Here is a 366,873-nt window from a genome sequence, read left to right as displayed (position 1 = left end):
TGTGACACCGAGCCCCGAATCCGACCGATCACCCCGCAAATCCCCAGGTCGCGTTCGTCACAAAACCCCAGGTGAACGACCATGGACGAAACCGACTCATTCCTGAAACGAGCGGTCCCTACCAGGACAAATAAAAAAGCCCCTGACCATTTTTCCTGGTCAGAGGCTTTCGATGAGCCCCCTAACGGGATTGAACCGTTGACCGCTCGCTTACAAGGCGAGTGCTCTACCGCTGAGCTAAGGAGGCATCGTGCGGGGGCAAGCATATCCGTTCACCGGACCCACAGTCCAAACAGGTACCTTGTCGGAGGATCACCCCAGCTACGTAAAGACGGACATGACCTTCCTGCAAGACGTGACGGCCTCGCTGAGCCGTCTCACCGGCGAGCGTCGCGCCACCATCGATACACCCACGGCAGCGCCGTCGCCGCTGCAGCCGATCGACCTCACCGACGATGCTGTTGTCGCCGAGGTGCTGGATCTGGCGGTGCGCGTCGGGGAAGTTCTTCTCGCGTCGGGGACGTCGGCGATGGACACGACGACCCAGGTCCAGTTCATCGCCGCCACCTATGGTCTGGCTCGTTGCGATGTCGATGTCACGTACAACTCGATCACCATCAGCGCCCACCGCGGCCCGACGCGTCCGCCGTCGACGACGATGCGCATCGTTCATTACCGCTCGATGGATTTCACCCGTCTCGCGGCGGTGGATCGTCTGATCCGCGGTGTGCGCATGAAGATGATTCCGCCGCCGATCGCGCGGGAGACGTTGGACAGCATCACCACGGCGCCGCACCCGTACAACCGCTGGATCGCCACGTTCGCGTGGGCCGGTATGGCTGCGTCGATCGGCGTCCTGCTCGGCGGCGGTGTGTTGGTTGCTGTGGTGAGCTTCTTGACGACCATGGTCATCGACCGCATCGGCCGCGTGCTCAACCGCGTGGGTTTGCCGTTCTTCTTCCAGCAGGTCGTCGGCGGCTTCGTTGCGGCGACGCCTGCGATCACGCTGTACAACTTTCAGGACCAGTTGGGCATCGACATCTCCCCGTCGCAGGTCATCGCCGCCGGTGTGACGGTGTTGCTGTCGGGATTGTCGCTGGTCGGTTCGGTGCAGGACGCCATCACAGGGGCACCGATCACGGCGTCGGCCAGATTCTTCGAAGTGCTGATGATGACGGGCGGCATCATTGCCGGTGTCGCGACGTCACTGAAGTTGGCAGCGATCATCGGTAGCGATCTGCCGCTCATCAGCAACACACCCCCACCGGACATCACCCAGGTCCCCACGAAGGTCCTCGCCGGCGCCGCAGCATCGCTGTTCTATGCCCTGGCGTGTTACGCCGAGCGTCGTGCGCTGACCGCTGCGTTCCTGGGCGGTTTCGCCGGCGCACTCGTCTACCTGATGGTCCAGACGCTCGCCACCGGCCCGATCATCGCCTCGGCGTTCGCAGCCACGGTCGTCGGTTTCGCCGGTGGTCTGATGGCACGTCGCGCGCTGATTCCGCCGCTGATCGTGGCCGTCGCGGGGATCACTCCGCTGCTTCCCGGTCTGTCGCTGTACCGAGGTCTGTACGCGATGCTCAACGATCAGCTGCTGATCGGCTTCAGCTCGCTCCTGGCGGCCTTCGGCATCGGATGTGGTCTGGCGGCAGGCGTGACACTCGGCGAGTGGGGCGCTCGTACCCTGCGTCGTCCGCGCATCCTGGCGCGTACCGAAGAGCTACTGCGACCGACATTGCGCCGTAAAGAGGTGACGCAGCGACGCAGAGAAGAACCGCGCCGCCCGACGGTTCGTCGGCGACGCGGTCCTGTAGAAAAAGTTGCTCCGACGGAGCGCAGCACTTAAGCCTCGGGAGTTCCCTCTGCGGACTGACGTGCAGCTGCGTCGGCCTCCATTGCCTCACGGAGGCTGCGCGGACGCATGTCGGTCCAGTTCTTCTCTACGTATTCCAGGCATGCTGCGCGGCTGTCTTCGCCGAAGACGACTCGCCATCCCTGTGGAACGTCGGAGAACGTCGGCCACAGCGAGTGCTGGTCTTCGTCGTTGACCAGCACGAAGAAGCGTCCGTCTTCGTCATCGAATGGATTGGTGCTCATCTCGCCTCACTCGTCACAAACGTCTTGTTTATCGGCAGTCTTCATGTGAAGTGCCCCCCGACCCTAGCAACGCACAGTATCTCACCGGTGTGTCAGCTTCTGCGGTCAGCTTCGCAGAAACTCCAACACTGCGTCGTTGATCGCCTCGGGTCGCTCCAGATAACCGTAATGACCGACGTCGGGAATCTCCACGTACTGGGCGTCGGGTATGGCTTTGGCCAGCTCGGCGCTCAGGTACGCCGGGATCATTCGGTCGTGCGCAAAACCGACCGACAGGCACGGCACGGTGATCTTGCCGTATGCGGCGCCGCGGTCGAAACTCTCGTCCATGCCGAGCTGGGCACGCACGCCCGGCGTCGTCGCTGCGGTCGAGAATTCGAACAAGTCCAGCCAATCCCGCGCACCGCGCGAGTCCGCCAGCGTCGTCGGTGAGAGATTCATGACAGCGGTGATGGCAGCGGCATATTTCGGGGGCAGCACGGTCTTCGCGTCGGCCAGCGCCCGCTCACCCTCCCCCAAGGTCTTCTGGAACTCGTCGAGACGAGCGTGACCGGCCAGAAACACTGCCTTGCGCACCAGGTCAGGACGCTTCAGAGCAAGTTCTTGCGCGACGCGCGAGCCCATCGACGTACCGACGACATACGCCTTCTCCTGGCCAGTGCGCACCAATTCGATGAGCCCTGCGGTGTCGGCGACGAGGTCGTCGATGGTCATCCCGTCGGCGCTCTCGGACGACGGCGCGATGCCGCGATTGTCGAAGTGACAGACGCGATAGCCCGCCTGGACCAGCGCCGGAACCTGATGTAGCTCCCACACACGGCCGGGGCTACCAGTGCCCATGATGAGAACGACCAACTCACCAGTGCCCTTGACCTGGTAGTTCAGTGAAATCCCGTTCACGGTCGCGATCGGCATGAAACTCCTTTTTGTCGCAGTTGCTCGCGCCGAGTTTACGGCTGGTTTCCACGCTCGCCCATCGGGTAGTCCAGCGGGCGAGCACGTCCACGCCCGCCCACGAACACGCAAGGAGTAGCCCACATGAGTGACGACAGAGCATCCGAGCAGGCCCGCAAGAGTCTGTTCGACGCGGTCAAGGGCAAGGCGAAGGAGGTCGCGGGCGCGGTGACGGGGAACGACTCGCTCACCACCGAAGGGCAGTTGCAGAGCGCCCAGGCTCGCGAACGCAAGGAAGCGAAGGCGACCGAACTCGCAGCCGAGGCGCAGTCGCAGGACGCTGCCGAGGATCTCGCGTCGGTCAAGAACAGCGCCGAGACCCAACGTGAGTCCGCGAGCGAGAGCGCCGACGCAGCCGAGGAGAACGCCCGCCTCGTGCAGCAAGCCCAGCATGTTGCCGCCGAGCAGGAAAAGCGCCAGGCCGTCGCCGACGAGGTGACAGCGGCAGAGGTCGACGCCCGAGCCGAACAGATCGAAGCCGTAGCGGAAGGCCAGTCCGACGCAGCCGCGGCCACCGCGGACGAGATCGCCGCCATCCGTGAGCACACCGAAGAAATCTCCGACGCCGACGCGTTGCGAGCCGAAGCCGACCGCGCACGCCGCAACCCCTGACACCCCGCCTCGAACAGGAGTCCTTCGATGAACGCACTGGCCATCCCGCTGTCCATTCTCAGATTTCAATACCGAATCATTCGAATTCCGTTGCAGCTCTTCGAAACCAACGTCGTGCAGAGGCGAAGTGCCGAAGATCCGGCACGCTTGGCGTACGAGCACACCTTCGGCTCGCTCGACCGAGCGATCGGCGGGGTCCTCGGAGACCCCGAGGTGCGACAGCGCGGCGAAGCACTCGTCGACCGGACCGAGAACCTCGCTCGCGCCGGCAAGCTCGAAGCCGAAGCTGATGCAGTCGAGGCCGAGGCCGACCAGAAGCTCGACGCCTCACGCGACGCTGCGGAACAGGAACGTGCTGCAGCCGCAGATGCAGCCGACGACGCCGCTCGCGAGGCCCGCGAGCAGGCCGAGCAGCGCAAGCAACAGGCAGCGCGCGACGCCGAGCAGAAGGCGGCCGCCGAGAAGAAGAAGGCCGACCAGCTCGCCGCGACCCGCGCGGCCGAGGCGCGCAGCGCGGAGAAGAAGCAGCACGAGCAGATCGACAAGGTCGAGAAAGTCGCTGCAGCGCCCGCCGAATCCGAACTCGCCGACGCCGCCCAGCACCAGGAGGAGGCCGAGGACAAGAAAGCCGAAGCCGACCGAATCGAAAAGCTGTTCCTGGCCGAGAAGGACACCGACAGCTGATCCCGCGAACGGGACCACTGGGTCAGCCGACCACCCGGAAGGTCGAGCGATAGGCGCTCGGTGAGACCCCGATGTCGGCCATCAACTGTTGGCGCATCGACGTTGCGGTCCCGAAGCCGGCTTCCTCGGCGACGCGGTCGATGGTGTGGTCGGTGTTCTCGAGGAGTTCACGCGCACGGTGAAGCCGTTGCTGAACAATCCATTTTGCCGGTGACATCCCGACTTCCGCGGTGAAGCGCCGTGTGAAGGTACGCACGCTCATCGATTGCCGAGCGGCGAGCGCGTCGATGGACAGGGTCTCGCGGAGGTTGGCGATCGCCCATTCCTGGGCATGGGCGGTCGAGCTGGAGGTGGACCTGGGGACGGGCGTATCGATGTACTGCGCCTGCCCTCCGCTTCGATGAGGCGGTACGACGGTTCCGCGGGCGACCCGGTTGGCGACCATCGCGCCGAAGTCGCTGCGAATCATGTAGAGACACAAATCGATTCCCGACGCTTCGCCCGCGGCCGTCAGTATGTTCCCGTCGTGGGTGTAGAGGACGTTCGGTTCGAGATGAACAGCTGGATACAGCGCTCGGAACCGATCGGCGGACTTCCAATGCGTCGTGGCGCGGCGGCCGTCGAGGAGCCCGGCCGCGGCGAGGACGAACGACCCGGTACAGATCGAGGCGATGCGGGCGCCGGCGGGAAGCCGGTCGAATATCCCGGCATCGGGCAGTGAGCCGTCGTAATCGAGATCCGACGCAGGCACCACGACGGTGTCTGCATCGTCGAGGGTGTCGACCCCTCGTTCGACGTGGATGAACACATCCGAGTCCGTGCGGACCGGTCCAGGGGTTATCGTGCAGGTCACGACGTCGTACAGGGGTGTGCCGTCGTCCGCCCTTGCCTGCCCGAAGAGTCTGTGCACCGAGCCGAACTCCATCGCGAGCAACCCGTCACGAACGAAGACGACAACCTTGTGCATGGCCGAATTCTTTCACATGTCGACCGATCGGCCACTGTTTCCGACCGATACGTGGTGACAGGGTCGAGGTATGAACATCTTGTGGGTCTTCGCCCATCCCGACCACCGTTCACTCAACGGCTCCCTCCGCGACGCGGCAGTGAAATCCCTGGTCGACCGGGGCCACACCGTCGAGCAATCCGACCTCTACCGAATGAACTGGAATCCTGTCGTCTCCGCCGCCGACTACGGACACGACACCGCGGACCGTCTGCATGTGGCGACGGCGTCGAGCAACGCGCTTCGGGACGGAGCCCTCGCCGAGGACATCGCCGACGAACAGGCGAAACTCGACTGGGCGGACGCCGTCGTACTGCAGTTTCCGCTGTGGTGGTTCTCGATGCCTGCGATCCTCAAAGGGTGGGTGGACCGCGTCTTCATCGAGGGCTTCGGGTACGGCATCCGCAGAGATTCCGGTGGCACCCGGCGTTACGGCGACGGCCTGATGGCGGGCACACGCGCGATGATCGTCACCAGCATGGGCGGCAGTGAACACACCGTGGCACCGCGAGGAATCAACGGCTCGCTCGACGAGCTTCTGTTCCCGATTCAGCACGGATTCTTCTGGTACACAGGCATGTCCGTACTTCCACCGGTTCTGATCCCGAGCGCCGACCGGATGACCGACGGGACGTACGACGCGGCGGAACGCGAACTGACACAACGGCTGTCGACTCTGTTCACCGACGAGCCGATCCCCTATCACGCTCAGAACAGCGGCGCGTACGACGAGAAGTTCGTCCTGCGCCCCGAGCATTCCGAGGGAGATTCGGGCGTGCGGGTACATACCCGCGCGTGAGAAGTCACGTTCGGCAGTGACTCGCCGCACGGGTCACCGCAAGGACCACGCGGCCCAGAGTTCCGCGTAACGCCCACCGGCAGCGACCAATTCCTCGTGCGGCCCCTGTTCCAGGATGCGGCCGTGTTCGAGGACGACAACACGATCGGCGGCTGCAGCCTGGGTGAGCCGGTGCGCGACGACGAGGGTACTTCGCCCGCGGGTAGCGGCTTCGGCCGAGGCTTCGAGGTCGCGGGCGCCTGCGCTTCCGGCTTCGGCCGTGGCCTCGTCGAGCACGGCGACAGCGGGATCCGCGAGCACGAGCCTGGCCAGCGCCAACTGCTGGGACTGCGCGGACGTCAGTTCGTGCCCACCCTCGCCGACGACGGTGTCGAGGCCATCGGCCAGTGCGTCGACCCAGTCCTGCGCTCCGACGGTGGCCAGTGCGGCACGGACATCGTCGCGACCGGCCGTGGGCGCGGCGAGCAACAGGTCGTCGATCAACGGGCCCGCGAACACGTGCACCTCCTGGCTGACGATCGCGATGTGCCTGCGCAATCCGTCGGCGCCGAGATCGGCGAGTGTCGCACCACCGATCCGGACCGTTCCCGACGTCGAATCGATCGAGCCCGCCGCGATCGCCGCGATGGTCGATTTGCCCGCACCCGTCGATCCCACGAGTGCAACGGTCTCTCCCGCAGCCACTTTCAGGTCGATACCGTGCAGCACTTCGTGTCCGGTGTCGTACGAGTGCCGGAGCCCCCGAACCTCGAGCGAACCGTCGGTCGGGATGGCGCCGGTTCCGGGCGACCGCTCGTCGGGAATGTCGATGACGCCGACCAGACGCGCGAGGCTCGCACCGGCGGACTGCACGTCGTCGAACGAGAACATCAGCATGCCGATGGGATTGAACAGGCGATGGAACAGCAGTGCGGCAGCAGTGGTTTGACCGACGGTGATGTAGTCACCCTGTACCAGAAGAAAACCCGCGGCGAGGATCACCGACAGCCCGACGCATTCCGCGCGGTTGCTCCGGGATCCGAAGCGCGTGAACAGCCGGAACACGTCGATGCCGATGTCCCTGGCTTTGCCCGACGCGGCGTCGATCTCGGCCAGATGCGCTTGCTCGAGCCCGTAGGCGCGCACCGTCCGTGCGCCCTGCATGCTGCTGATCAACGCCTGCGAACGCTCGCCCATCGCAACTCGCTCGGCCGCGTACATCGGCGCGGATTTCGGCAGATACCAGCGCAATGCCATGGCATACATGGGAATTGCGACCATCCCCGCAAGCCCGAGCCGCCAGTCCAGACTCAGCATCGCCACGACGCTCAGCGTCACGAGCATCAGCGCGGAGACGATGTTGGGAATGACGTCGCCGACGGATTTGGCCATGACCGCGACGTCGTCGCCGACGCGGGAGAGCAGATCTCCCTTCCCGACGCGTTCGAGTGTGCTGACCGGTAGATGCAGTGCGCGCGAGAGCACCCGCTCACGCAGCGATGCGAGTACGGCCTCACCCAGCTTGCTGATCGTGTACGAGCTCAGTGCGGTGAACACCCCTCCTGCGATCGCAGCCACCGTGATGATCACCACGACCGAGACGATCGTCGACGTCGGAGCGCCGTCGGTGACTCGATCGACGAGGACACCGAACACGTAGATCGGAATCAGCGACATCGCCGCAGCGACAGCACTGATCGCTATGGTCAACGCCGAAATACCACGCCGAGAGCGCAGTTCGCCTGCCAGGAAGGCCCACGAGCGCTTGCCCGTCGCGACGGGAAGCAATTCCGGCGCCGTCATCGGTTTCGGTGTCATCGCAGGACCGTCTCCTTGTAGCGCTCGTCGTCGACGGCGAGATCGTGGTGGCTGCCCTCGGCGACGACGCGGCCGCCGTCGACGACGAGGACGCGATGGGTCACCGCCAGCAGCGCGGGACTCGTCGTGATGAGAACCGTCGTCTGCCCGTCTTCGACGCCGTGTCGCAGTTCTCGTATTCCGGCCGCGATGGCATGTTCGGTGACGGCGTCGACGGCGGTCGTCGGGTCGTGCAGCACCAGAACCGGTGCCGATACCGACAGTGCGCGGGCCAGCGCGACCCGTTGACGCTGCCCACCGGAGAGCGACGCGCCGCGGTCGGTGACGGCGTGGTCGAGGCCGTTCTCGTGCATTTCCACCACGTCGGTGGCGGCCGAGGCGGCGAGGATGCGATCGAAGTCCTCGCTTCCCCCTCGTGCCGCGATGTTGGTCCGGAGGGTGCCGGCGAACAGGTCGGTGTTGTGCGGCTCGACGAGTACCGTTCGGCGGACCTCCGCGAGGCCGAGTTCGTCGATCGCGACGCCGCCGATGGTGACCGACCCCAGGTAGTCGTCGGACCCGATCTGACCGGACAGCACCGCGGCGAGCGCCTCACCGTCCTGTGCACGCAACGACACCACGCCGAGGAGTTCGCCGGGTGCCGCGGTGAGGTCGAGGCCGTCGAGCGAGCGGTAGGTGATGCCTTTCACAGTGATGTCGGTCGCAGTGGGTACCTGCGAACCGCCCTCGGCCAGAACGTGATCGGCACCGAGCACGAGCGCCAACCGATCGGCCGAGCCGCGCACGACGGCAGCGACACCGGGCAGCCGCGACATGGTCGTCAGCGGTTCGATGATGAACTGCGACAGCCCGACGACGGTGATGAGCTCGCCCACCGAGATCCGCCCCTGCAGCGCGAACAGACCTGCCGCACCGGCGATGCCGACCGACAGCAGAGCACTGACCGTCGTCGAGAAGCCGAGGTAGACGCTGTTGGCCTTGGCCATCTTCATCGTCGCGGTCAGTGCGGTGCGACTGGAGGCGAAGAACCGTGCCGCCGCCGCATCCTCCGCACCGATGCCGCGCAGCGGCCGAACTCCGCTGACGAGGTCGGTCGCCATCCCGGAGACCCGTGCGACCGTGGACTGCTGCTCGGTGGCCGCGCGCGTCAGCAACGGCGCCGCCCGCTGCAGCAGATACATGATCACGGGTGTGCCGACGAGCACCGCCAACCCGAGAGGAATGTCGATGACCAGGAGGGCGACGGCGCACACCACGACTGCGGTCGTCGCGGCGACGGTACGGGCGACGACGTCGAGAATCCACGACGTCTTCTCCGCGTCGGATGTGGAGACCGACAGCAACTCGCCCGAGACGAGGTCGGTGCGCACCCCACGCGGATGCAGCACCCGGCCTGCGACCTCGACGCGCATCAGGTGCGCCTCACGCTCGATGGCGACGACGATGATGCGCGCGCCGAAGCGGTAGGCATACGACAACACCACGAACAGTGCGGCCAGCCCGACCAGCGACACGATCATCGCGGTGCCATCCCCGGTGTCGATCGCGCGGCCGACGATCAAGCCGATGGCCACCGGCACCATCGTTTCGCAGAACTGGTGCACGCAGAAGAACAGGGACGAAATGATCATCCGCGCCTTCTGCCGCTGGAGACTCCTTCGAAGAATCGAGCCCCCGGTCAACGGGCCTTCGGGCGACACCGACATCACGCGGCCTCGGGAGAAAAGTGCATCAGGTAACCCTAATCTATCCAGTCCTGCCATCGTTCCGACAGCGAAAGTGGCGAGAGTGCGCCGAATTCTCATAGAGTCGTGGCCGACGAGCCGAGCGCCGAACTCGTCGAAGGACCATCTGTAGCAGTACCAGCAACGAAGACGGAGATCATCATGGCCGCCAAGACGACCACCGACAACGACATCGCCGACGACGACATCGAGCCCTTGGCCGACGAGACGGCAAGCCAGGCACAGCGCGTCGTCGCCGCATATGCGACCGATGCCGACGAGTGCCGCATGCTTCTGGCGATGCTGGGTATACAGCCCACCGCCAAGGTCGACTGAACCCTCCCGGGATCTCCTTCGCGCCTGGACCGAACCGAACCGATAGGACAGTAGTGGCTGACGCCTCGCAAGGCTCGGATTTCGTCGTCGTAGCCAACCGGCTACCCGTGGACCTCGAGACGCTTCCCGACGGCAGCACCCGGTGGAAGCGCAGTCCGGGCGGGCTCGTCACGGCGCTCGAGCCCATCCTTCGGGCGAACAAGGGTGCGTGGGTCGGTTGGCCGGGCGTTCCCGACGCCCATGTCGAGCCGTTCTTCGAGGACGGCCTCGAGCTGTGCCCGGTGGCGCTCAGCGAGCAGGAGGTCGCCGACTACTACGAAGGATTCTCCAACGCGACGCTGTGGCCGCTGTATCACGACGTCATCGTCAAGCCGGTGTACGACCGCTCGTGGTGGAACGAATACGTCGAGGTCAACAGGCGATTCGCCGAGACCACCTCGGCGGCGGCGGCCGAAGGCGCGACGGTCTGGATTCAGGACTATCAACTTCAGCTCGTTCCGAAGATGCTCCGGATGCTGCGCCCCGATCTGACCATCGGATTCTTCCTGCACATCCCGTTCCCCCCGGTCGAGCTGTTCATGCAGATGCCGTGGCGAACCGAGATCGTCGAGGGACTGCTCGGTGCCGATCTCATCGGCTTTCACCTGCCGGGCGGCGCGCAGAATTTTCTCTACCTTGCCCGGCGGTTGGCGGGGCAGGTCACCTCGCGTGGATCTGTCGGGGTGCGATCGAAGCTCGGATCGGTGCAGGTCGGATTCCGCACGGTCCGCGTCGGTGCATTCCCGATCTCCATCGACTCGGGGGATCTCGACGAGAAGTCGCGCACCAAGACCGTCCGGGATCGTGCAAAACAGATCCGCAAGGAGCTGGGCAACCCCAAACGCATCATGCTCGGCGTCGACCGACTCGACTACACCAAGGGCATCGACGTACGGCTCAACGCGTTCCGCGAGCTACTGGAGGAAGATCGCGTCGATCCGGCCGAGAACATCATCGTTCAACTCGCCACCCCCAGCCGCGAACGGGTCGAGAGTTACAAGGCGATGCGCGGTGAGATCGAACAGCAGGTCGGCCGCATCAACGGCGAGTACGGCCAGGTCGGGCACCCTGTTGTGCACTACCTGCACCGCCCCATTCCCCGCGACGAGCTCATCGCGTTCTTCGTCGCAGCCGACGTCATGCTCGTCACCCCGCTGCGCGACGGCATGAACCTGGTGGCCAAGGAGTACGTGGCATGCCGCAGCGATCTCGGCGGCGCGCTCGTACTGAGCGAATTCACCGGAGCTGCAGCAGAATTGCGCCAGTCGTATCTCTGCAATCCACACGACCTCGACAGCGTCAAGGACGCCATCGTCGCCGCTCTCGAACAACAGCCCGAGGACGGACGCCGTCACATGCGAGCAATGCGCCGCCAGGTGCTTGCCCACGACGTCGACCGATGGGCACGCTCGTTCCTGAGCGCACTTGCCGATCCGCCGCAGGACATGCAGAGCAACGGCGCCCGCTAGATCGGCTCCAATGCGCTGGTCAGCCATCGTCCGTCGACCTTCTCCATGCTCATCCGTACCCGGCTGCCGCTGCTCGCGGCGTCGGGTGCGTCCGAGCTGGTGGTGATCTGATTCAGGAACAGCAGGACCGTCGCCGTGTCCGGTGCTGCATCGACGACGGCAGTGCCCTGGACCGTCACCTGCACGGTCAGCGACTTCTCCTTGGCTCCCGGCGCGATGACATCGGCGACGAGTGTGGAGTACTCGTCCTTGAAATCACCGGTCAAACCATCTGCAGCAGAAGCCAACTGCTGATCGACGCCGTTGTAGTCGTAGGCCAGCATCGCCGCCGCCTGCGCACTCGCCGCAGCCACCGCGTCGGTCCGCGCCTGCTCCGTCTGCTCGTCCTGCCGATACCGGTAGTGCAGGAACCCCACCCCGACCGCGAGGGCGACCAGCACTGCAATCGCCGATACGCGCAACAGAATTCGCGATCTACTCATGGCACGAACTCCACTCTCGACGCGGTCATGACGCCATCGGAGTCGACGACGGTGACACGCAACCTGAAGTCCCTCGGCTCCGCCTGCGCGGCATCGGAGTTCTGCACCATCGCCCGCGCCGCGACCAGCACATCCGCGGATCGATCACCGCTGCTTTCGATTCCGGCCTCGATGATCTCTCCGTTCGAATCGACCTGCGCCTGCTTCACCACATCGACGAACGGGCCCTCGCGACCTTCGAATTCCGCCTTGAAGTCACCGCTCGCTCCGGCGAGCAGACGGTCGACGTCCTCCTGCGCCGAATCCGGATGAATGGTCGTCAGATTCAGCACCGTCTGACGTGCCGTCTGCACGTATCGCTGATTCTGCGCATCCTCGGCACTCGTCGCTCGGAGACCGACGATCAGATAGGTGCCCGCGGCCACCAGCGCCAGCAGAACGATCAGAAACAACGCAGGCAGCACGATCCGACGTCGGCGCCGAGGCTCGGCGGTGGGTTCTGACGCGGTGGGTTCTGACGCGGTGGGTTCTGACGCGGTGGGTTCTTCGGCGACCGGCGCTTTCTCGACAACCGGTGCTTTCTCGACAACCGGCGGAGTCGCATCCGACACCGGACCTGCCGGGCGGACTGCTCGGCGGCGTGGACGCCGCTTTGCCGTGCCCTCGTCGGTTTCCATGACGCCCTTCCTCGAGATCCCCCACCTAGGAGCCATGCTAACTAGAACCCGTTTTCCGGGTGGGCCAATCACGATAGTGCATGCCACACGGTCACGATTCTGCCGGAACTGGAACTCGTTCTGGAGCCTGATAGCCTCGGTCTTTCCGGTAGGGCTGCTTCCCGGTTGGGCTGCGAGAGGATCTCGAAAAAGATGGCGCACACGCTCACGTGGCACGACGATGTCAGTCACCAAGCTCGAATCCTGTCCTACGCGGCACGGTTGACACTCAAACCGGCGTTCGCGATGTGGCCTCTGACCGACGGCGGCATCAGAGCCATCGGCCGGCTGGACCGCGCCGTCGACCGACTTCCGAGGCCGCGGCGCGTCACCATCGAACACGTGCCCCTCGGCGGCGTGCCGTGCGAGAAGACGACGCATCCGCGCACCGCCACCGGATCGTTGGCGGGCGCCACCGTGCTGTATTTCCACGGCGGCGGATTCGTGTTCTGCGGCTTGGCAACTCACCGCAGCGCATGCGCCACCATGGCGGCGCGCGCCGGAATCCCGGTCTACTCGGTCGAGTACCGCCAGATCCCGATCGGCGGCATCGGAACCTCCATCGCCGACGCCATGAACTCCTACCGCGCATTGCTCGATACCGCGGCAGACCCGTCGAAGATCATCGTCGCGGGCGACTCTGCCGGCGGCTACCTTGCGATGAAGGTCGCCGAGCTCGCGGTCCTGGAGGGCCTCACGCCTCCTGCCGCCGTCCTCGGGTTCTCCCCGTTGCTCAATCTCGATTTGAAGAGTCACCCGAAGAAGTTCATGAAGAAGGATGCGTATCTGCCGATGAAGCAGGTACTGGCCCTCGAGGAAAGGTGGATGAACGGTCCCGACGCCATCCCTGGTGCGTCGTCGCCCATCGACGTCGACCCGTCGGTGTTTCCGCCGATCTTTCTCTCCACCGCCGAGTACGAGCTCATGCGCCCCGACGTCGAAGCCATGACCAGGAAGCTCGCCGTGGCGGGTAGAACCGTCGAGACGCACGTGTGGCGCGGGCAGGTCCATGCGTTCCCGGTCATGGCCGGTGCGCTGCCGGAGGGCCGCACGGTACTGGATCTGGCCGTCGCCTTCGCGGCCCGCAACATCTGACACTCAGCCGACTCCCTGCTGAGCCGTCATGAGGCCCTGCAGATCTGCGACGCCTCCGAGTGTGGGTTGCGTGTAGGCGGTGCCGTCGGGTGCGACGTACATGCCGGTCTGCGGGTCGTACGGTCTCGCCGCGGAGGCAGGAGTGGAGCCTGCGGAATGACCAGAGGAAGCAGGAGTGGAGCCTGCGGAATGACCAGAGGAAGCAGGAGTGAGACTGCTCTGGCCGCTGGGGATTTCGGTGTACGACGGCTGGTCCTGCTCGATCGGGCCCCAGGGCGGGTTGTTGCCCAGTGGCACGTAACCTTCGTCGCTGCGGCAGATTTCGGGTGTCGGGGCGCGTCGACCCGACACTTCCATGCACGGCAGATTGCGTGAGCCGCGCACTGCGGTGCTGTCGTTCTGGGCGACCTTGCAGAAGAGGTCGGGCGGAGTGTCGGGGGTGGACACCTCATTGGGGTCGCGGCGCTGGTCGGGCGGCAGGAATCCGGTTGTGCAGGCGGGTGGATCGTTGACTTCGAGCTGAAAGTCGACGATCGCGCCTTCGTCGGGTGGTCCGCTGCCTGCCGCGGTCATCAGTGCGGCCGTGATCGGCGGATAGAGGACGAGAATCTGTTCGATGCCCGCGTGATAGATGACCCCGACCTGGCCGACGCTGACGAGGTTCGCCACCAGAATGGGCAGTGTCGGTTCGAGGTTCTGAAACAGCGTGTTCGCTTCCTGCGCCGCCGACGGCCCCTTCTCGATCACTGCCCGCAGGTTGGGGTCGCTGGCCCGGAGCTGATCGGTGAACGTCGCGAGATCGCGTGTCCACGAGCGTATCGCGTCACTGCTGGCGACTTGGCCGTCGAGCAATGGGCCTGCTTGATCGAGCAGAATCTTGGTCTGCTCGGAGTTGGCGTTGGCTTCCTGGACGAACAATCGGGTCGAATCGATGAACTTCTGCAGATCGGGGCCGGTTCCGTTGAACGCCTTGAACGACTCGTCGACCACGGTCTGCAGCCGCGTGTCCGAGATGCTTTTCAGCAGCACGTCTGCCTGGTCGAGCATCGGGCCGACGTCCTGCGGTACCGACGTGTGGTCCACGGGTATGACGTCACCGTCTTCGAGGTCCAGGCCGTCTGCACTGCGAGGGATGAGATCGACATACTGCTCCCCGACGGCCGAAACGCTCTTGACCTGCGCGTCCACATCTTCCGGGATCGAATATCCGCTCTCGATGGACAAATTCGCGTCGACGCCGTCCGGGGTCAATGCAACCGTCGTCACCTCGCCGACCGTCGTACCTCGGTAGGTCACGTTCGCGTGCGGGTACAGGCCTCCCGTCGTCGGCAATTGCACTGTGACGCCGTATCGCCCGATCCCGACGAGCGCAGGAAGCCCCACGTATCGAGTGGCCATGACGACGAGACCGATGACGGTGAGAATCGAGAAGATGATCAGCTGGATCCGGACGAACCTGGAGAGCATCACGGGGCAGGCACCCCCACTCCGGGGATGGTCGGCACCGGTATCGGCGGCAGGCCAGGGATCTGAATGCTGGGCGGTGCGAGCGGACCTCGCAACGGATCTCCAGCGGCAGCGGCCGTCGGCGCGGCCTGTGTGCCGAGTGCGCCCTCGAGTCCACCGAGTCTGCCTGCCAGCGGAGTTCCGGTGAGGAAGTTGGCGTCCAGACGCGGCAGTGACAGGTCGATGGTCATGGCGAGGTTGGCGTAGTCGCCTCGAATCGCGTTGTCGATGCCTTCCTGTGGGAACGGGTATGTCAGCAGGACGGACAGAACGTCGGTGAGCGCGCTCCCCGAATCCGCCAGCGCCGCAAGCACCGGCGTCAGGCTCGCGATGTTGGTGTGCAGATCTGCCCCCGACGTCTCGATCAACCTGGACACGACGTCGCTGAGCTGCCCGAGCGAGGTGAACGCGGCAGTGATGTCGGGGCGCTGCGCGGTGAGCACGTCGAGTGCAGGGGGGATCTCGGTCAACGCCTCGGTCAGCGTGGCGTTCTGGTTCTGCACGTTCACCGACAACCGATCGATTCCTTCCATCGCCGCGATGATGTCGCCGCGCTGGTTGTCGAGACTGGTCACCAACTCGTCGAGCCGGGGCAGCAGGTCACGGACCGAATCCTCACGACCACCGATGGCATTGTTCAGTTCCGTCGTGATGTCCTGGATCTGGGCGAGGCCACCACCGTTGAGCACGACCGACAGCGAGGACAGGGTCTGTTCCGTCGTCGGGTACGCACCGGCGCGATCGAGCGGAACGACGTCACCCTGCTCGAGCCGCCCCTCCGGATCCACCGGCGGTACCAGGGCAAGATGCTGCGACCCGAGGAGCGAGGTCTGGCCGATCTTCGCCGTCACGTTCTCCGGCAGTTCGACGCCGTCGTTCAGCGAGACCGTGACGAGTGCGTGCCAGTTCTGCACCTCGATGGTGTCCACACTGCCGACCGTCACGTCGTCCACCATGACCGGCGAATTCTGGCTCAGCGTGGTGACATTGGGCATCTGGATCTGCACCTGGTACGAGTTCTCGCCTCGCCCCTGCGTTCCCGGCAGCGGAAGCGAGTTCAGCCCGTCCCACTGACATCCGGTCAAGCAGGCGACCAGTGCGACGAGCACCACCACCACCCGCGCAAACGCACGCGCGTTTGCGGGTCGGCCAGGAGAACGCCCCACCACCCGCGCATACGCACGTGCGTTTGCGCGGCACGGGGGGCGGGGGGTGCTGCGCGACGTTCGGCTGCTCATCGCCCACCTCCCAACAGGTCGCCGAGGCTCGGCACCTGGACGGTCGGCATCTGTGACACCGGGGCGGGTGCTGGGGCTGGTTCGAGCCCTGGCTCGGTGTAGATGATCTGATCCGGGAACGCATCGACGCCCATGATCGGATTTGCCAGCAGCGCTGGATAATTGAAGACGAGTGTGCTGAGCACGGGCCCGAGATACTGCTTGCACAGATCGGCGCTGCGCTCGGACGTCGCATTCTCGATGCCTGCGACGGCGCCGCAGATGAAGTTGATCGGGTTGCCGAAGTTGTTGGCCGCGATGGCGCCGGTCAGCGTGCCCTGCGCCGGCTGATAGATGTTGTTGAAGTTGGCGAGCGCGGTGGGTCCGGTGTGCAGGATCCGCTCGATCTCCGGACGTTTGGTGGTGAGCACTTGGGTCGCGTCGGCGAGACGTGCGACGCCTTCGACGAGCCCGGCCTGATTGTCGGTGACGAAGCGCTGCACTTCTCCGACTGCGACGTCGAGATCGGCCATGGCCGTGGAGAATTCGTCGGAACTCTGAGCCAGCATCTGCGATACGGATGCGAGCCGGCCGCCGAACTGAACGATCTGCTCGTTACTGTTCGACAGAGCACTGACGAAGGTCTGCAGGTTCCTGATGGTCGAGAACAGATCGGTCCGCCCGTCGGAGAGCACCCGCATGGTGTCGGACAGTTCGGTCAGGGCCGCTTTGAGCGACTCCCCGTTTCCGTCGAGATTGTCTGCAGCCGTGTCGATGAATCGCCCGGCAGGCCCTTGCTCGTCGACGCCCTGCGGTCCGAGTGCGGTGGAAAGCTTGGTCAGCTCGGTCTTGATCTCGTCCCATTCCACCGGTACCGCGGTGCGTTCCATCGGAATGGTTGCGCCGTCGTCCATGACCGGCCCGTCCGAGTAGACCGGTGTCAATTGAACGAAACGTGCCGATACGAGGCTCTGCGCGATGATGACCGCCTGTGCGTCGGCGGGGATCTCGACGTTCGACTCGACTTTCATCGTCACCGTCGCGTGCTCGCCCTCCGGATCGATCGACGCGACCTTGCCGACGTTCACTCCCAGTACCCGGACGTCGTCTCCCGCATACAACCCGGTCGTCGAAGAGAAGTGCGCGACAACGGTATTCCTCGTGAGATCCTGATAGACGAAGTAACCGGCCGCGACGAGTGCGAGCACCACGACGACGGCACCGGCATACAGAACTGGTCTCCTCATGTCACGCCCTGGTCTCCTCATGTCACTGCCCCGGTGGCTTCAGTATGGGAGGTGCGTTCTTGGGCAGGAGATCCTGCAGTGTCTGCGGCAGCTGATCGGGCGCGACGACGCTGTCCACGACGGTCTTCCACCATGAACTGGGCAGGATGTTCTGGATGTAGGCGTTGAAGAACGGGCCGCTGGCCACGGACTCTCCGAGTGCGCTGATGTAGGGGCCGAGGCCGTCGAGGGCCGCGGCGATGTTGTCGTTGTTCTTCTGCAGCACAGCCACGACCGAGTTGAGTTTCTCCAGCGTCGGACCGAGCTGAGCATCGTTCTCCTGCACGAACGCGCTGAGCTGCCTGGACACCGCGGAGATGTTGGTGATGAGTTGGCTGATCGCGGTGCGCCTGCGGTCGAGCTCGCCGAACAGCTCGTTGCCGTCGAGCACCAGTTGGTTGATCTGTCCGCTGCGGTCGGCGAGGATGCCGGTAACACTGGTGGCGCGTTCGAGAAGCTGCTGAAGGGTCTCGTCTCGGGAGTTGATGCTCTCGGACAATCGTGTGATGCCGGCCAGAGCCGTCGCCAGTTCCGGTGGAGTGTCGGCGAACGTATCGGACACGACGTTCATCGCATCGCCCAGTTGGGCGGTGTCCAGGTCCGAGACGGTGGTACTGAGGTCTCCGAGTGCGTCGGTGAGCGAGTACGGGGAGTTGGTGCGACTCGACGGAACGGTGTCGTGTACGTCGATGGCTCCGGAACCATCGGGCATGACCTTCAACGACTTTCGCCCGAGGATCGTATTGGTCTTGATGTCGACCCCGGTTGCGTCGCCGAGCACGATGTTCTCCGCCACCGTGAATTCGACGCGTACCTCCTGGTCGGCGAGCGCGATATCCTCGACTTTCCCGACGGTCACGCCCGATACCGTCACGTCGTCGCCGACCATCAGCCCGCCCGCATCCAGGAAGAACGCCGAGTAGTTGGTTCCGCCGGACAGAAACGGAAGGCGGTCGTACTGCAGTGTCGCGAGTACGACGCACACGGCGAGCACGATGCCGATGATGCCGACGTGAACCAGGTTTCTACTTCGATCCCCTGTTGCGGATGTCATCGTATGCTCGCACACCTTCCCGTGTCCTGCTTCGCGGTCGGGACGAGCAGGGTGCGCCCGTCGGGTCCGCTGAGCTTGAAGGTGTTCGAACAGAGGTAGAACTGGAAGAAGCTGCCGTAGGAACCGACTCGGATGAGTTTCTTGTAATCGCTCGGCAACCTGGTGAGGACCGCGTCGATGTTGTCCTTGCCCAGATCGAGTTGCGTCGCAGTGCGATCGGCCTGCGCGATCATCGCCTGAATATCCGGCCGTGTCGCCTGCAGCAATGCAGCCAGATCCCCGGTAGCCCCATCGATCCGGGGGATGGCGTCGCCGATCGGGTTTCTGTCCTGCGCCAGCCCACTGATCAGCTGCTGCAGCGAGTCGATCGTCGTCTCGAACTGCTGACCCTGTCGATCGATGGTGCCGAGGGTGGTGTTGAGGTTGGTGATGACGTCCCCGATGAGCTGGTCACGATCGGCGAGGGTGTTGGTGAACGAGCTCGTGCTACCGAGCAGTGACACCAACGTTCCCCCTTGCCCTTGGAGTACGTGGAGCAGAGCTGCGGACAAGTCGTTGATCTGTTGCGGATCGAGGCCACGCAGAAGCGGTTTGAAGCCGCCGAGCAGGAGGTCCAGGTCCAATGCAGGCGAGGTCTGTTCGACGCCGATGGTGCCGCCTCCCGCAAGTTCCTCGGTACCGCCCGCCCCTTCGAGCAGCTCCAGATAGCGATCCCCGACCAGGTTTTCGTACCGCACCGTCGCGGTGGTGCTCGTGAGCAGCCGATACTTCGAATCGACGTCGAAGTCGATCTCGGCGAGATTGCCGTCACCGACGGCAACCCCGTGCACCGACCCGACGGGGACGCCCGCAATGCGCACCTTGTCTCCCGACTTCAACCCGGACGCATCGCTGAACACCGCATGATAGGTCTCGGCGCTGCCGAATCTGTACTGGCTGAACACGAGCGCCAGCGCCGCGAATATCAACGCCATGACGAGCGCGAAGATCGAGAGCTTGACCGTATTGCCTCTCATGGCCACGCACCTGCGAAAAGGAACTGGAAGATGGTGGGAACATTGACCGCTGGTTGCGTCGCCGGTACGTAGGGCCGATCTCCGGTGTCCGCGACGACGAACGGCGCAGGACCCTGCTTCGGATCGAAATCGGGTAGCCCGTAGCAGTTCGGGCCGCCGGTCGCCGCGACCTTGGGCAGATCCTTCTCGACGGTGTAGGCCGGGTCACCGAGCAGGAAGCTCGAACTCAGCGAGATGGCGGCCTTGTCCCCGGCACCTGCCAGCGGCCCGAATGCCAAGCGTCCCTTGTTCAGACCGACGAGGAAACACGCAAGTTCGGGTGAATACTCGTCGAGCAGAGTCGTGGTGTCGGTCAACGTGCTCAGCGCCGTCTCGACCGGCTTCTCGTTCTGGGTGAGAACCCGGTTCGCGGTGTCGGCGAGGCCGGTGACGTTCATGAGCAACAGGTCGAGGTTGGCCTGCTCCGCGACGATGGTCTGGCTCGTCGCCGTCGCGTTGTCCAGCACGCGCATGAGGTCGGGGGTCGCATCCGCGTAGACGTTGGTGACCACCGCGGCGGCGGACAGATCACGTTGCAGCGCGGGGAGGCTGGGATTCATGGTCGTCAGGTAGGCATCGGTGTCGGCGAGCAGTTCGCCGAGTTCGTTGCCGCGCCCACGCAACGCCGAGGACACCGCTCCGAGCGTCGCGTTGAGTTTCTCGGGCTCGAGCTTCTGCAACACCTCCGACAGATGTTGGAACAACGTGTTGAACTCGACGGTGACACTGTCGGCGGACAGCACCGCGCCCGGCTGAAGGCTCTCGCTGGAAGGCTGTGGTGGGACAACGAAATTGACGTACTTCGAGCCGAACACCGTCGTCGACTTGATCTCGACGGCAGCGTTGGCCGGAATCATCGACAGAGCGGACGGATTCATGTCGAGCGCCAGATGAGCCATGCCGTCCTGCTGCGATATCGACGCCACCCGGCCCACCTCGACCCCGCGGAGCTTGACCTTCGCCTGCGGGTCCATCACCAGCCCCGCACGCTCGGAGACCACGGTGACCGGAACCGTCGGGGTGAAACGGCCCGCGAACGTCATCAACGCGAATGCAACGATGGCGACGAGGCCGAGTACGAGGCCCGCGGCGGCAAGTTTTTTCATCGCGGCTATCCCGACAGGTTGAAGTTGCCGGAGCTGCCGTAGATGGCAAGCGAGATCAACAGGGTGACAGTGACCACGGCGATCAACGACGCACGGACTGCGTTGCCCACGGCGACACCGACTCCGACCGGTCCCCCACTGGCGTTGTACCCGTAGTAGGTGTGAATGAGCATGACCGCCAGCGCCATCACGATCGCCTGCGCGAACGACCACAGAATATCGGTCGGTATCAGAAACGTGTCGAAGTAGTGGTCGTACACACCGGGCGACTGACCGTAGATCACCACTGTCGCAAAGCGACTCGCGATGAACGATGCAATCACCGCCAGCGAGTACAGCGGAACGATGGCCACCATACCCGCCAACACTCGGGTACTGACCAGATACGGAATCGACGGTATCGCCATGGATTCGAGCGCGTCGATCTCCTCGGAGACGCGCATCGCACCCAGCTGTGCGGTGGAACCTGCGCCGATGGTTGCCGCGAGACCGATTCCCGCGATGACGGGCGCCGCGATACGCACGTTGATGAACGCCGCGAAGAAACCCGTCAGCGCCTCGACTCCGATATTCCCCAGAGACGAAAATCCCTGGACTGCAATGGTTCCACCTGCGAACAGCGTCAGAAATCCGACGATGACGACTGTTCCGCCTATCACGGCGAGCGCGCCGGATCCCATGCTGATCTCGGCGACCAGGCGGAGGGTTTCCTTCTTGTAGTGCACCGCTGCACGCGGCACCGAGGCGAGTGCCCGCAGGTAGAAGATCGCCTGCTCCCCCAACCGGTCGACCGAGCGCGACGCGCCTGCGATGCGCCTGCGCGTGAGCGGGAATCGACCTGTTGCGGCGAGGGCCATTCAGCGCCTCCTCATCCGGCCGTCAGCTTGATGCCGACCGCCGTGACGACGACGTTGACCACGAACAGTGCCATGAACGCAAACACCACCGTCTGATTCACGGCGTCACCGACACTCTTGGCACCACCTTTGACGTTCAGTCCGAGGAAGCACGCGACGAGTCCGGCGATCATGCCGAACAGACCCGCCTTCACCTGGGAGACGATGAGCTCGCCGAACCCGGTCAGCAGGGTGATTCCACTGACGAACGATCCGGGGTTCACTCCCTGCAGGTACACCGAGAACACGAATCCACCGAGGATGCCGATGGTGCACACCAGTCCGTTGAGCAGCAGAGCAATGACTGTCGACGCCAGTACTCGCGGCACGACGAGACGGTGGATCGGGTTGATGCCGAGTACTCGCATCGCATCGATTTCCTCGCGGATGGTGCGGGCGGCGAGGTCGGCACAAATGGCGGTGGCACCTGCGCCCGCGACGATGAGAACGGTGACGATCGGCCCGACCTGAGTGACGGCTCCGAGCGCCGCGCCCGCGCCGCTGAGATCCGCCGCTCCGATCTCGCGCAGGAGAATGTTGATCGTGAAACTGACCAGCACGGTGAACGGGACCGCCACGAGGACGGTCGGCACCATGGACACCCGTGCGATGAACCACGCTTGATCGACGAACTCCCGGCGTTGGAACGGCCGCGAGAACACTGCCCGCAACGTGTACCAGGACATGTCGAAGAACGCACCGACCGCGCGAAGCGGTACTACGAGAAGGTCGTTCATCAACCCTCCCTCGGGATGCGACATCGTGTGATCCAGATCATATTAACTAGAACACGTTCACTAGTCAAAAACGGTGCCATATCTCGGCTCCAGTCTGAGTGTCGACACTTAAATAGTTGACACACAATGTATTACACGCTCGGTAGCAATGCGCACGATCCAGTTCTGTCGACATAAACTGAAACACGTATCTGTTGACTTGACTCCGCACAGCAACACCCCGGCCACCTTCATCTTCGTACGTCCCGCGCGACGACGGGCCGGAATGGTCAAAGCGGAGAACGTACCGTGACCTGCGGGGCATCGAGTTCGAGAGCATCGAGTTTCAGGGCTTCGGTCGCGGAAAAAGTACGGGACGGATCACGGACCGAGAAGTAGTTGCCGAGTTCCTCACCGAGCGCTTCCGGCGTCCAGGCGCAGCCCGATGCGTCGAACCGCCGTTCGACGACGGGCGCGGACATGAGTGCCACCATCGCGCCGTACACGATGAACACCTGTCCGTTCACCTCGTGCGACGCGGGAGAAGCCAGGAAACGGACGAGAGTTGCGACGTGCTCCGGCGAGAGCGGATCGATCCCGTCGGGCGGCGCGTCACCGAAGACACTGTCGGTCATCGCGGTCCGCGCTCGCGGGCAGATTGCGTTGGCGCGCACACCGTATCGGGACAGTACGCGGGACGCGGACAGTGTCAACGCGGTGATTCCCGCCTTCGCCGCACCGTAGTTCGCCTGCCCTTCCGGGCCGAGCAGTCCGGCCTCGGAGGAGGTGTTGACGATCCGCCCGTACACCGGCGCGCCGATCTTCTTCGACTCCGCCCGCCAATATGCCCCGGCGTTGCGGGTCAGCAGGAAGTGGCCGCGAAGATGTACCCGGATGACGGCATCCCAGTCCTCGTCGGACATGTTGAACAGCATGCGATCTCGGACGATTCCGGCATTGTTGACGACGATGTCGACGCGGCCGAACTTTCTCTCGGCGGCGGCGAATATCGCATCCGCCGTCGACCGGTCTCCCACATCACCGGGAACGAACACGGCATCGACGCCCGTCTGCTTGACGAGATCGAGGGTGTCGTCGGCCGAGGACAGGTCACCCAGGACGAGGTTCGCCCCTGACTGCGCGAGCCCGATGGCTTCTGCCCGACCGAGCCCCGATGCAGCGCCGGTGACGAGTGCTACTCGTCCGTCCAGTCCTACTTGCTCTTCGCTCACGCCGTAAATCTAGAACGTGTTCCTATTCTAGGCAAGCACGCTACTGCCGCCAGTGCAGCGCTGCCCTGGGGCAGCCTGCGATCGCCTCCTCGATTGCATCCTTGTTCTCGGGTAGTTCCGCGGCCGTCGAGATCGACAGTTCGTCGTTGTCGTCGAGGTCGAAGACGTCAGGCGCAAGCCCGACACACACGCCGTTTGCTTCACACAGATCGAAATCCACCTCGACCATCGCTGATTCCCCGCTTCCTGTGAATGGAGCCCGCTCACGGGTGGCCATGTCGCAACACTAGAACCTGTTACACCACGTGTGCAATGATTCGAATGACCTGAAACGTGTTGCAGAAATGAGGCGCGCACAGTGCGAATCACCTACACCGAGGACCAAGCCGCGCTCCGCGCCGAACTGCGCGCATACTTCGCGGGCCTGATCACCCCCGAACGCCGCGAAGCCCTCGCCTCGACCTCGGGCGAATACGGCGAAGGCACCGTGTACCGCGATGTCGTGGAGCAGATGGGAGCGGACGGGTGGCTCGCGCTCGGGTGGCCCGAGGAGTTCGGCGGGCAGGCCCGTTCGGCGATGGAGCAGCTCATCTTCACCGACGAGGCCGCGATCGCAGGCGCACCGGTGCCGTTCCTGACCATCAACAGCGTCGCCCCCACGATCATGGCCTTCGGCACGGACGAGCAGAAGTCGTACTTCCTCCCACGCATCGCCGCAGGCAAACTGCACTTCTCGATCGGCTACTCCGAACCCGGCGCAGGCACCGACCTCGCATCTCTTCGCACGACGGCGGTGCACGACGGCGACGAGTTCGTCATCAACGGCCAGAAGATGTGGACCTCGCTGATCCAGTACGCCGATTACGTCTGGCTCGCGTGCAGAACGTCGACGGCGGCCCCGAAGCACCGCGGAATCAGCATGCTCATCGTGCCGACCGACGCCGACGGCTTCTCCTGGACACCCGTACACACGATGGCAGGGCCCGACACGAGCGCCACCTACTACCAGGACGTGCGTGTGCCCGCGAGCGCACTCGTCGGCGAGGAGAATCGGGGCTGGTCGCTCATCACCAACCAGCTGAACCACGAACGCGTCGCACTCACTTCTGCGGGCCCGCTCGTCAAATCGCTGCGCGACACACGCGAGTGGGCGCAGAACACAAAAGGTCCAGTCGGCGCGCGCGTCATCGATCAGGAATGGGTGCAGATGGCCCTGGCACGGGTACATGCCAAGGTCTCCTACCTCGAACTACTCAATTGGGAGATCGCCTCGGCCGAGGATCACACCCCGGGACCTGCGGACGCGTCGGCCAACAAGGTCTACGGCACCGAACTGGCGACCGAGGCCTACCGCACACTGATGGAGATCCTCGGACCGTCGGCGACGCTCCGGCAGGGCTCGCCCGGTGCGCAGCTGCACGGCCGCCTCGAACGCCTGCATCGGTCCTCCCTGATCCTCACGTTCGGCGGCGGCACCAACGAAGTACAGCGCGACATCATCGCCATGACGGCCCTCGGCCTGCCCGCGTCGGCCCGCTGAGACGGAGGAACAGATGGATTTCACGACGACCGAAGCGCAGCGCGACCTCGCCGGTCTCACCCGAGACCTCGTCGCCCGGTACAGCACCGACGATGTTCAGAAGACTCTGGACTCGCATCCGGGAGAGATCGACCGAACCCTGTGGAACGCACTGGAAGCCGCCGGCATTCCTGCCGCCGTCACCGCTGAATCCATGGGCGGCGACGGTTACGGCATCGCCGAAGCGTGCTCGATCGCCATCGAATTGGGGCGCGGTCTCGCCGCGGTTCCGTTCGTGGTCACCACGACGGCCGCTGCTGCCGTCGCCGAGTTCGGATCCGGCAAACTGCAGCAACAGTGGGCCGGAATCACCACGCTCGCAGTGGAAGAGGAACACGGGGAGAATCCGTGTGATCCGCTGACGCGAGCGGATCGCACGGACACCGGGTGGGCGCTGACGGGCGTCAAGACAGCCGTCGACAGCGCGCCCGTCGCCGACGCGTTCCTCGTCTGCACCACCGACGGCGTGTTCTGGGTCGGTGCCGCCGATCCCGGCGTGACGGTGCTGGCCCAGCACGGTGTCGACAATCGCAGTCTCGGACTGGTGGAATTCGACTCTGCCGCAGTCCATGTGAGCCGCAGGCTCGCTGACCCCGATGCGACGCGATGGCTACTGGCCCGCGCCACCGTACTGACGTGCGCGTACCAGGTCGGTGTCCTGGAGGAATCGCTACGGCTCACCGCGGACTACGCCCGCGAACGCGTTCAGTTCGGCAAACCCATCGGCAGCTTTCAAGCCGTCGCCCAACGCCTCGCCGACGCCTACATCGACGTCAAAGGTGCACGGCTGACGCTGTGGAAGGCCGCATGGGCGCTGTCGGCGGGGCTCGACGCGGACGAGGACGTGGCCGTCGCGAAGTTCTGGACAGCGGATGCAGGCCATCGCGTCGCGCACACGCTGGTTCATGTCCACGGCGGTGTCGGATTGGACCGAGACCATCGCGTGCACCGGTACTTCCTGGCCGCCAAGCGTGCGGAGTTCGCGTACGGCAGTGCGACACAACAACTCCGGCGCCTGGGCGCCTCGTTGGCCGACACCCCTGCCTGATGCCGACCGTCGCCGAACTACTGCTCGCCCGGCGGGGCGATACCGAGACCGCACTGCTGTTCGAGGATGTCCGCATCTCATGGGCTGAGCACGTGCAGACGTCGGCGAAGTGGGCAGCACACCTCGAAAGCATGCTCGACGACGGCATCCCGCCGCATGTCGGTGTGCTCCTCGACAACGTTCCCGAGTTCTCGTACGTGCTCGGTGCGGCGGCGCTCGGCGGTCTGGTCGCGGTCGGTCTCAACTCGACGCGCCCCGGACCTGCCATCGTCGACGACGCCCGCCGAACGGACTGCCGCATCGTGCTGACCGATTCCGCGCATCGCCATCTCGTGGACGGCGCTGTCGGTATCGAGGTCGTCGACGTCGAGTCCGCGCAGTGGCGCGATCGCGTGGCGGAGGCTGCGCCGGACCTTCCCCACGTGCTGCCCGACGCGTCCGAGCTGCTGATGCTGGTCTTCACCTCCGGCACCGGCGGTGAACCGAAGGCCGTACGCTGCACACAGAGCAAGGTTGCGGTCCCCGGTGCAATGTTGGCGGACCGGTTTCGACTCGGCCGCACCGACACGGTGTACGTCTCGATGCCGTTGTTCCACTCCAACGCGATCATGGCGGGGTGGGCTGTGGCCGTTGCGGCCGGGTCGAATCTCACACTGCGACGTACCTTCTCGGCTTCGGGGTTTCTCGGCGACATTCGAAAGTTCGGCGCGACGTACGCGAACTACGTCGGCACTCCGTTGACCTACGTCCTCGCCACCCCGCAACGCCCGGACGACGCCGACAACCCACTGCGTATCGCCTACGGCAACGAGGCAACCCCCGGTGCCGCAGAACAGTTCTCGGCGCGATTCGGCGTGCACGTCGTCGACGGTTTCGGGTCCTCCGAGGGCGGCATCTCGATCGCACGTACACCCGATACCCCCGCCGCGGCACTCGGACCGCTACCGTCGGGTGTGCGGATTCTCGACGATCGAGGAACCGTATGCCCCGCAGCAGTGTTCGACTCCAGCGGTGTCGTACTGAACGCGAAGGACGCCGTCGGAGAACTGGTCAGCGTCGACGGGCCTGGCATGTTCTGCGGCTACTACCGCAATGCCGAGGCCGACGCGGACCGCATGCGGGAGGGCATGTACTTCAGCGGCGACCTCGCGTACGCCGACGCGGACGGTTACGCGTACTTCGCCGGCCGTTCCTCGGGATGGATGCGCATCGCAGGCGAGAACCTGGGAACCGCACCGATCGATCGGATCCTCATGCGTCATAAGGATATTCGTTCGGCGTGCGTGTTCGGAGTTCCGTGCGACGGCCCGGGAGAGCAGATCATGGCGGCGATCGTCGCGCCGGAGTCGGTCATGAACGAGTTCGACGAGTTCCTCGACGCTCAGGTCGATCTCGGTGTGCGCGCGTACCCCACGCTGGTCCGTGTGTGCACCGAACTGCCGCACACCGCCACCCACAAGATCCTCGCCCGTGAGCTGCAACGTCAGCGATGGAACACCTCCGATCCGGTGTGGTGGTCACCGTCGCCGGGGGCGCCGTTCTGCAGGCTCCGCGAACGCGACCGGCAGCAGCTCGAAGATTCGGTCGGCGCGGAGCACGTGCGTCGATAGCTACCCCGCCGGAACTTCTGTTCGTCAGTCGAACAACGTCGGCGACTCGTGTTCGTCGGCCACGTGCTCGGAGCCCTCGGTCAGCGAGGCCTTGCGCACGACGGACAGCGTCGTCGTACGAACCGACAACCGATGCCCGTCGTGATGCTCGAGCAGGGCGCGTCCCTGACGGATCTCGAGCACCTTCCACGGGCCTGCATGTCCGCCTGCCTGCACCAGGTCGCCTACTGCGATCTCGGAAGCCACTGCTCGTCTCCATTCGGGTTGTCACGTCTCGTCGTGGTCAACCCTAGTCGGGCGTATCCACGGCGGCGGGAGCAACCGGACCATCACCTGATCTCGTCGAGCCTGTCGACGGCGGCGTCGAATCCGCCGACCAGTTCCGCGATCACCTCGGCCACCGGCGTGATCGCGTTCATCCGCCCGACGATCTGTCCCACCGGCATGGCCACCACCTCGGGATCCCCTGCAGTGTTGATCCGTTGGTGCGCCTCGCTGACCAGGATGTTCTGCAGCGGCATCGGAAGCGGGTCGGGCGCGTCGGGCTTGTTCCACGCATCGGTCCACTTGGTCTTGAGCAGCCGAGCAGGCTTGCCCGAGTAGATCCGAGTGCGCACGGTGTCGCTCGAGGTGGCAGCCAACAACGCTTCCTGCATCGCCGACGGTTTGCCCTCCTCCCGAGCGCCCAGGCGATATTCGGCCGTCGTCAGCCACGTCGACCCCATCCACACCCCCTGCGCACCGAGAGCGAGCGCGGCGGCGACCTGACGCCCGCTGCCGATACCGCCTGCCGCCAACACCGCTGCGGAGCCGTCCACTGCGTCGACGATCTCGGGCAGCAGCACCATCGACGCGATCTCACCGGTATGACCCCCAGCTTCATACCCCTGAGCGATGACGATGTCGACGCCGTTCTCGACGTGCCTGCGCGCGTGTTCCGCTTTTCCCGCCAGCGCTGCGACCGGAACCCCGTGCTCGTGTGCCTGCGCGATGACGTCGTTCGGCGGCGAGCCGAGCGCATTGGCGATCAGCTTGATCGGGTGACGCAACGCGACGTCGACGTGCGACCTCGCCACCGAATGCAACCATCCCAGCACACCTTCGTTGCGGGCCGAATCCTCCGCGAGCGGCGGCACTCCGAGCTGATCGAGTGTGCGATCGATGAACGCCCGATGCTCGGCCGGAATCAACTCGTTCAAGTCGGTGGATGCACCCTCGGTGGGAATCTTCGCCGGCATCACGATATCCACGCCGTACGGCTTGCCGTCGGTGTTGGCGTCCATCCAGTCCAGGACGGCGTCGAGTTCGTCCGGATCATTGAAGCGGACACACCCCAGCACCCCGAGTCCGCCCGCCCTGCTGATCGCGGCGGCGACGTGCTCGGACGGTGTGAACCCGAATATCGGGTGGTCGATTCCGAACTTCTCGCAGAGATCGGTCCGCATCAGCGAACCTTGTCCGACAGGTGCGCGGCGTTGACTTCGTCGGCAGGTCTCGACTCGGTCTGGCGCACAGCCCATCGGTAGTCGGGTTTGCCTGCAGGCGACCTCTTGATCTCGTCGACGAACCAGACTGCGCGCGGAACCTTGTATCCCGCAATCTCTCTGCGGGCGCATGCGTCCAGATCGGCGAGCGCCGGGCGATCCGCGCTTCGCGCCTGCACGACGGCAGCCACGGTGTGACCCAGCCGCTCGTCGGGAACCCCGACGACGATGGCGTCGAACACCTGCGGGTGCGATTTGAGCGCCCCCTCGACTTCCTCCGGGAACACCTTCTCACCGCCGGTGTTGATCGAGACCGAGCCGCGGCCGAGCATCGTCACCGTGCCGTCGGCCTCGACCTGTGCGTAGTCACCGGGGATCGAGTACCGGACGCCGTGAATTTCCTTGAACGTCTGCGCGGTCTTGGCTTCGTCCTTGTAGTAGCCGAGCGGTATGTGCCCGCGGCGAGCAAGCAAACCCGTTCTGCCCGAACCCGGTTCGACGGGATAGCCGTCCGCACCGAGAACCGAGGTGGACGCATCGATCTTCACGCGCGGGCCGCCGGTGTGCTCGGTCCCCTTCGTCACGACGCTGAGACCGCCGAAGCCGGTTTCCGAGGAACCGATCGAATCGGTCAACATCCGGTTGGGCAACAGTTCCAGAAACTTCTCCTTGATGCTCGGGGAGAACAGAGCAGCGCTACTGGCCATGAGGAAGAGCGTCGAGAGGTCGTACGGTGTGCCGTCCGGCCTGCCTTCGATGAGTGCGTCGAGCATCGGCCGCGCCATCGCGTCGCCGGTGATGAAGATCAGATTCACGCCGTGCTCGTCGATGAGCCGCCAGATCGCATGACCGTCGAAATCCGGGTGCAGCACCGTCTTTCCGCCACCGAACAGGCTCTGGAAAGTGGCCCACTGCGCGCCGCCGTGGATCATCGGGGGGATCGGCATGCGCGTCATGACGGGATTCTCGGCTCCCATCTTGGCGAGATCCCACTCGCCGTCGAGATACTCGCCCGTCATGAAGTTGATGCCGCCGCCGAGCACCCGCCAGACGTCCTCCTGACGCCACATCACGCCCTTGGGGCTGCCGGTAGTGCCGCCGGTGTAGAGCATGTAGATGTCGTCGGGACTGCGTTCGCCGAAGTCTCGCTCCGGGGAGGATCGGCCCAGTGCGTCGCGGTACGAGACCCCCTCGCCCTCGCCGTCACCGTCGATGACGACGGTGGTGGTCAGCAGCGGGCAGGTGGGCAGGACCGCTGCCACCTTGTCGCTGTAGCGGGCCTCGTGAATCAGCGCCACCATGTCCGAATTCTGGAAGATGTACTGTAACTCGTTCTCGATGTATCGATAGTTGACGTTGACCACGACGGCGCGGATCTTGAACACCGCGATCATCGACTCGATCGTCTCGATGCCGTTTCGGCTGTAGACCCCCACCTTGTCGCCCGGCTTCACACCTTGTTTCTGCAGGTAATGAGCGAGTCTGTTGGTTCGGTCCTCCATCTGCGCGTAGGTGATCTCACGATCTCCACACACCAGCGCGACCCGGTCGGGTACCAGGTCGATTGCATGCTCCACGAGGTCTGCGATATTTAGGGCCACGGGTCAAAAGTAGAACGTGTTATCGTTTCTTGCAATAGGCAATCGAGACCCAGATCACATGAAGTGGAGATCAACAGTGTCGTCCAGCGCGCCGGAGATCGGATCGGAATCAGCACACGCACTCGTCGAGAAGAAGGGCCATGTCCTCGTCGTGACGATGAATCGGCCCGAGGCACGCAACGCGCTGTCCGGCGAGATGATGGCGATCATGCGCGACGCATGGGACCGCGTCGATTCCGATCCCGACATCCGCGTCGCGATCCTCACCGGTGCGGGCGGCGCGTTCTGCGCGGGAGCCGACCTCAAGGCAATGACGTCCAGGCACCCCGGGGACGATTTCAGCGGTGGCGGCTGGGATCTGTCGAAGATCGAGGCACTGCTCAAGGGCCGCAGGTTGACCAAGCCGTTGATCGCCGCCGTCGAAGGCCCCGCCATCGCGGGCGGCACCGAAATCCTCCAGGGCACCGATATTCGAGTTGCCGGCGAGAGCGCGAAATTCGGTGTCTCCGAGGCAAAATGGGGACTCTATCCACTGGGCGGCTCGGCGGTGCGTCTCGTTCGACAGATCCCGTACACCGTCGCTGCCGACATTCTGTTGACGGGCAGGCACATTCGCGCACGTGAGGCGCTGCAGATCGGATTGATCGGCCACGTCGTGCCCGACGGCCAGGCGTTGACCACGGCGCTGGAGCTCGCCGAACTCATCGCCGCCAACGGCCCCCTTGCGGTGCAGGCCATTCTGCGCACCATCCGAGACACCGAAGGCCTGCACGAGGAAGAGGCGTTCAAAATCGACGCCGAACTGGGCGTCGCCGTCTTCGGGAGCCAGGACGCCAAGGAAGGTCCGCGGGCCTTCAGCGAGAAACGAAGCCCGCTGTTCGAGGGGCGGTGACAGCCGGAATACCTCAGCGCAGAATTGCCTCGGACGGTGTCCCGTTGGCGAGGAGTGCTGCAACCGTCGCCGCTTCCATGCCGGGAGATCCGCACACGAGTACCTGCTTGTCGACGAACGGCTCCTGCACGCTCACGACGTCGGCAAGACTTCCCTCCCAGCAATGCTCGGCCTCGAACATCGGTGCAGAGCCGGCTATTTCGGCCCGGATGCCGTCGTTGTATCGGTCCGGCGCCCACGGATCCTTCAGCTGATCGACAACGGGCACGACCGTCAACCACGGCAGCTGGGACACCAGTATCCACAGCAGATCCGACGCGTAGAGATCACGCGGCGAGCGGCCACCGACGTAGAGCGTCACCTGCGGAGGAGACTCGCGGCGAGCGAGGTCCAGAATGATCGATCGCATCGGCGCCAGCCCCGTACCCCCGGCGATCATGACCACGTCCCGTCCTGAATCATCAACCCGCAGAACACCTCCGGGATTTCCGATACGCCAGACGTCACCCGGCCTGGTTTCGTTGACGATCGACCCACTGACCCATCCAGCGGGCACCGCGCGCACATGGAATTCGAGTTTGCCGTCCAGCGAGGGCGGCAACGCAGGCGAGTACCGACGCGTCAGACGCGGATTCTGCGGAACGACGACGTCGACGGACTGCCCGGCTTCGAACGGAACGGCATCTCCGACGAGTCGAACCACGGCCAGGTCGTTGCGAAGTCGGTGGTACTGGACCACCTCGGCATTCCACGTCTGCATGGACCAAGCCTAAGCCGTGAGCGTTACGACGGGACGGGCGGCGGAGCCGATTTCACCACGGATCGTGGTGAACGAACGACAGATCCACCCCTGCCGCCTGCAGGCGAAACTTGGTGGTGTTGATCATCGACGGCGAACCGACGATCTGAATGTCGCGACCCGACCATGTTCCGAACTCGGCGACGACTTTTCCGATCTGCCCGACGATCGGCGCCGGCCCAGCCAGCGGCCCGTGGTCCTGATACCACCACGGATCCTCTTCGTCCTCGACGACACCGACGACGCTCAACCAGGGATTGGTGGACGCGATGAGCTGCAGAGTGGGCAGATCGTAGAGGTCGCACGGATACTTTCCGCCGACGAAGAGATGAACCCGGGCATTGACCGAGCGTGACGCCATTTCCATCAACTGCGCACGAAGAGGCGCAACCCCCGTGCCCGACGCGATCAGCAGTCGGTCACGGTCCTCGGCGGTGTGCCGCGTCATGCTGCCCAGCGGCGAACCCATGGTCCACCGGTCACCGACCACGGTGTTGGAAACGACGGCCGGGCTCACCCAACCACCGGATACGCGTCGTACATGGAATTCGATCTGGCCTTCGGCATTGGCCGGAATGGCAGGCGACAGGTAGCGCCACATCCTCGGCCTACTCGGAATGGAGACACTGACGTACTGTCCGGCACTGTAATCCATGGGCTGGTCCAGCTGCAGCCGGACGATGGACACGTCCTCGAGCGCACGAATGTGGTCGACGACGGTGCCCTGCCACACCGGCGGGCCGTCGTCGGCGTTCGCGGCGTCCATCATGGCCCCGGCGATGACGGCGATCGCGTCACGCCATGCAGCGTCGACCTCCTCGGTCCACAGCTCGGCTCCGGCGAACTGCTCGAGCGCCGTGATGAGTGCGTCGCCGACGGCGGCGTAGTGCGCATCGACCACGCCGTACTTACGATGGTCACGCCCCAGCTGGGCAAGAAACGTCAGCACTCGATCGAGATCTTCGAGCTGGTCGACGATGTGAGCGATAGCGGCGACCAATTTGTCGCGCTGCACATCCATCGCGGCCGGGAAGAAATCACGAACCTGTGGGTTGCGGGCAAACAGAATCGCGTAGAACGAACTGGTCAGTTTCTCGGGCCCGCCTTCGACGGCAGCGACCGCTTTGAACGTGGTTCTGACAAGCGAGATCGCTCGAGCATCCATCTCTCGAAGCCCCCATTCCGCGCCCGGGCGCGGGCAGGTCGCAAGTGGATCACCGTCGCGTATGCAGTGACCGACGTCGATTTTCCCGAGAGTCTAGCTCAGGGAACCGATTCGCACGTATCGGAGAGATTCCTTCGACCCGTTAAGAAGTTTCTTTCCGATCGTTCACCCCGAAATGCCCGCCACAACCGACCGGACGACCGAATTACGTTGCGCCTCATTATTTTCGAGGCCTTTGCACGATTCGGTCGAGGCCCTAGGATTCGCCAAGTCGATCAAGATCGAACTGTTCTTACCGAGCACACGGGGGGTTGGCGCATCGTGACTGTCGCTGTCGGGTCGGACGTGAAAGTACCGTTACGAGATCGGAACGACCGGAGGACGCGGCACGACGACCCGGACCTCGCGCGCCGGCTACGCGAATGCGGCGAATTCTTCGACTCCGCGGAACTGACGCACCTGCCGCCCGAACGCAAGAGTGAAGCGCTCGCCGAGATGGCCGAGACCGGCACCTACGTGCACACAGCGGAGGAGATCCTCGTCGGCGCCAAACTCGCCTGGCGAAACCACGCACGATGCGTCGGACGCAAACACTGGCGGACTCTCAAACTGATCGACGCCCGCAGCGCGACCACCGCCCAGGAGATCGCGGACGCCTGCTTCGAACATCTGCGCGTCGCGACCAACGGAGGCGCACTGCAGTCCATCGTCACCGTCGGCCCGACGCCATTGCCGGACGGGCGTGAGTACCGGATCGTCAGTCCTCAACTCATCCGGTACGCCGGATATCGCGGCGACGACGGAAAGGTCGTCGGCGATCCGTCTCATGTGGAGCTCACCGAGCTGGCCACCAAACTCGGGTGGAAGGGCGAAGGAACCGCCTTCGACGTACTTCCGTTGATGATTTCCACACCGGAAGAACCGCTCCGGTGGTTCGACGTGCCGCGCGATGTGATCCTCGAAGTGCCCTTCGAACATCCGAACTACCGGTGGTTCGCCGGGCTCGGCCTGAAGTGGCATGCCGTGCCCGCCGTGTCCAACATGGACCTCGAGATCGGCGGAGTCCGGTACCCCTGCGCGCCGTTCAACGGGTGGTACGTCAACACCGAGGTCGGCGCGCGCAACTTCAGCGACACCGACCGCTACGACATGCTCCCGACCATCGCGAAGAAACTGAGGCTCGATACGAGCTCGGATCGGACGCTGTGGAAGGATCGCGCACTCGTCGAGCTGAACCGAGCGGTCATCCACAGTTTCCGCGAGTCGGGTGCATACATGGTCGATCATCACACCGTCGCGAAGCAGTTCGTCGACCATGTGGACCGGGAAGCGAAAGCGGGAAGATCGTGCCCGACGGACTGGACGTGGATCAATCCGCCGATGTCCTCCGGGATCACTCCGACGTTCCATCGCCTCTACGACCCACCGGACATGGACATCCGCCCGAACTTCGTCTCCCGCGGTGCGGCGGGCTGCCCGTTCTCCTGAGCTGCCCCGAACCCCGCAAACGCACGTGCGTTTGCGTGCGGCCGGGGGTGATCGCCTCCAAATCCCGCAAATGCATATGCATTTGCGTGGGACCAGGGGCGACACAGCACGAACCCCGCAAATGCATATGCATTTGCGGGGTGTGGGTGGGGTGTGGTGGGTGGGGTGCGGGCGAGCTCAGCGCTGGTTGCGGGGCTTCCAGACGACGAGGGCGTTGCGCTGGACCGGCACGAGGTCGCGCCGATAACCGGCGTGGACGTTGGCCAGCTCCTGAGCGAGTTCGGACACCCTGGCCTGCAGGGCTTCGACCTGATTGGTCAGTTCGATGATCCGCTTGATGCCTGCAAGGTTGACGCCCTCGTCCTGTGACAGACGCTGCACCTCGCGGAGCAGTGCCACGTCACGCGGCGAGTAGCGCCGTCCGCCGCCGGTGGTGCGGTGCGGCGTGACCAGGCCCAGCCGGTCGTACGTGCGCAATGTCTGCGCATGCATACCTGCCAGCTGCGCCGCGACGGAGATGACGAACACCTGAGCGTCGGGGTCTGCGTGGGCGGCACCCGGACCGATGGGTACCTCCATCACGCGCCGGCCCACCCGGCCCGCGGATCGAATCCGCTTGCCTTCTCCGCTTCGAGATACGTCTGCAACGCCTCGGTGGCAGGGTCGTCGAGCTTCTGCGGGACCGCGACCTTGACGGTGACCATCAGATCTCCCGCCGTGCCTGTCTTCTTCGGCACTCCGCGGCCACGGACTCGTAGCACTCGTCCGTCCACTGTTCCGGGCGGAACCTTGACGCCGACCCGACCGTCGAGTGTTGGAACGGACAGCGTCGTACCCAGTACCAGTTCGCCGTAGCTGACCGGGATGGTGACAGTGAGGTCGTCGCCGGTGCGTCCGAAGACCTTGTCGGGGCGGACTCGCACCGTGACGTACAGATCTCCCGACGGCGCGCCGCGCAGTCCTGCTTCGCCCTGGCCCGCGAGTCGAATCTTCTGGCCGTCGGACACCCCTGACGGGACCCGCACGGTGATGGTGCGTGTGCGGTTCTGCACGCCGGTTCCGCGGCAGTCCTGGCATGGATCGTCGATGATCGATCCGGTTCCGCGGCAGTCGTCGCACGGCTCGCTGAAGCCGAATGCGCCCTGGTTTCGGTTCACGACGCCTGCGCCGTTGCACCTGGGGCAGACGCGCGGACTGGTTCCCGGCTTCGCGCCACTGCCATGACACGTCGTACACGACGACGGGCTGGTCAGGCGAAGGGGAACCGTGACCCCCTGCGTGGCCTCGCGGAAACCGAGGGTCGTCTCGGTTTCGACATCGCTGCCGCGCCTGGGCCGATTGGTCGTCGTACGCTGCTGTGTTCCGCCGCGGTTGAACAGGCCACCGAACAGGTCGCCTATACCGCCGTCGCCACCGCCGCCGCCTTGTCCGAAGATGTCGCCGACGTCGAACGTCTGGCCGCCGCCGCCGAAACCGCCTGCGTTGGGGTTGAACCCACCGCCGCCGCGACCGAAGCCGCCGGAGGCGAACAGTTGCCGCGCCTCGTCGTATTCCTTGCGCTTGGCCGGGTCGGTGAGCACCGATTTGGCTTCGCTGATGGCCTTGAACCGCTGCTCGGCTTCGGCGTTACCGGGATTGGCGTCGGGGTGGTTGTCCCTCGCCAACTTGCGGTAGGCCTTGGTTATCTCTTCATTGGTGGCGCTGGAGGAAACGCCCAGCTCCTTGTAGAAGTCCTTCTCGATCCACTCCCGCTGGCTCACCGGGCGTTTCCTCCTTCCACTGTTCTCTTCTTATTGCTCGTCGGGCGCTGGAGCGTCCGATTCTTCTACAGCATCCACGACACCGACCATTGCGGTACGCAGGACACGATCACCGAGCTTGTAGCCCGGTCGCATCAGAGTCCCGACGACGGAATTGCTTCCGTCGCCTTCGTGCGAGACCGCCTCGTGGATCGAGGGATCGAACGCGTCGCCGGTGGCTCCGAAGGTGGACAGACCGATGGTGGTGAACACCCCGGCCAGCTTGTCCGCCACCGAGCGCAAGGGACCGGTTTCGAGGTCGCCGTGCTGACGAGCACGCTCCAGATCGTCGAGAACAGGCAGCAGCTGGGACACGACGGACGCTTTCGCGTTGTCGATGACCGACTGCTTGTCACGATCGGTCCGGCGTCGATAGTTGGCGTACTCGGCCTGCAGACGCTGCAGGTCGGCGGTCAACTCCGCGACCTCGTCCTTCTCGGGCTCGATTACTTCCGCGACATCGTCTTCCACCGAGTCGGGCTGGGGCGCAGCCCCGGTGCCCGCGAGGGGCTCCGGAACTGCGTCACCTTCCCGTACTTCACCGGTCGTCGGGTCGATCTTTCGCTTGTCCACGAAAGTGACCGGCTCTTGCTCGGTGTTACCTGATGTCACTTCTTGTCCGTGTCGACGGGCTCGTCCACGACCTCGGCGTCGACGACGCCGTCATCCTCGGCCTGAGCCTGTCCGTCCGCGCCGCCTTCCTTGGCCTGAGCCTCGTAGATGGCGGTTCCGAGTGCCTGCGACTCGGTCGAGAGCTTCTCCACGGCGGTCTTCACTGCCGAGATGTCGCTGCCCTGCAGAGCCGTCTTGGCCTCTTCGATGGCCGTCTCGACGCGTCCCTTGAGCTCGGCGTCGACCTTGTCCTCGTTGTCCTTGACGAATTTCTCCGTCTGGTGGACGAGCGACTCGGCCTGGTTGCGGACCTCGGCCTCTTCGCGACGAGCCTTGTCCTCGTCGGCGTGAGCTTCCGCGTCGGCGACCATGCGGTCGATCTCTTCCTTGGACAAGCCGGAGCCGTCCTGGATCTTGATCGTGTTTTCCTTGCCGGTGCCCTTGTCCTTGGCCGTGACGTGCACGATGCCGTTGGCGTCGATGTCGAAGGTGACCTCGATCTGCGGGACGCCGCGAGGGGCAGGCGGCAGCTCGGTCAGCTCGAAGGAGCCGAGGAGCTTGTTGTGCGAGGCGATCTCACGCTCACCCTGGAAGACCTGGATCTGCACCGAAGGCTGATTGTCGTCAGCGGTGGTGAAGGTCTCGGACCTCTTGGTCGGGATGGTGGTGTTGCGCTCGATGAGCTTGGTCATCACGCCACCCTTGGTCTCGATGCCGAGGGACAGCGGCGTGACGTCGAGGAGCAGAACGTCCTTGACCTCGCCCTTGAGCACGCCTGCCTGCAGTGCAGCGCCGACGGCCACGACCTCGTCCGGGTTGACGCCCTTGTTGGGCTCACGTCCACCGGAGAGTTCCTTGACCAGCTCGGAGACCGCAGGCATACGCGTCGAACCACCGACGAGCACGACGTGGTCGATGTCCTTGACGGCGATGCCGGAGTCCTTGACCACTGCCTGGAACGGCGCACGAGTGCGGTCGAGCAGGTCGGAGGTGATCTTCTGGAACTCGGAGCGGCTGAGCTGCTCGTCGAGAAACAGCGGGTTCTTGTCCGCGTCGACCGTGATGTACGGAAGGTTGATCGAGGTGCTCTGCCCGGAGGAGAGTTCGATCTTGGCCTTCTCGGCAGCCTCACGCAGGCGCTGCAGAGCCATCTTGTCCTTGGTCAGATCGATACCGTTCTGAGCCTTGAACTTGTCGACGAGCCAGGTCACGATGCGCTCGTCCCAGTCGTCGCCACCGAGGTGGTTGTCGCCGGACGTGGCACGGACCTCGACGACGCCGTCGCCGATTTCCAGCAGGGAGACGTCGAACGTGCCGCCGCCGAGGTCGAAGACCAGAATGGTCTGCTCGCTGTCGCCCTTGTCCAGGCCGTATGCGAGAGCAGCCGCGGTGGGCTCGTTGACGATGCGCAGGACGTTGAGGCCGGCGATCTGGCCGGCTTCCTTCGTCGCCTGACGCTGTGCGTCCTCGAAGTAGGCAGGCACGGTGATGACCGCGTCGGTGATTTCCTCACCCAGGTATGCCTCGGCGTCGCGCTTCAGCTTCTGCAGCGTGCGCGCGCTGATCTCCTGCGAGGTGTATTTCTTGTCGTCGATCGACGTCGTCCAGTCCGTGCCGATGTGGCGCTTGACCGAACGAATCGTGCGGTCGACGTTGGTGACCGCCTGGTTCTTCGCGGGCTGGCCGACCAGCACTTCGCCGTTCTTGGCGAAAGCGACGACCGACGGAGTGGTGCGTGATCCCTCGGAGTTGGCGACCACAACCGGCTCGCCGCCCTCGAGGACGGACACGACCGAGTTGGTGGTCCCGAGGTCGATACCGACCGCACGAGCCATAGTAATTCCTCCTGTTTGTTGCTGTGTTGGTTCACAAGCTTGGGTGATGTCCTAGCTGAGCGAACTGCGCTCAAGTCTGCTCGACAATTTCGCTATCTGTCAACTCGGACTTGAGCCTCATCCACTCAAGGCTGTCGAAGGGCTCAACGGAAGGCTTTCCAGATTTGTTCCCAGCCACCTGAAACACACAGCCACCTGGACACAGCACTGCGCCGCGACGGCAGATGCTCGTCGCGGCGCAGTGGACGGAAAGGAACGTCGGGAGTTATTCGCCCTCGGGCACGTCGATGGGCGAGCAGTCCACGCTCAGAAGGCCGAAGGCGATGTTGTCGGGGTAGTTGCCGTCGAGCTGCGGCGAGAACACCGCAGCGCCGCCCGGACGCGACTGCCACACCTCGTCTGCGCTGGGAATCGTGTACTCGACGCCTTCGCCTGCCTTGATGAGCTTTTCGCCGAAGACGCCGGGCGCCTCGGGAAGCACAGCGAAGTTGGTGGTCACATCTCGTGCGTCGCCGGACCCCGTGTTCTCGATGTTGATTCGCAGCGCGGCAACATCGCCGCCGAGGTCTCCGTCACGCGGATCGCACACAGCGGCGATCTCCACGACGAGATCGGGCGAGGTCGGCTGCGAGGAGCCGAAGGGCGCAGGCGCGGGTGCGGTATCCGGTTCGGCAGATGCGAGGGGCGCGAAGGCGACCGCACCGACGGTGGCTGCGATCGCGGCCGTCGAGGCCAAGACGGTGGTGCGGGCGAAGCGACGCATATGTGACTCCTGTGACTGAAGGGGTTGGTGTTGCGTTCAACTATGTCCTACGTGAACCGGACATTCCATACCAGCCAGTCTCGATCCGGATACATTCCGGCCAGTTTCGGTCACGGCTTACACCGGTGTGATTCAGCGAGGCGGCGGCCGACCCGGCGCAGGTTTCGACGCTCGGCCCTCCGGGGATACGGAACACTGCGGCGCGGCCGTTCCGTACGTAGGGTTTGTAAAAAAAGTGAGGCTACGGAGGCACATGGATCCCGAAGTGCAGCACGAACCGAGCGAGATCACCTACGACGAAAAGTTCTACCCGGCCAGACCACGCCCCTTGCGTCCCTCGGTTCGCCGTGCCGACCGCAACGGCTCGGCCGCGCAGGACGGCAACCCGTCCGCCGACAATGCCGAGTACGTCGAGTGGCTCACCGAACAATCGATGTTGCGAGATGCCAAGCTGATCGCCGAACAGCTCTCCGGCAAGGGCAGTATGTGGCAGAACCCGTATGCCGACCCGAATCCGCGAGGAGCCGTCGAACGCGCTCCCGTGTGGTTCACGGCCTATCCGATCTCGGTGATCAACGCGCCGCGGACCAGTTTCCTGAGCACACTCGGCGACGAGAACCTGTGGCAAGCGTTCTCCGAAATCGGTATCACCGCAGTACATACCGGGCCGGTCAAGGTTGCAGGCGGCATACACGGCTGGCGCCCGACGCCGTCCGTCGACGGCCACTTCGACCGGATCGGAATGCAGATCGATCCTGCCTTCGGTTCGGAAGAGGAGTTCCGACGGCTGTGTGTGGTGGCATCGGCGTACGAGGGCATCGTCATCGACGACATCGTCCCCGGCCACACCGGTAAGGGCGCAGATTTCCGACTCGCCGAAATGGCCGTCGCCGATTATCCCGGCATCTACCACATGGTCGAGATCGAGCCCGAGGACTGGCATCTGCTCCCCCGAGTACGCGCGGGAGCGGATTCGCAGAACATCGACGCCGAAGCCGAAGCCAATCTCGCGCGCGCCGGTTACATCATCGGCCAGCTGCAACGTGTGATCTTCTACGAACTCGGCGTCAAGGAAACCAATTGGAGCGCAACGGCTCCCGTCGTCGGGATCGACGGTGTCGAACGCCGCTGGGTGTATCTGCACTACTTCAAGGCGGGTCAACCGTCGATCAACTGGCTCGACCCCTCTTTCGCGGGAATGCGATTGGTGATCGGGGATGCCTGTCACTCCATCGCCGATCTCGGCGCCGGCGCACTTCGCCTCGACGCCAACGGATTTCTCGGCGTCGAACGCCGGGCCGAGGGTCCGGGCTGGTCCGAGGGTCATCCCCTGTCGGAGGCCGCGAATCACCTGATCGCCAGTGTGGTTCGAAAGATGGGCGGCTTCACCTTCCAGGAACTCAACCTCACGATCGACGACATCAAGGCGATGGGCACCAACGGGGCCGACCTGTCGTACGACTTCATCAATCGACCTGCCTATCAGCACGCACTCGTCATGGGCAACACCGAGTTCCTTCGCCTGACGATGTCGCTGTCGCGGGATCACGGCGTCGACCCCGCGTCACTGGTACATGCCCTGCAGAATCACGACGAGCTGACCTTCGAGCTCATCCATTTCGCGACGTTGCACGCGGAGGACGAGTTCAACTACTGCGGCGAGGTCGTCAAGGGTTCCGATCTCGGCGACCAGATCCGTTCCGAGTTGACCGACCGACTCACCGGCCGATGGGCGCCGTACAACAGGACCTTCACGACCAACGGAATCGCCTGCACCACAGCAAGTGTCATCACGGCGTCGTTGGGAATCAGAGATCTCGATCGCATGGACGAGACCGACATCGAAACCGTCAGGACAGCGCACCTGATGCTCGCGATGTTCAACGCACTGCAACCGGGTGTCTTCGCGCTGTCGGGCTGGGATCTACTCGGAATTCTCCCGATCGATGCCGAGGACGTCGCGGATCTGATCCGCGAGGGTGACACTCGATGGATCAACCGCGGTGCACACGACCTGATGGACAGCTTCCCGGACGCAGTGCGGTCCGAGTCCGGAATTCCGCGTGGCCGAAGCCTGTACGGTTCGCTACCCGAACAGCTGAAGGATCCGAATTCGTTCGCACGTCGACTCGCTCGAATCATCGAACTCCGCAACAGGTTCGGGATTGCGACCGCGCAGCAACTCGATGTGCCCACCGTCTCGCACAAGGGACTGCTTGTACTGGTCCACGAACTCGGCCAGGGCACGATTCAAGCCACCGTCATCAACTTCTCCTCCGACGAGGTCACCGCGACGATCCAGTCCAAACACCTCACGGCAGGCGCCGCCGTCTTCGACATGTTCGACGATTCCGAGGTGGGTACCGTGGACGAGTTGAACAGCTTCCCGATGACATTGGGTCCCTACCAGGGTGTCCCGGTGATCCTGAGATAGCCCGATAGAGTCCTACCCCGTGAACGAATCCGGAAGCCATCGCCGACCCGAGCAGGAACTGCGCCAGCAGCCGGCCCGGCCCGAGATCGTCGTCGCACCGCTGCGACCGAGGCAGGAGCCGACGGGTCCGAGTGTCGCATCTCGGATCGCGACGTGGGCATGGGCAGGCGTTGCCGTGGTGATCGTCGGTCTTGCGGTCGTCGTCGCGCTGGAGTACTCGCAGGTTCGAACGACGCTGGAGGCCTCGGTCGCCACAAACAGTTCGGGCGCGACGTCGTCGGAGATCGCCGAGACGGTCACCGTCACACTCCTCGCCAGCGGTGCCGTCGCAGTGCTGCTTCTCGTTCTCGCGGGCCTGGGCCTGTCGCTGGCCCGCACGCGCCGGGTTGCTTCCGGGACCCTGCTGCTCGTCGCCGGAGTGGCGACGATCGGTGCGTCGATCCTGTTCTTCTCGTTCATGTCCGACGCGAGTGAGGTCGCCGGCGGCGTGCTGCACTGGGGTCCGCTGGCCGGTGCCGGTGTCGCTGCGGTTGCAACGATCGCCGCGGCGATCGGCCTGTCGCGGCGGTGATTTTCGCCGCAGAATGCACGCGAAGTACATTAGGGTTGCTTTACTTGAGCCATGAACTTTGCTCTACCGAGACGGACACTGGCGCTGACCAGCGGCATCGCCATCTCCTTACTTGTCATTTCATGTAGTTCCACCGAGGCGCCCCAGGACTCGGGCTCAGACTCGGGCTCGGATACCCACCAGGTGACCACCTCGCTCGGAACCATCGACGTACCGGACTCCGTCGAGTCGGTTGTCATCATCGACGGCAGGCGGGACCTCGACATCGCCGTCGCATTCGGTCTGCCGATCGTCGGGATGCCCGTGGAGGTCGAGGCACCGCCGGAGATACCAGGACCACTCACCGATGCCACGAGCACACTTCTCGCCGACGGTGTCCCTGAGCTATTTCCGCGGAATACCGTCGATGTGGAGTCCATCGCCCGGGTCGCCCCGGACCTCATCATCGGCCGCGACGAAGTCGTCGAAGACATCTACGACCAGCTCAGCGCGATCGCGCCGGTCCTTCCCGTCGGATCGACCGGATCCGGTGTGGCCTGGCAGGACGACGTCGAGGCCGTCGGCGCGGCGTTGAACCTGCAGGACAAGGCCGACGAGATCATCGCCGAGTACGACACACGCGTGGCAGAAGTCAAGAGAGACAACGCCGATGCGATCGCCGGGACCGTTGTCCTCCCGATCAGCACCTCCGACGAGGGCGGTATCTCGGTCGGCCGCGATCGATCCCCGTCCATCGCATTGATCGATATCGGCGCACGATTCGGCAGCGCTTGGGAGGCCGCAACTCCCGAGGTCGAATATGGGCCCGAGACGATCACAGCAGCCGCCGACGCAGCAGCGATCATCGCCGCGATCACGTCCGAGGAGGATCTGCGCACCATGAATGCCAATGCGCTGTGGACTTCACTACCCGCCGTGGCGAACAACCGCATCGTCCGCACGGACAAGTTCACCAACGACGGTGGCCCGCTGACTGCACTGTGGTCGCTCGACCTGGTCGAGCAGCTGTACGCCTAGAGCACTCGGATTACGCACGCACGGGTGGGGCCGCGGCGATCCCTTCCGCGCTGCGCGCCGCCACGGCGCACGCCCGCGAGGTGAACTGATCGAGCAGCGGATGCTCGGACAGCCTGCGCCACTTCTGCACCGACACCAGTGCCGATTCCCGACGCTCCGCGGGCCCGGCGTCCGGCTGGAGCCCAAGCCGGGCCGCCGCATCGATGCCGTACCCGCCGATCAATCGCTGCAGCTCCGCCAGGTCACCCTCGGGTAGTTTCGGCGCCGTGGATCGCAGCCTGCCCAGCAGCCGCAATTCCTGAAAGCCGTGTACATCGGCCAACATTCGACCGGCCTGGGCACGAAACGCCGCCGACTGCCCGATGGGGCGCGCCTCGAGAATGCGCTGCAGCGCGACGAGGGCGGAGTGCAGTTTGAGTTGATCGGCGCGTTGCCCGAACTGAACGTCGATCACCGACCGCAGCTCGTTCAGTCCGCTCCGCTCGACCAATTCCGCTGCGAGAGTCGGTGAATCACGAACACCGAGCTTGACGAGTGTGACCGCCATTCGAATACCGAACAGTCCGAAGCGATCGACGATCGACGCGCGCAGCGCCGGGTCGACCGGCAGCAGACCTGGCCGGGAGAACCGATCCGCCGACAGCATGGCGAGCTGCAAGTCCTGATCGGGAACCTGGGCGAGCGTGGAGAACGCATCGAACTCGTTCTGCCGCAGCGTCTCCGCCGCCAGCGCAAGCAGCCCTGCCACGGGTACGACGGCCTGGCACAGACCGGTGGCCTCCAGCTCCGACGCGAACCGAGCAGCGACGTCCTTCGCCGACATCATCGCATCCATCCGGCCCGCGCCCACCTCGTCGGCGCGCGATACGACCCCCACGACGCCGAGCGGTCCGGATTCGCCGCCGACATGTGCACCGATCTGACCGAGAAACGACACGTCGGTCGCGTTGAGTGTTCTGAGCAGGTAAACGACCGCGTCGGCACCCGAGGACGAATTCTCCGGAGTCAACATCGACGGCGTCCGCGCCGACACATCACGCGACAACGACGACGTCCCGGGGGTATCGATGATGGTCGTGTGCGTCAGAGTCCGTGCAGGCCACTCCACTTCGAGTCGATCCACCTGCGACGCCGTCAGATCACCGAGATCGAACGTCAACCGGCCGTCGCGACGTTGGACCGGCACGTGCGCCGCGCGGTCGCCGTCGTACCACGCGGTCACACTGGGGGTGGCTCCGCTTCGGTACCACGTGACGACCTTGGTGCACTCCGTCGCATCGGTCGGCGCGATGTCCTGTCCCACCAGCGAATTGAGCAGCGTCGATTTACCTGCCTTCAACGAGCCGGCGAGCGCGACGCGGAGAGGCTGGTCCAGACGGTCCAGTACCTCGGTCAACGACGCGGCCGCGTAGGTGTCAATGGAATACGCGCTACGCGCCGTCGTGATCAAGGCACGCGCTTCGGCAAGGGCGGTCACTGGGGAACATCGCCTGCGGGAACGAGTGCGACTGCACGTTCGTTGAGCTCGGCGACAACCTTCATGTCCCGATCCAGCTGCGCAGTGCGGGTCGATCTTTCGGCGGTCTCCACGTTCGCGGCCTCCTGCGCTGCACGCAGCGAGTCGTTGAGTGAGCGAAGCGTCTGCTCGGCAATCGAGGTGAAATGGTCCCGAAGCACACGCTGGATCTGGCGGAGCCGGTCCTTCGACTCCTTACCGACCTGGAAGCTGACGTCGTCGGTGAAGCGGCGGATGGCCATCTTCGCCTCGGCGCGCTTGGTCTTGATGCGATTTTCCTTGTCTTCCTTGTATGCCTTGGTGCCCAACAACACTCCTGCGCCGATGGAGATCGGGTTGAGCAGACTGAGGCCGACGAATGTGGTGATCAGACCGAACATCAGTACACCACCGTAGGATCCACGCATACCGACGAGCACTTTCTGCGTGATCCCGACCTTGCCGGACTCGAGGTCCGCGAGGGACGCGACCGGGTCGAGTACGTTCTCGAGATCACCGATGTCCAGATCGGGGAGAGCGACCGCGCCTGCAGCGGCGAAATGTTCGGCGACGAGTTCGGACAGCCACAACGCCCGCTCGTGCGCCCACACGAAGTTGTCGCCGACCGACGCCGCGATCTGCTCCTCCAGCCAGTCCCCCAGCTCGGACCAGTCGGAACTCGGATCCCCCTCGTCGACGGTTTCCTCGGCCTCGCGCGTCACCCGGCGCAGGCGGTCACGGAGATCGTGATCGATATCGGACGCGAGGTCGGCGATGCCGTCGCCCAATGTCTGCTGCCACTGCGAGGTCTTCTTGTGGAGCTCCTCGGCGGCGGCTTTCGCGCGCTGCAGCCCCGCGACCGCCGCTGCGGCACGCTCCGGATCACGCAGTGCCGCAAGCTCACTGCCCATCGCGAGCGTGAGATGTTCGGTGACGGATCTGATGTCGAGCGAGACGGCGGCCCGGGTGGTGGCGTCGGCCTTCGACACGACGTTGTCACGGAGAAATGCGTAGAGCTCCGGGAAGCCGGATTCGACGTTCAGTTCCTCGTCGTTCAGTCGCAGTGCGTGCGAACGCAGCAACGACGACAACGCGATCATCGGGACGTCGAGGTTCTCCCGCTGCAGATGCCCCTTGTTCGCTTCGACGATCTGTCGCCAGTGCGGGTACAGGTCCGTCTTGGTGACGAGCACGGCGACGGACGGGCACAACCCGAGCACTTGACGCAGAAACGAGATCTCGGGCTCGGTGAACTCGCGGCTCGCATCGGAGACCACGAGCACCGCGTCGGCGGATGGTATCAGACCGAGAGTGCTTGCGGCATGGGGATTTCCGTGTCCACCGACTCCCGGGGTGTCGACGAGGACGAGACCGTCGGCCAGCAGCGGGCTCGGGACGTTGACCTCGAGTCGCAGCACTTCGCGCCCCTGTGCGCGTGGGCTGTCCGGTGCGATCGTCTGCAACTCGTCGAGCGGAACATCGACGCGGATCGGATCGTTGCCAGGGTCGGCGAGTACGAGTTCGGCGTAGGACCGCTCGGAGTTCTGCACGATCGTCGCAATAGCGGTCGTCTCGTCGTCGCCCACCGAGCAGACATCGAGATTCAACAGCGAGTTCACGAACTGGCTTTTTCCCTGTTTCAGGGGGCCTACCACGACTATTCGCCGTCTCGGGTCGAGCACTCGATCCTGTGCAAGCTCGACTCGTGACACCAGATCGGACCGACCCACCGACCGCGCCACTGCCGCGGTTCGATCGAGCAGATCGGCCAGCTGTTTCGCTTGCCCGTCCATAGCCTTCTTTCGGATACACGTTCGAGGGACGACAACCGTTATGAACTCTAACGACGAAGAGGCCCTGCGCGCATCGAACCCGCGCAGAGCCTCTTCGTCTTCGTCACTCGAAGATCACGGGTTCAGCAGGTCGGTGTGGTGATCGACCGTCGTGATGTCCGCGATCGAATGCGCCGTGCTGTCGACGTCGCCGTGCAGGCTGCTCTCGGACTCGAGCGCGGAATCGGCATGTGCACTGCCGAAGACGTCCGAGTCCACCGAAGACCATGCGCTGCTCGACGCGGATCCGTCGAACGATCCTGCGAGCGAGCCGGATGCGTTGCCTGCCGCGTCGGCGAATCCGCCGAGTCCGCTCGTGATGCCGCCGACAGCATCTGCGCCACCGGCCAAGCCACCGGCAACCTGACCCGCGACGTCGGCACCGGCCGAGGCACCCGCATCAAGGCCAGCGTCGAGGCCACCGGCAACCTGACCCGCGACGTCGGCACCAGCCGAGGCACCTGCGTCGATACCCGAGTCGAGTCCTGCTCCGAGCCCTGCGCCGAGGCCGGCTCCCAGACCGGCACCGAGATCAGCCGCACCCTGAACCGAACCGGCAAGGTCCGCGCCGGCGGAGGCCGCCGCGTCGACCCCTGCGCCGACAGCTCCGGCCACAGTTCCGTCGACCGCTCCGTCGACCGCTCCGTCGACCGCTCCGGCCAGCCCGCCGCCGATCCCTGCGACGCCGCCGAGTCCTGCTGTGAGACCGCCGCCCAGGCCACCGACTGCGCCGAGGCCGAGGTCACCGGCACCGACGAGGTCACCGGCACCTGCGACGCCACCGGCAGCGCCTGCTGCCGCATCGAGTGCGCCGGTGAGTGCGCCGCCCAGTTCGGCGCCGCCGCCGAGGGCCGCGCCGAGGTCGAGGGCACCGCTGGTGTCGAGGACGGTGTCGAGTGCTGCGCCGAGGCCCGCGCCTGCTTCGCCACCGACACCGAATGCCGCGCCGAGTACACCTTCGAGATTGGTCGCGGCCGAGATGTCGACGCCGACCGAGGCGTCGATTGCGGTGCCGAGAGCCGCGGTGAGGCTGCCGACGGCGCTGGTGTCGAGGTCGAGTGCGGTGCCGAGGGCGCCGGAGACGATCCCACCGAGATCCACACCGGTCACTCCGGTGAGGTCGAGATCGGTGAGTGCGCCTGCGTCGAGTACTGCACCGAGCGAGGATCCGATGGTCGACGCGAGGCCACCTTCGGCTGCGAACACGCCTTCCAGAGCGCCGCCGAGGCCCGACGCGATGTCGAGGTCGACGCCGCCTGCCAGGTCACCTGCTGCGCCGAGGGCAGCGTCGAGTGCGCCGGTCAGTGCACCGCCGAGTGCGGCGCCTCCACCGAGAGCTGCGCCGAGATCGAGGGCGCCGGTGGTGTCGATGACGGTGTCGAGGACAGCCCCGAGTCCGGCTCCGGCTGCTCCGCCGACACCGAATGCTCCGCCGAGTAGTCCTTCGAGGTTGGCAGTGGCGCCGAGTCCACCGGCGAGCGCACCGTCGATGGCGGTTCCGAGGGATCCGGTCAGGTCGGCGATGACGCCGCCGTCGAGATCGAGTGCCGTTCCGAGGGTTCCGCCGATGATCGCACCGAGGTCGGCGCCGACGAGTCCGCCGAGATCCAGGTCGGCGAGTGCACCGGCGTCGAGAACTGCTCCGAGCGAGGATCCGAGTGCTGCCGACAGACCGGTCTGCAGTGCGAAGACGCTCTCCAGTCCGCCGCCCAGTCCGCCTGCAAGTCCGCCGCCCGCACCGATCGCAGCGGTCAGGGCCGCGCCGAGATCGCCGGTCAAGTCGATTCCACCTGCGCCGATCACCGCGTCGAACACGTTTCCGAGAGCTGCACCGAGGTCAGCGCCGATCGTTCCGCCGACACCGAATGCTGCACCGAGGGCGCCGCTGAGCGCTCCGTCGACACCGGCAAGGGCGCCGAGGTCGATTCCGCCGACTGCCCCGAGTGCCGCGTCGAGCGCGCCGGTCAGTCCTGCCGTGACGTCGCCGCCGAGGTCGAGCCCACCGCCGATGAGACCGGTGAGTGCTCCGCCGAGATCTGCCGCGCCGCCGAGGTCGATGGATCCACCGGCGCCGATGACAGCGTCGAGTGCAGCACCGAATGCGGCTCCGAGTTCCACGCCGATCTGTCCACCCGCGGCGAGGGCCGCGCTCAGGGCTGCGCCGATCGAGACTGCGATGTCGCTTGCCAGGTCGAGGTCACCGCCGAATCCGCCGCCGATGCCGCCACCGATGATTCCGCCGCCTGCAAGCCCGCCTCCGACGACCGCGCCTGCCGTCAGCCCGAGTCCGGTCGACAGTCCGCCACCGATTCCCGCGCCCCCGGCAAGCCCGCCTTCGATGCTGCCCGCGGCACCGGCTCCTGCACCGAGGATCGCGGAGAGCTGTGATCCGGCGCCGGCGAACAATCCGGACTCGGACACGAGCGGGGCAACCGCGACGATGTCTGCGTGGCACACGTCGCCGAGCCCGGCGGCGGCCAGTGCGGCTTCGGGGTTGGCGCAGTACGCGGCTGCTGCTTCGTCGTTGCGAAGAAGACTGAGGATGAAGTCGAGAACTGCGTTGGTGGCCATGGCGTGGCTCCTTCGGTAGTCAGTAGTTCGTGGTTGATCACAAAGCTATGGGTCGATTCCTGTCTGCCCAACGGGTTCCATCCCCCTATTCGATTCGGGTATCCCAGGGGTGAGGCACTAGGGGATATAAGGGCGATAGGGGATTTGCCCGCGAACCTTCTGCGACCTGCTGTGAGACGTAACGAAAACTGCCATGCTTCCGACATCAACCACAGCGTCGTCAGGCGCTGGCACCACTACGAAGTCGGAGATGACGATGAGCGCAGGGCTCGGCATTCGGATCGGCACGGTCGCTTCGGTGGCGGCCCTCGATACTTCGCACGATCCTTACGCCCCCCGCGACTACTCGACCGACGAGGCGATGCGCACCGTCACCAAGAGGTCGGCCCTCGATCTGCGACCCGGTGCCGCGCCGAGCCTGGCTGATCTGTGGGACCGCGCCGGACGTCACCTACTGAGCGGCTTCGCCGATCGCGTCGGCGACCCGGTCCCGCTGATCGACGAGGAGGGCCGTTCCCATCAGGCCGAGGATCTCTTCGCGACCGCGACCCGCGCACTGGTCGCCGAGGTGTGCGCAGGCGAGGACTGCGACCCGGCCGTGGTCATCACTCATCCCGATCGCTGGTCCTCGTACACGACGGACGTACTGCGCGACGCGTTGGAGCGGGCAGGCGTTCCCGATGTGACGCTCGTGCCGGACTCGGCAGCCTCCATGCGGTGGCTCGAAGCGTCGCGGGGTGCGTCGAGCGACGGACTGACCGTGATCTACGACCTCGGTGCTACATCGCTGGACATCACGCTGATGCGAACCGGCCGGCAACAAGCATCCATCGGTCCGGGAGTCCACTCGGAGGATCTGGGCGGCGCCCAGTTCGATCATCTGATCACCCAGCACGTTCTCGAGACGGTATCGAGCAGTCAGTCGTTCGAGTTCGATCCGTTCGACCCCGACACCGTCGGGGCACTCGTCGAACTGCGCGCCCGATGCGGTGAGGCCAAGGAGAAGCTCTCCTACGAGACCGCGACGACGCTCAGCATCGAGCTACCCGGAATGCGTTCGGAGACAAGGCTGGTTCGCGACGAGGTCGAGGACCTCCTGCGGCAACCGATACTCGGTTCCATCGAGCTCGTACGCGAAACGCTGCACACGGCAGGCCTCGACGTCTCCGACGTGACCCAGGTTCTACTCATCGGCGGAAGTGCAGGCATCCCTCTCGTCGCCGAATTGGTGTCCTCGGAGCTGCGGGTACCGGTGATCACCGGTCCTCATCCCGATCGCATTCCCGCTGTCGGCGCGGCGCTGCTCGGAAACGAGATCGCCGCCACGACGGTTGCCGATGTTCCCGTCGCGGCGGCTGTTGCGGTCACTCGTCCCGCGCCCCGTCCCGCGCCGGTCTCGTCCGCCGCGGAGCCCACCACGATGTCCGGACGCAAACGCGCCGGGATCGTCGTCGCTTCCGTTGCGGCACTTGCCATCATCGCCGGCGGCGGATTGTCCGTCGGCACGGCCCTGACCTCGAAGGACGAGCCGACCCCCGCGGTATCCGAGAACACCGCAGGCACTACCGCGTCGGCGACGCCGGGTCCGACCGCGGAAACCGTCGCCGACGCCGACTCCACGGCCACCACCTCGAACGGTCTTCCCGCTCCGACCGTGGCGGCCGACGGCACCCTTGTCCCTGCGGCAGGCACCGTCATCGCCTCCGACGGAACGATCGTCGCGGATCCGGCAGTTCCCGCCCCTGGAGTCCCTGCCGCAGGTGCGCCCGCAGCCGCAGCACCGGTCGTCGTCGCACCGGCCCCGAATGCCCCCGCGCCGAGCGCTCCCACCTATACCCCACCGACCTACACCCCGCCGGCGTACAACGGTCCGACTCTCGGCGATGTCGGTACCGGCGTCGGCGGCGCGGTCGACGATCTGGGAACGGGTGTCGGCGGCGTCGCAGGCGGTGTGGTCGGGGGCCTGGGCAACGTGGTCGGTGGCATCACCGGGCCACTCCTCGGAAACTGACACGTGGTTTCCGCGCTGACGAAGGCAGACATCGCAGGTGTTGCCGTCGACCGTGGCCGCCCGATCTCCGTAGCTCTCGCCGGGACGATCGCTACGCTTACCGGTGGTTGTAGCTGCACGGTCGAGCTTGCCATCGACGCTGCGCGACGGGCTGATTCGGACGAGTCCGTCACGCGGATCGTCACCGACGCGGTCCGGACGCATCAGACTGCCCGGCTCCGCTCGATGAGTTCGGCGGAACAGGACGTCCTGGCGCTCGCACATTTCGGTGTCGGACGCGACATCGAGGTTCTGAACGATCTCACCGATGCATCCGACTCGGCCGCCGCCATCGATGCGGGGTTGGAATCCGGCCTGCTCTCCGCTGCACCGCTCCCCGGATTCGAACTCGCGCTGCGAGAAGCGCTCGGATCGAGACGGTTAGGGACGATCCTGACCCGATTGCTCGAGTTCCGCCTCGGAACCGACACTCTCGATACGGCGACCGCAACGGCGTTGGCACGCAACGGCGTTACGAATCCACAGCTCGCGGATTTCCTGACGGCTGCCGGTGACGCCGCCGATCCCGATACCGCCGCCTCGCTGTACTCGCTCGCCGTCGACGCCGGGGGTGACGCGTTGCATGTGGCTGCGCGCCGGGCCGAGGCGTCGGTCACCCGCGGCGATCTCGATGTCGCAGAACAATTCTGCGACACCGTACTGGAACAGTCGGATCGAGTCGATCTCGGCGAACTACGCAGAGCAGTAAGGGTATCCGCGGCCATCGCGGCCGAACGCGGAATGAGCAGCCGCGGACACCAACTCTACGAATGGCTGGGCCGCGACCGAGCCGGAGCCGATGCCGACCTCGCTCGAACAGTGTCGATCGTCGCCGGTGTGGCTCCCATCGAGGCGCCCACGGCGTCGTCTGCGGCGCCGCCCACGTCCGCCAGCGCAGCAGCGGCGTTGATGGCGACGGGACTGAGCCAGTCGATCTCGCCGGATCCAGCGGCAGCGACCAATTCGCTCATGCGTTCGGTTGTACTGTCCGGCAACACCATCGGACGGGTGTCTCCGGAAGACCCTGCCGCTGTCGCCATGCTCTTCGCACTGCACAACGGCGACCTGGCCAGAGCCGAATCGATCGCGGCGCAGGCATCGGCGGCGCTCCCACCTCGACACCCGGCCTCCATCCGCATCGCACTACTGCAGGTCTGGACAACGATGCTCGCCGGCGATGTCGCCGCCGCGACCTCGGCGCTCGAATCCATTCGTGTTCCGGCGTCGCACATTCGAAATCAGCTGTTCCTGCACGCTCTCCGAGTCGGACTTGCACGCCGCACCGGCGACGCCGGATCGTTGCTCAAAGCATGGGACGACGCCCACTACGTCATCGACACGTATTCGGTCGACCTCCTGTCGTTCCTGCCGGTGGGTGAGCTGTGGCTGGCCGCAGTCCGTGTCGGTGCACCCGAGCGGATGTCACACCTGCTGGCACAGGCGAACTCGGTCGTCGACGCGCTGAACGAACCGCACGCCTGGGCGTCCGCGCTGCACTGGTACGGCGTACAGGCCGCAATTCTGGCCGAGCGGCCACCCGATCTGGTACCCCACGCCCGAGCGCTCGCCGTCGCCGCCGAGACCAACCGCTACAGCGCAGCACTCGCCGGAGCAGGCCGCGCATGGCTTGCTGTCCTGCAGGGCAACCCTGACGTCGCCGATGTCGAGTCGGCCGCCCGGTCGCTGGCGCGTTTCGGCCTTTCGTGGGACGGAGCCCGCCTCGCCAGCGAAGCCGCCCTCCGCGTCGCCGACACCAAGGCCGCCACCGCATTGCTGCAGATCGCACGCTCGCTGCGGGGGCCGGTCCCGGTTCCGTCCACCGCGACCGAGGACGTCAAGGGTTCACTGAGTGCGCGTGAGTCCGAGGTCGCAGAACTGCTCGTACTCGGCGTCACCTACCGCGAGGCAGGCGCCAGGCTGTACATCTCCGCGAAAACCGTCGAGCATCACGTTGCTCGTATACGACGCCGCATCGGTGCGGGCTCGCGTTCGGAACTGCTGTCGATGCTTCGGGCGATGGGATACGGAGCAACCTCGGCCGAGGTGTAACTTCCGCCCCGTCTCGGGCGACATCACAGGCAGTGAGGTGCGCCGTCCGGTTCGCCCGGGTCAGATCACGAGGAAAGCAACACATGTTCAACCGGTACGCCCAGCCCGAGCGGACCTCTGCCGCGGATAGCGCTCTCCCCGACGTAGGACTGTACGTCGACGACGATCGATCCATCGCGGCCGTGTCACACCCACTGCGCTCGAACCCGTCGCTGCACGTCGCGTCGCTGCATGCCACCGTTCTGTTCGTTCATGCCGACGGATCTGCATCTCTCGGGGGCACCGACGACCGGAACGCGGCCGAGTTCACCGACTTCCTCGGCGACGTCGGCAACGAGCCCGATGTCGGGTACAGCGCCGCCGATCTGACCGCGATGACGTTGCTGTGTCTGCTGAGCGAGGTCGCCACCTCCACCGGGAACAGCTACGACGCGTTGGCCGCTGCCGCCACCTACCCGTCGCGATGGACAGCGGAGCAAGTCGCGGCTGTCCGTGAATCGATGAACCATCACGGCCTCGGTCATGTCGCGTTGGTCGCGGAAGCCGAAGCGCTGCAGGTGTGGTCCGAGACCACACTCGCAACCTGGGCGGGCGCCGATTCGGGAATTGCCGCCGCCCGCGGAGCCGCCGCGATGGCGGGCCACTACCCCGTCGACGCGGTGACCGAGGTGATTCCGCTGGCGTCGACGCCGCGCTCGTCGTCGCGGACACCGATACTCGTCGCCGCCGGATTCGCCGCTCTGCTCACGCTCGGCGCCGGGGTGACGGCGTTGATGTTGCGGAGCACCGACACGACCACGATCCCCACCATCGACAGTGTCGACCTGGCCGCCCCGACCACGACGCCATCGACACCGAGCGTGCAGATCCCGTTCCCGACGGTGGTGCCGATCGCCGAGCCGCAGCAATCCGTCGTCGTCGCTACACCGATGGAGTCCCCCTCCGCGACGAGCGAGGCACCACCGACAACGAGAACCGGCGAGACGGACACCACCGACGAGCTACCCGCGACGAGACCGGCCGGGGACCTGTCGGAGCCCGATACCAGCACCCCCGACCCGACGGACAGCTCACCGCAGGTACCCGGCCCCTCCCCGAAACCACCAGGGGACGACGACGGCACAGGCGGCGGCGACGACGGCAGCAGTGACGACGCCGGCAGCGACGACGGCAGCGGCGACGGCAGCGACGACGGCAGCGGCGGCACCTCCGAGTCTGTGACCGTAACTCCGTAGTTCCCCCTTTCTTCACAGTCACCCTTTCTTCACAGTCACCTCTCGACGCGACCGGTACGCCGGGACGAGCGATGACCTGCATGTCTGTCGATAGCCCGTGCGCATGCCCTAAGGTGGGGCGCTGACACCGACGGACCCGATGAAGGGATTTCATGCGTAACACGGGGGCACTGCGTGCCGCAGTGATCGGATCTACGGCGTTGTTGCTCTTCGCTACCTTCTCTACCCAAGCTTCAGCGGCCCCCGATGTTGTCGTCGCACAGGGTTCGGTCGACCAGCTTCCGCACGAACTGGCCGAAGCGGTGATTCGCGATCTGAAGATCTCACCGCAGGAATATCTCGATCGGGCAGCACGTGCGCAGGAACTGTCGACGTACGCGTCCGACTTCCGCGCCTCGCGCCCAGGAGACTTCGCAGGTGCCTGGATCGGTGACGACGGCAAAGCCGTCGTAGCGGTCACGTCACAGGATGCGGCTCGCGCTGTCGCCAAGGACGGTTTCGACACTGCGCAGCGTCCGGTGTCCGCCGACGGGCTGGAGAAGTCCCTCGGTGATCTGAACAAGTGGATCTCGACGCTGCCGCGCGAGGTGGCGAGCCAGGTCAACGGAACGTCCATCGACATTCTGGACAACCGAATCATCCTCGACGTCGCCAACAGCCCGGTGGGACGCGCACTCAACCTGCCGACCCTGCTGGCGAATCTGAAGGTCATCCTGTCCCCCGGTGCGCAGCAGCCGGTCGACCCGTCCCCGATGGGCGGCGACACGTACATCACCACGCGCGGGCCTATCGCCGACGCACCTACGACGGACATCAGCATCTGCTCGTTCGGCTTCAACGCCGTCGACGGCGCGGGCAACCCGATCAATCTCAGTGCAGGGCACTGTAATCCGAACGCAGAGACCGGCGGCGGTGGCGCTCCGGTGTACCTGCCCAACCCGGCCGACGTGCACAGCAGTACACAGATCGGAACGTTCCAGGGGTCGAGCCTCGGAGCCGAGAAAGCACTCGACTGGTCGGTCATCTCGTTGAACGACAAGGCAATCGCGTCGGGCCTCGATCGCCCCACTGTTCGCGGCGCCAACGGCAGCACCGTCACCATCACCGGAACCGCCGATCCCGTCGTCGGGGCCCCGGTGTGCAAGTCGGGTCAGTCGTCCTCGTTCACGTGCGGAGTCGTTGCAGCCGATCGAGTCGAGACCCAACTGTTCATGGACGACGGCACCAGCCGGACCGTCCGCGGATTCGCCAGCACCGCATGCACTCTCGCCGGTGACAGCGGAGGCGCAATCGTGACCGGAACTCTCGCCCTCGGCATCACCAGCGGATCCAACAGCGGCGGCGCACCCGACTGCACCGAAGCGAACCTTGCGCTCGCCCACTTCGGCGGCACCGCAAGCCTCGGAATCCCCATCGACCAAATCGCCGCGGAAACCGGTACGACCGTGCGGACGGCACCGGTCGACTGACACGTCGAACCCTCGAATCAGGGGCCGCTGCAACCGATGTTGCGCGGCCCCTTTTTCATGCGCACAGGCTCTCGGTTCAGCGGTGGACACCGAACGACGCGCTTGTTCGCCAATCGCACCAGAGCGTCGGAATCACCGAATGTGTTTCGCAGCCGTATAATTCGTTTCGATCACTACAAGTTAGTTCTCCCCCTTGATCCCTGCGACTCCTCGTCGCCGACAGATACGGACTGAACATGCTGGGATTGCTCTCCGTCGGACTCGACCTGATCGGCTACGTCGTCGTGATCGTGGTCGAAGGAATCAACCTGACTTCTCCGGGAATCTTCAACTAGCCCGACGCACGAACAAAAGTAGGCCCGCACCTCGAGAGGTGCGGGCCTACTTGCGTCGTACTGCAAACCGTTACTTTGCGTAGACGGTGCTTCCGGGAACTGCGGTCAGGGTGTTGATCAGGTCGATTCCAGCGATCAGGAGAGTCGGCCCACCAACGACGATCGTGCCGATGACTCCGCCGATTCCTGCACCGATCGGTACCGTCGCGACTACTCCGGCGATTGTCGGCGCACCGATGATTGCGCCTGCGATGGCTCCGATGATCGTGCCGGTCAAGCCACCCACTGCGGTAGCGATTCCGAGCTGCGACGCGAAGTTCTGCTGCGCCTTCAGGTTCTCGTCCGGAGACGCGACCTGGGTGACTCCGAGGCTGCTCGACTTGGCGGACGCCTTGGTAAGGTCCAGCTGCGGGACGAGACGGAGGGTCTTGCCGTCGTTGTCGACGTTCTGCTCGTACGGGAAGTTGAGTCCGCCGAGGTTGAAGGTCAGGGGCAGAGTCACGACGACCTTGTCGGCCTGGTCGAGGATGTCGACCGTCTTGCCGTCGTCGGCGACCTTGAAGACACCGGCATCGATCGTCGTGACGATCGTGCGGTCTTCCTGGTTCACCGAGTAGTTGATGTCTTCCGACGCCGCGGGCGCGTCCGAGGCCGGGTCTGCATAGGCAGTGCCGCTGGCGAGACCCATCGCGGTGGCCACGAAGGCCGCCGTAACGACCAGTTTGCTGAGTTTCATGTGGAGATTGTTCCGTTTCTATGCAATCGAGCCCGGCAATACCGAACAGGGGTAGCCCGTCAGACGCAGAAACACCCAGACCGTATCCGCGAGATTGTCGGTGCTGCAGCAGCATAACGTACAAGTCGGACCATGCGTTATTGTCCCGACACCAAAATGTTCTCCGATATCGAAGCAACGTTTCAGTCGGGTAAAAGTGCCAGCGTACGAGGGTTTGCTCGAAGTCTCCCACCAGCACCGGCGGCAAGATCCTTGCCGCCTCGTGAACTCAATGAACGCAACTTAGGTCTGCCTTCCGTCAGGGACTGTCGGGCCGTACGCATAACGTGACGTTCAGGACGCAACCTACCGACCGGTTCAGCCCACCGCGACGCAGGCCGATCCGATGACCCACCAGCACCGACCAACACGGACGGTGCTAAGTTACTCACCAGTACGCAATACTTGTTACTGGCGGGTAACTTGAATAGGCTTAGGCTGATCGGGCTGACCCGAGGTAGCTCCCCCTGCTGCCGATGAACGAAAGGCCGCTTACATGAACGCCCTGACGATTACGTTGGGCACGGTCGGGTTCCTCCTTAGCCTCGTGTGCTGGGGTTACTTCTTCCGTGGCATCTACAAGATGGTCGCGGCCATCGCCCAAGGTCAGCCGGACAAGACGCGCCTTCGCCCGTTCATCCCGCGCTTCAAGCAGATGATGATCGAGTTCATCGCCCACACCCGCATGACCAAGTTCAGAACGGTCGGCTGGGCGCACTGGCTGGTGATGGTCGGGTTCCTTGGCGGCTTCCTGCTGTGGTTCGAGGCCTACGGACAGACGTTCGACCCCGAGTTCCACTGGCCTATATTCGGCAATACCTTCGCGTGGCACCTGTGGGACGAGCTGCTGGGCATCGGAACGGTCGTCGGCATCACCACCCTGATCGTGATTCGCCAGCTCAACCACCCACGCAAGCCCGAACGCCTCTCGCGCTTCAGCGGTTCTCGCATGAAGGTCGCCTACGTCATCGAGGGCATCGTGCTCCTCGAGGGCCTCGGCATGATCCTCGTCAAGGCCGGCAAGATCGCCACCTACGGTCACGCGAACGTCTACTCGGACTTCTTCACCATGCAGGTCGCCAAGCTTCTGCCTGCCAGCCCCGAGTTGGTCTCGGTCTTCGCGTTCGTCAAGCTGATGACGGGCATGATCTGGCTGCTCATCGTCGGACGCAACATCAACTGGGGCGTCGCCTGGCACCGCTTCACTGCCTTCCCGAACATCTACTTCAAGCGTGAGGCCGACGGCGGCGTCGCCCTCGGTGCAGCGAAGCCGATGATGTCCGGCGGCAAGGTCCTCGTCATGGAGGACGCCGACCCCGACGTCGACGCGTTCGGCGCAGGCAAGATCGAGGACTTCAGCTGGAAAGGCTGGCTCGATTTCACCACCTGCACCGAATGTGGACGCTGTCAGTCGCAGTGCCCGGCGTGGAACACGGGTAAGCCGCTGTCCCCAAAGCTGCTGATCATGTCGCTACGTGACCACGGCAACCAGAAGGCGCCGTACCTGCTCGCAGGCGGTAAAAAGGACATGGCAGGCGACGAGGTCGGACTCGTCGATGCCGACGGCAAGCCGGACCAGGCCAAACTCGACAAGATCCCGCAGGCTGCCCGAGACGAGGCCGATCGCAAGCTCGTCGCCGACGCCATCGAGGGCGGCATCATCGACCCCGAGGTCCTGTGGAGCTGCACCACCTGCGGCGCGTGCGTCGAACAGTGCCCCGTGGACATCGAGCACGTCGACCACATCATCGACATGCGTCGCTACCAGGTACTGATCGAGTCCGAGTTCCCGTCCGAGCTCGCCGGCCTGTTCAAGAACCTCGAGAACAAGGGCAACCCCTGGGGCCAGAACTCGAAGGATCGCCTCAACTGGATCAACGAGATGGACTTCGACATCCCCGTCTTCGGACAGGACGCCGATTCCTTCCAGGACTACGAGTACCTGTTCTGGGTCGGTTGCGCCGGTGCATACGAGGATCGCGCGAAGAAGACGACCAAGGCCGTCGCGGAACTGCTCGCCACTGCAGGCGTCAAGTTCATGGTCCTCGGCGCCGACGAGACCTGCACCGGAGACTCCGCTCGCCGCGCAGGCAACGAATTCCTGTTCCAGCAGCTCGCCCTGCAGAACATCGAGACGCTCAACAGCGTGTTCGACGGCATCGAGCAGAAGAAGCGCAAGATCGTCGTCACGTGTGCGCACTGCTTCAACGCACTCGGCAACGAGTACCCCCAGGTCGGCGGCGAGTACGAGGTCGTGCACCACACTCAGCTGCTCAACCGGCTGGTGCGCCAGAAGAAGCTGATCCCGGTGGCCTCGGTCAGCCAGGACATCACTTACCACGACCCCTGCTACCTGGGCCGTCACAACAAGGTCTACGACGCTCCCCGCGAGCTGATGGCTGCGTCGGGCTCCAACCTCAAGGAGATGCCTCGTCACGGTGAGCGGTCCATGTGCTGCGGTGCCGGTGGCGCTCGCATGTGGATGGAAGAGAACATCGGCAAGCGCATCAACATCGACCGGGTCGACGAAGCGCTGTCGACCAACCCCAAGAAGATTGCGACGGGTTGCCCGTTCTGCCGGGTCATGCTGACCGATGGCGTCACCGCACGTCAGGAAGGCGGCGCACACGAAGGCGTCGAGGTCGTCGATGTCGCGCAGCTGATGCTCGACTCGATCACTCGTGTCGAGTCGTCGGTGCTCGCCGAGAACATCAAGGTCATCCCTCGCCAGCCGACCCCCGAAGAGGAGCTTGCTACCGAGGACGCTGCGGAGGTCGAAGAAGCCGAGCGCATCGAGCCCGTCGAAGAGCCCGCGGAGTCGAAGGCTGCACCTGCAGCGCCGGCGCCCAAGGCAGGCGGACTCAAGATGAAGGGCCTCGCGAAGGCACCGGGAGCAAAAGCACCGGGTGGTGCGAAGCCTGCTGAAGCGTCGGCATCCGAAGAGGCGTCGGCAGCCAAGCCCAAGGGTCTCGGATTGGCCGGTGGCGCAAAAGCACCGGGCAAGGGTCTTCAGGTGAAGGGCAGGGCCCCTGGCGCCAAGCCTGCAGCCGACAAACCCGCCGACGACAAGCCCGTAGCCGAAGAGCCCGCCGCAGAGGCGACGTCGGAAGCAACGGAAACCAAGCCCACCGTCAAGCCCAAGGGGCTGGCTGTGAAGTCCGGTTTCAAGAAGCCGGGCGCCAAGGCACCGGGCAAGCCGGCTGAACCAGCTGCGGAGGCGTCAGCCGAAGCCGCGGCGGAGACGACTGCGACGTCCGAGGCTGCAACCGAATCGAAGCCGACGGTCAAGCCGAAGGGCCTGGCCATGAAGTCCGGCTTCAAGAAGCCAGGCGCCAAGGCGCCGGGCAAGGCGGCAGAACCAGTTCCAGCCGAGTCCGAGGCACCCGCTGAAGAGGCACCTCAGGCAGCGCCTGCACCTCAGACAGCGACACCTCAGACAGCGACCGCGACGCAGGAATCGAAGCCGACCGTCAAGGCAAAGGGTCTGGCCGTCAAGTCCGGATACAAGAAGCCAGGCGCCAAGGCACCGGGCAAGCCGGCTGCGGCACCGACTGACGAACCGGTCGAGGCCGAGGCCCCCGCAGTAGAAGCGCCGGCTGAAGAGGCGACTGCGGAGGCAACGCCTGCACCTCAGGCAGCGACACCTCAGACCGCGACCGCTGCGCAGGAGTCCAAGCCGACCGTCAAGGCAAAGGGTCTGGCCGTCAAGTCCGGATACAAGAAGCCAGGCGCCAAGGCACCGGGCAAGCCGGCAGAACCAGCTGCTGTCGAGCCAGAGCCTGAAGTCGCTGCACCTGAGGCCGCTGCACCCGAAGTCGCTGCGTCGTCGAACGGCGACACCCCGGCGCCGCCTGCTGCGAAGGCGGGTGGACTCGGATTCCGTGCGGGCGCGAAGGCTCCCGGCCGAAAGAAGTAACCGGCGCCGTTTTCACCGAGAACGCACCCTTGCTCTCCACTGAGCAGGGGTGCGTTCGTCGATCTGCCCCCATTCCGTGAGAAGCGTCCCCGCGGGGACGTTTTCGGCGCCGAGGATCTGAATCTTGTCGGTGGCTGCGGCTAGGTTGCATCGCACGGATGTTCGACCGGAAGGGGGCTGGTGATGCTGGTTGCGGTAGGCGGGGATACGGGTGAGCTCTGCGAGGAGAAGCCGGAGCGCCCGATCGAGGAGGTGGAGACCGAGATCTGCGCGCTCTCAGGACAAATCGCAGCTGCGACGGCGAGATATCTGATGCTGGTCGCCGACTTCGATGCCCGTCGCGGATGGGCAAGCTGGCAACTGCGCTCCTGCTCGCATTGGTTGTCGTGGAAGGCCGGGGTGAGTCTGCATACCGCGCGTGAGCATGTTCGAGTTGCGCGCGCCTTGGTGGACTTGCCGCTGATCGCCGAAGCGTTTGCGAAAGGCACAGTGTCGTATTCCAAGGTCCGCGCAATCACGAGGGTCGCCGACGACAAGAACGAGTCGACGATGCTGCGGTTGGCCCTCGAGGCTCCGGCGGCGCACATCGACAGGCTGTGCCGTGGGTTGACGAAGGCGATGCGGCCCACGAAGAAGAACGGGCTCGACGAGCACAGCTACCGGGGACGGTGGTTCTGGGACGAGGACGACGGGTCGTTGGTGATCAACGCTCGCCTACGCCCCGAGGACGGCGCTCGGCTGCTGGCAGCGCTGACGCGGTCGGAGTACGAGCGAACGCGCGTCGACCCCGAGCTCGATGCGGACAAGGCCGCTCCGGCTCCGCGCAATATCGTGCCTGCGTTGACGGCGATGGCAGAGATGGTCTGCGCAGGGCTCGACTCTCCGGTGTCCTCGCCGTCCGCGGAGGTGATCGTCCATGTCGAGGCCGCCGGCGAAGACGGCTGCGCGCACGCTCATCTCGACGACGGCCCAGGATTGGAAGCGGAATCGTTGGCGCAGGTGATGTGCGAAGCGACAATGCGCACGGTCCGTCACGGGTCGATGGGCACGACCATCAGCTGGAGCACGACCGCGCGCACGCCTTCCCGTCTGCAAGTGCGAGCGCTGTTGATGCGGGATCGGTGCTGCGCTGTTCCAGGCTGCGGGCGAGTGAGATTCCTGAACGCGCACCACGTGCAGTACTACTCCCGACAAGGCCCGACGACACTCGAGAACATGGTGATGCTGTGCAGCGAACATCACCGGGCGTTGCACGACGGCTATTTCTCCATCACCTCCAGCGGGGACGAACACTTCACCTTCCGACACGCCGACGGCCGAGAGGTGCTGTACGCCCCTGCGATGCAGGGGGATTCAGCACAATTCGGGGAACAGTACAGTTCGATAGCCAGCGATGCGATCATCCCTGACTGGCAGGGCGAAAGCCTCGACCTCAGCTTCGCGACGGATGTGCTCATCCGAAACTGGGAACGGGCCGCATGAGGTGGGGACCCGTGGGTTCAGGGCCTCCAGAGTTCCAGCTTCGGGATCCCGGGCGGCGTGAACCCGAGAACCTGCCCGTAGAACGACAGCTCGGATTCACGGGCATTCACCTGGGTCTCGAGCTTGCGAAATCCGTGGGACTCACCCTCGTACGCAAGGTAAGCATGTGGAATTCCCTTTCTCACCATGGCATCACGGAAGCGCTCCGCTTGCGACGGCGGCACGATCGGATCGGAAAGGCCCTGCAGAAGCAGCACCGGGCAGGACAACCCGTCGACGTTGTTGACCGGCGCCCTGGTGCGATACAGGTCGAGCGCTTCCGGAAGAGGCCCGATCAGCCCGTCGATGTATCGCGATTCGAAGTCATGTGTCTCGGCGACGAACAGCTCGAGCTCGGCGACACCGTAATACGAAGCGCCACAAGCAAACACATCCGAGGAGGTCAATGCCGCCAACACCGTCCAACCGCCGGCGGAGCCGCCCTCGATCGCCAGACGCGCGGGGTCGGCGAGACCGGCATCGGCAAGCCCCGTCACGGCGGCAACGGTGTCTTCGACGTCGACCACTCCCCACTGCCCCCGCAGCCGGTTTCGGTACTCACGGCCGTACCCGCTCGAACCGCCGTAGTTGACATCGATCACTCCGATTCCACGGCTGGTGAAATAGGCGAAGGCAAGGTTCAACGCGGGCGCAACGTGTGCAGTGGGCCCGCCGTGTACGAAGGCGACATACGGCGGCAATTCTCCGTCGAGACCGTCGAACTCGGGATTCCGCGGCGCATAGGCGATGGCATGCACCTCACGGTCGGCGCCCTGGAACGTCCTGAGTTCGCCGTGCGGGAGGTAACCCGCGTCCGGGACGGTCTCGAGTCCGGACCGGATGTCGACCAGTTCACCGGTGCCCAGGTCGAGGCGGCGCAGGCCACTGGGACTGTGCGCGCCACCGGCTTTGAGCAGTACTGTCGAGCCGCTCCGACCACCGAGCGAGACCGAGGTGAGAGCTCCGAGATCGATATCGGCGATCGAACCCGTACTCGGATCGAGGACGCCGAGCGTGTCGGTGCCGAATGTTCGTACGGTGAGCAGCTTTCCGTCGTCGAGCACCGAGTACCACCGTGCACCCAACTGCCACAGCGGCGCACCGAAGTCCGCTTCGGCGGCGTGGACCGGTTCGACGAATCCGTCGACCGACGTGCGGTAGATGTTCCACCAGCCGGTGCGGTCACTGATGACGTACAGCGAGTCGTCGTCGATCCACTCGGGCTGCAGCACCGATTCCTCGGTCGATCCGAGTACTGTCTTCCACTGTCCGGTCTCCAGATCCGCAACGCGCAGTTCTGTTCCGTTCCATGGCATCTGTGGGTGATTCCAGGCGATCCAGGCGAGCTTGGATGCGTCGGGCGACAGCCGCGGATAGGCCAGGAACTGAGAACCGGATACCAGCGAACGCACCCCTGTGCCGTCGAGCCCGATCGCGCAGATGTCGCGCGTGATCTCCCCGCCCTCGTGTGTCTCACGGACGGCGAGTACCTCGTCGCCGAAAATCGAGAGTTCGGCGTAGCGAACGGACGCCGCGATCTCGGGTTTGTCGGTCAAGGGCACAGGCGTCTCACCGGGCCGGGTGACATACACCCGCTGGTCCGAGAACTCGGCGAACACGATTCGCCCGTCAGCGGTGGCCGTCCATGCGCCGCCGCCGTATTCGTGGACACGGGTGCGCGCGTTGTACGGCTCCGACAGCAGGGACTGCACCTCACCGTCGACGGTGCGACAGACCGTGGTGCGCCCGCCCTCGGTGGGCCTCATCTCCGACCACCAGATCTCCTCACCCACGAACCGGCCGCCCTCCACCGGGTGTCCGCTCGCGGACAGATCCGCGGCGGAGATCGGAGACGGCCAGGATCCGAAGGGCAGCTTGGTTCGAGTCACGACGACCAGAGTAGGTGAGGCACCGTCGTAACGCGGCGTTCATCGTCGGGACAAATCCGTAGTCGATCATGGAAGGCGGACAGAACGAAACACAAGGGGAAGCCATGCGAGAAACCGCTCCACACAGCCTCGACGCGGCGATACTGACGTTCGCGCGGTCCTGGTACGGCTACGGAGGTGGCAGCGCCGAGGACATCTACGTCGAGTTCGGGCTCCCCGCACGTACGTACTTCGAGCGCCTGCGACAGATCCTCGACTCACCTACCGCCGCGAACGTGGACGAGGAGACCCGCGACGCCATGCGGTCGGTATGCGTTCGCAGGCTGCACTGACCCTGCACAGTCACTAGCGCTGCACGTCACTGACCCACCGGCGTCAGCAACTCCGGACCGTTGTTCCTGACGCTGTTGACGGCGGTGCTCACCTCGTACGGAATGAGGTGCGGCTCCGGAATCGCAGCGAGCATCTCCTGAACCGAGTCGATGCTCGTCACCGTCGGGTCCAACCAATCGGACCGGAGATGGTCCGGCACGATCACCGGGGAGCGGTCGTGGATGTGCCCGAGAGCATCGGCGGCCGGCGACGTCAGCACTGTCACCGACCACACCCACCGGTCCTCGTCGTCCTCGGACTTGGTGGGGTCTCGCCACAGCTCGTACAGACCCGCCATCGCCAGAATCGGCTCGTCCGAGTGCAGGAAATACGGGACCTTCGCCCCGTCGCGCTTCTCCCACTCGAAATAACCGTCGGCCGGAACGATGCAGCGTCGACGCGCGGCGGCCTTCTTGAACGACGGCTTCTCGGTGATGGTCTCCGACCTGGCATTGATCATGCGACTGCCGATCTTGGCGTCCTTGGCCCACGACGGGATCAGGCCCCATCGCACCGACCGGAGCTGACGGACGGCGTCGGCCTCGGGTTGGTCCTTCGGTGCTCGCTCGAGAATTGTCCGCACCGTCTGCGTGGGCGCGACGTTGTACGTGGGTGGGATCTCGTCGCCGACCGTCTCGGCGATGTCGAACACGGCCCGAAGATCGCTGTCTGTCTGGGTACTGGCATACCGTCCGCACATGCCTCGATTGTTGCACCGAGGACCGACAGAGGCCGGACGACCGAATATGCCTGGCCCCGCCGACAGCGCACCTGGCACGATAGGGGCGTGAGCCATCCGCAGACGATCCACCAGAGCCGTCAACACCGCCCGCTGCAGCAGTCGACCAAACTGCAGAACGTGCTCTACGAGATCCGCGGACCGGTACACGCGCATGCGGCGCGGCTGGAGGCCGAAGGCCATCGCATTCTCAAGCTCAACATCGGCAATCCCGCGCCGTTCGGTTTCGAGGCACCGGACGTCATCGTGCGGGACATGATCGCCGCACTCCCCTACGCGCAGGGGTACTCGGAGTCGAAGGGCATCCTGTCGGCCAGGCGTGCCATCGTCACCCGCTACGAACTCGAGCCCGGCTTCCCCGAACTCGACGTCGACGACGTCTATCTCGGCAACGGTGTCTCCGAGCTCATCACCATGACGATGCAAGCTCTGCTCGACGACGGTGACGAGGTGCTGATTCCCGCGCCCGACTATCCGCTGTGGACGGCGATGACGACGCTGTCCGGCGGCAAGGCCGTGCACTACCTGTGCGACGAGGAGAACGAGTGGAATCCTGATCTCGCCGACATCGAATCGAAGATCACCCCGCGCACCAAGGCGTTGCTCGTGATCAACCCGAACAACCCGACCGGTGCGGTCTACTCGACCGAGGTGCTGCAGGGCATCGTCGATCTTGCTCGCAAGCACCAACTGCTGCTTCTCGCCGACGAGATCTACGACCGCATCCTGTACGACGACGCCAAGCACACCTCTGTTGCCAGCCTGGCCCCCGATCTGTTGTGCCTGACGTACAACGGGTTGTCCAAGGCCTACCGCGTGGCCGGCTATCGGTCGGGGTGGCTCGCGATCACCGGACCGAAGGACCATGCAGCCGGATTCATCGAGGGCATCGATCTTCTCGCGTCGACGCGCTTGTGCCCCAATGTCCCTGCACAGCACGCCATCCAGGTTGCGCTCGGTGGCCATCAGAGCATCGAGGATCTGATCCTCCCCGGTGGCCGCCTGCGTGAGCAACGGGACGTCGCATGGGAGAAGCTCAACGAGATTCCGGGCGTTTCCTGCGTCAAGCCGAAAGGTGCGCTGTATGCGTTCCCTCGGCTGGATCCGGAGGTGCACGAGATCTACGACGACGAACGCCTCGTCCAGGATCTGTTGCTGCAGGAGAAGATTCTCGTCGTGCAGGGCACCGGGTTCAACTGGCCCGGCCACGACCATCTACGCATCGTCACTCTTCCCTGGGCGCGTGATCTGTCGGTGGCGATAGAACGCTTCGGCAATTTCCTGGCGTCGTACACGCAGTAGCGTTCCGGCGGCTGTAACCGACCGGAAAGTAAGGAAAGTAATTGAAAGTGACGCAAAAAACATACTTTTATTGTTACGAAAACGGCGAGAAGTCTGTAGATTAGCCTTCGGCACCTTGTTGTGCCCGAGCACTGGTCGTATCCCATCCCCCCGGGACGATCAGGAAGGTGGCGGGGGACGCCCCCCCTGCTCCCCGCCACCGAGCTCCTCCCAAGACCACCTACCCTTGCACGGTGGAGTCACACGGTCATGGTCACGGACACAGCACTACGCCGGCCCCGCTCAGCCCCCTTGCCGCCCGAATAGTCGTAGGACTTCTCGTCGCGATCGGAATCGCGGTGATCGGAGGCGCGATCGCGCTGTGGCCGAGTCAGCAGCATGCCGAGATCCCGCTTCCGTTTCAGACGTCCGGCGGAGGTGCGGTTCAGTCCGAAGCAGGAACGGTGATCTCGCAGGACATCGGCGCGTGCGGCAGTGCGTCGGCCGGACGGGTCTTCACCGGTAACCCGACGCCACCGGTCTCGGCCGGGTACGAATGCCAGCGCAGCATCGTCACCATCGATTCCGGCCCGAATGCAGGCACCAAGACCCTCATCGAAATCGTCCCTGGCCCAGGGCAGCCCGATTTACGTACCGGCGAGAGTGTCCGGCTGGTCCGCCAGACCGATCCCACCGGGACGACGCAGTACTCGTTCAACGACTATTCGCGCGGACTGCCGCTCGCCGTCATCGTGGGAGTGTTCGCGGTGGTGATCTGCATAGTCGCGCGGTGGCGAGGCTTCCGCGCGCTCATCGGCCTGGTCGTCGCGTTCGCGGTGCTCGTCGGGTTCATGCTGCCTGCACTACTCGACGGCGCACCCGCCATTCCCGTCGCACTCGTCGCCGGTTCGATCATCCTCTACACCGTGCTCTATCTGGCACACGGCGTGAACCTGCGGACCAGTTCGGCACTACTCGGAACGCTCACCTCGATGCTGCTCGCGGCGGTGCTGTCCTACATCGCAATTCGAATGACGCACTTGACGGGTCTGTCGGAGGAGCAGAACACCGACGTCCAGGCCTACATCCAGCATGTCAGCATCACCGGTCTACTGCTGGCCGGATTCATCATCGGATCGCTCGGTGTGCTGAACGACGTCACGATCACGCAGGCGTCGGCGGCGTTCGAGATCGCGTCGGCCGATACACACACCACGCGCCGCCAGATCTTCTCGTCGGCGATGAGGGTCGGCCGCGATCACATTGCGAGCACGGTCTACACACTCGTGCTCGCCTACGCGGGCGGTGCCCTCCCGCTGCTGCTGCTGTTCAGCGTTGCGGGCCGCTCGATTCAGGACGTGCTGACCGGCGACGCCGTCGCCATCGAGATCGTCAGGTCCTCGGTGGGCGGTATCGCGTTGGCACTGGCGGTGCCGTTGACCACCGCGATCGCGGCGATGCTGGCGCGGCCCGGTGGAAGAGAACCGGCTACCGCGACAGCCCCGCCGTCGCCCAGGAAATCCGGAAGGCACTCGCGGTAGCACCCTGACTACGCGCGCACGGCCAGACCGTCATGGACGCTCAGGCCGTTCCGCAGACCTGCATCGGCCGCGACCGCAGCCTCCCAACCCTTGTCCGCGAGCGCGAGCACGTACGGCAGCGTCGCGTTGGTCAGCCCGTAGGTGGAGGTGCGCGGAACCGCGCCCGGCATGTTCGCCACGCAGTAGAACACCGACTCGTGGACGCGGAAGGTCGGGTCGGCATGAGTGGTGGGGTGCGAATCCTCGAAGCAACCGCCCTGATCGATGGCGATGTCGACGAGCACCGAGCCGGGCTTCATACGCTGAACGAGACTGTTGGACACCAACTTCGGAGCCTTCGCGCCCGGAACGAGGACTGCGCCGATCACCATGTCCGCAGCGAGGACAGCTTGCTCGAGCTCGAATGCGTTCGAGACGACGGTCTTGACCGAACCCTGGTAGAGGTCGTCGATCGCGCGCAGAGCCCTGACGTCGAGATCGAGGACCGTGACGTCGGCGCGCATTCCGCGGGCGATGGCGACGGCGTTCCTGCCGGACACCCCCGCACCGATCACGACGACGTTCGCCGGGCGAACCCCGGGAGCTCCGCCCATCAACACGCCGCGTCCGCCGCCGCTCGCCATCATGTGATAGGCGCCCACCTGCGGTGCGAGCCGACCTGCGACCTCACTCATCGGCGCCAGGAGGGGCAACGATCCGTCGGGTGCGGTGACGGTCTCGTACGCGATCGCGGTGGTACCGGACGCCAGCAGCGCGTCGGTGCATTCCTTCGATGCCGCGAGGTGCAGGTAGGTGAACAGCACCTGGCCCTTGCGCAGTCGCGAGTACTCCGCGGCGATCGGCTCCTTGACCTTGAGAAGAAGGTCGGCCGCTGCCCAGACAGCGTTCGCATCGGTGAGAATCTGTGCGCCAGCGGCCTTGAAATCGGCATCGGAGAACGAGGAGCCCACGCCCGCCTCGGTTTCGATGATCACTTCGTGTCCACGCGAGACCAGTTCGTGCACGCCTGCCGGAGTGATCGCCACCCGGTACTCGTGGTTCTTGATCTCGCGTGGAATTCCGATTTTCATTGTTTCCTCCTGAGCTGGGGTTCGACGGATTGTCCCAACTATGAATTATCGGAAGAAATATCAGCAACAGATGTGAACAAGATTCTGTAGATTACAAATATGAGCACAGAAAATTCATTTACGGGTGCGCGAGGCCCCCGGACATCGAATGATGTTCGACGCCCGATGCTCGACGAAATCGACCACATTCTGATCGACGAGCTCCGCCGCGACGCCCGTACGCCCAACAACGCGCTCGCCGCCGCGGCCGGTATCGCGCCGTCCACTGCTCTCGGACGAGTGCGTTCGCTCGTCGAGCGAGGAGTGATTCTCGGATTCCACGCCGAAATCGATCCCGAAGCGCTCGGCCAGGGCATCCAGGCGATGATCTCGGTGCGCCTTCAAGCCGATGCCCGACGCCGGATCAGCGATTTCGGCGAGCAGATCGCCGCGTTGAAGGAGACGTCGAACATCTACTTCATCGCTGGCGCCGACGACTTCCTGATCCACGTCTCGACGGTGGATACGGCGGCGTTGCGTGATTTCGTCGTCGACAACCTCAGCGCGCATCCCGCTGTCGCTGCCACCGAGACGATCCTGATCTTCGAACATGTGCGGCCGCGGAGCAGCGCAGCACGGCCCTGATCGGAGTCAGGGCGCAGGCGGGAACAGCGGTGGCAACGTCGGCAGCGTGAAGTCCGGCAAACCGGGGATCAACGGTGCAGGAGCGGGAGGCGGCGGAGGAGCCGGCGCCGGGGCCGGCGGCTGAACCACGGGCGCCTGCTGCGTCGGCACTTCCTGAGTCTCGGGTTCCGGCTGCGGCACGACGACCTCGGGCACGGGAGCAGGCGCCTCGGTGGTGGTGACGACGGCAGGCGGCGGTACGACGGGCACAACGGGTGCGGCCGGTGCGGCAGGAGGCGGCGTCGTCGCTGCAGCAACACTGGGAGTGGTCGCGGGCGCCTGAGTCTGGGTCTGTGTCTCGGTCACCGATGCCGGTGCGACGTCGGAGCCGCCCTGAGTGAACAAGAAGCCGGCAGCCGCGACGACGGCAGCTGCGGCAACGCCGACCACCGACCAGGTACGAACGAGCCGGCGCTTGCGCTCGTCGTCGTTTTCGCCGTCTTCGTCCTCGTAGTCGGCGTCGAGCCAGTAGACGTTGGACAACGCGAAGTGCGTCGGCGACTCATCGGTCTTCGGCTCGGGCTCTGGCGGCGGCTGGACTGCCGGCGGCGGCGAAGCACGCGGCAGATCCTCCCGCGCGATCGAGATGGTCGGCGTTGCATCCGTCGGCCTCGGCGGCGCTTGCTTCACAGCAGGAGCCTGAGTCACAGGAGCTTGGGCCGACAGTGCGCTCGCGAAGGCGGGCACGGGGTAGCGGTCCACTACCCGCGCCGACAGCGCCGCTCCGCGCGCCGCGACCGACTCCGGCTCATTGGGCGTCAACGCAGGCAGGTCGAGCGAATTTCCGACACGCGAGCGGACGAGTGGAATGCGCGAACCACCGCCGATGAGCACAACCGCGTCGATCGGCACATGGGCGCCGATGAGAACGTTGCGCGCGAACTCGATCGACCCGTCGACCGCATCGGTGATGAGAGATTCGAAACTGTCCCTCGACAGCAGGATCATCCCGCTCGCGTCGGGAAGGCAGACCGCGTCGTTGGTCGAGAGCCGCTCCTTCGCGACGCGGCAGCGACGCTCGAACAGCTCGATGTCCGAGTCGTCCGCGGGCTTGCCGAGACGGGCGAGCTGATTGTCGCGCAGGACGTCGTCGAACAAGTCGCCGCTGAACTCGGTGCTCCGGCTCGATGTGATGACCCGACGCGCTTCGAGATCGACGACACTGACGTTCAGACCGGAGCTGCCGAGGTCGTAGAGCGCAACCGTGGAGTGCCCGGCGGCCTCACCACTGGCGATCAGATATTCGATGACGGCTTCGACCTCGTGGACGAGGTGGTAGTTCTGCAGATGCTGGTGGTCCAACGCCCGTTGCAGGGTGTCGGCCTGGCGTGCGTCCCGGTAGGCGACACCGGTTGCCATCGACGGCTCCGACTCGGCGGCGACTGCGCTGATCGATTCGGCGGCCAGGTACTCGACCTCGTCGTCGACGGTATCGATGACCTGATTCTTGAAGAACAGCGGCTGCGGGGGATCCGAAGGTACGACGCGTGCGAAGGGCGCACCGTTGCGCGGCAGAGCCATACGCACGGCGTGGGCGCCCATGGACACCCCCAGCAAGACAGTCATCGACAGACCTTCGGGTTCGAGTGCGGCGGAGCCAGTAGCGATGCTCCGATTGCGCTCACGCTACCCGGACACGCCTTCGGTTGCGCGTCTCACCTACCGAACTCGGCGCTCAATATGCTCCCTCGCTGGTCGTCACCGCACGGATGGTTCGCGCGATGATCAACAGATCCTGACTCATCGACCAATTCTCGACGTAGGACAGATCCAACCGGACCGATTCTTCCCACGACAGATCCGACCGGCCGCTGACCTGCCACAATCCGGTGATGCCCGGCTTCACGAGCAGCCGTCGGCGCACGTCGGTGTCGTAGGTGTCGACCTCGCGCCGAAGCGGAGGGCGTGGGCCGACGACACTCATCTGCCGCTTGAGAACGTTCAGGAACTGAGGCAGCTCGTCGAGGCTCAGCCGCCTGATGATCTTGCCGACCGTCGTCACGCGGGGATCGTCGCGCATCTTGAACAACACGCCACCGTCGGAGTCGTTCTGGCTGAGCAATGCTTCGAGGTGAACCTCGGCGTCGACGACCATGCTGCGGAACTTGATCATCTCGAACGGCACGCCGTCGAGACCGACGCGTTCGGAGCGGTGAAACACCGGCCCCTTGCTGGTGCACTTCACCGCAACTGCGATGACAGCGATCACCGGCGCCATCAGCAGCAGGGCGCCGAGGGCGAAGACGACGTCGAAGGCGGACTTGGCGAATTTGGACGCGCCGTCGTATTGCGGCTTCTCGACCGTGATGAGGGGAAGATCGGCGGCGGGACGCAGCACGAGGCGCGATGCGGCGGTGTCGACGACGCCAGGTGCAACGACGAGATCCACATCGTGCGGTTCGAGCGCCCACAGCAGTTTCCGAAGTCCGACCGGACCCAGATGCTCGGTTGCGGTGACGGCGACGGTGTCCGCTCCGGAGATGTGGACGGCGTCGAGCACCGAGTTCTCGTCACCGAGTATCGGCACTGATCGCCCGCTCACCGTCACGAAATCGTCTGTGCCGGAAGCATCGTGGGTACAAATTCCGACGACGTGGTAGCCGGCACGCCGGTCGCGCTCGAGCGATCCGATCAAGCCGACGGCGGCATCGGTCGATCCGACGACCAGTACCGACGTGACGGACCGACCTCGGCGACGCTCGCGCACCAGGTGTTTACGCCATGCTCGCCGGGTCACGAGCAGCCCGATGGTGCCCAGCGGGAACGCGATTGCGAGATACCCGCGCGCAACCGGCATTTGAAGCAGCAGACTCCCGAATGCGAGCAATCCGAACAACCGGAACGACGCCGAGAGCACCAGGCGATACTCCTCGGGTCCTGCCCCGACGACACGAGGCGAACGACTACGGAAGACGACGAGCGCGCCGAGCCATCCGAGAACGAGCGCTGCGGTGACCGGCAGATACCCGGTGTCGGCGGTGGCACCGAAACGGATGAAGTGAGCTGCGAGCAGAGACGCCGTCACCACGAGTGTGTCGCTGACGGCAAGACGACGGGAATAGTGGTTCTGCCACGCCGTCCGGGAGCGTCCACGGAGACTTCCGGGAACCGACGGGGCTCTGAGCTCCCTGTCGATGCTGGTCAAGGGCTTGGCCTTCCATCGAGAGCGACTGAGACAAGCGAGGACCGCCGTGTGCCCGGGGCCCCGCCGACCGCCCCCGACGCGGCCGCTGCAGCGCTTGCGGCGTTGCACAGCGACAATAGCAGAAAATACATACTTGTAGATTGTTTAGAGTAACTGTCTCGAGTTCTGCGTCGGTTTCAAGTACTCTGGCGTCCGTTCGACGGACCGGATATCCCCGATTTCGCACAAAACAGACCACTCGACTATATTGATGGTCGGTAGCAGGCAATGGTACGACAGTCCGGGGCTGTCCTCTGTACACGGTCGCTCACACGGTTCGGCGCAATCGACTCGGCACACATCGAGTCCACGTGAAGGAAGCACTGCATGGATCTGACACACCCGGAAACCGCCTCGGTCGTGGGCGAGAACAGCACCACGCTCTGCCGACTGTGCGGCAACACCGAACTACTGAGCGTTCTCGATCTCGGTGCAACCCCTCCGTGCGAGAAGTTCCTCTCGGCCACCGAACTCGACGACGCCGAACAGACCTACCCTCTGCACCTGCGGCTGTGCGAGAACTGCCTCCTTCTCCAGATTCCAGGGCTGATCACTCCCGAGGAGACATTCGTCGAGTACGCCTACTTCTCGTCGTACTCGACCAGCTGGGTCGAGCACGCACGACGCTTCGTCGACGAGACCTCGGACCGGCTGTCGCTCGATTCGTCGTCGTTCGTCGTCGAAGTCGCAAGCAACGACGGGTACCTGCTCCAACACGCCGTTGCGCGGGGAATCCCATGCCTGGGCATCGAGCCGTCGGTCAACGTCGGCCGTGCAGCCGTCGAACGTGGCGTGCCCACCTTGACTGCGTTTCTCACGGAGTCCTCGGCACGCGAAGTCCGTGCCGAGCACGGACCGGCAGATCTGGTCGTCGCGAACAACGTGTACGCCCATATCCCCGATCTGCTCGGATTCACCAGGGCACTGCGAGTTCTCCTGAGTGATCACGGCACGCTGAGCATCGAGGTCCATCACGCGATGGAACTGGTCACGCACGCTCAGTTCGACACCATCTACCACGAGCACTTCCAGTACTACACCGTTCTCGCCGCACGAAATGCGTTGGCCACTGCAGGTTTACAGCTGACCGATGTCGAACTTCTCGGAACTCACGGCGGTTCGATCCGATTGTGGGCACGTCCGATCGAGGCAGGCGCGACACCCACTGCCGCCGTCGAGGAGATCATCGCGGCCGAACGTGCTGCGGGACTGCACGAGCCGGCCGGCTACCTCGATCTGCAGTCTCGCTCGGAGACCGTACGTCAGAATCTGCTGTCGTTCCTGCTGGACTGCAAGAAGGACGGGAAGACCGTCGTCGGCTACGGCGCGCCGGGCAAGGGCAACACACTGCTGAACTTCTGCGGAATTCGACCCGATCTTCTCGCGTACACGGTCGACCGCAATCCGTACAAGCACGGAAAGTTCACTCCAGGAACGCGAATCCCCATTCATCACCCGGACAGGATCGCCGCGGATCGTCCCGACGTGATCCTGGTTCTGCCGTGGAACCTCGAAACCGAGATCACCGCTCAATTGGATTACGTCCACGAATGGGGCGGCCAGATCGTCTATCCCCTTCCCACCCTGCACACGTCGACACCGACCCAGGAGCACTGACATGAAGGTTGTACTTTTCTGCGGCGGATACGGGATGCGTATGCGCAACGACGGCGGGGACACTCTGCCCAAACCGATGCAGCTGGTCGGCCCACGGCCGCTGCTCTGGCACGTCATGCGCTACTACGCGCACTACGGGCACAAGGAGTTCATCCTGTGCCTCGGCTACGGCGGCGAGCAGATCAAGCAGTACTTCCTCGATTACAAGGAAACCGAGTCCAACGACTTCGTGTTGCGCGGTGATTCGGTCGAGCTTCTCGACTCCGACATCGCGGACTGGACCATCACCTTCGTCGACACCGGGCTCGAGTCGCCGATCGGCGAGCGCCTGCGTCGTGTCCGCAAGTACCTCGGCGGCGACAAGTACTTCCTCGCCAACTACGCCGACACACTCACCGACGCGCCGATCGACGACATGATCGCTCGCACGATCGATTCCGGTTCTGCTGCTTCACTTCTGGCGGTTCCGCCGCAGTCGTCCTTCCACTGCATCGACGTCGCGGCCAACGGCGAGGTCAAGCAGATCACGCCGGTCAGCGAGTTCCCCATCTGGGAGAACGGCGGATACTTCACACTCTCGCAGGAAGTCTTCGACCTCATCCCGCCGAACGGCGATCTCGTCGAGGATGCCTGCGGCACACTTGCAGGCCAGGGTCGCCTCCTCGGATACCAGCACGAGGGATTCTGGAAGCCCGCCGACACGTTCAAGGAACGCGCCGAGCTCGATGCCAACTATTACAAGGGCATCCGCCCATGGATGGTGTGGGACAAGCACCCCGAGTCCGAGTCCGAGCCGTCCGGCCTGGTTCCGGTTCCGTGAAGCCACTCGGTCCAGGCCGCGTCGAGCAGATCGCCCTTCTGGCAGCGCACTGCGACGACATCGCCATCGGGGCAGGCGGCACACTGCTGACCCTCGCCAGGGCGAACCCCGGACTGACGGTGCACGCGCTCGTTCTCACCGGAAGCGGAAGTGAACGTGAAGTCGAGGAGAAGGCCGCACTGGCGGCGTTCCTGCCCGGCGCCGACGTGCACCTGACCGTCACCGACATCCCCGACGGCCGCTCGCCCGGGTACTGGGCCGAAGCCAAGGACACGTTGGCCGCGTTCCGTCGAACGTGTGAACCCGACATCGTCTTCGCGCCCCAACGACACGACGCTCACCAGGACCACCGCCAACTGGCGAGCCTGGCTCCGTCCGAGTTCAGAGATCACTCGATACTCGGATACGAGATCCTCAAGTGGGAGTCCGATCTGCCGACACCCACTTTCTACCACCCACTCTCGGCAACGGTGGCACAGGAGAAGGTCGACTTGCTGCACGCGTCGTACCCGTCTCAGGTCGACAAGGATTGGTTCGACGCCGACGCATTTCTCGGCCTCAGCCGCGTCCGCGGAGTCCAATGCAAGTCGCGGTATGCCGAGGCATTCGTCGTCGAGAAAACCGTCATCGATTTCGTAGGAGTTTGACTGATGCGAGTACTGGTCACCGGACATCAAGGCTACCTGGGCACCGTGATGGTCCCCGCCCTCGTCCAAGCAGGTCATTCCGTCGCAGGTCTGGATTCGGGCCTGTTCGCGGACTGCGTTCTCGGACAACCTGTCCACGACCCCGAAACACTGGCGGTCGATCTTCGCGACGTCACCGTCGAGCACTTGACCGGCTTCGACGCCGTCGTACATCTCGCGGCCCTGTCCAACGATCCTCTCGGCGCTCTGGCTCCTGAGATCACCTACGACATCAATCATTTCGCCTCGGTTCGGCTGGCACGCCTGGCGAAGGAGGCAGGCGTCGCCCGCTTCCTCTACGCGTCGACGTGCTCGGTGTACGGTTCGGCAGGCGAGGACCTCGTCACCGAGGACGCACCGCTGCGTCCCCTGACGCCGTACGCCGAGAGCAAGGTCCGTGTCGAGGACGACGTCGCCGCGATGGCCGACGACCATTTCAGCCCCGTATTCCTGCGCAACGCAACAGCGTTCGGATTCTCCCCTCGCCTGCGCGCCGACATCGTGCTGAACAACCTCGTAGGGCACGCGGTTCTGTCGGGTGAGGTCCTCGTGCTCTCCGACGGCACGCCGTGGCGTCCGCTCGTGCATGCGCAGGACATCGCGTCGGCGTTCGTCGAATCGCTTGCCGCGCCGGTCGAGCGCATCCACACCCGCGCATTCAACGTCGGAATCGAGTCCAACAACGTCACCGTCGCCGAGGTCGCCGACGCCGTGGTGCAGACCGTTCCCGACTCGACGCTGCGCATCACCGGTGAGCACGGCGCGGACCCTCGCTCGTACCGCGTCGACTTCTCGGCGATACGCGCAGCGCTACCGGGTTTCGAGGCACGCTGGAGCATTCTCGACGGTGCCCGCGAGTTGTATCGCGAGTACACCGCCGCCGGACTGACGCGTGACGCTTTCACCGGGCAGTTCACGCGCCTGAACAAGTTGAAGGAACTGCAGGAGTCGGGTCGCATCGACGCCGCGATGCGGTTCGTCGACGCGAAGGTCTGATCACCGATGTTCGGCGTGTCAGAACCGCTGCACGGCGTCCTTCCACGTCCCGGCGTTGCGATCACGCGAACTCACGGCCGTCGGCTCGAGCGGCCACTCGATCGCGAGCGTCGGGTCGTCGTATGCGACACCGATGTCCTCGGTCGGATCGTGCGGTCGGTCGATTCGATAGCACACGTCGGCGGTGTCGGTCAGAGCCTGGAAGCCGTGCAGAAGCCCCGGCGGGATGAACAGATGCGTGAATGCGGTGTCGTCCAGCGTGAACGTACGCACCTCGCCGAACGTCGGCGACGTGGGTCGCGTATCCACGACGACGTCGAGTACCGCGCCGTGCGCACACCGGACGAGTTTCGCTTCGCCGCGGCCGAGTCGGCCGTGCATTCCGCGAATCGTTCCGCGAATCGAGCGCGACTGCGAATCCTGGGTGAAGCTCGAGGACGACACGTCGGATCCCTGCACCGCGCGATCGAAGATCTCGGTGTCGAACGTTCTGGTGAAAAAGCCACGTTCGTCTCGGAACGGTTCGGGTACGAAGAGCAGAACGCCCTCGATGTCACTGGTGTCGACTCGCATTCCTCGATCATGTCCGATTTCTCGGTCCGCGTCACGTCGTCCGTGAGATCGTCGTGACCGCGGGCCGGTGCCGCGGCTGCGGGGCGAGCGCACTCGTGACCGTGTTGGATCTGGGATCGGTCCCAGCGGCAGATCACTTTCCGATCCACGACCCAACGAACACGGACCCCGACGCGCGTCATCGCCTCGCGATGTCGCTGTGCACCGAATGCGCGCTGGCGCAACTGTCGGACGACGACACCGTCGCCGACGAGCCGCGCGGAATCGAACCGAAAGCGTTGACCGATCAGGCCGCGGATGCCGTCGACACCGTCGCGCGTGCCGGATGGTTGCGCGGGCGTACCGTCCGTGAGTTCGGCAGCCCCCACGGCGGTACATGGGTTCCGCTCCTGTCCGATCGAGGCTTCCGTGAACTCGACAGCGAGCCTGCCGATGTGGTGCTCGACTGTTTCGGCATCATGCACGACCCTGATCAGAAGGCAGCGTTCGCCGCCCGCGCCGCCGCGTTGACTGCCGACGGTGTGCTGCTGATCCAGTTCCACTCGTTGACCGCCATCGTGGGTGAAGGTCAGTGGAACGCGCTGCGCCACGGACACTTTGCCTACTATTCCCTGACGTCGCTGACGGCGTTGTTGCGCGGCGCCGGGCTGGTGCCGCGGTCGGCATGGACCTTCGAGCTCTACGGCGGAACGATTCTGGTGGCCGCCACACGATCCGGCTCGCCGGACTCCTCGGTCACGACCATCCTCGACCACGAGCGCTCACTCGGCATCGACGACGCGGCGGCGGTGGGCACGTTGCACTCCGCAGCGGACGACGACAGGACGATGCTGCGTGGTTCCCTTGCCGACCTCCGGGACGCGGGAAAGACGGTGTACGCCTATGGCGCTGCGTCGCGGGCGGTGGCACTGCTCGCATTGGCAGGGATCACGCGGTCGCTGCTCGGCGGTGTTGCCGACGCATCCCCGTCCAAACAAGGCAGACGAATGCCGGGCACCGACATTCCGATCATCTCCCCCGCCGCACTGACCGCGGCGAACCCAGACGTCGTACTCCTGACGCTCCCTGATCTGCTGGACGAACTCGACAGGTCGATGCCCGAGCTACACGGCCGATGGTGGCTGCACGGCACGGACATTCGGGAAGGAACTCGATGAGGGGCACCCAGGCACCTTCCCTCGACGGCCATCGCGGATTCGCGAAGTCCATCGAAGCGCAAGCACGGCTCCACGACGTCATCCCCGGCGGCGCCCACACCTATGCCCGCGGCTCGGACCAGTACCCGGACGGCATGGCACCGGTACTCGACGCAGGCGAGGCAGCCCACGTGTGGGATGTCGACGGCAACTGTTACGTCGAGTACGGGATGGGTCTACGTTCGGTGACATTGGGCCACGCGTTCGCCCCCGTCGTCGACGCCGTCGCCGACGCGGCCCGGCGCGGCCACAACTTCAGCAGGCCGACGTTGCTCGAAGCAGAGGTCGCCGAGTCCTTTCTCGACCTCGTCCCGACCGCAGAGATGGTCAAGTTCGGCAAGAACGGCTCGGACGCGACGTCGGCTGCGGTGAAACTCGCCCGAGCGGTGACCGGCAGAGATCTCGTCGCGGTGTGCAGGCAGCCGTTCTTCTCCACCGACGACTGGTTCATCGGCACCACCGAGATGAACGCGGGCATTCCCGCGGCGTATCGCGATCTGACAGTGTCCTTCTCGTACAACGATCTGGATTCGCTGCGCGCTGTTTTCGAGTCGAATCACGGCCGGATCGCGTGTGTGGTGATGGAAGCGGCGACCGGAACCGCGGAGCCGGAACCGGGATTCCTCGAAGGCGTACGTGCCCTGTGCGACAGCGCCGGAACTCTGCTCGTCTTCGACGAGATCATCACCGGATTCCGCTGGGCCGCCGGGGGCGCGCAATCGGTGTACGGGGTCACCCCCGACCTGTCGTCGTGGGGGAAGGCAATGGGCAACGGATTCGCGGTGTCCGCGTTGGCCGGCCGTCGGGAATACATGGAACGCGGCGGTCTACGCACCGATCTCCCGCGCACGTTCCTGATGTCGACGACGTACGGCCCCGAGACCACCTCCCTTGCCGCGATGAAAGCAGTCTTCGCCACCTACCGTACGCAGGATCCTGTCGCCGTCATGGAATCGCGAGGGCAAGCGCTCGCCGACGGCGTGAACGACGCTTCCCGACGCGCAGGCCTGTCCGACTTCGTGACGGTGGTGGGCAGGCCGTCGTGCGAGGTGTTCGTCACTCGCGACGCCGACGGCGTTCCGTCGCAGGCATTTCGGACGCTGTTCCTGCAGGAATTGCTGACGCGTGGTGTCCTCGGACAGTCCTTCGTGATCTCGGCGGCACATACCGAAGCGGACGTGGAGCACACCATCGCTGCGTGCGAGGCGGCGATGATCGTCTACCGCAAAGCGATCGAGGCGGGCACCACCGACGGTCTGCTCAGAGGACGCCCTGTGGCTCCCGCACTGCGGTCGACTGCTCATCCTCGTCGCGAACCGTGATGGACTGCGAGACAGCATCCTCGCGGTCCTCGGACCGGACGATGTAGAACGCCGAGCCCGCGAGCGCGACGAGAATCCACATCAGCAACCAGATCTGCGCAAAGCCGGACACGTCGAGAATCAACGCGATCACGGCTGTGGCGGCAAGAGCACCCGCGATACCTCGTGTCAGCTCGAACATGCCGATGTCACTGCGGCTGTCGGATGCGCGGCGCGCGCGTTCGGAGAATCGCCGCGACGCCACGACTGCGAATCCCAGCGCGGTCGCCAGAAGCAATACGAAGGTCAGCAGGCCGAACACACCCGTCTCCATCAGCCGGCCCAGATACTGATTGTCCAACACCGGATTTCCGCGAGCCGAATACGTCGCGGTGCCCTCGCCGAACCACAGGTGATCGGCGAAGTGTTCCACCACGTAGTCGCGACCGTTGTCGCGAGACTGCAGCGACGAGTCGGTACCGCTCGTGGCGAACACCTGAATGAAGGCGTTGAGCAGCTTCGAGTCGGTGACGTAGGCAACGATCAACGGCACGGCGACGACGGCAACGAGCGTCAGCACCCGGCGCACCGGCCACTTCCACGCCATGAACAACACTGCGACACCGAGTCCCACGACTGCCGAGCGCGACAGGGTCAACGCCGCACCACCGACGAGAATCACCGCGACGAGTGTCCAGTGCCACGACCGACGCCCACGCGCCCGAGCGGAGTACACGACCCCGAGCGCAACGGGGACCAGAACTGTCAGCACGGCGCTCAGCTCGAGTGGATGGCCCGCACTCCCCTGCGGACGCGCGAATCCTTCACGCATGAGGGCTTCGCTCAGCACCGATCCGTGATCCTTGAGCAGGGGCGGCTTGAGCATCGCGGCGACGTCGATACCGGTGCCGTACTGAACGATGGCGAACATCGCACTGATGGCGCCGCCGATGATCAGGGCCTTGGCGACCCATTCGAGGGCCGTGCGCGTTCGAACGACGGTGACGACGAAGAAGAAGGCGGCGACCAACGCGAACTCGGTGATCAGGTTGGTCTGCGAACTCGCCACGATCGCGGAGTCGGTGGGCCGCGACGACAACGAACCGAACGACACCAGACTGGCGGTGGCGTAGAGAACCACTGCGGCCGACAGCAATCCGAGATCGGCGCGAGATCGCTGACCGACGATTCGGGTGAGCACCCACAAAAGGCCGCATCCGAAGAGGATCAACGACGCCGGGCTCAACCCGAGCGCCCCTGGAACGGTGAACGATTGACGCATACCGAGCAGAAGGACAACCGCGACGAGAAGAACCACCGTCCCGAAGGAGACGGCGCGCGGATCGAGATCGAAACGCCGTCCCAGGAACACCACGGTCACCTGCGTGGTCCTCCACCGGTGACAGCCGACCGAGGATAATCGTGATGCTGGGGGCGCATGGGCACATGTACCCGCTCTTCGACGCCGTAGTAGTCGTCGATATCCTGCTCGATCTCGCGCGCAGGCGCGGTGCCGTGCGCACTGCGCGGTGCATGCTCCACCGGGCGGGGGTCCTTCGGCGGTGCCACGTTGAACGGATCGAAACTCTCGCGCTTCGACGAATCCGGCGGCTTCGGCGCGCTGGCCGAATGAATCCGCTCCGGCGGCCGGACCAGCACGCGATCACGCTGCGTCGTAGCCTCCTTCGCCTCAGGCTCTTCAGGCGCAAGCTCTTCAGGCTCAGGCTCTTCAGGGGCAGGCTCTTCAGGGGCAGGGAAGTCTGCGAACTCCGGAATGGTCCAGTGGGTCTGCTCAGCAGCTTCGGGTTCTGCAGTGTCGGGCTCTGCTGTTTCGGGCTCTTTGTGCTCGATCACAGACGGTCGAGCGGCAGACTCAGTCGGTTCGACGCTCTCCACAGGTGTCTCGGCGGGCGTCTGCGCCTTCTGCTCGGCATCGGGAGCCACCGACGTACGCTCACGCCGCCTGTCGAGAAGTGTTCCGAAGATCACGATCCCGAGCAGCCCGACCACCAGCACGGCGAGGCCGTAGGAACCGGCTGCTCGCAGCGGGCTGGTGGGCACGAGGCTGCCCGGTCCGGGCATCACCGCGGCAGTGATGGATGCTTCGGTGTTGGGTCGCACACCCGTCTGAACCTGAAGCTCGGCGAGCGCGACGGACGAGTAGTCGAGCAAGGCCTGTGCCCCCGCCTGCGCGGCCTCGGGAGTGGGCCCGTTGGTGGTGATCAGCAGCTGCGGCGACAGCCGAAGAGCGGACGCCGTATCGCCGAGCGTCGAGGTCACGGTGTACTCGGGCGACGCTCCTGCTTCCTCCACAAGCGCTGCAGCAGCGGATGATTGGAGCATCGTCGCAGTCACGGCAGCGAGCTGGCTCATGTTGTCGTTCAAGTTGACGAACGGGTTGAGCTTGGCGTCGATGTCGCCTGCGCCCGGCGGATAGACCACTGCGACGGCCGAGGACTCGTACGACTCCGTCGACGACATGGCTCCGTACGCGCCTGCGGCCAGAGCACACAGCACTACGACGAGGCATGCCACCCTTCGCCGCAGTGTTGCTTTCACCAATTCGTCGACGTTCACATTTCTGCTTTCGGATCGAGATTGTGGAATGTTACATACTCATTGATACCAGTCCGTGACTGTATTTGCCCCACGATCGGGATACGCAGTAGGCCACTGTGGCTGTATTCTGTCGTCATGACCGTTAACCACGTCCAAAACAAACCTTTGGTCGGGATTAGACAGTCGGGGATCCACGAACACATCGCAGAAGCAGAGGCCTTCCATCCAGATTTCACTACCCGCACCTTCGGTACCAGCAGATTCACCATCCGCGTCCCCCGTTTCGGAGACTTCGAACAGTGGCGCGCAACGCGCCTTCTGCACGGCAGTTTTCTTGCACCTGCCTTCGGTGAAGCGGCTCGGACGTGGCACGAGCTCAACACTCCGTCTGCGTGGATCGAGAAGTATCTGAACGACCGACGCCTGTCCAAGCGCGGTCTTTCCTACCCCCATCTGCTGTTCGAAGCGTCACACTCCGGCACCACGGTTGCCGGCGAGGTGAACATTTCGCGCGTCGACGGGTTGTCCAACGCCGGCGAACTGAGCATCTGGTGCACGCCGAGCATTCACCGATCCGAGGTGACCGGCTGGGCCGGTCATGTCGTCGCACTCAGAGCCTTCACCCGGACCGTCCCACTGCGGTGGGTCATCGCTCCGGTGTCCGTCGACAACCCTCGCCCCGCCAAGGGGCTCGCACTCGCCGGATTCGAACGAACCGCCACTCTCCGCCGCCAGCGGGATTACGCAGGGCAGCCCACCGACCACCACCTGTGGGTCTGCGAGAACACCCATCGCAACCGCATCCGCCTCCAAGAACTGATTGGGACCCCATGAGCATCGACCGCCACAACGACCGTGAACCGCTCACGGCCACGCGCATGGTCACCAACGGCACCCCCGTGGAGCTGTGCACTTTCGAGGACGTGTTGGACGCGGTGTTGCGCCGGCTGTCCGAGCCCGGCCATGCACCTCTCGCATTGGGCTCGGTCAACCTCGATCACATCCACCACTTCCGCGGCGGTGTCGACGCGAAGAACCACATCGACACCGACCGTGTCGATCTGCACTGGGCCTTCCTCGCCGACGGTGCTCCGATCGTCAACCAGGCGGAGAAGCTGACGGGCCGATCGTGGGAACGCGTGACCGGGTCCGATCTGCTGCCGAGCATCATCGACGTGGCAGCGGCCAACGGCCACACCGTCGGCTTCCTCGGCGGAACTTCGCGCATGCACGAGCGTCTGCGGTTCGTGTTGCGGCGCAGCCACCCGGATCTCGAGGTGGCGGGCTTCTGGTCACCCGACGCCGCCGAGCTCGCCGATCCCGTGCAGTCCTCGTGGATCGCTGCTCAGATTTCCGCCTCGTCGGTCGACGTGTTGGTGGTCGGTCTCGGCAAGCCGCGGCAGGAGCTGTGGATCGAGAACTACGGGGCCGCGACCGGAGCCCGTGTGCTGCTCGCATTCGGCGCCGCAGCGGACTTCCTCGCAGGCGAATCGCAACGCGCGCCTGACTTCTTCCAGCAGAACGGGCTGGAATGGTTCTACCGGTTGCTCACCGAGCCGAGACGTTTGTCACGTCGGTACCTTCTCGAAGGCCCCCGTGCTTTGATGCAGCTTCAGAAAGCTCACATCGAACCATCCGTGAATTCGCCCCTGCTCGGCCGGCCCGAGATCGCTACACCGACCGAACAATCTGCGCTAGGTGGCTTGCCATGACGCTCGACGTGAACTGCGATCGCACCCGCGCCGCCGCGGCATGACCCATCGCCGCGGCTCGTTCCGGATCGGTGAGCAGGGCTGCGATGGCATCTGCCAGCGCGTCTGCGTCACCGCCGGGCACGAGAACGCCGGTCACTCCGTCCTCGACGTAGTCGGCCATGCCGGGGTTGTCGGTCACCACGACCGGTCTTCCGCTCGCCATGGCCTCGAGAACGACAGTGAGACCCGAGCCGGAGATCGTCGGCCGAAGCGCGAGAGCGACGACACTCGCGCGCTGATAGAGACATCGCATTCGCCCGTCGAGACGCTCGGTGTGTACCGTGCCGAGATCGGCCGGGACGTCGACGGGAAGCCCCGTCGCGAGTTCGAGGTGCGCCTCGGGTACGGAACGCCGAACTGCGGCGACGGCGTCGACGAGGAGATCGTGGTCGCGGAAGCGATCCTCGCCCGCACTCATGATGCGGCCGGGGACAGGCGCCTCGGTCTGCAGAGTGTAGAAGTCCGTGTCGATCCCGAGAGGAACGAAGTGGAGTCTGGAACGCTCGATTCCCCACTCGCGGTGAAGCGTGTCCAGGACCGGGCGACACTGCGACCAGAGCGCAGGAGTCTTCGACAGAGCATGCGCGAACAGCCGGTCCCATTTCGGGTAGGGGGCGGATCTGTGTGTGATCCAACCGATACCGGATACGACGGGTGCGTAGCTGCGCGACGTTTCGGCGAGCAACGCGGCGGGAATGCCGGTGCGTTCGTCGTAACAGAGCACGGCGTCGGTGTTCGCCGTCGTGAACGCCTTACGTTCCCCCAGCGCCTCCACGAGTTCGAGACCGTCCACCCGATACCGGACGGACGCGCCGATTCTGGACTGAACCCGTCCGAGATCGGCTGTACCGAACGTGGTCTCGACACCGCTCTCGGCGAGTTTGTGCAACCCGTACGGCGTCGCGTCAGGAACTTCTCCAGCGTCGTACCGTCGTCGCCACTGCGTCGCCGACAGCATCCCCGCCAGCGGAACATGAGCCCGCATGCTCGAAACGTCCTCTCCCCGATATCGGACTCGATCGAACACCGCAACGCCGGAAGCCTACCTTCCGCTGCGGGGCGATCGACTCTGGAACGGGTGGCGACATGAAGCTCGCCTACCACCTGCCGGAAGCCACGGTACGTCGTGACCCCACGGCGCGTGCGCAGGAAATGGCCGCACGAGAGGCATTCTGGCAGTTCCCGGAACAATCCACCATACGATTCGATCGAATAGTCGACAGACCTCTCGTCGACCGAACACCGCCGCCTCACCCCGACAACACCACCGCCGACACCACCGACAACAGCAGCGACAACGGCAGCGGCAGCGGTGACAGTGACGAGGTTTCCACCGGCAGAATCGTCAAGGCGTTCAGCACACAGCTGATCTTCCGTGTACTCGGAATGTTGGCCTCGGTCTTCACCGTCGCCATCACCACGCGTCACCTGGGCCCTACGTCGTACGGGCACTTGACCACTGCGATCGTGTTCGTCGGTCTGTGGACGAGCTTCACCGAGCTCGGCATCGGTTCGGTCATCGTCCGACGCGTCACGTCGGGCACCGCCGATCTCGAACGTCTCATCCGGGTCAACACCGGATTGTCGCTGGTCTACTGTGTACCACTGTCTTTGATCACCATGGCCTCGGGACTCCTGATCTATCAGGGAGAACCGGAGGTCAAATCGATGCTCATCATCCTGTCGACGTCACTGACGGTCTCGACGGTATTGACCTGCGTACAACCGATCTTCGTCACCAAGGTCGACTTCACGGCAGTGGCGGTCTCCGATCTCGTCGGTAGGATGGCGTCGCTCGGCGCCACATTGGTGATGATCCAGATCGACGCACCCCTGGTCTGGTTCGCCATCGCACAGGTCGTTCCACTCGTGGTGCAACTGCTGGTGCAGTTCTGGGCGGCAGGCCGGATGATTCCGTTCTGGCCCATCTTCTCGTGGCGCGAGAGCCTGAGCCTTGTCGTGGAAAGCCTTCCACAAACCGGTGTTCTGATAATCGGCGTTCTGTACTGGCGCGCCGACGCGGTGCTGCTCAGCTTGTTGAGCTCACCGGAGCAAGTCGGTGTGTACGGCCTCGCCTACACCGTTGCCTTCACGACGTCGGTGATCTCGCAGTTCTTCCTGTCCTCGACACTGTCGTCGATGACGCGTCGATTTGCCGTCGACAAGAAGGGTTTTGCCGAATTCGTCGAGAAGAGCGTCGAAACACTCTCGCTCGTCGCACTTCCGATCGGTCTCGTCGGCGTCATGCTCGCCGGTCCGATCGTCGCAACGATGGGCTCCGACGAGTTCGTCTCGGACGGAAAGCCCGCCCTGGCTCTGCTGTTCGTCGCAGTGACGGTCACATTCATGAACGGTGTGCTCAGTCAGGCCCTGTTCGCCGCACACGACCAGGTGTTCCTGCTGCGACTCAACGTCGTCAATCTGGCGGTGAACATCGCACTGAACATCGTGCTGATTCCGAGCTTCGGCGCGGTCGGAGCAAGCGCCGCACTGCTGTTCGCCGAATTCAGCGGGCTTGTCGTCGTCACGTGGCGACTGCATCGTAAGAGCCCGTACAGAACGCCGTATCGCTACATGGTCAAGGCACTCGTCCCCCTCACCGCCACCGGGGTTGCCGTCTACTTCGCGCACGACCTGCCGCTGGTGATCTCCGGAGTGATCGCAGTCGTCGTGTACGCGGTGGCCAATCTCGTCTTCGGCCCGGCGAAGATCTCGACGCTCAAGACGATGTTGGACTCGGGCGACGAGCCGGAAGAGCCGGACGAACCGGCAGAACCATTGCCTCAGGCGACCGACCATGGAAGGACCACGCAGTGACCCGGCCGAATTCCGAGACGACTACGACCCAGCCCCGATCGGTGAGTGTGCTGATCGTCGCCTACCGAAGCCCGGAACAGCTCGCCACGTGTCTCGACTCGGTCGAGAAGATCCTGTCCGACATGCAGGTTCTGGTCTGGGACAACTCAGGACCCGACTACCCCGGTATGGACGAGGTGCGCCGAGCTCACCCCGAAACCCGGTGGTTCGGAGACGGTTCCAACAAGGGGTTCGCAGCGGCGGTCAATGCGCTGGCCTCCGAAGCGCCGGAGGATCACCTGTTGTTGCTCAACCCCGATGCGGAACTGTTCGCTCCGCTGGACCGCACACTCGCCCTGTTGAGCGAAGACGGTGTGGCTGCCGCAGCGCCGATGGTCGTCCCCAACGGTGACAGGTTTCACTCCGAGCGCACCGGTCGTCACCGCACCTGGGATGTGGCACATCGTAGTTCCGGTGTCGTGCGGTCGTTGGTGTCCAAGGCCGGTTATTCCGAGGCGCTGCGCGGGACACCGCTGTCCGATCTGTACGCATCCGCACCGGACGAGGTGGACGGTTATCTGACCGGGGCGTGCCTGGCGATCCACCGGGACGCCTGGAACTCGGTCGGTCCGTTCGACGAGGAGTTCTTCCTGTACGGCGAGGAATTCGACTGGCAGCAGCGCGCGCGGTCGGCCGGTTGGACCGTGCGCCTCGCCGACGAGACGAGCATCGCGCATTCGGGAGCGGGCACCGTCGCGGGCGACGATTCCGGCACCTCACGGTCGGCAGAGTTGTTGCGAGCCAACGTCGCTCTGGGGCTCGAGCACCGACGCACCGTGCACAGCGCCGACCTGTACCTGGCGGGCACGTCGATCCTCGATCGGGTGCAACGCTCGCGGCGGGCAGCTCGGCGACGCACCAGGAGCTCGACGAAACCCTCGATAGTCTTCACCATCAATCGTCTGGTCTACGGCGGAGCCGAACGACATCACGTACTGCTCGCAACCGAACTGCAGAGACGCGGGTACGACGTGACGATCGCCGCGATGCAACGCTTCGGCCCGCTGGTGGCCGAGATACCTCATTCCGTTCGCGTGGTGCGCCAGCCGTGGTGGGCACCGATGATCGACACCGCCCACGAGAACGCGATCGTCGTCAGCGGTGACACCAACACCGAAGTCGGCTTCTCGACGCTGTGGCGTGCGGCAGGATCGCACCGAAAGTGGTTGGTGGCAGCGCATATTCCGCCGGAGCCCGCGGCTGCCACGTACTCACGCCCGCTGGCCCGAGCCATGACGCGAGCCGACGGCTTCATCGCCCTCTCCCCCAGCCACTGGGCCGAAGCGACGGCACATCAGCACCTCGGCGACACGATGTTCGTCGCCCCCAACGGTGTCGTGTCGGGACGCACGCTCCCCGACGCGCAACCCCGGCGCCCGATATCGGACGTACCGCATCTGGTCATGCTCTCGCGCATTCTCGAGCACAAGAATCCACACCTGCTCGTCGAGGCTCTCGACGGCCTACGCCATCTTCCGTGGGAGTTGTCGATCTACGGCGACGGACCGGACCGTGCGCGCCTGGAAGCACTCACCCCGAGCGATCTCGCAGGCCGAATCAAATGGCGCGGTTGGTCTCCCGGCCCCGATCAGGCATTGGCGGACTGCGATCTGCTGTGCGTCCCCAGCCGTTCGGAGGCCTTCCCCATGGTCATCCTCGAGGCGATGGCGCGGCGTATTCCGGTCGTCGCCTCGGCAGTGTGCGCGGTGCCCGACATGCTCGATCACGGCAATTCGGGACGGCTCGTCGAACCGATCACCGTGGACGCGTGGCGCAACACACTGGCCGAACTCCTCGGCGACCCCTCGACGTGGCCGAATCTCGGTCTCGCGGGTTACGACCGTATGCGCACCGAGTACACCATCGAATCCATGGCCGATGCGTACGAGCACTCGTTCGATTCGGTGATGCCCCAGGGCACGCGATGAAGGTGCTCTGGCTGTCGCCGTGGATGCGCCCACTCGCCCGTATCCACGTCGAGGCTCTGCGCGCGCAGGGTGACGATGTCATGTTGGTGACAACGGACCAACACCCGGAGTCCGACGCGCCGCGCGACTACGAAGTCGTCCTCGATGCTCGATTCAAGCAGGCGCGCAGCTGGATTCCGTTCGTGAAGGCGCTGCGCGCGGCACGGGAGTTCGCCCCCGACGTCGTCGTCGGTGAACTCGTGCGCGATCCGAGATGGTTGGCGTTCGGCGCTCTCGCGCCGCGTGTGCATCTGGTTCACGACGACCGTCCGCACGACGCATCCGAGAATCGGCCGGCCTGGGAGCGTGCCATATTCGACCGATGGGGACGATCAGCGGATGCGACGGTGACGTTCAGCGAGTACGTCGCCGATGCGGTGCGACGCGGCACGGTTCCCGGCGCGCGCACACCGGTGTATTCGATTCCCTTGACCAGTGACGTCGACGACGAGCGAATATCAGCTGTGGTTCCCGCGAGCGCACGTCGCGACCTGGTGTTGGTGGGCCGCATCAACTCGTACAAGAACCTCGATGTCGTACTGAGCGCGTGGCGTCGACATGTGGACGGATCCGGTTGGCGCGGAGATGATCTGGTCATCATCGGCAAGGGATCGATCGAGGGCCCGCTGCCACCGCACACCGTCCACCGCAACTCCCCGTTTCGTTACGACGACGAACTCGGCGTCATGGCACGGGCGAAAGCGTCGCTCGTGCATTACCGTCGGGCGTCGCAGAGCGGGGTTCAGGTGCTGTCGATGCAACTGGGAGTGGCGGCGATCGTCAGCGACCGCGGTGCGCTCCCCGAATTTCGAACGCCAGGTGACCCTGCGATCGGCGTCGACGACGTGGATTCGTTGGTCGCGGAACTCGATCGACTGGCCGACCCGGACACCGCATTTCGACGCGGGCTTGCCGCACGGACTCATTACGCCGACACGTTCGCTGCCGATGTCGTCGGCACGCGGCTGCATTCGCTACTCGCGGCGGTTGCCGGCCTCGCGCCAGATTCCGTCCAGTCGCGAATACCACGCGTCGATGTCGAACTCCGCGGCCTTGACGCGGGCGGCAGCCGAGATCCGGCGTCGTGAATCACCGTCCTCGACTAGATTTCGAAGGGCCTCGGTGAGTGCTGGCACATCACCGGGCCGGACCAGCACACCGTCGACGCCGTCCGTGATGGCCTCACCGATACTGCCGACCGGGGTGCACACCGGCGCAAGGCCGTGCGACATGGCCTCCAGCAGTGCCATCGGTAGGCCCTCACTGTAGCTCGGCAATGCGAATATCTGTGCACGAGAAAGAATGTCGGCGCACTCCTGCGGTGACGTCCATCCCGCGACCGTGATCACCTTCTCCAGACCCTCGGACCGCACGGCCGCCCGGGCTTCGTCGACATCTCCGTCTCCGCACATGGTCACCGTCACCCGATCTCGCACGCCTTCCGGCAGTGCCGCGACGGCCCGAATGAGGTCGAAGGACCCTTTCCTCTGCCCGAGGCGCCCGAGCGTGACGATGCGAACGGTACCGTTGTCTTGTTGGGGTGCAGCGACTTCGGGAAGGCGGACCGGGTTGTACAGCACGGTCACATCTCGTCGATCGAGCCCGAGCCGATCTGCGTATTCCGCGGCAAGTCCGGTACCGAGCACGAGCCAATGATCCGCCGCGAGAGCATGACGAACGAATCCTCGCGCAGGCCGCGGTAACCGGCCGTACCACCCTGCGAAATCGTAGCTGTGCGCATGGACGACGACGGGTATTCCCATGCGCCTCGCCACCGCCATGGGTACCGCTTTTCGAACTACGCTGCCGCCGTGCGCAAGATGGACGTGCAGTACGTCGACGCGGCGCCGCCCGATCAACCACGACGCGTGCAGCATTCCCGTCACGCCGACCCACAGCTTGCGGATCCGAGTGGAATCGACATACGTGGCAACGTTATCCGTCCGAACGTCAGCGGACGGATTGGCCAGCATCAGCGACACCACCGTCGCCATCCCTCCGCGGCTGTCGGCGGCGGATGCCGCGGGACCGACTACGAGAACGCGAAGCGGTTTGTGCACTGTTATAGTCTAGCTGGTTTGCTTTCCCCCTTTTCCGCCCAGCTCGAGAGTCGGTTCATGCCTGCATCTGCACGAGGATCACTCGAGCTCGGTTTCGGGATGATCCAGGTGGGTGTGCGACTCGCCAAGGCGCAACTGCGCCGGATCCGCCGTCCCACCGTCCAGTTCGGATCGGTGGAGGCAACCGCAATCACCACCGACGGTGTGATCGAACTGATCAGGGTTGCGCCCGAGCGTCACAACTCGGGCCGCGGTCACGTGGGGCCGCAGTATCGATTCGCCGTCGAAGTCGAACACGAGCGCGCGGGATTCGTCACCGCACTGCTCGATCACGGCACCGCGTCGGCTGTCGTCCTTCTTGCCGTCGACGGCGTCGATTCCGATGTCGTGCGGTCGGAGGCCGTGAGCGCAGCGTTGAACTCGCTGGAGAAGAGCAATCCGTGGCTGCGTCGCGCGTCGATTGCGCTGCACCCCGAGGACACCGTTCTCTCTCGCTCACTTCGCTTGCGTGGGTTCGATTGCGAGGGTGAGGTACCCGGTTATCTCGAGGACGAGCCGGGGACCCGGCGGCAGCTATGGACCATCATGCTCGGGTGAGTGAGCCGTCACGGAATCTCGACAGTCGTCAGCGCGTAACTGCCGTCCAGTCCTCGCCCGTTCTGCGCGAGGCTCATCGGCTCGTAGTTCACGGTCGTCGTTGCGCCCGCCTTGTGCTCGTTCCAGACCACGGCTGCAGAGACCGTGTAGTAACCGGACGACAGACCGGCGCGGTCGAATTCGACGGTTTCCTGGGCCGTCGCGGGCACCGGAACCGTGCCGTTGTCGAGGTACGACTGTTCCGAGCTCATCGACCGTAGATCTATCACCGAGGGTGCGGTCTGCACGACGGTGCCGCTCGAATCGACGAGGCGATATTCCACCTGCCAGTCCTCGTGCGTCGGAGCCACCCCCTTGTTCGTCCATCGCACGGCTGCGGACACCGTGTCGCCGGAGCTCGACGCGTCGGCCGTGGCGTCGCCCACGTAGCGGTAGCCTGCGACCACGTTCGCGCGAGACCACAGCGAATACGCCGTCGGGTCCATCGTCTCGCCGTTGAACTGGTCGGGGAAGCCGCTGCTCGCCGTCATCGACACGTGGTGGTCCACGACGTCGGCAAGGCCACGTTCGTAGTATTCGGCCGATGTGACGTCGTCCGGTTTCTGACACCACTCGGTCAGCACCGGCGCAGTCGAATAACGCGCGAGGAGAACGTCGATGATCGGGTCGTCTCGTTCCACGTACTTCGAATACTTGTTGTCGGCCCAGGTGGGGACCGGGGAGAACGTACCGAGGCAATCTGCGCGCAGCCCGACGGGCTTGGTGGTGGCCGTCAGCTCGCCGCTGTCGCGGAGGAGCTGTTTGACGATTTCCGTATTGCCGGTGGCAGTGACGAGCTGAGTGTTCGGGAACGCCCGGAGGTTCGCATCGACCAATCTGACGACGTTGTCCTTGGTGATGTATTGATCCTCGTACTGGCTGTAGTAGCCGAGTTCCGCTTCGCTCGCCTGCTCGTCCGGACCCGGCGTGCCGAGCTGGTCGCGCATGAACGCGACATGGTTCTCGCTGAAGTCGCCGTACCCCGACATCTCGAAGATCGACAGCCGCTCGTCGCGGTCGTATCGGCGCCCCAGTGCGGCGAGCAGTGCCTCGAAGTTGCCGACGTAGCTGTTGTCGTTCCAATTGGGAATCACCTGCGCGATTCCGTCGTAGTCGACGCTGGTCGTCGCTCCGGGTACGGTCGTCAGCCAGTCGGGGACGCCGATGTTGACGTTGCCCGCGGGAGCGGTCTCGCAGCAGGAGTCGTAGGAGGACACCCGCAGTCCGACGCGTATCCCCCTGGCTCCGTACGACTCCAGTGCCTCGTCGATCGCCGAGAAGTCGTACTTCTGGGTTTCCGGGGCGTCGGGCGGCAACGTACGCGGATCGACCGGCTGCAGCGAGCGCCAGTTCACTCTGATGGCAGCGTCCTTGGTGCCCGGCCAATCCGGGTAATGCTGTTGACCGATGTTCGACTGCGGGAACAGGCCGGTGTCGATGTTGTCGAACTGGCCGCGCATCGGATTGACGACGTCGGGTCCGTCCAGCTCACGAAACACGGGATGATCGGTGACGGGCTCGTGCGCCACGGTGCCGATCAATGCGGTGGCCACTGCCAGTATCGGCGCGAGTATCAGCCAACGAAGCGCCATTCTGCGGTCAGACAACGGTGAGTGAAGGGGTGTCGTGGGCACACGAACCTGCGAGAAGGCTCGCTGGACACACTCCGTGCTCGATATGCGCGTCGCCGCTCATGAAACCCTTCTACCTGGCAGAAAACCGTACTTGCCGATTGTAACGACGCATTCCGAAGACCAATAGTACAAGAATCATCGGTAAATTAGGCTGTGTGATCGAATTCGTTGCTGCCGCCCGATGCTGACCCCACCGCGAACAGCTGCCCGGGTGACCCTGTTTTCGCTGGTCGCCGCCGTCGTCGTTGCTATCATCGCGGCCCTGGGCCATCCCGTCTACGTGGATCCCGTCGTCGATCAGCCGAAGCACGCCGACGCGATAGTGGTTCTCGGCGGTTCGGCGGACGACCGGAACAGCCTGGGGTTGGAACTGGCGGAGGAGGGCTACGCGTCCACCTTGGTGTACTCCGACCCGTACGGATCGGCCAGCACTCTCACCGACATCTGTACGCACGGGTCACCGGACTTCACCGTCGAATGCTTCGATCCCGACCCGGGAACGACGCGCGGCGAAGGACGCGAGATCCGTGACCTCGCTCGCCGCGAAGGGTGGTCGTCGATCATCGTCGTCACCTCGACCCCGCACATCTCTCGGGCCAGATACATCATCGACAAGTGCTGGAGCGGAGACATGGCGTTCGTTGCCAGCACGACCGATCGGAACGTCTTCGAGTGGGCGTGGGAGTACGTCTATCAATCCGCAGGCTATGCGCGCGCGGTGTTCGAGGACTGCTGAGCGAGCGACGACGCCTCGCCGGGGTTCAGCAACCTCTCGATGCTCGCGAGGTAGTCGGTGCGGGTGTTCGACCTCGCGATGGCCCGCACCCGCGCCCTCTCCCGCTCGCGACTGTCGGGATCGTTCAGCAGGCGCTCGACGGCAGATCGGAGTTGCTCGACGTCACCGGCAGGCACGACCTCGGCCGCGAGATGCTTGTAACCGTCCAGACCGCGGACGTCGGTGACCACCACCGGTGTCTCGAATGTGGCAGCGCCCATGATGCGAACGTGGCCTGCACTGACCGGACGGTCCTCGAGCGTGATCACGTAGACGCGCGCTGCAGCGAGCAGGTCCGCGTGCTCGTCCTCGGAGATCTCGGTTCTGATGACGATGTCGGTTCCCGCGGCGGATTTCACGACGTCGTCGTGGTCCTCGGCGGAGCAGACGATGGTCAGATTCCAGGACCTGCCGCGCGCTGCAGCGATCAGCAGATCCCAGTCGCAGGAACTGCGCCCGCTGGCGAACACGCCCGTGCGCGCCGAATCGGGTGTGAGCTGCCGGTGCGACGAGTCGTCGTAGAAGTAGAAGGGCACGTGAGTGACGGATGCGGGGTCGAGGTCGTATTCCTCGATGTAGAGCGCACGCTCCCACGACGTCATCACCTGAATGGACAGGCATGCGCGGCGAAGCAGCCGCCGATAGAAGAACCTGACCGCGCTGCCCGCACGTCCGGTCTTGAGTCCTGGCAGGAACTCCAGAATGACGAGGCCTCGGCGTCGTCGAACCGCGTAGGCGAGTGCGAGGGCGATGATGCCGATCGGCCGGGCCGCACCCTCGGACGTCACCACGACGCCGTTCCTGCCGGCGGCCGACAGCAGCCGGACGGCGGATACGACGGCACTGACGTAGCCGCCCGACGGTCGATCGAACAGTTCTGCCCCGAGGGGCTCCCCGTACCAGACATTGCTGACTACCCGCCGGTCGGGCGCACTGCGCAACTCCACGTCTTTCGTCCTTCGATTCAGGCGTGCAGCACGGCAATGAACACTGCATACGCTTCCATCAGCGAGTATGACCGATGTACAGCATGAACAGAGTTCTGCTGTGACGCAGACGACGTGTCCCGCCCGTCGAATTGGAGACGCGAAACTAGAACCTGGGCAGCTCGAACACCGGCGGCGGAGGCAGTTGGATCTGCGGCAACTGGATCTGCGGCAGACCAGGAATGAGCGGAGGAGGCGCTGGCGCCGGAGCCGGTGCAGGCGCCGGTTCTTCGTATCGCGGAGCCTCGTAGGTCTCGACGGGCGCCGCCGGGGCAGGCGCTTCGGTCGTTGCCGGTGGCGCAGGTGCAACCGTGGTGGTCGGTGCAGGTCGTGTCGTCGTCGGCACGGTAGCCGTCGAGGTCGATACCGTGTCGGCCGGCGCGCTGGCAGGTTCCTCGGATCCGCCGTACCCGAGCGTCAATCCGAGCGCGGCGATTGCGCCGAGCCCCACTGCCACCAACGCGGCACCTCGGATCTTGCGCTTGGACGTGCCGGGGCGGTCGACGGGCTCGGGGCTGAGCCAGTCCGGGGCCCCACTCAGTGGCATCGCAGGCAGTGGCGTCGCAGGAGGCGGAGGAAGGGCAGGAGTCTCGACGGGGGTCGCGAGCAGAGCCGCACCCTTCGCGGCCACGGCCTCGGGATCGCGCGGGGTGACGACGTGCAATCCGGTCCACGAGCGCAGGATCGCTTCGACCAGCGGGATTCGCGCGCCTCCGCCGACGAGGAATACCGCGTCGACGTACTGCGGCGATCGAGCGACGATGTCTCGAACCAGCCGGGCCGAGTATTCGATCGGCACGGTCACGAGCGCTTCGAAGGATTCCCGCGAGATCAGGATGACGCCGCTGTCACCGGGAAGGCAGACGGCACCACTGGTCGAGAGTTGTTCCTTGGCGATGCGGCACCGGCTGGTGAATTCTTGTACTCCGAGTGTGTTCTGGAGTTCCATCCCCTGCTTGGCCAGCTGATTGTCACAGATCAGACGATCGAAATCGTCGCCGCTGATGTCCGTGGTGCGCTCGGCGAGCAACACCTCACCCGTCCGGCGATCGAGGACACTGATCGTCAAGCCGGAGCTACCGAGGTCGTACAGGCAGATGGTCCCGAAGTCGCCGATCTCGCCGGACGCCTCCAGGTAGGCCAGCGTGGCCCGCGCCTCGGGCACCAGACGGTAGTTGTACAACCGCTGCCTGGCCATCGCCTGCTGGATCTCACCGAACTGTTGTTGGTCTCGGTACGCCACACCGGTCGCTTCGACCTGGTTTCCACCGTTCTGCGCCAGCACGACGCCGATCGATTCCGCAGCCAACTCCTCGGCGCGATCCCAGTACGCGTCGACGGTGTCGCTGCGGAAGTCCAGTTCTTGCTCGCCGGAGGTGTGCAGGCGAAGGTCGGGGCGCGCCATCCGGACGGCGCTCGACCCCACCGATACACCGAGAACCTCAGTCATGACCTGCCTCACTCGAGAACGCGTGGGTGGACTCGCCGACAGGATATGTAACGATCCAATCTCGAAGCCCCCCGTTCGGGCCTCACTGTAGCGTGACCCCGGTCCGAATGCGATTGCCGAATGTTCCAGCCGAGCACGACGCATTAACCTTGCCCGGTGCACGCTCTCTTCGTCTGTACCGGAAACATCTGCAGATCTCCGACCGCCGAACGACTCGCGCTCGCCTACGCCGCCGAGTCGGGGGTGGACTTGACCGCCTCCAGCGCAGGTACCCATGGCCTGACGGGACATCCCATGGATGCCACCGCGGCCGTCGTGCTCACACAGTTGGGTGGGAAGCCCGACGGCTTCTCGGCACGTCGCATCTCCCCGCGCATCGCGGAGGAGGCCGATCTGATTCTGACGATGACGAGCCGTCACCGCGACGACGTCCTCACGATCGCACCCAGGAAACTCCGCCGCACCTTCACTCTCCTCGAAGCGTCGGCACTCGTCGCGATGTCCGGTGCCGGCACTCTCGACGAACTCGCCGACGCACGGGCCCGTCACACCGTCGAGACGGTCGACATCGCGGATCCGTACACGAAAGCCCACGAGGTGTACGAGAGCGTGGGTCAGCAGATAGCCGATGCTCTACCCGCAATCGTGCGTCTCTTCTGACGGAAAGTCCGTTTGTAGATCGATCGAATGACAGCTCAACGTGTACGGAGCGGGTTACAAGCCCGACGCCGGTCCGCATTTTTCCAAGCCGCGAATTTCACGCGTCGATGATGCATGATGTGCCTCATGCCGATGTATCAGCTTCGAATCGACGACGTGGTGCTTGCCGAGGCCGAACTGCCGTCCGACGGCAAAGCAATGACCTGGGCGGTGCGGACGACGACCGAACTTCGCAAAATTCTGCGCGGACGTCGATGGCAGGGACACCGGTTGGTCGGCGATGTCTGGGAGCATCGCTTCGGCGGTGGGCGCGGAATCGCGAGCACCGACGAGGCCGTCGCCAGCTGAGCGCACCGCAGCCCACTGAGGTAACGTTCCGGTATCAGTGCCGTAGGCAAGTACTCGGCAACCGGCGTTAGGGTTCAGTGACGATGCGTGACAAGGCCATCGCAGTGTCGGCGGTCGCGATCGCCGGAACCGCCGTAGTCGTGGGATTGGGAATCGGTGCTGTGGGCGGCGCTTTCGACGACGACACACAACGCGTCCAACCGCCTGCGTTGCGCTCGGACCTGAGTACCGCGGTGAGCGCGGTGAACTCGTCCGCCATCACCGTTCCACCCTCACCGACATGGCAGGTGGCAGTTCCGACGTTGCCTCGCACGACGACGCCCGAGGTCACGGCGACGACCACACCCGAGGTTCCCGAGACCACCACCCGTGCCCCGCGGAACCGAAGCACCACCACCGACAAGCCCGACGAAGAGTCGAACTCGGAGACGACGACTACTCGGTAACCGGCACACACCGATCACTCGGCTGCAGCGGTGGCACCGACCTCGCTCACGGTCGATTGAAATCCACTGTCGGTCGCGGCGAGCTCGGCGATCCAGACCAGAATCGATCGCACGCCGGACTCACTGTCCACCGGTATGTGCGTCGTACCGGGCTGGAGAGTTGCGCTGCCGAGCAGCCGGGTCGAGTCGAGTTCTCGATCCTCGCCGGGCGGTGTTCGAATCTCGACGGCGGTTCCGGAATCCGAGGATGCGATCCACACGTCGTCGATGTCGACCGCACGGCCGAAGTCGACGATCAACCCGATCCCGTCCGCCGACGAGCCGAAGGCGCTCCGGTACGAATCGGTCGACCACCGCGTCGCCGGGTTCGCGTCGATCGCGCGTTGAGCATCGTCGGCGTTGTCGGGATAGCGCACAGCCGACCACACCTCGGCGTCCGATGGCGCGAGAGTCTTCGGTTTCGGTGTCTCGGTCTCCTGCCGCGACGACAGCGACGGGACCGAGACGTTCTGGACGCCACCGCCGAACATCGTCGTCGAGATCACCCATCCTGCCGAGCCGAAGAACGCGAGCGCGACCACTGCGGCGAGCACCCAGAGAGACCGTGCCGTGCCGCTCATACCGTCGCCGTCGAGTTCACCCGAACGCGGCACGATCGGAGCGACGCCGGTGCGCGTCGGTCGGGCCAGGAGAAGCACCCGCGGGGGATCCATGATCACTCGTGGCCGTGCACCGGAGGCCGAGGCGAATCGTTCGGTTGCATCGGTCCGCGGATCTTTCGACCGAAGCTCCTCGACGCCCACGACCGCGAGCCCGATCTCGCGACCCGTCGTGAGATCTCGCGCGAGCCACGACGTGGAGACATGCTCGGCCGGCCGTGGCTCGAGCAGTCGATACCGATCGGCCAGCACACTGCCCGGCATGAACGCGTCAGCCATCGCGCCTCCCCACCCCTCGGCGACGCGCCCGACGCGCCGCCGTCACGGGCCATGTCGTACTGACCCAGTGGGGAGATTGTGCTACTTCACAAGAGCGGCTGTCCGAGGATTGAGATAACTACCTAGACCGGTTCGCGCGCATCCCAGACCAGTCGAACGACCGTTCCGTCGTGATCGGAGGTCACCGCCGTCGAATCGGCGAGTGCATGCATCAGCGGAACACCGCGACCGCGTGTGGAATCCGGGGCGTGCACGTACCACTCACCGCGATCGCACACGGTGACCTCGACCCAGCCGGTATCCGGACTGCACTGCGCATGCAGGTCGAGGGTCCCTGGCTTGTCCCGGGCGTATGCGTGCTCGACCGCGTTGGCCAGCGCCTCGTAGGTTGCCAGCACCACGTCGTACACACGCTCGGGAGCGATGCGAAGACCCGTCAGCCACTCGCTCAACGCGATCCGGAGTGCGGACGCTCGATCGGCTACGGCAGCTTCGCCGTCGAAGTCCAGGTGCATGATGTCCTCGAGACGTGGGCGGACTATTGGGCCGGTCGCAGCAACAACCGGCGCTTCGTCTCCACCGAAGGCTATGACCATCATGAGTTCCTCATACCCGAAAGTTCAGGACTTACCCGTCTCCACTGCGGCAAGGGCTTCGTCGACGGATCCGAAGATGCCGAACAACTGATCGAGGCCGACGAGCGCCAGCGGACGTCCGGTGGACGGACCGTCGGCGACAACCGCGAAAACTGCACCCTCGCCGAGCTGCTGATGGGTCGAGGCCAGCAGCGACATGCCTGCCGACGCGAGAAATCCGACACTGGACAGATCGATCACGACGCCGGTGGGGCCCTTCTCCAGAACGAGACCCAACGACTCGGACAGCTGGGGAGCCGTCGCCAGATCGAGTTCACCGGATACCGACACGACAACGGTGCTGCCACGCCAATCCACGGCTACATCGAAATGCTGGGGCCCTGAGCCCGACTCTTCCACGGTCACAATTGCCCAACATACCGGAGTGGAGGGCAATGTCCCCCACGTGTGATTCCTGTCCACCCGTCCGTCCGTCCCCGCCGAATCGCACTAGGCTCGCACGAGTGAGAACCGATCGTCTGCCGGACACAGCGGCGGTGGCATTCGGTGGCGCCCTCGGTGCGGTCGTTCGATTCGGGATCTGGCACTTTCGGGACACTCAACGATGGCTGATGCTGAGCACGTTCACTATCAACGTGGCCGGGTGCCTGCTCCTCGGCGCAGCCCTCGGATACCTGTCGGGTCGACGCTCGCCGGTACTGCGGTCGGGTGTCCTCGGGCTGGCCTGCGGCTTCACCACGTTCGGGTTCTACGCACTCCAGGGCGTCACGTACGACGCCGCGTGGCGCTCCGTTCTCTACATCGTGGGCACGCCCCTCGCCTCGGTCGTCGCCCTCGCGATAGGCGCGTTGATCACCCGCCCTGCAGTGGGTGTCCGATGATTCTGGTTCTGTTGGTCGCGGTCGGCGGCGCCGCGGCAGCGCTTCTGCATGTCCGGCTCACCGCGGCAGTCACCGATCGCCGACGCGTTCTGCTTCTCACGGTCAGCACGTGCGGCGTACTCGGATTCGTCGTCGCCGCAGCGCCACCGCAGTGGTTCGTCGCGCTCGCGTGCTTCGGGTTCCTCGGAGTGCTCGCGCCGATGTCGTCGGTGGCGCTGATGACGGTCACACAGATCAGGGAAGGCAGATACCGCGACGGCCTGGCGTTCCTCGCCGCCAACGTGATCGGCGGGGTCGCGTGTGCCATGTTCGGGATCCTGTTGCTGAAATCCGGTGTGACGCTGTATCACAAGTTCTGACAGTCGCCCTGTATGCCGGCCTTGGCGAAGCCCGCGATCTGGTACAGGTAGGTGTACTCCCAGAACACGAGCGAGAAGTTGTACTTACGAGGTACGGCCACCATGCTGACGTCGCCGTCGAAGCACTGGCCGAAGATGTACCGTGCACGCGGCAAGTGGTATCGCCAACTCACGACTACTACGTGCTTCCAACCATGCTCCCGCGCAAGCTCTTCGGTGAAGATCGCTTCGCCGCGCGTCGTACTCGGTTCGGGCCGGACACACAGCACCGAATACGTGTCGGTATCGGCTCCGCAGTACTTCTTCATCACCCGATCGGACTTACCGTACGGGTCGGACAACACAACCGTGTCCGCGACCCCTTGTTCGGCCAGGGAAATCCCGTACGCCTCACGCCCGTCGTGTTCGCCGCCGAGAACGATGATGGCGTCGGCGTGCGAGACCGGATCGATGTGCGCCTTGGTGAAGGTCACGTAGCCGCCGAATCCGATCAGCGATACCAGAATCACCGGGAGCGCGATGGCCGCCACGACCAACCGGTTTCCGCGCATCACCCGTCCAGAGTATGCAGAGCCCGGTGGTCGTGTCGCGACCAGCGATGAAACTCACGTCGCCGAGACGGGCTCGACTACTCGCTCGGCTGCGGCAGGTTGCAGTCGGTGACCTTCGGGTTAACACCCGCGTAGTTCAGCGGGCCCGCGACGACGGTGAGGGCGATGGTCCCGACCCCGGCGCAGTTCTCGGGTGCGCTCGAGACATAACCGCGTTGAAACACGGCGATGGCTCCGATGACGAGCCAGACGATGACGATCAGAGTGACGAACCGCATTTCCATCCCCTCCCGTAGCCGAGTGTCGGCTACCGCGAAACGGGCGAATACCCCGTTCGCGTCGGCCGAAACGTCTACGACTTCCGTCATCGAACACAGACGCCGACGACCCGGTCATTCAACCGAATGACCGGGATCGACGGCCACTCGATCTGGTGGCGCGCTGCCGATTCGGCATTTGTAGTGTTACCTCCGAAGAAGGGAACAACACTCTCGATGAGCACCAGACGATCTCTCGATTCCTACGACGCATACGGCGGATGGACCGACGATTCGCGTCGCCGAAATCGGAGCAGACGACGACGCCACGCCGAGGCTCGTCGCAAGCGTCACCGAACGCGTTCGGGCGTACTCCTCGGGGTCGGATTCGTCGCTGTCGCACTGGTGGCGCTGCTCGGCTGGTTCGGTTACACGGCGAAGTCCGCGTACTCCGATCTGAACGCAGCCAAGAGCCATGCGAGCGCAGCCAAGGCCGCACTGCTCGCAGGAAACATCGACCGCGCACGGGAACAGTCGGCTGCGGCCGTCACCGCCTCGCACGATGCCGCGAGCGCGACGGCCTCGCCGATCTGGAAAATGGCGTCGGCGATCCCGTACGTGGGAAGCCCGATGAATGTCGTGACCGAGATCGCCGGTGCGGTGGACGATCTCGCCTCCGAGGTACTCGTGCCCACTGTCGATGTCGGATCCACGCTCGACCCGGCGCACCTGCGCTCGCCCGACGGCCGGATCGACATCACCACTCTCCGTGACGCGGCGCCGATCCTGGCCCGCACCGCACTTGCCGCGTCCGAGCTCGATGTACGCACCGCGGCGATAGCGGCTCCGTCGTTTCTGCACCAGGTCGACGACGCGCGGGTGCAACTGCAGGACCAGGTCCACGAGTTGTCGACGCTGCTGACCAATACCAGTATTGCCGCCGAGGTGCTCCCGCCGATGATCGGCGGTGACGGTCCGCGCAACTATTTCATGGCGTTCCAGACCAATGCCGAGTCGCGGGGCACGGGCGGGCTCATCGGCGGTTTCGGAATCGTGTCGGCGGTGGACGGGCGCGTACATGTGGACGATCTCGCGAGCAACTACGAGTTGAGTCGGCAGTACGACCCGATCGACCTCGGGCCCGAGTTCGACGCTGCGTACGAGCAGAAGTTCCAGTCCACGCAGAATTGGCAGAACAGCAATGCGAGTCCACATTTTCCGTACGCCGGGCAGATCTGGCGTTCGATGTGGCAGCAGGAGACCGGGCAGGTCGTCGATGGGGCGCTCGCGACGGATCCGGTGGCACTGAGCTACGTTCTCGACGCGATCGGACCTGTCACGATGCCGGACGGTGAGGTGATCGATGCCGACAACGTCGTACGAATCACCCAGTCGGACGCATACTTTCGATTCCAGGACGATCAGCGAGCGAGGAAGAACTATCTGCAGGACATCGCATCTCGTGTGGTGACCGAGATGCAGGGCGACATCGGGTCGCCGACAGCACTGCTGGGCGCTCTCGGTCGCGCGGCGAGCGAAGGCCACATCTCGGTGTGGAGTGCCGATCCTGCGGTGCAGAGCATTCTCGGGCCGACGAAGATCGGACACGAGGTGCCCGACACGACGGCGCCGTACGCAGCGTTGGTGGCCGCCAACGGTGCGGGAGGAAAGCTCGACTACTACCTCGCGCGCAACCTCACCTACACGGGCGGTTCGTGCGATGGCCCGACCCGACAGACCACGGTGGTTGCCGAGATCACGAACAACGCTCCCGCGCAGAATTATCCGGTGTACATCGCCGGGCGGCAGAACGAATCCACGCGTTACGACGGCCCGCCCGGCACCAACAGGACCATCGTCTCGCTCTACGCCACCAAAGGTGCGACGCTGAAGAACGTCACCGTGAACGGCTCGCCGGTGTTCGCCCTCACCGGGGCCGATCGTGGGCATCCGGTCTTCTACATGCCGATCGTGACCGAGCCGGGCCGAACGAACGTCATCGAGTACGACCTCGTCGAGCCCACTGCGCCCGGTGTACCGCAGGCGCCCGTTCAGCCACAGGTTCAACCTGCGTCGTCGACGGTGGATCTACCAACCTGCAGCTGAAGTCAACGCAGGGGTTTGAGGACCCTGCTCGGCACCCAGTGCGTCACCGTCTCACTGCGATCCTTGGACATCAGCTCGTAGGTGACCCGTCCGATCCAGTCACCGTCGACGGTCATGGACCATTCGGTCAGGTCACCTGGAACGACCTTGCGCACGTCGAACCCCTCCGCCGTGTACTTCCCGGCGTGGTGGGGCGGCTGCGGATAGAGAACGGCGAGATCCACCAACACCTTGACCGACGGCGTGAGGACCTTGAACGGCCGTCGGCGAGGATCGCCTCCACTACTCGATCCACGGACATTCACTGTTCGATCATATGTTCGATTCCCGAACAATTCAAATGCCGATGCCGCGGCGGTATCCGTTCAGCCGCTGGTCGACAGCCCGAACGCCACCGTCGACGCACTCGAGCGATGGTGAAAGATCCTGATAGTTTCCAGTGAAATCTTCCAAGATCGGGGACCCGGCTCGACATCGGGTCACCCGAACTGTGAGTGTTGAGGCGAATCGTCGCCGAAAAGTTTGGAGTAGTACCCGTATGAAATTCACGTCCCGCCCGGTCCTGTGTATCGCTGCAGCGTTGACTGTGGGGTTGGTCGGCTGCGGGTCCGACGATGCGTCCGACGCGTCCGCCGACGACAGTGCCGCAGCGAGCAGTGCCGACGCAGGGGCCACAGGAGAGGGCACCACCGAGGTGTGTGCTGGACTTCAGGACATCTCGGACTTCGAGATGTCCTCGATGAACACTCTCGCCAGCGCTGACCCCGCCGATTGGCCTGCACTGCAGGCTGCGCTGGTCGGGTATTCCACCGGCCTGGCCGAGCACTACGACCCCGCGATCGCATCCGCCGACGAGGAGATCTCCTCGGACCTGACCAAGCTCAGGGACGCGAGCTCCGCAGCGACCAGCAGTGCCGCGGATGCGCCGTCGTACGAGGCGTTCAACGAGCAGTCGACCACCTCGATCGACGCCGATACCGCGCAGGCTGCGATCGATGCCAGTACACGCGTCGATCAGTACGCCCAGAACACGTGCGGATTCTCGATCAATCAGCAGCAGGACGCGCCGCAGCAGGCGCCTGCGCCCGCACCCGCCGGCTGATCGGTAGCTGCACTCAGGGAACGAACGGCGGCGCGTCGCGCCTGAATCCCCAGCGCCACACTTGGCCGAGACGTGCCAAGCGGGCACGTCGGGGAGCCGGCGCGGCGCCTGCGAACACTCCGAGGAACGTCACGGCGGCGAGTTCGATTCGCTGGGCATAGCTGGTCGATCTGCTGCAGTGGTACGACGTCAGACGGATGGCGGCGTCGGCGCGTGCGCGCTCCAGCTCCCGCCCGTGATCACGCTGCGCGCAGACGTGTTCGATTTCCGCTCGTCGTGCCACGAGCAGAACCACACCCTTGGCGGCCGCTCGACGAGACAGGTCCGCGTCCTCGTCGTGACGGAACCTGAGGTCGAACGGGCCGAGCTCACCGAGCAGCTTACGGTCTGCGAACAGCGCACTACCACACACCTTTTCGACGACGACGACATCTTCGTCGACCTCGGCGAGCGAGCGTGCGAACCGAGCACGCCGCCGCGAGCGGGACATCGAGAAATCCCACTGCATGTACGCGTCGGACTGCACGTCGCCGTCTCGCTGCAGCCATCCGCCGATCAACGAGTTGCGGTGGTGGTCCGCCGCATCCAGAAACCGAGCGAGCCCGTCGGGCGCGAGCGTCGCGCCCGGATCGAGTACCAGGATCGAGTCCGACGTCGACTCGGCGACCGCAAGGTTGACGGCGGATCCGAATCCGACAACGGAATCCGTCCGCAGCACCAGCACGCCCGACGCATCGGTCGCGTCCACGGTGACCCCGGAACCGACGTTGTCCACCAGGACGATCGAACCCTCGACGTCGGACGCGGCGTAGGACGCACGCACCGAGTCGATGCACTGTCGGAGGAGACTCGGATCGGCGTCCGAACACACGACGACCACATCCACGCTCACGTCGTGTGTCATTGTCTCTCGCTCGAATCTTGCTGTATCACTGCAACACTCCCCGACGAAGTTTGCCGATTCCGACCGCGGGACTTGCATGCCGCCTTCGCGTGAGCCGAACAGGCTCCGATGCTCGGCGGCCGTACGTCCCGACCCTTTTCTATTCACAGGAATGACACACCGGAAACAGATCGTTGTCAAACCGAGATAAACAATTCAACGACCCGGCATTCGAATTACTTCACGTGAGAACTACAAATACGAGTAATACCCACGTTTTCGAACGCTCGACGAACCGAAAACAATTCGATCACCCGAAATGCCGGTGGTAATTCGGCGTCACCGGCCCCTGGATGATGCGAAATCAGTGCGCGCCCATGCTTTCTGCGTAGTAGCCGCGGATGTGCGCGGCGATACGCTCCTGCGCGAGAGCGGGCTCTCCCGATTCAATGGCGTCGACGATGCCCCGATGTTCATGCCGTAATCGACTGCATGTCGAGTCCCAGGTGTGAATCGGCGCGCCTGCGAGAACATAACTTTCGATCGACTCACGCAGTCCGGTCATCATCGCGGCAATGACGTTGTTGCCTGCCGCGTCGGCGAGCGCCACGTGGAATTGCGCGTCCAGAACCAGAAATTCGGGAGCATCGAGACTCGGTGCGTCCATGGCGTCGAGAAGCTCTTCCGCGTCCGACAGATCCGGTGTCGGTGTTCGTGTCGCGAGCGCCTCCATGACCTGGCTTTCGAGCAGCAACCGGGTCTGCACGATGTCGGAGACGGGAAAGTTCTTGGCCGCGACCTGCAGTCGCATCAGCATCGACATGCCGCCGGTCGGGCGGGAGACGATCATGGCTCCCGACGTCGGACCCGATCCTGTTTTCGAGGACAGCAGCCCGAGGGCTTCGAGCACGCGGAGGGCTTCGCGCACCGATGACCGCCCGACGTTCAGCTCGGCAGCAAGGGCACGTTCGCCGGGTAGCCGCTGGCCGGGAGCCACTTCTCCCGATACGAGCAGCTTCTCCAAATGCCCGAGAACGATTTCCCAGGCGCGGGGCTCGGCAGTCGGTGGCATGCCATGAGCCTATGCAACCGGTGCGCGTGACCGGTCTTGCGGGAGACTCACACCACAGGTTAGTGTGGTCAGACCACAGAGGCCGGGTGTCCACGGAGCCCGTTCGGAATCCACCACGAGGACGTTCTTTCGATGACGAAACGCCAGATCCCCAAGGTCCGCGACCTCGCGCCCCTCATGCAGTTCAAGAAGCCGAGCCTGGACTTCAAGAAGAACCGCCTCGCGAAGGCGCAGACGGTCTACGACCTGCGCCGCATCGCGCAACGGCGCACCCCGAAGGCCCCCTTCGACTACACCGAAGGCGCCGCGGAAGCCGAGATCTCCCTCGGCCGCGCACGTCAGGCATTCGAGGACATCGAGTTCTCGCCGTCGATCCTGCGTGACGTGTCGAAGGTGTCGACCGGATGGGACGTCCTCGGCGCACCCGTCGCGCAGCCGTTCGGAATCGCCCCGACCGGCTTCACCCGCATGATGCACACCGAGGGCGAGATCGCAGGCGCACACGCTGCAGCCAGGCACGGCATTCCGTTCTCGCTGTCGACGATGGGCACGACGTCCATCGAGGACGTCAAGGCCGCGAACCCGTTGGGCCGTAACTGGTTCCAGCTGTACATGTGGAAGGATCGCGATCGTTCGATGGCGCTGGTCGAGCGGGCGGCCGCGGCCGGGTTCGACACACTGCTCGTCACGGTCGACGTTCCGGTCGCCGGAGCGCGCTTGCGCGACAAGCGAAACGGCTTCTCCATTCCCCCGCAGCTGACCCTGAGCACCATCGCCAACGCGCTGCCACGGCCGTGGTGGTGGTACGACTTCCTGACCACGGAGCCGCTGTCGTTCGCGTCGCTCGACCGATGGTCCGGGACCGTCGGTGAGTTGCTCGATTCGATGTTCGACCCGACCGTCGACTTCGCCGACCTTCGTTGGATCCGCGACCAGTGGCCCGGCAAGGTGGTCGTCAAGGGCATCCAGAGCGTCGACGACGCCAAGAAGGTGGCCGAGATAGGCGTCGACGGCATCGTCTTGTCGAATCATGGTGGTAGGCAGCTCGATCGAGCGCCCATTCCATTCCACCTGCTGCCAGAGGTCGTCCGCGAGGTCGGCAGCGAGTACGAGATCCACCTCGACACCGGCATCATGTCGGGCGCCGACGTCGTCGCCGCGGTAGCGTTGGGAGCGCGGTTCACGTTGCTCGGACGCGCGTACCTCTACGGCCTGATGGCGGGCGGCGAGGACGGCGTCGATCGGATGATCGAGATCGTCAGCGGGCAGGTCGCGCGCACCATGCGTCTGCTCGGTGTCAATTCCCTCGAAGAGCTGGAGCCTCGACACGTCACGCAGTTGACGCGGTTGGCTCCTCGCTGAGTGCGGTTACGCCGCCGCTCGCTGGTACGCCGACCCGAGTGCGGCGAGCACCAGGGCCAACACGGCACAGGGAGGGTTTCCCAGTAGCGACAGAAGTGTCGGCGACGACGACGTGAACGCAGTCCACAGACTCACCACCGACGAGGCGAACATCAGTCCCGCGACCGACCACGCAACCACAGGTACAGGACGCGCGGCGGGAAGCAGACACAACACCACCGGCACAGCGAGTACCACCATCGCCGCACTGCCGAAATGCTCACCTATCGGCTTGGAGCACTCGGACACCGGTAGCGACAGGCCGAGTTCGCAATCGGTGATCTGGTAGAGCGGCCAGGCTGCGACGAAAGAACCGAGGACACCGGTTGCCAGTGCCAGCACCAGCCATGCCACTCGAATCACCGTCATCGCCTGATCTTGCCACGAACAACACCTGTAACAAGACGGACCAACCAGACAAAGGGTGCACAGACCGCCGATGGGTCCACCGCGTCGGCACCGGGGGGGTGGCCACGCGAGAAATGCTGGGTCCTAGCGGGAGCTGGGATTTCGGTAGGGCATGTTCCACAACTCCACGGTCTGCACCACCCAGAACAACGCGAACTCGATCAGCAGTGCGAATTCGGCGACCAGCACGTACAACGTCCATCGGACCGTCACGGACAGAACGAACACTGCGATCAACGTGACCAGCATGGCGACGCCGACTGCTCGGTATGCCGCCACGTACCGGCTCGACGTCCCTGGATCGACCTTCGCATGAAATGCGTTGACCCACACCGCGAGAATGATGTATCCGAACATCGCTGCCGCAGCCCAATCGTGGCCGTGACGTTCGAACCATGAGGACGCGAACACGAACTGCGCGGCAAGCGCCACGGTGAACACGCCTCCGACGACGCGCGCGATGGTGCCGAGAAACGTCCATGTGCTCCCATATCTCCCTGGAGCGAGCAGCACCGACATCAAGAGCACGAGCAGCACTCCGACGAAGACGACCGACACGTTGTTGCCTATCGCCTGGCCCGCGTTGTAGACCAAGGGCAGACCCGGACCACCGCAGACGCCTCTGGCCCGCTGCACTCCGTCGGGTTCGAGGTTGGTGGGCCAGCCGGTGGGAACCATTGCTACGACGAATGCCCAGATTCCCGCGAAGTCGTACAGCACGTTCTCGGTGTCGGTACTTCCCTTGTAGACGATGAGGAGGGCGCCCGCTGCGCACAGAACCGCGATGAACACCGCGTGCACATCCGTGAAGTAGTAGGCGCTGATCGACGACTGCAAGCACCACCCGGATGATCCGGCCTGGATGAATATCGACACGAACAGCATCAGAACCAGGATCACCATGCCGATTCGGAGACTGCGATACGTGCTGAGGACGTTGGAATCTCCGAATGCACCGGCGGGCGGCGGCCCGCCACCGTCCTCGCCCACCTCCGGTCCGTTCATGCAGGTCCCCCATCCCGCCGGCTTCTGAGACGACTGATGATTGAACTCCACGCCTGCACCGGATGGGTGCGATTGGAAAAATTCAGTGCGTAAAAGTTCGGATCGGTAATGAACTAGTGTCACGAACAGATAACTCAGCAGACACACGACAACCACGCACACCACAACGGGTGTCACGGAGGGCCCATGCCGCAACGTTCGGATCGTTCCATCACGCGCCTGCCGCGTCGGTGGCGTCGGGCTGCCGCTGTGCTGCTGGTCGCGGGATCCGTGCTGATAGTGCTCGTCGGCTGCTCCGCGAGCGCCGAGGACATCTCGGTACCGACCTCTGCGGCACAGGAATCCACGGCACAGGAATCCACGGCACAGGATTCGACGACGCCCGGCAGCACGACGACGCCTCCGTCCGGCACATCGACGATGCCGCCGTCACCTGCGTTGGTGCCACCGAGTGTCATTGCCTCCGTTGAATCGACGACACTCCCTGCCGAGAACCTCTCGGCCGCACCACTCCCGGCGCCGGAAATCGACGCGCCGGGAACATGCGTCGAGTGCGGCGCACCGATCGTGCCGGCCGATCCGGTCCTTCCGCCCCCGAGTCCCATCGATTCGCGCGGTTTTCCGCTGGGGACCAATTGTGGAACGGTGTCCTGCACCTCGCCCGACGGCTTGATCTTCGTCAATCCCGACGCTGTTCCCAACCTCAGGGCGCAGCCGTTCGATCTACTGTGCGGGCAGATCTCGTGTGCTCCACCGGGACTTCAACTCAGCCCCGAGGTACTCCCGTCGACCGGAAGCGCGGGCTGAGGAACCCCAAGGCCAACCGGTAGTAGGGTTTTCATTCGATATCGACCGAATAACTTGTTTCCGTTCCGCTTGCCAACCCTATGGCCGATACCGCACCATGAACCAGTGAAAATACGGGATCGTTCTCCTCGCCCGCCCGGCGCTGCGGGCCCACTACAGCTGACAGCCGTTATCGGACTGCTGGTACTCGTTGCCGCTGCGATCGCCCTGGCAGGGGCTACCGGACGGTTGTGACCGGTGCGACAATCGAGCCCGTGAACACTTTCCAGCAGCTTGCAGGCGTGGCGAATGTCGTCATGCGCCCGCTGATCAGCGCACCCGTCGTCGGCCGATTGCTGTCCAAGGCCATTACGGACATCACGTACGTGGGAAGGAAATCGGGTCGCACGTTCAGCATTCCCGTCGGATACAAGCGACGAGGCGACCAGGTGACCATCGGTGTCGCCGTACCCGATCGGAAGGGTTGGTGGCGTAATTTCTACCCCGACGGCGGTCCGATCTCGATTCGCCTCGACGGCGTCGATCGCCCCGGGCACGCGGTCGCGCACCGGAAGGGCGGCAGCGTCCACGTCAGCGTGCAGCTCGATCCCGCCGGCTGACACTTACCCGCGAATTGTGCTCAGCCGAACGTCGCCGTCAGGGCAGCATCGAGGTCGGCAACCAGATCGTCCGGGTCCTCGAGGCCGATGGAGAATCGCAGGTGTCCCCACCGCCGGAACTCCTCGGGGTACTGGCGAACCCGCGGCCCGTCGGTCCCGACGTGGACTATCAGCGATTCGTCGTGCCCCAGCGACACCGCGGAGGTGATGACTCGCAGGTTCGAGACGAATCGATTGTGTGTGTCGGAGTCGCCGTCGACGCCGAACGCCATCATCGCCCCGAAGCCCCGGCCCTCGAACTGCCTCGTCGCCAACGCATGCTGTGGATGCGACGGCAATCCCGGATAGGCCACGTAGGTCACTCTCGGGTGACCGTCGAGGAATTCGGCGACGCGCTGCGCGGTGTCGAGATGCCGTGCGAGCCGCAGCGGCAGCGTGATCGAGCCTCGGGTGATGAGCCAGGCGTTGAACGGCGAGATGATTCCGCCGACGTCGACCATGGCGTCGGACTTGATGCGGGCTATCAGCTCGCGTGAACCGACAACAGCTCCGCCCATCGCATCCCCGTGCCCGTTGATGTACTTGGTGAGCGAATGGATCACCAGATCGGCGCCATGGTCCAACGGCCGAAACAGTGGCGGCGGGGTGAATGTGGAGTCGACGGTGACCAGCGCCCCCGCCTCGTGCGCGACGTCGGCCACGGCGCGAATATCGGTGACCTTCGTGGTGGGGTTCGCCACGACCTCCACGTGCACCAGCTTCGTGTCGGGACGTAGTGCAGCACGGATGTTCTCCGGGTCGGAGGCGTCGACGAACGTGGCCTCGATGCCGTACTTCGACGGCAGCAGTTCGGTGAACAGACGCCACGTCGCCTCGTACGTGACGTCCGCAACGACGACATGGTCGCCGGAGTTCAGGAAGGTGAAGAACACCGAGTGAAGCGCAGCCACGCCGGAAGCCAACACGACAGCGTCCTCGCCGTGCTCGAGCACCGCCAGCTTCTGCTGCAATGCAAGCTGATTCGCTCCCGAGTTTCGCGTGTACAGCGGGACCTCGGTGCCCGACCAGTCGAGCCCGGACGGATCCTCCGGCAACGCGTAGGAGTTGGCCAGAACCAACGGGGTTCTGATCGCACCGGATCCGGGATCGATGCTGTTGCCCGCGTGCACCGCCTGAGTGAGGAAAGACAGTGTGCTGGGGTCGTGCTTGTCGGGTCGGGTCGTCACCTCGTCAAGGGTAGAAGACGCACGCCGGGAACACCTGCGCGACGCTCGATCAGTTCACCAAACCCTCGCTCTGGAGCCACTGGTAAGCGACGTCGGAGGGGTCCTCGCCGTCGATGTCGACCCGACCGTTGAGTTCCTGCATGAGGTCGTCGGTGAGGCGCTCGGAGATGACGGCCATCAGGTCGGCGATCTCCGGGTGCTGTTCGAGGACCGCGCCGCGGACCACGGCGGTGCCGCTGTAGGGCAGGAAGAACTTCCGGTCGTCGTCGAGCACGGTGAGATTCAGGTTCTTGACTCGACCGTCGGTGGTGTAGACCATGCCGAAGTTGCACGGCGCGCTCTGCGCGGTGGAGGTGTAGACGACACCGGCGTCCATGCGTGTGACGTTGCCCGACGGTACGCCGTCCGCCCCGTTGAGCGGGATGCCGTACGTCTCGAGCATCGGCACGAATCCATCTGCACGGCTGAAGAATTCATCGTCCACGCAGAAGGTTCGGTCGGCGACGGGGAGTTTCGCGACGTCGGACAGCGTTGTCACGCCCAGCTTCTCGGCCGTTCCGGCGGATGCCGCGAACGCGTAGGTGTCGTTGAAGTTGGCCGGCGGCAGCCATTCGAGATCGTAATCCTGCTTCTCGACGTCGTGGACACGTTGCCAGAGCTCACCGGGATCGGCGATCGTCTCGGTCTCGTTGTGATAGTTGACCCAGCCGGTGCCGGTGTATTCCCACAGTATGTCGGCGTCGCCGTTGAGTTGCGCTTGACGTGACGACGCCGACCCGGGTGCACCTGTCAGATCGGTGACGTTCGCGCCTGCGGCGGCGAGATACGTTGCGGTGATCTTGCCGAGGAGGACACCTTCGGTGAAACTCTTCGACGTCACCACCAGCGATGATCCGTCGAGCGGAGTGGCGCCGTCCGTGAGCGTCGTGTTCTCGAAAGTGCCTGCCGAGCTGACCAATCCGCAACCTGTCAGCGCAGTGGCGAGCAGGGCCACTCCGGCAAGTCCGAGACGCCGAATCATGCCACTCCTCGCGGGGTTGCGACGAGCTCGACGAGTCGTCCGAGCCAATCGATGATCAGTGCCAACAACCCGACGAGGATGGCACCGGAGATGAGTAGTTTCGGCAGGAACAGCGTCACGCCCGTGGTGATGAGTGTGCCGAGACTCGTTGCGCCGATGAAGGTACTGAGCGTCGCGGTGCCGACCAGGATCACCAGCGCCGTGCGTACACCGTTGAGAATGACCGGCACGGCGAGGGGCAACTCGACCTGCGCGAGCGTCCGCAGTCCGGAGAATCCGATACCGCGTGCTGCTTCGATGGTGCGTTTGTCGACCTGGTCGATACCGATGATGGTGTTCTGCAGGATCGGCAGGATCGCGTAGACGACGAGTCCGACCACGGCAGTGCGGAATCCGGTGCCCAGCCACATGGTCAGCAGCACGATGAGACCGACGGCAGGGGCGGCCTGACCGACGTTGGCGAAGTTGATCACGAACGGCTTGTACGGCCTGGCCTTGTCCCGGGTGAGCAGGATGCCGAGCGGAATGGCGATGACGACCACGATGACGGTCGCGGTCAAGGTCAGTTTGATGTGATCGAGGATGGTGACCTGCAGGTTCGCCCAGCCGAGTGACGCCTCCTCCGTCGGAGTGAGCGTCGTCGACTGGTACCACAGGATGTAGCCGACGCCGAGGATCACGATCAGCAGCGGCTCGAACCATACGTCGATCGGTGTTCGCCGTAGTCGATTCATGCTTGTCGATCCTCGGTGTGCGCGGAGTAGGAGACGTGCCCGTCGCCTGCACGCGCGTCGGACAACTGACTGCGAATGACCGCCATGACAGTGGCGATGGTGAGCGACCCGGTGACCGCGCCGCGGCCGTCGGTGACGAGGACACCGCCCTGGCTCGCGGCGAGCATGCTGTCGAGAGCGTCGTTGAGTGTCGACGACGGTGCGACGGTGGGCAGTCGCGTGTCCACGTACCCGGAAACTCGGTCCTTGGTGGCCACCTCGTCGAGGGACGGCCACGACTGTGGGCGTCCGTCGTCGTCGACGACGACGATCCAGGTGACCCCGGCAGCAGAGGCCCGCCCGATCACTTCCTGGGAGGATTCGCCGACGCGTGCGGTGACGACCGAATCGTGTTCTACGTCTTTGACTCTCGACAGCGTCAGATGCGCGAGCGTGGCGCCGGAGCCGATGAACTCCTCCACGAACGGGGTCGCGGGCCTGGCCAGAATCTCCTCGGGCGTCGCGTACTGTTCGATCTTGCCGCCCTCGGACAGGATCAACACCTTGTCGCCGAGTTTGGTCGCTTCCTCGAAGTCGTGGGTGACGATCACGATGGTCTTCGCGACCTCGTGCTGGATCGCGATCAGACTGTCCTGCAAGCGGACTCGGGTGATCGGATCGACGGCACTGAACGGCTCGTCCATCAGGAGCACCGGCGGATCCGCGGCCAGTGCACGGGCGACGCCCACGCGCTGCTGCTGTCCACCGGACATGTCCTTGGGGAGCCGATCACGGAAGGTGTTCGCGTCGAGTCCGACGAGGTCGAGCAGATATTCGGTGCGCTCGGCGATCCGCTTGGAGTCCCAGCCGAGAACGCGCGGGATGGCGCCGATGTTCTTCGACACCGACCAGTGCGGGAACAGTCCGCCTGCCTGGATCACGTATCCGATGGACTGCCGGAGCTTGTCCGGGTCCTCACCGGTGACGTCGCGGTCACCGATGAACAGACGGCCCTCGGTCGGTTCGATGAGCCGGTTGATCATCTTCAGCGTCGTCGTCTTACCGCACCCGGACGGCCCGACGAAGGCGACGATGTGCCCGGCTTCGATCTCGAGGTCGATCTTCCGTACGGCGGGCTCGGTCTGCCCGCGGTACTGCTTGACGACGCCGTCGAGCCGAATCGATGCACCGGTGACGGTGCGTTCGGTGTCGGTCATGACAATCCCTTCGAGATGGTGAGGCGCCCGAGTAGGACGAGCAGAGCGTCGAACACCAGCGCGATGACGACGATGAGAATTGTTCCGGTGAAGGCCATTTCGACGGAATTGGTGCCGCCGAGGCGGGACAGTCCGTTGAAGATCAGCGAGCCGAGTCCGGGGCCGAGCACGTAGGCGACGATGGCGGCGACTCCGACGACCATCTGCGTCGACACCCGAATTCCGGTGAGGATCACCGGCCAGGCCATCGGTAGCGATACGGAGAACAGGATGCGGGTGCGCGAGAGCCCGATTCCTTTCGCCGACTCGATCACCGTGTCCGGCACACCGCGGAGGCCGACGATGGCATTGCCGATCACCGGCATCGCCGCGAAGAACGCGAGCATGATGAACGACGGCACCACGCCGAGTCCGAACGGGACGATGAGCAACGCCAGCAGCGCAAGTGACGGGATGGTCAGTGCGACTCGGCTGGTCGTCAACGTCAGGGCCGAGAACAGCGGAAGGCGATGCACCGCGATGGCAATGGCTACGGCGACGAGAGATCCCACGAGGACCGTCTGAAATGCAAGGGATGCATGCTGATAGGTCAGAAACGAGAGAAACTCACCTCGCCCCTGAAGGTAATTCCAGAGATTCACGAAACTCCTTCTTGCGGCATGCTTTAGAAGACACAACGGTTCCCGGTGACACCCCCGTGTGTCAGGTGGCGACGATACCGGCACAGCGGCAATTACGCCGGATTTCAGGGAAATGCCCGAGCGTGCGCACACGGACCGAATTCGCGGCCCGGGCCGTCTACCAGCACCTACTTGAAATTCGCAGGATGTCCGACGTCGCTTGTCAAGAATTCAAATCAGCTCGAGTAAATAGATTGTGGTGCCAGTTCCCCGTCCGGAACTCGGGTGTTACTGCGCTGCGCGTTCGACTCACGCTGATCTCATCCATTCCTCCGCTGAAGTCGATGCGCGAAAATTCTTCGAAGCCCAACGAGGACAGGACACGACACCATGACGACGGCCATCGAGCGCATCGCCCCACCGGCTCTCGACTCGGAAGAACTCCAGTCGATCATCGACGACATAGCTGCGGACGCCAAGCGGCGCCGCGAGGGTGAGGACGCGCCGCCGCTCGCGGCGATAGAGCTCATCCGCACACATCGCCTCGGCGCAGTGCGGCTGCCGGTCGACGAAGGGGGCGCCGGGTATTCGCTGCACGAGCTCTTCACCCTGCTGATCCGGCTCGCCGAAGCAGATCCGGATGTCCCCCACATCATCCGCATTCATCTGGGCTTCGTCGAGGAACGTCGGCGGACCCCCGATCGAGAATCGGGTCGATTCTGGCTCGACAAGGTACGGGAAGGACTGCTCATCGGGGGTGCGAGCAGCGAGCTGACCTCACGCGCTGTCGGTGTCTACACCTACGATTCGACATTGCTTCCCGACGGCGACGGTTTCCGTCTGAACGGCACCAAGTTCTACAGCACCGGCAGTTTGTTCTCCGACTACATCCGAGTCTCCGCGAACGACGCCGACGGCAAGCAGATCTCGGCAGTGGTACCGGCCCACCGGGAAGGCGTCGTACACGTCGACGATTGGGACGGCATCGGCCAGCGGCACACCGGAAGTGGGACGACGCGTTTCGACAACGTCCGGGTGGAGAAGTCCGAGCTCCTGCCGTTCCAGTGGTCCGAGCACACCGTCCGCCCCCGTCAGGCGTTCCCGCAGCTTCTGCTGCATGCAGTCGCGGCAGGAATCCTTCGCTCGATCGTGACGGACGCGTCGGACCTGGTTCGAGGCAGGGCGAGGTCGTACACCTTCGCGAGTGCCGAGGAACCGCGGCACGATCCTCAGTTGCTCCAGATCATCGGGGCGCTGTCGGCGGCGGCGTACGCCGTGGAGGCCGTCGTTCTCACCGCCGCGCAGGCGCAGGACCTCGCCACCGACGCAGCGCTGTCGTCGGGGCAGCCCGATGAGAAGCTCGAGCACGACGCTGCCCTCGCAGCCGCCAAGGCGAAGATCTCGGTGGAGGGTTTGGCGCTGAACTCGGCAACCGATCTGTTCGCCGTCGGTGGTGCTTCGGCGACTCGGCAGAGCGCACACCTCGACCGGCATTGGCGGAACCTTCGGACCTTGTTCTCCCACAACCCGACCGTCTACAAGGCCCGTGCCGTGGGGGACTTCGTCGTCAACGACACCGCGTTGCCGTCGGTGGGCTTCTTCTGATGCGACTGCGCCGCAGGACAGAACTCCGATGCTGAACTTTCGGCGGTTGATGTTGCTGCGCGATCTGGCCGAGCTCGGCACGGTCACCGCCGTCGCCGAGCGACGCAACATCACCAGTTCTGCGGTGTCCTCTCAACTTCGAGTGTTGGAGGACGAGGTGTCCGCGGTGCTGTTCCGGCGCGACGGCCGTAATCTACGCCTCACCGAGAGCGGCGAGACCCTCGTCTCGCACGCGCGCGAGATTCTCCGTGTCGTCGACGAGGCGACGAGCGCGGTCGCCAGGACACGGGATCGCAACGGCGGGCGCATCGCGCTCTCCGGATTCGAGACGTCCATACCCGGTCTCGCCGCTCCGCTGTTGCATCGACTCCGACGAGACAAACCCGAGCTGACCGTCCGTGTCGTTCAGGCGCCGACGCCGGTCTCGCTTCGGTCGCTTCGGCACGGTGACACCGATGTCGCGCTCACCTCTCGACTCGACTTCCGCGCCGCCGATCCGTTGAGCGGCCTGCACAGCCACGCGCTGCTGCGTGACCCCCTCGTGCTGCTGGCACCGGCTGCTGTCGCACTTCGTGTTCGGACGGTAGGCCTTCGGTCGTTGGCCGACGAGGCGTGGATCACCGGGCCACAGGACACCGGGCTCGCCGAGGCACTCACGCTGCTCGGCGAGCGGCACGGGTTCACGCCCAAGATCGAACATCGGGTGGTCGGGGCGCCGAACATGTGCCAGCTCGCCGCTATCGGAGGTGCGGTGGCACTCGTGCCTCGAATGTCGGTGCCGCCGACCCTCGAATCGATGATCGTCGACGGCTTCGATGTCGGCAGCCGCACCATCGACGTGGTGCATCGCGAGGGTGCGCTCGAGAATCCCGCAGTGTCCGTCGTCGTGCAGACACTGCGGGACATCGCGCATCAGCGCGTGGCCGCGGCCACCACCGCATCCTGATCCGATACCTCCGCCAGACCGGGCGCCTCCCCCACCGACGGCACGTTGACGGGCTCGGTCCCGTTGAGTACGAAGTCCCCGATGGCCCTCTCTCGGTAGATGACGGGGTTGTGCGAGGACAGGGTCCGCACGTTTCGCCAGTGCCGATCCAGGTGCAGGCTCTCGTCGAGTGCCGACGCTCCACCGACCTCGAAGATCTCCGCCGTCGCTCGCAGCGCGAGGTCGATGACCGATGACTGCGCACGGTAGGAGCCCAGCTCGGCCGTCAGCTCCGCCTCACGCACCGCCGCCTCGGCGTCCTCGGTGCGTGCGGCAGGTTCGGCGACACGCAGCGCGTAGCGCGCGTCGACAGCGGAGTCCAGTTCGTCCGCAGCACCGAGCACGATCTGCTTCAACGCGTGCGCGACGGCGTCGACCCGCCCGATGACCTGCTGTACCTGCGGATCCTCACGGGGCAGGTCGGCGCTGGCCTGACTGTAGGAGCGGCGCCGACGCCGGACGAAGCCCGCCGTCTCGTCGACCGCGGCCCGTACGATGCCTGCGATGGTCGCCAGATGCGTCAGCTGCAGCCCCGCCAGCTGCCCTGCGAGTACCTGTTCCTGCCTGATGATGTCCTCGGGCGATACGACGACATCGGTGAGGACCGTCGTGCCGCTGCCGCTGGTCCGCTGCCCGAATCCGGTGTAGTCGTCGAGCAATTGGACGCCGGGCGCGTCGCTGCGGACGACGGCGGTGACGCGCTCGCCCTCGTCGGTGACCACGGCGACGGAGACGTAGTCGGCATACAGTCCACCGGTGCTGTAGTACTTGGTTCCGTTGAGCAGGAACGTATCCCCGTCGGCGCGCAGCGTCGTGTTGGTGCGCCCGCGGATGTTGCCTTCGCGCTCACTGCTCGCGTTGCCGACGATGGCGCCCTCGGCGATTCGCTGCAGCCACAGCTGTCCGCGTTCGGTGTCCCGCTCGCGCAATCGGTCCTCGGTGAACCGGAAATGGACTCGAAGTGCCTGCACGAGATTCGATTCAGCCGCCCCCAGTTCGACGAACAAGCCGAAGAGCTGCCGCAACGACACCCCGAAGCCACCGAGCTCACGGGGTACGCGCAGCGCACCGAAACCGAGTTCACCGAGCCATCGCGCCTCCTCGATCGGAACACGGCGTACGGTCTCGCGGTCGAGCGCGCCCTCGGCGATACGGTCGAATGTCGACCGAAAGCGTTCCAGCAACTGAGCATCGGTCAATGCCGTCTCGATGTGTAGAGCTGTCGATGTGGTCATGAGTAGTCCTTACCGGTAGAAGTGGTCACGCTGGGACGGTGTCGCGTGCGCCGGACTCGGCCCACCCGGGTACCGATTCGATCAGGTCACGCGTGTAATCCTGGGTCGGTGCGGCGAACACATCTCGCGCCGAACCGGATTCGACGACGATGCCGTGACGCAGCACCGTGATGTCGTCGGCGATCTGCCGCACGACGCCGAGATCGTGCGAGATGAGCAGATAGGTCGACCCGAGCTCGTGTTGCAGGGCCACGAGCAGCTCGAGAATCTGCGCCTGGACCGTGACATCCAGCGCGCTGGTGGGTTCGTCGAGCACAAGGACCTCGGGTTCGAGTGCGAGCGCCCGAGCGATCGCGACGCGCTGGCGCTGTCCGCCGCTGAGTCGTTTGGGTAGAGAATCGTGCGCGGCTGCCGGAAGCCCGACGAGTGTGAGCAGTTCCCTGGCCTTCGCAGCGCGCGAGGCCCTGGTGCCTATTCGGTACCGCAGCAGCGGCTCGGCCACCGACTGCGCCGCGGTGTACGTGGGATCGAGTGAGACGAAGGGATTCTGATAGACCAGCTGCAGCCGTCGTCGCGCATCATGTAGGGACTCCGGCTTCGAATGATCGAGCTGCGCTCCGTCGATGAACACCTCACCCGATGTCGGATGATCGAGCCCGAGGATCAAGCGCGCGAGCGTCGTTTTACCGGAACCGGATTCGCCGACGATCGCGTGGGTCGTTCCGCGGCCGACGTTCAGATTCACACCGTCGAGCGCCAGTACACCCCCGCGCGCGAACCTCTTGCTCACATCGACGATGCGAACCGCACTGCCGGATTGCTGCACCGGAGCTGCGGTCAGTTTGCCGAACTTGTCCGCGTTGAGAGCAGGTACATCGGCCAGCAGGCTGCGCGTGTAGTCGCTCGTCGGATTCTCGAACACCACTGCGGCACTGCCGGTCTCCTGAACTCTGCCCGCCTCGAGGACCACCAGATCATCGCAGCGCTCCTTGGCGAGCGCGAGGTCGTGAGTGATCAACAACAACGAGGAGCCGAGCTCGCCGCGCAGATGATCGAGCAGGTCGAGTACACGGCGCTGCACGGTGACATCGAGCGCGGACGTCGGCTCGTCGGCGATCAGCAGCGTCGGCCGCGCTGCGATGGCCGATGCGATGAGAACACGCTGCAACATACCGCCCGAGAGTTGGTGCGGGTACCTCGTCGCGACCTCGGCGGGACGCGGAATCCCCACCTCGGTCAGCAGTTCGACGACGGTCGCACTGCCGTCATGCGCGGATCCGGTCACCGCGAGCGTTTCGAGCAACTGGCTCTCGATCGTACGCACCGGGTTGAGCGAGTTCGCCGGATCCTGCGGGACATAGGCGATGTCGTTTCCGCGCAACGCCCGCAGCCGTGCAGTGGACGCCGTCGACAGCGACTCACCGTTGTAGGTCACCTCACCCGCCTCGATGACGGCATTCGGCGCAGCGAGCCGCAGCACCACATTGGCCAGTGTCGACTTCCCCGAGCCCGATTCACCGACGAGCGCCACCGCGCCGCCCTTCGGCACGGCGAACGACACCTCGTGTACCGTGCGATGGACCTTCCCGCGGGTCCGGTATCCCACCGTCAGTCCGTCCACATCCAGCACGATCTCACTCATCGTTGGTCAACTCCTTCACGACGACGGAAAGACGATTGAAGGCAAGTACCGTCAGGACGATCGCGATCGACGGAACTGCGACCATCCACGGGGCGGAGAACACGTAGTTCTTTCCCTCGGCCACCTGCACTCCCCATTCGGGCGAGGGCGGTGAATCACCGTAGCCGAGGAATGCCAGTGACGCGATCGCCAGAATGGCCGCACCGAACTGCAGCACCGACAGCGCGAGCACACTGGAGCGAGCGTTGGGCAGCACGTGGGACAGAATCGACGCACGCCCTCGTGCGCCGACCAGTTCGGCGGCTTCGAGATACGGGAGTGATCGGATACGAAGGACTTCCGATCGCATCAGTCGAGCGAACGTCGCCACCGACGAGACACCCACTGCGATAGCGGCATTGATCGTCGAGAACCCCAGTGCTACGACGATGGCCATCGACAACAGCAGCGCCGGGATCGCGATGAGGGTGTCCACCAACCTCATCAACACACTCTCCACGGGGCCGCCTGCGTAGTAACCGGCGATCAGACCGATCGCCGAACCCACCACGAGACCGATCACGACGGCCAGCAGTGCACTGACCACCGACATTCCCGTGCCTTCGATGAGCCGCGAGTAGATGTCGCGTCCGAGGTAGTCGGTACCGAGGAAGTACGTACCCGACGGCGCGAGCAGCACCTCGTTCGAGTGTTCCTGGAACGGATCGTGCGTGCGGAGCAGTCCCGGGACGATCGCGGCGATCAGGATGATCGCGACGACGATCGAGGACAGGATCGTCAACGGGGACAGATGTCTTCGCAGTCCCGACCAATCCCTCGACCGGCGAGGCGGGGTGACCGCCGCGTCCGGCTTCTCGGCAGTGAGTGTCATCGAAGTGCCTCCACACTGGTCGGGGTGACGGTCGCCGCGGCTTCGGTCGGTGCACCCTTGAGTCGCGGGTCGAGCAGTGGATAGAGCAGGTCGACGCCGAGGTTGACCACGACGACCACTCCGGCGGCGAGGAGAATGACGCCCAGTAGCACCGGTGAATCCTGGCTCGACACTGCGGATTCGATGACCGAACCGATTCCGTGCCTGTTGAAGATCGCCTCGACGATGACCGAGCCCGTGATCAGTTCGGCTGCGGCGAGACCGAGCATGGTGACTCCCGGCAGTGACGACGGACGCGCGATGTGCGCGAACAGCAGTCGCGGCGTACTCATACCCTTGGATTTGGCGAACGTGACGAACGGTTCGGTCTGCACTTCACGCGCATTCTCGATCAGTACCCTCGCGAACGGCGCCGAAATGGGGAGCGCCAGTACCGCTGCGGCGGGAAGTGCGCCGACCCATCCGTCGGTCTTCAGGGTGCTGAACAGACCGAGATTGTAGGAGAACACCTGGAGCACCAGCAGACCGAACACGAACGTCGGCACCGACAGCAGACCCGCGGGAACCGACGCCGCGAACCGGCGTACCGGCAACGCCGGTGCGACCGTGGCGATCACGGTCAGCACCAACGCGATGAGCACCGAGAACACGAGCGTGATCACCGACAGCTGAATCGTCGACGGCAATGCCTGCAGTATCCTCTCACCGACCGGCTCCACCGTGGTCAACGAGTATCCGAGATCGCCCTGGAACAGCCGAGACACGGCCCGCCACAACTGCACCGTCAGGGGCTGATCCATCCCGTAGTAGGCGAGCAACTGATCGATCTGCTCGGGCGAATAGCTCGAATCGGGGTCGTTGAGCCTGGCGCTGATCGGATCACCCGGCAGCACGAAGAGGAGCAGGAACACCGTCAGATAGGACAGGGCAAGCACGATCAGCCCGTGCCCGACCCGCACCAGCGAGTACTTTCGGTAGGAATCGATCGGTGCAGCCATGTCAGTCGTCCAACCAGGCGTCGTAGAGGTAGGAGCGGCCGAGCGTCTCCGCTTTGAAGCCGTACAGGTTCGGTGCCGTCGCGAAGGACTGCTGGGTCTCCTCCAGCGGAATCACAATGGCGTCGTCGAGCAACTTCCGCTGCGCCTTGTCGACGGCCTCGGTCCGCTCGTCACCGACGGGAATGGTGGCGATGGCACCGACGAGTGAATCGAATTCGGCGTTGTCGTACCCGCCTGCACCGCCGTCGCGGTACCTGGTCCACAGCTGGCTGACGTCGGCGCCTGTCTGGTGATTCCAGTAGAAGACGTTGTCCGGCGCCGTGGTCACGGTCGTGTACGTCGTGCGATCGACCTTGCTGACGTCGATCTTGATCCCGATGCGTTCGAGCTGGATGGCGATGAGCTCGGCGTCCTGCACTGCGGCGACCCAGTTGAGCTCGGGGTAGAGCGTGAACTCCAACCGCTGTCCGTCCTTGGTCCTGATGTTGTCGCTGTCGCGGGTGGTCCAGCCTGCTTCGTCGAGCAACGCCTCGGCCCCAGCAGCGTCGTACGGGTAATCGCTGACCGCCTCGCTGTAACCGGGTGTGGTGGCCTGAATCAGGCCGGTGGCCTTGATCCAGTTGTCGTTGTAGATCGCACCGAGAATTTCGTCGACGTCGATCCCCTTCTGAATGGCGCGTCGAACACGGACGTCGGCCACGGCCGCGTTGGCGGACGGGTTGATCGACAGTTCCCGCACGGCACCGAACGGCCGCGAGGCGATGTAGTGGAAGCCTTTGCCCTGCAGCTGCTTTTCGTCGGTGATGAGAATGTCCCGTGCGATCTGCGCCTGGTTCGACAGCAGCAGTCCTGTCCTCGACGAACCTTCGCTCGAGACGATGTACGTCACCGAATCGAGGTACGCCTCACCGGTGTGGTCGGCCGATCCCGGGCCCCAGTCGTATCCGTCACGCTTGACGATCTTGATCTCGGTGCTGCCTTCGACCGAGTCGACGACGAACGGCCCGCTGCCGACGGCCTGGCTCACGTCGGCGACTTCCTCGTACGGGAGGTCGAGTGCGGCCTGACCGAAGATCGAATGCCGAAGATCGCTCAGACCGTTGAGGAATCCGGTGTCGGTCTTCTTCAGAAAGATCCTGACCTGGTTCTCGCTTGCCTTCTCGGCGTGGTCGTAGTTGTTGAACTGCGGTTTCGACGGCGAGTAGCCCCGCGCGGTGTCGCCGTACCCGAACCGATCGAGATTGGCGACGACGACCTCGGGGGTCAGCGGGCTGCCGTCGCTGAAGGTGACGCCGTCGCGCAGGGTCAGCAGGAACTCGGTGTAGTCGTCGTTGATCTCCCACGACGCCGCGAGCCACGGTTCGAGTGTCCCGGTCTCCGGATCGAGGTAGACCAGCTGATCGAACAGATTCACCGAGACCGACGAGTTCTGCCACAGGCGCAGGTCCTGCTGCGCGAAACTCGTGAACTCGCCGCTCTCGAGGAAGATGACGTCGCCGCCCTGCTGTGGTTCACCGCCACCGCTGCTGTCGGGGCTTGCACCCGCCCCACCGCAGGCAGCAACGAGCACTGCCACGACGGAGACTGCGAGACCGGCGGCCGATCGCCGGAATCGGATGGATGTGGTCATGATCGTGTGTTCTCCAGATGTTCTCGGGGTGTGGGCGGATCAGTCGTCGAGCCAGGCGTCGTAGAAGTACGACCGTCCCAGCGTTTCGGGTTCGAATCCGTTGAGTTGAGGTGCCGTGACGAAGGATTGCTGCGTCTCCTGCAGCGGCACGATGATGGCGTTGTCGAGCAGGTACTTCTGCACCTGGGCGACGGCTTCGGTGCGTGCCTCGCCGATCGGGGTGGTCTTGATGACGTCGAGCAACGCGTCGAACGCGGGATCGTTCAGACCACCGACGCCGCCCGAGCGATACCGGTTCCACAGCTGGTTGACGTCGGTTGCAGTGGCGTGGCCCCACGAGAACGGATTGTCCGGCTTGGCGACCTGTGCGTTGTAGGTGGATCGGTCGACCTTGACGATCTCGAATTCTATTCCGACACGTGCCAATTGAATTGCGATGAGCTCGGCGTCGGGGATCGGGACGACCCACTGCGACTCCGGGTAGATCGTGAACGTCAGACGCTGGCCGTCCTTCGTCCGAATGCCGTCTGCGCCCTTCACGGTCCACCCGGCCTGATCGAGCAGCTCGTTGGCCTGTTCGGCGTCGAAGCCGTACTCGTCGCCGATGTCGACGTATCCGGGGGTGTTGGACTGCACCAAACCTGTTGCCGTGGTCCAGTTGTCGTTGTACACGGTGTCGATCAACTCGTCACGGTCGATCGCGTGCAGGATTGCCTTGCGCACGTTCGGATCCGCGATGATCGGGTTCGCGGACGGGTTGATCTCGAGGTCCCGCACGCCACCGAACGGCCTGGCGCCGTAGTAGTGGAATCCCTGGTCCTGCAACTGCTTCTCGTCGGTGATGAGGACGTCACGTGCCGCCTGAGCTTGTCCCGACAACAACAGTCCTGTGCGTGATGCACCTTCGCTGGAGATGATGTAGGTGATCGAGTCCAGGTACGCCTCACCGGTGTGCGCTGCGGAGGCAGGCGGCCAGTCGTACCCGTCGCGCTTCACGATCTTGATCTCACTGCCCGGCTTCTGTGAGTCGAACACGAACGAGCCGGTGCCGATGGCGTTCTCGAGCTTCGACGCGTCCTCGTAGCCCAGGTCCAGGGTCGACTGCGCGACGATGGAGTGCCGCAGGTCGGCCAGATTGTTGAGGAAGCCGGTATCCGGCTGCGACAGGGTGATGACGACCTTGTCGTTGCCCACCGCCGTCGAGCTCGCGTATCGCGCGAACTGAGGACGCGACGGGGTGATGCCGTTGTCGGGGTCGCCCGTGCCGAATCGGTCGAGGTTCGCGACGATCACCTCGGGGGTGAGCGGGGTGCCGTCGCTGAAGGTGACGTCGGTGCGCAGGGTCAGTTCGATCTCGGTGGCATCGGCATCGACGGTCCAGGACGTGGCCAGCCACGGCTCCAGTTCACCGGTCTTCGGGTCGAGGTAGACGAGCCGGTCGAACAGATTGACCGCGACGGAGGACGTCTGCCACGTCCGCAGGTCCTGCTGCGCGAAGCCGGTGAACTCACCGTTCTCGAGGAAGATGATGTCGCCGCCCTGTTGTGGCTCGCCGCCTGCGGAGGCTCCGGGTGTTCCGCCACCCGAGCAGGCCACGAGCGCGGCGGCCAGCACGGCAGCGGCGAACACGGTCGAAAGCTTCTTCATCTGATTCCGTCGATTCTGCGTGCGGTGTGAATGGGTTCGCGCCAGCCGGCGGCCTCGCGTGGGTGATGCCCCAGATCGATCAGTTCGTCTCGGTGGACGGTCACACGATCGAGCCGTACCGACCACGCACCACCCTGTGGTTCCCACTCGACGCGGTCCCGGTGAGTGGGAAGCGCAACGAGCGTTCCGTCGACCGAGACCAGGATGTAGTCGTACAAACCGGGGTATTCGTCGACCGACACCTCACCGTCGACAGCTGCGATCGGATTCGCCTCGCCCGGTGCCCGGCCCTCGCGCCACTGCCACCGTCGTACATCGGTCGCGAGGGTGAGTACGTCACCGCGGGCGATGTCACCCAACACCGCGTTTCGGGCCCTCGACGGTCCATGCGCTTCGAGAACGGCGATGAGTGCCACGTGCCAGCGCAGGACATCCGCCAGCTCGGGATCGATGGCAGCGAGGTCACGCAGGAACGCGTCGGTCTCGTCCTCGGTTCGCCCGCGCACATCGGACGTGCGCACCGACGTGAGGTGGTCGACTGCCTCACGGAGCGCGGCGCCCCTCGCGCCGCCGGGGCCCGCGGCGGCGGTGCCGACGGGAAGGGCGGGCTCGGCGAGGATCTCGCTCAGCACGAGTGCCGAGTCGGGGTCGAGAATCTTCGATGACATGGCTGTTCAGTTTCTCCAGTACGGGTAGGCGCGCTGTGCGCGCTGCGGAATGCCGAACGTCGCGCGGTGGGTGACGTCGAAGAACGCGTTGATGCCGTTGCGGCGGCGAGCACCGACGCTGCGGTGATAGTCGGTTCCGTCGGCTGCGTTCATGATCGCGCGAGTGTTGTTGAAATCGCGGAGCTCTCGCTGCAGTGAGACGAAGTGTGTGCCGGGCTTGCCGCCCTCGATCGTCGCGAAATCCCTGCGGTTGATGATGGGTACGTTGTTCACTCGCGCCCGCGCCGCTGCCTGCGCGTGGCCGACGATGCCGTGCTCTTTCACGGTGCTCTCGTACGCGTGGTAGTCGCTCGGCGCGTCGTCGACGAACGCCTCGGCCTCCTTGGCGGTGACGGTCGGCGCATACAACAGTGCCGCCTGCTGATCGCGGTCGCGGGCGTGCCAGCGCTCGACGTCGAGCTCGATACGAGATACGTGCGCGGTGGTTCCACCCTGCAACGGACCGTCGGCGATCGTGATGGACTCCTCGGTCGCTTGATTGCCGCGGTGAATCGAATGAAACCCGAACAGCAACGGCGAATTCTCGGGTATACCGAGCTCGGGAAGCGCGTTCGTCGGCAGTCCGGCACCGACGAATCCGCGTCGAACTTCCTGCACTCGAAGGTATTCCCCCTGAGCACCCTCGCCGATTCCGAACAGTTCGTCGAACGCAGCCTCGAGAATGTCCTCGTGGTCGCTCGCCAGATGAAACAGTGCGTGCGGAGTGTCGATCACCGGATCCTCCCACCGCGACATGCGCGCGGGGACGTTGACCAACCCTCGGTGCTCGGTGTGGCCGTCGAACCACGACGGCCCCCACCCGACAGTGGACAGGATGCCGTCGGGGCCGTGGACGAATCGGTTCTCGATCGCGCCGAGCGTCGACTCGAGATGTGCCACTGCGGCATCCGACTTCGGCGTCACCACATCGACGAGCGTCAGCAGCTGGTATTTCGGTGGGGTCGGCCGCCCGAGGTGATCGTGGCCGAACGTCGACTCCCATTCGTGCTGCCCGCGAGGCCGACTCATCGCTGCCCCACCAGTGCTTCGACATCGCGATCGAGGTTTTCGAACTGCGCCACCAGGGCTGTGCGCGGCACGTCGGGGATGGCCAGGTTGTACACCGCGGCGGTACGCCCTGCCGCAGCGTGCGGGTTCTCGATGGCGGTCAACACTGCATCGGCGACGCTCTCGGCACTGACCAGCCCGTCGGCGTTGCGGTCGCCGGTCAGTCGCGTCTGGTAGGCGGGGTCGTGAATGGTGGAGAACCACGTCGGCCGCAGGATGGTCCACGGATTGTCGCCGCCGCGCAGATGCGCCTCCAACGCGCGAAGCCCCCATGTGCTCGGCTTCGAGTTCTTGTGCGTTGCACCGTGTCCGACGAGGAAATGCGAGACGAGCACGATGTGCAGGTCGGGGCGCTGCGAGCTGAGAACGTCGAGCAGCCGGTGCCCGATCAGGCGGCCCGCTTCCTCCCCGTCGGTCGGCTGCCACATCCCGGTCGGCGCGGCGACGGTCGGGGCGAGCACGAGAGCATCTGCAGTGGAGAGCAATTCGGTCGCCGCCGCCTGCGATACTCCGCCCTGCTCCGGGCTGCTGTAGGTGTGCCCACGCTCGGCCGCCTGCCGTTCGGCGTGCTCGCGTGCGTTCCAGATTCCCTGCACGTGATGGAACGAGCTGTTGGTGGCCTCGGCGAACACCGGGCTGAATTCGACGATTCGTGTCATGATCTTTCCTCGCTGTCTTGGGGTGTTTTCACCAGGTCGGGATCGGCAGGCCCATGTGCTCGCGCAACGTTCGGCCTCGGTACTGCTTTCGGAACAATCCGCGCTCCTGCAGAATGGGAACAACTTCGTCGACGAACGGATCGAACGTCTCGTCGATCACATCGAACATGAGGTTGAAGCCGTCCACCGTGCCCGTCGAGAACCATTCCTCGATCAGGTCGGCGACCTTCTTCGGCCCACCGATGACCGACAGATGCCCGACGCCTCTGCGGATGACGTCCCTGGCCGTCGCGCCCTCGTCTGCCTGAGACTTGAGTGACCGCAGGAAACCCTCGGACGTCTCACCACGCTGTCCCTCGAAAATACTGTCGTTCAACACTATCGGTGCGTCCAGGTCGATCTCGGCGGCGGGAACACCGAGGCGCTGCGAGAGCATCTGCAACGCTTCGTCGTCGGCTCCGGCGTCGGACAGCTCGTCGCGGCGACGTTCGGCTTCCTCGTCGGTCGATCCGAGCGTGACCGTAAGGCCGGGCAGGGCAAGCACACCCGGCCTACCGGGCGTCCGATGAGCCGCCGACGCACGGTCGAGAGACTGCCGGTACTCCCGTGCGACGTCGAGCGACACCGCGGACACGAACGTCGCATCGGCGTGCGTCGCCGCAAGCTCCAGCCCGCCGGCCGAGGCCCCGGCCTGGAAGATCACCGGAAGTCCCTGCTCGGACGGCGGAATCAATCCGCCGCCGTGCACCGAGTAGAACTCACCGTCGTGATCGATCGGTCGCACCCTGTCCGCGGTGGCGTACAGACCGGATTGCTTGTTCGCCACGATCGCATCGGGCGCCCACGTCCTCCACAACCCGTCGACGACCTCGAGGAACTCGCTCGCCCGCGCATACCGCTGCTCCTTCGGCGGGAGACCGTCGAGGCCGTAAGTCGGTGCGACCAGCGGGTTGTAGCTCGTCACGACGTTCCACCCTGCCCGGCCGTGCGAGATACGATCCAGAGTCGAGATCGATCTCGCCAAGTTGAACGGGTGATTGACCGTCGACGACGCCGTCACCACCAAACCCACGAACTCGGTCTCGCGTGCCGCGATCGAGAGGGCGAGAAAAGGATCGAGAGTCATCCGCTGCGGTTGGTGCTCCCACGTCGGCGTCAACGCCGGAACATCCGCGGTGAAGACGGCGTCGAACAAGCCCCGCTCGGCTGTCCGCGCAATCCGAACGTAGAAATCCGGGTCGGCGGTACCGAGTGGATCGATGCCAGGTCGTCGCCACGCATGTCGATACGAACCGTGCCCTGGGCAATTGATACCCAGATGCAAACCGGGCCCGCTCTCAGTGGTCATCTTCTCGCCCCTCTCGGCGGAGATCAGGCGCCGGCGAGAACTGCGGTCGGGCGGTAGGGGCGCACCCGTCGTCGACCTTCCTTGTCGCTGGTCAGCCACGTCGGGATCCACCCCTCGTCGGCCCGGTTGATCGTGATGCCGGGGGGCACGACCTCGTCGATAGCGTCGAGGACCGACTCGTCGAGCACGATCTCCGGGACCGACAGCAGGCTGTCGAGGTGTTCACGCGTGCGAGGTCCGACCAGAACGCTCGATACGGCCGGGTGGTTGAGCACGAATGCCACCGCGAGCTCGGGAAGCGTCAACCCTGCATCGCGTGCGATGTCGCCGAGCCGGATGGCCAGTTCACGCTTGGTCCGGTTGATCGGCAACTCGGGATCGTGGCGCGCCGGGATGCGCGCGGCCCGTGCCGACGGCGGCGCTTCGCTGCCTTCGACGTGCCTGCCGGAGAGCCATCCGCCTGCCAGCGGGCTCCAGGTGAGAATACCGAGGTCGAACTTCTGCGCGACAGGGAACACTGCACGCTCGGCGCCGCGCGCCAGAATCGAGTACGGAGCCTGCTCGGTCGCGGGCTTGCTCCGACCGTCGCGGGACGCCGCCCACTGCGCCTCGACCAGCAGATGAGCCTCGTTGGTGGTGGTGCCGTAGTACCGAATCTTGCCCTGACGCACCAGATCGTCCAGCGCGCCGACGGTTTCACTGATATCGACCTCGGGGTCCGGCTTGTGCTGCTGGTACAGATCGATGTAGTCGGTACCCAGTCGGCGGAGCGAGTTCTCGACCTCCTGGAAGATCCACCGGCGTGAACTGCCGCGGGTGTTGACGCCGTCGCTCCACTGACTGTGGAACTTGGTCGCGACGATGATGTCGTCGCGACGTCCTTTGATCGCCTTTCCGACGATTTCCTCGCTCTCGCCCTGCGAGTACGAGTCTGCGGTGTCGACGATGTTGATTCCGGAATCGAACGCGTGATGAATGATCGAGACGGCCTCGTCGTGATCACTCAGCGCGCCCGAGCGGGATCCGAAATTCATTGCGCCCAATGTCAATTGACTGACCTTGACACCGGTCTTGCCCAGGGTGCGATAACTCATGCTTGTTGTCCAATCCATCCGACACTACTGGCATTCGAACACATTTCGTGTGTGATACCAGTCTGGCGCAACAGGATTGAATGAACAAGCAAGTTCCACTACGTCAATCGGCAATAGAATCAGGATGATTCGATCTCCGAGCGCAGCGTCGATGTGAGTCCCAGATTCCCCCGGTACGTCGTCGACGGATACTCCGCATGGAACAGACCACGCGCAACAAGAAGCGGAACAACATGTTTCGCGAAGAGCTCGTAGTCGGTGTGCACATCGGCCGGCATGACGGTGAATCCGTCGGCCGCACCTGCTGCGAACCATTCCTCGATCGTGTCCGCGATCTGCTCCGGACTTCCGACGGCGAGCCGATGCCCAGCGCCGGAGGCGCTTCGGTCTATCAACTGGCGGGCCGTCACCTGCTCCTGCGCGACCAGCGAGCGAATGCTGGACAGGAACCCTGCCGGACCACCGGCATCACTGGTCGACGGATCCGCGATCCGGCCCAGTTCGACGACACGATCGAGTTCCAGCGATCCGGGCTCGGCACCCAGTTTGGCTTCCAGTCCTCGCAGCGCCGAGGCGTAGTCGATGGTGTCACGAAGCTGCAGCTCTCGCTGCAGTGCATGCGATTCCGTTTCCCCGACGATGACGACGAGTCCCTGCGAGATCTTGACGTCGTCCGGACTGCGGCCGAATCCTTCTGCGCGCGCACGAATATCGTCGCGGAAGGCAACGGCGTGCCCGATGGTCTGAGCCGCGGCGAACACGACGTCGGCGTACTTCGATCCGAGCGCCTTCCCGCCCTCGGACGCGCCTGCCTGGACGATGACGGGCCGTCCCTGCGGCGAACGGGGAAGAGGAAGAGCACCTTTCACGGCGAAATGCGCGCCGCGATGATCGACGTCGTGGATCCGTGAACGGTCCGCGAACTGCCCGCTCTCCGCGTCACCGACGATCGCGTCGGATTCCCAACTGTCCCACAGCCGCACCACGAGTCCGACGAACTCGTCGGCGCGTGCATAGCGCGCCGCCTTGGCCAACGGCTCCAGACCGAAGTTTCCGGCAGCGTCGGCACTGTAGGACGTGACGGCGTTGAAGGCCGAGCGCCCGCCCGTCAGGTGATCCATCGTCAGATAGCGTCGCGCAAGTTCGTACGGATTGCTGTATGTCGTCGTCGATGTCGCCAGCAGACCGATGTGCGTGCTCGACGCCGCGGCGTGCGTCATCATCAGCAGTGGGTCCAGAGCATTTCCCGGCGCGGACGCGATATCGCCTGGCAATGCCGGTGAGTCGCCGATGAACACCGCATCGATCTTGGCGTCCTCGGCGATCTTCACCAGGCGCGTGAAATGCAGCGGGTCGACGAACGCACGCGGATCGATACCCGGTTGCCTCCAGGCGGATCGGAGGTGCCCCGGCGTGGACAACGCGATGTTCAAGTGGAGAGTGCTCACGCGGGACAATCTTTCTCTACAGAGTTGATAGAGAAAATGGATTGCCTCACGCTGATTTTATGCGCTCCACCGGGTAGCCGAACCCGAACTTGTCGCGCAGTGTGCCAGGGACGTATCCCGGCCTGCGGACTCCTGCGCGCACCAGCAACGGGATCACCTCGTCGACGAACAGCTGCAGGTCGTCGGGCAGAACGGGGAACTGCAGAGTGAACCCGTCGACGGTCCCCGATTTCCACCACTCGGTGATGTCGGCGGCAATGTCCTCCGGTGTGCCCACCACCAGCCGATGTCCGCCTTCGGCTGTGCGGGCCAGTTCACGCAGCGTCGTCGGCGCGGCCGCAGCGACGTCGCGGAAGGACCGCGCGAATCCGATCGGACCTCGTTGTCCTGGAACGGGATCGAGCCGCTCGGGCGGCACGATGTCATGTGCGGACAGCCCGTCGAGGGCAGGGGCGAGACGTTTCACCACCGCCGCCACGAGGGATGCCTCACCGTCGTGCCCGTTGAGGCGTTCGTGCTTGCGGCGTGCCTCCGCACGGGTGGCGGCGATGATCGGGACGAGCCCTGGAACGAACTTCACCTCGCCTGCGCTCCGACCGTGCGCGAGCGCCTGTGCCCGCACCTCCGCCGTGAAGGTCCGAGCCGCAGGAATGGACAGCAGCGGGGCGTAGACGAGATCGGCATGGCGGCCCGCGAGGTCGATTCCCTGAACCGAACCTCCTGCCTGCGCGACGAGCGGGTAGCCCTGAGGCCCGATAGGAACGTTGAGTGGGCCCTGCACCGAGAAGAACTCACCGCGGTGATCGATGCGACGTGCCGTGGTGTCGTCCCACAGCGTCCCGGCGTCCGGGAATCCTTCTGCGTCCGCATCCCAACTGCGCCACAGCTTCTTGACGACGTCGATGAACTCCGTCCCGCGTCGGTAGCGTTCCTCACGCTCGGGGAGCGGATCGGATCCGAAGTTGCTGGCGACGTCGGGGTTGAAACTCGTCACCGCATTCCAGACGACGCGGCCGCCGCTGATGTGGTCGAGGCTCGCGAGCCGACGGGCAAGGTTGTACGGAGAGTTGTACGACGTGGACGCGGTGAGGAAGAAGCCGATGTCCGGAACGGCGGCAGCCAGCGACGCGAACAGCACGATCGGGTCGAACGTGTGAATTGGTCTGGAGGTGTTGTCACGCTGCAATGCAGGATGGTCCGAGAGGAAGAGCGCGTCGAGTCCGCCGTCGTGTGCGATCTCCGCGGCGTTCCGGTAATGCGAATAGTCGAGAAAACGGTTCCACGACCGCCCGGGCGAGTTCCACGATCCTGCGCTGTAGCCCGTACTGTTGATACCCGCGCTCAGTATCAACGGTGGTAGGTCCGGTATCGATGATGTCAACGCTGCCTCGTCGTCTCGGATTCACTGATCTTCAGGATTCACTGATGGTGGGGATGAGTGCCCCGGCTCAGTATCGATCGGGCGAGACGGATCCGACACGGTTGGAATCAGGCGGATTTCTTTCGTCTCAAGCGAAGGTAGTGAGTCCCGAAGTTCCGAACATTCTGCAAAATCCGCGCCGATCGGTTTTAATCTTTGTTATGAGTACCGGTGCGCGAACGCACGGACGGGTCGTCCGATGAACCCCCTGCACGACCCAGCGACGTTACCTGCCATCGACACGGCGCACTCCGTCGCGGCGGTGCTGCTGTCCGCGTTCGGTGAGACCGACGGTTGGGAGACCGAGGTGTTCGAGGCTTTGTGCCGAACGCCGTCGCAGACGCACCTGCATTTCGTGCTGCCGCCGGCGACCGACCTGCTCGTCCAACTGTGCACGTCGCTGTCCGGGGCCTTCGGCCCGATCGTGGGTGACGTTCCCAAATACTCGACCAAGGAGCGCGTGGTGCAGAGCCTGGCGGACCAGCTCGCCGACAGCAGGCGCAGCTGGTCGTGGTCGGAGAGCCCGTCCGTTCTCACCAGATCTCGCGCGGTGAAGAGCAAGCGTCGTTACCTCGTCGGAGCGTCGCGGCGGCCTCTGTATGCCGCCACTCTTCGAGCCCACGGGTACGTCTCCGCCTGATCCGATCAGACGCGCGCACCGTGCTGCGCGGTGATCCGTGACGCCACGACCTCTGCTTGCGTGCGAATCTCGGTGATGTTGAAACTCTCCCAGTTCGAACCACGCCGAACCGATCCGATCGCCCACAGCCGATCGACGAGCGGACCGAGTACACGGCCCTCCAGGTCGGTGCCGAGGCCGATGTTCGTCCGTCCAGGACTGGCGTAGCCGCGATCGAGCAGGTGGTCGACGAGCGGTTCGCCCATCTTCCGGGCGAATCGGGACGGGCCGGTGCAGCAGATCACGAGATCTGCCCGCACTGCCCACTCGTTCTCGAATCGCCGCACCAGCACCGAACCGTCGCGGTAGCCGTGGACCCGGCCGGACACCAGGGTCAGGGAACCGTCGTCGATCAGGCGCGTCAGAACGTCCGCCGTCTCGGGCGGCATGCGATTGCGGTGCTGCTCCCAGATCAGCAGAACGCGTCGGAACAATTTCTCGCGCTCGGCGTCCGATACCTGAGGCCACACATCGGGGATGACGTGCCGTAGCCCGTCGACCACCCGGCGCCAGTCGAGATCCCGGTGTCGGCGGAACAGCAGCCGCGCGGCGTGGATGATCTCCGCGGCCGTCGTGGCACCGATGAGGTGCTCGACCTGCTCGTACAGCAACGGAGGTTCGGGCTGCGCCAACTGCGCCTCGGGGAATCGCCCGCGCTGCGAGATGGCGGTGATGTCGCGGCATCCGTACGTGTCGAGTTCTGCGACGACGTCGGCGGCGCTCAGCCCGGTTCCGACGACCACGATCGGCCTGCCGTATGCGTCGTGTTCGGCGACCACCGCGCGCAGATCCGCCGTCCATGGATGCGTGACGACGCCAGGACCTGCGGGAACCGGAACCGAGAACGAGCCGTGCCCGACGGCCAGGATCACGTGGTCGGCGACGATGGATGCCCCTGAACCGAGTCGCACGTCCAGTGCACCATCTTGTGCACCGACTTGGGCACCATCCACCGATATCACTGCGTCGTGCCACTGCACGAAGTCGGCTGCGGACCCGGCGACGGCGACGGCGAGCGAGTGCCGAAGGTACTGCCCGTACACCTGCCTCGGTGCGTAGGTGAACGTCGAGCCGAGGCCTTCCGATTCGAGGTACCGAACGAAGTGGTCGGGAAAGTCGGGGCGCGCGCTCATTCGGTTCGCAGGCACGTTCACCCGATGTACCGGGACGGTGGTCGAGTAGGCGACGCCTTCGCCGATGCTCTCCGATCGCTCGATCAGATGTATGCGATCTCCGGTGCGCGCGCGGTGCAGCAGAGTCAGCGCCGCGATCACTCCGCCGGCGCCACCTCCGACGATGACGGTATCCACGCGGCTCACCTTAGGTGGATACGCCGCCGTAGTGGCTCTGGACGCAATTGGATTCACGGTGATTATTAATGTAGCCACGTGTATCCACAGTTCGTAATGTACTGACAATGTATTTCTCCACCGACGAATCCGTTGCCTTGCTGTCGAGGTTGATCACCAACGGTTGCGTCAACGACGGCACACCCGACTCGGGGCAGGAAGTCCGCAACGCCGACACCATCGAGGAGTTTCTCGACGGGACCGGGGCGGCGGTCACCCGCGTCGAGCCGCATCCAGGACGCGTCAGCGCGATCTTCACGGTCAAGGGTCACGACGCCGATGCACCGCCGCTCACGCTTCTCGGTCACACCGACGTCGTACCGGCAGACCCGACTCGGTGGTCACGCGATCCGTTCTCCGGCGAGGTCGCGGACGGCGTCGTGTGGGGCCGCGGTGCCATCGACATGCTCAATCTGACGTCGGCGATGGCCGTGGTGACCAAACGCATCGCGCAGCTACCGCGCCCGCTCGCAGGCGACCTCGTGTTCGCGGCGGTCGCCGACGAGGAAGCAGGCAGCCGGTTCGGCGCCGGATGGATCTCGCAGCACCGTCCCGAACTGCTTCCCTGGGAGAACGCTCTGACCGAGAGCGGGGGCGCCCACATCCCGCACGGCCGGCTGCCGTCGGACGGTCCCGTGGTGACCGTCACGGTCGGCGAGAAGGGCGGAGCGCCGCACCGCATCGTGGCGCGCACCTCCAGCGGACACGCCTCGATGCCCTACGGGGTCGACAATGCCGCGGTCCTGATCGCCGCGGCCGTCGTCCGCATCGCACGTCACCGCACCCCGACCCAACTCGACGACAGTTGGCGCACGTTCGTTCGCGCACACGGGTTCGACGCCGACATCGAGCAGGCTCTGCTCGACGCCCGCACCATCGACGATCACCTGCACGTCTTCGGCACCGCCACGCGTTTCGCGCACGCGGTGTCGCACCTGACGATCACTCCGACCATCCTGCGATCCGGATCGAAGTCGAACGTCATCCCCGGTGAGGGCCGACTCGATCTCGACATCCGAATTCTGGCCGGGCAGACCGCCGACGACGTCGCGGACGAGCTGCGTCATGCACTCGGCGACATCGCCGACCAGTTCGAGATCGTGCACCTCGGTACCGGGAACCCCTCTCGCTCGTCCACCGACACCCGGCTCTATCGCACGCTGCAGAGCGCAGTGACCACCGAATTTCCCGGTGCGACGACGGTTCCGGTCCTCACCGGTGGCGGCACCGACGCACGTTGGGTTCGTGGCCGCGGCGGCAATGCGTACGGGTTCGCGCTGTTCGAACCCGACTGGGACATCGGCCGCTACCGAACGTTGTTCCACGGCGAGGACGAGCACATCGACATCGCGAGTCTGATGCGAACCACACGCGCACTCGGACACGTCGTCGACGAGTTCCTCGCACCCCACTCCGCTTACCCACACCCACTGGAACGGACTTCCGCATGAGCGCACCTACAGACGAACAACCCTGGCAGTGGCCGGAATCGACGTGGCGTCCCATCGTGGAGCACGTGCGCGCCGGCCGGAGCCTGACGCCGCAGGCATGGCCGGACGACGCCTCGGTCGCGGTGGCCATCTCGTTCGACTCCGATCACGAGACGCCTGCGCTCCGCGACTCCGCGGTGACCCCTGGCGTGTTGTCCGGCGGACAGTACGGCGCCCGGGTCGCTCTGCCTCGCATCAGGAAACTGCTTGCACGTCAGCGTGTTCCGGCATCGTTCTTCGTCCCCGCCGTCTCGGCGCTGCTGTACCCCGAACAGATCGATGCCGCCGTGGAGGACGGTCATGAAATCGGCGTGCACGGGTGGATCCACGAGCGGAACACATTGCTCGAGCGTGCCGACGAACGCGATCTCACACTCCGCAGTCTCGATACGCTCGAGAAGCTGTCCGGCAGGCGACCGGTCGGAATTCGCACTCCCTCCTGGGATTTCTCCCCCAACACGCTCGACATCATCCGCGAGCTCGGCTTCCTGTACGACTCGTCGCTGATGGCCGACGACGACCCGTACGAACTGGTCGCCGCGGGAGAGCCCACCGGAATCGTCGAGCTTCCGGTGGAGTGGATTCGCGACGATGCACCGTACTTCGGGATGGCCCGATTCGCCGGTATACGCCCCTACACCGCACCGTCGGCCGTGCTCGAGATCTGGAAGCGTGAATTCGACGGCGCACGAGCCGACCGTGGCGTCTTCCAGTTGACGATGCATCCCTCGATCATCGGCCACCGGTCTCGTCTGTGGATTCTCGACGAACTACTGACCTACATTCGCGAATCGGGTGACGTGTGGTTCGCGACGCACGAACAGCTCGCAACATACGTTGCAGGAAAGGACAATTCATGACTCGACATGCCGTCGTCACAGGTGCTGCATCCGGCATCGGGCTGGCCATCGCCGCACGGCTCGCCGCGGACGGGTGGGCACTGACCCTCGTCGACGTGCGCGAGTCCACGCTGCTGGGTGCAGCGCAGCAGCTCGCACAGACCTCGGCCGAGCGGGTCGACACCATCGTCGGCGACCTCGGCGACGCCGTCTTCGCGACCGAATTCATAGGCAGAGCATGGGATCTCGCACCGATCGACGGGCTCGTCAACGCCGCGGGCATCTATCCCGCGATCCCGTTTCTCGACGTCGACGCGGCGGCATGGAATCGCGTCCAAGCCGTCAACGTCGTCGCACCCCTGCTCGCCACGCAGGAACTCGCGCGCCGCGCCATCGCCGCGTCGAGAACGCCGTCGGTGGTCAACATCGCCTCCGGTGCCGCCACCCGCGCACGGCCGGGCACCGCGCACTATTCGACGTCGAAGGCCGCGCTCGTCATGCTCACCAAGGCATCGGCTATCGAACTGGGGCAGCACGGCATTCGTGTCAACGCGGTCTCACCTGGATTCTTCGCGGTCGACAGCGACGTCAATCCCGTCACCGACGAATACGCGGAACTGCTGTCCACGACAGTGCTTCCCGGACCGGCCAGAACCGAGTACGTCGCCGACGCAGTGCAGTTCCTGCTGACCGACGACGCTCGGTGGATCTCCGGCGCGAACGTACCCGTCGACGGCGGCAGCTCGGCCGGTACCCGCTCACTGCCGCAGCACTGGGCCGACAGCACCGAATGGCAAACCCCCACGAACACCGCAGGAGTCGGCGCATGACCTCACCACTACGTTCCTACACATTCGTCGGCGCGGGCGCGATCGGCGGCACCGTCGCGCACGCGCTGGCCGCAGCAGGTCACGAGATCACCCTCGTCGACACCGACGAGCAGCACATCGACGCCATCCGAGCGGACGGACTTCGGATCCGCGGAGTCGACGGCACCGACGACGTCGTTCGCGTCGCGCATGCCTACACACCGGCGAACTATCCGGCCGATGCGCCGAAGATCGAGCGCGTCGTGATCTCCACCAAGTCCCAGCACACCCGTGACGCGGCGCAGTGGGCCGCGCCCCGGCTCGCCGAGTTCGGTTACGTCGTGTCGCTGCAGAACGGCCACAACGAGCCGGTCATCGCCGCCGAGGTGGGGGCAGACCGGGTCATCGGCGCTTTCGTCAACATCTTCACCGACTACCTCGAGCCCGGCGTCGTATCCTTCGGCGGTGCAGGCGCTCTCGCGGTCGGGCTGCCCGACGGCGGTGCACCCGACTCGCGGGCGCTCGAAGTTGCCGCCGACTTCCGCCGCTACGGACCGGTCGAATCCACCGCTAACGTTGCCGGCTACCGTTTCGCCAAGCGCGGCTTCGGCGGGATCCTCGGCCTCACCACGCTCGTCGACGCACCGATGGCCGAGATCGTCGACGCCAATCGCGATCTCGCGGCTGCAGTGGCCGTCGAGAGCACCGAGGTGGCGATCCGCTCCGGACTCGTACTGGAGAGCTTCGACGGATACGAGCCGTACGCCTTCCGCGCCGACGCACCGGCCGATGTCCGTGACGCAGCCCTCGACCGTATCGTGGCCTTCCTCGCCGGCCAGCCCAAGGATCGAAGCGGGGTCTTCCGCGACATCGCCGTCCGCAAGCGTCCGACCGAACGCGGACTGCTCGACGACGGGTATGCCGCGCTCGCCGAAAAGCACGGTGTCGACACCTCGTTCACCACTGCGGTCCTGGCCATCCTTCGGGACATCTCGGCGGGCGAGGCGGACTTCTCGCCAACCCATCTGGACACACTCCGTACCCTTCTGAACACGAAATGAGAAAGTCGATGAGTACATCTCCCCAGCGATCGGGCCGCCGCGGCGCCCGGATCGCCGCGGTTTCCTTTGCAGCGTCGTCGGCACTGTTGCTGGCGGCATGCTCGGGCGGATCGAGCAGCGACGCGTCATCACAGTCCGGAACTGCCCGTGAGGGCGGCGACCTGAAGATCGCGATCGACTCCGATCCCATCTGCATCGACCCGAGCCAGACCAACTTGATCGCCAGTGCGGTGATCGGGCGTCAGGTCGTCGATTCACTGGTGGAGCAGAACTCCGAAACCGGTGAATTCGAGCCGTGGCTCGCCACCGAGTGGTCGGCGAATGCCGATGGAACGAGCTACGACTTCACACTGAAGGACGGAGTGAGCTTCTCGGACGGCACGCCGCTCGACAGCACTGCCGTCAAGAACTTCTTCGATCAGCTTGTTGCGAGCCCGGGCAAGACTGCCACCGCCGCAGGCTATCTCGCGGGATACACCGGCACGACCGTCGTCGATCCGACGCATTTCACCGTGGCATTCTCGGCACCCAACGCGCCGTTCCTGATGGGTGCATCCAGTGCCTCACTCGGAATCCTGGGCGAGACGACGCTGAAGACGTCCTTCGAGGATCGTTGCCGCGGAATCGGAATCGTCGGTTCCGGCCCCTTCGTGCTCGACGACTACACCGCCGGTGAAAGCGCCAAGATCACCGCACGCGAGGGCTACGACTGGGCACCGGCAGGCGCGGCCCACACCGGGCGCGCTCACCTCGATTCGGTGACGTACCTCGTCAGCACCGAGCCGAGCGTCCGCAGCGGCGGGCTGAAGTCCGGTCAAGTCGATGTCGCCACCACCATTCAGTCGCAGGACGAGCAGGCGTTGACCGGCGGCGGGTTCTCGATTCTCTCGCGAACCAATCCGGGAGTTCTCATCGGTGCGGCCCCCGACCTCTCGCATTCGGTGATCCTGCAGGACCCTCAGGTCCGCAAGGCTCTGCAACTCGCGATCGACCAGCAGGACATCGCCGACACCGTCCTGACACCCACCTACGGCACCGCACGCAGCGTTCTCGGTGACACCACACCGGGATTCGCCGACGAGTCCGCCGAGCTGACTCCGAACAAGGAGGAGGCGGGCACGCTCCTCGACGACGCCGGGTGGAAGCTCGGCTCCGACGGAATCCGCGAGAAGGACGGCAAGAAGCTCTCGCTGAGCATCCTGTACTTCTACCAGGTCAACGTCTACGAATACCTGCAGCAGCAGCTGCGCGCGGTCGGTATCGACCTGCAGCTCAACCAGGTGACCTCCAGTGAGTTCACCCCTGCGTTCAACACCCATGAGTACGACCTTCGCTCCTTCTCGTTCTCGCGTCCCGATCCGGACATCCTGCGTACCGTGTTCGGCCAGGCCAATTTGAACTCCGCCGGTCTCGATCCCGCCGATCCGGCCACGGTCGAATTCGAGGGCCTGCTGGCCGCGCAGCGCGAGACGACCGACCAGTCGCAGCGGAACGAGGTCGCCTCCGATATCCAGAGCACACTGTTGGAGAACAACTGGGCGTACCCACTGAGCCAGCTCGTCCAGGTGATCGGTGTGTCCGACAACGTGACCGGCCTGCGGTTCGACTCGTTCTCCCGCTTCCTGGTCTACGACGCAGGATTCAGCGAGTAAAGCCATGTCACGATACATCTTTCGCCGTACGCGGCATGCAATCCTGGTGCTGTGGGCAGCCTTCACGGTGGCATTCGCCGTGCTGTTCGTCGTCCCGGGTGATCCGGTGACCATGGGACTGGGCACCGAGCAGTTGCAATCGCTGACGCCCGAGCAGGTCGACGAGCTCCGAGCCCAGGCCGGTACCGATCGTCCGTTCGTGGTCCAGTACTTCAGTCAGTTGTGGAATGCACTCCACGGCGATCTGGGCCACTCGTATCGCAACGGTGTATCCGTGACGCAAACACTCGCGGACGCGGCGCCGTCCACACTCCAACTCGCCGCGTCCGCACTGATTCTCGGTATCGTCCTCGGTATCGCGTTGGCCGTCTTCGCAACACTCACCCGCTCGGATTGGCTGCGCGAGATCCTCGTGGCGCTGCCGCCGCTCGGTGTGTCGGTGCCGTCGTTCTGGATCGGACTCGTGCTGCTGCAGGTGTTCTCGTTCCAGCTCGGGTGGTTCCCGGCATTCGGCGAGCGCGGCCTGTCCGGACTGGTGTTGCCTGCCGTCACCCTGTCGATCCCGGTGGCGGCCATCACCTCCCAGGTGCTGATCAAGAGCCTGAGAACCACGATCGCCGAGCCGTACGCCGATGTGTTGCGCGCCAAGGGCGTCGGACGCTTCCGGCTGTTCTTTCGACATGCTCTGCGTAACGCGTCACTGCCTGCGTTGACGACCGTCGGCGTCACGGTTGCCACGTTGCTCGGTGGTTCGGTGCTGACCGAGACGGTGTTCTCTCGCAACGGCCTCGGTCAGATCGCCGCGACTGCTGTCGGGCAGAAGGACATTCCCGTCGTGATGGGTGTCGTCCTGATCTCCGCCGTCGTGTTCGTCGTCGTCAGCCTGATCATCGACCTGCTGTATTCGGTGCTCGATCCACGGGTTCGAATCGAAGGAGCCACAGCATGAGCACCGCACTCGAGACAGTCGTCGGGCAGTCCGTGTCCGGCTCCGCGCCGCCGCGGCGGCGCACCGGCAAGGCCGGCCGGATCTTCAGTCGTACGGTACTGGTCGTCTCGGCGGCCGTACTGGTACTCGTCGTACTGTGGGCTCTGTTCCCGTCGGTGTTCACCGATCAGGATCCGCTCCTCGGCGTCGGCGCCGACAAGCTTCAGCCTCCGAGCGGCGCCCACTGGTTCGGCACCGACCAGGTCGGCCGAGATCTGTTCAGCCGCATCGTGCACGGGGCGTCACTGTCGCTGACCGGCGCGGTGATCGCGGTCGCGCTCGCGGTGGTGCTCGGCTCACTGCTGGGACTGCTCGCCGGCTTCGTCGGCGGCCGCGTCGACGACATCATCATGCGCGGAGCCGATGTCATGCTGTCGATTCCCAGCATCCTGCTCTCGATGGCCATCATCACCGTCCTGGGGCGAGGTGTCGTGGTCGTCGCAGTGTCGGTCGGTATCGCAAGCATCGCCAGCGTGGCTCGCACGATGCGAAGCGAGGTACTGAAGGTACGTATCGCGGACTACACCGACGCTGCACGGGCCGCCGGTGTCCGGTGGTGGACCATCATGTTCACCCACGTCCTGCCCAATGCGCGCGGACCCGTCGTCGTGCTGGCCACCATCGAGTTCGGCACCGCACTGCTCGCGATCGCGGGCCTGAGCTTCCTCGGATACGGCGAGCCTGCGCCTGCCCCCGAGTGGGGCGCGTTGATCTCGACCGGACGCGACTACATGGCCACCTCGTGGTGGCTCATCACGATTCCCGGTCTGGTCATCGTCGCAGTCGTGTTGTCGCTCAATCGCGTCTCGCACGCGTTGTCCGATCGTAAGGATTTCACGTGGCGCGGAAGGAAGAGGAAATGACACAGACGCCTCTGCTGTCGGTCAGTGGACTGTCGGTCCGATACGGCTCGAACGCCCGAGCACTCGACGATGTCACCTTCGACGTCGAACGCGGTTCGATGGTTGCCGTCGTCGGCGAATCGGGGTCGGGTAAGAGCACAACGGCACTGTCGATCATCGGGCTGCTCGGACGTTCCGCACACGTGGAGTCGGGCAGTATTCGCTACGACGGCACCGAACTCACCAGCCTCGACGATCGAGCGCTTCGCAGATTACGCGGCAACGCAATCGGATTCGTGCCACAGGACCCGACGGTCTCGCTCGATCCGACGCAGCGGATCGGCGCTCAGATCGCGGAGGTTCTCGAAATTCACGGGCGTGCGCGACGCACCGAGGCGGCTGCGCGTGCCGTGGAGATCCTCCGAGCTGTCGGGCTGACCGAACCCGAACGACGTGCCCGCCAGTACCCACATGAGCTGTCCGGGGGAATGCGTCAACGTGTCCTCATCGGAATGGCCTGGGCATGCGAGCCCCAGTTGATCATCGCCGACGAGCCGACGAGTGCTCTCGACGTCACCGTGCAACGCCAGGTACTCGACCGACTCGATACGCTTCGACTCGATCGGGGCACGGCAATTCTGCTCGTCACCCACGATCTCGCCGTCGCCGCCGACCGCGCGGATCACCTCGTGGTCATGTCCGAGGGTCGCGTCGTCGAACAGGGCCCGACCGATGCGGTACTCGGCGATCCGCAACACGAGTACACGAAGAAGCTGCTGTCGACGGTCCCCAGCGAGAAGGCCGCGTTCGCACTCGGATCCGCTCGGAGCGCAACCAACGCCGACCCCATCGTCGTGGCCGAGAGCCTCGTCAAGAAGTTCGACGCGGTCGACCCCGCGGGCGGGCGAACCCGTGTCACCGCGGTGGACGACGTCAGTTTCTCCATCGGCCGCGGTCGAACCTTCGCGCTCGTCGGCGAATCCGGCTCGGGCAAGTCGACGACGGCTCGGTTGATCACGAATCTGGACTCCCCGACTTCGGGCACCGTCACGTTCGACGGCACCGACACCGGCGCGTTGGGAGCAGGTGAACTCCGGTTGCTGCGCAGACGGTTCCAGTTGATCCAGCAGAATCCCTACAGCTCGCTGAGCCCACGCTGGTCGTTGGCCAAGATCATCGAGGAGCCACTACGCGCGTTCGGGGTCGGCTCGCGCACCGAACGCGCAGCGCGGTCACGCGAACTACTCGACCAGGTGGGGCTGCCGTCGTCGTTCGCCTCGCGCCGCGCGGGCGAGCTGTCCGGTGGCCAGCGCCAACGCGTGGCCATCGCGAGGGCGCTGGCGCTTCGCCCCGATCTCATCGTGTGCGACGAGCCCATTTCCGCGCTCGACGTGTCGGTGCAGGCGCAGATTCTGGACCTGCTCGCCGAACTGCAACGCGAACTGGAGGTGAGCTACCTGTTCATCTCGCACGATCTGTCGGTGGTGCGGTTGATCGCCGACGACGTCGCCGTCATGCAGGCAGGCCGGATCGTCGAGCACGGTCCCGTCGCGGACGTTTTCGACTCCCCCGCACACGAGTACACCGCCGCACTGATCGACGCCATCCCTGGCAGACGTACGTCTACGGGAACCGTCCATGGGTCAACGTTCCGTGGGTAAATATGATGTGCCAATGCCATCCACCCGCCCGGGCCCGAGCAGTGCGTCCGAACCGGAGCGCCCTGCCGCGACCGACTCCGCATCGTTGCAGTACGCGCGACTGCGGGCCGAGCTCGTCGACCACGTCTTCCCTCCCGGCACCGTGCTTCTCGAGACGATGCTCAGCGCGCGCTACGGAGTATCGCGGACGCCGATCAGGGATGCACTCACCCGTCTCGAACACGACGGACTGCTCGAACGCGTCGTGCGTGGCTACCGCATTCGGGTGGCCACCGCCGAGGACATCATGGAGTTGTACGAGGCCCGCATCGCGTTGGAGTCGGCAGCGGCCGCCGCGGCTGCGCTACGGCGAACCGAGCTGGATCTCGCCCGCCTCCAACATCTTGCCGAGCTGCTGGGCGAGGCCACCGAGATCGAGGAGATCACCTCGGTCAACGCCGATTGGCATCGGGCGCTCTGGACCGCGGCCCACAACAGCGTCCTCACCGGACTGTTGGACCGTGTCATCACCCAGATGAGGCTGTTCGACGACTCACCGGTGGGCGCTCCGCCGAGTCTGGAGAAGACCGTCGCCGAACACGATGCAATTCTGCTGGCGCTCAGGGCGAACGACGCCGAAACAGCACGTACCGAGGTGATCGCGCACCTCAGCCGTACCCGCGACATCCGCCTCGCGGCGTTGGCGCAGGTACGGCCGTAAGCGTTCGGTCAGAGAGGAATTCCGCCCGGAACGACGGGGAGCGAGAACTCGCCGTCGTCCAAGGACCGTCCGTCGGCCACTCTGCTCAGTCCGCGTCGCAGGAACTCCCCGGTTGCCTTGTCCACCTTGGCACTCTGTCGGACCACCGCCCGGTGCGTCGCCACCCGCGCCGCGTCGGTCAATCGGCCCGACGCGAGTGTGTGCAGCACGGCGCGCGCGACCGTGAACCGAGCCGGACGCGAATCCGCCTCCCGCAGCAGCGTTCCGACGACCGACCCGATCGACGGCACCGCCGAGTCGGCCGCGTGTTGATCCTCGATCCTGTTGAGCCGCTCCGCGGACAACACTTCGGTCGCGACGAGGGACGCGGCGGCCTCGATGTAGGCGGCCGGATCGAACGGTGCGCCCGCACGGCTGCCGAGCTGGGCTGCTGATCGTTCGTACCCGATCGACGGCGGTGTCACCCTGTCCGTCAACGCCTGATCGAACCCGATGACATCCTTCGACAACAATGCCGACACCTGACGCAGCGCGCGACGTTGCAGCTCGGACGGTGCAGCACTCACCCTGTCCGCCCCGCCCCTGCCCTGGCCGTACGAATAGTCGACGCCGCCGAGATACCGAACGACGGCCTGCACCTGGAAACGGTGCAGGAAGTACACCGAACCCAACCTCGCCTCCACCTCCCCCAGCGGCGAATCCAGCGGCGCCGCGCCCACCCCGAAGTCCGCCAACGCGTGTCTGCGCACCCTGAGGATGTGCTCGAGCGCGTCGAATGCATCGGTGACACCCGCCGAATGACGTACCGTCCACGGCACCGCACGCCAACTGCTGGCACGAGGTGAATGTCCGTCGGGATCATTGAGATACGGCAGATGCGCCGTCGATGCGCGCAGCTCCTCGAGGTCCGCGTCCCCATAAGCATGTGCGACGAGGAAATGATCCCACGGGCCCAGTTCGTTCGGATAGGCGTTGCTCAGCGAGAGTGCGCCGTCCGGTGTGATGTCGATGGTTGCGTGCGGGTAGTCCATCACCGACGGAATCGGGTGCCCGTTCGACGCGAAGTTGTGCTGGAATCCCAGCGCGTGACCGACCTCGTGCGCGGCGAGCTGCCGGATCCGAGCAACGATCGCCTGCTCGATGTCCGCCAAGCGCGCAGCCTCGTCGTCCCGGCCGTACGGGCTCAACAGCGCCTCGAACAGAATGCGCAACTGCGTCACCCGCTGCGACCCGAGGCGGACGCTACCGCGAAGAATCTCGCCGGTGAACGGATCTGCGACCGAATGGCCGATGGACCAGCCGCGGCCGGACCGGTGCACCCACCAGATCGGATTGGTGCCGATCTCCCACGGATCACGCTCGGCGGGAAGCAGTTCCACGGAATAGGCGTCGGGCTTGCCGATCGCGGCGAATGCCTGCTGCCACCAGGAGGCGCCGTCGAGTACCGCGGTGCGATACGGATCCGGGATGCCCGGGTCGACGGAGAACACGATCGGGCCGTCGGCGATACGGAAGCGAGGCTGGAAGGAGACGTCGATGCTCGGCGCGCCGACCAGTGCCGGATCCTCGTAGCGATTGCGCCACCCGCCGGAGCCCGGGTGGTACCTGCGCGGGGAGAATCCGCTGGGCAGTGGGACGAGCGAGAGCCGCTGGGTGAATGTAAGAAACCGGGGATCGGGAACCACGCGGGCCAGAGCTGCGGGAGGGGTGTCCGTCGCCTCGAACGTCACCGCGCCGATCAGTTCGGTGTTGCCCGAGAACGATCGGGCACGGTCGGTGAGCGCGAACGACCTGTCGGGGAGCGGGCGGTACCGCACCGAACCTTCCGGTGCGCCCACGGGAAACACACCCGGGTAGATCGCGGCCGCGAAGTTGTGGATGTCCGAGGTCAGGAAGTCGGTGATGTCGACGTACGCCTGCGCGTGCGGGAGGTCACCCTCGATCGAACTCGACAGTGTGTCGAGGTCGACCGCGGGCCCGGAGAACACGATCGACCGGGCGAAGGAATCGTCGACGGGCCGCTGTGTCGCGTCCGCACTGGGCCGACCGCCTGCGAACGAAGCCGTGAGGTACTCCAGCACGACCGAGGGCCCGAGCGCGACGAATCTCGCGAGCCGCACCGGACCGGGAAAGCCGCGGTCGAGGGGAATCTCGCTTGCGCCCACCCCCGTCTCCAGTCCCCCGGACAGCAGGAAGGCGGTGTCGAAGTTGCGGATTCCCAGATAGACCCGACCTGCGCCGTGATCGGCGACGACCGGAAACAAGCCTTCGAAAACACTCGGTGATGCGACAGTCATGGGTACGACGCTATTGCCCCGACATGGGCATGTCGAGGTTTTGCATCACTGTGGATTTTAATGTGCGCACGCGGATACACGGCACGATCCGGACAAAATACTACAAGGCGTCGTAGAAGAAGGACGCCACCTTCGGACCGTGACTCCCATCGAAGCGGACGGTTACCTTCCATTCGCCGGGGGCCGGAACGATGAGCGCTTCACTGCGCCACACCACCGACCCGTTCTCTCGGGCCGGCTCGGACAACTCCACCGGCAATCGGGCGACATTCGCGGCCGCCGAGGACAGATCGACACTGACCGAGGCGGAGCCTTCGGAGGGATATTCGATGCTCAGCTGCTGCGGTCCGCGGCGGATCGAATCGATGCCGATGTTCACCACTTCCGAGGAGCCGAAATCCAGAGTGGTCGCAATGTCGGTGGTGTACACGTCCTTCGCCGGAGCCAGCGTCGACAACACCGACGTCGCCGCCAGTACCACCGCCGCTACCGCCGACTCGAGCGCGAGCGTTCCACGGCCGACGCGTCGGTAGGTCAGATATCCCAGACCCACGACGACCGCAACGCCGAACACCTTGGCCAACAGAACGAGTCCGTACGAGGTGTCCGCGAGAGCTGCGATCGGACGTACCTGCAGCACGGACAGCACCACACCGGCGAACACGACCAAACCGACGTGGGCCGCCGCCACGACATGCCAGCGCTGCACGTCGAATGTTCCACGGAGAACCAGGAGGATCACCGCGAGTCCGCCCAGCCACACCGTGATTCCGTAGACGTGCAGCACGGTGGCGAAGAAAGCCAGCGGCCACCCTTGCGCCGAGCCTCCGTGACCTCCCAGCGTCACGGCCGCGATCGCGGCTGCGGCCTGCACGAGACCGACCACGATCGAGCCTGCCGCTCGACCAGGCGGAACCACTACGGTGATCAGCGACAGGACAACCGCAGCAACGATCGCGCCACCGTACGGCGTCGTCAGTACCGTGCGGGCGCCCGCCGACGAGATCTCACCCACCCCGCCGGATTGTTGCGCGATGAGAACCAGCAGACGCCCGAGCAATCCGGCCACGAGAAGACCCGCACCGATCCGGTACACCGGCCGGAACCGCGTGGTGGTCGTCGCCGATCGCATGGCCCACATCGAGGCGAGCAGCAGTCCGGCAGACAGGACAAGACCGAGATACGTCGCGGTCTTGCTCGGGTAATTCAAATACTGTTCGATGCCGTGGCCTGCGTCGCTGGCGAATTCGCCTTGCGCGGTGACCGATCCGACGGTGAACTGAATGGACAGCGACACCACGTGCGTGTCCGCGGACACCACCCGTGCGGTGGCCAGGTAGGCACCGTCCGGTACCGCATCGGCGGGAACGAGCACGATCCGCCGCGCCCCGTCGTCCAATCGCACGTCCGAGAATTCGAATCGTGTTCCGTCACCGTCGATCAGCTGTGCGGAGCCGTCGATCAAGGTCACCGGTTCGTTCAGTTGCAGAACCAACTCGCTCGGTGCCTCGTCGACGTGTGATCCGTTGGCCGGCGCTGTGGAGATCAGGCTCGCATGCGCCGACGCCACCCCGGCACCGGCGAACAGTCCAGTGACAACGATCAAGAGCAGCAAGCAGAGTTTACGAGCCTGCGCCACGACCCCGCCGCAACACCACTCCGACTCCGGCCACGGCCGCGACTGCGAGCACCAGGCTCACCACGGATACCGTCGGCCATACCCAGCTCGAATCGGAGGTGTCCACATCCTCGTGATGGTCGTCTGCGTGTGCGGCGGACTCCGCTGCGTCCGTTCCGTGTCCGTCACCGTGGCCGTGCGCCTCTGCGGCAGCGAGTACCACTTCGGGTGCCGGGTGTTCGGGTTCACTTGCGTCGTCGACCGCTACCTCGTTCCACGCCACGACCGAACCATCCGAGTACTGCTGATCCGACGCCAACGCGACGGATTCGACATCCTCGGGCCACGGTCCTGCAGAGAATGCGAACTCGCGGTATTCCGCGACACCGTATCCGGCTGCCGGATCGGTTGCCTTCCATACGATCTTCGCCACGCGTTCGGCGCCGGCGGATTGCTCTCGCTCGACGGTTGCCGTCCATCCCGGTATCGGCAGCGTTCGCGCGGAGGTGAGGTCGACGCCGTCGGGCAGGGTGACCGTCAGACCGACGGTCGAGACGCCCTCCACTTCACCCGGCACGATCAATCGCACGATCCCGTATCCGCCTTGCGGAACGGGGTTTCCATCGGTTCGGACGTGCGCGGACGCCGGGGCGGCGAACGCGAGGACTGCCACCGTCGCCGCCACGACGACGGAGCAGCTCCGCCGCATCGAGAGTTTCATGATTGTCTTTCTTCTCGGATCGAGTGCTGGTCAGTTTGTTGCGGTGGCAGTCACTGGGATGTTCGCGCCGTGATACTTCGTCTTCAGATACTCCGCTGCCTCCGGGCTTTCGAGGGCGTGAGTCAGTTCGAGTACTCGCTCGTCACCTGCCAGTCGCGACGGTGCGACGAGTACGTGAGCGTACGGGTTCTCCGGGCCGGGTTCGAGTGCGAGCGCGTCCTTTTCCGGGTCGAGGCCGATGGATTCGGCTTGTGTCGGGTTGAGCACCACGGCGTCGTAGTTGGCGTACAGCCCGTCGATGAACTCGCCGTATTCGAGCGGCAGCAACGACAGGTGCCGCAGCGAGTCGACGACGTTCGCTTCGGTGATCGTCAGATCCTGCACCGTTGTGCCGCCGAACGGCCGGTCGAGCTGGGTCAGCCCTGCGCTCTGCAAAAGGTAGAGTCCGCGTGCGAATCCGGTCGGTGTGTTCGGCAGAACTACTTTCGAGCCGTGCGGCAGGCTGCTTCCGGTCACCTGATCCTCGATGAGGTCCACGTTCAACCAGTCCGCGGTGTCGGCCAGGTCCTTCCACTTCGACGAATACAGGCCGTAGGGAACGACGTTGACCTTCGAGACGATACTCAGAGTGTCCAATCCGTTCTGTTCCTTGTCCGCCTCGAATGCCGGAATATGTTGGTAGTAGGACAGATCGCCGTCCCCTGCCGCGATCTTCGCATTGGAATCGGAGTCTGCATCTATCAATTCGACCGTGGTCGTCTCGGGCAGAAGAGTGTCGACGGCGTACTGCAGTATGTCCCGATCCTCACCGGCACCGACGTACACCTTCAGAACGTCGGTGCCGGAGGACTCGTCGCCGGCCCGCACCTCCGATCCGCACGCAACCAGCGCGGGAATCAGAAGTGCGGCGACGACAAGGGTGGCGAATCTCATTTGCTCGTCAGCCCTCGCTGCCATCCGGTGACGCGCCACTCCACCGCAGTCATGACACCGTTGACGAGAATGCCGATCAAACCGAGCGTCAGGATGCCCGCATACATCTGCGGAGTCTGGTACCGAAGCGCGGCGTTGTTGATGTAGATGCCGATACCTTGTGCACCACCGACGAGTTCGGCCGCGACGAGCGCGGTGAACGCGTTGGCCGCTGCCAGCCGGATGCCGGGGAAGATCCCGGGTATCGCGGCAGGCAGCACGACGCGGGTGAAGATGTACACCCGGCCCGCCCCCAACGTGCGGGCAGCGTTCAGCAGAATGCGTTCGACGTTCGACACCGCTCCCACTGCGGTGACGAAGATCGGCCAGAAGCACGCCCAGAAGACGATCGCGATCTTCGACTCCTCGCCGATACCGAGGAACACCACGAACACCGGCAGCAGAGCCAGCAACGAGAGGTTGCGGAAGAAGAGCAACACCGGTTCGGTCAACTTCTGGAAGATGCGGACCGAGCCGACCAGGATCCCGAGAGCGATACCCGCCACCAACGCCGACGCGAAACCGACCAACGCGCGCTGCACGCTCGGCCAGATCTCCGATGTCAATGTGCCGTCGGCGATTCCATCGATGAAGGCGTTGAGTACGTCGAGCGGCTTCGACAGGTACAGGTCGCTCACGTACCCGAATTGGACGACCGCCCACCACACGGCGATGAATCCGGCGAGTCCGATCAACCCGTAGAGGTAGCGGTCGTATTTGGCGAGCCACGGGTTGGGGGCTTTGGGAGGGGTGATGACCTCCGTTGCCTCATCGAGCGTCGCTACCATAGTTCACCTCCTCCTCGAGCACACGTGCCACGCGTGAACGAACGTGGACGAAGTCCTCGGAGCTGCGTAGCTCGTTGGTTCGATGACGGGGCAGATCGACGTCGATCAACGCCTTCACCGAACCGGGAGACCGCGTCATGACTGCGATACGGTCGGACAGGAAGACTGCCTCGTCGATCGAGTGGGTGACGAACAGTACCGTCTTCTTGTTCTCCCCGGACTCCCAGATGCGGAGAAGCTCGCCTTGGAGAAATTCACGCGTCTGCGCATCCAACGCGGCGAACGGCTCGTCGAAGACCAGGATCTCGGGCTCGTACGCGAGAACACGTGCGATGGCGACACGCTGACGCATGCCACCGGACAGCTGATGTGGCAGCCTGTCCGCTGCTGCCGTCAACCCGACGGTCTCGAGCACCTCGGCAGCCCTGGCGCGGCGATCCGCTCGGGGAACTCCGCGAATCTTGAGGCCCACCTCGACGTTCTTCTGCGCGGTGAGCCACGGGAACAGCGCGTACCCCTGGAACACCACACCGACGTTCTTGTCGACGCCGTCGACCCGCTTGCCGTCGATGAGGACGGTGCCGCCGTTGTAGGTCTCCAGGCCGGCGAGAATGTTCAGGAACGTCGACTTGCCGCATCCACTGGGGCCGAGGAGCGACAGGAACTCCCCGCTCTCGATGCGCAGGTCGAAACCGTCGAGGACAGCGGTCGTCTCACGTTTGGAACCGGGCTTCGGATACAGCTTCGCGACTCGCTTGGCCTCGATCTTCGCGTGCGACCGAGGGCCGTCCGGCGCCGAGCCGCCGGTGACGGACTCCTCCAGGAGCTGTTGACTCATGTCCATTCCCTCTCTGCGAGTGCGGATATCACTTCTCTAGCCCTTCGATGTCGACGAGATGGGTCTTGAATATCCCGTCGTTCTGTTCCTCGGTGACGATCGTCGTATTGAAGTCCTGGGACTCGATGAGGTCCGCGGATGTCGCGTACGGGTTGAAGGCGTTGGTCGCGATGTCCTCGGGCTTGAGGTTCTCCGAACCGGGGAGCGGATTGCCCACTTCTTCCACCAGGTCCCACCACAGCTGAAGGGACGCCTTGTCCAGCAGCGCGTTGGGGGCGTAGTGCCAGTTGGTCGTCTGCTCGACGGGGTATCCGGTTGTCTTGCCTGCGATCTCGGCGGACTCCTTCGGGTGGGCGTTGGCCCAGTTGGCCGTTCGGGCGATGACGCCGACGAACTCGCGGGCTTCCTTCGGATGCGCCTGCAGCCACGCGTTGCTCGCGACGTACGGCGCCTGCCCACCGAGGGGACCCCAGTCCTCGTACGAGGTGAATGCCTGGGTGAACTTGTCCGGCTGGCTGAGCAGCACACCGATCAGCGGCGGGTGGAACACGCCGAGATCGACTTCGCCTCGCTCGATGGCGGGCGCGACGAGCTCGTTCTTCAGCTCGAGGAACTTGACCTTGTCCAGGTCGACGCCGTTGTTCTGCAGGTAGCGCTTGAGCACGAGGTCGGTGCAGCTGTTGAAGCCCGACAGTCCGACGGTCTTGCCTTCGATGGCCTTCAGGTTGTCCTTGGTGATGTCCGATCCTGCACGGGTGAAGTAGGACATGTGCGGTTCTTCCGGCAGATCCAACATGCTCGACGCGATCGCGGTGAACTTGAATCCCTTGACCTTGCCGTCGATGTCGTTGTTGAACATGCCGGTGGCGATGTCGACGGCACCTTGGTCGAGCAGCTGGACTGCGGGTACGGCAGTCGCGGGTCCTACGTATTCGGGCTTGACGCCCGCGTCGTCCCAGTAGCCGAGCTCGTCGGCGATACGCACCAGCGACAGGGCCGTCGGCGAGTTCGCGAAGCGGAAGGTGACTGCGCCGTCGTCATCGGAACTACTGCATCCGGCCAGTACGAGTGGTGCTGCCACGAGTGCCGCCGCGGCGATGGTCAGCTTCTTGGTCAGGCGCCTGTTGATGAAGATGCTCATGCGTGCGCCCGCCGATGTGTTGTAGTGCCGCTCACGGCAATTCCTCTCTGGCTTAGGGTTCGACAAGATTCAGCTTTCTCGATGGCCGCACAGTTGCCGCCCGGAGAGCATTCCAAGAACGATAAACGTGCCCACGATGGTTCTCCATAAATAGATTCATCGTGATCCAAGCTCGAAACCATGATGAATTCCGTTGCCGAAGCGAAAGGTCAGGCGCTACTTCACCGTGTCGACAGCTCTTCTACACCGAACCGTTCGAACCTTCGGAGTTGAAGTAAATCTTGAGGTCGAAATGAAATCTCTGCGATATTAATTGTCAATTCTCGTTCGCCCCGGCAATAGATTCGATGCACACACGAATTCACCCGTCAGGAGCCAAGGAGATTTCATGACGAGCACTGCACCTGCTGTCGCGGCGGTCACGTCGTCGGACCCTCGGTCGCATCCCGCGTACGTCGAGTTCGCCCGCCTCGTCGAGGAGGTGATCGCACCCCGCGCGGTGGAGGTCGACCGCACCGAGGTGCCGCGCTCGCACATCGAGGCACTACGTGACGTCGGGTACTACCGCTGGTCCGTCCCGGAGGAGTTCGGGGGCCTCGACATTCCGCCGGCCGTACGTAATGCCGCCGACGATCTCCTCTTCGGGGCCGACCCGTCGACAGCAACGGTCGTCACCCAGCACGGCGCTCCCGTCGTACCTGCGATCAAGGCGGGTACCCCCGGAACATTGGCGTTGCTACCGAAATTGGCCTCCGGAGAACTGATCGGCGGCGCAGGAATGGGACACGTTCGGTCCTGGCCGCAGAAACGCGGAACCGTCGCCCGACGCGTACCGGGCGGCTATCGGATCGACGGCGTCATCGGTTGGCACTCCGGCTGGGGTCTGACCGACGTCATCTGGCTGGGCGCCGTCGACGAGGAACGCGAGGACTACGTGTTCGGCATCGCGAGCCTGCACCAGCCGGGCATCACCGGTGAGGTGCTCAGGCTGACCGCCGTGTTCGGCTCCCGCACGGCCACCGTCACCTTGAACGATGTCTTCCTACCCGACGAGTACGTCACCGAGGTCGTTCCCGTCGCCGAGTGGAAAGCACGGGACGGTTTTCTGCGTCCGGAACTGCGGTGGGCTCTGCAACTCGACCCCGACGTCGATCCCGACGACGTTCCCCATCTTCCTCCGGTCGGCCCGTACGGTCTGGCACGCGCAGCACTGAACGACGCACTCGTCCTGCACCCGGACGAGCCGTCGTTGCTGGCGATCGCCGACGAGCTGGAAGCGGCGGTGTCGACGCCGTTGCCCGATCCGCTGTGGCGCGTCACTCTCGACGAGATCGCGGTCCGCGCGACCACTGCTGGTGTCGTCGCGCGCGGTGGCGTCGGCCTGCTCGACGACGAGATCACCTCCGTGCGAGCCAGGGCCGCGACGTTCCTCCAGGTGCGCGGACTCGCCCCGGTCGTGCGGACAGCGCATTTCGAGCGTTACGTGCGCTGACGTACTCCACGTGTATTGCTACAGCACAACAGAACTGAGGATGTATCACTGTGGGATTTTCGATGAACAGGCGTGACTTCTTGTTGTTCGGCTCGGGCGCCGTGAGCGTCGCCCTCCTGGCTGCCTGCGGCGGACGAAGTTCGTCGGGCACTGCCGGGGCGGTGTCGGCACCATCCGGTGATCCGGTGCGCGGTGGGACGCTGATCTTCTCCGACACCGAATCCGTTCCGTCGTGGCAGAACCAGCGGCTCGGTACCTACAGCGCGGGCAATCTCTCGTTCAGCGTCCTTGCCTATCTGCTGTATTTCGATCCGCTCTCGCGCACACTCGTACCGTGGATCGCCTCGGAGTTCTCCCACAACACCGAGAACACCGAGTTCACGTTCAAGATCAGACCGGGCGTCACCTTCAGCGACGGCACCCCCCTCGATGCCGAGATCGTCCGCCGCAACCTCGACCGCTTCGGCCTCGGCGACGCCGCGAAGAACATCAACCCGAATCCGTATCTGCGGCCGGGATACGACCACGCGGAGCTGGTGTCCGAGGACACCGTGAAAGTGATTCTGAACAGCCCCAATCAGGACTTCCTCCTCCGCACCACGCAGAACCAGAACGGCCTGGTGGCCGCGTCCACCCTCGAGCTCGACGGCACCGAAGCAGGAAAGCCCGAGAACGTCGTCTCCGCAGGCCCGTTCGTCTTCGAATCGCAGATTCCGGAACAGGAGGTAGTTCTGGTGCGCCGCGAGGACTACCAGTGGGCACCCGAGTCCTCGTCGAATCAAGGCCCTGCCTACCTCGACAAGATCGTGTGGCGAGTGCTACCCGAGATCGGTCTGCGTACCGGAGCACTGCAATCCGGCCAGGTCGACGTCGCCCGCGGTATCCAACCGTTGGACGAGGCCGTGATCACCGCCGCGGGCTTTCAGGTACTGGCAACGAGACCCGTTCTGGGAACTTCGAACTGGGCCTCGTTCCGTATCGACAACCCGCTCGTGTCCGACGAGCGAGTTCGACGGGCGCTGCTGATCGGCATCGACCGCGACGAGATGGTCGCGACCACCCTGTCACCGAGCTTCCCACCGGCCAAATCCATCCTCAACGTCGAGCATCCTGCCTTCGTAGATCTGTCCAGTGAGTTCGCGTTCGATCCCGACCGTGCTCGTGCACTGTTGGAGGAGGCCGGCTGGGTTGCCGGTTCCGACGGCGTTCGAACCAAGGACGGCACGCGACTGGAGCTCGAGATCCCCCAGTCCGCACAGCAAGCGGCACTCGGTGGTGCCTGGGAGTACATAGCCCAGCAATGGCGTCAGGAGTTGGGCGTCGTGCTCAACGTGCGCAACGACGCCTCCTTCGCCGCGGCGGCTGCCACCGACTCGAACGTTCCGCTCAATCTGAGCCGAATCTCCATCGTCTCTCTCGCTCAGCAGTTCGGTGCCAAGGGAAACACGGCCCTCGTCGCGGAGGAGCCGACGCTCGTCGAGTTTCGCAAGCGCGAACTCGCCGCCGCCGACAACGCCGCCTTGGCCGACATCCAGCGCGAAGAGCAGCGCTACCTCATCGAGAAGGCCTACGTCATACCGACGTTCGAGGAGGCTCAGGTGTTCGGCGCATCCCCCCAGGTGAATCTCGAGTTCAACGCCACCACCTATCCGCTGTTCCATACCGCATGGAAAGCCGGCTGAGTCCGCGATGCTGTCCTATGTCGGTAGGCGACTGGTCCACGCCCTCGTGGTGCTCTGGTTGGCCTACACGTTCATTTTCGTCGGTGTGAGTCTGTTGCCGTCCGATCCGGTGACGATGTTGGTGAACCAGATCAGCGACGGCGCAGGCATCGACGATTCGGTCGTGGACTCGATGAAGACCTACTACGGCTACGATTCGTCGTTCGTCGGTAGGTATTTCGGCCAGCTGTTCGAGTTGCTCACCGGCAACTTCGGCTACTCGATCGCCACCGGCCAGACCGTGCTGCACCGCATCGGTTCGGTCCTGCCGTCGACCCTGGTGCTGGCGGGGCTCGCATTCGTCGCGGCAGGCGTCATCACCGCGCTGGTGGTGGCGTCGGTGTACTTGTTCTTTCCTGGCCGTATCGGTTCGATCGCGCGGGCCGTGCCGCCACTGTTCTCCGCGGCGCCTCCGTTCTGGATCGGAATCATCGCCCTGCAGGTTCTCTCGTTCCAATTGGGTTGGCTTTCGGTCTTTCCCGACGGTTCCCTGCTGTCCGACGTCGTGCCCGCCGTCGTCCTCGGCTTGCCGCTGTCGGCGGCCCTCTCGCAGGTTCTACTCAAGAGCATCGACACGACGCTGGAGCAGGACTTCATCGAGGTCGCCCGAGCCAAGGGCGCCGGCGAGCACTGGATCTTCTTCAGGCACGTGCTCAAGAATGCGGGCGGTCCCACGATCACCGTGGCCGCCAACACACTCGGGGTTCTCGTCGGCGGCGCCGTCGTGACCGAGACCGTGTTCTCCAGGGCAGGCGTCGGATCGGTACTGGAAGAAGCTGTCTCGTCCCAGGACCTTGCACTCGTCCAGGGTTTCGTTCTGCTCATCGCCGCGGTGTTCGTCGTGGTCAACCTCGCCGTCGATCTGGTCTATCCACTTCTGGACCCTCGAATCGTCGGCAACTCCACGGCAGGAGCACAGCGATGACGCAGCAACTCGATTCACCCGTCCGCGAGCCGTTCGGTCGACGATTCTTCGGCTCTCCCCACGTGGACGCGACGCTGATCGCGGCGCTCGTCGTGATTGCAGTCGTCGCCCTGTGGATCGCCGTGCCAGGACTGTTCAGCTCGTACGATCCGCTGGTCGGAATACCCGGTGACGCCTTCGTTCCCCCCGGCGCCGAGCATTGGTTCGGCACCGATCGGATCGGCCGAGACCTCTACTCTCGCGTCGTGCACGGCACACGATTGACCATCTACGGCGCATTCGTCGCAGTCGTGATCGGTCTCATCGTCGGGTCGATTCTGGGTCTGATCGCAGCGCTGGCGAGAGGCGCGATCGAGTCCGCGATCATGCGGGTCGTCGACGTACTGCTGGCCGTTCCCGGTTTCCTGCTCGCGCTGATCGTGGTGACGGCACTCGGACCCGGCACCGTGCAGATCGCGTTCGGCGTCGGTATCGCGGCCATCGCACCGTTCGCTCGGTTGATCCGGTCCGAGGCATTGCGAGTGACAGAACTGCAGTACGTCCACGCCGCACGCATCTCGGGGACTCGCGCGCCCGCAGTGTTGTTCCGCCATGTCCTCCCCAACTCCATCGGCCCGGTGCTCGCGCTGGTGGCGGTCGAGCTCGGGTCGACCGTATTGTCCATCGCTGCACTCGGTTTCCTCGGTTACGGAGCACCTCCCCCGACGCCGGAATGGGGGACGCTGATTGCCGAAGGACGAAGCTTTCTGGCCAACGCGTGGTGGTTGACCACCCTTCCCGGTGTGGTGGTCGTCGTGGCGGTTCTGGCCTTCGCGCGCATCAGCCACTGGATCCAAGCCCTCTACCGAATCTGAGGTCACGATGTCGACAATCAACGCCCCACACACCCCGTACACAGTTCCGTCGCCCGTCGTCGAGATCGAGGATCTGTCCGTCGAGTACCGCTCCTCCAGACACTCGGCGACCCCGACCCTGCACGGTGTGAGCCTGCACATCGACCCCGGTGAGATCGTCGCCGTGGTCGGTGAATCCGGCTCCGGGAAAACAACTCTCAGCCGAGCCGTCATCGGACTCCTACCCAAGACGGGCAGGGTGACCGGTGGCAGCATTCGGCTCGCCGGACGCGAACTGACCACCTTGTCGAAGAGAGAGCTCGCCGACGTCCTTGGCCGCGAGATCGCACTGGTCCCGCAAGACCCCGCCACCGCACTCAATCCCGTCCTGACCATCGGAAAGCAAGTATCGGAGGTCTTTCGGCTGCACCGCCGCGCACTCGGTATCGATGCCGCCGAGATCCGTAGGCGGTCGCTCGACTTGCTCGAACTCGTCGGCATCGACCGACCGTCGGTCAGATTCGACCAGTACCCGCACGAGCTGTCCGGTGGTATGCGCCAGCGCGTGTTGATCGCGATCGCATTCGGTCTCCGCCCGTCGCTACTGATCGCAGACGAGCCAACGTCCGCATTGGACGTCACCGTGCAACGGCAGGTCCTCGACGTTCTCGACGACCTCGCCCGCGAGTTCTCGGTGGCCGTGCTGTTCGTGACGCACAACCTGGCCGTCGCCACCGACCGCGCGAGCAGAGTCGTCGTCATGCGAGGCGGCCACATCGTGGAACAGGGCGATGTAGCCGACATCGCGCGCGCACCACAGGACCCGTACACCGCTGAGCTGCTTCGAGAAGCTTTCGCATTCAGCGTTCTCGGCGGCGGACGGTCACGCTCGGAGCAGCGAGCCGGTTCCTCGGCGACGCCCGCCATCACCGTCCGCGGTGTACGAAAGACGTTCCAGACGCCCACCGGAAAGGGCAAGGCGATCCTCGCGGTCGACGACGTGTCGTTCACCGTCGCGGCCGGGTCGACGTTTGCGCTCGTCGGCGAGTCAGGTTCGGGGAAGTCCACCACGGCAGGTCTGATCATGGGCTTGCAGTCCGCGAACGACGGAAGCATCTCGGTGCTCGGCCACGAGGTGGTCGGCGCCACGTCACGGCGGCGGCGAGAGCTCTGGCGGAATATCCAACTCGTGTACCAGAACCCGCGCGCAGCCCTCGATCCGCGGTGGTCGATTCGCGAGATCGTCGGCGAGCCGTTGCGCTCCTACGGGATCGCTGATCGTGCTCGTCGGCCGGCGCGAATCGCCGACGTCCTCGATCGGGTCGGACTGCCCACCTCGGTGCTGACCAGGCGGCCAGGCGAGTTGTCGGGTGGGCAACAGCAGCGTGTGGCGATCGCGCGGGCACTGGTCGTCGACCCCGAGATCATCGTGCTCGACGAGGCGCTCTCCGCTCTCGACGTGGTGACTCAGGCGCAGGTCCTCGCCCTCCTCGAACGGTTGCAGCACGAGCAGGGACTCACCTACCTGTTCATCTCCCACGATCTCGCTGTGGTGCGCGCGATCTCCGACTCCGTTGCCGTCATGCGAGCGGGAAAGATAGTCGAGCAGGGCACGGTCGAGGATGTCTTCGACGACCCCCAGCACTCCTATACCCAGAATCTGATCGAGTCGGTACCGGGGAATCGGTTCGCCCAGCTCCCCGTGACGGTCAGGAATTGGTGAGCAACGATTCCTCGAATCGACGCCCGGGGATGGCGTCGATCAGAGTGCGGGTGTACTCGGATGCCGGATCGGCGAATACCGATCCGGTGTCACCTACCTCGACGAGCCGACCAGCGCGAAGGACGGCCACCCGATGCGAGATCTGCCGCACCACAGCCAGGTCGTGGGAGATGAAGAGGTAGGTCAGACCCCGCTCGGCCTGTAGATCGACCAGCAGCGAGATCACCTGCTCCTGAGTGATGACGTCGAGCGCTGACAACGGTTCGTCGAGAAGTACGACCTCGGGTCGCACGATGAGTGCTCGGGCGATCGCCACGCGCTGCCGCTGCCCGCCGGAGAGTTCGGCCGCGTACTTGTCGAGTGCCGTGCGAGGCAGGTTGACGTCGTCGAGCACGTCGTCGATGAGCTTCGGGCGCTCGCTCTTGGCACCGATGTCGAACGCGCTCAACGGTTCTTCGAGGATATCGCGGACGCTCCACCGGGGATCGAGTGCCGAGTCCGGATTCTGATAGACGAACTGGATGTTCTTCCAGTGCTGACGGCGGTCTCGGTGCTTCACATGCGCGATGTCCGACCCCAGCACCTCGACCGCGCCTCCGCTGGGCTTCGTCAGCCCGATGATGGTCTTCGCGATCGTCGACTTACCCGAACCTGATTCGCCGACGAGCGCAAGTGTCTCCCCTCGTCGCACGGTGAACCCGACGCCGTCGACAGCGCGGTGCTTTCGACGTCCGTCGATCCGGTACTCCTTCACCAGGTCGGTGACTCGAACGACCACCTCGAGATCGGCGTCGATCACCGCACCCGGCGGCCGTCGGCCCGAGGGCGCACCGTCGCGCAACCGTCCGAGGAGCGTCTTCGTGTACTCCGACTGCGGATGTCGAACGATCGATTCCACATCGTTCTCCTCCACGATACGTCCGTGACGCATGACGACGATTCGCGACGCGTGATCGGTGGCGACGCCGATGTCATGGGTCACGAACAGCACGGTGGTTCCGTGCTCGGCGACCAGTCGATCGAGCACACCCAACACCTGTGCCTGCACTGTCACATCCAGTGCCGATGTCGGTTCGTCGGCCACCAGCAGCGTCGGATCGAGGCCGAATGCGATCGCGATGAGCACCCGCTGGCGCATTCCGCCGGACAGCTCGAACGGATACTGCTTCAACCGCCGTGCGGGATCGTCGATCTCGACTTGCTCGAGCAACTCGATGCACCGGCGTCGAATTTCTCTGCGCCCCAGCTTCGATCCCTTCAGTTCGAAGACCTCGGCGAGCTGCGAGCCGATGGTACGGACCGGATTGAGCGAGGCTCCCGGGTCCTGTGGAACGAGTCCGACGGCCCTGCCTCGAACGCCGCTCCACTGTTTCTCGCTCAGCCCGCGGAGGTCCTGACCTCCGAGTGTGAGCGCACCGGCCTGCACGTGGGCCGATTCCGGGAGCAACCCCACCACGGCATTGGCCAAAGTGGTTTTCCCTGAGCCGGATTCGCCGACGACGGCGACGAACTCACCCACCGACAGTGCAAGCCCGACGCCTGCCAGCGCGGTGTGCGATGTGTCGCCGGATCCGTAGGTGACGACGAGATCATCGATTTCGAGAAGTATTTCGGACACGTTGCGCTCTTTCGTCAGATGCGGTTGGAGGCCAGCACACGTCGACTGACGACGCCCAGAGCGATGATCACCAGCAGAATCACGACCCCGGGAAGTGTGGTGAGCCACCAGGCGGTGGCAATGTAGTTACGTCCGTCCGCAACGAGGAGTCCCCATTCCGGGGTGGGCGGCGGTGCGCTGTACCCGAGGTAACCCAGTGCCGCGATCGCGAGAATCGCAGCACTGAGATCGATCACTGCCAACGCGATCACGGCTCCGACCGCATTCGGCAGGATGTGTCCCCGGATGACCGACCATCTGCTTGCACCGGACAGGAACGACGCCTCGACGTAGTCGAGCGAACGTACGCGCAGAACCTCGGATCGAAATACGCGGGCGAAGATCGCAATCGAGCCGATACCGACGCCGATTCCGACGGACAGTCGTCCCGAGCCGTATGCGGTGACGATCCAGATCGACACCAGAAAGCTCGGAAGCGCAAGCAACACATCGCTGGCCCGCATACCGACCGCGTCGACCACGGGCCCCGAGACACCGGCCAGCACACCGATGATGCTCCCGACGACCAGACCCACGGCGACCGCGAGACCGGCCGTCAGGACCGTCTGCGAGGTTCCGTGAATGACTCGGGCGAGTACATCTCGGCCGAGATGGTCGGTGCCGAACCAGTGGGTCAGGTTCGGCGGAAGGAACTTCTCCCAGTGATCACCGGACAGTGGGTCGTAGCCGGTGAAGACGCTCGGAAACAACGTCCAGAGCACGGTCACGATCAGAAGCGCACCCGACAGCAGCACCGAGACCGGAGTGCCGCGCAGCCGCGACACCACGGCACCGAGGCGGTTCTTGCGCGTCCCGGCCTCGACCGTCGTTGTGTTCTCACTCAATTGAACCTACCTAGGCGGGTGTTGAATCCTTTGATCTGAGTTCTCGTCACTCGCGGATCGAGTATCGGATACACGAGGTCGACGGCGAGGTTCACCGCAACGATGACGACGGTCGTCAACAGGACCAGACCCTGGATGAGTGAAATATCCTGGTTGGCAACGCCGTCCATGAGGACCGAGCCGAGTCCTGATCTCGAGAACACCGTCTCGGTGATGACCGAGCCGCCGAGCAGAGCGCCGACAGTAGTGGCGGTCACGGTGAGCGCCGGTCCTGCCGCATTCTTCAGTACGTGCTTGCGAAACACCCATCCCGGCGTGCCACCTTTCGCTCGCGCGGTGTTCACGTGCGGCAGCCCGAGAGTGCTTTCCGCGTTCTTCAGCAACACTTGCGCAATGGGCGCCGAGATCGGAACCGCAAGGACGAGAGCAGGTATGACGAACGACAGGACGGAACCGTCGGGGAACAACGAGAACAAACCGAGTTGCACCGAGAATATCTGCAGGATGACCAGACCGAGCCAGAACGTCGGCACGGCACTGAACAGCGGTGGGATGTTTCGAACCGCATTCCTCAACCTGACGGACTTGCCCGCCGTCGCCACCACCACGATCGCGACGGAGAAGATCAGCGCGAAAACAGTGGCCGCCGAGGCGAGTTTCAACGTCTCCCCCACCACGTCGCCGATTCGTTCGATCACGGTCTGCCCACTCGACAGCGAGAATCCGAAGTTGCCGGTCACGAGCTGTCCCAACTGGCCGAAATATTGCACGAGCACGGGCTTGTCGTATCCGTAGAACTGCTTGACCTGCTCGACGACCTCGGGGTTGTAGTACGCCTCACCCTTGGAGACGAAGATCTCGGCCGGATCGGACGGGAGCAATGTGACACCCCAGAATACGACCGTGTATGCCAGAAGCAGCACAAGGAGCGACTGTCCTATACGAGTCACCGTGTAGCGCAACACTATCGACCCCTCCCGTTCATCGTCCGCCTGCGCCCTACGAGGTCTTCCATGCGCTCTGGAAGAGCGGCTCTGTCAGTGTGTCGAACTCGACGTGCACCTCGGGTGTGGCCGAATGGACCTGAACCTCGTCCCACAGAACCAACGCCAGATGCTTGTCGATGACCTGCTTCTGGATCTCGCCGAGAACCTGTGCCTGGTCGGCTTCGTCCGTTGCGCTGAGTTCTTGCTTGGACAACTCCTGCAGCTCGGGATCCGCCGCGAACGTCAGTGTGTTCTTGTCCCGGCCGAACAGCAAAGCAAGACCGACGTTGTACCCGGTCCGTGTGCCGATGAGCGGTTTGGTGGGGTCGGAGACAGCGATGTTGTACGCCGTGGTGTCGCCTGCGTTGTTGACGAGGCCGACGCCGAGATCACGCCACTGCGACTCGATGAACTCGAACGCCGGTCTGATCACGACGCTCTGCACGGACGCAGAGATGCTCAGTTCCAGCTTCTTGCCGTCCTTCTCGCGCACGCCGTCGGCGCCCTCGACCCAACCGGCTTCGTCGAGAAGCGCGGCTGCTTCCTCGGGGTCGTACCCGATTTCACCACTGAGATCGGTGAAGGCCGGATCGTCGTGGTTGAGCACGGACTCCGCCGGCCGATAGCTGTCCGACAACACCGTCTCGACGAGAGCCTGGCGATCGATACCGAGCTGGAGTGCTCGGCGCACCCGCACGTCCGACAACTCCTCGTTGCCGATGCGGACCGCCGCGATGTTGGTGGTCAGTAGTGGCGCGGGGACGGAGATGACCTGGTTGCCCGACGCGGCAAGAGATGCTTCGTCCGTCGGCTGGATCCCGCGTGCCACGTCGACTTGACCCGATTGCACCGCTCCGGCTCGAAGACCTGGTTCGCCGATGGCGCGCAGCTCCAGCTTGTCCAGGTATGCCGGTCCCTGATTCGGGGACACCGCGGGCGGCCACGCATAGTCGTCCCGACGCGTCAGCTCGACCTTCTGATCCGGCACGTGCGATGCGTAGACGAATGCGCCCGAGCCGATGACGTTCTCGATCTTGGACTGCCCTTCGTAGTCGCGAGCCAGTGTGGCCTCACCGCGAATACCGGACCTGTGACCCGCGAGAACGCGGTACAGGTTGGCGTTGGGCTGATTCAGGAACACCGTTACCGTGTTACCCGATACCTCGGATCTGTCGTACCCGACGAACTCGCTGAAGACCGGGATCTTCTTGTCGGGATCGCCCTTCGCGATCTGTTCGAGGTTCGCCTTGACGACATCCGCGGTGAGCGCCGACCCATCGCTGAAGGTGACGCCGTCGCGAATGGTGAAGGTGTACTGCGTTGCGTCGTCGTTGCGCGAGAAGGCCTCTGCCAGCCAAGGGGTCACTTCTCCGTTCGAGGGGTCGATGTAGACCAGCCGGTCGACCAGCTGCAGCGACAGGTTGCCCGTCGAGTAGAACCCACTCAACGCGTCGGTGACATACATGACGTCGGAGTAGACGACCGTTCCGCCTTTCTGGGGCTCTCCCGATGGCCCGGTGGCGTCGGATGCGGACTGGCTTGCGCCCTGCGAACAACCGGCGAGCAGACCCACCGCGAGAAACACGGCGGACAGCTTTCGTATCTTCTTCATGAGTTCCTCACTCTGTCAGTGACATTCGAGAGACTTCTGTCGACGTCCTCGTACGACTCGCGGTAGATTCCTCTGTCCTGCAGAATCGGTACGACGTGATCGACGAAGTCGGTCAATCCGGTCGGTGTTATTGCGGGGTTGATGTTGAATCCGTCGGCGGCCCCGCTGACGAACCATTCCTCGATCCGATCGGCGACATGCTCGGCAGTTCCGACCACCCGCAGGTGGCTGTTACCGGAGTCGGTGATGCGCAGCACCTGGCGCAGTGTGACGCCCCGGTGTGTGACATCCGGCCCCGATACGAACCGCCGGATCGCTTCGTGGGAGCTGATGCTCCCCTCCACCTCGGACAGTGCAGGAAGGCGCTCGATCGGAAAGGGGTCGTCCAATGCTGCGCCGCGCAGATCCACCGAAAGCCGTTGTTCCAACGAGGCGATTCCGCGCTCGGGAGGGTTGAGCGCACTGATTTCCTCGTGTAGATCCTCGGCCTCGCGTTGGGTGCGACCGATGATCGGGATCAGCCCTGGAAGCACTTTCACCGGCGGCCTCGGCGTCCCGAATCGTGCCTGCAACTCGTGCAGGGACCGTCTGAACTCCCGAGACTGGTCGATCTCCTGCTGGACGGTGTAGACAGCGTCGGCGTATTTGGCTGCGAGTCTCCTACCCGCATCGGACGATCCGGACTGGTACAGCAGCGGCCGGTCCTGCGGTGAGCGCGGCGTGTCGAGCGGTCCTCTGACCGAGAAGTGTCGCCCACGGTGATCGATGGCCGAGACGGCGTTCGGTCGTACCTGCACGCCTGCGATCTTGTCGAGCACGATGGCGTCGGGCGCCCAACTGTCCCACAGCTTCAGGAGAACTTCGATGTACTCGTCGGCGCGCTCGTACCGGTCGGCGTGCGGCGGCAACTCGTCGAACCCGAAGTTCTGCCCGGCAGATTCGGATCCGGTGGTCACGATGTTGACGCCTGCTCTGCCGCTGCTCAAATGGTCGACCGTCGCGATCTGCCGAGCGATGTTGTACGGGTGCGTGAACGAAGACGACACGGTTGCAATGAGTTTGATGTGTGTGGTCAAGGGCGCCAGTGCGGACAGTAGAGCGACCGGCTCCAGAGGCGAGAACAGGTACGACCACTCGTTGTCGTGGAGAGCCGGCGTGTTGGCGATGAACAGCCCGTCGAACAGCCCCCGCTCCGAGATCTCGGCGTAGCTGCGGTAGAAGTCGAGATCGAGGGCTCCGTCGGCACGCGACGACGAATGTCTCCATGCCCCTTGGGTGAACCCGATTGCGCGGATCACGGAGTTCAGCACCAACGTCGACATTTGCGAACGCACTACTTTCGTTCAGGACGGAAGAAAGCAGGACCGACCGGCCCGTGGAAGGCCACACTAGGTTGTCCCGAGCCTTCGGCGAAGGGTTGCGATCACGGTGACGCGAACGGTGTCGACAACGCGAGCAAGTGAGCACGCCGAACCTTCAAGAAAAACTTACGCGTGAGTTCAGAAATTCAGTCTGATCGCAATCATTGTCAATACCGATGCACAAGAACATAGTTCATCGATACCCACTCGGAAAGGCCATCCATGACTCTCGATCTTGCCGGCAAGCGTGCACTCGTGACCGGCGGAGGAACAGGTATCGGATACGCGATCGCACTCGAGCTCGCCCGCAACGGGGTGTCGGTGGCGATCACCTCGCGCCGCACCGAGGTGATCGAGTCCGCGGCCGAGCGGATCACCGCCGAGACCGGTACCAAGACACTCGCAGTCACCGCCGATACCGGTGACGATGCGTCGGTGCAGAAGCTCGTCGAGACGGTGGTGAATTCGCTCGGTGGAATCGACATTCTTGTCAACAACGCCGCGGAACAGCCCGCTCAGCACGGCTCCAGTTACATCGACGCAGACGACGAGTGGTTCCAGCGCCAGATCAACGTCAAGGTCATCGGTTATCTGCGTACCATTCGCGCGGTCGCGCCGCATCTGATCGAGAACAAGTGGGGCCGCATCATCAATATCAGCGGAACCGGTGCGCGCCAAACCGTCTCCGTCATCGGATCGGTACGCAATGCGTCGGTCACCGCACTCACCAAGAACATCGCCGACGAACTGGGTCCGCACGGAATCAACGTCACGGTCGTGCACCCCGGTCCCACACGAACCGAACGCTATCTGTCGCTCAGACAGGACCACGCAGACAACGACCAGGACATCCCGGTCGACAACGTCATCGGCCGCATCGTCGAACCCGAAGAAGTCGCGTGGGTCGTCGCATTCCTCGCATCTCCGCGCAGCGTGGCCATCACCGGAGACGGCATCCTCGCCGGCGGCGGAGTGCCGGGCTTCATCTACTACTGACCACTTTTCGACCGAAGTACTCCAGGAGGAAACCCATGACCAGCACCCTTAGCTCAACCATCGACGCAGCCGCCCTCCACACACTCCTGACGAGCGCCGAGGAGTACGCGCTGATCGACGTCCGAGAACCCCGCATCACCGCTGAGCACGGATCCATCCTGCTCGGCGTCTCGCTGCCCGCCAGCGCGCTGGAACTGCGGGTCGATGCCCTCATTCCTCGGCGATCCACCGCGGTGGTCGTCTACGACGGAGGTGACGACGAACTGGCGGACCGCAGCGCTCGTCGTCTTCGCGAACTGGGGTACACCAACGTACGGGTTCTGACAGGTGGACTGCGCGCATGGTCCGAGGCGGGCTTCAAAGTCCAAACAGGCGGTGAACATGTGATCGGGCAGGCGTTCGGTGAGTGGATCGAGGAGATCTACCAGACCCCGCACATCAGCGTTCCCGAGTTCTTGAAGAAGGTCGACGCGGGCGAGGACGTGGTCCTTCTCGACAGCCGCCCCATCGGTGAGTTCGAGAATCACAGCCTTCCAGGCGGCACGTCCATCCCCGGTGCCGAGTTGGTCTATCGCGCAGGCGAAGTGGTCACGTCGCCGGACACCTTGGTCGTCGTCAACTGCGCGGGGAGAACTCGAAGCATTCTCGGTGCGCAGGTCTTGATCAACGCCGGGCTGCAGAACCGCGTCGTCTCTCTCGAAGGCGGCACGCAGTCCTGGGTTCTCGAGGGCCATCAGCTCGTGCACGATACGAGCTCGGCTGCGCCGCTTCCCACGGGCTCGTCGCTCGAATCGGCCAAGGCGGCTGCCGCGCGCATCGCGGAACGTTTCGGTGTGCGCACGATTGACAGCGCCACCCTTCGATCGTTCGAGGAGAACCGCGACGAGCGGTCCCTCTACCTGCTCGACGTGCGCACGCCCGAGGAGTTCGAGTCAGGTCACCTTCCCGGCTCGCTCTCGGCCCCCAGCTGGGATGTTGCACCATGGGTGTTCCGTTACATCGCGGTTCACAATTCACGCATCGTGCTCATCGACAACGACCTGGTACGCGCAACCGTCGCCGCCTCGTGGATCGTGCAGTTCGGATGGGGTGAAGTCTTCGTGCTCGAGGACGCCCTGTCCGATGCCGACTTGAACACAGGTCCGGTGGCGCGCACGGTGCTCGGCGTCGTCGACGACGGCTACTCGTCGATCGACCCGACGGCGCTGAACACCGAGCTGGGCACAGCCGAGGTGACCGTCATCGACCTACAGCCGAGCCCGAGTTACGTGGCCGGTCACATACCGGGGTCGGTCTTTGCCATCCGCTCTCGCCTCGCACAGTCGGTGAGCGAGATTTCCGGTGCCGGTGCGATCACCTTGACCAGCACCGACGGTGTGCTCGCACGCTTGGCTGCCACCGAGCTGTCCGCGGTCACCTCCAGGCCGATTCGCGTGCTCGACGGCGGCACCGATGCATGGACGAAGGCCGGGTTCGCTCTCGACACCGAGAACGCGTCGTGGCTCCATGCCGGCGACGACGTCGTCAGGTCCGGTTGGCGCGAGACCGATCCGGAAGAGCGCAAGGCAGGCTTCCGGCGCTACCTGTCCTGGGAGCTGGGCCTCGTCGCCGAGCTGAGCGAGGACGACACCGTTCCGTTCAAGTCCTTCAACTGATGTCGGAGATTCGCCGGAACTGGACGGGAGCCAGCGCATGACGGCTACACCCACCGATGTACGCCCCACGACCGAGACGACCATCGAACGAGGCGCCGCAACCTCGACGCCGCTCGTGGACCTGAGTCCGAAGTCCGGTCGGCACGTCTCGCGCGGAGTGTTCCGTACGTGGCGAGGCCGAGCACTCCGGGTTCTCGTACCGCTCGCGCTCGTCGCACTCTGGCAGCTGTCGTCGGCCCTGGGATGGACGACGGAGTTCACGCTTCCGCCCCCGAGCGCGATTCTCGAGGCCTACAGAGAACTCTGGTCTGCGGGTGACCTGAATGCAGCGCTGCCGATCTCCTTGCAGCGGGCGGGAATTGGACTGCTCGCCGGGGTGAGCATCGGACTGGTACTCGGCCTCACTGCCGGGCTGTGGAAGATCGGTGAAGAGATCTTCGATGCACCGCTGCAGATGCTGAGAACCATCCCGTTCATCGCGGTCCTTCCACTGTTCATCACCTGGTTCGGTATCGGCGAACAACCGAAGCTGATATTGATCGCTGCCGCAACCGTGTTCCCGGTGTATCTGAACACCTATCACGGTGTGCGTGGCGTCGACAAGAAACTGGTGGAGGCCGGGCAGACTTTCGGCCTGTCGGGGTGGCGGCTGGCCACGAGAGTTATTCTGCCCACTGCTCTTCCCTCCGCGCTGACCGGAATCCGATACGCATCCGGCGTCGCACTGCTCGCCTTGGTACTCGCCGAGCAGATCAACGCCCGTGAGGGCATCGGTTATCTGTTGAACAACGCGAACCAGAATCAGCGCCCCGACATCGTGATCGCCGGAATTCTCGTCTACGCAATCCTGGGAATCCTCGTCGACGTCGTCATGCGCTTGATCGAACGATACGCACTCCCGTGGAGGCCACATGTCACCATCGGCTGACATCCCTGATGCCGTCGTCGACATCAGGAATGTACGACGAGCATTCGGTGATCGCCCGGTTCTCGATGGAATCGATCTGCAGTTGAGGTCCGGTGAATTCGTTGCGCTGCTCGGACCGTCGGGAACCGGCAAGACAACCCTCCTTCGAATACTGGCCGGCCTCGACTCCGCGGACAGCGGTCGAGTGGTCGTACCGCGAGCACGCTCTGTCGTGTTCCAGGAGCCACGGTTGGTCCCATCCCGTCGAGTGTGGCGCAACGTGGTTCTCGGTGGACACAGCCCTCGAAAATTGCGGTCACGAGCGGATGCCGCGCTGAGCGAAGTCGGTCTGTCGAACCACGGGAGTGCGTGGCCGGTCACATTATCGGGTGGTGAGGCTCAGCGTGTCGCGTTGGCGCGCGCACTGGTCACCGAGCCTGGTCTACTCCTTCTCGACGAGCCGTTCGCAGCGCTCGACGCGCTGACCCGGATCAAGATGCAGGATCTCGTCGCCGAGCTCGTGGAACTGCACCGTCCAGCCGTGGTTCTCGTCACGCACGATGTCGACGAAGCCATTCTTCTTGCAGATCGAATCCTGGTGTTGAACAACGGCTCTGTCGAGCTCGATGTACCGGTGGACATCGACAAGCCACGTCCGCGCACCGACCCCCGATTTCTCGAACTCCGCGCACTGTTGCTCGACCAACTCGGAGTGGTCGACTCGGTGACGAACCCTCACTGAAAACCGATTCGTCCGGAATCACTCGTCGAAAATTAGGAGCGCTGCCATCGTGTCCCGGTTCGCACAACCGAGGCCGGCCAAGTCACGCCGGTCTCTTGCCGTCATCGCATTGGTCCTCGCAGGCGGGCTCGTCGCCGCATGCGCCGGTTCGAACGCGAGCAGCGAGGAAAATTCTTCTTCGTTCGGTACCGCATCCGCAGATACTCCGACGCTGACCTTCGGTGTCCAGACCGCCGACTACCCAGCACTGTTCGAGAAGTCCGGGCTGTTCGAGGATCTGCCCTACAAGCTCGACGTGCCCGTCATCAGCGGGCCCGCAGCGCAGATTTCGGCGCTGCACTCCAAGGCCATCGACGTCGGGCTGACCGGTGCGGGCACCGCCGCAGTCGAGGCGGCCAACCAGAAGGACGACCCCAACGTGACCGGGCAGGCTGCGATCGAGGCCATCGCCATCTACAACCAGATCGATTCGCCGTACCCATCGCCGTCATTGTTCGTGCAGAAGTCCGCCGGGATCGATACTCTTGCCGATCTGCGGGGCAAGAAGATCGCCTACAACGTCGGTGGCAACATCTACGCCGCCTACGTGATCGCATTGTTCCAAGCCGGATTGACACCGGCGGACGTTCAGCCGGTCGCTCTTGCGGACAATCAAGCCGCGGCCGCCGCGTTCGTCGCAGGCGAAGTCGACGCGGTACTGACAACGTACGGTTCCGTGCAGCGTCTCCTGTCGACCGGAGACGCTGTTGCACTCCCGACGAATCCGGAGCTGTACACCATCGTCGGTGGTGGAAGCCACATCACCCGCCCTGATGTCCTCGACGATCCCGCCAAAGTCGACGCCCTTCGAGACTTCTTCGGCAGGTACGACACTTTCTGGACCGAGTGGTATCCGGCGCACAAGGACGAGGTCATCGAGGTCTACAGGAACGAATTGAAGCAGACCGAGGAGATCGCGAACATCAACTTCGATGCGTCGGCAACGACCAGATTGCTGAAGCTGGGTGATCCCGAACTGATCGCCAAGCAGCAACTCACGGTCGATCAGGCCTTCAAGGCCGGTGGTGTGAAGAACCAGCGGGACATCGCGATCGCCTACAACCCGATCTTCGATCCACAGTTCACCCAGTGACCGTCTCGAGGCACCACACGCGCACACTGCACCTCAACGTCAATGTCACCGGCAGCGGCCGACATCCAGGGGCGTGGCAGCTGCAGGACGATCCGAATCTGTTCGTGGACGTCGACTTCTACACGAACATCGCACGGATCGCGGAGCGAGGAACTTTCGACGCAGTGTTCCTCGCCGACCTCTCCGCGGTCCCCGCGGAACCGCCGGTCGACACTTACCAAGCACTCGACAACAGCGTGCTGCTCGGAGCTCTTGCAGTGGCAACCGAGCGCATCGGTCTGGTCGGTACCGCCTCGACCACGTTCAACGATCCGTTCGGCCTCGCCAGGCGTTACGCCACTCTCGACCACGTCAGTCGGGGCCGAGCTGCAGTCAATCTGGTCACCACCTATTCGCCGACCGCCGCGCTGAACTTCGGCCTGTCCGCGCTACCCGATCACCGGATGCGCTATCGACGGGCGGAGGAGTTCGTCGATGTACTCGGCAAGCTATGGGACAGTTGGGAAGACGGCGCCATTGTCGGCGACCGACTGTCGAAGGTGTTCGCGGACGGCTCCAAAATTCACACCATCGACCATGTGGGCGAGTTCTTTTCGGTACGAGGTCCTGCTGTCTCGCCTCGATCACCGCAGGGCCGCCCGTTGATCGTGCAGGCAGGCTCGTCGGAACCGGGCCGAGCATTCGGTGCCAGGGCCGCCGATGCCATCTTCACCACGCAGACCACGCTGCACGGCGCTCAGGAGTTCTACCGAGACATCAAATCTCGTGCATCCGCACACGGACGTGACCCCGAGCAATTGTTCGTGCTTCCTGGATTCTTCCCGGTGGTCGGGTCCACGGAGGCAGAGGCAACGGCGCGAAAGGCCCGGCTGAACGAACTGTTCGACTTCGACCGCGAGATTCCACGACTGGCAGCGACATTGGGTCTTGACCCTGCAGAGCTGAAGCTCGATCGCGAGATTCCGTACGAGAAGGTTTCGTCGACGGAGAACTTCGCCGGGTCACACGGCATGCTGGCGGCCACCGCAGACCTGGCGTTCTCGGAGCGATTCACCGTCCGGCAGTTGATCCAACACAGCGCCGGATTCCATCGCCAGGTAGTGGGCACACCGGAGCAGGTCGCCGATCACATGGAAGAGTGGTTCCTGACGCGCGGCGCAGATGGATTCAACCTCAATTTCGACGTCTTTCCGGCGAGCTTGGAGATTTTCGTCGATCATGTCGTCCCGGAGCTACGCAGGCGCGGGCTGTTCAGGTCCGAGTATTCCGGCACGACCCTGCGAGAGCACTTCGGCATTCCGGTCCCACCGAGCCGCTACGCACTCACCGTGGTCCCGACATGAGCCCCGAGCGTGACGCTGTCGTCGCCGACATCCGTTACGCCACCTGACCGACCTACACGCCTCGCCGGACCTCACGGAAAGCCACCATGACCGAACGTAAACTTCACCTCAATGTCAACGTGACGAGTAGCGGCAGACACGCGGCCTCGTGGCGCGTGCAGGAGGATCCACTCGGATTTCTCGATCTTGATTACTTCGAGAAGATCGGCCGAACAGCCGAGCGCGGACTGCTCGATGCCGTGTTCTTCTCAGACGGTTACGACTATGCAGGCGCCGTACGTCCGTGGCAGTCGTTGGACCCCATCATTCCGCTCACCGCCATCGCGCGGGTGACCGAGCATGTGGGATTGGTAGCGACGGTGTCGTCGAGTTTCGATCATCCGTACAACATCGCTCGCAAGATCGCCTCGCTCGACTATGCGTCCGGTGGCAGGGTCGCCTGGAACGTCGTCGGCACTCGATCCGACTCCGCGGCTCAGTTGTTCGGCCAGGACGGCGTCGCATCTCACGACGAACGCTACGGCCGCGCGGAGGAGTCGGTTCGCGTCGTCAAGGCACTGTGGAATTCCTGGGAGCGCGGAGCACTCGTAGCCGATCAGGCGTCGGGCAAGTTCGCCGATCTCTCCCGAATTCACCCGATAGATTTCGAGGGGAAGTACTTTCGAGTGCGCGGTGCACTCAACGTTCCTCGCTCACCGCAGGGCAATCCGGTACTGCTGCAGGCCGGCGGTTCCCCACAGGGCATCGACCTGGCCGCACGACATGCGGACGCCGTGTTCACCGTGAACCACACATTGCCCGCGGCGCAGGAGTTCTATCGAACGATCAAATCGCGCGCATCCACCTACGGCCGTGAACCGGAATCGATACTCGTGCTGCCCGGCTTGCTTCCGATCATCGGGAGCACCGAGAACGAGGCGAAGAGACGCAAGGATTGGCTCGACGAGGTGGCAGGCTTCGATACCGAGATCGAATCTCTGTCCCGCACTCTCGGTCTGGATCCGGGACACCTCGAACTCGACCGACGCCTGCCGTGGGACCGAATCGACGCCGCGGCTGCTCGCTCGACGTCCAGCCAGGGCTTCACCTCCGCGATCCTCACCCTCGCGCGCGAGGAGGACCTGACGGTCAGGGAGCTGCTGCGCCGGAACCCCAACGGCCACCGAGTCGTCGTCGGAACACCGGAGCAGATCGCGGACACGATCGAGGAGTGGTTTCGCGCCGGTGCGGCAGACGGATTCAACCTCAATGCCGACTTCTTCAATTCGGGACTCGAACTGACGGTGGATCACCTGATCCCCGAACTACAACGGCGCGGCCTGTTCCGGAGGGACTACGAATCGACCACGCTGCGCGGGAACTTGGGCCTCCGTTCGCCGTTCTGACCCGCGAAAGATTTATGGTGCACCGACAATCACAATGCCCCGGCTCTGGCACGGCCGGGGCATTGTTTCGTGATTCGCCTTGCTGGTCGGTCTACTGGTTACCGGCTTCGATCTGCGCGGAGTAACGATCGTCGACGAGAGATCGCACGTCGACTACTCTCGGCAGGAAGCCCGACTTGACGAGAAGATCGGTCAGATCGACCTCCACCTTGGTGCCCGGGTCATCCTGCCCGACAGGAAGCACGGTCGATGCGGTGGTCTTCGCCGCAAGCAATGCTTGCTCGTCGGTCAGCTGCTGGGCCTTGACGAACGCGTCGGCCACGTCGTCGGGATTGGCTGCCGACCACTTGTGGAACTTGGTGGCGCGCCCGACGAAGTCACCGATCGCCGCGTCGATCTTCGCGTCCGCGAGCGCGCCGGAACGCGCCACGATGGATACGTATCCGGGGAACCCCACCTCAGCGGCGGTCGCCACTCGCTCGACGGCACCGGCATCCAGCGCAGCGGCAAGGGCACTGGTCGAGCTCGATCCCGCCTGCACGGCTCCGGTGGTGATAGCCGAGGCTATGGAATCGCTCTGCAAGAGTTGGACATTGACGTCATCGCGTGTCAGACCTGCCTTGTACAGGGCCAACACCGCTGCTGCGTGCGCATTTCCACCTTCGTTGAAGGTGTAGGACTTTCCGCGAAGATCTTCGAGAGAAGAGATTCCCGCGTCCTTGTTCGCAGCGATGATTCCCGACGGATAGTTCTCCGGATCGAACGGCTTCAGCAAGGCCACGATCTTCAGCCGCGCGTTTTCTGCCGTCCAGTCTTCTTTGGCCTCTGCCGCCGCTTTCGGAACGGCGGTGTCACTGAGCCCCCAACTGATATCGATTGCGTCACCGCCCAGCGCCTGCACCGTGGGACCCGCTCCATTGAGTCGCACCCATTCGATGTTGTACGGAGTATCGTCGAAGAACTCCGTGTTCTCGGTTTGGACACGTGTGACATCTTGAAAAATGCCGACACGCAACGTCGTACCTGAGACATCGACGCCGTTCACGATCGACGAAACCGACGAGCTCACAGAGTCCGACTCTGTTGATTCGCTACCACTGCAGCCACTGACGACCATGGCCAATCCGAGTGCCAGTGCACCGACTGCGCTCATGTGACGAGGTATACGCATTGTGTTGATACTCCTGAGTTTTCGATTGCCGTGTCTTGGGGCGGTTCGAGCGCGTGTACTAGATCTGGACTGCGATCTCGGTCTCGACTCCCAACTCCCGAAAGAGCCTGATTCTGATTGCTGCCAGCTCGGCCGTGTCGGGTGCAGCGTCTCCGGGAATTTCGACGTCGAGGGACAACTGCGCGTCCTTCAATACGAGCACGCGGTCGGCGAGTCGGATTGCCTCGTCCACGTCGTGGGTGACCAACAGCACGCCGGGTTCGTGCTTGCGGCACAACCGGCGCACGAGGTCCTGCATCCTCAGCCGTGTCAAGGCATCGAGTGCGGCGAACGGTTCGTCGAGCAGCAACAGACGAGGTTCCCTGATCAATGCCCTCGCCAGGGCGACCCTCTGCGCCTCACCGCCGGAAAGCGTTGCAGGCCAGACGTCGACGTGTCGGTCGAGACTGACCTCGCCCAATGCCTCGACGGCTCGCTCCTTGCTCCGATCCGCACGTGCGACCCCGAGGTTGACGTTGCGCCATACCTTCTGCGAGGGGACGAGCCTCGGCTCCTGGAACACCACCGAACGTGGCACCGACACCGATCCGTCGCCGCTGTCGATCTTTTCCAAACCGAGCAGGACCCGAAGCAGCGTCGTCTTCCCCGATCCCGATGCACCCAGCAAGGCCACGAACTCACCTTTACGAATGCTCAGGTCGATTCCGTCGAAGATCTTGCGCGTCCCATACGATTTGGTGATGTTCTTCAGGACGACCGAGTACCCGTCGGTGGTCATTGCCCGCCTGCTTTCTGAACGAGAGTGCGATGCCACGGCAAGGCCAGCCGCGTGATGACACGCACCAGCAGATCGACGCCGAGGCCCAATACCGCGTACACGACGACGATGGCCAGCACGATGTCGGTTCGCAGAGCCGCTCGTGGAGAGAGCGCAAGGTAGCCGATGCCCGAATTCGCGTTGACCTGCTCGGCCGCAACGAGAGCGAGAAGCGCAACACCCATGGCGTAGCGAATTCCGACGAGGATCGTCGGCAGCGCCAGCGGGAGAACGATGCGAGTGGCTACCGCGAACCTGGACAGTCCGAACACTGTGGCTGCTTCGACGACCTTCGGATCGACGTTGCGTACTCCGGCGAAGGTGTTGAGGTAGATCGGGAAGATGCACGCAACTGCAATGAGGGTGATCTTGGGTTGCTCGCCGACCCCGAACCAAATGACGAAGAGCGGAATCAGTGCAAGGAAGGGCACTGTGCGCAGCATCTGCAACAGGGCGTCGAACGCTCGTTCACCGAATTCCGACAGACCTGCCACGACACCCAACACCAATGCGACGACGGCGCCGAATGCAAAGCCGAGTCCAGCGCGGTGCAGAGACACCGCGAGGCTTTCCTGAAGGGTGCCCGATTCGATCAGATCTGCCAAGGCCGAAGCGATGGTGGTCGGCGAATCGAGTTTGGTCGGCGGCACGACGCCGCCGCGGCACAGTAACTCCCACACGACCACGAGTGCGATCGGCAACGCGATGCGCGCGAGGGTCTTTCCACCCCTGGGGAGTGAAAAACGGCGCGGCGCGCCCGAAGCCTCCAGTGTCACTATGTGCTTGTCTAGCTGTTCAGCAGGGCGAGAAGGTGCCTCCACCGGCCCGCGATTCGGCGCCGTCGCCGGCCCTGAAGCCGTGGTCGAGTCACTGTCGATGGTCATACCGGCGCTCCCTCTCCGGCGTCGACGTTCGGCAACCCGAGGTTGTCGCGCAGCGTGGATTCGGTGTACTCGTGCCGGAAGATGCCTCGCCGACGGAGTTCTGGAACAACGTGGTCCGCGAACCGTTGTAGACCATCGGGATACACGTCGAAGTTGAGGTTGAATCCATCTGCGGCACGGCTGCGAAACCACAGCTCGATGTCGTCGGCGATCTGTTCCGGGGTGCCGACGCCCATGCGGTGGGCTCCGCCGTTGCGATCGATCGATTCGCGCACGGTGATTCCAGTTTCCACCGCATAACGAACTGTGGTCCGAGCAAATCCGTGCGTGGTAACGATGTTCCACGCCGCCCGACCGCCACTGAGAATGTCGAGTGTCGCGAACTTTCGGGCGACGTCGTAGGGCTGTCCGAACGAGGTCGATACCGTCCCGATCAGACCGACGTGCTCCGTTGCGGATGCGACAGCGGTGCGTACCAAAGCCGGATCGAGGGCTTGCCAAGGTTTCGACGGCGGTTTCTCCGCCAGCGCAGGCCAATCGGAGAGAAAGACCGCATCGAATGTCGCACCCTCGGCGATTCGACCGATATCCATGAAGTATCCGATGTCGAGGAACGACAGCGGATCCTGTTGCTTTCTCCATGCCGCAGCATGTTTGCCCGCTTCGGTGATGTTGGCATTGAGGTGAAGTTGCCTGCCGTCGCGGACATCCGCGGCGGTCGATGTGAGAACGATGAGTGCTCCTGTGGTTTCGACTTCGCCGACAGAACGGCCCGAAGCGCTGGAAGTGAAGCTGAGGCCGAAAATCGACTGGACTCTTCTGTACCTACATACTGTGCGAATCGACGAGCGCGCGGCATAGTTTTGCGCACCATGACGTAAAGCATTGCCCCGAGTCATATTCGAGACATACGTTCGAAAGACGCAGGCGAACGCGTACGGGCGCAGAATCTTCCGCTTCGGTGTCGGCGCCGATTCGATCGTCAGGCATTGCCACATCGATCCTCGACCAGAAAGCTCACATTCCTATGGCTGATGCATTCGTTCACACCCAGACTCGGCTCGGCCGCCTGTACGAAGGCGATCCACTTCCCGTCGTCGAGGAGGCCACTACCTACTATCCAGCCGGAACGGTCACCTTCGGTGTCGAGGGACGGGCGTTGTTCGAGGGTGGGTCCGATACGCCGTGGGCGGGAGGGCCGACTCTGCACGTCTTCGAGACCGCCACCGGCCTCGAGCACCTACGCTTCGACGCCTTTCCCGGCGAGGAGCATTATCACTATCTGACTCCGGGAGTTCGGAACCACTGGATCGGATTCGATACGACCGCGGACGGGGAATTCCTCGACTGGATCGTCGATCGTGTTCGACATCGTCTGGGCGCGTTGCTGGTCGAGGCCGGCGCGGCCGACCTGGCCGCACAGTTGGACAACGGGACAATCGAAACGGTACTCGTCGAGGTCGAGCGGCACCTCCGGGATCGAGATCTGCTGCTGTCAGGAACTACGTCGGCGGCGGCTCGATGAGCACGTTGGCGTCGACCGATGTCGACCTCGGTGCGTTGTTCGACGAACTTGCGCTCGGCGCCGCAGAGCGCGACGCGAGCGTCGGTCTACCGCACGATCAGGTGGCCGACCTGAAGCGGGCTCGAATCGGTGCGCTTCGACTCCCCAGATCTTCAGGTGGACAAGAAATCTCGTTGGTCGAACTGTTCGACGTCGTGCGCCGACTCGGCGAGGCAGACCCCAGTGTTGCGCACGCACTTCGCAACCACTTCGGATTCGTCGAACAGACACTGAGAACTCCGCCGAACAGCCACCGGCGACGCTGGCTGCAGAACGTCGCCGACGGCGAACTGATCGGTGGATCGTTCAGTGAGGCACAGACACCGAAGGCCGGTACCACCGACTTCACGACGATCCTCACTCGGCAAGATGGCGAGTACAGGTTGTCCGGAGTCAAGATCTACAGCACCGGCAACATCTACGTCGACCACCTGTTCGTGAAAGCCGTCGACGCCGACGGTTCACCGGTGACGGTGGCGATTCCGTCGTCCAGAGCCGGCGTCGATCTCACCGATGACTGGGATGGCATCGGACAGCGCCTGACCGGTAGCGGGACCACCCGCTACAACGACGTCGTCGTTCACGACAGCGAGCTGATTCCACCGAGCGACTTCGAGCACGAATCCGACTCGTACTCGGCAACTTTCCCTCAGCTGTATCTCACCACCGTGATCGCGGGCATCGTGTCGAACGTTCTGTCCGACGCACAGGCATTGGTCCGTGGCCGGGCCCGCAACTACTACCACGGCACAGCGGAGGAACCACGACACGAGGAGGCCGTCCAGGGCACCGTCGGTCGAATTTCGACCAACAGCTTTGCCATAACCTCGGCAGTTCGATCAGCGGCAGCATCGCTGGAGGCCGCATGGGCGCAACCTCCCGGTCAAGGTCGCGAGGAAGCCCTCCTCGCGGCGTCGCTCGATTCGGCACGCGCAAAGGTGTTCGTCGACGAACTCGCCGCACAGACAGCGTGGCTGATTTTCGAACTGGGTGGTGGCTCGACGCCGAGTCGGAGCAAGAACCTCGACCGACATTGGCGCAATATCCGCACGCTGTCCTCGCACAACCCGGGGTCGTACAAGCTACGGATTCTCGGTGATTACGAACTCAACGGAACGACGCCCCCGAAAAGCAGCTTTTTCTGAAGTCGCTACGCCTACCGCGCGCAGTGACGTCCACTCTCACTGCGCCCGGTTGGCGCGTCAGCGCAGCAACGGCAGGAGCTGATCCCCGATGCGCACGATCTCACGCGCGTACGGGGTATCCGAGAGCACGAAGTGGCTGACGCCGAGTTCCGCGTATCGCTCGAGAGATGCGGCGACCTCTGCCGCCGTGCCGACCAGCCAGGTGGTCCCGGCTCCTCCGCCGCCGTGACGGCCCGGTGCGGTGTAGAGGTTGGTGTCGAGAACATCGCCGCGGTCGGCCAGGTCCAGTAACCGCTGCTGACCGGTGGCGGCACGAGGATTTGCCGGCCGCAGCGGGTCTACCTGCGAGGCCATCTGCGCGACCTTCGCTTCCGCGTCCCGCCATGCTTCCTCGGCCGTGTCGCGGATCAACGTGGTGACACGCAAGCCGAACTCTAGTGGCGCGTGCTCGCGACCGACTTTGTCGCTCAGCACTTTCAACCGATCGACCCGTTCTGCTATCCCCTCGAGTGGCTCGCCCCAGAACAGCTGGACGTCCGCTTCTGCGGCGGCGACCTCCTCGGCGGCCGCGGAGGCACCTCCGAAGTACAGTCGCGGCCTTCCGCCGTCGGGGAGCCGGGGTACGACGGTCGAATTCTCGACCTTCCAGAACTCGCCCTCGATGCTGACGTTCTCTTCTGCCCAGAGCTTGCGAACGATCCGAAGGAACTCACGCGTACGGTCGTAGCGGCGTGATTTGTCGAATTCTCCGTCACCGTATGCATCCAGATTGTCGGTGCCGCTGACGATATTGACGAACACCCGCCCACGAGAGAGCTGATACAGCGTCGCTGCCGCGCTCGCGAAGTGTGCGGGCTGCCAGTAGCCGGGCCGTATTGCGATCAGCGGGGTGAAGGTCTCGGTGCGGGCAGCGAGTGCCGTGGCGACGGTGAAGGTATCGGGCCTGCCCCATCCGGTGCCGATCAGCGCCCCGCCCCAACCGTGCTTCTCGGCCAGCACGGCTTGTTCGACGGAGAAGTCCAGCGTGCCCCAGCCCTCGACGGTGTCGTCACCGCGGTGGCCGGGCTCGACCGAATTGGGTATGTACCAGAGGAATTCGCGGCTCATGCTGTGCTCCGTTCGTGTTCGGTCATACAGCCACGTCGAGTGGCTCGTGCATACTGTCCGCGACGATGGCGTGCATCTCGCGGAGGACGAGTGTGATGTTGGGATCCCGCTGACGCCCCTCCCGAACCACCGCCGAAATGGCACGTGCACCGACGTCGAGTCCGTCGACGACGAAGTGCTCGAGATGCTGTGGCACAGCCATTTTCGGAACAACTGCAGCCGCAGCTTCGGTGGCGGCGAGCATGCAGATGTTCTGTGCCCCGATCACACGGTGCTTGATCTTGGGAGTGAAGGCGTCGGAATCGGCACGGTGCTGCAGCACGGAACTCAACCCGGTGCCTGCCAATCCCGTCACCCAGGGGAGGTCGGCGAGTGTCGCCGAACCGTGCGCGCGGACCCCCGCGTGCCTGTTCGGCGGCGCCAGCAGAACCAGGGGCTCGTCCATCAGCGCGATCTCGCTCAGTGCCGACGACGAGGACTGCGACTCGAACTCGTACCTGCACGTGATCGCGATATCGAGTTCGCCTCGTCGAAGCATCCGAAGCGCGCTCTCGGCACTGCCCTGCTGTATTTCGATGTGCAGATCCGGTACCCGAGTGGCCAAACGCGACACCACGGGCGCCGCCAGCATCGAGATCCCCATGTTGAACGACGCAATCGTCACCTGCCCTGCAGTCCCTGCGCGGGTGGCCGCGACGGCACTGGCAGCTTCGTCGACGGCAGCAATGATGACACGCACATGCTCGACGAGGACCTCACCGGCCCGCGTCAGGCCGAGCGTCCTGCCGTCCCGATGGAAGAGCGTTGCGTCGGCCTCGTGTTCCAGCACGCGGAGTTGTTGCGACACAGCTGAACTACTGATGTCGCGGCGCTTGGCGACCGCGGATACCGACCCGAGATCGGCCAGATCGCACAGCAGCATCATGCGTCGGATATCGAGCATCAGAGTGCACCTGCGAGCGGCAACCGTTCGACAAGCGGCGAATCCTGGAAGTACGGCGAATCCTGCACCAACATTGGGATCTCATTCACGAAGAAGCGCCGCACTTCCGATTCGAAGCAGAAGTGCCGGCGGCGGGTGGGCGACGACGAAAGGCCGACTCGGACGAATGCAGAAGTCAGCTACGACACGCAGCGCACGTGGCACGCATGAGGTCCACGTGGCGCCGAGCCACGAGTTCGAATGATGCCACCCACCGAAACTACCGCCGGTTCCCTCTATTTCCTATCTACTTGTAGGTGATCTGGCTCACTTGGCCGATTCCGGCGCCTCCGTGCCGAGGTTCTGCGGCTGAACGGACCGGTGGCCGGCCACCTGGTCGGCCAGCTTGCCCAGTCGATCTGCCTGGTCGGAGGACAGCTCGACCGTCAGTGCGCCTGCGTTCTCACGTACGTACTCGGCATGCCGAGTACCGGGGATCGGTACGACGTCGTCGCCACGTCCCAGCACCCAGGCAAGCGCCACCTGCGAGGGTCGCACCTCCAGTTCCGCTGCCACGGCCACGACCTCGTCGGCCAGGGCTCGGTTGGTCTCGAAGTTCTCCTCCGCGAAACGCGGATGTTGCGCGAGCTGCTTCTTGATGTCCGAGCGCGTCCGTACCGCTCCGGTCAGCCATGCCCGGCCGAGCGGCGAATACGGAACGATCGCGATGCCCAGCTCACGGGTGACCGGAACCGTCGAGAGTTCGATGTCGCGGCTGAACAGCGACCATTCGCTCTGCACAGCTGCGATCGGATGCACGGCGTGTGCCCTGCGGATCGTCTTCGGGCCCGCCTCGGACAACCCGATGTGGCGCACTTTCCCTGCCTCGACGAGCTCCTTCAGGGCTCCGACGGTGTCCTCGATCGGGACCGTGGGGTCCACGCGGTGCAGGTAGTACAGGTCGACATGGTCCACATCGAGCCGACGCAGCGATGCATCGATAGCCGCCCTGACGTACTCGGGACTACCGTTGATCCGGGCGTTCGGGTTGGTGCCGCGGTCCAGAGCGTTACCGAACTTCGTGGCGATGGTGGCCTCGTCGCGACGCCCCTTCAGTGCACGGCCGAGGAGGATCTCGCTGTGCTCGGGTCCGTAGACGTCTGCGGTGTCGAAGAACGAGATTCCAGACCCGAGGGCTGCGTCGACGACGTCGCGCGCGGCCTTCTCGTCGTCGGGACCTGCCCCGGTCCGAAAGCTCATGAATCCGACGCCGATCGGCGATACCGACGGCCCTGTGCTGCCGAGCTTTCGCTTCGATGTATCAGTCACTGTTCTCCTTCGTGTAAGAGCTGCTCAGCCTTGATGCTGAGCAAAGTTGTCACGCAACGTCGTTCCGGTGTACTCACGCCGATGTACGCCACGTTCCCACAGAATCGGCACGATGTGCTCGGCGAACTGCGGCAGCGACTCGACGAACACCGTGAAGCCGTCGGCCGCACCGCGATCGACCCAGCCGATCAGTTCGTCGGCGATGGACTGCGGCGTCCCGAATATCCGCCGGTGTCCGCCGCCGCCGAGCACGATGAACCTGCGCAACGTGAGATCGGCGTTCCTGCGGGCCAGTTCGACGCCGCCTTGCGCGAATCCGATCGACCGACTGCTGTCGGTGACCGCGACCTCCGCGGGCACGGGCCCGTCCAGATCGAGCGTGTCCGGATCGAGGTCGAACCTGGAGGCGAAGCGGTGCAGCACCGCGGTGCCGTCGATGGCCTGCTCCGCCTCGTGCAGCAGCCGCGCCACCTCGTCGGTCGTACTACCGACGGTCAGGAAGATCCCCGGCAGAACCAGCGCGCTCGCCGACTCTCCGCGACGATTGCGCACCTCCTTGTTCAGCCGCTCCCGGTAGTCACGCGAGGTCTCCTCTTCCAGGCCGACCGAGAAGACGGCGTCGGCGAAACGCGCAGCGGTGTCGATTCCCTGATCCGACCCGCCCGCCTGGAAGACAACGGGTCTTCCCTGGCGCGACCGCGGTAGCTGCAGAGGACCTGCGACAGAGAAGAATTCACCGCGATGATCGATAGCAGCGCGGTTCAACGCATCGAGATCCCACGTCTGGTCGACGTCGTCCTGCCACGACTGCCACAGCTTGTCGACGACTTCGGCGAACTCGCCTGCCCGGCGGTACCTGTCCTCCCGAGACGGCGGGGAGCTCAGCCCGAAGTTCCGCGCGACCGACGGTTCCATCGTGGTGATGATGTTCCATCCCGCGCGTCCGTGCGAGATGTGGTCGAGCGACAGAATCGACCGAGCCAACGCGTACGGCGTTCCGTAGGTCGTCGACGCCGTGGCCACGAGGCCCACGTGTTCGGTTTCCCGTGCCAGAGCAGGTAACACCACCAACGGATCGAGATAGGAGAACCCGCGCCCGTCCGGCGGGATCCCCTGCGAATCCGCGAAGAACACCGCGTCGAGCCTCGCCCGCTCGGCGAGCTGCGCCGAGCGGACGAAGTCCTCGATGTCGATGAACGGGTGTGAACCGTCTTCCCGCTGCAGAGCACCGGGAATCAGATTCACCGTGAAGCGAAGGTACTTGCTCATGCGCCGTAGAAGGGCTCACCGGAAACCGACTCGGACTCACGGCCGTCGACGCCCTTCGGCACATCACCCTCGAGTGTGACGCGGTAGAGCACACGATCGTGGTCGAGGTGGCCTGCGTCGGCGATCGCGAGGTGCGCGGTGGCACGGTTGTCCCAGAACGCGACGCTGCCCGGCTTCCACTGGAATCGGACCGTGTATTCGGTCTTCGTCGCCTCGGACCACAGCAACTTCAGCAGCGCCTCACTCTGATCCGGGCTGAAGCCGCGGATCTCACGCGCACCGCGGGTGAAACCGGGGCTGACGAACAACGCGCGCTCGCCGGTGAGCGGGTGTACCCGCACCGCGGGGTGGTACGAAACGAGGTTGGCTTCCTTGACCTTTCGGTCACGCTGGCTGCCTTCGGCCGCACGAGTCTGGAACTGGTGCTTGATGTAGAGCGTGTCGACGAAGTCACGCAGTTCCTTGGGCAGGTTCTGGTACGCGACAACCAGATTGGTCCATGCGGTGTCCCCGCCGTACGGCGGGAGAATGTCCGATCGCAGGATCGACGCCGCAGGCGGATTGATCAACGCGGTGACGTCGGTGTGCCAGCTGTGATCGTAGGATGTGCGCTTGCGGCCGAGATTCTTGTCGTACCGACGGCTGTCGATCGGCAGGATCTCGGGGAAACCTTCCGGCGGGTTCTCCTCGTGCGGGTGCGCGGGCGTCACCTTGCCGAAGCGCCGCGCGAAGGCCACCTGCTCGGCGTGGCCGATCTCCTGGTCGCGGAAGAACACCACCTTGTACTCGTTCAACGCCCTCTGGATCTCGGCGACGGTGGCGTCGTCCAGGTTCTCCCGGAGGTCGACGCCGGTGATCTGGGCACCGATGTACCCCGCGACGGGAACAACATCCACACCTACTGCTGTGTCGGGTGAAGCGGTCATGAGATGACTTCCTTTCGGCTGTTGCTTCGAACGTGGCCGGACGGTCCACGCGTTGATCCGGTGGAGGCTTTCGGAATGGATTCGACGAGTCTTCGGGTGTACTCGCTCGTCGGATTCGAGAAGACGTCCTCGGTGGCGCCCTGCTCCTGCACCTCACCCCGCCGCAGGACGGTGACGGTGTCGGCCAGTTGCCGGACGACGCTGAGGTCGTGCGAGATGAACAGGTAGCTGACACCCAACTTCACCTGCAGGTCGACCAGCACCTGCAGGATCTGCGCCTGGACGGTGACGTCGAGCGCCGACGTCGGTTCGTCGAGCACCAAGACCTGGGGACTCAGGCTCAGTGCCCGAGCAATCGCCACTCGTTGGCGTTGCCCACCGGACAGCTGACGGATACCGCGAGCGAGAAATGTCTCGTCGAGGCCGACCAGGTCGAGGACTTCGATGGCTCGGGTGCGGCGTTCGGCTCGCGATCCCAGTTTGTATCGAACCAACGGCTCTGCCACGAGCTGTTCGACGGAGAACGTCGGGTCCAGCGAGTGGAAGGGGTTCTGGTACACCAACTGCAGGTGCCGCCGCGCGTCACGCAGCTCACGCTTTCGCAGGTGCGCGATGTCCTGCCCGGCGACGAGCACACGGCCGTCGTCGGGTTCTTCGAGCCGCAACACGATGCGCGCGAGAGTCGACTTGCCGGAACCGGATTCGCCCACCAGCGCATGGGTTCGGCCGGACGGAATGGCAAAGGACACACCGCCTAGTGCGGTGGTTCGGTGCTTGCCGACCTCGAAGACCTTGTGGACGTCCTCCACGGCCAGTGCCGGCTCGTTGTCCGGTTGGGCTCGCTCGGCCCTCGATGCCGCGAAGCGATCGGGGTCGATGCTGGGTATGTCGGAAATCAGCGCCTTCGCATACGCCGATTGCGGGCGGCGAAGCACGTCGGCAGAGGTACCGGACTCCTCCACCCGACCGGAATTGAGCACGACGACGGTGTCGGCCCGCTCGGCCGCCAGTGACAGATCATGGGTGATCAGCAGCACCGCGAGACCACGGTCGGCCTTCAACCGGTCGATGAGATCCAGAATGGTCTTCTGGATCGTCACATCGAGCGCCGATGTCGGCTCGTCGGCGACGATCAGCGCGGGCCGCTGCGATATCGCGATGCCGATGAGTACGCGCTGCAACTGGCCGCCGGACAGCTGATGTGGATACGACTGCAGTGCACGTTCGGGCGCGGCGATGCCGACGGAGTCGAGTAGTTCGATCGCCTGCTCGTGGAACCGTTTCGGCTTCGCGTACTCCGGCAGACCCGACGAGGTGAATGCTTCGAATATCTGGCGGTCGATGCGTCGAACCGGGTTGAGCGACGCCGTCGGATCCTGTGGAACGAATCCGATGTGCCGCCCTCTGATTCGCCTGAAGTCGCGCTCACGCAGACCGAGTACGTCGCGCTCACGGAACTTCGCGGTCCCACCGACCGCGACGCGATCTCCGAGCAGGCGGAGCACAGCGTTCACCACGGTCGATTTACCCGACCCCGATTCGCCGACTATCGCCACCGTCGTACCGGCATGCACGTCGAACGAAACATCGGCGACCGTCGGTTCTTTCAGGTTTCCGCTGTAGGACACTGCGAGATCGCGGACGGAGAGCAGCGCCGGCGCGCTCGTGCTCTCGTCGATGTCGACCTGCAGATCGGAGAGTGCTGTCATGCTCGGTTCCTGCCGATCGATTTGCTCAGCTGGTTCAGTGCCAGCACCGAGAGCACCATGACGATGCCCGGTGCGTAGACGAACCACGGATAGCGATAGAAGAAGTCCTTGCCCTCGGCGACGAGAAGCCCCCAATCCGGGCTCGGCGGCGGGTTTCCGTAGCCGAGGAACGCCAACGCCGAGACGTTGATGATGGCGAGCCCGAACTGCAGGACCGCAAGCGCCAGAACCGATCTGTAGACGTTCGGCAGGACGTGCCGGAACAGCACCACCACCTTGCCACCCCCGATCAGCTGCGAGGACTCGATGAAGGCCCGATTCTTCACGCGTAGCGTCTCCGAGCGAATCAGTCTGGCGAACACCGCGATCGACGAAATTCCCACCGCGATGGCCGCATTGACGCTTGCGAAACCGAGGGACACCACGACGATGACGGCCAGGAGAAAACCCGGTATGGCGAGCAGAGTGTCGATGACGCGTCCGAGAACCGCGTCGACGCCCTTGCCGAAGAATCCGGCCACGAGCCCGACGACACTGCCTGCCAGCAACCCGATCGCAACGGCCAACAACGCGGTCAGTACCGCCGACCTGGTGCCGTGGATGACCCGCGTCAAGATGTCCCGGCCCAGTTGATCGGTCCCGAACAGATGCTGCCACGACGGCGATTGAAAGTTGTTCGCGGTGATTCCCACGAACGGGTCCTGGCTGGTGAACACGCCAGGGGCGAGTGCCCACGCCGCGATGACGGCGACGAACAACGCCGCCAGCACCGTGTAGAGATTGCGGAACTCGCCGGTCAGCGGCCGCAGCCGCGCGAACGGTGGCGCGTAGGCCGCTACCATGCTCTTCTCCCATCGGTGTAGTTCATGCCGCCGCCGTCCGTCGCAGACGGGGATCGAGCACCGGATAGACCAGATCCACCACGAGATTGATGACGAGGAACAGCGCTGCGGCGAGTACCACGGCGGCCTGCAACACCGGCACGTCCTGTTCGCTGACCGCCTTCTGCACCACCGATCCCACGCCCGTCCTGCCGAAGATGGCCTCGGTGATGATCGATCCGCCGAGCAGGTCACCGACGATGATCGCGGTGATGGTGAGAGTCGGCAGAGCCGCGTTGGGCAGCAGATGCTTTCGCAGCAGATCGAACCGACCGATGCCCTTGGAGATCGCCACCGTCGCGTACTGCTCGGCACGCGCACTGTCGAGCGCACTGATGAACACCTGCGCTATGGGGGCCGACGCCGGAATCGCGAGTGTGACAGCCGGATAGATCAAGGAATCGGCACTCCTGAAGTCGCTCAACACGAACAGACCCAGCTGGAAGGAGAACACGTTGATGATGACGAGCCCGATCAGGAAGTTCGGCAGCGACAGAAACAACGACGGAAATGCTCGCAGTATCCCGCCGCCGTACCTGGAAGGCAGGAAGAACGCTCCGACCGCGATCGCGACAGCGAGGACCACCGCGAAGACGAAGGCCGTTCCTGCGAGCTGCAGGGTAGACGGAATCCCCGACCACAGTAGCGTCGAGACCGGGATGTTGGAGGCATAGGACAGGCCGAGGTCGCCGTGCGCGAGCCGTTCCAGCGCGATCCACAGTTGTTGCCACGCAGGCTGGTCGAGCTTGAAGTAGACGAGCATCTCGCTGATCTCGTCCGGGGTGTACCCGTACTCCGGGTTGCTGAGACGGCCCGAGACCGGGTCGCCCGGCAGGAGTGTGACGATGACGAACACGACGATGTAGACGAGCACGATGGTCACGATCGCCTGACCGATCCGCGAGATCACGTTTCTTGCTGTATGTGACACTTCGATTCCCCTACTGCTTCGTTTCGGCATCGTCGAGCCACGCGTCGTAGAAGCTGATCAGACCGAGACCGTCGACGCCGAGTCCGCGTAGACGGTCCGCCGCACCCCACGTTTGACGGAACTCGTGCACCGGGATGTAGTACGCGTTGTCGATGACGTATTCCTGGACATCCTTCGATGCCGCAATGCGTTCGGCGTCGGACTTGCCCTGCGCCAGCGTGTCCAACAGCGCGTCGAGTTCCGCGCCCGGTTCCTTGAACTGGTTGGCCTGCGTGCTGTGCCACCAACGCCACATCTCGGTCTGACTGCCTGCGAGCCAATGGTTCTCGTACAGTGGAACGCTCTTCTGCGCGGTCACGGTGTTGTAGTTGGAGAAGTCGGTTCCCTTGATCTCGAGGCGGACACCGATCCGACGCCACTGCTGGGCGATCAACTGCAGATCGGCCTCGGAGGTGGTGATGTACACCGAGGGATAGACCAGGAAGCTGAGCTGTTCGCCGTCCTTCACTCGGTAGCCGTCGTCGTCGCGCTCGGTGTACCCCGCGTCGTCGAGCAGGCTGTTCGCGAGATCCCGGTCGTAGGCGAATCTCTCGCGCAGATCGAGCGTGCCGGGCACGATGGCGTTGAGGGTCGATTTCGCTTCCGTCCACGCGCCGCTCGGGTAGTTGGTTTCGATGATGTCGGCTCGGTCGATACCGTGAGTGAGGGCTTTGCGGACTCGGACGTCGTCCAGATGGGCTGCGGTCAAACGCAGTTGCAGCCCCCAGACGCTGCCGAAGAACGTCGGCGCGATCAACGAGAAGCCGTCGGAGAGGAACGGCTCTTCCGCCGGCTGCACGTAGTGGATGATGTCGACCTGCCCGGATCGCAACGACCCGGCGCGCAGCGACGGCTCGATGACCTGTTGCACGGTCACGCGCTCGAGGTACGCCGGGCCCGTGTGCGCGGTGTCCGCGCGCGGCCACGCGTAGTCCTCACGGCGCCGGAGCACCACTTCTTTGCTGGGCAGCCAGGATTCGACCACGAACGGCCCTGTTCCATGGATCTTGCTCAGATCCGACTGATCGGTCAGACCCGCCTCGATCGTTGCCGGTGCCAGGATCCCCACGGTCGTCCATGCGCCCAGTTTCTGGATGAAGTCTCCGAACGGCTCCTTCAACCGGACGGCCACGTCGTAGTCCCCCACCGCGACGGCCTCGTCGTAACTCGTCGGGAAGTAGGCCGAGCGAGGAACGCCGCGCTCCTTGTCACCTCTGCCGAGCAGATTCAGATTCGCAGCCACCGCACTGGCGTCGAGCCGTTCTCCGTTGGAGAACGTCACACCCGGCCGGATGGCCAGGGTGAACTCGGTGCGATCGTCGTTCTGGGTGAATCCGGTTGCCAAGTGCGGGACGAACTTTCCGTCGGCGTCGTAGTAGAAGAGCCTCTCGACGACCTGATTCCACACCTGCGCCACGTGCCAGGAGCCGGTGCTCTGCTGCTGGTAACCGTCGATCAGCTTCTCGTTGAGGTAGGTGATCTCACCGCCGACGACCGGTGACGAGCCGGCGCGAGACGACGCCACCGTCGTCGTCCCGTCGCCGCAGGCGGCCAGGAATCCGGCGCCTACGAATGCGGCGCTCAGGCCTAGAAAGCGTCGCCGCGCGAGTTCGTGTGTCATACGATCCGGTCCAGGGCCTTTCAGGAAGATTCGGGTACCACGCAGCACGGACGCGCCCGTGAGGCAGGCATTCGGGGCGGCGTACGGCCGAAAAGGGAAGGTGACGGAATTCGGTTGCAGCAGAGCCGAACAGCAGGCACCACCGGCAGGTCCGTGTCCGAGACGGGCTAGGTCAGAGACAACAAGGACAGCATCGGTGCGTGGGCACGGTTCCGGTCACGAAGAACAGTCTGGCCGCTCGGCGCGCGCGAACCAACGCAGTTTTGCTACCGAATAGGTCAACGAGAACTTGGGTGTGGCCGGAGCCTCTCACTACCCACGCGTTGACCAGTGGTGGAACGTCCCCGGCCGACTCCGCAATGGATGCAATCATGGCGATCGTTACATCGGCGCCACGGATCCGCCGGCCGAAAGGCTTTCCGGCGGTGCATACTACGCAGACGCTACGGCGCTGTCACCGGTTGTGCTCTCGATGATCGAAACCCATGTTCGGCGCGTCGGCAGAGGTCGGAGACCATTTTTGGACCAAATCCAGAAAAGGCTCGCGTAATCGCCCGATCCCACCTAATGTGGTCGCCATGACCTCCGGACCAGGCAACGCCGAGCGGCTGCGCGCCGTCGGCCTTCGCGTGACACAGCCACGCGTCGCCGTCATGGACGCCGTCCGGGCCAACCCCCATGCGGACACCGAGACCATCGCGGGCGCGGTTCGCGCCGGGCTCCCCACCGTCTCGCGGCAGACCATCTACGACGTGCTCGACGCATTGTCGCGGGTGGGCCTGCTGCGTCGCATCCAGCCTGCGGGCCACCTCGTCCGGTACGAGTCGCGTACCGGAGACAATCACCATCACATCATCTGCCGCACATGCGGTCTCATCGCCGACGCCGATTGCGCGGTCGGCGAGGCACCGTGTCTGACTGCGTCGCATGATCATGGTTTCGAGCTCGACGAAGCCGAGGTCATCTTCTGGGGCACCTGCCCGGAGTGCGCCGCGTCCACCAAGACTCGATCACCGTTGTGATCGTCGATGTTCGACCAGCCCACCGTCGAAAGGAATGCAGTGACCTCCGATAGCCGTCCGCCGAATCCAGACTCCGGCACACACAGCAACAGCGAAAGCGAAAACCCGGTCATCGAATCGCCGAAGCCCAAGGGCAACGCGCCGCTGACCAACAAGGACTGGTGGCCGGAGCAGATCGACCTGTCGATCCTGCATGCACATACCGCCAAGTCCACTCCGCTCGGCGAATCCTTCGACTACAAGGCAGAATTCGCCAAGCTCGATGTGAACGAGCTCAAGGCCGACGTCACCGCCGTCCTCACCGATTCCAAGGATTGGTGGCCTGCGGACTACGGCAACTACGGCGGCCTGTTCATCCGTCTGAGCTGGCACGCTGCCGGCACCTACCGCGTGTACGACGGTCGCGGCGGCGGCGGTCAGGGCGCGCAGCGCTTCGCACCGCTCAACAGCTGGCCCGACAACGCCAACCTGGACAAGGCTCGTCGCCTGCTGTGGCCGGTCAAGCAGAAGCACGGCAGCAAGATCTCCTGGGCCGACCTGCTGGTCTTCGCCGGTAACGTCGCGCTGGATTCCATGGGATTCCAGACGTTCGGTTTCGCGTTCGGACGCGAGGACATCTGGGAGCCCGAGGAAGTGTTCTTCGGCCCCGAGGACACCTGGCTCGGCACCGACAAGCGGTACACGGGTGAGCGCGAGCTGGCCAAGCCGCTCGGCGCAACCACCATGGGTCTGATCTACGTCAATCCCGAAGGGCCCGAAGGCAAGCCGGACCCGATCGCCGCCGCACACGACATCCGCGAGACGTTCGCCCGGATGGCGATGAACGACGAGGAGACCGCCGCACTCATCATCGGTGGCCACAGCTTCGGCAAGACCCACGGTGCGCGGCCAGCGGACAAGGTCGGACCCGAGCCGGAAGGCGCGCCGGTCGAGCAGCAGGGCCTCGGATGGAAGAGCGGCTACGGCACCGGCAAGGGCGAGGACCAGGTCACCAGTGGTCTCGAGGTCGTCTGGACCAAGACACCGACGCAGTGGGGTAACGGGTTCCTCGAGAACCTCTACGGCTACGAGTGGGAGCTCGTCAAGAGCCCGGCAGGCGCATGGCAGTTCACCGCCAAGGACGGCGCAGGCGCGGGCACCATCCCGGATCCGTTCGGCGGCCCCGGACGCGCACCGACGATGCTCGTCACCGACGTCTCGCTTCGCGAGGATCCGATCTACGCGAAGATCACCCGCCGGTGGCTCGATCACCCGGAGGAGCTCGCCGACGCGTTCGCCAAGGCCTGGTACAAGCTGCTTCACCGTGACCTCGGCCCTGTCTCGCGTTACCTCGGACCGTGGGTTCCCGAAGCGCAGCTGTGGCAGGACCCGGTTCCGGCTGCCCCGTCGGAGCTGATCGACGATGCAGACATCGCATCGCTGAAGTCCAAGATTCTCGATTCGGGCCTGTCGGTGCAGCAGCTCGTCGGTACCGCGTGGGGATCGGCAAGCAGCTACCGCAAGACGGACTTCCGCGGCGGCGCCAACGGTGCGCGCATCCGTCTCGAGCCGCAGAAGGGCTGGGACGCCAACGAGCCTGCCGTTCTCGCCGAGGTACTGGGCGTGCTCGAGCAGATTCAGAAGAATTTCAACGGCAGCGGCGGCAAGCAGGTCTCGCTTGCCGACATCATCGTCCTCGCCGGTGCCGCAGCCGTCGAGAAGGCCGCGAAGGACGCGGGCCACGACGTGACGGTGCCGTTCACACCGGGCCGCACGGATGCCTCGCAGGAAGACACCGACGTCGAGTCCTTCGAGGTACTCGAACCCCGCGCCGACGGTTTCCGCAACTTCGTCAAGGCAGGCGAGGAGACGCCGTCACAGGTGCTGTTCCTCGATCGTGCATACCTGCTGGACCTGACCGCGCCTCAGGCTGCGGTTCTGGTCGGTGGCCTGCGCGCGCTGGGCGCAAACCACGGCGACACCAAGCACGGCGTCTTCACCGACCGCCCCGGCACGTTGACCAACGACTTCTTCGTCAACCTGCTGGACTCGGACACCGAGTGGACCAAGTCCGGCGACGACGAGTACGTCGGCAAGACGCGGGCAACGGGCGAGCAGCGTTGGACTGCAACGGGACTCGACCTCACCTTCGGTTCGCACTCGCAGTTGCGTGCCATCTCCGAGGTGTACGCCCAGGCGGACAACGAGCGCAAGTTCGTCGACGATTTCGTCTCCGCGTGGGTCAAGGTCGCGAACAACGATCGCTTCGACCTGAGCTGATCGGGGCCTGATCCGGTCTGATCTGATCCGATCTGACACACAACGCTGCACCCCACGTCGTCAGGCGTGGGGTGCAGCGTCGTTTCGGGCCTCGACCCCACCTGCGCCGGTGAAGAATTCGACAAGTGCGTACGGTGCGCGATCACCCAGGATCAGGTCTTGAATCTCCTTGGAGTCGACGGCGGCCGATTCGCTTCGCAGAAACATGGGCTCCTCGTACGTGCGCAGTGCCGCCTCGACGCTGTTGGGGTTCGCGGCGATGGCCTTACCGAGTTCGGCGCCGTCGAACATCGCCAGGTTCGCGCCGTCGCCGGCAGGCGGCATCAGGTGCGCGGCGTCACCGATGAGAGTGACCCCCGGCACGCGGTCCCAGCGGAACCCCTCCGGGAGGGTGTGGATCGGCCGTTTCACCGGTGCGGATTCACCGTCGGTGATCAGCGCCGTGAGCTCGGGCGCCCACCCGGCGAACTCCTCCGCGATACGGGCTGCGGCGGCAGGAGCGTCGGTGAAGTCGATCGCGTCGAACCACTCCTCGGGCCTATGCAGGGCGACATAGGTGTGCAGCACAGCACCCGCTTCGCGGTGCGCCTGGATCGCTTTGCCCGGTGCGGCCGCATACATCGCGCCCTCGCCCACCACCTGCGCCGTTGCGGAGTGCCGCTCGTCGGCGTCGTACAGGTAAGTCTCGACCAGGGTCGTGCCCGCGTACCTCGGGGTCGCGCTCGACAGCAACGGGCGCACCCTCGACCATGCGCCATCGGCTCCGACGAGGAGGCTCGTGCGCACGGCCGAGCCGTCGTCGAATATCACCTCGTGCGCCCCGCCCCCGAGGGAGACGACGCCGGTGACCTTCTTGCCCCACTGGATCGTGCCGTCGGGCAGGGAGTCGAGCAGCATTCGGCGCAGGTCGCCGCGGAGCACCTCCGGGCGACGCCCCGAACCTTCGTCGGGCTCGTCGAGCAGGACAGTGCCGTGTAGATCGAGGATGCGTGCGGCCTCGCCGCCTGGACGAATGATCGCGTGAAACTCCGGTGTGAGCCCGGCTGCGTCGAGTGCGGCTTGGCCGTCGTGTTCGTGGATGTCGAGTTGTCCGCCCTGCGTTCGCGCGTCGGCAGACGGCTCTGCCTCGTAGATCGTGGATGCGATGCCGTGGACGTGGAGAACGCGAGCGAGCGTCAGCCCGCCGAGTCCTGCGCCGATGATCGTGATCGGTGTGGTCATGACGATGTCCTTTCGGAAACGGGCATTGGAACGTCGTTCCATAACTCCCATATTGGAACAACGTTCCAACTCTGTCAAGATGGATGTCATGGCGACCGAGTCACAGCGAACGGAACGACGCACCGATGCCCTGTCGAAGGCTCGGATCGTCGAGGCAGCGATCGAGATCCTCGACGCCGAGGGTGAGAGCGCGCTGACCTTCCGTGCCCTGTCGGCGCGCCTGTCCACCGGCGCAGGCGCCATCTACTGGCACGTCGCCAACAAGAACGAGCTTCTGACGACGGCAACCGAGGGCGTCATCGCCGTCGTCATGGCCGGTATCGCCGACGACGAAGATCCGCGAGAGTCGATCAGAACGATCGCGCTCGGGGTGTTCGACGCGATCGACGCGCATCCGTGGGTCGGCACGCAGCTCACCGCCGAGCCGTGGCAGTCAGCGGTTCTGCACATCTTCGAAGCGTTCGGCAGCCGGATCGGGGCACTCTCGGTTCCCGAGCGAGCGCAGTTCGACTCGACCTCCGCGCTGGTCAGCTACGTGCTGGGGTTGGCGGCGCAATACGCTGCGGGCGCGCGAGCGATCTCGCGGCAGACCGATCGAACGGACTTCCTCACCGCCGTCGCGGCGCAGTGGACGCAGCAGGATCCCGCGAAGTTTCCGTTCGTACACCAGGTTGCCGCACAGCTTCCCGATCACGACGATCGCGAGCAATTCATGGCAGGCATCGACCTGTTTCTCGCCGGGATCGCGTCGATCGAGTAGCCGATGAGTTTCGGTCGTCGGAGAAGTCGAAACGAGCGAGTATCGACAACAGACACATGGAGGCTCTCATGACTACTCGACTCAATCCGTACCTCAGCTTTCGCGGCGAAGCGCGCGAAGCATTGGAGTTCTACCACGGTGTGTTCGGCGGTGAACTCACCCTCGGCACGTTCGCCGAGTTCGGCTCGACCGACAACCCGGCCGAGCAGGATCAGATCATGCACGGCCAACTCGAATCACCGAGCGGCCTGACGTTGATGGCCGCGGACACACCCTCCAGCATGAATCTGACTGTGGGCGACAATATTTCGGTCTCGCTCAGCGGCGAGGACGACGCCGAGCTCAGAGGCTACTGGGACAAACTCGCCGTCGACGCGAAGGACACGATGGGCTTGAACAAAGCGCCGTGGGGCGACACGTTCGGCATGCTCACCGACAAGTTCGGGATCAACTGGTTGGTGAACATTTCCGGTTAGTGCGCCGCCCCTGTAGTTCGCCGCCCCTGTAGTTCGCCGCTCTTGGCACATTGCGTCGTATCCGTGGTTCCATGGATGGCATGAAGTTCGGAATCTCGACATTCGTGACCGATGAAGGAATCCGGCCCGACGTTCTCGGGCGTGCACTCGAGGAGCGTGGGTTCGACTCGCTGTTTCTCGCCGAGCACTCTCATATCCCGGTGTCCAGGACGTCGCCGTATCCGGGCGGTGGCGATCTGCCGCACATCTACTACCGAACCCTCGATCCGTTTCTCGCGCTCACGGCAGCCGCCTCGGCCACCGAGAACTTGATACTCGGAACGGGTATCGCGCTCCTTCCGCAACGCGATCTGATCCACACGGCAAAGGAAGTCGCGACACTGGACTACCTTTCGGGAGGTCGGGTCGCGTTCGGTGTCGGCGTCGGATGGAATCGGGAAGAGATGGCCAATCACGGCACCGACCCAACGAAGCGCGGCGCACAGATCAACGAACAACTTGCTGCGCTGAAAGAGATCTGGACACACGACGAGGCCGAGTTCCACGGGCAGCACGTCGACTTCGATCCCATCTACTCGTGGCCCAAACCGGTGCAGAAGCCGCATCCGCCGATCTACATCGGCGGGGAGAGCCCCGCAGCTCTCGACCGGCTGGTCGAGTTCGGCGACGCGTGGCTTCCGCGCGCTCACACGTCGGCCGCCGAACTCGGCCGCGTGCGTGGGGTTCTCGCCGACCGCGGACGCCCGGACATCACCTTCACCGTCTTCGGTGCGGGCCGCGGCGCCGAGGAACTCGACGGTTATGTCGAAGCAGGTGTCGAACGCGCCGCGATCATTCTCTCCACGCTCGACGAGTCCGCGACCTTCGCCAAGCTCGACCAGATCGCCGCTGCCATCGAGCGTTACCGCTGAATCCCCCCTTCGCCCCTACGGGGTGACGATCGGGAAGATCGGATCAGGGGCGTCGAGGAATCCGAGGAGCCGGGTGAGTACCCCGACGTCACCGGTGCTGTCGAGGCCGTCGAATCCGCCGCCTGCCAGCAGCCCGAGCAGATCGGCCTTGGTGAGTGTCACGGTGAGGTCGACTTTCGGTTGTGTGCGCGGGTCGACGGTGCGGATGAGTGCGCCGTTGGACAGGCTCAGCCGGACGGTCTGCCCCGAGTCGGTGAACTTCCAGTCGATACGGAACTTCTCGTGTGCTGCGCGTGGGCCGTCGACGCGTATGGCGACGGTGTCGAACAGCTGCTCGACGGACAGCGCCGCGGCCATCCCGGCTCCCGTGCTGATCGGGGCCGGGTCGATGCCGTGTCGCAGCTCGTGCGCCCCGGTGAGGTAGAAGCCGCGCCACGTGGCGTTTTCGGCGCCGTAACCCAGCCTGGTGTACACCTCGGCGAGGGCGTTCCTGGCGTCGATGTTGTCCGGGTCGGCGAACACTGCTTGTCCCAGCAGTTCGGCCGCAAAGCGCAGATCGCCCTTGTCGGCGTACTCGGAGCCCTTGGCGATCACCACATCCACACCGCCGAACGCCTCGACGTATCGCGTGGCCTGGGCCTGCGGCGGATGTTGCCACAGCGAGGAGGGCCTGCCGTCGAACCAGCCGAGGTAACGCTGGTAGATCGCCTTGACGTTGTGGCTGACCGAACCGTAGTACCCGCGCGCGGACCAGGCGTCGTTCAGGCCCGGCGACAGCTCGATCTCCTCGGCGATCTCGGTCCCGGTCAGACCCTGATTGAGTAGGCGAAGAGTCTGATCGTGCAGGTATTGATAGAGGTCACGCTGGACGGTCAGGAAGTCGAGAATGTTCTCCCTGCCCCAGGTCGGCCAGTGGTGCGAGGCGAAGGCGACGTCGGCGTCGTCGAGAAACAACTCGATGGCCTCATCGATGTAGTGCGACCAGGCTCGTGCGTCGCGGATCTGCGCGCCGCGGAGCGTAAGCAGATTGTGCTGGTTGTGCGTGGCGTTCTCGGCGAGGCACAGCACTCGATGACGAGGGAAGTGGAAGTTCATCTCGGCAGGCGCCTCGGTTCCCGGCGTCACCTGGAACACGATGGGCACCCCGTCGAGCGTTTCCTGCTGGCCGGTGTGGGTGATGTCGACCGTCGGCGGGATCAGGCTGATCGTGCCCGACGACCCGCGTATGCCGAGCCCCGTGCTCACCTGGCCCTCCGCCGAGATCGGTAGCCCGTAGCCGTACATGTAGGTCGCCCGCCTGTTCATCGCGGTACCGGCGTACACGTTCTCCGAGACAGCCTCGGCCATGAACCCCTCGGGTGCCAGGATCGGCACGTCGCCGGGGCCGTCGGGCAACACACCGGCAGCACCGCCGAAGTGATCCGCGTGCGAGTGGGTGTAGATCAGCGCGGTGACCGGGCGCTGTCCGCGGTGCTCCCGGTACAGCGCCAGCCCGGCCGCCGCGCACTCGGCGGAGATGAGCGGATCGATGACGATGACTCCGGTGTCGCCCTCGACCAACGTCATGTTGGACAGGTCGAAGCCGCGGATCTGATAGATGCCCTCGGCGACCTCGTAGAGACCGTTCTTGACCACGAGCTGAGCCTGACGGAACAGACTGGGGTCGACGGTGTCCGGGCATGGTTCGGCGAGGTAGCCGTAGCCGCTCAGATCGAACACCGGCTCGCCCTCGGCGTTGCGGATCACCATCGGGTCGATCGTTGCGATGAACCCACGGTCGGCGTTGTCGAAGTCGGTGCGGTCGTCGAAGTTCAGCGGCATCGGTGGTCAGCTCCTCGGTAGGGACGCATCCGGCCCTTCCGATCCTTGGCTCCCCTGCGCCGACCCGCTTCACCCGGACCGGATGAACGACGCCGTACTCACCCCAAGGCGAAGGCGACGAGGAACCCGGCTGCCGTCGCCATCCCGACCCACCATCCGCCGTCGCGGTAGGCCTCGGGCATCAACGAATCGGCCAGAACAGCCAGCGTCGCTCCGCCGGCGAATGCCTGCACGGTCGAGATCCCGGTGTCGGGGATGGCGTCGGACAGTAGATATCCGACGACGGTGACCACGACGAGCACAACTGCGGTGGCCGTCCACAATCCCAGTGCCCGGCGGCGGTCGAAGTTGTGTTGGTCACGCATCAACGCGGCCCCGCCCACTGCTTCCGGCACGTTGCCGACCGCGACGGCGACCAGGAGCACCAGTCCGCCGCCACTGGTCAACGAGACCCCGAGCGCGGTGTTCTCCGGGATTCCGTCGAGGATGGTCCCGAGCATCAGGGCCCACCCGATCGCGGCAGGGCCCAGCTTGTTCTCGATCAGATGATTCGCGACGACGTACACCCCGGCACCGGCGAACAAGGCAACCCCGGCGATCACGATCCCCGCTTGCGCGAATGCCGGTGCGAACAGTTCCGAGGACACCGCCGCGATCATGGTGCCTGCACCGAAGGCCATCATCGCCGCCAGCACGGGCTTGGGTAGCCGCCACCGCAATCCGATCGCGGCGCCGACGACGAGGGGCACGGCTGTGCCCAGGCCGTAGAGCGCCGCGCCGAACGCGGTCATGTCGGGGCACCGTCGCGACGCAGGCCTGCACCGGCAGACACAGGTTCGGCAAGCTCTGAATCGGCAAGCATGGGGTCGGCGGGCACGGACTGTGAATGGCCGAGGGCCGAGGTGCTCAAACCACTCGCATCACACTGCCGCAGCAGCTTTCGGCCGACGCTCTCGGTGGGCGCTTCGCAGTGCGTTCACCACAGGTGGGCCGACAGCCCACGCACCGCGAAGTTGGTGTATAAAATCTCTTGCTGGTTCGGCCGCTGTCGCCGACCACCGCGTCCAGCAGCGGCGCACCTTCGTGGTTCCATCGCGGAAAGGATAGGTCTGCATGTCGTACGCACCGGAAGAAGACGAAGTTCGGGCGACGGACGTGCCCGCACTGCTCGCCGATTTTGCACGTTCACTGCGCGATGCGCGGCACTCGGCGTCGCGGACTCTGGACGAGATTCTGCGCACCGCAATCGAGCTGATCGAGGGCGCTGTCAGCGGCTGCATCACGACGCTGACGAACGGCGAGCGGACGGTGGTCGCATCCACCGACGAGTTGGCCGAGACGCTCTGCCGCCGCCAGTACGAGTTGGGCGAGGGTCCCATCCCGACAGAAGTGCGTCACTTCGACGTGGTGGTCGCGGAGGACCTCGGTGTGGAAAAGCGCTGGCCTCAATTTGCATCCAAGGCAGTGGACCAGGGATTTCGGTCTCTCGCCGCCTTCAAACTGTTCACCAACGGCGACGACGTCGGTGCATTGGTGCTCTACAGCAGCAACGCGGGAGCGTTCGACGTCGAGGCCTTGGCGACCGGTGAAGCCTTGGCCGCGCATGCGGCGGTCGCGCTTCTCGGACTGCGCGACGGCAACCAGTTCCGTGCCGGGTTGGCAAGTCGAGACATCATCGGCCAGGCCAAAGGCATGATCATGGAACGATACAAGATCGATTCGGCGCAAGCATTCGACTTGCTGACCAAGTTGTCGCAGGAACAGAATCTGCCTCTGCGCCGAATCGCACAGGACTTGGTCGAAGCGAGCCACCCGGCCGGCTAGAGGCGCCTCATATAGCGGTCGCGGTGGACCTGAGCCATCCCACCTGCGGCCGGTGTGTTTTTCACACAGCCACAGCCGGTCCCGGCGAGGCATCAGGTTTCGCGAGCTTCCGCCGGTGGAATGCATGCTCGTGAACTCATCGGGTTGTGGCATGTCGTGCTGAGCATTCTTGGCCTCGTCCTGGCCGGTACGGCTCTGATAGTGGCAGCTCAGGTGGTCTCCGCCAAGACCGCGATACCCGCTGCGGTGTTGCTGACGCTGGCGGGGCTTGCCGTATCCGCGTCCTCGCTGCCCGACATCGTGCTCGACCCGGACGCGGTACTGACGCTCGTCATTCCGCCGCTGCTCTACAGCGCCGCGTTGAAGTCCTCGCTCCTCGCGATCCGCAAGAACGTGTGGACGATCCTCAGTCTGTCGGTTGCGTTGGTGGGCGCGACGGCTACCGTCGTCGGGGTCGGGATGGCGCTGTGGGTTCCCGGAGTCACGTTGGCGGCAGGCTTGGCTCTCGGTGCGGCGGTCGCGCCGCCGGATCCTGTCGCGGCGCTGGCCGTCGGGCGCACTGCAGGCATCCCACCGAAGTTGGTCACCTTGATCGAGGGTGAGGGTCTGCTCAACGACGCGACAGCCCTGACGATGCTGACGGTCGCGACCACCGCCATTGCCGCGGAGGACATGACGTTTCCACATGCGGGTGGACTGTTCGTCCTCGCCGCAGTGGGCGGGACCGTCGTCGGGTTGGTCGTTGCCCTGCTCATTCGGGTGGCGCAGAAGTTCGTACACGACGCGCTTCTGCTGAACGTGATTTCGCTCGCCACACCGTTCGTCGCCTACGTCGCCGCCGAGGAGGTACACGCATCGGGCGTGCTGGCCGTGGTGGTCGCTGCCCTCGTCATCGGTCACGACACTCGCCACACCGTCTCCGGCGCCAGCAGGTTGCAGACCAGCGCGGTGTGGCGGTTGATCGATCTGCTTCTCGAAGGGTTCGTGTTTCTCCTCATCGGGGAGCAGCTACCGACGGTCGTGCAGGGCCTGTCGGCCTACTCGGTGTCCACGGTGGCGACGGCCCTCGTCGTCACTCTGGCCGGTGTGCTGCTGCTCAGGCCGCTGTGGCTCGTTCTCACCGAGTCGATCCCGCGCAGATTCGGACCGTCCCGAACTGGCTCGACTCCGTTGAACGGCAGGGAGATCCTTGTGATGAGCTGGGCAGGGACGCGCGGTGTCATCACCGTCGCCGCCGTGTTCTCGCTCCCGCTCACCATCGACTCGGGGGCGGAGTTCGAGGCTCGGAATCTGTTGCTGTTCTGCGCTTTCGTCGTTGTTCTCGTCACCGTGATCGGCCAGGGCACGACGTTCGCGCCTCTCGTCCGAGCGCTGAAGGTACATGCCGATCCCGCGGCGGAAGCTCGGACGTGGAACGAGGCGAGGAAGGGTTCCGCCGAAGCTGCTCTGCAGCAGCTGGATCGGATCGCCGACGAGGAGAACATGGACGACGAGGCCAGGGATGTCATGCGTGCCGAGTTCGAGCGCCGCATCGACCGTTACGATCGCCGACTCGACCACCTCGCCGAGTCCGGCGACGGGACATCCGTCGTCTCACCCGAGCAGGAGGCCGCGACGAGTGTTCGACGGCGTCTGCTCGGCGCGCAACGCGACGAATTGCTGCGGTGGCGCGATGCGGGCCGGCTGGCGGACGCGGGCATGCGGGCTCTAGAGCACGAACTCGATCACGAAGAGCATTCGTTCCATCCACACCAGGAGGGGGACGATCAGCCCTCGGCTTCGTCTTGATTGCTGCGACGCCTACGCGACATCAGCCGCAGATACTTGATCAGCAACGCCGCCAACACGATCAGCCAGCCGACCGCGGCAACACTGACACCCCATATCGCGGCGCGCGCAAGATTCTTGTCGGAGTAGACGTACCCCACAAGCCCCCACAACGCCCCGATGACAACGAACATCCCCATGACCGCCGACGCCGACCGCGTCGTTTTGTTCACCACCGGAGTTCTTTACCCAGCGCGGCGCCTGCTTATGCGTGATCAGCCGATCGGTTTCAGCTCCGGCAACTGCCAGGTGCCGTCGATGGCCTCGCGGTGCGGCCGGTACAGCCGAACCAGAAAGTTCCAACCGTGTGGAACCGGGATCGTGTTGGGCTGATCGACCGACCCGTCGGTGACGAAGCGGACGGTGATCGAGCCGTCCGAATCCGCGACGCCGGTCACGCTGTTGACGGTGTACCGGTCATGTTCGTTCGGCTCGAAGAACCCACGCGCGTTGTAGACCGACACCGACCAGAAGGCGTCGACCGGGACGTCGCGCATGGTCAGCGTTTGCACCGGATCGGTCGTCGACGGATTGACCCCGATGTACGACGCCTCGGCGGTGGGCAGGCCGCCCCACCCGGCTGCGGTTCCGATCAGGTGGCGGACGGGATCGATCTGGCTGCGGGCGCCGAAGGTGTGGTCGAAGTCGTGAATGCCCTTGGCCAGTGACAGCAGGGCGTTGCGGGTGGCGTCCATGCCTGCCCCGTCGTACTCCGGGTAGACGAAGGTGTTGCTCGATGCCGCGTCGACGGCGAGGGCGTCCTGGAGCCGGGCGACTTCGGCGATGTCGGCGGGATCGGTGGGGTCGACGAGGATGCGCACGCCGACCAGTACGTAGGGAGTCGCGAACCGGTCCGGGGTGAGTCGGTACGAGCCGACGTCGTGGAAGATCTCGTCGATCAGGTGATCCTGGTCGACGACCATCGCGGACAGGTATCGATCACCGGAGTCCGGGAGTTGCAGCGTCGCGCCCTCGGTGATGTCGACGATCGCGAAGCTGTAGAGGGTGTCGCGGTTCATCCGGATGACGGTCTGCTGATCGACCGGCGCGGGTTCGCGGTTGTGGCGGAAGGTGTTGATGCCCCCGGCTGCACGCTGAATGTCCGCGAACATTCGGTCGGTCTCTGCACGAACGAAATTGTCGACGTTCACCTGCATCGTCCGAGTATCCCTCGATCGGCCGCGGCCCGGACCGAAACCGGGTGAGTCGTTCGACTGATGCCCGTGACTCTCGGAGCAGCCGACACTGGCTCGGTACCGGCTACCCGGTACCTGGCAACACCTGCCAGCAGCGGCGACATCATCCGAGGTGTGGACGACAGTGGATGATGCACCACTTCCGAGCTACTGCTCCCTCACCCCTATGGAGTCCGCCATGACCACCATCGTTCTCATCCACGGTGCCTTCGCCGACGCGGCCAGCTGGGCGCCGGTCACACGGAGACTGCTCGACAAGGGCCACACCGTGCTGGTGCCATCGGTACCCAACCGCAGTCTCGTCGGCGATTCCGCCTACATCCGATCCTTCGTCGAGAAGATCGAGGGCCCGGTTCTGCTGGCCGGACACTCCTACGGCGGCGCGGTCATCACCGTCGCCGGTGTGGCCGAGAACGTCGTCGGGCTGGTCTACGTCTCCGGTTACGCACTGGAAGAGGGCGAGAGCCTGGGCGAGCTGCAGGGCCGGTTCCCCGACTCCGAGCTGGCCGCCAACCTCGTCTACACACCGTTCCCGATCGAGGGCGCCGAGGACGGCACCGACGTCTCGGTCGACATCGACGCGTTCCCGGCAGTGTTCGCAGGCGGAATCGACGTTGCGGAAGCAGAGGTCCTCGCGGTCTCCCAGCGCCCGCTGACCGGTCTCGCGTTCGGTGAGGCCGCTCCCGTCGCAGCGTGGAAGACCAAGCCCGGTTGGGGAATCGTCAGCAGCGCCGATCACACCATCAACCCGGACGTGGAGCGATTCGGCTACGAGCGGGCCGGACTGCGCAAGGTCGTCGAACTCGATGCCCCGCACCTGGTGATGCTGGCCAAGCCCGACGAGGTCGTCGCCGTCATCGAAGAAGCACTCGACGCCACCCGCTGATCACCGGCTCGGAAGGAGGCGCGCATGACCACGCCGCAGATCTCTGCCTGGGCACCGCTGCGTGGGCGCGTCTATCGCACCCTGTTCGTTGCGCAGTTGGTATCGAACATCGGTCTGTGGATGCAGACCGTGGGTTCCCAGTGGTTTCTCGTGGAACACGACAGCAGCGCCACGATCGTCGCACTGGTGCAGACCGCGAGCCTCCTTCCGACGCTGTTCCTCGCACTGCCCGCAGGCGGCCTCGCCGACCTTCTCGACCGCAGGAAGTTGTTGATCGTCGTAGGTGTCTACACGGCCGTCGTGGCGGCGCTGACCACGTTTCTCGCGTGGACGGATGCACTGACCCCGGTCATGTTGCTGGCGATGACGTTCCTGCTCGGGTGCGGTTCGGCGTTGTCGGCACCGGCGTGGCAGGCGATTCAACCGGAATTGGTTCCACCGGACCAGATTCCGGCTGCCTCCGCGCTGGGCGGGGTGACGGTCAACGGCGCTCGGGCGATCGGACCCGCCATCGGCGGTGTGATCGTCGCCGCGGCAGGCCCCGCCGCCGTCTTCGCCATCAACGCGCTGACCTTCGTCGTCATCGTGGTCGCTCTGATCTGGTGGCGACGACCGCAGAACGATCGGGGTATCGAACGCGAGCGGCTCGGCCGCTCGATGGTGGCCGGCGTGCACTACATGCGGTCGGCGCCCATCGTGCGGCGAATCCTGCTGCGTTCGGCGCTGTTCGCGTTCCCTGCCTCTGCGTTGTGGGCTCTGCTGCCGATCGCGTCCTCGGACCATCTGCACTTCGGTGCGTCGGGGTACGGACTCGTTCTCGGGATACTCGGCGTGGGCGCCGTCGCCGGTGTCGCCCTGTATCCGCGGCTACGAAAGAACATGCCGCCCAACAGGTTGCTGGCAGCGTCCGCGTTCTCGTACGCACTCGGTGTCGTTGCCGTCGCATACTTGCCGCTGTGGGCAGTGCTCCCGCTGCTGATGGTCTCGGGTGCGGCGTGGATCGCGACACTCACCACACTGAACGCCGCGGTTCAGCTGTCGCTGGCGCACTGGGTGCGCGCCCGCGGCATGTCGATCTACCTGTTGGTGTTCATGGGCTCCCAGGCCCTCGGATCCTTCCTGTGGGGGCTGGTCGCGTCGCACATGGGTTTTGCTGCTGCGCTGTCGATCTCGGCCGTTCTACTGGTGGCGACAGGCCTGAGCGTCGCCGTGGTGCCGCTACATCCGGACACCGGAACCCTGCCACGCGGCGTGTCGACGGCCTGGCCGACGCCGACCGTGGTCTTCGGACCCGAACCCGACGACGGTCCCGTCGTCATCACCGTCACCTACCGTGTGCTGCCCGGTGAGTTGGACGCTTTCGACCGGGCGATGATGGCCGTCGGCACGGCTCGTCGTCGAACCGGGGGTTACTCGTGGGGCCTGTACCGCGACAGTATGGACACCGACCTTCGCATCGAGCAGTTCACGGCCCCGTCATGGGGAGATTTCCAGCGTCAACGACGGGACAGGTGGACCGACTCCGATCACCGGTTGATCACCGAAGCCCTCGAGCACACGGCAACCCACGCGACCGGGCACGAGCAACACATCTTCGCCGTCGGCAGGCCTGCCGCAGTCCGTTGACGCAGTTCAGCGCGCATCCGATCGCCGTTATGATCTTGTGATTATTCGGTGACTTCTCCGTGACCGTTCGGGTTCCAGTGCGGTGATCTTGTCCTGACACAGTTGTGCCAGAACCGCAGATCGGCACTCGATGCGAAGGATGGAAGCGATGACACCGACCGATATTTCCCGTCTCATGCTCGAGGATCCCACGCTCGACGCGTCGGAAGACGCTCCGCGCTACGCATTCGAGGTGGAGTCGTACTCGCCCACCTACGCCGTTCTGCGGGCGTCGGGAGACCTCGACATGACCTCGCGCACCGAGCTGATCCACATGCTCGACCAACTCACCGCCGCAGGCTCTCACGTCACGGTGGACCTCTCTGCGGTGTCGTTCATGTACTCGGGTGCGGCGAGCGCCCTCATCGACGCGGCATCGATGGCGGACGGCCGTATCCGACTGTTCGGGCCGACTCGTCCGGTGCGGATGATCGTCGAAGCACTCGGCGGCACCGACCTGCTCGACACTCGGCTGTCGTTCGGAGTCACTCACTGAGGGAGGGAAGTTCGATGACACACCCAGAACACGACGACGCCGACGCTGGCTCGGACGCCCCCGAGTCCCGTCCGGCCAGCTTCCTTCAGATGTTCATCGAATCCGGTCAGCGAGACGACCCCGACCACCGGAACGTCTGACTGCGCCGAGGGCTGCGTCGATCAGCAGGAATGCAAGCAGGCTGATACCGAGTAGCGGTACGAACCACCCGACGACGAGTACCACTGCGGCGAGCCCCGCGGCCGCGATCGGCGAGATCGTACGCACGCCCCCTCGCAGCGGTGGTCGCCCGGCGGCGAATCCTGTTGCTGTGGTGGGGCGTCGCTTCCACCACATCATGTACCCGCGGACCACGACGGACGCCAAGGCAACAGCAAGGGCAAGCAGTGCCAGCTGGTTGACGACGCCGAACAGCGTGCCCATGTGGAGTTGAATTCCCCACGCGGACAGCTTGGCTGCCAGTGGCCAGTCGGAGAACCAGAGGATGTCGACCACATCGCCGGTCGCGCCGTCGACCGAGATGGAATTGCTGGACATCACCCACGGCTGACGCGTCTGCGCGACGACGAAGGCGGTGTCCGATGCCGCTGGGATCGACACTTCGACCTTGCCGGTGATTCCGTTGTCGCGGGCGGTGGCGAGTACCGAATCGATCTGTCCGACAGTATGATCCGCCACACCGTCGTCGGTGACGGCATGTCCGCCGTGGCCTGCGTGATCGCTCGGGGTCGCGGCGCCTGCGGACCCGATGGTCTTCGTGATCGCCGGAGTCGTCCAACTCAGCGAGGACCGCAGGGCGCTGACGTTCTCTCCCGCGTACGTGGACCACGTCAGGCCGGTGGCCGAGAGAAAGATCAGACCGACCGCTATCCAGATCCCCGCCACTCCATGCCAGTTCAGCGCTCTCGTGCGGCCTTTCGCGCTGCGGTCGAAGGTCAGCAGTCTCGTCTTGCCGGGACCGCGGCGGTAGCGTTCGATCCACAGGTACAGCCCGCCGAGCGCGATGACCCACAGCCAGGATGCGGCCAGTTCACTGTAGAGACGGCCGGGTTCGCCGAGGTGGAGGTGGCGATGCAGGCCACTGATCCAGGTTCGCATCGGAAGTGCACTCGACGACCCGTAGACCACGCTCTCGCCGACCGATGTTGCCGTGACCGGATCGATGAAGACCGCGAGCCGTTCGGATTCACCGAGGCCGGGGTCGGTGAAGATGACCCGCGTCGTCTCCCCCTGGTCGAGGGCAGGGCGCACCGCGGCGACGGTGAGGTCGGGTCGTTCCGCCTGGGCGGCTCGAATCTGTTGTGACACTTCCACCGCTGGGCCGGTGCTGTCGACGTGCAGGTAGTCGCGGTAGACGAGTTGTTCGATGGAGGGTGCGACCGCGTAGAGACCACCACTGATGGTGGCCACGAGGATGAACGGCGCGATCAGAATGCCCGCATAGAAGTGCAGTCGCAGAATCAGCGGCCGCCAACTGCGTGGCGATATCTGCGGAGACGGCTCGACGGGGGCAGCGTCGAGTTCCTTTTCGGGTGTGGACATGCGGACTCGTTTCATGAAGGCAGGAGGTGTGGGCGCAGGCGATCGCCGCACCGGACGGGCGCGGTCGGCTGCGAACAGAGTGGGGCACAACGGAGTTACCGAGAGGCCTGCGGCGAGGTACGCCCGGCAGATGCCAGTCGGGATGAGGTGAGATCAGGCGAGAATCGCCGGCGGACCGCGGTTTCCGGCGCCGGACAGATCCAGAATCCGCGAAGGTCCCGGCACCCGATACACGGGAAGCGGTGGAGCTATGCGCCATTCGTGGACCACGAGCGATGCCAACATCGGCAGAATCCTGCGAACGGACGACACGGCGCGACGAATTCCACGTTCGGCGCCGTAGATCGCTACCGCGCCTGCCACGACGGCGGCAGCGTGAGCCACGAGCATCTGATTGCTCAGTACCGGCCCGTGGTGGTGACCGTCGACGACCGTCAGCACTACGTGCCCGGCGAACTGGGCCACCGCGAGAGTGAGCATCAACTGGATACGCGCCAGCGCGAACACCGGCAGCACACTGGCCGCGCACCCGATTCCCGCGCACACCACGCACAGCAGAACCATCGCCGCTTCGGACGGGAACATCCCGCCGCCGAAGGTATGCGCAGCCGCTGTGACCAGCGCAGACAATGCGCCCACGGATGCTCCGCGCACGGGCGCAGTCACATCGGTGGTCGCTGACATGGAGGCAGCATACTAGCTGCGGCGAAAAGTGGGTGTCGAGCACACACTCCTACACGTGAGACCCACTCGCGCGGACGAGCTGGACGTTCGGTCGACAGAATCCGAGTGGGAGCGCCACCCCACCACGTCCTGGTCGGTGTACTTATCGGCTCAACAGCCAGTCAACGGATGTGAAAGGTGACGGACTCTGACGGACCTCACTATTGAGACGTTCACGGTTCGACGATGCTGAAGCGAGCAGAGTTTCGCACCCCCAAGCGAGCAACGACCCGACTACCGATTCGGTGATCGAGTAGCCTTTCGCTCAGTGCGAGGCGCTGTGCGGGCCGGCCTCGGTAGTGAAAGTACACACCGATGCGGCCGGCGGTCGCCGGAATCTCGACGTCGTTGTCTCCCCAGTGCAACTCATGGCCGCGCCCGTCGACTTCGAGGCCCGGCTTGGTGAACAGCACATGGAACCAGGAGTTCACCCATGCCGGCTTCACCGAGACTGTTGCAGTGATTGTGTCTTCGGGAGAAGTCATGTGAGTCGGTCACCTTCCGGTATGAATTCGATGTCCTGCAAGGTTTGCATATGTTCGCCGAGGTCGGTGGCCCCGTATCCAGGTACGCGAATACTCTGCCGCGCGGCCCTTCTCGACCTTCACGTACACGGTTGACTACCATCACCGCGCAACCTCCGGCCCTGACATACTCTCCACATGATCGTCGAACACGCCCTCCTGCACGTGACACCCGCTCGCGCGGACGAATTCGAGTCCGCGTTCGCACGCGCGAGGACGATCATCGCGTCGATGCCGGGGTTTCTGAGCGTCACACTCTCCCGCGGTATCGAACGACCGAGCGTCTACCTACTCCTCGTCGAATGGGAGTCGCTCGAGGATCACACTGAGGGCTTCCGCCGATCGGAGGAGTACCAGGAGTGGAAGCAGCTACTGCATCACTTCTACGATCCGTTTCCGGTCGTCGAGCACTACGCCCCGGTTGGCTCACTCCCCCTCCAGCCGACCGAGTAGGTCCACCGCCGCTCGCGCGTATTCGCCGATCCACCGGTCCGAGATTCGCTTGATCGGCAGGGGTGCGAGGGCGAGGTGCCGTTCGCGTCCGACCTTGCGACCGGTCACCAGTTCGGCGGCTTCCAGCACACGCAGGTGCTGCAGCGCGGTGGTGCGATCCACTTCGGGGAGCAGGGAGCACAGCTCGCCCGTGGTGCGGGGCGCCTCCTTGAGGATGTCGAGCATACGACGACGGATCGGCGCGGCGAGGGCTTTGAACACCCGATCGTCGTCCTCGGTCTTGTGCTCGGCGTCTGTCATGTTGTAAAAATACAACATGACAGAGAATCTGAAGGAACTCTCGTTCACCGTGTCGGGGCGGATCTCACGCCCGATCGCCGACGTCTACGAAGCAGTCGCCGACCCTGCCCAGCTGTCGAAGTACTTCACCACCGGCGGCGCGCGTGGCCGACTCGAAGCGGGCGCCGACGTGTCGTGGGACTTCCACGACTTTCCCGGGGCGTTTCCGGTGCAGGTCGTCGACGCCGAGCCACCGAACCGTATCGCAATCCGCTGGGCAAGCGATGCATCGACATCCGAGGACGGTTACACCACAACCACGTTCGAGTTCGAGTCGATCGACGATGACACGCGCACTCTGGTGACGATCACCGAATCATCGTGGACCGCAACATCTACCGGAGCCAAGAACGCATTCGGAAACTGCCAGGGATGGACCGGAATGCTCGCGGCGCTCAAAGTGTGGGTGGAGCACGGCATCAACCTGCGTGAGGGTTTCTACGCTTGAGTGGATGTGACGAAAGGGGGGACTCGGCAGGAGAGGTCACGATCTTTCCGACGCGTCGAATTCACGGACGTCCGCGCCGATGATCGCGGCCTGCTGACCGGCATCGGGGCCGGATCCGCGGAACGCGTGCAGATCCTGCACACTCGCCCAGCGTTCGAAAACGCTGATGCGCGAGGGGTCGACGAGGTCCGCCCCGAGTGCGAAGTCCAGGCACCCAGCAGATGCACGTGCGAGTCGGACCACCTCAGCGCAGCCGCCCAGGTAACTCTCCCGCTCGGCCGGGTTCACGGTCAGGTATCCAGCGACGATGATCATGCGGGTGTAGACCTCGGCCATCCATGAAAGTCATCGATCGATCCCGATCCGGCTCCGATAGGCTGACCCGATGGAGTGGTTCGTATCGGCTTGGAACAGTGACACAGGTCGGAGCGTCGTACGCGTCGGCGATGCACCGGATCGCGAGGCGGCCATCGTCGAGGCCGTTCGAGTCGGACGCAGTCTCACCCACGCCGACGACGGTTCGCCGGTGGGCTCAGCGAGGAACTTCCGCTTCGGCGAGGGTGACGTGGTGTCGATCGCCGACGTCGGATCCGATGACGCCGAGGCACGTGTCCACCGTGAGCTCGCGTACGCCTCACAGTTGACCGACCCAGCACCTGCCTCGGGATCTGTTGCCGAGCAATGGAATCGCATCGCGACATGGTTGGGGAAGAATCTGACGGACGTGCGTATAGCCGGCGCCGACGACGACGCGATCACCGCAGCAGCCGTCGCAACAGCAGCGAACTGGCACGACGACCTGAGGAGCTTCTACGGTCTGATCAACGGCTTCCCGCACGACCACTGGGTGTCACTGCTGCCGATGCACGAGTTGTTCGACCTGGACCGCCTACTCGACGAGCGACAGCTCGAACTCGAGGTGTGGGGCGAAATCGACGAGGAGATGGGCGAGGAACCATCGCGGACGACGCCCGCTGGAGTCTCGGTCGGCACTTTTCTTCCCGAATTCGTTCCGTTCGCCGGCATGGACGGCTACCTGCTCTTCGTCGACATGCGCGGTGGTCCGTCGTACGGGTGCGTCACTGCGTTCGACAAAGTCGACGCCGACCAGGGCGGACCCAAGTGGCCTTCGCTAGGCGCCATGCTCGCCGACCTCGCGGACAGCCTCGAGACCGGTGGGGAGTTCGATGAACAGTGGACACCGCACGTCGTCGACGGGAAGTTGTCCTGGGACCTGAACGCGCACGGCGTCTGACAGCCCGCACGACGTCGTTCTCGGTAGGCTAGAGCCGTGACGTCAGCCGTCCCCGATATGCCGGTACCGGAGGTAGTGCGGTCGTTCGCCGAAGCAGGCGAGCCCGTGGAACCGGTGTGGCGCAACGGCGCCGGCGGGGTGACGTACCGCCTTGGTTCTCGCTTCGTCAAGTGGCAGCCGCACCACCCGGAAATTTCGCTCGAGCGTGAAGCCACGAAGTTGCGTTGGGTGAACTCGTACACACCGTCGCCCCAGGTGCTGGGGCTCGGCCGAACCAATGGCGCTTCATGGCTTATGACACACGCCGTTCCAGGCAGTAGCGCGGTGTCCTCGCGCTGGCTCGCCGACCCCCGGGCTGCGGTACATGCCGTCGGGCATGGGCTCCGGGAACTACACGAACGGCTACCGGTCGATCAGTGTCCCTGGCGGTGGGATCCGGAGACTCGCGCCGACAACGCTGTGCGACGGGGAATCCACGTCGGCTCGACACTGCGCGACACACCGGAGATCGACCGACTCGTCGTATGTCACGGAGATGCGTGCTGCCCCAACACGATACTGGCCGACGACGGTCAGGTCTCCGGTCATGTCGACTTCGGATCTCTCGGTGTTGCGGACCGTTGGGCCGACATCGCAGTCGCAGCGATGAGCACACGGTGGAACTACGGGCCAGGTTGGGAACACGAGCTCGTCGCGGCCTACGGACTTGCCGTCGACGACGTACGAATGAGCTACTACCAGGCCCTGTGGAACGCCACGTGATCTAGGATGTACGCACACGACTGGCGCAGGTAGGGAACTACCAGGGAGTGAAACCGAGAACGTCGTCCGCCTGGGCGTTCTCCGCACCGAGCGGAGAACCCGATGACAGCACGTTTGCTCGACGGCGTCGCACTTGCTGCAACCACACTGGAGGCTGTCGCCGACGGCGTAGCCGAGTACACAGCGTCGAACGGCCGTCGCCCATGCCTTGCGACGGTATTGGTCGGCGACGACCCGTCTTCGCACGTCTACGTTCGAATGAAGGTGAATCGGTCACGGAAGGTCGGCATCGAATCGCGCCGATTCGATCTGCCGGAGTCCACCACCACCGACGAACTTCTGTCCGTCCTGGGCCGGCTGTCGGCCGACCCGACTGTCGACGGCATCCTCCTCCAGCATCCGGTACCCGCGCACATCGACGAACGCGCCGCATTCGAGGCCATCGATCCACGCAAGGATGTCGACGGGGTGACACGAACCTCGTTCGCGCAGATGGCTTTCGGCGAGCCCGGATTCAGATCGGCCACACCGGGAGGCATCATGCGTCTGCTCGACGCATTCGACGTTCCACTTGCCGGTGCATCGGCCGTCGTCGTCGGGCGTAGCCCGATCCTCGGCAGGCCCGTCGGGATGCTACTTCTCGCGGCCGACGCCACCGTTACGTTGTGCCACTCCAAGACTCGCGCTCTGGCCGACGAGGTTCGGCGCGCCGACATCGTCATCGCCGCCGTCGGCCGTGCCGAATTCATCCGTGGGGCGTGGATCAAACCGGGCGCCGTCGTCATCGACGCAGGGTACAACGAGGGCAACGTCGGCGATGTGGAATTCGACGCCGCGGCCGAGCGCGCGAGCCTCATCACTCCCGTTCCAGGAGGGGTGGGTCCGATGACGATCGCCGTTCTCCTCGATCAGACGTTGCATGCAGCCAGGCATTCGGCTGGCCTCGACGGCTGATCGGTCCAACTTCGCTGTGCAGCAATCGAAGTGGACGGTTACGACCTGGGCGGCATCGAATGATCGATTACCCGAGACATTCTGCGGACAGTGAGGCAGAATTGGAGGTGGACCGCAGCGAGGGCGGGGTGCTGCTCGTGCGATCCGCACGTACCGGTCAGGTCGGGCCAGGGTCGAACCGGCGGTGACCTGGGAACACACCTGAAGCGACCCGAGCGTAATCGATGCACGGGAGGGACCATGGAATCCCCCATCCACGGGAACGAGGCTATTGACGAGTCCGGAGTAGTCGGGCAGGTCGAGGAGTGCGATGTCTGCATCATCGGCGTCGGCATCGCTGGACTGAACGCCGCGGCAGTCGCGTCGCAGTATCTGTCGAACGAGCAGAAGATCATTCTGATAGATCGCCGGGGTCGACCGGGCGGCATGTGGGTCGATACGTATCCGTATGTTCGGTTGCATCAACCTCATCCACTGTTCACTGCAGGGAACATCGAATGGACGTCGGGCAAAGCACGATCGCATCTGGCGACCAAGCCCGAGGTCCTCGATCACTTCACACACTGTCTCGACGTCATCGGGCAGCGGGTTCGTCTGGTCGAATACTACGGCTGGTCGGTGGACGGCCATGTCGAGTCGGAGTCCGGAAACGTGTTGACCGCGAAATCGACAGCTGGACAGACTCTTACGATATCAGCGCGCAAGGTGATCAAGGCCAACGGTTTCGGAATCGAACCGATGGAACCGTTCTCGGTGTCCAGTCAACAGATTCGTTCCGTTTCTCCGAACGTCCTCGACATCGGAAGCAAGGAGATGCGTGAGAGCAACACACCGGTCTGGATAGTCGGTGGCGGTAAAACGGCAATGGACACCGCATATGCGGTACTGACCGAGTACCCGGGTAGAGAGGTGAACGTCATCGCGGGACCAGGCACGTATTTCATCGACCGTGAGAAGTTCCTCGCACCGGGCATGAGCCGTCTGTGGAAGGGGCGGCTTCCGACCCGCACGTTCAACGACGCTGCGCTTCGTTTCGACGGGTCCAACGAGGACGACGTCAGAGACTGGTTTCGGTCGACGCACGGGATCCAACCGATCGTGCCGTCACGCCAGTTACTCAACGGTCTGCTCTCCAAGTCCGAGGCAACAACGATCTCATCCGGAGTCCGTACCGTCGAGATGGAATACCTCATCGATGCCGTCGATCGATCTGATGCTCCTGAACTCGTCTATCGCAGTGGAAGAACACGGCCAGTGCAGCCGGGCAGCTGGCTGGTGAACTGCACCGGATACATCTTCCGAGGTGGCGTTCCGTACGAGCCGTACGTTTCTCCTCTCGGCACAACTCTGTCGATCAATACTCGTTCAGCGACATTCGGTTTCACCTCGTTCGCGGGATATTTCTTGACTCATCTGCTGTTCCTGAGCAAAGTACGTGAAGTTCCGCTCTACGAGCTCGACGGGGAGGACCTCAGCCGCAAATCCAAGGAGTCGCTGGCCTGGACCGGGTTCGCGCTCAATCAGTACAACATCAGCCTTGTCTTCGACGCTGTCCCGCGGAAGATATTCCAGGAGTGTGGGGTGGACTTCGATCGTTGGTATCCGGCGGCGCGCCGCATGATCGGTAGCTTCCAATTCGTGCGAACGCACCGGAAGGACCGCGAACACCACCGAAGGACACTCGATGCCGTCCGCGATCGGTTCGACGTACGATGCGGACCACTGCAGCATGTGTCGGTAGGTTGATCCGGCGCTGGTGAGTCAGGCGCGGAGGACTCGGTTGACGGAGTGGCTGAGTACAGTCCATCCCGGGCATCCGTGGTTGGATCGGATAGCCGACGAGTCATAGGAGTGCCGTGCGATTCACGCTGAACGCGTTGTCGGTCGAGATTCCCGCAGACCACATCGATCAAGCCCGCAGCTTTTACAGTCAACGGACACCCGGCCGCGGGCCGAGCAATCTTTCGGAACTGCGGGCCGTGCGGGTGCAGAGATCGAACCCTCCCCCATCGGACCCGCCCGCGGTCGTCGAGAACATCGGTGTTCCGGTGCGGATCTTCGCTCCCGCCGATGTTCCGGCACGAGGTGTCTACCTCGATATCCACGGCGGCGGGTTCTACATGGATTCCGCCGCACGACACGACACACGCAATCGGAAGCGCGCCGACGCCCTCGGCGCCGTCGTGGTCAGTGTCGACTATCGGCTCGCGCCCGAGCACCCGTGGCCTGCCGCACCCGACGACTGCGAAGTCGCTGCACGGTGGCTGCTCGAGAACATGGAGCGACGCTTCGGGACCTCGCGCCTGGCGATCGGCGGAGCCTCGGCGGGGGCGACGTTGGCAATGGTCACCGCGCTTCGGCTCAGGGAACACGAGTTCGTCGGCGCTGCTCTGGAATTCGGCACCTACGATCTCAGCGCACACACACCGGCAGGTCGCCGCATCGCGGACGAGTATTTTCTCGACGCCTATGCCGGCCATGCGAAAGACCGAACACATCCTGATATCTCACCTGTCTACGCCGACCTGCGCGGACTTCCGCCGGTCCTGATGGTCGTGGGCAGCGATGACATCGTGTTGGAGGACAACCTCGCGATGGCTGGGCGACTGTCCGCAGCCGGCAACGACGTCGAACTACGGATCTATCCCGAGTCTCCCCACGGATTCACCGGCCATGCCACCGAGATCGCCGCGGCGGCGGTCAGCGACATCGAGTCGTGGCTGCGAGATCGGTTCACCATCCGATAGGTTTCGACCATGGACACCCTCGACCTTGTTCTCGCATCGCCGCGTGGTCGCTTCTTCAGCGCGAACGTCGCGTACCTGTGCAGTGCAGACGAGCGCGCTGACTACTCGTACCGCCCGCGTACGCCGGAGGACGTACTCGAGGTGATCGAGGGCATCGATGTTCGTTCCGTCGCAGATCTTTCCGAGCTCGATCTGCTCGGAGCTCTGTCCTTCGCGGTCGATTGGGCGCGGTACTGGCAGCCGCCCGACGAGGAGGACGAAATGTTCGCGCGGGCGGATGTCGTTGCCGCGCTTCGACCGGTGGCTCGCGCCGTCCTGGCCAGTGCGAATACTCGGTGGTGGTCGGACCCGCTCGACTTCGTGCATCAGCACTTCGTCGTGCATCCGTATTCGAGCGACGGATGGCCGGATTCGACTGCCCGCCTTCTCTCTGCGCCCGTCGGACTCGACCAGTGGCGAACCCATGCACTGGAGATGGAAGCGCAGTTCCGCGGCTATCGAGAGGAACGACGTGACAGACGGATCGGCGGTGAGTGGTGGTCGATTCCGTCACCCAGCGGCGCTCTCGCGACCAGCCGGTCCAGACCGAATCTCGGTTCCGTGGAGTTGCTCTTGGAGGAGGACTCGTCGGGATGCGGCGTTGCGCGCGTGTGGCCGGTTCGTGTCCTCGATACGCCCCGGGTGTACGAGATCACCGGTCCTGCAGATTGGGCGAACCTGGTCGATTCGTATCCCCTGGCTGTGCCGGAGTCCAGGCGCTCCGTCTGGTTCGATACCACCGGGGAGTACCGCGACTGGTTCATCCCGGACTGGTCGGCCGTGGCGCGCGATCACGACGCCGTCCACCTGAGTCTGATCGGGTATCTGACCACACCGGGAATTGCTATCCCGTTGTCCAGCAACGCAGGAGCGACCGTCCTCGCCGGGTGGGACCCGGACGCAACCTGGTGGCTGAGCAAAGTCTTCACGACCATCGACGACGAATATGCAACCTGGCGGCGGGGCGACGACCTCTGGCTGCGGGATTGAATCGCTGGGCTCGCTCGCTCCGACCGGAGCGCTTCCCCCGCCGCGCGACAGTGACCTAATGGTGGAACTGACGCACACCGTGCTGGAGCAGACCGATTCCGAGTTCGGCGCATGCTGCTGCGATGTCGGGCTTCGCAGCGAACCGCCCGGTTCGACGATGTAGCGGGTTCCGACGCGGCTCGCATGGTCGACGTTGTCACGAAAGGGCAGGAATCCGTCCGATGCCATGGTGACGTCGTCGAGTTGCTGTATCCAGTCGCGTCGTTGCTGTCGGGTCAGCTCGGGTGGACCTTCGTCGAAACGTTCTGTGTAGAGCTCGTTTTCCGCAGGTGTCATGTCGTCCTCGATCAGCCGCATCTGCCAGTTCACCCTGTCCTGCCGCGTCATTCCAGCCGGTCGCGGCAGTGCCCGGACCACCGGGTGCCGACGCATCCACCACGTCGCAGTCTTTCCCGCTGCCAGACGCGTGCAATCGACGCGACTCTGTTGACCCGCCCCGATGCCCAGTGTCTTGCCGCCGCGGACGAAGGCGATCGAATTCGATTGTGTGAAGCGCACAGTGATCATCGCGAGCATTGCATCGTCGATCGCCTGCTGCGAGCCATCGAAGATCGTCGGGTCGACGGAGATAGGTGAGAGATCCCGGTCCTGTTCCATACCCAGCCCGAATATCTCGCGTCGTTCGTAGGCGGAGGGCTCGAAGGTCGGATCAGCCTCCAGGACCAGAAAACTTCCACGTTTCTTGCGGGCCAACGCGGCGACCATACCCGGGTCGTACGCCGGGGCGATGATGCCGTCGGACACGATGTGCGACAGGAAATTCGCCAGCTCGGCGTCGACGGTCTCCGAGACCGCGATCATGTCGCCGAACGACGATCGGGGATCGCCATCTCGGGCGCGGATGTACGCCGAGGCCACCCCGGCCGTATCGAGACCGCCGATTCCCCATGTGTCCAAGATGGTTTCGTCCAGGGCTCCCGCCACTGCCACTCCGGCCGGCGAGAGGTGTTTGAACGACGCGGCCACCGGTTTCCCGATCGCAGTGCGCGCCTGAAGGACGAGCTGCCACGCATTCACGGCGTCGAGGACATTGACGTACGACGGCTGGCCGCTGATCACCTTGAACGGGGATCTCTCGGACAGCGCGACGACGCTTCCAGACTGGTGCGGATTCATTCCATAGCGCAGTTTCACAGTGCTCCTGAGCCCGAAAACCGAGGAGCACCCAGGCGGACGATGCTCCAACTACACGCTTCCCGGTGGAGTTCCACCCGACGCCAGTCGCGTTCGATGGTGAATGTACCAAGAATTCGAGCCGTGCTGAATCCCCACGTGGCGCCTGCATCGTCTACCTTCTTCGTGTGGGCGGGCAGGAGTACGACAAATCCATCGGTGCGAAAGTCCTTCGCCGATGGTTCCGAGGTGACTGCCACGTTCATTCGGTGCACTCCGACGGAGCGCTGACGGTGCAGCAAATTTCCGTGCAGGCTCGCTCACTCGGGTTGGATTTTCTCGCTACCACCGACCACAACACAGCCGCAGCCCACCAGCCCTGGCTGGACCACGCTGACGACAGCGAGCTGCTGGTCATTCTGGGTGAGGAAGTCACGACCCAGGACGGCCACTGGCTGGCGCTGGGCATCGCGAACGGGCAAGTGATCGACTGGCGATACGAAGCCGCCGACGATGTGATCGACCGACATCTCGATCATGTCCACCAGTCGGGTGGGATCTGCATCGTTGCTCACCCCCATGCGCCCTACCAGTCCGGCACGTTCCGCTATCCATACGACGGATTCGACGCTGTCGAAGTATGGAACGGCGCGTGGACTTCGACCATGCCGTGGCAGGCGGACAACGAAGCGGCGCTGTTGCACTGGGTGGGCAGGCTGAACGCTGTTGTCCCCGGTGGTCGTTGGCAACCGATGATCGGCAACAGCGATACCCATCTGGACGGTCAGATCGGCGCTCCTCACACGGTCGTCGCCTCCGAGCGGCTCGACGTCGAGGCGATCATGACCGGGATCAGGACGGGCCGATGTTGGATCGCTGCCGAACCCACGGTCGACATCTCGTTCACTGCATCCACGCGGGGGCGTTCCGCGGGCATCGGCGATCGCCTGGACACCGGCGACAGTCCGTTCCTCGTCAGCGCGAAGGTTGCAGGTGTGCCGTCCGGATTTGTCCGTCTCTACACCGAACAGGGCGAAACGCGCTCTGCGACAATGCCCAGCAGCGGTGTGGGCCAGCTGGAGTGGACTGTTTCGGAACCCGCGGCCTTCGTTCGTTTGGAAGTACGCACCTTCGGCGGCGACATGGCCGCACTGACCAACCCGATATTCCTGGCGTGACCAACCTCTGGGCCGGCCCGAAACCACCGAAAGTACGAGATGAGCACAATTGTCATCACCGGAGGTACCGACGGCATCGGCCGGTACCTTACGAATTTCTACATCGCCCGAGGTGACCGGGTCGTCGTGATCGGACGCAACCCCACACAAGGCGAAGCGATAGAGAATGCCGGCGGCACTTTTCTTCGGGTCGATCTGGACTCGATCGAGGAGAACTACGCGGCGATAGACAAGATCAATACCTCGTACCCAGCCATCGACGCCCTCGTGTTCTGTGCCCGCTTCTACCGCTCCGATCGCACCGAGACCGTCGACGGGATCGAATCGACGTTCGCTCACTTCTATCTCAGTCGCTACCTGTTCGGACACCACCTCGCCGAAACGCTCGAGCGGTCAACCTCACCCGTGATCGTCAACGTCGCGGGGCCAGGAGCGCCGTTGGAAGCAGCGAACTTCGACGACCTCCAATTGGTCGGGAACTACAGTGGCGGCGCTGCACTCGGACAGGGCGGCAAGCTCAACGATCTGCTCGGCGTGTCGTTCGCCGAACGGCACCCAGGCAGCGCGATCCGATACGCCCTGGTTCACCCTGGCGTCACGGCGACGGCGCAGAGAGGTCAGTACGACGCTGCCACTTCGATCATGGTCGAGCAGATGCGTCGCTCGGCCAAACCGATCGCGCTCGCCGCCGATCCGATCATCGAGCTGATCGGGAACCCTCCCGCCGAAGCATTAAGCGCCTTCGTCGAAGGCCGCCGAGTCGGCGTCGGCGACCGGGGATTCGACCCCGGCGCGGCGCGAGCCCTCGACGCCTACACACAGAACCTACTCGATCACAATCGAACTCGCCCTGCACGAGTGGCCGACGAGAAGTAAGTGGGTGCGACGAGTCGTCGACCGCGCTACTGTCCGAGCTGTGATCAGCACAGTCCTGTTCGACCTCGATGGTGTCATCCGGCACTTCGACGTCGATGATGTCGCCGATATCGAACGCCGCCATGGTCTGGCCCTCGGAGTGCTCGAGGGTTCCGCCTTTTCGCAGCCACTTCTCACCGAGGTCACGACGGGCCGGATCACGCGAGACGAGTGGGTTCGCAGGATCGGTGAGCGGGTTCGCAGCACCGAAGCAGCCGAGGAGTGGTCGAGCCGGCTGCCTACCGTCGATGCCGAAATGCTTGATCTGGCAGATGAATTGCGCGCACTCGGACTGAGGGTAGCGGTGTTGACGAACGGCACCGACACCATTGCGAGCGAGGTCGCCGAGTCCGGCATCGACGGTCATTACGACGCGATCTTCAATTCTGCCGATATCGGTTTCGTCAAACCCGACGTCCGCGCCTTCGAGCATGTGCTGCACGCTCTGGACTGCGACGGCCCGCAGGTATTCTTCGCCGACGATTCGGAGTCCAAACTCTCCGGTGCCCGCACTCTGGGGCTGACCACCCACCTGTTCACTGGAATTCGAACGTTACGAGCTGATCTCGCCCGAGCCGGAGTCGCGGTCGATCCCGCGCGGATATGACGATGCGGCACACGTGAGTTTCTGGAACTACCCGTGACGTCAAGCGATTCGCGCGTGTAGGTGAACGTCGTGCCATCCGTCCGCATGCAGCATGTATCGCCGGAGCGTGCCTTCGTGTTCGAATTGTGCGCGTTCGGCGACCGCGCACGACGCGCGATTGTGCACCGAATGTGTCAGCCACAACCGTTGCAGTCCCGCGACGTCGAGGGCCCAGGCGGTCACGAGCTCGACTCCTCGGGCTGCAAGACCGCGCCCGCGCATACCGGGTAGGACCCAGTAGGAGATCTGACCACTCGACGACGGCGCATGGACCCCGCGTAGTGACACTGCCCCGGCGACCGTGCCGTCAGGCAGAGTGATCGCCCAGCCAGCATCGCTGTCGACCGACCATCGTGTCCGCCACGACTTGATCCACGCCAGTGCCTCGTCGGCGTCGTCCATCGAGCGCATGTTCCACCGCTGCACGTCGGGGTCGGTGTACGCCTCCACCACAGCGTCGGCGTCCCGCTCGATCCAGGGGCGCACCACGATGCCGGGTCCGGGCAGAACGGGTTGGTCCCGGCAGCTCAGCACATTCGGCGCTGACGCGGGTCCGACGAGGGCAGGCATGATGGACATCATCGCACTCCCGGATCACCTCGAGCAGAAGTCGGAGACGATCCCGCGACTACCACCAGATGCGTCGACGCCGTATGTTCGTTGCCGTGGATGAGAACCTCTGGGCGGTGTACGACGCGATGGGCGCCAGTTTCGTCGACCACGCCGCCGACGGAGCGTACAACGCGCATTACGACCGTCCTGCTGTGCTCGCCGCAATCGGCGCTGTCGAAGGTCTGGACGTTCTCGATGCCGCGTGCGGCCCGGGCTTCTACCTACAGAAACTGGTCGACGCCGGGGCACGGGTCCGGGGATTCGACGCTAGCGAAGAGATGGTCCGCCTGGCCAAGGAACGAGTCGGCGGCGAGGTGGACATCCGTCGCGCGGATCTCGACTCCACGTTGCCCTACGACGACGAATCGTTCGATCTGATCGTGTGCGCGTTGGCAATTCACTATTCGTCCGATCGCTCCGCCACGTTCGGGGAGTTCTTCCGGCTCCTACGTCCCGGTGGGCGGTGCGTGGTGTCCACCGGACATCCGGCCTCGGACTTTGCACGTAAGGCAGGCTCGTATTTCGATGTCGTCATGGAGTCGGACACCTGGAACATCTCCGACACCGAGTCGTACGAGGTTCGATTCTGGCGCGAGCCGCTGAGTTCGTTGACGGCCGCTGCAACCGATTCCGGGTTCGTGATCCGCTCACTCATCGAGCCTCGTCCCACGGAGTCGATGTTGGAGCGGTGGCCTGAGGACCACGCGGAACTCTCACGCGCACCGGCCTTTCTGGTGCTGGACCTGCTGCGTCTCGCGTGAACCGGCGCGCACTCAGCTCGGTATCACGACGTCGACGATCAAGCCGTGGTGGTCCGAGCCTTCGATCTCGATGCGTTCCAGCGACGTCGCCTGGGCGCCCTTGGTGAGCACATGATCGATGCCGACGATTGCCGGATACGGTTTGTCCGCGGGATACGTCGGCACGATTCCCATCCCCAATCGGTCTGCCGCATCGGTGTAGCCGGCCGCGAGTAGTTCTCGGAACTGCTTGTGCAGGTAGGTGGTATTGAAGTCGCCACTGACGACGACGTTGCCATCGGTGCCGGCGAGGGCGTCGCGCAGGTTTTTCAGCTCGGTCGTCCACACGTCGGGAGGGGTGACGTAGGCAGGCCCGGGGTGCACGGCGAGGAGTGTGAACGGGGTCGAGAATCCGACCGTCGCGGCGAGGTTGGTGGGTCCGTATCCGTTCAGTTCGCGGGTGTCCGAGAGTGGGTATCGACTGTAGATCCCGGCGCCTCCGCCGCCGCTTTCGTCGGGAATCGCGTAGCTGTACGGCAGCGTCTCGTCCAGCCCCTGGTCGCGGAGTGCGCTTGCCAGGGTCACGGTGAGTTCCTGGACGGTCAGTACGTCCACATTCCTCGTGCGTACCTCCTCGACCAGGCTTGCCGGATCCGCCGCGCCGAAAAGCAGGTTGGCCTGCATCACGCGGAGCGAGGGACCGTCGACATCCTGGCCGTTCGCGACGTACAGCGGGCTGACGACCGAGGCGGCCAGGCCGATCAGCACGGCAGAGACCGCCAGCAGGATCCAGCGCCGAAATACGAGACAGATCACTGCCGTGACCACCGTGACGACAAGGAGGAGGGGCACGAAGGACGCTGCTGCGATCAGCGGGTTGATCGGTGAATCGGTGAACATTGCAGCGACGGCAACGGCACCCACTGCGATGCCTGCCAGACCGACAGCCTGTGCAACACGGCGGGCAAGAATGTTGTTCGTCGTGAAACCCATACGAAACCGTAACTTCCCCCTTCACCATAACGCGTGACCGGGGGCTTGCGGCAAGGGCCAGGTGATGCTGCAGACTGCAGTGCTGCGCGCCGCAATCGAAGGAGTTTTCGTATGAGTGATGTCATCGTCGTCGGTGCTGGACCCACCGGATTGATGCTGGCCGCTGAGCTCGGCCAACGCGGTGTCGACGTCGTCGTGGTGGACCGCGACGAGGCCCCGACTCCGTTCGTCCGCGCCCTCGGTATCCATGTGCGGACGATCGAGATCATGGAGCAACGCGGTCTGCTGGACCGCTTCCTCGCGCGTGGCACGAAGTATCCGTTGAACGGTTTCTTCGCGGGCATCTCGAAGCCTGCGCCCTCGTATCTGGACACCGAGCACGGTTACGTGTTGGGCATCCCGCAGCCCGAGATCGACCGGATCCTCGCCGACCATGCCGCCGAGGTCGGCGCGGACATTCGTCGCGGGAAGCGTGTCGACACGATCGAACAGCACGACGACGGTGTGACTGCCGAATTATCGGACGGCACAACGCTTCACGCCCGCTACCTCGTCGGCTGCGACGGCGGCCGCAGCACGGTGCGCAAGCTGATCGGCGTCGCGTTTCCCGGGGAGCCGTCGACAGCCGACACGTTGATCGGCGAGGTGGACGTCACCATGCCCGCGGACGAGATGGCCGCCACGGTCGCCGAAGTCCGTGTGACACAGAAGCGATTCGGGATCGGGCCGGCAGGCAACGGGTCGTACCGCGTCGTCGTGCCTGCAGCCGATGTCGCCGACGGCCGCACACCGCCGCCCACTCTCGACGACGTCAAGCGACAGCTCGTGGCCGTCGCAGGCACGGATTTCGGGGTGCATTCACCGCGGTGGCTCTCGCGTTTCGGTGACGCAACCCGGTTGGCCGAGTATTACCGTCGTGGCCGGGTCTTTCTGGCAGGCGACGCCGCGCACATCCACCCGCCGATGGGAGGCCAGGGCCTCAACCTCGGGGTTCAGGACGCGTTCAACCTCGGCTGGAAGCTCGCCGCCGCCATCGGCGGCTGGGCGCCGGAGGGCCTCCTCGACAGTTACGAATCCGAACGACGGCCGGTCGCCGCCGATGTTCTCGACAACACGCGGGCGCAGGCGGAGCTGATCTCCACCACCCCGAAAGCGCAGGCGGTCCGGCGCCTGTTCGCCGAGCTGATGGATTTCGACGACGTCAATCGCTATCTCGTCGAGAAGATCACCGCGATCTCGGTGCGTTACGACTTCGGCAACGGCGACGATCTGGTCGGCCGCCGGCTGCGGAACATCACCTTGTCCCGCGGCACTCTGTACAGCCTGATGCACGACGGGCGGGGCCTGCTGCTCGACCAGTCGGGCGCGCTGTCGGTCGATCGGTGGGGCGACCGCGTCGACCACGTTGTCGACACGAGTGCCGACGTGGGTTTCCCGGCCGTGCTGTTGCGTCCGGACGGGCATGTCGCGTGGGCCGGAGATACGCAGGCGGAGTTGGACATCCACCTCGCCCGGTGGTTCGGAGATCCGAGAGTGTGAGGACCGACCGGTTCACGGTCTGCCGGTGGAGATCGAAAAGCGACTACTCGTTCGCGCGTAACCGAAAGCAGAACGCGACGACCCCGCACAGGGCCGAGAAGACGAGCAACCCGCCCGCGAGCTGCAACAGCAACGAATCCTGCGATATCAACACGAGCGTTCCCGCCGCGGCAAGAGCAGCGCTGACCAGTAGTCGGCCGGCGTGCGATGATTCCCGACGCGTCGGCCGGGGTGGCCCGTCGTTCCACCAACCTGCCGCGCAGATAGCCAGAAGCGCGACCCACAACACCTGAATCCAGTCGGTGTTCACGACCCCGTCGATCAGCAGGAACGCGGCCGACACCGCCACGACCACCATCAAGACCATCCCCCAGCGAGAGTGCCTGACGGACTGGTACCGCAGATCGACGCCCATGCCCGACGACGATAGCCGGTGGGCCTCGTCAGGAAGCTGTTCTGATCAACTCCGCGAGTGCAGAGGCTTGGATCTCGGTGGTGAAACGCGCTTCGACGGTCTTTCTGGCACGCAAGCCCATCTCGTCGCCCATCGCGGGATCACGGAGTAGCTTCTCGATCGCCGCGGTCATGGCATCGACGTCACCGGCAGGTACGAGGAATCCGGTGACCCCGTCTTCGATGTACTCCCGGATGCCGGGGTTGTCGGTGATGACGACGGGCCGTGCGCACGCCATGGCTTCGAGTAGTGCGGTGACGCCGGAGACGTGCACGTTGGGATGCAATGCCAGCGCGACGACGCGTGCCGCGCGGTATCTGTCACGCAGGTCGGCATGCGAGAGATGAGGGATGACGTCGACCCGGCCGGGATCGCCGACGTCGAGCCTGGTGGCCAGTTCCACGTGGGCGCCGAGGCTCGGCGCGAGTCGGTTCACGGCTGCGCAGAACGTCGCGTGGTCTCGGTGCTTGTCGTTGCCGACTCCGAGAACGGAGGCTCCGGTGGTCTGTGGTTGCGGGGTGAAGAAATCGGCATCGATCCCCATGGGGACGTACACCGGATTCGCGACACCTATCCCGCGCAGAGCAGGCAGCTGCGCCGTCGAGCACGCCCAGACGGCCGCGGCTTTCGGAAGCGCGAACGCCGCCAGACGGTACGGATCGTCGTTGACCCAGATGGCACCCGTGATGACCGGACGGCGTGTGGTGAGCACAGCCGGAATGCCTGCCCGCTCGTCCCAACTGAGCAGTGGGCCGCCGCGGGCAAAAGTGGAACCGTGTCGCCAGCTGTGGCTGAGCCGTCTCTCGAGGCGGCCCGGTATCCCCTCGAGCGGGTCGGGCGACCTGCGCGCGACGACGTCGACGCCGTAATTCGCTACCCGATCGAGCCCGTAGGGGTACCGATCGGGTACCTCACCCTCGGCGTGACGTTGAGCCCACTGATCCACATCGGTGCGCGCGTCGTAGAGAATCTCGACGGACTCGGCCTTGGACATGATCGTCATCATGCACTACCAGTGGCCTCGGCGCCGATTCGTCGACGGCCGCGCACCTCTGTTGTCCTACTTGGGATTTCCGCTTTCGGGCGATGTGAACGAATTGTCCGGATCGGCGACGAGAGCACGTTCGACCTCCAGAGAGAGTCGAGTGCCGCTCGACCACCACTCGAAACACTCGGGCACATGACCGAACACACCACTGTGAGCCCCATGTCGTTGATGACCATCGCCGCAGGCTTTCGCCGGGCACGCCTGCTGGCCGTGGCAGTCGAGCTGGGGACGTTCGACGCGCTGGACCGCGCACCGTCGGGGACGACTGTGCGGAACTTCGCCGCCGCGACGAACCTGCCTGTGCGAACCGCGCAACTCCTGCTCGACGGTTGCGTCGGCCTAGGCATCATCACGAGAAAGGATCTCGGCACAGGCGAGACGCTCTTCTCCAACAGCACTGTTGCGGCAGAGTTCCTAGTCCGCGGCACCCGGTATTTCTTCGGTGACTACCTACTGTTGAACGACTTTCGTGGATATCAAGGGTGGATGACGCTGGCGGACGCCATCCGAACCGATACACCGACGTCGTGGCCCAATCAGCAGCCGCTCAGCGCCCACCGGGACCCAGCGGCTGCTCACGCGATGAGTCGAGGCGCCCTCGACCCTGGAACACGATGGACCGCGTCGGTGATTGCCCGCTCGTTCGACTTCAGCGAGTCCCGGTCCGTTCTGGACCTGGGGGGTGGCATCGGGGCGTACTGCCTCGAACTCGCCGAGCACTACCCATCTCTACGGTTCACACTGTTCGACCAGCCGAACAAGATCGACATCGCGGCGGAGAACCTTTCGACCAGATCGAACGGCGAGCCCCGGTTCGAGCTGGTCGCCGGCGACTTCTGGCGCGACCCGATACCGACGGGCCACGGCATCGTTCTGCTCTCGAATATCCTGGCCGACTGGTCCGACGAGGACGTCGTCACGCTGACCGCCCGGTGCAGAGCAGCCGTCGAACCCGGTGGTGCCATCGTGGTCGCGGAGACGTTCTTCGACGACGCCACGAAGTCGACACCCGAAACAGCAGTGATGCACGGTATCCACATGATTCTCGAAACACATTCGGGCCGAAACAGAACCCGCGAGGAGTACTGCACGTTGCTCTCCGAAGCAGGATTTCGTCACGTCGACACGCACGACCTGCTCGAGACAGCTCCCGGAGCCAATGGGCTGTTGATCGCCAGGCCATGACGCCTGCACATCGGATGCGTAGCACAGGGCCCACGCCGGCGATACTATTGCGCCGCTCACCTCGCAGTCCTGCACGGAACGTCACCGATCGATACGGAACCTTCCAGGGATGAGAACAGCCGAGATCGCCGCGACGAGAGCAAATCCGACGATGAGCCAGTAGACGTCGCCGTACGCCGATGCCGGACTGTCTTGCGCATCACCGAGCCTGTTCTCCAGAAGCACTGCAACCGACGCAATTCCGATGGCACCACCGAGCTGGTTGAAAATGAACAACGCACTCGTCGCCCGCGCAGCGCGCTCTTCCCCGACGACCTTGTACATGTGGGCCATGGTCCCCGGCGCGGTCAGGCCGATTCCGTATCCCGTGATTCCCACGGCCGCCAGAACAAGAATCTGGCTGGTCGTGGCGCTGACGCCCACCAGTCCTGCCGCACCGGCCGCGGTGATGAGCATGCCGACGCTCGATGTGGTCCGTGCGGTGAACCTGTCGGCGAGCTTGCCGGACGAGATCGCACCGGCCGCGCCGAGAACGCCGGACGGAATCAGTAGCACGCCCGCGTGGAAGGCGTCGAACTCTCGAGATTGCTGCAGGTAGAGCGGGGTGAGCAACAGGATCGAGTTCGCCACAGCGCCCACCAAGAACATCGTGACCACCGCAAAGGCGAACCCGCGGTTACGAAACATCGTGACGTCGATCAACGGCGTCGTCGCGGTCGTGACTGCGTGCACGACGTAACCGACAAGAAGCACCAGTCCCAGAGCAAAGGCAACCACAACTCGGGCGTCGCCGAAACTCCCACCACTTCCTGCAGTGGTCAATCCGTAGATGATCAGCGCGAATCCTGGTGACACCAACAACAATCCGATGATGTCCAGGGAAGCGCCTGCTGCGTGCTGCTTCTCGTCAGGGGGCAGTTTCAGCACCCCGAGAACCAACGCGATGACCCCGATCGGAACGTTGATCCAGAACATCCACCGCCAACTTGCCGCGTCGATCAGCACTCCACCGATGATCGGTCCGAGGATGGGACCGAGCGTCAACGGAATCGAAATCAGGCCCATCGCCTTGGCGACTCGGGCTTCACCCGCGGCTCTCGCCAACACCGTCTGCACGACCGGGATGATCATGCCGCCGCCGAGACCTTGTACGACGCGGAACACGATCAGAGACTGGGCAGAGAAGGCGAGACCGCAGAGCAGTGAACCGACCAGGAATACCGCTACGGCGACCAACCACATTCTTCGCCCGCCGAACCGGTCGATCGCCCACCCCGCGACCGGCGTCGCAACAGCAACCGCGAGTATGTAGCCCGCCGTCACCCACTGAATCGTCGCGAGCGCCGCTCCGAATTCGGTGGTCAGAGAATTCACTCCGACGTTGACTATGGTCTCGTCGAGCAACGCCATCAGCATCGCCAGCAACAGGACCAACGCCATCTGCAGGAATGCCGGGTCCAGGCTCGATTCTTGACTCTTCACCTGCTGCTCGCCGCCATTGCTCATGAGCGATCCTCCCCATTTCGATGCATGCGCATGCATTTAGTTGAGCGTATGGACAGCGGAAATGCAAGCAGTTATGCTCGTCTCGTACGAAAAACATCAATAAGTAGATGCACATGCAATGAGCAAGCATGCATCTGCCGGGCCGACAGCTCACTCAGATCGCGCAGGTACCTTCATGCCGACCACCCGGTCGCCGCAGGACACGACAGAGCTGGATCAGTGGCGCGCGCTGACGGTCCTGTCGGGCCGCATAACGCAGGAAGTCAATCGCGTGATCGCGCGGCATCACGAGCTCACGATGCACGAGGTGTTCGTTCTGTCCGAGCTCACCACGGGCAACCCGAAGGGCTTGCGAATCCAGGACCTTGCGGACGCCACCGGCGTCGACCAGTCCTCGATGTCTCGCACCGTCAAACGCCTGGAGAGCCGCGGGCTGACCCAGAAGGTGACCTGCGATTTCGACAAACGTGGCGTCTACTGCCAGCTCACTGCCGACGGCAGTGCACTGGCAGAACAGGCCGCCAAGACCTGTCGTGAGGCATTGAAGGACGCGCTGGACACCGCGTCGTTCGACACCCGGACAGCGGCGGTGGTTGCACGCCTGCGGTTCGAGCTACCCAATTCACCTGCCTGACAACAGAAATAGCTGCCCTCGTGACCTGACACCGGAAGGTGCACACCCCGATGAAGCTTTCCATACTCGATCAGTCCGTCGTACCCAGCGGAACGCCCCCGGATCAGGCGATACGCAATACCGTCGAACTGGCACGGGCTGCCGAATCCTTTGGCTTTCATCGCTTCTGGCTTGCCGAGCATCATGCGACCGGCTCGTTCGCCAGTCCCGCGCCGGAGATTCTGATCTCCCACATCACCGCTGTCACCTCGACCATTCGAGTCGGCTCGGGAGGAGTACTACTCCCCAACTACCGCCCGATGAAGGTGGCCGAGACGTTCAGAGTGCTGTCCTCGCTCGATCCAGGGAGAATCGACCTGGGAATCGGCCGGGGCGGGGGAGGATCGGACGCGACTGCCGCACAAGCACTTCGCGCAGGAGCTTCCAACGCCGAGGCCGACGGCGAGTTCGCGACTCTGTTGAGCGAGCTACTCGCCTTCCTTTCGTTGGCACGTTTTCCGAACGGTCATCCGTACTCACGCATCGCGCTGCAGCCGCACGGCACTCTGCCACCCGAGGTCTGGCTGCTCGGTGCAAGCCTCGACAGCGCTCGACTCGCGGGTCGATTCGGTCTGCCGTACACGTTCGCGCACTTCGGCCAACCTCAGCTGACGCGCAGCGCACTGGCCGAGTATCGCTCCAGTTTCAGATCTCTCGACGGCCGACCTCCGCGCGTACAGATCGGTGTATCGGTGTTCTGCGCACCGACGGAAGAGGAAGCACGGTACATCTTTTCGAGCCAGCGATTGTTCCGGGCACGCATGCGTGTCGGTGACCTACGCCCGCTCCCTGCCCCGGATGACGCCGTCGTGGGACTACGCACGTTGCCCGACCCGCTCGAATTCGAAGATGCCGAATGGCCCCGATGCATCGTCGGAACACCAGCTCAGGTGCGAGAGACTATAGCGTCGATACAGGACGAGTTGAATCCTGATGAATTGATCGTACTTTCATCGATCCACGACCCGGTGGCGAAGCTAAACTCCTATCGCTCACTCGCCGAGATATTCGAGACGACATCGAACGTTTCTCAAAGTTCGTCTGTTCCTGCGTAATCCGGTTCACGCAACTGGATTACGGCGGTCTCGTAGATAAGATCAGCGGTATTCGAACTCTTGAAGTGATATTTCTTGTCATCTACTGTTCCAATATCTCTGGCTGACTCGTCGACAACAGTGAGCAGTCCTGATCCTCACGACGCGAAGGCTTCTCATGAAATCGAAGAGTTCGACGGTGCGAATCCCGGCACTGTCCGGCATAGCGCTGGTCACCGCATTCGCACTACTCACCGGTTGCACGTCCGACGGCGATCCGGGAAACGGCGCCGCCGAATCGGCAGAGCCGGCTCCCGGCGGTTCCGCGTCCATTGGAATAAGTTACGTACCAACTACATTGGATCCGCAGCTCGTCGTATCCTACGCACTGGACCTGGGTGTGGTGGAAACGCTGGTCCGGCAGGACAAACAGAACGGAACACTCACCGAAGGCCTCGCCTCGTCCTGGTCTGCATCGGAGGACGCCCGGTCCTTCACATTCACACTCAGACCCGGAATCACGTTCAGCGACGGATCGGCCCTCGATGCATCGGTCGTCGCCGAGAACTTCGACAGCATTCAAGCACTCGGTCCTGCGGCTCCCGCGTCCCGAGGTCCGCTGACCGGATACGTCGGCACCGAGGTGATCGACGATCTGACCGTCCGCGTCGACTTCGACGCACCGAGGGCGGGATTCCTCGCCGCAGCGGCCTCGCCCGCGTTGGGGATCATCTCGGCCGAATCGCTGACCCGACCGCTCGACAGTCGTCGCGCAGGAGAGATCTCCGGCACCGGCCCCTACATCATCGAATCGACCACCCCGAACGAATCCGTCGTCCTGCACAAGCGGCCCGACTACGATTGGGCACCTGGTGACGCCGCGCACACAGGAGCCGCGTATCTGGACACCGTGACCTGGAACTACCTGCCCGAGGCGGCAACTCGACTCGGTGCATTGGTCTCGGGGCAGGTCGACCTGATCACCGAAGTCGAAGCCGACACCGAGGTACAGGTCCCCGAGGACGGATTCTGGCTCGACTCGGCGTCGCAGCCCGGACTCGTCAACGGACTCGTTCTCAATCCCAGGAGCCCGATCCTCCAGGACGAGACCGTTCGCACGGCCATACAGAGCGGCATCGATCGTGACGAGGTCATCGCCGCACTCACCCCGAACTACCTGCCTGCAACGTCGGCCCTGTCGTCGACCACCTTGGGTTACGCGGATCAGTCGTCGCTGCTCGCACACGAACCCGACACCGCTGCAGCAGAACTGGAGGACGCCGGTTGGCTCCTCGGTGAAGACGGAGTCCGCGTCAAGGACGGAACTCGACTCTCACTCGACGTGGTGTACGGCAACATCAGAAACTTGGAACTGCTGAAGCAGCAGTTGTCCGATATCGGCGTCGAACTCGTTCTTCGGTCCGTCGACCCGGCGCAGATCTCGGAGATTCTCAAATCCGGGCGTTTCGACCTGTTCCTACGCCAGGCCGGAACCAATGATCCCGACGTTCTGCGTTCGATCTTCGCAACGGATTCCGTCGGTTCGTCCAATATCAGCGAGCTTGCTCCCGAACTCGTGCCGATCCTCGACTCGATCAAATCGACAACGGACACCGATACACGGCAGGCGGCGGCGGCGCACGCGCAGCAACTCCTTATCGAGAAAGGACTGTTCTTTCCCGACTACGAGGCCCCTAACGTCTATGCAGGTGCCGACGGGCTCGACGGCTTCCACTCGCGACAGGGGTTCGTCTACGACCTGTGGAAAGCCCAGTCGTGACGTGGCAACCGGCCGCACGCCTCGCACACGTCGTTCTTGTCGTGTGGGGGGCGTTCACGCTCACCTTCGTCACGCTGTTTCTACTCCCCAGCGATGCCGTCGCCATCATGTATGTCGCGACGGGCACAGCCACCGACGTCGACCCCGCGGAGTTGGATCGGCTTCGATCCGAACTCGGACTCGACCGAAGCCCGATCGTGCAATATCTGGACCATCTCGTTCGATATCTTCAGGGCGATTTCGGGAACTCCGTCCGTACCGGTGACCCTGTCACGAGCCTGGTATTCGACGCAGTGTCGAACACTGCGACACTGGCATCGATTGCGTTGATCGGTGGGTTATCGGTGGGATTCGTCTTCGCCCTCTTGGTCACCCGGTTACCCGAAGGGTTGGTCCGCAGCACCGTGGCCTCGTTGCCGACGCTCGGGCTCTCCATTGCAAGTTTCATCGTTGCACTCACATTGCTGCAGATCTTCTCGTTTCAGCTGCGACTGCTTCCTGCCTTCGGATCCACCGGAGCCGCAACGGTGGTGCTGCCGAGCATCACATTGGCGATCCCCATTGCCGCAGCGTTCGCGCAGTTGCTCATCAGGGGGCTCGAAACTGCGCTCGACTCCGACTACGCACTGGCAGCGCGAACTGCCGGTGAAAGGGAGACACGCATACAGATCTTCCATGCTCTCCCAAATGCGTTGCCCGCAAGCATTGCTCAAATCGGGATCCTGATGGCGGGACTGTTCGGCGGGACCGTCATCGTCGAAACCATCTATGGCCGTAGCGGGCTGGGCCGCCTGCTCGCCGACGCCGTCACCAATCGAGATCTTCCGGTCATCCTCGGAGTGACCGTGCTTGCCGCCATTGTTTTTTCCATCACCGGGATGCTGACCGACATCGTCAACAGTGCCCTCGACCCGCGTCTGAAGAATCGACGACGCGTGAAAGTACCAACGTGACAGCAGCCCGATCATCCGCGCGGTCGGTACACCCGATCGCGATTCGCCCGACGTTGCTACTGAGCATCGTCGTCGTCGGCGCACTCGCATGCTGGATCGTCGCACCGGGTTTCTTCACCTCGTACGATCCGATTCGTGGAGAGATCGTGGACAAGCTCCTACCCCCGAGTCGTGATCACCTGTTCGGAACCGACTCGCTCGGGCGCGATCTGTTCAGTCGAGTGGTGCACGGCACCCGCGTATCGGTTGCTGCCGCAGCAGTGGCAGTGGTCGTCGGTGCAAGCCTCGCGACGGTGGTCGGCGGTATTGCCGGGTACTTCGGCGGCGTGGTCGACTCCGTCTCGATGCGCCTCGTGGACATCTTTCTCGCAGTCCCCGGTCTGCTGATCGCGTTCATCGCGATCAGCGTCCTCGGACAGGGCACCGTCGACATCGCAGTCGCGGTCGGCATCGCCAGCGCAGCCAGTCTCGCTCGAATCACCCGATCGGAGATACGGAGAGTGGGGCTTGCTCCGTACGTGCAGCATTCACGAGACATGGGTGCGGGACACTGGCGCGTCCTCACCTCGCACGTGATTCCCAACTCGACCACGCCGGTCGCCACACTGCTGTTGCCCGAGTTCGCCGGTGCCGTTCTCGCTGTATCGGCACTGAGTTACCTCGGGTTCGGGGCGCAACCCCCGACGCCGGAGTGGGGGTCGCTCGTAGCGGAGGGTCGAGCCCACTTGTCGAATGCATGGTGGCTCGTATCCCTCCCCAGCGCCACCATCGTCGCCTGCGTCCTGGCCCTGTTCGTCATCGGCCGCACCCTCCGCCACAGACAAGGACGTGCCGCATGACCATCGACGGCCCTGACCTGCTCGACGTCCGCAAACTGACCGTGGTCACCGCACGAGAAAAGATTCCCCTGGTTCAGTCGGTGTCGTTCGCCGTCGCCCGAGGATCAGTCCATGCACTGGTCGGACAATCGGGATCAGGGAAGTCCACCATCCTCAGGGCCATCGACGGAGTACTTCCACGGGGGCTTGTCCTCGAATCAGGGTCGGTGGCCATCGACGGGGTCGACACGGCCAGCTTGTCCCCGCGAGACTATCGACTGCTTCGCGGAAGAACGGTGGGGTTCGTTCCGCAGGATCCCGCTCAATCACTCAATCCCACAATGACGGTGGGAGCAACGATTCGGCACGCGCTGCGCAGCCACCACAAGCTCGATCGCACCGCTCTGCGCCGGCGCACCATCGAGTTGCTGGGGGCAGCACAGCTTCCCCGCGCTGCGTCTCGACTGTCGAGCTACCCTCACGAACTTTCCGGCGGGCTGAAACAACGGGTTCTCATCGCCGTCGCGCTGGCCGGGCAACCATCGCTCATACTGGCAGATGAGCCGACCAGTGCCCTCGACACCACCGTGCAGAAGCGCATTCTCGACACGCTCGACCAGCTGGCGTCCGACCACGGCCTCGGCCTTCTCTTGGTCACGCACGACCTGGCAATAGCGGCCGACCGAGCCGAGCAGGTGACGGTGCTGCTCGGTGGCCACGTGGCCGAGTCGGGTGCCACTGCGGCGGTACTCGACGGTGCGACGCATCCTTTCACCCGAGAGTTGCTGCGCGCCAGTAGTTATGCTGTCACGCAGCGCAGTGTCGAACCAGACTGGTCCAGTGGACCACGTGCGGTGGTGTGCAGCGCACACGAGGTGAGCAAGTCATACGACCGCAGTCTCGACGCGTCGGACACACAGTGGGCCCTGCGCGAGTGCTCTCTGGATATCGAAGCAGGAGAAACGGTAGGTCTGATCGGTGAATCCGGCTCGGGTAAATCGACTCTCGGCAAGATCATCTCCGGAACCCTCGAGCCCTCGCGAGGAACTTTGTCCGTAGGACACGTGGCGTACATTCCACAGAATCCAGACGCGACACTCGACCCTCGGTGGACTATCGCGCGATCGGTCGCCGAGCCGCTCCGGTTGAACAAGACACCGTCAACACTGATTCCCGACCTGGTGGACTCGGTACTGAACCGAGTCGGGCTCGACGCCGAAGCAGTGTCCGGCGTGCGCCCGCACCAACTCAGTGGTGGACAACGCCAGAGGGTGGCAGTGGCCAGGGCATTGGTGACCTCCCCTGCCCTGATCGTCTGTGACGAAATACTGTCGGCATTGGATGCCGGTTCACGCAGCACCATCCTGGATCTGCTGGTAGATCTCCGCAACGACACCGGTGTTGCGTATCTGTTCATAACTCACGATCTATCGATCGCACGCGCATTCTGCACGAGACTCGCTGTGATGCACGATGGTTCGATCGTCGACAACGACGCCACAGCCGCGATATTCGAGTCGGTGCGGTCGCCGCACACGCGAGAGCTGGTCGAGGCGATCCCCGGGTTCGCCAATGCGGAGGCATGATGACGTCCGATGTACGTTTCACCATTCTCGGTCCCTTGACCGCACGGTTACGCGAGGGCGCGTTGGACCTGTCCGCACCCAAACAGAGAACCCTGCTTGCATCGCTGTTGCTGAAGTCGAACAACGCCGTCTCGGTCGACGAACTCGCCCGGCGACTCTGGGATGATGCTCCACCAGCCCGCTACCGAAATGCGCTACAAGTGCATGTCACTCGCCTGCGAGCTGCGTTGGGCGAATTCGAACACACATCGGATTCGACCGTGCCCATCGACCGCATCCACGACGGCTATCGATTGCGTATTCCTCCCGAGTCACTCGATTTCAATCGGTTCACGACGTTGGTATCGGACTCCCGGAGGTTTCGCGGCCAAGATCCACACAGGGAGCGAAGGCTATTGAACTCCGCCCTGCAGGAGTGGGACGGAGAACCGTTCGAGTCGGTGCAGTCGCGCTCGTTGCGCCGTGACGTGGTGCCTTACCTGACGTTCGCGAAGGTTCGAGCGGTCGAGCGTCTGGTCGAGGTCGAGCTGCAGATGGGTTTACATACCGATCTGCTTCCACGACTCCACGAACTGGTGCTCGAATTTCCGATCAACGAGCGGATACGGCACGCGCTCGTCGACACCCTTCACCGTGTCGGGGAGCTTCCATCCGCGATCGAGGCCTACCTCGCATACGAAGCAGAACTCGAACGTGAAATGGGAGTAGTTCCGGGAGAGGAGATCAGCGACCTGTATCAGCGGATAGTGGCAGAACGGAGTTTCCCACGCGCACGACCATCGGCGCCGGACATACCTACAGGCTCCAGCTGGCAGGCCCAACACCAACTGCCGACCGATATCGACAATCTGGTCGGCCGCACTCACGAGGTCGACGCCATCCTCGACTATCTGATGCCGAGCGAGCGCCGAGCGGGCGTGCCCGTTGTGACACTTGTCGGCGCTCCGGGAGTGGGGAAGACGGCACTCGCTGTGCGTGCTGCTCATCGACTGGGGGAAGTGTATTCCGATGGTCAGTGGTATCTGTCGCTGGCTTCACCCGACGGTAGTCCGAGGCCACTGCACGAGACACTCTCCGAGCTACTGCAGGCCAGCGGACTCGAACCGGCAGAGATTCGTGGCGCCCCGGACTATCTCTCGAAGCTGCTGAGGACCCGGCTCGCGCAACGCCGCGTACTGATCGTTCTCGACGACATCGTCGAAGACGGTCAGGCGATACCGCTGATTCCTGGGTCGTCGACATGCGCTGTGATCACGGTCAGCCGTGAGTCACGGCCAGAGTTGCGGATCACTCACGCGTCCAGAACAATTCACGTCGGCGTCCTGCCGACGAGTGAGGCCGTCGACCTTCTTACCGCCCTACTGGAGGGCGAACGATCCGACCACAATTTCGAAGCTCTCCGCGAGATCGCCGAGTTGTGCGGCAGACTTCCGCTGGCCTTGAGAATTGCCGGAGGGTATCTGTCGAGTCGAACGTGGGTCGGTCTGGAGGACTACACCGCCCGCCTACGCGGGCATGATGCGCTCTCGGCACTCCAACTCGGCAGCACCCCGCAGACTGCTGTTCGTGTTGCATTCGACGTCTCGTATCGACACCTCGCTGCGCTGCCGCGTCGATTCTTCGCGAGTCTCGGTCAGATTCCGACATTGCGTTTCAACGCGGCCAACAGCTCCCGTCTCGCAGGCGTCAGTATCGACGTAGCGTCACAGCTTCTGGCTAACCTGGCCGATGCCAGTCTGCTCGAACACCAGGCCGATGGGGAATTCGAGTTCCACGACCTCATCGGCAACTACTCCCGCGAGGTCAGCCGGACGGATCTCGATCCGTCGGACTCGAATACGAACCTCGATGGTCTGTACGGGTGGTATGTGCACACCGCCAGACGAGCCACGGCACCGATTTCACCGTTCCCGGACGACCGGGTGGAATCCGATTGGACCTGCGACCCCGTGGTCCCACTGAACTGGATACGCCGCGAGGCGGCGAACCTCCGCACCGCGGCAGAAGAAGGAAACCGACGTGGGCGATATACGCAGGTGATCGCTATCGCCGACGCGATGGTGGGGTACTTCATATCCGAGCGCGACTACCCCGAATGGCTCGCCGTCGCCCAATCTGGATTGCTTGCTGCCGAGAAACTGGGTGATGGAAAGGCGATAGCACTCATGAAGGTCAGTCTTGCGCTGGCACTGCAAGGCTTGCACGACGTCGACGGAGCGGCACACCAACTCGGCGACTCCAGGAGAATTCTCGACGATCTTTGCATTACCGACTACGACATGTTTCACCTGCATTCGCTTGCCCGGAACCAACTTCAAGGACCACACAAGATTCTGCCGGTATCCATCGCATTCCTTCGACGAGGACTGCAACTCAGTGTGCTGAAGCGAAATGGATTCATGGAGGCGGCCTTTCACTCCGACCTGGCGATGGCACTACAGGCGGACGGTGCGCCTGCACGTGCTCATCACCACTACACCGAAGCGCTGGGGATCTACATCGAGCACAACATCGTGGACTCGATACCTGCCGCCAGAGCCAGGTTGGGTATCTCGTGCGTGTCCCTTCGGCGACTCGACGAAGCCGAGATGCACCTCGCTGCCGCCGAGAGTGCAGGGCGCGAGAAGTCGGCCGACTTCTCGCTCGCACTCGCACTTCACGGGACGACCCTGCTGTTCCTCCAGCGTGGCTGGTACCCGCAGGCACAACGCGCCTGCACCGAAGCACTTGCCATAGCCCGCACACGCCGGTTCGCGGCGATAGAGGTCAATCTCGGCAATGCACAGGCGCGTATTTTCGCGGCCCAGCATCGGAACCACGCCGCTCGACAACACTTCGAGGACACCGCCGAACTCGCCCGGTCGATCGGTCACCCGCAGGCCGAATGCGAGGCGCTGATCGAACTCGCTCGGCTGCAAAGTCCGCAGGCCGTGCACGGTTCCCGCGCCGAGTTGTTCGATGATGCTCTGCGATTCGCGGATCGGACGGGCCTCTCGGCGTGGGCGCGAGCGGTCATTCGAGCCGGCGAGGAATCGTCCATGACGGCGGAAGCGTGATCCTTCGCACAACACCGTGGGATGTATGCGTGCGTTAAGCGATCGGTAAGCGGGGTCTATCACGATCCCCTTCGAGAGCATCACCGGCGCTCGCGAACAGGAAGGAACGATCGTGAATTTTCACATCCTCGGTCCACTGCAGGTCTCCGATTTCGGGCAGACCAACTGTGCGCCCAGAGCACCGAAACAACGACAGTTGCTTTCTCTCTTTCTCGCGCACGCCGATCTCGTCGTCACCGTGGACCGGTGCATCGACGAACTGTGGGTCGATCGTCCGCCGGCAAGCGCTCAATCGACGCTGCACACCTATGTCATGCAGATCCGAAGGCTGCTTGGCCACAGCGACCTCGCGGAGACACCGGACGGGCGAGTTCGGCTCGTGACCACCGAACGCGGGTACATCTTCCACACGTCCGAGGGCGAACTCGACCTCACGTCGATGCGTGCGACCGCAGAACGCGCGACCAGAGCGGAGGATCGCGGCGACCTGCGCTCGGCATCACGGCACGCTGCAGCTGCGCTCGCGTTCTGGCACGGTCAGACTCTTGCCGACGTGAGATGCGGTCCCGAGTTGCGGGCTTTCCTCAGTGGAGTGGAAGAGGAACAGGTGGGTCTGCACGAGCTCTACTTCGACGCCTCTATCGCGATCGGCGAGAGTCGAAAAGTGATGAGCGCGCTCCGGTTGGCCACACACCAGCACCCACTGAACGAGACCTTTCATCTTCAACTCATGACCGCACTTCGTGATCAAGGAAGACCGGTGCAGGCGCTGGAAGCATACTCATCGCTTCGACGTCGACTCAACAGCGAACTGGGGCTCGATCCGACTGCCAAGGCTCAACGACTACAGCGAGACATCCTCGCGTCCAGTCCCCCGCGCACCGGCGCACGGTCGGTCCGGACCGCGTGAGACGCGAGGTCCGGACGCAATGGGACCGCAAGGTGAAGTTTCGAGTACTCGGCAACTTTCAGATCGGCCATGCGATCGCGGCACCCAAACAACGCCAACTGCTGGCATTGCTGTTACTCAATGCCAACACGCCGGTGTCGCCCTCGACATGTTTTCGCGAACTGTGGTCGGAGCATCCGCCCTCGAGCGCTGCGACCACCGTGCAGACCTACATCATGAATCTTCGCCGAGCTCTGGTCGATTCGACGGACAACCGGCAACGGGTGATACTCGATCCCGGTGGGTACCGCCTCGCGGTCGATGCAGGCGAACTCGATCTCGACGTGTTCGATGCGACGGTCGAGCAGTCGCACACAATAGGCGACGGAATCCGTGCACTCGACAAGCTCGACTGTGCGCTGAGCCTGTGGCCTGGGGCGATGCTCTCCGATGTCGCCCAAGGACCGGTCCTCAGCACACTCGTTGCCCGGCATGAGCGTCGGCGCAGCGAGATCGTGTACCAGCGGTTCGACATGATGCTCGAACTCGATCGAGCGAGACCAGCACTTCCTGAACTCAAACGAGCGGTCGAACAGCGTCCGGCAGACGAGCGTTTGAGGCGGCAGCTGATGCTGGCTCTCGCCTCGACCGGTCGACGCGCAGAGTCCATTCTCCAGTTCCTCGCGCTCACGGACTATCTGTGGTTGGAACTGAAGACTGAACCTGAAACGGCAACAATCGATTTGGCTCACGCGCTACGACAATCCTGACGGTGTCCGGCCCGTCGCCCGGCAGGATGGAGAGCCGAACCTTAATGGCCGCTGCACTTTTGGGCATACAGTAGGAGTGTCGGCCGGTGGAGACGGCCGCACATTTCGCGTTCCACCGACATCGCTCTGATTGCCTCAGCGACAGCAGTTCGGATCGAGCACGACGCGCAGGGCATCCAGGGCGTCGGCGCGGGCGGTGTAGTAGACGTTCATACCCCGCCTGACCGAGACGACCATGCCTGCCTTCTTGAGTTGCCCCAGGTGGTGACTGACCGTCGACTCGGCGAGCCCGACGGCAGTGGCGAGATCGCACGTGCAGATCTCCCCCGCGGCGTCGGTCAGCAGCACCGAGATGAGCTTGATGCGCGCCGGATCGGCGAGAGCCTTGAGACGCACGGCGACTTCGAGGGCTGCGTCGTCGGACATCGGCGCTGCCGAGACGGGCGCGCAGCAGACAGGTGCGGTGGCGTCGATCAGCGGGAGCGTTTTGGGCACGTCGCCGATGATACACCTTCTTGACTTATATCGAATTAGTGGCACAGTGGGCCATGTAAGCAATTCGACATAAGTCACACAGGTGGAGGTCTCCCATGTCACGCGCCCAACTTGCCCTCAATGTGGACAACATCGATCAGGCAATCACGTTCTACTCCAAGCTCTTCGGCACCACACCCGCGAAGGTGAAGCCCGGCTACGCGAACTTCGCGATCACCGAGCCACCCCTCAAACTCGTCCTGATCGAGAACCCAGGCCAGGGAGGAACTGTCAACCACCTGGGCGTCGAGGTCGAATCCTCGGCGAAGGTCCACGAGGAGATCGCACGGCTGTCCGGCGAAGGACTGTTCACCGACGAGGAGATCGGCACCACCTGTTGCTTCGCCACTCAGGACAAGGTCTGGGTCAGTGGACCGTCCGGCGAAAAATGGGAGGTCTACACCGTTCTCGCCGACTCCGACACCTTCGGCTCCAGCCCGACACTGCAGCAGGCAGACGCGACATGCTGCCGCCCCGACGCCGCATCGGCCGACGAGAAAGCCTGTTGCTGAGACGATTCGGTGCCGTCTAGTCGGTCAGCACATCGGCTAGCCGCCGAACACGCCGAGCGATGTCGTCGCGCACGAGCCGCATCCGTTCGATGCCCTCGATACCGCGCGACGACGGCTCGTCGGTGTCCCAGTTCTCGAATATCGGCCCGTCGACCTGCTCGACTGTCGCCTCGCTGCCTAGCGTGACGACATAATCCATGCGCGCCAACAGGTTCGGATCGATCGGCTTCGGCTGCTCCCCGGTCAGGTCTACACCCACCTCGAGCAACGCCTGGGCGGATTGCGCATTCACCGAACCGCCGGGTTTCGTTCCGGCGGAATGTACTTCGACGGCATCCCCGACGACGGCACGCATCAACCCGGCGGCCATCTGCGACTTACCGCCGTTCTTGACGCATACGAACAGCACACTGGGCTTGCTCACGATATAACCTCCGAGAATCTTGTGCGCAGTGCGAGTGAGACATACACCAGTCCTACGAGAACGGGGACTTCGATCAGCGGGCCGACCACACCGGCGAGCGCCTGCCCCGACGTCGCACCGTAGGTGGCGATGGCAACTGCGATGGCGAGTTCGAAGTTGTTGCCTGCGGCCGTGAATGCCAACGTCGTGGTGCGCTCGTATCCCAAGCCGAGGGCGACGCCGAGCAGGTACCCACCGCCCCACATCACTGCGAAATACACCAGCAACGGGATTGCGATGCGAACGACGTCGAGCGGCTGTGACGTGATCCGATCACCCTGAAGCGCAAAGAGAATCACGATGGTGAACAGCAGGCCGTACAGCGCCCACGGGCCGATCCGGGGAAGGAAGGTGGACTCGTACCATCCGCGTCCCTTGGCCCGTTCCCCGATGAATCTCGACAGAAATCCAGCGACGAGCGGGAGTCCGAGGAATATCAGTACCGATTTCGCGATCTGCCAGGGCGACGCCTCGATGGTGGTCTGCTCCAGTCCGAGCCAGCCGGGCAGCACCGAGAGGTAGAACCATCCGAGCACCGCGAACATGACGACCTGGAACACCGAATTGATCGCCACCAGTACCGCCGCGGCTTCGCGGTCACCGCAGGCGAGGTCGTTCCAGATGATGACCATCGCGATGCACCGCGCGAGGCCGACGATGATCAGGCCGGTGCGGTATTCGGGGAGCTCGGGCAGGAAGATCCAGGCCAGCGCGAACATCAACGCAGGCCCGAGCATCCAGTTGAGCACCAGCGAGCCGACGAGGAGTTTCTTGTCTCCGGTGACGGTGTCGAGTCGGTCGTAGCGCACCTTCGCGAGCACCGGATACATCATGACCAGCAGGCCGATCGCGATCGGCAACGAGACCCCGTCGACCGAGATCGCCGACAGCCCCTCGTCCAGGCCCGGTATCGATCTGCCCAGCAGCAACCCGGCGACCATGGCGACGCCGATCCAGACGGGCAGGAATCGATCGAGGGTGGACAGCTTCCCGACGACGGTAGGCGAGCTCACACCGCCACCGGCGCCAGCTCGTCGGACAGAAGCGTCGAAAGTTGTTGCAGTGCAGCCGGAACGATCCAGTAGTGCACCCAGGTTCCGCGGCGTTCGCAATCGAGAAGCCCGGCCTCGCGCAGCACCTTGAGGTGATGCGAGATCGTCGGCTGCGACAGGTCGAAGGCCGGTGAGATGTCGCAGACGCACGCCGACCCGCCGTCGTGACCGGCGACAAGGCTCAGCATCCGTAGGCGTACGGGGTCGCCGAGAGCTTTGAACATGCGCGCCATCTCGGCCGCCCGGTCCGCAGGCAACGGTTCCCGGACCAGCGACGAACCACACCCGTCCACCAGAGGCAGTTCCTGTTTCGACATCCGTCTATATTGATGCATATCGAATCAGCCGTCAAACCCCGTCCCAGGCCCCACCCCGCCCCACCCCCCACACAAACGCACGTGCATTTGCGCACAGGACCAGCAAAACCCCAGGCCCCACCCCACCCCTCACGCAAACGCACGTGCATTTGCGCACAGGACGAGCAAAACCCCAGGCCTCACCCCACCCCCTACGCAAACGCACGTGCATTTGCGCACAGGACCAGCGAAACCCCAGGCCCCACCCCACCCCCTACGCAAACGCACGTGCGTTTGCGCAGGAAATGGGAGTGGGGTCGATCGCGTGCCTGCGGTTACACCTGCCTCAGCCCACCGGCAGAGGCGTCGGCGTGAGCTCGTTCCCCGGCCCGACGACCGCGCAGTTGTCGGTCGGCGCAACGCCGTTGAAGCGGTCGGTGAGGAACTGCGCGGCCTGTGCCTGGAACGGTACGAACGCCTTGCTGTGGTTCTGCCCGGTGTACTGGGCGTAGGTGACGGCGACGCCGCGGTCGCAGTAGTCCCGTGCGAGGCCTTCGACGTCGGCAGTGACCATCACCGAATCACCGGTGCCGTCCGAATCGCCGACGCCCAGAAGCAGCGGCACAACCGGGGTGCCCACCGAGCCCATGATGTTGTCGTCGATCGCGGCCACGACCTCCGGCACCTGGAGCAACGAGGTGTACGGCGGTGCGAGCATCTCGGTGTCGGTCAGCCCGGGGTACTTCGAGGCGAACGCGTTGATGCAGTTCGATTCGACGTCGCCCACGATCTGCTTGCCCTTGTCCGACAGGAACGCGTCGGTGTCGATGCCGTACGCCCGCTGGTAGGCGACGATCAACGCCGGAATGACGCCTGCCCAATCCGTCGACCCACTGACGTACGGAAGGTTGTGAGCCAGGTCGACCGGCAGACCACCCGCAGCCGCGCCGACGATGTTCAATTCCGGCGCATAGACCGGCGCCAGTTCCGCACCCCATTGCGTCGGGACCGAACCACCCGAGTATCCGATCAACCCGACGGGCGTCGACGACGGCAGCGCCAGCACGGCTTCGGCCGCTCGGATGCCGTCGAGTGCGGCGTACGCGGATTGGCGCCCGATGGTCCATTCGAGGCTTTCACCCTCGTAGTCGGGGACGACGACGGTGTAACCGGCCGCCATGTAACCGGTGATGACGGCTTGCTCGATCGCCGCGGTGTTGCTGTTTCCATGCCCGCTGAGGGTGTACGACGGATCGCATTCCGCGCCGAGGCCGTCGTACGCGGTGTGGAACGAGATCAGCTTCGTCGGCCCGGGGATCAGTGGCCGCAGCACGGTCGCGACCGTGGTCACGGCCTCGTCCTGCTGATCGGTGGTGCGATAGAGAACCTGAGTGCTGGTGATCGGCGTCTGAAGGTTCGGGCTGCCGTACGCCATGGGCCTGGTCCGCAGAACCGCGCCGGGTGCGCTGCCGTCGAGCGAGTCGGTGTAGTCGTAGAACGGATCGGCCGAGGGCACGGGGATGTCCGCGGCAGGCTGGGCGACCGCGCTGCCCGCCCCGATGAACACGCCCGTGAGGGCGATCGAGACGATCGTCGCCCATCGGGTGGAAGAACTGAGTAGACCTGTCATGGCGTTCGGTGCCTTGCTCGGTAAGGGGATCAGTTGGTCGGCAGGATGCCGTTGGTCGGGTGCGGATCCGTCGGAAGAATACCGTCCGTCGGGTGCAGTGTGGGCGTAAGTATTCCGTCGGTCGGGTGCAGAGTCGGCGGCGGCGATGTCGGCGGCACCGTTGTCGGTGGGACGGTCGTCGGCGGAACGATCGAGGGCAGCGTCGTCACGACCCCACCACCACCCGAACCACCCGAACCACCGGAACCGCCTGCCCCGGAGCCGTCGGATGCCTCCGAGGTGGATACGGCTGCAGTCGTGGTCGACGTAGTAGCGGGGGTCTCGTCGACAACCGTCTCCGTGCACGCGGTCAGTCCGAGCAGTGCTGCTGCCGACGCAGCCACGACGAGTGCTCGTGCGAGGTTCACCGGCCGACCTCCTGAGCGACAGGATGGTCGGCTGCAACCGCTTGGGTTCGCTTGACGGCCCACACGATCAGGGCGATCGGGATGATCCAGTTCAACACGAGGTTGCCCGGGTGGGCCCCGGAAAGGTCTGCCTCGGAGGCCAATACGCCGGCAACGAGGTGGCAGATCGCCATCACGAAGACGACTCCTGCCCACAGACCGCTGAGCGTCTTGTTCTTGGCACGGAAGACCGGGCTGCCCCAGTATCTGGGGTCGACGCTGTCTCGGGCGTACTGCTCGGTGAACGGGATGGTCACCACGGAGATCGCCATGACGGCAGCGAGCACGAACGTCGCACCTCCGCGCCCGAAGTCTGCCAGGGCGTCGTCGACGCCTTGGCCTCCGACGAATGCGACCGCAGCGATGATTCCGAAGGTGGCGACGCCTGCGACGTCGATGATCTTGAGTCCGCCCTTGCTTCGCGCAGCGGTGACAGCCAGCGCGAGCGAGCCTGCACATGCCACCAGCGCGGCCACGCCGACAGCTCCGGCACCGAGCCTTTCGGTGAGCACGGAGAACAGCGCCCACGGCGCCAATCCGAGCAACATCATCTTCGCGTTCATCTGCTGAGCCCTTTCTAGTGGTCTGCTTGTCGAGTTCCACTATCGAAGTTTCAGCGCGCAACAACATCGGTGTGACGACGTATGTTTTCCTGCCACGGCCGCCTGTCCATCACTGCCGGTTCCGCCTCGGGTGCGCACATTCACCGGTTGGGCAGAAAAATCTGCGTGTCATTACCGATGTTTCGACGCGGGTCCGGGCGCAAGATCATCCAGGAACACCGGATACCTCACCTACCGAACGGAGAACGTCCATGTACAAGACAGTTGCACGCGTCCTGGTGACCGGAGCCTTCGCAGCGACCGCGCTGATCGGGTCGACCGCCATCGCGTCCGCCGACCCGGTGGACAACCAGAAGCCAAGCGGGCCGCCGTGGAGTGAGAGCCGCGACGGCCTCACCTTCTGTTTCGAAGGGTTCTGCGATAACTGGGACAAGCTCGACAACTACGTGTGTACCACCGGCGCTCCGACCGCGCTGATCTGCGACGCCATCATGGTCGGTGTGCGCGTGCTGCCGCCGCTCAACATCGGTGATCTGGTTCCCCACAACATCATTCGCTGAATCACCCCCTCAGAAGGAAGAAACTTTCGTGTCCGAGACCGCTGCAAAGAATCTCAACCCGTTGGCGATCTTCACCGGCTTCATCCCGTGGATCGCGTTCACCCTCGTCGCTCAGCGAACGGCTGCCGACGGCGTCGCGTGGAGCGCACTCCTGGCCGCGTTCATCGGACTCGTCTTCGTGATCCGAGGTCGACGAACGGGCAGCCCCACCCAGATGGACATCTACTCGTTGGTCCTGTTCACGCTGATCGCGGTCGTCGGCTTCATCGGCGATCAAGGCGTCGACCAGTGGTTGTTCGACTGGGGTCGCCCGCTCGTCGGCGTCGTACTCGGTCTTGTTCTGCTCGCGACCGCATCCGTGCGCCCGTTCACAGCCGAGTACGCAAAACGATCCACCCCCGAGGAGTACTGGTCGTCCCCGTTGTTCCGGCGGATCAATTTCGTTCTGTCGGCATCGTGGGGCGTCGCCATCACTGTCATGGGAGTGTCGGCGGTGCTCGTGACTGCTCTCGACGCGCACGCCTCCGGCACCGACAGCCCGTATCTGCTCGATTTCTTCCTCAACTGGGCCGTCCCGATCCTGTTGATTGCGGCCATGATTCACCTCACCAACACTTATCCTGACAGGGCGAGCCGCGACGCCGTCCAGAACTCGAGGGAGAGCGCATGACCGTGACGACCGATCCACACCGTCCCCAACCCGTCGATCTCTCGCGCAACCCGCACCTGACGGGGGTGTACGCCCCGCAGCGCGACGAGGTCGACGTCGCAGATCTCGAGGTCACCGGCGAGATTCCCGACGACCTGGCAGGCAGTTATCTGCGCAACGGTCCCAACCCGCGTTTCGATCCCATCGGTTCGTTCGTCTATCCCCTCGACGGCGACGGGATGCTGCACCGCATCACCCTTGCAGGCGGCCGCGCGTCGTACAGCAATCGCTTCGTCCGAACTCCGATGGTGGAGCTGGAAGAGCAACGCGGCGAGGTCATCTGGTCCGGTCTGACCGATGGATACACCCCGCCTGCATCGGTCGTCGGCGACACGCTTGCCAATACGACGCGGGCGCTCCCCGACATCAACATCGTCGAGCATGCGGGTCGGCTGATGGCGATGCAGGAGTCCGACAAGCCGTACCGCATCGACCCGATTTCGCTGGCGACGCTCGGCACCGAGGACTGCGACGGGGCGATGCTCGTCGGCAGTACCGCTCACCCGAAGACCGACCCGCGTACCGGTGAACTGGTGCTGTTCACCTATTCACTCGAGGCGCCGTATCTGACGTGGTCCGTCGTCGGCGCCGTCGGCACGGCACTGCGCACGCCGACGCCGGTGACCGGGCTCGATGCTCCGCTGATGATTCACGACATGGCGTTGACCAAGAAGTACGTGGTGCTCTTCGCGAATCCGCTGGTCTTCGATTTCGCTGCGGTCATGCGAGGCGGATCGCTGCTGTCGTGGGAACCCGAGCGAGGCACACGCATCGCGCTGATTCCGCGCGACGGATCCGCGGTGCGCTGGATCGACACCGAGCCCTTCTGGGTGTGGCACTTCGCCAACGCATTCGACAACCCCGACGGGACGGTCACCGTCGATTACGTCGAACATGTCTATCCGGGCGGGTTCGCGCACTCGGCGACGCCGAATACTTCGGCATTGACAAGGGCCACATGCAATCCGGTCTCCGGTGCGATCACGCGTACTCGGATCGGGGAACGTTCCGGCCTCGAGTTCCCCCGCGTCGACGACCGGTTGCTGACCGAGCAACACGACCGGATCGCGACCGTCGGCAAAGCCGAATCCGACTCGGGGGATCTGGACAGCCTGTGGTTCCACGACCTGCGCGCAGGCACGGATGTCGCGTGGACACCGGGCGTCGCGATCGGCGAACCGATCTACATCCCCGGCGCCGAGCACGACTACTGGGGAGCAATCGGGACCGATCCGGTCGACCTCCGCTCGCGGTTCTACCTCCTCGACGCCGACAATCCCGCGGACGGCCCCCTCGCCACCGTCGAACTGCCCATCCGCGTACCCGCCGGCCTGCACGGGTCGTGGCTCGGAGCCCCCTAACCCCGCCTCCTCTCCCGCCCCCGCCCCCTTACGCAAACGCACGTGCATTTGCGGGAACACCCAGGCCCAAGCCCCACCACCCACACAAACGCACGTGCATTTGCGGGAACACCCAGGCAAACCCCCACCACCTATACAAACGCACGTGCATTTGCGTACACGGCCAGGTCCAGCCCCACCACCCACACAAACGCACATGCATTTGCGGGAACACCCAGCCCAAACCCCCACCACCCACGCAAACGCACGTGCGTTTGCGGGAACACCCAGTCCAGAACAGGAGCTGTCCATGGCCAGCCGAACACCGGCGCACGCGCCCGCCCACGACCGGCCCTGGAGCCGCCCAGGTGCGGCCGCCTATGCCCTCACCCGCCTGCGCGGTATCGCCCGCCCGCCGGTCGAGGTGTTCGAGCCCGCACCGGGATCGATCGTCATCGAGAACGACGCCGAGATCGTCACCCGCGACGGAACCGTGTTGCGAGCGAACGTGTACCGGCCAACAGGCGACGGCCCGTTCCCTGTGCTGCTGTGTGCGCACCCGTACGGCAAGGACAATCTCCCGGCACGTAAGCGTTCCGGACGCGGATATGCACTTCCGTTCCAGTACAAGGTTCTTCGCCAGAGCGGACCGATCCGGTTCTCGTCGCTCACCGGATGGGAGGCTCCGGACCCCGCATTCTGGACCGCCGAGGGTTACGTCGTCGTCAACGCGGATCTTCGTGGATGCGGGACGTCGGAGGGCGTCGGCTCCCCGTTCGCCGATCAGGAAGGCGAGGACGTCCACGACCTCATCGAGTGGGCCGCCCAACAGCCCTGGAGCACAGGCGCGGTCGGTATGATCGGCGTCTCGTATCTCGCGATCTCACAGTGGAAGGCCGCCGCTCTGAAGCCGCCGCACCTGGGGGCGATCGTCCCGTGGGAGGGCTTCACCGACGCGTACCGAGAACTGTTCCGTCCCGGCGGAATTCAGGAAACGGGATTCGTGAAGATGTGGTCGAAGGGCGTCAAGAACAACCGACTCGCCTTCGACATCGGCACCAAGAACACCGAACACCCCCTGCGCGACGACTTCTGGCAGTCTCTGGTCCCCGATCTGAAGGCCATCGATGTGCCAGCCCTCATCTGCGGCAGCTTCTCCGACAACAACCTGCACAGTCGCGGGTCGTTTCGTGCCTTCGAATCCATCACCTCGTCCGAACCGCATGTCTATACGCACCGCGGCGGAAAGTGGGCGACCTTCTACTCTGCCGAGGCGCAACGATCCCAAACATCTTTTCTTGCACGGCATCTGAAGAACGACGCATCCCAACCTGTGTTGCCGACAGTGCGTTTGGAGGTTCGCGAAAGCCGCGACCGGATCGTCGAGGTTCGCGACGAGTCGCAGTGGCCGCCGGCGAACACCATCTGGACCTCCCTCTTTCTCACCGACGACGGGCTGTCGACGCTACCTGCGTCGTCATCGGGCTCGATCACGTTCGATCCGAAGAAGGACGGCGTCAAACTCGGCTACACCTTCGACGAGGACACCGAGCTGACCGGCCCGACAGCGCTGCGGCTGTTCGTCTCGGTCGAGGACGCGGACGACGTCGACTTGTTCGTCGGAGTCGAGAAGTGGCAGGGCTCGCGGTACGTGCCGTTCGAGGGGTCGTACGGCTTCGGCCGTGACCGAGTCGCGACGGGCTGGATGCGCGCGTCGGTGCGTCACCTCGACGAGGGTGCATCGACGCTCTTCGCACCGGTCCCGACCTACGATCGGCGTGAGCCGCTGACTGCGGGCGAGATCGTGCAGGTCGACATTCCGCTCGGGCCGTCGGCGACGTTGTTCCGGGCCGGGGAGCAGCTGCGTCTCGTCGTCGCAGGTCGTTGGATGTGGCCGACCAACCCGCTGACCGGCGCGATGCCGGCCAAGTACGCGGCCCGCCGGAGCGGACGATGCACCCTGCACTGGGGCGACGCACATCGCTCTCGCCTACTGGTACCCGTCATCGGGCGCTGAGATGCGCACAAAGATCACCCTGATCTTGTGAGCAATTCGTGGGCATCCTCGACTGAACTACATGAGCACACCGTCGACACTTGAAGCGAGGCATTGATGTCCAGTCCCGACACACGCTCACCGACCCGGAAGAGTTGGCTGACGCTCATCGCCATGACCGGCAGCCTGTCCATGATCATGCTCGACCAGACCGTTGTGACCGTGGCTCTGCCGACGATGACCCGGGACCTTCCGCTGTCGGCGTCGGGACAGCAGTGGGTCGTCAACGCCTATGTCCTCGCCATGGCGGCGATGGTCGCTCTCGGCGGGAAGCTGGGTGCCAAGATCGGTCCGGTCACCGCGTTCCGCGTCGGCGTCGTCATCTTTTTCATTGCCTCTGCGCTGTGCGGTTTTGCACCATCGGGGTCCATCGGCCAGGAATGGATCATCGCGGCGAGGTCTGTTCAGGGCATCGGTGCGGCGTTGATGATGCCGGTCAGCGCGACGGTCGTCATGGCTGCATTTCCGCTGTCGGTGCGGGGCAAGGCGATGGGAATCTACGTCGGGGTCAGCCAGATATTCCTCGCCGTCGGCCCGCTGCTCGGCGGAGCGCTCACCGAATGGGTCAGCTGGCGGGCGGTGTTCTGGCTGAACGTGCCGGTCGGTCTGGCAGCGCTGGCACTGGTCGCGTTCGCACGGCCCGACAACACCCGCCAGAAATCCATCACCATTCGGCCGATCTCGGCGGTGCTCATGATCGTCGGCATCGCACTGACGGTGTACGCGGTGCAGCAGTCGAGTCAGTGGACGTGGGGCTCGGCCAAAACTCTCGGACTCCTTGCCGCCGGGATCGCGATCACCACCGTGTTCGTCATCAGCCAGGTTCGTTCCTCCGATCCCCTCGTCGACGTGAAACTGTTCTTGCAGCGGGCGTTCAGCGGAAACATCGTCGTGTTGTTCGCGAGCCAGTTCGGGCTTCTCGCGATCGTGCTGTACTCGACCCTCTACGTTCAGGACCTGTTGAATTACAGCCCGATGCAAGCAGGTATCGCCGCATTGCCGTTGATTCTCCCCATCGCGGCCGGGGCGCAGATCGCCGGACGCTGGTACGACCGAGCCGGCGTTCGAGGGCCCGTTCTGGCGGGGCTGCTCATCTCCACCGTTGGTGTTGCGGTGTGGGCGACGACGCTGCACGCACTGTCCTACCCACAGCAGATCCCCGGCATGATCATCACCGGCTTCGGCCTCGGATTGGTCTTCTCCCCGGTCAACACCGATGCTCTCGGCAGGGTCGACGCGTCGGCGCGAGCGCAGGCCTCGGGCATAGTCCAGACCGTCCGTCAGCTGGGCGGCACACTCGGAGTCGCGATCATCGGCGCGATCGTACTCTCGCGTGAACACCACGGAACGACCGCCGCTCATGCGGCCCAGAACCCTGCCCAGCAGGTGATCGACAGCGCGGCCGACGCCATCGCCGTCGGATTCTATGCTGCTGCAATCGCATTCGCCTGCGCACTCGTCGCCGCATACTTCATGCTGTCCAAGGATCGCGTCACCGAGGACGACGAGTCGGCCGACCCGGTGCCCGTGTAGGAGCCGCCCAGGAAAAACCCCACCCCTCCCACAAACGCACGTGCATTTGCGTAGTAGCCCACGAAAAACCCCACCACCCACGCAAACGCACGTGCATTTGCGCAACCGGGGGCACGGGCGTCGAAGCCACCCAGGAAAACCCCACCACCCACGCAAACGCACGTGCATTTGCGTAACCGGGGGCACGGGCGTCGAAGCCGCCCAGGAAAACCCCACCCTTCCCGCAAACGCACGTGCATTTGCGTAACGGGGGGGCACGGGCATCGGAGCCGCCCGAGGCCTACCATGGAACTACGGCGCAGCGGCGTTGGCCCGCGCCGCATCCGCGCCGGTCGTGCCGCCGGGACCGACGTGGGGAACTACACGCCGACGGAGTGAGCAGCCGTCCGATGTGTCCAGACGATCCACGTGACACGCAACGATGTCCGTCACCAGCGGCCGAGTTGGAGGGTCTCGGCTTCGCCAGTGCTGAGGAGATAGGCCACGGCGGGTTCGGTGTGGTGTATCGGTGCGTCCAGGAAGAGCTTTCTCGTACCGTCGCGGTCAAGATTCTGACCGTCGAACTCGACGAGGAGAACCGGGCCCGCTTCTTCCGGGAGCAGCGGGCGATGGGTCGGCTGACCGGCCACCCGAACATCGTCAGCATTCTGCAGGTCGGCGAGACGGGAACCGGTCGCCCGTTCATCGTGATGCCGTATCACCAGAAGGATTCGGTCGATACGCTGATCCGCCGCGACGGTCCGCTGCCTTTCGACGAGGCGCTACGGATCGGGGTGAAGATCGCGGGTGCGGTCGAGACGTCGCACCGACTCGGCATCCTTCATCGAGACATCAAGCCCGCCAACATCCTGCTCACCGATTACGGCGAGCCGGAGTTGGCGGATTTCGGCATCGCGCACATCACCGGCGGCTTCCAGACAACCAGCGGCGCTGTCACCGGCTCGCCCGCGTACACCGCGCCCGAGGTGCTCGCCGGCAACCCGCCGACCCCGGTGTCCGACGTCTACAGCCTCGGCGCAACCGTGTTCAGCGCCCTCACCGGGCACGCTGCGTTCGAGCGGCGCAGCGGGGAACAAGTCGTCGCCCAGTTCCTTCGTATCACTCAGCAATCAGTGCCCGACTTACGTATTCACGGAATTCCCGACGACGCATCGGCCGTGATTTCGCGTGCGATGTCGCGGGAACCGGAGGACCGTCCGAGCACTGCCGCAGAATTCGGTGACGAGCTACGGCAGCTACAACAGGACCATGGCCTGACCGGCGACGACATGTCCCTGCGTGTGGAGGCCGGCGACGACGCGGCGGACGACCGGACTACGTTCGGGCACCCGACGTTTCGGAGCAGGCGGTTGGCGTCCGTATCCGGACTCGGTGTCGCCACCGGAAACCTTCCGCTCGAGATGACGAGTTTCGTCGGCCGTCGGCAGGAACTCACTGCGGCGAAGAACATGCTGTCGAGTTCGCGGATGGTGACGTTGACCGGGATCGGCGGCGTCGGCAAGACGCGTCTGGCGGTGCGGGTCGCGACGGCGGTGCAGCGTGAGTACACGGGCGGTGCGCGACTGGTCGAGTTGGCGGAGCTGCGAGACACGTCGTCGTTGATCGACGCGGTCAGCGCTGCCGTCGGGTTGCGGGATCAGTCGCTGCGGCCGCTGCGAGAGGTACTGATCGAGTTCCTCGCCCCGAGGGAGCTGCTGCTCGTCCTCGACAATTGCGAACACGTGGTGACCAGCGTCGCGAAGCTGAGCGAGACGCTGCTGCGGGTCTGTCCGGGGCTGCGAATACTGGCCACCAGCCGTGAAGCTCTCGCCATCGCCGGTGAGGCCGTGCTCCGCGTCCCGCCGTTGACGGTTCCCGATCCGGAGATTCGGCAGTCGCTGCGATCGGTGCCCAAGTACGACGCGGTGACGCTGTTCATCGAGCGTGCTGCCGCTGCGGCTCCCGGGTTCACCCTGACGGAGGAGAACTCCGATGCGGTGACCGGGATCTGCAACCGGCTCGACGGTTTGCCGCTGCCGATCGAGTTGGCGGCGGCTCGGCTGCGGGTGATGTCGCCGGAGCAGATCCTCGCCCGGCTCACCGACCGGTACGCACTCCTGACGCGTGGCAGCCGGGATGCGCCGAGCCGGCAACAAACGCTGCGCTTGTGTATCGACTGGAGCTACGAGCTGTGCACTCCCCCGGAGCAATCGGTGTGGGGTCGACTGTCGGTGTTCGCCGCGACGTTCGAGCTCGACGCTGCCGAGGAGGTGTGCGGCATCGGCCTGACCCGCGACGAGTTACTGGACACCCTCACCTCCCTCGCCGAGAAGTCGATCCTGATCCGGGAGCGGACGGGTTCGGTGGTGCGGTTCCGGATGCTCGAAACCATCCGTCAGTACGGTTTCGAAAAATTGGACGAGGCGGGCGAAACCGCGCTCATACGTCGCAGCCACCGGGACTGGTACGAGAAACTCGCACACGAAGCGGAGGAAGACTGGATCGGCCCACGCCAACTGGACTGGATCGTCCGGCTGAAGCGGGAACGACCGAACTTTCGCGAGGCGCTCGCGTTCTGCATCGCCGAGGGTGATCTTGCGTGTGGCATGCGCATCGTGACGGATCTGTACTGGTTCGGGCTCTCACAAGGTCTGTACACCGATGCTCGGCATTGGCTGTCGCGACTGCTCGTCCACAAGAGCGGCCCGCCTTCCCTCGAGTGGGTCACCGCACTGTGCTGCGCCGCTGCCATGGCCAACGTCCAGGGCGATCACCTCGCCGGCGTCGCCCTCGTCGAGGAAGCGCATGCCCTGACGGCGGATTCCGACGACCCGATGATGCATGCCTTGATCGCCAACGCCGACGGCACGGTTGCACTGCACAGCGGTGACATCGCGAAGGCGCCCGAGTACTTCGAGTCCGCGATCACGGAGTTCAGAGCGCAAGGGAAAAGAGCATTCGAGACGAGTGCGATGCATTTGCAGGGATTGGCCCATGGATTGAACGGCCGGCTGGACAAGGCGATCGAATGTCACGAGCGCGTCCTCGCACTCACCGAGAAGTACGACGAAAAGATGTATCGCTCGCGGTCACTGTGGGCGATGTCGATCGATGTCTGGCGGCAGGGAAATTCCGAACGCGCGGTCGGGCTCCTCGAACAGGCGCTGGAACTGACGCGACAGTTGGGCAATCCCCGCGTCGCGACATCGAGCCTTGCTGCGCTGGCGTGGATCGTCGTCGAACAGGAGACATCGCGTGCGGCAGTGCTGTTGGGAGCGGCGGACGGGGTAGCGCGCTCCTTCGGCAGTTCCCCGGTCATTCATCCCAGGCTGAGCCACTTTCAGGACGAGTGCGAGCAGGCCGCAAAGGAAGATCTCGGCACCAAAGCGTTCGACGCGTCCTACCGCCGAGGTCAGCAATTCGACATGGACGCGGCCATCTCCTACGCACTGCGCGAGAGTGCGTCCGACACGCCGAACCGCGAGCCGCACGGGTCGGCGCGTCTGACCAAGCGTGAGCGGCAAGTCGCGGACCTGATCACCGAGGGTCTGACCAATCAGGCGATCGCCGAACGGCTCGTCATTTCACCCCGTACCGCGCAGGGGCACGTGGAACATATCCTGGCGAAACTCGGATTCACCTCGCGGACACAGGTTGCGGCCTGGTTGGCGGACCATGCGAGTGAGTAGCGCGCCACCCACGCACCGTCCACCCCAACCACCGCTTGAATGCGCCATTCATACGATCAGATAGCTACGGTGCGCCATTCAAGCGGACACCAGCGGACAGCATCAGCGCGCCACCCACGCACCGTCCACACCACCACCGCTTGAATGCGCCATTCATACGATCAGATAGCTACGGTGCGCCATTCAAGCGGACACCAGCGGACAGCAGCGGACACCAGCACGCCGACACCCACGCACCGCCCACCCCAGCCACCGCTTGAATGCGCCATTCATACGATCAGATAGCTACGGTGGGCCATTCAAGCGGACACCGGTGCGCCATTCAAGCGGACACCAGGTCGCCGCCCACACCGACAAACCAACGCTCAGGCCCGCGACTTACGCGGACGCAGGGACGGCTGCCAGGCGGCGATGATGTCGCGGCACAGGTCGGATTTGATGCGGTGGTATCGGTGCGGCTCGGTGGACCGGGGCTGCATCGCGGCCTGCAGCATGTGCAGGAATCTGTTGCGCTGGACGCCGAATTTGACGAAGACGCTTTCGGCGTCGGCGCCGCCGTAGGGTGCCCATTCGATCGCGAAGGCGACCACCATCTGGTCGGGCCCGCTGAGTGAGTTCTCGCGGGAGAGCAGATCACACCACCCGAGTGCTCGGCGGACCCAGTCCAGATCGGGGGCGCGCGTGCTCCTACCGATCGGTACGGGTGATTTCTGGGCGACCACGGGTGTGGGCAGCGGCGGAACGAGTGTCAGGTGCATGGGGTGCCTCGGAGGGATGGTTCGAATCGGGGGGTGATTTCATGCTCATGCATCCGCCCCTGATCCGTAACCGTCCATTCGGCGGGGTCGGGTACCTGTTCTCGAGGCGGGGGTATATGGGCGAATTTCGATACGGGTAGCCGTGTAGGTATTTCGGCGGATGTGCGTATGCATGGCACTCGGCGATGGTGAGTACAACACCAGGGGAACTGTGAAAAAAGAGGGGGTCCGAGGAAGTAGGCACACCATGACCGCACGCAGCGACAGAAGTCGAAGTATGAAACTCCTGACCAGTGTGTCCAGGGCTTTCGGCACCGTCGCCTATACCGCAGCGATCATCTGCCTCGCCGTCCTTGCGATGTGGCGCTTTCCGATCCCCGGCATCTGAACGTCCCGGCATCTGAACCATCCCGGCACCTGAACCTTCCCGGCCCCTGGGCACCTCACCGCGCGAGTCACGTCACCGAAGAACACGTCATAGAGAAACACGGCAAACATCCCGCTTTCGCACCGACTGGCGCGGTCTCTACATATCCACTGATCAGCCTCGGGCCGGTTCGAGACTGACATCGCCGCCGATCTCTCCACCCTGACGCGCCGACTGGTCGGAAACGGAGCCACTCCCCTTGCCGGCAAGGCCTAGCGAGACAGAGACGAGAAGGCCGTCGATTCGCGAGTGGCTGATCAGCTGGGACGGCCGATCGCGCGAGCGTGATGTCCGACGCGTAAGGCCGTGGTCACCCGGCGAGCAACCGCGCCTGCTCGCCGCTGATCGGCCCGAGGGGCAGGTAGCCGTCGGCGAGGATTCTTCGGCAGCCGTCGAGCTCGACCATCACCTGGACCGGCTCCCAGTCGATCGTGTCGAGCCCGGTCACGGAGGTGGCCACGACTGCACTGGCGGATTCGGTGCAGTCACCGGCAGGCGCCGAGGTGCGCAACAGATCGGTGAGCAGGTCCAGCCGGCCGGGGTCGTAGCCGCGGATACCGTCGAACATCGGCACCGGCCCGCTGACGTCGAAGCGGCACAGCCCGCCGCCCGAGAGCACGTCGGTGTCGACGAGTGCAGCGCCGGGGGTCGGAAGCGAGAGAACCGGTGAGCACCCGTAGTACACGGAGATCGTGTCGTCGGTGAGTTCGACGCGATGCTCGACGGTCTCGACCTCCGGCAAGGATCGAACGGTGTACAGCCCCAGCGTGTTCTGGTATCCGCAGCCGTGCAGCGGGTACGACGGCTGCACCGCGCGGCCGTCGGCGTCGAGCAGCCACATGTCCTCCACGACCGCCAGGTCGTAGACACCGCACTGCCCCGGCAGCAGCGGCCGCCGTCCCGAGCCTGCGTTGAGCTGCTCGAGCGCGTCGGAGAAGTCGCCTGCGTAGTGGTGCTCGCTGTACGTGGCGGTCTTGTCCGCGTCGACTCGATCTCCCGTGAACGAGTCGCAGACAACGGCTTTCACCGGCACGAAGTCCTCGGGCACGGTACCGGGGGCCGGTCGCGGGATGGACGCCGAAGCAGGAGCCAAGTCATGAACCCCTGACGGCGGCTGGCAGGCGAACGCGTCGGCCGACCCGATCGTTGCCACCCCGCGAGACGCGGGCGCACTCCACCACAGATATCCGCCCACCACGGCCGCAGCTACGACTGCGGCCGCGACCAACTTCACGACCCGATGGGCCGGAACCCAGCTCCAGGGCCACCGCGGGCGTTGAGTCGGTCGAGCGAGTCGGCTGCCGAGGCGTACACCGTCGGGCTCAGAACAGGAATCGAATCGGCATGGCTGGCGATGCCGACGAGCGTGGTACCGCTGACGAGCGCGCCGCCGGAATCTGCCCACACCGTAGGCGTCGTGGTCACGATGTCGGTGTCGCCCCGGACGTCGAGTACGGTTCCGCAGGTGACGCCCGAGGCCACGCCGACCTTGCAGACCGGCTGACCCGGAACTGCCCGGCCGATGCCGGTGATGGTGACTCCCCCGCCGGAGGCCACCGGGACGACTTTCGCGGGATCGAGTTCGATGACGCCGTAGTCCGGTCCCCAGTGCCCCACCGTGGTGGTCCCGACGGGCCCGGCTCCCAGGTTTCCGATGGAGGTGACCGGGAGGCCGGGGGCGAGAACACAATGCCCTGCGGTCAATCCGATCAACCGGCCCGCCGCGTCGTACCCGACGGCCGCGAAGGAACAGGCCGTCAGGTCCTCGAGCCCTCCGGTGGTGATGAAGCCCGTTCCTGGACCCACCACGACGCCGGGGGCCGCGGCCGCGGGAGCGGCGAATCCGACCGCGATGGCCGCGACGATCCCGCCTATCCCGCCGACTACCCCGGCCGTCCTCATTCCTTGTATCTCCGCGACGACGAGGTGACCTCGGCCCGCGGATATTCGGTCGGCGCCGGAGCCGCCGCCGAGACGCCTACGGTGCCGTTCGACGACGGCGGCGTGACGTCCTTCGGCGGTGCCGCGACGGTTCCAGGCGTGACCGGATTGGGTGTCTGACGCGGGATCGACTTGTCGGTCTCGTAGTAGTACGAGTAGTTGTCGCCGCCCTTACGGCCGACCGGCATCATCGTGAACACGGCGCCGAGTACGTGCGCGCCGATGGTCTCGAGGTTGCCGACTGCGCGGGTGACCTCGTTCTCGCTGGTGTGTCCGAACCGCGCGACGATCAACGCGCCGTCACTGTGCGTGGTGAGCAGCGCGGAGTCCGTGACCGGGAGCAGCGGGGCGCCGTCGATGATGACGTAGTCGAAGCGGCTGCGCAGCTCGTCGATGATGCGCCGCGACGCCGCGGATCCGAGGAGCTCGGACGGGTTGGGCGGCAGCGGACCGGATGCGAGTACTTCGAGTCCTTCGAACTTGGTCGGCTGCAGGACATCCGACAGGTCCGCCTGCGCGGCGAGCACCGTCGACAGACCGACCGAGCCGATGAGCCCGAGGTACTTCGACACGCGCGGGCGTCGTAGATCGCCTTCGACGAGGACGACGTGATGGCCTGCTTCGGCAAGTGCGAGTGCGAGGTTGACCGCGACGGTGGTCTTGCCTTCGGCGGGCACCGCGCTGGTGACGACGATGACGCGCGGCGGATGGTCGACCTCGAGGAACTGCAGGTTGGTACGCAGCTCGCGGAAACTCTCGGCACTGGACGAGTGCGTCGCGTCGAACGAGACGATCGAGGTGTCCTTGATCGTCTTGTCGAACGGAATGCTGCCCACGAGCGGGGTCTTGGCGGCCGCTTCGAGCTTCTTGCGGGTCTTGATGGTGTTGTCGAGACGGTCGCGCAGCACCGCGAGCGCGATACCGAGGAGCAGACCGACGGCTGCACCGAGTGCGAGGTTGCGCGTGGTCTTGGGGCTGATCGGGGTTGCCGACTCCTGTGCTTCCTCGACCAGACGCACGCCTGCAGCGGGTGAGCCACCGTCCTCGGGGGTTTCGAGCTCGCGCACCAGCACGGTGAGCTGCGTCGCGAGGGAGTTCGCGATGTCACGCGCCAGACCGGGAGAGGTGTCGACGACGCATGTGTCGAGCAGGACGGTATCGGGGGTCGACTTAGCGGTCACCTTCGCCGAGAGTGCGGCGGGGCTGATGTCGAGGCCGAGGTCGGCGATGGTGCGTGCAGCCAACGTGTCACCGGTGACCAGTTCGGAGTACGACGCGACGCGCTGCTGTGAGAACAGGTTGCCCTGGTAGCTCTCGCTCACGGTCGATCCACCCGAGGTGGAGACGAACACTCGACTGCACGACTGGTACGTCGGCGTCGTCAGCAGTGAGGTCGCGAGCGCACCCAGGATGGCAACTGCCACGGTGACGACGATGACCATCCACCGTGTGCGCAGTATCTGGAGGTAGTCCTGGATTTCCACGTGGGCTCCCTAATCTCTTTCGGTACAGCTGCGTTGAATGGTTCCATGCTTGTGATCTTCGAGCGCGCTCAACCAGGCGGGGCCAACCCCAGGCTGAATTGGACCACATCGATCCGACCATCTTCGAAGCGCGACGAACAGCCGGTGAGGTAGTGGATGTACCGGTCGTAGTTCTCCACCGAGGACAACTCGATCGCCTCCTCCCGTGCGGCGACGAGTCGGTCGGTCCACGCGTCGAGAGTGCGTACGTAGTGCGGGCCGAGCGCGTGCTCACGTTCGACGCGGAATCCCGACGCCGTGGCCTTGCTCGCCACCATGTCCGACAGCGCGAGCTGACCGCCGGGAAAGATCTCCCGCATGATGAAGCGCACGAAGTGCGCGTCCTCACGAGTGAAGACCACCCCGCTCGCCATGATCTCGGCCAACGGCCGCATCACGATGGTGTGCAACAACATCCGGCCGTCGTCGGGCAGTACCGATCGACATTTGTCGAAGAACGCGGAGTACCGCTGGCGCCGGAAGTGTTCGAACGCACCGATGCTGACGATCCGGTCGACGGGCTGATCGAAATCCTCCCAGCCCTGCAGACGGATCTCGGCAGTGCGCGTACTCGACAGGTTCTTCACGGCCCTGCCGGCGTGCTCGAACTGGTTCTGGCTCAACGTCAGTCCGATGACGTCGACGTCGTACTTCTCCACTGCCCGCGTGGCCAGTGCGCCCCAACCACATCCGACGTCGAGCAATGTCATGCCGGGGCGTAGGTCCAGCTTGCCGAGCGCCAGATCGATCTTGGCCGTCTGCGCCTGCTCGAGCGTCATGTCCTCGCGCTCGAAGTACGCGCAGCTGTAGGTCATGCTCGGATCGAGAAACAGTTCGAAGAACTCGTCCGACAGATCGTAATGAGCCTGCACGTTGTCCACGTACGGCTCCAGCTTTTTCGCTGTCACTGATTCCATCACGCCACGCCTTCCGCGACAGATGCCATGCCGATCACTCGGCCCAAAGCGTGGGCGCCTGCTTCACCCAACATGTCTTCATGTGCTGCGTCGACGCGGTGGACCGAGATCCGGCCGTCGACGTACTGCTCCCACTGCTGCGCACCGAACGACGGTGACGCGGAAGATCCTCGAGCTGCGAAGTAGACCACATCGCCGTCGAATACTCTCGGTCGGTGCGCTGCAACCCACCCGGACGCCGCGACCACCGGCGCATACATCCTACGCAGATGATCGCCGGTGAGAAAACCGAGTTCGCTTCTCGTGTGCCGCAATTGGCGAACGATCTCCTCGAACGACGATCCGGCCACACCGAGCTGACGCGCCAGATCGTCGACGCCGAACTCCTGCACATCGGCGGGAGCCGACAACTGCGCGTCGACGAGCACGAGCAGGGCGACTTCTTCACCCGAGTTCTGCAACACCGTCGCCGCCGCATGGGCGATCACGCCGCCGAGAGACCATCCGAGCAAGTGGTACGGACCGTGCGGCTGCACGGCACGGATCTCACGTACGTACCGGGCAGCGAAAGCATCGATCGACGACGGCAACTGGTCCCCATCGGCGATGCCGGGAACCTGCAGCCCGTACAGCGGTCGATCGGTGACGCCGAGCAGCGCCAGGTAGCTCCACGCGATCCCGATCGCCGGGTGGATGCAGAACAGCGGCTCACCGTCGCCGTCCGCGCGCAGTGGCAGCAGCACATCGAACACGGCGTCTCCGTCGTCGCCCATCCCGTCGAGCTTCGCGGCGAGCGATGCCGCCGTCGGGTGCATCAGCAGTGCGCTGACGGGCACCGATCGTCCGAGTTCGTCGGCGAGTGCATCGATCACCCGCACCACCGACAACGAGTGACCGCCGAGGTCGAAGAAGTTGTCGTCCACACCGATTCGCTCGGGATCCAGCTCGAGCACCTCGGCGAACGACGCCCGCACACTGTGTTCGAGCGGGGTCGACGGTTCCAGGTGCTGCGTTCTCGGCAGAGTCGGCTCGGGCAGGCGGCTCGCATCGACCTTCCCAGAGATCGACATCGGCAGCGCATCGACGACGGTGACCGTGCCGGGCACCATGTAGGCGGGGATGGTGCGCGTCAGGAACTCGCGGACGGCTCCCGCGTCGCCGTCGCCGACGACGTACGCTGCCAGCGAATTGCCTTGACCCACAACGGATGCCTGTTCGACGGCCGGATGCCGCAGCAGCGCGGCCTCCACCTCCGCCAGTTCGACGCGATGGCCGCGGATCTTGACCTGCGAATCCACACGTCCGAGGTATTCGAGCTCGCGGACACCGCGGTGCGTGGTCCACCGAACCAGATCTCCGGTGCGGTAGAGCCGTGTTCCGTTGCCGGCGAGCAGGTTCGGCACGAAGCGTCCGGCGGTCAGTGCCGGCTGGTCCAGATACCCTTCGGCCAATCCAGAACCGCCGAGGTACAGCTCCCCCACCACGTTGTCCGGCACCGGACGCAGCCGGGTGTCGAGCACCACGGCGTCGAACCCGCGGACCGGCCCGCCGATGGTGACGGTGCTCGAATAACCGAGCGCCGGAGTGGATGTCGCCATGATCGTGGTCTCGGTGGGCCCGTACGCGTTGAACACCGTAGCACCGAGGTTCCAGCGTTGGACCAGTTCGGAGTTCGCGGCCTCACCTGCCATGACGACCACCTGCACCGACGGTGTCGCGGCAGGGTCGGTGATCTGCAGGACGGTCGGCGTCAGGCATACGTGCGTCACACCGCCGCTGCGGATGACCGATTCGAGTTCGCGGCCGGCGTACACGTCCGACGGCACCACGACCAGGCCGGCACCTGCGCCGAGAGCCAACAGCATCTCGAAGACCGACGCGTCGAATCCCGGTGATGCGAACTGCAATACGCGCGAGTCCTCGTCGACACCGAACAGATCACGCTGGCTCTGCACCAGGTCCGCGATCCCGCGGTGCGTCACGCGCACACCTTTGGGAGCACCGGTCGATCCCGAGGTGTAGATGACATAGGCGGTGTCGTCGACGTGTGCGGCGAAAGACCCTGGCTTGTAGGAAGACTCTGGCTCGTAGGAGGATTCCGCGTCGTCGACGAGCACCCAGTTGCCGCCGGGCGGGGCCAGGGACGCGCGGGTGACACCGGTGACGGGTTGTGCGTGCTCGATGATCTCCGCGATGCGCGCGGCCGGGTGCTTCGGATCTATCGGCAGGTATCCCGCCCCGCTTTTCGCCACGGCCCACACGGCGGTCACCAGGTCGATCGAGCGCGGCAACGCGACAGCCACCAGCGTGCCCGGCTGCGCACCCTCGTCGAGAATGTTCTCCAGCACCGCATTCGACCGTCGATCCAACTCGGCGTACGTGATGGAGTCGGCGCCGTCGACGACAGCGGTCGCGTTCGGCCACTGCGCTGCCGCTCGGCGGACGAGGTCGGCGAGGGTGTACGGATCGAGTGCCCCACCACCCCGCGTCACGACGTCGGGGCAGGGGGAAAGGAAGGCGGTGCTGCCGAGTTGGATGGTCGGCTGCGCCGCAACGGAGTTCAGTACCGCGGTGAGCCGATCCGCGAGGGCCTGGCACACCGACCGCTCGAAGCGATCTGCGTTGTAGGCGAGTTGTCCGCTGAGGCCGTCGGCGGTGTGTTCGATGACGACTTCGAGGTCGAACTGTGTTGCGGCGATGGCGATCCGCTCGGGCATGGTGATGCCCGAGCCCAGATCCAGTTCCGGGATCTCGAGTGCTCCGACGGCCAGCAGTACCTGGAACAGTGGGTGCGAGTCGACCACCCGGGTCGGTTCGACGGCGTCGACGACCCAGTCGAACGGCACGGACGAGTGGGCGAAGGCGTCGAGGTCGATGTTGCGGACGTCGGTGACGAACTCCTCGAACGTCTTGTTCGGTGGTACGTCGGTGCGCAGCACGATGGTGCCGACGAACATGCCGACCAGGTCGTCGAGTGCGGGTTCGGTTCTTCCCGATACCGGGGTGCCGATGGCGATGTCCCTGGTTCCGCTCGCTTCGGCGAGTACGGCGGCGAGCGCCGCGTGGATCACCACGAACAGTGTTGCGCCCAGCCGGTTGGCCAATCCGCGCAGTTCGGCGAGCACGGCGGCATCGATCTCGAACGCCACGGCGGTTGCGTCCTCGAACGGGTCGGGTGTGCCGGTGGGCAGTTCCAAATAGTCCGGCAGTCCTGCGAGTGTGCGGCGCCAGTAGCCGAGCTGCTCGGCGGCGACGACGTCGAGAACGTCCTGCTGCCACACCCGGTAGTCGGCGTAATCGACTGTCAGTGGCGTGAATTCGGGCTGCAGTCCGGCTGTCCGCGCGGTCAGTGCGGTATCGACATCTCGTATCAGCGGCGCGAGCGAGAGGCCGTCGACAGCGATGTGATGGGCCACCACCACCAGCTCGAGACGCCCGAAGCGGCGCACCAGATTGAGCCGCACCGGCGCCTCGACGGTCAGGTCGAACCCGGTGACGGCCAGTGCTGCCGCATCGGTGTGTCGGTCGTCGAGCGAGGCGGCCACCACCGAGGCGTCGAGCAGCGTGGTGACGGGGCCGTCGGCGGTGGACTCGTACACCGTGCGCAGCGGAAGGTGCCGCCGCAGCACGTCGATGATCGCGGCGCGCAGTACCTCGAGGTCGGTGCCGGCGGGCAGTGGGAGCGAGAAGGCGATGTTGTAGGCGGGCGAGGTGGGGTCGAACCGGTTCTGCAGCCACATCCGGCGCTCGGCGGGTGAGAGTGCATCATCTGGTGCGCGGTGGGTGAGCGCAGGCGCCGGTACGTAGGCCTCGGACAGCTCGTCGATCGCCGCGGCCAACCCACGCGCGGTCGGCGCCTCGAACAGCGTGCGTACCGGAACGTGTGTGCCGAGCGCAGCACCGATCCGCGACGTCGCACGCGTCGCGCTCAGTGAATCTCCGCCCTGGACGAAGAAATTGGCGTCGGCGGACGAGTCTGCGATACCGAGGGTGTCGGCGAAGATGCCGGCGATGACGTCCTCGGTCAACGTCCGCGACGCCGCCGGATCACCCGTCACTGGCACCGGGGTGACCAGCGCGCCGCGATCGAGCTTGCCGTTGGCGGTGACGGGTAGACGTTCGACCCGCACGACCGAGGCGGGCATCATCGACAGCGGCAGCCGGGTCGACAGCCAGCTCGTGAGAGCGGTGTCTGCCGCACCCGTGACGACCCACGCGAACACCGACCCGTCGCGCACGTCCGCGGCGGCAGCGTCGACGTCGGGGTGGGCCAGTAGAGCTGCTTCGATATCGCCGAGTTCGATTCGGACACCGCGGATCTGAACCTGGGAGTCGACGCGGCCGATGAAGCCGAAGGCACCGGTTCCGTCGGCGCGCACCAGATCACCTGTCCGGTAGAGGCGCCGACCGTGCGGCGCGGCGACGAAGCGCTCGGCGGTCTGCCCGCTGCGTCCGCGGTAGCCGCGGGCGATACCTGCGCCGCCGAGATACAGCTCGCCGATCCCGCCGACCGGCACCGGCTGCAGCCTCGAATCGAGGACGAGCGCATGTACGTGGTCCAACGCGGCGCCGATGGTGACCGGGTCTCCGGGCAAGAGCGGCTCGGTGAGCGTCGCGACGACGGTAGCTTCGGATGGCCCGTACGCGTTGAGCATTCGGCGTCCGGGTGCCCACTGCCGGGCGACGTCGCCGCCGAGGACATCGCCGCCGACCGCGACCGTGGCGACACCGTCGACCGGCGGCACCGTTGCCAGGACGGCCGGGGTCGAGAGGTAGTGCGTGACGGCGTGGGTGTCGAGGAAGCGTGCCATGTCTTCGCCGCCCGACAGGCCCATCGGCGCGATCACCATGGTGGCGCCTGCACCGAACGCGAGCACCAGCTCGAGCACCGCGGCATCGAAGTTGACCGAGTACCCGTGCAGCACCCGCGAGTCCGAAGTGACGTCGTAACGCGGAACCACCTGCTGGGCAAGCGCATACACCCCGGCGTGGGTCACGGTGACGGGTTTCGGTGTGCCGGTGGACCCGGAGGTGTGGACGACGTAGGCCGGATGCTGGGGCAGTAGCGCTGCCGTCCGGTCGGCATCGGTGACGGGCGCATCGCTGAACTCGGCTGCCGCGGACTCGTCCAGCCACTGCACGCCGGGCTCGTCGCCGCCGAAGCCGAGGTAGGTGCCGGTGAGGATCTGCTCGCGTCGCAGCGCGGGAAAGCCAGGATCGACGGGAACGAACGCGGCGCCGGATTTCGCGACGGCCCACAGTGCCACGATGTACTGCGCGGAGCGTTCCAGCGACAGCGCGACGGTGGTCTCGGGTGCGGCGCCGCGGCCGATCAGCAACCGCGCCAGCCTGTTCGATCGCGAATCCAGCTCGCGGTAGGTGACTGCTTCTTCGCCATCGATAGCGAGATTTCCGGCAACGAGGAGATCGAGCAGCGTCCCCGCGGGGACGTCGCCGGGAACGTATGCGGGCTCGGCGAGTTCGATGTCGCCGACCACCACGGCCGGATCCTCGACGACGGCGCGGAGCACGGTGACGAAGGCCGAGGCGAAACGGTCGACGGTGATGTGGTCGAACAGGTCTACGGCGTATTCGATGTCGCCTGCGATACCGTCTGGGGTTTCGGTGAGCACGAGGTTGAGGTCGAACTCGGAGGTGTTGGTGGTGATCGGCAGCACGGTCACCGGCAGGTCCTCGACCGAGCGGTGCGGTGCGTTGTCGAACGCCAGCATCACCTGAAACAGCGGGTGCCGATCCAGCGATCGATCGGTGGCCAGCGCGTCGACGATCCGCTCGAACGGCAGGTCGGAGTGCGCGAAGGCGTCCAGGTCGGCGCGGCGAACGGCGGCGAGGAGATCGGTGAAGCGTGCGCCCGGGTCGATGTCGACCGCGAGTGGGACGGTGCTGACGAACATGCCGACCATGTCGTCGAGCGCGGCGTGCCCGCGGCCTGCCGATGGAGATCCGACGACGGTCCTGGTGTCTCCGCTGAATCGACTGAGTGTCAACGCAAGTGCCGCGTGCACCACCATGAACGAGGTCACGTTCTCGGCCAGCGCCAGGCGGCGTAGCTGGCCGTACAGCTCGGCGCCGAGGTTCAGCGACACCGATCCGGTCTCCATCGACTGCACCGGCGGACGCGGCCGATCGGTCGGCAGTGCGGCGAGACCGTCGCCAGTGAGCGCCGAGGTCCAGTAGGCCAACTGCTCGTCCGCGGCCGCGTCGACGACGGCTCGGTTCCACACCGCGTACTCGCTGTACTGGGCACGCAGGCGGGACCACGTGGGTGCGTGTCCGGCGGCGCGGGCAAGGTAGGCGACGGTGAAGTCGCGGACCAGAGGATCGATCGACCATCCGTCCACCGAGATGTGGTGCAGCACGATGACGACGACGGTGTCACCGGACGAGAGGTTCAACAACGATGCTCGGACGGGTACCTCGGCCGCGACGTCGAACCCGACACTCGACAGCTGCGCGACGACGGTGTCCAGCCGCTCGGCCTGCACTGTGCGCGTGGGGATCTCGGTCAGCACACCGGCGGTGGGGACGACTACTTGCTGCGGCCCGTCGCCGTCGTCGGGGAAGTACGTTCGCAGCGACTCGTGCCGCTCGAGCACATCACGCAACGCGGTGACGACCAGCGCGGGATCGCCGTCTGCGGGCAGCCGAAGCGCGACGGGCATGGTGTACGCGGTCGACTCCGAGTCGAACTGATTGAGGAACCACATCCGCTGCTGGGTGTAGGACAGCGGGACACGATCCGGGACGACGACGGCCAGGAGATCGAGTGAATTGTCCTGCTCGACTCCCGAATCGAGTGCATGCGCGATCGCCGCGACCGTCGGGGTGTCGAACACTACCGACAGCGAGACCGCGGATCCGAGGCGAGCCACCACACGCGTCGCACTGAGCGAGTCGCCGCCGAGTTCGAAAAAACTGTGGCTGCGGCCGACCTCGGCGACACCGAGGACTTCGGCGAAGACGGCCGCGACGGCCCGCTCGGTATCGGTCTGCGGCGGGGTGTATTCGAAGGACTGGTCGGGTGCGGGCAGCGCGCGCCGGTCGAGCTTACCGCTTGTCGTGGTGGGCAATCGGTCGAGTTCGATGATTCGGCCGGGCACCATCCATGCGGGCAGCAGCGCCTTCAGGTGTGCGTCGAGACCCTGGGTTCTACCGACGACGTAGGCGATGAGTCGGTCGCCGCGCACCACGACCGCGACGGCATCGACACCGTCCAACTGCGCTGCAACACTTTCGATTTCGCCGAGTTCGATGCGCCGGCCGTGCAGCTGCACCTGCTGATCGGCGCGGCCGAGGAATTCGAGCGCGGCACCGTCGACGGACCAGCGCACCAGATCTCCGGTGCGATAGAGCCGTTGCCCGGGCGAGGCCGGATCGGCGACGAACCGCGAGGCCGTCACACCGAACTGGCCGTCGTAGCCGCGGGCGAGTCCGTCGCCGCCGAGGTAGAGCTCGCCGAGCCCGCCGTGCGGTACGGGCCGCAGCCGCGCGTCGAGCACCAATGCACGGACGCCGGGCAGCGGCGCCCCGATGCTCACCCGCTCGCCGACGCCCATCGGCGTGGACAGTGTGGCCAGTACCGTCGCCTCGGTGGGACCGTATGCGTTGAGCATCGCCGGCCCCACGGCCGCGAACCGATCGCGCAGTGCCGGGCTGCAGGCTTCGCCGCCGACGTCGAACACGTCGAGGCCCTTGACGTCGAGGGGTTCGAGTGTGGCCAGCACGGCAGGTGCAGTGATCAGGTGGGTGACCCGCTCGGTGTCCAGCAGCTCGGCGAGCGCAGGACCTGCGTGTGCGTCTGCCGGTGCGATGACCAGCGTGGCACCGGCGACGAACGCACTCAGAATCTCCTGCAGGGACGCGTCGAACACCGGGGACGCGAGGTGCAGCACACGCGAGGATTCGGTGATGCCGTATCGCGCGGCAGCCGATACCGCCATCGCGGCGAGTCCGCGATGAGTGACACTGACTGCCTTGGGTTTTCCAGTCGAACCGGAGGTGTGGATGAGGTAGGCCTCATTGTCGATACTGCCGCGAGGCTCGATGAAGGCAGGCGCGTCCGAGTCGAGGAGATCCTCGATCGCCGTCCACTGCACCGCGCCGGGCAACGTGGGAGCCGTCGCGCGGTCGGTGATGCCGTACCGCACTCCGGCAGCGCCCAACAGGGACGCGAGCCGGTCGTGTGGATCATGTGGATCGACCGGCACGAAGGAGCCCCCGGCCAGCGTGACCGACCACAGTGCGAGCACCGAGTGCGGTGACCGGTCGAGTGCGATCGCGATGCGCGTCTCGGGGCCTGCGGGCAGCAGCGCGGCCACATGGTGTGCCTGCGAGAGGAACTCGTCGTAGTCGAGCTCGCCCACCACGGTCCCCGGCCGTAGCAGCGTCGGCAGCAGCGCGGGCGCCGGGCCTGCGGGTGTGGGCTGCACCAAGGATCGTTCTTCGGCCTCGCTCAGCACGGTCAGGTCGGCGAGCAGCACTCCGTCCGGTGCCGCCACGACAGCGCGCAGCAGGCTCAGGAACCGCTCGTGGTGCGCGCCGAGCTCCTCGGTGCTGTAGATCGCCGGGTTGCCCAGGAAGTCGACGCGGGTGCTTGCCCCTGCGACGCCGGGGTAGACGTTGACCATCATGTCGTCGATGGGTCCGCTCGAGAGCACCCGATATTCGCCGATGACGTCACCGAGGCGAATTGTGCTGTCGTACATCATGATGTTGACGGTGGGGCCGAACGCGCCTCGGCCTGCCGAGGTGCTGCCCTCGAAACTCGCGTCGTTCTCGCGCTGCATGTCCTCGACGCGGAAACGCTGGTGGCGAAGCGCGCCGGTGAGTTCGACCTGGATGCGTCGCAGCAGTTCTTCGATGGTGACGTCCGGGTCGACGCCGATGCGCAGCGGCACGATGTTGGACATCATCCCGGAGCTCTCGCGCAGTTTCGTCGTCGCGCGGCCGGAGACCGGGAGGCTGAGCATGACGTCGTCGGTGCCGGTCATCCTGGCGAGATACAGCGCGAAGGTGGCGAGGACGACGGGGACGTCGGAGGAGTTGTAGCGGCGGGCAACCTCGGCCATGGCGTCGGTGAGTTCCGCGTCGAGCACTGCCCCGACGCCGACCGAGACATCGCTGGGGACGGACCCACCGGCGTTACCGGCCAGGCGAGGTGCGTCGTCGTGCCCGTCGAGCCTGCCGACCCAGTACGCGCGGTCGGTGTCGTAGCGACTCGACCCGGGGTACGCGGTCTCGTAGTCGTAGATGGCGCGGACGCCGACAGCACGTGTCTTGGGGATGTCGGTACCCGCCTGCAGCGCGGTGTATGCCGCAGCGGTGCGCTCCTGCACCGAGATTGCGCCGAGCCCGTCCATGACGACGTGGTGTGCGCGGCTGTACCAGAAGTAGTGCGTGTCGCCGACCTGGATGATCTCGGAGGCGATCAGCTGATCGCGGACCAAGTCCACCGGCTTGCGATATTGCTCGTCCATGTACTCGAGCGCATATCCGACGGGGTCGGCGTGATCCCGGAGGTCGCGGTAGATCATGGCGTACGGAACGTTGTCGTCGTACCACTGGTACGGCCGGCCGTCGCTCTCGCCGAGGCGGACGCCGGGTGATTCGAGCTCGCGGCACGCGATGTCGGTGGCGCGGATCAGCGTGGCCGGGTCGATGTCGCCGCGGATCTCGACGTACTGCGCGATGGTGAAGGGAACCTGCGGGGCGAGTTTCTGGGCGAAGTAGATGTTGAGCTGCGCCGCGGACAGTGGGAACCGATCGACTTCGACCGGAACTCCGACTTCTGACGCCACCTGTACTACCCCTCCTCAACGATCACTGCTCGAACGATCACTGCATGAACGATCACTGCTTGGACGGCGAAGCGATTGCCACGCCGAACGCCGCTCAGCAACGTTGATTCTCAGCACCCCTTCTACAAACTAGTGGACCAGCGCTATTTGCTCTACTCGTAATGCCTGATCGCAGACAATACTTTTGCGCGCCCGTCCAGGCCTTTTCGGCTAAATTCCGACGATCTCGTGACAAAAAGTCATTTCGATTGTTTTGGTTCGGATCACTGTTCGATCCACAAAGGCTGGGGCCGATTACAGACCGCCGAGACCGAACACGATCGCCTGCTCGTCGCAGCTTCCGTGGCCTCGCGCACCGCTTCGGCCCACTGCGTTCGGCGGGTGTAACCACCATCACGTTACGATCTCGGACCCGTACTTTCGCTTTCCGACCGAGCGCCCCGACTGAAATGCGATCAATTCATTCGCTCGAATTACATCGGCGTCGTGTGCGCCGACTCGGCTCGGACGCACTAGTGTTCCGTGCAGCGTTTTGATCTCGTCTCTGAATCGTCCTCTTACCACTCTTTCTAGGAGCCCTCGGGACATGACCACTGGCACCGAAACCCGCCCGCCGTCACGCCGGAGCACCAAGCGCCCCATCTTGCTGGGTGTCCTCGTCGTGGCGGTGCTTCTGATCGCCTTCCTCGTCTGGCTGGCGGTCGAGGCGGTGAGCGCCAAGTCCAACCTCGAAACCACACGCGACGCGGCCAACGCGTCGAAGAACGAATTGCTCGACGGCGATGTGGCCGGGGCTCAGTCCGCGGCGAGCGAGGCGATCGACTCGGCCGACAAGGCGCACGACGCCGCGTCGTCGTTGCCGTTCACCGTCGCCGCAGCCATTCCGTTCCTCGGCAGCCCGCTGGCGACCGTCGTCGATATCACCGATGTGGTGCAGGGTCTCGCGGTCGACGTGCTCGAGCCTGCCTCGCGGGCGAGTGCGAGCATCTCGCCCAACAGCATCATCGAGGGCGGTGGCCGGGTGAATCTGCAGGCGCTCACCGACGCCGAGCCGGTACTGCAGTCCACCTCCGCAGCGGCACAGGCCCTTTACGCGCAGGCCCAGGCGATCGACGCGCCTGCGTACCTCGGTGTCGTCGACGACGCCAGGGTCCAGCTCGAGAACCAGACACACGACCTGTCCGGCTTGCTGACCAGCACGTACCAGGCGAGCCGGATCGTGCCTGCCATGATGGGCGCCGACGGCCCGCGCTCGTACTTCCTGGCGTTCCAGACCAACGCCGAGGCCCGCGGCACCGGCGGCTTGCTCGGCGGCTTCGGAATTCTGCGCGCCGACAACGGAACTGCCCGCGTCGACACTCTCGGCAGCAACAGCGATCTGGACTTCGCGAAGCAGCCGATCGACCTGGGACCCGAGTACACCGCACTGTGGGCACCGCGGAACACGACGGTCGACTTCCGCAACTCCAACGCGAGCCCCAACTTTCCGTATGCAGGCCAGATCTGGACATCGATGTGGACCGAGCAGACAGGAGAGCCGCTCGACGGCGCCATCGCGACCGATCCCATTGCGCTGAGCTACATTCTCGACGCCACCGGCCCGGTCACCCTGGCCGACGGCGAGGTCATCTCCGGCGACAACGTGGTCGAGGTGACACTGTCGACGGCCTACTCCCGCTTCGGCGACGACCAGATCGCCCGCAAGGCCTACCTGCAGGAGATCTCGCAGGCCGTCGTCACCAAGATGACCACAGGTAAGGCTCCGACGCGCAAGCTGCTCGACGCCGTGGGCCGCGCGGGCAGCGAGGGGCGCATCTCGGTGTGGAGCGCCGACCCGGCCGCGCAGGAAGTGTTGGCGTCCACCAAGATCGGCCACACACTGCCCGACGACCCGGCGCCGTACGCCAATGTGATCGTCAACAACGCAGGTGGTAACAAGCTCGATTACTACCTCACCCGCGACATCACCTACACCGCCGAGACCTGCGCCGGCCCGACGCGTAAGTCGACCGTGACGGCCACGCTGACCAACACCGTCGATCCCAATGGTTTGACCACCTACGTCGCCAGCACGTTCCAGCCGGGAGTTCCGTACGGCACCAACGAGTCCATCGCATACCTGTACGGAACTCAGGGCGCAAAGATCACGTCGATGACGGTCGACGGTGTCAGCGCCTTCTCGGTGCAGAAGGGCACCGAGCTGGGCCGCCCGGTCCAGGCCGCTTACGTCACCGTTCCGCCCGGTGAATCCTCCACCGTGACATGGGAGCTCGAAGAGCCGTCGGTCCCCGGCGCCGCTGTGGTACCGGCCCAGCCGTTGGTGGACGAGCCGTCCATCACCGTCGACGTACCGGAGTGCTAGTTCAGTTCCTCGTTCACCCGCTCGGCGATCGCGGCGTGTCCGCGGTCGTCGACGTGGATGCCGTCCGGGGCGATCATGTCCTCGGTGACCACGTCGACGGGGTCGATCAGTGAGATGAACTGCGCGCCCACGGCCGCCGAGGCGTCGCGGACCACGCTCTCGTAGGCGGTGATGAACGGCGGAACATCGCCTGCCGCAGAGGGTCCGACGGTGATGATCCGCGCATCGGGAAGTCCGGCGCGGAGCTTGCCGAGTGTTTCGTAGATGGCCTCGACCACAGGGGCGGGGTCGTCCACGAACGCCGTGAAATCGTTGAGCCCTCCGCTGACGACGACGATGCGTGGGTGGAGCGAGATGGCAGTGTCGGCCACACTCTGGTAGTTCGCGCACGGCGTACCACCGCACTCCGCTGCCGCCGTCACGTAACCGGTCGACCCGATGCCGAGGTTCTCCTCGTTCCAGTAGTTGTCGGTGGCCACCAGCGATGTCCACCGCTTGACCGGTTCGCTCGCCCCGGCGCCGGAGGTGTACGAGTCTCCGATGAACACTGCACTCGGCCCGCCGAGTCCCACCGGCGGGGTGTAGACCGATACTGTCTCTGCTGCTGCGGATTCCGTGCGTGTCGAGTCGTAGTACAGGCCAGCGCCGATTGCTCCGGCCACGACGACGGCTCCCAAAACCAGCGACGCGGTCATCACCGCTGATCGATCAGGCATACTGCACCGTCCCGTCGTAGAACGATTCCAGCGCATCGGCGATCGCCGCGGTACCGAAGCGTGCACGCGCAGCACTGCGTCCGCGTGCCCCCATCGACAGCCGCAGCTCCGCATTGCTGAGCAGCAGCCGGACAGCCTCGATCAACTGCACGAGATTGCCTGTCTCGAAGACGATTCCGCACCCCGCCGCGATGACGTCGGGCGCAAGTCCGCAGCTGTCACTGATGATCACCGGCAGGCCGACGGCCATCGCTTCGAGCACCGACATCGGGTACGGCTCGTCCATCGCAGGCAAGACGTAGACCGCCGCGGCCCGCATACGATCGGCGGTCCGATCGGGCGGCAGCGGACCCTCCCAGCGGACCGGGCACTGCGGGTCCGGCGCGGGCGCTCCGCCTTCGTCCGGCCCGACGAGCGTGAAACTCACCGACGGGTACTCCGTGACCATAACCTTCGCCATTGCCGCGAACAGGTCCGCTCGCTTGCGTGGGTGCAGTCGCGCCAGGAACAGCACGTCCAGGCGGCCGTCCTCGACGCGTGCGGCCAGCTCCGGCACTCCGTTGGTGAGCCGCCGCAACCTCAGTGGCCCTCCCACCCCGCGCATCGGCCCTGCCACGCCGCGCAGTTCCGCCTGTTCGCGGTCGGTCAGGTAGAACACGTGCGCCGCCCGCCGAAGTACCGGCCGCGTCAGAGCGGCGTCGAGGGGCCGAGCAAGCACCTTGTCGGTCGCATCGATCATCCCGTGCGTCTGCACCACCACGTCGATGCCGAGCGCCTGGCACAGCCGCGCCGCGGGCAGCGTCACCAGATCCCTGGCCAGATGCACGTGTACGACGTCGAATTCTCTGCCCACCTTGGTAATCCAGCGCAGCATCGACGGCGCCGACAGTCCGGCGAAGCCGCTCCGCGGTATCACCGTCCGCGGACGGAACAACTCGAACCGAACGCTGTCCGACGCCGGGGCACCGCTCACCCCGGCCGCGGCGATGGTCACCTCGTGCCCTCGGGCCGCCAGACCTTCGGCCTGATTGACCGCGACGCGGGTGGGTCCGCCGTAGGCGCCGTCGTCGGAGATGAGGGTGACGATGTGCAGGATGCGCATCAGCGCTCCGCGTGTACGGCCGCAGGCGCCAGCACCGTGGAGCAGGCAGGCACGTCGGACGTCACCAGTGCCGTCGCTCCGATGGTCGCGTCGTCGCCGACGGTGACGCCCCGCAGTACCGTCGCACGCGCCGCGACCCACACGCGGTCGCCGATGACGATGGGTGCGTTGTCGAATTCGAAGGTGGCCGAACGTCGGTCGTGACTACCGGTACACAGCAGCACTGCCTGGGAGATGCACGAATCGGCGCCGATGGTGACGGGTTCGAGGTTCAGTATCCAGGCATCCTCACCGACCCACGAGTTGTCCCCGATGCTCAGCTTCCACGGCCAGTGGATGCGTACTCCGTGACGGATCAGCACTCCGTCGCCGATCTGCGCGCCGAACGCCCGGAGCACGCGGATGCGCAGCGAGTTGGGGCACCACCACCGCCCGAGCACCGACGTCGAGACCGCGAGCCACAGTGCCTGCACCACGAAGGGACGCCCCTTGTCGTACCCGGCGCCGGTGAACCCCGCCAGCGAGCGCACGGTTACTTGACCAATTGCTGCGCGAGTGGGGCCGCCATGATGGCCCCCGGCGGAACATCCTTGACGACCACTGCATTCGCGCCGATGACCGCACCGTCACCGAGGGTGATGGGCCCGGTGACGACGGCGCCGGCCGCGACCGTCACGTCGTTACCGATGGTGGGCCGGCCTTTCGCGTTGTACCCGAGCGAGACGTGCTGGTTGATCCAGAAGTTGCTGCCGACGGTGTGCGCGGACAGGATGGTGCCGGTTCCGTGGTGGACGAAGAGTCCGGGTCCGATGGAATCGGCTTCGAGGGTCAGCGTCGGGTCCGGACGATACAGAACCCGCAGCGCGACGCGCACCGGAAGCGGGGCCGTGCGGAGCCGGTAGTGCATCACGTTGCGAAACTCGCGTAGTGCACCGGCGAGGTAGGCGAACCGTGAATATCCATCCAGCGGAACGAGCGAGTCGTTGCCGATGCAGTCGATCCACCGGTCCACGTCGATACGGACGGTATCCGCGTTGCCCGATGCCGAGATACCCCACCACAGCGGACGCGCCCACACCCGAGCAACGCGAATCAACAACGATTTCTGCTCGGTGTAGGCCATGGGTCCAAATCTATTGGCGAGCAGGGACTGTGTCCACCCGTCATACTGCTTTTCGTGAGATTCCGGCGCACTCGTGTGATGTTCGCTCTGCTTACGATCGCATGCGCCTCGTGCTCGACAAGCACTGTGCCCGAACCGAGTCCGGTAACCGCGCCGGATACCGTTTCGGTCTGGAATTCGGTCGGTCTCGCCGTCAATGCCGCGAGCTCCGACATGCCGGGTGCCGATGCCCGCCGCGACATCGAGGGCATCGCCGACGCCGGATTCGACGCAGTGCGCCTGGTGGTCGAGTGGTCCGAGATCGAACCTGTCGCAGGCGAGCTGGAGTGGAGTGACACGGATTCGGCGGTCGACGCCGCCTCGGCCCGCGGTCTGCCGATTCTCGGAGTGCTGACATGGGCACCCACGTGGGCTGTGCCACCGAATTACGCGCTCACTGCTCATCCGGCACCGGATGGGGCCGAAGGGTTCGCCGGATTCGCCTCCGCAGCCGCAGCACGATACCGAGATCGCATCACCGCGTGGGAGGTGTGGAACGAGCCGAATGTCGCCGCGAGCTTCGGCCCGAGCGCCGATCCGCAGCGTTACTGCGCTCTGCTCTCCGCGGCGTCGCATGCGATCCGCACGGCGTCACCCACCGCGCTGGTGGTGGCCGGGCCCACCTCTCCCGCTGTGGATTCCGTGAACGACGTGTCCCCGGCAACCTTCGTCGACGCTCTGTATCGGTGCGCAGGTCCGGACACCTTCGATGCCGTCGCGATGCATCCGTACAGCACCCCGAACCTACTGAGCCGGCCCGATGCCGCGTGGAGTTCGGCCCACGAGATCGCACGCGTGCGTGCGGTCATGGAACGCCGCGGCGACGACGGCACACGCATCTGGTTCACCGAGTTCGGCGCACCGACATCGGCGGCATCTCCCGGTGTCGACGAGCAACGGCAGTCGGAGATTCTGGTCGACGGCATCACCGCCCTGCACGCATTGCCCTATGCCGGACCGATTTTCGTGTTCGACTTCCGCGATTCGATGACCGGCAGCCCTGTTCCGGATTACAACTACGGACTCGTCAGGTCCGATTTCACCGAGAAGCCCGCGCTGAGATCCGTACTCGATCTGCCCCGGTGAGCACGCACCAACTGCTGCAGCCAGGTTTCGAAACGATCGAGGGCGGCCTCGCGAGACATGGTGTGCCGCACATATCTCTGACCGGCCTCGGCGTACCGCGCGCCGCGATCCGGGTCGGCAGCCAGGTCGATCACGGCCCGCACCAGAGCCGTCGGGTCTGCAGGTTGCACCCGCTCGCCTCCCCCGGCCGTCCGGACCTCGTGGTCGGTGACGCTTCCCGACGCGGTGACCGCGAGTACCGGGCTGCCGCTACCGAAGTACGACGTCAATTTGCTCGGTACCGACATCTCGGCCACCTCGGGCCGCTCGTTGACGATCAAGGCGTCCGCTGCGGCGAGCGCGGCACGAAACTCTTTCTCGGGCAGTGATTTCATGAACGTCAGCGACGAGATCCCCCGACCGAGATCCTCCAGCAGTCCGCGTTGATTTCCGTCACCCATCAGGACGAACTTCACGGGACCGCCGAGTCGGTCCGACTCGCGTGCGGCGTCGACGACGTTGTCGAGTCCCTGCTTCAGGCCCATGTTTCCGGCATGGAGGGCGATGACGTCGGTGCGTGACCATCCGAGGAGATCGCGCGCATGCTCGCGGGTCATCGGCGTCTGCTCCGGCATGTGCGTCCAGTTGGGAATGATGCTGACCTTGCCCTCCGCCACACCGAGGCCCGATACCGCGTGGTCGGCGAAGCGTTGGTGAATGACGGCCACTCCGTCGGCGGCGCGCAGGATTCCGGATTCGAGGTTGGTGGTGGCGGTCGCACTCGGACCCTGCAGTGTGCCGGTCTCGATGACGCCTTTGCTGTAGAGATCCTGCACCCACACTCCCAGGGCGGGCCGCACCGTCTGGGCTTTGAGCCGCGCGAGCACCATGCCGGTCGAGACGAGGGCGGGTGAGACACAGACGACGACGTCAGCGGCCCGTGGGAGCCGGTGCCGTATCGCCCTGGTCCCGAACGACATCTCGAGGTGAGTGCGCTGACCGACGGTCATGCTGTCCGGTACGAAGTGCCGAAGCCTGGTGACCGGGACCCCTTCCACCGTCTCCGAGATGATCGATCCGGCATACCGCGGATCGGGCGCCCATTGCGGGTAGTGCGGAAAGCCGGTGACAACGTGGATGTCGTAGCCGCGGCACAGCAGGCCCTCGGCGACATCTGCTGTGTACGGCGCGATTCCGGTGACTTCGGGCTTGTAGTTCAGCCCCACGAAGGTAACTCGCATCAGCGTCTCCTTTCTCGTATGTCGAATTCCGATCTGCGTTTGTCCCACAGGTCGTCGGTGGTGGTGACCCTCTTCGCCGGGTTTCCGGCCACGACGTCTCCTGGCTCGACCGACTGCGTGACCACCGATCCGGCACCGACGATGGCGTCGTCGCCGATGACGACGCCCGGCATCACGATGACACCGAGGCCGATGAACGCCCGATTCCCGACCGAGACCGGTGCCTGTCGATACAGCTCCTGGTTCGGCGGCAGCGCGCCGCGTGCTTCGGCAACCCGGTCGAGGGAGAAATCGTGGGTGAGAAGCTTGACGGCGTCGGACACCACGCACCGATCGCCGAAGGTGATCGACCCCGGCCCCGAGTTGTCGAGAAACACCGAGGACGAGATCCACAGCGGCCGACCGATGATCCGCACACCCGAGCGCCGCAGGATCGCCAGGGCGACGGTCATGTAGAGGTTCTGGTCGAATCGGTTGAGGATTCGCAATACCGGTAAGAACTTGGCGACGTCGATCATGGTGCCCCCGATCCGACGGGCGCCGGTACCGGCGCGCTGGGTGATTCGATGGACGGTTCGGCCTCCCGCCGACCGACGAGTCGTGGAATCCACGCAATGTCCGGAATGAACTGGCACAGAATCACCGCACATGCCGTCACCAGCACCACACCCGCGGCGCCGTACTCGGATGCGACGCCGATAGCGGCCACCGTCGTCACCGCGGCCATGGCTGCGAGACACCCTGCCTGCCAACGGGCTTCGCTCGGCTTGGTGAGCAGCATGCCCGACGGTAGGTGGAAACACTGGGCGACCAGCAGCACAGCGAAGGCCGCAGCCAACGTGGCGGTCACGTCGATAGTGCCGCCGGAGAGAACCTCGGCCAGCCAGGGGCTGAGCAGCACCAGCGGGATCGAGGCGACGACGGCCAGTGACCCGAAGGTCACTGTGGTCCCCATCCACAGCCGCACGGTCTCGTCGGCGGCGCCTCGTCGTTTGACGAAGATCGGCCAGAAAGCCAAGGCCGCCATGGAGAACACCGACCAGCACAGTCCGTACAGTTGCGCCATCAGGGCGTAGCGGCTCAACTCCAGTGGAGTCGACAAGTGCGAGAGCACTACTCTCTGCACCTGCAGCCCGAACGGGATTCCGACGCTGACGATGAAGAGCCACAGCGAACCTTCGAGCAGTCCGGCAGTGGACACACCCTTCTCCCCACGGTGGAACACCGAGGTTCCGAGACCCGAGACCCGCAGTGCGACGACGGTTCCCACCACGTTGCCCAGCAGCGCGCCTGCGATCGGCGGGACGACGTACCAGATGCCGCGTACCCCGACGCCGTACATCGCCGCGGTCATCACCAGCGCGAACAGTGAGTTGCTGACCATCACCACGACGACGAGTTGGGCGCGGTCCACGCCGATCAGAATCCGCAGCCCGAGACCGGCGGGGATGGTGAACCCGAAGAGCGCCACCGCCACCGTGACCACCAGCCGATCCTCCGGACCGGTCGTGACGCCGAGGAGCGTGCCCCAGCCGTCGAGAACCATGACGACGACGGCCACGAGTGCGACCGCGAGCGATACTCCCGCCAACACCCGGTAGGCGCGCCGGATGACGGCGAGTGCGTAGGCGTCGCTCGCCGGATGTCGGGATCTCGACGACGCGCTGGTCACCACGGCTCCGATTCCGAGATCGGCGAACGGCAGCAGCAAACCCACTGTGGCAACCAGGGCCACCACCCCGTACGTCGACGGCCCGGTGGCACGGATGACTAGCCCGGCGCTGATCAGCCCGGCCACCGCGACGACGGGTGTGCCCGCGATGCGGAAGGCGGTGCTGAGCAGGATCGCCTTGCGTTCGGACGTGTCCAGGCCCTCGCCCGGGTCGCTCTGTTTGCGATGCCGCCCCGTCATCGCGGGGTCCTGCGGCCGCGCTCGCGCACGAGTTGTTTCAACCGCGCCGAGTGCTCGAGCACCCGCGAGTACGCCGAGGCCACACGGCGATTGCCGAACGGGTAGTAGCCCGCGGCATCCCAGGCCCGGCGAACGTCGGCGTAGTGCTCGCTCTGCGGCCGGGTACTTCCCGCTCCCCCTGCATCGAAGTCGCACAGGACGTCGTCGATGATCACGGGCGAGGTCACGGCCGCGGCTTCGAGCATCAGGAGATGGTCGGCGGCGAGACCGAAGTCGGTATCGTACGGTCCCAGCGCATCCAGCAGGTCGACGCCGAACAGGGTGGCCTGATGCGGGATCGGGCGGACGCCGAGCGCGAACTTGCGCAGGTCGAATGGGCCGTAGCCCCAGACCGTTCCGTCACGAGCCGGGTCACCGACGATGCGCACGCGGCCGTGACCCCACCGGCCTCGGACGTCGCCGCCTGTCCCGAGCGCTCGCACACCGGTGGCCGCGGAGGTCGGGTCGGCGAAGGTGTCTCCCGAGTGCATCAACCAGACGACGTCGCCGGTGGCACGGGCGATGCCCTGGTTCATGGCGTCGTAGCGGCCGCCGTCGGGTTGCGATTGCCAGTACGACGGATTGGCCCGTGCCAGCAGGTCTGTGACGTCCTGCCCCGAGCCGCCGTCGACGACGATGTGCTCGATCCGGCCGTACGTCTGCTCGGCGACGCTCTCGAGGGTGCGAGCGAGACCGGCGACGTCCTGGTAGCTGATCGTCACGACACTGAGAACGATGTCACTGGGCACAATCTCACCGGGCCCAATCTCACCGGGCCCAATATCACTGGGCACAGTCTCATTCGACACGGGCCACCTCCGCAGCTCCGCCGCCCAGTGCGTTCCGTGCGGCGGTCTTGCCAAATTTGGTTGCCGCATAGAGGATTGCGCCGAGCCCGGGACTGCCTTCGGAGAACCCCACCGACACGGACCTGCCGATGCTGCGGAGCGAGCGCGCGGAGGCGGCAGCAGCGACGGCACTGGTGAGGAAGTAGTCGCCGCGCACACGGCCGGTTTCGGTGTGCAGGTGCTCGCGCCCCCAGGCGATGTATTTCTCGGACATGTCGAGCGGACGGCGAGACACCGAGTTCGCACCGATGTTGTAGATCGAAAAGCAATCGGGCACATGACGAAACACGAAGTCCGGCAGACGGTCTTGGAGGGCCATCAACCACCCCGGCTCGTCGTGGATGGAGTCGGGCACGAAATTGAGCGGCACCTCCAGTGCCAGCGATCGCGGGAAGCACAGTGTGCTGCTCTGCAGCATCCCGCCGCCCATGCGCAGCCCGTGCAGTCGAAACAGGTACTCGGCCACCGGTTGGCGGGCGCCGATGGTCCTGCGCGGCCAGATGCGTTCTCTTCGCCCCGCTTCGCGTACGGCGCATTTGCAGGAGACGACCCAGTGCGTGCTCTCGATGGCGGCCACCTCGTCGAGTTGGCGCTCGAGCTTGAACGGATGCCACAGGTCGTCGTCGTCGAGCAGCGCGATGATCTCCCCCGAGGCGGCGACGATGCCGGCTTGCCTGGCATTCGAGGACCCGGAGCCGGGCCCGGTACGCACGACGCGGATGCGCTCGTCCTCCGGAAGCGCGAGTTCCGAGGTGGTATCGGCGACCACGACCACTTCGAGTACGGCGACCGACTGCACCAGGGCGGAGCTGACGGCCGCGTACAGGCTGTCCCGGCCGATCGTGGGGATGATGACGCTGACCGACGGATACGTGTTCACCGATTCCCCCTCGCTGCGTGTTGTCGTGTCATTCGGTGACGTCCCGGCGTCCTGAGCGAGATACAGCTGCATGCGATGACGGCGAATACCGCTGGCAGGTTGTAGGACCACGGCGAGAACAGGATGTCCCAGGTGGCTTGCATCCCGAGAAACATCAGTAGCGGTGTCCACGGCCCGGCAGCATCGGCGACGAAGATCAGCCGATAACACGCCCACAGCAACCACAGCGGAAGCAAGGCGGCCAGGATGCCGGCCTCGGCCCAGGACACGAGCAGGATCGAGTGCAGCGAGATCGTCCCATCGGGCAGCTTCCAGGCGTATGCGAAGGGGAAGGACCGCGCGAACCCTAGGTTCATCGCGATGTCCTGCGCTTGGAGGTAGACCTGGTGGGAGATGTTGTTCGCGTCGCCCCAGCCCAGCCACGGCCGGTGGAGTATTGCGGTGATGGACAGCGGTGGTTCGGTCCGGCCGGCGAGCAGCATGGGCACCGAGCCACTGGACTGCATCAACACCTTGTCCCGGAGCGACTCCCCCAGCAGTCCGTCCCTCGCCGCATAGCTCAGCAGCCACGAGAACCCGAGCCCGAATGCAGCCAGCGTCACCAGACGCGTGACGATCGACAAGGTGCCGTCGAAGAGCTTGGACAGCACCAGCAGCAGCGCGACGGCCAGGCACACCAGGGCGTGCGAGCGGAAGTTGAGGATCAGGCTCATCGCGGCGAGGACGGTGAGTATCACCACGATTCCCTGCCACCGGACGCGGCACATCGCGGCCAGGTAGAGCACCGCCACCGTTGCGGCCGGGGCGATGCCGTATTTCCACAGGTCGCCGACCGATCCCGTGGATGTCAGGAACGTGCCGATGAGAACGAAGAACACCGTCGAACCGAAAGCGATGCCGATCAGGACGGTCGCAATACGTTGAATGTCTCTCGCCAACACGGTGATTCCGCAGAAGTAGAGGCCGAACGACGCGAACGCGAAGACGTTCGGGGCCATGAAGCTCGTCTCGTTGACCCACGCCGAGGCGAGATAGGCGCAGCTGCCGAGCGCCGCCAGCAGCAACGGAACGCTGTTCCTGCGCCGCGAGGACGGCAGGAAATAGGCGAAGGCGACGGCCACGCACACGAAGGAGAACCCGGTGACCGTGAAGTTCATCAACGGGAGGGAGGATGCGGCGCCCAACCCGAACAGCCACACACGTTCGGGCAGACCGAGAGCCGCACTGCCGGTATGGTCCGCGGATCCCGGAGCTGCAGGCAACAGCTCGCCGGCGGGTACCGCCGATGCCGTTCTGGCCATGGACTTCACGGGCTACACTCGCGCCGCACGCGCAGCCGAGGCTTCGCCTGCAGCGATGGAACGCTTGTACGACGCAGGCACACCGGCATAGAGGGAGTTCGGCTCGCAGTCCTTGGTGACGACGCTTCCCGACGCCACGACGCAGCCTTCGCCGATGGTCACCCCCGGCATCACCATCACCCGCGAGCCGACCCAGCAGCCGTCCTCGATGACGATGGGTGCGTTGTCGGGTGCTCCGATGCGATTCCATTCGGGTCCGATGTGGTGGCCGCAGGTGATCAGCATGGTTTCGTATCCGATTCCGGAGTATCTGCCCAGCGTGATCTCGGCACCGAGGTCGAGAAAACACCCGTAGTTGACGAACGAGCGTTCCTTCAACGTCAGTCCACTCCAGGCACCGAGAAACGCACCTGGGTTGATCAGCGCGGTGGGATGTACATCGTGTCCGAGCTTGCGCATGAGGGGATTTCGGAGCCTGCGCGGCAATGCCCCACTGGCGACGATGCGATTGAGTACGACGTCGCGGACCACTTGGTCCACTTCCTGCAGAAGAACGTCGCTACGACGACTCATCGCTCTCGCACCGAATCGATGTTCTCGCGGTACCACGCGACGGTCGACGCGATACCCTCACGCAACCCGATGGTCGGCTTCCATCCCGACGCCTGCAGCGTGCCGACATCGAGCAATTTGCGTGGTGTGCCATCGGGTTTGGACGCATCCCACTCGATGCGGCCTCGGTAACCGACTTCCTCGGCCACCATCCCGGCGATCTCTTCGATGGTCTGATCTTCCCCGGTCCCGACGTTGACCTGCTGCGGTCCGTCGAAATGGTCCAGCAGGTGCAGACAGGCGGCGGCCATGTCGTCGACGTGCAGGAATTCCCGACGCGGTGAGCCGGTGCCCCAGTTGGTCACCACATCGACGTCGTCGAGCCTGGCCCCTTCGAACCGCCGGATGAGCGCAGGCAACACGTGCGCGCCCTGCGGCGAGAAGTTGTCACCTGGCCCGTAGAGGTTGGTGGGCATCGCCGAGATCCACGGCAGGCCGTATTGCTTTCGGACGGACTGAATCTGGAGAATGCCGGCGATCTTCGCGATGGCATATGCGTCGTTCGTCGGTTCCAGTGGCCCGGTGAGGAGGTACTCCTCCTTGATCGGCTGCGGGGCGAGCTTCGGGTAGATGCACGACGACCCCAGGAACAGCAGGCGTTCGACGCCGTGTTCCAGCGCCGCATCCAACACGTTGACCTGGATCTGAAGATTGGTCGAGATGAAGTCCACCGGGTAGGTGCTGTTGGCCATGATCCCGCCGACCTTCGCGGCAGCCAGGACCAGATTGGTGGGCGTGTGCTCGGCGAAGAAGTCGAACACTGCGCCGCGGTCGCGCAGATCCAGTTGCGACGACGTCCGCCCGATGACGCGGGTGAACCCGGCTGCGCCGAGTGCACGCCAGATGGCGGATCCCACCAGGCCCTTGTGTCCGGCGACGTAGATCGGTGCGTCGCGGTCGATCGGGGTGGACCAGGCCACCGATCCGGGTGAGCTGGCCACCGCTGTCATGCCCACTCCGCCAGTACCGGCTTGTCGATCCACGGGCGGCCTTCGCACGCGAGGGCGTCGATGTCGGCATCGACCATGATGCGTGCCAGCTCGGGCGTGTGGACCGACGCCTTCCATCCGAGGTCGTTCTCGGCCCTGCCTGCATCACCGACCAACGCGTCCACTTCGGTGGGCCTGAGGTAGCGGTCGTCGAAGCGAACGTACTCCTGCCAGTCCAGGCCCGCGTGCTCGAACGCGACGGTCAGGAAGTCGCGGACCGTGTACTGGCCACCGGTGGCGAGTACATAGTCCTGGGGCTGATCGACCTGGAGCATGCGCCACATGCCTTCGACGTATTCCGGCGCATATCCCCAGTCGCGAATTGCATCGAGATTGCCCATGTAGAGGCTGTCCTCCACGCCGGCTTTGATGCGAGCGACGGCCCGGGTGATCTTTCGGGTCACGAAGGTCTCTCCGCGCCTTGGTGATTCATGGTTGAACAAGATGCCGTTGACCGCGAAGATGCCGTACGCCTCGCGGTAGTTCCGGGTGACCCAGTACGAGTAGACCTTCGCTGCGCCGTACGGGGACCGCGGGTAGAACAGTGTGTCCTCGTTCTGCGGGGGCGGGCTGGCACCGAACATCTCCGAGCTCGACGCCTGATAGAACCGGCACTGAACGCCGGTCAGGCGTACTGCTTCGAGCAGCCGAATCGAACCCATTCCCGTCGTGTCTCCGGTGTGCTCGGGCTCGTCGAAACTGACCCTGACGTGCGATTGTGCAGCGAGGTTGTATACCTCGTCCGGTCGGATCTCGGCCAGCAAGGTGACCAAGCGTGCGCCGTCGCTGAGATCTCCGTAGTGCAGAAACAGCTTGGCGTCCACCTCGTGCGGGTCGACGTACAGGTGTTCCACCCGTGCGGTATTGAACGTGGATGCGCGTCGGATCAGTCCATGAACCTCGTACCCCTTGGACAGAAGTAGTTCGGCTAGGTAAGAACCATCTTGGCCCGTAATCCCCGTTATCAGAGCTCTTTTCACCGTTGCTCCGTTTCTCACCACGCAGATAAGTTGCCCTACAGTACGCACGAATTCCGAGCGGTGCACACCTTATGGCGACGGAAATACAAGCGCCGCAACAGAACAACGGCCCGCAATTCGGTGCACCCATAGAGCAGAGACCCGGTTACTCGGCATCAGGTGTGGATCGATGGCCCTTCCATGTTCCGAAACACCGCAATACACAGTAGAAATCGGAGAATAGATTTGTTCGCTTGACCTCTGTGGCCTGGTGGACATCGAGACCACTTACCGGATTCCGTGAACATTCAGGCCACAGCACGCCCCGCGATTGGGTCGGCCCGACGCCGCCGCGTGTGTCTGCGTTCCCGGAGGCTTCCCGATGGCTCGACCTGCACGCCTGCGATAATGCACCCAGCAGTTCACACGAGCATCGAAGGAAGGTTGTCATGCCAGGGACACACGAAGAAGGTAGCCACGTCGACTGGCGACACAACGGGGTCAAGGTCGTTCCATCGAGCGACACCGACGCCAACACCCCTCAGACCGAGGGCATGAAGCGGGCAGCAGCAATCGGCGCCCGAGTGGGTGCCCGCCAGATCTGGGCGGGAACGGTCGATATCCTCCCGAACGCCAAGACAGGCGCTCATCACCACGGCGACCTCGAGAGCATCATCTACGTCGTCCGCGGACGCGCACGGATGCGGTGGGGGAACAACCTGGAGTTCGTCGCCGAAGCCGGGCCCGGCGACTTCATCTTCGTGCCCCCGTTCGTGCCGCATCAGGAAATCAACGCCAGCACCGACGAGACACTCGAATGCGTCTTGGTCCGCTCGGGTCAGGACCCGGTCGTGGTCAACCTCGACATCGATGCCGTCGAGCAACCCGAGGGTGTCCTGTGGTCGGACGGGATGCACGAACACTGACGACATCTCCAGAATTTGGCGACGTCGCGCCGGATACAGGCTTACGGCGCCACCTCGATCTCAGCCTTGCTGCCTGTAGAGGAGGCTAACTGCGAGGTCACTGCGACGGCGTGGGTTGATGTATGGACCGCGCAGACTGCACCTCCGCGGATACTACGGGTAGCGTCAGAGCGCTCTCGAACAAGTTCCGTAAGGAGTCTAGGCCTTTGCTTCAGCTCGCGGAAGCAGTTGACTAAACCTAAGGACTGCTGGCAAACCCTACCTAAGCCTGGATACACCGATCCGTCATCGGATCGGTGTATCCAGGCTTAGCTGCACCAATTTCCTACCAAACCTAGAACACCAACTTTCAATTGATCGAAATACGAGGTATAGCCTCGTCGAGCGTTGGGCCCAGGGATCGGGAATACGTAGCCGTCAGATGTGTCCGATCTCGATAAACCATCACGCCGCCAATCACGGGAAGACACGGATCACCGGGGCAGATTGCTGACGTCACATCGAGAAGGGTCACAGGGGCACTTCTAGCCGCGCTCAACTGAGCCAGTCCACGAGTGCCGAACGCCTCATCACGTGGCGTTGCGCAGATCTGCGGATTGTCGAGATGACCAACCAAGCAATCGGGTGGATCGAACTTCGAGACCGGAGTATCTCGCAGAACAAACACGCGTGCACCCGCGCTGGCAATGTCCGTCCACGACCGGGCCATTGCGTCCGAAAGATCAGACTGATTATCTGACGAGCCAACAATCTGGTAGTCAATATTCGAAACAAACACCGCGGCAGGCTGAATCTTCACCAACTCCGCCTTCACATTGTCATTCCATTCTGCGCAATGCTGCGCTGGAGCACCAGAATTCACAACCGTCGCGTCGACAAGCGCGCAGGAGGACTTCGTATAACTCAATAGCCTCCAACCTCGCGTCTCCGCAACATACGCCAGCGCGTCCACCCAATGCGCAGCATGTGAATCTCCAACAAGAGCGACGGTAACATCGGCATCCGGGGAACCAAACTCGCAGGCTACTGGCTTGCTTGAAGAAAATGGCTGCTGACAACCGCGTGCATAAACCGGCGGATTGTCGTCAGCGGCGACAAGCGGATTCGGGGAGATCGATTGACCCGCCACAAGCAGACTATTCGCGGATGCACCAATCAGGGCTGCCCCAAAGTCAATAGTCGACGAATGACTGTTAACGAGTGCGTCAGGCGCATTTCGCGACTCCCGTAGACCCGCTCCCGCAAGACCCGCTCCGGCGACGAGAGCAACCGCAATACCAATTGCCCCGATAGCCAATGAATTACGGGTAGATCTGCGAAACAGTTCAAGGTCACGAAATGGCTTCTCCACAAGCTGATAGCACAAAACTGCTGGCACCATTGACAACAAGACGAGAAAGAGACCCTCCCAAGCCGATAACGTTCTAACGCCAGACGTAACTACATAGCCACCGACAACGAGAACCGGCCAATGCCAGAGATAGAATGAATAGGACAACCGGCCCACAAGCTGGGTCGGGCCATTATTAAGTACGACAGCACAGGTAGCTCGGCCGCCGCGATGGCCCATTGCGATTACTATTGCTGTACCGACTGTCGGGAGAAGCGCTGCAGCACCGGGGAATGGAGTAGATGTCGAAAAAATCAAAGCCGAGGCAAATATCGCACCGAAGCCGAACCAACCGAGGAGGGTAGCCAATAACAGCGGCACCCTCCTATACCAATCCAGCGTTAGCGCCAAAAAACCGCCTAACGCGAGTTCCCAGATTCGTGTGGTAGTAACAAAATATGCTACGCCGGGATCGCTGCTGGTCTCTATTATCGAAAATGCCAGAGAACCGAAGAACGCGCACACAAGAATCATCAACATAAAAGAATGGGCGCTTATCCTCGACCGCCTCAGTATCCACGCCGCAACAACGAGAATTACTGGCCAAGCAATATAGTATTGCTCCTCGACTGAAAGGGACCAAAAATGTTGAACTGGACTTGATGCCGCGTCCTGAGCAAGATAATCAACGGACGTTGCGGCTAACAGCCAATTCAGCACATAAGCGCCGGCCGATCCGATGTCTAAACCCGTCGACCACCACCTCGTTGCGGGGAGAATTGCCCAGGACGAGACGGCAGCGACGACCAGCACGACGGTACTAGCAGGAACAAGCCTCCTTGCACGGCGAGCGTAAAACTTCGAAACCGAAACCCTCCCCCGCTCAACGAACTCACGGTGAAGAATCCCAGTCATCAAGAATCCAGAAATAACAAAGAATACGTCTACACCGACGAAGCCACCTGGCAGCAGAGGTATACCTGCATGCCATAGCAGTACCAGCATCACCGCTATCGCGCGTAGTCCCTCGATGTCAGGTCGAAACCGTTTAACTACAGGCTCAACGCTACTTGCCGGCGCCACCACACCGACGCCCGAGGGTGGCCCCGCTCCCTCACTGCCAGTAGGCCCTCTCATTGATGTATCCGCAACGACCATTGTTGAACAATTCGCTCCTCGAACACAGGGCCGCATATACGCCGGAGCCTCCGCAGCTGCGCAGTTTCAAGCCGAAATCCGTACTTTGCACTATGCATATCTCTCATCACACCGTCCGAATCAACGAAGCTCACGGATCCTGGATGCTGGGACTCCCGCATACAGCCCATCTGGCTCACAACTGCGCACCACCACGGCGCCAGACGCCACTACGCATCCTGTGCCAATACGAACGCCCGGTTGTACAATGACACCTGCGCCTAACCAGCAACCGTCCTCAATTGTGACTCCAGAGAACACAGTCGGGGTCGCCGCGCGCTTACTACGGGGACCAATTGGGTGCGTGCCCGTGATGATCACGCAGCGCGGCCCCACAGCCACATTCGATCCGATATCAATACCACCTGTTGGGTGCAGGGAAAAGCCAACGTTCAAGAATGAATTGTCACCGATTTTGAGCTTACGAATATCACCCGAGATATTGCCTGAGTGCAGAAGTCGGGCGCTACCCAATTCGGCGCCCAAAAGCGATAGAAGAAACTTTCTAAGCCTAGGCGGCATAAGCGAACTTCCTGCCACACCATTCATTAACCAAGCGTTCACAACCACTGCCCTTCAAATCCGAAAATATCTTGCACACCATGATATGGCTGGAAACAAACACGTTTACGTTCCGTCGCCGACTCAATAAGCCGCAACGAAAATGTCGTTGAGGAGCAAGTTCCCTTCCCAGACTTCACAATGCGTCAACCGTCGGCCGAGTAGTAAGAAAGTGCACAGAGACAATGACACCCAGCAACATCCAAAGCGCCACAGGAAAACCACGATTCGTGAAGACTGGGACCGTAAAGGAAGCGACGGTTGACCCGACAATAAGCATCAACCCTGGAAGTTTATATCGATGTTCGACCATCCGTACTCGGTAAGCGAAATAGTAGATGGTGGCCACGAGGACCATCGCTAACGACACTGCACCAATGATTCCGTACGATATTGCCGAACCAAACCATTGAGACTCCGGAGAATGCCAAACTAATATTCGCGGTCTGTCGCGACCTGAGTAGAGATTGGACCCCCATCCGGTCAGAAGACGTTCTTGAATTACGGGAATCGTCTGCTCTGTCCAGATCCTCCAACGATAAGCAAGCGTGTTTGGAACCCAAGATGGAAGATACTCGAGTCGTGCTGCCGTCTGCTGATCAATACGATCTTCGAAGTACTCTCCGAACTTGAGATATGCAATTACAGTGACCGCACCCACCGACCATAGCGTGCTAACCTTCAGACCGCGAACCGCAAGTAGCCCTAGAATAATCAGTATCGCCGTCGTTAGAACAGACAAGGTCAAAGAGGATAATGCCCCTAGGAACGCGAAGACAATCGCACCCTTCAGTATCCAAGGTATTCGACCCGTGGGTGCCAGGAGGAGAGTCGCCATGCAAGCTGCTGCCAAACACGCACAGAAATAGAATCCAAGCCCAGTCCAATGGCCGACGAATCCAGTAGCTCGGATCAACCGACCGTCCTCGATTCGTGCCTCCAGTCCAGGACCAGGCGCGATCGCAAGCACCGCTCTCGAGACCTCTGCAGAACCGAGTTGACCAAGCGAAACAACTGACATAGGAATACTTACCGCCGCAAAGGCGCCGAGAAATACTCCCGCTGACACACGCGACTCGATCGTAATCCGAGCAGCATAATAACCTATTAAGTAATACAACGGTGACAACACTGTTCCAACATCAATTGGGTACTCTAACTCGGATGCGTTGTAGATCTCCGCCAAGATGCAGACTGCAGCGTAGCCCAGCAGAGACAGATCCAGCCAACTAAGTCGCAAGATCCCGGGAGAATTTTTCGAGGCACCGACTGCGACAAACAGTGCGGCGATGGCCAATATGTGCCAAGGGCGTAGTCCAACAGACGGTATTACAGACGGCACGCCAACTACCGATGCAGACAGACCACTGAGGGCTCCCACTAGCAACCACGAACCACGGGGAGGACTGATGATTTCTCCGGACGAATCTAGCCATAGGCGCGTTCGATAGCCCATAGGTCTCGTTCTGGCGGCAGTTTCCGTACTCGGCAATACCATTCGCTACTCCTTATAACCTGAAACTGCAGCTCGGCCTATCACTGTAGCCACCCTGGCTTCCCAGGAGTGCTCTTTCACCACAGACTTTCGAATAGCGGAAATATTCGATTCACTCTGCCGGGGAGCCTGAATCAAACTTGATAGCTGCTCACGAACGCTTGCGCCACCTGCGTGAATTCTCATTTCTACGCCACACTCCTTAAGGGAAGAGGCATCACTCGAATCAGTACATAGTATTCCAAGGCCCAAGGCGGCATACTCATAAAGCTTGAGAGGACTATGATACATAGCGGAACTTGACGACTTCCTATGGCCTGCGAATCCAAAGTTCCACGTAGCCATTCTTTCATAAGTGCTAGCCTGGTCAAGTTTTCCAAGCATTGTCACAACTCCAGACAATTCATCACTAACGACTTTCGCCTTCAAAGCACCCAACTCGGGGCCGTCGCCAACCACCTCTAGACGGATTGGCTGAAGCCCTGAGCCGACTCGTTCGAGGTTCACCCATTTCACAGCATCGAATAGCTCATCGAGATGGTGCCAAGCAACCACCGAGCCAGCAAATCCGATAGTCACACCGTCAGATGAAGATCGTTTGATCGCACCAAGCTTTGACGAAACACCATTTGGCACGACCAGAATAGCCGAGGGGTGCAAGCCACTATATTCAATCAATTCTGTCTTGAGCGCATCGCTGACGGCGACGACAAGATCGGCCCTGCGCAAAACCCTCTGCTCCAACCATGTTGCCAACCGAATTGACTTCAATACCTTGCGGTCCAGTGCGGTCTCACGTGCGAGTATTCCATTCGCTTCCACGACCCGAAACGCACGCCGTTTTCGTGCATGAAACGAAGACAGCGACTGGAGTACGGCAACACGCTCATATATGATGTCCGGTGAACCGCTACAAAGAGTTCGCAGAAATACGTTTCCGCCACACCAAATCGCGGCAGCGATGCGCACGATATCGGCAATCCAGACCCGTATTGCACTAGACCCCTGGTAATCCGACTGCGAGACTTTCGAGAATCGCGCCATCAAAGGGAATTCAGAAACCAGAAACCTCCGAACCAGATGCCCTTCCTGGCGGGCGCCCTCGATGAAGCTCAGAATATGATTTCTCGGACCTGGGGTGTTTGACCCGTCACGAACTGAAATTCGGAACCCGCCAACCAAATAATGCATATGTTTCTTAGCCATAATTCTTCACCTTTTGATCCAGTGATCTGACAAGGTCTTCCGCAGCCAATGCTGCGATATCGCACGCCCGCTTTACCTTCAACCCACCCCGGATCTCATCCGCGATCCGCGACGGCTCCCAGCCTGTCACATCCGCGCTGATGAACGGAAAGCTAGTCGTAGCAAAGTTTCGCTCAACTTTGCTAGTCGAATGCTCCATCAATCCTACTGGCACACAGCCCTCGTTCACTGCAATTATCAAGGCATGAAGACGATCACTCACGACCAGGCTGGACTCTCGATATGCGTCGCGAACACGCCGTTCTTGCGTCAGATGGTCTTGGGTGGTCCATCCAACAAAATCACAGTTCAAACGTTGCGCGAGATCCCGCAGTGCCGTTTGATCACGCTCGACCTGAACCACGACAACTAGCTTCCGACCGAGGTCTTTGGCAACGTCCCGCAAGGCGATCACCATCGAATCGGAGATCACCGAACCGTCACCACGAAACGACACCGCGATGCGTGACCGCGGTGCACTCTGCTCGTCCGAAGGAGGTTCTGTGGCGGACGCGGGCATCGCACTAAACGCCCAGTCTGGCGCAACCGAACCAGTTCGAAACCACTTCAGTGTCTCAGCATCACGCCAGATGTTCTCCTTGCACAATGCCGCGGTAGCAAAGATGAATATCCCCCACCGCGATTTCTTTGGCTGTAGGCCCACCCCGATACGAACCGCCCTGAAACCATGTATCAAAGAAAGCAAAAGCATTGGTATAAGCGCAGCGTGCATCAAACTCTGTCTACGATTGCACGTCACTTCACCGGGATTAAATGCAAACATCCAATTTCGCCGTAAGCTCGACAAAGAAGCACGGGCTACAAATCCTACAAAATTTCGATAGATTACGTCATTCGGCCGCAAGCCAAGCGCTTTCACAAAACCAGCTGATGCTGATCCTACGTAGACAGTGCACGCGCCCCTCGACTGAAGAGATCTGAGCATCCTCCTACGCAACACGACATCGCCGAGATTGTCATCTTGCCCGGCGCACCAGTAGAAGATCATTAGCACTCTGGCCTTTCATTTCCGGGATTGAGCTACGAACCTAAGTCTGCTGTCGCATCAGTGGAATCGAGCGATGCCCTCCAAAGGCCGTCTCGATGAACGCGCTCTCTTCGCACCTTCATCTGCGTACCCTATTGCGATCATCACGATGATGTCTTCGACCGCCGGGATATTTCCTTCCTCCCTCAGTGCGCGGCTTCGATCGGCATTGACGGACCAATTCAACATACAACTGGAGAGGCCCAGTGCGTGAAGACCCCATACCAGGCTCATCGCAAAGAGACCACCATCTACCCATCGTTGATTTCTCTCTTCAATGCCCGAGAACAGCCTCCTGTCGACCGTCACTACGGCAACGCACGGAACTTCATCGCGAAACGCAGAATTTCCATTCTGAAGCTTCAACACGTTCAGTACGTCCACGGGATCTGTGTACAAATGTGCCCGCCAGCTCTGCCTGTTGCAGACAGAAGGTGAGTTAGCGGCTAACGCTATCGCATTGTTTAAGATTTCAGCTGGTATCTCACGTGTCCGATCAAAGCTGCGCACGCTTGATCGAGACCCGAAGAATCTTGAAACGTTGTCAACGTCATGGCCGCTCCGAGGAGTGGCAAGCTCGAAATCAAGTCTAGAGTCGCGCTCACCTTCGCGATTCCATAGATTTAATGCTTCAAGTGCCTCTACCGAATATCTAACAAATTCACGACCACCTTCGTCAGTGCTTTCGATTCCATCGAAAGCGAGAAGATTATGCTGAATTCTGTTTGCCACTGCTTCACCGAAGGGGCGTTTGGGAACCCGAAGAGATATGCCCTTTTCGATCCGGTGGTAGTCTTTGGTTAATGTACATTCAAGGTGCACAGGATCCGTGACACCAAATGCGATCCTCTCACTTGGTGCGGCGTCCTTCATGTACTGATACCCGTCAGATGCAAATTCGGAGACTGCTTTTAATTTGCTCGCGAACGCTCGCAGCTTCTTCACTGATGGTGATCTCTTGAGTCTCTTCGATAGCTTCTTAGCCACCATTTGCACGGTCCAATCTTGCATCAGAACTCTGCGGAGCCCTTCCGGGGAAATTCTTATACGCCAGCAATCTTGCCCTCGATCCGTTATCGGCTATTTCGGCCCGTATCGATGGCTCTGCCGAGAAAAACGTCTGCAACGCGTGCTCCAGTCCAGACTCAAGATCTCCTTCACTTGAGACCGTCAGATCCTGGATTTTGAACATCTGCGCCAATCCCTCGACCTTTCCCTGAGTTGCGACTGTAATTGCCGGCGTATCAACTGATAATGCAATGACACTCAGATGCATCCGCCCACTGACGACTAGGTGGCACCTGTCGGCGAGTTGTCTTACTTCCGACGGCCTCAAGAGCTCACTAACCAAATAGAGGTCTTCGATGCGTAGTGCCGCCTGAATCGACCGACATTCGACCAAATCGCTTCCGCCAGGCCGAATCACATGGGGTAAGAGCACCACGAATAGATCGCGGGATTGGAGCGATGAAATAAGGCGTGAGTACGCTTGAACCTGGCTTCCACTGCGTCCCACCAGGCCGCTAGCGTTGACGAGCGCAAAAGATTTTCCAAATGGTATCCGATCAAGTATGTTTAGGACCCTGTCCGATACCATTACACGACTGTCTGCGAAGACGGTATCAGCAACAAGCGATAGATTCTCGACACCCAGACTCTCTAGCCGATTGTAAGAGACTGGATCGCGAGCGAGAATCTTTACACCACTATGCCCACATTCGATCATTGCGGCCCTAGCGCGGCTCGTTGGTTCGCTATTCCAACTAAATCCAAGGATTCTCGAGTCCAACCCCGCCCGTATAGCCACACTTAGCGTTCGATATCGGTTGATCGACGCCAATTCATTGTATGCACCATCCATAATGTCTGCACCGATTACAGAGTACGATGTGCATGTATCGGCGATCTTGTGAAATTTACGCAGATCAATGAGCTGCCTGAACCAACGCCCGTATATCAGATTTGGCATTGCGACGATTGTGAGCCGACTCGAATCATTGGCATCAAATACGAAAGAATCTGAAGCCTTTACGATTACAACAACGTCGCCTTCGACATTCTCAAGAAATGCCTCGACCATTGCTTGGTCACCAATGTTCCCTCGTCCGGGTGGTGGCAACAGTAGGTGTCGGGTAGGCTTTGGCGTGCCAGTGAATGGGCGATTGTCGCGCCATAGATGCTCCAAGACCGAGCTAACTCTGGCAGATCCGTAGGATTCATCCAGAAATTGCCTAGCTCGCCTTAGTGCAGTTCGAAGTAATGTTTTCACTGTTGTCGCCATGTGCCTAATTCCATTTCAACATAAACCGTAGCCAGGCTTGAGGCTTTCACTTTACTGCTCTCTTCCGTATTATTCTCACGATATCTATTACGTCGCGAATATCCGAACGATAAGATTTTGATACAGCGACGGTGAGTGCGAGGCTTGCGAGCATCACGAGGAAACCAACTGAAAGCTCCAATCCGCGTTCTAGAGTGAGCGCCTGTGTAGTCACTGCCCCTACTCCTGCACTAACTCCATATATCACTAGGGTTCGAGCGCCATTCGTCAGCATCTTGTATGCGGGTGCGTCCGTGACGAAATGTATCCACAACAGTCCCAACGGCCAGATCACGGCTAAGCCAGCCGCATATGCTACCGCGACTCCAGTTGCCCCCCAAGGAATTCCTGCGAACAGTATCGCGACTGTTATCACTCGAGAAATAATCGCGTACCGGAAGAGTGCTGCGGTCTTTCCTTTGGACACAAATACCCAGTATGTTGCGTAGCTCGCTGCCTGAAATGTCGCGCCCAATGCCAGAATTCCAAGGAAAGTGGCGCTTTCGGACCAGTTTGCGCCAAGCAACGTTTCAACCACGGCGTTCGAGTGCGCCGCAATGAACATGAATATGGCAACGATGGCCGACATGAGACATAACTGTCCACGTATTATGAATCGATCGTAGCGTATTTTGTCTTCTGAAATACGTGACAGCACTGGGATAGCCACAGAAGATGCAGGCACATTGATCTGATTCAAAGGACTCGTAACCAATTGTGACGCTCGATTGTAGAAGCCTAGCGGTTCGGCGCCGAATTGTCGGCCAATGAGAACTGAGTCCATATTCTTGCTTGCATACTGAAGCAGTTGCGCCCCCATCAAGTTCCAGCCAAACGAGGTTAGGGCTCTCATTCCGTCGCATCGCCGGGGCAACGATGGAAGCCATCGCGAAAATGTAGCGCATAGTAGGAGAATAGCTGCCGACTGAACTACCTGCTGGACAACCATTGACCAATACCCGGCGCCGTTCAGGGCACATGCGATCGCTACGGCAAGCCCAATTGCCTGCGCAGCCACGTCTGCAATTGCTAGTTTTTTGAATTTCATTCCGCGAGCCAGCCCGGCACGAAATTGCGTCGTAATTCCGCTGAGAAGGAACGTAATCGCCAACACCTGTGCTATCGGTTGGATCCTGTGTTCGTCGAAGAAGGTGGCGAGCAGTGGCGCAGCGGCGAAGCACCCGATAGCCAGAAGCGCCCCGATTGTCGTGTTGATCCAAAATAGATTTGACTTCTGCTGTGCGGTGAGATTTTTTGCTTGAATAGCTGCGGACGATAGCCCAAAGTCGCGTAGAACCTCACCAACTCCGACAATAGACACAACCATTGCTACCAGTCCAAAATCTGTTGGGTCCAACAGCCTTGCTAGCAGGACAATGCCACCGAACTGTAGGAAGAATTTCAGACCTTGTCCTGCCAGAGTGACGGCAGCGCCCTTAGCAGCAGAGGCTCCAAGGCTCCGATCCTTCGGTTCTGTGTCGTTAAAGCCCGAGGTAGTCACGTTAAAATGCCTGCCGCTTACCGCGCGCCGCAATGTAGGCTAGATAGTGCTTCTCTTTCACATTGTCCCAGTCTCGCGCTGCTAGATCTGGCTCTGCCGTTCGACCTACAGACCGCACGCTTTGCAGCGCGTTCGAGAGATGATTTTTGGTCAGAGTACCAGAATAAGTTAGTATCCAGTCTCCGCCAACTTCTTTTCTTATCTCCTCGTTGGAGGTGGACTCTGGCACCAGAACGGGTGTCCCTAAGGACAATGCCAACAACAAAGACCCAGAATTGTGCATCTCACGATATGGTAGAACTACGAGCTCAGCACCGCTGATCTCTCTCGCCAATTGTTTGTCAGCCACGAAAGACAACTGTGTACTTATCCGATCGTCGGCGCCCGCCAACTCGGAGACCTGACTTCCCATTTCTTCTGATGCCGGTTTCCCAACAATTTTTAGTCGTGCATCCTCGTCGCAAAGATCACGAAATGCGTTAATCAGTCCGGGCACACCTTTATATTCACGTATAAGACCGAAGTACAAGATGGTTCCACGCCTGCGTCGTGTGTCGACTTGGAAAGTAGTTCGGTCTTTGTAATGCCCATGCAAAATAGTTACTGACTTCTTGGGCCGCGGGATTTCTGTCGTTGTATTCAGCTTGATATATAGGTCAACGGCCCTGTCAGCGCGTTCAAGCAAGCGATTCTCCAGAGCACGACCTGGTTCATGGGGTTGGACATTATGTACGGTCCGCACGATTGTGGTCGACGTCAATTTCCATCGAAGAGTTAAAATCAGGAACAGAACGGATTTGACGAATGATTGAATACGGCCAGATCCCCGGAGGAGATTTTCTGGCCAGTGAATGTGAAAAACGTCGTAGCGAGTCAGTATTGCTCGTCGCCATGAGAATGTTTTGGCAGTCAGTTCGCGAGGTCCAGGATGCAACATGTGGTCCACGTATCGAGTTTTACCGTCAGGTGCCGCTAGCGAATGCACAACCACCAATGGTGCCCGGTGGACTGCCACTTCAGATGGGCGGCTACGGCCTTCGTCAGGACTTGGCATGTATGTCTTCTTTCGCGCTAACTGCTGTGATTGCCCAAAGCTTTTCGGTAGTCTGATTTGGAGTTATACGGAGGACAAATCAGCAGAAGTAATCTTCGTCGTGTACGCCTGGTCAACTGTATATCGATCCGGGTTCTCTAAGTCGAGTTCGAATGCGAGACCTCGTCTGATCAGTTCGGTCGCAATCTGTTGCTGATGCCCGTCTACGTGTTCACTATGATTGGGATCGCGCACTACTATTACTGGTGCGATATTGAGGTCAAGCATTTCCATAACGGTTCCGACGCCTGCGTGAGTGATTACAACATCGGCCTCTGTGGCATTCCGCAAGAACTCCGCTGGCGTGATCTGATCACGTATCTCGCCTGGTAAATCTGTCCGCTTGGTAGCGCCCAACTGCCAAACGACCTCATCGTCAGCCGCGAGAATTTTCAAGACGGCGTCGATTGCTCGGTCAAATCTATATGGTCGAATGCTGCCCACTGTGACAAAGATCTTGCGCGGCCTGCCCAAAATCGGGTTCGGGTTCGACACCCAAGAATCAAGAATCGAACCCTTGTATTTCCAGTTTGAGTCCGACCATGCCTCGTGCTGGGTATATGTTTCGATCCCTGGTATTTTTCCGATGATCGCCCCACTCAGAGACGGCCCGTGCACGCGCGTCACGCTTTCTACGTATACGGTGCGGTAGCGGCAGAGTCTTGCCATTGGTAGTATCGCCGGTGCAATCGCCGCACCAGTGCTAACACAAACGTCAAACATTCCGCGTCGAAGATTTCGCAGCGCCCACAAAGCGGCTTTTGAGGCTGTTACACCGTCCCGCGGAGCAATATAGTCAACATAGTGCACATTCTGTCCGTCCAAGATTTGCTTGGTCTGTGGCGTGTTGAAAGTCAGCCACTTAGAATCGGTGTGTGCCTCGACGGACTTTGCAATTCGATTCAATTGCGCGAAGTGCCCGCCCGAAGATGCGACCCAGAGCACTCTGGATCCCCTCGGGATAATGGACGCCAACGGGTGCGGTTGCAGACTTGACATTAGCAATCCTTCAAAGATCTGGAACGAATCATTAGTAGGCACCGTCACTACCCGCAACGGCTTTTACAGTCTTAGCAATAATCAATAGGTCCCCGACCATCGACCAGTTCTCGACGTACGAGAGATCAAGTCGCACGGTCTCTTCCCATGAAAGGTCGCTGCGCCCACTGACCTGCCAGAGTCCGGTGATGCCAGGCTTCACCAGGAGGCGGCGGCGGACATCTCCGTCGTAGGTCTCCACCTCGCGGCGCAGCGGCGGCCTCGGGCCGACAACACTCATCTCGCGGCGGAGAACGTTCAAGAACTGAGGCAGCTCATCGACACTGAATCGCCGCATGAACTTGCCGACCTTCGTGATCCGAGGATCCTCGCGCATCTTGAACAGCACACCGCCCTCGCTCTCGTTCTGAGCGAGAAGCGCAGAGACCTGCTTGTCCGCATCCTGGACCATGCTGCGGAACTTGATCATGGGGAACGGCTTACCGTCGATCCCCATGCGCTCCGACTTGTAGAACACCGGGCCTCGGCTCGTCAGCTTGATGACGGCTGCCACCACCAGTAGCAGAGGGGAGATCAGCAACAGCACCGCAGACGCGAAGACCATGTCGAAGGCAGTTTTGCTGAAACGTGTCGCACCGTTGTACTGCGGCTTCTCCACGTGAATCAGCGGGAAGCCGGCAACCGGGCGCATCACCAGACGTGGCCCTGCCACATCCACGACACCGGGCGCCACGACCAAGTCGACGTTCTTCTTCTCCAGGTCCCACACCATCTTGCGGATGCCCTTCGCACCCAAGTGCTCGGTAGCGGTCACTGCCACGGTGTCAGCGCCGGATGCCTCGATGGCATCGACAACACTGTGTTCGTCGCCCAGCACTGGTATCTCGAACCCGTCTACAGTTACAGCGCCGTCGCGCTTGACCTCATATCCGGGCAGGCACATACCAACGACGCTGTAGCCGGCGCCAGGGGAACGCTCGAACTGCTTGGCCATCGCCACGGCGGCTTTGCGGCTGCCAACGATGAGCACCGAGGTCTGGTACTGCCCCTTGCTCCTCTTGGCTGCGACACTCTTGCGCCACAGCCAGCGAGTGAGAAGGAGCCCCAGCAAGCCGATGGGCAACGCGATCGCGAGATAGAGGCGTGCGAGCTCGACTCGGAACAGAAGCGAAAGGATGGCGATCACACCGAAGAGCCGGAACGTCGCCGACACGATACGGCGGTACTCCTCGGCACCGCTTCCGATCACTCGCGGCGAGCGGGTGCGGAAGATGGCGAGGAAGGCGATCCACAGCGCAGCCAGCCCGACCGAGACTCCGGAGTACGCGAGGAACGCAGATACCCCGTCGTTCTGAATCTCACCGAAGCGAATGAACTGCGCGACCGTCAGCGCCCCCACAACAACGAGCACATCGGTGACTCTGAGCCTGTCGATGTATTGGCTTTCCCACACGCGCCGAGACGTGAGTCGCCGTACACGCCAGGCTTGCTTGGCCGGAGATTCCTCCCGCGAAGTCTGCTGCACTGATTCCAGTGACGTCACTGACTCCCCCCTCCTCACGATGCTCCGACAGCTTGTGGTCGAAGTTTTGTAGGTTCATTGCGAACCTTCTCCACTCACATCTGCGCTGACGTGAAGAATCGGTCCCCGTGTGCCGTTGACGCCTTTGAATTTTCTCACGATGCCCGCGGTGCCACTAATCAAGTGGGTCACATCACAGCGAGATCACGTAACCCATTCAGGTTTATCACAACGATCACGCGAATAACAGACAGGTTGGAAAAACACCAAACACAATGTCTATCCCCAGCCACTTACCCGCCGTTACACCCGAGCCTGAGCTGGCCAGACGATCGAGCATCACTGTGTCGCAGCATTTTCCTAATGTTCCACCGCTGGCCCCGACGTCGCTGTCCGGGCCGTTAACACCGTAGAAACTATTGATCACGTGCACATCCGTTTAGCACCAAGATTAGTATTGCGCAAAACAATCTTTTGGCCGAAATTTCAATGGCTAACCAACTTTACAACGAAAAATCTCGACCTTGCCACTTGGACTGCGAACAGAATCATTCACGTGAATGACAGTAGTTTTTTCAATCACCGACGCGTGAGGCGAGTGCTGTACCGGCGAATCTAGGGCGGTGCGACTTTTATGGACGTCCAAGCCCGCGGTAGGTCCAGCCAGCAGCACGCCATTGCACCGGATCGAGGCAGTTTCGGCCGTCGATCAAGGTTTTTGCCCGTACCACACCGTCCAGATCCGACGGCACCAGTGCCTTGAACTCTTTCCACTCCGTAAGCACCAACACCACGTCAGCGCCTTCACAGGCCTCCAACGTGGATCCGGCATAGCCGAGTGTTGGGAAAAGAGCTCGCGAATTGTCCATCGCCTTCGGGTCGTACACATTGACCGCGGCGCCCTGCAACTGAATCTGACCTGCGACGTTGAGGGCAGGAGAGTCCCGCACGTCGTCGGAATCCGGCTTGAACGCCGCACCCAGCACTGCAACTCTCGCACCGAGAAGCGACCCGCATGCCTCACGCGCCAGCTCGACCATCCGAGTGCGCCGTCGCATGTTGATGTTGTCGACCTCGCGGAGGAACGTCAGCGCCTGGTCAGCACCGAGCTCACCGGCTCGAGCCATGAACGCACGGATGTCCTTGGGCAGACACCCGCCGCCGAAACCGATACCAGCGTTAAGAAACTTGCGTCCGATGCGCTCGTCGTGACCGATGGCGTCGGCCAGTATCTTGACGTCTGCTCCAGAGGCCTCACAGACCTCGGCGATGGCGTTAATGAACGAGATCTTGGTTGCGAGAAATGCATTGGCCGATGCTTTGACCAGCTCGGCAGTTGCGAGATCGGTGACGACAAACGGAATCTGCTCTTCGAGCAGCTGCGCGTACACCTCACGAGCCACTGCCTCGGCGCGCCCTGGCCTATCACGGTCGACACCGAGCACTAGACGATCCGGATGCAAAGTGTCCTTCACGGCGAAGCCTTCTCGAAGAAACTCAGGATTCCACGCGACCTCGACGTCCGCGCCCGCAGGAGCGAGCTCCCGAGCCAGCGCGCCCAGCCGAGCCGCAGTCCCGACCGGAACCGTCGACTTACCGAAGATGACCGCAGGGGTAGTGAGCAGCGGCGCAAGTGTCTCGACGACGGCGTCGACGTACTTCATGTCCGCGGCGAACTCGCCCTTCTTCTGCGGCGTTCCAACACCGAGAAAGTGCACGTCAGCGAACTCGGCAGCTTCCTCATAGGATGCCGTGAACCGCAGCCGGCCCGCGGCGATGTTGCGCTGCAGAACCTCTTCCAAACCCGGCTCGTAGAACGGGACCTCACCGGCCTCGAGCTTGGCGAGCTTGGCAGGATCTACGTCGACTCCCAGTACCTCGTGGCCCAACTCGGCCATACACGCGGCATGGGTGGCACCGAGGTACCCCGTACCGAACACTGTGATTCGCATGATGTGCCTTTATCCCCCGACTGGAATTTGACCCATTGATGAAAAATTAAAGTTCCAACGAATTAGATACTAGAGCCAATCGCAGACAGCGGCTCACTGCTGAGTGACCTTTCATGCCAACAGAACCGGGAGTTCACCACTACTCGTCATTTAAATGAATGACGATCAACCAACAACTAGCTGGAAGCAAGCCCAATACCCAATCTTAACTTCCGAGTATGACGTAAGACACACGCTCAGCTCGAGCTCGCTCGAGCGCCAGAAGTCCACCGCAACTTCTGCTGATCGGCGCACCGCGCCAGTTACCTTCCAGCTTTGGCGAGACTAAGGGTGCGGCGCACGATGGCAATAAGGACGTTGCAACGTCTGTCCAGAATCGAACTAGGCTGCGCCGACAACGCGTTGAGCGAGAGCCTGGCGGACAGCTGCGCTGACGGGCGTCGCTTCTTCGCGTGTACACCCGATTCGGACGCTTCAGACATTCAGCCAATTGTCGTAACAAGTACCACAAAACATGCGAATATATTATTTGTGTTGAAAAAACGGGGTGTCCGGTGCTATCTCGGTTCCCATCGATGGGTCTCTACCGACGTTCGGACTATCCATTGGCTGCATCAGGGCGAAGTGCTCGACGCCCAGATCCGGTATCGAAGCTGCAGAACCTGTGGACAACTTCAACGCCAAGACTTCTGGTCGGGCCGCTACCTTGACATCGATACGCCACATCAGTTCGAGCCGAATCCAGGCTTTCCGCCCGACCTCGAATAGCTGGTCACTGCCGAAATACTGCCCGCCAGCGGTGCTGAGCCAGAGACCTCACCCGGAATTGGTCAACATCGACGCGACGGAATGGGTCGTCTCTGTGAGCGAATCGCGGTCGCGTCGCGCTCCGTCGAGCTTGACAGCCCTGGTCAAACCTGCTTGATTCCGGTTTCACCGTCGAGATATCATCTGACTGTCAGAGAACAGATGTCGCTGCGGATGCCGCCGCGTTCTCTTTCGTTCCTGGTACGGCGACGGCCAGAGCGGTACGGCATGATGCACCAAGTGACCACTCTCCGCCACCTCCGCTCCAACCGCTGGGTGCAACTGGGGCTCATCTGCCTGGCGCTCCTGCTCATCGTGGTCGGAGCTGGAGGAGCCTATTGGTATCTCGAAAGTCGCGAGCCACCGCGCGACGAAGCAATCGGGGGCATCCCACTTCAGTTCGCCGGTCCTCTGCAGGTACTGCGCGCACCAGACGGACAGCCCACAACGGTCACGTTCATCGGTGACTCGATCTCGAACGGCTGGGCCGCAACCACTTACGAGGACAGCTACATTCCCAAGACCATCGCAACATGGAATTCAGGTGGTCCGACAGTCGCGAAGGTCGACGCGGTCTCGGGTAAGAAACTGTGGGAAGTCGGCAAGTACGCCGCCATCGACCCTGCCTCCCAGCTCGTCGTGATTGAACTGGGAACCAATGACGTCCGATTCGGCGACGAGACTGAGCCTTCCGAGTTCCGCCGCCAGTACGGTGCGCTCGTCCGACGCGTGAAGTCGGAGGCCCCCGACGCAGCGATCGTGTGCCTAGGAACTTGGCGCCCCAGCAGCAAGGCGCGTGAATACGACGGACAGATCGCAGCGGCCTGCGACGCAGACAAGTCGCGGTTTCTTAAGCTCACGGACATTTACGAGAACACGAACTCGCGTGGTCCGTCAGGTCGACCGGTGTTCCTGAGCAACGACGGTACAGGGGACAATTTTCACCCAAACGATCTCGGGTACACCGCCATAATGCAACGCATCACAGACAGCGTCGTGTTCAAACCTCACAGCAATGCCGGGTGAAAGGCGACCCACTCGCTTATTCGACGCAAGAATCGGTGCTTGCTCAGCAGTACACAAGTTCCGGATCGAGAATCACCGGGCCAAGCGACTAGGGCGAAAATGGAGCTGTCGTCATCGATATGCTGCACGCTGTGGCTTGCCCTGTTCAGGAGTGGCTGCTGCCGATCAGGACTTCGTACAGGTCGACCTCCGGTCGGCTCGCGTCGACGACACGCAAGGGATCATATGGATGTATCGCGGCGGACGCTGCAGTGTCGGCAGTACCGTCCATGTGCGGACGCTTGGTGCAGTCCCATTAGCGACGAGGCAAATTCATCGGGTCGTGAAAGGCAGCTACCGCGCTCACAGCCGAGTGGTCCGCGGCCTCGACTGCGTTAGCGAGGTGCTGGACAACGGGTCACTTCGCCGTAGACGTCTGATAGCCGCCTGCTAGAAGGTCAGCACACTCGCCTCGACGATGAAGCTGGCGCGTTGGGAGGCAACTGCGAAGATTAGGCACAACAACGGCGCGGACTCCGCCGTTGACCGAGCGAGCGGGATGATCTGGCCTACGTCGATCGATCTATCGAACTGTGCGTGCTGGGAGGATATGCTATGCGCCTTCGACGGCTGACAGACGAAAAATGTTTCGGCCCTGGCCCTTTCGAGTGCTAGTCGAGAAGGCGCCAATACGTTCCGTCGAAGACGAGAGTGCGCGTCTGACGATGTGTGAGAATCGCGCCACCACCCGCCCATTGCGTGCCCTTGCTGGACGAGTTTTCGACTGTCAGTGTTCGAGCGGGAAAGGATGTGTTCTGGTAGTAGATCGACAACTGCTGTCCAAGGTGATTGCCCGGATCAAGAATTCCGAACAGGAGGTCGATGTCAGTTGCGGCCGCGATCCGGACAAAGATGGAGTCGTCCATCAATGACGTCAACGGGTATCGGCTGGCGGCGTCAGAGTGCGTACGGCTGATGTACTTCGACCTCGCCCTTCCGTCGAACCGTGACCAGCTGTAGGCCAGGTCGGAGTAGACGCCACCGAACGGGCTCGTCGATGACAGGTATGTGTCGGCGACGAGGGATCGCACGTGACACACTGGAGATCCGACTCCGTTGACCACCGTAAGCAGTCGCGTGTCCACGTCGGAAGTATCGCGAAACCGAAGAACCTCGCTCTGAAAGGTGGAGGTCCCGTCGTTGATTTGAACTGCCCTCAGGGATACCCCAGCAGTGTTCTCGCGGTAATCAAGCGTCCCATCCATCGTGACGACTGCATTACTGAGTTCGATGGGGGCGGACCCGTCTGGCACGGTGGATGGCAGCACTATGTGTGGGTTGCCCACTACCCGCACTGTCGCGTTGATCGCGTGGAGAAACTTCGCAGCGCCCTGGCACCTACCCCCGTCGATCGTGGCTATGAGCTTGTTGGTACGCACTCCCACCATCGGGTCGGTCGCGCCGGTGTGGTTGGAGATGGTGATAGCCGCCGCCCCAGTGTCTGCATCCTTCTCGATCGTTGGGTTGATGATGCTGATTCCGAAAGTCTGACCGCCTTGAGTGTCTGTGATGAGACGAAAGTCGCGAGGGTTGTTACGCGATACACAGTCGATGAATTGATGATTGCGCCCGCGGATCCCGAACCCTGACGACCGCCCACCTTGAGCAACTACGTTCCTGAAGATGTGCCCTTCACCGCACTGGTGGGGAGAGATTGCGTCGGAGGATGAACCGACCACGACCATGCCGTCTATCATCGCGCGGTACGAGCGCCCGTAGCTCTCGGGACCGCCAGCGCCTGCCTTGATACGAGGGCCGATGTCCGTCCATCCGTGGCGCACGTTCTGAACGTAGCCAGCACCGATGTATCCCATCTCCGATGCGTTGTCAGCGAATGCGTAACCGAGCTGGTCGGTGGCCGGGTTGTCGACAAGGTTGCACACCTCGTAGTCGTCGATCTTGTGGTTCAGGCATGATTTGATCTGGACGCCCATCGAGGAACCGCGCACGATGGTGAAGCCACGCAGTCGGGGACTGATCAGGGAGTCGAGCTTTATGAGCGTGTTCTTCCACTTCTCTGTGAATGCGGCCTCGACGGTGTCGATGGTGAAGCGTCCTGTTACCTCTATAGGCAAATCGGCAAGAACTGCGATACGCACGTTGGAGGTGTACGAATCGCGTAGTCGCTGAGTCAGCGTTACGGAGGTGGACGTAACGGAGTCGATGACCGCGAACTGTCCGTTCCGGTCTTCGGTGACATCGTCCGTCAATCGCCGCTCGGGGATGGTGTCGTCCGCGAAGACAAACACCCGGTCACCGGGCTTGAAGCATGTCGATGCTGCGGAGACAGACAATACGTGCGCGGCGACGGGTTCACCTGAGGATGCCTGGTTAAACGTGGTATTTGTGACCGCCGAGACCGTACGAGTGGAGCCCCATGCACCGAGCATGCAGATGACCGGGGCGGCCATGGTCTGGACGAGAAGCGGGTTGTCACAAACGACCCGGAACGACTTACCTGCATTGCGAAGGCATGGGTCGTTGTAGGTTCCGGGCGGAATAAAGAGTGTGCCGCCCCGTGCGGGCAACGCGTTCACGGCAGCTTCGAACGCTGCTCGCTCGCTGACAACCCCAAGACCGGTAGCTCCGTAATCGCGCACATTCACCATCAGCTCACCCTTGCCTACGGCACTGATGACTGTGCACGCAGTAGGGGTCCCCAACATTCAAGACTTCCTCTGCCAACTGTGGTCGCATCAGTCAAGCCAACGACGGTGAAGATTCTGCCACCAACGGTGATGGTTCACAGGGTCTTCGGTGGCGTCGAACTGTTGACGCGTGGTTCGGCTGATGTTTGGACGGCAGGCTTGTCGTTCGGAGGAGTCCCGTCTGCCTGTTGTATACGCAGTCGATGCCCGGCAAACGCGGAGATAACTCGCGTTATGCGCCCGATTGGATCGCCACAAGGAGAGACAAGAGGGCGGCTGCGAGTGAAGTAACCAGCGTGACCCCTGGGGCCAGATATCCGACCACGCTGGGCTTCATCGCGGAGAGGACTGTCCGCTCGTTGTACGTGCCCGGCGCGACTGGGTTTGGGCTGTCGAACGAATCACGGTTGCCGTCGATTGCAAAATCCTGTCGTTCCAGCGCACCGATCTGATTTCTGGATTGACGAAGTTCCACAAGGGTGTAACCCCCCGACAGTGCCGCCAAGACGGTAAGAACGAAGATCGCGATATTCATTCCTCGCAAGCTACGGGGAGCCCCGCAGTCGTAGCAGTCATTCGACTGGATGAACGGGTCGGCAACAAGATCATCCGTCAGGCACAATGCTGCGCATGGCTAAACGACGATGGGGGACGAAGACACAGGCAATCGTTGGACGGTGATCGCGGCAGTCACGGTCGTCGCGGTCGCAGGAGGATTGCTCGACGCCCACAACCGCACCGCGAACGCTGCCAGCGACAGCCCCTCGGCGTACGTCATCCCCAAAACTGCGGCCTCGAACTACCTCCCGGTGTCGATCCTCGGCGACTCGTACTCGGTCGGCGTGGGTGCGGACAATCTCATCGGCTGATCGAAGACCATCACCCGCCAACTCTGCTGGCGCACCAACGTCGTCGGCGAATCAGGAACCGTGTATGTCAACGACGGACCGGAGGGATCGCACTCGTTCACCGACGAGACCCGGACCAAGGCAGCCACCGCCACGAAACCGAATCTGATCATCGTGCAAGGCCAGCACGAACGACGCTGGTCAACCTGGCATCGGCGAGGCAGCCGCAGCGACGTTCGCCGAGCTGCAGGCGCAGGCACCGCAGGCGCGGATCGTGGCGGTCGGGCCGATCTACGCGCCGAAGGTCGACCCGACCGCACCGACCGTGCGCGAGACGACGTGCGCGGAGCTGCCGAGCGTGCAGGCGTGACGTTCATCGACCCACTGTCCGAAGGCTGGCTTTCGGACCCCGACCCTGTACACCTCGGACGGTATCCATCCGAACCGAGAGGGCCCAGTTGCCGATGACATTCGGGAGATCACGCAGCGGGTCGAATCCGTCGAGGCGGGATTCACCGCCGAAGTCGCGCATGTACCCCATGTCAGACCACCGTTCGGATGATGATGTCGTCGATCTCGCCGTTGGCGTCGAAGACTATGTCCGCGGCCTTCGTTGTGATGGGTTGGTCCGTGGTATCGATCACCCGAGCGGCCAGGGAAACGGGTGCATAATGTGTGTCGAGTTCTCATCGCGAGTTCGCTCGCCACAGGCGACAGGACCGCCGAGGGTGGATCTCAATGCGGGAAGCAAGTTTCCTCGGTAGGCACCTCTCGTCGTCAGTTGCGAGACCGCGACGAAGCAATCAGTGGCCTGCGGCGCCTTCTTGCCGTGAGCGCAGGGGTCATGCCCTGCAGAAATAAGGCCGTCGTCAGCGGCCACCGTCATAGTGCTCGCGATTGGCGTGAACGGCGTCCATATTGTCTTGTGCCCAGGTTCTGAGAAGGCGGGCGGTTCGATGGAGCGACAGGCCGAGTTCGGTGAGCGCGTAGTCCACCGTGACCGGCACGGTCGGTGTGACAGCCCGCGTGATCAATCCATCTCTTTCCAAGGATCGAAGGGTCTGGGTAAGCATCTTTTCGCTCACGCCCGCGATGATGCGCGATAGCTCCGAATAGCGAAGGGTAGTCGGCTCTCCCGTACCGTCCGGGCCATCACCACCCAAAGCGCACAAGACCAGCACAACCCACTTGTCGGAGATCCGATCCAACAGTTGACGGCTCGGACACGCCGCCAGCAGCGCGTTGTAGGAGTTCTTGCGTTCATCTCGTCTCTGGGCAGCGGTGGACGTGGCCACAACGAATTCCTTTCGATCAGGGGGGTAACGCACTCTCGAGTGCGTACTTCCCACTGGAGAGTTGCTCTCCCATGCTTGTACAAGCCGAGCTGAAACACCACCCGGCAGTCAGACAAGGAAGGCAAACTCGATGACCAAGAACCTGACCTCACTTCCCGGCGGCACCCGGAACCTGGGCAACCGCGACGTCGCCCGTTTCGGGTACGGGGCCATGCAGCTCTCCGGGCCCTGGGTCATGGGCCCTCCGAACGATCACGACGGTGCAATCGCAGTCTTGCGCGAGGCAGTCGAGCTCGGCATCACCCACATCGACACCAGCGGTGCATATGGCCCCCACCTGACCAATCAACTCATCCGTGAAGCCCTGCACCCCTATGCGGACTCGTTGTTGATCGCGACCAAGGTCGGCGCTGACCGCGACAGCGCGGGCGGCTGGCCCACGGCTCGCACTCCCGACGATCTCCGCAGGCAGGTGTACGAGAACCTCGATACGCTGGGTGTGGAGCGTCTGGATCTGGTGAACATGCGTATGGGGGATGCCACTGGGCCGCAACCCGGTTCGATCATCGAGGCCATGGAAACTCTCGCCGAACTCCAGCAACGCGGATTGATCGATCAGCTCGGAGTCAGCAATGTCACCGCCGATCAAGTCACCGAAGCCCGCACGGTCGCACCCATTGCGTGCGTGCAGAACATGTACAACCTCGCCAACCGATGGGACGACCAACTGATCGACCACCTCGCCACCGACGGCATCGCCTACGTACCGTTCTTCCCTCTGGGTGGATTCACACCTCTGCAAGCAGACGCGCTCTCCTCTGTCGCAACGAGACTCGACGCGACGCCGATGGCCATCGCTCTTGCCTGGTTACTACGGCGATCGGACAACATTCTTCTCATCCCGGGCACGTCCAAGATCGAGCACCTGCGAGAGAACATCACAGGGGCGACAGTTGCACTGTCCGTGCACGACATCGAGGAACTCGACAGCATCGGCCGCTGACCTCGTCAGCCCAACCTCCGGCCAATCCACCACCAGTGCGCGACCACGCCCACCGAGCCGACGCGCCTCAGGGCGTGGATGACCGAGCCTCTCGGCCGCCGCTGCGGCGGCTCTCCCACAGAACGCATCCGAGCGTCGGGACCAGAATCACCAGAGCTGCCCACGGCAGCGACCGAGGGCCGGAATGGCTCAGCAGCACACCGCCGACCACGCCGCCGACCGCCATTGCCGCATTCCACAGCGTCACCAACAGTGCTTGGGCTTGGTCGGCGGACGACCCGCCCGCGATACCGGCGGCAGTCTGCAGCAACGTCGGAGCCCCGCCCCACGCCATTCCCCACAGGATCAGCGCGGCATACAGCACGATCGGCGAGCGCCCCGCAATCGCCAACGCCGTCGCCGCCACTGCGAACAAGACGGTCGACGCGATCATGAGCACGCAGAGGCGTCGATCGATCGTGGACCCGACCAGCCAGATACTGCCCAGGCACGCGACGCCGAACACCAACAACGCCACGTCCACATGTCCTCCGAACCCGACGCTGTCGAGGAACGGCGCAATGTAGGTATAGAAGATCGTGTGCGCCAGCACGTACGCGAATGTCACGAACAGCACCGCACCGACGCCGGGGATCGCGAGTGTGCGCACCACCGCCGCACGTGCCCTGACGTCGCTGCCGGGGAAGTCCGGCACCAACAGCGCAACCCAGCCGATGAGAACGACGGCAACAGCCGTCATCACCCAGAATGCGACGCGCCAACCGAATTCGTTGCCGACGTACGTGCCCGCGGGCACCCCGAGCGCCAGCGCGACGGGAATTCCCGCCATGGCCACCGCGATGGCCCGCCCCTGAAGATGCACGGGCACAAGGCGTCGCGCATATCCCGCCAGCAGTGCCCACGCCACACCGGCGGCCATCCCTGCCACGAAACGCGCTGCCATCGTCACCTCGTATATCGATGACACCGCGGTCACCGAGTTCGCGGCGGCGAAACCGATGATGGACATCTGCAGCAACACCTTTCGGCGCCACCGTACGGTGGCTGCAGTGAGCGGAATGGTCGTCAGGGCAGTTCCGATGGCGTACACGGTGATCGTCTGGCCAGCAGCAGACTCGCCGACGCCCAGCGATGCGCTCATCTTCGGCAGCAGGCCGGCGGGGAGAGTCTCGGTCAGACTCGTGACGAACACCGCGGTGGCGAGCGCGAGGAGCGCGAGCATCGGCAGCCGGTCGGTGCGGGGTTCCAATTCCGAAAGGCGATTCATGCACCTATGCTCAAACCCTGACACTAATGTGAGGGTCAAGCACTCGGCCGATACGGCCGTAGCGGCCCAGGTCGGGAGGGGTTCGATGCGCATCGGGGAACTGGCACACGCGTCGGGAACATCGGTGCGCCTGCTGCGGTACTACGAGGAACGCGAGCTGATCGCGTCGACCAGAAGAGCCAACGGCTACCGCGAGTACGACGACAGATTCGTCGATCGGGTGATCCAGATCCGCGGCCTCCTCGATGCGGGGCTGCCTACGCGCATCATCAAGCAGATCCTGCCGTGCCTCGACAAGCCTCGCATCATTCACTTCAGTGATGCGACGCCGGACATGATCGCGACGCTGGAGCACGAGCGTGATCGCATGGACGAGCGCGCCAGGAACATCATCCGCAACCGCGACGCGATTGCGTCGTACCTCGACGAAGTCCTGGCCATCGCTCGGAGCGGCCCACCCACTTCCGAGGCGTAGGGGCTACTTCCCTCCCCGGAACCGGACCGAAAGTCCATGAACCAGAGCCGGTTCGAGCGCTGCGATTTTTACTGTTGACGACAAGAAACAACAAACTCGCCACCCGGTTGTGAAATGTCATCAATTCGCAAGATCCACTTCTGACATTTCGTTCGCTCACCTAACGTCTCCCTCGGGTGCCGATCGCTCGACAGGAATCGGCTACCCACCTCGGACACGGACGTTCGATCGATGCCGCTCAACCGTGCAACAACTCGACCGTCCTCCACCACAACGAATTTCGGAGGAGCACGCATGAGACTGCGCAACAAGATGACCGTGACGATGACGGCTCTGGCGTCGAGCGTCGCGCTCGCAACCATGATCGCAACGCCGGCCAACGCAGCCGACACGTTGGGCATCACGTTCCAGGCCGATACGACGACCGTCATCGCCAAGACGGGACAGCCGGTGGTGTTCCCGACGACCGATCTGTCCACCGACGTCGATCTGGCCGGCGGGTCCGTGAGCGGGTCGCTGGTGCTGCCGCAGGCGTCGGCCGACCTGAAACTCGGGCCGGTGACGCTGGCCAACTTCGACATCTCGATCGTCGACCCGACGCCCGTCTCGGGCAGCATCGCCCTGGGCGGCACCGACGAGGTTCCGACCCTCGATCTCGATGTGCAACAGAGTTTCAGAATTCGAATCGACTCCGTCAAGCCGCTCGGAATCGACACGGGCTCGGCCGGGTCGTCGGCGATCGATCTGATCCCCGTGGGCAGCAACTGCATCACCGAACCCACCACAGCCGATCTCAGTGGTTCGATCGACGCCATCGAACTGATCGGCAACAACGCCGCCGACGCCCACGTCACCGGCAGCTACACCATTCCGCAGTTCCAGAACTGCGGCGCTTTCACCCCGGTGCTCAACGCCATCATCGCGGGCCCGAACAACACCCTTGACGTGCACCTGACCAACCCCGTCTTCGACATCGGCGATCAGGCCGAGCTCTCCGCCACGCTCGCGAAATAGGCCCGACCGCGGGTGATGCCGCTGTGTTCGTCTCCGCCGCAGCAGTACTGGCGCCGACGAACACAGCTGTATCGGCTGTCAAGAAATACTTCGGGCCGGAACGCATTCCCACGGCTGCGCCCACCGATCGGATACGTTGAATTCATGGTTATGTCGTGGGCGCAGATCCGAGGCTCGAACTACAGCACTATCGGCCGCACCATCCGCGCCGTCGTCTTCGGCCCCGGTGATTCCGTCCAACGCGTTCGTCATGCACCTCCGTCGAGGTGGCGGATAGACGATGCGGACGGCAACCCGGTGTTCATCGAGAACGCCACCGACACGTACCGCCGCGCCGACGACGGCGTGATGCTGCATACCGCCAAGTCTCCGCATGACCTCGTAGCGCGAATCGGATTCCCTTCCACCCTGCTGCACGCCTACGAATCGTGGCCGCCCATCACCGCAGGCGGGTTCCCGTCGCAGCGCATGGTCGATCCCAGCGAGCCGCAACCCGTCCAGGTCCGCGGCCGCGACGGATGGGAAGTATCGTTCCGCGAGCAACATTCGACCGAGCGCACTACCTACGTGTTCGACGCGCAGTACGGCGTCGCCTTGTCGTGGCAGGTCGGAGAGTACTGGATGGAACTCGAGGACCCAGTCCTCGACGAGAATTTCGACCACGAGGTCTTCACCTGGACCGGCCCGTCGCGAGAGCAGAAGGCGGAGCCTTCGAATCAGGCGCAGCTGGACCACGAGCGAAAGCAACAGGTGATCGGCGAGATCCCCCGGGCATTACCGTCGTGGTTACCGACCGTCATCGGTTCCCATCCGCAGGACGGCGATCCGCGCACCGGCGCACTGGATCTCACTGTCTACAGCCAGCAGACCCACCTGATGCTGCGGCGGTGGGTCACCGCGATCGGCGAACCCGAGCTCGAATGGCCGTCGACCCTCACGCCCGCTCGGCACCGTCAGGTGGCCGGGGTGTGGACGTACGAAATTCGCAGCAACGATGAGCTCGACGCGGCCGACTGCACCCGCATCGTCGAATCGATCGTCCCGGTCGACCCACCCGGTCGTCGCCCGGACGAGATCGCAGCCGAACTGGACGCCGAACGCGCCGCGGCACGCGAAGCGGAGATCCTGGAGACCCTCGGCACCGGACGCATTCTCGACGATCACCTCGGCGGCGGCGAATCAGTGTTCATACGTACCGATTTCACCGACGATGCCGCATGGCGTGAGGTTGCGCTTGCTGCGATGGCGCCGGTTCAGTCCGGTGGTGACACCGACTTCGAGGCGTACCTGACGTGCATCGACAACCCCGCATACGACGGCCTCACCGCCGAGCGGCTACTGGAGCTCATCGGTGATCTACCGACGTCGTACGCGTTCCTCGTCGACAACGTCACCGTCACCCACCGCGAACACCCCATCGTTGTCCTGGACTCGAACACGGCCGTCCCGGATCACCTGCCGGGCAGAACCTTTCGTGTGATTCCGGCCGAGATGTGGAATATCGAGAACAACCTGTCCATCGCGAACATGGATTTCGAGACCTTCGCCGACGGGGTCGACCCGGACGGCATCTTCCGCGGCTTCCCCGAGCCGGTCGCTCATCTGACCTCGGCCGACCTGGTCCAGATTGCGTCGTCCAATACCTCCACCGACGCGCTCGTACAGTTTCACGAGGCGATGCAGGAGTGGGAGTACCCGTACGCCATCGACGTGTACCAACGCGGCGTCGCGCAGCTGCAGCAGAACGCCGAAGAGCTCGAGGCCGCCCCGGGCGCCACGCTGATCGGGTACGAAGAGTTCCTCGACGCCATCTCCACAGGCGATCCCGTTCTGTCCACGGTCGTCCCCCTTGAGCAGGGCGGATGGTGGACGGTCGTCCTCGACCAGGACCGGAGACTGCTCGCAGCGATGCTGTTCTCCCAGGTATCGGGTACTCATACCTGATCTGCTGAGGCTTTTCTAAGTAGGGTTACGCGAGTCCGTTCGCCTCCGCGAAGGGATCCCACTCCGACTCGGTGTGGACTTCCAATTCCGCGGCCGCGATCATGCGCTCGGCCAACTCGGATCCGAAGAGCGTCGTGACAAGTGCTGTGGCCATGTCCATTCCGGCTGCAACGCCCGAGGAAGTCCAGCGGTCACGGTCTTCGACCCAGCGGGCTTTGGCGATCCATTCGACCGACGTGCCATGGGACGTCGCCCATTCCCAGGCACGCTTGTTCGACGTCGCGCGATAGCCGTCGAGCAGGCCCGCCGCCGCGAGAACGGCCGACCCCGTGCACACCGACGTCACCAATTGCGCGTCGCTGGCCCATGCGGCGATCCAGGTCAGGAACGCGTCGTCGTGTACGAGCGCGCGAGATCCACGGCCCCCGGGGAGCAGAACGATGTCAGGGGATTCGGCGTCGTCGTAACCCGCTGTTGCGACCACCTCGGTGCCCAGACTGCTGCGCACCGGGCCGGCCGACGGGCCCACCATCTCGACGGCGATGGCGTCGGGAATCATCGAGAAAAGCCCGACCGGCCCGAACACATCGAGCAGCTCGAACCCGTCGAACAGCACTACCGACACACGTCTCCGCGGCTCATCCACGCTCCGAGTATGCCAGCTGAAACTCAATGGCCACAGGGTCGCAGGGCGTGATGTAGTGAGGGGGTGGCACGATCCCACTGATCGGTGGCTGCGGCTACTACTGGACCGGTTTGTCGATCTGCTCGCGCAGGATGTCGCTGTGTCCTGCATGCCTGGCGAACTCCTGGATCATCAGTAGAAGAGTCCGCCGCATGCTGACGGTTCCTTCGCGCGGAATCTCTATCGTGTCGTCCAGATCGAAGCGGGACGCGATCTCACGTGACCGTCGACTGGCACGCTCGAACTCGGCGATGACTCCTGCCAGCGTCTCATCGTCTGTCACAGCGAAGGTTCCTTCGTCCCGTCGTGAGTACCCGTCGCATTCCGATTCCTCCAGACCTGCCCAGAACCGTTGAAACCAAATGCGTTCAGCGGCAGCTGCGTGCTTGATCAGCGAAATCGGCGTTGTCAACGACGCAACGAGTCGCCTGCGAGCGTCGTCCTCGGATAGCCCTCTCACGGTCTCGATGAGGGCTTCGCGGTTGCCGTCGAGGATGCTCTCGACGGCCTCTCGCTCAGAGCTATTTCCTATTGCTTTGATGCTCATGTGCTTTCACTCCATAGTGAAGTTCTTGGAAGGTGAACTACCCGGGGATTGAGGCAGAAGCTGGGCGTCGACACCAGTGCCTCGAACATGATCGGATCACATGCAGCATAGGACGGATACGGCTCAGGCGGTACCGGTTCGCGGGTTTTCCCTCAGTCTTCGAACTGGACCACGGACGCATTCCATCGGACACCGAAGTGCTCGGGGATCTCGCCGGACCGAAAGTACGTCACCGGCCCGCTGGGCGTGACGCTGAACATCCCCGCATGCGCAGTCGGTGCAAGGTCTTCCCGTACAGCAAGGTGCCCTCGCCTCTCGACCAGGCGCAGCCGGCCCTGCAGGCGAGTCCTGTATTCCATCCAGAGGTAGCGGTCCCACACCAGGCATCCCCGCAGTGTCACGTCACCGACCAGGTCGTCGTGATCTACGACGACGATGGTGGTGAACCCGTGACCGAGATGCGCGATGCGCTCTGTGCGACCACCCACCGAAACCTCTTCGATGCGTGCCGGGATTTCGGTGCACACCTCAGGCGGTAGCTCCATCACGTCGGGAAACGCCCAGAACGTCGTCGGCTCGAAGGTCATCCCCTGCTCCGGGGTATCAGGCCACGGTTCCTGGTCCTCGAGCATCCAGAGTTCACCCACCCGCCCAGTATCGCAGGCATTGGCCGCCGGCGAGTTCGACTGACATATTCGACGGCCGTGGCAACCGAACCGAGTGCCATTGCGTCGCGAATCGGGCAGTAGCATAAGGCAAATGGGGGCAAGAAATTGGTTCGTCGTCGGCGCAGTCGGGTGGTGCTGCGCATTCGCCGCACTTCACGTGTTCTGGGCTTTGGGAGGTTCGACAGGCTTGGCGTCGTCGGCAGGAACGGAGCTGGCGGCCAGTCGGCCGACTTCGTTCGTGGTGTTCGGTTTGTGGGGCGTAGCAGCAGCCCTGATCGTTGCCGCGGTCCTGGTTCGTGCGGCGTCGAATCCTTCTTACTCACAACGACTTCGCCGAATCTTGGGCTGGCTGCTCGGTGCTGCGGGTCTGGCGATGTTGGTGCGCGGAGTCCTGATCCAGATCGTCCTCCTCACCGATGCAGGTGATGTCCGATCAGCGGTCGGCCCGGAGCAGACACGGATGAGCCTCATCCTGTGGAATCCGTGGTTCATAGTCGGTGGAGTTCTGTTCCTCTCGGTGAGCTACCAGGTCGTACGGAAACAGCGATCCTCGATTGCCTCTCCTGCGGCGCACCCTCCGGGCCTATAGATCGACTGCGCCGGTCGCCAGGTAGTCAGCGCCTCCGACGTAAAACGTCTGGCCGGGTTCGACGGGAGCCGTCGACGCCTCGGCCACGACGCGCGCGAACTCGTCGATCGTCGGAAGTGCGCCGCGCTCTCGGCGAGAGGACACAGCGTCCGGGTCTCGTCGTTCGAGTAAACGCACGATGATGGTTCCGTCGATCATGTCGCCGGACACGACCGTGAGGTCCACACCTTGTTCATTCAGCTGGGGAATGAGCGCACGGAGAGCATCTTCGCCTGCCCGCTTACTCCGCGCGATCGGCTCGTAATCCTTCGGCACTGGTTGCTGGCCGAAGAAGTGGGATTGATGGCTGGTGACGAACACTATCCGGCCACCGACTCGCAAGATCGGTCGGACGAGCTCGGTCAGCCTCAGCTGGGAGTCGCGATTCAACTTCATCGCATAGCCCGGTGCGGCATCCAACTCCAAACCGCCCGAGGCGTTCAACACCAACAAATCGAGTTGCCCGAAAGTATCAGTGATGCCGGAAACCAGTGCAGTCACGCTCATTTCGTCGGACAAGTCCGCTCCGAGAGCCACAGCTCGACCACCCGAACGTTCGATCTCATCCACCACCTTGTCCGCGCGAACCCGCTTCTCGCGATAGTTGACGATGACCAGGAAGCCCATCTCTGCCAGTTGGCGCGCAACCTCCGCCCCTATCCCCCGCGAAGCACCGGTCACCAATGCAGTTCGTCCGATGGGATCAGTCGACATACCGTGCCCTCTCCGCCAGCCAAACACTTCTGATTCAGAAGCAAGTATCGTGCTTCTGAATGAGAAGCGCAAGTGATCCAACTCCCCCTCGGCCTGACGATGAGCCGGCAACGGCCGCTGCGCATCAGGCGATGGACCTCCTGGGACAGCGGTGGAGCCTGCGAATTCTGTGGGAGCTCGAAGCCGGTCAGATGGGATTTCTCGAGCTGCGGCGACGCATGAACAACTGCTCATCGAGCATGCTGGCGGAGCGACTCCGCCAACTCCAGGATGCAGGCGTCGTCGAAAAGAACCCGAACCGCTCCTACGAACTGAGCTTCGCCGGCATCCGGCTGAGCCAAGCGCTGGAACCACTTTGGGAGTGGTCACAAATATGGGCCTCCGGCGAACGATTCAACCCGTTCCCTCCCGGCGCGAAGAGCTGACCGACACCACACTGCCGAACAGCATCGCAGCAGCCAGATCGGTGCGTTCCGGCTGCCCTGTCGAAAAACGATCGATAAGCAAGCCCCTGAATCCAGCTCCGAGGATCGTCGCCTCGAGCCAACTCTCGTCAGGAGCATGTCCACACCGCGTGTAGGCATTCGCCAGCGCCTCCGTCAGCGCGAGGACAGTCGAGCGAGCGTACTCCGCAAAGATCCCACCCTTGATCGTTGCGATGCCCAGAACCTGCATGAGAATGCGGGAACTGACTTCGTCTGGACCTACCGTCATGTTGCGCCACAGTAGGTTCAGTCGCGTTTCGAGCCCGGACAGGTTCTCGACGCCGTCGAACATATCGGCGAAGGCAGGGCGCTGGCTCGCCAGAGCTTGCACGATCAGATTCTCGCGCGAGTCGAAGTAGTAGATCAGCATCCGCGAGCTCGTGCCCAACGCGGCTGCCAGTGGCCGCAGCGTCAGGTCGTCCAGACCGTGAACCCCGATGTAGCGGCATACCTCCTGCAGGAGTTCAGCTCTCTTGCCGTGGTCGAGTGGGCGCGCCATGCACTTGACTGTACCGGTCGCTACATGTACTCATGAAAACATGAGTGAAACAGTCGCTACACAAACCCCTGTGCGATCCGCCGTCATCACCGGATACGCCGCAACAACCGCACTCTCGGATGGCGCCGACTCGACGTGGGACCTGTTGCTGGATGGCCGCAGTGGAATCCGCTCACTTACACAGAGCTTCGTATCCGAATACGATCTGCCCGTCCGCATCGGAGGAGTCCTGCAATTCGATGTGCCGGAATCGCTGAGTCGGGTCGAGCGACGCAGACTCTCCTTCGTCGAACAACTTGCTCTGGTTCTGGCACGCCGACTGTGGTCGAACGCCGGACTCGCATGCATGGAATCCGAACGACTTGCCGTTGCGGTGGGTACGGGGTTGGGCGGTGGTGATGCGCTGATCGGTGCAGTCGATGCGATGCGCGCCGGGGGAATTCGCAAGGTATCGCCGATGTCGGTTCCGATGATCATGCCCAACGGCCCCGCAGCTCACATCGGGTTGGAGGTGGGCGCCAAGGGAGGGGTCTTCACCCCGGTATCGGCATGCTCTTCCGGTTCGGAAGCAATTGCACACGCCTGGCGGCTGATCGCGACCAATGAAGCCGACGTCGTCATCGCAGGCGGCGTCGAAGGACACATCGACGCTGTGCCGATTGCCAGCTTCTCGATGATGCGCGCCATGAGCACACGCAACGACGAACCAACAAGGGCATCACGCTCATTCGACCGAGATCGCGACGGTTTCGTGTTCGGCGAAGCAGGAGCGCTCATGATCGTCGAATCAGAGGACCACGCGCGTGCGCGCGGCGCACTCATCCACGGACGACTGCTCGGCGCCGGGATTACGTCCGACGGTTATCACATTGTCGCACCGGCCCCAGAAGGCGACGGCATCCGCCGAGCTATGAACAAGGCACTCCGCACCGCAGGGCTCAGCAGCTCCGACATCGGCCACGTCAACGCCCATGCCACGGCAACACCCCTCGGTGATCTCGCTGAGGCGCGAGCGATCGCAACGGTCGCCGGTCACGCATCCGTCTACGCACCCAAGTCAGCGTTGGGTCATTCGATCGGAGCGGTCGGCGCACTCGAGGCGATTCTGACGATGCTGACAATTCGAGAGTCAGTTGTGCCACCCACGCTCAACCTGGACAACCGCGACGTCGCAATCGATCTCGACATCGTGACCGAGAAGCGGGCACAGAACTGCGACTACGCCCTGACCACCTCTATCGGGTTCGGTGGTCACAACGTGGCCCTTGCGCTCGGCGCGGTGTGATTTCTCGAGGCCGGGTACATAATGGTGGTCGAGCCGATGCGCACTACCGCTATGCGTCGACCTGCACGAGGACCCGCTCCGCCGCGGTTCGATACCCCAGCCGACGGTTCACCGCCATCATCGGATGGTTGTCCACGTTGACTGTCGTCGAGACCGTCTCGAGCCCAGCCTGCTCACAGAGAAGCATGGCCTGACGATGTTTGATCGCATACCCGAGCCCCACACCGCGGTGTGCAGGCAGGACCGCGGTGTCATGCTGCGACGCCCGCGTCGGGCTTTGCTCGTCGAGGGTGCACACGGTGGCACCCACCACCTCGCCACTGCCTTCGGCCACCGCGGCGGTCACCATGAGTCTCTGCCGCCCCACAGTCGACTCACGCTCCCACGTCCTCACTTTTGCTACATCCCAGCTGCTCTCGGCGATCTGCAGATCGGCACCGGGTGCGTCCCGGACACTGTTGAGTACCTCGGCGAAAGACTCGACCAAGCTCGCTGGACCCTCGTTGTCCCACTGAGTAATTCGATAGCCGGGAACATCGGGCACCGGTGGTGGATCCGCCGCGAGGCGTGTCAGATCCTGTTGCTGATTCGACAGCCGCAGCAGTATCCGATGACCTGCAACCGTGATGAGGAACTGTTCTGCGGCGCTCCCGACTACCAACGTCGTTCGCATACTGCCCAATTGAAGAGCAGACGCCTCAGCGCGAACCACCTCGCTGAGCATTCTCCCTACCCCGCGGCGCTGAGCGCGGGGCGTCACGTACAAGCGCAACTCGGCGAAATCAGCATCAGGCCAAGGCCGTCGAACTTGAGCGACGCCTACCGCTTCACCTGTTCGATGAGCCCGCGCAACCCACCGCCACACAGCACGATCACTGCTTTCCCGCTCCATCATGGAAGCCAACGCCGATACCGACGGTGCCGAACCCGACACGGAGGCCATGCCTTCGACGACGATCCGACACCAGGCATCCAAATCGGTCGCCGGCACCCCACGCGGGTCGAAGGCCTCTACGCGAAACGGGGACACCGCCTGCACGCTACGCCCAGCGCTCGCAATCGAGAAGAACATCGACTGTCCGTCCATCCGCCCGGACCACATGGGCAAGCGCATTGACCTTGAAGTCAGCGGCGGCAGTGGCCAATTCCGCTAGGGAAGGGAGAATCTCGGGGTCCTGGGGACCGCCTCCCCGACCATGAGTCAGACCTTCGCGCGCGTGACCCACATAGATCAGCCGACCGCCTGGAGTCAGCCATTCACCAGCCTCGACGAGTAACGCCACGAGCTCGGCGACGGGAAGCTGAAGGTAGCCCGCCAGCACGAGATCCACCCCTCCGACGGGGGACCACTGTCTGACATCGGCAACCTCGTAACGGATGTCTTCCGTAGTTCCAAATGCCCGAGCTTCTGCAATCGCAACAGACGAGAAGTCGCATGCCTGCACCTTCCAACCCTGCTGCGCTAGCCAACGGGCATGTCTGCCAGAACCGCAGGCGAGATCGACCGCGTTTCCCGGACGAAGGGTTGCGACGCGTGATGTGAAGATGGGCAAAGGTGTCAGTACTGGAACATGGCCGGGACTGGAGTAGCGATCGTTCCAGTAGTTCGCGTTTTCCACCGGATGCAGCGCTGCACTTGATTGGGCATTGCCAGCCGTCTTCGTATTGCTCCGGATCGAAGCCTCGGGATCTTGGGAGTCCATGTCTGGCATACTAAGCATTTGTAAACTAGTTGACAAATAGTGGAGGTCGCCTTGGATTCTCTTCGAACCCGCACTGAGCGAGCGTGGACCGATGCGCGCCCTGACCTGGATACGACGCCGATGCTCGTGGTCGGTCAGATAAATCGGATCGCGGCGGCCCTGGAGGTGGCAGTCGAACCGATCTACGCTGCCGCGGGTGTATCGGCAACGGAGGTGCAACTTCTGGTTCCGCTGCGTCACTCTGACAACCTCAGCGCCATCCGGTTGGCGGAGCAGTTGGGGATGACACGAGCCGGAGTCTCCAAGGCACTTGGCGCGCTCGAAACCCGCCGCCTCATAGCGCGTCGCCCCAATCCCGCAGACAGACGCAGTGCCCTCGTCGAGCTGACCGACACCGGGCGCGCCCTCATCGATGACGTATTTCCAAAAGAGTTGCACGCTCATGCTGAGCTACTGGCTCAGCTGCCGGAAGACCGCCGCCGGATTGTGGATTCACTACGAACCCTCGCGACTGCCGTCGAAACAGTCCGATCTGCCCCTTGACGGTTGAACAGTGACCCACCTTCAGAAGGCGCTCACACTCTGACACCGTGGGAAGCAGCAGGCCGAACACCGCTGAGCAAGAGCCCGCCGATGATTCAGCCGGCGGCCATGGCGACGTTCCACAAGGTCACCAGCATTGCTTGGGCCTCGCCATCTCATGATTGCCCGCGATGGCGTGGATGAGACCGCCCTCGATCCTGAGGGTGATGCGAGTTCCCGCGGTGCCCGAACCCAGCGCGAGCCGATCGCCGAGCAGAGTGACCAGTCCATCGCGGGTGGCGGTACGATCGACCTCGATCGGCGCCGCAGCGCCCGAGCGGGCACCCGGGTCGAACGCGGGCAGTGCCGGCGCAGGTGCCCTGCCCGCGCGTCGTCAACCGGTCGGGGTCGGAGCCCGTCGGCCGGGAGGCAACCGTATTGACCACCACACCGTCGATCACGGCGTGGACGGTGGCGAGGTCGACCCACTGGGTGACCGTGCGTCCGGCGAACCCCTTCCCGATCCACACTTGCTGCGCACCGACCAGATCGACGACTCCGGCCGCCGGTATGGGTAGGTCGATCTCGTAACCGCCGACAATCCCTGTTCGCACCGACAGTGTTTACGCATCAGCGGATTCAGGGGCTGACAAGGTGAACGTGTCGGGGGCGGCCGGCGTCGCACCTGGTCCGGAGCGGAACAGCGTCACCGGGGTGGCCATGTCCAGTGACTGATGTGGGCGTTGAGTGTTGTGACTGTGCACCCACTCGTCGACGGCGAGTTGCGCTGCCTCAATTGTGGCAAAGGGCCCTACTTCGTCGAGCAGTTCTCGTCGCAGTGTTCGGTGGAACCGTTCGATCTTGCCAGTAGTCGTCGGTGACCGCCGTTTGGTCAGTCGGGCACAGATCCCGTACTCGCGGCACGTGCGCTGCGAAGAGCACCTCGGCGGGCATCGGGCGGGGAACCTGCCCGTGAACTGTTTTCCGTTGTCGGTGAGGACTTCGGAGGGAACACCCATCGCTGCATCGCGGCGACGAACGCGGCGCACACGGCCGCACCGGACGGCTTGTCGAGCACCGCGGCCACGACGATGAATCGGGAGTGGTCGTCGATCCCGGTGAGGATCTTGCATTCGCGGCCGCCGACGAAATTAATCCTTCCCACCAAATCGAGCTGCCACAGGTGCATCGGCGCTCTGCGCTGCCACCGTTTGTATGTTTGTTTATGTTGCTGCTCTTGAGGATTGATCAGTCCATTCCGAGTGAAGGCTCGGTGAACTGTGGTACGGGACGGGGCGCTGTTGCCTAGCTCGGCACGCAGTTCGTGGGGATGCGGCGTGCTCCCCACCGGCAATTCCGGCGGCGCATCTCGCAACCGATATGCAATCCAGCTAAATCTCAAGTCGCATCATCAAGCACCACTCACCGCAATGTTGACGGCGAATGCACCGAGAACTGTTCCAGCTACGATCCGCTGCGCTTGCATCGCACGTGGATGGGTTTGAAGATAGCTGGACACCGATGCAGCAGCTATCACAATCGACGCGTTTACAGACACCGCCACTACGATTTGAACGAGGCCTAGTTGAAGAAATTGCAGGAGACTGTTGCCACGATCGGGGTGAACAAACTGAGGGATCAAAGCGGCGTACATCAGGGCGATCTTGGGATTAAGGATATTGGTCAATAAACCCATCGTGAACAAACGCAGGGGTGAGTGCGCGTCGAGTTCCCGCGCCTCGAAGGGAGACCGTCCACCAGGTCGCAACATGCCCCACGCGAGGTAGATCAGGTAAGCAGCTCCAACAAGCTTGACAGCGGTGTACGCGGAAGGAACTGCGGCAAAAAGCGCAGAAAGGCCGGCGGCCGATGCGCATAAATAGAAGACGAAGCCAAGTGCGACGCCGCATAACGAGATCAGACCTGCTCCTCGGCCCTGTGAAATGGATCTTGATGCGAGGTACACCATGTTCGGCCCAGGGGTTAGGACCATACCCAGGGCGATGACAGCTATACCAAGAATGGACGCGCGAGCAAGGCAAGCCGCGCTTCCAGTCCTTCATCGCCAAGAACCGTACGGCCAGGTAAATACGTCATGAGAAGCGATGGATAGTCGCAATACAGCGCGGTTGAATCGACGGCAACCAGCCCAGGCACAGGCAATCCAGTTCCCTCGAGCCCTATGAGAGCGCCGGCTTCCCTGTTCAGCCAATCCTCGGCATGCGGAAGTGCGGACGAATCGGTGTAGCTCCGCAACACCAGGTAACGAGCGTTTCTACCTGGCGCACTGATGGTCAGCTTCCGCATCTCTGCCGTGACCCCGCCGCGTAACACCTCCACCCCGACGATCCGTTCACCGACCTCGAGATTCCGGTTGACCCACCCCAGGGTCAGCGGTCGCACGGTCGACACTCCATCACGCTTGGCCACCGTGCCACCTCATCAAGCGACTTCAGCTCGCACAACACGATTGGGCGCTCATACGCGCACCGCCACAGGGAATTCGGAGGATTTGTTGCGGGCTCAGCAGAGGCCCAGCCCTCGTTCGATCATCGGGCCGATATCGACTTTGACGCCAGGAAAGGACGAGTCCTTCCAGATGGATGCAACATCTTCGAATCCACCGGCAGTAGTTGCCGATCCGTTGAGTGCATATATCGTCCGGCCACTTGTGAAAGTCACCCGCTGCGGTCGGGCGCACATCAGTACGCCCTCCGAGACAGTGAAGGGCCACTCCCCTGTCCACCCGGTCTCTGAGACGAACCCTGCAGGCACGTTGGCGGCTGTTGCGGCCGGAGGTTGGGCGGGCGCTGCGCTCGCGGGAGTTTCCAATCGCAGCGTTGCGCGTGTGTCGGTCGGTACGACGACGGTGCTGTGGGTCTTGTCCACCGCTGGCGTCGCCTCCTGTTCGTCGGCGCAACCAGCCAACATCAGGGCCAGAACGGCAGTACCGACGATCCAAGAATTGCGCATCGTGCCCCCGTTGCTCTATCGCTCGATCGTGACGCGAAACCTGTTTCTTCGTGCGTTCGGACGGTGAGCGGACGCTCTCCCGCCTATTCGTGTGCGGCACGGTGAAGGTACTCGACAAGGAGGATGAGTGCACGTGATTTCACATGGACAGCAGGTCGGCCACATCCGATGGGATCGACCGATAACGCGGGTCGCGACGTCGGTGCACGCAGGTGCGATCGCACACTGCGCCGCAACCAGCACCAGGCGCCGACTGTCCGCCACAGTCAACCGAGTACCTGACTGTTCCACAAACCCTTCGGGCGACGCCGTCGACCTGCACACCTGTGGGCATTGAGGCCGGACCGCCCGACCGGCGTCGTTGGCGACCAGCCACAACCCTGCCGGCTGAGGCCCGATGCTCGCGCTGCTCACCATGGTGTCTCCGCCTTCGAACTGCTCTCGCTTCGGTTGGCCTCCTTCGATGAGTTCTGCCCGTCGGCCCCATCGGATCGGTCGACACCGGCCATATCAACAGCTCCCAAACACGAACTGACACAATGCACTGGTGCGTAGATTGATTGCGGTAGGAGCCGCCGCGTTCCTGGTCGGCGGTCTTGTCTGCGTCGTGTTCGTGCTGTGGTGGCTGGGGCAACCGACTCAATGCGTCTCCAATCAGCCGTTGACGTCTCTCATCAATGACCCCGATGGCCCGGTGACACGCGCACTCTGCCCTGGGGTGGACGTCAGTCCCATGCCGTACCTCGTTGCTGGACCTCTTGTCGGCGCCTCGGTGGGGGCGATCGTGGGAATTCTTGCCTGGTACAGCGGATTTAGACTGACCCGCAGCCCGCGGTCATCATCTATGTAAGGCAGGTGTCAGCCGGCAGTCCACCGCAACTCGGGCAACAACGCCAAGACCGTCAGCTCGTCGATCGACAGCGGGACGGTCTCGGTCGTCCGGAGCTGGGCATCCTGGTTCGACGCCGACGCGGTGACATGAGTTCCGTCGGGCCAATAGACTCTCACCACCCGCGTAGTGGTCCGAACCCCATCGTATTCACTCCACGTCTCCTGAACGTCGACAACCGTTCCGTCCGAATGCACTTCACGCGAATCGACCAGGTCGGCACGGCACTCGACCGGACCGGGTTCGGCACGCGCCACGTTCACGGCAACCACTCCCTCGCCACCGTTCCGCGCCACCACGCCATCGGCCGTCGTGCCCGGATCGATGTCGAGCGCCGGATCGATCCGCGGAATGGGCTCGAATTCGAACGGGTCACCGCTGATGGATCCACCTGCGCTCGCATCGGACGTGACGACGCCACCGGGCAGCGCCCGACGCAGCGAGTCCGACATCGCCCGAGCCTTCGGCGCGTCGAGCCACGTGTTCGCAGGATCGTCGTACACGAGCTCACCCACCGCCACCTCGTAGGCGTACGCACGCTCCTCCTCGGGGGGCTCCACCGTCGCACATCCGGGAATTCGAACCGGATATTCGACGGGTTCGGCGACGTAGCCCGAGCCGACCGGTGTGGCGTCTGGACCTGGATCGTTTGTTGCCGCGGCAATCACCACGCCCACAGCGACAATCGCGAACACCACCGCCACATCGAGCCACACACCACTACTACGCACGCGTCGACGATATCGGGCCGACACAATCATTGGCCGTGGAGCTGACCGCCTTGTTCGAGTAGATTCGACCGATGTTGATTCTCGGCTCGACGGTGATCGGTGCCCGTGACATCCCTAGAGCGACTCGGTTCTGGTGTGCAGCCCTCGGCCTGACTGCAGGCGAACCCAAAGCAGGCGGCGGATTCACCAACCTGTTCGACGCCAAGGGAAAGCTGCAGCTCTCCATCCAGAACAGCAGCCAACCCGCAGAACACACCCCTCGCCTGCACCTCGACCTGTACGCACCGGACGCTGCAGGGCAGAAAGCCGAAGTGGCGCGACTTCTATCCCTGGGTGCACAGACAGTCGACTGGGACTATCCGGAGGGAGCCGATTTCGTCGTCCTCGCCGACACCGAAGACAACCGCTTCTGCGTCGTCGACAACACCGGTGCACCCGACGGTTTCCGCCTCGACTTCCCCGATATCGACTGACGGGCTCTCCAGCCAAGGGGTGCTTCGCCGAGGACACGATCCGATCAATTCGAACCCATCGGCCGCAGCCACGCGTCACAATGCTTGAAGTGTGAACGTGATGCAGAGGATCGGAGACCGATGAAGCGTCTGAGCAAGGCAGCCTCGACGATCGTGGCAGCAATCATTGCCATACTCGTCGGATTCAGCGCCGGCTCGGTAGCGCATGCCAACCCTCCCGTCGACCCCGTTGCTGCTCTGACCTCGGTCGGCGTACCTGCCGAGGTCGCCGCCCTGGCCGCCCACGCTGTCCCAGTCGTAGGCGGCGTCGACACCGTCAACCTGGCCAACCCCAGGGGCGGATTCCCCGGATCACAGGTCGATGCCATCATCGACCACCCCGCTCGAAACGTGACGGTGGTGCAGCGCTGGCTCGAGTACGAACCGTCGCGCCTCCAGGTCGGTTGGGTGAACCTCGGTACGGGTCGGGCAGGAATCACCGATCTGCCGGGCTCGGCGCCGGGAACCATCGACGGGCTCTACCCCACCATCGACCGGACCGGCGTGTTGCCCACGGGCACGGGGCCGGTCGTGGTCGTCGTATACGGACAGATTCCCGGCTGGTCCGGCCTGATCCCGCTGGCTCCGGAGTACTTCGGCTACCTGACTCCGGCGGTCGCCCTGTTACAGGTCTAGTAATTCTCCTGCGGTTCTACCGAACCGCAGTGAACCGCTCGCGCAGTGCGACGAGTTGCGACTCACTGAGCTTGAGTCCGTTCAGTGCGTAGTCCTCGACTGTGCCGAAGTGTGTATGCATCTCGTCGAGGGCGGCGTCGAAGTAACTGTCACGGACTCCCAGGAGCGGACGGATCAGCCCCGCGTCGACGCCCTTGCTCGAGACGAATTCGAGGATCGGTTCCGTCATCGGTGTCAGATCGGTGTTCGTCTGCAGGTAGTCGGCGCGTACATCGGCTTCGTCGGCGCCGAGAAGGAGCAGGAAGGACGTTGCTGCCCACCCTGTGCGGTCCTTTCCGGTGGTGCAGTGAAAAAGTGCTGCGCCGGTACGCTTTACATCGATCAGATCGGTATAGAACGCGCGGTATGCGTCGAGTGCCGAGGGCAGGCTGACGAAGTTGCGGTTCGCTTCCTCCATCTGTGCAATCCCGCGTCCGCCTCCGATACTTTCGGCGTACGTCACCGGATCGGTCATCAGTAGCCCAGTGGCCGCGGCGTTCTGGGCATTGTCGGCAAGGACGTCGAGCCAGAGCATCCGCACCGAATCCGGGAGATTGTCGGGGGCGCCGTCGCGCTCGGCGGCGGTCCTCAGGTCGTAGACGGTTCGGATGTCCAAACCGGCGACTGTGTCGACATCGTCGCCACCGAGTTTCGCGAGCGTCGCCGAGCGGTAGAGCGCACCTGGACGGACGATGCCACCGGCAACGGCAATCCCACCGAGGTCACGGAAGTTCGGGGCGGTGCTGAGGAGAACGCGACGATCTATCGGATGACTTGACATGGCTGACTCCTTTGAGCGGGCTCACAGCGAACAACGTGTCGGGCACAGATCCTCACCGACGAATCACCATCATGCCTTCTGCACACTGCGCACGAGCTTTTCGGCACTACGCCGTTTCAGCCACTTGTCGATCACCAGGGCCATGAAGATCCACCCTCCCAAAGCGGTGATCACCCACACGATGATCGGGGCGAGGATCCAGGAGCCGACGCCGTCGATCTGAATGCCGTCGGGCACCAACGATGCAATCCACAGTGCCAGCAGCGTGGCGACCAAGCCGACGCCGCCCGCCAGCGGTGCCGCATAGTGCAGCGCCACGCTGAGTACGAATGGGCCGAGAATCATGTGAGCGAGCGTGAATACACCGATCGCGGCCAGGAAACCGTTCACGCTCAGGTCGACCCCGGGTAGAGCGAAGTGCACGACGATCAACGCAATCGCGCCGAGTACGCATTGCGAAACGAGCTGAAACAGCAACCTCACGGTGTGTGCCTCCTGAGCAAGTCGAGTAACCGGATGTTTTCAGAACCGATGGCCGCTACAGCGCTTCGGGACGCGGCGGTGTCCAGGTGCCGTCGAGCACGGCGGGACGCGGACGATACAGGCGCAGCACGTAGTTCCATCCCGGCATGATGGGCAACGCATTCGCAATGCCGTCGAGATGGGTTCCCAGGCGGATGGTGGTGCTGCCGTCGGCGTCGGGAGTGACTGTGAGGCTGTTGATGCTGTTGACCCCCAGCGCGTTGTCCTCGAAGTATCCTGCCTCGTTGTAGAGCGAGATCGACCAGAATGCGTCCACCGGAACATCGTTCAATCGGAGGCGGTACTCACCGACGGGCAGGCGTCCGTCGAAGTTGACGTAGGTCGCCTCGTATTCAGGAAGGCCACCCCAACCCGAGGCCGTGCCGAGCAGATGCATGATCGGATCGACCTCCGCGACGGTGCCGAACGACCGGTCGTACTTGGTGACTCCGCGGGCGAGTGCGAGGATCGCGTCGCGGGTCTCGGTCTGCGTACGCTCGTCGTAGTCGGGCAACGGGAACTCCCCGGTTCCACCACCGTCGATCACGAGGGCATCCTGCAGCCGATTCACCTCGGCCCCATCTTCGGGGCTGTTCGGATCGACCAGGATGCGCACGATGACGGCGGCGTAGTCCGTCCCTACCAGTTCACGCGTGAGCAGGTGCTGTCCGGGATCGCGCAGGATGACGGGACCATAGTGATCCTGACTGATCACCCACGCCGAGATGTACCGCGTGTCGGTATCCGGCACGGAAATTGTGACATCCTCGCGCACGTCGATGATGACGCTGCTGTACAGGGTGTCGCGGTTCTGGCGAATGATCGGCTGGTCGTCGAGCGGTCCGAGCTCGCGGGTGTGGTTCCACGTGCCCAGGCCGACTCCTGCGGCAAGGCGAGCAAACATCAGATCCGACTCGGCCCGAGTGAAGTTCAGGACGTTGACGAGTATCGCAGACTTATCCGGTTCGCTCACGAGAGGACTTTGAGCTTGAGCGCGGCGTACTCGTCTGCGGTGATCGCCCCGGCGTCGAGGAGTGCTGCCGCCGTGGCGATCTCCTCGCTGGGGCCCTTCCCCGCAACCTCACGGATGTACGATTCAGCCGCACTTTCTGCCTCGCGTGCAGCCTTTCTGCTGCGTTCGGTCATCCCTTCGGCACGGGCAACGAGGTAGACCAGCGCGGTGACGATGGGCAGGAACAGCAGAAAGAACACCCAGATTGCCTTCAACCATCCGTTCAACTTGTGGTCGCGGAACAGATCGGTGATTATCGCGAACAGCGCGAACAGATAGCCGATGAACACTGTCGCCGACAGCATCCAGCCGAGAGTTTCCCAGAAGGTCATGTGTGATTGTCCGTTTCTCTTCGAGCGCGGGGGTGCGGCCTACGAACAGAAATTCTCACTGGTTCCGCAGGCTGCCGATCGCGGTCTCATCCTCAGGGGATGAGATCGACGCTCGACTGTCTCGATATCTTCGATAGATGATCGAAGCCGTGCGTCATGCACTTGCCTCCGGCAAGCCGGAACAGGCCCGAGGAGTTCTACGGAAGAACTGGCTTCGTCTGATTCTCGAATCTCACACCACCGAATTGGAGCAACTCTGCCTGAAATATCCCGATCCACACGATTCGCATATTCTGCTGATCCGGGCGTGCTGCCGCGACCTCAGTGGCGACCCCTACGGAGCGGAGTTTCTCCGAGGACAGGGATTGCGTGTTGCGTCGGACGATTTCGTCGCCTGCTTCACCGACCTGCTGCTCGCGCCGGACACCTCGACGAAAGCGGCCATCGCCGATCGTGCGCGCCACGCGCTCGCCCAGTGCGACCCGGAGGACGACTACCCATCCGCGCTATTCCTCCTCGGGTGGACCGAGGTCAGGCTTCGTCGAGATCTCGCACGTGCCATCGCACTGCTTCGCTCCGCCAGCGATGAGGCGAAATTGCAGTCCCGTACCGAGACATTTCGACTCGCGCAATCCAATTTGGCCTTTGCGCTCACCCACGCGGGAGTATTCACCGAAGCCGAACGAATCCTCGACAAGCTACCCACCAGGGAAGCGGTGTCCGACTGGGAGCGGTTCGAAGGCGGCCTCCCACAGTCGAATCGAGGGTGCATCGCCTACTGGCGCGGCGACTTCGAGGAGGCGATTGCTCAGTTCGACTCGATCATCACAGAGGGGAGCCCCGGAACCGATTTCGAGGCGTTCGCACGCCTGTATCTGGTGATGTGCCTTGTCGCCGTCCATCGAGAGGACCGGTACCACAACGCCTCTCGTCTACTACGTGGAGTCAGCACCACAGACAAACACGGCGTCCCCTGGGATACGTTGCGGCGCGTCACCACCGCTTGCCTTGCCCACGCGCAGGGCCAGGACGAACAAGCACGCCGCATCGCATTTCCCGCGCTTACCCGAGCAGGCGCTGCGGTCGCTCACGCGCTTCTCGCGGAGCTCTATCGCGTCATGGACGAACCGGAACTCTCAGCCCAGGCGCTTCGCCTCGCGACGTCCGCCGCGCTGCCACGATACGCGTTGGTCAGTACACTTCTCACCTCGTCCGCGCTGAGTTCCATTGCAGGACAGGGCATACTCGCGCACGAGCAGTTGGATCGTGCGCTTGCCGAGGCAGCCCCAGAGCGGATTCTTGCCCCGTTCCTCAGTGACGATCCGATCATTGCCGATCTCCTGAACGCACACGCGGTAGCTGGTTCCAGACATGACGAGTTCCTGTACGCGGTCCTCGAAAGACGGAACCAGCTGTCCGCCAGGCTCGCCGGAGTTCTGACAGAACGAGAGAAAGAGATACTCGCGTATCTGCGTACCACGAAGACCGCAGACGAGATTGCTGCGCACCTCGGCATCGCCTACCCCACCGTGAAGACCCACATTCGCTCGATCTACCGCAAGCTGGGAGTGAGCACACGGCGTGCGGCGGTTCACTCCGCCGCAGCACCGAGTTGAGGATCACCGACGACCGACGTCCGCATTCCGGCGGTCGAGCAGAGTGCAAATGCCCGACAGCGCCACCCCACCACCGAGGTAACCCAGGAATACCGGTGAGAAGATCTCGGGCTCGTCGGCGTGAACGATCCCCCACACCAGCCCGAAGACCCCGCAGACCAGCCCCACGACCGTGACGACGACCGTGAGCTTTGCGCTCAGCCGAGACATCGGACCGGATATCAACGCTGCCAGCCCGGCGAATATGCAGACGAAGACGCCGGATACGAACAGCTCTTCGAGGTCCAACACTCTAGAGGCGGCGATCAGGACCACGCCGACGACGAGGATGCCCAACTCTGCAGCAGGCTTTCGCGTCACTACTTTGTCCGATCAGAGGTCGACGGTTTCTCTCTCCCCAACCTTACCGAGCACCCGGCTCAGCTTCGGGCGAGGATGACCTTGCCGCTGTCGTCCACCGGAGCAGAGGTGTGTTCGTGGGTGACGAGCCATCGGCCCTCTCGTCGCACGAGCACCCAGGTCAACCGATTCTGCAGTTGCCGCAGCCTCTCACCGGACGCCGATACCGCCGCATAGGTCGCGAAGGCGCTCACCGAGGCGAGGTCACCTCCGACCGTCACCTCGACCTCGGCGAACTCGACCACCACCCGGTCCTCCCCGAGGGACGAGAACCACTGACCGACGGATTCCGCCCACGCCGGTAGTCCGACGTATTCCCACGTGGACCACAGGTCGAAGATCCGGACGCCCTGGTCGAAGAGCGTCAAGAACCGATCTGTGTCCTTCGCGTACGCGGATTCGGTGTACACGTCGAGCAGAGCCCGCACGTCGTCTTCATCAGCCATGGTGCCGTCCCTTCAGTCCTGAGCGCCTCCCGGAAGGTAGCGGCGACCGAGCGGCCCGTCAACCATTTCACTCAGCCAAGATGGCGAGCGAAGAAGCGGTTCGCCTCCTTTCCCGCGAATTCCGGAACACCGGTGTGGCCGCCCATGTTGGCGTGCAGCGTCTTCTCCGCGGACCCGAAGGCGTCGAACAGATCCAGTGCCACCTGCCGGTCGTTGTTCTCGTCGTCCCATTGCAGCAGCACGTGCAGCGGAATGGCTACCTGCCGGGCGTCGTCGAATGTCGCTCGGGGAACGAAACTTCCAGCGAACAGAGCAGCGGCGCTCACGCGCGGTTCGACGACGGCCAATCGTGTGCCGACGGCTATCAGCCCGCCGGAATATCCGACGGGACCGCAGATCTCGGGCAGTGCGAGGAGCGCGTCCAGAGCGGCTCGCACTTCCGGGACCGCCTGGTCGACCAGCGGGAGGACGAGCCGGTCGATGATCTCGTCGGGTACCGGCTCGCCCGCCCCCAGCGTGCGGCGCAGGTCGGCACGGGCACGATCGGCGGTGGGCAGACGGGGCCGCTCGCCGCTACCGGGGTTCTCGATGGTGGCCGACGCGAAGCCCTCTGCCGCGGCGGATCGGGCGCGGGCGGCCAGCCGCGGGTACATCGCGTCGAGTCCGCCGGGATGGCCCAACAGGATCAGCGGGGCCGGTGAGGATGTCGGCGTCCACAGGATGCCGGGGATTCCGTCGAGGGTGAATGCGCGCTCGCGCACGCCGTCTTCAATGGATCGTTCGGAAGTGAAATGCATGGTCGAACCTTTCGGGAGGGCGGTGACGGCGCTCCCGGGCGACCTATCGCCCGACCATGACTCCAGAAGGGAGCACCCACGTCGATACTGCGTTCACGGGTACCACCTCCTCGTTGTCCTGCACGGCGTCAGAAAACTAGCATCGACGGCGGGCGTCCGCCACTGGTTTTCGCTGCCGGTCACCCGTGGCGCCGGCGGTACTCCTGTTCGGCGCCGGGATGAAGAGGAATAGTGCCCGTCATGATGAGCGAGCGGGCGTCGAGGAACTGACTGCCGATGGCCTGCCCGGGAACCAGCGCCGACGACCGATCGAGCAGCAGGCCCACCAGATCCGCAACAGTCCCATCGGGCACTCCGGGATGCACCAGCAGCAGGTTCGGGATTCCGACCGTGGTCACCGCCGGATGTTCGCCGTACACGTTCGCGGGCACCGGCACACCCTCGTACGCGGTACCGAACTCGCGCCTCAGATCCGCCACCAGCGCACCCAGATCGAGCAACCGGATCGCCGTCGGTGGATCGGCGAAGGCCGGTGTCGGCAGCCCGCCTGCCCACATCACGGCGTCGACCTCCTTGTCGGACAACGCATCTGCCGCCGAACTCATCGACAGCTGCACTTCGCGTACGGCACCGGGCTCGGCCACGCCTGCAGCGTCGAGGATGCGCTGCGACACCAATGTCGCACCCGATCCGGGGGCGCCGATACTGATCGCTCTCCCCCGAAGATCGTCGACGGTCTCGATTGCCGAATCTGCACGCACAGCGACCTGGAAGTAGTTCTCGTACACGCAGCCCACCGCCGTCAGATCCTGACTCGGATGGTCGTAGGCGGCGTCGATGAGTGTCATCGCCAGCTCGGCCTGTCCGGAGGCCAGTGCTTCCAGGTTGTCGACGGAACCGGCTGTGGTGAGTGGAACCACCTGTGCGGCAGCAGCTTCGGTGGCCACCTCGGCGAGCAGGCCGGCGAACTCCCAGAAGAAGCCGCCCACTTCGCCTGCTGCGAGACGCAACTGCGGCGGCGGGCCGGAAGCGCAGGAACCCAGTGCGGTCGCCCCGAACGCCACCACACCGGCCCGCAGCGCCGCTCTCCGGGAGAACGACGCTGCGGGCTCAGGCATGGGGCTCACTCTAGTTACCGAACGCGCGGCCCTGCTCGCGGTCGAGGACGGTCTCGGATTTGTTGCGGAGAACGAAGATGTAGACCAGGAGCGATACCGCGATCACGACCGTCACGTAGAAGATGAACCACGGCACGTGACCGCTGTTCTTCGCAGCCTGGTAGATCAGCGGTGCGGTACCGCCGAACGCGGAGTTCGCGAGCGCATAACCCAGGCCGACGCCGAGGGCACGCACATGCGAGGGGAACAACTCGGCTTTGACGATCGCATTGATCGAGGTGTAGCCGGTCAGGATGATGTAACCCACGCACACCAAGGCGAGCGACTCGACCACCGATGTCGCCGTCGGCAGATACGTGATCAACACGTAGGTGTACAGCACGCCGCCGATTCCGAAGAAGACCAGCAACGGCTTGCGGCCCACCTTGTCGCTGATCAGTCCGCCGATGGGCTGGAGCAGCATGAGGAAGATCAGGCTGAAGAGGTTGATCCACGTTCCGGTCATTCCGCGGTCTTCGTAGGCGGTCTTGATCATCGAGGGAGCGTTGACGCTGTAGGTGTAGAACGCGATGGTGCCGCCTGCCGTCACCAGGAAGCAGATCACCAATGCGCGCCAATGGTTGATCACCAGTTCCTTCAGCGAGCCGGAGGATCGATCGGCTCCGGTGCGGACGGCGTCGAGCTGATCCTTGGTCAGCGATTCGTCCATGCTGCGACGGAGCCAGAAGACCACCACTGCTGCGACGCCACCGATGAAGAACGCGATGCGCCAACCGAAGTCCTCGATCTGCTCGCGGTCCAGGAACGTCTGCATCAGCAACAGGGTCACCTGCGCGAGAACGTGCCCGCCGATGAGCGTGACGTACTGGAACGACGAGAAGAATCCGCGACGCTCACGAGTGGCGGCCTCGGACATGTAGGTCGCCGACGCGCCGTACTCACCGCCGGTGGCGAAGCCCTGGACCAGACGGCTCAGGACGAGGATGACCGCCGCCCACACACCGATGCTCTCCCGCCCTGGGGTGAGTGCGATGACCAGCGAGCACGCCGCCATCATCGAGACACTGAACGTGAGAGCAGCGCGTCGGCCGTTCCGGTCCGCGTAGCGACCGAAGAACCACGAACCGACCGGTCGCATCAGGAAGGTGACCGCGAAGATCGCGTACACGTAGACCGTCGAATTCTTGTCCGCCGAATCGAAGAACTGATTCTCGAAATACGTTGCGAAGACGGTGTAGACGTAGACGTCGTACCACTCGACGAGATTGCCCGACGACCCCCGCAGCGTGTTGAGCACTGCTCGACGGGTGGCGGCGGGGGACGAGACGGGCGGCGTCGGCCGCGACGCTGCGGTCGATGTGGCCTCGTTGGCCATGGGTTGGTCCTTCCAGATGCTGGTCACCGGTAGCGGGCTGGTGCTGATTACCCCTACTGTGACCGCTGGCACAGCCCAGAACCAAGCTGTTTCCGATTTCCTAACACTCCCTTAGGAAAGTCAGCTCGATCTTCAGCCCTGACGGTTCGGCTGCACTCACTGCCAGGCTTCCGCCTGCTCGCTCGGCCAGTGCGTGGACGATCGCCAGACCGAGCCCGGTCCCCTCACCGTCGGCGCTCGACGCCCGGAAGAATCGGTCGGCGAGCATCGGGAGCTCACCACCGGGCACACCCGGCCCGGTGTCGGACACCCACATCGTGATGTGGTCGTGGTCCTCGCGGAAGCCGATCTCGACAACCGCCCCGGCGCCTGCATATTTCGTCGCGTTGCTCAGCAGGGCGTCGAGGATGCGGATCAGGTCGTCTTCCGGAAGTGCAACGAGACAGGCGCTGTCGGGCGCGACGATCGTGGAGGTCATCCCGGCCACTGCCATTGTGCTCGACCAGAATTCGGCGCGGCTGACGATCGTCGCACGGATGTCGCACCCGGCCGACGCCGTGTGGGCCGGCGTCTCGGCAGCAGCGAGAACGAGCAGATCTTCGACGACGGTGGACAGCCGGTCCACTTCCCGCGTCGTCTTCCGGTGTGCTTCGGTCGCCGAATCGGGCACCCGCATTCCCAGGATGTCGAGCCGGATTCGCAACGCCGCCAACGGGTTGCGGAGTGTATGAGCGGTATCTGCGACGAGCCGTCGTTGCGCGGTCGTTGCCGTCTCGACGTCGTCGGCCATCGCGTCGAACGCGCTGGAGAGCTCCCTGACCTCCGGCGGCCCGACGTACTCCGCTGTGGGCCGCCGGGCCGGTTCGGTCGGTAGCTGATCGTGAAACTTGTCGCCGAACGAATGAACCCGCGAGGACAGCGCAGTCAGTGGCCGAACCACCCAGCGCGACAATGCAGCAGCGATCACCGCGACGGTCACCAGAATCAGAAAAGCTCCCAGCGCGACGACCAACCAGGCCACCAGGACGTCTCGGCGTGCGGTGTCGGTGGACGCGGCGATGACCACGGCGCCGTCGACCTGGGTTCCGCCGCCGACCGGCGCCGCTATCAGCACCGAGGATTGCGACCACGGCGTCAAACTCGAAGGGACGCGGCCACGTTGATTTCGCAACGCGCCTGCGATCGCCTGCTGTACGTCGGCCCGCTCGAACTCGAGACCCGACAGCGCACGCGGCTGACCGGTGCGATCGACGACGACTATCCCCTCGTCGTAGAGGCTGGCGTACCGCTCCACCGACTCGCGAAGACCCGTGAGCGGAGCCTGCGGAGCGAGCCCGGATGGACTCGGCACACCCGATGCGTCCTCCCGCGAGCTGAGTTCTGCGAAGAAAGTTGCTGCCGCGGCGCGGTTTTCGCCGAATCGCAGGACGCGTTCGCGGCCGACCGACAGCGCCAACGGCACCGCAAGTGCGAGGACGACCACGGTGGAATAGATCATCAGCACCACCAGGACACGGCGTCGCACGTCAGGTGTCCCAGCGGTAACCGAAGCCGCGGATGGTGACGATGGTGCCCGAACGTCCGAGTTTGGCACGCAACGCCGTCATGTGGACGTCGAGCGTGCGGGAGATCGCGACGTAGGCGTCGCCCCAGATGGCATCCATCAACTGCTCACGGCTGACTGCTTCACCGCGCCGGGTCGCGAGATGAGCCAGGAGGTCGAACTCCTTGGTCGTCAGCGCAGCATCGCGGCCGTCGACCTCGACGCTTCGGCCGACGAGATCGACCACGATGTCGCCGAGGACCAGCCTGTCGGCGGCGGGATCGCTCGATGCGCTTCGACGCCTCGCCGCCACCTCGAGGCGCGCGTGAAGCTCCCCCAACCGGGCGGGTTTGACGACGTAGTCGTCCGCGCCGCCGCGCAGCGCACGCACCACCGACCGCTCGTCGTCGCGGGCGGTGAGCACCACTACCGGCACCTGGCTGAGGGTTCGTAGCTTGCGGAGGACCTCGAGGCCGTCCATGTCGGGAAGCCCGAGGTCGAGCAGCACGACATCCATGTCGTGGTAGCCGAGCAGTACGTCGGCGCCGCGGCGCATACGGGCGGGCGCATGTCCCACCTCGGTCAGGGCGTCGACCAGCGCGTCACCGAGTCCGTCGTCGTCTTCCACCACCGCGATACGCATCCACATCAACATAGGCCAGCGCAGCGGCGCTCTCGTAGTTCCCGGCTACGAACGTGAGGGGCTGCCCCTCAGGATGTGGCTTCGGCAGCGAGTCTGCCGAGGGTGTCCTCGAGCTGAGCTTCGGTGACCAGCGGGAACCTCAGCTGTTCGAGCAGCTTCTTGTCGGTCACCTTCGACCAGTCGTAGGTGTGGCGAACCAGCGTCTCCTTCGGTCCCTGGGACTCCAACTCCCACAACCATTCCCACCCGGGAGGTTCCGTTCCTGCGGGCGCCGTCTTCCAGGCCAGCAGCTTGTCCTTGGCGTAACCGGTCACATGGTTGTCGGTCTTGTACTCGCCGCCGACGTGGTCGCCCTCCATGTTCATCGTGAACACCTCGCCCACCTTCTGAATGCGATCGGCGTGGTCCACACTGCGAATGAACCCCGACCCGTCGAGCTTCTGATGCTGCTCAGGATTGGAGAGGATGCCGAAAACCGTATCGACAGGTGCCTCGATCGTGCGTTCGACAGTTACCTTCGTTGTCTCGCTCATCCCTCCACACTGCACGTACTTGGCCGACTCGGCAACGTCGGCTCCTCCGAAGCCGGTTGTCCGGTACGAGAAATACCAACCTGTCCGACGGTTTGCCGTGTGCGCGCCACCCGCCCCAGCACATGTCCCGATCATCGGGAATCGAGGCTGTGAACTGTCGGCGACAACGCGCAAGGTGCCTGTGTCAGTCATCACAGCGGTGTGCTGAAATAACCACGAGGTGAACCATGGGCCGCGATCGAGTCGCAACCGAAGATCTACCGATTTCGCAGAGAACAGTCCGCAAGGTCATGTTCCGCTTCATGCCCGTGATCGGGCTGGCATACATCGTTCTGTACCTGGACCGACTGAACATCGGTGTGGCCGCTCTGACCATGAACAAGGAACTCGGAATCTCCGCGTCCATGTTCGGATTTGCTGCCGGAATCTACTTCTGGAGCTACACGATCTGCGAGCCGCCCAGCAACTACATCCTCACCAAGGTCGGCGCTCGACGCTGGATCACTCGGATCATGATCACGTGGGGAATCGTGACCATCGGAACCGCCTTCGTCCAGGGTGCGACCGGTCTTGTTGCTGCACGATTTCTACTCGGTATCGCCGAAGCCGGCTTCTCCCCCGGCATGTTGTTCTTCGTCTCCAAGTGGTTCCCCAATCGGGACCGAGGCAAAGCGATGGCGTGGATCGTCACGTTCATCTGCATCTCGGGCCTCGGCACACCGCTCACGACACACCTGATGGAAATCGATGGCTTCCTCGGCCTCTCGGGATGGCGCTGGGTCTTCATCCTCACAGGTGTGCCTGCGCTGGTCATGGCCTTCGTCATCTACCGTGTTCTTCGAGACAAGCCGTCCGAAGCGGAGTTCCTCACCGTCGATGAACGCAGTTGGCTGTCGGACACGCTCGCTGCCGAAGCGCAGGAACGCGAAGCTGTCACGGGCAAGCACAACTTCCTCCAAGGACTTGTCCATCCACGCGTCCTGGTGCTGATCGCGGTGTTCATCTGTTTCACATTCAGCCTGAACGGTTTTCAGATCTGGATGCCACAGATCTACGCACAGTTCGGCTTCACCACCACTCAGATCGGTTGGGTCGCTGCCCTACCCGCGTTGATCGCGATCGGCCCCATGATCTGGTGGACTCGTCATTCGGACCGTGCCGGAGAACGCCCGGTTCACTTCGCGATCGCTGCATCCGTCGCAGCAATCGGATTTGCCATCGCTGCCTTGTTCTTCACCACCCCCGTGGTGGCCATCGTCGGCTTCTGCATCGCGGGGATCGGCCTCTACAGCTCGATGAGCATCTTCATCACCATGCCCTCCAGCTTTCTCACCGGTGCAGCACTGGCGGCCGGCTTCGGCGTGATCAACGGAATGGGCAATCTCGGAGGCTACTTCGGTCCACAGGTGACCGGATGGATCAAAGATGCGACCAACAGCTTCACACCCGCCATCGGCGTGTACTCCGGCGTGCTCGCACTGGCTGCGCTCATAGTGCTGAGTCTCAAAGTAGTCACCAGAAACTCCGACAAGAAGAACGCTCAGCTCACCCTCGACTATCGGCTCGAGCGCGACGCGGACAATCTGCTGACCCCCGACCAGGGCTGACACGTCTCAGCAGCTCGACCCATTCCCGATCATCGGGACATCCACCTACTCAGCGCCCGCCGATGACGACATCATTCGAGACATCGAATTGGGATCCATCGACGCCGGGTCCGCTGCCAACCACACGCGAGGACACCTTGAGCACACACTTCGGCCCCCTACGGCAATTGGGATATGTAGTCGACGACATCGATGCCGCGATGAAGTACTGGATCGACACCGTGGGCGTCGGACCGTTCTTCTTCGTCGACGATCAACCGCTGAACGACTTCGTCTTTCGAGGCCGACCGAGCCGACCCCGATTCAGCGTCGCTCTCGCGCAGAGCGGGAACGCACAGATCGAGCTGATCCAGCAGCACAACGATCAACCTTCCGCATTCCGAGAGTTCACCGATCGAGGGCTCCTCGGCCTCCAGCACGTCGCGTACTGGACCACCGAATTCGACCGCGTACTGGCCGAATCCACCGAACGTGGCCTCACCGAACTGCAGAGCGGACGGTCCGGCAGCGGAGCACCGGACGAACGCTTCGTGTACTTCGAGGAAGGCCCGTACCCCGGCACTGTCATCGAGGTGTCCGAGATCAGCGGCCGCAAGGGTGATCTGTTTCGCGCGATCGATGCGGCATCGCAGGGATGGGACGGAACCGACCCCGTTCGCGACATGCGAAAGGTGCTGTGACCGTGAGTTCCCCCAACGTTGCTGTCGTCACGGGCGGCGCTTCCGGAATCGGACTTGCTACCTGCGTTCGCTTTGTCGAACAAGGGTGGAACGTGGTGTCCGTCGATCGGTCGCACGTGCACGCTCATGCCCAGAACGGCGAAACGCTCGCAGTCAAGGCCGATGTGACCGACGAGGTCGATCTGGACCGGCTTCGCACGATCACCCATGACACGTACGGACGAGTGGATGCGGTGGTGACCTGCGCAGGTACCGCGGACAACGCTCCCATCAGGCAGACAACACCCGAACGTTTCAGGCGAACCCTCGAGCTCAACCTGGTGGCCACGTTCACCATCGTCCGACAGTTCGTGGACCTGCTCGCGGCAGACGGAGGTGGATCGGTCGTCACGATCTCCTCCGTCTCCGGCATCCGCGGCAGCGTCGATCGTGCGTCGTACTCCGCATCCAAGGGCGGAGTGGTCGCGCTGACCACTCAGCTTGCCGTCGAACTTGCAGGAGAGGGCATTCGGGTCAACTGCGTAGCGCCTGGATCCACCTCGACACCGCTGGCCGCCGCCGCACAGAGCCCGCGGATGCAGCAGGCAATTCTGCAGTCCATTCCGTTGCAGCGCTATGCGAATCCCGACGAAATCGCGGAAGTGGTGACGTTTCTCGCCGGGCCCGCCGCAGGCTTCGTCACCGGCCAGACCTGGACCGTCGACGGCGGGCAATCCATCACCGCGGGCTGGCGTCTACCGAAGGACCCTCATGACAACTGAGACACGAACAAGCGTCGCCGACAAGCCGGTCGTGATCGGCGTGCAGGTGAACGAAAACACCATGCGCACACCCAATCCTCATATCCCCTGGACCCCAGAGGAAATAGGCGACATTGCACAGGCCAGCCAGGATGCCGGAGCATCGCTGATCCACTTCCATGGACGCACAGCGGACGGAGGCGCCGACCATTCGGCCGAAACGTACGGCGCGATCATCGAACGAATCCGGGCTGTATCCGAGCTTCTGCTCGCGCCCTCACTGGCCAACGTACCCGGACATACCGTCGAACAGCGATTGTCGAACCTACTTCCCCATCATCAGGACCCGAACACGAGATCCGATTTCCTTGTCATCGACATGGGCTGCGCAGCAATGGATCTCATCGACTCCGCCAGCGGCCGATACGTCACGGACAGCAAGACTTATCTCAACGACACCCGCACTCAAACCGAGTTGCTCGACCGTGCTGCCGAGTTGGAACTGACGCCCTACATGGCGTCGTTCAACGTGAGTTGGACTCGCGCCATCGTCAATCACGCCCGGTCGCGAGGCCTCGCGCTTCCGCTGGTGGTGGCCTTCGTCCTCGGCGGGGACGAGTTTCCCGCTGCGCACCCGGCCAGCGCCGCAGGGCTGCGTGCGCAGTTGGACCTGTTGCCGCCCGATCTACCCATCGAACCGATCGTGTCGGCCTATCGCGGCAATGTCCTCGAGGCCGCCGAGGAGTCGATCAAGAGAGGCGGGCATGTGGCAATCGGGGCTGGTGATCACCACTACGCAGAACTCGGCTACCCGTCGACCCCCGAGCTGGTGCGCCGTGTCGCCGACATAGCTCGCCGGTACGGCCGCGCACCAGCAACGCCCGAGCAGGCTCGCCGAATTCTGGGGGTGAAGGCTCATGCGCGTAGTCGATAGCGAAAGCACCGAACCGACGCTGGTGCACTCCAGGAACGGGCAACGAGTGTGGGTCATGGACTCCATCGCATTCGCCTCCGCCGCCCAGTCCGGCGATGTGATCGTCACCGGGTCGCACGGCGGCACCAGCGCCGGCGAGTATGCGGTCCAGTTCGGCGTTCGCGTGGTGGTGTGCAACGACGCCGGAATCGGTAAGAACGCCGCCGGTGTCGCCGGCCTCCGCGCGATCGACGCGCACGGCATCGCCGGTATCGCCGTCGGACACGACAGTGCTCGGATCGGTGACGGAGAGGACATATGGGAGAACGGAACGATCACCTACGTCAACAGAACGGCAGCCGAAGCGGGAATCCGAGTCGGCGCAGCACTTTCCGAAGAAATTCTGGCCATGGTCGAGGGAAGGACACGCTGATGTTCCGACAGGTCGTCGAGGTACAACACGGTCGCGACATCGTGGTGATGGACAGCATGTCTCAGATCGAACTGTCGGACCGCGATCAGATCGTCGTCGCGGCATCGAATGGAGGCCAGGAATCGGGCCGACTGGCCATCGCCACCGGTTGCGCGCTCGCCGTGATGAACGACGCAGGGGTGGGCAAAGACGAGGCCGGCATCATCGGAATCGTTCGGATGGGTGAGGCAGGACTTCCCGGGATCGGGGTCGACCACGACTCCGCCGAGATCAGCAATGGAATCGACATGTGGCGCAACGGGATCGTCTCCTATGTCAACGGCCCCGCACAGGAAGCGGGGATCCGAGTCGGCGACGACGTTCGATCCAGCGTCGCCGGCTTCACCGAACGCTTTCCACTGGTCCGCACGAGAGAAACCGAGAGTCGGTCATGAGCAGCCACGTCATCAACAGGCCCGAGGACGTCGTACAGGAGGCGTTGGAAGGCATCGCGATTCTTCATCCCGACATCATTTCGTATCACCGAGACCCGCGTTTCGTGACCCGATCGGTTGCACGCGCAGACAAAGTGGCGTTGATCTCGGGAGGAGGCGCAGGCCACGAACCTCTGCACACCGGATTCGTCGGTACTGGAATGCTCGACGCGGCGGTCCCTGGGGCTGTGTTCGCCAGCCCTACCGCACTGCAGATACGGGCTGCGGTCGAAGCCGTCGAGACCGGTCGCGGAGCTCTGCTCATCGTGAAGAACTACACCGGCGACAAGCTGAACTTCTCGATTGCTGCGGAGCTGCTCGCTCCTGAGCGAGAAGTCGACATCGTCATCGTCGACGACGACCTCTCGACCACGACCACGGACGACGGAGGGCCAGGACGCCGTGGGACCGCCGCCGTACTCGCCGTCGAAAAGATCTGCGGCGCAGCGGCAGAGCGAGGTCGGTCGTTGGCAGACATCGCCGACCTCGGGCGGCGAGTGGTATCGACGTCGGCCACCTTGAGCGTCGCCTTCCGTTCGTGCACGCCGCCGGGACGAAGTGAGCCGTCGTTCCAACTGAACGCGGGCGAGATGGAATTCGGAGTCGGGATTCACGGCGAACGTGGCCGCGACACTCGCGCCGCCGTGACGGCCGCCGAGCTCGTCCCGCGGCTGGCCGAGCCTGTCGTCACCGACATCCACGCCGCCGAGGGCGACGGCGTCATCGCAATCGTCAACGGTCTCGGCGCGACGCACGGCCTCGAATTGGCCATTGCCACAGCAGAGCTCAGGTCCTACCTCACCTCGAAGGGGATACGCCTCGACCGCGTGATCGCCGGGTCGTTCGTCACCGCTCTGGACATGCACGGACTCTCGATAACTCTGCTTCGTTCGACAGACGAACTCCTCGACCTGTGGGATGCACCGGTGCGCACGGCTGCGCTCACGTGGTAACCGCAGGTCCCTACCGAAAGAGCATTCCCATGACAACACTCGACGTCGAGGACACCCAGGCGTGGATCACTCGGTTCGCGGCCGAGGGAGAGGATCGATTCGATTCCCTCACCGAGCTCGACAGACTCGTCGGAGACGGCGACTTCGGCATGAACCTCCGTTCCGGACTCCGGGGTGCGGTAGATCGACTGGCGGCCACCCCGCCGACCACACCCGGCGACGTGTTCGCTCGCCTCTCCGACGCATTCCTCGACATAGGAGGAACCAGCGGACCGTTGCTGGGCCTGTGGTTCGGCCGGATCGCGCACGTCACCGGGGACACCGTCACCGTCCAGGACCTTGCGTCGGCGTTGACCGATGCCACCGGCGCGGTTCAGCGTCTCGGCGGAGCTCAGGTGGGCCACAAGACGATGGTCGACGCCATGGTCCCTGCCTCGGACGCTCTGGCACACGCTGCCGCCGGCGGCGCACCCCTGCCGGTTGCGTTGAAGGAAGCGGCCGATGCCGCGCAGCGGGGCGTCGATTCGACCCGCGCACTGCTGGCCAGTCGCGGACGGGCGACGTATGTGGGAGAACATGCCCGCGGTGTGGAAGACCCTGGCGCGGTGGCGATTGCGGTCTTCTTCGCCGCAGCCCTCGGCGTGGGTGAGCCCCGGTGAGCAGCCACGACGGCAAGGTCATCGTCACGGTCGCACCCACGGGCGGATTTCTGACGAAGACGGACACTCCCCATATCCCGACCCAGCCGGAAGAGATCGCAGCGGACGTCGAGCGATGTCACGGCGCGGGTGCGAGTGTCGCGGCGCTCCACGCACGTCGATCGGACGATCAAGCCACATGCGACTCGGCCATCTATCGCACGATGAATACGCTTGTGCGCGAACGCTGCGACATCATCGTCAACAACTCGACCGGCGGTGGTGTGAACGGGGACATGGTCCGCGTCCGCGACGACGGCAGCCGAGTAGTGGACTGGGATGCGCGTCTGCAGGGTTTGTACGGTGGCGCGGACACGTGCACTCTCGACGCAATCACCGCGTACGTGCGATCTCCTCTCGGCGAGGTGTTGATGGATACTTCACCGAGCAGGTCCGCGGAATTGCACTCGGCCATGCGAGATCTCGGTATCAAGCCCGAGTGGGAGGCGTTCAGCTCCACACACCTGGTTCAGGAGATCCGTGAACTGACCACGGGTGAGCCCGGGCCGCATCTCGTGAACCTTGTTCTCGGCCTGGACAAGACGTTCCAGAACGCACTGCCGTATTCGCCGACGATCCTGCAGGACATGGTTACCCATCTCCCCGACAACTCGGTGTTCTCGGTGAGCATCAGCGGTAGCGACCAGTTACGTGGACTCACCCACGCGCTGCTGCTCGGGGGACACGTCCGGGTCGGGATCGAGGACTATGCGTTCCTCGAGACGGGCGAGCCCGCCGAGAACGTTCGATTGGTCGAGAACATCGTCCACATCATCGAACGACTCGGCATGCAGCCTGCGACTCCCGACGAAGCACGAGCGATTCTCGGATTGGAGAACTCCCATGAGCACTAGGCTCCGGTCGCAGGATTGGTTCGGTGGCAACGATCTCAATGCGTTCATCCACCGATCGTGGATGAAGAACCAGGGGATTCCGGACCGCATGTTCGACGGCAGACCCGTCATCGGCATCTGCAACACGCATTCCGAACTCACCCCATGTAACGCGCATTTCAACGACCTGGCCGAGCAGGTTCGCCTGGGCGTCGTCGAAGCCGGGGGTTTCCCGGTCGTGTTTCCGGTCATGTCACTGGGAGAAACGATCATTCGCCCGACGACCATGCTGTATCGCAACCTCGTCAGCATGGATGTGGAGGAATCCATTCGAGCGAATCCGATCGACGGGGTCGTACTTCTCTGCGGGTGCGACAAGACGACTCCCGCTCTGGTCATGGGCGCGGCCAGCTGCGATCTTCCGACGATCGTCGTATCCGGCGGTCCCATGCTCAATGGTAGGCACCAAGGGCGGACAATCGGTTCCGGGACATCGGCGTTCGAGATGAGTGAGGCGGTCAGAGCCGGCTGCATGAGCGAATGCGAGTTCCGGTCCGCCGAATCCGCGACGTCACGCTCGCCCGGACACTGCAACACGATGGGGACTGCATCGACGATGGCGTCGATCGTCGAAGCACTCGGCCTGACGCTCCCCTGCAATGCCGCCATCCCCGCAGTCGATTCGCGACGACGAGTACTCGCGCGAGACAGCGGGGTTCGGATCGTCGAGATGGTAGCCGAGAATCTCACGATGTCCTCGGTGGTGGATCGCAGATCGCTGGAGAACGCAATCCGGGTCAACACCGCGATCGGTGGATCCACCAACGCTGTCGTACACCTGCTCGCCATCGCGGGACGGTTGGAAATACCACTCGAGCTCGCCGACTTCGGCGAACAGAGCCGGGACGTCCCGTTGCTGGTGAACCTCATGCCCTCAGGGACTTTCTTGATGGAGGACTTCTTCTACGCCGGAGGACTTCCTGCAGTAATTGCCGAACTCGGTGACACACTTCATCAGGATGCCAGGACCGTCACGGGAAAGAGTCTGGGCGAGAACAATTCGGGCGAAGTGGTGTGGAATCAGGACGTCATCCGCAGCAAGGAATCGCCGCTCCGAAGCAACGCCGGAATCGCGGTACTGAAAGGCAATCTCGCGCCGAACGGCGCAGTGATCAAACCGTCCGCGGCGGCACCCGAACTGCTCCAGCACACGGGAAGAGCGGTTGTCTTCCACGGAATCGACGATTTCACGGCTCGGATCGACTCCCCGGATCTCGACATCGAGGCCGACGACGTCATCGTTCTCACCGACGTCGGGCCCAAGGGGTTTCCTGGCATGCCCGAGGTGGGCAACCTTCCCCTCCCCCGACGCCTTCTGGAGCAAGGGGTCCGCGACATGGTCAGGATCTCCGACGCGCGGATGAGCGGAACAGCATTCGGGGCCGTCGTGCTGCATGTTGCGCCGGAGTCCGCCGTGGGTGGCCCGCTCGCTGCGGTGGAAGACGGCGATCTGATCGAGCTGGACGTGCCCCGCGGCGTGCTGCGGATTCTGATCGACGACGACGTACTTCAGCGGCGACTGTCGAGGCTCGATCTCCCGACGAGGTCGAATACCAGTGGATATCAACGGTTGTTCGTCGATCACGTCATGCAGGCCGACCAGGGAGTCGATTTCGACTTCCTGGTGGGAAAACGAGGAACGGAGGTTCACGGTGACAATCACTGACAGAGCGGCGCAGGTCGTTGTGGTGACGGGTGCCGGCTCCGGGCTCGGACGTGCGATGTCCACCGCGCTCCTGGTCGCCGGGCACCGAGTCGTCGTGGTCGGACGCGACCGCAACAAGCTCGAGGCCACCGCCGACGGGTACGACAACGCCGTCGTCTCGCCCGCTGACGTGTCCTCGCCCGACTCGGTGCGCGCGCTGTTCGCCTCGGTGGCAGAACGATTCGGCAGGCTCGACGTTCTCGTCAACAATGCAGGAACGTTCGGCCCATCGGGGAGTGTCGATTCCATCGAACCCGAGGCGTGGAACGAGACGGTCGCCGCCAATCTGACCGGCGTCTTCCTGTGCTCACGCGAGGCCGTCCGCATGATGAAGGCGCAGGAGCCACGCGGCGGAAGAATCATCAACAACGGCTCGTTGTCTGCGCACACACCGAGGCCACAGAGCGCCGCGTACACAGCAACCAAGCACGGTGTCTCCGGATTGACCAAATCGATCTCTCTCGACGGCCGAGACTTCGACATCTGTTGCTGTCAAATCGATATCGGCAATGCAGCTACGGATATGACAGCGGAGACGGGTCGCTCTGCGGTACAGCCCGACGGTACGAGAAGACCTGAGCCGACGTTCGATCCACGGCATGTCGCCGACGCCGTCGTCCACCTGATCGGTCTCCCGTTGGACGTCAACATTCCGACGCTGACCATCATGGCCAATCGCATGCCCTACATGGGACGCGGATGACGAGATCAGTGTCGCTGCAGCACCGGTCGCACCACCGAGTGTGCGCTGGACAGATCACGTGAGATCGAGATGGCGGTAGTCCGTACCGCAGCGTCGATCCGAGTGAGGTTGATTCGTCCGGCCATGCCGGAGATCGATATGGCACCGAGGACTTCCTCGTCGGGACCGAAGATGGGCGCTGCGGCACCGGCGATTCGGAGGAACGCCTCCTGTCGATCGAATGCGACACCACTCTTGCGGACGCGTTCCAGCTCCCGAATCAGGAGTTCGGGATCGGTGATGGTGTTCTCGGTGTGCGCCTTCATGGCGAACTCGAGCTGCGCGACCTGTGCCGGTGGAGTGAACGCCAAGATCGCTTTGCCGGAACAGCTTGCGTATGCAGGCCAGCGCCCACCCATATGGTGAGGGAGGCGTGGTCCGTCTTCGCCTCGAAAGACCTCCAGGTACACCACATCCGATCCATCCAGCACGGCAAGACCGACATTGTGCCCGGTTGCCTCACGCAGCGCGGAGAGGTGCCTCCGGGCGGCCTCGCGAAGGCTGCGCTGGCGGGGCACCGATTCCCCGATCTCGAACAACAGCAGACCCAGCCGATAGTCGGTTCCGTGCCGTTCGAGCAAGCCCACACGGGCGAGGTCCTCGACCATTCGGTACACCGTGGTCTTCGCCATCCCGGTTCGGCGTACCAGCGCCGCCGGACTCAACGTTCCCGAACTGCCCAGAAACGCTTTGAGAATCTCGGTGGAACGTCCGATTGCGGAGATCTCGCCCTCGGCCCGATGAATGGGACTCATAGGGGGAAATCTGCCACTTCGAAGCTCTGTGTGTCCAGTCGATCGGACGCGGAGGACGAGACCGGGAACTCGATTCGGTCGTGACAGCTGGGTACCAGCAACATCGACCGCCTCGTCGGCGCACAGAGCGCGCTTCCGGTGCCCAGGACGGACCCGAGCCTGTCCTCGGTGCACGGTGCACGGTGCGCGGCGCGCGGTGGCGGCATCTGCAGCACCGCGCTCGCCGTGTGAAGCAGGCGCCTCGACAATCCAAAACTTGTCGGAGGGCCGGTGTACCTTCCCCGCCATGCACGATCTGGGGGAACCACACAACGCGGCGACGCTCTCCGATCAGGAGATCATCACCGGTATCGAGCGGTTGGTCGACGCCGAGAACAAGTCGGCCGCATACAAATACAGCCTTCTTGCGCAGTTCTCCCGGCGCGGCCTCAATCTGAAGCTTCACTATTCGAGCCCGTCGCACTGGCTCGCCTCCGGCACCCGGATCGCCCACGGTAACGCTCAACGCCAATTCGACACTGCAGACTGGCTCGCCATGTGGCCCACCGTCCTGCACGCCCTCTCCAACGGCGATATCCACGACGCCCACGCCAAAGCAATCCACGAAGGCTACGACGCCATACGCAAGTCGGACCCCACACTTTCCCAGGAAAGCCTCGACACAGCCATTGCCGACCTCCTCGCCACCGCACTCGACGGCACGGCAGGTCAAGTGAAACAACGAGCGCAGGTACTCGGCCATTCTGCCGCAGCCGATGCCCGTGCCCGCTACGACCAAGCAGTACGCGCACGGGAGGAACGCGAACGCGCCCAACGTGAAGCCGAGAGAAAGGGCCACCCTTCACCCGAACCCGAACCCGATGCCGATTCGGGCGACAAGGGTGACGAGGACGATGAACTTCTGAAGACACCACCACCACAGTTGGTGTCGGAAAACTCGGCACTGAACACCCTCGACCTCTACCTACAAGCCAACGGACGCACCAGCATCAGAGGCGACGTCGACAAAGTGCTCGCCGACAAACTACGAGCATCACTGTCGCCGTTGTCCAGACCTCGACCCGCACCCGACGGCACCCGCGACCCCAGAAGCGCCTCCAAGCGGCAAGCCGATGCATTGTCGCAACTACTCGACCAGCGCAGCAGCACAGGACACCCTCGTGGAGAGGGCATCCCGCCCGCGACAGTCAATGTCACCGTCAATCTACGAGATCTCCTCGCAGACAGATCTTCCAGAACTGCCGGCTCCGATCCGGATTCTGATTCTGATTCTGCAACAACAGAAGCCGAGAGCCGACGCGATCCTGCGCCATCGATGAACGATCCGGACTGGCCATTCGACCTCGAATGGACCGGGCCGATCAGCCACAGCCTCGCACGCCTACTCACATGCGACGCCAACCTCAGACCACTGGTGCTCGACAACAACGACGTCCCACTGTCCATGGGTAGCGAAGTCCGACTCGCCACACCCGAACAACGCGCCGCCGTCGCCGTCCGCGACAAATGCTGCATCAGATGTGGCATGCCCGCACAGTGGTGCCAGGTGCACCACATCGTCTTCTGGGAACACGGCGGCCCCACCGACCTGACCAACCTCGTCCTACTCTGCGGCGACTGCCACCGACTCGTCCACCACCATGGATGGGAGGTGAAATTCGGCGACGACGGCCACCCACACATCATCCCACCCGCCACCATCGACCCCGAACGAAAACCCATACCCAGCTTCCACCGACAACGACGCCCCGCCGCATAAAACGGGAGCAACAATCGAGGCCGACCACACACAACGGGCGTCGGGGACACAGCGTTTCGCAGCGGAGACACGAACCGTCACACACTCGTTTCCGTTGGAGACAAGCTGTTCGCTGCTGCCCGGCCGATCACCGCACACAACGACTTCCAGGAGGGCGATCGGTCCGCGACTGAGATACGCGACTGAGGTATGCAACCACGAATGCCGTTCCGCCCTGCGGGACCGGTGAACCCTGCGGGACCGGTGAGCACGGTGTTCGAAAGCGACTACGTCCCAGCAGAATCGACGGTCTCCGAGCTGGGCAGCGGCGGTCCGGTCAGACTGCGTCAGGCCCGCCAGGCAACACCAGTTTTGCCTGGCCTCCCAGCATTAGGCCCGCCAGACGAGATCTTTTCCAGCCTCGCAGCGTCGGATCCGGTCAGGCAGCGTCATACCCGCCAGGCCCCCAGCAACAGGCCCGCCAGGCACGTTCTCTCCCGGCAGGCAGCGACATGCCCGCCAGGCCCCCAGCAACAGGCCCGCCAGGCACGTTCGCTCCCGGCAGGCGACACCAGTCCGGTCATACCTCGTCGACCTGACGGATCAGTCCTCGAAACAGCCCCTCGCGGTCCTGCTCTACCTCGCGGTCTGTGCTCCTTCGCGAGAGCGCCCAAGTGGGGTCTCGTACTGCCCGTACAACCTGCGGCGATCACTACTCCGCCCGTTGCCCTCCGCGGCGCTGGGATCGCACGCGCAGACCGGATGACATTCGTGAGGAGTCAGTTCCGCCGTTCGGTCAGATGAATCGTCACCTCGTCGCCGTCGGACTTCCCGATCGCCTTCCGGATCGCTGCAGTGACGGGGAGTTTGTGCGTCCCGTCACCGAGAGCCATGAACGCACCCTGAAACGGGTGTCCGTCCACGGTCCCGGTGACCTTGACGAGACCACGAGTGCCGAAGATCGCCGCCGAATCCGGCATCTTCACGCACGTCCAGGTATCTCCCTCCTGCACCTTCCCCAGTGTGGCGGTGAAGCGAATGTCCAACGGTCCGGCCATGTCCGTGCTCCTGTCCTGCGATGATGCTCGTGCAGGTACAGACACAGCTCGCCCGCCGAAGTCACCGCCCCCACTCCCAGGACGGCTCAGTACTCTTGCCCGTACACGACGCTACGGAGGACCAGGTGACTACAACTGATCGCGCGGCACAGGTCGTGGTGGTGACCGGCGCAGGATCGGGCCTCGGGCGCGCGATGTCGACGGCGCTGCTCGACGCCGGGCACCATGTCGTGTTGGCCGGGCGCAACCGGGGCACCCTCGAAGAATCGGCCGCGGGCCACGAGAACGCCGTCATCCACACCGCCGATGTGTCGTCTCCCGACTCGGTTCGGTCCCTGTTCGAGACGGTGTCCGCCAGGTTCGGGCGGCTCGACGTCCTCATCAACAACGCAGGCACCTTCGGGCCGTCGGGGAGCGTCGACACCATCGAACCCGATGCATGGGCCGCCACCGTGGCAGTCAACCTCACCGGCGTCTTCCTGTGCTCGGCCGAAGCCATGCGCATCATGAAAGCCCAGGACCCGAGGGGCGGAAGAATCATCAACAACGGTTCCATCTCCGCCCACACACCCCGGCCACAGAGTGCGGCGTACACCGCGACCAAGCACGGGGTATCCGGCCTGACGAAGTCGATCTCACTCGACGGCCGCGACTTCGACATCTGTTGCACCCAGATCGATATAGGAAACGCAGCCACCGACATGACCACCGGGATAGGTCATTCGGCGCTGCAACCCGACGGTACGAGAAAAGCTGAACCGACATTCGATCCCCGGTACGTCGCCGAAGCCATCGTCCACCTCGTCGGCCTGCCACTGGATGTGACCGTTCCGACGCTGACCATCATGGCCAACCGGATGCCGTACGTCGGCCGCGGATGAGTGACCCTGCGGTCGCCGGAAGCCCACCGCTAAATCCCACACACCGACAACCACCCGCCATCCCAGCTTGGCCGCAGCCGAGTGACCCATGTCGTCGCCGGAAGCCCACCGCTAAATCCCACACACCGACAACCACCCGCCATCCCAGCTTGGCCGCAGCCGAGTGACCCATGCGGTCGCCAGCAGCCCGCCGCTCTACATATCTCTCGCACACCGACGGCCACCCGCCGATCCCTGATGTCGACTGCGGCCGAATGGTCGGTTATCCGACGGTGACCTGCCCTCGCCCGCGGATGTCGTCGGCTGTGACGTCGTGCAGGGCGTCGAGGTAGGCGACCGCGAAAGACCCTGGTGACGTGGTCTTCTCGGCTGCGATCTCGGACGCCACGGCCACGTGGACGTGCGCTGCGGCGAGCGCAGTCAAACCGTTGGGGGTGACGGCGGCATAGGCGGCAACCAGTGCGCCGAGAGAGCATCCGGTGCCGGTGACCTTGGTCAGCAGTGCACTGCCACCTCCGATCCGCACGAGCACATCGGTTCCCGAGCCCACCAGGTGATCGACGGCGCCCGAGGCGGATACCGCGTCGGCGGATTCGAGCAGCCCGCGCGCCGAGTCGACGGCTGCGGCAGGATCGGCCGAACTGTCGACGCCTCGTCCGCCGCCACCGAGACCGTGCAGGCCTATCACCTCGGAAGCGTTGCCGCGCACAGCAGTCGGCCGGAAGGCGAGCAGCTCACGGGCGAGATCTCCGCGCCACGGCAACCCGCCCGCACCGATCGGATCGAGGACCCACGGCGTGCCGTTCTTCTGCGCGGATTCCGCCGCGCCCACATACGAGTCGCGCAGCGCGTTCTGCGGTGTACCGAGATTGATCAGGACCGCGTCGGCGACACCGGCGAACAGCCCGGCTTCCTCCACGTTGTCGATCATCGCCGGGCTCGCACCGGCGGCGAGGAGGACGTTCGCGGTGAATCCAGCCGCGACGTAGTTGGTGAGCGCATGGACAAGCGGCGTCCGAGCGCGGAGCTCGGTGAGGGCGTCGACGACTGTGTCGATGGTGGGCACAGCAGAAGTGTCAGTCATTGACTTGTCCGTTCTCGATCGGTGACTCGATTGTGTCAGTGATTACCATCGGCCTGGTCGCGTCGTCCACCCACTCGGTGAGCGAACCGTCGTACACGGCGACATCGGCGACGCCGACGGATTCCAGCGCGAGGGCGTACGCCGCTGCGGTGATTCCGCTCCCGCAATAGGTGACCACCCGGACGTCGCCGGGGAGTCGATCATCGGCCGCACTGGGTTCAGCGATGGTGTCGGTGCCCGCGAGCAGCGCCGAGTAAGGGCGGTTGACGCTTCCAGGGATGTGGCCGGGAACACCGTACGGCGCCTCGACGCCGGAGAACACCTCGGGACGGAGAACGTTCACCAGAATCGACTCCTGCCCGGTGCCGTCCACGATCTGCACCACATCGGCTGTGTCGACGAACCTGCCCGGTCGCGCGGCCAAAGTCGGTGCGACGACGGACTCACCACCGCCGTCCCCGAGGACGATCTCCCGGCCGCTGTCCACCCACGCCTGCACGCCGCCGACAAGCACCGCCGCCGAGGTCAGGCCGTACGACCTCAGCATCCACACCAGGCGACCCGCCCACACTCCGTTCGTCCTGTCGTAGACCACCACCGACGCCCCCTGCCCGACGCCCAGCCGCCCCAGAGCTGCCGCGAAATCCGACGCGTCCGGCCGTGGAAACCGTGGCCGTCCAGCTCCCGCGTGTTCGTCGGGACCGGACAGTGCGAAGACGAGGTCTGCGTGCCGCGCTCCCGGAATGTGCCCGAGCGAGCCGAAGTCGCCTGCGCCGGAGCGATAGCTACTCGAACCGTCGTCGTGCCGGTCCCGCTGCACCGAGGCATCGAGTACGACGACGTCAGCAATGTTCTCGGCCAACCACGACACGTCCACGTACGGCGTGTGGGTGAGGTCGCATGCGCTCATCTCGCGGGAGCCATACCGAAGCAATCCATGTGTATACAGTTACATCCAGTTAGATTTAACTGCACGCATTTGGATCACGATGATTTTTTGGGTGTTCGAACAGCGACGGAAAGGGCACAGTTCCTTCCCGCGGCCACGTACCGGCCTGCCCTCTCGCGAAGAAAGAACTCCCCCCATGAGCATCAAAGCCCTTCGGCTGCACCCCGCCGCGGTGCCGCGTTCCATTCGAACCGCCGTGGCCGGTCTCGCTGCCGTAGCGATCGTCACCGCCGGCTGCACGTCGACCACCACCGACGCCGCCACCACGGGCAGCGGCAACACCGACGCTGCGCAGGCGCTGGTGGACAAGTACGCCGACGCAGATATCGACTGGGCCGGACCCACCGAGTCCGTGCCGTTCGCCAAGGACAAGAAGTTGGCCGTCGTCGCCCTGACGATGACCTCGGTGTCCAACCAGCGCGTCGCCGCAGGCATCGAAGAAGCCGCCGCGCTCGGCGGGTGGGACGTGACGGTCTTCGACGGCGCAGGCCTGCAGGACAAGTACGCGGCCGGCATCGACTCCGCGATCACCCAGCAGTTCGACGGCATCGCGCTGCTCGGCACCCAGTTCGTGCCCGAGGCCCTCGATCGCGCCCACGCCGCGGGTATCCCCATCGTCGCCGCCATCGACACCACCGAGAACCCGCTCGTCGAGAAGGACGCCTACACCCACCTCGTCTGGGAACACGGTGACGAAATCGGTTCGGCAGCAGCGGCACAACTCGTCGTAGATCAGGGCGCCGACGCGCCCGTCATCACGGTCGGCGCCGACGGCGACCCACTCGGCGACCTCCTGATCGGCGGCGCCACAGACGTCTTCACCGAAGCAGGCAACCCGATCGCCGCACACGTCGCACTCGACTTCGCCGAGCTCGGCACCGGTTCGATCGGCCAGAAATCCGTCGCAGCAGCGCAGGCCCACCCCGACGCCAAGGCGTTCTGGGTGGCATGGGACGCCCCCGCCGCGGAGATCGTCACGGCGCTCCAGAGCGCAGGCATCACGGTACCGGTCTACTCCACCTACGCCGACCCGCAGAACCTCGAGTTCCTCCGCAGCGGCGCAGGCCAGCTCGCCGATGTCGCCGTCGCACTCGAATGGGACGGCTGGGCCGTCGTCGACAACTTCAACCGCATCTTCGCCGGTACCCCGGTCGAGAAGACATCGGACGACGGAGTCCCGATCCGCCTCGTCACCCCCGACAACATCGACACCTACCTGCCGGGCGACGCCACCGCATGGGAAGGCGAGTACGACTTCCGCACCGAGTACAAGTCGCTGTGGGGCGTGAACTAGCTTGTCCGCCAATCCAGCTCCGGGAATCGCGCTCGACAACTGGAGTGTCCGCTTCGGGGCCACCACCGCACTCGACCAGGTGAGCACCGAATTTCCCGGCGGCACAGTCACAGCGCTGCTGGGCGAGAACGGGTCGGGCAAATCGACCCTGATCAAGGTGCTGTCGGGGCTGTACACCCCCAGCCGAGGAGCAACGCTCACCGTGACCGGGGCTGCGCACGCGCTGCCGACGACGGGTGAGCGCATCGCCTCCGCCGGCATCCGATTCCTGCACCAAGACCTGGGACTGGTCGGGTCGATGACCGTCGCGGAGAACATCGCACTCGGCAACCGTTACGGCACAGCGGTACTCGGGCGAATCCGCCCGAGTACCGTGGTGCGCCGAGCACGCGAAGCCATGAGCATCATCGGAGTCGACCTCGATCCGGACGCGTCGATCGATTCGTTGCACCCGAGCCAACGGACGCTGTGTGCGCTCGCACGCGCGTACGGCCAACCGCTCGCCGACGGCGAGGCTGTGCACGCACTGATTCTCGACGAACCGAGCGCAACCCTCGACCCCGTCGACACCCACGTCCTCCACCGAGTGGTGCGGCGCGCGGCGGCGTCCGGCACCGCAGTGGTCGTGGTGACACACCGGCTCGACGAGGTGGTCTCACTCGCCGACCGGATCGTCGTCCTGCGGCACGGCCGCCTGGTCGAGGACGCACCGCTCGGCAACCGTTCGGTCTCCGATCTAGCCGCCGTCGTACTCGGTGCTGCTGCCGCAGCCCGGCGCCCGAATCCGACACCGTTGTCGCACAGCGAAGTTCGGCTTCGGCTCACCGGCGTGGTCACCGACTCCCTCGCCGGACTCGACCTCGACGTACGCGCGGGCGAGGTGGTCGGGGTCGCGGGCCTGCTCGGCGACGGAACCGAGGACCTGTCGGCCGTGCTCGCCGGCAGAACCATCCGATCCGGCTCGATCCTGGTCGAGGACAAGCCCGCCAAGAGCCTCGTCCACGCGGGCGTGGTGACCGTACCTGCCGACCGACGACGAGCAGGCGTCGTACCCGCCTTGTCCGTGGCGGAGAACATCGCATTGGCATCGCACCGCAAACTCGGCCTGCTGCGCCGGATCGATCCACGCGTCGACGACCGTGAAGCCAGAACATGGATCGCCGCACTCGACATTCGCCCAGCCGACCCGTCGGCACCCGTCGCCAGTCTCAGCGGCGGAAATCAGCAGAAGGTGTCGCTGGCAAAGGCTTTGGCGTCGTCGCCTCGCGTTCTCGTACTCAACGAACCGACCCAGGGCGTCGACGTCGGTGCACGCCGCGACATCTCCGACGCCATCGACGCCGCCACCGGCGACGGTCTCGCCGTCGTACTGATCACCAGCGACCACGAGGAACTGCTGGAGCTGAGCGATCGAATCCTCGTCCTGCACCGAGGTGTCGTCGGGGCGAGCTTCGCACGCGGTGAACTGACCGGCGCGAGCCTGCTCGAAGCATTGTCCGACCCCACCCTGTCGAAAGAAGGCACCCGGTGAGTATCACCGCGACACCGTTGACTCGCACCGTATCTCGACCTCGATCCGTGTTGGCACGCACGTCCCTACCCATCGTGTTGATCGTGCTGATCGCCGTGTTCAGCGCCATCCGTCCCGGGCAGTTTCCGTCGTCGACGAACGTTGCGGCGATCGTCACCCAGCAGGGCATCGCGATGCTCGTCGCGCTCGCGGTGACGGTCACGCTGGCGGCGGGTGAATTCGACATGTCCGTCGGCGCCAACGTCGGCATCACGGCGGTGGTCGGTGCGTGGGCGTTCGGTCACGGTTGGCCGACGCCGTTGGTGATCGTTGCAGCACTCGCCGTCGCCGTTCTGGTCGGATTGCTCAATGTGCTGCTCGTCGTCGTGTTCGGGCTCACCTCGTTCATCGCGACGCTCGGGGTCGGTTTCCTGCTCGCCGGTCTCGCCCTCATGGTCACCGGCGGAACTCCCCTCTACGAGGGCATCACCAGCGGATTCAAATCCGTGACGTCGACGTCGATTCTCGGTTTGCCATCGTTGGCGTGGATCATCCTGGCCGTGGTCCTGGTTCTCTGGTACGTCCTCGAACAGACACCCGCCGGGCGCTTCATCCGCGTCACAGGAACCGGGCGCGACGCCGCCAAGCTCATGGGAATTTCCACCGAACGCTATGTGGCAGCGGCGTTTCTGATCGCGGCGGTCATCGCAGGAATCGGCGGAATTCTGCTGGTGTCCAACAACGGCGCCGTCCCTCCTACCGCGGGCGCGAGTTACACCTTGCCCGCGTACGCGGCCGCGTTCCTCGGCGCCACCGCACTGCGACCGGTCCGGTACAACATACTGGGAACAGTGGTGGGCGTGCTGGTGCTCTCGGTCGGCGTGTCGGGTCTGACCATGATCGGAGCCCCATTCTGGGTTCCACAGGTGTTCAACGGAATTGCACTGCTCGTGGCACTGCTCGTTGCTCGATCGTTCGACAAGAAAGGACAGTAGCCATGGCTCTGCGCACGCTCTGGTATCTCACTACCGCCAACGGAGACTACCCGTGGAGCCCGGGCGGGCTGTATCCACCGGACTTCGATCACTACCGCACCCTCGCCCAAGCCATCGACGACGGCGGCTTCTACGGCGCGCTCGTCGCGACGTGGCCGAACGACCCGTTCACGTCGGCATCCTTCGCCGCTGCACACACTTCTCGGATGAGATTCCTCGTCGCGACGTACTCGGGTGTGATTCCGGCCCGCGCGTTCGCCGAGAAAGCACTCACCTTCGACCGATTCGGCGGCGGACGGCTCGACATCAACGTCATCAACGGCGTCGACAACCGCGTCAGCCCGTACGGGGTATCCGCAGGCCACGACGACCGCTACGCGATGAGCATCCAATACTGGAACGAGGTCCTGGAGCACTACAGATCCGGAACGGACAGCAACTTCCACAACTCACCGGTCCGCATCGATCCCACCCAGGGGCGGTTGAACCTGTGGGGCACCGGTGATTCCGACGCCGGACTCGCCCACGCGGGCAGCATCATTCATCACTATCTGACGATGCTCCGGCCGCGGCACGAGCTGAAGCCACGCTACGACAACGCCAGAGCAGCAGCGAAATCCCGAGGTCGAGAATTCGATTCGACCGGTGCGCTCGGTGGCGTCATCGTGCGTCCGACCGCCGAGGAAGCGTTCGACCGCTTCTACACCGTCTTCACCGATCCCGGCGTCGAGGCGATCAGAGACACGTTGAACACCGCGGTGCAGCTGCGTACCGGGCAGGACATCACCACCTACACCGCACCGGACGCGCAGCGTCAGGGATGGGTCGACGCGATCAACGCGGGCCGCTTCCCCACCATCGAGGAACTGCAGGTCGACGACGGGCTGTACGCGGGCGTCACCGCGTGGTCGCCGCTCGACATCTTCGGGTCACGATCGTCGGCGGTGTACTTCGTCGGAGACCCCGACTCCATCACCGGAACCGTCCGCGGACTGCAGGAGTCGGTGCGATTGTCGTCGCTCATCCTCGGCGCGTGGCCGCTGGAGTTGGAGGCCGCCCACGTCGCCGAGCATCTACTGCCTCGGTTCGCCGAGCTCTGACCCACGTGACGATAGTGTGGCCACACCACGCCGGACGGCGCCGACCCAGGAGAATCGACTGCACATGATCGGACCCAGCACCGTCTACTCGCGGCTGCGGGAGAACCTCCTGGCCGGTGTGTACGCGCCGGACCAGCCGCTGATCCCGATCACCCTGAGCGAGGAGTTCGGTGTGTCGCGCACTCCGGTCCGTGAAGCCCTCGCGCTCCTCGCCCAGGACGGGCTGCTCGAGCCCGTACGACGCGGATTCCTCATCCGCCGCCGAACCGACGACGAGATCTTCGAGATCTTCGAAGCCCAGGCCGCGATAGACAGCGCCGTCGCCTCCTCGGCTGCGGCACGCAAAACCGCTCTCGACATCGCCAAGCTCGAAGAGGCCCACGAGCGGGCGGCGTCGGCCACAACCCCCGAGGACATCCGCTCACATCTGCGCGGATGGCATGCCGCGTTGCGCACCGCCGCCCACAACGAGACGATGTCGACGCTGCTGACTCAACTCGACGCGCAGATCAAGCTCGGGGCACCGTGGCGACCGGCAGCACCCGACAAGCCCTTCCAAGCTCCGATCGACGAACACAGACGGATACTCGACGCAGTCGAGGACGGCGACGGTGAGCTCGCGCGCACCCTCATGCTCGAGCATCACGCCCGTGATCGCGACGAGCGGATCGCCCACCTCGCTGCCGGGCGTTAGTGGCACCGTCGCCGCAGGACCCGTCGGCGCAAGACCCGTCCCCGCAGGACCTGTCGCGGCAGGACCCGCCCCTGCAAGACCCGGCGACGCAA

The 366,873-nt window shown here is 63.9% G+C and carries 335 protein-coding genes, 1 tRNA gene, 2 pseudogenes and 2 riboswitches; of the genes and pseudogenes, 152 read left to right on the top strand and 186 right to left on the bottom strand.

The window, feature by feature from the left end:
- Positions 1 to 175: 175 nt before the first annotated feature.
- Positions 176 to 247 (bottom strand) — tRNA-Thr (locus RY1_RS11775).
- Positions 248 to 337: 90 nt separating this feature from the next.
- Here RY1_RS11775 and RY1_RS11770 point away from each other — a divergent pair.
- On the top strand, positions 338 to 1,846 hold the full coding sequence (locus RY1_RS11770) for a threonine/serine exporter family protein (protein WP_072803720.1): 1,509 nt from the start codon (positions 338 to 340) through the stop codon (positions 1,844 to 1,846).
- On the opposite strand, the gene RY1_RS11765 is transcribed toward RY1_RS11770, so the two are convergent.
- Together RY1_RS11765 and RY1_RS11760 are read right to left on the bottom strand one after the other, a co-directional pair.
- Complete coding sequence (locus RY1_RS11765) at positions 1,843 to 2,097, bottom strand: MbtH family protein (protein WP_019663793.1); 255 nt, start codon at positions 2,095 to 2,097, stop codon at positions 1,843 to 1,845. The genes RY1_RS11770 and RY1_RS11765 overlap by 4 nt on opposite strands.
- 105 nt (positions 2,098 to 2,202) lie before the next feature.
- On the bottom strand, positions 2,203 to 3,012 hold the full coding sequence (locus RY1_RS11760) for an alpha/beta fold hydrolase (RefSeq protein ID WP_072803719.1): 810 nt from the start codon (positions 3,010 to 3,012) through the stop codon (positions 2,203 to 2,205).
- Positions 3,013 to 3,135: 123 nt separating this feature from the next.
- On the opposite strand from RY1_RS11760, the gene RY1_RS11755 reads away from it, so the two are divergent.
- Together RY1_RS11755 and RY1_RS11750 are read left to right on the top strand one after the other, a co-directional pair.
- Positions 3,136 to 3,663 (top strand): general stress protein CsbD, encoded by a 528-nt coding sequence (locus tag RY1_RS11755; protein ID WP_072803718.1) that lies wholly within the window; start codon positions 3,136 to 3,138, stop codon positions 3,661 to 3,663.
- Between the two features lie 27 nt (positions 3,664 to 3,690).
- Positions 3,691 to 4,347, top strand: a complete 657-nt coding sequence (locus tag RY1_RS11750) for a hypothetical protein (protein ID WP_072803717.1) — start codon at positions 3,691 to 3,693, stop codon at positions 4,345 to 4,347.
- 22 nt (positions 4,348 to 4,369) lie between these two features.
- On the opposite strand, the gene RY1_RS11745 is transcribed toward RY1_RS11750, so the two are convergent.
- The gene (locus RY1_RS11745; protein WP_072803716.1) at positions 4,370 to 5,314 is read right to left on the bottom strand and encodes a GlxA family transcriptional regulator; all 945 of its coding nucleotides are present in this window, start codon (positions 5,312 to 5,314) and stop codon (positions 4,370 to 4,372) included.
- Between the two features lie 70 nt (positions 5,315 to 5,384).
- Here RY1_RS11745 and RY1_RS11740 point away from each other — a divergent pair, with 70 nt between their 5' ends.
- On the top strand, positions 5,385 to 6,152 hold the full coding sequence (locus RY1_RS11740; RefSeq protein ID WP_072803715.1) for an NAD(P)H-dependent oxidoreductase: 768 nt from the start codon (positions 5,385 to 5,387) through the stop codon (positions 6,150 to 6,152).
- 33 nt (positions 6,153 to 6,185) lie between these two features.
- On the opposite strand, the gene RY1_RS11735 is transcribed toward RY1_RS11740, so the two are convergent.
- Both RY1_RS11735 and RY1_RS11730 read right to left on the bottom strand, forming a co-directional pair.
- On the bottom strand, positions 6,186 to 7,934 hold the full coding sequence (locus tag RY1_RS11735) for an ABC transporter ATP-binding protein (RefSeq protein WP_072803772.1): 1,749 nt from the start codon (positions 7,932 to 7,934) through the stop codon (positions 6,186 to 6,188).
- 11 nt (positions 7,935 to 7,945) lie between these two features.
- Entirely contained in the window at positions 7,946 to 9,655 is a 1,710-nt protein-coding gene (locus RY1_RS11730; protein ID WP_371829463.1) for an ABC transporter ATP-binding protein, read from the bottom strand.
- 105 nt (positions 9,656 to 9,760) lie between these two features.
- Here RY1_RS11730 and RY1_RS11725 point away from each other — a divergent pair, with 105 nt between their 5' ends.
- Together RY1_RS11725 and RY1_RS11720 are read left to right on the top strand one after the other, a co-directional pair.
- Complete coding sequence (locus RY1_RS11725) at positions 9,761 to 10,009, top strand: hypothetical protein (RefSeq protein ID WP_072803713.1); 249 nt, start codon at positions 9,761 to 9,763, stop codon at positions 10,007 to 10,009.
- A gap of 53 nt (positions 10,010 to 10,062) precedes the next feature.
- Positions 10,063 to 11,517 carry an alpha,alpha-trehalose-phosphate synthase (UDP-forming) gene (locus tag RY1_RS11720; protein ID WP_072803712.1) on the top strand — a complete coding sequence of 485 codons (1,455 nt, stop codon included), beginning with the start codon at positions 10,063 to 10,065 and terminating at the stop codon, positions 11,515 to 11,517.
- On the opposite strand, the gene RY1_RS11715 is transcribed toward RY1_RS11720, so the two are convergent.
- Both RY1_RS11715 and RY1_RS11710 read right to left on the bottom strand, forming a co-directional pair.
- Positions 11,514 to 11,999, bottom strand: a complete 486-nt coding sequence (locus tag RY1_RS11715) for an Rv1363c family protein (protein WP_072803711.1) — start codon at positions 11,997 to 11,999, stop codon at positions 11,514 to 11,516. The two genes, RY1_RS11720 and RY1_RS11715, sit on opposite strands and share 4 nt — an antisense overlap.
- Positions 11,996 to 12,676, bottom strand: coding sequence for an Rv1363c family protein (locus RY1_RS11710; protein WP_245819607.1), 681 nt, complete (start codon positions 12,674 to 12,676; stop codon positions 11,996 to 11,998). The genes RY1_RS11715 and RY1_RS11710 overlap by 4 nt, the downstream gene beginning before the upstream one ends.
- 192 nt (positions 12,677 to 12,868) lie before the next feature.
- Between RY1_RS11710 and RY1_RS11705 the strand changes: the two genes are divergently transcribed.
- Positions 12,869 to 13,810, top strand: coding sequence for an alpha/beta hydrolase (locus RY1_RS11705; RefSeq protein ID WP_072803709.1), 942 nt, complete (start codon positions 12,869 to 12,871; stop codon positions 13,808 to 13,810).
- A 3-nt stretch (positions 13,811 to 13,813) separates the two neighbouring features.
- Here RY1_RS11705 and RY1_RS11700 read toward each other — a convergent pair whose 3' ends face one another.
- The 10 genes from RY1_RS11700 to RY1_RS11655 all read right to left on the bottom strand — a co-directional run bounded on the left by RY1_RS11700 (position 13,814) and on the right by RY1_RS11655 (position 24,155).
- The gene (locus tag RY1_RS11700; protein ID WP_072803708.1) at positions 13,814 to 15,280 is read right to left on the bottom strand and encodes an MCE family protein; all 1,467 of its coding nucleotides are present in this window, start codon (positions 15,278 to 15,280) and stop codon (positions 13,814 to 13,816) included.
- Positions 15,277 to 16,434 carry an MCE family protein gene (locus RY1_RS11695; RefSeq protein WP_072803707.1) on the bottom strand — a complete coding sequence of 386 codons (1,158 nt, stop codon included), beginning with the start codon at positions 16,432 to 16,434 and terminating at the stop codon, positions 15,277 to 15,279. Before RY1_RS11695 ends, RY1_RS11700 begins: the two co-directional genes overlap by 4 nt.
- A 116-nt stretch (positions 16,435 to 16,550) precedes the next feature.
- Complete coding sequence (locus tag RY1_RS11690; RefSeq protein ID WP_245819605.1) at positions 16,551 to 17,780, bottom strand: MCE family protein; 1,230 nt, start codon at positions 17,778 to 17,780, stop codon at positions 16,551 to 16,553.
- 22 nt (positions 17,781 to 17,802) lie between these two features.
- On the bottom strand, positions 17,803 to 18,873 hold the full coding sequence (locus tag RY1_RS11685) for an MCE family protein (protein WP_072803705.1): 1,071 nt from the start codon (positions 18,871 to 18,873) through the stop codon (positions 17,803 to 17,805).
- Positions 18,870 to 19,889 (bottom strand): MCE family protein, encoded by a 1,020-nt coding sequence (locus RY1_RS11680; RefSeq protein ID WP_072803704.1) that lies wholly within the window; start codon positions 19,887 to 19,889, stop codon positions 18,870 to 18,872. Before RY1_RS11680 ends, RY1_RS11685 begins: the two co-directional genes overlap by 4 nt.
- Positions 19,886 to 21,034: an MCE family protein gene (locus RY1_RS11675; protein ID WP_072803703.1), complete on the bottom strand. Its 1,149-nt coding sequence runs from the start codon at positions 21,032 to 21,034 to the stop codon at positions 19,886 to 19,888. Before RY1_RS11675 ends, RY1_RS11680 begins: the two co-directional genes overlap by 4 nt.
- 5 nt (positions 21,035 to 21,039) lie before the next feature.
- Positions 21,040 to 21,891, bottom strand: a complete 852-nt coding sequence (locus RY1_RS11670) for an MlaE family ABC transporter permease (RefSeq protein ID WP_072803702.1) — start codon at positions 21,889 to 21,891, stop codon at positions 21,040 to 21,042.
- Positions 21,892 to 21,902: 11 nt separating this feature from the next.
- Positions 21,903 to 22,667, bottom strand: a complete 765-nt coding sequence (locus RY1_RS11665) for an MlaE family ABC transporter permease (protein ID WP_072803701.1) — start codon at positions 22,665 to 22,667, stop codon at positions 21,903 to 21,905.
- A 269-nt stretch (positions 22,668 to 22,936) separates the two neighbouring features.
- The gene (locus RY1_RS11660; RefSeq protein WP_072803700.1) at positions 22,937 to 23,878 is read right to left on the bottom strand and encodes a 3-oxoacyl-ACP reductase; all 942 of its coding nucleotides are present in this window, start codon (positions 23,876 to 23,878) and stop codon (positions 22,937 to 22,939) included.
- Positions 23,879 to 23,918: 40 nt separating this feature from the next.
- On the bottom strand, positions 23,919 to 24,155 hold the full coding sequence (locus RY1_RS11655; RefSeq protein ID WP_245819604.1) for a ferredoxin: 237 nt from the start codon (positions 24,153 to 24,155) through the stop codon (positions 23,919 to 23,921).
- A gap of 81 nt (positions 24,156 to 24,236) precedes the next feature.
- Here RY1_RS11655 and RY1_RS11650 point away from each other — a divergent pair, with 81 nt between their 5' ends.
- From RY1_RS11650 to RY1_RS11640, 3 genes are read left to right on the top strand one after another with little or no spacing between them, the layout of a single operon-like run.
- Complete coding sequence (locus RY1_RS11650) at positions 24,237 to 25,418, top strand: acyl-CoA dehydrogenase family protein (RefSeq protein ID WP_072803698.1); 1,182 nt, start codon at positions 24,237 to 24,239, stop codon at positions 25,416 to 25,418.
- A 13-nt stretch (positions 25,419 to 25,431) separates the two neighbouring features.
- Entirely contained in the window at positions 25,432 to 26,505 is a 1,074-nt protein-coding gene (locus tag RY1_RS11645) for an acyl-CoA dehydrogenase family protein (protein ID WP_072803697.1), read from the top strand.
- On the top strand, positions 26,505 to 28,115 hold the full coding sequence (locus RY1_RS11640) for an AMP-binding protein (protein ID WP_072803696.1): 1,611 nt from the start codon (positions 26,505 to 26,507) through the stop codon (positions 28,113 to 28,115). Before RY1_RS11645 ends, RY1_RS11640 begins: the two co-directional genes overlap by 1 nt.
- A 24-nt stretch (positions 28,116 to 28,139) precedes the next feature.
- On the opposite strand, the gene RY1_RS11635 is transcribed toward RY1_RS11640, so the two are convergent.
- From RY1_RS11635 to RY1_RS11625, 3 genes are all read right to left on the bottom strand, one after another.
- Positions 28,140 to 28,361, bottom strand: coding sequence for a hypothetical protein (locus RY1_RS11635; RefSeq protein WP_072803695.1), 222 nt, complete (start codon positions 28,359 to 28,361; stop codon positions 28,140 to 28,142).
- An 83-nt stretch (positions 28,362 to 28,444) separates the two neighbouring features.
- Positions 28,445 to 29,560, bottom strand: a complete 1,116-nt coding sequence (locus RY1_RS11630; protein ID WP_072803694.1) for an NAD(P)H-dependent flavin oxidoreductase — start codon at positions 29,558 to 29,560, stop codon at positions 28,445 to 28,447.
- A complete protein-coding gene (locus tag RY1_RS11625; protein ID WP_072803693.1) occupies positions 29,560 to 31,200 on the bottom strand; it encodes an acyl-CoA synthetase in 1,641 nt (546 codons plus the stop codon). The genes RY1_RS11630 and RY1_RS11625 overlap by 1 nt, the downstream gene beginning before the upstream one ends.
- A 76-nt stretch (positions 31,201 to 31,276) precedes the next feature.
- Here RY1_RS11625 and RY1_RS11620 point away from each other — a divergent pair, with 76 nt between their 5' ends.
- Positions 31,277 to 32,092, top strand: coding sequence for a crotonase/enoyl-CoA hydratase family protein (locus RY1_RS11620; RefSeq protein WP_281249967.1), 816 nt, complete (start codon positions 31,277 to 31,279; stop codon positions 32,090 to 32,092).
- Positions 32,093 to 32,105: 13 nt separating this feature from the next.
- Here the strand turns inward: RY1_RS11620 and RY1_RS11615 are convergent, their stop codons facing one another.
- Positions 32,106 to 32,852, bottom strand: a complete 747-nt coding sequence (locus RY1_RS11615; protein ID WP_072803691.1) for an FAD-binding oxidoreductase — start codon at positions 32,850 to 32,852, stop codon at positions 32,106 to 32,108.
- Positions 32,853 to 32,904: 52 nt separating this feature from the next.
- Positions 32,905 to 34,056: a globin domain-containing protein gene (locus RY1_RS11610; protein WP_072803690.1), complete on the bottom strand. Its 1,152-nt coding sequence runs from the start codon at positions 34,054 to 34,056 to the stop codon at positions 32,905 to 32,907.
- Between the two features lie 345 nt (positions 34,057 to 34,401).
- On the opposite strand from RY1_RS11610, the gene RY1_RS11605 reads away from it, so the two are divergent.
- On the top strand, positions 34,402 to 35,544 hold the full coding sequence (locus RY1_RS11605) for a nitric oxide synthase oxygenase (protein WP_371829467.1): 1,143 nt from the start codon (positions 34,402 to 34,404) through the stop codon (positions 35,542 to 35,544).
- Between the two features lie 177 nt (positions 35,545 to 35,721).
- Here RY1_RS11605 and RY1_RS11600 read toward each other — a convergent pair whose 3' ends face one another.
- From RY1_RS11600 to RY1_RS11580, 5 genes are all read right to left on the bottom strand, one after another.
- A complete protein-coding gene (locus tag RY1_RS11600; protein WP_072803688.1) occupies positions 35,722 to 36,123 on the bottom strand; it encodes a heat shock protein transcriptional repressor HspR in 402 nt (133 codons plus the stop codon).
- Positions 36,123 to 37,304 carry a molecular chaperone DnaJ gene (gene dnaJ / locus RY1_RS11595; protein WP_072803687.1) on the bottom strand — a complete coding sequence of 394 codons (1,182 nt, stop codon included), beginning with the start codon at positions 37,302 to 37,304 and terminating at the stop codon, positions 36,123 to 36,125. Before dnaJ ends, RY1_RS11600 begins: the two co-directional genes overlap by 1 nt.
- Positions 37,305 to 37,334: 30 nt before the next feature.
- Positions 37,335 to 37,955: a nucleotide exchange factor GrpE gene (gene grpE, locus RY1_RS11590; protein WP_072803686.1), complete on the bottom strand. Its 621-nt coding sequence runs from the start codon at positions 37,953 to 37,955 to the stop codon at positions 37,335 to 37,337.
- Positions 37,952 to 39,790: a molecular chaperone DnaK gene (dnaK, locus tag RY1_RS11585; protein WP_072803685.1), complete on the bottom strand. Its 1,839-nt coding sequence runs from the start codon at positions 39,788 to 39,790 to the stop codon at positions 37,952 to 37,954. The genes grpE and dnaK overlap by 4 nt, the downstream gene beginning before the upstream one ends.
- Before the next feature lie 265 nt (positions 39,791 to 40,055).
- Complete coding sequence (locus RY1_RS11580) at positions 40,056 to 40,553, bottom strand: hypothetical protein (protein ID WP_072803684.1); 498 nt, start codon at positions 40,551 to 40,553, stop codon at positions 40,056 to 40,058.
- Between the two features lie 253 nt (positions 40,554 to 40,806).
- Here RY1_RS11580 and treS point away from each other — a divergent pair, with 253 nt between their 5' ends.
- From treS to RY1_RS11565, 3 genes are all read left to right on the top strand, one after another.
- Complete coding sequence (gene treS / locus RY1_RS11575) at positions 40,807 to 42,987, top strand: maltose alpha-D-glucosyltransferase (RefSeq protein ID WP_072803683.1); 2,181 nt, start codon at positions 40,807 to 40,809, stop codon at positions 42,985 to 42,987.
- Between the two features lie 19 nt (positions 42,988 to 43,006).
- The gene (locus RY1_RS11570) at positions 43,007 to 43,558 is read left to right on the top strand and encodes a hypothetical protein (protein WP_072803682.1); all 552 of its coding nucleotides are present in this window, start codon (positions 43,007 to 43,009) and stop codon (positions 43,556 to 43,558) included.
- A gap of 183 nt (positions 43,559 to 43,741) precedes the next feature.
- Positions 43,742 to 44,575 carry an ABC transporter substrate-binding protein gene (locus RY1_RS11565; protein ID WP_245819603.1) on the top strand — a complete coding sequence of 278 codons (834 nt, stop codon included), beginning with the start codon at positions 43,742 to 43,744 and terminating at the stop codon, positions 44,573 to 44,575.
- 10 nt (positions 44,576 to 44,585) lie between these two features.
- Here RY1_RS11565 and RY1_RS11560 read toward each other — a convergent pair whose 3' ends face one another.
- The 3 genes from RY1_RS11560 to RY1_RS11550 form a co-directional block, all read right to left on the bottom strand.
- Positions 44,586 to 46,052, bottom strand: a complete 1,467-nt coding sequence (locus tag RY1_RS11560; RefSeq protein WP_072803680.1) for a dynamin family protein — start codon at positions 46,050 to 46,052, stop codon at positions 44,586 to 44,588.
- Entirely contained in the window at positions 46,049 to 47,863 is a 1,815-nt protein-coding gene (locus RY1_RS11555; protein ID WP_072803679.1) for a dynamin family protein, read from the bottom strand. The genes RY1_RS11560 and RY1_RS11555 overlap by 4 nt, the downstream gene beginning before the upstream one ends.
- A gap of 114 nt (positions 47,864 to 47,977) precedes the next feature.
- Positions 47,978 to 50,473: an IniB N-terminal domain-containing protein gene (locus RY1_RS11550; RefSeq protein WP_072803678.1), complete on the bottom strand. Its 2,496-nt coding sequence runs from the start codon at positions 50,471 to 50,473 to the stop codon at positions 47,978 to 47,980.
- A gap of 256 nt (positions 50,474 to 50,729) precedes the next feature.
- Here RY1_RS11550 and RY1_RS11545 point away from each other — a divergent pair, with 256 nt between their 5' ends.
- The 4 genes from RY1_RS11545 to RY1_RS11530 all read left to right on the top strand — a co-directional run bounded on the left by RY1_RS11545 (position 50,730) and on the right by RY1_RS11530 (position 57,276).
- Positions 50,730 to 52,484 carry an Hsp70 family protein gene (locus RY1_RS11545; RefSeq protein WP_169914659.1) on the top strand — a complete coding sequence of 585 codons (1,755 nt, stop codon included), beginning with the start codon at positions 50,730 to 50,732 and terminating at the stop codon, positions 52,482 to 52,484.
- A gap of 3 nt (positions 52,485 to 52,487) precedes the next feature.
- Positions 52,488 to 54,572, top strand: coding sequence for a LuxR C-terminal-related transcriptional regulator (locus RY1_RS11540; protein WP_072803676.1), 2,085 nt, complete (start codon positions 52,488 to 52,490; stop codon positions 54,570 to 54,572).
- Positions 54,573 to 54,655: 83 nt separating this feature from the next.
- Positions 54,656 to 55,807 (top strand): hypothetical protein, encoded by a 1,152-nt coding sequence (locus RY1_RS11535; protein ID WP_072803675.1) that lies wholly within the window; start codon positions 54,656 to 54,658, stop codon positions 55,805 to 55,807.
- A 152-nt stretch (positions 55,808 to 55,959) separates the two neighbouring features.
- The gene (locus RY1_RS11530) at positions 55,960 to 57,276 is read left to right on the top strand and encodes a S1 family peptidase (RefSeq protein ID WP_072803674.1); all 1,317 of its coding nucleotides are present in this window, start codon (positions 55,960 to 55,962) and stop codon (positions 57,274 to 57,276) included.
- 405 nt (positions 57,277 to 57,681) lie between these two features.
- Here the strand turns inward: RY1_RS11530 and RY1_RS11525 are convergent, their stop codons facing one another.
- Positions 57,682 to 58,347, bottom strand: coding sequence for a DUF8020 domain-containing protein (locus RY1_RS11525; RefSeq protein WP_072803673.1), 666 nt, complete (start codon positions 58,345 to 58,347; stop codon positions 57,682 to 57,684).
- A 535-nt stretch (positions 58,348 to 58,882) separates the two neighbouring features.
- Here RY1_RS11525 and RY1_RS11520 point away from each other — a divergent pair.
- Both RY1_RS11520 and RY1_RS11515 read left to right on the top strand, forming a co-directional pair.
- Positions 58,883 to 62,302 (top strand): (Fe-S)-binding protein, encoded by a 3,420-nt coding sequence (locus RY1_RS11520; RefSeq protein ID WP_072803672.1) that lies wholly within the window; start codon positions 58,883 to 58,885, stop codon positions 62,300 to 62,302.
- 183 nt (positions 62,303 to 62,485) lie between these two features.
- A complete protein-coding gene (locus RY1_RS11515) occupies positions 62,486 to 63,784 on the top strand; it encodes an HNH endonuclease signature motif containing protein (RefSeq protein WP_072803671.1) in 1,299 nt (432 codons plus the stop codon).
- 17 nt (positions 63,785 to 63,801) lie between these two features.
- Here the strand turns inward: RY1_RS11515 and RY1_RS11510 are convergent, their stop codons facing one another.
- Positions 63,802 to 65,712 (bottom strand): dipeptidyl-peptidase 5, encoded by a 1,911-nt coding sequence (locus RY1_RS11510; protein WP_072803670.1) that lies wholly within the window; start codon positions 65,710 to 65,712, stop codon positions 63,802 to 63,804.
- A gap of 104 nt (positions 65,713 to 65,816) precedes the next feature.
- Between RY1_RS11510 and RY1_RS11505 the strand changes: the two genes are divergently transcribed.
- Entirely contained in the window at positions 65,817 to 66,044 is a 228-nt protein-coding gene (locus tag RY1_RS11505; protein WP_072803771.1) for a DUF3263 domain-containing protein, read from the top strand.
- A gap of 26 nt (positions 66,045 to 66,070) precedes the next feature.
- On the opposite strand, the gene RY1_RS11500 is transcribed toward RY1_RS11505, so the two are convergent.
- Positions 66,071 to 66,784, bottom strand: coding sequence for an SOS response-associated peptidase (locus tag RY1_RS11500; protein ID WP_072803669.1), 714 nt, complete (start codon positions 66,782 to 66,784; stop codon positions 66,071 to 66,073).
- A 6-nt stretch (positions 66,785 to 66,790) separates the two neighbouring features.
- Here RY1_RS11500 and RY1_RS11495 point away from each other — a divergent pair, with 6 nt between their 5' ends.
- Both RY1_RS11495 and RY1_RS11490 read left to right on the top strand, forming a co-directional pair.
- Complete coding sequence (locus tag RY1_RS11495; RefSeq protein WP_371829466.1) at positions 66,791 to 68,125, top strand: pyridoxal phosphate-dependent aminotransferase; 1,335 nt, start codon at positions 66,791 to 66,793, stop codon at positions 68,123 to 68,125.
- A 233-nt stretch (positions 68,126 to 68,358) separates the two neighbouring features.
- The gene (locus RY1_RS11490; RefSeq protein ID WP_072803667.1) at positions 68,359 to 69,645 is read left to right on the top strand and encodes a YibE/F family protein; all 1,287 of its coding nucleotides are present in this window, start codon (positions 68,359 to 68,361) and stop codon (positions 69,643 to 69,645) included.
- Between the two features lie 8 nt (positions 69,646 to 69,653).
- Here the strand turns inward: RY1_RS11490 and ald are convergent, their stop codons facing one another.
- Positions 69,654 to 70,715, bottom strand: a complete 1,062-nt coding sequence (gene ald / locus RY1_RS11485) for an alanine dehydrogenase (RefSeq protein ID WP_072803666.1) — start codon at positions 70,713 to 70,715, stop codon at positions 69,654 to 69,656.
- Between the two features lie 99 nt (positions 70,716 to 70,814).
- Between ald and RY1_RS11480 the strand changes: the two genes are divergently transcribed.
- Positions 70,815 to 71,339: an Lrp/AsnC family transcriptional regulator gene (locus RY1_RS11480; RefSeq protein ID WP_072803665.1), complete on the top strand. Its 525-nt coding sequence runs from the start codon at positions 70,815 to 70,817 to the stop codon at positions 71,337 to 71,339.
- 6 nt (positions 71,340 to 71,345) lie between these two features.
- Here the strand turns inward: RY1_RS11480 and RY1_RS11475 are convergent, their stop codons facing one another.
- The gene (locus tag RY1_RS11475) at positions 71,346 to 72,944 is read right to left on the bottom strand and encodes an Hsp70 family protein (protein ID WP_072803664.1); all 1,599 of its coding nucleotides are present in this window, start codon (positions 72,942 to 72,944) and stop codon (positions 71,346 to 71,348) included.
- 109 nt (positions 72,945 to 73,053) lie between these two features.
- The gene (locus tag RY1_RS11470; RefSeq protein WP_072803663.1) at positions 73,054 to 74,523 is read right to left on the bottom strand and encodes a sugar transferase; all 1,470 of its coding nucleotides are present in this window, start codon (positions 74,521 to 74,523) and stop codon (positions 73,054 to 73,056) included.
- Between the two features lie 366 nt (positions 74,524 to 74,889).
- Here RY1_RS11470 and RY1_RS11465 point away from each other — a divergent pair, with 366 nt between their 5' ends.
- From RY1_RS11465 to RY1_RS11450, 4 genes are read left to right on the top strand one after another with little or no spacing between them, the layout of a single operon-like run.
- Positions 74,890 to 76,179 (top strand): class I SAM-dependent methyltransferase, encoded by a 1,290-nt coding sequence (locus RY1_RS11465; protein WP_072803662.1) that lies wholly within the window; start codon positions 74,890 to 74,892, stop codon positions 76,177 to 76,179.
- 1 nt (position 76,180) lies between these two features.
- Positions 76,181 to 76,999 (top strand): glycosyltransferase family protein, encoded by an 819-nt coding sequence (locus RY1_RS11460; RefSeq protein ID WP_072803661.1) that lies wholly within the window; start codon positions 76,181 to 76,183, stop codon positions 76,997 to 76,999.
- The gene (locus RY1_RS11455) at positions 76,996 to 77,646 is read left to right on the top strand and encodes a PIG-L deacetylase family protein (protein ID WP_072803660.1); all 651 of its coding nucleotides are present in this window, start codon (positions 76,996 to 76,998) and stop codon (positions 77,644 to 77,646) included. The genes RY1_RS11460 and RY1_RS11455 overlap by 4 nt, the downstream gene beginning before the upstream one ends.
- 3 nt (positions 77,647 to 77,649) lie before the next feature.
- Complete coding sequence (locus RY1_RS11450; RefSeq protein ID WP_072803659.1) at positions 77,650 to 78,681, top strand: NAD-dependent epimerase/dehydratase family protein; 1,032 nt, start codon at positions 77,650 to 77,652, stop codon at positions 78,679 to 78,681.
- A gap of 18 nt (positions 78,682 to 78,699) precedes the next feature.
- On the opposite strand, the gene RY1_RS11445 is transcribed toward RY1_RS11450, so the two are convergent.
- Complete coding sequence (locus RY1_RS11445) at positions 78,700 to 79,254, bottom strand: dTDP-4-dehydrorhamnose 3,5-epimerase family protein (protein WP_072803658.1); 555 nt, start codon at positions 79,252 to 79,254, stop codon at positions 78,700 to 78,702.
- A gap of 95 nt (positions 79,255 to 79,349) precedes the next feature.
- Here RY1_RS11445 and RY1_RS11440 point away from each other — a divergent pair, with 95 nt between their 5' ends.
- Both RY1_RS11440 and RY1_RS11435 read left to right on the top strand, forming a co-directional pair.
- The gene (locus RY1_RS11440) at positions 79,350 to 80,411 is read left to right on the top strand and encodes a Rossmann-fold NAD(P)-binding domain-containing protein (RefSeq protein WP_245819602.1); all 1,062 of its coding nucleotides are present in this window, start codon (positions 79,350 to 79,352) and stop codon (positions 80,409 to 80,411) included.
- The gene (locus tag RY1_RS11435) at positions 80,408 to 81,772 is read left to right on the top strand and encodes a glutamate-1-semialdehyde 2,1-aminomutase (RefSeq protein WP_072803770.1); all 1,365 of its coding nucleotides are present in this window, start codon (positions 80,408 to 80,410) and stop codon (positions 81,770 to 81,772) included. Before RY1_RS11440 ends, RY1_RS11435 begins: the two co-directional genes overlap by 4 nt.
- On the opposite strand, the gene RY1_RS11430 is transcribed toward RY1_RS11435, so the two are convergent.
- Together RY1_RS11430 and RY1_RS11425 are read right to left on the bottom strand one after the other, a co-directional pair.
- The gene (locus RY1_RS11430) at positions 81,711 to 83,132 is read right to left on the bottom strand and encodes an O-antigen ligase family protein (RefSeq protein WP_072803656.1); all 1,422 of its coding nucleotides are present in this window, start codon (positions 83,130 to 83,132) and stop codon (positions 81,711 to 81,713) included. The two genes, RY1_RS11435 and RY1_RS11430, sit on opposite strands and share 62 nt — an antisense overlap.
- Complete coding sequence (locus RY1_RS11425) at positions 83,129 to 84,328, bottom strand: hypothetical protein (RefSeq protein ID WP_072803655.1); 1,200 nt, start codon at positions 84,326 to 84,328, stop codon at positions 83,129 to 83,131. Before RY1_RS11425 ends, RY1_RS11430 begins: the two co-directional genes overlap by 4 nt.
- 117 nt (positions 84,329 to 84,445) lie before the next feature.
- Here RY1_RS11425 and RY1_RS11420 point away from each other — a divergent pair, with 117 nt between their 5' ends.
- Together RY1_RS11420 and RY1_RS11415 are read left to right on the top strand one after the other, a co-directional pair.
- Positions 84,446 to 85,144 carry a GNAT family N-acetyltransferase gene (locus RY1_RS11420; protein ID WP_139279810.1) on the top strand — a complete coding sequence of 233 codons (699 nt, stop codon included), beginning with the start codon at positions 84,446 to 84,448 and terminating at the stop codon, positions 85,142 to 85,144.
- Complete coding sequence (locus RY1_RS11415) at positions 85,141 to 86,022, top strand: WecB/TagA/CpsF family glycosyltransferase (protein WP_072803653.1); 882 nt, start codon at positions 85,141 to 85,143, stop codon at positions 86,020 to 86,022. The genes RY1_RS11420 and RY1_RS11415 overlap by 4 nt, the downstream gene beginning before the upstream one ends.
- On the opposite strand, the gene RY1_RS11410 is transcribed toward RY1_RS11415, so the two are convergent.
- The gene (locus tag RY1_RS11410) at positions 85,982 to 87,049 is read right to left on the bottom strand and encodes a glycosyltransferase family 4 protein (RefSeq protein ID WP_072803652.1); all 1,068 of its coding nucleotides are present in this window, start codon (positions 87,047 to 87,049) and stop codon (positions 85,982 to 85,984) included. The two genes, RY1_RS11415 and RY1_RS11410, sit on opposite strands and share 41 nt — an antisense overlap.
- A gap of 101 nt (positions 87,050 to 87,150) precedes the next feature.
- Here RY1_RS11410 and RY1_RS11405 point away from each other — a divergent pair, with 101 nt between their 5' ends.
- From RY1_RS11405 to RY1_RS11395, 3 genes are read left to right on the top strand one after another with little or no spacing between them, the layout of a single operon-like run.
- Complete coding sequence (locus tag RY1_RS11405; protein ID WP_245819601.1) at positions 87,151 to 88,881, top strand: flippase; 1,731 nt, start codon at positions 87,151 to 87,153, stop codon at positions 88,879 to 88,881.
- A complete protein-coding gene (locus RY1_RS11400) occupies positions 88,878 to 90,848 on the top strand; it encodes a glycosyltransferase (protein WP_072803651.1) in 1,971 nt (656 codons plus the stop codon). The genes RY1_RS11405 and RY1_RS11400 overlap by 4 nt, the downstream gene beginning before the upstream one ends.
- Before the next feature lie 2 nt (positions 90,849 to 90,850).
- Entirely contained in the window at positions 90,851 to 91,975 is a 1,125-nt protein-coding gene (locus tag RY1_RS11395; RefSeq protein ID WP_245819617.1) for a glycosyltransferase family 4 protein, read from the top strand.
- Here RY1_RS11395 and RY1_RS11390 read toward each other — a convergent pair.
- A complete protein-coding gene (locus tag RY1_RS11390; RefSeq protein ID WP_245819600.1) occupies positions 91,862 to 92,947 on the bottom strand; it encodes a glycosyltransferase family 4 protein in 1,086 nt (361 codons plus the stop codon). The genes RY1_RS11395 and RY1_RS11390 overlap by 114 nt on opposite strands.
- 57 nt (positions 92,948 to 93,004) lie before the next feature.
- On the opposite strand from RY1_RS11390, the gene RY1_RS11385 reads away from it, so the two are divergent.
- Entirely contained in the window at positions 93,005 to 93,544 is a 540-nt protein-coding gene (locus RY1_RS11385; protein ID WP_072803648.1) for a hypothetical protein, read from the top strand.
- 8 nt (positions 93,545 to 93,552) lie between these two features.
- Here the strand turns inward: RY1_RS11385 and RY1_RS11380 are convergent, their stop codons facing one another.
- Complete coding sequence (locus RY1_RS11380; RefSeq protein WP_072803647.1) at positions 93,553 to 95,175, bottom strand: hypothetical protein; 1,623 nt, start codon at positions 95,173 to 95,175, stop codon at positions 93,553 to 93,555.
- A gap of 253 nt (positions 95,176 to 95,428) precedes the next feature.
- Between RY1_RS11380 and RY1_RS11375 the strand changes: the two genes are divergently transcribed.
- Positions 95,429 to 95,953 carry a YdcF family protein gene (locus RY1_RS11375; protein WP_084727360.1) on the top strand — a complete coding sequence of 175 codons (525 nt, stop codon included), beginning with the start codon at positions 95,429 to 95,431 and terminating at the stop codon, positions 95,951 to 95,953.
- Here RY1_RS11375 and RY1_RS11370 read toward each other — a convergent pair.
- On the bottom strand, positions 95,923 to 96,939 hold the full coding sequence (locus tag RY1_RS11370; protein WP_072803645.1) for a glycosyltransferase: 1,017 nt from the start codon (positions 96,937 to 96,939) through the stop codon (positions 95,923 to 95,925). The genes RY1_RS11375 and RY1_RS11370 overlap by 31 nt on opposite strands.
- A gap of 145 nt (positions 96,940 to 97,084) precedes the next feature.
- A complete protein-coding gene (locus RY1_RS11365; RefSeq protein ID WP_072803644.1) occupies positions 97,085 to 98,428 on the bottom strand; it encodes a DUF7159 family protein in 1,344 nt (447 codons plus the stop codon).
- Positions 98,429 to 98,584: 156 nt separating this feature from the next.
- Here RY1_RS11365 and RY1_RS11360 point away from each other — a divergent pair, with 156 nt between their 5' ends.
- The 3 genes from RY1_RS11360 to RY1_RS11350 all read left to right on the top strand — a co-directional run bounded on the left by RY1_RS11360 (position 98,585) and on the right by RY1_RS11350 (position 99,882).
- Positions 98,585 to 99,088 (top strand): arsenate reductase/protein-tyrosine-phosphatase family protein, encoded by a 504-nt coding sequence (locus tag RY1_RS11360; RefSeq protein WP_072803643.1) that lies wholly within the window; start codon positions 98,585 to 98,587, stop codon positions 99,086 to 99,088.
- A gap of 126 nt (positions 99,089 to 99,214) precedes the next feature.
- Positions 99,215 to 99,436, top strand: coding sequence for a hypothetical protein (locus RY1_RS11355; protein ID WP_072803642.1), 222 nt, complete (start codon positions 99,215 to 99,217; stop codon positions 99,434 to 99,436).
- 83 nt (positions 99,437 to 99,519) lie between these two features.
- Positions 99,520 to 99,882 (top strand): hypothetical protein, encoded by a 363-nt coding sequence (locus RY1_RS11350; RefSeq protein WP_072803641.1) that lies wholly within the window; start codon positions 99,520 to 99,522, stop codon positions 99,880 to 99,882.
- A gap of 14 nt (positions 99,883 to 99,896) precedes the next feature.
- On the opposite strand, the gene RY1_RS11345 is transcribed toward RY1_RS11350, so the two are convergent.
- From RY1_RS11345 to RY1_RS11335, 3 genes are all read right to left on the bottom strand, one after another.
- Complete coding sequence (locus RY1_RS11345) at positions 99,897 to 100,820, bottom strand: hypothetical protein (protein WP_072803640.1); 924 nt, start codon at positions 100,818 to 100,820, stop codon at positions 99,897 to 99,899.
- A 122-nt stretch (positions 100,821 to 100,942) separates the two neighbouring features.
- Complete coding sequence (locus RY1_RS11340; protein ID WP_245819599.1) at positions 100,943 to 101,419, bottom strand: ATP-binding protein; 477 nt, start codon at positions 101,417 to 101,419, stop codon at positions 100,943 to 100,945.
- Positions 101,420 to 101,440: 21 nt separating this feature from the next.
- Positions 101,441 to 101,815: an STAS domain-containing protein gene (locus tag RY1_RS11335; protein ID WP_371829465.1), complete on the bottom strand. Its 375-nt coding sequence runs from the start codon at positions 101,813 to 101,815 to the stop codon at positions 101,441 to 101,443.
- Between the two features lie 104 nt (positions 101,816 to 101,919).
- On the opposite strand from RY1_RS11335, the gene RY1_RS11330 reads away from it, so the two are divergent.
- Together RY1_RS11330 and RY1_RS11325 are read left to right on the top strand one after the other, a co-directional pair.
- Entirely contained in the window at positions 101,920 to 102,297 is a 378-nt protein-coding gene (locus RY1_RS11330) for a fluoride efflux transporter FluC (protein WP_072803638.1), read from the top strand.
- Positions 102,294 to 102,656, top strand: coding sequence for a CrcB family protein (locus RY1_RS11325; RefSeq protein ID WP_072803637.1), 363 nt, complete (start codon positions 102,294 to 102,296; stop codon positions 102,654 to 102,656). The genes RY1_RS11330 and RY1_RS11325 overlap by 4 nt, the downstream gene beginning before the upstream one ends.
- On the opposite strand, the gene RY1_RS11320 is transcribed toward RY1_RS11325, so the two are convergent.
- Positions 102,644 to 103,207, bottom strand: a complete 564-nt coding sequence (locus tag RY1_RS11320; RefSeq protein WP_072803636.1) for a YdcF family protein — start codon at positions 103,205 to 103,207, stop codon at positions 102,644 to 102,646. The genes RY1_RS11325 and RY1_RS11320 overlap by 13 nt on opposite strands.
- 77 nt (positions 103,208 to 103,284) lie before the next feature.
- Complete coding sequence (locus RY1_RS11315; RefSeq protein WP_072803767.1) at positions 103,285 to 103,485, bottom strand: hypothetical protein; 201 nt, start codon at positions 103,483 to 103,485, stop codon at positions 103,285 to 103,287.
- 216 nt (positions 103,486 to 103,701) lie between these two features.
- On the opposite strand from RY1_RS11315, the gene RY1_RS11310 reads away from it, so the two are divergent.
- Positions 103,702 to 105,570, top strand: coding sequence for a DUF4012 domain-containing protein (locus RY1_RS11310; protein ID WP_072803766.1), 1,869 nt, complete (start codon positions 103,702 to 103,704; stop codon positions 105,568 to 105,570).
- Between the two features lie 2 nt (positions 105,571 to 105,572).
- On the opposite strand, the gene RY1_RS11305 is transcribed toward RY1_RS11310, so the two are convergent.
- On the bottom strand, positions 105,573 to 105,875 hold the full coding sequence (locus RY1_RS11305; protein WP_072803635.1) for a hypothetical protein: 303 nt from the start codon (positions 105,873 to 105,875) through the stop codon (positions 105,573 to 105,575).
- A 233-nt stretch (positions 105,876 to 106,108) separates the two neighbouring features.
- On the opposite strand from RY1_RS11305, the gene RY1_RS11300 reads away from it, so the two are divergent.
- Positions 106,109 to 106,672 (top strand): hypothetical protein, encoded by a 564-nt coding sequence (locus tag RY1_RS11300; protein WP_072803634.1) that lies wholly within the window; start codon positions 106,109 to 106,111, stop codon positions 106,670 to 106,672.
- A gap of 13 nt (positions 106,673 to 106,685) precedes the next feature.
- Here the strand turns inward: RY1_RS11300 and RY1_RS11295 are convergent, their stop codons facing one another.
- Together RY1_RS11295 and RY1_RS11290 are read right to left on the bottom strand one after the other, a co-directional pair.
- Positions 106,686 to 107,576: a glycosyltransferase gene (locus tag RY1_RS11295; protein ID WP_072803633.1), complete on the bottom strand. Its 891-nt coding sequence runs from the start codon at positions 107,574 to 107,576 to the stop codon at positions 106,686 to 106,688.
- 343 nt (positions 107,577 to 107,919) lie between these two features.
- Positions 107,920 to 108,627: a FadR/GntR family transcriptional regulator gene (locus RY1_RS11290; RefSeq protein ID WP_072803632.1), complete on the bottom strand. Its 708-nt coding sequence runs from the start codon at positions 108,625 to 108,627 to the stop codon at positions 107,920 to 107,922.
- 132 nt (positions 108,628 to 108,759) lie between these two features.
- On the opposite strand from RY1_RS11290, the gene RY1_RS11285 reads away from it, so the two are divergent.
- Complete coding sequence (locus tag RY1_RS11285; protein WP_072803631.1) at positions 108,760 to 109,989, top strand: alpha-hydroxy acid oxidase; 1,230 nt, start codon at positions 108,760 to 108,762, stop codon at positions 109,987 to 109,989.
- A 6-nt stretch (positions 109,990 to 109,995) separates the two neighbouring features.
- On the opposite strand, the gene RY1_RS11280 is transcribed toward RY1_RS11285, so the two are convergent.
- Positions 109,996 to 110,397 carry a hypothetical protein gene (locus RY1_RS11280; protein ID WP_072803630.1) on the bottom strand — a complete coding sequence of 134 codons (402 nt, stop codon included), beginning with the start codon at positions 110,395 to 110,397 and terminating at the stop codon, positions 109,996 to 109,998.
- Between the two features lie 123 nt (positions 110,398 to 110,520).
- Positions 110,521 to 111,441: a hypothetical protein gene (locus RY1_RS11275; RefSeq protein ID WP_139279808.1), complete on the bottom strand. Its 921-nt coding sequence runs from the start codon at positions 111,439 to 111,441 to the stop codon at positions 110,521 to 110,523.
- 186 nt (positions 111,442 to 111,627) lie between these two features.
- On the opposite strand from RY1_RS11275, the gene RY1_RS29950 reads away from it, so the two are divergent.
- Positions 111,628 to 112,248 (top strand): hypothetical protein, encoded by a 621-nt coding sequence (locus RY1_RS29950; RefSeq protein ID WP_156376388.1) that lies wholly within the window; start codon positions 111,628 to 111,630, stop codon positions 112,246 to 112,248.
- Between the two features lie 254 nt (positions 112,249 to 112,502).
- Positions 112,503 to 112,847, top strand: a complete 345-nt coding sequence (locus RY1_RS11265) for a PNPOx family protein (RefSeq protein ID WP_072803764.1) — start codon at positions 112,503 to 112,505, stop codon at positions 112,845 to 112,847.
- A 20-nt stretch (positions 112,848 to 112,867) separates the two neighbouring features.
- Here RY1_RS11265 and RY1_RS11260 read toward each other — a convergent pair whose 3' ends face one another.
- Genes RY1_RS11260 through RY1_RS11240 form a run of 5 tightly spaced genes read right to left on the bottom strand, consistent with a single transcriptional unit; the run spans position 112,868 to position 117,665 of the window.
- A complete protein-coding gene (locus RY1_RS11260) occupies positions 112,868 to 114,073 on the bottom strand; it encodes a trans-sulfuration enzyme family protein (RefSeq protein WP_072803628.1) in 1,206 nt (401 codons plus the stop codon).
- Between the two features lie 49 nt (positions 114,074 to 114,122).
- Positions 114,123 to 115,094 carry a glycine betaine ABC transporter substrate-binding protein gene (locus tag RY1_RS11255; RefSeq protein ID WP_072803627.1) on the bottom strand — a complete coding sequence of 324 codons (972 nt, stop codon included), beginning with the start codon at positions 115,092 to 115,094 and terminating at the stop codon, positions 114,123 to 114,125.
- Positions 115,091 to 115,828, bottom strand: a complete 738-nt coding sequence (locus RY1_RS11250) for an ABC transporter permease (protein WP_072803626.1) — start codon at positions 115,826 to 115,828, stop codon at positions 115,091 to 115,093. Before RY1_RS11250 ends, RY1_RS11255 begins: the two co-directional genes overlap by 4 nt.
- Positions 115,825 to 117,024, bottom strand: a complete 1,200-nt coding sequence (locus RY1_RS11245; protein WP_072803625.1) for an ABC transporter ATP-binding protein — start codon at positions 117,022 to 117,024, stop codon at positions 115,825 to 115,827. The genes RY1_RS11250 and RY1_RS11245 overlap by 4 nt, the downstream gene beginning before the upstream one ends.
- Positions 117,021 to 117,665 carry an ABC transporter permease gene (locus RY1_RS11240; RefSeq protein WP_072803624.1) on the bottom strand — a complete coding sequence of 215 codons (645 nt, stop codon included), beginning with the start codon at positions 117,663 to 117,665 and terminating at the stop codon, positions 117,021 to 117,023. Before RY1_RS11240 ends, RY1_RS11245 begins: the two co-directional genes overlap by 4 nt.
- Positions 117,666 to 118,034: 369 nt before the next feature.
- Between RY1_RS11240 and RY1_RS11235 the strand changes: the two genes are divergently transcribed.
- Both RY1_RS11235 and RY1_RS11230 read left to right on the top strand, forming a co-directional pair.
- Complete coding sequence (locus RY1_RS11235; protein ID WP_072803623.1) at positions 118,035 to 119,249, top strand: acyl-CoA dehydrogenase family protein; 1,215 nt, start codon at positions 118,035 to 118,037, stop codon at positions 119,247 to 119,249.
- A gap of 28 nt (positions 119,250 to 119,277) precedes the next feature.
- Positions 119,278 to 120,195 carry a LysR family transcriptional regulator gene (locus RY1_RS11230; RefSeq protein ID WP_072803622.1) on the top strand — a complete coding sequence of 306 codons (918 nt, stop codon included), beginning with the start codon at positions 119,278 to 119,280 and terminating at the stop codon, positions 120,193 to 120,195.
- Here the strand turns inward: RY1_RS11230 and RY1_RS11225 are convergent.
- The 13 genes from RY1_RS11225 to RY1_RS11165 all read right to left on the bottom strand — a co-directional run bounded on the left by RY1_RS11225 (position 120,162) and on the right by RY1_RS11165 (position 135,962).
- On the bottom strand, positions 120,162 to 121,469 hold the full coding sequence (locus RY1_RS11225; protein ID WP_072803621.1) for an acyl-CoA dehydrogenase family protein: 1,308 nt from the start codon (positions 121,467 to 121,469) through the stop codon (positions 120,162 to 120,164). The two genes, RY1_RS11230 and RY1_RS11225, sit on opposite strands and share 34 nt — an antisense overlap.
- Positions 121,470 to 121,494: 25 nt before the next feature.
- Entirely contained in the window at positions 121,495 to 123,111 is a 1,617-nt protein-coding gene (locus RY1_RS11220) for a dipeptide ABC transporter ATP-binding protein (protein ID WP_072803620.1), read from the bottom strand.
- Positions 123,104 to 123,982, bottom strand: a complete 879-nt coding sequence (locus RY1_RS11215; protein ID WP_072803619.1) for an ABC transporter permease — start codon at positions 123,980 to 123,982, stop codon at positions 123,104 to 123,106. The genes RY1_RS11220 and RY1_RS11215 overlap by 8 nt, the downstream gene beginning before the upstream one ends.
- Positions 123,979 to 124,980 carry an ABC transporter permease gene (locus RY1_RS11210; protein ID WP_072803618.1) on the bottom strand — a complete coding sequence of 334 codons (1,002 nt, stop codon included), beginning with the start codon at positions 124,978 to 124,980 and terminating at the stop codon, positions 123,979 to 123,981. Before RY1_RS11210 ends, RY1_RS11215 begins: the two co-directional genes overlap by 4 nt.
- A 1-nt stretch (position 124,981) precedes the next feature.
- Positions 124,982 to 126,610, bottom strand: a complete 1,629-nt coding sequence (locus RY1_RS11205; protein ID WP_072803617.1) for an ABC transporter substrate-binding protein — start codon at positions 126,608 to 126,610, stop codon at positions 124,982 to 124,984.
- A 39-nt stretch (positions 126,611 to 126,649) separates the two neighbouring features.
- Positions 126,650 to 128,257, bottom strand: coding sequence for an ABC transporter substrate-binding protein (locus RY1_RS11200; RefSeq protein WP_072803616.1), 1,608 nt, complete (start codon positions 128,255 to 128,257; stop codon positions 126,650 to 126,652).
- Positions 128,254 to 128,925 (bottom strand): hypothetical protein, encoded by a 672-nt coding sequence (locus RY1_RS11195; RefSeq protein WP_072803615.1) that lies wholly within the window; start codon positions 128,923 to 128,925, stop codon positions 128,254 to 128,256. Before RY1_RS11195 ends, RY1_RS11200 begins: the two co-directional genes overlap by 4 nt.
- A 6-nt stretch (positions 128,926 to 128,931) precedes the next feature.
- Positions 128,932 to 129,993, bottom strand: coding sequence for a DUF7405 family protein (locus tag RY1_RS11190; protein ID WP_072803614.1), 1,062 nt, complete (start codon positions 129,991 to 129,993; stop codon positions 128,932 to 128,934).
- Entirely contained in the window at positions 129,990 to 130,691 is a 702-nt protein-coding gene (locus RY1_RS11185; RefSeq protein WP_072803613.1) for an NAD(P)H-binding protein, read from the bottom strand. Before RY1_RS11185 ends, RY1_RS11190 begins: the two co-directional genes overlap by 4 nt.
- A 28-nt stretch (positions 130,692 to 130,719) precedes the next feature.
- Positions 130,720 to 132,039 carry an NtaA/DmoA family FMN-dependent monooxygenase gene (locus RY1_RS11180; RefSeq protein WP_072803612.1) on the bottom strand — a complete coding sequence of 440 codons (1,320 nt, stop codon included), beginning with the start codon at positions 132,037 to 132,039 and terminating at the stop codon, positions 130,720 to 130,722.
- A gap of 23 nt (positions 132,040 to 132,062) precedes the next feature.
- Positions 132,063 to 133,133 (bottom strand): aldo/keto reductase, encoded by a 1,071-nt coding sequence (locus tag RY1_RS11175; RefSeq protein ID WP_072803611.1) that lies wholly within the window; start codon positions 133,131 to 133,133, stop codon positions 132,063 to 132,065.
- 119 nt (positions 133,134 to 133,252) lie between these two features.
- Positions 133,253 to 134,581, bottom strand: a complete 1,329-nt coding sequence (locus RY1_RS11170; RefSeq protein ID WP_072803610.1) for an NtaA/DmoA family FMN-dependent monooxygenase — start codon at positions 134,579 to 134,581, stop codon at positions 133,253 to 133,255.
- 46 nt (positions 134,582 to 134,627) lie between these two features.
- Positions 134,628 to 135,962, bottom strand: coding sequence for an NtaA/DmoA family FMN-dependent monooxygenase (locus tag RY1_RS11165; RefSeq protein WP_245819598.1), 1,335 nt, complete (start codon positions 135,960 to 135,962; stop codon positions 134,628 to 134,630).
- Between the two features lie 238 nt (positions 135,963 to 136,200).
- Between RY1_RS11165 and RY1_RS11160 the strand changes: the two genes are divergently transcribed.
- Positions 136,201 to 136,641, top strand: a complete 441-nt coding sequence (locus tag RY1_RS11160; RefSeq protein WP_072803609.1) for a hypothetical protein — start codon at positions 136,201 to 136,203, stop codon at positions 136,639 to 136,641.
- Between the two features lie 5 nt (positions 136,642 to 136,646).
- Here the strand turns inward: RY1_RS11160 and RY1_RS11155 are convergent, their stop codons facing one another.
- Positions 136,647 to 137,999, bottom strand: coding sequence for an FAD/NAD(P)-binding protein (locus tag RY1_RS11155; protein WP_169914657.1), 1,353 nt, complete (start codon positions 137,997 to 137,999; stop codon positions 136,647 to 136,649).
- Positions 138,000 to 138,097: 98 nt separating this feature from the next.
- Here RY1_RS11155 and RY1_RS11150 point away from each other — a divergent pair, with 98 nt between their 5' ends.
- The 9 genes from RY1_RS11150 to RY1_RS11110 are packed head-to-tail and all read left to right on the top strand — an operon-like array spanning position 138,098 to position 148,071.
- On the top strand, positions 138,098 to 139,480 hold the full coding sequence (locus RY1_RS11150) for a M20/M25/M40 family metallo-hydrolase (RefSeq protein WP_072803607.1): 1,383 nt from the start codon (positions 138,098 to 138,100) through the stop codon (positions 139,478 to 139,480).
- Complete coding sequence (locus tag RY1_RS11145) at positions 139,477 to 140,379, top strand: polysaccharide deacetylase family protein (protein WP_072803606.1); 903 nt, start codon at positions 139,477 to 139,479, stop codon at positions 140,377 to 140,379. The genes RY1_RS11150 and RY1_RS11145 overlap by 4 nt, the downstream gene beginning before the upstream one ends.
- The gene (locus RY1_RS11140; protein ID WP_072803605.1) at positions 140,376 to 141,188 is read left to right on the top strand and encodes an SDR family NAD(P)-dependent oxidoreductase; all 813 of its coding nucleotides are present in this window, start codon (positions 140,376 to 140,378) and stop codon (positions 141,186 to 141,188) included. The genes RY1_RS11145 and RY1_RS11140 overlap by 4 nt, the downstream gene beginning before the upstream one ends.
- The gene (locus RY1_RS11135) at positions 141,185 to 142,228 is read left to right on the top strand and encodes a ketopantoate reductase family protein (protein ID WP_072803604.1); all 1,044 of its coding nucleotides are present in this window, start codon (positions 141,185 to 141,187) and stop codon (positions 142,226 to 142,228) included. Before RY1_RS11140 ends, RY1_RS11135 begins: the two co-directional genes overlap by 4 nt.
- An 8-nt stretch (positions 142,229 to 142,236) precedes the next feature.
- Positions 142,237 to 143,880 carry an ABC transporter substrate-binding protein gene (locus RY1_RS11130; RefSeq protein WP_072803762.1) on the top strand — a complete coding sequence of 548 codons (1,644 nt, stop codon included), beginning with the start codon at positions 142,237 to 142,239 and terminating at the stop codon, positions 143,878 to 143,880.
- 4 nt (positions 143,881 to 143,884) lie between these two features.
- Positions 143,885 to 144,829, top strand: coding sequence for an ABC transporter permease (locus RY1_RS11125; protein WP_072803603.1), 945 nt, complete (start codon positions 143,885 to 143,887; stop codon positions 144,827 to 144,829).
- Positions 144,826 to 145,731: an ABC transporter permease gene (locus tag RY1_RS11120; protein WP_072803602.1), complete on the top strand. Its 906-nt coding sequence runs from the start codon at positions 144,826 to 144,828 to the stop codon at positions 145,729 to 145,731. Before RY1_RS11125 ends, RY1_RS11120 begins: the two co-directional genes overlap by 4 nt.
- A complete protein-coding gene (locus RY1_RS11115; protein WP_072803601.1) occupies positions 145,728 to 147,371 on the top strand; it encodes a dipeptide ABC transporter ATP-binding protein in 1,644 nt (547 codons plus the stop codon). The genes RY1_RS11120 and RY1_RS11115 overlap by 4 nt, the downstream gene beginning before the upstream one ends.
- A 13-nt stretch (positions 147,372 to 147,384) precedes the next feature.
- Positions 147,385 to 148,071 (top strand): GntR family transcriptional regulator, encoded by a 687-nt coding sequence (locus RY1_RS11110; RefSeq protein WP_072803600.1) that lies wholly within the window; start codon positions 147,385 to 147,387, stop codon positions 148,069 to 148,071.
- 8 nt (positions 148,072 to 148,079) lie between these two features.
- On the opposite strand, the gene RY1_RS11105 is transcribed toward RY1_RS11110, so the two are convergent.
- From RY1_RS11105 to RY1_RS11075, 7 genes are all read right to left on the bottom strand, one after another.
- On the bottom strand, positions 148,080 to 150,368 hold the full coding sequence (locus tag RY1_RS11105) for a zinc-dependent metalloprotease (protein ID WP_072803599.1): 2,289 nt from the start codon (positions 150,366 to 150,368) through the stop codon (positions 148,080 to 148,082).
- Positions 150,369 to 150,468: 100 nt separating this feature from the next.
- Positions 150,469 to 151,974: a copper resistance protein CopC gene (locus RY1_RS11100; RefSeq protein ID WP_245819597.1), complete on the bottom strand. Its 1,506-nt coding sequence runs from the start codon at positions 151,972 to 151,974 to the stop codon at positions 150,469 to 150,471.
- 16 nt (positions 151,975 to 151,990) lie between these two features.
- Complete coding sequence (locus RY1_RS11095; protein ID WP_072803597.1) at positions 151,991 to 152,707, bottom strand: YcnI family copper-binding membrane protein; 717 nt, start codon at positions 152,705 to 152,707, stop codon at positions 151,991 to 151,993.
- A gap of 30 nt (positions 152,708 to 152,737) precedes the next feature.
- The gene (locus RY1_RS11090) at positions 152,738 to 153,640 is read right to left on the bottom strand and encodes a MetQ/NlpA family ABC transporter substrate-binding protein (RefSeq protein WP_072803596.1); all 903 of its coding nucleotides are present in this window, start codon (positions 153,638 to 153,640) and stop codon (positions 152,738 to 152,740) included.
- Positions 153,637 to 154,467 carry an ABC transporter permease gene (locus RY1_RS11085; protein ID WP_072803595.1) on the bottom strand — a complete coding sequence of 277 codons (831 nt, stop codon included), beginning with the start codon at positions 154,465 to 154,467 and terminating at the stop codon, positions 153,637 to 153,639. Before RY1_RS11085 ends, RY1_RS11090 begins: the two co-directional genes overlap by 4 nt.
- Entirely contained in the window at positions 154,448 to 155,305 is an 858-nt protein-coding gene (locus RY1_RS11080; protein ID WP_072803761.1) for an ABC transporter ATP-binding protein, read from the bottom strand. Before RY1_RS11080 ends, RY1_RS11085 begins: the two co-directional genes overlap by 20 nt.
- A 28-nt stretch (positions 155,306 to 155,333) precedes the next feature.
- On the bottom strand, positions 155,334 to 156,446 hold the full coding sequence (locus RY1_RS11075) for an ABC transporter substrate-binding protein (protein ID WP_072803594.1): 1,113 nt from the start codon (positions 156,444 to 156,446) through the stop codon (positions 155,334 to 155,336).
- 388 nt (positions 156,447 to 156,834) lie between these two features.
- Here RY1_RS11075 and RY1_RS11070 point away from each other — a divergent pair, with 388 nt between their 5' ends.
- From RY1_RS11070 to RY1_RS11050, 5 genes are all read left to right on the top strand, one after another.
- Positions 156,835 to 157,938, top strand: coding sequence for an acyl-CoA dehydrogenase family protein (locus tag RY1_RS11070; protein ID WP_072803593.1), 1,104 nt, complete (start codon positions 156,835 to 156,837; stop codon positions 157,936 to 157,938).
- A 62-nt stretch (positions 157,939 to 158,000) separates the two neighbouring features.
- On the top strand, positions 158,001 to 159,620 hold the full coding sequence (locus RY1_RS11065; RefSeq protein ID WP_072803760.1) for an ABC transporter substrate-binding protein: 1,620 nt from the start codon (positions 158,001 to 158,003) through the stop codon (positions 159,618 to 159,620).
- 7 nt (positions 159,621 to 159,627) lie between these two features.
- Entirely contained in the window at positions 159,628 to 160,584 is a 957-nt protein-coding gene (locus RY1_RS11060) for an ABC transporter permease (protein ID WP_072803592.1), read from the top strand.
- Entirely contained in the window at positions 160,581 to 161,438 is an 858-nt protein-coding gene (locus tag RY1_RS11055; protein WP_084727337.1) for an ABC transporter permease, read from the top strand. The genes RY1_RS11060 and RY1_RS11055 overlap by 4 nt, the downstream gene beginning before the upstream one ends.
- A 7-nt stretch (positions 161,439 to 161,445) precedes the next feature.
- On the top strand, positions 161,446 to 163,140 hold the full coding sequence (locus RY1_RS11050) for a dipeptide ABC transporter ATP-binding protein (RefSeq protein WP_072803591.1): 1,695 nt from the start codon (positions 161,446 to 161,448) through the stop codon (positions 163,138 to 163,140).
- Here RY1_RS11050 and RY1_RS11045 read toward each other — a convergent pair.
- The 5 genes from RY1_RS11045 to RY1_RS11025 all read right to left on the bottom strand — a co-directional run bounded on the left by RY1_RS11045 (position 163,127) and on the right by RY1_RS11025 (position 169,562).
- The gene (locus tag RY1_RS11045; protein WP_072803590.1) at positions 163,127 to 164,758 is read right to left on the bottom strand and encodes a dipeptide ABC transporter ATP-binding protein; all 1,632 of its coding nucleotides are present in this window, start codon (positions 164,756 to 164,758) and stop codon (positions 163,127 to 163,129) included. The two genes, RY1_RS11050 and RY1_RS11045, sit on opposite strands and share 14 nt — an antisense overlap.
- 14 nt (positions 164,759 to 164,772) lie before the next feature.
- Positions 164,773 to 165,573, bottom strand: a complete 801-nt coding sequence (locus RY1_RS11040) for an ABC transporter permease (protein ID WP_371829464.1) — start codon at positions 165,571 to 165,573, stop codon at positions 164,773 to 164,775.
- Between the two features lie 65 nt (positions 165,574 to 165,638).
- The gene (locus RY1_RS11035; RefSeq protein WP_371829462.1) at positions 165,639 to 166,592 is read right to left on the bottom strand and encodes an ABC transporter permease; all 954 of its coding nucleotides are present in this window, start codon (positions 166,590 to 166,592) and stop codon (positions 165,639 to 165,641) included.
- A gap of 49 nt (positions 166,593 to 166,641) precedes the next feature.
- Complete coding sequence (locus RY1_RS11030) at positions 166,642 to 168,240, bottom strand: ABC transporter substrate-binding protein (RefSeq protein WP_072803588.1); 1,599 nt, start codon at positions 168,238 to 168,240, stop codon at positions 166,642 to 166,644.
- On the bottom strand, positions 168,237 to 169,562 hold the full coding sequence (locus RY1_RS11025; protein WP_072803587.1) for an NtaA/DmoA family FMN-dependent monooxygenase: 1,326 nt from the start codon (positions 169,560 to 169,562) through the stop codon (positions 168,237 to 168,239). The genes RY1_RS11030 and RY1_RS11025 overlap by 4 nt, the downstream gene beginning before the upstream one ends.
- Positions 169,563 to 169,823: 261 nt before the next feature.
- Here RY1_RS11025 and RY1_RS11020 point away from each other — a divergent pair, with 261 nt between their 5' ends.
- The 7 genes from RY1_RS11020 to RY1_RS10990 all read left to right on the top strand — a co-directional run bounded on the left by RY1_RS11020 (position 169,824) and on the right by RY1_RS10990 (position 177,761).
- Positions 169,824 to 170,597, top strand: a complete 774-nt coding sequence (locus RY1_RS11020; RefSeq protein WP_072803586.1) for an SDR family NAD(P)-dependent oxidoreductase — start codon at positions 169,824 to 169,826, stop codon at positions 170,595 to 170,597.
- Positions 170,598 to 170,632: 35 nt separating this feature from the next.
- Positions 170,633 to 172,252, top strand: coding sequence for a rhodanese-like domain-containing protein (locus RY1_RS11015; RefSeq protein WP_072803585.1), 1,620 nt, complete (start codon positions 170,633 to 170,635; stop codon positions 172,250 to 172,252).
- A 37-nt stretch (positions 172,253 to 172,289) separates the two neighbouring features.
- Entirely contained in the window at positions 172,290 to 173,180 is an 891-nt protein-coding gene (locus RY1_RS11010) for an ABC transporter permease (protein WP_139279807.1), read from the top strand.
- Positions 173,164 to 173,901: an ABC transporter ATP-binding protein gene (locus RY1_RS11005; RefSeq protein WP_072803584.1), complete on the top strand. Its 738-nt coding sequence runs from the start codon at positions 173,164 to 173,166 to the stop codon at positions 173,899 to 173,901. The genes RY1_RS11010 and RY1_RS11005 overlap by 17 nt, the downstream gene beginning before the upstream one ends.
- Before the next feature lie 49 nt (positions 173,902 to 173,950).
- Positions 173,951 to 175,033, top strand: coding sequence for a PhnD/SsuA/transferrin family substrate-binding protein (locus RY1_RS11000; protein ID WP_072803583.1), 1,083 nt, complete (start codon positions 173,951 to 173,953; stop codon positions 175,031 to 175,033).
- Positions 175,030 to 176,376, top strand: a complete 1,347-nt coding sequence (locus RY1_RS10995) for an LLM class flavin-dependent oxidoreductase (RefSeq protein ID WP_072803582.1) — start codon at positions 175,030 to 175,032, stop codon at positions 176,374 to 176,376. The genes RY1_RS11000 and RY1_RS10995 overlap by 4 nt, the downstream gene beginning before the upstream one ends.
- Before the next feature lie 86 nt (positions 176,377 to 176,462).
- Entirely contained in the window at positions 176,463 to 177,761 is a 1,299-nt protein-coding gene (locus RY1_RS10990) for an LLM class flavin-dependent oxidoreductase (protein WP_072803581.1), read from the top strand.
- A gap of 91 nt (positions 177,762 to 177,852) precedes the next feature.
- On the opposite strand, the gene RY1_RS10985 is transcribed toward RY1_RS10990, so the two are convergent.
- The 4 genes from RY1_RS10985 to RY1_RS10970 all read right to left on the bottom strand — a co-directional run bounded on the left by RY1_RS10985 (position 177,853) and on the right by RY1_RS10970 (position 181,367).
- The gene (locus tag RY1_RS10985; protein WP_169914655.1) at positions 177,853 to 178,914 is read right to left on the bottom strand and encodes an ABC transporter substrate-binding protein; all 1,062 of its coding nucleotides are present in this window, start codon (positions 178,912 to 178,914) and stop codon (positions 177,853 to 177,855) included.
- Between the two features lie 76 nt (positions 178,915 to 178,990).
- Entirely contained in the window at positions 178,991 to 179,710 is a 720-nt protein-coding gene (locus tag RY1_RS10980; RefSeq protein WP_072803579.1) for an ABC transporter ATP-binding protein, read from the bottom strand.
- Positions 179,707 to 180,633, bottom strand: a complete 927-nt coding sequence (locus RY1_RS10975; RefSeq protein WP_084727335.1) for an ABC transporter permease — start codon at positions 180,631 to 180,633, stop codon at positions 179,707 to 179,709. Before RY1_RS10975 ends, RY1_RS10980 begins: the two co-directional genes overlap by 4 nt.
- Positions 180,630 to 181,367 (bottom strand): LLM class flavin-dependent oxidoreductase, encoded by a 738-nt coding sequence (locus tag RY1_RS10970; protein ID WP_281249969.1) that lies wholly within the window; start codon positions 181,365 to 181,367, stop codon positions 180,630 to 180,632. Before RY1_RS10970 ends, RY1_RS10975 begins: the two co-directional genes overlap by 4 nt.
- 293 nt (positions 181,368 to 181,660) lie before the next feature.
- Here RY1_RS10970 and RY1_RS10965 point away from each other — a divergent pair, with 293 nt between their 5' ends.
- Both RY1_RS10965 and RY1_RS10960 read left to right on the top strand, forming a co-directional pair.
- Positions 181,661 to 182,158 (top strand): DUF7700 domain-containing protein, encoded by a 498-nt coding sequence (locus RY1_RS10965; protein ID WP_072803577.1) that lies wholly within the window; start codon positions 181,661 to 181,663, stop codon positions 182,156 to 182,158.
- Complete coding sequence (locus RY1_RS10960) at positions 182,155 to 183,342, top strand: acyl-CoA dehydrogenase family protein (RefSeq protein ID WP_072803576.1); 1,188 nt, start codon at positions 182,155 to 182,157, stop codon at positions 183,340 to 183,342. The genes RY1_RS10965 and RY1_RS10960 overlap by 4 nt, the downstream gene beginning before the upstream one ends.
- Positions 183,343 to 183,399: 57 nt before the next feature.
- Here the strand turns inward: RY1_RS10960 and RY1_RS10955 are convergent, their stop codons facing one another.
- The 9 genes from RY1_RS10955 to RY1_RS10915 all read right to left on the bottom strand — a co-directional run bounded on the left by RY1_RS10955 (position 183,400) and on the right by RY1_RS10915 (position 194,076).
- Entirely contained in the window at positions 183,400 to 184,449 is a 1,050-nt protein-coding gene (locus RY1_RS10955) for an LLM class flavin-dependent oxidoreductase (RefSeq protein ID WP_072803575.1), read from the bottom strand.
- A 22-nt stretch (positions 184,450 to 184,471) separates the two neighbouring features.
- Positions 184,472 to 185,392, bottom strand: a complete 921-nt coding sequence (locus RY1_RS10950) for a LysR family transcriptional regulator (RefSeq protein WP_072803574.1) — start codon at positions 185,390 to 185,392, stop codon at positions 184,472 to 184,474.
- 306 nt (positions 185,393 to 185,698) lie between these two features.
- A complete protein-coding gene (locus tag RY1_RS10945; protein WP_072803573.1) occupies positions 185,699 to 186,700 on the bottom strand; it encodes an aldo/keto reductase in 1,002 nt (333 codons plus the stop codon).
- Between the two features lie 24 nt (positions 186,701 to 186,724).
- Positions 186,725 to 187,969 carry an NtaA/DmoA family FMN-dependent monooxygenase gene (locus tag RY1_RS10940; protein ID WP_072803572.1) on the bottom strand — a complete coding sequence of 415 codons (1,245 nt, stop codon included), beginning with the start codon at positions 187,967 to 187,969 and terminating at the stop codon, positions 186,725 to 186,727.
- On the bottom strand, positions 187,966 to 188,895 hold the full coding sequence (locus tag RY1_RS10935) for a TauD/TfdA dioxygenase family protein (RefSeq protein ID WP_072803571.1): 930 nt from the start codon (positions 188,893 to 188,895) through the stop codon (positions 187,966 to 187,968). Before RY1_RS10935 ends, RY1_RS10940 begins: the two co-directional genes overlap by 4 nt.
- Positions 188,892 to 190,604, bottom strand: coding sequence for a dipeptide ABC transporter ATP-binding protein (locus RY1_RS10930; RefSeq protein ID WP_072803570.1), 1,713 nt, complete (start codon positions 190,602 to 190,604; stop codon positions 188,892 to 188,894). The genes RY1_RS10935 and RY1_RS10930 overlap by 4 nt, the downstream gene beginning before the upstream one ends.
- Positions 190,601 to 191,446, bottom strand: a complete 846-nt coding sequence (locus RY1_RS10925) for an ABC transporter permease (protein ID WP_072803569.1) — start codon at positions 191,444 to 191,446, stop codon at positions 190,601 to 190,603. The genes RY1_RS10930 and RY1_RS10925 overlap by 4 nt, the downstream gene beginning before the upstream one ends.
- Positions 191,447 to 191,468: 22 nt before the next feature.
- Complete coding sequence (locus tag RY1_RS10920) at positions 191,469 to 192,395, bottom strand: ABC transporter permease (protein ID WP_245819593.1); 927 nt, start codon at positions 192,393 to 192,395, stop codon at positions 191,469 to 191,471.
- A gap of 31 nt (positions 192,396 to 192,426) precedes the next feature.
- Positions 192,427 to 194,076: an ABC transporter substrate-binding protein gene (locus RY1_RS10915; RefSeq protein ID WP_072803567.1), complete on the bottom strand. Its 1,650-nt coding sequence runs from the start codon at positions 194,074 to 194,076 to the stop codon at positions 192,427 to 192,429.
- 578 nt (positions 194,077 to 194,654) lie between these two features.
- Between RY1_RS10915 and RY1_RS10910 the strand changes: the two genes are divergently transcribed.
- Positions 194,655 to 195,098: a Fur family transcriptional regulator gene (locus RY1_RS10910; RefSeq protein WP_072803755.1), complete on the top strand. Its 444-nt coding sequence runs from the start codon at positions 194,655 to 194,657 to the stop codon at positions 195,096 to 195,098.
- 6 nt (positions 195,099 to 195,104) lie between these two features.
- Positions 195,105 to 197,357 (top strand): catalase/peroxidase HPI, encoded by a 2,253-nt coding sequence (gene katG, locus RY1_RS10905; protein ID WP_139279806.1) that lies wholly within the window; start codon positions 195,105 to 195,107, stop codon positions 197,355 to 197,357.
- A gap of 60 nt (positions 197,358 to 197,417) precedes the next feature.
- On the opposite strand, the gene RY1_RS10900 is transcribed toward katG, so the two are convergent.
- Positions 197,418 to 198,578 (bottom strand): FAD-dependent oxidoreductase, encoded by a 1,161-nt coding sequence (locus tag RY1_RS10900; RefSeq protein ID WP_072803753.1) that lies wholly within the window; start codon positions 198,576 to 198,578, stop codon positions 197,418 to 197,420.
- Positions 198,579 to 198,666: 88 nt separating this feature from the next.
- On the opposite strand from RY1_RS10900, the gene RY1_RS10895 reads away from it, so the two are divergent.
- From RY1_RS10895 to RY1_RS10885, 3 genes are all read left to right on the top strand, one after another.
- Positions 198,667 to 199,338 carry a TetR/AcrR family transcriptional regulator gene (locus RY1_RS10895; protein WP_245819592.1) on the top strand — a complete coding sequence of 224 codons (672 nt, stop codon included), beginning with the start codon at positions 198,667 to 198,669 and terminating at the stop codon, positions 199,336 to 199,338.
- 68 nt (positions 199,339 to 199,406) lie between these two features.
- A complete protein-coding gene (locus tag RY1_RS10890; RefSeq protein WP_072803752.1) occupies positions 199,407 to 199,814 on the top strand; it encodes a VOC family protein in 408 nt (135 codons plus the stop codon).
- Between the two features lie 80 nt (positions 199,815 to 199,894).
- Positions 199,895 to 200,725, top strand: a complete 831-nt coding sequence (locus RY1_RS10885) for an LLM class F420-dependent oxidoreductase (RefSeq protein ID WP_072803751.1) — start codon at positions 199,895 to 199,897, stop codon at positions 200,723 to 200,725.
- Between the two features lie 15 nt (positions 200,726 to 200,740).
- Here RY1_RS10885 and RY1_RS10880 read toward each other — a convergent pair whose 3' ends face one another.
- On the bottom strand, positions 200,741 to 202,546 hold the full coding sequence (locus RY1_RS10880; RefSeq protein ID WP_072803565.1) for an alkyl/aryl-sulfatase: 1,806 nt from the start codon (positions 202,544 to 202,546) through the stop codon (positions 200,741 to 200,743).
- A gap of 98 nt (positions 202,547 to 202,644) precedes the next feature.
- Complete coding sequence (locus tag RY1_RS10875; RefSeq protein ID WP_072803564.1) at positions 202,645 to 203,337, bottom strand: ZIP family metal transporter; 693 nt, start codon at positions 203,335 to 203,337, stop codon at positions 202,645 to 202,647.
- 322 nt (positions 203,338 to 203,659) lie between these two features.
- Here RY1_RS10875 and RY1_RS10870 point away from each other — a divergent pair, with 322 nt between their 5' ends.
- Complete coding sequence (locus RY1_RS10870; protein WP_072803563.1) at positions 203,660 to 204,370, top strand: GAF and ANTAR domain-containing protein; 711 nt, start codon at positions 203,660 to 203,662, stop codon at positions 204,368 to 204,370.
- A gap of 120 nt (positions 204,371 to 204,490) precedes the next feature.
- The gene (locus tag RY1_RS10865) at positions 204,491 to 206,158 is read left to right on the top strand and encodes a Na+/H+ antiporter (RefSeq protein WP_072803562.1); all 1,668 of its coding nucleotides are present in this window, start codon (positions 204,491 to 204,493) and stop codon (positions 206,156 to 206,158) included.
- Here the strand turns inward: RY1_RS10865 and RY1_RS10860 are convergent.
- The gene (locus RY1_RS10860; protein ID WP_139279805.1) at positions 206,137 to 206,373 is read right to left on the bottom strand and encodes a hypothetical protein; all 237 of its coding nucleotides are present in this window, start codon (positions 206,371 to 206,373) and stop codon (positions 206,137 to 206,139) included. The genes RY1_RS10865 and RY1_RS10860 overlap by 22 nt on opposite strands.
- Positions 206,374 to 206,412: 39 nt before the next feature.
- A complete protein-coding gene (locus RY1_RS10855; RefSeq protein WP_072803561.1) occupies positions 206,413 to 207,354 on the bottom strand; it encodes a DUF1214 domain-containing protein in 942 nt (313 codons plus the stop codon).
- A gap of 217 nt (positions 207,355 to 207,571) precedes the next feature.
- On the opposite strand from RY1_RS10855, the gene RY1_RS10850 reads away from it, so the two are divergent.
- The 3 genes from RY1_RS10850 to RY1_RS10840 all read left to right on the top strand — a co-directional run bounded on the left by RY1_RS10850 (position 207,572) and on the right by RY1_RS10840 (position 210,440).
- Positions 207,572 to 208,279 (top strand): alpha/beta hydrolase, encoded by a 708-nt coding sequence (locus RY1_RS10850; RefSeq protein WP_072803749.1) that lies wholly within the window; start codon positions 207,572 to 207,574, stop codon positions 208,277 to 208,279.
- 24 nt (positions 208,280 to 208,303) lie between these two features.
- A complete protein-coding gene (locus RY1_RS10845) occupies positions 208,304 to 209,905 on the top strand; it encodes an MFS transporter (RefSeq protein ID WP_072803560.1) in 1,602 nt (533 codons plus the stop codon).
- 148 nt (positions 209,906 to 210,053) lie between these two features.
- Positions 210,054 to 210,440, top strand: coding sequence for an STAS domain-containing protein (locus RY1_RS10840; RefSeq protein WP_084727354.1), 387 nt, complete (start codon positions 210,054 to 210,056; stop codon positions 210,438 to 210,440).
- Between the two features lie 93 nt (positions 210,441 to 210,533).
- On the opposite strand, the gene RY1_RS10835 is transcribed toward RY1_RS10840, so the two are convergent.
- From RY1_RS10835 to RY1_RS10825, 3 genes are all read right to left on the bottom strand, one after another.
- Positions 210,534 to 211,982 (bottom strand): PepSY-associated TM helix domain-containing protein, encoded by a 1,449-nt coding sequence (locus RY1_RS10835; RefSeq protein ID WP_072803747.1) that lies wholly within the window; start codon positions 211,980 to 211,982, stop codon positions 210,534 to 210,536.
- Between the two features lie 153 nt (positions 211,983 to 212,135).
- The gene (locus RY1_RS10830; protein WP_084727334.1) at positions 212,136 to 212,666 is read right to left on the bottom strand and encodes a hypothetical protein; all 531 of its coding nucleotides are present in this window, start codon (positions 212,664 to 212,666) and stop codon (positions 212,136 to 212,138) included.
- A gap of 212 nt (positions 212,667 to 212,878) precedes the next feature.
- On the bottom strand, positions 212,879 to 213,190 hold the full coding sequence (locus RY1_RS10825) for a hypothetical protein (protein ID WP_072803559.1): 312 nt from the start codon (positions 213,188 to 213,190) through the stop codon (positions 212,879 to 212,881).
- A gap of 177 nt (positions 213,191 to 213,367) precedes the next feature.
- On the opposite strand from RY1_RS10825, the gene RY1_RS10820 reads away from it, so the two are divergent.
- Positions 213,368 to 213,682, top strand: coding sequence for an antibiotic biosynthesis monooxygenase family protein (locus RY1_RS10820; RefSeq protein ID WP_072803558.1), 315 nt, complete (start codon positions 213,368 to 213,370; stop codon positions 213,680 to 213,682).
- On the opposite strand, the gene RY1_RS10815 is transcribed toward RY1_RS10820, so the two are convergent.
- Positions 213,656 to 213,982, bottom strand: a complete 327-nt coding sequence (locus tag RY1_RS10815) for an ArsR/SmtB family transcription factor (RefSeq protein WP_245819591.1) — start codon at positions 213,980 to 213,982, stop codon at positions 213,656 to 213,658. The two genes, RY1_RS10820 and RY1_RS10815, sit on opposite strands and share 27 nt — an antisense overlap.
- A gap of 16 nt (positions 213,983 to 213,998) precedes the next feature.
- Between RY1_RS10815 and RY1_RS10810 the strand changes: the two genes are divergently transcribed.
- Positions 213,999 to 214,469, top strand: a complete 471-nt coding sequence (locus tag RY1_RS10810; RefSeq protein WP_072803556.1) for an SRPBCC domain-containing protein — start codon at positions 213,999 to 214,001, stop codon at positions 214,467 to 214,469.
- 36 nt (positions 214,470 to 214,505) lie between these two features.
- On the opposite strand, the gene RY1_RS10805 is transcribed toward RY1_RS10810, so the two are convergent.
- On the bottom strand, positions 214,506 to 214,784 hold the full coding sequence (locus tag RY1_RS10805; protein ID WP_072803745.1) for a putative quinol monooxygenase: 279 nt from the start codon (positions 214,782 to 214,784) through the stop codon (positions 214,506 to 214,508).
- A 70-nt stretch (positions 214,785 to 214,854) separates the two neighbouring features.
- On the opposite strand from RY1_RS10805, the gene RY1_RS10800 reads away from it, so the two are divergent.
- The 6 genes from RY1_RS10800 to RY1_RS10775 all read left to right on the top strand — a co-directional run bounded on the left by RY1_RS10800 (position 214,855) and on the right by RY1_RS10775 (position 221,216).
- Complete coding sequence (locus RY1_RS10800) at positions 214,855 to 215,724, top strand: SMI1/KNR4 family protein (protein WP_072803555.1); 870 nt, start codon at positions 214,855 to 214,857, stop codon at positions 215,722 to 215,724.
- 57 nt (positions 215,725 to 215,781) lie between these two features.
- Entirely contained in the window at positions 215,782 to 216,486 is a 705-nt protein-coding gene (locus RY1_RS10795) for an aminoglycoside 3'-phosphotransferase (protein WP_174565367.1), read from the top strand.
- Between the two features lie 6 nt (positions 216,487 to 216,492).
- A riboswitch (ZMP/ZTP riboswitch) is annotated at positions 216,493 to 216,569 on the top strand.
- Positions 216,570 to 216,588: 19 nt separating this feature from the next.
- Entirely contained in the window at positions 216,589 to 217,440 is an 852-nt protein-coding gene (locus tag RY1_RS10790; RefSeq protein ID WP_072803553.1) for a bifunctional 5,10-methylenetetrahydrofolate dehydrogenase/5,10-methenyltetrahydrofolate cyclohydrolase, read from the top strand.
- Between the two features lie 240 nt (positions 217,441 to 217,680).
- Entirely contained in the window at positions 217,681 to 219,186 is a 1,506-nt protein-coding gene (locus RY1_RS10785; protein ID WP_072803552.1) for an FAD-dependent oxidoreductase, read from the top strand.
- Positions 219,187 to 219,296: 110 nt separating this feature from the next.
- A complete protein-coding gene (locus RY1_RS10780) occupies positions 219,297 to 220,187 on the top strand; it encodes an alpha/beta hydrolase (RefSeq protein WP_072803551.1) in 891 nt (296 codons plus the stop codon).
- 9 nt (positions 220,188 to 220,196) lie between these two features.
- Entirely contained in the window at positions 220,197 to 221,216 is a 1,020-nt protein-coding gene (locus RY1_RS10775; protein WP_072803550.1) for a hypothetical protein, read from the top strand.
- Between the two features lie 510 nt (positions 221,217 to 221,726).
- Here the strand turns inward: RY1_RS10775 and RY1_RS30990 are convergent.
- Positions 221,727 to 222,392, bottom strand: a pseudogene (locus RY1_RS30990) (hypothetical protein); the annotation flags it as partial.
- Between the two features lie 40 nt (positions 222,393 to 222,432).
- A riboswitch (ZMP/ZTP riboswitch) is annotated at positions 222,433 to 222,511 on the bottom strand.
- 66 nt (positions 222,512 to 222,577) lie between these two features.
- Here RY1_RS30990 and RY1_RS10765 point away from each other — a divergent pair.
- From RY1_RS10765 to RY1_RS10755, 3 genes are read left to right on the top strand one after another with little or no spacing between them, the layout of a single operon-like run.
- The gene (locus RY1_RS10765; RefSeq protein WP_218019789.1) at positions 222,578 to 223,567 is read left to right on the top strand and encodes a CehA/McbA family metallohydrolase; all 990 of its coding nucleotides are present in this window, start codon (positions 222,578 to 222,580) and stop codon (positions 223,565 to 223,567) included.
- A 39-nt stretch (positions 223,568 to 223,606) separates the two neighbouring features.
- A complete protein-coding gene (locus tag RY1_RS10760; RefSeq protein ID WP_072803549.1) occupies positions 223,607 to 224,443 on the top strand; it encodes an SDR family NAD(P)-dependent oxidoreductase in 837 nt (278 codons plus the stop codon).
- A 40-nt stretch (positions 224,444 to 224,483) separates the two neighbouring features.
- Positions 224,484 to 225,089, top strand: coding sequence for an HAD-IA family hydrolase (locus tag RY1_RS10755; protein ID WP_072803548.1), 606 nt, complete (start codon positions 224,484 to 224,486; stop codon positions 225,087 to 225,089).
- 39 nt (positions 225,090 to 225,128) lie between these two features.
- Here the strand turns inward: RY1_RS10755 and RY1_RS10750 are convergent, their stop codons facing one another.
- On the bottom strand, positions 225,129 to 225,698 hold the full coding sequence (locus RY1_RS10750; RefSeq protein ID WP_072803743.1) for a GNAT family N-acetyltransferase: 570 nt from the start codon (positions 225,696 to 225,698) through the stop codon (positions 225,129 to 225,131).
- Between the two features lie 95 nt (positions 225,699 to 225,793).
- Between RY1_RS10750 and RY1_RS10745 the strand changes: the two genes are divergently transcribed.
- On the top strand, positions 225,794 to 226,501 hold the full coding sequence (locus RY1_RS10745; protein ID WP_169914653.1) for a class I SAM-dependent methyltransferase: 708 nt from the start codon (positions 225,794 to 225,796) through the stop codon (positions 226,499 to 226,501).
- Between the two features lie 12 nt (positions 226,502 to 226,513).
- Here the strand turns inward: RY1_RS10745 and RY1_RS10740 are convergent, their stop codons facing one another.
- Positions 226,514 to 227,473: an endonuclease/exonuclease/phosphatase family protein gene (locus RY1_RS10740; RefSeq protein ID WP_072803546.1), complete on the bottom strand. Its 960-nt coding sequence runs from the start codon at positions 227,471 to 227,473 to the stop codon at positions 226,514 to 226,516.
- 111 nt (positions 227,474 to 227,584) lie between these two features.
- On the opposite strand from RY1_RS10740, the gene rox reads away from it, so the two are divergent.
- On the top strand, positions 227,585 to 229,012 hold the full coding sequence (gene rox / locus RY1_RS10735) for a rifampin monooxygenase (protein WP_072803545.1): 1,428 nt from the start codon (positions 227,585 to 227,587) through the stop codon (positions 229,010 to 229,012).
- A 43-nt stretch (positions 229,013 to 229,055) separates the two neighbouring features.
- Here rox and RY1_RS10730 read toward each other — a convergent pair whose 3' ends face one another.
- Together RY1_RS10730 and RY1_RS10725 are read right to left on the bottom strand one after the other, a co-directional pair.
- A complete protein-coding gene (locus RY1_RS10730) occupies positions 229,056 to 229,427 on the bottom strand; it encodes a hypothetical protein (protein WP_072803544.1) in 372 nt (123 codons plus the stop codon).
- Between the two features lie 28 nt (positions 229,428 to 229,455).
- Entirely contained in the window at positions 229,456 to 230,460 is a 1,005-nt protein-coding gene (locus tag RY1_RS10725; protein ID WP_169914651.1) for a glycosyltransferase family 4 protein, read from the bottom strand.
- 186 nt (positions 230,461 to 230,646) lie between these two features.
- Here RY1_RS10725 and RY1_RS10720 point away from each other — a divergent pair, with 186 nt between their 5' ends.
- Complete coding sequence (locus RY1_RS10720; protein ID WP_072803543.1) at positions 230,647 to 231,699, top strand: methyltransferase; 1,053 nt, start codon at positions 230,647 to 230,649, stop codon at positions 231,697 to 231,699.
- Positions 231,700 to 231,780: 81 nt separating this feature from the next.
- Here the strand turns inward: RY1_RS10720 and RY1_RS10715 are convergent, their stop codons facing one another.
- Positions 231,781 to 233,205: a DHA2 family efflux MFS transporter permease subunit gene (locus RY1_RS10715; protein ID WP_072803542.1), complete on the bottom strand. Its 1,425-nt coding sequence runs from the start codon at positions 233,203 to 233,205 to the stop codon at positions 231,781 to 231,783.
- A 175-nt stretch (positions 233,206 to 233,380) separates the two neighbouring features.
- On the opposite strand from RY1_RS10715, the gene RY1_RS10710 reads away from it, so the two are divergent.
- The 9 genes from RY1_RS10710 to RY1_RS10670 all read left to right on the top strand — a co-directional run bounded on the left by RY1_RS10710 (position 233,381) and on the right by RY1_RS10670 (position 244,764).
- Entirely contained in the window at positions 233,381 to 233,839 is a 459-nt protein-coding gene (locus RY1_RS10710; RefSeq protein ID WP_084727352.1) for a MarR family winged helix-turn-helix transcriptional regulator, read from the top strand.
- A gap of 50 nt (positions 233,840 to 233,889) precedes the next feature.
- A complete protein-coding gene (locus RY1_RS10705) occupies positions 233,890 to 234,933 on the top strand; it encodes an LLM class flavin-dependent oxidoreductase (protein WP_072803541.1) in 1,044 nt (347 codons plus the stop codon).
- A 157-nt stretch (positions 234,934 to 235,090) separates the two neighbouring features.
- Positions 235,091 to 236,692 carry an ABC transporter substrate-binding protein gene (locus RY1_RS10700; protein WP_084727330.1) on the top strand — a complete coding sequence of 534 codons (1,602 nt, stop codon included), beginning with the start codon at positions 235,091 to 235,093 and terminating at the stop codon, positions 236,690 to 236,692.
- Entirely contained in the window at positions 236,689 to 237,645 is a 957-nt protein-coding gene (locus tag RY1_RS10695; RefSeq protein WP_072803539.1) for an ABC transporter permease, read from the top strand. Before RY1_RS10700 ends, RY1_RS10695 begins: the two co-directional genes overlap by 4 nt.
- Complete coding sequence (locus RY1_RS10690; RefSeq protein WP_072803538.1) at positions 237,642 to 238,484, top strand: ABC transporter permease; 843 nt, start codon at positions 237,642 to 237,644, stop codon at positions 238,482 to 238,484. The genes RY1_RS10695 and RY1_RS10690 overlap by 4 nt, the downstream gene beginning before the upstream one ends.
- Entirely contained in the window at positions 238,481 to 240,049 is a 1,569-nt protein-coding gene (locus tag RY1_RS10685) for an ABC transporter ATP-binding protein (RefSeq protein ID WP_072803537.1), read from the top strand. Before RY1_RS10690 ends, RY1_RS10685 begins: the two co-directional genes overlap by 4 nt.
- The gene (locus tag RY1_RS10680) at positions 240,046 to 243,105 is read left to right on the top strand and encodes an AfsR/SARP family transcriptional regulator (protein WP_084727328.1); all 3,060 of its coding nucleotides are present in this window, start codon (positions 240,046 to 240,048) and stop codon (positions 243,103 to 243,105) included. Before RY1_RS10685 ends, RY1_RS10680 begins: the two co-directional genes overlap by 4 nt.
- Before the next feature lie 112 nt (positions 243,106 to 243,217).
- Positions 243,218 to 244,015 (top strand): AfsR/SARP family transcriptional regulator, encoded by a 798-nt coding sequence (locus RY1_RS10675; protein WP_072803535.1) that lies wholly within the window; start codon positions 243,218 to 243,220, stop codon positions 244,013 to 244,015.
- Positions 244,016 to 244,047: 32 nt separating this feature from the next.
- Positions 244,048 to 244,764: an AfsR/SARP family transcriptional regulator gene (locus RY1_RS10670; protein ID WP_139279804.1), complete on the top strand. Its 717-nt coding sequence runs from the start codon at positions 244,048 to 244,050 to the stop codon at positions 244,762 to 244,764.
- Positions 244,765 to 244,899: 135 nt separating this feature from the next.
- Here the strand turns inward: RY1_RS10670 and RY1_RS10665 are convergent, their stop codons facing one another.
- Positions 244,900 to 245,259, bottom strand: coding sequence for an Rv2640c family ArsR-like transcriptional regulator (locus RY1_RS10665; protein WP_072803533.1), 360 nt, complete (start codon positions 245,257 to 245,259; stop codon positions 244,900 to 244,902).
- A gap of 95 nt (positions 245,260 to 245,354) precedes the next feature.
- Here RY1_RS10665 and RY1_RS10660 point away from each other — a divergent pair, with 95 nt between their 5' ends.
- Positions 245,355 to 245,810, top strand: a complete 456-nt coding sequence (locus RY1_RS10660) for an ArsI/CadI family heavy metal resistance metalloenzyme (RefSeq protein WP_072803532.1) — start codon at positions 245,355 to 245,357, stop codon at positions 245,808 to 245,810.
- A 16-nt stretch (positions 245,811 to 245,826) separates the two neighbouring features.
- On the opposite strand, the gene RY1_RS10655 is transcribed toward RY1_RS10660, so the two are convergent.
- The 6 genes from RY1_RS10655 to RY1_RS10630 form a co-directional block, all read right to left on the bottom strand.
- Positions 245,827 to 246,234 (bottom strand): arsenate-mycothiol transferase ArsC, encoded by a 408-nt coding sequence (locus tag RY1_RS10655; RefSeq protein WP_072803531.1) that lies wholly within the window; start codon positions 246,232 to 246,234, stop codon positions 245,827 to 245,829.
- Complete coding sequence (gene arsB / locus RY1_RS10650; protein ID WP_072803530.1) at positions 246,231 to 247,286, bottom strand: ACR3 family arsenite efflux transporter; 1,056 nt, start codon at positions 247,284 to 247,286, stop codon at positions 246,231 to 246,233. The genes RY1_RS10655 and arsB overlap by 4 nt, the downstream gene beginning before the upstream one ends.
- A complete protein-coding gene (locus tag RY1_RS10645) occupies positions 247,283 to 247,642 on the bottom strand; it encodes an ArsR/SmtB family transcription factor (protein WP_072803529.1) in 360 nt (119 codons plus the stop codon). The genes arsB and RY1_RS10645 overlap by 4 nt, the downstream gene beginning before the upstream one ends.
- Before the next feature lie 325 nt (positions 247,643 to 247,967).
- Positions 247,968 to 249,251, bottom strand: coding sequence for a lipase family protein (locus RY1_RS10640; protein ID WP_084727327.1), 1,284 nt, complete (start codon positions 249,249 to 249,251; stop codon positions 247,968 to 247,970).
- A 29-nt stretch (positions 249,252 to 249,280) separates the two neighbouring features.
- Positions 249,281 to 249,658, bottom strand: coding sequence for a hypothetical protein (locus tag RY1_RS10635; RefSeq protein WP_072803528.1), 378 nt, complete (start codon positions 249,656 to 249,658; stop codon positions 249,281 to 249,283).
- On the bottom strand, positions 249,655 to 250,260 hold the full coding sequence (locus RY1_RS10630; RefSeq protein ID WP_072803527.1) for a hypothetical protein: 606 nt from the start codon (positions 250,258 to 250,260) through the stop codon (positions 249,655 to 249,657). Before RY1_RS10630 ends, RY1_RS10635 begins: the two co-directional genes overlap by 4 nt.
- 251 nt (positions 250,261 to 250,511) lie before the next feature.
- Between RY1_RS10630 and RY1_RS10625 the strand changes: the two genes are divergently transcribed.
- The 6 genes from RY1_RS10625 (at position 250,512) to RY1_RS10600 (ending at position 260,126) form a co-directional block, all read left to right on the top strand.
- The gene (locus tag RY1_RS10625) at positions 250,512 to 250,820 is read left to right on the top strand and encodes a hypothetical protein (RefSeq protein WP_072803526.1); all 309 of its coding nucleotides are present in this window, start codon (positions 250,512 to 250,514) and stop codon (positions 250,818 to 250,820) included.
- 28 nt (positions 250,821 to 250,848) lie between these two features.
- The gene (locus RY1_RS10620; protein WP_072803525.1) at positions 250,849 to 251,490 is read left to right on the top strand and encodes a hypothetical protein; all 642 of its coding nucleotides are present in this window, start codon (positions 250,849 to 250,851) and stop codon (positions 251,488 to 251,490) included.
- A complete protein-coding gene (locus tag RY1_RS10615; protein WP_072803524.1) occupies positions 251,487 to 252,890 on the top strand; it encodes a carotenoid oxygenase family protein in 1,404 nt (467 codons plus the stop codon). The genes RY1_RS10620 and RY1_RS10615 overlap by 4 nt, the downstream gene beginning before the upstream one ends.
- A gap of 289 nt (positions 252,891 to 253,179) precedes the next feature.
- Positions 253,180 to 254,886, top strand: coding sequence for a CocE/NonD family hydrolase (locus RY1_RS10610; protein ID WP_072803523.1), 1,707 nt, complete (start codon positions 253,180 to 253,182; stop codon positions 254,884 to 254,886).
- Positions 254,887 to 254,982: 96 nt separating this feature from the next.
- Entirely contained in the window at positions 254,983 to 256,458 is a 1,476-nt protein-coding gene (locus RY1_RS10605) for an MFS transporter (protein ID WP_072803522.1), read from the top strand.
- A gap of 389 nt (positions 256,459 to 256,847) precedes the next feature.
- The gene (locus RY1_RS10600) at positions 256,848 to 260,126 is read left to right on the top strand and encodes a protein kinase domain-containing protein (protein WP_072803521.1); all 3,279 of its coding nucleotides are present in this window, start codon (positions 256,848 to 256,850) and stop codon (positions 260,124 to 260,126) included.
- A 365-nt stretch (positions 260,127 to 260,491) separates the two neighbouring features.
- Here the strand turns inward: RY1_RS10600 and RY1_RS10595 are convergent, their stop codons facing one another.
- Positions 260,492 to 260,884: a hypothetical protein gene (locus RY1_RS10595; protein ID WP_084727326.1), complete on the bottom strand. Its 393-nt coding sequence runs from the start codon at positions 260,882 to 260,884 to the stop codon at positions 260,492 to 260,494.
- A gap of 247 nt (positions 260,885 to 261,131) precedes the next feature.
- On the opposite strand from RY1_RS10595, the gene RY1_RS29945 reads away from it, so the two are divergent.
- Complete coding sequence (locus RY1_RS29945) at positions 261,132 to 261,272, top strand: hypothetical protein (RefSeq protein ID WP_156376387.1); 141 nt, start codon at positions 261,132 to 261,134, stop codon at positions 261,270 to 261,272.
- A 349-nt stretch (positions 261,273 to 261,621) separates the two neighbouring features.
- Here RY1_RS29945 and RY1_RS10590 read toward each other — a convergent pair whose 3' ends face one another.
- The 5 genes from RY1_RS10590 to RY1_RS10570 form a co-directional block, all read right to left on the bottom strand.
- Positions 261,622 to 262,545 (bottom strand): hypothetical protein, encoded by a 924-nt coding sequence (locus RY1_RS10590; RefSeq protein ID WP_072803520.1) that lies wholly within the window; start codon positions 262,543 to 262,545, stop codon positions 261,622 to 261,624.
- Complete coding sequence (locus tag RY1_RS10585; RefSeq protein ID WP_072803519.1) at positions 262,542 to 263,213, bottom strand: chymotrypsin family serine protease; 672 nt, start codon at positions 263,211 to 263,213, stop codon at positions 262,542 to 262,544. The genes RY1_RS10590 and RY1_RS10585 overlap by 4 nt, the downstream gene beginning before the upstream one ends.
- Complete coding sequence (locus tag RY1_RS10580; protein WP_072803518.1) at positions 263,210 to 264,736, bottom strand: tyrosine-protein kinase domain-containing protein; 1,527 nt, start codon at positions 264,734 to 264,736, stop codon at positions 263,210 to 263,212. Before RY1_RS10580 ends, RY1_RS10585 begins: the two co-directional genes overlap by 4 nt.
- Before the next feature lie 68 nt (positions 264,737 to 264,804).
- On the bottom strand, positions 264,805 to 265,692 hold the full coding sequence (locus tag RY1_RS10575; protein ID WP_072803517.1) for a cyclopropane mycolic acid synthase family methyltransferase: 888 nt from the start codon (positions 265,690 to 265,692) through the stop codon (positions 264,805 to 264,807).
- Entirely contained in the window at positions 265,692 to 275,510 is a 9,819-nt protein-coding gene (locus RY1_RS10570) for a non-ribosomal peptide synthetase (RefSeq protein WP_072803516.1), read from the bottom strand. The genes RY1_RS10575 and RY1_RS10570 overlap by 1 nt, the downstream gene beginning before the upstream one ends.
- Before the next feature lie 586 nt (positions 275,511 to 276,096).
- Here RY1_RS10570 and RY1_RS10565 point away from each other — a divergent pair.
- On the top strand, positions 276,097 to 277,872 hold the full coding sequence (locus tag RY1_RS10565; protein WP_072803515.1) for a DUF4012 domain-containing protein: 1,776 nt from the start codon (positions 276,097 to 276,099) through the stop codon (positions 277,870 to 277,872).
- Here RY1_RS10565 and RY1_RS10560 read toward each other — a convergent pair.
- The 4 genes from RY1_RS10560 to RY1_RS10545 are packed head-to-tail and all read right to left on the bottom strand — an operon-like array spanning position 277,869 to position 280,813.
- The gene (locus tag RY1_RS10560) at positions 277,869 to 278,588 is read right to left on the bottom strand and encodes an SGNH/GDSL hydrolase family protein (protein ID WP_072803514.1); all 720 of its coding nucleotides are present in this window, start codon (positions 278,586 to 278,588) and stop codon (positions 277,869 to 277,871) included. The genes RY1_RS10565 and RY1_RS10560 overlap by 4 nt on opposite strands.
- Positions 278,581 to 279,690 carry a glycosyltransferase gene (locus RY1_RS10555; RefSeq protein ID WP_072803513.1) on the bottom strand — a complete coding sequence of 370 codons (1,110 nt, stop codon included), beginning with the start codon at positions 279,688 to 279,690 and terminating at the stop codon, positions 278,581 to 278,583. The genes RY1_RS10560 and RY1_RS10555 overlap by 8 nt, the downstream gene beginning before the upstream one ends.
- A complete protein-coding gene (locus RY1_RS10550) occupies positions 279,690 to 280,220 on the bottom strand; it encodes a DapH/DapD/GlmU-related protein (RefSeq protein ID WP_084727325.1) in 531 nt (176 codons plus the stop codon). Before RY1_RS10550 ends, RY1_RS10555 begins: the two co-directional genes overlap by 1 nt.
- A 2-nt stretch (positions 280,221 to 280,222) precedes the next feature.
- Positions 280,223 to 280,813, bottom strand: a complete 591-nt coding sequence (locus RY1_RS10545; RefSeq protein ID WP_072803511.1) for an LbetaH domain-containing protein — start codon at positions 280,811 to 280,813, stop codon at positions 280,223 to 280,225.
- Between the two features lie 126 nt (positions 280,814 to 280,939).
- On the opposite strand from RY1_RS10545, the gene RY1_RS10540 reads away from it, so the two are divergent.
- Positions 280,940 to 281,938, top strand: coding sequence for a cellulase family glycosylhydrolase (locus RY1_RS10540; RefSeq protein ID WP_245819589.1), 999 nt, complete (start codon positions 280,940 to 280,942; stop codon positions 281,936 to 281,938).
- Here RY1_RS10540 and RY1_RS10535 read toward each other — a convergent pair.
- The 9 genes from RY1_RS10535 to gmd are packed head-to-tail and all read right to left on the bottom strand — an operon-like array spanning position 281,869 to position 290,719.
- A complete protein-coding gene (locus RY1_RS10535) occupies positions 281,869 to 283,158 on the bottom strand; it encodes a glycosyltransferase family 4 protein (RefSeq protein ID WP_072803510.1) in 1,290 nt (429 codons plus the stop codon). The genes RY1_RS10540 and RY1_RS10535 overlap by 70 nt on opposite strands.
- Entirely contained in the window at positions 283,158 to 283,676 is a 519-nt protein-coding gene (locus RY1_RS10530; protein ID WP_072803509.1) for an acyltransferase, read from the bottom strand. Before RY1_RS10530 ends, RY1_RS10535 begins: the two co-directional genes overlap by 1 nt.
- A complete protein-coding gene (locus tag RY1_RS10525; protein ID WP_072803508.1) occupies positions 283,673 to 285,070 on the bottom strand; it encodes a lipopolysaccharide biosynthesis protein in 1,398 nt (465 codons plus the stop codon). Before RY1_RS10525 ends, RY1_RS10530 begins: the two co-directional genes overlap by 4 nt.
- Positions 285,067 to 285,858 (bottom strand): glycosyltransferase family 2 protein, encoded by a 792-nt coding sequence (locus tag RY1_RS10520; RefSeq protein ID WP_072803507.1) that lies wholly within the window; start codon positions 285,856 to 285,858, stop codon positions 285,067 to 285,069. The genes RY1_RS10525 and RY1_RS10520 overlap by 4 nt, the downstream gene beginning before the upstream one ends.
- Before the next feature lie 49 nt (positions 285,859 to 285,907).
- Positions 285,908 to 286,837, bottom strand: coding sequence for a glycosyltransferase family 2 protein (locus tag RY1_RS10515; protein WP_072803506.1), 930 nt, complete (start codon positions 286,835 to 286,837; stop codon positions 285,908 to 285,910).
- Positions 286,834 to 288,138, bottom strand: coding sequence for a hypothetical protein (locus tag RY1_RS10510; RefSeq protein ID WP_245819588.1), 1,305 nt, complete (start codon positions 288,136 to 288,138; stop codon positions 286,834 to 286,836). The genes RY1_RS10515 and RY1_RS10510 overlap by 4 nt, the downstream gene beginning before the upstream one ends.
- Before the next feature lie 12 nt (positions 288,139 to 288,150).
- Positions 288,151 to 288,711 (bottom strand): acyltransferase, encoded by a 561-nt coding sequence (locus RY1_RS10505; protein WP_072803505.1) that lies wholly within the window; start codon positions 288,709 to 288,711, stop codon positions 288,151 to 288,153.
- The gene (locus RY1_RS10500; RefSeq protein WP_072803736.1) at positions 288,708 to 289,700 is read right to left on the bottom strand and encodes a GDP-L-fucose synthase family protein; all 993 of its coding nucleotides are present in this window, start codon (positions 289,698 to 289,700) and stop codon (positions 288,708 to 288,710) included. The genes RY1_RS10505 and RY1_RS10500 overlap by 4 nt, the downstream gene beginning before the upstream one ends.
- Positions 289,697 to 290,719, bottom strand: a complete 1,023-nt coding sequence (gene gmd, locus RY1_RS10495) for a GDP-mannose 4,6-dehydratase (RefSeq protein ID WP_072803735.1) — start codon at positions 290,717 to 290,719, stop codon at positions 289,697 to 289,699. Before gmd ends, RY1_RS10500 begins: the two co-directional genes overlap by 4 nt.
- Before the next feature lie 428 nt (positions 290,720 to 291,147).
- Here gmd and RY1_RS10490 point away from each other — a divergent pair, with 428 nt between their 5' ends.
- Positions 291,148 to 291,624, top strand: a complete 477-nt coding sequence (locus RY1_RS10490; protein WP_072803504.1) for a cupin domain-containing protein — start codon at positions 291,148 to 291,150, stop codon at positions 291,622 to 291,624.
- A 349-nt stretch (positions 291,625 to 291,973) separates the two neighbouring features.
- Here RY1_RS10490 and RY1_RS10485 read toward each other — a convergent pair whose 3' ends face one another.
- The 8 genes from RY1_RS10485 to RY1_RS30105 all read right to left on the bottom strand — a co-directional run bounded on the left by RY1_RS10485 (position 291,974) and on the right by RY1_RS30105 (position 303,063).
- The gene (locus RY1_RS10485; protein ID WP_281249968.1) at positions 291,974 to 294,091 is read right to left on the bottom strand and encodes an acyltransferase family protein; all 2,118 of its coding nucleotides are present in this window, start codon (positions 294,089 to 294,091) and stop codon (positions 291,974 to 291,976) included.
- 141 nt (positions 294,092 to 294,232) lie between these two features.
- On the bottom strand, positions 294,233 to 294,673 hold the full coding sequence (locus tag RY1_RS10480; protein WP_245819612.1) for an acyltransferase: 441 nt from the start codon (positions 294,671 to 294,673) through the stop codon (positions 294,233 to 294,235).
- A 1,540-nt stretch (positions 294,674 to 296,213) separates the two neighbouring features.
- Positions 296,214 to 297,413 carry a glycosyltransferase gene (locus tag RY1_RS10470; RefSeq protein WP_072803502.1) on the bottom strand — a complete coding sequence of 400 codons (1,200 nt, stop codon included), beginning with the start codon at positions 297,411 to 297,413 and terminating at the stop codon, positions 296,214 to 296,216.
- A complete protein-coding gene (locus RY1_RS10465; protein WP_139279803.1) occupies positions 297,406 to 298,185 on the bottom strand; it encodes a polysaccharide pyruvyl transferase family protein in 780 nt (259 codons plus the stop codon). Before RY1_RS10465 ends, RY1_RS10470 begins: the two co-directional genes overlap by 8 nt.
- A 333-nt stretch (positions 298,186 to 298,518) precedes the next feature.
- Positions 298,519 to 299,445: a nitroreductase family protein gene (locus RY1_RS29365; RefSeq protein ID WP_169914647.1), complete on the bottom strand. Its 927-nt coding sequence runs from the start codon at positions 299,443 to 299,445 to the stop codon at positions 298,519 to 298,521.
- Between the two features lie 34 nt (positions 299,446 to 299,479).
- On the bottom strand, positions 299,480 to 300,781 hold the full coding sequence (locus RY1_RS10455; RefSeq protein ID WP_084727319.1) for a polysaccharide pyruvyl transferase family protein: 1,302 nt from the start codon (positions 300,779 to 300,781) through the stop codon (positions 299,480 to 299,482).
- Between the two features lie 46 nt (positions 300,782 to 300,827).
- Positions 300,828 to 302,321, bottom strand: a complete 1,494-nt coding sequence (locus tag RY1_RS10450; RefSeq protein ID WP_072803498.1) for a lipopolysaccharide biosynthesis protein — start codon at positions 302,319 to 302,321, stop codon at positions 300,828 to 300,830.
- A gap of 1 nt (position 302,322) precedes the next feature.
- The gene (locus RY1_RS30105) at positions 302,323 to 303,063 is read right to left on the bottom strand and encodes a glycosyltransferase (protein WP_245819611.1); all 741 of its coding nucleotides are present in this window, start codon (positions 303,061 to 303,063) and stop codon (positions 302,323 to 302,325) included.
- 62 nt (positions 303,064 to 303,125) lie between these two features.
- Here RY1_RS30105 and RY1_RS30100 point away from each other — a divergent pair, with 62 nt between their 5' ends.
- Entirely contained in the window at positions 303,126 to 303,431 is a 306-nt protein-coding gene (locus RY1_RS30100; protein ID WP_169914643.1) for a hypothetical protein, read from the top strand.
- Between the two features lie 7 nt (positions 303,432 to 303,438).
- On the opposite strand, the gene RY1_RS10440 is transcribed toward RY1_RS30100, so the two are convergent.
- The 3 genes from RY1_RS10440 to RY1_RS10430 form a co-directional block, all read right to left on the bottom strand.
- A complete protein-coding gene (locus tag RY1_RS10440; RefSeq protein ID WP_169914642.1) occupies positions 303,439 to 304,359 on the bottom strand; it encodes a glycosyltransferase in 921 nt (306 codons plus the stop codon).
- 85 nt (positions 304,360 to 304,444) lie between these two features.
- Positions 304,445 to 305,938 carry a sugar transferase gene (locus tag RY1_RS10435; RefSeq protein WP_084727350.1) on the bottom strand — a complete coding sequence of 498 codons (1,494 nt, stop codon included), beginning with the start codon at positions 305,936 to 305,938 and terminating at the stop codon, positions 304,445 to 304,447.
- 629 nt (positions 305,939 to 306,567) lie between these two features.
- Complete coding sequence (locus tag RY1_RS10430; protein ID WP_072803495.1) at positions 306,568 to 307,887, bottom strand: UDP-glucose dehydrogenase family protein; 1,320 nt, start codon at positions 307,885 to 307,887, stop codon at positions 306,568 to 306,570.
- Positions 307,888 to 308,934: 1,047 nt separating this feature from the next.
- Between RY1_RS10430 and RY1_RS10420 the strand changes: the two genes are divergently transcribed.
- Positions 308,935 to 309,720, top strand: coding sequence for an SGNH/GDSL hydrolase family protein (locus tag RY1_RS10420; RefSeq protein ID WP_169914640.1), 786 nt, complete (start codon positions 308,935 to 308,937; stop codon positions 309,718 to 309,720).
- A 650-nt stretch (positions 309,721 to 310,370) separates the two neighbouring features.
- Here RY1_RS10420 and RY1_RS10415 read toward each other — a convergent pair.
- Entirely contained in the window at positions 310,371 to 312,008 is a 1,638-nt protein-coding gene (locus RY1_RS10415) for a hypothetical protein (protein ID WP_072803492.1), read from the bottom strand.
- A gap of 631 nt (positions 312,009 to 312,639) precedes the next feature.
- A complete protein-coding gene (locus tag RY1_RS10410; RefSeq protein WP_072803491.1) occupies positions 312,640 to 312,942 on the bottom strand; it encodes a hypothetical protein in 303 nt (100 codons plus the stop codon).
- Between the two features lie 142 nt (positions 312,943 to 313,084).
- Here RY1_RS10410 and RY1_RS10405 point away from each other — a divergent pair, with 142 nt between their 5' ends.
- Positions 313,085 to 313,276, top strand: a complete 192-nt coding sequence (locus RY1_RS10405; RefSeq protein ID WP_139279801.1) for a hypothetical protein — start codon at positions 313,085 to 313,087, stop codon at positions 313,274 to 313,276.
- Between the two features lie 60 nt (positions 313,277 to 313,336).
- On the top strand, positions 313,337 to 313,723 hold the full coding sequence (locus tag RY1_RS10400; protein ID WP_072803489.1) for a hypothetical protein: 387 nt from the start codon (positions 313,337 to 313,339) through the stop codon (positions 313,721 to 313,723).
- 401 nt (positions 313,724 to 314,124) lie between these two features.
- On the opposite strand, the gene RY1_RS10395 is transcribed toward RY1_RS10400, so the two are convergent.
- Entirely contained in the window at positions 314,125 to 314,550 is a 426-nt protein-coding gene (locus RY1_RS10395; protein ID WP_072803488.1) for a winged helix-turn-helix transcriptional regulator, read from the bottom strand.
- A 130-nt stretch (positions 314,551 to 314,680) separates the two neighbouring features.
- On the opposite strand from RY1_RS10395, the gene RY1_RS10390 reads away from it, so the two are divergent.
- Positions 314,681 to 315,553: an oxidoreductase gene (locus RY1_RS10390; protein WP_072803487.1), complete on the top strand. Its 873-nt coding sequence runs from the start codon at positions 314,681 to 314,683 to the stop codon at positions 315,551 to 315,553.
- 67 nt (positions 315,554 to 315,620) lie between these two features.
- Here RY1_RS10390 and RY1_RS10385 read toward each other — a convergent pair whose 3' ends face one another.
- Positions 315,621 to 316,820, bottom strand: a complete 1,200-nt coding sequence (locus RY1_RS10385) for an MFS transporter (protein WP_072803486.1) — start codon at positions 316,818 to 316,820, stop codon at positions 315,621 to 315,623.
- 85 nt (positions 316,821 to 316,905) lie between these two features.
- Here RY1_RS10385 and RY1_RS10380 point away from each other — a divergent pair, with 85 nt between their 5' ends.
- From RY1_RS10380 to RY1_RS30295, 3 genes are all read left to right on the top strand, one after another.
- Positions 316,906 to 317,295, top strand: a complete 390-nt coding sequence (locus RY1_RS10380) for a MerR family transcriptional regulator (RefSeq protein WP_072803485.1) — start codon at positions 316,906 to 316,908, stop codon at positions 317,293 to 317,295.
- Positions 317,296 to 317,589: 294 nt separating this feature from the next.
- Positions 317,590 to 318,309: a hypothetical protein gene (locus RY1_RS10375; protein ID WP_139279800.1), complete on the top strand. Its 720-nt coding sequence runs from the start codon at positions 317,590 to 317,592 to the stop codon at positions 318,307 to 318,309.
- 144 nt (positions 318,310 to 318,453) lie between these two features.
- The gene (locus tag RY1_RS30295) at positions 318,454 to 320,253 is read left to right on the top strand and encodes a DUF6924 domain-containing protein (RefSeq protein ID WP_072803483.1); all 1,800 of its coding nucleotides are present in this window, start codon (positions 318,454 to 318,456) and stop codon (positions 320,251 to 320,253) included.
- A 25-nt stretch (positions 320,254 to 320,278) separates the two neighbouring features.
- Here the strand turns inward: RY1_RS30295 and RY1_RS10365 are convergent, their stop codons facing one another.
- The 3 genes from RY1_RS10365 to RY1_RS10355 form a co-directional block, all read right to left on the bottom strand.
- The gene (locus RY1_RS10365) at positions 320,279 to 320,899 is read right to left on the bottom strand and encodes a DJ-1/PfpI family protein (RefSeq protein ID WP_072803482.1); all 621 of its coding nucleotides are present in this window, start codon (positions 320,897 to 320,899) and stop codon (positions 320,279 to 320,281) included.
- A gap of 97 nt (positions 320,900 to 320,996) precedes the next feature.
- A complete protein-coding gene (locus RY1_RS10360) occupies positions 320,997 to 321,485 on the bottom strand; it encodes a DinB family protein (protein WP_072803481.1) in 489 nt (162 codons plus the stop codon).
- 152 nt (positions 321,486 to 321,637) lie between these two features.
- Positions 321,638 to 322,132: a hypothetical protein gene (locus RY1_RS10355; RefSeq protein WP_084727313.1), complete on the bottom strand. Its 495-nt coding sequence runs from the start codon at positions 322,130 to 322,132 to the stop codon at positions 321,638 to 321,640.
- Between the two features lie 112 nt (positions 322,133 to 322,244).
- Here RY1_RS10355 and RY1_RS10350 point away from each other — a divergent pair, with 112 nt between their 5' ends.
- Positions 322,245 to 322,742, top strand: coding sequence for a DUF3995 domain-containing protein (locus tag RY1_RS10350; protein ID WP_072803480.1), 498 nt, complete (start codon positions 322,245 to 322,247; stop codon positions 322,740 to 322,742).
- On the opposite strand, the gene RY1_RS10345 is transcribed toward RY1_RS10350, so the two are convergent.
- A complete protein-coding gene (locus tag RY1_RS10345) occupies positions 322,737 to 323,495 on the bottom strand; it encodes an SDR family oxidoreductase (protein ID WP_072803479.1) in 759 nt (252 codons plus the stop codon). The genes RY1_RS10350 and RY1_RS10345 overlap by 6 nt on opposite strands.
- A 59-nt stretch (positions 323,496 to 323,554) precedes the next feature.
- Between RY1_RS10345 and RY1_RS10340 the strand changes: the two genes are divergently transcribed.
- Positions 323,555 to 323,920, top strand: coding sequence for a winged helix-turn-helix transcriptional regulator (locus RY1_RS10340; protein WP_072803478.1), 366 nt, complete (start codon positions 323,555 to 323,557; stop codon positions 323,918 to 323,920).
- Here the strand turns inward: RY1_RS10340 and RY1_RS10335 are convergent.
- Entirely contained in the window at positions 323,889 to 324,479 is a 591-nt protein-coding gene (locus RY1_RS10335) for a TetR family transcriptional regulator (protein WP_072803477.1), read from the bottom strand. The two genes, RY1_RS10340 and RY1_RS10335, sit on opposite strands and share 32 nt — an antisense overlap.
- A 40-nt stretch (positions 324,480 to 324,519) precedes the next feature.
- Between RY1_RS10335 and RY1_RS10330 the strand changes: the two genes are divergently transcribed.
- Positions 324,520 to 325,764 (top strand): KasA/KasB family beta-ketoacyl-ACP synthase, encoded by a 1,245-nt coding sequence (locus tag RY1_RS10330; protein ID WP_072803476.1) that lies wholly within the window; start codon positions 324,520 to 324,522, stop codon positions 325,762 to 325,764.
- A 49-nt stretch (positions 325,765 to 325,813) separates the two neighbouring features.
- Here RY1_RS10330 and RY1_RS10325 read toward each other — a convergent pair whose 3' ends face one another.
- The 3 genes and pseudogenes from RY1_RS10325 to RY1_RS10320 all read right to left on the bottom strand — a co-directional run bounded on the left by RY1_RS10325 (position 325,814) and on the right by RY1_RS10320 (position 327,467).
- Complete coding sequence (locus tag RY1_RS10325) at positions 325,814 to 326,437, bottom strand: GNAT family N-acetyltransferase (RefSeq protein WP_139279799.1); 624 nt, start codon at positions 326,435 to 326,437, stop codon at positions 325,814 to 325,816.
- Positions 326,438 to 326,452: 15 nt separating this feature from the next.
- Positions 326,453 to 326,656, bottom strand: a pseudogene (locus tag RY1_RS30985) (GNAT family N-acetyltransferase); the annotation flags it as partial.
- A gap of 148 nt (positions 326,657 to 326,804) precedes the next feature.
- Complete coding sequence (locus tag RY1_RS10320) at positions 326,805 to 327,467, bottom strand: class I SAM-dependent methyltransferase (protein ID WP_084727311.1); 663 nt, start codon at positions 327,465 to 327,467, stop codon at positions 326,805 to 326,807.
- 51 nt (positions 327,468 to 327,518) lie between these two features.
- Here RY1_RS10320 and RY1_RS10315 point away from each other — a divergent pair, with 51 nt between their 5' ends.
- The gene (locus RY1_RS10315) at positions 327,519 to 328,010 is read left to right on the top strand and encodes a MarR family winged helix-turn-helix transcriptional regulator (protein WP_072803729.1); all 492 of its coding nucleotides are present in this window, start codon (positions 327,519 to 327,521) and stop codon (positions 328,008 to 328,010) included.
- 275 nt (positions 328,011 to 328,285) lie between these two features.
- Positions 328,286 to 328,567: a hypothetical protein gene (locus RY1_RS10310; protein WP_139279797.1), complete on the top strand. Its 282-nt coding sequence runs from the start codon at positions 328,286 to 328,288 to the stop codon at positions 328,565 to 328,567.
- Between the two features lie 45 nt (positions 328,568 to 328,612).
- On the opposite strand, the gene RY1_RS30570 is transcribed toward RY1_RS10310, so the two are convergent.
- The 6 genes from RY1_RS30570 to RY1_RS10285 all read right to left on the bottom strand — a co-directional run bounded on the left by RY1_RS30570 (position 328,613) and on the right by RY1_RS10285 (position 332,582).
- Positions 328,613 to 328,849 (bottom strand): integrase core domain-containing protein, encoded by a 237-nt coding sequence (locus tag RY1_RS30570; protein WP_245819609.1) that lies wholly within the window; start codon positions 328,847 to 328,849, stop codon positions 328,613 to 328,615.
- A gap of 32 nt (positions 328,850 to 328,881) precedes the next feature.
- Positions 328,882 to 329,178, bottom strand: coding sequence for a hypothetical protein (locus RY1_RS30565; RefSeq protein ID WP_245819620.1), 297 nt, complete (start codon positions 329,176 to 329,178; stop codon positions 328,882 to 328,884).
- Between the two features lie 222 nt (positions 329,179 to 329,400).
- Positions 329,401 to 329,982: a LysE family translocator gene (locus tag RY1_RS10300; protein WP_072803472.1), complete on the bottom strand. Its 582-nt coding sequence runs from the start codon at positions 329,980 to 329,982 to the stop codon at positions 329,401 to 329,403.
- Positions 329,983 to 329,999: 17 nt separating this feature from the next.
- On the bottom strand, positions 330,000 to 330,419 hold the full coding sequence (locus RY1_RS10295; protein WP_139279796.1) for a protein kinase family protein: 420 nt from the start codon (positions 330,417 to 330,419) through the stop codon (positions 330,000 to 330,002).
- 93 nt (positions 330,420 to 330,512) lie between these two features.
- Positions 330,513 to 330,962, bottom strand: a complete 450-nt coding sequence (locus tag RY1_RS10290; protein WP_072803470.1) for a DUF2511 domain-containing protein — start codon at positions 330,960 to 330,962, stop codon at positions 330,513 to 330,515.
- 858 nt (positions 330,963 to 331,820) lie between these two features.
- A complete protein-coding gene (locus RY1_RS10285; protein ID WP_139279795.1) occupies positions 331,821 to 332,582 on the bottom strand; it encodes a hypothetical protein in 762 nt (253 codons plus the stop codon).
- 71 nt (positions 332,583 to 332,653) lie between these two features.
- Between RY1_RS10285 and RY1_RS10280 the strand changes: the two genes are divergently transcribed.
- A complete protein-coding gene (locus tag RY1_RS10280) occupies positions 332,654 to 333,055 on the top strand; it encodes a VOC family protein (protein WP_072803468.1) in 402 nt (133 codons plus the stop codon).
- Positions 333,056 to 333,175: 120 nt separating this feature from the next.
- On the top strand, positions 333,176 to 333,730 hold the full coding sequence (locus RY1_RS10275; protein ID WP_072803467.1) for a hypothetical protein: 555 nt from the start codon (positions 333,176 to 333,178) through the stop codon (positions 333,728 to 333,730).
- Positions 333,731 to 333,746: 16 nt separating this feature from the next.
- Here the strand turns inward: RY1_RS10275 and RY1_RS10270 are convergent, their stop codons facing one another.
- From RY1_RS10270 to RY1_RS10255, 4 genes are all read right to left on the bottom strand, one after another.
- Positions 333,747 to 334,550 carry a tyrosine-protein phosphatase gene (locus tag RY1_RS10270; protein WP_072803466.1) on the bottom strand — a complete coding sequence of 268 codons (804 nt, stop codon included), beginning with the start codon at positions 334,548 to 334,550 and terminating at the stop codon, positions 333,747 to 333,749.
- Between the two features lie 69 nt (positions 334,551 to 334,619).
- Positions 334,620 to 335,033, bottom strand: coding sequence for a phage holin family protein (locus RY1_RS10265; RefSeq protein WP_072803465.1), 414 nt, complete (start codon positions 335,031 to 335,033; stop codon positions 334,620 to 334,622).
- Positions 335,034 to 335,088: 55 nt separating this feature from the next.
- A complete protein-coding gene (locus tag RY1_RS10260; protein WP_072803728.1) occupies positions 335,089 to 335,976 on the bottom strand; it encodes a DUF1214 domain-containing protein in 888 nt (295 codons plus the stop codon).
- A 65-nt stretch (positions 335,977 to 336,041) separates the two neighbouring features.
- Entirely contained in the window at positions 336,042 to 336,416 is a 375-nt protein-coding gene (locus tag RY1_RS10255; protein WP_072803464.1) for a PLDc N-terminal domain-containing protein, read from the bottom strand.
- 137 nt (positions 336,417 to 336,553) lie between these two features.
- Between RY1_RS10255 and RY1_RS10250 the strand changes: the two genes are divergently transcribed.
- Complete coding sequence (locus tag RY1_RS10250) at positions 336,554 to 338,032, top strand: helix-turn-helix transcriptional regulator (protein WP_072803463.1); 1,479 nt, start codon at positions 336,554 to 336,556, stop codon at positions 338,030 to 338,032.
- A gap of 3 nt (positions 338,033 to 338,035) precedes the next feature.
- Here the strand turns inward: RY1_RS10250 and RY1_RS10245 are convergent, their stop codons facing one another.
- The 8 genes from RY1_RS10245 to RY1_RS10210 form a co-directional block, all read right to left on the bottom strand.
- On the bottom strand, positions 338,036 to 338,392 hold the full coding sequence (locus RY1_RS10245) for a hypothetical protein (RefSeq protein WP_072803462.1): 357 nt from the start codon (positions 338,390 to 338,392) through the stop codon (positions 338,036 to 338,038).
- Positions 338,393 to 338,451: 59 nt separating this feature from the next.
- The gene (locus RY1_RS10240) at positions 338,452 to 338,877 is read right to left on the bottom strand and encodes a YybH family protein (protein WP_072803461.1); all 426 of its coding nucleotides are present in this window, start codon (positions 338,875 to 338,877) and stop codon (positions 338,452 to 338,454) included.
- A gap of 71 nt (positions 338,878 to 338,948) precedes the next feature.
- Complete coding sequence (locus tag RY1_RS10235; protein WP_072803460.1) at positions 338,949 to 339,674, bottom strand: dienelactone hydrolase family protein; 726 nt, start codon at positions 339,672 to 339,674, stop codon at positions 338,949 to 338,951.
- 179 nt (positions 339,675 to 339,853) lie between these two features.
- A complete protein-coding gene (locus RY1_RS10230; RefSeq protein ID WP_072803459.1) occupies positions 339,854 to 340,792 on the bottom strand; it encodes a TAXI family TRAP transporter solute-binding subunit in 939 nt (312 codons plus the stop codon).
- Positions 340,793 to 340,802: 10 nt separating this feature from the next.
- On the bottom strand, positions 340,803 to 342,167 hold the full coding sequence (locus RY1_RS10225; RefSeq protein WP_072803458.1) for an MFS transporter: 1,365 nt from the start codon (positions 342,165 to 342,167) through the stop codon (positions 340,803 to 340,805).
- A 100-nt stretch (positions 342,168 to 342,267) separates the two neighbouring features.
- Positions 342,268 to 343,692 carry a sensor histidine kinase gene (locus tag RY1_RS10220; protein ID WP_245819585.1) on the bottom strand — a complete coding sequence of 475 codons (1,425 nt, stop codon included), beginning with the start codon at positions 343,690 to 343,692 and terminating at the stop codon, positions 342,268 to 342,270.
- 1 nt (position 343,693) lies between these two features.
- Complete coding sequence (locus RY1_RS10215; protein WP_072803726.1) at positions 343,694 to 344,353, bottom strand: response regulator transcription factor; 660 nt, start codon at positions 344,351 to 344,353, stop codon at positions 343,694 to 343,696.
- Between the two features lie 68 nt (positions 344,354 to 344,421).
- The gene (locus RY1_RS10210) at positions 344,422 to 344,886 is read right to left on the bottom strand and encodes an SRPBCC family protein (RefSeq protein WP_072803725.1); all 465 of its coding nucleotides are present in this window, start codon (positions 344,884 to 344,886) and stop codon (positions 344,422 to 344,424) included.
- Positions 344,887 to 345,113: 227 nt separating this feature from the next.
- Here RY1_RS10210 and RY1_RS10205 point away from each other — a divergent pair, with 227 nt between their 5' ends.
- From RY1_RS10205 to RY1_RS10155, 11 genes are all read left to right on the top strand, one after another.
- A complete protein-coding gene (locus tag RY1_RS10205) occupies positions 345,114 to 346,493 on the top strand; it encodes an MFS transporter (protein WP_072803457.1) in 1,380 nt (459 codons plus the stop codon).
- A 62-nt stretch (positions 346,494 to 346,555) separates the two neighbouring features.
- Positions 346,556 to 347,173, top strand: coding sequence for a VOC family protein (locus RY1_RS10200; protein WP_245819584.1), 618 nt, complete (start codon positions 346,556 to 346,558; stop codon positions 347,171 to 347,173).
- Positions 347,174 to 347,175: 2 nt separating this feature from the next.
- On the top strand, positions 347,176 to 347,934 hold the full coding sequence (locus RY1_RS10195) for an SDR family NAD(P)-dependent oxidoreductase (RefSeq protein ID WP_072803723.1): 759 nt from the start codon (positions 347,176 to 347,178) through the stop codon (positions 347,932 to 347,934).
- Positions 347,924 to 348,847 carry a 3-keto-5-aminohexanoate cleavage protein gene (locus RY1_RS10190; RefSeq protein ID WP_072803456.1) on the top strand — a complete coding sequence of 308 codons (924 nt, stop codon included), beginning with the start codon at positions 347,924 to 347,926 and terminating at the stop codon, positions 348,845 to 348,847. Before RY1_RS10195 ends, RY1_RS10190 begins: the two co-directional genes overlap by 11 nt.
- Entirely contained in the window at positions 348,831 to 349,259 is a 429-nt protein-coding gene (locus RY1_RS10185) for a hypothetical protein (protein WP_072803455.1), read from the top strand. The genes RY1_RS10190 and RY1_RS10185 overlap by 17 nt, the downstream gene beginning before the upstream one ends.
- Positions 349,259 to 349,693 carry a hypothetical protein gene (locus RY1_RS10180; protein ID WP_072803454.1) on the top strand — a complete coding sequence of 145 codons (435 nt, stop codon included), beginning with the start codon at positions 349,259 to 349,261 and terminating at the stop codon, positions 349,691 to 349,693. Before RY1_RS10185 ends, RY1_RS10180 begins: the two co-directional genes overlap by 1 nt.
- On the top strand, positions 349,690 to 350,685 hold the full coding sequence (locus RY1_RS30560; protein WP_072803453.1) for a dihydroxyacetone kinase subunit DhaK: 996 nt from the start codon (positions 349,690 to 349,692) through the stop codon (positions 350,683 to 350,685). The genes RY1_RS10180 and RY1_RS30560 overlap by 4 nt, the downstream gene beginning before the upstream one ends.
- A 29-nt stretch (positions 350,686 to 350,714) precedes the next feature.
- On the top strand, positions 350,715 to 351,344 hold the full coding sequence (gene dhaL, locus RY1_RS30555; protein ID WP_072803452.1) for a dihydroxyacetone kinase subunit DhaL: 630 nt from the start codon (positions 350,715 to 350,717) through the stop codon (positions 351,342 to 351,344).
- Positions 351,341 to 352,237, top strand: a complete 897-nt coding sequence (locus tag RY1_RS10165; protein WP_072803451.1) for a beta-keto acid cleavage family enzyme — start codon at positions 351,341 to 351,343, stop codon at positions 352,235 to 352,237. The genes dhaL and RY1_RS10165 overlap by 4 nt, the downstream gene beginning before the upstream one ends.
- Positions 352,227 to 353,942, top strand: coding sequence for an IlvD/Edd family dehydratase (locus tag RY1_RS10160; protein WP_072803450.1), 1,716 nt, complete (start codon positions 352,227 to 352,229; stop codon positions 353,940 to 353,942). The genes RY1_RS10165 and RY1_RS10160 overlap by 11 nt, the downstream gene beginning before the upstream one ends.
- A complete protein-coding gene (locus RY1_RS10155; RefSeq protein ID WP_072803449.1) occupies positions 353,929 to 354,684 on the top strand; it encodes an SDR family oxidoreductase in 756 nt (251 codons plus the stop codon). Before RY1_RS10160 ends, RY1_RS10155 begins: the two co-directional genes overlap by 14 nt.
- Before the next feature lie 5 nt (positions 354,685 to 354,689).
- On the opposite strand, the gene RY1_RS10150 is transcribed toward RY1_RS10155, so the two are convergent.
- Positions 354,690 to 355,478: an IclR family transcriptional regulator gene (locus RY1_RS10150; RefSeq protein ID WP_072803448.1), complete on the bottom strand. Its 789-nt coding sequence runs from the start codon at positions 355,476 to 355,478 to the stop codon at positions 354,690 to 354,692.
- 286 nt (positions 355,479 to 355,764) lie between these two features.
- Between RY1_RS10150 and RY1_RS10140 the strand changes: the two genes are divergently transcribed.
- A complete protein-coding gene (locus RY1_RS10140; protein ID WP_072803446.1) occupies positions 355,765 to 357,237 on the top strand; it encodes an HNH endonuclease signature motif containing protein in 1,473 nt (490 codons plus the stop codon).
- 758 nt (positions 357,238 to 357,995) lie between these two features.
- Here RY1_RS10140 and RY1_RS10135 read toward each other — a convergent pair.
- Positions 357,996 to 358,274 carry a DUF1905 domain-containing protein gene (locus RY1_RS10135; RefSeq protein WP_072803445.1) on the bottom strand — a complete coding sequence of 93 codons (279 nt, stop codon included), beginning with the start codon at positions 358,272 to 358,274 and terminating at the stop codon, positions 357,996 to 357,998.
- A gap of 125 nt (positions 358,275 to 358,399) precedes the next feature.
- On the opposite strand from RY1_RS10135, the gene RY1_RS10130 reads away from it, so the two are divergent.
- Positions 358,400 to 359,155, top strand: coding sequence for an SDR family oxidoreductase (locus RY1_RS10130; RefSeq protein WP_072803722.1), 756 nt, complete (start codon positions 358,400 to 358,402; stop codon positions 359,153 to 359,155).
- A gap of 262 nt (positions 359,156 to 359,417) precedes the next feature.
- Here RY1_RS10130 and thiM read toward each other — a convergent pair whose 3' ends face one another.
- Both thiM and RY1_RS29655 read right to left on the bottom strand, forming a co-directional pair.
- Positions 359,418 to 360,239, bottom strand: a complete 822-nt coding sequence (thiM, locus tag RY1_RS10125; RefSeq protein ID WP_072803444.1) for a hydroxyethylthiazole kinase — start codon at positions 360,237 to 360,239, stop codon at positions 359,418 to 359,420.
- Positions 360,232 to 361,149: a sulfurtransferase gene (locus RY1_RS29655; protein ID WP_072803443.1), complete on the bottom strand. Its 918-nt coding sequence runs from the start codon at positions 361,147 to 361,149 to the stop codon at positions 360,232 to 360,234. The genes thiM and RY1_RS29655 overlap by 8 nt, the downstream gene beginning before the upstream one ends.
- 175 nt (positions 361,150 to 361,324) lie before the next feature.
- Between RY1_RS29655 and RY1_RS10115 the strand changes: the two genes are divergently transcribed.
- From RY1_RS10115 to RY1_RS10095, 5 genes are all read left to right on the top strand, one after another.
- The gene (locus RY1_RS10115) at positions 361,325 to 362,482 is read left to right on the top strand and encodes a sugar ABC transporter substrate-binding protein (protein ID WP_072803442.1); all 1,158 of its coding nucleotides are present in this window, start codon (positions 361,325 to 361,327) and stop codon (positions 362,480 to 362,482) included.
- A 1-nt stretch (position 362,483) separates the two neighbouring features.
- Positions 362,484 to 364,013, top strand: a complete 1,530-nt coding sequence (locus tag RY1_RS10110) for a sugar ABC transporter ATP-binding protein (protein ID WP_084727305.1) — start codon at positions 362,484 to 362,486, stop codon at positions 364,011 to 364,013.
- Entirely contained in the window at positions 364,010 to 364,987 is a 978-nt protein-coding gene (locus RY1_RS10105) for an ABC transporter permease (RefSeq protein WP_072803441.1), read from the top strand. The genes RY1_RS10110 and RY1_RS10105 overlap by 4 nt, the downstream gene beginning before the upstream one ends.
- Positions 364,988 to 364,989: 2 nt before the next feature.
- Positions 364,990 to 366,087, top strand: coding sequence for an LLM class flavin-dependent oxidoreductase (locus RY1_RS10100; protein WP_072803440.1), 1,098 nt, complete (start codon positions 364,990 to 364,992; stop codon positions 366,085 to 366,087).
- 64 nt (positions 366,088 to 366,151) lie between these two features.
- Positions 366,152 to 366,781: a GntR family transcriptional regulator gene (locus RY1_RS10095; protein WP_072803439.1), complete on the top strand. Its 630-nt coding sequence runs from the start codon at positions 366,152 to 366,154 to the stop codon at positions 366,779 to 366,781.
- Positions 366,782 to 366,873: the final 92 nt, after the last annotated feature.

Origin of the sequence: Rhodococcus yunnanensis NBRC 103083, from assembly GCF_001895005.1 — a bacterium.
GTDB classification, from domain to species: domain Bacteria; phylum Actinomycetota; class Actinomycetes; order Mycobacteriales; family Mycobacteriaceae; genus Rhodococcoides; species Rhodococcoides yunnanense.
The sequence above is the reverse complement of the archived record's forward strand: the minus strand, read 5'-3'. Positions and strand labels throughout refer to the sequence as shown.

Excerpts from the sequence above, each read along its gene's own strand:
- RY1_RS10260 (WP_072803728.1), bottom strand. The coding sequence starts at position 335,976 with ATGTTTGCTCGCCTTGCCGCAGGAGTCGGCCTGGGCACGTGGAACCAC.
- dhaL (WP_072803452.1), top strand. The coding sequence starts at position 350,715 with ATGACAACACTCGACGTCGAGGACACCCAGGCGTGGATCACTCGGTTC.
- RY1_RS10630 (WP_072803527.1), bottom strand. The coding sequence starts at position 250,260 with ATGAACGCGAAGATGATGTTGCTCGGATTGGCGCCGTGGGCGCTGTTC.
- RY1_RS29950 (WP_156376388.1), top strand. The coding sequence starts at position 111,628 with ATGCCGCAACGTTCGGATCGTTCCATCACGCGCCTGCCGCGTCGGTGG.
- RY1_RS10900 (WP_072803753.1), bottom strand. The coding sequence starts at position 198,578 with ATGACCACACCGATCACGATCATCGGCGCAGGACTCGGCGGGCTGACG.
- RY1_RS10530 (WP_072803509.1), bottom strand. The coding sequence starts at position 283,676 with ATGATCGACGTCGCCAAGTTCTTACCGGTATTGCGAATCCTCAACCGA.
- RY1_RS11275 (WP_139279808.1), bottom strand. The coding sequence starts at position 111,441 with ATGAACGGACCGGAGGTGGGCGAGGACGGTGGCGGGCCGCCGCCCGCC.
- RY1_RS30295 (WP_072803483.1), top strand. The coding sequence starts at position 318,454 with ATGGTTATGTCGTGGGCGCAGATCCGAGGCTCGAACTACAGCACTATC.
- RY1_RS10660 (WP_072803532.1), top strand. The coding sequence starts at position 245,355 with ATGTCACGCGCCCAACTTGCCCTCAATGTGGACAACATCGATCAGGCA.
- RY1_RS10935 (WP_072803571.1), bottom strand. The coding sequence starts at position 188,895 with ATGACCGCTTCACCCGACACAGCAGTAGGTGTGGATGTTGTTCCCGTC.
- RY1_RS11380 (WP_072803647.1), bottom strand. The coding sequence starts at position 95,175 with ATGGCGCTTCGTTGGCTGATACTCGCGCCGATACTGGCAGTGGCCACC.
- RY1_RS11550 (WP_072803678.1), bottom strand. The coding sequence starts at position 50,473 with ATGGCCACCAACGCAGTTCTCGACTTCATCCTCAGTCTTCTTCGCAAC.
- RY1_RS10375 (WP_139279800.1), top strand. The coding sequence starts at position 317,590 with ATGAGACTGCGCAACAAGATGACCGTGACGATGACGGCTCTGGCGTCG.
- RY1_RS10410 (WP_072803491.1), bottom strand. The coding sequence starts at position 312,942 with ATGAATATCGCGATCTTCGTTCTTACCGTCTTGGCGGCACTGTCGGGG.
- RY1_RS10095 (WP_072803439.1), top strand. The coding sequence starts at position 366,152 with ATGATCGGACCCAGCACCGTCTACTCGCGGCTGCGGGAGAACCTCCTG.
- RY1_RS10705 (WP_072803541.1), top strand. The coding sequence starts at position 233,890 with ATGAAGCTTTCCATACTCGATCAGTCCGTCGTACCCAGCGGAACGCCC.
- RY1_RS11215 (WP_072803619.1), bottom strand. The coding sequence starts at position 123,982 with ATGACACTCACTGCCGAGAAGCCGGACGCGGCGGTCACCCCGCCTCGC.
- RY1_RS10975 (WP_084727335.1), bottom strand. The coding sequence starts at position 180,633 with ATGACCATCGACAGTGACTCGACCACGGCTTCAGGGCCGGCGACGGCG.
- RY1_RS11125 (WP_072803603.1), top strand. The coding sequence starts at position 143,885 with ATGTCACGATACATCTTTCGCCGTACGCGGCATGCAATCCTGGTGCTG.
- RY1_RS11300 (WP_072803634.1), top strand. The coding sequence starts at position 106,109 with ATGAAATTCACGTCCCGCCCGGTCCTGTGTATCGCTGCAGCGTTGACT.
- RY1_RS11150 (WP_072803607.1), top strand. The coding sequence starts at position 138,098 with ATGTATTTCTCCACCGACGAATCCGTTGCCTTGCTGTCGAGGTTGATC.
- RY1_RS11105 (WP_072803599.1), bottom strand. The coding sequence starts at position 150,368 with ATGACTGTCGCATCACCGAGTGTTTTCGAAGGCTTGTTTCCGGTCGTC.
- RY1_RS10795 (WP_174565367.1), top strand. The coding sequence starts at position 215,782 with ATGCCGGTACCGGAGGTAGTGCGGTCGTTCGCCGAAGCAGGCGAGCCC.
- rox (WP_072803545.1), top strand. The coding sequence starts at position 227,585 with ATGAGTGATGTCATCGTCGTCGGTGCTGGACCCACCGGATTGATGCTG.
- RY1_RS11765 (WP_019663793.1), bottom strand. The coding sequence starts at position 2,097 with ATGAGCACCAATCCATTCGATGACGAAGACGGACGCTTCTTCGTGCTG.
- RY1_RS10785 (WP_072803552.1), top strand. The coding sequence starts at position 217,681 with ATGGAATCCCCCATCCACGGGAACGAGGCTATTGACGAGTCCGGAGTA.
- RY1_RS11205 (WP_072803617.1), bottom strand. The coding sequence starts at position 126,610 with ATGACCACATCCATCCGATTCCGGCGATCGGCCGCCGGTCTCGCAGTC.
- RY1_RS10715 (WP_072803542.1), bottom strand. The coding sequence starts at position 233,205 with ATGAGCAATGGCGGCGAGCAGCAGGTGAAGAGTCAAGAATCGAGCCTG.
- RY1_RS11025 (WP_072803587.1), bottom strand. The coding sequence starts at position 169,562 with ATGTCGACGTTGGTGCTGAACTCCGTGATCCGCGCAATCGGGTTCACC.
- RY1_RS11680 (WP_072803704.1), bottom strand. The coding sequence starts at position 19,889 with ATGAGAGGCAATACGGTCAAGCTCTCGATCTTCGCGCTCGTCATGGCG.
- RY1_RS11055 (WP_084727337.1), top strand. The coding sequence starts at position 160,581 with ATGACGCAGCAACTCGATTCACCCGTCCGCGAGCCGTTCGGTCGACGA.
- RY1_RS11535 (WP_072803675.1), top strand. The coding sequence starts at position 54,656 with ATGTTCAACCGGTACGCCCAGCCCGAGCGGACCTCTGCCGCGGATAGC.
- RY1_RS10600 (WP_072803521.1), top strand. The coding sequence starts at position 256,848 with ATGTGTCCAGACGATCCACGTGACACGCAACGATGTCCGTCACCAGCG.
- RY1_RS11320 (WP_072803636.1), bottom strand. The coding sequence starts at position 103,207 with ATGCGCGGAAACCGGTTGGTCGTGGCGGCCATCGCGCTCCCGGTGATT.
- RY1_RS11220 (WP_072803620.1), bottom strand. The coding sequence starts at position 123,111 with ATGAGTGAGATCGTGCTGGATGTGGACGGACTGACGGTGGGATACCGG.
- RY1_RS11095 (WP_072803597.1), bottom strand. The coding sequence starts at position 152,707 with ATGAAACTCTCGATGCGGCGGAGCTGCTCCGTCGTCGTGGCGGCGACG.
- RY1_RS10840 (WP_084727354.1), top strand. The coding sequence starts at position 210,054 with ATGACACCGACCGATATTTCCCGTCTCATGCTCGAGGATCCCACGCTC.
- RY1_RS10730 (WP_072803544.1), bottom strand. The coding sequence starts at position 229,427 with ATGGGCGTCGATCTGCGGTACCAGTCCGTCAGGCACTCTCGCTGGGGG.
- RY1_RS10330 (WP_072803476.1), top strand. The coding sequence starts at position 324,520 with ATGAGTGAAACAGTCGCTACACAAACCCCTGTGCGATCCGCCGTCATC.
- RY1_RS11655 (WP_245819604.1), bottom strand. The coding sequence starts at position 24,155 with ATGGCCACCCGTGAGCGGGCTCCATTCACAGGAAGCGGGGAATCAGCG.
- RY1_RS11480 (WP_072803665.1), top strand. The coding sequence starts at position 70,815 with ATGAGCACAGAAAATTCATTTACGGGTGCGCGAGGCCCCCGGACATCG.
- RY1_RS11500 (WP_072803669.1), bottom strand. The coding sequence starts at position 66,784 with ATGTGCGGACGGTATGCCAGTACCCAGACAGACAGCGATCTTCGGGCC.
- katG (WP_139279806.1), top strand. The coding sequence starts at position 195,105 with ATGTTCGACCAGCCCACCGTCGAAAGGAATGCAGTGACCTCCGATAGC.
- RY1_RS11405 (WP_245819601.1), top strand. The coding sequence starts at position 87,151 with ATGAAGCTCGCCTACCACCTGCCGGAAGCCACGGTACGTCGTGACCCC.
- ald (WP_072803666.1), bottom strand. The coding sequence starts at position 70,715 with ATGAAAATCGGAATTCCACGCGAGATCAAGAACCACGAGTACCGGGTG.
- RY1_RS11060 (WP_072803592.1), top strand. The coding sequence starts at position 159,628 with ATGCTGTCCTATGTCGGTAGGCGACTGGTCCACGCCCTCGTGGTGCTC.
- RY1_RS10625 (WP_072803526.1), top strand. The coding sequence starts at position 250,512 with ATGTACAAGACAGTTGCACGCGTCCTGGTGACCGGAGCCTTCGCAGCG.
- RY1_RS10270 (WP_072803466.1), bottom strand. The coding sequence starts at position 334,550 with ATGTCAAGTCATCCGATAGATCGTCGCGTTCTCCTCAGCACCGCCCCG.
- RY1_RS11340 (WP_245819599.1), bottom strand. The coding sequence starts at position 101,419 with ATGATGGTCATAGCCTTCGGTGGAGACGAAGCGCCGGTTGTTGCTGCG.
- RY1_RS11230 (WP_072803622.1), top strand. The coding sequence starts at position 119,278 with ATGCTGAACTTTCGGCGGTTGATGTTGCTGCGCGATCTGGCCGAGCTC.
- RY1_RS10140 (WP_072803446.1), top strand. The coding sequence starts at position 355,765 with ATGCACGATCTGGGGGAACCACACAACGCGGCGACGCTCTCCGATCAG.
- RY1_RS11705 (WP_072803709.1), top strand. The coding sequence starts at position 12,869 with ATGGCGCACACGCTCACGTGGCACGACGATGTCAGTCACCAAGCTCGA.
- RY1_RS10430 (WP_072803495.1), bottom strand. The coding sequence starts at position 307,887 with ATGCGAATCACAGTGTTCGGTACGGGGTACCTCGGTGCCACCCATGCC.
- RY1_RS11555 (WP_072803679.1), bottom strand. The coding sequence starts at position 47,863 with ATGGACGGGCAAGCGAAACAGCTGGCCGATCTGCTCGATCGAACCGCG.
- RY1_RS11190 (WP_072803614.1), bottom strand. The coding sequence starts at position 129,993 with ATGAGTCGGCCTCGCGGGCAGCACGAATGGGAGTCGACGTTCGGCCAC.
- RY1_RS10605 (WP_072803522.1), top strand. The coding sequence starts at position 254,983 with ATGTCCAGTCCCGACACACGCTCACCGACCCGGAAGAGTTGGCTGACG.
- RY1_RS10510 (WP_245819588.1), bottom strand. The coding sequence starts at position 288,138 with ATGGCCAGAACGGCATCGGCGGTACCCGCCGGCGAGCTGTTGCCTGCA.
- RY1_RS30565 (WP_245819620.1), bottom strand. The coding sequence starts at position 329,178 with ATGCACCTGTGGCAGCTCGATTTGGTGGGAAGGATTAATTTCGTCGGC.
- RY1_RS10800 (WP_072803555.1), top strand. The coding sequence starts at position 214,855 with ATGGAGTGGTTCGTATCGGCTTGGAACAGTGACACAGGTCGGAGCGTC.
- RY1_RS10910 (WP_072803755.1), top strand. The coding sequence starts at position 194,655 with ATGACCTCCGGACCAGGCAACGCCGAGCGGCTGCGCGCCGTCGGCCTT.
- RY1_RS11090 (WP_072803596.1), bottom strand. The coding sequence starts at position 153,640 with ATGAGATTCGCCACCCTTGTCGTCGCCGCACTTCTGATTCCCGCGCTG.
- RY1_RS11115 (WP_072803601.1), top strand. The coding sequence starts at position 145,728 with ATGACACAGACGCCTCTGCTGTCGGTCAGTGGACTGTCGGTCCGATAC.
- RY1_RS10980 (WP_072803579.1), bottom strand. The coding sequence starts at position 179,710 with ATGACCACCGACGGGTACTCGGTCGTCCTGAAGAACATCACCAAATCG.
- RY1_RS10385 (WP_072803486.1), bottom strand. The coding sequence starts at position 316,820 with ATGAATCGCCTTTCGGAATTGGAACCCCGCACCGACCGGCTGCCGATG.
- RY1_RS10115 (WP_072803442.1), top strand. The coding sequence starts at position 361,325 with ATGAGCATCAAAGCCCTTCGGCTGCACCCCGCCGCGGTGCCGCGTTCC.
- RY1_RS11005 (WP_072803584.1), top strand. The coding sequence starts at position 173,164 with ATGTCACCATCGGCTGACATCCCTGATGCCGTCGTCGACATCAGGAAT.
- RY1_RS10335 (WP_072803477.1), bottom strand. The coding sequence starts at position 324,479 with ATGGCGCGCCCACTCGACCACGGCAAGAGAGCTGAACTCCTGCAGGAG.
- RY1_RS10615 (WP_072803524.1), top strand. The coding sequence starts at position 251,487 with ATGACCGTGACGACCGATCCACACCGTCCCCAACCCGTCGATCTCTCG.
- RY1_RS11160 (WP_072803609.1), top strand. The coding sequence starts at position 136,201 with ATGAACCCCCTGCACGACCCAGCGACGTTACCTGCCATCGACACGGCG.
- RY1_RS30100 (WP_169914643.1), top strand. The coding sequence starts at position 303,126 with ATGATTGAATACGGCCAGATCCCCGGAGGAGATTTTCTGGCCAGTGAA.
- RY1_RS10470 (WP_072803502.1), bottom strand. The coding sequence starts at position 297,413 with ATGGCTAAGAAACATATGCATTATTTGGTTGGCGGGTTCCGAATTTCA.
- RY1_RS10680 (WP_084727328.1), top strand. The coding sequence starts at position 240,046 with ATGATGACGTCCGATGTACGTTTCACCATTCTCGGTCCCTTGACCGCA.
- RY1_RS11030 (WP_072803588.1), bottom strand. The coding sequence starts at position 168,240 with ATGAAGAAGATACGAAAGCTGTCCGCCGTGTTTCTCGCGGTGGGTCTG.
- RY1_RS10850 (WP_072803749.1), top strand. The coding sequence starts at position 207,572 with ATGACCACCATCGTTCTCATCCACGGTGCCTTCGCCGACGCGGCCAGC.
- RY1_RS10255 (WP_072803464.1), bottom strand. The coding sequence starts at position 336,416 with ATGACCTTCTGGGAAACTCTCGGCTGGATGCTGTCGGCGACAGTGTTC.
- RY1_RS10700 (WP_084727330.1), top strand. The coding sequence starts at position 235,091 with ATGAAATCGAAGAGTTCGACGGTGCGAATCCCGGCACTGTCCGGCATA.
- RY1_RS10710 (WP_084727352.1), top strand. The coding sequence starts at position 233,381 with ATGCCGACCACCCGGTCGCCGCAGGACACGACAGAGCTGGATCAGTGG.
- RY1_RS11130 (WP_072803762.1), top strand. The coding sequence starts at position 142,237 with ATGAGTACATCTCCCCAGCGATCGGGCCGCCGCGGCGCCCGGATCGCC.
- RY1_RS11745 (WP_072803716.1), bottom strand. The coding sequence starts at position 5,314 with ATGCACAAGGTTGTCGTCTTCGTTCGTGACGGGTTGCTCGCGATGGAG.
- RY1_RS11640 (WP_072803696.1), top strand. The coding sequence starts at position 26,505 with ATGCCGACCGTCGCCGAACTACTGCTCGCCCGGCGGGGCGATACCGAG.
- RY1_RS10275 (WP_072803467.1), top strand. The coding sequence starts at position 333,176 with ATGAAGCGTCTGAGCAAGGCAGCCTCGACGATCGTGGCAGCAATCATT.
- RY1_RS10960 (WP_072803576.1), top strand. The coding sequence starts at position 182,155 with ATGAGCACGTTGGCGTCGACCGATGTCGACCTCGGTGCGTTGTTCGAC.
- RY1_RS11630 (WP_072803694.1), bottom strand. The coding sequence starts at position 29,560 with ATGCGGACCGATCTCTGCGAGAAGTTCGGAATCGACCACCCGATATTC.
- RY1_RS11020 (WP_072803586.1), top strand. The coding sequence starts at position 169,824 with ATGACTCTCGATCTTGCCGGCAAGCGTGCACTCGTGACCGGCGGAGGA.
- RY1_RS10915 (WP_072803567.1), bottom strand. The coding sequence starts at position 194,076 with ATGACACACGAACTCGCGCGGCGACGCTTTCTAGGCCTGAGCGCCGCA.
- RY1_RS10805 (WP_072803745.1), bottom strand. The coding sequence starts at position 214,784 with ATGATCATCGTCGCTGGATACCTGACCGTGAACCCGGCCGAGCGGGAG.
- RY1_RS10585 (WP_072803519.1), bottom strand. The coding sequence starts at position 263,213 with ATGAGGACGGCCGGGGTAGTCGGCGGGATAGGCGGGATCGTCGCGGCC.
- RY1_RS11070 (WP_072803593.1), top strand. The coding sequence starts at position 156,835 with ATGACGAGCACTGCACCTGCTGTCGCGGCGGTCACGTCGTCGGACCCT.
- RY1_RS10965 (WP_072803577.1), top strand. The coding sequence starts at position 181,661 with ATGGCTGATGCATTCGTTCACACCCAGACTCGGCTCGGCCGCCTGTAC.
- RY1_RS10825 (WP_072803559.1), bottom strand. The coding sequence starts at position 213,190 with ATGACTTCTCCCGAAGACACAATCACTGCAACAGTCTCGGTGAAGCCG.
- RY1_RS11255 (WP_072803627.1), bottom strand. The coding sequence starts at position 115,094 with ATGATTCGGCGTCTCGGACTTGCCGGAGTGGCCCTGCTCGCCACTGCG.
- RY1_RS11280 (WP_072803630.1), bottom strand. The coding sequence starts at position 110,397 with ATGACGGTGATTCGAGTGGCATGGCTGGTGCTGGCACTGGCAACCGGT.
- RY1_RS10205 (WP_072803457.1), top strand. The coding sequence starts at position 345,114 with ATGGGCCGCGATCGAGTCGCAACCGAAGATCTACCGATTTCGCAGAGA.
- RY1_RS10325 (WP_139279799.1), bottom strand. The coding sequence starts at position 326,437 with ATGCGAACGACGTTGGTAGTCGGGAGCGCCGCAGAACAGTTCCTCATC.
- RY1_RS10505 (WP_072803505.1), bottom strand. The coding sequence starts at position 288,711 with ATGAGTCGTCGTAGCGACGTTCTTCTGCAGGAAGTGGACCAAGTGGTC.
- RY1_RS11145 (WP_072803606.1), top strand. The coding sequence starts at position 139,477 with ATGAGCGCACCTACAGACGAACAACCCTGGCAGTGGCCGGAATCGACG.
- RY1_RS10565 (WP_072803515.1), top strand. The coding sequence starts at position 276,097 with ATGACCACTGGCACCGAAACCCGCCCGCCGTCACGCCGGAGCACCAAG.
- RY1_RS11435 (WP_072803770.1), top strand. The coding sequence starts at position 80,408 with ATGAGGGGCACCCAGGCACCTTCCCTCGACGGCCATCGCGGATTCGCG.
- RY1_RS10685 (WP_072803537.1), top strand. The coding sequence starts at position 238,481 with ATGACCATCGACGGCCCTGACCTGCTCGACGTCCGCAAACTGACCGTG.
- RY1_RS11735 (WP_072803772.1), bottom strand. The coding sequence starts at position 7,934 with ATGACGGCGCCGGAATTGCTTCCCGTCGCGACGGGCAAGCGCTCGTGG.
- RY1_RS10855 (WP_072803561.1), bottom strand. The coding sequence starts at position 207,354 with ATGCAGGTGAACGTCGACAATTTCGTTCGTGCAGAGACCGACCGAATG.
- RY1_RS11520 (WP_072803672.1), top strand. The coding sequence starts at position 58,883 with ATGAACGCCCTGACGATTACGTTGGGCACGGTCGGGTTCCTCCTTAGC.
- RY1_RS11645 (WP_072803697.1), top strand. The coding sequence starts at position 25,432 with ATGGATTTCACGACGACCGAAGCGCAGCGCGACCTCGCCGGTCTCACC.
- RY1_RS10865 (WP_072803562.1), top strand. The coding sequence starts at position 204,491 with ATGCATGCTCGTGAACTCATCGGGTTGTGGCATGTCGTGCTGAGCATT.
- RY1_RS10490 (WP_072803504.1), top strand. The coding sequence starts at position 291,148 with ATGCCAGGGACACACGAAGAAGGTAGCCACGTCGACTGGCGACACAAC.
- treS (WP_072803683.1), top strand. The coding sequence starts at position 40,807 with ATGGATCCCGAAGTGCAGCACGAACCGAGCGAGATCACCTACGACGAA.
- RY1_RS11600 (WP_072803688.1), bottom strand. The coding sequence starts at position 36,123 with ATGGAGGTACCCATCGGTCCGGGTGCCGCCCACGCAGACCCCGACGCT.
- RY1_RS11250 (WP_072803626.1), bottom strand. The coding sequence starts at position 115,828 with ATGAATCGACTACGGCGAACACCGATCGACGTATGGTTCGAGCCGCTG.
- RY1_RS11715 (WP_072803711.1), bottom strand. The coding sequence starts at position 11,999 with ATGAGTAGATCGCGAATTCTGTTGCGCGTATCGGCGATTGCAGTGCTG.
- RY1_RS11310 (WP_072803766.1), top strand. The coding sequence starts at position 103,702 with ATGAGCACCAGACGATCTCTCGATTCCTACGACGCATACGGCGGATGG.
- RY1_RS11110 (WP_072803600.1), top strand. The coding sequence starts at position 147,385 with ATGCCATCCACCCGCCCGGGCCCGAGCAGTGCGTCCGAACCGGAGCGC.
- RY1_RS10150 (WP_072803448.1), bottom strand. The coding sequence starts at position 355,478 with ATGAGTCCCATTCATCGGGCCGAGGGCGAGATCTCCGCAATCGGACGT.
- RY1_RS10290 (WP_072803470.1), bottom strand. The coding sequence starts at position 330,962 with ATGCGCAATTCTTGGATCGTCGGTACTGCCGTTCTGGCCCTGATGTTG.
- RY1_RS11450 (WP_072803659.1), top strand. The coding sequence starts at position 77,650 with ATGCGAGTACTGGTCACCGGACATCAAGGCTACCTGGGCACCGTGATG.
- RY1_RS11770 (WP_072803720.1), top strand. The coding sequence starts at position 338 with ATGACCTTCCTGCAAGACGTGACGGCCTCGCTGAGCCGTCTCACCGGC.
- RY1_RS10525 (WP_072803508.1), bottom strand. The coding sequence starts at position 285,070 with ATGACGGGGCGGCATCGCAAACAGAGCGACCCGGGCGAGGGCCTGGAC.
- RY1_RS10925 (WP_072803569.1), bottom strand. The coding sequence starts at position 191,446 with ATGGTAGCGGCCTACGCGCCACCGTTCGCGCGGCTGCGGCCGCTGACC.
- RY1_RS30560 (WP_072803453.1), top strand. The coding sequence starts at position 349,690 with ATGAGCAGCCACGTCATCAACAGGCCCGAGGACGTCGTACAGGAGGCG.
- RY1_RS10895 (WP_245819592.1), top strand. The coding sequence starts at position 198,667 with ATGGCGACCGAGTCACAGCGAACGGAACGACGCACCGATGCCCTGTCG.
- RY1_RS10875 (WP_072803564.1), bottom strand. The coding sequence starts at position 203,337 with ATGACCGCGTTCGGCGCGGCGCTCTACGGCCTGGGCACAGCCGTGCCC.
- RY1_RS11475 (WP_072803664.1), bottom strand. The coding sequence starts at position 72,944 with ATGACTGTCTTGCTGGGGGTGTCCATGGGCGCCCACGCCGTGCGTATG.
- RY1_RS11690 (WP_245819605.1), bottom strand. The coding sequence starts at position 17,780 with ATGAGGAGACCAGTTCTGTATGCCGGTGCCGTCGTCGTGGTGCTCGCA.
- RY1_RS10870 (WP_072803563.1), top strand. The coding sequence starts at position 203,660 with ATGTCGTACGCACCGGAAGAAGACGAAGTTCGGGCGACGGACGTGCCC.
- RY1_RS10215 (WP_072803726.1), bottom strand. The coding sequence starts at position 344,353 with ATGCGTATCGCGGTGGTGGAAGACGACGACGGACTCGGTGACGCGCTG.
- RY1_RS10880 (WP_072803565.1), bottom strand. The coding sequence starts at position 202,546 with ATGCCGCTGAACTTCGACGACCGCACCGACTTCGACAACGCCGACCGT.
- RY1_RS10750 (WP_072803743.1), bottom strand. The coding sequence starts at position 225,698 with ATGCCTGCCCTCGTCGGACCCGCGTCAGCGCCGAATGTGCTGAGCTGC.
- RY1_RS11545 (WP_169914659.1), top strand. The coding sequence starts at position 50,730 with ATGAGCGCAGGGCTCGGCATTCGGATCGGCACGGTCGCTTCGGTGGCG.
- RY1_RS10480 (WP_245819612.1), bottom strand. The coding sequence starts at position 294,673 with ATGCCGCCTAGGCTTAGAAAGTTTCTTCTATCGCTTTTGGGCGCCGAA.
- RY1_RS10485 (WP_281249968.1), bottom strand. The coding sequence starts at position 294,091 with ATGAGAGGGCCTACTGGCAGTGAGGGAGCGGGGCCACCCTCGGGCGTC.
- RY1_RS11315 (WP_072803767.1), bottom strand. The coding sequence starts at position 103,485 with ATGCGGTTCGTCACTCTGATCGTCATCGTCTGGCTCGTCATCGGAGCC.
- thiM (WP_072803444.1), bottom strand. The coding sequence starts at position 360,239 with ATGACTGACACTTCTGCTGTGCCCACCATCGACACAGTCGTCGACGCC.
- RY1_RS11010 (WP_139279807.1), top strand. The coding sequence starts at position 172,290 with ATGACGGCTACACCCACCGATGTACGCCCCACGACCGAGACGACCATC.
- RY1_RS11530 (WP_072803674.1), top strand. The coding sequence starts at position 55,960 with ATGCGTAACACGGGGGCACTGCGTGCCGCAGTGATCGGATCTACGGCG.
- RY1_RS10555 (WP_072803513.1), bottom strand. The coding sequence starts at position 279,690 with ATGCGCATCCTGCACATCGTCACCCTCATCTCCGACGACGGCGCCTAC.
- RY1_RS10820 (WP_072803558.1), top strand. The coding sequence starts at position 213,368 with ATGATCGTCGAACACGCCCTCCTGCACGTGACACCCGCTCGCGCGGAC.
- RY1_RS10390 (WP_072803487.1), top strand. The coding sequence starts at position 314,681 with ATGACCAAGAACCTGACCTCACTTCCCGGCGGCACCCGGAACCTGGGC.
- RY1_RS11200 (WP_072803616.1), bottom strand. The coding sequence starts at position 128,257 with ATGAAGAAGCTTTCGACCGTGTTCGCCGCTGCCGTGCTGGCCGCCGCG.
- RY1_RS10210 (WP_072803725.1), bottom strand. The coding sequence starts at position 344,886 with ATGAGCGAGACAACGAAGGTAACTGTCGAACGCACGATCGAGGCACCT.
- RY1_RS10595 (WP_084727326.1), bottom strand. The coding sequence starts at position 260,884 with ATGCACCTGACACTCGTTCCGCCGCTGCCCACACCCGTGGTCGCCCAG.
- RY1_RS11755 (WP_072803718.1), top strand. The coding sequence starts at position 3,136 with ATGAGTGACGACAGAGCATCCGAGCAGGCCCGCAAGAGTCTGTTCGAC.
- RY1_RS11015 (WP_072803585.1), top strand. The coding sequence starts at position 170,633 with ATGACCAGCACCCTTAGCTCAACCATCGACGCAGCCGCCCTCCACACA.
- RY1_RS11185 (WP_072803613.1), bottom strand. The coding sequence starts at position 130,691 with ATGACACGAATCGTCGAATTCAGCCCGGTGTTCGCCGAGGCCACCAAC.
- RY1_RS11210 (WP_072803618.1), bottom strand. The coding sequence starts at position 124,980 with ATGGCTGCACCGATCGATTCCTACCGAAAGTACTCGCTGGTGCGGGTC.
- RY1_RS11345 (WP_072803640.1), bottom strand. The coding sequence starts at position 100,820 with ATGGCTGACGCGTTCATGCCGGGCAGTGTGCTGGCCGATCGGTATCGA.
- RY1_RS10250 (WP_072803463.1), top strand. The coding sequence starts at position 336,554 with ATGATCGAAGCCGTGCGTCATGCACTTGCCTCCGGCAAGCCGGAACAG.
- RY1_RS10280 (WP_072803468.1), top strand. The coding sequence starts at position 332,654 with ATGTTGATTCTCGGCTCGACGGTGATCGGTGCCCGTGACATCCCTAGA.
- RY1_RS11710 (WP_245819607.1), bottom strand. The coding sequence starts at position 12,676 with ATGGAAACCGACGAGGGCACGGCAAAGCGGCGTCCACGCCGCCGAGCA.
- RY1_RS10200 (WP_245819584.1), top strand. The coding sequence starts at position 346,556 with ATGACGACATCATTCGAGACATCGAATTGGGATCCATCGACGCCGGGT.
- RY1_RS10380 (WP_072803485.1), top strand. The coding sequence starts at position 316,906 with ATGCGCATCGGGGAACTGGCACACGCGTCGGGAACATCGGTGCGCCTG.
- RY1_RS10810 (WP_072803556.1), top strand. The coding sequence starts at position 213,999 with ATGACAGAGAATCTGAAGGAACTCTCGTTCACCGTGTCGGGGCGGATC.
- RY1_RS11505 (WP_072803771.1), top strand. The coding sequence starts at position 65,817 with ATGCGAGAAACCGCTCCACACAGCCTCGACGCGGCGATACTGACGTTC.
- RY1_RS11350 (WP_072803641.1), top strand. The coding sequence starts at position 99,520 with ATGCGTGACAAGGCCATCGCAGTGTCGGCGGTCGCGATCGCCGGAACC.
- RY1_RS11085 (WP_072803595.1), bottom strand. The coding sequence starts at position 154,467 with ATGGTAGCGACGCTCGATGAGGCAACGGAGGTCATCACCCCTCCCAAA.
- RY1_RS10955 (WP_072803575.1), bottom strand. The coding sequence starts at position 184,449 with ATGAGCCGCGAATTCCTCTGGTACATACCCAATTCGGTCGAGCCCGGC.
- RY1_RS11180 (WP_072803612.1), bottom strand. The coding sequence starts at position 132,039 with ATGACCACTGAGAGCGGGCCCGGTTTGCATCTGGGTATCAATTGCCCA.
- RY1_RS10760 (WP_072803549.1), top strand. The coding sequence starts at position 223,607 with ATGAGCACAATTGTCATCACCGGAGGTACCGACGGCATCGGCCGGTAC.
- RY1_RS10890 (WP_072803752.1), top strand. The coding sequence starts at position 199,407 with ATGACTACTCGACTCAATCCGTACCTCAGCTTTCGCGGCGAAGCGCGC.
- RY1_RS10720 (WP_072803543.1), top strand. The coding sequence starts at position 230,647 with ATGACCGAACACACCACTGTGAGCCCCATGTCGTTGATGACCATCGCC.
- RY1_RS11670 (WP_072803702.1), bottom strand. The coding sequence starts at position 21,891 with ATGGCCCTCGCCGCAACAGGTCGATTCCCGCTCACGCGCAGGCGCATC.
- RY1_RS11460 (WP_072803661.1), top strand. The coding sequence starts at position 76,181 with ATGAAGGTTGTACTTTTCTGCGGCGGATACGGGATGCGTATGCGCAAC.
- RY1_RS10240 (WP_072803461.1), bottom strand. The coding sequence starts at position 338,877 with ATGGCTGATGAAGACGACGTGCGGGCTCTGCTCGACGTGTACACCGAA.
- RY1_RS10930 (WP_072803570.1), bottom strand. The coding sequence starts at position 190,604 with ATGACAGCACTCTCCGATCTGCAGGTCGACATCGACGAGAGCACGAGC.
- RY1_RS11120 (WP_072803602.1), top strand. The coding sequence starts at position 144,826 with ATGAGCACCGCACTCGAGACAGTCGTCGGGCAGTCCGTGTCCGGCTCC.
- RY1_RS29945 (WP_156376387.1), top strand. The coding sequence starts at position 261,132 with ATGACCGCACGCAGCGACAGAAGTCGAAGTATGAAACTCCTGACCAGT.
- RY1_RS10235 (WP_072803460.1), bottom strand. The coding sequence starts at position 339,674 with ATGCATTTCACTTCCGAACGATCCATTGAAGACGGCGTGCGCGAGCGC.
- RY1_RS10740 (WP_072803546.1), bottom strand. The coding sequence starts at position 227,473 with ATGGGTTTCACGACGAACAACATTCTTGCCCGCCGTGTTGCACAGGCT.
- RY1_RS10180 (WP_072803454.1), top strand. The coding sequence starts at position 349,259 with ATGTTCCGACAGGTCGTCGAGGTACAACACGGTCGCGACATCGTGGTG.
- RY1_RS11515 (WP_072803671.1), top strand. The coding sequence starts at position 62,486 with ATGCTGGTTGCGGTAGGCGGGGATACGGGTGAGCTCTGCGAGGAGAAG.
- RY1_RS11295 (WP_072803633.1), bottom strand. The coding sequence starts at position 107,576 with ATGACACACGACGTGAGCGTGGATGTGGTCGTCGTGTGTTCGGACGCC.
- RY1_RS10545 (WP_072803511.1), bottom strand. The coding sequence starts at position 280,813 with ATGGCCTACACCGAGCAGAAATCGTTGTTGATTCGCGTTGCTCGGGTG.
- RY1_RS11140 (WP_072803605.1), top strand. The coding sequence starts at position 140,376 with ATGACTCGACATGCCGTCGTCACAGGTGCTGCATCCGGCATCGGGCTG.
- RY1_RS10160 (WP_072803450.1), top strand. The coding sequence starts at position 352,227 with ATGAGCACTAGGCTCCGGTCGCAGGATTGGTTCGGTGGCAACGATCTC.
- RY1_RS10610 (WP_072803523.1), top strand. The coding sequence starts at position 253,180 with ATGGCCAGCCGAACACCGGCGCACGCGCCCGCCCACGACCGGCCCTGG.
- RY1_RS11750 (WP_072803717.1), top strand. The coding sequence starts at position 3,691 with ATGAACGCACTGGCCATCCCGCTGTCCATTCTCAGATTTCAATACCGA.
- RY1_RS11355 (WP_072803642.1), top strand. The coding sequence starts at position 99,215 with ATGCCGATGTATCAGCTTCGAATCGACGACGTGGTGCTTGCCGAGGCC.
- RY1_RS11525 (WP_072803673.1), bottom strand. The coding sequence starts at position 58,347 with ATGAAACTCAGCAAACTGGTCGTTACGGCGGCCTTCGTGGCCACCGCG.
- RY1_RS10230 (WP_072803459.1), bottom strand. The coding sequence starts at position 340,792 with ATGCCTGAGCCCGCAGCGTCGTTCTCCCGGAGAGCGGCGCTGCGGGCC.
- RY1_RS11195 (WP_072803615.1), bottom strand. The coding sequence starts at position 128,925 with ATGTCATCGAAGATTCTCGACCCCGACTCGGCACTCGTGCTGAGCGAG.
- RY1_RS11365 (WP_072803644.1), bottom strand. The coding sequence starts at position 98,428 with ATGACTGAGGTTCTCGGTGTATCGGTGGGGTCGAGCGCCGTCCGGATG.
- RY1_RS11080 (WP_072803761.1), bottom strand. The coding sequence starts at position 155,305 with ATGAGTCAACAGCTCCTGGAGGAGTCCGTCACCGGCGGCTCGGCGCCG.
- RY1_RS10360 (WP_072803481.1), bottom strand. The coding sequence starts at position 321,485 with ATGAGCATCAAAGCAATAGGAAATAGCTCTGAGCGAGAGGCCGTCGAG.
- RY1_RS11675 (WP_072803703.1), bottom strand. The coding sequence starts at position 21,034 with ATGAAAAAACTTGCCGCCGCGGGCCTCGTACTCGGCCTCGTCGCCATC.
- RY1_RS11760 (WP_072803719.1), bottom strand. The coding sequence starts at position 3,012 with ATGCCGATCGCGACCGTGAACGGGATTTCACTGAACTACCAGGTCAAG.
- RY1_RS11665 (WP_072803701.1), bottom strand. The coding sequence starts at position 22,667 with ATGAACGACCTTCTCGTAGTACCGCTTCGCGCGGTCGGTGCGTTCTTC.
- RY1_RS11245 (WP_072803625.1), bottom strand. The coding sequence starts at position 117,024 with ATGACCGACACCGAACGCACCGTCACCGGTGCATCGATTCGGCTCGAC.
- RY1_RS11685 (WP_072803705.1), bottom strand. The coding sequence starts at position 18,873 with ATGACATCCGCAACAGGGGATCGAAGTAGAAACCTGGTTCACGTCGGC.
- RY1_RS10645 (WP_072803529.1), bottom strand. The coding sequence starts at position 247,642 with ATGTCGAAACAGGAACTGCCTCTGGTGGACGGGTGTGGTTCGTCGCTG.
- RY1_RS11580 (WP_072803684.1), bottom strand. The coding sequence starts at position 40,553 with ATGCGTCGCTTCGCCCGCACCACCGTCTTGGCCTCGACGGCCGCGATC.
- RY1_RS10985 (WP_169914655.1), bottom strand. The coding sequence starts at position 178,914 with ATGAGCGCAGTCGGTGCACTGGCACTCGGATTGGCCATGGTCGTCAGT.
- RY1_RS10185 (WP_072803455.1), top strand. The coding sequence starts at position 348,831 with ATGCGCGTAGTCGATAGCGAAAGCACCGAACCGACGCTGGTGCACTCC.
- RY1_RS10560 (WP_072803514.1), bottom strand. The coding sequence starts at position 278,588 with ATGCCTGATCGATCAGCGGTGATGACCGCGTCGCTGGTTTTGGGAGCC.
- RY1_RS11465 (WP_072803662.1), top strand. The coding sequence starts at position 74,890 with ATGGATCTGACACACCCGGAAACCGCCTCGGTCGTGGGCGAGAACAGC.
- RY1_RS10815 (WP_245819591.1), bottom strand. The coding sequence starts at position 213,982 with ATGACAGACGCCGAGCACAAGACCGAGGACGACGATCGGGTGTTCAAA.
- RY1_RS11050 (WP_072803591.1), top strand. The coding sequence starts at position 161,446 with ATGTCGACAATCAACGCCCCACACACCCCGTACACAGTTCCGTCGCCC.
- RY1_RS10345 (WP_072803479.1), bottom strand. The coding sequence starts at position 323,495 with ATGTCGACTGATCCCATCGGACGAACTGCATTGGTGACCGGTGCTTCG.
- RY1_RS10845 (WP_072803560.1), top strand. The coding sequence starts at position 208,304 with ATGACCACGCCGCAGATCTCTGCCTGGGCACCGCTGCGTGGGCGCGTC.
- RY1_RS11730 (WP_371829463.1), bottom strand. The coding sequence starts at position 9,655 with ATGTCGGTGTCGCCCGAAGGCCCGTTGACCGGGGGCTCGATTCTTCGA.
- RY1_RS11415 (WP_072803653.1), top strand. The coding sequence starts at position 85,141 with ATGAGCATCGACCGCCACAACGACCGTGAACCGCTCACGGCCACGCGC.
- RY1_RS10725 (WP_169914651.1), bottom strand. The coding sequence starts at position 230,460 with ATGTCCAAGGCCGAGTCCGTCGAGATTCTCTACGACGCGCGCACCGAT.
- RY1_RS10190 (WP_072803456.1), top strand. The coding sequence starts at position 347,924 with ATGACAACTGAGACACGAACAAGCGTCGCCGACAAGCCGGTCGTGATC.
- RY1_RS10135 (WP_072803445.1), bottom strand. The coding sequence starts at position 358,274 with ATGGCCGGACCGTTGGACATTCGCTTCACCGCCACACTGGGGAAGGTG.
- RY1_RS10535 (WP_072803510.1), bottom strand. The coding sequence starts at position 283,158 with ATGCGAGTTACCTTCGTGGGGCTGAACTACAAGCCCGAAGTCACCGGA.
- RY1_RS11175 (WP_072803611.1), bottom strand. The coding sequence starts at position 133,133 with ATGAGTTATCGCACCCTGGGCAAGACCGGTGTCAAGGTCAGTCAATTG.
- RY1_RS10465 (WP_139279803.1), bottom strand. The coding sequence starts at position 298,185 with ATGCACGCTGCGCTTATACCAATGCTTTTGCTTTCTTTGATACATGGT.
- RY1_RS10940 (WP_072803572.1), bottom strand. The coding sequence starts at position 187,969 with ATGAGCAAGTACCTTCGCTTCACGGTGAATCTGATTCCCGGTGCTCTG.
- RY1_RS10950 (WP_072803574.1), bottom strand. The coding sequence starts at position 185,392 with ATGCTCGATATCCGACGCATGATGCTGCTGTGCGATCTGGCCGATCTC.
- RY1_RS10790 (WP_072803553.1), top strand. The coding sequence starts at position 216,589 with ATGACAGCACGTTTGCTCGACGGCGTCGCACTTGCTGCAACCACACTG.
- RY1_RS29655 (WP_072803443.1), bottom strand. The coding sequence starts at position 361,149 with ATGAGCGCATGCGACCTCACCCACACGCCGTACGTGGACGTGTCGTGG.
- RY1_RS11325 (WP_072803637.1), top strand. The coding sequence starts at position 102,294 with ATGATTCTGGTTCTGTTGGTCGCGGTCGGCGGCGCCGCGGCAGCGCTT.
- RY1_RS11225 (WP_072803621.1), bottom strand. The coding sequence starts at position 121,469 with ATGACCACATCGACAGCTCTACACATCGAGACGGCATTGACCGATGCT.
- RY1_RS11740 (WP_072803715.1), top strand. The coding sequence starts at position 5,385 with ATGAACATCTTGTGGGTCTTCGCCCATCCCGACCACCGTTCACTCAAC.
- RY1_RS10455 (WP_084727319.1), bottom strand. The coding sequence starts at position 300,781 with ATGGCGACAACAGTGAAAACATTACTTCGAACTGCACTAAGGCGAGCT.
- RY1_RS11065 (WP_072803760.1), top strand. The coding sequence starts at position 158,001 with ATGAACAGGCGTGACTTCTTGTTGTTCGGCTCGGGCGCCGTGAGCGTC.
- RY1_RS10500 (WP_072803736.1), bottom strand. The coding sequence starts at position 289,700 with ATGACAGCGGTGGCCAGCTCACCCGGATCGGTGGCCTGGTCCACCCCG.
- RY1_RS11385 (WP_072803648.1), top strand. The coding sequence starts at position 93,005 with ATGCCTGCATCTGCACGAGGATCACTCGAGCTCGGTTTCGGGATGATC.
- RY1_RS11235 (WP_072803623.1), top strand. The coding sequence starts at position 118,035 with ATGACGACGGCCATCGAGCGCATCGCCCCACCGGCTCTCGACTCGGAA.
- RY1_RS11610 (WP_072803690.1), bottom strand. The coding sequence starts at position 34,056 with ATGGATGCTCGAGCGATCTCGCTTGTCAGAACCACGTTCAAAGCGGTC.
- RY1_RS11445 (WP_072803658.1), bottom strand. The coding sequence starts at position 79,254 with ATGCGAGTCGACACCAGTGACATCGAGGGCGTTCTGCTCTTCGTACCC.
- RY1_RS11135 (WP_072803604.1), top strand. The coding sequence starts at position 141,185 with ATGACCTCACCACTACGTTCCTACACATTCGTCGGCGCGGGCGCGATC.
- RY1_RS10990 (WP_072803581.1), top strand. The coding sequence starts at position 176,463 with ATGACCGAACGTAAACTTCACCTCAATGTCAACGTGACGAGTAGCGGC.
- RY1_RS10835 (WP_072803747.1), bottom strand. The coding sequence starts at position 211,982 with ATGTCCACACCCGAAAAGGAACTCGACGCTGCCCCCGTCGAGCCGTCT.
- RY1_RS10300 (WP_072803472.1), bottom strand. The coding sequence starts at position 329,982 with ATGGTCCTAACCCCTGGGCCGAACATGGTGTACCTCGCATCAAGATCC.
- RY1_RS11615 (WP_072803691.1), bottom strand. The coding sequence starts at position 32,852 with ATGCAGACGTGGAATGCCGAGGTGGTCCAGTACCACCGACTTCGCAAC.
- RY1_RS10350 (WP_072803480.1), top strand. The coding sequence starts at position 322,245 with ATGGGGGCAAGAAATTGGTTCGTCGTCGGCGCAGTCGGGTGGTGCTGC.
- dnaK (WP_072803685.1), bottom strand. The coding sequence starts at position 39,790 with ATGGCTCGTGCGGTCGGTATCGACCTCGGGACCACCAACTCGGTCGTG.
- RY1_RS11410 (WP_072803652.1), bottom strand. The coding sequence starts at position 87,049 with ATGCGGGCTCATGTTCCGCTGGCGGGGATGCTGTCGGCGACGCAGTGG.
- RY1_RS10830 (WP_084727334.1), bottom strand. The coding sequence starts at position 212,666 with ATGTCAGCGACCACCGATGTGACTGCGCCCGTGCGCGGAGCATCCGTG.
- RY1_RS10775 (WP_072803550.1), top strand. The coding sequence starts at position 220,197 with ATGGACACCCTCGACCTTGTTCTCGCATCGCCGCGTGGTCGCTTCTTC.
- RY1_RS11285 (WP_072803631.1), top strand. The coding sequence starts at position 108,760 with ATGACGAAACGCCAGATCCCCAAGGTCCGCGACCTCGCGCCCCTCATG.
- RY1_RS11075 (WP_072803594.1), bottom strand. The coding sequence starts at position 156,446 with ATGAGCATCTTCATCAACAGGCGCCTGACCAAGAAGCTGACCATCGCC.
- RY1_RS11420 (WP_139279810.1), top strand. The coding sequence starts at position 84,446 with ATGACCGTTAACCACGTCCAAAACAAACCTTTGGTCGGGATTAGACAG.
- RY1_RS10225 (WP_072803458.1), bottom strand. The coding sequence starts at position 342,167 with ATGGCCAACGAGGCCACATCGACCGCAGCGTCGCGGCCGACGCCGCCC.
- RY1_RS10575 (WP_072803517.1), bottom strand. The coding sequence starts at position 265,692 with ATGGAATCAGTGACAGCGAAAAAGCTGGAGCCGTACGTGGACAACGTG.
- RY1_RS10640 (WP_084727327.1), bottom strand. The coding sequence starts at position 249,251 with ATGACAGGTCTACTCAGTTCTTCCACCCGATGGGCGACGATCGTCTCG.
- RY1_RS11290 (WP_072803632.1), bottom strand. The coding sequence starts at position 108,627 with ATGCCACCGACTGCCGAGCCCCGCGCCTGGGAAATCGTTCTCGGGCAT.
- RY1_RS10340 (WP_072803478.1), top strand. The coding sequence starts at position 323,555 with ATGAGAAGCGCAAGTGATCCAACTCCCCCTCGGCCTGACGATGAGCCG.
- RY1_RS10885 (WP_072803751.1), top strand. The coding sequence starts at position 199,895 with ATGAAGTTCGGAATCTCGACATTCGTGACCGATGAAGGAATCCGGCCC.
- RY1_RS10100 (WP_072803440.1), top strand. The coding sequence starts at position 364,990 with ATGGCTCTGCGCACGCTCTGGTATCTCACTACCGCCAACGGAGACTAC.
- RY1_RS10320 (WP_084727311.1), bottom strand. The coding sequence starts at position 327,467 with ATGGACTCCCAAGATCCCGAGGCTTCGATCCGGAGCAATACGAAGACG.